Annotated in this window: 257 protein-coding genes, 4 tRNA genes, 1 other RNA gene, 7 pseudogenes and 1 riboswitch (1 of these 270 only partly in view); of the genes and pseudogenes, 120 read left to right on the forward strand and 149 right to left on the reverse strand. The window is 71.8% G+C overall.

Annotation, left to right across the window (positions count from 1 at the left end; genetic code table 11):
• The 3 genes from ACZ7LU_RS31935 to ACZ7LU_RS31945 form a co-directional block, all read right to left on the reverse strand.
• Positions 1-612: the 5' portion of a carbohydrate ABC transporter permease gene (locus tag ACZ7LU_RS31935; RefSeq protein WP_398297519.1), read on the reverse strand. The gene continues 225 nt to the left of window position 1, outside the view; the window shows 612 of its 837 coding nt (coding positions 1-612); the start codon lies at positions 610-612; its stop codon lies off the left edge, out of view.
• 50 nt (positions 613-662) lie between these two features.
• A complete protein-coding gene (locus tag ACZ7LU_RS31940) occupies positions 663-1,577 on the reverse strand; it encodes a carbohydrate ABC transporter permease (protein ID WP_471918846.1) in 915 nt (304 codons plus the stop codon).
• 65 nt (positions 1,578-1,642) lie between these two features.
• Positions 1,643-2,908 carry an ABC transporter substrate-binding protein gene (locus ACZ7LU_RS31945; RefSeq protein WP_471918708.1) on the reverse strand — a complete coding sequence of 422 codons (1,266 nt, stop codon included), beginning with the start codon at positions 2,906-2,908 and terminating at the stop codon, positions 1,643-1,645.
• Positions 2,909-3,132: 224 nt separating this feature from the next.
• Here ACZ7LU_RS31945 and ACZ7LU_RS31950 point away from each other — a divergent pair, with 224 nt between their 5' ends.
• Entirely contained in the window at positions 3,133-3,738 is a 606-nt protein-coding gene (locus ACZ7LU_RS31950) for a hypothetical protein (protein ID WP_471918709.1), read from the forward strand.
• A gap of 99 nt (positions 3,739-3,837) precedes the next feature.
• Positions 3,838-4,275 (forward strand): group III truncated hemoglobin, encoded by a 438-nt coding sequence (locus tag ACZ7LU_RS31955; protein WP_471918710.1) that lies wholly within the window; start codon positions 3,838-3,840, stop codon positions 4,273-4,275.
• Positions 4,276-4,358: 83 nt separating this feature from the next.
• Here the strand turns inward: ACZ7LU_RS31955 and ACZ7LU_RS31960 are convergent, their stop codons facing one another.
• The 6 genes from ACZ7LU_RS31960 to ACZ7LU_RS31985 all read right to left on the reverse strand — a co-directional run bounded on the left by ACZ7LU_RS31960 (position 4,359) and on the right by ACZ7LU_RS31985 (position 11,082).
• Complete coding sequence (locus ACZ7LU_RS31960; RefSeq protein WP_471918711.1) at positions 4,359-5,285, reverse strand: oxidoreductase; 927 nt, start codon at positions 5,283-5,285, stop codon at positions 4,359-4,361.
• 138 nt (positions 5,286-5,423) lie between these two features.
• The gene (locus ACZ7LU_RS31965; RefSeq protein WP_468556550.1) at positions 5,424-6,203 is read right to left on the reverse strand and encodes an SDR family NAD(P)-dependent oxidoreductase; all 780 of its coding nucleotides are present in this window, start codon (positions 6,201-6,203) and stop codon (positions 5,424-5,426) included.
• A 67-nt stretch (positions 6,204-6,270) separates the two neighbouring features.
• Positions 6,271-6,855 carry a TetR/AcrR family transcriptional regulator gene (locus ACZ7LU_RS31970; protein ID WP_471918712.1) on the reverse strand — a complete coding sequence of 195 codons (585 nt, stop codon included), beginning with the start codon at positions 6,853-6,855 and terminating at the stop codon, positions 6,271-6,273.
• Between the two features lie 66 nt (positions 6,856-6,921).
• On the reverse strand, positions 6,922-7,263 hold the full coding sequence (nirD, locus tag ACZ7LU_RS31975) for a nitrite reductase small subunit NirD (protein ID WP_468083116.1): 342 nt from the start codon (positions 7,261-7,263) through the stop codon (positions 6,922-6,924).
• Complete coding sequence (gene nirB / locus ACZ7LU_RS31980; RefSeq protein ID WP_468715981.1) at positions 7,260-9,821, reverse strand: nitrite reductase large subunit NirB; 2,562 nt, start codon at positions 9,819-9,821, stop codon at positions 7,260-7,262. Before nirB ends, nirD begins: the two co-directional genes overlap by 4 nt.
• 1 nt (position 9,822) lies before the next feature.
• Positions 9,823-11,082 (reverse strand): NAD(P)/FAD-dependent oxidoreductase, encoded by a 1,260-nt coding sequence (locus tag ACZ7LU_RS31985; RefSeq protein WP_471918713.1) that lies wholly within the window; start codon positions 11,080-11,082, stop codon positions 9,823-9,825.
• Positions 11,083-11,377: 295 nt separating this feature from the next.
• On the opposite strand from ACZ7LU_RS31985, the gene ACZ7LU_RS31990 reads away from it, so the two are divergent.
• The 3 genes from ACZ7LU_RS31990 to ACZ7LU_RS32000 all read left to right on the forward strand — a co-directional run bounded on the left by ACZ7LU_RS31990 (position 11,378) and on the right by ACZ7LU_RS32000 (position 13,827).
• Positions 11,378-12,709: a ferredoxin reductase family protein gene (locus ACZ7LU_RS31990; RefSeq protein ID WP_471918714.1), complete on the forward strand. Its 1,332-nt coding sequence runs from the start codon at positions 11,378-11,380 to the stop codon at positions 12,707-12,709.
• 38 nt (positions 12,710-12,747) lie between these two features.
• On the forward strand, positions 12,748-12,939 hold the full coding sequence (locus tag ACZ7LU_RS31995; protein ID WP_468303737.1) for a hypothetical protein: 192 nt from the start codon (positions 12,748-12,750) through the stop codon (positions 12,937-12,939).
• A 105-nt stretch (positions 12,940-13,044) separates the two neighbouring features.
• Complete coding sequence (locus tag ACZ7LU_RS32000; RefSeq protein ID WP_398297495.1) at positions 13,045-13,827, forward strand: sulfite exporter TauE/SafE family protein; 783 nt, start codon at positions 13,045-13,047, stop codon at positions 13,825-13,827.
• 19 nt (positions 13,828-13,846) lie between these two features.
• Here ACZ7LU_RS32000 and ACZ7LU_RS32005 read toward each other — a convergent pair whose 3' ends face one another.
• The 5 genes from ACZ7LU_RS32005 to ACZ7LU_RS32025 form a co-directional block, all read right to left on the reverse strand.
• On the reverse strand, positions 13,847-14,545 hold the full coding sequence (locus tag ACZ7LU_RS32005; protein WP_471918715.1) for a class F sortase: 699 nt from the start codon (positions 14,543-14,545) through the stop codon (positions 13,847-13,849).
• Between the two features lie 116 nt (positions 14,546-14,661).
• On the reverse strand, positions 14,662-15,228 hold the full coding sequence (locus tag ACZ7LU_RS32010; RefSeq protein ID WP_398297491.1) for a hypothetical protein: 567 nt from the start codon (positions 15,226-15,228) through the stop codon (positions 14,662-14,664).
• Positions 15,229-15,521: 293 nt separating this feature from the next.
• Positions 15,522-16,082, reverse strand: coding sequence for a redox-sensitive transcriptional activator SoxR (gene soxR / locus ACZ7LU_RS32015; protein ID WP_471918716.1), 561 nt, complete (start codon positions 16,080-16,082; stop codon positions 15,522-15,524).
• Positions 16,083-16,182: 100 nt separating this feature from the next.
• Complete coding sequence (locus ACZ7LU_RS32020) at positions 16,183-17,496, reverse strand: ATP-binding protein (RefSeq protein WP_471918717.1); 1,314 nt, start codon at positions 17,494-17,496, stop codon at positions 16,183-16,185.
• A complete protein-coding gene (locus ACZ7LU_RS32025) occupies positions 17,496-18,209 on the reverse strand; it encodes a hypothetical protein (RefSeq protein WP_471918718.1) in 714 nt (237 codons plus the stop codon). The genes ACZ7LU_RS32020 and ACZ7LU_RS32025 overlap by 1 nt, the downstream gene beginning before the upstream one ends.
• Before the next feature lie 315 nt (positions 18,210-18,524).
• On the opposite strand from ACZ7LU_RS32025, the gene cutA reads away from it, so the two are divergent.
• From cutA to ACZ7LU_RS32040, 3 genes are all read left to right on the forward strand, one after another.
• Positions 18,525-18,860: a divalent-cation tolerance protein CutA gene (gene cutA, locus ACZ7LU_RS32030; RefSeq protein ID WP_468083129.1), complete on the forward strand. Its 336-nt coding sequence runs from the start codon at positions 18,525-18,527 to the stop codon at positions 18,858-18,860.
• The gene (locus ACZ7LU_RS32035) at positions 18,857-19,297 is read left to right on the forward strand and encodes a gamma-glutamylcyclotransferase family protein (RefSeq protein WP_471918719.1); all 441 of its coding nucleotides are present in this window, start codon (positions 18,857-18,859) and stop codon (positions 19,295-19,297) included. The genes cutA and ACZ7LU_RS32035 overlap by 4 nt, the downstream gene beginning before the upstream one ends.
• Before the next feature lie 199 nt (positions 19,298-19,496).
• Positions 19,497-19,787 carry a DUF6355 family natural product biosynthesis protein gene (locus tag ACZ7LU_RS32040; protein WP_468083130.1) on the forward strand — a complete coding sequence of 97 codons (291 nt, stop codon included), beginning with the start codon at positions 19,497-19,499 and terminating at the stop codon, positions 19,785-19,787.
• Between the two features lie 59 nt (positions 19,788-19,846).
• Here the strand turns inward: ACZ7LU_RS32040 and ACZ7LU_RS32045 are convergent, their stop codons facing one another.
• Together ACZ7LU_RS32045 and ACZ7LU_RS32050 are read right to left on the reverse strand one after the other, a co-directional pair.
• Positions 19,847-21,988 carry a molybdopterin oxidoreductase family protein gene (locus ACZ7LU_RS32045; protein ID WP_471918720.1) on the reverse strand — a complete coding sequence of 714 codons (2,142 nt, stop codon included), beginning with the start codon at positions 21,986-21,988 and terminating at the stop codon, positions 19,847-19,849.
• 228 nt (positions 21,989-22,216) lie between these two features.
• Entirely contained in the window at positions 22,217-22,834 is a 618-nt protein-coding gene (locus ACZ7LU_RS32050; protein ID WP_468716229.1) for a SanA/YdcF family protein, read from the reverse strand.
• 396 nt (positions 22,835-23,230) lie between these two features.
• Here ACZ7LU_RS32050 and ACZ7LU_RS32055 point away from each other — a divergent pair, with 396 nt between their 5' ends.
• The 5 genes from ACZ7LU_RS32055 to ACZ7LU_RS32075 all read left to right on the forward strand — a co-directional run bounded on the left by ACZ7LU_RS32055 (position 23,231) and on the right by ACZ7LU_RS32075 (position 30,426).
• Entirely contained in the window at positions 23,231-24,145 is a 915-nt protein-coding gene (locus ACZ7LU_RS32055) for a sirohydrochlorin chelatase (RefSeq protein WP_470976092.1), read from the forward strand.
• 122 nt (positions 24,146-24,267) lie between these two features.
• Positions 24,268-25,596: a deoxyguanosinetriphosphate triphosphohydrolase gene (locus tag ACZ7LU_RS32060; protein ID WP_471918721.1), complete on the forward strand. Its 1,329-nt coding sequence runs from the start codon at positions 24,268-24,270 to the stop codon at positions 25,594-25,596.
• A 191-nt stretch (positions 25,597-25,787) separates the two neighbouring features.
• On the forward strand, positions 25,788-27,050 hold the full coding sequence (locus ACZ7LU_RS32065; protein ID WP_471918722.1) for an NAD(P)/FAD-dependent oxidoreductase: 1,263 nt from the start codon (positions 25,788-25,790) through the stop codon (positions 27,048-27,050).
• Positions 27,051-27,093: 43 nt separating this feature from the next.
• Positions 27,094-28,992, forward strand: a complete 1,899-nt coding sequence (gene dnaG / locus ACZ7LU_RS32070; protein ID WP_471918723.1) for a DNA primase — start codon at positions 27,094-27,096, stop codon at positions 28,990-28,992.
• Positions 28,993-29,133: 141 nt separating this feature from the next.
• A complete protein-coding gene (locus ACZ7LU_RS32075) occupies positions 29,134-30,426 on the forward strand; it encodes an RNA polymerase sigma factor (protein ID WP_398297469.1) in 1,293 nt (430 codons plus the stop codon).
• A 40-nt stretch (positions 30,427-30,466) separates the two neighbouring features.
• Here the strand turns inward: ACZ7LU_RS32075 and ACZ7LU_RS32080 are convergent, their stop codons facing one another.
• The 4 genes from ACZ7LU_RS32080 to ACZ7LU_RS32095 form a co-directional block, all read right to left on the reverse strand.
• Entirely contained in the window at positions 30,467-32,389 is a 1,923-nt protein-coding gene (locus tag ACZ7LU_RS32080; RefSeq protein WP_468556525.1) for an ABC transporter ATP-binding protein, read from the reverse strand.
• Positions 32,389-34,122: an ABC transporter ATP-binding protein gene (locus ACZ7LU_RS32085; RefSeq protein ID WP_471918724.1), complete on the reverse strand. Its 1,734-nt coding sequence runs from the start codon at positions 34,120-34,122 to the stop codon at positions 32,389-32,391. Before ACZ7LU_RS32085 ends, ACZ7LU_RS32080 begins: the two co-directional genes overlap by 1 nt.
• A gap of 158 nt (positions 34,123-34,280) precedes the next feature.
• Entirely contained in the window at positions 34,281-35,708 is a 1,428-nt protein-coding gene (locus ACZ7LU_RS32090) for an FGGY-family carbohydrate kinase (protein WP_398297463.1), read from the reverse strand.
• 93 nt (positions 35,709-35,801) lie between these two features.
• Positions 35,802-36,116, reverse strand: a complete 315-nt coding sequence (locus ACZ7LU_RS32095; RefSeq protein ID WP_362996808.1) for a YtxH domain-containing protein — start codon at positions 36,114-36,116, stop codon at positions 35,802-35,804.
• A 185-nt stretch (positions 36,117-36,301) separates the two neighbouring features.
• Between ACZ7LU_RS32095 and ACZ7LU_RS32100 the strand changes: the two genes are divergently transcribed.
• From ACZ7LU_RS32100 to ACZ7LU_RS32110, 3 genes are all read left to right on the forward strand, one after another.
• Positions 36,302-36,374: transfer RNA gene (locus ACZ7LU_RS32100), tRNA-Asn, on the forward strand.
• Positions 36,375-36,379: 5 nt separating this feature from the next.
• Positions 36,380-36,452, forward strand: a tRNA-Asn gene (locus tag ACZ7LU_RS32105).
• A gap of 209 nt (positions 36,453-36,661) precedes the next feature.
• Positions 36,662-36,738: transfer RNA gene (locus ACZ7LU_RS32110), tRNA-Ile, on the forward strand.
• A gap of 91 nt (positions 36,739-36,829) precedes the next feature.
• Here ACZ7LU_RS32110 and ACZ7LU_RS32115 read toward each other — a convergent pair.
• A complete protein-coding gene (locus tag ACZ7LU_RS32115) occupies positions 36,830-37,897 on the reverse strand; it encodes a YihY/virulence factor BrkB family protein (RefSeq protein WP_468083193.1) in 1,068 nt (355 codons plus the stop codon).
• 574 nt (positions 37,898-38,471) lie between these two features.
• Between ACZ7LU_RS32115 and ACZ7LU_RS32120 the strand changes: the two genes are divergently transcribed.
• From ACZ7LU_RS32120 to ACZ7LU_RS32135, 4 genes are all read left to right on the forward strand, one after another.
• Positions 38,472-39,863, forward strand: coding sequence for an integrin alpha (locus tag ACZ7LU_RS32120; RefSeq protein WP_471918725.1), 1,392 nt, complete (start codon positions 38,472-38,474; stop codon positions 39,861-39,863).
• A 109-nt stretch (positions 39,864-39,972) separates the two neighbouring features.
• Positions 39,973-43,602: a LamG domain-containing protein gene (locus ACZ7LU_RS32125; RefSeq protein WP_471918726.1), complete on the forward strand. Its 3,630-nt coding sequence runs from the start codon at positions 39,973-39,975 to the stop codon at positions 43,600-43,602.
• An 83-nt stretch (positions 43,603-43,685) separates the two neighbouring features.
• Positions 43,686-50,609, forward strand: coding sequence for a polymorphic toxin-type HINT domain-containing protein (locus tag ACZ7LU_RS32130; protein WP_471918727.1), 6,924 nt, complete (start codon positions 43,686-43,688; stop codon positions 50,607-50,609).
• Between the two features lie 11 nt (positions 50,610-50,620).
• Positions 50,621-51,259, forward strand: coding sequence for a hypothetical protein (locus tag ACZ7LU_RS32135; protein ID WP_471918728.1), 639 nt, complete (start codon positions 50,621-50,623; stop codon positions 51,257-51,259).
• 219 nt (positions 51,260-51,478) lie between these two features.
• On the opposite strand, the pseudogene ACZ7LU_RS32140 reads toward ACZ7LU_RS32135, so the two are convergent.
• Positions 51,479-51,610, reverse strand: a pseudogene (locus tag ACZ7LU_RS32140) (site-specific integrase); the annotation flags it as partial.
• Between the two features lie 317 nt (positions 51,611-51,927).
• Here ACZ7LU_RS32140 and ACZ7LU_RS32145 point away from each other — a divergent pair.
• The 3 genes from ACZ7LU_RS32145 to ACZ7LU_RS32155 all read left to right on the forward strand — a co-directional run bounded on the left by ACZ7LU_RS32145 (position 51,928) and on the right by ACZ7LU_RS32155 (position 55,308).
• Positions 51,928-52,326, forward strand: coding sequence for a molybdopterin-binding protein (locus ACZ7LU_RS32145; protein WP_398298488.1), 399 nt, complete (start codon positions 51,928-51,930; stop codon positions 52,324-52,326).
• 124 nt (positions 52,327-52,450) lie between these two features.
• Positions 52,451-53,248: a molybdate ABC transporter substrate-binding protein gene (gene modA, locus ACZ7LU_RS32150; RefSeq protein ID WP_471918729.1), complete on the forward strand. Its 798-nt coding sequence runs from the start codon at positions 52,451-52,453 to the stop codon at positions 53,246-53,248.
• 77 nt (positions 53,249-53,325) lie between these two features.
• Positions 53,326-55,308, forward strand: coding sequence for an ABC transporter permease (locus ACZ7LU_RS32155; protein WP_471918847.1), 1,983 nt, complete (start codon positions 53,326-53,328; stop codon positions 55,306-55,308).
• A gap of 82 nt (positions 55,309-55,390) precedes the next feature.
• Here ACZ7LU_RS32155 and ACZ7LU_RS32160 read toward each other — a convergent pair whose 3' ends face one another.
• Positions 55,391-56,998, reverse strand: a complete 1,608-nt coding sequence (locus ACZ7LU_RS32160) for a sensor histidine kinase (protein WP_471918730.1) — start codon at positions 56,996-56,998, stop codon at positions 55,391-55,393.
• Between the two features lie 62 nt (positions 56,999-57,060).
• Positions 57,061-58,098, reverse strand: coding sequence for a rod shape-determining protein (locus ACZ7LU_RS32165; protein ID WP_398297438.1), 1,038 nt, complete (start codon positions 58,096-58,098; stop codon positions 57,061-57,063).
• Between the two features lie 274 nt (positions 58,099-58,372).
• Between ACZ7LU_RS32165 and ACZ7LU_RS32170 the strand changes: the two genes are divergently transcribed.
• On the forward strand, positions 58,373-62,110 hold the full coding sequence (locus ACZ7LU_RS32170; RefSeq protein ID WP_471918731.1) for a S8 family serine peptidase: 3,738 nt from the start codon (positions 58,373-58,375) through the stop codon (positions 62,108-62,110).
• A gap of 99 nt (positions 62,111-62,209) precedes the next feature.
• Here ACZ7LU_RS32170 and ACZ7LU_RS32175 read toward each other — a convergent pair whose 3' ends face one another.
• Complete coding sequence (locus tag ACZ7LU_RS32175) at positions 62,210-63,835, reverse strand: acyl-CoA synthetase (RefSeq protein ID WP_471918732.1); 1,626 nt, start codon at positions 63,833-63,835, stop codon at positions 62,210-62,212.
• A gap of 218 nt (positions 63,836-64,053) precedes the next feature.
• Between ACZ7LU_RS32175 and ACZ7LU_RS32180 the strand changes: the two genes are divergently transcribed.
• The 3 genes from ACZ7LU_RS32180 to ACZ7LU_RS32190 are packed head-to-tail and all read left to right on the forward strand — an operon-like array spanning position 64,054 to position 68,914.
• Complete coding sequence (locus tag ACZ7LU_RS32180) at positions 64,054-66,459, forward strand: glycosyltransferase (protein WP_471918733.1); 2,406 nt, start codon at positions 64,054-64,056, stop codon at positions 66,457-66,459.
• Positions 66,456-67,877, forward strand: a complete 1,422-nt coding sequence (locus tag ACZ7LU_RS32185) for an acyltransferase family protein (protein WP_471918734.1) — start codon at positions 66,456-66,458, stop codon at positions 67,875-67,877. Before ACZ7LU_RS32180 ends, ACZ7LU_RS32185 begins: the two co-directional genes overlap by 4 nt.
• Complete coding sequence (locus tag ACZ7LU_RS32190; protein ID WP_471918735.1) at positions 67,856-68,914, forward strand: esterase-like activity of phytase family protein; 1,059 nt, start codon at positions 67,856-67,858, stop codon at positions 68,912-68,914. The genes ACZ7LU_RS32185 and ACZ7LU_RS32190 overlap by 22 nt, the downstream gene beginning before the upstream one ends.
• A gap of 9 nt (positions 68,915-68,923) precedes the next feature.
• On the opposite strand, the gene ACZ7LU_RS32195 is transcribed toward ACZ7LU_RS32190, so the two are convergent.
• The 3 genes from ACZ7LU_RS32195 to ACZ7LU_RS32205 all read right to left on the reverse strand — a co-directional run bounded on the left by ACZ7LU_RS32195 (position 68,924) and on the right by ACZ7LU_RS32205 (position 71,569).
• Positions 68,924-69,994 (reverse strand): YeiH family protein, encoded by a 1,071-nt coding sequence (locus ACZ7LU_RS32195; protein ID WP_471918736.1) that lies wholly within the window; start codon positions 69,992-69,994, stop codon positions 68,924-68,926.
• Positions 69,994-70,563: a cysteine dioxygenase family protein gene (locus ACZ7LU_RS32200; RefSeq protein ID WP_468556338.1), complete on the reverse strand. Its 570-nt coding sequence runs from the start codon at positions 70,561-70,563 to the stop codon at positions 69,994-69,996. The genes ACZ7LU_RS32195 and ACZ7LU_RS32200 overlap by 1 nt, the downstream gene beginning before the upstream one ends.
• Positions 70,564-70,663: 100 nt before the next feature.
• Positions 70,664-71,569, reverse strand: coding sequence for a LysR family transcriptional regulator (locus tag ACZ7LU_RS32205; RefSeq protein WP_398297419.1), 906 nt, complete (start codon positions 71,567-71,569; stop codon positions 70,664-70,666).
• Between the two features lie 208 nt (positions 71,570-71,777).
• Here ACZ7LU_RS32205 and ACZ7LU_RS32210 point away from each other — a divergent pair, with 208 nt between their 5' ends.
• A complete protein-coding gene (locus ACZ7LU_RS32210; protein ID WP_471918848.1) occupies positions 71,778-72,611 on the forward strand; it encodes an ATP-grasp domain-containing protein in 834 nt (277 codons plus the stop codon).
• An 18-nt stretch (positions 72,612-72,629) separates the two neighbouring features.
• On the opposite strand, the gene ACZ7LU_RS32215 is transcribed toward ACZ7LU_RS32210, so the two are convergent.
• From ACZ7LU_RS32215 to pgfA, 11 genes are all read right to left on the reverse strand, one after another.
• Complete coding sequence (locus ACZ7LU_RS32215; protein WP_471918737.1) at positions 72,630-73,871, reverse strand: beta-ketoacyl-[acyl-carrier-protein] synthase family protein; 1,242 nt, start codon at positions 73,869-73,871, stop codon at positions 72,630-72,632.
• Positions 73,872-74,009: 138 nt separating this feature from the next.
• Positions 74,010-74,606 (reverse strand): hypothetical protein, encoded by a 597-nt coding sequence (locus tag ACZ7LU_RS32220; protein WP_398297415.1) that lies wholly within the window; start codon positions 74,604-74,606, stop codon positions 74,010-74,012.
• Positions 74,587-75,390: an FkbM family methyltransferase gene (locus tag ACZ7LU_RS32225; RefSeq protein WP_398297413.1), complete on the reverse strand. Its 804-nt coding sequence runs from the start codon at positions 75,388-75,390 to the stop codon at positions 74,587-74,589. The genes ACZ7LU_RS32220 and ACZ7LU_RS32225 overlap by 20 nt, the downstream gene beginning before the upstream one ends.
• A 13-nt stretch (positions 75,391-75,403) precedes the next feature.
• The gene (locus tag ACZ7LU_RS32230) at positions 75,404-75,631 is read right to left on the reverse strand and encodes a Trm112 family protein (RefSeq protein ID WP_398297411.1); all 228 of its coding nucleotides are present in this window, start codon (positions 75,629-75,631) and stop codon (positions 75,404-75,406) included.
• Positions 75,628-76,536 (reverse strand): DMT family protein, encoded by a 909-nt coding sequence (locus tag ACZ7LU_RS32235; protein ID WP_468303798.1) that lies wholly within the window; start codon positions 76,534-76,536, stop codon positions 75,628-75,630. Before ACZ7LU_RS32235 ends, ACZ7LU_RS32230 begins: the two co-directional genes overlap by 4 nt.
• 14 nt (positions 76,537-76,550) lie before the next feature.
• Positions 76,551-77,288 (reverse strand): class I SAM-dependent methyltransferase, encoded by a 738-nt coding sequence (locus ACZ7LU_RS32240; RefSeq protein ID WP_398297407.1) that lies wholly within the window; start codon positions 77,286-77,288, stop codon positions 76,551-76,553.
• Positions 77,285-78,685: a condensation protein gene (locus tag ACZ7LU_RS32245; RefSeq protein WP_468083221.1), complete on the reverse strand. Its 1,401-nt coding sequence runs from the start codon at positions 78,683-78,685 to the stop codon at positions 77,285-77,287. The genes ACZ7LU_RS32240 and ACZ7LU_RS32245 overlap by 4 nt, the downstream gene beginning before the upstream one ends.
• Positions 78,682-83,073, reverse strand: a complete 4,392-nt coding sequence (locus tag ACZ7LU_RS32250) for a DUF3367 domain-containing protein (protein ID WP_471918738.1) — start codon at positions 83,071-83,073, stop codon at positions 78,682-78,684. The genes ACZ7LU_RS32245 and ACZ7LU_RS32250 overlap by 4 nt, the downstream gene beginning before the upstream one ends.
• On the reverse strand, positions 83,070-83,789 hold the full coding sequence (locus ACZ7LU_RS32255) for a class I SAM-dependent methyltransferase (RefSeq protein WP_398297401.1): 720 nt from the start codon (positions 83,787-83,789) through the stop codon (positions 83,070-83,072). Before ACZ7LU_RS32255 ends, ACZ7LU_RS32250 begins: the two co-directional genes overlap by 4 nt.
• Positions 83,786-84,961, reverse strand: coding sequence for a glycosyltransferase family 4 protein (locus ACZ7LU_RS32260; protein WP_468716026.1), 1,176 nt, complete (start codon positions 84,959-84,961; stop codon positions 83,786-83,788). The genes ACZ7LU_RS32255 and ACZ7LU_RS32260 overlap by 4 nt, the downstream gene beginning before the upstream one ends.
• Positions 84,962-85,167: 206 nt before the next feature.
• Positions 85,168-86,202: a cell envelope lipid trafficking protein PgfA gene (gene pgfA, locus ACZ7LU_RS32265; RefSeq protein WP_471918739.1), complete on the reverse strand. Its 1,035-nt coding sequence runs from the start codon at positions 86,200-86,202 to the stop codon at positions 85,168-85,170.
• A gap of 227 nt (positions 86,203-86,429) precedes the next feature.
• Here pgfA and ACZ7LU_RS32270 point away from each other — a divergent pair, with 227 nt between their 5' ends.
• From ACZ7LU_RS32270 to ACZ7LU_RS32285, 4 genes are all read left to right on the forward strand, one after another.
• Positions 86,430-86,582: a hypothetical protein gene (locus ACZ7LU_RS32270; protein ID WP_361714866.1), complete on the forward strand. Its 153-nt coding sequence runs from the start codon at positions 86,430-86,432 to the stop codon at positions 86,580-86,582.
• 6 nt (positions 86,583-86,588) lie between these two features.
• A complete protein-coding gene (locus tag ACZ7LU_RS32275) occupies positions 86,589-87,992 on the forward strand; it encodes a PucR-like N-terminal domain-containing protein (protein WP_471918740.1) in 1,404 nt (467 codons plus the stop codon).
• A 107-nt stretch (positions 87,993-88,099) separates the two neighbouring features.
• Positions 88,100-88,801 carry an SCO2400 family protein gene (locus ACZ7LU_RS32280; protein ID WP_471918741.1) on the forward strand — a complete coding sequence of 234 codons (702 nt, stop codon included), beginning with the start codon at positions 88,100-88,102 and terminating at the stop codon, positions 88,799-88,801.
• Between the two features lie 144 nt (positions 88,802-88,945).
• Entirely contained in the window at positions 88,946-90,502 is a 1,557-nt protein-coding gene (locus tag ACZ7LU_RS32285) for a phosphatidylinositol-specific phospholipase C domain-containing protein (RefSeq protein ID WP_470976023.1), read from the forward strand.
• Positions 90,503-90,620: 118 nt separating this feature from the next.
• On the opposite strand, the gene ACZ7LU_RS32290 is transcribed toward ACZ7LU_RS32285, so the two are convergent.
• Entirely contained in the window at positions 90,621-91,076 is a 456-nt protein-coding gene (locus ACZ7LU_RS32290; RefSeq protein ID WP_468716033.1) for a MarR family winged helix-turn-helix transcriptional regulator, read from the reverse strand.
• Between the two features lie 133 nt (positions 91,077-91,209).
• On the opposite strand from ACZ7LU_RS32290, the gene ACZ7LU_RS32295 reads away from it, so the two are divergent.
• Together ACZ7LU_RS32295 and ACZ7LU_RS32300 are read left to right on the forward strand one after the other, a co-directional pair.
• Entirely contained in the window at positions 91,210-92,241 is a 1,032-nt protein-coding gene (locus ACZ7LU_RS32295; RefSeq protein WP_398297389.1) for an NADP-dependent oxidoreductase, read from the forward strand.
• Positions 92,242-92,322: 81 nt separating this feature from the next.
• A complete protein-coding gene (locus tag ACZ7LU_RS32300; protein WP_398297387.1) occupies positions 92,323-92,751 on the forward strand; it encodes an organic hydroperoxide resistance protein in 429 nt (142 codons plus the stop codon).
• Between the two features lie 89 nt (positions 92,752-92,840).
• Here ACZ7LU_RS32300 and ACZ7LU_RS32305 read toward each other — a convergent pair whose 3' ends face one another.
• Positions 92,841-94,001: a serine hydrolase domain-containing protein gene (locus tag ACZ7LU_RS32305; protein ID WP_471918742.1), complete on the reverse strand. Its 1,161-nt coding sequence runs from the start codon at positions 93,999-94,001 to the stop codon at positions 92,841-92,843.
• Positions 94,002-94,076: 75 nt separating this feature from the next.
• A complete protein-coding gene (locus tag ACZ7LU_RS32310) occupies positions 94,077-96,671 on the reverse strand; it encodes a M14 family zinc carboxypeptidase (RefSeq protein ID WP_471918743.1) in 2,595 nt (864 codons plus the stop codon).
• Positions 96,672-96,821: 150 nt separating this feature from the next.
• Here ACZ7LU_RS32310 and ACZ7LU_RS32315 point away from each other — a divergent pair, with 150 nt between their 5' ends.
• Positions 96,822-97,652 (forward strand): EI24 domain-containing protein, encoded by an 831-nt coding sequence (locus ACZ7LU_RS32315; RefSeq protein WP_471918744.1) that lies wholly within the window; start codon positions 96,822-96,824, stop codon positions 97,650-97,652.
• Here the strand turns inward: ACZ7LU_RS32315 and ACZ7LU_RS32320 are convergent.
• Positions 97,601-98,914 (reverse strand): pyroglutamyl-peptidase I, encoded by a 1,314-nt coding sequence (locus ACZ7LU_RS32320; RefSeq protein WP_471918745.1) that lies wholly within the window; start codon positions 98,912-98,914, stop codon positions 97,601-97,603. The genes ACZ7LU_RS32315 and ACZ7LU_RS32320 overlap by 52 nt on opposite strands.
• Positions 98,915-98,973: 59 nt before the next feature.
• Positions 98,974-99,225, reverse strand: a complete 252-nt coding sequence (locus tag ACZ7LU_RS32325; protein ID WP_468083238.1) for a hypothetical protein — start codon at positions 99,223-99,225, stop codon at positions 98,974-98,976.
• Between the two features lie 121 nt (positions 99,226-99,346).
• Here ACZ7LU_RS32325 and ACZ7LU_RS32330 point away from each other — a divergent pair, with 121 nt between their 5' ends.
• The gene (locus ACZ7LU_RS32330; protein ID WP_468303829.1) at positions 99,347-99,943 is read left to right on the forward strand and encodes a TetR/AcrR family transcriptional regulator; all 597 of its coding nucleotides are present in this window, start codon (positions 99,347-99,349) and stop codon (positions 99,941-99,943) included.
• A gap of 147 nt (positions 99,944-100,090) precedes the next feature.
• On the opposite strand, the gene ACZ7LU_RS32335 is transcribed toward ACZ7LU_RS32330, so the two are convergent.
• Positions 100,091-100,855: a hypothetical protein gene (locus ACZ7LU_RS32335; protein WP_471145442.1), complete on the reverse strand. Its 765-nt coding sequence runs from the start codon at positions 100,853-100,855 to the stop codon at positions 100,091-100,093.
• A 230-nt stretch (positions 100,856-101,085) separates the two neighbouring features.
• Here ACZ7LU_RS32335 and ACZ7LU_RS32340 point away from each other — a divergent pair, with 230 nt between their 5' ends.
• Positions 101,086-101,715, forward strand: coding sequence for a LysE family transporter (locus tag ACZ7LU_RS32340; protein ID WP_471918746.1), 630 nt, complete (start codon positions 101,086-101,088; stop codon positions 101,713-101,715).
• A 38-nt stretch (positions 101,716-101,753) separates the two neighbouring features.
• Here the strand turns inward: ACZ7LU_RS32340 and ACZ7LU_RS32345 are convergent, their stop codons facing one another.
• Together ACZ7LU_RS32345 and ACZ7LU_RS32350 are read right to left on the reverse strand one after the other, a co-directional pair.
• Positions 101,754-102,641, reverse strand: coding sequence for an aminoglycoside phosphotransferase family protein (locus tag ACZ7LU_RS32345; protein ID WP_471918849.1), 888 nt, complete (start codon positions 102,639-102,641; stop codon positions 101,754-101,756).
• 215 nt (positions 102,642-102,856) lie between these two features.
• Positions 102,857-103,831, reverse strand: a complete 975-nt coding sequence (locus tag ACZ7LU_RS32350; RefSeq protein ID WP_471918747.1) for a LysR family transcriptional regulator — start codon at positions 103,829-103,831, stop codon at positions 102,857-102,859.
• Positions 103,832-103,889: 58 nt separating this feature from the next.
• Between ACZ7LU_RS32350 and ACZ7LU_RS32355 the strand changes: the two genes are divergently transcribed.
• A complete protein-coding gene (locus tag ACZ7LU_RS32355; RefSeq protein ID WP_471918748.1) occupies positions 103,890-104,708 on the forward strand; it encodes an NAD(P)-dependent oxidoreductase in 819 nt (272 codons plus the stop codon).
• 47 nt (positions 104,709-104,755) lie between these two features.
• Entirely contained in the window at positions 104,756-105,175 is a 420-nt protein-coding gene (locus ACZ7LU_RS32360; RefSeq protein WP_470975996.1) for a RidA family protein, read from the forward strand.
• Here ACZ7LU_RS32360 and ACZ7LU_RS32365 read toward each other — a convergent pair.
• Entirely contained in the window at positions 105,098-105,715 is a 618-nt protein-coding gene (locus ACZ7LU_RS32365; protein WP_398297365.1) for a TetR/AcrR family transcriptional regulator, read from the reverse strand. The genes ACZ7LU_RS32360 and ACZ7LU_RS32365 overlap by 78 nt on opposite strands.
• Positions 105,716-105,851: 136 nt before the next feature.
• Between ACZ7LU_RS32365 and ACZ7LU_RS32370 the strand changes: the two genes are divergently transcribed.
• The gene (locus tag ACZ7LU_RS32370) at positions 105,852-108,323 is read left to right on the forward strand and encodes a beta-glucosidase (protein WP_471918749.1); all 2,472 of its coding nucleotides are present in this window, start codon (positions 105,852-105,854) and stop codon (positions 108,321-108,323) included.
• Between the two features lie 21 nt (positions 108,324-108,344).
• On the opposite strand, the gene ACZ7LU_RS32375 is transcribed toward ACZ7LU_RS32370, so the two are convergent.
• Both ACZ7LU_RS32375 and ACZ7LU_RS32380 read right to left on the reverse strand, forming a co-directional pair.
• Positions 108,345-109,334: an aldose epimerase family protein gene (locus ACZ7LU_RS32375; protein ID WP_471918750.1), complete on the reverse strand. Its 990-nt coding sequence runs from the start codon at positions 109,332-109,334 to the stop codon at positions 108,345-108,347.
• A 45-nt stretch (positions 109,335-109,379) separates the two neighbouring features.
• Positions 109,380-110,288 (reverse strand): SGNH/GDSL hydrolase family protein, encoded by a 909-nt coding sequence (locus tag ACZ7LU_RS32380; RefSeq protein WP_471918751.1) that lies wholly within the window; start codon positions 110,286-110,288, stop codon positions 109,380-109,382.
• 341 nt (positions 110,289-110,629) lie between these two features.
• Here ACZ7LU_RS32380 and ACZ7LU_RS32385 point away from each other — a divergent pair, with 341 nt between their 5' ends.
• Entirely contained in the window at positions 110,630-111,124 is a 495-nt protein-coding gene (locus ACZ7LU_RS32385; protein ID WP_398297358.1) for a DUF3145 domain-containing protein, read from the forward strand.
• 55 nt (positions 111,125-111,179) lie between these two features.
• Here the strand turns inward: ACZ7LU_RS32385 and fabF are convergent, their stop codons facing one another.
• From fabF to fasR, 5 genes are all read right to left on the reverse strand, one after another.
• Positions 111,180-112,442: a beta-ketoacyl-ACP synthase II gene (fabF, locus tag ACZ7LU_RS32390; RefSeq protein ID WP_398297356.1), complete on the reverse strand. Its 1,263-nt coding sequence runs from the start codon at positions 112,440-112,442 to the stop codon at positions 111,180-111,182.
• Positions 112,443-112,512: 70 nt separating this feature from the next.
• Positions 112,513-112,761, reverse strand: a complete 249-nt coding sequence (locus ACZ7LU_RS32395) for an acyl carrier protein (RefSeq protein ID WP_398297354.1) — start codon at positions 112,759-112,761, stop codon at positions 112,513-112,515.
• 98 nt (positions 112,762-112,859) lie between these two features.
• Positions 112,860-113,864: a ketoacyl-ACP synthase III gene (locus tag ACZ7LU_RS32400; protein WP_398297352.1), complete on the reverse strand. Its 1,005-nt coding sequence runs from the start codon at positions 113,862-113,864 to the stop codon at positions 112,860-112,862.
• Between the two features lie 28 nt (positions 113,865-113,892).
• Complete coding sequence (locus tag ACZ7LU_RS32405) at positions 113,893-114,804, reverse strand: ACP S-malonyltransferase (RefSeq protein WP_398297350.1); 912 nt, start codon at positions 114,802-114,804, stop codon at positions 113,893-113,895.
• A gap of 89 nt (positions 114,805-114,893) precedes the next feature.
• Entirely contained in the window at positions 114,894-116,033 is a 1,140-nt protein-coding gene (gene fasR, locus ACZ7LU_RS32410) for a fatty acid biosynthesis transcriptional regulator FasR (RefSeq protein ID WP_398298476.1), read from the reverse strand.
• Positions 116,034-116,196: 163 nt separating this feature from the next.
• On the opposite strand from fasR, the gene ACZ7LU_RS32415 reads away from it, so the two are divergent.
• Positions 116,197-116,868, forward strand: coding sequence for a pirin family protein (locus ACZ7LU_RS32415; protein WP_471918752.1), 672 nt, complete (start codon positions 116,197-116,199; stop codon positions 116,866-116,868).
• Between the two features lie 19 nt (positions 116,869-116,887).
• Here the strand turns inward: ACZ7LU_RS32415 and ACZ7LU_RS32420 are convergent, their stop codons facing one another.
• A complete protein-coding gene (locus tag ACZ7LU_RS32420) occupies positions 116,888-117,709 on the reverse strand; it encodes a serine hydrolase domain-containing protein (RefSeq protein ID WP_468303851.1) in 822 nt (273 codons plus the stop codon).
• A 117-nt stretch (positions 117,710-117,826) separates the two neighbouring features.
• Between ACZ7LU_RS32420 and ACZ7LU_RS32425 the strand changes: the two genes are divergently transcribed.
• Together ACZ7LU_RS32425 and ACZ7LU_RS32430 are read left to right on the forward strand one after the other, a co-directional pair.
• Entirely contained in the window at positions 117,827-118,249 is a 423-nt protein-coding gene (locus tag ACZ7LU_RS32425) for a MerR family transcriptional regulator (protein WP_468083257.1), read from the forward strand.
• A 5-nt stretch (positions 118,250-118,254) separates the two neighbouring features.
• Positions 118,255-119,271: an aldo/keto reductase gene (locus tag ACZ7LU_RS32430; RefSeq protein WP_471918753.1), complete on the forward strand. Its 1,017-nt coding sequence runs from the start codon at positions 118,255-118,257 to the stop codon at positions 119,269-119,271.
• A 28-nt stretch (positions 119,272-119,299) separates the two neighbouring features.
• Here the strand turns inward: ACZ7LU_RS32430 and ACZ7LU_RS32435 are convergent, their stop codons facing one another.
• The 3 genes from ACZ7LU_RS32435 to ACZ7LU_RS32445 all read right to left on the reverse strand — a co-directional run bounded on the left by ACZ7LU_RS32435 (position 119,300) and on the right by ACZ7LU_RS32445 (position 122,258).
• Entirely contained in the window at positions 119,300-120,181 is an 882-nt protein-coding gene (locus ACZ7LU_RS32435) for a DUF4429 domain-containing protein (RefSeq protein WP_398297340.1), read from the reverse strand.
• A 75-nt stretch (positions 120,182-120,256) separates the two neighbouring features.
• A complete protein-coding gene (locus ACZ7LU_RS32440; protein WP_471918754.1) occupies positions 120,257-121,468 on the reverse strand; it encodes an alpha/beta hydrolase in 1,212 nt (403 codons plus the stop codon).
• A gap of 166 nt (positions 121,469-121,634) precedes the next feature.
• Complete coding sequence (locus ACZ7LU_RS32445; RefSeq protein WP_398298474.1) at positions 121,635-122,258, reverse strand: TetR/AcrR family transcriptional regulator; 624 nt, start codon at positions 122,256-122,258, stop codon at positions 121,635-121,637.
• A gap of 203 nt (positions 122,259-122,461) precedes the next feature.
• Between ACZ7LU_RS32445 and ACZ7LU_RS32450 the strand changes: the two genes are divergently transcribed.
• Together ACZ7LU_RS32450 and ACZ7LU_RS32455 are read left to right on the forward strand one after the other, a co-directional pair.
• The gene (locus tag ACZ7LU_RS32450; protein WP_471918755.1) at positions 122,462-124,072 is read left to right on the forward strand and encodes an MFS transporter; all 1,611 of its coding nucleotides are present in this window, start codon (positions 122,462-122,464) and stop codon (positions 124,070-124,072) included.
• Between the two features lie 184 nt (positions 124,073-124,256).
• Positions 124,257-124,648: pseudogene (locus tag ACZ7LU_RS32455) on the forward strand (peptidase inhibitor family I36 protein).
• Between the two features lie 109 nt (positions 124,649-124,757).
• On the opposite strand, the gene ACZ7LU_RS32460 reads toward ACZ7LU_RS32455, so the two are convergent.
• A complete protein-coding gene (locus ACZ7LU_RS32460; RefSeq protein WP_468556290.1) occupies positions 124,758-125,603 on the reverse strand; it encodes a potassium channel family protein in 846 nt (281 codons plus the stop codon).
• 112 nt (positions 125,604-125,715) lie between these two features.
• Entirely contained in the window at positions 125,716-128,448 is a 2,733-nt protein-coding gene (gene aceE, locus ACZ7LU_RS32465) for a pyruvate dehydrogenase (acetyl-transferring), homodimeric type (protein WP_468556288.1), read from the reverse strand.
• Between the two features lie 368 nt (positions 128,449-128,816).
• Between aceE and ACZ7LU_RS32470 the strand changes: the two genes are divergently transcribed.
• The 6 genes from ACZ7LU_RS32470 (at position 128,817) to ACZ7LU_RS32495 (ending at position 133,419) form a co-directional block, all read left to right on the forward strand.
• Entirely contained in the window at positions 128,817-129,248 is a 432-nt protein-coding gene (locus ACZ7LU_RS32470) for a DUF3052 domain-containing protein (RefSeq protein WP_398297326.1), read from the forward strand.
• Positions 129,249-129,461: 213 nt separating this feature from the next.
• Positions 129,462-129,920 (forward strand): peroxiredoxin, encoded by a 459-nt coding sequence (locus ACZ7LU_RS32475; RefSeq protein WP_398297324.1) that lies wholly within the window; start codon positions 129,462-129,464, stop codon positions 129,918-129,920.
• 113 nt (positions 129,921-130,033) lie between these two features.
• Complete coding sequence (locus tag ACZ7LU_RS32480) at positions 130,034-130,609, forward strand: TerD family protein (protein WP_362994506.1); 576 nt, start codon at positions 130,034-130,036, stop codon at positions 130,607-130,609.
• A gap of 130 nt (positions 130,610-130,739) precedes the next feature.
• Entirely contained in the window at positions 130,740-131,315 is a 576-nt protein-coding gene (locus ACZ7LU_RS32485) for a TerD family protein (RefSeq protein WP_398297322.1), read from the forward strand.
• 64 nt (positions 131,316-131,379) lie between these two features.
• The gene (locus ACZ7LU_RS32490; protein ID WP_471918756.1) at positions 131,380-132,522 is read left to right on the forward strand and encodes a DUF475 domain-containing protein; all 1,143 of its coding nucleotides are present in this window, start codon (positions 131,380-131,382) and stop codon (positions 132,520-132,522) included.
• Positions 132,523-132,678: 156 nt separating this feature from the next.
• A complete protein-coding gene (locus ACZ7LU_RS32495) occupies positions 132,679-133,419 on the forward strand; it encodes a TerD family protein (protein WP_468083268.1) in 741 nt (246 codons plus the stop codon).
• Positions 133,420-133,451: 32 nt separating this feature from the next.
• Here ACZ7LU_RS32495 and ACZ7LU_RS32500 read toward each other — a convergent pair whose 3' ends face one another.
• The gene (locus tag ACZ7LU_RS32500; protein WP_470975964.1) at positions 133,452-134,330 is read right to left on the reverse strand and encodes a TerD family protein; all 879 of its coding nucleotides are present in this window, start codon (positions 134,328-134,330) and stop codon (positions 133,452-133,454) included.
• A 247-nt stretch (positions 134,331-134,577) separates the two neighbouring features.
• On the opposite strand from ACZ7LU_RS32500, the gene ACZ7LU_RS32505 reads away from it, so the two are divergent.
• The 4 genes from ACZ7LU_RS32505 to ACZ7LU_RS32520 all read left to right on the forward strand — a co-directional run bounded on the left by ACZ7LU_RS32505 (position 134,578) and on the right by ACZ7LU_RS32520 (position 139,408).
• On the forward strand, positions 134,578-135,762 hold the full coding sequence (locus ACZ7LU_RS32505) for an HpcH/HpaI aldolase/citrate lyase family protein (protein ID WP_468303878.1): 1,185 nt from the start codon (positions 134,578-134,580) through the stop codon (positions 135,760-135,762).
• Between the two features lie 104 nt (positions 135,763-135,866).
• Positions 135,867-138,365: a phosphoribosyltransferase gene (locus tag ACZ7LU_RS32510; protein ID WP_471918757.1), complete on the forward strand. Its 2,499-nt coding sequence runs from the start codon at positions 135,867-135,869 to the stop codon at positions 138,363-138,365.
• A 5-nt stretch (positions 138,366-138,370) separates the two neighbouring features.
• The gene (locus ACZ7LU_RS32515; protein ID WP_471918850.1) at positions 138,371-139,174 is read left to right on the forward strand and encodes an HAD family hydrolase; all 804 of its coding nucleotides are present in this window, start codon (positions 138,371-138,373) and stop codon (positions 139,172-139,174) included.
• 9 nt (positions 139,175-139,183) lie between these two features.
• A complete protein-coding gene (locus ACZ7LU_RS32520; protein WP_471918758.1) occupies positions 139,184-139,408 on the forward strand; it encodes an FmdB family zinc ribbon protein in 225 nt (74 codons plus the stop codon).
• A 184-nt stretch (positions 139,409-139,592) separates the two neighbouring features.
• On the opposite strand, the gene ACZ7LU_RS32525 is transcribed toward ACZ7LU_RS32520, so the two are convergent.
• From ACZ7LU_RS32525 to ACZ7LU_RS32540, 4 genes are all read right to left on the reverse strand, one after another.
• Positions 139,593-140,501, reverse strand: a complete 909-nt coding sequence (locus ACZ7LU_RS32525) for a sugar kinase (RefSeq protein WP_471918759.1) — start codon at positions 140,499-140,501, stop codon at positions 139,593-139,595.
• A gap of 200 nt (positions 140,502-140,701) precedes the next feature.
• Positions 140,702-141,352 carry a bifunctional 4-hydroxy-2-oxoglutarate aldolase/2-dehydro-3-deoxy-phosphogluconate aldolase gene (locus ACZ7LU_RS32530; protein ID WP_398297306.1) on the reverse strand — a complete coding sequence of 217 codons (651 nt, stop codon included), beginning with the start codon at positions 141,350-141,352 and terminating at the stop codon, positions 140,702-140,704.
• 59 nt (positions 141,353-141,411) lie between these two features.
• Positions 141,412-142,902 (reverse strand): hypothetical protein, encoded by a 1,491-nt coding sequence (locus ACZ7LU_RS32535; RefSeq protein WP_471918760.1) that lies wholly within the window; start codon positions 142,900-142,902, stop codon positions 141,412-141,414.
• Between the two features lie 78 nt (positions 142,903-142,980).
• A complete protein-coding gene (locus tag ACZ7LU_RS32540) occupies positions 142,981-143,838 on the reverse strand; it encodes a DUF4097 family beta strand repeat-containing protein (protein WP_471918761.1) in 858 nt (285 codons plus the stop codon).
• Between the two features lie 212 nt (positions 143,839-144,050).
• On the opposite strand from ACZ7LU_RS32540, the gene ACZ7LU_RS32545 reads away from it, so the two are divergent.
• A tRNA-Val gene (locus ACZ7LU_RS32545) sits at positions 144,051-144,122 on the forward strand.
• Positions 144,123-144,429: 307 nt separating this feature from the next.
• Positions 144,430-145,320 (forward strand): DUF2382 domain-containing protein, encoded by an 891-nt coding sequence (locus tag ACZ7LU_RS32550; RefSeq protein WP_398297300.1) that lies wholly within the window; start codon positions 144,430-144,432, stop codon positions 145,318-145,320.
• A gap of 90 nt (positions 145,321-145,410) precedes the next feature.
• Here the strand turns inward: ACZ7LU_RS32550 and ACZ7LU_RS32555 are convergent, their stop codons facing one another.
• Both ACZ7LU_RS32555 and ACZ7LU_RS32560 read right to left on the reverse strand, forming a co-directional pair.
• The gene (locus tag ACZ7LU_RS32555) at positions 145,411-145,707 is read right to left on the reverse strand and encodes a hypothetical protein (RefSeq protein WP_398297298.1); all 297 of its coding nucleotides are present in this window, start codon (positions 145,705-145,707) and stop codon (positions 145,411-145,413) included.
• Between the two features lie 83 nt (positions 145,708-145,790).
• Positions 145,791-146,141 carry a hypothetical protein gene (locus tag ACZ7LU_RS32560; RefSeq protein ID WP_398297295.1) on the reverse strand — a complete coding sequence of 117 codons (351 nt, stop codon included), beginning with the start codon at positions 146,139-146,141 and terminating at the stop codon, positions 145,791-145,793.
• 158 nt (positions 146,142-146,299) lie between these two features.
• Here ACZ7LU_RS32560 and ACZ7LU_RS32565 point away from each other — a divergent pair, with 158 nt between their 5' ends.
• Complete coding sequence (locus ACZ7LU_RS32565; protein ID WP_471918762.1) at positions 146,300-146,521, forward strand: DUF2277 domain-containing protein; 222 nt, start codon at positions 146,300-146,302, stop codon at positions 146,519-146,521.
• 905 nt (positions 146,522-147,426) lie between these two features.
• On the opposite strand, the gene ACZ7LU_RS32570 is transcribed toward ACZ7LU_RS32565, so the two are convergent.
• Entirely contained in the window at positions 147,427-148,050 is a 624-nt protein-coding gene (locus ACZ7LU_RS32570) for a DedA family protein (protein WP_398297291.1), read from the reverse strand.
• A 247-nt stretch (positions 148,051-148,297) separates the two neighbouring features.
• On the opposite strand from ACZ7LU_RS32570, the gene ACZ7LU_RS32575 reads away from it, so the two are divergent.
• A complete protein-coding gene (locus ACZ7LU_RS32575; protein WP_471144951.1) occupies positions 148,298-148,897 on the forward strand; it encodes a superoxide dismutase family protein in 600 nt (199 codons plus the stop codon).
• Between the two features lie 105 nt (positions 148,898-149,002).
• On the opposite strand, the gene ACZ7LU_RS32580 is transcribed toward ACZ7LU_RS32575, so the two are convergent.
• From ACZ7LU_RS32580 to ACZ7LU_RS32595, 4 genes are all read right to left on the reverse strand, one after another.
• Positions 149,003-149,461, reverse strand: coding sequence for a DoxX family protein (locus ACZ7LU_RS32580; protein ID WP_468556270.1), 459 nt, complete (start codon positions 149,459-149,461; stop codon positions 149,003-149,005).
• Between the two features lie 79 nt (positions 149,462-149,540).
• The gene (locus ACZ7LU_RS32585; RefSeq protein ID WP_471918763.1) at positions 149,541-151,502 is read right to left on the reverse strand and encodes an FAD/NAD(P)-binding protein; all 1,962 of its coding nucleotides are present in this window, start codon (positions 151,500-151,502) and stop codon (positions 149,541-149,543) included.
• Between the two features lie 202 nt (positions 151,503-151,704).
• Entirely contained in the window at positions 151,705-153,366 is a 1,662-nt protein-coding gene (locus ACZ7LU_RS32590; RefSeq protein ID WP_471918764.1) for an alkaline phosphatase D family protein, read from the reverse strand.
• 138 nt (positions 153,367-153,504) lie between these two features.
• The gene (locus ACZ7LU_RS32595) at positions 153,505-154,158 is read right to left on the reverse strand and encodes an HNH endonuclease family protein (protein WP_471918765.1); all 654 of its coding nucleotides are present in this window, start codon (positions 154,156-154,158) and stop codon (positions 153,505-153,507) included.
• Positions 154,159-154,665: 507 nt separating this feature from the next.
• On the opposite strand from ACZ7LU_RS32595, the gene ACZ7LU_RS32600 reads away from it, so the two are divergent.
• Entirely contained in the window at positions 154,666-155,244 is a 579-nt protein-coding gene (locus ACZ7LU_RS32600; protein ID WP_398297282.1) for a TMEM165/GDT1 family protein, read from the forward strand.
• Between the two features lie 183 nt (positions 155,245-155,427).
• On the forward strand, positions 155,428-156,111 hold the full coding sequence (locus ACZ7LU_RS32605; protein WP_471918766.1) for an HAD-IA family hydrolase: 684 nt from the start codon (positions 155,428-155,430) through the stop codon (positions 156,109-156,111).
• A 43-nt stretch (positions 156,112-156,154) separates the two neighbouring features.
• Here the strand turns inward: ACZ7LU_RS32605 and ACZ7LU_RS32610 are convergent, their stop codons facing one another.
• Positions 156,155-156,973: a peptidoglycan-binding domain-containing protein gene (locus ACZ7LU_RS32610; protein ID WP_471918767.1), complete on the reverse strand. Its 819-nt coding sequence runs from the start codon at positions 156,971-156,973 to the stop codon at positions 156,155-156,157.
• Positions 156,974-158,138: 1,165 nt separating this feature from the next.
• Here ACZ7LU_RS32610 and ACZ7LU_RS32615 point away from each other — a divergent pair.
• Entirely contained in the window at positions 158,139-160,208 is a 2,070-nt protein-coding gene (locus tag ACZ7LU_RS32615; RefSeq protein ID WP_471918768.1) for a DHA2 family efflux MFS transporter permease subunit, read from the forward strand.
• Between the two features lie 12 nt (positions 160,209-160,220).
• Here ACZ7LU_RS32615 and ACZ7LU_RS32620 read toward each other — a convergent pair whose 3' ends face one another.
• The 5 genes from ACZ7LU_RS32620 to ACZ7LU_RS32640 form a co-directional block, all read right to left on the reverse strand.
• Positions 160,221-163,019, reverse strand: coding sequence for a P-loop NTPase fold protein (locus ACZ7LU_RS32620; RefSeq protein WP_471918769.1), 2,799 nt, complete (start codon positions 163,017-163,019; stop codon positions 160,221-160,223).
• Positions 163,020-163,220: 201 nt separating this feature from the next.
• Entirely contained in the window at positions 163,221-163,547 is a 327-nt protein-coding gene (locus tag ACZ7LU_RS32625; protein WP_471918770.1) for an antibiotic biosynthesis monooxygenase family protein, read from the reverse strand.
• A gap of 82 nt (positions 163,548-163,629) precedes the next feature.
• The gene (locus ACZ7LU_RS32630; protein ID WP_471918771.1) at positions 163,630-164,070 is read right to left on the reverse strand and encodes a hypothetical protein; all 441 of its coding nucleotides are present in this window, start codon (positions 164,068-164,070) and stop codon (positions 163,630-163,632) included.
• Positions 164,063-164,716, reverse strand: coding sequence for a hypothetical protein (locus tag ACZ7LU_RS32635; RefSeq protein ID WP_471918772.1), 654 nt, complete (start codon positions 164,714-164,716; stop codon positions 164,063-164,065). The genes ACZ7LU_RS32630 and ACZ7LU_RS32635 overlap by 8 nt, the downstream gene beginning before the upstream one ends.
• 132 nt (positions 164,717-164,848) lie before the next feature.
• Positions 164,849-165,253: a DnaJ family domain-containing protein gene (locus ACZ7LU_RS32640; protein WP_468083300.1), complete on the reverse strand. Its 405-nt coding sequence runs from the start codon at positions 165,251-165,253 to the stop codon at positions 164,849-164,851.
• A gap of 124 nt (positions 165,254-165,377) precedes the next feature.
• Between ACZ7LU_RS32640 and ACZ7LU_RS32645 the strand changes: the two genes are divergently transcribed.
• Complete coding sequence (locus ACZ7LU_RS32645; RefSeq protein WP_468303915.1) at positions 165,378-165,770, forward strand: FHA domain-containing protein; 393 nt, start codon at positions 165,378-165,380, stop codon at positions 165,768-165,770.
• Positions 165,771-165,781: 11 nt separating this feature from the next.
• On the opposite strand, the gene ACZ7LU_RS32650 is transcribed toward ACZ7LU_RS32645, so the two are convergent.
• Positions 165,782-166,459 carry an O-methyltransferase gene (locus tag ACZ7LU_RS32650; RefSeq protein WP_471918773.1) on the reverse strand — a complete coding sequence of 226 codons (678 nt, stop codon included), beginning with the start codon at positions 166,457-166,459 and terminating at the stop codon, positions 165,782-165,784.
• Positions 166,460-166,585: 126 nt separating this feature from the next.
• Between ACZ7LU_RS32650 and ACZ7LU_RS32655 the strand changes: the two genes are divergently transcribed.
• A complete protein-coding gene (locus ACZ7LU_RS32655) occupies positions 166,586-167,719 on the forward strand; it encodes a serpin family protein (protein WP_471918774.1) in 1,134 nt (377 codons plus the stop codon).
• Between the two features lie 271 nt (positions 167,720-167,990).
• Here the strand turns inward: ACZ7LU_RS32655 and proP are convergent, their stop codons facing one another.
• Positions 167,991-169,523, reverse strand: a complete 1,533-nt coding sequence (proP, locus tag ACZ7LU_RS32660; RefSeq protein ID WP_471918851.1) for a glycine betaine/L-proline transporter ProP — start codon at positions 169,521-169,523, stop codon at positions 167,991-167,993.
• A gap of 503 nt (positions 169,524-170,026) precedes the next feature.
• Here proP and ACZ7LU_RS32665 point away from each other — a divergent pair.
• Positions 170,027-172,084 carry a bifunctional glycosyltransferase 87/phosphatase PAP2 family protein gene (locus ACZ7LU_RS32665; RefSeq protein WP_471918775.1) on the forward strand — a complete coding sequence of 686 codons (2,058 nt, stop codon included), beginning with the start codon at positions 170,027-170,029 and terminating at the stop codon, positions 172,082-172,084.
• On the opposite strand, the gene ACZ7LU_RS32670 is transcribed toward ACZ7LU_RS32665, so the two are convergent.
• Complete coding sequence (locus ACZ7LU_RS32670) at positions 172,035-173,666, reverse strand: hypothetical protein (protein WP_468083310.1); 1,632 nt, start codon at positions 173,664-173,666, stop codon at positions 172,035-172,037. The two genes, ACZ7LU_RS32665 and ACZ7LU_RS32670, sit on opposite strands and share 50 nt — an antisense overlap.
• 118 nt (positions 173,667-173,784) lie before the next feature.
• Positions 173,785-175,044 (reverse strand): cytochrome P450, encoded by a 1,260-nt coding sequence (locus ACZ7LU_RS32675; protein ID WP_471918776.1) that lies wholly within the window; start codon positions 175,042-175,044, stop codon positions 173,785-173,787.
• A gap of 276 nt (positions 175,045-175,320) precedes the next feature.
• Between ACZ7LU_RS32675 and ACZ7LU_RS32680 the strand changes: the two genes are divergently transcribed.
• Positions 175,321-176,490: a steroid 3-ketoacyl-CoA thiolase gene (locus ACZ7LU_RS32680; protein ID WP_468083312.1), complete on the forward strand. Its 1,170-nt coding sequence runs from the start codon at positions 175,321-175,323 to the stop codon at positions 176,488-176,490.
• A 110-nt stretch (positions 176,491-176,600) separates the two neighbouring features.
• Here ACZ7LU_RS32680 and ACZ7LU_RS32685 read toward each other — a convergent pair whose 3' ends face one another.
• The 7 genes and pseudogenes from ACZ7LU_RS32685 to ACZ7LU_RS32715 all read right to left on the reverse strand — a co-directional run bounded on the left by ACZ7LU_RS32685 (position 176,601) and on the right by ACZ7LU_RS32715 (position 185,131).
• Positions 176,601-177,056 carry an aggregation-promoting factor C-terminal-like domain-containing protein gene (locus tag ACZ7LU_RS32685; protein WP_468600581.1) on the reverse strand — a complete coding sequence of 152 codons (456 nt, stop codon included), beginning with the start codon at positions 177,054-177,056 and terminating at the stop codon, positions 176,601-176,603.
• A 345-nt stretch (positions 177,057-177,401) separates the two neighbouring features.
• Positions 177,402-178,256 carry an ECF transporter S component gene (locus ACZ7LU_RS32690; protein ID WP_471918777.1) on the reverse strand — a complete coding sequence of 285 codons (855 nt, stop codon included), beginning with the start codon at positions 178,254-178,256 and terminating at the stop codon, positions 177,402-177,404.
• A complete protein-coding gene (locus ACZ7LU_RS32695; protein WP_471918778.1) occupies positions 178,253-179,959 on the reverse strand; it encodes an ABC transporter ATP-binding protein in 1,707 nt (568 codons plus the stop codon). Before ACZ7LU_RS32695 ends, ACZ7LU_RS32690 begins: the two co-directional genes overlap by 4 nt.
• 787 nt (positions 179,960-180,746) lie before the next feature.
• Positions 180,747-181,863, reverse strand: a pseudogene (locus ACZ7LU_RS32700) (energy-coupling factor transporter transmembrane component T); the annotation flags it as partial.
• Positions 181,864-181,917: 54 nt separating this feature from the next.
• Positions 181,918-182,586 (reverse strand): SCO2322 family protein, encoded by a 669-nt coding sequence (locus tag ACZ7LU_RS32705; RefSeq protein ID WP_471918779.1) that lies wholly within the window; start codon positions 182,584-182,586, stop codon positions 181,918-181,920.
• A complete protein-coding gene (locus tag ACZ7LU_RS32710) occupies positions 182,583-183,800 on the reverse strand; it encodes a prenyltransferase/squalene oxidase repeat-containing protein (RefSeq protein ID WP_471918780.1) in 1,218 nt (405 codons plus the stop codon). The genes ACZ7LU_RS32705 and ACZ7LU_RS32710 overlap by 4 nt, the downstream gene beginning before the upstream one ends.
• A 124-nt stretch (positions 183,801-183,924) precedes the next feature.
• Positions 183,925-184,058: riboswitch (cobalamin riboswitch) on the reverse strand.
• Positions 184,059-184,069: 11 nt separating this feature from the next.
• A complete protein-coding gene (locus ACZ7LU_RS32715; protein WP_471918781.1) occupies positions 184,070-185,131 on the reverse strand; it encodes an MBL fold metallo-hydrolase in 1,062 nt (353 codons plus the stop codon).
• Positions 185,132-185,328: 197 nt separating this feature from the next.
• Between ACZ7LU_RS32715 and ACZ7LU_RS32720 the strand changes: the two genes are divergently transcribed.
• Positions 185,329-186,795 (forward strand): aldehyde dehydrogenase, encoded by a 1,467-nt coding sequence (locus ACZ7LU_RS32720; RefSeq protein ID WP_471918782.1) that lies wholly within the window; start codon positions 185,329-185,331, stop codon positions 186,793-186,795.
• Positions 186,795-187,028, forward strand: a complete 234-nt coding sequence (locus tag ACZ7LU_RS32725) for a ferredoxin (RefSeq protein WP_471918783.1) — start codon at positions 186,795-186,797, stop codon at positions 187,026-187,028. Before ACZ7LU_RS32720 ends, ACZ7LU_RS32725 begins: the two co-directional genes overlap by 1 nt.
• 38 nt (positions 187,029-187,066) lie before the next feature.
• On the opposite strand, the gene ACZ7LU_RS32730 is transcribed toward ACZ7LU_RS32725, so the two are convergent.
• Positions 187,067-187,705, reverse strand: coding sequence for a TetR family transcriptional regulator (locus ACZ7LU_RS32730; RefSeq protein WP_398297234.1), 639 nt, complete (start codon positions 187,703-187,705; stop codon positions 187,067-187,069).
• Positions 187,706-187,922: 217 nt separating this feature from the next.
• Between ACZ7LU_RS32730 and ACZ7LU_RS32735 the strand changes: the two genes are divergently transcribed.
• The 3 genes from ACZ7LU_RS32735 to ACZ7LU_RS32745 are packed head-to-tail and all read left to right on the forward strand — an operon-like array spanning position 187,923 to position 191,142.
• Positions 187,923-189,299, forward strand: coding sequence for a glycosyltransferase family 4 protein (locus ACZ7LU_RS32735; RefSeq protein WP_468083323.1), 1,377 nt, complete (start codon positions 187,923-187,925; stop codon positions 189,297-189,299).
• Positions 189,299-190,051 carry a class I SAM-dependent methyltransferase gene (locus ACZ7LU_RS32740; protein WP_398297230.1) on the forward strand — a complete coding sequence of 251 codons (753 nt, stop codon included), beginning with the start codon at positions 189,299-189,301 and terminating at the stop codon, positions 190,049-190,051. The genes ACZ7LU_RS32735 and ACZ7LU_RS32740 overlap by 1 nt, the downstream gene beginning before the upstream one ends.
• Positions 190,048-191,142, forward strand: coding sequence for a prenyltransferase/squalene oxidase repeat-containing protein (locus tag ACZ7LU_RS32745; protein ID WP_471918784.1), 1,095 nt, complete (start codon positions 190,048-190,050; stop codon positions 191,140-191,142). Before ACZ7LU_RS32740 ends, ACZ7LU_RS32745 begins: the two co-directional genes overlap by 4 nt.
• Here ACZ7LU_RS32745 and ACZ7LU_RS32750 read toward each other — a convergent pair.
• On the reverse strand, positions 191,136-191,429 hold the full coding sequence (locus ACZ7LU_RS32750) for a hypothetical protein (RefSeq protein ID WP_468303956.1): 294 nt from the start codon (positions 191,427-191,429) through the stop codon (positions 191,136-191,138). The two genes, ACZ7LU_RS32745 and ACZ7LU_RS32750, sit on opposite strands and share 7 nt — an antisense overlap.
• A 140-nt stretch (positions 191,430-191,569) precedes the next feature.
• Here ACZ7LU_RS32750 and ACZ7LU_RS32755 point away from each other — a divergent pair, with 140 nt between their 5' ends.
• On the forward strand, positions 191,570-192,121 hold the full coding sequence (locus tag ACZ7LU_RS32755) for a hypothetical protein (protein WP_398297224.1): 552 nt from the start codon (positions 191,570-191,572) through the stop codon (positions 192,119-192,121).
• A gap of 36 nt (positions 192,122-192,157) precedes the next feature.
• On the opposite strand, the gene ACZ7LU_RS32760 is transcribed toward ACZ7LU_RS32755, so the two are convergent.
• The 5 genes from ACZ7LU_RS32760 to ACZ7LU_RS32780 all read right to left on the reverse strand — a co-directional run bounded on the left by ACZ7LU_RS32760 (position 192,158) and on the right by ACZ7LU_RS32780 (position 197,966).
• On the reverse strand, positions 192,158-193,168 hold the full coding sequence (locus ACZ7LU_RS32760) for an LLM class F420-dependent oxidoreductase (protein WP_471918785.1): 1,011 nt from the start codon (positions 193,166-193,168) through the stop codon (positions 192,158-192,160).
• A gap of 116 nt (positions 193,169-193,284) precedes the next feature.
• Positions 193,285-194,160 carry a hypothetical protein gene (locus ACZ7LU_RS32765; protein WP_398297220.1) on the reverse strand — a complete coding sequence of 292 codons (876 nt, stop codon included), beginning with the start codon at positions 194,158-194,160 and terminating at the stop codon, positions 193,285-193,287.
• Positions 194,161-194,341: 181 nt separating this feature from the next.
• Entirely contained in the window at positions 194,342-195,367 is a 1,026-nt protein-coding gene (locus tag ACZ7LU_RS32770) for an N-acetylmuramoyl-L-alanine amidase (RefSeq protein ID WP_471918786.1), read from the reverse strand.
• 78 nt (positions 195,368-195,445) lie between these two features.
• On the reverse strand, positions 195,446-196,096 hold the full coding sequence (locus tag ACZ7LU_RS32775; RefSeq protein WP_468556227.1) for a class I SAM-dependent methyltransferase: 651 nt from the start codon (positions 196,094-196,096) through the stop codon (positions 195,446-195,448).
• Positions 196,097-196,226: 130 nt separating this feature from the next.
• Positions 196,227-197,966 (reverse strand): MFS transporter, encoded by a 1,740-nt coding sequence (locus ACZ7LU_RS32780; RefSeq protein ID WP_468083332.1) that lies wholly within the window; start codon positions 197,964-197,966, stop codon positions 196,227-196,229.
• 704 nt (positions 197,967-198,670) lie between these two features.
• Here ACZ7LU_RS32780 and ACZ7LU_RS32785 point away from each other — a divergent pair.
• The 3 genes and pseudogenes from ACZ7LU_RS32785 to ACZ7LU_RS32795 all read left to right on the forward strand — a co-directional run.
• Positions 198,671-200,746: pseudogene (locus ACZ7LU_RS32785) on the forward strand (acyl-CoA dehydrogenase); the annotation flags it as partial.
• A 21-nt stretch (positions 200,747-200,767) separates the two neighbouring features.
• The gene (locus tag ACZ7LU_RS32790; RefSeq protein ID WP_471918787.1) at positions 200,768-201,952 is read left to right on the forward strand and encodes a lipid-transfer protein; all 1,185 of its coding nucleotides are present in this window, start codon (positions 200,768-200,770) and stop codon (positions 201,950-201,952) included.
• 98 nt (positions 201,953-202,050) lie between these two features.
• Entirely contained in the window at positions 202,051-203,529 is a 1,479-nt protein-coding gene (locus tag ACZ7LU_RS32795; RefSeq protein WP_471918788.1) for an MFS transporter, read from the forward strand.
• A 6-nt stretch (positions 203,530-203,535) separates the two neighbouring features.
• Here ACZ7LU_RS32795 and ACZ7LU_RS32800 read toward each other — a convergent pair whose 3' ends face one another.
• From ACZ7LU_RS32800 to ACZ7LU_RS32815, 4 genes are read right to left on the reverse strand one after another with little or no spacing between them, the layout of a single operon-like run.
• Complete coding sequence (locus ACZ7LU_RS32800; protein ID WP_398298464.1) at positions 203,536-204,168, reverse strand: response regulator; 633 nt, start codon at positions 204,166-204,168, stop codon at positions 203,536-203,538.
• A 56-nt stretch (positions 204,169-204,224) separates the two neighbouring features.
• Positions 204,225-205,490: a sensor histidine kinase gene (locus ACZ7LU_RS32805; protein ID WP_471918789.1), complete on the reverse strand. Its 1,266-nt coding sequence runs from the start codon at positions 205,488-205,490 to the stop codon at positions 204,225-204,227.
• A gap of 32 nt (positions 205,491-205,522) precedes the next feature.
• The gene (locus ACZ7LU_RS32810) at positions 205,523-206,242 is read right to left on the reverse strand and encodes an ABC transporter permease (protein WP_471918790.1); all 720 of its coding nucleotides are present in this window, start codon (positions 206,240-206,242) and stop codon (positions 205,523-205,525) included.
• The gene (locus ACZ7LU_RS32815; RefSeq protein WP_471918791.1) at positions 206,242-207,192 is read right to left on the reverse strand and encodes an ABC transporter ATP-binding protein; all 951 of its coding nucleotides are present in this window, start codon (positions 207,190-207,192) and stop codon (positions 206,242-206,244) included. Before ACZ7LU_RS32815 ends, ACZ7LU_RS32810 begins: the two co-directional genes overlap by 1 nt.
• A gap of 297 nt (positions 207,193-207,489) precedes the next feature.
• Between ACZ7LU_RS32815 and ACZ7LU_RS32820 the strand changes: the two genes are divergently transcribed.
• The 3 genes from ACZ7LU_RS32820 to ACZ7LU_RS32830 are packed head-to-tail and all read left to right on the forward strand — an operon-like array spanning position 207,490 to position 210,427.
• Positions 207,490-208,344, forward strand: coding sequence for a MaoC/PaaZ C-terminal domain-containing protein (locus tag ACZ7LU_RS32820; RefSeq protein ID WP_398297204.1), 855 nt, complete (start codon positions 207,490-207,492; stop codon positions 208,342-208,344).
• Positions 208,345-208,382: 38 nt separating this feature from the next.
• A complete protein-coding gene (locus ACZ7LU_RS32825; protein ID WP_398297202.1) occupies positions 208,383-209,459 on the forward strand; it encodes a Zn-dependent alcohol dehydrogenase in 1,077 nt (358 codons plus the stop codon).
• 20 nt (positions 209,460-209,479) lie between these two features.
• Positions 209,480-210,427: a 3-oxoacyl-ACP reductase gene (locus ACZ7LU_RS32830; protein ID WP_471918792.1), complete on the forward strand. Its 948-nt coding sequence runs from the start codon at positions 209,480-209,482 to the stop codon at positions 210,425-210,427.
• 97 nt (positions 210,428-210,524) lie between these two features.
• On the opposite strand, the gene ACZ7LU_RS32835 is transcribed toward ACZ7LU_RS32830, so the two are convergent.
• A complete protein-coding gene (locus tag ACZ7LU_RS32835) occupies positions 210,525-210,698 on the reverse strand; it encodes a hypothetical protein (RefSeq protein WP_398297198.1) in 174 nt (57 codons plus the stop codon).
• 44 nt (positions 210,699-210,742) lie between these two features.
• Positions 210,743-212,026, reverse strand: coding sequence for a hypothetical protein (locus ACZ7LU_RS32840; RefSeq protein WP_398297196.1), 1,284 nt, complete (start codon positions 212,024-212,026; stop codon positions 210,743-210,745).
• Positions 212,027-212,287: 261 nt separating this feature from the next.
• Here ACZ7LU_RS32840 and ACZ7LU_RS32845 point away from each other — a divergent pair, with 261 nt between their 5' ends.
• From ACZ7LU_RS32845 to ACZ7LU_RS32855, 3 genes are read left to right on the forward strand one after another with little or no spacing between them, the layout of a single operon-like run.
• Positions 212,288-213,151 carry a Nif3-like dinuclear metal center hexameric protein gene (locus tag ACZ7LU_RS32845; protein ID WP_468083346.1) on the forward strand — a complete coding sequence of 288 codons (864 nt, stop codon included), beginning with the start codon at positions 212,288-212,290 and terminating at the stop codon, positions 213,149-213,151.
• Positions 213,148-213,891 carry a zinc ribbon domain-containing protein gene (locus tag ACZ7LU_RS32850; protein WP_471918852.1) on the forward strand — a complete coding sequence of 248 codons (744 nt, stop codon included), beginning with the start codon at positions 213,148-213,150 and terminating at the stop codon, positions 213,889-213,891. Before ACZ7LU_RS32845 ends, ACZ7LU_RS32850 begins: the two co-directional genes overlap by 4 nt.
• A gap of 12 nt (positions 213,892-213,903) precedes the next feature.
• Positions 213,904-215,337, forward strand: a complete 1,434-nt coding sequence (locus ACZ7LU_RS32855) for a bifunctional RNase H/acid phosphatase (protein WP_471918793.1) — start codon at positions 213,904-213,906, stop codon at positions 215,335-215,337.
• A 49-nt stretch (positions 215,338-215,386) separates the two neighbouring features.
• Here the strand turns inward: ACZ7LU_RS32855 and ACZ7LU_RS32860 are convergent, their stop codons facing one another.
• Both ACZ7LU_RS32860 and yaaA read right to left on the reverse strand, forming a co-directional pair.
• Complete coding sequence (locus tag ACZ7LU_RS32860) at positions 215,387-216,004, reverse strand: bifunctional 4-hydroxy-2-oxoglutarate aldolase/2-dehydro-3-deoxy-phosphogluconate aldolase (protein WP_471918794.1); 618 nt, start codon at positions 216,002-216,004, stop codon at positions 215,387-215,389.
• 77 nt (positions 216,005-216,081) lie between these two features.
• Complete coding sequence (gene yaaA / locus ACZ7LU_RS32865; RefSeq protein ID WP_468556206.1) at positions 216,082-216,888, reverse strand: peroxide stress protein YaaA; 807 nt, start codon at positions 216,886-216,888, stop codon at positions 216,082-216,084.
• A gap of 443 nt (positions 216,889-217,331) precedes the next feature.
• Here yaaA and ACZ7LU_RS32870 point away from each other — a divergent pair, with 443 nt between their 5' ends.
• The gene (locus ACZ7LU_RS32870; RefSeq protein WP_471918795.1) at positions 217,332-218,774 is read left to right on the forward strand and encodes an RNB domain-containing ribonuclease; all 1,443 of its coding nucleotides are present in this window, start codon (positions 217,332-217,334) and stop codon (positions 218,772-218,774) included.
• Here the strand turns inward: ACZ7LU_RS32870 and ACZ7LU_RS32875 are convergent.
• Positions 218,756-219,376, reverse strand: a complete 621-nt coding sequence (locus ACZ7LU_RS32875; RefSeq protein ID WP_471918796.1) for a hypothetical protein — start codon at positions 219,374-219,376, stop codon at positions 218,756-218,758. The genes ACZ7LU_RS32870 and ACZ7LU_RS32875 overlap by 19 nt on opposite strands.
• A gap of 44 nt (positions 219,377-219,420) precedes the next feature.
• Positions 219,421-220,278 (reverse strand): MerR family transcriptional regulator, encoded by an 858-nt coding sequence (locus ACZ7LU_RS32880; protein WP_471918797.1) that lies wholly within the window; start codon positions 220,276-220,278, stop codon positions 219,421-219,423.
• A gap of 149 nt (positions 220,279-220,427) precedes the next feature.
• Here ACZ7LU_RS32880 and ACZ7LU_RS32885 point away from each other — a divergent pair, with 149 nt between their 5' ends.
• The 5 genes and pseudogenes from ACZ7LU_RS32885 to ACZ7LU_RS32905 all read left to right on the forward strand — a co-directional run bounded on the left by ACZ7LU_RS32885 (position 220,428) and on the right by ACZ7LU_RS32905 (position 226,430).
• Positions 220,428-221,384, forward strand: coding sequence for an AraC family transcriptional regulator (locus ACZ7LU_RS32885; RefSeq protein WP_471918798.1), 957 nt, complete (start codon positions 220,428-220,430; stop codon positions 221,382-221,384).
• Positions 221,359-222,078: pseudogene (locus tag ACZ7LU_RS32890) on the forward strand (DMT family transporter); the annotation flags it as partial. The gene ACZ7LU_RS32885 and the pseudogene ACZ7LU_RS32890, both read left to right, overlap by 26 nt.
• Positions 222,079-222,202: 124 nt before the next feature.
• Positions 222,203-222,608, forward strand: an RNA gene (gene rnpB, locus ACZ7LU_RS32895) — RNase P RNA component class A.
• 741 nt (positions 222,609-223,349) lie between these two features.
• Positions 223,350-224,279 (forward strand): hypothetical protein, encoded by a 930-nt coding sequence (locus ACZ7LU_RS32900; protein WP_471144996.1) that lies wholly within the window; start codon positions 223,350-223,352, stop codon positions 224,277-224,279.
• A 39-nt stretch (positions 224,280-224,318) separates the two neighbouring features.
• Positions 224,319-226,430 (forward strand): AIPR family protein, encoded by a 2,112-nt coding sequence (locus tag ACZ7LU_RS32905; RefSeq protein ID WP_471918799.1) that lies wholly within the window; start codon positions 224,319-224,321, stop codon positions 226,428-226,430.
• Positions 226,431-226,457: 27 nt separating this feature from the next.
• Here ACZ7LU_RS32905 and ACZ7LU_RS32910 read toward each other — a convergent pair whose 3' ends face one another.
• From ACZ7LU_RS32910 to ACZ7LU_RS32920, 3 genes and pseudogenes are all read right to left on the reverse strand, one after another.
• The gene (locus tag ACZ7LU_RS32910) at positions 226,458-228,071 is read right to left on the reverse strand and encodes a serine/threonine-protein kinase (protein ID WP_471144999.1); all 1,614 of its coding nucleotides are present in this window, start codon (positions 228,069-228,071) and stop codon (positions 226,458-226,460) included.
• Positions 228,072-228,150: 79 nt separating this feature from the next.
• Entirely contained in the window at positions 228,151-228,348 is a 198-nt protein-coding gene (locus ACZ7LU_RS32915; protein WP_471145000.1) for a hypothetical protein, read from the reverse strand.
• Positions 228,349-228,360: 12 nt separating this feature from the next.
• Positions 228,361-229,212 (reverse strand): annotated as a pseudogene (locus ACZ7LU_RS32920) (helix-turn-helix domain-containing protein).
• Positions 229,213-229,374: 162 nt separating this feature from the next.
• Here ACZ7LU_RS32920 and ACZ7LU_RS32925 point away from each other — a divergent pair.
• A complete protein-coding gene (locus tag ACZ7LU_RS32925) occupies positions 229,375-229,788 on the forward strand; it encodes an ATP-binding protein (protein ID WP_471918800.1) in 414 nt (137 codons plus the stop codon).
• A 44-nt stretch (positions 229,789-229,832) separates the two neighbouring features.
• Here the strand turns inward: ACZ7LU_RS32925 and ACZ7LU_RS32930 are convergent, their stop codons facing one another.
• The 4 genes from ACZ7LU_RS32930 to ACZ7LU_RS32945 form a co-directional block, all read right to left on the reverse strand.
• Positions 229,833-233,036 (reverse strand): type I restriction endonuclease subunit R, encoded by a 3,204-nt coding sequence (locus tag ACZ7LU_RS32930; protein ID WP_471918801.1) that lies wholly within the window; start codon positions 233,034-233,036, stop codon positions 229,833-229,835.
• A gap of 217 nt (positions 233,037-233,253) precedes the next feature.
• Positions 233,254-234,525, reverse strand: a complete 1,272-nt coding sequence (locus ACZ7LU_RS32935) for a restriction endonuclease subunit S (RefSeq protein WP_471145003.1) — start codon at positions 234,523-234,525, stop codon at positions 233,254-233,256.
• Positions 234,525-236,621, reverse strand: a complete 2,097-nt coding sequence (locus tag ACZ7LU_RS32940) for a type I restriction-modification system subunit M (RefSeq protein WP_361619001.1) — start codon at positions 236,619-236,621, stop codon at positions 234,525-234,527. Before ACZ7LU_RS32940 ends, ACZ7LU_RS32935 begins: the two co-directional genes overlap by 1 nt.
• Positions 236,622-236,700: 79 nt before the next feature.
• Positions 236,701-238,824 (reverse strand): N-6 DNA methylase, encoded by a 2,124-nt coding sequence (locus ACZ7LU_RS32945; protein ID WP_471145005.1) that lies wholly within the window; start codon positions 238,822-238,824, stop codon positions 236,701-236,703.
• A gap of 188 nt (positions 238,825-239,012) precedes the next feature.
• On the opposite strand from ACZ7LU_RS32945, the gene ACZ7LU_RS32950 reads away from it, so the two are divergent.
• Complete coding sequence (locus ACZ7LU_RS32950; RefSeq protein ID WP_471145006.1) at positions 239,013-240,710, forward strand: TIGR04141 family sporadically distributed protein; 1,698 nt, start codon at positions 239,013-239,015, stop codon at positions 240,708-240,710.
• 468 nt (positions 240,711-241,178) lie between these two features.
• Complete coding sequence (locus ACZ7LU_RS32955) at positions 241,179-242,567, forward strand: DEAD/DEAH box helicase (RefSeq protein WP_471918802.1); 1,389 nt, start codon at positions 241,179-241,181, stop codon at positions 242,565-242,567.
• 43 nt (positions 242,568-242,610) lie between these two features.
• Here ACZ7LU_RS32955 and ACZ7LU_RS32960 read toward each other — a convergent pair whose 3' ends face one another.
• Positions 242,611-242,829 (reverse strand): response regulator transcription factor, encoded by a 219-nt coding sequence (locus ACZ7LU_RS32960; protein ID WP_398297176.1) that lies wholly within the window; start codon positions 242,827-242,829, stop codon positions 242,611-242,613.
• Positions 242,830-243,087: 258 nt separating this feature from the next.
• Here ACZ7LU_RS32960 and ACZ7LU_RS32965 point away from each other — a divergent pair, with 258 nt between their 5' ends.
• The 4 genes from ACZ7LU_RS32965 to ACZ7LU_RS32980 all read left to right on the forward strand — a co-directional run bounded on the left by ACZ7LU_RS32965 (position 243,088) and on the right by ACZ7LU_RS32980 (position 255,812).
• Positions 243,088-244,389 carry an MFS transporter gene (locus ACZ7LU_RS32965; protein WP_471918803.1) on the forward strand — a complete coding sequence of 434 codons (1,302 nt, stop codon included), beginning with the start codon at positions 243,088-243,090 and terminating at the stop codon, positions 244,387-244,389.
• Positions 244,386-247,793 carry a type I polyketide synthase gene (locus ACZ7LU_RS32970; protein WP_471918804.1) on the forward strand — a complete coding sequence of 1,136 codons (3,408 nt, stop codon included), beginning with the start codon at positions 244,386-244,388 and terminating at the stop codon, positions 247,791-247,793. Before ACZ7LU_RS32965 ends, ACZ7LU_RS32970 begins: the two co-directional genes overlap by 4 nt.
• Complete coding sequence (locus tag ACZ7LU_RS32975) at positions 247,790-255,070, forward strand: MupA/Atu3671 family FMN-dependent luciferase-like monooxygenase (RefSeq protein ID WP_471918805.1); 7,281 nt, start codon at positions 247,790-247,792, stop codon at positions 255,068-255,070. Before ACZ7LU_RS32970 ends, ACZ7LU_RS32975 begins: the two co-directional genes overlap by 4 nt.
• A gap of 226 nt (positions 255,071-255,296) precedes the next feature.
• Positions 255,297-255,812 (forward strand): hypothetical protein, encoded by a 516-nt coding sequence (locus tag ACZ7LU_RS32980; RefSeq protein WP_470975822.1) that lies wholly within the window; start codon positions 255,297-255,299, stop codon positions 255,810-255,812.
• Here the strand turns inward: ACZ7LU_RS32980 and ACZ7LU_RS32985 are convergent.
• The 5 genes from ACZ7LU_RS32985 to ACZ7LU_RS33005 form a co-directional block, all read right to left on the reverse strand.
• Positions 255,789-256,577 carry a YqeB family protein gene (locus ACZ7LU_RS32985; protein WP_471918806.1) on the reverse strand — a complete coding sequence of 263 codons (789 nt, stop codon included), beginning with the start codon at positions 256,575-256,577 and terminating at the stop codon, positions 255,789-255,791. The genes ACZ7LU_RS32980 and ACZ7LU_RS32985 overlap by 24 nt on opposite strands.
• A 129-nt stretch (positions 256,578-256,706) precedes the next feature.
• Positions 256,707-257,249: an MOSC domain-containing protein gene (locus tag ACZ7LU_RS32990; RefSeq protein WP_468083366.1), complete on the reverse strand. Its 543-nt coding sequence runs from the start codon at positions 257,247-257,249 to the stop codon at positions 256,707-256,709.
• Between the two features lie 21 nt (positions 257,250-257,270).
• A complete protein-coding gene (locus tag ACZ7LU_RS32995; protein WP_471918807.1) occupies positions 257,271-258,056 on the reverse strand; it encodes an SAM-dependent methyltransferase in 786 nt (261 codons plus the stop codon).
• A gap of 84 nt (positions 258,057-258,140) precedes the next feature.
• The gene (locus ACZ7LU_RS33000; RefSeq protein ID WP_471918808.1) at positions 258,141-258,518 is read right to left on the reverse strand and encodes a MazG-like family protein; all 378 of its coding nucleotides are present in this window, start codon (positions 258,516-258,518) and stop codon (positions 258,141-258,143) included.
• 22 nt (positions 258,519-258,540) lie between these two features.
• Positions 258,541-259,095: a DoxX family protein gene (locus ACZ7LU_RS33005; protein WP_471112311.1), complete on the reverse strand. Its 555-nt coding sequence runs from the start codon at positions 259,093-259,095 to the stop codon at positions 258,541-258,543.
• 175 nt (positions 259,096-259,270) lie between these two features.
• Between ACZ7LU_RS33005 and ACZ7LU_RS33010 the strand changes: the two genes are divergently transcribed.
• Positions 259,271-259,594: a nuclear transport factor 2-like protein gene (locus ACZ7LU_RS33010; protein WP_468556178.1), complete on the forward strand. Its 324-nt coding sequence runs from the start codon at positions 259,271-259,273 to the stop codon at positions 259,592-259,594.
• Positions 259,595-259,620: 26 nt separating this feature from the next.
• Here ACZ7LU_RS33010 and ACZ7LU_RS33015 read toward each other — a convergent pair whose 3' ends face one another.
• The gene (locus ACZ7LU_RS33015) at positions 259,621-260,091 is read right to left on the reverse strand and encodes a lamin tail domain-containing protein (RefSeq protein ID WP_468556176.1); all 471 of its coding nucleotides are present in this window, start codon (positions 260,089-260,091) and stop codon (positions 259,621-259,623) included.
• Between the two features lie 131 nt (positions 260,092-260,222).
• A complete protein-coding gene (locus ACZ7LU_RS33020) occupies positions 260,223-260,996 on the reverse strand; it encodes an SDR family oxidoreductase (protein ID WP_471112309.1) in 774 nt (257 codons plus the stop codon).
• 133 nt (positions 260,997-261,129) lie between these two features.
• Between ACZ7LU_RS33020 and ACZ7LU_RS33025 the strand changes: the two genes are divergently transcribed.
• Positions 261,130-262,764: an alkaline phosphatase D family protein gene (locus ACZ7LU_RS33025; protein WP_470975799.1), complete on the forward strand. Its 1,635-nt coding sequence runs from the start codon at positions 261,130-261,132 to the stop codon at positions 262,762-262,764.
• A 1,055-nt stretch (positions 262,765-263,819) separates the two neighbouring features.
• Here the strand turns inward: ACZ7LU_RS33025 and ACZ7LU_RS33030 are convergent.
• A pseudogene (locus tag ACZ7LU_RS33030) lies at positions 263,820-265,010 on the reverse strand (glycosyltransferase); the annotation flags it as partial.
• A gap of 49 nt (positions 265,011-265,059) precedes the next feature.
• Here ACZ7LU_RS33030 and ACZ7LU_RS33035 point away from each other — a divergent pair.
• From ACZ7LU_RS33035 to ACZ7LU_RS33045, 3 genes are all read left to right on the forward strand, one after another.
• Positions 265,060-266,349 carry a multidrug effflux MFS transporter gene (locus tag ACZ7LU_RS33035; RefSeq protein ID WP_471918809.1) on the forward strand — a complete coding sequence of 430 codons (1,290 nt, stop codon included), beginning with the start codon at positions 265,060-265,062 and terminating at the stop codon, positions 266,347-266,349.
• Positions 266,304-267,479 carry a serine hydrolase domain-containing protein gene (locus ACZ7LU_RS33040; RefSeq protein ID WP_471918810.1) on the forward strand — a complete coding sequence of 392 codons (1,176 nt, stop codon included), beginning with the start codon at positions 266,304-266,306 and terminating at the stop codon, positions 267,477-267,479. Before ACZ7LU_RS33035 ends, ACZ7LU_RS33040 begins: the two co-directional genes overlap by 46 nt.
• A 336-nt stretch (positions 267,480-267,815) precedes the next feature.
• Positions 267,816-268,832, forward strand: coding sequence for a small ribosomal subunit Rsm22 family protein (locus ACZ7LU_RS33045; RefSeq protein WP_471918811.1), 1,017 nt, complete (start codon positions 267,816-267,818; stop codon positions 268,830-268,832).
• A gap of 1 nt (position 268,833) precedes the next feature.
• Here ACZ7LU_RS33045 and ACZ7LU_RS33050 read toward each other — a convergent pair whose 3' ends face one another.
• Complete coding sequence (locus ACZ7LU_RS33050; RefSeq protein ID WP_468083941.1) at positions 268,834-269,331, reverse strand: hypothetical protein; 498 nt, start codon at positions 269,329-269,331, stop codon at positions 268,834-268,836.
• Positions 269,332-269,521: 190 nt separating this feature from the next.
• Here ACZ7LU_RS33050 and ACZ7LU_RS33055 point away from each other — a divergent pair, with 190 nt between their 5' ends.
• Complete coding sequence (locus tag ACZ7LU_RS33055; RefSeq protein ID WP_471918812.1) at positions 269,522-271,522, forward strand: glycoside hydrolase; 2,001 nt, start codon at positions 269,522-269,524, stop codon at positions 271,520-271,522.
• Here ACZ7LU_RS33055 and ddaH read toward each other — a convergent pair.
• Positions 271,519-272,352, reverse strand: a complete 834-nt coding sequence (gene ddaH, locus ACZ7LU_RS33060) for a dimethylargininase (RefSeq protein ID WP_471918813.1) — start codon at positions 272,350-272,352, stop codon at positions 271,519-271,521. The genes ACZ7LU_RS33055 and ddaH overlap by 4 nt on opposite strands.
• A gap of 211 nt (positions 272,353-272,563) precedes the next feature.
• Between ddaH and ACZ7LU_RS33065 the strand changes: the two genes are divergently transcribed.
• A complete protein-coding gene (locus ACZ7LU_RS33065; RefSeq protein ID WP_398297141.1) occupies positions 272,564-273,211 on the forward strand; it encodes a TetR/AcrR family transcriptional regulator in 648 nt (215 codons plus the stop codon).
• Here the strand turns inward: ACZ7LU_RS33065 and ACZ7LU_RS33070 are convergent.
• Positions 273,183-274,025 carry a glycerophosphodiester phosphodiesterase gene (locus tag ACZ7LU_RS33070; protein ID WP_398297140.1) on the reverse strand — a complete coding sequence of 281 codons (843 nt, stop codon included), beginning with the start codon at positions 274,023-274,025 and terminating at the stop codon, positions 273,183-273,185. The genes ACZ7LU_RS33065 and ACZ7LU_RS33070 overlap by 29 nt on opposite strands.
• A gap of 168 nt (positions 274,026-274,193) precedes the next feature.
• On the opposite strand from ACZ7LU_RS33070, the gene ACZ7LU_RS33075 reads away from it, so the two are divergent.
• Positions 274,194-274,931: a bifunctional DNA primase/polymerase gene (locus tag ACZ7LU_RS33075; RefSeq protein ID WP_398297139.1), complete on the forward strand. Its 738-nt coding sequence runs from the start codon at positions 274,194-274,196 to the stop codon at positions 274,929-274,931.
• A gap of 49 nt (positions 274,932-274,980) precedes the next feature.
• Here ACZ7LU_RS33075 and ACZ7LU_RS33080 read toward each other — a convergent pair whose 3' ends face one another.
• From ACZ7LU_RS33080 to ACZ7LU_RS33100, 5 genes are all read right to left on the reverse strand, one after another.
• A complete protein-coding gene (locus ACZ7LU_RS33080) occupies positions 274,981-275,967 on the reverse strand; it encodes an SCO2278 family lipoprotein (protein ID WP_471918814.1) in 987 nt (328 codons plus the stop codon).
• An 85-nt stretch (positions 275,968-276,052) separates the two neighbouring features.
• On the reverse strand, positions 276,053-276,838 hold the full coding sequence (locus ACZ7LU_RS33085; RefSeq protein WP_471918815.1) for an FTR1 family iron permease: 786 nt from the start codon (positions 276,836-276,838) through the stop codon (positions 276,053-276,055).
• Between the two features lie 31 nt (positions 276,839-276,869).
• Positions 276,870-277,727 (reverse strand): heme ABC transporter ATP-binding protein, encoded by an 858-nt coding sequence (locus ACZ7LU_RS33090; RefSeq protein WP_471918816.1) that lies wholly within the window; start codon positions 277,725-277,727, stop codon positions 276,870-276,872.
• Positions 277,718-278,782 carry a FecCD family ABC transporter permease gene (locus ACZ7LU_RS33095; protein ID WP_471918853.1) on the reverse strand — a complete coding sequence of 355 codons (1,065 nt, stop codon included), beginning with the start codon at positions 278,780-278,782 and terminating at the stop codon, positions 277,718-277,720. Before ACZ7LU_RS33095 ends, ACZ7LU_RS33090 begins: the two co-directional genes overlap by 10 nt.
• Before the next feature lie 77 nt (positions 278,783-278,859).
• The gene (locus ACZ7LU_RS33100) at positions 278,860-279,873 is read right to left on the reverse strand and encodes a heme/hemin ABC transporter substrate-binding protein (RefSeq protein WP_471918817.1); all 1,014 of its coding nucleotides are present in this window, start codon (positions 279,871-279,873) and stop codon (positions 278,860-278,862) included.
• Positions 279,874-280,008: 135 nt separating this feature from the next.
• Between ACZ7LU_RS33100 and ACZ7LU_RS33105 the strand changes: the two genes are divergently transcribed.
• Genes ACZ7LU_RS33105 through ACZ7LU_RS33115 form a run of 3 tightly spaced genes read left to right on the forward strand, consistent with a single transcriptional unit; the run spans position 280,009 to position 283,708 of the window.
• Complete coding sequence (locus ACZ7LU_RS33105) at positions 280,009-281,460, forward strand: HtaA domain-containing protein (RefSeq protein ID WP_471918818.1); 1,452 nt, start codon at positions 280,009-280,011, stop codon at positions 281,458-281,460.
• A gap of 52 nt (positions 281,461-281,512) precedes the next feature.
• Positions 281,513-283,021: an HtaA domain-containing protein gene (locus ACZ7LU_RS33110; protein ID WP_471918819.1), complete on the forward strand. Its 1,509-nt coding sequence runs from the start codon at positions 281,513-281,515 to the stop codon at positions 283,019-283,021.
• A gap of 15 nt (positions 283,022-283,036) precedes the next feature.
• Positions 283,037-283,708, forward strand: a complete 672-nt coding sequence (locus ACZ7LU_RS33115) for a PhzF family phenazine biosynthesis protein (RefSeq protein WP_471918820.1) — start codon at positions 283,037-283,039, stop codon at positions 283,706-283,708.
• 68 nt (positions 283,709-283,776) lie between these two features.
• On the opposite strand, the gene ACZ7LU_RS33120 is transcribed toward ACZ7LU_RS33115, so the two are convergent.
• Together ACZ7LU_RS33120 and map are read right to left on the reverse strand one after the other, a co-directional pair.
• Entirely contained in the window at positions 283,777-284,445 is a 669-nt protein-coding gene (locus ACZ7LU_RS33120) for a heme oxygenase (biliverdin-producing) (protein WP_398297125.1), read from the reverse strand.
• Between the two features lie 181 nt (positions 284,446-284,626).
• Positions 284,627-285,484 carry a type I methionyl aminopeptidase gene (gene map / locus ACZ7LU_RS33125; protein WP_468716142.1) on the reverse strand — a complete coding sequence of 286 codons (858 nt, stop codon included), beginning with the start codon at positions 285,482-285,484 and terminating at the stop codon, positions 284,627-284,629.
• Between the two features lie 79 nt (positions 285,485-285,563).
• Here map and ACZ7LU_RS33130 point away from each other — a divergent pair, with 79 nt between their 5' ends.
• Positions 285,564-285,797: a hypothetical protein gene (locus ACZ7LU_RS33130; RefSeq protein ID WP_471918821.1), complete on the forward strand. Its 234-nt coding sequence runs from the start codon at positions 285,564-285,566 to the stop codon at positions 285,795-285,797.
• A gap of 449 nt (positions 285,798-286,246) precedes the next feature.
• Here the strand turns inward: ACZ7LU_RS33130 and ACZ7LU_RS33135 are convergent, their stop codons facing one another.
• Positions 286,247-287,530, reverse strand: coding sequence for an MFS transporter (locus ACZ7LU_RS33135; RefSeq protein WP_471918822.1), 1,284 nt, complete (start codon positions 287,528-287,530; stop codon positions 286,247-286,249).
• Between the two features lie 68 nt (positions 287,531-287,598).
• Positions 287,599-288,201: a hypothetical protein gene (locus tag ACZ7LU_RS33140; protein ID WP_468556140.1), complete on the reverse strand. Its 603-nt coding sequence runs from the start codon at positions 288,199-288,201 to the stop codon at positions 287,599-287,601.
• Positions 288,202-288,280: 79 nt separating this feature from the next.
• On the opposite strand from ACZ7LU_RS33140, the gene ACZ7LU_RS33145 reads away from it, so the two are divergent.
• From ACZ7LU_RS33145 to ACZ7LU_RS33155, 3 genes are all read left to right on the forward strand, one after another.
• Entirely contained in the window at positions 288,281-289,360 is a 1,080-nt protein-coding gene (locus ACZ7LU_RS33145; RefSeq protein WP_471918823.1) for a sialidase family protein, read from the forward strand.
• A 49-nt stretch (positions 289,361-289,409) separates the two neighbouring features.
• Positions 289,410-290,126, forward strand: coding sequence for an NADPH-dependent F420 reductase (gene npdG / locus ACZ7LU_RS33150; RefSeq protein WP_398297113.1), 717 nt, complete (start codon positions 289,410-289,412; stop codon positions 290,124-290,126).
• 102 nt (positions 290,127-290,228) lie between these two features.
• On the forward strand, positions 290,229-290,426 hold the full coding sequence (locus tag ACZ7LU_RS33155; RefSeq protein ID WP_398297111.1) for a hypothetical protein: 198 nt from the start codon (positions 290,229-290,231) through the stop codon (positions 290,424-290,426).
• Positions 290,427-290,447: 21 nt separating this feature from the next.
• On the opposite strand, the gene ACZ7LU_RS33160 is transcribed toward ACZ7LU_RS33155, so the two are convergent.
• The 3 genes from ACZ7LU_RS33160 to ACZ7LU_RS33170 all read right to left on the reverse strand — a co-directional run bounded on the left by ACZ7LU_RS33160 (position 290,448) and on the right by ACZ7LU_RS33170 (position 295,018).
• Positions 290,448-291,245, reverse strand: a complete 798-nt coding sequence (locus ACZ7LU_RS33160; protein ID WP_398297109.1) for a site-2 protease family protein — start codon at positions 291,243-291,245, stop codon at positions 290,448-290,450.
• Between the two features lie 99 nt (positions 291,246-291,344).
• A complete protein-coding gene (locus ACZ7LU_RS33165; protein WP_471918824.1) occupies positions 291,345-292,979 on the reverse strand; it encodes a M1 family metallopeptidase in 1,635 nt (544 codons plus the stop codon).
• Between the two features lie 92 nt (positions 292,980-293,071).
• Entirely contained in the window at positions 293,072-295,018 is a 1,947-nt protein-coding gene (locus ACZ7LU_RS33170; RefSeq protein ID WP_471918825.1) for a trypsin-like serine peptidase, read from the reverse strand.
• A 126-nt stretch (positions 295,019-295,144) separates the two neighbouring features.
• Here ACZ7LU_RS33170 and ACZ7LU_RS33175 point away from each other — a divergent pair, with 126 nt between their 5' ends.
• Together ACZ7LU_RS33175 and ACZ7LU_RS33180 are read left to right on the forward strand one after the other, a co-directional pair.
• Entirely contained in the window at positions 295,145-295,870 is a 726-nt protein-coding gene (locus tag ACZ7LU_RS33175; protein ID WP_471918826.1) for a hypothetical protein, read from the forward strand.
• Between the two features lie 44 nt (positions 295,871-295,914).
• Positions 295,915-299,256 carry a BTAD domain-containing putative transcriptional regulator gene (locus ACZ7LU_RS33180; RefSeq protein ID WP_471918827.1) on the forward strand — a complete coding sequence of 1,114 codons (3,342 nt, stop codon included), beginning with the start codon at positions 295,915-295,917 and terminating at the stop codon, positions 299,254-299,256.
• Positions 299,257-299,303: 47 nt separating this feature from the next.
• Here the strand turns inward: ACZ7LU_RS33180 and ACZ7LU_RS33185 are convergent, their stop codons facing one another.
• The 3 genes from ACZ7LU_RS33185 to panB form a co-directional block, all read right to left on the reverse strand.
• The gene (locus ACZ7LU_RS33185; RefSeq protein ID WP_398297099.1) at positions 299,304-300,131 is read right to left on the reverse strand and encodes an ABC transporter permease; all 828 of its coding nucleotides are present in this window, start codon (positions 300,129-300,131) and stop codon (positions 299,304-299,306) included.
• Positions 300,128-301,150 carry an ATP-binding cassette domain-containing protein gene (locus tag ACZ7LU_RS33190; protein WP_471918828.1) on the reverse strand — a complete coding sequence of 341 codons (1,023 nt, stop codon included), beginning with the start codon at positions 301,148-301,150 and terminating at the stop codon, positions 300,128-300,130. The genes ACZ7LU_RS33185 and ACZ7LU_RS33190 overlap by 4 nt, the downstream gene beginning before the upstream one ends.
• 873 nt (positions 301,151-302,023) lie before the next feature.
• The gene (gene panB, locus ACZ7LU_RS33195) at positions 302,024-302,905 is read right to left on the reverse strand and encodes a 3-methyl-2-oxobutanoate hydroxymethyltransferase (RefSeq protein WP_398297095.1); all 882 of its coding nucleotides are present in this window, start codon (positions 302,903-302,905) and stop codon (positions 302,024-302,026) included.
• 364 nt (positions 302,906-303,269) lie between these two features.
• Between panB and ACZ7LU_RS33200 the strand changes: the two genes are divergently transcribed.
• The 4 genes from ACZ7LU_RS33200 to ACZ7LU_RS33215 all read left to right on the forward strand — a co-directional run bounded on the left by ACZ7LU_RS33200 (position 303,270) and on the right by ACZ7LU_RS33215 (position 308,245).
• Positions 303,270-304,868 (forward strand): MFS transporter, encoded by a 1,599-nt coding sequence (locus tag ACZ7LU_RS33200; protein ID WP_471918829.1) that lies wholly within the window; start codon positions 303,270-303,272, stop codon positions 304,866-304,868.
• A gap of 125 nt (positions 304,869-304,993) precedes the next feature.
• Positions 304,994-305,602, forward strand: coding sequence for a TetR/AcrR family transcriptional regulator (locus tag ACZ7LU_RS33205; RefSeq protein WP_471918854.1), 609 nt, complete (start codon positions 304,994-304,996; stop codon positions 305,600-305,602).
• 208 nt (positions 305,603-305,810) lie between these two features.
• Positions 305,811-306,842, forward strand: a complete 1,032-nt coding sequence (locus tag ACZ7LU_RS33210) for an endonuclease/exonuclease/phosphatase family protein (protein WP_398297091.1) — start codon at positions 305,811-305,813, stop codon at positions 306,840-306,842.
• Between the two features lie 188 nt (positions 306,843-307,030).
• Positions 307,031-308,245 (forward strand): MFS transporter, encoded by a 1,215-nt coding sequence (locus ACZ7LU_RS33215; RefSeq protein ID WP_471918830.1) that lies wholly within the window; start codon positions 307,031-307,033, stop codon positions 308,243-308,245.
• Positions 308,246-308,372: 127 nt separating this feature from the next.
• On the opposite strand, the gene ACZ7LU_RS33220 is transcribed toward ACZ7LU_RS33215, so the two are convergent.
• The 4 genes from ACZ7LU_RS33220 to ACZ7LU_RS33235 form a co-directional block, all read right to left on the reverse strand.
• Positions 308,373-310,133, reverse strand: a complete 1,761-nt coding sequence (locus ACZ7LU_RS33220) for an NAD+ synthase (protein ID WP_471918831.1) — start codon at positions 310,131-310,133, stop codon at positions 308,373-308,375.
• Between the two features lie 85 nt (positions 310,134-310,218).
• Positions 310,219-311,046 carry a DUF4190 domain-containing protein gene (locus ACZ7LU_RS33225; protein WP_471918832.1) on the reverse strand — a complete coding sequence of 276 codons (828 nt, stop codon included), beginning with the start codon at positions 311,044-311,046 and terminating at the stop codon, positions 310,219-310,221.
• A 138-nt stretch (positions 311,047-311,184) separates the two neighbouring features.
• Complete coding sequence (locus ACZ7LU_RS33230) at positions 311,185-312,888, reverse strand: multicopper oxidase family protein (RefSeq protein WP_471918833.1); 1,704 nt, start codon at positions 312,886-312,888, stop codon at positions 311,185-311,187.
• Positions 312,889-313,024: 136 nt separating this feature from the next.
• The gene (locus ACZ7LU_RS33235; RefSeq protein WP_471918834.1) at positions 313,025-313,555 is read right to left on the reverse strand and encodes a hypothetical protein; all 531 of its coding nucleotides are present in this window, start codon (positions 313,553-313,555) and stop codon (positions 313,025-313,027) included.
• A gap of 70 nt (positions 313,556-313,625) precedes the next feature.
• On the opposite strand from ACZ7LU_RS33235, the gene ACZ7LU_RS33240 reads away from it, so the two are divergent.
• From ACZ7LU_RS33240 to ACZ7LU_RS33250, 3 genes are read left to right on the forward strand one after another with little or no spacing between them, the layout of a single operon-like run.
• Entirely contained in the window at positions 313,626-315,092 is a 1,467-nt protein-coding gene (locus ACZ7LU_RS33240; RefSeq protein ID WP_468083419.1) for an APC family permease, read from the forward strand.
• A gap of 43 nt (positions 315,093-315,135) precedes the next feature.
• A complete protein-coding gene (locus tag ACZ7LU_RS33245; protein ID WP_468083420.1) occupies positions 315,136-315,861 on the forward strand; it encodes a DUF998 domain-containing protein in 726 nt (241 codons plus the stop codon).
• Between the two features lie 4 nt (positions 315,862-315,865).
• Positions 315,866-316,663 (forward strand): alpha/beta fold hydrolase, encoded by a 798-nt coding sequence (locus ACZ7LU_RS33250; RefSeq protein WP_468083422.1) that lies wholly within the window; start codon positions 315,866-315,868, stop codon positions 316,661-316,663.
• Positions 316,664-316,842: 179 nt separating this feature from the next.
• Here ACZ7LU_RS33250 and ACZ7LU_RS33255 read toward each other — a convergent pair whose 3' ends face one another.
• The 4 genes from ACZ7LU_RS33255 to ACZ7LU_RS33270 form a co-directional block, all read right to left on the reverse strand.
• Positions 316,843-317,907 (reverse strand): LacI family DNA-binding transcriptional regulator, encoded by a 1,065-nt coding sequence (locus tag ACZ7LU_RS33255; RefSeq protein ID WP_468083423.1) that lies wholly within the window; start codon positions 317,905-317,907, stop codon positions 316,843-316,845.
• Positions 317,908-318,031: 124 nt separating this feature from the next.
• The gene (locus ACZ7LU_RS33260; protein ID WP_471918835.1) at positions 318,032-319,669 is read right to left on the reverse strand and encodes an extracellular solute-binding protein; all 1,638 of its coding nucleotides are present in this window, start codon (positions 319,667-319,669) and stop codon (positions 318,032-318,034) included.
• Between the two features lie 57 nt (positions 319,670-319,726).
• Complete coding sequence (locus ACZ7LU_RS33265) at positions 319,727-320,590, reverse strand: carbohydrate ABC transporter permease (RefSeq protein ID WP_468083946.1); 864 nt, start codon at positions 320,588-320,590, stop codon at positions 319,727-319,729.
• 29 nt (positions 320,591-320,619) lie between these two features.
• The gene (locus tag ACZ7LU_RS33270; RefSeq protein WP_468556710.1) at positions 320,620-321,474 is read right to left on the reverse strand and encodes an ABC transporter permease; all 855 of its coding nucleotides are present in this window, start codon (positions 321,472-321,474) and stop codon (positions 320,620-320,622) included.
• A gap of 299 nt (positions 321,475-321,773) precedes the next feature.
• On the opposite strand from ACZ7LU_RS33270, the gene ACZ7LU_RS33275 reads away from it, so the two are divergent.
• Entirely contained in the window at positions 321,774-322,826 is a 1,053-nt protein-coding gene (locus tag ACZ7LU_RS33275) for a hydroxyacid dehydrogenase (protein ID WP_471918836.1), read from the forward strand.
• Positions 322,827-323,184: the final 358 nt, after the last annotated feature.

The following is a 323,184-nucleotide window of genomic DNA, read 5'->3' on the forward strand; positions in this document are numbered from 1 at the left end:
CACGATCGTGCCGACGGCCGCGAAGACGGGGCGGGAGTTGGGGACGACCACGCGCCAGTACGTGCGCCAGTAGCCGAGCCCGTCCACCCGCGCCGCGTCCTCCAGCTCCCTGGGGAAGCCCAGGAAGTACTGGCGGAAGACGAAGCAGGCGAACGCGGAGAACAGGGTCGGGACGATCAGGCCGCGCAGGGTGGAGACCCAGCCGAGCGACGAGACCAGGACGAAGCTCGGGACGAAGGTGACGGCGGCCGGGACCATCATCGTGCCGAGGATCGCGTAGAAGACCCGGTCGGCGTGGCGGTAGGGGATGCGGGCCAAGCCGTAGCCCGCGAGAGAGGCCAGGACGAGGGTGCCGAGCGTCGTCGCGACGGCGATCAGCGACGAGTTGAGCAGCGCGCGGGCCATCGGCACGGCCGGGTCGGCGAAGAGCTCGGAGAGGTTCGACCAGTGCAGCGTCGAGGGGAAGAACGTCCAGTCGGGGGAGGTGATGTCGTCCTCGGACGCGAGGCCGTTGCGGACGAGGAGATAGAAGGGGATCAGGAACAGCAGCGCGAGGGCGACGAGCAGGACGACGCGCAGCGCGCGCCCCACGCGGACCAGGGCGTCGTCCATGGGCGGCCTGTTCGCGGAAGGGGAAGGGGGAGGAGAAGGGGGCACGGGATTCAGTCCTCCTTTCTGCCGAGGCCGAACCAGCGTGCCTGGCCGACCGTCACCACCGCGATGATCAGCGCGAGGAGCACCGCGCCCGCGCTGCCGAGGCCGAGGTTCTGCTCCCGGCCGAGCGCCGTGTAGTAGAGGTAGACGAGCGGTGGGCGGGCGTGGGGCGGATAGCCGCTGGAGGTCGAGAGCAGGTTGTAGAACTCGTCGAAGGCCTGGAAGGCGTTGATGACGAGGAGCAGCGTGACGGCGACCGAGGTCGCGCGCAGCTGCGGGAGCGTGAGGTGGCGCAGGACCTGCCAGCCGGGCCGCGCCCCGTCCACGGCGGCCGCCTCGTAGAGGGTGGGGGAGATGCGTTGCAGGCCCGCCAGGAACAGGATCATGTAGAAGCCCGCCTGGAGCCAGAGCCGCACGGTGACGATGACCAGCCAGTACCAGGGCGGTTCCGTCGTCGAGAGCCAGGCGACCTGCTCGGCGCCGAACCAGTCGAGGACGGTGTTGGCGAGCCCGAACCGCACCCCGTTGAAGATCGACAGCTTCCAGATCAGCGCCGCCACGACGTAGCTGCACGCCGCCGGGAGGAAGAAGACGGACCGGAAGAACGCCTGGGCGCGCCGCATCCGGTTCACCATCAGGGCGAGCGCGAGCGACAGCACGAAGGTCGTCGGGACGATGAACGCCGAGAAGACCGCGAAGGTGACGAGGCTGTCGGTGAACGCCTCGTTCCGCAGCATCGACGTGTAGTTGTCGAGGCCGACGAAGTCGTCGGGCGAGACGGTGTTGTGGGCGTCGAAGAAGCTGAGGTACACGCTCCAGGCGAGCGGCACATAGGTGAAGAGGGCCAGGCCGAGCGCGAAGGGGCCGACGAACACCCAGAACCAGAGGGTGCGGTTCTGGGTGCCGAGGAGCCGGCTCTTCACGGGAGCACTGCTCTTCACGGGGGCGCCGCTCTTCGCACGGGCGCCGCTCCCGACGCGGGTGCGGCTCACGACTTCTTCCTGACCCGGTCCAGCTCCGCCCGCACCTTCCGTACGACGGACTTGAGCTCGCTCTCGGGATTCGCGCCGGACTTGATGATCCGGCTCAGCGCGTCCTGGTACGCGGTGCGGCTCGCCGGCGTCCACAGCAGCGGCTCGGAGTAGCCGTTCTCCGTGGAGTAGCGCACGGCGTCCGCCGCCGGGCCCTCCTTCAGCTTGTCGGCCTTCTTCGCGAGGGAGAGCCTGGCCGGGATGTGGAAGCCGTAGGAGAGCGCGAAGTCCTCCTGGTACTCCGTCCTGTCGATCCACAGCCACTTCAGGAAGTCCTTCGCCTCCTTCTTGTGGTCGCTGCGGGCGCTCACCGCCGCGCCGTACGACCCGACGGGCAGCGACGCCTTGCCGTCCGGGCCGTCGGCGGGCAGCGCGAGGACACCGAAGTCGTCGCCCAGCTCCTTCTTCACCGCGGGCAGCGCCCACAGCCCGCACCACTGCATGGCGGTCAGCTCCTGCACGAACGCGGACGGGTCCGACCAGTCGGCGGGCGCGCCGAGCAGCAGCGACTTGTCCGCGTACAGCCGGCGCAGCTTGCCGAGGGTGCGGGCGGCCGCCGGGTCGTCGAAGCCGACCTTCCCGTCGTCGGTTACGGAGGAGAGGCCCGCCGCGTACAGGGGCGTGACGCCGAGGGCGCCCGCGCCGCCGTCGTTGCCGAGGAAGAGGCCCTTCACGTCCTTCGTGGTGAGCGCCTTCGCCGCGTCGACCAGCTCGTCCAGGCTCTCCGGCGGCCGCACCCCGGCGTCGTCGAGCAGGCTCTTGCGGTAGTAGAGCAGGTGCATGTCGACGACCTGAGGGATCGCCCAGATCTTCCCGTCGTACGTCTTGGGGGCGAGCACGGCCGGATTGAAGTCGTCCCGCACGCCTTCGAACAGGTCGGTGAGGTCGACGACCTGGCCGCCCCGGATCTGGTCCAGGGAGGGGCCGTTGACCTCGAAGACGTCGGGGCCGGAGTCCGTGAGCAGCGCCGCCGCGGTCTGCTCGTCGTAGTTGCCCGGACGCCACTGGACGCTGACGTCCGCCTTCTCGTACGCGGCGGCGTACCGCTTCACGGCCTGCTCGGTGCCCGCCTCGCCGTACTGGTGGTACCACTGCGCGAGCCGCGGGCCCTTGCCGCCCGAGCCGCCGCCGTCGCGCCCTGTGTTGGACCCGCACGCGGTGAGCAGCCCGAGCGCCGCGCCCGTCGCACCTGTCCCGAGAAGTGTCCTGCGGCTGATGGCCATGCTGGTCGTCCCCCTGCGTGACGTAGGTGTGTGCCGGGCCCAACGATCAACCATGCGGCGGGATTACGACAGGGGTGTTGCAGCCGAGTGTCACCCTTCGGACACGCTCCGGCAGGGCGGCGTAGCTGTGCCGCGTCAGCGGGCCGTCAAGGTGGGCCCACGGTGTGTATGCGGCGCGTCAAGGGCGACGACGCGGTCCGGCGTACCGTCGTACCGTGCCGCACATGGGACACAACAGGACGAGACGGGGCGCCGCGCGGGCCGCTGGGGCGCGCGGCGAGGCGGGCGCACGCTGTGGGACGGAGGCGCCCTACGGGCCGGGGACCTCGTACGCGACCGTGGCGGACCGCGGCTGGGCGGCCGACGTGCGGACCGCCGCCTTCTGCTCGCTCGGCCTCTTCGGGCTCGTCCTCTTCATCGACTGGGCCGGCGGCACCCTCGCCCCCGTCCGCCTCTGCCTGTGGGCCCCGCTCTCCGCGCTGCTCTACCTGGTGCTGCACCCCGTACGGGTGACCGCGGGCCCCGGCTGGCTCGCGGTACGGGGCCTCGGGCGCCGCAAGCACGTCTGCACCGGCCTGCTGACCGCCGTGCGGCACCGCGAGGGCGTCGCCGCCCGGCTGGTCCTGTGCGACTCGCTCGGCAACCGCGTCGAGCTGGACCCGCGGATCCTCGTCGACAACCCGCTGCTCCTGCACCGCCTCGACACCGGCGCCCGCGCCGCGCGGGAGGCCGGGCTGCTCAGGACGGGCTGCGCCGAGCTGCGGCGGCTCACCGAGCGCGCCGACGGGGCGGCGGCGAAGGCCGTCTTCGAGGCGTCGGACCTGCACTGAAAGGCAGGCGACCCCGCTGAAAGGCAGGCGACCTCCGCTGGAAGGCAGGCTCCGAGGGACTTCGGCGCCGGGGATCCCACCCGTGGCACAGTTTCAGGTGTGGACATCGCATCCCGCGCCGACCTCGACGTGCTCCTCCGCCGCTTCTACACGGCGGCCTTCGCCGACCCGCTGATCGGCCCCTTCTTCACGGAGCTCGCAGGCACCGACCTCGACGCGCACCTGCCGCGCATCACCGACTTCTGGGAGCGGGCACTCCTGCGCACCGCCGTCTACCGGCGCGACGCGTTCACCCCGCACGCCGCGCTGCACGCGGTGCGCCCGCTCACCGCCGAGCACTTCGGCCGCTGGGTCCAGCTGTGGCACGCCTCCGTCGACGGCCTACACCGAGGGCCGGCCGCGGACCGCGCCAAGGCACAGGGGGAGCGGATCGCGCTCGCCCTGCTCCGGCGTCTCGGCGGCGGGCACGCGCCCACCTCCGGGGACGGCCACGGCTTCATCCCGCTGGCGGCGCTGGAGCTGCGCAGGGCGGCATGAGCGGGGCGGGCAGTGTGCGCGGGGCCTGACCTGTGGCGCAAAATGTGCGCCGCTCAGGCCTCTTGGTCACCTCTCAGCGCATCTCAGCCCTTGAGCACGTCGTACCGCACGCCCGTCAGCCCCTCGGACGCCGCCCAGAGCCGTTCGCCCGCCACGTCGTTCAGCGTCCAGGTCGCCCGCCACGACCGCGTGGGCGCCCCGCGGAACCCGAAGGGTCCCGGCCCGGTGAACGAGTCGGGCCGCACGCCGGGCGCCGTCGCCGCGTACAGCGTGGGCAGCGCCCCGGCCGTGGCGGGCTGCGCGACGAACCGGTTGCCGAGCGCCATGAAGCGCTCGGTGCCCCTGCGGCCCATCATCCTCGGGCCCGCGCTCTGCAGGTTGGTCGAGGCGTAGCCGGGGTGGGCGGCGGCCGCCACGGTGTCGGCGCCGGTGGCGGCGAGGCGGCGCGCCAGCTCGTGGACGAAGAGGAGGTTGGCCGTCTTGGAACGGCCGTAGGCGAGCCAACGGCGGTAGTTACGCTCGCTGTTGAGGTCGCCGATGTCGATGTTGCCGAGCGCGTGCAGGCCGGACGACACGGTGACGACGCGTGCGCCGGGGGTCTCCAGGAGGCGGGGGAGCAGCAGTCCCGTGAGCGCGAAGTGCCCGAGGTGGTTGACGCCGAACTGCGTCTCGAAGCCGTCCGCGGTGCGGCGGTGAGGGAGCGCCATCACGCCCGCGTTGTTGATCAGCAGGTCCAGGCACGCGCTGTCGTACGCGTCCGCGAACCGTCGTACGGACGCCAGGTCGCCGAGGTCGAGCGGCGCGAACTCGGCGTGGGCGCCCGGCGCTTCGCCGAGCAGGCGGTCGACCGCCGCGCGCCCGCGTTCCTCGCTCCGGCAGGCGAGGAGCACGCGCGCGCCGCGGCGGGCCAGTTCGCGTGCGGTCACGTAGCCGATGCCGCTGTTCGCGCCGGTGACCACGGCCGTGCGGCCGCTCTGGTCCGGGATGTCGTTCGCGGTCCACGCCGCCATGCCAGGGCTCCCTCGCCTCGACTTCTCGCTCCGGGCACGTCGTGTTACCCAGGGTAGGACGTGCGGGGGAGCCTACGGCAGCGGCGGGCGGCTCGTGGCGGCCGGGTCGCGGCGGGTGGCTCGTGGCGGGGGCGGTCCTCAGGCCGAGGCGCCACCGTCGATCACCAGGTCCGCGCCGACCACCGAGCCGGACTCGTCGGAGGCCAGGTACAGGACCGCCGCGGCGACCTCCTCGGTCGTCGACACGCGGCCCAGCGGCGTCGACTCCTTCATGCGGGCCGCCCGGCCGGCCTCGGTCTCGCCAGGACGGAGCGACATGGTGGTGTCGGACGAGCCCGGGCTGACGGTGTTGATGCGGATGCCGTCCCGGATGTGCTCGGCGGCGGCCGCGCGGCTCAGCGCGGCGACGGCGGCCTTGGTCGCCCCGTAGGCCGCCGTGCCCGGCACGCTGGTGTGCGCGCCGAGGTTCGACGCGATGTTCACGATGGCGCCGCCCGCGGGCTGCGTGCGCATCTGCTTCACCTCGGCCTGGAGGGCCAGCAGTACGCCGGTGACGTTGATGTCGAGCATCGTGCGCCAGTCCTCCTCGGGCAGCTCGGCGACCGGCTGCCCGGCGCGCAGGACGCCCGCGTTGTTCACGGCCACGTCCAGGGAGCCGAAGCGGTCGACGGTGGCGGCGACGAGCGCGGCGAGGTCGGCGGAGCGGGAGACGTCGGCGGTGACGGCGAGGGCCTTGCCCCCGGCGTTCTCTATGAGCGCCGCGGTCTCCTTCAGGGGGCCCTCGGTGCGCCCGGCGACGACGACGTCTGCGCCCTCGGCGGCGAAGGCGAGGGCGATGGCCCGGCCGAGGCCGGAGCCGCCGCCGGTGACGAGGGCGGTGCGGCCGGCGAAGCGGGAGCGGGCGGCGGAAGCAGTCATGACAGCTCTTTTCTTGACCGATCGGTTCAGTATAAGAACAAATAAAAAGGGCGGGCGGCCCCGGCCCTCAGTCGAGCAGGGCCAGGGCCTGCTCCACCGCGTCCCGCACCCGCGCGGGATCCGCGGAGGCCTTGCCGACCACCCGCAGTCCCTGCGTCACGACGAGCAGCGTGCGGGCGAGCGCCAGCGGGTCGCGGTCCTCGGGCAGCTCGCCCTGCGCCTGCGCGCGGACGAGCGCGGAGTGCAGCAGGGTCTCGATGTGGTCCCAGCTCCGCTCGACGCCGCGGGCGGCCGCCTCGTCGTGCGGGCCGAGCTCGGCCGCGGTGTTGGTGACGAAACACCCGGCCATGCGGCCCTCCTCGGAGGTGGACTCCGCGGCGAAGCGGCGCAGCACCGCGCGCACGGCGGGCAGTGCGGGGCCCGGCTGTGCGAGCTCCGCGAGCAGCAGCGGCCGCTGGAGCTCGCCGTACCTCTCCAGTGCCTTCAGGTACAGATCGTGCTTGTTCCCGAAGGTCGCGTAGATGCTGGCGCGCCCGATGCCGAGTGCCTCGACGAGGTCCGCCATCGACGTCGCCTCGTAGCCACGCCGCCAGAACAGCTCCAGGGCCGACTGCAGCGCGGCGTCCGGATCGAATTCCTTGGTCCTGGCCACGAGGGGAACGTTACGTCTTTCTGGAACGACCGGTCAAGGCGAATTCCGGAATGAGCGGTCAAGTTGTCAGGCGATGCGGACCGGGTGCACCGCGACCGACACCTCCTCGTCGTCCAGGCACCGCCCCGTCTCCAGGTCGAACCGCTGCTTCAGGAGCGGCGATGCGACGAACGGCCGTCCCCGCTCCGTCCCGAGCAGCCCCCGGGAGAGGACCGCGGCGCCCGTGAACGGGTCCCGGTTGTCGATCGCGTACGTACGTCCCTCGCGGTCGAGGAAGAGCGCGGCCTGCCGGCCGTCGGGCAGCAGGGCGGCGAGACCCCGCCCCGGCATCAGCTGCGTACGGTCGCAGATCTCCAGCCAGTCGTCTTCCAGGCGCAGTTGGACGCTGGCGGACGTCGATTCGCTCATCGTGTGGCTCCTTCCAGGGGACGGGGGCTGATGGACAGCAGGGGGAGGTCCGGCTTGATCTGGTCGCGCTCCGGGACGAAGCCCACCGTGGGGTCGGGCACGCCCGGCGCGTTCACGAAGGACACGAAGCGCGCGAGGCGCTCCGGGTCGTCGAGGGTCTCGGCCCACTCGTCGCGGTAGTGCGTGACGTGGGCGGCCATCAGCGACTCCAGCTCGTCGCAGATGCCGAGCGAGTCGTGGACGACCACGTCGCGCACGTGGTCGAGGCCGCCGTCGATCCGGTCCAGCCAGGCGGCGGTGCGCTCCAGGCGGTCGGCGGTGCGGATGTAGAACATCAGGAACCGGTCGATGAGGCGCACCAGTTCGGCGTCGCTCAGGTCCTGTGCGAGCAGGTCCGCGTGGCGCGGGGTGGCGCCGCCGTTGCCGCCGACGTACAGGTTCCAGCCGCTCGCCGTGGCGATCACGCCGAAGTCCTTGGACTGGGCCTCGGCACACTCGCGGGCGCACCCGGAGACCGCCGACTTCAGCTTGTGGGGAGCCCGCAGCCCGCGGTACCGCAGCTCCAGATCGATGGCCATGCGCACGGAGTCCTGCACGCCGTACCGGCACCAGGTCTGTCCCACACACGACTTCACGGTGCGCAGCGCCTTGCCGTACGCGTGGCCCGACTCGAAGCCCGCGTCCACCAGCCGCGCCCAGATGACCGGCAGCTGCTCGACGCGCGCGCCGAACAGGTCGATGCGCTGCCCGCCGGTGATCTTCGTGTAGAGGCCGAAGTCCCGCGCCACCTCGCCGATGACGATCAGCTTCTCCGGCGTGATCTCGCCGCCGGGGATGCGGGGCACCACCGAATAGGAGCCGTTCTTCTGGAGGTTGGCGAGGAAGTGGTCGTTGGTGTCCTGGAGCGCGGCCTGCTCGCCGTCGAGGACGTAGCCGCCCGCGCCGATCGTCGGCGCCAGGGACGCGATGATCGAGCCGACCGCCGGCTTGCACTCGTCGCAGCCCTCGCCGCCGCGCGCCTCCTCGCGGCCGTGGGCGTCGAGGAGTTCGCGGAAGGAGGTGATGCGCAGGGCGTGGATGATCTCGTACAGCTCCTGGCGGGTCTGCCCGAAGCAGCCGCACAGCCCGCCGTCACCGCTCTTGGGGAGGAGCTGCCCGATCACCTTCAGGCAACTTCCGCAGCCGGTACCGGCCTTGGTGCACTTCTTCACCTCGGGCAGCGAGGAGCAGGCGCAGATCTGGTCCTTGGTGACGTTGTGGCAGTTGCAGATCACCGCGGAGCCGGGCAGCGCCTCCGGGCCGAGCGCGACGGGGGCGCCCGCGCCCGCGGGCAGCACCAACTGCTCGGCGGGCACCGGCGGCACGGAACCGGTGAGCGGGCGCAGCAGCCCGTACGCGTCCGCGTCGCCGACCAGGATCCCGCCGAGCAGCTCGCCGCCGGGCGCCATCACCAGCTTCTTGTACGTCCCCGAGCGCGAGTCGGTGTAGACGACGTCGAGGCAGCCCTCCGCGGTGCCGTGCGCGTCGCCGAACGACGCCACGTCGACACCGAGGAGCTTCAGCTTGGTCGACAGATCGGCGCCGGTGAAGCTCGCCTCCCGGGAGGCGATGGCGGCGGCCGCCGTCTGCGCCATCTCGTAGCCGGGCGCGACCAGGCCGTAGACGCGGCCGTCCGCCGCGAGGGCGCACTCGCCGATCGCGTACACGTGCGGGTCGCTGGTGCGGCACTGCTCGTCGACCGCGATGCCGCCGCGCTCGCCGACCTCCAGGCCGTGCTCGCGGGCGAGCTGGTCGCGCGGCCGTACGCCCGCGGAGAACACCACCAGATCCGTGGCGACCTCGCTGCCGTCGGACAGCTTCATGCCGGTCACGGCGCCGTCCTCGCCCGTCACGATCTCCTGCGTGCCGGTGCCGGTGTGCACGGTCAGACCCATGCCGGTGATGGTCCGCAGGAGCGCGGCGCCACCGCCCTCGTCGACCTGCACCGGCATCAGCCGCGGCGCGAACTCCACGACGTGCGTGGTGAGTCCGAGACCCTTCAGGGCGCCCGCCGCCTCCAGGCCGAGCAGCCCGCCGCCGACGACCGCGCCGGTGGTGGCGCGCCGCTTCGCGTACTCCTCGATGGCGAGCAGGTCCTCGATGGTGCGGTAGACGAAACAGCCCGTCGCGTCCTTGCCGGGCACCGGCGGCACGAAGGGGTAGGAGCCGGTCGCGAGCACGAGCGTGTCGTACGCGAAGACGGCGCCGGAGCGCGCGGTGACCGTCCTGGCCTCGCGGTCGAAGCTCTCCGCCGCGTCGCCCACGTACAGCTCGATGCCGTGCTCGTCGAGGAACGCCCGGTCGGTCATGGAGAGTTCGTCGGGCGTGCGGCCCGAGAAGTACGAGGTGAGCTGCACCCGGTCGTAGGCGGGGCGCGGCTCCTCGCACAGGACCACGATCCGGTGGCTCGCCGTGAGGCCCTGCTCGGCGGCGGCCTCCAGGAACCGCTGGCCGACCATGCCGTGCCCGACGAGTACGAGGGTGGGGCGGGAGTGCGGGGTCTGTGCGGGCGTGGTCATGTCAGCGGCCTCCGTCGTAAGCGAGCAGGTGGAGCAGGGGGCTGTCGTCGTCGGGCAGCGGGTCGTCGGACTCCCAGGCACGGGCCAGCGCGCCGACCGCGCCGAGCTCGCCGAGCAGGACACCGCCGACGAGCCGGCCGCCGCGGACGACGACCTTGCGGTACGTGCCGCGGGTGGCATCGGCGAGCTGGATGACGTCGTCGTCGGGGCGCGGCTCCGGGTCGCCGAAGGCCGCGAGGTCCAGCGGGCCCGGGCCCGGCAGGGTGAGGCGCGTGAGGGTGCGGGTGCCGGTGTACGGGCGGGCGGCGTCCGGAGCGGCGGGTTCGCGGGCGAGCGCCGCGGCGAGCGCGTCGGCCTGCTCCACGGCGGGCGTCGCCAGACCGTAGACGCGGCCCGCGTGCTCCGCGCAGTCGCCGACCGCCCGGATGTGCGGGTCGGACGTCCGCAGCAGGTCGTCCACGACGATGCCGCGGCGCACGTCGAGACCGGCGGCCTGCGCGAGCCCCGTGCGGGGGCGCACCCCGCAGGCGAGGACGGTCAGATCCGTGTCCAGCAGATAACCGTCGGCGAGCTCGACCCGGCGTACGGCGCTGTTGGTGACGCCGACCCCGCGCACCCGGCACTCGGTGTGCACCTCCACCCCGAGGTCCGTGAGGTGCCGGCGCACCAGCTCCGACGAGGCCGGGTCGAGGTGCCGCTCCATGAGCCGCTCGGCCTGCTGGGTCAGCACGACCTGGGCGCCGCGCCGGGCCAGCGCACGGGCCGCCGACACCCCGAGGAGGCCGCCGCCGATGACGACGGCGCGGACGCCCGGCGTCACGGCCGCGGACAGGGCGAGACAGTCGTCCATGGTCCGGAACGCGTGCACGCCGCCAGGGAGCTCGTGGGCCCCCGGCGCGAACAGGCCCCGCAGCGGCGGCAGGACCGGGTTCGAGCCCGTCGCGAGGACGAGCGTGCCGTACGGGACGACGCTGCCGTCCGCGCAGTGCACCCGCCGCTCGGCGCGGTCGACGCGGACCACGCGTGTACGGAGCACGGGCCCCGGCGGGCTCGGCAGGGTGATCACGTCCGGCCCGTACCGGCCCGCGAGGACCTCGGCGAGCAGCACGCGGTTGTACGGGGGGTGCTCCTCCTCGCCGATCAGGACCGTGCCGGCGCCGAGGCGCTGCGCGACGCGGGTGCCGGCGAGGCCCGCGCCGATCACCACGACACCGGGGCCCGGTGCGGGGCCGGGGGGCGTCGGCTGCGCTGAGGAGGTCATGTCCCGCAGCCTGCGGGGCGGGTGTTACCCGGCCGGGGCCGGGTTGTTTCCCTGGGGGAACGGTGTGCTCAGCGGGTGCCTTCGGCTGGTGTGAGGGGTTGTGTGCGGGGCCTTCTGTCCCGCCGCTTCGCGGCGGATGCCTCCCACCCGCCCACCCGTTTGCCCCGCGCCGCGCCCTTGCCGTAGGGGCCCCTCGCTTAACCCCCCTTGAGGTGATCCTCAAGAGTGCCTTAAGGATCACGCATACCTCGCTGACCAGCCGTTTCCCAGGCGCACCCGCGCCTAGTGTGCCGCCGTGACCCCCCAGCCAGCCGCACCCCCTCTCCGTATCGCCCCCCGAGCCCTCCGCGCCGGTATCACCGGCGGCGGGCTCGCCGTCGTCGCGTTGTGGGCCGTACAGATGGAGCCGTCCGCACGGCTCGACGTGCTGTTCGCCACCGGGGCGCACCTGACCGGGCTGCTCGCCGGGTACGGGGTGCTCGTCATGCTGTTCCTGATGGCCCGCGTGCCCGCCGTCGAGCACGGCGTCGGCGCCGACCGGCTCGCGCGGCTGCACGCGCTCGGCGGGCGGTACGTCCTGAGCCTCTGCGCGGCCCACGCACTCCTCGCGCTGTGCGGATACGCCGTCCACACCGAAACCGACCTGCTCCACGCCACCCTCGACCTGCTCGGCTACCCGGGCCTCGCCGCCGCCACCGCGGGCACCGCCCTGCTCGCCGCCGTCGGCGTCACCTCCGCCCGCGCCCTGCGCCGCCGCATCCCGCACGAGACCTGGCGCGCCGTCCACCTGCTCACCCACCTCGGCGCCGCCCTCGCCTTCGCCCACCAGCTCGCGGGACCGGATGTCGCGGGCAGTGTCCTGACCGTGTGGCTCTGGTCGCTGGCGCACGCCACCGTCGCCGTCCTCCTCGTCTGGTACCGCATCGTCGTGCCCGTACGGCAGGCGCTGCGGCACAGCCTGCGCGTCGTCGACGTACGCGACGCGGGTCCCGGGGTCGTCTCCGTGGCCGTGCGGGGCATCGGCGTCGACCGGCTGCGCGCCGAACCGGGGCAGTTCTTCCGGTGGCGCTTCCTCCAGCGCAGGCTCTGGCACACCGCGCTGCCCTTCTCGCTCTCCGCACCCGTCCGCGACGACACGCTGCGCATCACCGTCAAAGCGGCCGGCGACCACACACGGCGGATGCGGCGGCTGCGGCCCGGCACGCGCGTCCTGGCCACCGGCCCCTTCGGCGCGCTCACCGCGCACCGGCGCACGCGGCGCAAGGTGCTGCTCCTCGCCGGCGGCCTCGGCATCACACCGTTGCGGGCGCTCTTCGAGACGCTGCCCGGCGGGCCCGGCGACCTCACCCTGCTCTACCGGGCGAGCAGCGCCGAACAGCTCGTCCTGCGGGACGAACTGGAGGCCATCGCCGCGAGCCGCCGGGCCGGCCTGCACTACCTGCTCGGCCCCTCCGACGCCGCCTTCGACCCCATGGCCCCCCAGTCGCTGCGCAACCTCGTCCCCGGCCTCGCCGACCACGACGTCTATGTGTGCGGCCCGCCGGGCATGTCCGCCGCGGCGACGAAGGCCCTCGCCCGCGCGGGAGTCCCGGAGGACCGCATCCACACGGAGTGCTTCACGCTCTGACCGAGCGCCGAACCGCCCCCCTCACGAGAAAGCTGGTCATGGGACGCCACCGCAAACCCCTCGCCCCTGCGCCGCACCCCACCCGCCGGGCCCGTCGCGGGCTCGCCGCCGGGCTGGCCGGAGCGAGCGCGCTGATCGCCACGGTCCTCGCCCTCACCGTCGACCCGTCGGCGCCCCCGGCCCCCGACCGGCCCTCGGCGGACGTGCCCGCGCCACAGGCCGCACCCTGAACCGGTCAGAGAAGACCGCAGGAGACCTCAGAAGTCGCTCAAGTCTCGCCCTTTCCCGCCGATTTCCGTGGACGGCGCAATGATCGCGTCCATAGGGTCGCGATCATGCCTGACATATCGCTGACCACGGTCGTCGTCCTCTGCCTCGCCGCCCTCGCGGCCGGCTGGATCGACGCCGTGGTCGGGGGCGGGGGACTGCTGCTGCTCCCCGCCCTGCTGCTCGGACTGCCCGGCGGCACTCCGGCCGCGCACGCACTCGGCACGAACAAGGCCGTCGCCATCGTCGGGACGACCGGCGCCGCCGTCACGTACGTCAGGAAGACACCCGTCGACGTGCCGACCGCCGTGCGGATCGGGCTCGCCGCGCTCGCCGGGTCGATGGGCGGCGCCTTCTTCGCGGCGGGGATGAGCACCGAGGTGCTGAAGCCCGTGATCATGGTGGTGCTGCTCGCCGTCGCCGCCTTCGTGATCCTCAGGCCCGCCTTCGGCACCGCGCCCGCCACCGGCCCCGCGTCCCCGAAGCGGATCCTCGCCGCGATCGGCCTCGCGGGCCTCGGCATCGGCTTCTACGACGGCCTCATCGGCCCCGGCACCGGCACGTTCCTCGTCCTCGCCCTGACCGCCGTGCTCCACCTCGACCTCGTCACGGCCTCCGCCACCGCGAAGATCGTGAACTGCTGCACCAACGCGGGCGCCCTCGCGATGTTCGCCTGGCAGGGCGCGGTCCTGTGGCAGCTGGCCGGCCTCATGGCGGTCTTCAACCTCGCGGGCGGCATGTTCGGCGCGCGCACGGCCCTCAAGAAGGGCAGCGGCTTCGTCCGCATCGTGCTCCTGACCACCGTCTTCGGGCTCGTCGTGAAGATGGCGTACGAGCAGTGGGTGGCGTAGCGACGGAGCCCGGGGAGGCTCAGCGCACCGCCGTCAGGTGGGCGAAGACCACCACGTTGCCCTGGTAGCCGGTCTGTTTCGAGTACTTCCCGCCGCAGGTGATGACCCGCAGCTCGGGCCGCGACGCGGCGCCGTACACCTTCCGGTCCGGGAAGTCCTTGGCGTCGTACACCTCGTTCGCGTCGACCGTGAAGACGGCCACGCTGCCGTCCCTGCGCTCCACCTCGATGGTGCGGCCCTTCTGCAGCGCGCCCAGCTCGTAGAAGACGGCGGGCCCCTCCTGGTTGTCGACGTGACCCGCCACGATGGCGGTGCCGCGCTCGCCGGGCGTGGTGCCCGCCTCGTACCAGCCCGCGAGGTTCGTGCGCTCCGGCGGCGGTACGTCGAGGCTGCCCTGCCGGGTCAGGCCGAGCCCCATCAGGGGGGTGTCGACGCCGATGGAGGGGATCCGCACGCGGTCGGGCGGGGACGGCGGGAGCGGTGCGGTGCCGGGGGCGCGGGAGGCGGCGGGCTGCTGGTGGCGGGCGTCGGGGCCGGGCGACGCGGCCTGCGCGGCGGAGGGCTGCGGCGGCGGCCGGAGCCCTCCGCCGCCGCTCAGCAGCCACGCCCCGGAGCAGAGCGCCACGGCGGTGACGGTTGCTATGACGGCGTTGCCGGTCTTGCGGCCGGCACCACGTCGCGTACGAAGACGCGTACGAGGTCGTGTACGGATGCGCATACGGCGGCCCCCTCGGGGTCGAGCGGTGCTGGCCCTCGTCCCCCTCCCCGCCCGAGGGGGACACGGGCCGGGAGGGGGCGGGGGTGGCGGTACCGGTGGACAGCGGAGGGTGTCCGTCAGATCCTGTCGCCTCTCGCGCGGCGGTGCAGGAGCCAGGTACCGCCCGCGGCGGCGACGGCCAGGGCCGCCACTCCCGCCGCGGTCTGCACGGGGTCGGGACCGAGCGCGCCGCCGACCCCCGTCTTCACGTGTCCCTTGGGAAGCTGTCGGGGCCGCTCGCCGGCGGCCGCGGTGGAGGTGATCGTGACGACGAGATCACCCGCGACCCGCTTGTCCTTCGTGCCGGAGCCGCCGGACCCGGAGCACGTCGCGACGATCTCGTACGTGCCGGGCTGGGCGGACGGCGGCACCTCGAACCGTCCCGCGGCGGCCTCACCGCCCTCCTGGCGGGTGCCGGGCGCCAGCGCGAACCTGCCCGCCCCCACCGCGCTCGCGTCACCCGCAGCGGTCCCGCCCGAACCACAGGCGGTCGTGTGCACGGTGACGGTGGAACCGGGTGTGACGGTGGCGGGCCGGATCTCCAGGCCGCCGGCGGGCGGGCCGGGAGCGGCGGAGGCGGGGGCGGTCAGGGCGCCCGTGGCCACGACGAGAGCGGTGACGGTCAGCAGGCGGGCGTTGCGCATGTGCTCGTTCCTCCGAGGGGCCTACGCGCGAGAACGGCCCGCGGCACCCCCAAGTGCCGCTGCGTCGGTCGAACCCCGCTCTACCGAGGTAAGTGGCACTCGGCGGCGCACGCCTCCCGATGAGGCATCAGAAAGCGGGCGCGGCGGCGGTTCCTGACGCGGTGAAGGCAGCGTTCCAGCAGGTCACCGGCGTATCGGAGGAAAGTGTCCGAAGGGTGGGGGCGGCGCCTGTGAATGGGTGACCCGGACCGCCGGACGGGGGGCTGCCGGCCCCGCGGCCCGCCCCGCCCCTGTCACGCGGACACGGTGTTCTGGTCCTCGTCGGCGGTTTCACAGGTCCCGGTGGCTTCGCAGGACTCGGTGGTGGTCTCGCAGGACCCGGTGGCGCACGGGATCTTCTTCTCCACCAGGCGGCGCGGGCCGGGGCCGCGCGAGCCGAGGGAGTCCCACGTGTTCGACAGCGCGCACCGGGAGAGCGAGAGGCAGCCGCAGCCGATGCAGTCGGTGAGGTTGTCGCGCAGCCGCTGGAGGGTCCGTATCCGGGTGTCGAGGTCCTCGCGCCAGCACTCGGAGATCCTGGCCCAGTCCGCACGGTTCGGCGTGCGGTCCTCGGGGAGCAGGGCGAGCACCTCGCGGATCGTGGCGAGCGGCATGCCGAGCTGCTGCGACGTACGGATGAAGGCGACCCGGCGCAGGGTGTCGCGGCTGTAACGGCGCTGGTTGCCCGTGGTGCGGCGGGACGTGATGAGGCCTTCGCTCTCGTAGAACCGCAGGGCGGACGGGGCGACTCCACTCCGCTCGGCGAGCTCGCCGATGGTGGCTTCCTTGGCTTTCGGCGTGAGGCGCTGGGTCATGCGGTCAGCGTAAGTCAGCGCGGTCGTCCAACACCCCCGAGCTGAAGCAGTGTTCAGCTCCGCGCCCGCCTCCCGCCCGCACTCGCCTCAGGCCCCCGTCTCAGGCACCCGGCAGGCGTACCACCGCCAGCGCGCCCCCGTCCGCCGCGTTGGCCAGGTCCACCCGGGCGCCGATCACCTGGGCCTGGCCGAACGCGATGGTCAGACCGAGCCCGGTGCCCTGGCCGCGTTCGCGCGCGCCGGTCTGGAAGCGCCGCGGGCCGTCCTGGAGCAGGTGTTCGGGGAAGCCGGGCCCGTGATCACGGACCGTCACCGCCACGCCGTCGACCTCCACCTCGACGGGGTCGCCGCCGTGCTTGCGTGCGTTGTTGACGAGGTTGGTCAGGATCCGCTCCAGGCGGCGCGCGTCCGTGCGGACGAACGTGTCGTACGCCGTCTCCGCGCCCCGCACCGTGAAACCGGCCCCCGAACCGCCGCCCGCACGCTCCGCGATGGTCTCGACGAGCCGCCCCAGCGGATGCGCCTCCAGGTCCGGCTTCTCCACCTCCGCGTCGAGGCGCGCCACTTCGAGCAGGTCCTCCGTGAGGGTGTGCAGGGCGCGGACCCGGTCGCGCACGAGCTCGGTCGGGCGGCTCGCGGGCAGCAGCTCGGCCGCCGTGTGCAGACCGGTCAGCGGGGTGCGCAGCTCGTGGGCGACGTCGGCGGTGAAGCGCTGCTCGGCCTCCAGGCGCTGCTGGAGCGTCGCGGCCATCGTGTCGACGGCGGTGGCCAGTTCGGCCACCTCGTCCTTGCCGTGCCGCGCGCCGGGCGGGCGCGGGTGGTCGATACGGGCGTCCAGGTCGCCCTGGCTGATGCGCCGCGCGATGGCCGCCGCCGTGCGCAACTGTCGGCTGAGCCTGCTGGACAGGCCCGCGCCGCCGAGCGCGGCGAGGCCGACGACGACGGCGCCCGAGATCAGCAGCCGCCGGTCGAAGTCGGCCATCTCCGCGGCCTGTTCGCGCAGCGGCTCACGGACGGACAGGACGTGCCGGGGGCGGTCGCCGACCGGCCGTGCCGCCCAGACGCACGGGTCGTCGTCCGAGGACATGTCGAGGTAGGTGGTGCGCTGCCCGGCCAGCGCCGCCCGCCGCAGCGCCGCGGGCAGTCCCGGGTCGTCGAGGGCGGAGTCCGTCTCGCTCTGGTCGACCTGTCCCGTCAGCTCGTACAGCTGGCGTACGCGCACGAGCTGCGCGATCGCCCCGGACCGCGCGCCCGACGAGACCTGGTCGAGCCGGGCGTGGTGGACGAGCAGACCGATGGCGACGGCGACCACGGCGCAGCCCGCCGCGAGCAGCGCGGTGATCTTCCAGCGCAGCCCGAGGCCTAGCCCGATCCCGATCCCGATCCCGAGCCTGGTGGGCGCGAGGCGCGGCATCACGGGCCTCCCGGGGACGGGGACGGGGACGGGGCCGGAGAGGTCGGCTCGTTCGTGTCGGTCGGCCGGGGCGGCTTCTGGTAGTTCTTGATGTCGCTGACCGTGGACATCCGGGCGCCGTCCCAGTGGAAGCGGACGGCCTGCTCGCCGCCCTCGGAGCACGGGGTGCGCACCAGCAGGTCGGGGCCGATCGTCTCCACGCTCAGGTTCCTGCCGGAGGTGAACAGGACGGGGAAGACCTTGCCGTCGTGCTCCCTGTAGACGGCCAGGAGCGAGCGCCCGCTCTCCGTGTCGGCGGCCACCAGCATCTCGGGCTTCTTGTCACCGGTCAGGTCCAGGAACATCGGCGGCCGCAGCCCCGCCCGCCCCGGCCGGTCGATCGTCCCGCGCCCGGCCAGCGGCTTCATACGGGGGTCGGCCCGCAGGATCGCGTGGACGTCCATCGCGGCCAGCCCCCCGGAGCCGACCTTCGGCAGGCCCGGCAACGCCCGCGGCGGCGGCTGGTGCGTGGCGGCCTCGGCGCCCGGGGCGCGCGACGACTTGCCTGCCCAGGCGGGCCAGACGGCCTCGGGGTGCGGCTGCACGGAGACGGACGGCGCGGCGTCGCCGTGCCCGAGTCCGTCCGTGCTGCCGCATCCGGTGAGCGCGAGGGCCGCCAGAGCGGCGAAGAGGGCGGCGCTCAGGAGGAGCGGGCGGCGGAGGATCGGATTCATGGGGGCTGACCGTCGTCACGTGGAGAGCGGGGGCGGGGGCGGGAGAGCGGAGGGGTTGGGGGAGCGGGGGCGCTGGTGGTGGCCGGTCCGGGGACTGCGACGGGGATTCGACAGAGGGACCGGGCCGGCCACCGCTCTCGAAGGTAGGAACCGTCCATCACGGAAGACCGGAGGTTGTGTAACAACTGCCCCCAAGCTCCCCCAGAACGCCATGTTCAGGACCTTCGACCTGGGCACTCGCCCCTGGACATCGCTGGACGCAGCTGGACACCCCTGGACGCCGCTGTGCTGTGCCGCGCTGTGCACAATCGGCGTATGGACGACGAACCGAACGTGCGGGTGCTGACCGTGCTGACCACGACGGACACCGAGGACAAGGCACGGGACCTCGCGGGCGGCGCGGTGCGGGCGCGCGTCGCGGCCTGCGCGCAGATCGCCGGACCCGTCACGTCCGTGTACCGGTGGGAAGGCGCGCTGGAGACCGCCCACGAGTGGCAGGTGCTGTTCAAGACGACGCCCGGCCGCTACGCCGCCCTGGAGACATGGCTCCACGCCGCCCACGACTACGACACTCCGGAGATCATCGCGACCCCGGTGGTGCGGGGCAGCGCCGCCTACCTGGAGTGGGTGGAGCGGGAGACCACCGAGTGACCTCGCGTGCCGGGGTCCGGCTGCCGTTCTTCGTGTACGGCACGCTGCGCCCGGGGGAGCGGAACCACGCCGCCCACTTCGACGGCCGTGTCGCCGCGCAGGGACCGGCCCGGCTGCCGGACGCCGTCCTCTACGAGGGGCCCGGCTACCCCTACCTCGTCGAGGAGCCCGGGAGCGGCCCGGTGCACGGGGAGTTGGTGACCGCGCTGCCCGCCGCCTACGACCGGCTCCTCGCCGCCCTCGACCTCCTTGAGGAGTACCGCCCGGGCGACCCCCGCAACCTCTACGACCGAGTCGCACGCGCCGCACTCCGGCCCGACGGGTCGGTGGTACCCGCCTGGGTCTACGTCGCGGCCCCGCGGGTCGCGGCCGGCCTGCGGGCATCCGGGACGGTGATCGGTGGCGGGAACTGGGCCGCGCATCGCCTCGGGAGGTAACTCCCGCCCCACACGGCGGCGTTCGCCCCATCAGGGCGAATCCGCAGCTCAAACGCGTATCCACCCGATCCGGTGATCCGAATCACTCGTGCGAGCGAGTTGGCGTGACTACGCTCTGTGAGCGACGCCAAGCTCTCCGTGTGCACCTGCTGGTGCGCGAGGAGGTGCGCGAGCACCCTGTCCCAGAAGGAATCGCCCTATGCGAGTACGCCGTTCCCTGTCGGCCCTCATCGGCGCCCTGACCCTCGGCCTCGGCATGACCCTGGCGTCTACGGCCTCCGCCGAGCCGGCGGCCGTCATGAACCCCTGCGGGTTCTACGAGACCCACACCGACGCCTACTACAACCACTGCACGAGCGACGGCTCGAAGATCCTGATCGAGATCGACGACTGGGGCCCCAACACGACCAGGTGCGTGGGACCGGGCGTCACCTGGATCGGCAAGGCCGGTGACGTGGACGGCGCCTGGTACATCGGCCGCACCTGCTGATTCCCGCCTCCTCGTACGACCGCGGGCCCGGACCTCGACCCCGGGCCCGCCCCACCGCCTCACGACCGCGCCACCCGCTCCACCTCTTCCACCCGCTCCTCCTCTTCCGCCCGTTCCACCTCTTCCACCCGCTCCAACCGCACCGCGCACACCTTGAACTCCGGCATCCGTGACACGGGATCCAGCGCCGGGTTCGTCAGGTTGTTGGCCCGCCCCTCGCCCGGCCAGTGGAACGGCATGAAGACCGTGTCGGCGCGGATCGCCGTCGTGACCCGCGCCGGAGCCACCGCGCGGCCCCGCCGAGAGACCACGGCGACCGGATCGTCCTCCCCGACCCCCAGACGCGCGGCGAGCCTCGGATGCAGCTCCACGAAGGGCCCCGGAGCAGCAGAGTTGAGCTCGTCGACGCGCCGCGTCTGGGCCCCGGACTGGTACTGCGCCAGCACCCGCCCCGTGGTGAGCAGCACCGGATACTCCGCGTCCGGCTCCTCCGCGGCATCCCGGTGCACCACCGGCACGAAACGCGCCCGCCCGTCCTCGGTCGCGAACCGGTCGAGGAACAGCCGTGGCGTACCCGCGGCCTCAGGCCCCGCGGGACACGGCCAGAACACTCCCTTCCCGTCGTCCTCCCGCAACCGCTCGTAGCTGATCCCCGAGTAGTCCGCGGGCCCGCCCGCGCTCGCCCGGCGCAACTCCTCGAAGACTTCCTCCGGTTCGGTGGGGAAGCCCTTCCCGTGGCCGAGGCGCTCCGCGAGCCCGTGCAGCACGTCGAGGTCGCCGCGCACCCCGGCCGGCGCGGACACGGCCTGCCGCCGCAGCAGCACCCTCCCCTCCAGGTTCGTCACCGTCCCGGTCTCCTCCGCCCACTGCGTCACCGGCAGCACCACGTCCGCGAGCCGAGCCGTCTCGGACAGCACCACGTCCGCCACCGCGAGGAAGTCGAGCGACCGCAGCCGCTCCTCCACATGCGCGGCCCGGGGCGCGGACACCACCGGGTTGGAGCCCATCAGCAGCAACGTCTTGATGTCCCCGCCCAACGCGTCCAGCAACTCGTACGCCGACCGCCCCGGCCCCGGCAGGGAGTCCGGGTCCACGCCCCAGACCTCCGCCACATGGGCCCGCGCCGCCGGATCCGTCAGCTTGCGGTAACCGGGCAACTGGTCCGCCTTCTGGCCGTGTTCCCGCCCGCCCTGGCCGTTGCCCTGCCCCGTCAGGCAGCCGTACCCGGACAGCGGACGCCCCGCGCGACCCGTGGCGAGACACAGGTTGATCCACGCCCCTACCGTGTCCGTGCCCTTGGACTGCTGCTCCGGCCCGCGCGCGGTGAGCACCATCGCGTTGTCGGCGTCGCAGAAAAGACGCACGGCCTCCCGCAGCTCGGGCACCGCCACGCCGGTGATCCGCTCGACGTGCTCTGGCCAGTGCGCCATCGCCGCCGCCCGCGCCTCCTCCCATCCACTCGTCCGCTCCTCGATGTACGTCTCGTCCGTACGGCCCTCGGCCACGACCAGGTGCAGCAGCCCGAGCGCCAGGGCGAGGTCCGTGCCGGGCCTCGGCGCCAGGTGCAGATCGGCCTGCTCGGCCGTCCGGGTCCGCCGGGGGTCCACGACGATCAGCGTGCCGCCGTTCGCCCTGAGCTCGGTCAGATACCGCAGGGCGGGCGGCATCGTCTCGGCGAGGTTCGACCCGACGAGGATCACGCAGCCGGTGCGCGGGATGTCCTCCAGCGGGAACGGCAGCCCCCGGTCGAGTCCGAACGCCCGCTGCCCGGCGGCCGCGGCCGACGACATGCAGAACCGTCCGTTGTAGTCGATCTGCGACGTGCCGAGCGCCACCCTCGCGAACTTGCCCAGCGTGTACGCCTTCTCGTTGGTCAGGCCGCCCCCGCCGAACACCCCGCACGCGTCCGCGCCGTGTTCTGCACGGGTGCGGGCGAGTTCGCCCGCGATCCGGTCGAGGGCCTCCTCCCAGGTGGCCGGCGTGAGCCTGCCCGTGGCGTGGGATCGGACGAGTGGCTCCGTCAGACGCACCCGGGAGGAGAGCACGGCGGGAGCCGTGCGGCCCTTGCCGCACAGGGCCCCCTTGTTGACGGGGAAGTCCGGCCGCTCGACGACCTCCACACCTTGGGGGCCCTCGGTGAGGGCCATCCCGCATTGCAGCGCGCAGTACGGGCAGTGGGTCGCAGTCGCCGTGGTGTGCATGGGGTCAGCGTGCGTCGGGCTTGTTACGTGTCCTGCGCCTTCGTGTTACGCGTGCGGTAATCCCATCTCAGGCGTCCCTGCGTCCTGCGGTGAGGCCTCCCTCCCTGTGTGTCGTTGCGCGGCTCGGCTTCTCGGCTGCCTGGATTTGAGCGTTGCCGGGTGCGGGTTGTTCTTGGCTGGTCGCGCAGTTCCCCGCGCCCCTGACGGGGCGCGCCGGTCCTTTGTCCTTTACGGGGCGCGGTGTGTCGTCAGGGCTTGGGTTATGCCTGGTTCCTGGGGGCCCAGGAAGTGGGGGTCCGGGTGGAATGTCGCGTCCAGGGCTGCCTTGCCTGCGGCGAGAATCTCGCGGGCGCCGCCGTAGTACCAGGTCGCGTCGTGTACGGCGTCCACCGCGACCCCGTACGACGAGACGCCCGCCGCGTCACACAGCGCGACCGCTCTGCGTATGTGGAAGCCCTGGCTGATCAGCACCGCACGGTCCACGCCGAAGATCTTCTTGGCGCGGACACAGGAGTCCCAGGTGTCGAACCCGGCGTAGTCACTCACTATGCGGCGCCCCGGCACGCCGTGCTCCTGGAGATAGGCGCGCATGGCGTCCGGCTCGTCGTAGTCCTCGCGGCTGTTGTCGCCCGTGACGAGCACGACCTCTATTCGCCCCGTGCGGTACAACTCCGCCGCCGCGTCGAGCCGGTGCGCCAGATACGGCGACGGCTCGCCCTTCCACAGCCCGGCGCCGAAGACCACCGCGACCCGGGTGCGCGGCGCGTCCGCGACCGAGCCCACCTTGCCGTCCGTCGTCACGAACAGCCAGGTCGCGGGCAGCAGCGCGAGCACGCACAGCGCCATCACCGCCTGCACCGCACGCCGCTGCCCCTGCCGTGAGCGCGGCAGCCGTAGCCGTAGCCGCAGCCACTGAGGCCACTGAGGTTTGTTGCGCAGCCGCAGTCGCGGGCCGTCCGTACGGCGCGTCGTCCCGTCGCCGTCCCCGTGCTTTTCCATTGGTGACCCGCCCCCGTGCCCGTCGGATCTCCCCCGATCCGATCAATGCCACAACCGTAGACCGGCCCACCGGCCACGTCAGTGACGCGTGCCCCCGAAAACACCCCCGAGAACACCCCGAGAGCACCCCCGGGAACACCCCGACCCACCCTGACAGCGCCCCGCCGCCCACCGTGAGCCCGTGGAAAACAGTCGTCACGGCCGCGCAACGCGTCCGCAATATGTCCCCGCCATCCTCGGTTCATGACGCCGTCGACCGCTCTTCGCGACGAGTCCGGCAGCACTCACCTCGACAGTACGGCGCAGATCATGGACCGCATCACCAGCCAGCTCGGCACCCAGCTCAGCCTCGTCTCACCCGACGGTAGCCGCCGCCCCGCCCCGCGCCACACCCCGCGTCCCGACCCCCGCCCCACGCTCGTCCTCGTCGCCCACGGCAGCCGCGACCCGCGCGCCCTCACCACCGTCACGGCACTCGCCGAGCGGATCCGCGAGCAACGCCCCGGCCTCGCCGTCCGGCTGGGCCACATCGAGCTGAACGAGCCGCTGCTCACCGAGACCCTCGCGGCGCAGCGGTCCGGCTCCGCCGTGCTCGTGCCGCTGCTCCTCGGCCGCGGCCAGCACGTCAAGCGCGACGTGCCTGCGGCCGCCGCGGGCGCGCCCCACCTCGATACCCGCGTCGCCGGCCCGCTCGGCCCTCACCCGCTGCTCGCCGAGGCGCTGCACGCCCGGCTCGTCCAGGCCGGCTGGCCCGAGCGCCCCCGGGGCGCGGGCGCGCGGCGCAGGCACGCGGTGGTCCTCGCCGCCGCGGGCTCCCGCGACCCCGAGTCGGCCGCCGACACGGAGACCGCCGCCGGGCTGCTCGCCGAACGCCTGGGCGTCCCCGTCGTGCCCGCCTACGCCGCGCCCACCCCGGCCTGTGCCCGCACCGTGCCGGAGGCGCTCGAAGCCCTGGCCGCCGACGGCCGGACACGCACCGCCGTCGCCGCCTACTTCACCGCGCCGGGCCGCTTCGCCACCCAGACCGCGGCCGCCGCACCCTGGATCGCCGCCGCCCCCCTCGGCCCCCACCCGGCGCTCGCCCGCCTCGTCCTGCACCGCTACGACCAGGCACGCACCGCCCCGGCACCGTCCCGGCGGCGGCTCACCAGCGTCTGACGGAGGACGGGCGCCGGGGGAAGAACGCCGGAGGACGGAAGCCGGGCGCCCGAGCGGACGCGGGAGGCCGAATCCAAGGGGCCAGATCCCTGTTTGTCACTGCTTGCGTCTACTGTCGGTGCATGGAAGGCACAGCACGGAACGCGCGACCCGAGACCCGCACCGCCGATGGCGTCTACGGCGCGTACGACGACGCGGCCGTCGAGCGGTGGGCCGCCGAGCCCGACAAGAGGCCGGGGCGCACGGCCTTCCAGCGCGACCGCGCGCGCGTCCTGCACTCCGCGGCGCTGCGCCGCCTCGCCGGAAAGACCCAGGTCGTCACGCCCGGCACCAGGAGCCAGGCCTGGGACGCCAGCGCCCGCACCCGGCTGACGCACTCCCTGGAGTGCGCCCAGGTGGGCCGCGAGCTGGGCGCCGCCCTGGGCTGTGACCCCGACCTGGTCGAGATGGCCTGCCTCTCCCACGACCTCGGCCACCCCCCGTTCGGGCACAACGGCGAACAGGCGCTGAACGAAGTCGCGGCGGACTGCGGCGGCTTCGAGGGCAACGCCCAGTCGCTCAGGCTCCTCACCCGCATCGAGCCGAAGCGCTTCGTCCGCTCCGAGTCCACCGGCGACCTCGTCAGCGTGGGACTCAACCTCACCCGGGCCGCCCTCGACGCCGCCACCAAGTACCCCTGGCCGCGCGGCGCCCACCCCGCCGACCCGGCATCCCCCAAATTCGGTGTCTACGAAGACGACCGGCCCGTCTTCGACTGGGTCCGCAAGGAGGCCCCGGGACAGCGCATCTGTTTCGAGGCGCAGATCATGGACTGGTCCGACGACGTCGCGTACTCGGTCCACGACTTCGAAGACGGCCTGCACGCCGGCCACATCGATCCGAACGCGTTGCACGCCGAGCCCGAGCGCCAGGACATCTACGCCGTCGCGCTCGGGCGTTACGTCCCTTCGAACACCGACCCCGAAGAGCTCGCCCAGGCGCTCGACCGCCTCTTGGACCAGGAGTGGTGGCCGCACGGGTACGACGGATCGGCCGTCGCGCAGGCCCGGTTGAAGGACGCCACCAGCCAGCTCATCGGCCGTTTCTGTCTGGCCGCGGAGAGCGCCACCCGCGCGCGGTACGGCACGGGCCCCCTCACGCGGTACACCGCGGAGCTCGTCGTCCCCCGCGCGGCACGACACGAATGCGCCGTCCTGAAGGCCGTCGCCGACCGCTATGTGATGCAGCGCCCCGCCCAGGAGCGGCTCCGCGCGGACCAGCGCGTCGTCGTCGCCGAGCTCGCCGAGGCACTCACCACGCGCGCGCCCGACGGACTCGACCCGCAGTTCCGCGCGCTGTACGACGCGGCGCCCGACGACCGCGCCGCCCAGCGCGTCGTGGTCGACCAGATCGCGTCCCTCACCGACGCGGCGGCCCGCGCCCTGCACACCCGACTGACGGCGAGACTCTGATGAAACGACGATGAGAGCCTGTGTCGTGACCATGGAGTGACCACGGGCTGTGACGAAATGTGGCCAGTCGAGGCCACGCCCCCTTCCCCCATCACGCTCCGTGCGGGACGCTCCCTGTTGCGGCAAGGCCGAAAGGCAACGCTGTGTTCTTCCGGGGGACACCCCCGGTACCCCGGGCAAGGAGGCATCAAGTGGTCGACGCGGATCAGACGTTCGTCATTGTCGGAGGAGGTCTGGCCGGCGCCAAGGCGGCCGAGACGCTCCGCTCCGAAGGGTTCACCGGCCGGGTGATCCTCATCGGCGACGAGCGGGACCACCCCTACGAGCGCCCGCCCCTGTCCAAGGGGTACCTCCTCGGCAAGGAGGAGCGCGACAGCGTCTTCGTGCACGAACCGGGGTGGTACGCCCAGGCGGACGTCGAACTGCACCTGGGCCAGACCGTCGTCGCCGTCGACCGCGAGGCGAAGGCCGTGCGCCTGGGCGACGGCACCGTCATCCGCTACGACAAACTGCTGCTCGTCACCGGCGCCGAGCCCCGCCGCCTCGACGTCCCCGGCACCGACCTCGCGGGCGTCCACCACCTGCGCCGCCTCGCGCACGCCGACCGGCTGCGGCACGTCCTCGCCGCCCTGGGCAGGGACAATGGCCACCTGGTGATCGCGGGCGCAGGCTGGATCGGCCTGGAGATCGCGGCGGCCGCCCGGGAGTACGGCGCGGAGGTCACCGTCGTCGAGCCCGAGCCGACGCCGCTGCACGCCGTCCTCGGCCCCGAGGTCGGCCAGATGTTCGCCGACCTGCACGCCGAGCACGGCGTCCGCTTCCACTTCGGGGCCCGCCTCACCGAGATCGTCGGCCAGGACGGCATGGTCCTGGCCGCCCGCACCGACGACGGCGAGGAGCACCCCGCACACGACGTGCTCGCCGCGATCGGCGCGGCCCCGCGCACGGCCCTCGCCGAGGCCGCGGGCCTCGACCTGGCCGATGCCGCCGCCGGCGGCGGCATCGCCGTCGACGCGGCACTGCGGACCTCCGACCCCGACATCCACGCCGCGGGCGACGTGGCCGCCGTCCGCCACGCGCTCTTCGGCACGAGCCTGCGCGTGGAGCACTGGGCCAACGCCCTCAACGGCGGCCCCGCCGCCGCCCGCGCCATGCTCGGCCAGGACGTCACGTACGACCGCGTGCCCTACTTCTTCTCCGACCAGTACGACGTGGGCCTGGAGTACTCCGGCTGGGCGCCCCCGGGCACGTACGACCAAGTGGTGGTCCGCGGCGACACCGGCAAGCGCGAGTTCATCGCCTTCTGGCTGCGCGAAGGACAGGTCCTCGCGGGGATGAACGTGAATGTGTGGGACGTCACGGAGACCGTGCAGGAGCTCATCCGGCGGGGCGCCCGCCCCGACCCCGACGCCCTCGCGGACCCGTCGACCCCCCTGGCGTCGCTCCTGACGTGACCGGCCGGGCGGGAGTGTCACAGGCGCGCCGTAGTATTCGTACGTGGCAGGCAGGATCAATGACGAGGACGTGAAGGCGGTTCGGGACGCGGTCCCGATCGACGCCGTGGTCTCCGACTACCTCCAGCTGCGCAACGCGGGGGGTGGAAACCTCAAGGGTCTGTGCCCCTTCCACGACGAGAAGTCACCGTCCTTCCAGGTCAGCCCGAGCAAGGGTCTCTTCCACTGCTTCGGCTGCCAGGAAGGCGGCGACACGATCGCCTTCGTGATGAAGATCGACCACCTCACGTTCTCCGAGACGGTCGAGCGCCTCGCCGCCCAGGCAGGCATCACGCTCCGCTACGAAGAGGGTGGCTACAACCCCTCGCACCAGCGAGGCGAGCGCATCCGCCTCGTCGAGGCCCACAAGATCGCCGCCCAGTTCTACGTGGAGCAGCTGGAGAGCGCCGAGGCCGAGATCGGCCGCAAGTTCCTCGCCGAGCGCGGCTTCGACCAGGCCGCGGCCGCGCACTTCGGCGTGGGCTACAGCCCCGCGGGCTGGGACCACCTCATCCGCTATCTGCGCGGCAAGGGCTTCAGCGACAAGGAGCTGACCCTCTCCGGCCTCTCCCAGGAGGGCCGCCGCGGCCCCATCGACCGCTTCCGCGGCCGCCTCATGTGGCCGATCCGCGACATCGGCGGCGAAGTGGTCGGCTTCGGCGCCCGCAAGCTCCGCGACGACGACAACGGCCCGAAGTACCTGAACACGCCCGAGACGCCGATCTACAAGAAGTCCCAGGTCCTGTACGGAATCGATCTCGCCAAAAAGGAGATCGCCAAGTCCAGCCGCGCCGTCGTCGTCGAGGGCTACACGGACGTGATGGCCTGCCACCTCGCGGGCATCACCACCGCCATCGCGACCTGCGGCACGGCTTTCGGCGGCGACCACATCAAGATCCTCCGCCGCCTCCTGATGGACAACGGCTCGGCCCGGGTGATCTTCACCTTCGACGGCGACGCGGCCGGCCAGAAGGCGGCCCTGCGCGCCTTCGAGGACGACCAGAAGTTCGCCGCCGAGACGTACATTGCGATCGCCCCCGACGGCATGGACCCCTGCGACCTGCGCCTCGCCAAGGGCGACGGCGCAGTCGCCGACCTGGTCGAACCGCGTACGCCTCTCTTCGAGTTCGCGCTCCGCCAGATCGTCTCGCGCTACGACCTGGAGACCCCCGCCGGCCGCGCCGCCGCCCTGGACGAGGCCGCCCCCGTGGTGGCCCGCATCAAGAACAGCGGCGCGCAGCACGAGGTCGCCGTGCAGCTCGCCGGCATGCTCGGCATCCTCGACACGCAGTTCGTCGTCAAGCGCGTCGCGCAGCTGGCCCGCTGGGCCCGCGACCGCGGCGGCCGGGGCCCGGCCCCCGCCCCGCAGCGCTCCTCCCCGGCGTACGAGGCCGCGCCCCAGGGCTTCAGCGGCCCCGCGCTCAACCTGCGCAGCCCCGCCCACCGCACCGAGCGCGAGCTGCTCAAACTGGCCCTGCAGTACCCGCACTTGGTCTCCCCGGCCTTCGACGCGTACGGCCTGGACGAGTTCACCGCCCCGCCCTACGCCGCGGTGCGCCGCGCCATCGAGGAGGCCGGCGGCGCCGAGCAGGGCGCGCAGGACCCGCAGGAGTACCTCGTCCGCGTCCGCGAAGCCGCGCCCGACGACGCGGTCCGCTCCATGGTCACCGAGCTCGCCGTCGAGGCGATCCTGCGCAAGACCGTCGACGAGATGTACGCGGGCATGCAGCTGGTCCAGGTCAGGCTGCGCGCCGTGGACCGCCGCATCCGGGACGTCCAGGGCAGCCTCGCCCGGCTGGGCGCGGGCGGTGACCCGCAGCATCTGGCGGCGGTCCAGAGCGAGTTGTGGGTCCTCCAGCAGTACGGCCAGGCGCTGCGCGAGCGGGGCGCGGAAGCGCTCTGAGGCGCCCCCGGCGGCCGCCGGGAGGTTCACCTGAGCGGCTGAGGGTTACCCGTCGGGTAACCACGCGGTCACGGACCGGACTCAAAAAGTCACCGCACGCCCCTCGTGGCGGCCGTGTGTCGTGCCCCACACTGGGTTCCGGTGCCTGAGTCCTCGGAGCGCGGCCGACCCGCAGACAGCGGGTCCGACACCCCCGCGGTTCCACACATCGTGTCCGGGACGGACAGCGGCGAGGCCGTCGTCCCTCTCCCGTTGCCGCACGCCTCAGCAGCGATCACCCTGGAGGTCGCCCCCGTGCAGACCCAGACCCTCACCCAGACCGACACCGCCGCCCGCGCGGATGCGGATGCGAACGTCCTGGAGTCGGTCCCGCCGCAGAGCCGAGCCACCCGGCACCCGGAGGTGCAGGGCGAACCCGAAGCGGCGGAGCCCCAGGCGGCACAGGAAGCCCCGGAGGTCCCCGAGGCCCTGGAGCCCGAGACCCTCGACCTCCCCACGCCCCGCAGCCGCGCCGACACCGGCGGCCCCTCGTCCGACCTGTTCCGCCAGTACCTGCGCGAGATCGGGCGGATCCCGCTGCTCACCGCGGCGGAGGAGGTGGAGCTGGCCCGCGCCGTCGAGGCCGGCCTCTTCGCCGAGGAGAAGCTGAGCAACACCCCCGACCTGGACTCCCAACTCGCCCTGGACCTCGACAAGCTGGTGGTCGTGGGCCGGATGGCGAAGCGTCGCCTCATCGAGGCCAACCTCCGCCTGGTCGTCTCCGTCGCCAAGCGGTACGTGGGCCGCGGCCTCACCATGCTCGACCTCGTCCAGGAGGGGAACCTCGGCCTGATCAGGGCGGTCGAGAAGTTCGACTACGCCCGGGGCTACAAGTTCTCGACGTACGCGACCTGGTGGATCCGCCAGGCCATGTCCCGCGCCCTCGCGGACCAGGCCCGCACCATCCGCGTGCCGGTGCACGTCGTGGAGCTCATCAACCGTGTCGTACGCGTCCAGCGCCGCATGCTCCAGGAGCGGGGTTACGAGCCCACGCCCGAAGAGGTCGCCGCCCACCTGGACCTGCCGCACGAGCGCGTCAGCGAGGTCCTGCGCCTGGCCCAGGAGCCCGTGTCGCTGCACGCCCCGGTCGGCGAGGAGGACGACGTCGCGCTCGGTGACCTCATCGAGGACGGCGACGCCACGAGCCCCGTGGAGTCGGCGGCGTTCCTGCTCCTGCGCGAGCACCTGGAAGCGGTGCTTTCCACGCTCGGCGAGCGGGAGCGGAAGGTGGTCCAGCTGCGCTACGGCCTCGCGGACGGCAGGCCCCGCACCCTGGAGGAGATCGGCCGGATCTTCGGCGTGACCCGCGAACGCATCCGCCAGATCGAGTCCAAGACCCTCAACAAGCTGCGGGACCACGCCTTCGCGGACCAGCTCAGGGGCTACCTCGACTGAGGCAGCCCCCCCGCAGGCCCACGCAGGCCCCGCGCGGCCCCTAGTCGACCTCGGCCACGGCCTGCGCGAACTGAGCCGCGTACAGCCGCGCGTACGCCCCGTCCGCGGCCAGCAGGGCATCGTGCGTTCCCTGCTCCACGATCGACCCGTTCTCCATGACCAGGATCGTGTCGGCGTCCCGGATGGTGGAGAGCCGGTGGGCGATGACGAAGCTCGTGCGCCCGTGCGCGAGGCGGGCCATCGCCTTCTGGATCAGCACCTCGGTGCGGGTGTCGACGGAGCTCGTCGCCTCGTCGAGCACCAGGATCACCGGGTCGGAGAGGAACGCCCGCGCGATGGTGATGAGCTGCTTCTCGCCCGCGCTCACGCCCGTGCCCTCGTCGTCGATCACCGTGTCGTACCCGTCGGGGAGCGTCCGCACGAAACGGTCCGCGTGGGCGGCGCGCGCCGCCTCCTCGATCTCCTCGCGCGTGACGTCCTTCGCCGCGCCGTACGCGATGTTCTCCGCGATGGTGCCGCCGAACAGCCAGGTGTCCTGGAGCACCATGCCGATGGCGGACCGCAGTTCGTCGCGCGACATGTGCGCGATGTCGACGCCGTCGAGCGTGATGCGCCCGCCCGTCACTTCGTAGAACCGCATCAGCAGGTTGACCAGCGTCGTCTTGCCCGCGCCGGTCGGTCCGACGATGGCGACCGTGTGGCCGGGGTCGACGACCAGGGAGAGGTCCTCGATGAGCGGCTTGTCCTCGTCGTAGCGGAAGGACACGTGGTCCATCTCGACGCGCCCGCGCAGCTTCGCGGGCCGCTCGCCGGGCACCGGGTCGGCCTCCTGCTCCGGCGCGTCGAGGATGTCGAAGACCCGCTCGGCGGACGCCACGCCCGACTGCACCAGGTTCGCCATCGAGGCGACCTGCGTGAGCGGCATCGAGAACTGCCGCGAGTACTGGATGAAGGCCTGCACGTCACCGATCGACAGCGACCCGGAGGCCACTCGGAGACCGCCCACCACGGCGACCAGCACGTAGTTCAGGTTCGAGATGAAGTACATCAGCGGCTGCATGACACCGCTGTTGAACTGCGCCTTGAACCCGGCCTCGTACAGCTGCTCGTTCTGCTCGGCGAACGCCTTCGCCGACTCCTCCTGCCGCCCGAAGACCTTCACCAGGGCGTGGCCGGTGTACATCTCCTCGACGTGGGCGTTGAGCGCGCCGGTGGTCTTCCACTGCTGTACGAACTGCGGCTGCGACCGCTTGCCGACCTTCGTCGCCACGTAGAACGACAGCGGCACCGTGACCAGCGCCACCAGCGCGAGCAGCGGCGACACCCAGAACATCATGACCAGGACGCCGATGATGGTCAGCAGCGAGTTGATGAGCTGGCCCATCGTCTGCTGCAGCGTCTGGTTGATGTTGTCGAGGTCGTTCGTGGCGCGGCTCAGCACCTCGCCGCGCTGCCGCTTGTCGAAGTACGCCAGCGGGAGCCGCGACAGCTTCGCCTGTACGTCGCCGCGCAGCCGGAAGACGGTCCGGTTGATGGCGCGGTTCGAGAGCCGCGTCGCCACGGCCATCAGCAGGCCCGCCACGAGGAACGTGCCGAGGGCGAGCAGCAGGACCTCGCCCACCGCGCCGAAGTCGATGCCCTTGCCGGGGGTGAAGTCGACGCCGGAGAGCATGTCGGCCATGCCGCCCTCGCCCTTGGCGCGCAGGCCGTCGAGGGCCTGTTCCTTCGTGGTTCCCTCGGGCATGTCACGGCCGACGATGCCCGCGAAGAGCAGGTCGGTCGCGCGGCCGAGGATCTTCGGGCCGAGCACGGAGAGCGCGACGCTCAGGACGCCGGCCAGGAGCATCCCGTACATCGTGGCGCGCTCGGGCCTGAACTGCGCGAGCAGCCGCTTGCCCGAGCCCTTGAAGTCCATGGACCGGGAGTCCGGCCCCATCATCGGTCCACCGATGCCAGGGGGCATTACGCGGCCTCCGCTTCCGTCAGCTGGGAGAGCACGATCTCCCGGTAGGTCTCATTGGTCTCCATCAGCTCGTGATGGCGGCCCGTGCCCACGACCCGGCCCTCGTCGAGGACCACGATGCGGTCGGCGTCCCGGATGGTGGACACGCGCTGGGCGACGATGACGACGGTCGCCCCGGCGGTCTCCCGGCCGAGCGCGGACCGCAGCGCCGCGTCGGTGGCGTAGTCGAGCGCGGAGAACGAGTCGTCGAAGAGGTAGATCTCCGGGCGCTGCACGAGGGTCCGCGCGATGGACAGGCGCTGGCGCTGGCCACCGGAGACGTTCGTGCCGCCCTGGGCGATCGGCGCGTCGAGCCCTTCCTCCAGGCCCTCGACGAACTCCTTGGCCTGCGCGACCTCCAGGGCGTGCCAGAGCTCCTCGTCGGTGGCGTGCGGGTTGCCGTAGCGCAGGTTGGTCGCCACGGTGCCGGCGAACAGGTAGGGCTTCTGCGGGACGAGGCTCACCGTCTTCGCGAGCAGGACGGGATCGATGGTGCTCACGTCCACGCCGCCGACCAGCACCTCGCCCTCGGTCGCGTCGATGAGCCGCGGCACGAGGCCGAGCAGTGTCGACTTGCCGCTGCCGGTCGACCCGATGACGGCGGTCGTCTCGCCGGGGCGGGCCACCAGGTGGATCGACTTGAGGACGGGCTCCTCCGCGCCGGGGTAGCGGAAGCCGGCGTCCCGGATCTCCAGGTGGCCGTGGCTGCGCAGCTCGTGCACCGGGGCGGCCGGGGGCACCACGCTGCTGTCGGTGTCCAGGACCTCCTCGATGCGCTCGGCGCAGACCTCCGCGCGCGGCACCATCATGAACATGAAGGTGGCCATCATCACGGACATCACGATCTGCATCAGATAGGTGAGGAACGCGGTGAGCGCGCCGATCTGCATGCCGCCGCTGTCGATGCGGTGCGCGCCGAACCACACCACCGCGATCGAGGAGATGTTCACGACGGTCATGACGATCGGGAACATCAGCGCGAGCAGCCTGCCGGTGCCGAGCGACACGTCGGTCAGATCGGCGTTGGCCTTCCGGAAGCGCTCCTTCTCGTACGTGTCCCTGACGAAGGCGCGGATGACGCGGTTGCCGGTGATCTGCTCGCGGAGGACCCGGTTCACGGTGTCGAGCCGCTCCTGCATGGTGCGGAACAGGGGCCGCAGCCGCCGCACGATCAGGCTGACGCTGATGCCGAGGACGGGCACGACGGCGACCAGGACCGCGGAGAGCGGCACGTCCTGGCCGAGCGCCATGACGATGCCGCCGACGCACATGATGGGCGCCGACACCATCAGCGTGAACGACATCAGGACCAGCATCTGCACCTGCTGGACGTCGTTGGTGGTCCGCGTGATCAGCGTCGGAGCGCCGAACCGGCCCACTTCGCGCGCGGAGAAGGACTGCACCCGGTCGAAGACGGCGGCCCGCACGTCACGGCCCAGGGCGGCGGCGGTCCGCGCGCCGTAGAAGACGGCACCGACGTTGCAGACCATCTGCACGACCGTGACGGCGATCATGATGCCGCCGAAGGCCAGGATGTAGCCCGTGTCTCCCTGGACGACACCGTTGTCGATGATGTCGGCGTTCAGGCTGGGCAGGTAGAGGGCTGCGCAGGTCTGCAGGAACTGCAGCAGCACCAGCAAGACGATGGGTTTGTGGTACGGACGCAGGTACGTCCGGAGGAGTCGTATGAGCACGCTCGGTCTCTCGAGGAGTCGGGTGACGGCAAGTTGGGGCGAGGTGGCTCCCATACTCCGGCACCCGACCCGGGGCCGTGCAACCAATTAACCCATGACCGGGTCAAATTTCAGTCCCGGTCAAGAACTGGGCTCACTCAAGGATCAGAAGCGGCACATCAGTAGGCAAAAGCGCCGGGATGCGTCTGCTCCCGCACCGTCGCGTGCTGCTGCCGCACCGCCTGCCCCACCGCGAGCTCCTCACCGGGCTCGAAGATCTGCGCCGCGGCCCCCTGCCAGTGCGGCAGTTGACCGGTCAGCGCCCACGCGGCCTGCCGCGCCGCGCCGATCGCGGCGTAGTCCGCGGGCTGCGGCACCACGACCTGCGTACCGAACAGCATCGGCGCCGCGGCCTGCACGGCGGGCAGTTCCGCGGCGGCACCGAGCAGGAACACCCGCCGGACCTCCACCCCGCGCGCCCGCAGGACGTCGAGCGCGTCCCCGAGCCCGCACAGCATGCCCTCGAAGGCCGCCCGCGCCAGGTGCTCCGGCTTCATCGACTCGCGCCGAAGGCCGGTCAGCGTCCCCGCCGCGTGCGGCAGGTTCGGCGTCTTCTCGCCCTCCAGATACGGCAGGAGCACCAGGCCGTGCGCGCCCGGCGTCGACTTCATGGCGAGCGCGGAGAGCTCCTCCAGGTCGACGAGGCCGAGCATCTCGGCGGTGCCCCGCAGCACCCGCACGGCGTTCGACGTGTGGACGACCGGCAGGTGCATCCCGGTGGCGTCCGCGAGCGAGGTGATGATGCCGCGGGCGTCCGACAGTGCCTCGTGGTGCACGGCCATCACCGACCCGGAAGCGCCGAGCGACACCACGGCGTCGCCCTGCCGCACCCCGAGTCCGAAGGCCGCCGCCATCGTCTCGCCCGTGCCCGCGGAGATCAGCAGCCCCTCGGGCGTCGTCCCCGCGGCCTCGGCGGGCCCGATCACCTCGGGGAGCATCGCCTGGTGCCCAAGGGCCAGTTCGACGAGGTCGGGGCGGTAGGAGCCGGTCGCGGCCGACCAGTAGCCGGTGCCCGACGCGCCGCCCCGGTCGGTCGTGCGCCGGGCCGGCCTGCCGAGGAGCTGCCACACCAGCCAGTCGGGGGCCTGCAACAGCCCCGCCACGTGCCGCGCCGCCTCCGGCTCGGTCTTCACCAGCCAGCGCAGCTTCGTCACGGGGTGCGCGGACTGCGGCACGCACCCGACGGCCTGCGCCCAGGCCTCGCGGCTGCCGAGCCGGTCGATGAGGTCGACGGCGGCCACCTGCGCCCGCCGGTCGTTGCCGACGAGCGCGGGCCGCACGGTGTTGCCGTGCTGGTCGAGCGGTACGAGAGCGTTCTGCTGGGCGGACACGCCAATGGCCTGCACGCCTTCGAGGAGCCCGCCGCCCGCGGCTTCGCCGAGGGAGAGCAGCCAGGCCTGTGGATCGACATCGGAGGGCCTGCCGCCCTCGGCGCTCTCCAGCGGATGAGGGGCGTACCCCTGCTTGAGCACGGCGCCCGTGTCCGTGTCACAGACCACGATGCGCGTGAAATCGGGCGAACTGTCCAACCCTGCGACTATCCCCATGCCTGGAATTCTGCCGCACCGCGGGACGTGTCCCGTACCTCTGTTCGCTCTCCGTGATCCGTGACCCGGCGGGAACCGTGCTCTCGCGCCGTCCTACGTGTTGCTCGTGCCCCAGTCGTCCTCGGTGCCGCCGCCCGGTCCGCGCTCGCGCAGGGACCGGACCCGGTCGGCGACCGACTCGGGCATCTTGTCCCCGACCTTCTCGGAGACCGTGTGGAAGGCCTTGCCCGCCACCTCGCGCCCCTGCTGGGTCGCGGACTCCACGGTGTTGCGCACCGCCGGGTTCTGCGAGATCTCGCGGGCGGACTTCCGCAACTGCTCATAACGCTCGCGTCCGGCCCGGGTCCCGAGCACGTACCCGAGGGCCAGTCCCGCCACGAATGTGAGCCGGTACCGCATGGCTGCCACCCTTCCCTTGCGTCGGCTTCGCACGTCTGTCACTCGTATCTGTCACGCGTCTGTCGCTCGCCTGCTGATCGCCCGAGGGATACCGATTGGCGGAGCACCCCCCTGCTTGCGCTAATGTATGTGTCGCAGCGAGCGCGCGCCGCCCGGAGAGTTCCCAGCTAGGTGCGTTCGATGCAACGAGACGATCCCCTGTAGCTCAATTGGCAGAGCAGCCGGCTGTTAACCGGCAGGTTACTGGTTCGAGTCCAGTCGGGGGAGCTCGGTCTCCTGTAGCTCAATTGGCAGAGCAGCCGGCTGTTAACCGGCAGGTTACTGGTTCGAGTCCAGTCGGGAGAGCTGTGCAGAAGGACCCCTGAGATGTTTGTCGGGGGTCCTTCTTCGTACGGGTTTCGCACTGGTTCCGCACGGGTTCCGCGCCTCGTGGAACCACGCGGGCAGCCCTGCGGTCCTCATGGTCGAGCGATGCCGACCATCCGAAGCAGGAGATCGTATGAGCGGCTATGCTGCGGCAGACGGCGCGCACAAATGTGCGCGACGCGCCGTTAGGGGCGGTAGCTCAGCCGGTTAGAGCAGCGGACTCATAATCCGTCGGCCGTGGGTTCGAGTCCCACCCGCCCCACCATGTGTTGCCCATGCAGGAACGTTTTAAGCAGGGGCGACGCAAGGCCCCCGCTGACGGCGGGGGCCTTTTTCGTGCCGTCACACGTCCGGCATCAGACGTCCGAAGAGGTCGCCGGGCGGCCCTTGCGGCGGCGCGGCCACTTCCGGGTGTCGCGGGGCTCCACGTAGGGCTCCTCCTCCGGGGGCATGCCGCCGGAGATCGCCCGCTGGCGGGCCAGCTCCGCGTCGAATTCGAGGCCGAGCAGGATGGCCAGGTTCGAGAGCCAGAGCCAGATCAGGAAGACGACGACACCGGCGAGGGTTCCGTACGTCTTGTTGTACGAGGCGAAATTCGCGACGTACAAGGCGAAGCCGCCGGAGGCGAGCAGCCAGAGCAGGACCGCGAGGGCGCTGCCGGGGCTCAGCCAGCGGAAGCCGGGGCCGCGGACGTTCGGGGCGCGCCAGAAGAGCAGGCCGATCATCACGATCACGAGGACCAGCAGGACCGGCCACTTGGCGATGGACCAGACGGTCAGCGCCGCGTCGCCCACGCCGATCGCGTCACCGGCCCGCTCGGCCAGCGGTCCCGTGAAGACCACGATCACCGCGCTGACGGCGAGCAGGATCATGAGGACCACGGTCAGGGCGATGCGGAGCGGGGTCAGCTTCCACACCGGGCGGCCCTCGGGAAGGTCGTAGACGGCATTGGAGGTGCGGATGAACGCCGCCACGTAGCCGGAGGCCGACCAGACCGCGAGCACCAGGCTCACGATCGCCATCACGCCGCTGGTGCCGCCGCTGTCCCCGAGCTGCCGCACCGCGTCGCCGAGCAGATCGCGCACCGGCCCGGGGGCCAGCTGCTGCAGATTGTCGAGGACCGTGTGGGTCGCCGACTCACCGATCACACCCAGGATCGAGACGAGGACCAGCAGCGCCGGAAAGAGGGAGAGGACGCCGTAGTACGTCAGGGCCGCGGCCCGGTCGGCCAGATCGTCGTCCATGAACTCCTTGCCGGTACGCCGCAGGACCGACCACCAGGAGCGCGCGGGCAGCTCGGTGGGCTCGTCCGGGGCGGCCCGCTCGACCTCAGGGCCCGGGCCGGTACCGAGGGTGGGCTCGGTCCTGTCGTGGGCCGGCTCGTTCTCGCCGTGCACGTGTTTGTCCCTGCCGAAGAGTGCCATGCGGAGGCGAGTTGACCGGTTCGGGCGGCGTATGCCTGCTGGGGGGTGGGTGTGCTGGGGCTTGGAGGTTCCTCCAGGGTGGAGCGGGGTGTGCCCGTGAACGTTGCGTAGTGGAGGTTTCGGCCAACCACCGTATTGCGGGCAATCGGCCTGCCGAACCGAGGGGGCCCCTCCGCTTTGCGGTCCGAGAAGCTTCCGGTAGCCGTGGAAGGTGGGTGACAGGCGTCACTCCTGCGTCATGGCCGACAGCGTGTTTGCGTTCGGTGCGCCAGCACACACGGGCTCCGGGATGCTACGGAATGCGTCATCCGGACTCGTCGCCGCGCAGGAGGCATATTGACGGCGAAAGTCCGGTCCTGTTGCCTCGGCGCACTTGTGAGGATCCTGTGACTCTGGGGTGGGGACTGTGGGGTTGGGGTGGGGTGCGCCCGCGTGTACACGGGCGATCGGCGTGGGGATGGGAGCGGTGCTCGTCGCCGCTGCCGGGACGTTCACACTGGGGACGTCGCCAGCAGTAGCAGACTCGTGCTCGGCGGGCACGGAGATGGATTTCAACGGCGACGGTGTGCGTGACATGGCGATCGCCGACCCGCAGGCCTCCGTGGAGGGACGGACGGGCGCGGGCCTGGTGCGCGTGGTGCTGGGCGGGGACAAGGGGACGTTCGAGATCTCCCAGGCCCTGAGCCAGATGAGCGCCAACCCGGAGGCCGGGGATCAGTTCGGCTATTCGATCGCCGTGTACGACGCTGACTCCGACGGGTGCTCGGACCTGGTGGCCGGCGCCCCGTACGAGGACGTCACGACGACCGACGGTGCGGCGCAGCAGGACGCCGGGTCGGTCTATGTCATCCATGGCACACCGTCGGGCATCGGCCCGGGGTCTGTCGTGGACAGCTACACGCAGGCAGGGCTGGACGGGTCGACGACGACAGAGGCGGGCGATCTGTTCGGGTTCTCGCTGGCGGCCACCAAGGTGACCGGCGACAAGCCCACTCTGGCGATCGGAGTGCCGGGTGAGGCGATCGGGTCACTGAAGGACGCCGGGTGCATCCACTACGTACAAGGCGCCAAGAAGGCGACGGTCAACCAGGACGATCCCGGCATCCCCGGGGTTGCGGAAGCGCACGACCGATTCGGCTACTCCCTCGCAGCACGCTTCAGGTACCTCGTCGTGGGTGCGCCGGGTGAAACCATCGGCTCGGAATCCTTCGCCGGCAACGTCACGGTCTTCAGCCACACCATGACGGATGGGCGCCCGACGTCCCTGGGAGCCGTCGACGAGAACCAGCCCGAACTGACGTCGGGGACGGCGGAGCAGGACGACCGGTTCGGCACTTCGTTGGCGGTTGTCTCCTACCGCCCGCAGGGGGCTTCCTCTGAGACTGACGCGCTGGTGGCCATCGGTACGCCGAACGAGGACGTGGGCAACGTCGCCGATGCGGGTGCGGTGACCGTGGTGCACGTCAAACCCACCGGTGCGGTCAAGGAGGTCAATCTCATCGACCGCCTGTCACCCGAGGTGGAGGGCGACCCCGTGGTGGGTGACTTCTTCGGACAGCGGGTCGTGATCTCCAACACCGAGCCCGACGAGGTCGGTATGGCCGCGAACATGCGGCTGGCTGTGAGTGTGCCCAACCAGGAGGTCGGGCCTGCGGAGAACGCCGGTGCGGTGCAGGTGTTGCCCGGCCTCGGGGCACCGGGCAGGGGCGATGTGCTGCTCACCAGAGGAGCGGGGCTGCCGGATACCGCGGAAGCACGTGACTTCGCGGGCCTCGGCCTGTGGGGGACAGGCACGCGGCTGTACGTGGGTGTGCCGTACAGCAAGGCGACAGGGGCGCAGAAGGGCGTCGTGTACTCGCTGCCCTGGTCGGCGGCCGAGGACGGTACGGGGACGGTGACCACGATCAAACCCGGGGCCGACGGCATCCCGGACGAGGGCAGGACATTCGGTTCGGCCATCCGCTGAGTGCTGAGCAGTACAGCGGTGTAGCGGCACGGCGGAGACGACAGGGGCGGGGAGCATGAAGAGCCGAGCACACAGACGCAGACGGTGGGGTGCCGGATACCGGGTGAGGATGGCGGTCAGTGCTGTGGCCGCTGCTCTGGCCGTCGGAGCCGCCGGGATCTCCCCCGCTGCGGCGTCGGACGCAGCGTCGGTCGTCTCGGCGGAAGACGACGGCCGGAAGAGGAAGCAGCTGTCGCCGAAGTCCGCGGTGTCCGAGACGGCGGCAGCCGAAGCAGCGGCGGCGGCCGGCAAACGGGTCGAAGTCGCCACACTGCGCGACGAGCGCAGCCAGACTTTCGCGAACCCGGACGGAACCTTCACCGTCAAGGAGTTTGCGCAGCCGGTGCGCACACGGCGGGACGGCAGGTGGGTCGACATCGACACCACGCTGGTGAAGCAGCCGGGCGGACGGCTGGCACCACGGGCGGCGAGCGCGGCGATGAGCATCTCCGGTGGTGGGGACAAGGTCTTCGCCACGCTGGTACGCGACGGCAAGAGGATGTCCATCGCCTGGCCCGGCACGCTGCCGAAGCCTGTCGTGGAGCAGGACGCAGCTACGTACGAGTCGGTCCTGCCGGGTGTCGACCTGGTGGTGCGGGCTCAGGCCGACGGCTTCTCGCACGTACTCGTCGTCAAGTCGGCCGAAGCTGCGGCCAACCCGAAGCTCACGTCGATCGCCCTGCCGGTGCGCACCGCGGGCGTATCGGTGGAAGAGGACGACGGCGGTGGCCTGACCGTCAAGGACGAGGCGTCGGGCGGAACGGTGTTCGAGGCGCCGCAGCCAGTCATGTGGGACGCGGGCGGAGAGCCGCCCGGTGGCAAGGAGCATCCGGTACAGGCCGGCCCCGGGCCCCCCGAGGGCGCGAAGATCGCTGATGTCGGCCTCTCCTTGCGACGAGGAGCGATGGTCCTCGAGCCGGACACCGGGTTGCTGCGCGGTGAGCACACGCGCTACCCGGTCTTCATCGACCCGGTCACCAAAACGGCTGCCCGGGCCGGCTGGACCTGGGTCTCCTCCGCGAATCCTGGCTTGGAAGGCTGGAAGTTCCCCAATTCGGACGACGGAGTGGAGTCCGGCAAAGGCGTGGGGCGCTGCCCGGCCGACTATTCGGTGCGTTGTACCGGCTCCAATGACGTGCAGCGGCAGTACTACGCGCTGCCCACGGCGAGCTTCGAGGGCAAGACCATCCTCAAGGCCGAGTTCGCCATCACGCTGGTGCACACGTACAACAGCGAGGCGCGCTCCGTACAGCTGCACCGCATGAACAGCTCGGGTGGCAGCGCGATCAGTTCCCGTACGAACTGGTCCAACAAGCCTTCCAGCAAAGACCACATCGCCTCCGAGTCACCCACCAACCCCACCGGCTCCTGCACGGCGACGAACCAAAATGTCAGGTTCAACGTCCTGGGCACATTGAAGAAGTCGGCCTCCAGCGGTTGGGACACCACCACCTTCGGTCTGCAGGCGGCCTCCGAGGACTCGTACGGGTCATGGAAGCGGTTCTGCAACAACGCCGCTCTCGAAGTGACGTACAACCGCGCGCCGTACCAGCCGAAAATCAGCGAGCTGGACATGGACCCCGGGGGAAAGTGCACGGTGGGACAGGCCACCAAGCACTACACCAAGAAGCTGCCGGTGCTGTCAGCGAAGATCTGGGACCCCGACCACGGCGACACGGGTGCGAGCAGCGAGCGGCTGAAGGCCCAGTTCGAGGTCTTCTGGACCGGGGCCGACGGCAGGGAAGTCAGTCACACCGTCACCACCGGCCCGTTGGCGAGCGGAACGGTCAAAGGCCGTGACAGTGGCATGGCCGAGTTCGAGTACACCGTCGGCACCGACATAGAGGGTGACGGAACGGGGAAGTTCACCCCGCCGCAGAACACGGTCATCGGCTGGTGGGTACGTGGCGGTGACGGCACGGCTTGGGGGCCTTGGAGCCACGAAGGGTCCGGGCACCGCTGTGAGTTCATCTACGACAAGACGAAGCCGGAAGCGCCCACCGTCACTTCTTCGGAGTACCCGAACGACGGCCGTTGGCACTCCGGCGTCGGCGACTACGGCACCTTCTCCCTCCACTCGCCGGGAACCGATGTGGCCCGGTACCGCTACGAGTTCGCGGGGGAGGGCGAGAAGACCGTGGTGCCCGACGAGCCAGGGAGGCCCGCCGTCGTGAGGTGGATGCCGACCTCGGCCAGAACGACGACTTTGTACGTCGAGGCAGTGGACACCGCAGGCAACAGCCAGCAGATCACCAGGTCCTACCGGTTCCGGGTGGACCTGGGGCGTGCGCCGAAGTCCTCGTGGGCATTGGCGGACCCGCTCGGATCCCCCACGGCGGCCGGCGGCGACGGTGCACCGGACGCGCAGGCCGGTGCCGGAGTGACGTTCGGCGCCAAGGGGCCGCACGGCTCCGTGCTCACCGCCGCACGACTGGACGGCACCTCCGATGCGTATCTGAACACGGGCAAGCATGTGGTGGACACGGACAAAACGTTCTCGGTGGGGGCCTGGGTGATGCTGCCCCAACTGCCGACGAAGTCCATGAGCGTGGTCAGTCAGGACGGCTCGGCACAGTCCGGGTTCTCTCTCGGCTACGACGCCGCGTCGCAGAAGTGGTCGTTCCAGGCTCCGGACAGCGAGATCGACTCGATGGTGTCGTGGCAGGTGCTCGGGCCGAAACCGGTGCCTGGTGAATGGACCCACCTGGTGGGCGTCTACGACCGGGACGAGGGCGGCCCGCCGGGCAAGATGCGCATGTACATCAACGGCCGCCTGGTCTCCGGCGACATCCAGGAACGCAGCACGACATGGAACGCCACCGGTGCGCTGCAGATCGGCCGGGCGCTGGAACCGGCCGGATACACAGCCAATCTGAAGGGCTCGGTCGCCGGCGTCCAGGTCCTGGACCGAGTACTGACGCCGGACGAGACCAAGAGCATGGGGGGCCTGCCGCCTCTGCAACTCGCTTACTGGGGCATGGAGGAGGACGAGGAGGGGAACGGCCGGGTGCCCGAGAACTCCGGAGGCACAGGCCTGGCCCTGCATGGTGGAGCCACCGTCTTCCGACCGGACGAGTCGTGCGATCCGCTCGACCCCGAGTGCGTGCCGGAGACACCTCTGGCGGGCGACGGCCACCTGGCGCTGGCGGGCAGCAACGGTTACGCGTCCCGGTCGGCGGGGCTGCTGAAGTCGAAGGCCAGTTTCACCGTCACCGCACGGGCCCGTCTGTCCTCGGTGAACGGCGAGAAGGACCAGACGGTGCTCTCCTTGCCAGGCAGTACGAAAGCGGCTGCGCTGCTGCGCTTCGACGCCGGCAAGGACCGCTGGCAGCTCGCCCTGACCGGCAAGGACACGGCCGATGCCACCGTCGTCGAGTCGCAGGCCCAGGGCTTCCTGCCCAGCACTACGGGCGACGGAGATCACCTGGCTCTGTCGTACAACGCCCTCTTCGGTGAAGTGCGCCTGTACGTGAACGGCCAGTGGACCGGCGAAGCAGTGAAGTGGTCCGGCAGCGAATGGGACCTGTCCAAGGCCGGCTTCCAAGTGGGGCGCTCGGGCACGGGTTCCAGTGGCAGCGAGTTCTTCTCCGGTGCCGTCGACGAGGTCCGGGTCTTCGAAGGCGCACTGGACGAGCCCCTCGTCGGGGCCGTCTCACTGCTCGAGCCCGGGCTGGACATGGGCGGCGGGACGGTGCCGTAGACCCCGGGCGTGCGGTCCGACCGGGCCGTACGCCGTTCCCCCGCTCCCTGCTCTCTCACGTCGCGAACACGCGGAGATACCCCATGCCTTCATCGCCCTGGTTCCGTTCGTCCCTGCACCGCAAGGGTCGCGCCCTGCGTCTGCAGATCACCGGTGCCCTCGGTATCGCGCTCACGGTCGGCCTGCTGCCCCAGTACGTGCCGGAAGCGCGCGCCGAGGACGCGGGCAAGGGGCGCACACTGCAACAGGACGTGGGCGAACCGGTGCCGGGCACGAAGCTGAAGGCGAAGCGGCACGGTCCCAATCCAGCGGCCAAGGCCAAGGTCACCGCCCCGGCCGAGGTGACCTGGCCGGCCCCCGGCAGCGTCCAGGTCTCGCTGAGCGGCACAAAACGGGTCAAGGCGGGCGGCCTGCCCGTCGAACTGGGGCCACCCCGGGAACGGAGCCGGTCCAGACCGACCGCAGATGCGGTACGCGTCAAGGTTTTCGATCGCCGGCAGACCAAGGCGGCGGGTGTCGACGGAGCCTTGCTCACCGTTGCTCCGGAGGGCAAGAGCCTCCGCGCGGCAACCGCCCGGCTCACTCTGGACTATGCGGGTTTCGCGGATGCCTACGGTGCGAATTACGGCCACCGGCTGCGCCTGGTGCAGTATCCGCACTGTGTGCTGACCACTCCGGACAAGGCCCGTTGTAGGGTCGGCAAACCGCTCACCTCGGCGAACGACACAGCTGAGCAGAGACTGAGCGCGGATGTGCCCGTGGCCGCGTCCGCGCGGCAGGGCGCGGCAGCTTCTGCCGAAGCCACCGTACTGGCGGCCGAGGCCGGTACTTCGGGAGACCAGGGCAGCTACGGGGCGACACCACTGTCCCCTGCGGCGGAGTGGAGCGTCTCGAACTCCTCGGGTGGCTTCAACTGGTCCTACCCGATGAGGGTGCCGCCGGCACCCGGCGGCCTGGCCCCCTCGGTCTCCCTCGGCTACAACTCCCAGTCCGTGGACGGACAGACCGCGGCCACCAACAACCAGGGCTCCTGGGTGGGAACGGGCTTCGGCTACGAACCGGGATACATCGAACGTCGCTACAAAGCGTGCGCGGACGACGGGCACGACAAGACCAACGGCGATCAGTGCTGGGCGTACGACAATGCCACCGTCCAGCTGGCCGGCGGCCCCTCGGGGCAGCTGATCCTCGACGGCAAGAACCCGGACGGCACTGACAGATGGCGTCTGAGCAACGACGACAACTCAAAGGTGGAGAAGCTCGGCGGAGCGGACAACGGAGACGACAACGGCGAGCACTGGCGGCTGACCACCACCGACGGAACCCAGTACTACTTCGGCCTGGACAACCTGCCCGGATACACGTCCGGCAAGGAGCAGACCGGCTCCGCATGGACCGTGCCTGTGTACGGCGATGACGCCGACGAGCCCTGCCACAAGGCGACGCTCGCCGACTCTCATTGCAAGCAAGCCTGGCGTTGGAACCTGGACTACGTCGTCGACCCGCACGGCAACGCCATGTCGTACTACTACGGCAAGGAGACCAACTACTACACGCAGGGCCTGAAGACCGGCGAGAACGGCAAGCCGTACACGCGGGGCGGCTACCTCAAGCGCATCGACTACGGCCAGCGGGACGAGAAGGTCTACGACAGCCCCGCGCCGGCCCGCGTGGTCTTCGACACCGACGAGCGTTGCCTCGCCGCAGCCGCCGACTGCGAGCCCGGTGATCTCACCGACTCGACGGCGACCCGCTGGCCCGATGTGCCGTGGGACCTCAACTGCAAGGCGAGCACCAAGTGCAAGGGGCAGAACTCCCCGACGTTCTGGACCCGTAAGAAGCTGTCCAAAGTCACCACACAGATCCGCTACGGCAGCGGATACGCGGACACCGAATCCTGGGCGCTGCGCCACCAGTTCAACGACAACGGCGACAGTTCGAAGTCTCTCTGGCTCGACACCATCAAGCAGACCGGCCACGCGGGATCCGGTACGGCGACCACACCGGCCATCACTCTGGTCGGCGAGCAGCGGCCCAACCGGGTCGACAAAGAGGGCGACCACATCCAGGCGATGAACCGGTTCCGTCTGACGCGCGTCGACAACGACAGCGGTGGGGAACTGCACGTCAACTACCGCAAGGCGGAGTGCAGTGCCGGTGACCTGCCACCGGCCGACGCACCCACGAAGGCCTGCTACCCCGTCAAGTGGAATCCCCCCGGCGCCGTCGACCCGATCACGGACTGGTTCCACAAGCACCTGGTGGAGCAGGTCGTGGAGAAGGACATGACCGGCGGCGCGCCGCAAATGGTCAGTTCTTACGAATACTTGGGCGGTGCCGGCTGGAAGAAGACCAAGGCCGACGGCATCACCGACGACAAGTACCGCACCCACAGCGACTGGCGCGGCTACGGCAAGGTGCGGGTGACGAAGTCCGCCGGCACCCATGACGCCTCCAACCAACGTACCGAGCACGTATTCCTGCGGGGAATGGGCGGCGACGTCACTGACTCGGAGGGCACCAAGCACTCCGACGCCGACGAATTGTCCGGTCAGGAACTGGAGACGATCACCTATAACGGTGGTTACAGCAGCGACAAGATCGTATCCAAGAACATCAGCACGACGTGGCAGCGCACCACCGCGACCCGCAAACAGAGTTGGGGGACCAGCAACGCCTTCTACGTGCGTCCAGCCACGACAGCTTCCTACACAGCGCTGGAAAACGGCGGCTGGCGGGTCATCAAATCGACCACGCGGTACGACGACGCGACCGGGCGTCCTGTTCAGACTGATGACTACGGCAAGGACGGTGACAGCAGCGACAACCAATGCATCCGCACCGAGTACGCGGACAATGCGAGCCAGAACATGTTCGCGCTGGTGTCGCGGGTGGAGAAGGTCGCCGTTTCCTGCTCGGCCGCACCGGACCGCAAGACCCAGGTCATCTCCGACGATCTGACGTTCTACGACGGCAAGGCGCTCGGGGCCGCACCCACCAAGGGCGACACGACCAAGGTGCAGCGCTTGGCCAAGCACGACGGGACCAAGCCCACCTACGAGACCGTCACCTCCTCGGCGACCGCCGACTTCGACAGCTTCGGCCGTCCGCTCAAGGTCACCGACGCGGCAGGTGAGGCGACGTCGATCGCCTATACCGAGACCGACGGACTGACCACCAAGAAGGTGGAGACCAACCCCCTGGGCTGGACCACGGCTACGGAGTACCTCCGGTCCTGGGGCGTCGCAGCCGCGCAGACGGACATGAACGGCAAACGCACCGACCTCGCCTACGACGCCCTTGGCCGCCTCACCTCCGTATGGCTGCCCGACCGTGACAAGGCGACCAAGACGCCGTCGATCAAGTACACCTACCTGATCCGCGAGGACAACGCGAACGCCGTCAAGACCGAGAAGATCGAGAACGACGGCACCTCGTACGGTGTCGAGTACGCGTTGTACGACGGTCTTCTGCGGCCGCGCCAGCAGCAGGCAGAAGGGCCGAACGGCGGCACCCTCGTAGCCGAAACCTTCTACGACGGCTTGGGCAACGTCGTCGAGGCGAATGCCGACTACTACACCACGTCCGCGCCGACCGACACGTTCTTCAAGCCCAAAGAGGAAGTCGACGGGCACACCCTGACCCGGTACGACGGGGCAGGGCGCAAGACCGCCGAGATCTTCAAGGTGCAGGACGTCGAGAAGTGGCGTACGACCTTCACCTACGACGGCGACCGCGTGCACACCGACCCGCCCGCCGGCACCGCACCCACAACGGTGATCACCGACGGCCGCGGACAGACGACGGAGATCCGCCGGTACAAGGGCGAGAAGCCGCTGCCGACAGGGACGGCCGAGGACTACGAGTCGACCCGCTATTCCTACACGCCCGCCGGGCAGGTCAAGACCGTCGAGGACGCGGCAGGGAACAACTGGTCCTACAGCTACGACCAACGTGGACGGAAGTCGACCTTCAGCGACCCGGACGTGGGCACGACCCGCTACACGTACGACGGGCTGGACCGGCTGACGAGCACGACCGATGCCCGCGGCAAGAAGCTGTCCACGAAGTACGACGTGCTGGGACGACCCGTCTCCACATGGGACGGTGAGCCCGACACCGGCACGAAGCTGACCCTCAACAGCTACGACAAGAAGGCAAAGGGCCAGCTGTACGGCAGCTACCGCTACGAGAACGGGGCAGTCACCACCGCCTCACTGATCACCCAGCTGGACGACATGTACCAGCCGGAACAGACCCAGGTGATCGTCGGCGACGCGGCCGACGAGGAACTGCGCGGCACGTACACCTTCAACACCGCGTACAACAACGACGGCACCGTCAGGGGGCAGACCCTTCCCGCTGCCGGCGGCCTGCCGAGTGAGACGCTGACCTACACGTACGACGGCCTGCAGCGTCCCACTTCATTGACAACACTGCTGGGCGGCCAGTCGGACGGCAGCTACGTCAAGAAGGCGCACTACGCCTCGACTTCCCAGCTCCTGGGCCTGGATCTCGGGCAGATCGGCACCGACGGAAAGCTGCCCCGTCTCTTCTACGAATACGAGAAGGGAACTGACCGTCTCATCGGAGCAGGTGCCGACATCGTCGGCGTCGACGCCTTCGTGGCGGACGCGAACTATTCGTACGACGACTCCGGCAACGTCACGTCCATAGCCGACACGCCCCAGGGCGGCGAGAGCGATGTCCAGTGCTTCACCTATGACTGGCAGCAGCGTCTCAAGGAGGCCTGGGCCACCTCCAACACCCCGGACGGCAAGGCCGGTTCCGGCCGCCAGGACGCGGCGTGCTCGGGAGGTGCCACCACCGGCACCGTCGGCGGCGCGGCCCCGTACTGGCAGTCCTTCGACTACGACACGGCGGGCAACCGCACGTCGCAGGTGCGGCACGGTGTGGCCGGTGCTCCGGATGTCACCCGCACCTACACCTACGGGAAGGACGCGGCGGGCAACGGCGGCCCGCACACCCTGACCAAGGTCGTCGAGAAGACTCCGGCGTCCGGGAGCGATCCCGCCGTCACCCGCCAGGACACCTACACCTACGACGAGTCGGGCAACACCCGGCAACGCGTCCACAACGGCACGACGCAGGACCTGAAGTGGAGCGCCGAAGGCAAGCTGCAGGCAGCGGGCTCGGACACGACGTACGACTACGACGCCGCCGGGTCGCGGCTGCTCCGCAAGGAGAAGGACCAGCACACGCTCTACCTGCCCGGCATGGAGCTCAACCTCAACACCGCCAGCCGCGGCGTCGAGGCCACCCGCTACTACACCTTCGGCGCCCAGACGGTGGCGATGCGTACGGCCAAGGGCGTGCAGTTCCTGGCCGGTGACCATCAGGGCACCATGTCGGCGGCCATCGACGCGAACACGGGTGGGGTGACCCGGCGTCGCATGGACCCGTTCGGCAACGAACGCGGCAAGGCCACCGACCCGTGGGTCGACGACAAGGGGTTCCTCGGCAAGTCCGTGGACTCGTCCACCGGCCTGACGCATGTCGGCGCGCGAGAGTACGAACCGGAGAACGGGCGGTTCATCACCGCCGACCCCATCATCGACTTCAACGACCCTCAACAGATCAACGGTTACGCGTACGCGTCCAACAACCCGGTGACCAAGAGTGACCCGTCGGGCCTCAAGGATGACGGCTGCCTGCTGGTCGGCGTCCAGTGCTCGGCGGGTCGTGACGGCGGCTGGGACATCAAGGTCACCAAGACCTACTACACCTACTACCAGGTCCACGCGACGCCGGCGCAGAAGAGGGCGACTGCTGCTCGCTCGGAGGCCAGCGCCCGCGAGACCCGCATGAAGCGGGCGGCCAAGGAGCTCGCCGGGATCCTGGCGGACGAACTCGGCATCACCGACGCCCTCGACTGCTTCACCACCGGCAGTCTGGGTTCTTGCGGTGCCACGATCGCGAATGTCGCGACGAGCCTGGTCGGCGGAGTCGCCGCCAAACTCGCCAAGAAGTACGGCATGCCTTGGAACTGGAAGAAGGGAATCGCCCTCGCCAAGAAGGTCGGCGGCCTGGTGAAGGGCCTGTTCAAAGACTTCAAAGCCTGGATGAAGCTGGACAAGAGGGCGGACAGGCTGGAGGAGGCGGCCGAGAAGGGCGGCAGCTGCACCAAGAACAGCTTCACTCCGAAAACAAAGGTGTTGATGGGCGACGGCTCCACAAAGGCGATCGCGGATATCGACATCGGTGACAAGGTCCTGGCCACCGACCCCAGGACCGGCAAGACCGTCGTCAAGACGGTGACCGCCGAGATCAAGGGCAAGGGCGTCAAGCGCCTTGTTGAGATCACCGTCAAGACGGACGGCAAGAAGGGGACGAAGGACCGGTTCGCCTCGGTCACCGCGACCGATGGACACCCGTTCTGGGTTCCGCAGTTGGGCGAGTGGGTGAACGCCACGGACCTGTCCGCGGGCGAGTGGCTGCGCACGAGCGCCGGCACGCAGGTGCAGGTCACCGCGGTGAAGCGGTGGACCACGCAGCGGGCTGAGGTTCGCAACCTCACTGTGGCGGATGCGCATACGTACTATGTGCTGGCGGGGGCCGCGCCGGTACTCGTTCACAATTGTGGTGGCGGCGCTCTCGACCTTGACAATCTGCAGGACCGAGCCGACACGCTGCACGCCCAGATCCCGGCGGGGATGGCGAACGACAGGGCGACCACTGGGGTCATGCACGCAGTGGGCGGCGGACCGGAGTCTCTCGACGTCGTTGCCGTTGGAGCCCGGAAGAATATCTCCCAGATTCAACGTGCCCAGCTCCTCCCGCACGAGCTTGGCGTATCTCGCACCGGTGTGGACGCATCGGGTAACTTCCCGCATGCAGAGGTCAAGCTCTGGGAGACAGCAGTCCATCTTGACCTAACGCCGACTGGCCTGGCAGTCAATCGACCGTTCTGTCCAACGTGCCAGGGTTTCTTGCAAAGCAAGGGCGCGTCTCTGGTCAGCGACACACAGGCGATTTGGACTCCGTGAGGTGAATTGAGATGGGATTTCTCGAAGATGTCGAAGTCGTTCGTGTGGGGTGCGCACGGCTGACCGCGCGCCAACGGCTTGCCGTCACGGCTCTTTGCGCGACGAAGGTGCGATCAGTGTCTATGGCGTTCCTTCACGATTCAGGAAAGGGGGAGTCCTTTTACCGGATCAACAACGGGCTGGATGCGGTGTGGCTCGACCTTCGCGGTATCCAGCAGGTCTCTGCGTCGGATCTCATGCAGATTCGAGTGGAAGCGGAGCGCTGGATCACTCGCCTTGAGGGGGTCGGTGGAGAGGCGGCCGGCTTCGCCGCCGATGCGATCTCCGTTTCGGTGTCCGTGATGGATGGCTTGCTTGAGGAAGATCCAGAGGCTGCTGCGAACTCGGCGATCTCGATCGCGGAAATCCGTTCGGAGATGGCCCAGTTCTTGGCGGAGCACCAGGGTGCCGAAGCGGAATATTTCCTAAGGGGCGACGCGGCCGGAGAAGTGTCCCTGTCCGAAACCAAGGACGATGTGGCGTTCTTCGCCGACTTTCCGGCTGACGAGTTTCCAGCGACGCGGTTTATGCGTCGGGCCGGGGCCACAAATCTGGCTCTGGCCGAGCAGATGAAGTCGGTGCTGAAGGTGGATCGGTTGCGCCTGCCTTGAGGGGCGTACCGGACCGTTCTCGTTGACTCATGCCGAGGTGTAGCTCGCTTCCCGAGGCAGCGCCGGTTGCCTGGGTGGCAGTAGCATATTTGAGGCCCCGTCAGGTGTGTCCTGGCGGGGCTTCTGCATGGGGCGACGGCAGTAGTCGACGTCAACGTCAGCGGACGAGGTGCCACGAGGCGGCGGGGCGTCGCCGTGCCCGCAGCCCGTGCCGGTGGTCTCCGAGCTGCCGAGCGTGGGACTGAGGGTGTCGATGGCGCCGCGCTGGAGGCGGAGTCGGACGTGGGCATAGACACCGGCGGTGAGGCCGATGTGGGTGTGGCCGAGGAGTTCCTTGACCACGACGACGTCTCGTACGCGGCCACCCCGTGGCCTCAACGCCCTCTCCTGAGATCGCCCCTCGAAGCAACCACCCCCGGCCCGCCCCTGCTGCCTCCCCGCCCAGACGGCGAACTTCGGCGAGGATCTCGGCCCTGGCCGGCCACCGTCACCTGCAAGCCCGGCTCAGACGCCGCACCACGCCTCTTATGGGCCGTAATGGCTGCTGGGGCCTGAGTGATCGGGTTTCTTGGAGGTTCCTCCAGGACGTGGAGTGTGTAGGCGCAGTTGCCATGGAGAAGTGCCTCAACTTTTACAAATGCGAGGCGATCGCGCTTATCTTGTCGCATATGCAGTCCTACACAATCGGGCAGGCCGCCCGTCTGCTCGGGGTCAGTCCCGATACCGCTCGCCGCTGGGCCGATGCCGGGCGGGTCGCCACGCATCGGGACGAGGGTGGGCGGCGGCTCATCGACGGGCGGGATCTTGCCGCCTTCTCCGTCGAGGTCGGGCAGGCCGGTGGTGGCGGGGAGGAGGACGTTCCGTACACCTCCGCGCGTAACGCCTTTCCCGGGATCGTCACCGCCGTGAAGCTCGGTGACGTCGCCGCGCAGGTCGAGATCCAGGCCGGGCCGCACCGGCTGGTCTCGTTGCTGACCCGGGAGGCCGTGGAGGAGCTCGGCCTGGAGGTGGGCGTGGAGGCCACTGCTCGGGTCAAGTCCACCAGCGTGCATATCGATCGTGCGTGAGTGCGTCCGTGCGTGAGTGAGTCCGTGCGTGGTCGCGGCCGTGTCTGGGCGCGTCCGTGTCTGAGTGAGTTTGTGTCTGAGCGCGTCGCTTTGTCTGTGTTCGTCGTCCGCTAGGAGCCGTGCCATGTCCCCGAAGTTCTCCGGCCGCACCGTCCGTCGTACCGTCGCCGCTGCCGCCACCGCCGCCCTGCTCGTTCCGCTCGCCGCCTGCGGGAATGACGACGACAGTGAGAGTGAGAAGGACAGTGGAGGGAAGGACGTGAGCCTCACCGTGCTTGCCGCCTCCTCCCTCACCGATGTCTTCGCCACTGCCGAGAAGGCGTACGAGAAGGAGCACCCGGGGACGAAGATCACCGTTTCCGCTGCCGGGTCGCAGGAGCTCGCCGCGCAGGTCAAGCAAGGGGCACCTGCTGATGTGCTGGTCACCGCCGACACCAAGACCATGGACGGGCTGAAGGGGGAGACCGGCAAGCCCACCGTCATCGCCAAGAACCGGCTCGTCATCGCCACCCGTGAGGGCAATCCGGAGAAGGTGAAGGGGCTGAAAGATCTCGGCGACAGCAAGCTGAAGGTGGTGCTCGCCGATGACACCGTGCCCGTCGGGCGGTACAGCAAGCAGGTTCTCGACCAGCAGGGCGTCGACGTGAAGCCGGTCTCCAAGGAGGCGAACGTACGCTCCGTGCTCAGCAAGGTCGAGCTGGGCGAGGCCGATGCCGGGATCGTGTACCGGACCGACGCCGCCACCGCGCCTGGCAAGGTCGACGCCGTCGAGATTCCCGACGCGCAGAACGCCGTCGCCTCCTATCCGGCCGCGACCCTCAAGGGGTCCGAGCACGGGGAGGCGGCTGCCGCCTTCGTGAAGTGGCTCAGCACGCCCGAAGCGCAGAAGATGCTGCGGGACGCCGGTTTCCAGAAGCCGTGACCCGCCTCCGCACCGGTCTCCGCACCCGCACCGGTCTCCGTGCCCGCACCGGCACCGGCGACCGCACCGGCAGTCGTATGCGGGCGCGTGGCCGTCCGCCGCTCACGCTGGCCCTTCCCGCGCTGCTCGCCGTCGCGTTCCTGCTGATGCCGCTCGTCGGCATCCTCGCCCGGACCGAGTGGGGCGACCTCGGGAGTCATCTGACGGCTCCCGGGGTCACCGAGGCCCTGAAGCTCTCGCTGATCGTGTCCTTCTGGGCCCTCGGGCTCTCGCTGCTGCTCGGGGTGCCGCTGGCCTGGCTCCTTGCGCGCGTCGAGTTCCGGGGCAAGGCGTTCGTACGGTCCCTCGTGCTGCTGCCCATGGTGCTGCCGCCGACCGTCGGCGGTGTCGCGCTGCTCCTCGGATTCGGGCGGCGCGGGCTGCTCGGGCCGTGGCTGGAGGACACCTTCGGGATCGTGCTGCCCTTCCACACGTCGGGTGCGGTGGTCGCGGCGACATTCGTCGCCATGCCCTTCCTCGTCATCAGCCTGGAAGGCGCGCTGGGCGGATTGCGGCCCGGCTTCGAGGAGACCGCGGCGTCGCTCGGTGCCTCTCCGGTACGGGTGTTCCTCACCGTCACCCTGCCGATGGTCGCCCCCGGGCTCGCCGCCGGGGCCGCGCTGACCTGGGCGCGGGCGCTCGGTGAGTTCGGGGCCACCATCACCTTCGCGGGCAATCTGCCGGGGACCACGCAGACCCTGCCGCTCCAGGTGTATCTGCTGCTCCAGGACTCGCCGGAGGCCGCGACCTCCCTGTCGCTGCTGCTGCTCGCCATCGCGATGGCGGTGCTCGTCGGGCTGCGGGGGCGGTGGACGGCGGGGGCCTCCGTGCGGGCATCCCGTGGCCCGGGCGCGGACGAGTCGGCGGCGCACGGTGACGATCCCACGGGTTCGGCCGAGGGGGACGGTGCCGATGCGGATGGTGCCGATGCGGATGGTGCCAAGGCGGACGGTGGTGGCCCCGTCGAGCCCGTTGCCTCCGAGAAGTGGAGCCTGCACGCCGACGTCACCGGTCACAACCAGCTCACCCTCGACGCCGAACCCGGCACCACCATCGCCGTCGTCGGGCCGAACGGCGCGGGCAAGACCACGCTCCTGCGCGCCCTTCTCGGCCTCACCCCGCGCGCCCACGCACGCCTGCGGCTCGGCGAGCGTGACGTCACCGCGCTGCCGCCGCATCGGCGCGGGGTCGCGTGGGTGCCCCAGGAGGGCGCGCTCTTCCCGCATCTGACCGCGCTCGGCAACACCGCATACGGGCTGCGCGCGCAGGGCGTCCGGCGTGCCGGGGCCCGCCGCGAGGCGCAAGCCTGGCTCGACCGGCTCGGCGTCGGGCACCTCGCGCACCGCAGGCCCGCCCAGCTCTCCGGCGGGCAGGCCCAGCGGGTCGCGCTGGCGCGGGCGCTGGCGGCCAGGCCCCGGCTGCTGCTCCTCGACGAACCGCTCGCCGCGCTCGACCAGACCACCCGCGCCCACGTCCGCCACACCCTGCGCCGCCACCTCGACGGGTTCGGCGGGGTCTGCCTCATCGTCACGCACGACCCCGTCGAGGCGGTCTCGCTGGCCGACCGGGTCCTCGTGCTCGACGAGGGGCGTACGTTGCAGGACGCGCCGCCCGCCGAGGTGACCCGGCACCCGCGTTCGCCCTGGGTGGCCCGCATGCTCGGCCGCAACGCCTGGCCCGGCACGGCGACCGCCGACGGGGCGCTCGCGCTGGCGGGGGAGGGGCGGCTGGTCGTCGCCGATCCGCCGCCGGCCGGGGCGCGGGCGCTCGCGGTCATCGCGCCGGAGGCCGTGTCCGTGCACCGTGAGAAGCCGACGGGCAGCCCTCGCAACGTCTGGCCCGGGACGGTACGGGAGATCACCGCCGCCGGGAGCCGGCTTCGCGTCCTCATCACCTCGCGTGCGGCGCCGGACCTGGTCGCCGAGATCACTCCGCAGGCGGCCCTGGAGCTGGGGCTGGCGGACGGGGTGGAGGTGTGGACGAGCGTGAAGGCGACGGAGGTGTCCGTGGTGGCGCTCTGAGGGGGGCTTGCTGCGTGTGGAGGTGGAGGGGTCTGCCGTGGGGCCGTCTGGTTACAGCGGTGCCTGCCGTGGGGCGATCGGGCTACAGCGGTGCCTGCCACGTCACCGTCGTCCCCGCCTCCACGCCGTCCGTGTCCCCGCCGTCGTAAACCGTCAGGCGCACGCCCTCGCGGCCGTCGGGAAGCGTCGCCCGCGCGTCGACCGTCACGTCGACGCGGGTGACGCCGGTGCGGCGGGAGGTGGCGGCGAGGGAGCGGCGGAGGGCGGCCAGCAGGTGGCCGGCCGCCGGGTCGGTGACGCGGGTGTCGACGGCGCCGGCGAAGTGCACCGACGGCTGGATGCCGAGGACCGCGGCGGCGCCCGCCGTCTCGCGCAGGACCTTGCCGCGGAAGGTCGCCGGGGCGTCGGCGGGTGGCTGCTGGAGCGCGAAGATCGCCGTACGGACCTCCTGGATGGTGGATTCCAGCTCGTCGACGGCGTGGTCGAGGGTGGACTCGACCGGGGTCGACCGGGCCCTGCGGCGGGTCGACTCCAGCATCATGCCGGTGGCGAAGAGGCGCTGGACGACGAGGTCGTGCAGGTCGCGGGCGATGCGGTCGCGGTCCTCGAAGACCGCGAGGCGCTCCCGGCCCTGCTGGGCGTCGGCCAGTACGAGGGCGACCGCGGCCTGCGAGGCGAACTGCGTGGCGAGGAGCCGCTCGGCGGAGGTGTAGGCGGGCGCGCCGCGGCGGCGGGGCAGCGCGAGCGTGCCGATGAGCCGGCCGCCCGCCTGCAGCGGCAGCATCATGCTGGGCCCGAAACGGGCCCGCACGTGCGTCGTCATGCGCGGGTCGGTGGCCGAGTCCTCGATGAACACCGGCTCACCCCCGAGGAGCTGCGTGAGCACGGCACTACCGGGCTCGATGGTGGTGCCGATGAGGTCGTTGGGGTGGGAGTGTGGAGCGGGCGCAAGGGCCGCTGTCCCCCCGCCCGGCATCGCGCCGCCCGCCCCGCGGCCGCCCCCGGCGCGTTCCTGTGCCGAGGACGAGGCCGAGGCGCCCCAGCCGTGGGGCTCGCCGTCCGTGGCGGCTGCGACGATGCGCATGCCGCCTGCCTTTGTGGGCTGCAGGATCACGCCTGCCGCCGCGCCCGCGAGGATCCTTGCCCGGTCGGCGACCGTCATCAGTGCATCCGGTGCGGTCTCGCCGGTGAGGAGGGCCGTGGTGACGGCCGCGGCGCCCTCGATCCAGCGCTCCCGCTGGCGGGCCGCCTCGAACAGGCGGGCGTTGCCGATGGAGATGCCCGCCTGGCTCGCCAGGATCCGCAGGAGCTGGCGGTCCTCGTCGGTGAAGGGGCCGCCGCCCGCCTTGCGGGCGAGCAGCAGCGTGCCGAAGGGCTCGTCGTGGACGTGGATCGGCACGCGGACGGCGGTGCCGTCCTCGTCCGCCTCCGGGCGCACCGTCGGCACGCCGTCGGGGAACCGGCCGGGGCCGCCCGCCACGAACAGTTCCGCCGACCCCTCGTGACCGGCGGAGACGTCGACGGAGAGCGTGCCGAGGCCCGCCCCGGTCAGCCGCGCCGCGCTGTCCACGATGTGCTGGAGCGTCGCGCGCAGTTCGAGGTCCGTGCCGACGCTGAGGACCGCCTCCAGGATCGGCTGCAGCGGCGAAGGCGGCGGCCCGTCCGCTCCTTCGGGCGTCTCCTCGGTCACGTACGACGTACTCCGTACTCCGTGCTCGCCGGCGGTGCCGTGGCGGTGGGGGTCCTTGCCCGTCAGCCGGACAGCGGGTCCAGGACCAGCGGCTGGATCTTGCCCTCCAGCATCGCACCAAGTCCCATGACGGCGCACACATCCGGGCGTTCCGCGATATGTACCGGCATTCCGGTCGCGTCCCGCAGCATCTGGTCGAGGCCGGGGAGGAGCGCGCTGCCGCCCACCAGCATGATCCCGCGGTCCGCGAGGTCGGCCACCAGGTCCGGCGGGCAGTCGCGCAGCACCTTGCCGATGCCGTCGAGGACGGCGGTGAGCGGGGTGTGGATCGCCTCGCGGACCGCGGCCGTGTCCACCTGGACCGATCGGGCCACGCCCGTCGCGACGTCCCTGCCGTGGATCTCCGTGGACTCGGGCCCCTGCGGGGTGAGGCCGTTGCCGCGCAGGGCGAGCTGGAGGGGGCGTACGGACTGGGAGGGCAGCATCAGTTCGTGCTGGTGGCGCAGGTGCTGCACGATCGCGTTGTCGATGGCCTCACCGCCCACGGGAACGCGCTCCGCGGTCACGATCGAGCCGAGCGAGAGGACCGCGACCTGGGTGGTGGCGGCGCCGCAGACGAGGATCATCGTCGCCTCGGGGCGCTCCACGGGCAGGCCGCAGCCGACGGCCGCCGCGATGAGGGTGTCCACCAGCTCCACACGGCGGGCGCCGAGCCCGACCATCGTTTCCACGGCGGCGCGCTGCGCCAGCGGGTCCGCGTCGTGCGGGGTGCAGGCGGCGGCGCGCAGCCGGGGCTTGCGGCGCAGGGTGCGGCGGAGCTTCTCGCCGAGCAGGTGCCGCAGCATGCGCTGGGCCATCTCGATGTCGACGACGGTGCCGCCGGAGACGGGGCGGACCACGCGGATGTAGCCGGGCGTACGTCCCGTCATCTGCTCGGCGAACTGGCCGACCGCGATGAGCGCGCCGGTCCGGGTGTTCACCGCGGCGGCGCTCGGCTCGTCGACGACGAGCCCGGCTCCCTTCACGAACACCCGGGTCCTCGCGGCACCCATGTCGACGGCGATGTGGCAGCGGCGCAACTGCTCCAGACTGACGGTCATGGCAGGTCCTCCCGAGAGCGCAGACCGTACGGCCCGCCGGACGGCGGTCCTGTCTCGCATCGTGCGGCGCACGCGCGCGGCTCGCGCGCTGGGTTGAGCCGGGCGGGGTGCCGCCGCACGGGTGGTGTTCGGGGTCTCACGGGCAACTGGCGGATACGTGCCCTGGCGGCTTCCCGCCACGTCACGTCAACTCCCCTGCACCACAAGGACGCTGACACTTCTCGCAGCACTCGGGTACCACCCCCGCCCGGGTCCGACGAAGAGAGGCAGCCCCATGACCAGAGCCCTCGTGTGGCGCAGAGCCCCCGTGCGGAGCGGCGCTCCGGTGCGGCGAAGAGCCGTGCTCGTGGCCGCCGCCGGTCTCGCGTTCGTCCTGCTTCCCGCCGGGCAGGGCGGCGCCGTGGCCGGTGACGGCGCCAAGGCCGCCGGTGCCCCTGAGAGAGGGGTCGCCCCCACCCCCGGCCACACCGTCACCCTCATCACAGGGGACAAGGTCACCGTCACCCGGCTCCCCGGCGGTCGGCAGGCCGTCACCGTCGACCGGCCCGCCGGGGCGAGCGGGGCGGTGCGCAGTCAGCTGGCGGGCGGGCACCTCACCGTCGTACCGGACGAGGCGCGGCCGTATCTGCGCTCCGGTGTCCTCGACGAGCGGCTGTTCGACGTGACCGGGCTGATCCGGCAGGGGCTCGCGTCCACAACCTCGGGAAAGACCGGTGGCGGGCTGCCCCTCATCGTCACCTACGACAAGAAGGCGCGGGGCGCCCGCGCGCTGCCGCGTGGGGTCGAGAAAGTGCGCTCCCTGGAGAGCGTCGAGGGCTTCGCCGTCACCGCGGAGCAGCCCGGCACACTGTGGCGTTCCCTGCGCGAGAAGGCGGCGAAGACGTCAAAGGCGTCCCGCATCGACAAGGTGTGGCTCGACGGGCGCGTCCACGCGGACCTGGCGCAGAGCAATGCGCAGATCGGCACCCCGAAGGCCTGGGAAGCCGGGCTCACCGGCAAGGGCGTCAAGGTCGCCGTCCTGGACACCGGCTTCGACGCCGGGCACCCGGATCTGAAGGGGCGCGTCGCGGAGTCCAGGAGTTTCATACCCGGCGAGGAGGTCGCCGACCGCAACGGGCACGGGACGCATGTCGCCTCCACCGTCGGCGGGAGCGGCGCCGCGTCCGACGGCGGCAAGGAGAAGGGCGTCGCGCCCGGCGCCTCGCTCGCCGTCGGCAAGGTGCTCAGCGACGAGGGCTTCGGCAGCGAGTCCGAGATCATCGCGGGCATGGAGTGGGCGGCGAAGGACGTCGACGCCACGATCGTGTCCATGAGCCTCGGCTCGCAGGAGGCCAGTGACGGCACCGACCCGATGGCCGCCGCCGTGAATTCTCTCTCCGAGGAGACTGGCGCCCTCTTCATTGTCGCGGCCGGGAACACCGGCGCGCCCTCTTCCATCGGCTCGCCCGGCGCCGCCGACGCTGCGCTGACCGTCGGCGCCGTCGACTCCGCCGACGAGGCCGCGTACTTCACGAGCCGGGGCCCGCGCGCCGGTGACCACGCGCTCAAGCCCGACCTCTCGGCACCCGGCGTCGGCATCCTCGCCGCCCGCTCCCAACTCGCCGAAGGCGAGGGCTTCTACACCGAGATGAGCGGTACGTCGATGGCCACGCCGCACGTCGCGGGCGTCGCCGCCCTGCTCGCCGAGCGGCACCCCGACTGGACGGGCGCGCGACTCAAGGACGCCCTGATGTCCACGTCCAGGCAAATCGACGCATCCGCGTACGACTTGGGGGCGGGGCGGGTCAGCGTGCCGGACGCCCTCGACTCGCCCGTCACCGCGACCGGCAGCGTCGACCTCGGCTTCTACGGCTGGCCCTACGAAGGCAAGCCGGTCGGCAGGACCGTAACCTATACGAACTCGACTGACACGCAAGTCGAGTTGAGCCTCGACGTCCGAGGCGCCGTCGACGGCGTCGTCACGCTTGCCGACTCCGCCCTCACCGTCCCCGCGCACGGCACCGCGTCCACCACCGTCACCGGCGACGGCGCGCGGGCGCCCGTCGGGAACACCAGTGGCGCCGTCGTCGCGAGCGTCGGCGGGAAGAAGGTCGCGCACACCGCGTTCGGGCTGGTCAAGGAGGAGGAGCGGTACACGCTGACCGTCCACGTCAAGGACCGTGCCGGCGCCGCCGCCCCCGCCGACCTCGTGGTGCAGCGGCTCGCCGGGGGTACCGAGCCGTTCCCGGCCGCCGTCGGCGACTCCGGCACGCTGAAGCTGCGGCTGCAGCCCGGCACGTACGCCCTCTCGACCTTCCTCGACGTGCGCGGCAGCAAGGGGGAGGACTCCCTCGGGCTCGGTTTCCTCGCCGACCCCGAGATCCGCCTCGACCGGGACCGCACGGTCACCCTGGACGGGCGGAAGCTGCGCGAGATCGCGGCCGACGTCGGCCGGCGCACCGAGACCAGGCAGCTGCTGATGGAGTACGACAGGAAGGCCGGCGGCGCCGACCTGATGGGCGCCGTCCAGGTGCCCGTGAAGTACGACAGCGTCTTCGCCGCGCCGACCGAGAAGGTCACCGAGGGCAGCTTCGAGTACCGCACCGTGTGGCGGCTCGGGAAGCCCCTCGTGGAGGTGAAGGGCCTGCGCGAAGCCGTCGCCCAGCCCGGCGGGACGATCGCCGAGGGACGGCGGAAGTGGGCGCTGGTGGACGCGGGCGACGGCACCCCGGCCGCGTACGAGGGCAAGGACGTCCGTGGCAAGGCCGTCGTCGTGCGCCGTACGGACGCGGTCACGCCGGAGCGGCTCGGTCAGGCCGCGCAGGACGCGGGCGCGGCCGCGCTGTTCGTGACGGACGGCCGGGCGGGGCGGCTGAACGCCTGGTTCGGCACCGACGACAACCGCGACCGGCCCCTCCAGATCGCGACCGTCGACGCCGCCGACGGGGCCCGGCTGATCGACGCGGCGAAGGCGGGCAGGAAGGCCGAGAGCACCGGCACCCTCAACACCCCCTATGTGTACGACCTCTCCGAGGGGCATGAGGGGGCCGTCCCCAAGGACCTCGCGTACGAGCCCGGGAAGCGCGAACTGGCGGTTCTCGCAACGAAGTTCCACGCGGTGAAGCCCGCGGCGGGCGGCGAGTTCCGCTACTCCGTCACCGACACCTTCCCCGTCGGCCTCGGCTTCCAGGAGAAGATCGACTACCCGGCCGAGCGGACGGAGTACGTGTCCACGGGCAAGGGCCAGCTGTGGCACGAGTCCGTGTCCACCGGGCCCGGCGCGCTGGAGGAGCGCAGCGGCCTCGTCGACTACCGGGGCGGCAGGCACGCGGAGTTGAATTGGTTCAAGCCGGTGCTGCATCCCTGGCTCGGCACCGGCCTCGGCTGGGGCCAGACGCGCAGCGGGAACGACCTGGCGCTCAACGTGCCCGGCTGGGGCGACTCGGGCCCCGACCACACCGGCTTCGGCGACGTCTGGAACGAGGACTCGATGACGCAGGTCAGCGAGGTGTTCGTGGACGGAGTGAGCGCCGACCGGCGCAAGAGCTCGGCGGTGTACGTGTGGGACGCGGATCCAGCGGAGCGGACGTACAAGGTCGTGACCGACACGACGCTCGCCCCCGAGAGGTGGCACCTCGCGACCAAGGGGCACGCGGAGTGGACCTTCAGGTCCGAGGAGACGCCGGCGGACAAGAAGACGTTCCTGCCGCTCCTGAACCTCGGGTTCGACGTGGACACGTCCCTGTCGGGCGACGTGCGGGGCGGGCGGACCGTGCCGGTCGGGATCTTCGCGGAGTACGTGAAGGGGGCGCCGGACACGGGAGTCATCGGGGGCGGGAAGCTGTCCGTCTCGTACGACGAGGGGGCGACGTGGACGGAGGTTCCCTTGGACCGGGGCGGCAAGAAGGCTTCCTGGGAAGGAGAGTTGAGGGTGCCGCGTGACGCCGGGTCCGTGTCCCTGCGGGCGTCGGCCTCCGACGACCGGGGCGGGGCCGTCTCCCAGGAGATCATCCGGGCGGTGGGGGTGAAGTAGCCCCTCCCCGCGGAGGGGGCCCGTGTCGTTCACGGACATGGGCCCCACCCCGTGTCGTTCACGGACACGGGCCCCACCCCGGACCCCGAATCTCGCTCCTCAGTCGCCGGAGTGGCTCGATTCCAGCGCCCGCTTCATGATCTTCCCCATGTCGTTGCGCGGCAGCGCCTCCAGATACCGCACCACCCGCGGCCGCTTGTGCGGGGCCAGGCTCGACGCCACATGGTCCGCCAACTCCCCGGCGGTCGGCGGCGCCTCGGGGTCGGCGGGCACCACCCACGCCACGATCCGCTCGCCCAGGTCGGGGTCCGGCTCGCCGGTGACGGCGGCCTCCCGCACCCCGGCGTGTTCGAGCAGCGCGTTCTCGATCTCACCCGCGCCGATCTTGTAGCCGCCGCTCTTGATGAGGTCGGTCGCCTTGCGGCCGACGATGCGCACATAGCCGTCGGCGTCCCGTACAGCCATGTCGCCGGTGCGGAACCAGCCGCCGGGCGCGAAGGCCGCCGCGGTCGCGTCCGGGCGGTTCAGATACTCCGTGAACAGGTTGGGGCCGCGCACCTGGATCTCGCCGACCGCCTCGGGGCCACCGTCCGGCGCGATCCCGCCGTCTGCCCCGGGGCCGGGCGCCGCGATCTCCTCGCCCGCCTCGTCCACCAGGCGCAGTTCGACCCCCGGCAGCGGTACGCCGACCGCGCCCGCGCGGGGCTCCCCGTCGGCCCGCACGCTCGTGTTCATGAGGGTCTCCGTCATGCCGTACCGCTCGATGACGCGCCGTCCCGTGGCGGCCGCGATGCGCTCGTGGTCGTGGACCGGGAGCGCCGCCGAGCCGGACACCAGGAGCCGCGCCCCGGCCAGCGCCTTCGCCAGCTCCGGGTCGTCCGGCAGCGCCTCGGCGATCCGGTGGTACATCGTCGGCACCCCGAAGAGCATCGTCGCCCCGGAGCCGAGCTCGCGCGTCACGCCCTCGGTGCCGAACCGGCCGAGGTGCCGCACGGAGCCGCCGCGCCGCAGCGGGCCGAGCGTGCCGAGGATCAGGCCGTGCACGTGGAAGAGCGGCAGGCCGTGCACGAGGACGTCGTCGCCGGTCCACTGCCAGGCGTCCGCCAGGGCGTCCAGCGTGGTGGCGATCGCGCGGCGCGGCAGGACGGCACCCTTGGGCGGGCCCGTGGTGCCGGAGGTGTAGACGATCAGGGCGGGGGATTCGGGGTCGGGTTCGGCGGACGCGCCTGCCAGGTGTTCGGCGGCCGCGCCTGCCGGGCGTTCGGCGGGCACGTCTGCCGGGTGCCCAGCGGCCGTGCCTGCCAGGCGTTCGACGGCCGTGCCTGCCGGGCGTTCGGAGGGCGCGCCTACTGGGTGGGCCGCGCCGTCCTGCCGTACGTCGACGTCGTGCCGGTCCACGCCGGCCAGGGCGGGCGGCAGGGAGACGCCGGGCTCGGCGAGCACCAGGGACGGCATGCTGTCGCGCAGGATGTGCGTGAGCTCGGAGTCGCCCGACTTCGGGTTGAGCGGCACGGCAGGCACCCCCGCGAGCAGCGCGGCGACCACGCCGACGGCCGTCTCCAGGGACGGGGTCGCCCAGACGGCGACGCGGCTCTCGTCGCGCAGCCGCAGCGCCAACGAGCCCGCGACGGAGGCCAGTTCGGGGTAGGTCAGTGAGCGGTCGCCGAACCGGAGGGCCTCGCCGCGCGCGGCGTTGAGGGCCGGGAAGAGGGGATGGGGATCCACGTGTCGTACTCCTCGAAGTCCGTCGGGTGGTGCGTGCAGAGCATGTGCAGTCTCTGCACCGGGGCGTAATGAGAGTGTTACGCCCCTGAAGGTGCGGTGTCACAGTGATCACTGAGGCTGATGTGGCTGTCCGTCACTGTCCGGTCGGCCAGCAGTAGTTCTGTAACCCGGTCCTCCCCCCACGATCCGAACAGGATGGGACCACCTTGACCACCTTCATGTCCGATGCCCTGAAACATCCCGATGCCCCGCCCCACCCGCACGTCGAACCCCACCCCCACGTCGAACCCCACCCCCACAACCGCCCCCACGTCCTCGCGGTCGGTTCCCCCGGACCCGGCAGGGAACAGCTCACCCGCACCCTCCGCCACACCGGCCACGAGGTCACCCACGCCGTCCCCGGTGAGGTGCGCCACCAGGTCAGGCAGGCGCCACCGGACGCGATCGTCGCCCTGGACGACGGCCCCGACGGGCGCAGGCAGGGCCGCGACGTCATCAAGGAGGTGCGCGCCGACCCGGCGGGCCAGGCGCTCCCGCTGGTCATGGTGACGGCGGCCCGCGCCCCCGCGACGGTCGCCGAACTCCTGCGGCACGGCGCCGACGACTGCGTGTCGGAGGCGTCCGACCCGGACGAGCTGTCCGCCCGCATCGCCGCCAAGCTGCACCGGGTCCCCGTCCCCGTCGAGCAGTTGCTCCTCGACCCGCGCACCGGCCTGTACTCGGCGCCGCACTTCATGGCCGAACTCGACCGTGAACTCCAGCGGCCCGCCGCCGCCCGGCGCGGCGGTGTCCTCGCCGTCGTCCGCGTCGCGGAGACGGAGGCCCTGGAGACCCGGCTCGGGCCGCGCGTGCGGCGCGAGGTCGCCGAACGGCTCGCCCAGGTCGGCGAGCGCCTCGGCAACGTCTGCGACCGGCTCGGATGGGACGGCGAAGGCCGCCTCCTCGTCCTGATGCCGGGCGTCGACGAGGAGACGGCGACTGCGAGCCTGCGGGAGTTCGCGTCCTCCGTCGCGGGCACCCGGTTCGTCGTCGCCGACGAGAACGTCCGGCTCACCCCGGCCGTCGGCTGGGTCCCGCTGTCCGCCTGCACCGGCGAGGGTGCGAGCGCACGTGCCGCCGAACACGCGCGGGACGCCGCAGAGGAGGCGCTGCGCCACCGCGACCTGCGGCCCGTGCGCTACGAACCGTGGATGCGGACCGCCACCGCGCACGGGCACCGCCGGGCGCGCCCCGGCCTGCGCGGCCTGCTCGCCGCGGTGACACCGCTGCTCTCGCCGGTCCTGATGCTGGCCCTCGGCGTGGGCGTGCCGTTCGCCCTGTACCAACAGGCGTACGCCATGGGCTGGGACGCGGCGGCCGTCGCGTACTGGGTGGTCGTCGCGGGCCTCGTCGCGTCCGCCCTGCTCATCGTCCTCGAATGTCTCTTCTCGCTCGACGCGAAGCAGCGCCCGGCCGCCCCCGGGCAGCCGTACCCGGTGGCGAGCGCGGTCATCGCGGCGTACCTGCCGAACGAGGCGGCGACGATCGTCGACACCGTCGAATCGTTCCTGCGCCTCGACTATCCGAACGAGCTGGAGATCGTCCTCGCGTACAACACCCCGCACCCGCTGCCCGTCGAGGAGACGCTGCGGGAGATCGCGCGGCGCGATCCGCGCCTGGTGCTGCTCCCGGTGGCGGGCAGCACGTCCAAGGCGCAGAACCTGAACGCGGCCGTGACACGGGTGCGCGGCGAGTTCGTCGGGATCTTCGACGCCGACCACCATCCGGCCGCCGACGCCTTCCGGCACGCCTGGGACTGGCTGTCCAACGGCTACGACGTGGTGCAGGGCCACTGCGTCATACGCAACGGCGAGAGCTCGTGGGTCGCCGAGCTGGTGGGCGTCGAGTTCGAGGCGATCTACGCGGTCAGCCATCCGGGCCGCACCCGGCTCTACGGCTTCGGCGTCTTCGGCGGCTCCAACGGCTTCTGGCGCACCGACCTGCTGGCCAGGACGCGGATGCACGGCTCGATGCTGACCGAGGACATCGACTCCACGATGCGGGCCCTCGGCGAGGGCGCGCGCATCGCCACGGACCGCACGATCCTCTCGCGCGAGCTCGCCCCCACGATGCTGAAGCCCCTGTGGAACCAGCGGTCGCGCTGGGCGCAGGGCTGGCTGCAGGTCTCGCTCAGGCACCTGTGGCGCGGGCTGCGCTCACCGGTGTTCACACGCCGCCAGAAGGCCGGCCTCTTCGTCCTGCTCGGCTGGCGCGAGGTCCAGCCGTGGCTGACGCTGCAGATCCTGCCGATCCTGCTGCACGCCGCGTGGCGCGCGGGCGGCGCCGACCGGCTCGACTGGGCGGTGCCCGTCTGCCTGGTCGCGGCGGCCGTCACGATGTCGGCGGGCCTGGTGCAGGCCGCCTTCGCCTGGCGGCTCGCGGTGCCCGAACTCCGGCGCCGCAAGAGCTGGTTCTGGCGCTATCTGCTCGTGACGACGTTCTTCTACACCCACTTCAAGAACATGGTGGCGCGCGCCGCCCACCTGAAGGAGGCGCTCGGCGACCGGCAGTGGCGCGTCACGCCGCGCGCCGCAGCCGCCGTCACCGTCGCCGCCGAGCCGGCCGGCCCGGGAGGGGGCTCGTGACCTCGCCCATCGCCCCCGAGACACCAGAGACACCAGAGACACCCGATACCCCCGGAACGACGGCTCCGGGCCGTCGACAGCCGCGGGCCCGCGGGCGCGCGCCCGAACTCCAGGGCCTCCGCGGTCTGGCCGCGCTCAGCACCGTCGTCTTCCACGTCTGGCAGCAGTACCACACGTACGACGCGGCGGGCTCGCACCCACCGGTCGACAATCCGTACGTCGGCGCGCTGTTCTCCCTCGAAGTGATCGACCTGTTCTTCGTGATGTCGGCGTACCTGCTCACGCTGTCGTACGCGCGGGCCGCCGTCGACGGCGAGGAGGGCGCGGTCAGGCCGGGCCGGGTGTTCCTCTTCCGGCGCGCGATCCGCATCCTGCCGGTGTACTTCCTGGCGGTCCTCGTCGTGTGGTCGACGCGCAATCCGACACTGCCGGGCGACTGGCGGGACCTCGTCGAACACCTCACGTTCACGCACGTCTTCGACCGGGAGCGGATCTTCTACACGCTCGGCCCGAGCTGGTCGCTGTCGCTGGAGGTCGCCTTCTACCTGGTCCTCGTGGCGCTCGGCCCGCTCGCGGTGCGCGCCTGCCGGAAGCTGCGGACCCGGCGGGCCCGGGTGGCGCTGTGCGCGTCGGGCTGCGCGGTCCTCTTCGCGGCGCCGCTCGCCTGGATCTCCTGCGCGCACTACGTCCTCGGCGTGCCGCACACCGACTGGCCCGTGTACTTCGGCCCGCAGGCCCGCTTCGGCGGCTTCGCGGCGGGCATGGCCCTCGCGGTGCTCCTGACGGCGCTGGGCGACGACCGGGGCAGGCTGCGGGCCCGGTGGGCGACCGCCCTGTCGGCCGCGGCACTGGCCGGCCTGCTCACGCTGTCGTACCTCTCCGCCCCGGAGAACCTCGCGCACACCTTCTACCACCCGATCGCCTCCGTGCTGTGGTGCGCCCTCCTGTACGCGGCCCTGCACATCCGGCCCCGGGAGCGCCAACGCCTCGGCTGGCACCGCCTGTTGCGGGCCCGCTGGGCCACGTCGGTGGGCCTCGTCAGCTACAGCCTCTACGTCTGGCACGAGCCGGTGCTGCTGCAACTCGACGCGTCGGGGGTGCCGCCGTCGTCGCAGGCCGGCTTCCCGGTCGCGGTGCTCGTCGTGGTCCTCGTGGCGCTGGCGGCCGGGACGGCGAGCTACTGGCTCGTGGAGTATCCGGCGGGGCTGCTGGGCAGGGCGAAGGACGCCGGGGGAGGGCGCGGGACTTCTATCCCGAGGCAGCGACCGCGACCGTGGCCGAGCCGAGGGCCGTTGCCGAGGTCGGAGCCGCCTCGTCGCGCTGAGTTGTTCGCATCTTCACCGGATACTGCTGTACTGACGTCCCGTCACGCACACTCCCGGCCAGGGGGCACCCCATGGGATTCCGTACGACAGTGAGCCTCGCGGCGAGCGCCGCGCTGCTGGTCTCGGGCACGACCGTCGCGCGCGCCGCCACGCCGGCGGGCGGCTCCTGCTCGCCGAACGTCTCCGTCACCCGGTACTCCGACGCGCTGAACAAGGCGGAGGTCGACGGCCGGCTCGTCGGCGGCCTCTCCGCGCTCGCCGTCGAACGCGACGGCTCGGTGAGCGCCGTCTCCGACCGCTCGGCCCTCTTCCGGCTCGACGTGCGCGGGAAGCAGCCGCGGGCCACGGCCCGGATGCCGCTCGCCGACGAGGCGGGCGCCGCGCTGGACTCGGAGGGCCTGGCCGTGGAGCGCGACGGCAGCCGTCTGGTGGCGGACGAGCGGGGCCCCGCCGTCCTCAGCTACGGCAGGGACGGTGCCCTGCTCGGCCGGTTGCCGGTGCCGCAGCCCCTGCGGGTCGCCCCCGCGGGCCGCGCCCGGCTGAACCAGACCTTCGAGAGCCTCACCCTGCTGCCCGGCGGGCGCACCCTGGTCGCCGGGATGGAGGGCCCGCTGGCGGGTGACGGGACGGACGCGGCGGGCCGCACCCTGAACCGCGTACAGACCTGGCAACGGCCCGCTTCAGGAGCCGGGTTCACGCTCGGCCGACAGCTCGCGTACCCCGTCGACCCCGGCATGGGACTCGTCGAGCTGGCGGCGACGGGGGACGGCAGGTTCCTCGTCCTGGAGCGGGGGTTCACCCCGGACTTCCTCATCGACGTACGGCTGTACGTCGCGGACCCGCGCGGCGCCGATGACGTGAGCGGCGTGGAGAACCTCGGCGCCGGCACCCGCGCGCTGCGCAAGACCCTCCTCGCCGACCTCTCCGACTGCCCCTCGCTGGGAGCGCCCTCGAACCTGCCGCCCGGCAACAACCCCCTGATCGACAACATCGAGGGAATGACGGTGACGGGCCGCCCGCACGGCCCGAGCCGCGACCGACTCCGCCTGCTGCTCGTCAGCGACGACAACGAACTGCCCCAGCAGATCACCCGCCTGTACGACGTCCGGGTCACGCTGCCCCGCCCCTAGCCCGGGCCCTCAGTACGTCAGCACCACACCCGCGTACGACACCCCAGCGATCACGCCCCACGAGATGAGCCCGAGCGCTGCCACTCGGCCACCGGTACGGGTCAGGGACGGCAGGTCGACCGCGCTGCCCAGGCCGAACAAGGCGGCGGCCAGGAGGAGTTCCTGCGTCGTGTGGGCCAGGTCGAGTGCCTCGCCGGGCAGCCAGCCGGTGGTGCGCAGGGCCACCATGGCGAGGAAGCCGACGACGAAGAGCGGCACGAGGGGCGGCCGCTTGGTGCCCGCGGTCCCGGCCGCGGAAGCCGGGACGCGTCGGCGTGCCCGTACCGAGAGGGCCACCGCCGCGACGAGCGGCGCGAGCAGCGCGACCCGCATCAGCTTGACCAGGACCGCGTCGCCGAGCGCCCCTGCGCCCGCGGTCTGCGCGGTCGCCACCACCTGCCCCACGTCGTGCACGCTCGCCCCGACCCACCGCCCGAACTCCGCGTCGCTGAGCCCCAACGGGTGTTGCAGGAGGGGAAGTGCGGCGATGGCGAGCGTGCCGCACAGGGTCACCAGGGCCACCGACGTGGCCGTGTCCCGCTCGTCGCTCTCGGACACCTCGCTGACCGCGCCGATCGCGGACGCGCCGCATATCGAGTAGCCGGTGGCGATCAGCAGGGGTTGGTCGCCGCGCAGCCCCATGCGGCGGCCCAGCCACCAGGTGCCGAAGAAGGTCACCGCGACGACGCAGAGCACCATCGCCACCGAGGCCCAGCCGAGCCCGAGCACGTCGTCCAGGCTCAGCTTCAGGCCGAGCAGCACGATGCCGACGCGCATCAGCCGCTTCCCCGCGAACGTCAGTCCGGCCTTGCCCGGACCGCGTACGAACGCGTGCGCGGCGCCCGGCAGATGGGCCGCGACGATGCCCAGGACCACGGCGGCGGTGAGCATCGGCACGCCGGGCACCAGCTGGTGGACACCCCACGCCACGGCGACGCCCAGCACGGCAAGCGTCAGGCCGGGCAGCTTGCGGGGCGGGCGGGTGAGGGGGGCGGTGGCGCGAGGCGTACGGGACTTCGGGCGTTCGCCGAGGAGTGCCATTACCGGTCGGCCGGCAGCTCGTACACCCGGCGGACGCTGCTGCCCAGGCGGGCGATGTCCGCCCCGTATATGTGGATCGATATCGCGCGGCTGCCGCAGGCGTTCCACACCCGGTGGATGTCGCCGGGCGGCGCGAAGCCGCAGACCGCGCCCTGCGGGTTGACGACGTCCTCCGTGGCGACGAGCCGCGCGGCGCCGCCGTTCTCGGCGGCGGGCACCAGCCGGTAGCGGCGCTCGCGCTCCTCGCCCTCGTGGACACCCGTGACGCACCACGACACGTGGTCGTGGACCGAGGTCCGCTGCCCCGGCAGCCAGACCAGCGCCACGATCGAGAAGCTGCCGTCGTGCTCGGCGTGCAGGACGTGCTGGCGGTAGTGGTCGGGGTCGCCCTCGCACTGCTCGTCGGTGAGCAGGTCGGCGGTGCCGAGGTGGGGGGCGAGCCGCTCGCCGACCAGGTACGCGGTCAGGTCGGGGGGCAGGCCGCGCCCCACCGCCTCGCGCACGTCGGCGACGAGGGAGTCGAGGCGCTCTGTGGTCCGGGCGGCCCGGTACGCGGTCGGAGTGCTCATACGGGCAGCGTCGCGCCGCCGACCCATCACGTCCAACGACAGTCTTTTGGCAACCCCCCAACTTCCGCTTATGGACGGCGCGGCACGAGAGGGCGGACGATCAGCAGCCGACGCGGTGGGCGGCCACGGTCCGCAGCTCGTCGAGGACCAGGGCGGTGGCCGGTATCCGCAGATGGTCCTTGAGGACGTACGCCGACACCTGGCGCCGCGACGCGGGGTCGAGGGCGCGGCCCGTCACCTTCCGGTGGCAGAGGAAGTTCAGGACGAGGCCCGGCATCATCGCGATGCCGAGCCCCTCGGCGACCAGGCTCTGCACCACCAGGTTGTCGTCGGTGGTGAAGGCGATGTCGGGCGCGAAGCCCAGCTCGGCGCACTCGTGCAGGAAGTTGGCCCGGCAGCGCGGGCAGCCCGCGATCCACCGCTCGTCCGCCAGCTCGGCGAGCCGGACCGACCGCTGGCGGGCCATCCGGTGCCCGGTGGGCAGCAGCACGGTCAGCTGGTCCTCCAGGAGCGGGATCTCCGCCAGCTCCTCCGGCACCTCGTCGTGCAGGCCGGGATAGGTGAAGGCGAGCGTGATGTCGCACTCGCCGCGCACCACGCGCCGCAGCGATTCGGGCGGCTCGTCCTCCAGGAGCTCCACGCGCACGCCCGGGTGCCCGGACGCGAGCCGGGCCAGGGCCTCGGGGATGAGGGTCGCGTTGGCGCTCGGGAACGCGCAGACCCGCACCCGGCCCGAGCGCAGCCGCGTGATCGCGTTCATCTGCTGCTGGGCGGCGGAGATGTCGTCCAGGATGATCCCCGCGTGCCGCGACAGCGCCTCGCCCGCCTCCGTGAGCCGCATGCGGCGGCCGACGCGGGTGAACAGCGGGGTGCCGACGGACCGCTCGAGAGCCTTCATCTGCTGGGTGATCGCCGGCTGCGTATAGCCGAGCGAGCGGGCGGCCGCCGAGTACGAACCGGCCCGGACCACCTCGTGGAACGTCCTGATGTGCCGTGAATCGAACACCGCTGAATCATAAGCAGATGTTGGAGGCGGCGAACAAGGCCGGTGCGCGGCTTTTGCCTCCGGGGCACGCCATCGCTCCTCGCCGGGTACGCGTCCTCGTCCTCCGGGGCGCGTGGGGCGCGGTTGTTAGCCTGCGGGGGCTGTGACCGCGTACGAACAAGGAGTCCCCGTGGCAAGCCCCCGCATCGCACTGGTCACCCTTCGGCCGATGCCCGACCACGACCGCGACCTGCCGTCCCTCGCGCGGGCCCTCGGCGAGTCCGGAGCCGAGCCCCACATCGTCGGCTGGGACGACCCCGACGTCGACTGGGCCGGGTTCGACCTCGCGGTGATCAGGTCCACGTGGGACTACAGCTGGCGCGCCGCGGAGTACGTGGCGTGGGCCGAGCGGTGCGCCCGGCTCACCCGGCTCGCCAACCCCGCGGACGTCGTCCGGTGGAACACCGACAAGCGCTACCTCGGCGAGCTCGCCGAGGCCGGCGTGCCCGTCGTCCCGACGTACTACCGCGCACCCGGCGAGGCCGCGGAACTCCCCGAGGTGGGAGGGGAGTTCGTGGTCAAGCCGACCTCCGGGGCCGGGGCGCGGTACGCCGCCCGCTACCGCGCGGACGAGCGGGAGGCCGCACTGGCGCACCTGGCCCGCATGCACGAGGAAGGCTTCACCGCCATGGTGCAGCCCTACATGCGGCGAATAGACGTCACCGGCGAGCGCGCTCTCGTCTTCTGCGGCGGACAGTTCCTGCACGCCGTCCAGAAGGGCGCGGTGCTCACGCCCGGCACGGCGTACGACGCGGCCAAGACGCCCCACCCCGACCTGCGCCCCTGGCAGCCCACCGAGGCCGAACTCGACGTCGCCGAGCGGGCGTTGGCGGCGGTGCCCGGCTCTCCCGAGCTGCTGTACGCGCGCGTGGACCTCGTCGACGGCGCCGACGGCGGCCCGCACGTCATGGAGCTCGAACTCGTCGAGCCCAACCTCTTCCTCACCGTGCACCCCGGCTCGCTGCCCCGCGTCGCGGAGCTGATCCACAAGGCGGCGTTGTGACGCCTCCCCGCGAAGGCCTCATGCGCGGGCGAGGACGAGCACGGAATTGTGCCCGCCGAAGCCGAGCGAGGTGGACACCGCACAGTCCAGGCGGGCACTCCTGGTCGTCCCGGCCACCTCGACGGGGACGCGCGGGTCCTGCGTGCGGAGATTGACCGTGCCCGGCACCAGCTGCTCCTCCAGGGCGAGGACGGTGAAGGCCGCCTCGATGCCGCCGGCGGCGCCCAGCGTGTGCCCGGTCATGGACTTGGTGGAGGTCACCAGCGGGCCCTCGCCCAGCACGCGGTGCAGCACGGCGCCTTCCACCAGGTCGTTCATGACGGTGGAGGTGCCGTGCGCGTTGACGTGGCCGATGTCGCCCGGGCCCACCGCGGCGTCGGCCAGCGCGGCGCGCAGCGCCAGCTCGACGCCGGCCTCGCTCGGGGCGACGGGGGAGGAGGCCTCGCTGGAGGTGGTGGCCCCGTACCCGCGGACGGCGGCCCGCGGCCTGGCGCCGCGGGCCCTGGCGTGTTCCGCGCGCTCCAGGACCAGCATCCCCGCGCCTTCCCCCACCACGAAGCCGTCCCTGTCGACGTCGAACGGGCGGCAGGCGCCGGCGGGGTCCTCGGTGCGGGAGGACAGCGCCTTCGCGTTGCACGTACCGGCGAAGACCGCCCGGGTGCACATGGACTCCGCGCCGCCCGCGACGGCGATGTCGCAGGCCCCGGCGCGCAGCAGGTGCAGCGCCGTGCCGATCGCGTCGGTGCCGGAGGAGCAAGCGGTGGCCACCGCGAGGCTCGGGCCGCGCGTGCCGAGGTCCCTGGCGACGCTGCCGGCCGCTCCGTTGACCACGCTCAGCGGCGCGAGCCTCGGCGACACCCGGCGGGCGCCGCGCTCGGTGAGCGTGGCGTGCTGCTCGGCGTAGAAGTCGAGGCCGCCGTGGGCCGAGCCGACGACCACCGCGACCCGGGTGCTGTCCCAGACGTCCGGGCCGAGCCCCGCGTCCGCCACGGCCTCCCGTGCGGCGACGACGGCCAGCTGTGCGAAGCGGTCCATCAACCGGTGGCTCGCCACTCCGAGCACGGCGTCGATGTCGAGGTCGTCGATGGTGTACATGAAGTCGCAGGGCAGGTCCCGCAGCGCGTCGGGCCGCCGCACACCGCGGGGGGCGGTGGCGGTGGTGACCTGGTGCCAGGTGTCCTTCACGCCGATGCCCGCGGCGGTCACCAGCCCGATGCCCGTCACCGCGGCCGCGACGGGCTCCCGTGCCGCCCCCGTCATGCCGCGACTGCCTTCTGGCGCACGGCGGACTGCGGGGGGTTCTTCTTCAAGAGAAACGTTGCACGCTCGGTGACTTCCACGTCGGTACCGCTCCTTGTTCGCGACGGACACGTGGGGAACGCGTCACCGCGCGGCAAGTCACGGTTGCCCGCGGGTACCGAACGAACGTTGGAGCAGCCCCCAGGTGAACTCCGCGACGCACGACCGCAGTTGCCCGTCCGCGTCCGGCGCTTCGAACGCGAGGCCCCACCGGGTCGGCGCCGACCCCTCCATGGGACGCGCCGGAGCGAAGGCGCGCGCCGCCTCGTCGACCGTGCACGACCAGGGCGTCAGATCGTCGAGCGTCCGCAGCTCGGGCGCCGGCGCCCCGGGCGCGCGCACCAGCCACTCGTTCCACACCGCGCCGTTCGGCGCGAGGAGCACCTCGAAGCGCAGGTCGGGCCAGAGCGGCACCGGCCAGAGCAGCGCCTCGCACTCCAGGTCGCCGATCCGGCGGCGGACGGACGACTCCGGGGCGCCGAGGACCGAGCGGTACCGGGACGCGGCGCCGCGCGAGCGCGCGGAGCGGGTCATCGCCTGCCAGCGGCGGTTGGCCTCCCGCATGTCGGCGACGGAGACGCCCAGTTCGTGCCGGGCGTCCTCCACCAGGTCGGCGTTGTGGTCGGCCATCCGGCGCAGCAGGACCAGCTGGAAGTCCAGGGCGTCGAACGAAGAGCTAGCGGGCATGCACCCCATCGTCGCGCACCTCGAGCGCTCCCGGGCGGTGACCGTCGGGGAGGAACAGGACCGAGTTGACGTACCGCGGGTGTCTCGGCGTGAGGACCCGGCGCAGCAGGCCCTGCGACACGACGTACGACGTGCCGGACTGGTGCGCCTCCAGGTCGAAGGAGGCCAGCGGCAGCCACGTGTCGTGCGGCAGCACCCAGCCCCGGTAGCCGTGGCCGCGGGTCAGGAGCTCCACGATCGGGGCGATCGGCTGGATGCGGGACTCCAGCTCTATGAAGATCGCCGGCCGGTCGCGGGTGATCAGCTCGTGCGCGCCGCGCAGCACCGGCAGCTCGTTGCCGTCCACGTCGATCTTGACGAAGTGCACGTCCCGCAGGCCGAGCCCGTCCAGGGTCACGCACGGCACGTCCACGGCGACGTCGTGGATGTCGCGGCGGACGAGGGACGACACACCCCGTTCGCCGCGGTCGCCGCGCGGCAGCCAGAGCCGGGCCGTGCCCGGGCGGTCCGTCGCCGCGGCCTGGATCACCCGGACGTTGCCGGGCGTGCTGGCGGAGAGCAGCCGCGCCAGGTGCGGCACCGGCTCCACGGTCACCACGCGGTGCGCGCGCGAGGCGAGCCGCCGCGACCACGGGCCGTACCAGCCGCCGACGTCCACGGCGGTGCCGCAGCCCGGCGGGCAGAGGTCGCCGAGCCGTCCGAGCTCCGGCTCGAAGCGGGGGTAGACAAGCCGGGCCAGGGCGGCGATCAGACGGTCGGGGACATAGGGCGCCACGCGGGCGGCGAAGGTCATGGGCACCCTCTCGTCATGGGGACATTCGTTTGAGCAGCTGTTCGTGCGTGTCTTCCGGGACCTGCTCGCCGGAGGAGGGCAGCAGCTGCGGTATGCCGTCGATGACGGGGTAGCGGCGGCGCAGCCGCGGGTTGTACAGCGACTCCTCCGGTACGAGGGGTTCCTCGGCGGACAGCAGGTGCAGCGGGCCCTTGTCGAGGGGGCAGGCGAGGATCTTCAGCAGCGGGTCGTCGGGGTTCATCCGCTGGTCAACTCCTTGGGAGCGGGGGAGGGTCGGGGAGAGGTGCCGTCGTGCTTCGGCATGGCGATGAGCACCGACACGGCGAGGACGGTGCCCGCGATCCGCAGCGTCAGGCGCACCGGTTCGTGCGGCAGCGCCTCACCGAAGGCGAGGGTGCCGAGCACCGCGGTGAACAGCGACGTCACCGTCGTGCACACCGGGACGATCAGCGACGCCCGGCAGCGCTGCAGGGCCGCCTGCGACATGATCAGGCCGAACGCGCCGGTGAACAGCAGCAGGTAGGGGTAGGGCGAGCGCAGCAGGCCGCCGAGCGCGCCGCCGATGTCCTCCGTCGTCAGATAGCTGGACACGCCCTTGATGGCCAGCGAGCTCACGCCGTACAGCAGGCCCACGGCGACGCCGTACTCGACGCCCGCCGTCGGCATGCGGTGCCGGTGCCTCGCGCGGCGCTCCGCGGAGCCGTACAGCCAGACGCCCGCCGCGAGCGACGGCAGGCAGACCGTGAGGATGAGCGCCACGGGCGCGCCGCGGCCGACCGTGTCGCTGTCCTCGCTGAGGGAGAGGACCACCATGAGCAGCGCCAGCAGGATCCCGGCGACCGCGTACCGCTCGCGGCCCGAGGTCCGCTCGCCGAGCAGCACGGACGAGAGCAGCAGGAGCAGGACGAGGCCGGACACGAAGATGCCCTGCGCGGCGGCGATCGGCAGGGTGCGGTAGACGGCAAGCTGGGCGGCGAAGCCCGCCGCGAGGGACAGCGAGCCGCCGATCCACAGCCAGCTGCCGAGCACCTGCCGCAGCAGCTGGGCGGGTTTGCGGACGCTGACCGACGGCATGGCCGTCAGCGCCCGCTTCTCCAGGACGAAGCCGGTGCTGTAGAGCAGGTTCGCGATCAGTGCCGCGGCCACGCCCCACCACATGGTCAGGCCCTTCGGGCGTGCAGCAGGAGGATCGAGGCGGCGCTGGGCACGGCGCAGGCGAGGCGGTCCAGGGCGCGCAGCGGGCGCGGCACGCCGTGGAAGGGGGCGCCGGACAGGCGTACGACCTCGAAGCCGGCGGCGGCGACGAATTCGCGCAGGGCGCGGGCCGTGTAAAGCCGCAGGTGTCCCACGACCTCCTTGCCCGGGCGGCCGTGGATGGCGCGCAGGCTGACCTCGGAGAAGACGGGCTGCACTCCGGCGAGGAGCAGGCCGCGGTTGTACCAGGCGGCGAGGTTGGGGGTGGAGAGCATGAGGTGCCCGCCTGGTCGCAGGATCCTTCTCAGCTCGTCGAGGGCGCTGTCCGGGTCGACGAGGTGCTCGACGACCTCGCTGAACAGCACGGCGTCGGCGGCGCCGTCGGCGAACGGCAGCCCGCCGTCGGAGAGTTCACCGCGCACGACGTACGGGAGCCGGGCGTGCGCGCGCTTCAGGGCGTCCTGCGACCAGTCCACGCCGATCACGCGGTGGCCCGCGAGGACCGGTGCCGCGGTCGCCGCGGCCGTGCCGTCCCCGCAGCCGATGTCGAGGACCGTGGCGGTGCGGGCGGTGGCGGGGCCGAGCGCGGCGGCGAGGATGCGGGCCTGGCGGAGGCTGCGCGCGTCGCCGGACGCGACGGGGACGGCCGGGTTCTCGTAGAAGTCCCGGAGCTCCGGGGGGCGTTTGGTGGTCGCGGTGGTCACTTGGGCCCCTCCTTCTTCTCCGCGGCGGGGCCGCCGGGCTCGGTGTGCTCCGTCGCGTGGAGGTAGTGCTCGAAGAGGTCGCGCAGGTGGGCGCCGTCGCCGTGGCTGAGGAGCGTCTTGGACCAGCGCAGGGCGAGGTGCAGGCGGCCCGCCGTCGAGGCCGTCGTCACGGTGAGGCCGCGGGGCAGCCGGGCCGGCGCGGAGAACCACACGGCGTGCGCGCGGCCCGCGTCGCCGAAGTCCAGGGCGTACGGGACGCGGCCGATGTTGCTGAGCAGCGTCGTCGACGTCCAGGGCGCGGCGGCCCTGCGCAGGCCGCGGGTGGCGGCGGCCCTGAGGGTGACGGGCAGGACGGGTGCGGTCAGGAGGGCTGCGCCGCGGCCCAGCTGGGGGCGGGGCAGGGCCTTGAGGGCGCTGGTGCGTTCGGAGGTGCGGCGCAGCAGGTCGCGGGTGGCCTCCGGGGTCCACTCGCGCGGGGCCAGCTCGGCGGCGCCGAAGGGCACTTCGACGAGGCGGGTGCCGTTGCCGATCGGCATGGTGGCGTCGCGGGGGCGGTCGTCGACGGGCATCGTGATGCGGAAGGGGCGGGGCCGGGCGCCGTGTTCGCGGTTCCAGTGGGCGATCATCAGCGCGGTGGCGACCATGAGCTGGTCGTTCACGGTGAAGGGCGAGCCCTTGGGGCGGCGCGGCACCGGCAGCTCCGCGACGAGCATGCCGTTGCCGGGGGAGGGCTCGGGCGAGCCCTTCGCGACCCGGGCCGGGGGCGACAGGGCCGACGGGGCGTCGGCCGGCAGCTGTTCCTGTGCCGCCTGTGGTCCGGCGGGCGCACGGGACGGCGGGGCCGCCGGGGAGTTGTCGCGGCCGCCGTAGAGCTCCGCGGCCGTCGCGAGGACGCGCAGGCAGGCCGGGCCGTCCAGGGCGGTGTGGTTGATGGTGAGGAAGAGGACGGAACCCCGGTCCTCGGTCGCCGGTGCGCCCTCTGCGGGGGGCGGTTGCTTCACCACCTCCAAGCGGATCGGCGGTGAGGACGTCAGCGGGGGCGCCTCGGCCAGGGCGCGCTCGCGGGCGCGTTTGAGGGCGTCCGGTTCGGCGGGCGGGAACGTCACGACCTCCACGTCCGGGTCCGCCGTCAGCTCCCACTCGTAGCGGCGGCGGTACCAGGGGCCCCGCGCCTCCCGCATCAGGATGCGGGGGTGGCGGCGCAGGGCCTCGGCGAACGCGGCCTTGAGGCGGTCCTGGTCCGGGGTGCCCGGCAGGTGCACCTCGATGTGCACGGTCTCCGGCTCCTCCTCCTGGAGGCAGTGCCGGGAGACCTCGTCGACGACGGGGAACGGCACGCGCGCGGGCGGCCGCCCGGGGCCGTCCGCACGCCGTGCCGGATGTTCCAGTGCGGTCATCGCTGGGTGCCTTCTCCTGTCGTGGACTTCCGCCCGCGGCGTGCGAGGCGCATCGTCCTGCGGCCCGGCGGCGCGGGCTCGGGCTGGGCCGCCGCGGGGCCGCGGGCCGAGACGGTCGGCCCCGCGTCGTGCCGGGGCGCTTCCGGTGCGGTGTCCGGGCCGCCTCGTGTGCGGCGGGGCAGCGGGGGCGTCGCGGGGGCGGGGCCCGGCGCGGGCGGGTAGGGCGGGACCGGGCCGTACTCCAACGTATCCGTGGTGCGGTGCCGTGTCTCCCGTACCGTCACCAGCGCGGCGAACAGCGCGATGAGGGCGAGGAGTTGGGCGGCCGGGCCGAACGCTCCCTCGTCCGCCGAGACCGTCTCGCCGGCTCCCGCCGCCGCCGCGATGCCCGCGCCCGCCATCGCCAGGAACGCGACCGGCACCAGGAGCGCGTGACGCCACCAGGCCAGGAGCGCGAGCGCCGGGACCAGCAGGGCGAACGGGCCCGCGATCACCGCGGCCACCAGCGTGAGAGCCACCGTGCCGAGGATGACGCCGGGGGCGGGCGGCGGGCCGGCCGGGGCGTCCGTGTCGGTGTCGCGGCGCCGCGAGAGGACCAGGACCAGGGCCGCCAGGGCGAGGACGCCGACGCCGGCCAGGATCAGCCCGATCTCGTAGATCTGCGACGGCTCGTAGGTCAGCTTGACCGTGCCGCCCTCGCCGTTCGGCACCAGCCAGCCCTGCTGCCAGCCGTCGAGCCGCACCGAGGTGAGCTCCTTGCCGTTGAGGGTCGCCTTCCAGCCGTCGTTCACGTTCTCGTACGTGGTGAGGTACGAGGCCGCTCCCGAGCCGACCGTCACCTCGCGGCGGTCACCGAGCCAGTCCTTGATCTTCAGGTCGCGGGAGGCCGTGTCGACCTCGCCCGGCGTGCCGTGGGTCAGCGACGCGTCCATGACGGCCAGCGGGCCCGCGTCCCCCGTCTCCAGGCTGTGCGCGCCCGCGCCGAGCCGGACGGCCGGGGACTTCTCGCCCTCCTGGCAGAGCGTGATGTCGACCGGGCGCCGTTCGGTGAGGTCCCGGACCCTGCCCTTGGCGCTCGTCTCGTACAGCTCGCCGTCGATCGACATCGTCGGGCCCTGGCCGCAGGGCAGCGAGAAGCGGTCCGCCGGGTCGGGCTGCTTGGTGCGGTACTCGTCGAGCGCCGGGATGTACACCTCGGTGAGGCCCACGGGCAGCTGGAGGTCGTCGTCCGCCATCGGGTTGTGGACCGTGAGCGGCGCGGTCTCCGTGATGGTGATGTCCATCTCGTCGGTGGTGATCGGGGTGAAGCGGGCGTTGCCGTGCTCGTCCACGCCCGCGGTCGCCGCGCCGTCCGGCGAGCTGATCTCGATCTTCACCGGGCGGGTGGAGAGACCGCCCGCGGCGGGCAGCACGATCTCGCCCACCGCCTGCTTGCCCGGCCACTTGAGGTGGATCACGGGCCGGTTCGCGGAGCCCGCGATCCAGCCCGTCGTCAGGTCGCCGTCGGTGAGGTTGCGCGGCGACAGACCGTTGCCGAGCCGCGCCGTCGAGTCCGCCGTCGCGATGATCTGCCGCTCCTGCTCCGGCGCCACCTTGTACAGCAGCTCGTCCAGTGCGGCGCCCGGCACGGCGACCGCGCTCGCCTTGAACTCGTACGCGCCCTCGCCCGTCGTCGTGAAGCGGCGGTGCAGGCCGGCCTCGGCGTTCACCGGGGACAGGGCGCTCGGGTCCGACGAGCGGTGCATGGAGTACGTCGTCGCCTTGGCGTCGGTGGACTTCTCCGCGTCCGTGGGGAGCTGGAGGAGCTTGGTGACGCGCACGTCGGGGACGCTGATCTCCGCGAAGCCCGCGCCGGCCAGGCCGGGGCGCGCCTCCTCGGTGTCCACGATCGTGATCTTGATCCAGTCGGTGGTGCCCGCGCGGGCCTTGATCCGCTGGGCCGTGCCGTCCGGCCGGAGGTCGCTGGTGACGCTGCCCCGCTCCGTCTCCACGCGCACCCGCGTGGGCGCCGACCGCACGCCGTCCTGCGGCAGCGGCGTGACGCGGAAGGAGGACGGGACCGCGACCTTCGAGTTGAACTCCGCCTTGATCCACTCGCCGTCCGCGGAACCCGAGCCGCCCTCGGCCCAGGCCGTGCCCGGGTTCCCGTCGAACGCGTTCACCGGGTCGTACTGCGGCAGGTGGAAGAGCCAGTTGCCGTAGCTGGACGCGGAGACCGACCTGGCGCCGCGCAGCTCCGCCGTCGTCTGGTGCTCGATGCCCTTGGTCGGCAGGATCTGGTGCGGCTTCTTGCCGGGGTCCTGCACGGCGTCGACCGCGTTCCGCTCGTCGCGGCCGTACGTGTAGGAGGTGTTGGAGTTGACGAGGCCGAAGCGGGTGTCGGCGCGGCGCAGGCCGTCACCGACCGCCTGCAGGCCGGGCGCCCCGATGCCCGGGTGGTTGTCACCGGTCAGGACGGCCGGGCGGTCCCGCATCGACGGGTCGGCGGAGAGCGGGAGCAGGGACTCCGGGCCGCCGCTGACGACCGCTGTGTTGGACACCGGCTTCAGACCCGCCTGGCCGGGGCGCTCGGCGCCCTTGCCGGGGGCGTAGATCTCGACCGCGCGCTGGCGCGGATAGAGCCCCTCGACCTGGATCGGGGTGTCGTCCTCGATCTTCCCGCCGGTCGTCGTCGGACCGAGGCCCGTGACCCGGCTGAAGCCCGACTCCTCCAGGGTCCGCTTCACCGTCGCGGACGGGACGTGGCCGACCTGGTCGGGGTCGAGGTCGTTGCGTACGACGACGTAATAGAGACCGGCACGCGTCAAGTAGTCCCGCAGGCCCGGCACTTCGCCGCCGGTCATCAGCGCCTGCTCGACCGCGTCCATCGCGCGGCGGTTGCCCGGCGTGCCGAACGGCACGTAGTCGCGCTGCGCCCACCGCGAGTCGGCGAGCACGTCCAGGGGCTGGTCGATGGGGGAGCCCCAGGTGTAGATGCCGTGCGCGGTCGCGGGGACGACGAGGGCACGGGAGTCGGGGGAGTACTTCTCCAGCCAGTCGGCCGTCGCCTGCCAGTACGTCGGCAGCTTCTGGAACGAACCGGGCTGCAGGATCGAACCGTTGACGTACGGCCAGGCGAGGCCGGGCAGCACCAGGGCCGCGGCGATCAGCGGCGCGAAACGCCGCCCCCGCACGGGCCGCGCGCCCCGCGCCTGGGAGGCCACGCCCACCAGGTGCATCAGCCCGAAGACCAGCGCGAGCGCCAGGCCCGTCTGGAACTTGTAGATGTTGCGGAACGGCACGAGGCCGCCGTTCAGCCACGACTGGACGGTGTCGTGGAAGGGCGCCCCGAACGCGCCGCCGTACCCGGCGAGCGTGACCAGGGCGACGGAGAGGACCGTCAGGACCAGCCAGCGCCGCTCCGGCAGATCGCGCCGCGCCAGGCCCGCGAGGCCGAGCGCCGCGGCGAGCGCCGAGCAGACGATCGTCACGACGGCCGTCGCCACCGTCCAGCCCGCGGGCAGCCACGCCTCGCCGAAGTGCAGGTACGCGACCCAGTTCCCGGCGCCGCGCAGCGTCTCGGTCGCCGACATGGTGCCCGTCGTGGTGGCCGAATTCTCCACGTACGGAAGGAAGTTCTCGCCGTAGATGCCGAGCATCAGCAGCGGTATGACCCACCAGGCCGTGGCGAGGATGACGCCCGGCACCCACCAGGTGATCAGTTTTCTCTTACGGGGGCCGTTCGGCCGGGAGAGGAGATAGAGGCCCACCGGCAGCAGTGAGGCGAGCGTCGCCGCCGCGTTCACACCGCCCATGAACGGGATGATCAGCGCCGAGCGGCACGCGGCGAGGCGCGCGCTGATCCGCTCGTCGGCCAGCGGGAGCAGCACCCACGGCAGCACCGCGCCGGGCAGCGCGGCCGCCGACGTCGATCCCACCACCACGGTGAACGTCGGCCACAGCGCGTACACCGCCGCGCCCAGCAGCCGGCTGGGACGGCTGCCGATGCCGAGGCGCTCGGCGAGCCGCAGCGCGCCCCAGAACGCCGCCGTCACGATCAGCGACAGCCACAGCCGCTCGGCCAGCCACACCGGCAGCTGCACCAGGTCGGCCAGGCCGTAGAACGGCAGCATCGGGAAGACGTAGCCGACGTACTGGTCCTGGATGCCGCCGAAGCCGCCCCGGTCGTGCCAGAGCTGGCCGAGGTCGGAGAGGAACTGCCAGGGGTCGACGGCGACACCGAGCTTGGTGTCGAACGTCATCCGCCCGGGTTTCACCGCGAGGAACAGCACGAACACCACGGCCCAGAACCCGAGGAGCCAGCGCCGCGAGCGCGGCCCCCGCGAGGGTTCAGGGGCATCGGTCGTGGGTCTTACGGCCGCCGGGGGTGGGGCCTGGACCGTGGTCATGGACACCGCCTGAGAATGAGAAGGAGATTCCAGGTCGCGATCTCGCGCACACCCGGCACCTTGGTGATCGCCCCGGCCAGGAACGGCCAGTAGCGCGAACGCGCCGATACGACGGCCACGTCGTCGCGGCCCCGCACCTCGCGCAGGGTCGTGCCGACGTGGTGGGCGAAGAGGTTCTCGCCGAGCGTGTGCTTCGCGGCCTTGCCGGTACGCCGTTCATAGCGGGCGCGGGCCCGGTCGGCGCCCAGGTAGTGCCAGGGCGCCCACTCGTGCCCGCCCCACGGGGAGAGCCAGTTGGTGAACGAGACGTAGATCAGACCGCCGGGCCTGGTGACCCGGACCATCTCGCTCAGGAACGTCTGCGGGTCGTCGACGTGCTCCAGGACGTTCGAGGAGAACGTGACGTCGGCGACGCCGTCCGCCAGCGGCAGCAGATACCCGTCGGCCACCACCGAACCCTCCGGCGGCTTGGCCCCCAACTCGGCCGGATCCGGCTCGAAGAGGAAGCACTGCGCGCCGCGCCGCCGGAACTCCTCGGTGAAGTAACCGCCCCCGCCGCCGATGTCGACGACGACGCGGTCCTTCACCGGTACGTACGCCTCGACCTGGTCGGCGGCGTCCCGGGCGAGGAGGGTGTAGCACCGCTCGGGTTCCTGCTGCTCGCGCAGGAAGGCCCGGAAGAGGGTGGCGGAACGGCGCAGCGAGGGGTCCTTCACGCAGACCCCTGGGATATTCCGGCCGCGTGGTGGGCGGCGACCGCCTCGGCCGCCACCGACTGGAACTGCCGCACCGTGTTGCCCCAGCGGAACTGCGCGGCCCGCTCACCTGCGGCCTTGCCGAGGGACCTGCGGCGCTCGGCGCTGAGGGCGAGGGTGCACCAGGCGGCGGCGAAGGAGCTCTCGCCGCGCGCGAGGAGCCCGGTCACGCCGTCCTCGACGGAGTCGCGCACCCCCGGCACGTCGAAGCCGATCGAGGGCGTGAAGCGGGTCGCCGCCTCGGTGATGACGAGCCCCCAGCCCTCCACGGCCGACGGGTGCAGCAGCATCCACGCCTCACAGAGCAGCCGGTGCTTCTCCGCCTCGGAGACATGGCCCTTGAACTCGACGCCGGGGCCCGCGAGTTGTTCGAGCCGGCCGCGCTCGGGGCCGTCGCCCACGATCACGAGGCGGCCACCCGTGACGGGTCTGACCCGCTCCCAGAGCCGCAGCAGCAGATCGATGCGCTTGTACTCGACGAGCCGCCCCATCGCGAGGAACAACGGCTCGTCGGAGCGGGGGTGCAGCGGCCCGGGTTCCTCGACGCCGTTGTGCACGATGCGGATGCGCTCGCGCTCGACGCCGATCGCCCGCAGCGCCGTCGCCGTCGACGGCGACACGGCCACGAGGAGATTGCCGCGCTGCGCACCGGACAGCGCCCAGTGCTCCAGCTTGCGGCCGAGCCGCGCCGCGGGGGCGAGGGCGCCCTGGAAGCGCATCCCCCACAGATCGGTGTGGACGTGGTTGACCAGGCACAGGGTGGGCCCGCGGTGCCACAGCGGCGCCAGGTACGGCATGCCGTTGCAGACCTCGACGAGCAGGTCGCAGTCGCCGACCTGCCGGGCGAACGCGGAGCGCGCCCGGACGAAGTGGCCCAGGTCGCTGCCCGCGGACACCACGCGGTAGTCGCGGTACGCGGCGGGCCCGCCGCACAACAGGGTCACCTGGTGGCCGAGGCCGCTGAGCCCGTCGGCGAGCCGGTCGACGAGGAGCTCGGAGCCCCCCGCGGCCGGATTGCCGAGGTCGCGGTGGGCGAGGAAGACGATCCGGCGCGGCTGTGGGGGAGGCGCCGGAAGGCGCTCCGCGCGGCGTGGGGCGGCCGCGCGCAGCGAGGACGGTACGTGCTGGGGCATGCGTGCTCCAACTCGTCTCAGGGTGCGGAACTGTGGGGGGTCCGGTCGGCGGAACGGTCCTGCTGGGTCATGGGGGAGTGCTGCGGGGGTGGTGCCGGGGTGGTGCGGGGCTGTGCGTGGGTGGGGGTGGATAGTTTTCGCCGCCCCGTACCGCGCGGCTACTCACCGAAGTGACAATTTTTGCGCTTTCAAGGGCTGACGTCTCATCACATCGTGGTGGGTTGCAGGGCGGTCGGTGACGCGTCCGGATTCGGACTCCCGGACTCCGCCGAACCGCCGTGCCGTCCGGGGCCGTTCGCCCCGTCGTCGCGCCGCCCACGCGCGACGAGCACGACACCCGCCACCGCGAGTACCCCGCCCAGCGCGCCCGCACCGAGCGGAAGCGTCTCGCCGACCAGTTTCAGACGACTGCTGTCGTCGTCGGCGAGCTTCACCTGAGCCTTCTGCGTGGCCGGCGTGAACGCGATCCGCTCGCTGTCGAGCAGCACCGTCGCGTCCTTGTCCGAGCCGGGCGCCCGCAGCGTCTTGCGGGGCCCGATGGCGGCGTAGATGATCCGGCCGGTGCGCTGGTCCGCGACGAGCTCGATGCCGTGGTTGGCGTAGTACTCGTCCGCGATGACCTGGCTCTTCCTCGGCTGGCCGACCATCCGCCCCGGCACCTGACGCGTGCCCGTCTTGGTGGCCTTCACGGTCGCCGTGAAGCGGTACCCCTCGTACCCCTGGATCTTCTTCGTGCCCTTGTACGTGAGCGGCACGGTCGCGCCCAAGGTGTTGTCCCACCAGCGGTAGGACCGCTTCTCGACGTCGAAGGGGAACTTCAGATAGGCCTCCCCCTCGAAGTACGGCTCCTCGTCGCAGCAGTGCACGGGCTTGTTCGTCTTCCGGTCCGTGACCCAGCGCTCCTGGGTCCACTGGAGCGAGTCGTGCGGGCTGGCGGCGGGCAGCGACTTGTCCGGGTCGACGGACGTCACCACGTCCCAGACGGCCCGCCCGCTGTCCTCGCTGTCTGCGACGTCGCCGCGGACCTGGCGGGTGATCGTGAGGTTCTTGTCGTGGACGGTCTTGATCTTCTTGGTGTCGAAATAGCTTCCTTTGCCCTTGAAGACCGTGATGGTGTCGATGTCCACGGGCGTGCGTTTCGCTCGGGGCTCCACGTACCAGGCCAGCATCGGCGCGAGGACCAGAAGAAACGCGCCGAGCCCGAGAAGGATCAGCGACAGAGGTGAGGCGGTGCGGCGCATGAGGTCACTCCTGGGCTGAGGCGGGAGAAGTGTTACTGAGCCGTATGGGCCGGGAACGTAGGCCCACCCTTGACGAAGTGTCAATGCATTGCAGAGACTGAGCACTTGCCGGACGGGGCCGGCGCGGGCTGTGCGACCAGGACTTCGTGGCCGGAGCTTTCCGGCCGGCCGAGTGCCTGCGCGCCCCGGGGTGGGGACGACCTCCGACAGAGAGGCTGACCCTCGCAATGCACCGACTGCTCGCCGCTTCACTCACCGTCGCCGCCGGGGCGCTCCTCGCCGTGGGCGCGGCGCTCGGCATCGTCGCACTCCTCGACGCCACACCGGACCAGCCCAACACGCCTCTTGTGCATTACGAGACCCCGGCGCGGGGGCAGTGAGCGACCGTGGCCGCGACCAGCGCCCAGCCGTCCGGTGACCGGACGGCCGACGACAGCTTCCCGGCCGGACGGACAGCCGACGCCGGCTTCCCGGACGACCGGACTCCGGAGGGCACACCTCCGCACCGCTCCGCCTGGCGTGACGTACCGCCACGGCAGGTACGGCAGTTCGCCGCGCTCGCCCTGGAGGAGGTGCCGGCGCTTGCCCAGGACATCCTGCGCGAGATCCGCGCCGAGTACCCCGGCCTGCCCGTCGTCCTCGACGACTCCGGCGAGCCGATGGCGCTCATCGGCATCCGCCGCGCCCTGGAGGGCTTCGTCCAGCAACTGGCGTCCCAGGAGGGCAGGCCCCGCTACCACCTGGAGGTCTTCCAGGAGTTCGGCCGCGGCGAGGGCCTGCACGGCCGCAGCCTCGACTCGCTCCAGGCGATCTACCGCCTGGGCGTACGGCTGGCCTGGCGCCGCCTCGCCGAGATCGGCCAGCAGATACAGATCCCGCCGCCCGCCATGTACGAACTCGCCGAGTCGGGCTTCGAGTACCTGGACGGACTGGTCGACCAGTCCGTACGCGGATACGCGGAGGCAGCGGCCCGCGAGGCGGGCGAACGCCTGCGGCTGCAACGCAAGTTGATGGAACTCCTGCTCTCCGAGCGGCGCTCCGACAGCACGACGGGGGCCGCCCACGGACCCGGGGCGGGCATCGGCCCGGCATCCGGCGGCAAGGCCTCCGCTTCCGGCAAGACCTCGGCCCTCGGCAACGCCCTCGGCGAGCGCGCCGCCCGCGTCGGCTGGCAGCTGCCCGAACGCGTCGCCGTGGGCGTCCTGCTGCGCCCCGCGCGGGAGGCCGTCGCACCCGCCGTCGGCGAGGGCGTCCTGCTCGACATGGAGGCCGAGCAGCCCCGCATGGTGGTGCCCGACCCCGAAGCGGCGGGGCGGCCCGAACTCCTGCGCCGCGCCATGACCGGCTGGTCCGGCGCCATCGGCCCGCCCGTCGCCCTGGCCGACGCCGCGAAGTCGCTGCGCTGGGCGGAGGCGGCGGTGCGTCTCATGGAGCGCGGACTGCTGCCCTCCGGTGAGGTCCTGCACTGCACGGAGCACACCGAGGCGCTGGTGCTGCTGCAGCCGGAGGAGCTGATCGAGGACCTGGCCCGCCGCTGTCTGGCCCCCCTGGAACACTGCGGTCCGGCCCACGGCCGCCGCCTCGCCGAGACCCTCCTCGCCTGGCTGGAAACCCGCGGCGGCGCCCCCGAGGTGGCGGCCCGCCTGGGTGTCCACCCGCAGACGGTCCGTTACCGCCTCCGCCAGATAAGGGAACTCTGGGGCGACGAGGTGGACGACCCGGACCGCCGCTTCGAACTGGAACTGGTGCTGCGGGCACGTCGTCTGAGAGGCCTGCTGGGCAGGGCGTGACGCGCCGGCGCCACGCCGTCGAACTCACCGGACTTTTCGATTCCGCACACAACTTTCACAGCCCCCGCTTCCGCTGTCACCGGCGTGGCGCCTAGCCTCCATGCCTCATGGACTACTGCCACCCGTGCCGCAGGCACCTCAACGGCGCCCTTGCCTGCCCGGGGTGCGGAGCCCCGGCCGAAGCCTGCCGGGAGTACGCGCAGTCCGTCCCCGCGCCGGACGCGGAACCGGCCGACCGCGATGCCCCGCACGAGGCGCGGCCCCCGCACGCCCGCGGCCGCGCCCGCAGGGCGCACCGGCGCCGGCGCCGCAAGGTCCTGTTCATCACCGCGGGCCTCGCCCTCGCGGCGGGCGGCCTGAGCCTCGCCGAACTGGGCGCGGAGGACCCGGCCGCGGTGTCCGCCCCGGCCTCCGGCCCGTCCCCGACGGAGACCACGGCCCCGGGCGGCGGCACGACGGCAGAGGACGCGGCGGCCACATCGACGGCCCCCTCCGGAACGGAGTCGCCGGACGTGAAACATCAGGACGACGAGACCGACAAGGCCGCCAAGGCCAACAAGAAGAACCGAAAGGAAGAGGGGGAAGAAGAGAGACCGGGAAACGCCGGGCCAGAAGGGGCGAAGGGCACGGAAGCGGGAGAGGGGACCGGCGAAGAATCCGCGCACACGACCCCTTCGACACAGACACCTCCCAAATCCCCGGACGCCACCCCCACCCCCACGCCACCCACTCCCACCACCCCAAGACCGACACCCGCCGACCCGACCCCCACCAAAACGTGCGACCGCTTCCTGTGGTGGTGCACGTAGCAGGGCCGACCGGAGGCGAGGAGAACTGCGCGCGACGAGGGCCGGTGGGGAGCATGTGCGCGGGGTGTGAGCGAAACGTGAGCGAAACGTGAGCGGCGGAGCTCACGCTGGACCGCGTAACGCCCCGCTCTGGACAGGAGTCCCATGCCCGGCCCCACCCCCCGCGCCCGCGCCGGATCGCGCAGAAGGTCCCGCCCGCTGGCACGTCTGATGACGGTCTGTGCCGCGCTCGGTGCGGCACTGCTGACCCCGACCGCCGCGGAGGCGGCCGGGTCGACCAATGACGACGCCTACCGTCACATCGGCGCACCGGACCGGAACGAGTGGATGTGGGGCGTCGCGAGCAACACCAGGCTGTCGGACATGTCCATCCCGGGGACGCACGACACACTGTCCATCCACGGCGGCAACCACGTGGAGACGCAGGAGAACTACGGCGACAGCGGGCAGACGCTGAGGGCGCAGCTCGATCGCGGGATCCGTGCCATCGACATCCGGGTCCGCTCCATCGGGGGCAGGTTCGCGATCCACCACGGCTCGTTCTACCAGAAGGCCAACTTCGACGACGTCCTCAAGAAGACGCGGGACTTCCTCAAGGCCAACCCGCACGAGACCATCGTCATGCGGCTGAGGGCCGAGTGCCTTTACAAGGACGAAAAGGGCAGCCCCTTCGACTGCAGGAACGAGCCGGAGGGCGTGACCCAGGAACAGATCCGGTCGACCTTCGACACCTATGTGAAGGAGTACCCCGGCCTCTTCTACGCCGATTCGGTGAAGGGGGACGGCAAGGCGGACATTCCCAAGCTGGGGGACGTCCGCGGCAAGCTGGTCCTGGCCGCCTTCGACAATGCGGACGCCGGCAAATACGGCATCAAGGATTTCGACTCCAACAAGGAAGACACCTGGAACGCGGCGGACCTCGGCGTGAAGTGGGAGCACGTCAAGAAGAACGTCGACAAGGCGATGGACAGCCCTTCGCCCCGTGACCTGTTCCTGACCTATACGTCCGCGTCCAACGCCCCCCTGGGCTTCGACCCGTACGAGTACGCCGGCGGCCGTGTGTACTCGAACAAGCCCCAGATGGGGGGCGTCAACCTCTGGCTGATGGAGCACCTCAACGACCGCAAGGCCGGCCGGGTCGGCTTCGTCATGATGGACTACCCCGGCTGGGGTCTGGTGAACGCGATCATCGACCACAACGCGGACAAGTTCGTCTCGGGCGGCAACCGGATGTTCTGGGTGGTCAACAAGGACAAGACCTACGTCAACAGCCTGTACGGCCGCTGCATGGTGCGGGGCCCCGAGTTCGACGACTCCAAGTCCGGCGGTCTGGTCACCCAGCGCGAGTGCCAGTCGGACGCGCCCGGCAGCCACCAGTGGGAAGCCTCGCAGCCGAAGTCGTTCGACCACAAGAACCACTTCTGGATCAAGGCGAACAACGGCAAGTGCCTGACGGTCCCCTACAACAACGGCACCCCGCCGGGCTCCGGCACCCAGCTGTTCTGGTGGGACTGTGAGACCCGCTGGTTCTCCGGCAGCCAGATGTGGAACGTCGTCCCGACCAAGATCGCCACCCCGACCGGCTCCATGGACGGCTACAAGTTCATCAACAACTGGACAGGCATGTGCCTGTCGATGGACCCGGCCACCGCCGACAAGTCGGGCGGCAAGGTGACCCAGGAGACCTGCCCGAAGAAGTAACCCCCGGCACGCTCCCCACGCTCCCCACGCTTCCGGCGTCCAGGCCGTCCCTCCTTTCCGGAGGGGCGGCCTGTTCGCGCTGCCCCGCACCCGACACGCCAATCCGCCCCCGAAACACTCACGCCTCCCCTTCACCCACCATCCTCCGCAACAGCCCCCGCAGAGCCACCCGCTCCTCGCGGGACAACTCCGCCAGCGGCTCGCGCGCGAAGCGCAGAGAGCCACGCAGGCGACGGGCGACCTCGAGCCCCTCCGGTGTCGGCGCCGCCAGCTTCACGCGGCGGTCCCCCGCATCGGCCCGCCGCTCCACGAGGCCGCGCGCCTCCAGCCGGTCCACGATCCCCGTGATGTTCGACGGCTCGCACTTCAGCTTCTGCGCGATGCGGCGCATGGGCATAGGTTCGAGGGAGAGCAGCCCCAGGACACGCGCCTGCGCGCCGGTCAGCGCGTGCTCGGCGGCCGCCTCCTCGTACTCCTCGTGGTAGCGGGCCACAACCGTGCCGATGAGCTCGACGACTTCGAGTGTCAGCGGGTCGGCACGGGGGACGCGAGGGTCGGGAGTGCTGGTGGCCATGGTCCCCAGGCTACCCACTTACTTGACATCATGAAATATTCAGGAGCATGGTTGTTTAACAACCTCAAGCATCTCAAGTGCTTCTCCCCCCATTCCGTCACCCGTTTTGCCACGCAGTAGGAGGACGCCCCCCATGTCCGTCACCCCCGAGCAGCTCCCCTCCGTCAGCCGCGAATGGCACCTCGTGCGGCGCCCGTCCGGCTGGCCGGTCCCGGAGGACTTCGCGCTGCGCGAGGTTCCCGTCGAGGCCCCGGCCGAGGGCCGCGTCCTGGTCCGCAACCTCCACTTCTCGGTGGACCCGTACATGCGGGGCCGGATGAACGACGTGAAGTCGTACGTCCCGCCGTTCCAGCTGGACCGCCCCATGGAGGGCGGCGCGGTCGGCGAGGTCGTCGCGTCGAACGCCGACGGCTTCGCGGTGGGCGACCACGTCCTGCACTTCGCCGGCTGGCGCGAGTACGCCTCCGTGCCCGCCCAGCACGCCACCAAGGTCGACCCCGAGGCCGCCCCGCTCTCCGCCTACCTCGGCGTGCTCGGCATGACGGGCCTGACCGCGTACGCCGGACTCCTCGAAGTGGCCTCCTTCAAGGAGGGCGACGCCGTCTTCGTCTCCGGCGCGGCCGGTGCCGTCGGCGGCCAGGTCGGCCAGATCGCCAAGCTCAAGGGCGCCTCGCGCGTCATCGGCTCGGCCGGCTCCGACGACAAGGTGAAGCTCCTCGTCGAGGAGTACGGCTTCGACGCCGCCTTCAACTACAAGGACGACAAGCCCGTCGCCGAGCAGCTCAAGGAGGCCGCCCCCGACGGCATCGACGTCTACTTCGACAACGTCGGCGGCGAGCACCTGGAGGCCGCCATCAGCCGCCTCAACGTGCACGGCCGGGTCACGATCTGCGGCATGATCGCGGGCTACAACGACACCGAGCCGACCCCGGCCCCGCGCAACCTCGCCCTGGTCATCGGCAAGCGCCTGCGCCTGACGGGCATGCTCGTCCAGGACCACAGCGCGCTGCAGCCCGAGTTCGTCCGCGAGGTCGGCGCCTGGATCCGCTCCGGCGAGCTCAAGTACCGCGAGACGGTCGTCGAGGGCGTGGAGAACGGCGTGGACGCCTTCCTCGGCATGCTCCGCGGCGAGAACACCGGAAAGATGATCGTCTCCCTCGCGTGATTTCCGTCATCCGATAACCTGATTCCAGAAACCGTGGTTGTGGGCGCGCGCCACGTCTCGTCTCAGGAGGAATGAGCAGGTATGTCCATCCAGAAGATCGACGTCAAGTACACCGCCGTAGCCACTGCGGAGAACGGCCGCGACGGCCGCGTCGCCAGCGACGACGGCAAGCTCGACGTCGTCGTGAACCCGCCGAAGGAGATGGGCGGCAGCGGCGCGGGCACCAACCCCGAGCAGCTCTTCGCCGCCGGCTACAGCGCCTGCTTCCAGGGCGCCCTCGGCGTGGTCGCCCGCAAGGAGAACGCCGACATCTCCGGCTCGACCGTGACCGCCAAGGTCGGCATCGGCCAGAACGAGTCCGGCGGCTTCGGCCTGGAGGTCGCGATCACCGCCTCCATCCCGAACGTGGACGCGGCCACCGCGCAGTCCCTCGTCGAGAAGGCGCACCAGGTGTGCCCCTACTCGAACGCCACGCGCGGCAACATCAAGGTCGAGCTCTCGGTCGCCTGACCGGGACCTCTCCGCTCGTCCGTACGACGGAGGGCCGCACCCCGAACCAGGGGTGCGGCCCTCCGTCGTACTCATGGTCCATCCGTCGCTCAGCCCAAGGCCAGCGCCGCCTCGTGCACGGCCCGCGCGAGACGCTCGTTCTCCGGCGCCGGGCCGCCCGGGAACGCGTACCGCCGCCGCGTGTATCCGTACGTGAGGCCGCTGCGCGGATCGGCGAACGCCTGCGAGCCGCCCGCGCCGCTGTGCCCGATGGAACCGGCGCCCAGGAACGGATACCAGACCTCCGACGTGGCCTGGAAGCCGACCGCGAAGACCTTGTGGGTCCGCGCCACCAGGTCGTACCCCACCGACTGGACCTGCCCGAACTCGGCGACGGTGTCCGCCGTCAGGAGCGGTTCGCCCCCGTCGAGACCGGTGACCGCCGCCGCGTACATGCCCGCGAGGCCGCGCGCGGAGGCCACACCGCCGACCGACGCGGGCCCCTTGGCGCGCACCGCACGGGAGTTGGGCAGCGCCTCGATGTCGGTGGGCTCCGCCGCGTTGCGGTTGAAGGCGATGGAGGCCAGGTTCTGCGGGCCGGTCGGCAGCGACGCGAGGAGCGCCCGCTGCTCGGGCGTCGGGTCCATCGGCAGGACGGAGTGGAACCGCTTCTCGTGCTCCTCGGGCAGCCCCATGAAGAAGTCCAGGCCGTGCGGGGCGCGCACCCGCTCCTCGTACAGCTCCCGCAGGGTCCGGCCGGTGGCGCGGAACACCACCTCGCCGGAGAGCGCCCCGATGGACAGGGCGTGGTAGCCGAAGGCGGTGCCGGGCCGCCAGTACGGGCGCTGCGCGGCCAGGCGCCGGGCGATCGCCCGGTCGTCGGCGAGCTCCTCGGGGGAGAAACCGGTGTCGGCGCCCACGACGCCCACCCGGTGCGCGAGCAGCTCGCGCAGCGTCGCGGCCCCCTTGCCCCCGGCGGCGAACTCCGGCCAGTAGTGCGCCACTTCGCGGTCCAGATCGAGCGTGCCGTCCTGGACGAGCAGGGCGACGACGAGATGCGCCGCGCCCTTCGTGGAGGAGTACACCCCGTACAGCGTGTCACCGTCGGTGTCCGGGCCCACCCACAGGTCGACGACCTTGCGCCCCTTGACGTACGCCGCCAACTGCCCGGCGTAGTGGGGGTCCTCGGCGGCGAGGACGGCGGTGAACTCGTCGCGCACGGACTCGAATCCGTCGGCGACAGTGCCCTGCACTCTGATCTCACGCGTCATACGGAAAGCCTCCGGGGTGCGGCGGAATGATCGGTATCTGTGCAACCGCCGCGCCCCGGAGCATATTTCCCGGTCTCAGCCGACGCTCAGCAGCGCCCGCCCGACCTGCGGGAACACTCCCTTCGGATGGTCGCGGAAGAGCGGCTCGGTGCCGAAGAGCACCACTTCCGCGGCCCCGGCCGACCCGCTGACGACACAGGCGCGGCCCGCGGCGTCCGCGGGTCCGCCGGTGCCGTCCTCCAGCGCGCGCCAGTGCCCGGAGACGAGCGGGTTCCCGGTGCCGTACCTCTGCTCCGCGCGCACACCCGGGCCGAGGTCGGTGAACCACGACGGCGAGTAGACGAAGCTGTGGTCCGGTGCCCCGCCGGTGACCGTGCCGCCCGCGTTGGCCACCCTGACCACGCCGTTGGCGTCGCCGTTGCCCTCGACGGCCCGCACGGGGAGCAGCCCGGCGTCGGCGTTGAGCGCGGCGCCGGTCGCACCCCGCCCGACCAGACCGCCGCCTCCGGCGAGGAACCGGTCGAGCCCGGCGCGGGCCGCCGGATTCAGCTTGCCGCGGTCGAGCCCGGCCGACACGAAGAGGACGTCCGCCTTCTTCCAGTCGAAGCCGGAGTTGAGCACGGCGGTCGACACGGGCACGACGTCGAAGTTCATCTCCCGCAGCGCGAACAGCTCGCCCGGCGTGACGGCCGCCGCGACCCGCGTGCGGTGCAGCGCGGGGCCGCCCTTGGCCTTCGTGGCGTCGAAGGCGACGTCGTACTTCTTCGCCGCTGAGGTCGCGGCACGCCGCGCGGACGACGGCACGACGGCACTGCCGTCACGGTCACGGCGTACGGAAACGCCTTCGGCGAGAAGGGAGTTGACGGCCGCGATCTCCCGGGGGTCGTCGAGGCGCAGCCGCAGGTCGCCGCGGGGCGCCACATAGGCGACGCCGGACGCGGCACGCACCTTGCGCGTGTGCACACCGTCCAGGTCACCGCTCTTGACGGCGTCCACGCTCGCGCCCCACAGCCGGCCGAGGCTCCACCCCGAGATGTCGTACATGGTCGACACCTTGTCGCTGATGTCCCGCCCGTCGGCCAGCAGCACATTGGCCAGGCCCCGCTTCGGCTGGTGCATGTCGACGACGTACGACCCCTTCGGATACGTCCGCCCGCCGAGCCGGAAGCCGTGGCTCGCGCGCTCCACCCGCACGTCGTTGGCGACCAGATGGTCCACGAGCCGCGCCGCCGCCGTCGCCGACCGCTGACCGTGCCCGCCGCCCTTGGCGCCGCCCGCCGGAATCACGTACGCGCGCGGGAACTCGGTCGTGTAGACGTCCTCCGGCCCGATCCCTGGCACGCCCGGCACGGTCTCCTCCGACACCGGCACCTGCTCCGCGCCCGTCGCGCCCCGCCGGAAGACCTCGATCTGGTCGGCGATCACGGAGGTGCGGTGGCGGTCGGTCCAGTCGAGCGTGGCACGCATCGCGGCGCCCGCGATGTCCACGTTGATGGCGGCCCTGCGGCGCAGCTCCGCGACCGGCTGCGTGTCGTACGAATTGTTGTTCACCTGCATCGGGAACTCGATGGTGTGCGTCGCGACCGCGCCGTGGAACGGCATGTACTGCGGGGTGAAGATCGGCGGCCAGTCGTCCCAGCCCTCCTCCTGGTCCCGGAAGGGAATGACGGCGGGCTTCACGCCGTCCTTCTCCTCTGTGTAGCCGAGCCCGTTGACGGCGGCCTCCATGCCGAGGGCGTTGGCGTAGGAATTCTTGAGGAAGAGGTCGTACTCGTAGTTCTCGCCGTGCGGGGGAGTGGTCGGCTCGATCAGCGTGCCGTTCACGTATCCGTGCAGGTCGAGCATGACGGCGGGCTGCTTGGCGATGGCGATCCGCCGGACCGCTCGGGTCTCGGGCTGCGAGGCGGTGACGAAGTCGCGGTTGAGGTCGAAGCCGTTGGCGTTGGCGCGGGTGCCCGCGATGCGGCCGTCGGGATTGGTGGTGATGTTGAAGTAGAGGCGGTTGTGCGCGAGCAGCGACCGGCTCTTCCTGTCCTTCGCCTTCGCCAGCTTCTCGATGAGCTTCAGGGCGGCGTCGGTGCCCTCCCACTCGTTGCCGTGGATGTTGTTGTTGATGAAGACGGGCGTCTTGTACGAGGACTTGATCGCCTTGTCCCTGGCGGCCGCCGCGGGGGAGTCCTCGATGCGCTCGCGCATCCGCTCCTGCCGTGCCGTCTCCCGCGCGGACTCGGGAGCGGTGACCGTCACGAGGTAGAGCTGGTGCCCGCCCGCGGAACGGCCCGCGATCTCCACGCTGACGCGGTCGCCGATGCGCTGCAGGGCGTTCAGCTTCGGGGCGATGCCGTGGTACGGCGTGAGCCCCAGCTTTATCGACTTGTCGGCAGGGTTCTCCGGGGGTGCGGTGAGCTTCCGCTCGCGCGGATAGCCGCGGCCCTTGTCGCCCCTGAGGCCCGTGTCCCCTGCGCTCCCCTTGTCGCCGAGGGCCCGTTGGGCGGCCGCTTCCGGCGCCGTGGCGGCCCGGTCGGCGCCGAGCGGCGAGCCCTCGCGGACGGCGGGGCGCGGCGTCGGATCGGCGGTCGCGCTGCCCGGGGCGAGCGCGGTGAGGACCAGCGCGCCCGCGGTGACGGCGGTGGTGAGCAGAACGGGTCTGGATGGCCGGGATATACCCATATGTACCTCCGGGAGATCGGTAAGCGAGGTCTTACCGGTTCGCCACCCGTTCAACAAGAGGGCCGTGTTCCGCAGTTGTGCACCACCTGTGACAGTCCTGCCGACCGCTGCGGATCAAACCCCCGCCCACCTGCGGCTAAGGTGTGCCGCATGCGCGATCTGGGTGTGGGCTTCGGCTACTTGATGAAGGGGCAGCGCTGGGTCGCCCAGCACGGCAAGCAGTACGGATGGGGGCTGCTGCCCGGCCTCATCACGCTCGTCCTCTACGCGGGCGCGCTCGTGTCGCTCGCCCTGTGGGGCGGCGATCTCGTCGGCTGGGCCACGCCGTTCGCCGACGACTGGTCGTCCCCCTGGCCCGGCCTGTTCCGCGGCTTCCTGACGGCCCTGCTCTTCGCCCTCGCGCTGCTGCTGTCCGTCCTCACCTTCACCGCGGTGACGCTGCTCATCGGTGACCCCTTCTACGAGAAGCTGTCCGAGCAGGTCGACATCTCCGAGTGCGGCCACGCCCCCGAGTCGGGGCTGCCGCTCTGGCGGGACCTGTGGATCTCGGCGAGGGACAGCCTGCGGATCGTCGTGCGCGCGCTGTGCTGGGGCGTGCTGCTCTTCGCGCTCGGCTTCATCCCGGTCGTCGGCCAGACCGTCGTCCCCGTGATCGGCTTCTGCGTGACCGGCTTCTTCCTGGTCGAGGAGCTCACCGCGGTCGCCATGCAGCGCCGCGGTGTGGAACTCCGCGACCGGCTCGCCCTGTTGCGCTCCCGCAAGATGCTCGCCTGGGGCTTCGGGACGCCGCTCGCCGTCGCCTTCCTGGTGCCGTTCGTCGCGGTGTTCCTGATGCCGGGCGCGGTCGCGGGCGCGACGCTGATGGCACGGGACCTGCTGGGCGAGAACGGGCCGTCGGGAGGCGACGGCGCCGGTGCTGCGGGCGGTGGTCAGGGTGACGGCGTGGCAGACGCGGCGGCGCCCAGGATGCCCCGCACCTGAGCGATGATGTCCAGCCGGTTCCGTACGAACCCGGGATCGGTGACGGCGCCCGTCGCCGGGTCGGTGTTCCCCGCGCCGAACTGCAGGACGGGCGTGTGCACATGGCCGCCGGGCAGCCGGCCGCGCAGCCCGAGGCGGTCCCGCAGCAGCGTCGCCCGGTAGGCGATCTCGTTCGACAGGTAGTCCCCGCCGCCGCCCGCGCGCGCCGCCGACCCCTCGGTGGGCCCGTCGGGCCGGACCACGGGCTCGGTGCCGCCCGCCGGTATCTCGGTCACCGACGTGTTGTCGTACACGGGGAAACGGCCCGTCTTCGCCGCCACGATCTCCTTGTACGGGAGAGTCGTCGACGTCCACTGGGGCTGGGTGGCGGGATCGCGCACCGGCACGGTCCCGGTGCGTGACAGGTTCGCGTTGTCCGCGAAGCCGCCGCGCCAGGCGCCGTTGGTCCGCTCGATGTCGAACCGGCCGACGCGGCCCTGGCTGATGGTGGTGAAGAGGTCGACGCGGGGAAGGTGCGGGCGCAGTGCCCGCTCCACGGCGCCGTCCGCGAAGTCGTCCCAGCGGACCGGGAAGACCATCGCCTCGACGCGCGCGGGCCCGTCGGCGGTCCGGATCGTCGTGCCGTCCAGCGCGAGCGCGGCGGCGCCCGACGGATTGCTGATCCGGACGTCGCGGTCGAGGGTGAAGGGGTCGAAGCCGGTGATGAGGATGCGCTTGGTGGCCCCGCGCCCGGACCCGTCTCCGTCTCCGTGCCCGTCTCCGTGCCTGTGCCCGTCGGGCCGGAAGCCGATGCTGTCCTGACCGCGGGACGACGTCTCCAACGCGCGCATGAGCCGCGCCCGTTGGCGGTCGGTCATCGGGAAGCGGGTGGGCTCCCACTGCCGCAGCTCCCGCGTCATGCCGAGCCGGGCCCAGTACAGCGGCCGGTCGTCATCCTTGCTGAGACCCGCCTGCGGCTTCCCCTGCGCTCGGTCGACGGCCCGCCGCCACAGCGACTTCCCTTCGCGTACGACGAGACGCCGCGCCTGGTCGTAGGAGCGGGCCCGCTCCAGCGCACGCGCCAACTCCGGGGCGGCGCTGTCGAAGCCGCTGCGCCGCAGGATCTCCTGAGGGACGGCACGGTCGAGCCGCGCTTCTTCGACGGTGGGGGCGGTGGGGGCGGTAGGGGTTTCGGGGGTGGTGGCGGAGGCGGGGGCCGGGAATCCGAGTCCCAGTCCGGCCAGCAGAGCGGCGGCGCCGAGGGCGCCGAGTCGTGTGTGCACGCGAGTCCTTCCGTAACCGGTGAGGTGGCGGAAGTATCGCGGGACGCGTGGGGCGAGCGCTACGGCTCCTTCCGCACGAACCGGCTGCGGGCCGCGGCCGCGAGCAGCGCACACCCGACCACTCCGACCACCAGGTCGGTCCAGCCCGGGGCGCCGGCCTTCCGCAGCAGCGCGGAGACGCCGAACGAGGAGTCCCAGCCGGCTTCGGTGATCGCGGAGCCGAAGCCCTGCACGAGCAGGATGAAGCCGAAGAGGGCGAGGAGCCCTGCGGACGACTTGGTCTTGGAATTGCGATCGGTCTGACTGGCCACGTGCGTCGTCTCCTCGTTGCGCCCACTGCGGCGCGCGTTCCGATGCGGTCGCATCACATCATGCAGGGAGAAGGGATATGATGCAACCGCATCGAAAAACCCGGAGGAAGGCGCCCGAACCATGCCCAAGCAGGTCGACTACGAGGACCGCAGGGCCCGCATCGCCGAGGCGGTGTGCCTCCTGATCGCCCGCTCCGGGATGGAGGCCGTCAGCCTGCGCGACGTGGCCACCGAGGCGGGGGTGTCGATGGGGGCGGTGCAGCGGTGCTTCCGTACGAAGGACGAGATGCTGCTCTTCGCCCTGGAGGGCATCTCGCAGCGGATCGGCGACCGGGCGAAGGCGCGCATCGCGGCGTCGGGGACCCCGGAGTCGGCCGTGACCCTGCTGGACCGCACGCTGTCCGCGCTGGCGCTCGTCGAGCCGGAGGACGAGACGGAGGCGCGGGTCTGGGGGGCGTTCGTCGCCCACGCGGCGGTGAGCGGGGAGCTGGCGAAGGTGCTGCGCGAGACGTACGCGAAACTCCACGAACTCCTGGTCTGGCTGATCGGCTACGGCCAGGACACGGGCGAACTGAGCCCCGCCCTGGACCCCTCCGCGGAGGCCCACGCCCTGGTGGCCCTGACGGACGGCCTCACCGCACAGGTCCTGGTGGGCCACCACACGCCGAAGTCGGCGCAGGGGGTGCTGAGGAGGTACGCGGAGGGGCTGAGGGCGTAGGCGGGGCGCGCGACTCCGCGCCTCATGCACCCCTCCCCGCAGCCCGCCCGCCCTTACTCCCGCAGGGCGTCGCGGGCAAACAGGCGGGCGGGTGGGAGACATCCGCCGCGAAGCGGCGGGCCTGCCTACGAGCGGACGGACGGACCCCTACCGCACCACGAGATTGTCCGCGGCCGAAGTCGACGCCCCAGTCGTGGTGTTGCCGTAGTACACCCAGCGCCACGCCCCCGTCTGGGACGCCTTCACGGTCGTCCTGAGGGCCCCCGAGCCGTTGGCGCGCACCTTCTTCACGGTCGTGTAGGAGGCGGCCCCGCTGGGCTTGAACTGCAGGCTCACCAGGCGGCTTCCGTAGGAGACGTACTTCTTCTTCTCCCAGTCGGCCCGCGTGACCTTGCCGGTGACGGTGATGGTTCTGCCCTTGGCCACCGGTTCGGGCGCGGCGTTCACAGTCAGGCGGGAGTTGCGCTTGACGTAGGCGGTCAGGCCCTTGTCGTCCGTGTCGTCGCCGCCGCCCTTGAAGGACACCTCGGCCGCGACCTTCCAGGCTCCGGCCTCGCTGTTGCTCATGTCCCACACGGAGGGGTCGAAGTACATCGTCTCCTTGAAGTCGCAGACGCCCGAGCCCACCTCGTGGCAGTCGCTCGTCTCAATGGCGTGCCACAGCCGGTCACCCGTGTTGCCGCGGTACAGGAACACCGCAGGCCACTTCCACTTGCGGGTGGTCGTCATCCGGAAGGAGGTGGGCACCGCGACCTCCTTCGACACCCCGATCACGATCGGCTTGCCGCCGTTCACCTGGACGCGGGTGAAGGAGGCCCCGCCCTCGGCCGCCCCGGCCGGCACCGCGGCCATGCCCGTGAAGACCGCCGCCGCGCCACCCGCCACGACAGCTCTCCAGACCTTCTTGCCCACCCGATCCCCGATCTCTGTCATTTCTGTCATCTCTGTAGCTCTGTACCGAAAGGCGCCAGAGAGCCCTCCTCCGGCGCCTTTCAGACAGCCGGGATCCATACGGGGTTGTGCACGCGTGGATCACGATCGGGCATCACGACCCGTCTCGGAACGGCCCGCGCCGGGAAATCGGTTGGCGGTGCCGCGCGGCGGCGGGAAGCTCACTCCATGACGCCGACCCCCGCGCACCCATGAGCGCGGTCCTCCTCGCCGGGCTCCTGGCCGGGTACGGAATCGCGATGCCGGTCGGCGGAGTCGGGACCTACCTCGTCGCGCTCACCGCACGGACGACCCTGCGGACCGGCGCCTGCGCCGCCCTGGGGGTCGCGACCGCCGACGGCCTCTACGCACTCGTCGCCGCCGTCGGCGGCACCTCGCTCACCGGTGTCGTGGAACCGGCCCTGGAGCCGCTGCGCTGGGCGTCGGCGCTGGTGCTCGTCGCGATGGCGGCGTGGGGCGCGGTGTCGGCGGTGCGTGAGTACCGCGGGGGCGACAGGGCCACCGCCAGGACCGGCACCCCCCTCGGCCCCGCCCGCGCCTACACCGCCCTCCTCGGCATCACGCTCCTCAACCCCGCCACCGTCGTCTACTTCGCGGCGCTCGTCCTCGGCAGCCCGGCCACGGCGACCCTGACACACGCGGAGCAGGCGGCGTTCGCGCTGGCCGCCTTCGTGGCGTCCGCGAGCTGGCAGTTGCTCCTCGCGGGAGGCGGTGCCCTGCTCGGCCGGACCCTGACGGGCCGCAGGGGGCGTATGGTCACCGCGCTGGCGTCGAGCGCGCTGATCACGGGCCTGGCGACGCACCTGCTCCTGGGTGCCTGACAACCGGCCGAGCCGCCCTGCGACCAGCCCCCTCACCGTTACGCGTCGCCGGGCTCCGTCAGACGACCGATGACGCGGCGCGCCGTACTCGCCATCACCGGGTTCGTCTCCTGGTAGTACGCGAGTTCCGTGGCGGCGATCGTGAGGGCCCAGCCCCGGCCGCGCGCCCACATGGCGTCGTCGGCGGCAGGGCCGAGCGCGGCGCGGAAGACGTCGCGGGCCTCGGCGTCCATCAGGTACCACGCGGCGATCAGGTCGACCGCGGGATCCGCCGTACCCATGCATCCGAAGTCGATGACGGCGCCGAGCCGGCCCCCGACGACGAGGACGTTGCCCGGTTGCAGGTCCCCGTGCACCCAGACACCGGGACCCTCCCACGCAGGGGCGCGCACGGCGGCCTCCCACACCGCGGTCACGGCCCGCCCGTCGACGAGCCCGCCCAGGCCGGCGATCACCTCGCGGGTGTGGGCGTCGCGCCCGGCGAGCGGGTCACCGCGGTAGGCGGCGGGCGCCCCGGCCGGGTCCACCTCGCGCAGGGCGGTCACGAACTCCGCGACGTCCTTGGCGAACAGGGAGGGTTCCGCGGGCGGCCGGGCCGGATCCGGTGTCGTGCCGTCCAGCCAGCGGAACACCGACCACGCGTACGGGTACCCCTCGCCCGGCAGGCCCTTCCCGAGCGGCACCGGAACGGCGACGGGCAGCACGGGCGCCAGCCGGGGCAGCCACACCTGCTCCCGCTCCACGTCCTCGGCGGCGCCCGCCACACGCGGCAGCCGCACCACCATGTCCGCGCCGAGCCGGTACATGGCGTTGGACGTCCCGGCCGATGCGACGCGCTCCACGGGCAGCCCGGCCCACGCGGGAAACTGAGCACCGACCAGCCGCCGCACCAGCCCCTCGTCGATGTCGGCTTCGTCGGCGTGCATCTTCCCGCTGCTCACATGTCCCCCTCGCTCACCGGTCCGGCCAGGTCAGGTCCGGCCTGGTCCGGCCCGAATGAAAGCCGTCAAGGAGCCCGGGGGTCAAACCAATTCAGCCCACAGAGCCGCACGCCGGGCCGCCGACGTGCCGCGCCCGGCACGATCCCCGGTGAGAGGCGCTGGCCGGGGTACCCAAGGCGCCCGGGGAGCCGGGGAGACACTCAACGCGCCCCCGACCCCCGGGCCCCCAGCCCCCGCGCCGCCTCCCGCAGTGCCGTCAGGAACGGCCGCGTCGCCGGTGCCGGGGTGCGGTCCCGGGCCGTCGCCGCGTACACCGTGCGCGGCGGCGCCCCTTCGTCCCGTACCGGGACCAGCGTGATGTCCGGTCGTACGCCCTCCGCCGCGAGTGCGGGGACGAGAGCCACACCGAGGCCCGCCGCCACATACCCCTGTTTCGCCGTCCACTCGGCGACGACGTGGGCGACGCGGGGCCGGAAGCCGTGCCGCAGGGCCGCCTCCAGGAGGGAGCCCTCGACGCGGGGGCTCCCGGAGATCCAGTCGTCCGCAGCGAGTTGCGGGAGCCGCAGCTCGGGCTCGCCCGCCAGCGCGTGCCCCGCCGGCAGCGCGACGTACAGCGTCTCGTCGAGCAGCCGGTGCAGCTCGTACGCCTCGCCGGGCAGCGTGCCGCCCGTCGTCGACACCACCGCGAGGTCGAGCTCGCCCTCCGCGAGCCGGGACAGGAGCGCGGGCGTCAGGCCCTCCTCGCGGGTGAGGGTCACGCCGGGGTGGCGGGCACGGAACGCCGCGATCGCCCGCGGCACGAGACCGGCGTCCGCCGTCGCGAACGCCCCGACCCGCAGCAGCCCGCCCGTCGCGTCCCGGAGCGCCGCCAACTCCCGCCCCATGGCGTGCAGTCGGGACAGCAGGTCCTGTGCATGCGGCCACAGTGCCCGGCCGTGCGCCGTCGGGCTCACCCCGCGCGGCAGCCGGTCGAAGAGCGGCGCACCGCCGAGCGCCGCCTCCAGCGCGGCGATCTGCCGCGACACGGCGGACTGCGTCCACCCCAGCTCTCGGGCGGCCACCGTGAACGACCCGTGCCGGGCCACCTCCAGGAAGGTGCGGAGCCAGACGGTCGAGAGGTCGGGCGGCAGGGGATCGGGGACGACCGCCCCTCGTGCGCCATGCGGATTCGGCATGGCTCGCATGCTAGACATTCGCTTGTCGCATCCCGTGGCCGGGCCTAGCGTCGGGCTCATGGAAAAGATCGCATTCCTCGGCCTCGGCCACATGGGCGAGCCGATGGCGCGCCGACTGCTGGCGGCCGGGCACCCGTTGACCGTCTGGAACCGCACACCGGCGAAGGCGGACGCCCTCGTCGCGGAGGGCGCCGTGGCCGCCGCGACCCCCGCCGACGCCGTCCGCGAGGCCGACGTCGTCATCACGATGCTCGCGGGTCCCGAAGCCGTGCGCGAGGTCGCCGGCGCCGTCCTCCCGGCCCTGCGCCCCGGGGTGCACTGGGTGGAGATGTCGACCGTCGGCCCGGACACCGTAAAGGAGTTGGCGGGGCGCCTCCCGGACGGTGTCACCCTCGTCGACGCCCCCGTCATGGGCAGCACCGACAAGGCCGCCGCCGGGCAGCTCGGCATCCTCGCGGGCGGCGAAGCGGCGGGCGTCGAGCACGTCCTCGCCCACTTCGGCCCGGTCACCCGCACAGGCACCCTCGGTACCGGCGCGGCGCTCAAGCTCGTCGTCAACACCGCCGTCATCGGCGGAGTCGCCCTGATCGCCGAGGCCATGAAGCTCGCCGACGCACTCGGCCTCGACGAGGACACCGCCAAGGAGGCCCTCGCCGCGGGACCGCTCGGCGGCGCCGTCGCCCGCGCCTTCGCGACCGGCGTGCACTTCGGCAGTGATCTGGCCGTCAAGGACATCACCCTCGCCACAGAAGCGGCACAACTTCCGGCCATGCGCGCCGTGTTGGGTCACTTCGAGGCGGCTGCCGGCGACCCGGACGTGGTCCACGAGGACATCGCCCGCGCCGTCACCCACATCCGCGCCCGGCGCGACACCTGAGGCCCCCGCTCCGTCCCACGACCACGCCCACGCAAGGAGCCCGCACCGTGCAGATCACCATCGACAACCCCGCCACCGCCCCGCAGCCCTTCGGCCCCTACTCGCAGGTCGCCCGCGTCGAACACGCCGACGGCGGCGTCCTGTTGTACATCTCCGGACAGTGCGCCGAGGGCGACGACATGGCCACCCAGACACGCGGCATCTTCGAAGCCCTGGAACTGCTGCTCAAGGCCCACGGCGCCGGACTCGACGACATCATCAACATCCGCACGTTCCTGACCGACATGGACGGCTTCGCCGACTACGCGGCCGTACGCAAGGAGTTCCTCACCGGCACCCCGCCCACCAGCACCACCGTCGCGGTGGCGCGTCTCGTCCCGCCGCGGGCGCTAGTCGAGGTCGAGGTGGTCGCCGCCGTCGCCGCTCCCGCCGCCCGCGGTCCCGTCCCCGGCGCCCCCGCCCAGTAGCCGCAGGAAGTCCCTGAACGCCCCCGGCATGTCCACCGTGTCGGGGGCGAGCAGCCACTGGTACTGCAGGCCGTCCATCACCGCCACCATCAGCGGCGCGGCGGCCTCCGGCGTGAGCCCGCCCGGCAGCCGGTCGCCGTACTCGGCGCGCAGCACCGCCGCGAAGCTCTCGCGCACCGCCTCGTACCGCCCCGCGAAGAAGGCGCGGGCCGGATGCCCGTCCGTGACGCTCTCGCCGAGCAGGGCGGAGAAGGTCTGCACGATGCCGGGGCGCATCGCGTTGTACTCGACCAGCGAGCCGAGCAGGTCGAGCCGCCACTCCGCGCGCGGCACCGCGTCCCATTGGTCGCGGGCCTCCAGGACGGCGACCAGCAGCGCCTCCTTGGTGGGGAAGTGGTGCAGCAGCCCCTGCTGGGTGAGCCCGACCCGCTCGGCCACCGCCCCGAGGGTCGCGCCCCGGTAACCGCGCTCGGCGATGACCTCGAACGCCGCCCGCAGGATCTCCGCGCGCCGCTCCTCACCCCTGGCCCTGACCGCCATGGCCGGCACCCCTTCCGTACGTCCTTGCTCGGAGGACCGTACGACATGTTTGGATAACGGCAACATAACGAAACCTACCGGTCTACAGGTACGGGATGCACGATGGAGGAACCGGTACGGAACGAGGAGGCACCTCATGGCGGAAACCGAGCCCACCGAGCAGAGCCAGGCCCGGACCCGGCAGGCCCAGGCCCGAGAGGCCGTCGTCGAGGCCGCCCTCGGCAAGCTCGACCTGGACGCCAAGGCCCGCCTCCTCGGCGGCCGCAACATGTGGGCCCTGCACGCCCTGCCGGAGATCGGTCTGCGGTCCCTCGTCATGTCCGACGGCCCGATCGGCGTGCGCGGCGTCCGATGGACCGCCGACGACCCGTCCATCGCCCTGCCGTCCCCGACCGCGCTCGCCGCCACCTGGGACCAGGACCTCGCCCGGCGCGCCGGCGCGCTGCTCGCGCAGGAAGCCCGCCGCAAGGGCGTGCACGTCCTCCTCGCCCCCACCGTCAACCTCCACCGCTCCCCGCTCGGCGGCCGCCATTTCGAGGCGTACAGCGAGGACCCGTACCTGACGGGCGTCATCGGAACCGGCTATGTGCGGGGCGTCCAGTCCGGCGGCGTCGGCACGACCGTCAAGCACTTCGTCGCCAACGACGCCGAGACCGACCGCTTCACCGTCAACAACAAGGTGCCCGCGCGCGCCCTGCGCGAGCTGTACCTCGCGCCCTTCGAAGCCATCGTCGCCAACGCCCACCCGTGGGGCATCATGACCGCGTACAACCAGGTCAACGGCGTGACGATGACCGAGCACCGGTATCTCGTCGAGGACGTCCTGCGCGGCGAATGGGGCTTCGACGGCTACAACGTCTCCGACTGGCTGGCCGCCCGCTCCACCACCGGCGCCATCGAGGGCGGCCTCGACGTCGCCATGCCGGGCCCGCGGACCGTGTACGGCGAGCCGCTGGCCGCCGCCGTCCGCGCGGGCCGGGTCGCGGAAGACACCCTCGACGAGGCCGTCCGCAACGTCCTGCGCCTCGCCGCCCGCGTCGGCATCCTCGAAGGCGCCGAACCGGCCGTCGCCCCGCGCGACCTGCCCGCCGAGATCGACGGCGAGACCCTCGCCCGCGAGATCGCCCGCCGCTCCTTCGTCCTCGTGCGCAACGAGAACCGGACCCTGCCGCTGCGCGCCGACGGCACCGTCGCCCTCATCGGCGCCGCGGCCCGCGACGCCCGTATCCTCGGCGGTGGCTCCGCCACCGTCTTCCCCGCCCACGTCGTCTCCCCGCTCGACGGACTGACCGCCGCCCTGCCCGATGGCGCGCTGTCGTACGCGGTCGGCGCCGACCCCAGCGACGAGCTCGCCCCCGCCGACAGGGGGTTCGAGCTCCGCGCGGTCTGCCGCGACGCCACGGGCGCCGTCCTCGGCGAGGGCAGCCTCCCCACCGGCCAAGTCCAGTGGATCGGCGACGACCTGCCCGAGGGCGTCACCCACGAGACCCTGGCGAGCGTCGAGGTGACCGGCACCTTCACGCCGCGCGAAAGCAGCGACCACACGTTCGGCACGCGCGGCCTCGGCGCCTTCACGCTCACCGTCGGCGGCGACGTCCTCTACGACGGCGTCCAGGGGGCGGGCGCCGCGTCCGACCCCTTCGAGGCCTTCTTCGGCTCACCGGTCGAGCGCGGCAAGGTGACGCTCACCGCGGGCGAGCCCGTCGAGATCTCCCTGCGCCACCCGGTCGGCCGGGAGCCCGCGGCCCCGCTGCCTGCCGTCATGTTCTCCCTCGTCCACCTCGGCCCGCGCCGCGCCGCCGACGAGCTGATCGCCGAGGCCGTCGAGGCGGCGCGCGCCGCCGACACCGCCGTCGTGGTCGTCGCCACCACCGAGAGCGTCGAGTCCGAGGGCTTCGACCGCCGCGACCTCACGCTGCCGGGCCGCCAGGACGACCTGGTCCGCGCGGTGGCCGCCGCCAACCCGAACACCGTGGTCGTCGTCAACTCCGGCTCCCCGGTGGAACTTCCGTGGCGCCACGACGTCGCGGCCGTGCTGATCGGCTGGTTCCCCGGCCAGGAGGGCGGCGCCGCCCTCGCCGACGTCCTGCTCGGCGTCGAGGAGCCCGGCGGCCGACTGCCCACGACATGGGGCGACCTGGCGTCCGCGCCGATCACCCGGACCACGCCCGCCGACGGCGAACTCGCCTACGACGAGGGCGTGTTCATCGGATACCGCGCCTGGGAGAAGGCGGGCGCCACACCCGCCTACCCTTTCGGGCACGGCCTCGGCTACACCGACTGGACGTACGAGTCACTGACCGTCGACGGCACCACGGCCACGGTCCTTATCCGCAACTCCGGGGACCGCGCGGGCCGCGAGGTCGTCCAGATCTACCTGGCCCCCACCGACAACGACGGCAGCCGCCCCGCCCGCTGGCTGGCCGGTTTCGCGAGCGCCGACGCGGCACCCGGAGAGAGCGTCGAAGTCACCGTCGACCTCCCGCGCCGCGCCTTCGAGACCTGGGACGAGACCACGAACTCGTGGGCGTTCCGGGCCGGTTCGTACGAGGTGGAGGCGGGCCGATCCGTCACGGACCGCCGCCTGAGCGCCCCTTTGACCGCCTAACAGAAGAGAAATCGCGCGACCTCACCCCACCGAGAAGCCGTACACCGTCTCCGACGCGTACACCTCGCCGGGACGCAGCACCGTGGAAGGAAAGTGCGGCCGGTGCGGCGAGTCGGGAAACCGCTGGGTCTCCAGCGCGATCCCGTCGCAGGGCGCGAAGGGCAGCTCCGGGGCGAAGTGGTCCGCCGTGTAGAGCTGCAGGCCCGGCTCCGTCGTCGCGACGGTCAGGACCCGGCCGGAGCCGGGGTCGCACAGCCCGGCCACCTCGACCGGCTCCGCCGTGACCCCCTTGTCCAGCACGTAGTTGTGGTCGTAGCCGGGCCCGGCCCCGCGCGCCGCACGGAAGTCGAACCGCGTCCCCGCGACGTCCTCGTACGCGCCCGTCGGAATCCCGGCGCCGTCCGTCGGCGTGATGCGGGAGGCCGCGATCCGCACCTCGTGACCGAGCGCGCTGCCCGTCCCCGCCCCGGCGAGGTTCCAGTACGTGTGGTTGGTGAGGTTCACGACGGTCGGCGCGTCGGTCGTCGCCTCGTAGGCGATCCGCAGCGCCCCCGTCTCGTCCAGCGCGTACGTCGCCGAGACCGCGAGCCGCCCGGGATAGCCCTCCTCGCCGTCGGGGGAGACCCGCGAGAGCCGCACCCCGTGCCCGCCCGCCGGCTCCGCGTCCCACACGTGCTTGTCGAAGCCGCGCTCGCCCCCGTGCAGCGCGTTGGGCCCGTTGTTCCGCGCGAGGTCGTACGTCCGCCCGTCGATGGCGAAGGAGCCTCCCGCGATCCGGTTCGCGTACCGCCCCACCAGCGCCCCGAAGTACGGCCCCGGATGCGCCAGATAACCGTCGAGCCCCTCGAAGCCCAGCGCCACCGGCGCCGTACGCCCCGACCGGTCGGGGACGTCCACCGACTGCACGATCCCGCCGTATGTCAGGACGCGCACCCGCGCCCCGGCCCTCTCCAGCGTCCAGCGATGGACAGGGCTGCCGTCGGGAAGCGTCCCGAAGAGTTCACTGCGCATGATCGAGACCCTAGCCGGGCCCCCGCCCGGAGCGCCCTCCTCCGGCTATGCCACGGGCTTCTTGGACGTCACCTGCCGGTAGGCGATCTCGGCGAGCCGCGCCTGGCCGTTCTTGCTGGGGTGGAACCAGTCCCAGTGGCTCAACTGGTCGCCGTCGAAGCGGTAGTCGAAGACCGCCCCGCCGTCGTGCCGGCAGCGCCGGTCCTTCTCACACACCTCTTTGAGGACTTCGTTGTACGCGACCACGCGGTCCCGCACCGCGTCGCGCCGCTGCGTCGCCCGCGCGTCCAGGTCGTCCGGGTCGGCCAGCATGGAGGCGCAGATGCCCAGCTTCCACACCTGCTTGCCCAGCGGATTGGTCCGCCCCTGGGACCAGAGCCGCTTCAGGTCCGGCACGGACGCCACGTACACCTGCGCCTTCGGCAGCTCGCGGCGCAGGGTGCGCATCGCCTCCTGGAAGTCGGCGCGGAACTGCGCGACCGGCGTCATCGCGGCGACGGACGAGCGGCAGGCGTCGTTGGCGCCCGTCATCACCGTGACCAGCTCGGGGCGCTCGGTGGCGGCCGCCTCGACCTGCCCGGTCAGATCCGCCATGCGGGCGCCGGTCTTCGCGTGGTTCCAACTGTGCGTGGCGGCGCGCCCCTTCCCGAGCAGCCGCGTCGCCAGGCTGTTGATCTCGCTGTCGGTGCCGGTCGCCCAGGACGCCTCGGGGCAGTCGGAGAGCACCGAGCAGGCGTCGAAGCCGCGGGTGATGGAGTCGCCGACGGCGGCCAGCGAGCGCGGTGAGGTGTCCCAGGCGGGCGTGGGCTTCGGGGACGGCCGGTGGGCGGACGAGCCGCCGGGCGCCCCGGAGTTGCCGCCCTGGGCGTCGCACGCGGTGAGCGCACCGCCGCAGAGAAGGGCCGCGGTCGCGAGGGCGACGGCGGCACGCGAGCGGTGCCTGCGGTTCCGCATCCCCTGCTCCCCTCTGTCGTTCAACGTGACGTCGTGCGGGTGGCCGGGGTTGCGCCCCGCCGGGTGAAAGGTCGGAGTTTCCTGGCCTTCGGACCGACGGTACGTCACACTCCTTGCGCCGCCGCACGGTAGCCTCGGCCCGTAGCCGCCGGACCACCGCTGTCACGGCGGCGACAGGCGGGTGGTCCACCCGGTGGCGCCCCGCTGCGGTGGTTCCGCTAAATTACATCACGTCACATCTGTCCCCTTTTCCCAGGTTTATCTAGTATTTGGGGAAAACTGCTCGGCACGGGCGCGAGGCCGCTGGGGAAGGCGAACCTCGACCCACACTGGAGGTCCCGGTGACGACACGTGGAGTTCTGTACGTGCACTCCGCTCCGCGCGCGCTGTGCCCACACGTCGAGTGGGCTGTCGCGGGCGTGCTCGGTGCGCGTGTGAGCCTCGACTGGATCAGGCAGCCCGCGGCGCCGGGCACCTGGAGATCCGAATTCTCCTGGCAGGGCTCGGTGGGCACCGCGTCCAAGCTCGCCTCCGCCCTGCGCGGCTGGGATCTGCTGCGCTTCGAAGTCACGGCGGAGCCCTGCACCAGCGCCGAGGGCGAGCGCTACAGCGCCACGCCCGAGCTCGGCATCTACCACGCCGTGACCGGCATCCACGGCGACATCCTGGTCCCCGAGGACCGGCTCCGCGCCGCGCTCGCCCGCTCGCAGCGCGGCGAGAGCAACCTGGAGGCGGAGCTGGCCAAGCTCCTCGGCAAGCCCTGGGACGACGAACTGGAGCCCTTCCGGTACGCGGGCGAGGGGGCACCCGTGCGCTGGCTGCACCAAGTGGTCTGACCTACGCGAAGGGGCCCCACCGAACCGGTGGGGCCCCTTCGTACGTGCGGCAGGCTCAGACGCTGCGGAACGCCAGGACCACGTTGTGGCCGCCGAAGCCGAACGAATCGTTCAGCGCCGCGATCGTGCCCTCGGGCAGCGGACGGGCCTCGCCGCGGACGATGTCCGCGTCGACCTCGGGGTCGAGGTTGTCGATGTTGATCGTCGGCGGGGCGACGCGGTGCTTGAGCGCGAGGACCGTGGCCACGGTCTCCACGCCGCCCGCGCCACCGAGCAGGTGACCGGTCATCGACTTGGTGCTGGAGATCGCCATGTGGTCCACGTCGTCGCCGAACGCCTTGCGCAGCGCCTTGATCTCCGCGACGTCACCCTGCGGCGTCGAGGTCGCGTGCGCGTTCACGTGCACGATCTCGGCGGGCTTCAGGTCCGTCGTGTCGACCAGGTTCTGCAGCGCCGCGGCGATGCCGTTGCCGGACGGCTCGGGCTGCGTGATGTGGTGGGCGTCGGCCGAGATGCCCTGGCCGACGGCCTCCGCGTAGATCTTCGCGCCGCGGGCCTTGGCGTGCTCCTCGGACTCCAGGACGATCACACCGGCGCCCTCGCCGAGCACGAAGCCGTTGCGGTCCGCGTCGTAGGGCCGCGAGGCGCCCTGCGGGTCGTCGTTGTTCTTGGACATCGCCATCATGTTGCCGAACGCGACGATGGGCAGCGGGTGGATCGCCGCCTCCGTGCCGCCCGCGACGACGACGTCGGCGCGGCCGGTACGGATCATCTCGATCGCGTAGCCGATGGCCTCCGCGCCCGAGGCACAGGCCGACACCGGGGTGTGGACGCCCGACTGGGCACCCAGCTCGATGCCGACGTTGGCCGCCGGGGAGTTGGGCATCAGCATCGGCACGGTGTGCGGGGAGACGCGGCGTACGCCCTTCTCCTTGAGCACGTCGTACTGGTCGAGGAGCGTGGTCACGCCGCCGATGCCGGACGCGATGACCGCGCCGAGACGGTGCGGGTCCACGGAAGCGTCCTCGCCCGCCTTGGCGGTGTAGCCGGCGTCCGCCCAGGCCTCCTTGGCCGCGATCAGCGCGAACTGCGCCGACCGGTCCAGCTTGCGGGCCTGCGGGCGGGGGATGACCTCGCCCGGCTCCACGGCGATCTGACCGGCGATGCGGACCGGCAGCTCGGCTGCCCAGTCCTGCTCCAGCGTGCTGACGCCGGAACGGCCCGCGAGCAGGCCCTCCCACGTCGAGGCTGCGTCGCCACCCAGCGGTGTGGTTGCGCCGATACCGGTGACGACCACGGTGCGATTGGTCGAGTTCACAGGAAAATTCTCCACGGTGTTGAGGGGATCAGCGGCGCCACCGCCGGGTGGCGACTGAGCACGAGCTGGGTCAGCTCTGGTGCTCGAGGATGTACTTGGTCGCGTCGCCGACCGTCTTGAGGTTCTTGACGTCGTCGTCCGGGATCTTGACGTCGAAGCGCTCTTCGGCGGCGACGACGACCTCGACCATGGACAGCGAGTCGACGTCCAGGTCGTCGGTGAAGGACTTGTCCAGCTGGACGTCCTCGACCGGGATGCCGGCGATCTCGTTCACGATCTCGGCGAGACCGTCGACGATCTCCTTCTCAGTGGCGGCCATGTTGGCGCTCCTTCTTGTGGATCCAGAGGGTGGGGCGCCCGCCGCGGCAGCGGCAGGCTGGGCACAGCTGTACGGATCGGAAGATCCGGACGAGATGCCTAGGGGAGGGTAACGACCGTGGCGGCGTACACGAGACCCGCCCCGAAGCCGATGACGAGCGCGGTGTCGCCGCTCTTCGCCTCGCCGGTCGCCAGGAGCCGCTCCATCGCGAGCGGGATCGAGGCGGCCGAGGTGTTGCCGGTGGTGCGCACGTCACGGGCGACCGTGACGTGTTCGGGCAGTTTCAGAGTCTTCACCATCGAGTCGATGATCCGCTCGTTGGCCTGGTGCGGAATGAAGACGTCCAGGTCGTCCGCGGTGATTCCGGCCGCGTCCAGCGCCTGCTGGGCGACCTTCGCCATCTCGAACACGGCCCAGCGGAAGACCGCCTGGCCCTCCTGCGTGATCGCAGGGAACTTGGCGGGCGCACCGCCGTTGCGGTACACCTCCCAGGACTCGGTCTGCTTGATCGTCTCGGCCTTGTCGCCCTCCGAGCCCCAGACCGTCGGACCGATCATCGGCTCCTTGGCGGGGCCCACAATCACGGCGCCCGCGCCGTCACCGAAGAGGAAGGCCGTGGCACGGTCGTGCAGGTCGGTGAGGTCGCTCAGCCGCTCCACGCCGATCACCAGGACGTACTCCGCGGAGCCGTCGACGACCATGCCCTTGGCCAGCGTCAGGCCGTAGCCGAAGCCGGCGCAGCCCGCGGAGATGTCGAACGCGGCGGGCTTGCCCGCGCCGATCTTGTCCGCGATCTCGGTCGCGATGGCCGGGGTCTGCTTGAAGTGCGAGACGGTGGAGACGATCACGGCACCGATCTGCGCGGGCGTGATGCCCGCGTCCGCGATCGCCTTGCCCGACGCCTCGATCGACATCGCGGCCACGGTCTCCTCCTCGGAGGCCCAGTGGCGGGTCGCGATGCCGGAGCGGGAGCGGATCCATTCGTCGGACGAGTCGATCGTCTCCAGGATGACCTCGTTCGGCACGACGCGGGTGGGCCGGTAGCCGCCGACGCCCATGATCCGCGCGTACGGATGGCCCTTGCCGGGCTTGATCTTCGACATGCGCTACGGCTCCTTGTCTGTCGTCGGCTCAGGAATGCTCGGCGACGAGCGCGCGGGCCGCGTCGAGGTCGTCAGGGGTCTTCACCGCGAGGGTCTGCACGCCCTTCAGGGCGCGCTTGGCCAGACCGGTCAGGGTGCCGCCGGGGCACACCTCGATCAGCGCCGTCACACCGAGCTCCTTGAAGGTCTCCATGCACAGGTCCCAGCGGACCGGGTTGGCGACCTGGCCGACCAGGCGGGAGATCACCTCGGCGCCGGTGTCGACGGTGCTGCCGTCGCGGTTCGAGACGTACGGAATCTTCGGGTCGGCGGCGGTGAGACCGGCCGCGGCCTGCTCCAGCTTCGCCACGGCGGGCGCCATGTGCTCCGTGTGGAACGCGCCCGCGACCTTGAGGGCGACGACCTTGCGGACACCTTCGGGCTTGTCGGCCTGCAGGGCATCCAGTTGCTCCAGCGTACCCGCTGCAACGATCTGACCTGCGCCGTTCACATTCGCCGGGGTCAGGCCAAGCTTCTGCAGGTGCGGGACGGTGACCTCGGGGTCGCCGCCGAGCAGCGCCGCCATGCCGGTCTGCGTGACCGCGGCGGCCTCCGCCATCGCCAGGCCGCGGGTGCGGACGAAGCCCAGGGCGGCGTCGTCACTGAGCACACCGGCGTACGCGGCGGCGGTGATCTCACCGACGCTGTGTCCGGCGACGGCGCCCGGCGTGATGTCACCGAGTGCCGCGGCGGAGAGCAGTCCGGCGGCCACGAGCAGCGGCTGGGCCACTGCCGTGTCGCGGATCGCGTCCGCGTCGGCCTCGGTGCCGTAATGGGCGAGGTCGAGCCCGATGGCGTCGGACCAGGCGGCGATGCGGTCGGCGGCACCGGGGAGGTCGAGCCAGGGGGTCAGGAAGCCGGGCGTCTGAGCGCCTTGGCCGGGAGCGACGAGTACGAGCACTCTTACACTCTCTCTTGTGGACGGTGGGGGCCGCCCGTGGGGACAGGGACGAAGAACCGCTGGGGTAATTGTAGGAGCTCGACAAAACCCTAGGATTGAAGATCCGCGTCGGCCAGACGTCCCAGGATCAGCGCGATCCGCAGCGTGAACGCGGAACGCACATCGGAAGGTGACCAACCGGTGACGTCAGTCACACGTCGGAGCCGGTAGCGCACGGTGTTGGGATGCACAAAGAGCATCCGGGCCGCCCCTTCGAGGCTGCTCGCCTGCTCCAGATAGACGCTCAGCGTCTCCAGGAGCGCGGAGCCCGCCTCCTCCAGCGGTCTGTAGATCTCCTCCACCAGCTGCTCACGGGCCGCCGGATCCCCCGCCATCGCGCGCTCCGGCAGCAGATCGTCCGCGAGGACCGGCCGGGGGGCGTCCTGCCAGGCGGCGGACGCCTTGAGTCCGGCGGCCGCGGCCTGCGCGGAGCGGGTCGCCGCGAGCAGGTCGGGGACGATCGGTCCCGCCACCACGGGACCGGCGGCGTACGGCCCGATCAAGGACTTCGCCACGTGCAGCGGATTGTCGTTGCCGCCCGCGATGACGACCAGCCGGGTGCCGAGGACACCGGTCAGGACCTGCAGTTTCGCGTGCCGGGCGGCGCGGCGGATGGCCTCGACGGTGAGCTCGCTGTCGCCGTCGGGGGCGGTGCCGAGCACCACGCAGACGTGCTCGGGGGAGTTCCAGCCGAGCGCGGCGGCGCGCGAGACGGCCCCCTCGTCGGCCTCCCCGGACAGCACCGCGTTCACGACCAGGGACTCCAGGCGGGCGTCCCAGGCACCGCGTGCCTCGGCGGCCTGCGCGTACACCTGTGCGGTGGCGAAGGCGATCTCGCGGGCGTAGACGAGAAGGGCCTCCCGGAGCACGGACTCGTCGCCGGGGGCCGCGACCTCGTCGATCGCGGACTCCATCACCTCGATCGTCGTCCGCACCATCTCCACGGTCTGGCGCAGGGTGATCGCCCTGGTCAGCTCGCGGGGAGCGGTGCCGAAGACATCGGTGGAGATGGCCTGCGGGGCGTCCGGGTGCCGGAACCACTCGGTGAAGGCGGCGATACCGGCCTGCGCGACCAGACCGATCCAGGAGCGGTTCTCCGGAGGCATCGCCCGGTACCAGGACAGCGTCTCGTCCATCCGCGCGATGGCCTGCGCCGCGAGGCTCCCTGACGACTTCTCCAGCCGCTTCAGGGTCGCGGTGTGGGCGTGGGCGGACCTGCGGGCGTCCTGGCCGGACTCCGGGCGGGATTCCCGGCGGGACTCCTGATGGGCTTCGTTCGCTGAGGGTTCGGGCACGGGACAAGACTGCCTTATCGGGGCGGGGACGTGCGGTGCCGGGGCTACGGTGGGGTGCGTGATTGATGTACGGCGCTCCGGCGACCGGTACCGCGGCGGGGAGACCGCGGCCGGCATCGAGTCCTGCCACGCCTTCTCCTTCGGGCCTCACTACGACCCCGACAACCTCCGCTTCGGCGCGGTCCTGGCCTGCAACGAAGAGCGCCTCGCCCCCGGCGCCGGCTTCGACGAACACCCGCACAGCCACACCGAGATCGTGACCTGGGTCGTCGAGGGCGAGCTCACCCACCGGGACTCGACGGGCCACGCGTCACTGGTCCGCCCCGGCGACGTGCAGCACCTGTCCGCGGCGGGCGGCGTCCGCCATGTGGAACGCAATGACGGCGCGGCCCCGCTCGTCTTCGTCCAGATGTGGCTGGCCCCCCTCGCCCCGGGCGGCGACCCGGCCTACGAAGTGGTCCGCGGCGTCGCCGACTCGACGCCGTACGCGGTGCCCGGCGCGGGGGCGCTGCTGCATGTGCGGCGCCCGGCGGCGGGCGAGCGGCTCGCGGTCCCGGCCGCGCCCTTCGTGTACGTCCATGTGGTGCGCGGCGAAGTGGCCCTGGGGGAGGAGCGGTTGGGGCCGGGCGACTCGGCGCGGATCACCGGGGAGGCGGGCCTGGAAGGGCTGGCCTCGGATGCGGCGGAACTGCTGATCTGGGAGATGACGGGCACCCCTCAGGGCCCCTGAGGATGCGGCGGGTGGCCGATCACCCGCGCAGCTCGGAGAGCACCGCGTCCGTGAACGGGGGCCACACCTCGACGGCCCACGGCCCGAAGGGCCGGTCGGTGAGGGCGACGCAGGCCGCCCCCGCGTCCGGGTCGATCCACAGGAACGTCCCTGCCTGGCCGAAGTGCCCGAACGTCCGGGGCGACGAGGAACTCCCCGTCCAGTGCGGCGCCTTGGAGTCCCGGATCTCGAACCCGAGCCCCCAGTCGTTCGGATTCTGATGCCCGTACCCCGGCAGGACGCCCTTCAGCCCCGGGTACGTCACCGTCATCGCCGCCGCCACGGTCCGCGCGTCGAGCAACCGGGGCGCCTGCACCTCCGCGGCGAACCTGGCCAGGTCGTCGACCGTGGACACCCCGTCCTTGGCGGGCGAGCCCTCCCCCTCCAGCGCGGTCGCGGTCATGCCGAGCGGCTCCAGCACCGCCTGCCGCAGATACTCCGCGAAGGGAATGTCCGTCGCCTTGGCGATGTGATCGCCCAGCACCTCGAAGCCCGCGTTCGAGTACAGCCGCCGCGTCCCCGGCGCCGACGTCACCCGGTGCTCGTCGAACGCGAGGCCACTGGTGTGCGCCAGCAGATGCCGCACCGTCGACCCCTCGGGCCCTGCGGGCTCGTCGAGCTCGATCGCCCCCTCTTCGTACGCCACGAGGGCCGCGTACGCCGCGACGGGCTTGGTGACCGAGGCGAGGGCGAACCGCCGGTCCGTGGGGCCGTGGGTCCCGACGACGGTGCCGTCCGCACGGACGACGGCCGCGGCAGCGGTGGGGACCGGCCAGTTCTCGATCAACGCCAGGCTCTGCATGCCCCCGAGCCTAAGCGCCCGCCAGGCCCAGCCGCATCGAGGGGTCTTCCCCGCATCCGCGGGTCGCCGCCGATTCCCGCTTGCTTGGAGTGCACTCCAGGGTTCTAGCGTGTGGGCATGACGGTGATGGAGACCAGGAGCGCAGCAACCCGCCCGAACAGTGAGGACCGCTACACGATCAGCGAAGTCGCCGACCGTACCGGCCTCACCGCCTACACCCTGCGCTGGTACGAGCGGATCGGCCTGATGCCGCACATCGACCGCTCCCACACGGGCCAGCGCCGCTACACCAGCCGGGACCTGAACTGGCTCGCCTTCGTCGGCAAGCTGCGCCTGACCGGGATGCCCGTGGCGGACATGGTCCGTTACGCGGAACTGGTGCGCGAGGGCGAACACACCTTCCCCGAGCGCCAGGAACTCCTGGAGAGCACCCGGCGCGACGTCCGCGCCCGCATCGCGGAGCTGCAGGACACCCTCGCCGTCCTCGACTACAAGATCGACACATACGCGGGCGCCCGGCGGGCGTCGGAAAGGCCCTGAACACCATGACGGACACGAACATCACGAAGGTGCGACTCGGCGGCGAAGGGCCGGAGGTCGGCGTCCAGGGCCTCGGCTGCATGGGCATGAGCTTCGCCTACGGCCCCACGGACACCGGCGAGGCCAGGGCCACCCTGGACCGCGCCCTGGAACTGGGCGTCACCCTCTACGACACCGCCGACGTCTACGGCATGGGCGAGAACGAGAAGTTCCTGGCCCCCTTCGTCGAGGCGCACCGCGACGAAATCGTCCTCGCCACCAAGTTCGCCCTGGCCATCGACCCGGCCGAGCCGACGAAGCGGCGCATCGACAACTCTCCGGAGTACATCCGCTCCAGCATCGACGCCAGCCTGCGCCGCCTCGGCACGGACGTCGTCGACCTCTACTACATGCACCGCCGCGACCCGGACGTGCCGATCGAGGAGACGGTCGGTGTGCTGTCCGAGCTCGTCGCCGCGGGCAAGGTCAAGCACGTCGGCCTGAGCGAGGTCACCGGCGCCGAGCTGCGCGCCGCGCACGCCGTCCACCCCATCGCCGCGGTCCAGTCGGAGTGGTCGCTCTTCAGCCGCGACATCGAGCGGAGCGTGGTCCCCACGGCCGCCGAGCTCGGCGTGGCGCTCGTGCCCTACTCCCCGCTCGGCCGCGGCTTCCTCACCGGCTCCTTCACCCACGCGGACAAGGAGCTCGGCGAGGACGACTTCCGCCGCCAGCAGCCCCGCTTCACCGGCGAGAACGCCACCGCCAACGCCGCGCTCCTGGCCCCGGTCCGCTCCGTCGCCGACGCCCACGGAGCGAGCCTCGGACAGATCGCCCTGGCCTGGGTCCAGCAGCAGGCCGCGGTCCACGGCCTGCCCGTCGTCCCGATCCCCGGCACCCGCAGGCCCACCCGCGTCGAGGAGAACACCGCGGCCACCCGCATCACCCTCACCGACGACGACCTCGCCCTGCTGAACCCGATCGCCGCCGACGTCGCCGGCAACCGCTACGCCGACATGACCTTCACCTCGGCGGGCCGGGAGTAGCCGGCGGCGGCCGGGAGCCGCCACCCGCTCAGAGCTCCGCCAGCAGCTCGGCCTTCTTCATCGTGAACTCGTCGTCCGTGAGCAGGCCGGCCTGGTGCAGCTCGCCGAGGTGCCGGATGCGGTCCGCGATGTCCGCCGGATCGCGGCGCACGGCAGGCACCGCGGGAGCGCCCGCGCCGACGCCGTCGGGCAGCAGGGCCGGGCTCGACGCGCGGACCGCGGCGAGGACCGAAGCGGCGAACGGCAGCGACTCGTGGACCGGGCCGTAACCGAGGCCGAAGACGACGGCCGCCGGGTCCTGGTCGGCCTGCGCCGGCTGCTGGACCGGGGTGTCGCGGCGGAGCAGCCGCAGATGGCCCTCGAAGACCTCCGGAGAGCGCCATTCGATGCCGCACAGGTCCGTGACGGGGAAGCTCTGGTCCCCGGCCTTCCACTTCGCCGACGACGCGCCCGTCCAGAACCAGCGGAAGGACACCAGCTTGCCGTCGAAGGACGCCTTCCCGTCGTACGCCTTGAACTGCAGGGGCGCCTCGGGGGCGGCCACCAGGAAGCGGTCCGCGCTCTCGCCGACGTCCGGCGCGAGCCGGGCCCGCAGCTCGTCCGCGTAGTACTCGGCGAGTGTCTCCCGCTCCGCGGGAAGCACCAGGCGGTACGGGTCGCTGCCCTCCTTGAGCTGGCCCGCCGCGGCCTCCATCAGAGGATCGGCGCCCGGTCTCGGCACGGCGTGCAGCACCACGGTCCCGCGTTTGCCGGGGGAGAGCGTCACCGCCGCGATCGCCTCATGGGGGATGCGCCGTTCACCGAGAGCCTGGAAGAGCTTCGGTGTGCGGATCCCCCGTTCGAAGCGGATGAGCACAGAGTCGGACTCGAACTCCCAGGCGGCATGAAATCCGGCCAGAACATCACCCATGCGGCTCATCGTAGGCGGCACGAGCGCCTCCGTCCCTCCTGCGGCGGGCCGCTGTTTCATGGATTTCTACGCGCGTCAGGCCGCGGCCGTGCCGGAAAAACCCTTCCGGCAGGCGTCGTCGTCGCTCGCGCACCGCACCGAGCGGTACGCACCGGTGCCGATTTCCGCGAAGTTGCGGAGGCTCTCCGTGCCCGGCTCGAAATAGCCGGTGTGGCCCCGCGCGCCGGCCGCTGAGAGGATACGCGCGCCGAAGCCGACGGCCACCGGGTCGGCACCGTGGCCGAGCCCGCCGATCTCCATGTTCGGCACGTCCTGAATCCAGTCGTCGCCGTCCCGGGTGGCCCAGACCCGGGCCTTCGTGCCCAGCTGAGAGGCCGAGTCGGCGCGCATGCCCGGGCTGCCGGCCACCGCGATGTCCGTGACCCGCGGAGGCAGCTTCCGCGCGGCCACCCCGCACACCACGGAGCCGTAGCTGTGGCAGTACAGCGCGACCGGAGTGCGGCCGGGCAGGCCGCGCACCAGGGAGTCGAGCCGCTTGGCCCCGTCCTCGGCGCGCATCGCCGTCGCCGCGTCCACGCCGATCCCGACGGGCGCGGTGTAGTCGGCCCAGGCGATCACGGCGGTACGCGCGCCGGGGTCCACCGCACGCTCCTCGTGGTAGAGCGCCTTCGCCATGCCCACCGGAGCGGAGTACTTGCGGAAGGTCCGCTCGAAGGTCAGTACGTTCGTGTCGACACCGGGCACGACCACCGACACCCGGCGGGCCTTGTCCATGTCTCCGAAGACTTCGGCCATGCGCCCGGAGCCCATGGGATCGAAGGCGAGCACCTGGCGTCCCGGGCGCATCATCACCCCGAACCGCTTCATTCTGCGCTCGGCCTCCTGCTTCCCCAGCGGGGAGAGGCGGTTGTCGCGCATGCGCTGGCGCTCGACCTTGCGGGCCTGTCCCAGCGCGATGTGGTTGGCGCGGTAGCGGAGCTCGGCGGGCGCGCCGTTCATGTTGCCGACCGCGAGCGGGTAGCGGGCGGCGAGCCGGTTGCGCTGCTGCGTGTCGAGCGAGGCGAAGAAGTGGGCGAGCCGGCCGGCGGGCCCGTCCGGGTCGGGCAGCGCGCGTCCGGCGATGCTGCCCTTCTCCCAAGCGGTGAGGGCGGCCTCCAAGGGCGACGCGTCGCCCTTGTTGTGGCGCACGGCGGTCCAGCCGGTGGTGGCGAGCATGACGAACACCACGGCGAGCGCGAGGAGAGCGCGCCAGGCGTTGAGTTGAGGGGAGGAGTCGAAGGAAGTCACTACGGACCACCCTAGGAGAATCGTGATGTTTACCGTGCATCGCGTGAGGCAGATCACGTTTCCACAGGGGTAATTGAGGCGAAGCAGACACATCGAGCGACCCAGGGTGTATGGGCCGCTGCTCAACGTAGGGGCGGTTCCGGCCGGTTGCCTCGGGCCGGTTGCCTCAGGGGGTGCGTGTGCGCCACTCCCCGGCCAGGGCGGGGCCCAAGTGGTCGAGGTAGGTCTCCGTGAGGACGCGGATCGACTCCGGGCTGGTGTCCTCGCCCGCGCCCCACAGCCGTCCCGTCACGCGCATGACGCCGCTGAAGGCGGCCACCGCCACGCGGGGGCGCGGGTCGCTGTCGACGTCGAGGCCCTCGCGCTCGGCGATCACGCGGGCGACCTCGTCCTCCATCTCGATGGAGCGGCGCAGGTGGACGGCGAGCAGGGCGGGTGTCGACTCGATCATCTGGTAGGTCCGCATGTGGAGTTCGACCGGCACGACCTCCTCGATGGACTGGCCCATCGCCTCCCAGGCGCCGAGCACGGCACCGCGCAGCGCCACCAGCGGGGCTTCGTGAGCGGGGCGGTCGCGCAGGGCCTGGACGAAGCGCGCCTCCACCATCTCCTGGACCGCGAAGGCGGCTTCCTGCTTGTTGGCGAAGTAGCGGAAGAACGTGCGCTGGGAGACGTCGACGGCCTCGGCGATCTCGTCGACGGTCGTCTCCTCGTACCCCTTGGTGGTGAAGAGTTCGAGCGCCACGCGCAGGAGGGCGTCCCGGGTGCGCTGCTTCTTGCGCTCGCGCAGCCCCGGCCTGGAGGCTTCCGCGGACGTGTCCTCGGCGCTCTCCTGCCGTGTCTCCGGGCGGTCCGTCGCTCGCTGCGTCGTCTTCACACCATGGTCCTCTTTCCGGCCGTTTGCCCAGTTCACCTTACCTGTGAGGCACGTGACAGTCACCGACTAGTGAAATGGTTTGTCAACTGTCAGACGCTGTCACTAACCTCGAACGCATGACTAGTCAGACCACCGTCGACAAGGCGGACGAGGCGCCGGAGCCCCTCTCCGTTCCGGCCCCGGCCAAGGGGCTCCGCGGCCACCCCTGGCTGACGCTCTTCGCCGTCGCGATCGGCGTGATGATGGTCGCCCTGGACGGCACCATCGTGGCGATCGCCAACCCGGCCATCCAGAAGGACCTCGGCGCCACCTTCGCCGAGGTGCAGTGGATCACCAACGGCTACTTCCTCGCCCTCGCCGTCGCGCTGATCACCGCGGGCAAGCTGGGCGACCGCTTCGGCCACCGCCAGACCTTCCTCATAGGCGTGGTGGGCTTCGCCGCCGCTTCGGGTGCCATCGGCCTCTCCGACACCATCCCGCTGGTCGTCGCCTTCCGCGTGCTCCAGGGGCTCTTCGGCGCCCTGCTGATGCCCGCCGCGCTCGGACTGCTCCGGGCGACGTTCCCGGCCGAGAAGCTCAACATGGCCATCGGCATCTGGGGCATGGTGATCGGCGCCTCCACGGCCGGCGGCCCGATCCTCGGCGGTCTCCTCGTCCAGCACGTCAGCTGGCAGTCCGTCTTCTTCATCAACGTGCCGGTCGGCATCATCGCTGTAGTGCTCGGTGTGGTCATCCTCAAGGACCACCGTGCGGAGAACGCGCCGAAGTCCTTCGACGTCGTCGGTATCGCCCTGCTGTCGGCGGCCATGTTCTGCCTGGTCTGGGCGCTCATCAAGGCCCCGGAGTGGGGCTGGGGCGACGGCATGACCTGGACCTTCATCGGCGCCTCCGTACTGAGCTTCGCGCTCTTCGCGGCCTGGGAGTCGAAGGTCAAGGAGCCGCTCATTCCGCTGGCCCTGTTCCGCTCGGTGCCGCTCTCCGCGGGCGTGGTCCTGATGGTGCTCATGGCCATCGCCTTCATGGGCGGCCTCTTCTTCGTCACCTTCTACCTGCAGAACGTGCACGGGATGAGCCCCGTGGACAGCGGCCTGCACCTGCTGCCGCTCACCGGCATGATGATCATCGGCTCGCCGCTGGCCGGCGCGATGATCACCAAGGTGGGCCCGCGCGTCCCGCTGGCCGGCGGCATGCTCTTCACCGCCGTCGCCATGTACGGCATGTCCACGCTGGAGGCGGGCACCGGCAGCGGTCTCATGTCGATCTGGTTCGCGCTCCTCGGCCTCGGCCTCGCCCCGGTGATGGTCGGCGCGACGGAGGTCATCGTGGGCAACGCGCCGATGGAGCTCTCCGGCGTCGCCGGCGGTCTCCAGCAGGCCGCGATGCAGATCGGCGGCAGCCTCGGCACGGCCGTCCTCGGCGCCGTCATGGCGTCCAAGGTCGACAGCGACCTGCCCGACAACTGGGCCGATGCGAAGCTTCCGCCGCTCAGCGAGGCCGAGCTCGACAAGGCCGCCGAGGCCGTCCAGGTCGGTGTGGCGCCGGTGCCGCCGAAGGCTCCGCCGTCGATCGCCGACCAGATCACCTCGGTCGCCCACGACACCTTCATGTCGGGCATGGGCCTGGCCTGCCTGGTCGCCACCGGAGTCGCCGCGGCCGCCGTCTTCGTCGCGTTCCTGACCAAGCGCGGCGTCAACGCCGAGGCGGGCGCGGGCGTGGGCCACATCTGAGGCACCGACGCCGAAGTTCGTGAGTATCGGGGAAAGCCCCTCAGGGAGAACCTGGGGGGCTTTCGCCTATCAGGGTGACGCACATTCGTACCCCTTCCGACGGCCGGTCCGGCGGGTCCACAGTGCAGACAGAAGATCCGCACACGTGGCCAACGGAGCCACAGCACACGGGGGTTGAAGAAGCATGCGTACGACCACACCCGCGACCGCCACCGCAGCCGCACTCGCCGTATTGGCCGCACTCGCCGCGGTCCTCCTCACGCCCACGCACGCCGGGGCCGCCGCCCCGCCGACACTGCGCGGCTGCGGCGCCGGCGAGCTCTGCCTCTGGGAGAAGGCGGGCTTCCGCGGCCCCCGCCATGTGTACGAACTGGCGGGCATCGACATCGAGAGCTGCACCGCGCTGCCGGAGGGAGCAGCGCGGAGGCCGTCGCCAACCGCACGGGCCGGCCCGTGACGGTGTACCAGTCGGCGGAGTGCGCCGAGACCGGCGAGTTCAACACCTATCCGGGCAGCGGCACCTGGGCTCCCGAATCCCCATACCGCGTCAGGGCTTTCAAGGTCTGGGAGAACTGAACGGGGGTACTCGCGGAGACATCACGCGCAAGCGCCCCGGCTCACGCGGCCGTACGTGGTCGCGGAGTCGGCCGGATCGCGCGACGCTCACCGGGACGGGAGGCTCCGGCTACGCGCCGGGCTTCCCCGCTCCGGGCCGTGGCACCGCAGCACCCACCTGCGGCTCGGCACCCACCTGCGGCTCGGCACCCACCACTCCGGGCACCGCAACCACCTCCGGCTCCGCACCCGACAGCGCTGTCACCTGGGCCCGCAGCGCCTTCACCTCGGCCGTCAACGCCTCGATCGCGGCTGTCTGACGCCGCTCCTCGGCATCGTCCTTCTCGAAGCGGGCGATGAACCAGGCGGCGATGTTCGCGGTGACGACACCGAGCAGGGCGATGCCCGACAGCATGAGCCCGACCGCGAGCACCCTGCCGAGGCCCGTCGTCGGCGCGTGGTCGCCGTAGCCGACGGTCGTCATCGTGGTGAAGGACCACCACACCGCGTCGCCGAGCGTCTTGATGTTCCCGCCCGGTGCGTCCCGCTCCACGGAGAGCACCGCCAGGGAGCCGAACATCAACAGCCCCACCACCGACCCCACGACATACGTCGTCAGCCTTATCTGCGACGCCATCCTGGCCCGTCGGCCGACGAGAGTCAGCGTGGCGACGAGCCGCAGCAACCGCAGCGGCTGAATCATCGGAAGGAGCACGGCACACAGGTCCAGCCAGTGGGTGCGCACGAACCGTCCGCGGTGCTCGGCGAGGAGCAGACGCACGACGTAGTCGACGGCGAACGCACCCCAGACGAACCACTCCACCATCGAGCAGGTCTTCGCCACGGCCGGGTCGGCGTCGGGCATCACGATCGGCACGGCGTAGGCGACGGCGAACGCCACCGCGAGCGCGAGGAGCGGGCGCTGCGTGCGCCGCTCCCAGCGGATCTGTGCGGGTTGCGCCGGTTCTTCCTTCATGGGCGCATCGTAGAAAACGCCGAAGGGCGGCGGGACCGTACCCCGCCGCCCATCGGATGGAGCGCTGTGTATCTGGAGCGCTATGTATCTGGAGTGCTGTGTGCCTGGGGCGCTACGCGTCGCCCCCGGCCGCGCCCGGGTCGGCGGCCGTGACGTCGAGGAGCTGGTAGCGGTCGATCGCCTGCTTCAGGACGGAGCGGTCGACCTTGCCCTCGCGGGCCAGTTCGGTCAGCACGCCGACCACGATCGACTGCGCGTCGATGTGGAAGAAGCGCCGGGCCGCACCGCGGGTGTCGGCGAAGCCGAAGCCGTCCGCGCCCAGCGACTGGTACGTGCCGGGCACCCAGCGGGAGATCTGGTCGGGGACGCTCCGCATCCAGTCGGAGACGGCCACGAACGGGCCTTCGGCGCCGGACAGCTTCTGCGTGACGTAGGGGACGCGCTGCTCCTCGTCGGGGTGCAGGAAGTTGTGGCGCTCCACGTCCACGGCCTCGCGGCGCAGTTCGTTCCAGGAGGTCGCCGACCAGACGTCCGCCTTGACGTTCCACTCCGCGGCGAGGATCCGCTGGGCCTCGACCGCCCACGGCACCGCGACGCCGGACGCGATGATCTGGGCCGGGATGGCGCCCTGCTCACCGGTCTTGAAGCGGTAGATGCCCTTGATGATGCCGTCGACGTCCACGTCGGCCGGCTCGGCCGGGTGCTGGATCGGCTCGTTGTAGACGGTGAGGTAGTAGAAGACGTCCTCACTGTCGGGGCCGTACATCCGGCGCAGGCCGTCCTTGACGATGTGCGCGATCTCGTAGCCGAAGGCGGGGTCGTAGGCGACACAGCCCGGGTTCGTGGAGGCGAGCAACTGCGAGTGGCCGTCCGCGTGCTGCAGGCCCTCGCCGGTCAGGGTCGTGCGGCCGGCGGTCGCGCCGAGGACGAAACCGCGCGCGAGCTGGTCGGCCATCTGCCAGAACTGGTCGCCGGTGCGCTGGAAACCGAACATCGAGTAGAAGACGTAGACGGGGATCAGCGGCTCGCCGTGGGTGGCGTAGGCCGAACCGGCGGCGATGAGGGACGCCGTGCAGCCCGCCTCCGAGATGCCGTCGTGCAGCATCTGGCCCGTCGGGGACTCCTTGTACGCGAGGAGGAGGTCGCGGTCCACGGCCTCGTACTGCTGGCCGAGCGGGTTGTAGATCTTCGCGCTCGGGAAGAACGCGTCCATGCCGAAGGTGCGGTACTCGTCGGGGGCGATCAGCACGAAGCGCTTGCCGATCTCCTTGTCCCGCATGAGGTCCTTCAGGATGCGGACGAACGCCATGGTGGTGGCGATCGACTGCTGTCCCGAGCCCTTCTTCGCGGCCGCGTACGCCTTGTCGTCGGGCAGCTGGAGGGGCTTGGCGCGCACGACACGGGTCGGGACGTAGCCCCCGAGGCCCTTGCGGCGGTCGTGCATGTACTGGATCTCTTCGGAGTCCCGGCCCGGGTGGTAGTACGGCGGGGCGCCGTCCTCCAGCTGCTTGTCCGTGATCGGGATGTGCAGGCGGTCCCGGAAGCCCTTGAGGTCGTCGACCGTCAGCTTCTTCATCTGGTGCGTGGCGTTGCGGCCCTCGAAGTTCGGGCCGAGGGTCCAGCCCTTGACCGTCTGGGCGAGGATCACCGTCGGCTGGCCCTTGTGCGCCTTGGCCGCCGAGAACGCCGCGAAGATCTTCTTGTGGTCGTGACCGCCGCGGCCCAGGTGCAGGATCTGGTCGTCGGTCATGTTCTCGACCATGGCGCGCAGCCGGTGGTCGTCGCCGAAGAAGTGGTCGCGGATGTAGGCGCCGGTCTCGGTGGCGTACGTCTGGAACTGGCCGTCGGGCGTCGTGTTCAGCTTGTTGACCAGGATGCCGTCGCGGTCCTGCGCGAGCAGCGGGTCCCAGCTGCGGTCCCAGACCAGCTTGATGACGTTCCAGCCGGCGCCGCGGAACTGCGACTCCAGCTCCTGGATGATCTTGCCGTTGCCGCGCACCGGGCCGTCCAGGCGCTGCAGGTTGCAGTTGACGACGAAGGTGAGGTTGTCCAGGCCCTCGCGGGCGGCGATGGAGAGCTGGCCGAGCGACTCGGGCTCGTCCATCTCGCCGTCGCCGAGGAACGCCCAGACGTGCGACTTGGAGGTGTCCGCGATGGAGCGCGCCTCCATGTAGCGGTTCATCCGGGCCTGGAAGATCGCGCCGAGCGGGCCGAGGCCCATGGACACGGTCGGGAACTCCCAGAAGTCCGGCATCAGGCGCGGGTGCGGGTACGACGAGAGGCCGTTGGGCGCCTTGGACTTCTCCTGGCGGAACGCGTCGAGCTGCGGCTCGGTGAGCCGGTCGAGGAGGAAGGCGCGGGCGTAGATACCGGGGGACGCGTGCCCCTGGAAGAAGATCTGGTCGCCGCCGTCGCCCTCGTCCTTGCCGCGGAAGAAGTGGTTGAAGCCCACGTCGTAGAGCGACGCGGAGGAGGCGAAGGTGGCGATGTGGCCGCCGACACCGATACCGGGGCGCTGGGCGCGGGAGACCATCACCGCGGCGTTCCAGCGGGTCGCGTTCAGGATCTTGCGTTCGACTTCCTCGTTGCCGGGGAAGAACGGCTCGTCCTTGGTGGCGATCGTGTTGACGTAGTCCGTGCTGCGCATCTCGGGCACGGCGACGCGCTTCTCGCGCGCGCGTTCGATCAATCGGAGCATCAGGTAGCGGGCCCGCTCACGGCCGCGTTCGTCGACCGCGGCGTCGAGGGAGTCGAGCCACTCCTGGGTCTCTTCGGGATCGAAGTCCGGGACCTGACTCGGCAGGCCGCCAATGATGATCGGGTTGCGATCGGATCCGGAAGCCACGCTGTTCCTTCGCTGTTGGGGCTCTCGCCTGCGGTGTGCCTGGCCGTGCACCGTTTCCCATCGTGTACCTCGCGGACGCAAACGTCATGTCTACCGATTGGTAACCGAGACGCTCATCCGGCCACCCTGGGGTAGGCTCGGCCCAAATCGCAACGATACGCCCAACGTGTCCAGCCGCTTCGCAGAGCCGTTCGGCCTCGTACAGGTGAGGCGGCAGTTGCGGCGACACGGTCGGGAACATCACCGTTTCGGCGGTCTCGACGGCCGGGTACTTGCGCGATCCGTCCCGCCCGTGTGGACTACGGCCAACGCCCCGCGCACGCGCGTGGCTGACAGGCATTCCCAAAAACATGATCAGGAGGCAATCCGTGAGCGCGACCGCGGACCACGCGGAGACGAACCTTGCCGTAAGGCTTGGTTTCCAGCCCGACCAGGTGGTCCAGGAGATCGGCTACGACGACGACGTCGATCAGGAGCTCCGCGAGGTCATCGAAGAGACCATTGGCTCCGAGCTCGTCGACGAGGACTACGACGACGTGGCTGACGCCGTGGTGCTCTGGTTCCGTGAGGACGACGGGGACCTGACCGATGCGCTGGTGGATGCCATCGCCTACATGGAGGAAGGCGGCTCGATCCTGCTGCTCACTCCGAAGACCGGTCGTGACGGGTACGTCGAGCCGAGCGAGATCGGCGAGGCGGCCACCACAGCGGGCCTCTCCCAGACCAAGAGCATCAACGCCGGCAAGGACTGGAACGGCAGCCGGCTGCTCACCCCCAAGGGCGCCGCCAAGAAGCGCTAGAGCGCCAGGCCCCAGCGGACCGCAGAGTGGCACCGCAGAACGACCGTGAGGCCCCCGCCGACGACCATCCGTCGGCGGGGGCCTCACGCGTGTGCCGAACGCGTGTGGCGAACGCGTGTGCCGAGCGCCCCGAAAGGCGTAGATCGCCGCAAGTAGGGTGGGTGTCACCCGAACGGCCCCACCCGAGGGGCCCCGTCGAAGGGATGCGTACTCATGGCGATCGAGGTGGGCACCAAGGCCCCGGAGTTCGAGCTGAAGGACAACCACGGCCGGTCCGTGCGGCTCTCCGACTTCCGCGGCGAGAAGAACGTGGTGCTGCTCTTCTACCCGTTCGCGTTCACCGGCGTCTGCACCGGCGAGCTCTGCGCGCTCCGCGACGAGCTGCCGAAGTTCGTCAACGACGACACCCAGCTGCTCGCCGTCTCCAACGACTCCATCCACACCCTGCGCGTCTTCGCCGAGCAGGAGGGCCTGGAGTACCCGCTGCTCTCCGACTTCTGGCCGCACGGCGAGGTCTCGCGCGCCTACGGCGTCTTCGACGAGGAGAAGGGCTGCGCGGTGCGCGGCACCTTCATCATCGACAAGGAGGGCGTGGTGCGCTGGAGCGTCGTCAACGGCCTGCCGGACGCCCGTGACCTGAATGAGTACGTCAAGGCCCTCGAAACGCTCTGAGCAAGCCCCGTTTTCGCTCGCGGCCGGGAACCGGTCACTAGGATCCACACGTTGATCCGATGGCAACGCAACGCTTGGGGCTCCCCGCCCCTGGACACCAATTGGGAGGACTCGTGGGAGTCAGCCTCAGCAAGGGCGGCAACGTATCGCTGAGCAAGGAGGCACCGGGCCTGACCGCGGTTCTGGTCGGCCTCGGCTGGGACGTCCGCACCACCACCGGTACGGACTTCGACCTCGACGCCAGCGCGATCCTGACGAACGCGGAGGGCAAGGTCAGCAGCGACCAGAACTTCGTGTTCTTCAACAACCTGAAGAGCCCCGACGGCTCCGTCGAGCACACCGGTGACAACACCACCGGTGAGGGCGAGGGCGACGACGAGGTGATCAAGGTCGACCTGGCCGCGGTCCCCGCCGACGTCGAGAAGGTCGTCTTCCCCGTCTCGATCTACGACGCCGAGAACCGCCAGCAGTCGTTCGGCCAGGTCCGCAACGCGTTCATCCGCGTCGTGAACCAGGCGGGCGGCGCGGAGATCGCGCGGTACGACCTCTCCGAGGACGCCTCGACGGAGACCGCCATGGTCTTCGGCGAGCTGTACCGCCACGGCGCCGAGTGGAAGTTCCGCGCGGTCGGCCAGGGCTACGCCTCGGGCCTGCGCGGCATCGCGCAGGACTTCGGCGTCAACGTCTGAGCCGAGCACACCCCGCACCATCCGTCCGGCGCCGCACACGCACGTGGTGCGGCGCCGGACGTGCTCAACCACCTGGTGCGCCCGTCACCGCGGGCGCACGGCTCTCGTCACCACGGGGAGGACCAGCACCATGGGCGTCACGCTCGCCAAGGGAGGCAATGTCTCCCTCTCCAAGGCCGCACCCGATCTCACCCAGGTCCTCGTGGGCCTCGGCTGGGACGCGCGCTCCACCACCGGCGCCCCCTTCGACCTCGACGCCAGCGCCCTGCTGTGCAACGCGGGCCGGGTCCTGGGCGACGAGTGGTTCGTCTTCTACAACAATCTGAAGAGCCCCGACGGCTCCGTCGAGCACACCGGTGACAACCTCACGGGCGAGGGGGACGGCGACGACGAGTCGGTCCTGATCGACCTCTCCAAGGTGCCGGCCAACTGCGACAAGATCATCTTCCCCGTCTCGATCCATGACGCGGACAACAGAGGGCAGACGTTCGGCCAGGTCAGCAACGCGTTCATCCGCGTCGTGAACCAGGCGGACGGCCAGGAGCTCGCGCGCTACGACCTCAGCGAGGACGCCTCCACGGAGACCGCGATGATCTTCGGCGAGGTGTATCGGTACGGGGAAGAGTGGAAGTTCCGTGCCGTCGGGCAGGGGTACGCGTCTGGCCTGCGTGGTATCGCTCTAGACTTCGGGGTCAACGTTTCGTAAAGCAGGGGACCGGCGCGGGGGAGACCGCTAAACGGGAGCCCGTAAACACACGATTGGGTAACCAGTGATTCTGAAAACCTTCGGCTGGTCGTTCGCGGTGACCGTGCTCGGCCTGGTCGCCGCGGTGTTCTACGGGGGGTGGACCGGCTTCGGCGTCGTGGCGATCCTGTCCATCCTCGAGATCTCGCTGTCCTTCGACAACGCGGTGGTCAACGCCGGAATCCTGAAGAAGATGAGTGCCTTCTGGCAGAAGATCTTCCTCACCATCGGTGTCCTGATCGCGGTCTTCGGTATGCGACTGGTCTTCCCCGTCGTGATCGTGGCCATCAGCGCCAAGGTCGGCCCGATCGAGGCCGTCCGCCTCGCCCTCAACGAAAAGGACCAGTACCAGCAGCTGGTCACCGACGCTCACCCGTCGATCGCCGCCTTCGGTGGCATGTTCCTGCTGATGATCTTCCTGGACTTCGTCTTCGAGGACCGGGACATCAAGTGGCTCGGCTGGATCGAGCGCCCGCTCGCCAAGCTCGGCAAGGTCGACATGCTGTCGGTCTGCATCGCGCTCATCGTGCTCCTGATCACCGCGATGACCTTCGCCACCCACGCCCACCAGCACGGTGGAGCGCATGTGGACAAGGCCCAGACGGTCCTCATCTCCGGTATCGCGGGTCTGATCACGTATCTCGTCGTCGGCGGTCTCTCCGGCTACTTCGAGAACAAGCTGGAGGAGGAAGAGGAGCGCGAGCACGAGCAGGAGGAAGAGGCCAAGCGGTCCGGCAAGAAGGTCCCGGCCGTCGTGATGGCCGGCAAGGCGGCGTTCTTCATGTTCCTCTACCTGGAGGTCCTGGACGCGTCCTTCTCCTTCGACGGTGTCATCGGCGCCTTCGCCGTCACCAACGACATCGTGCTGATGGCGCTGGGTCTCGGCATCGGCGCGATGTACGTCCGGTCCCTCACGGTCTACCTGGTCCGCCAGGGCACCCTCGACGACTACGTCTACCTGGAGCACGGCGCGCACTACGCGATCGGCGCCCTCGCCGTGATCCTCCTGATCACCATCCAGTACGAGATCCACGAGGTCATCACCGGCTCCGTCGGTGTCATCCTCATCGCCTGGTCCTTCGTCTCGTCCGTGCTGCGCAACCGGAGGCTGGCAGCGGCCGAGGGGAACGCGAGCGGTGACAAGACCCAGGTGTCGTCAGGGGTCTGAGACTGACTGATTCGCTCACCGAGCTGTCCGATTCCGGTTCCCGGAGTGTGACGACGGCCCGGGTGAGGAACGCTCTGTGCGGGGCGGCCGTCGAGGAGATGTCCTCATGGCCGCCCCGTCGGTTTCGTAGGCGGCACAAGGGCACTTGGGGGCGGAATGTCCTTCTGGGACGGTCTGTGGCGCGGGCGCTCGATGGACTTCGAGTCGGGCAGCGCCGCCAGCAACTCCATCGAACTCACCAAACGGCACCCGACGGTCTCGCTCTCCAAACAGGGCGCGGCCACCGGCAACCTGCGCGTCAACCTGTCCTGGCAGATGCGCACGTCCGACCTCATCGGCAAGCCCCGCCGCAGCGGCGGCCTGCTGCGGCACCCCTTCAAGCTCTTCCAGCCCGACGTGGTCCAGGCGCACACCCAGGGCGTGGTCAACGTCGACCTCGACATCGGCTGCCTGTACGAGCTCATGGACGGCACCAAGGGCGTCGTACAACCCCTCGGCAGCTTCTTCGGGGACCTGAACGGCCCGCCGTTCGTGAAGCTCAGCGGCGACGACCGGTTCGGCTCACCCTCCGGCGAGACCATCTACGTCAACCTCGACCACCGCGAGTCCATCAAGCGGCTCCTGGTCTTCGCGTACATCTACGACCAGACACCGGCCTTCGACCGTACGCAGGCCAAGGTCACGCTCTACCCCAGCAACGGCCCGCGCATCGAGATCGACCTCGACGAGCGGCAGCCGCAGGCCCGCTCCTGCGCCGTCGTCGCCATCGAGAATGTGAAGGACGAGCTGATCGTGCGCCGCGAGGTGAAGTTCGTCTACGGCTTCCAGGCCGAGCTCGACCGGCTGTACGGCTGGGGACTGCAGTGGGGCCGGGGCTACAAGACCAAGGTGGGCTGAGCCCCGTGCACCCACCGGGCCGGCCCGCCGCCTCAGCGGGGCAGGAACTGCGGCCCCTGCGGCGGCAGCCGGAAGTTCGGGTCCGGCATCGGCGTCACCGGCTGCGGATAGCCGTACGACGGCTGGGCGACCGGGGGCGGCGGCGCGATCGGGGCGGGCTGGGTGGCCGCCGCAGGCGGATAGCCGTACGCGGGCTGGGGCGCCGGGTGGCGGGGCGGCTCGGGCGGGTAGCCGTACGCGGGCTGCGGGGGCGTCTGCGGGGCCGGCTGGGCGACGGACGGCTGAGCGTGCTGCGGCGCCGGCTGCTGGGGCGGCAGCGGGAAGGACGCCGAGGGGGCTGCGGGCGCGGGCTCCGGGGCCGCGGAATCCGAGTCGTCCACCGAGATGCCGAAGTCGGAGGCGAGGCCCTCCAGGCCGTTGGAGTACCCCTCGCCGAGCGCGCGGAATTTCCAGCCCTCACCGCGGCGGTAGAGCTCCCCGCAGATCAGCGCGGTCTCCTCGCCGGTCTGCGGCGTGATGTCGAAGTAGGCCAGCGGCTCGCCGTCGGCGACCGCCGCGTCGAAGAGCAGGATCCGCAGCGCGGGTACATGCTCGAAGGAGACGCCCTCGGCCGACGCGGCGAGGAGCACCCGGTCCACGGCCGGATCCAGGCCCGCCAGATCCGTCTGGATCGTGTCGGTGAGCCCCTCGGCGACCCGCTTCTTGCCGAGCCGCCACACCTTGCCGCCGGGGTGACGGGGCTGGTTGTAGAAGACGAAGTCCTCGTCGGAGCGGACCCGGCCGTCGCCGCCGAGCAGCAGCGCCGACGCGTCGACGTCGGGGACGCCCTGGCCCGGAGCCCAGCGCAGCACCGCGCGGACGGACGAGGCTTCGAGAGGGACGTTCGACCCCTTCAACATCGCGTGCGTCATACGGTCATCCTGCCTTCCCCCGCACGAGTGGGACAACGCGGGGGGCCGAAGCTCCCGGTCGCGCCATCAGGCTCCTGACCTGCGGGTGCTGCGAACGTGCGACGGTGGTGTGGTGAGCATGTGTGACATGGCCGGGTTACCTGAAGTTCATGCCCGGAGGGAACCCCCGGCACCCGTCTCTACGTACTATTACCGGCCACATCCAAACGGCCCACGTCGATGAAACAGGCGATAGCAGGGGAATCACATGCGTCATTTCGGGCACATCGCCCCAGAGGTGCGTCAGCGCCTCTTCCACCGGGAGCCGTGTGCCTTCACCGCGGACTCCCCGCCCCACCTGCTCGCGCCCGCCTTGGGCGCCACGCTCTACAGCCCGGCCACCCGCCCCCGCCTCGCGGACGACATCATGAAGCAGGCCGGGCGCGGCGTGATCTCCATGGTCGTGTGCCTGGAGGACTCCATCGACGACTCCGAGGTCGCCGACGCCGAGGAGAACCTGGTCAGGCAGTTCGCCGACCTGGCGGAGCGGGACGCGGAGCCGCCGCTGCTCTTCATCCGGGTCCGCGCCGCCGGGCAGATAACCGACCTCGTCCGCAGGCTCGGGACGAGCGTCCGGCTGTTGTCCGGATTCGTACTGCCCAAGTTCACCGAGGAGCGGGGCGTTCCGTTCCTGGAGGCGGTGGCGGCCGCGGAGGCGGAGCTGCCGACGGGGCCCACGGGCGGGGGCCGGCGGCTCTTCGCCATGCCCGTCCTGGAGTCGCCCGAGCTGCTGCATCTGGAGAGCCGCGCCGAGACCCTCGCCGGAATCGCCCGCACCGTCGACAAGTACCGCGACCGGGTCCTCGCGCTGCGCCTCGGCGTCACCGACTTCTGCTCGGCGTACGGACTGCGCAGACCGCCGGACATGACCGCGTACGACGTGCAGATCGTCGCCTCCGTCATCGCCGACGTGGTCAACGTCCTCGGCAGGGCCGACGGCACGGGCTTCACCGTGACCGGGCCCGTGTGGGAGTACTTCCGCGTCCAGGAGCGGATGTTCAAGCCGCAGCTGCGCCGCAGCCCCTTCCTGGAGAGCCGGGCCGAGGAACTGCGCCAGGCCCTCATCGAGCACGACATGGACGGGCTGCTCCGGGAGATCGAGCTCGACCGCGCCAACGGCCTGCTCGGCAAGACCTGCATCCACCCCTCGCACGTGCTGCCCGTGCACGCGCTCTCCGTGGTCAGCCACGAGGAGTTCAGCGACGCCGAGGACATCCTCCGCCCCGAGCGGGGCGGCGGCGGGGTGCTGCGCTCCTCGTACACGAACAAGATGAACGAGGTGAAGCCGCACCGCGCCTGGGCCGAGCGGACCCTGCGGCGCGCCGAGGTCTTCGGCGTGGCCAAGGCGGACATCGGCTTCGTGGAGCTGCTCACCGCGGGGCTTCCCGCTTGACCGGCCGGACTCCCCGGCCGGACCGCCGGGCTTCCCGGCCGACGAAGACGCCGGATTTCCGGCCGACGAACGTGCCGGTTCCCCGGCCGATGAACGTAAGGGACATGACGTACGTGACTGAAGACGCGGTGCCGGAGACGACGGAGTGGTCGGGGACCTGGGTCGCCGAGCGGCTCGGGGTCGGGCTCGACGGCGACGCGTCGCTGCGCGGCCTGCTCGGCCTCGCCCTGCGCCGCAACCCCAAGCGGGCGCACCTCCTGGTGTCGAACGTCCTCGGCAAGCACGTCCCCCAGCGCCCCTCGGTGGTGTACGCGGCCGGGCACGACCTCGGCGTCCGTGTGCGGGAGCTCCTCGGCGACGACGAGGCCCGGCGCGCCGTCGTCCTCGGCTACGCGGAGACCGCGACGGGCCTCGGCCACGCGGTCGCCGACGGCATCGCCCTCGCGCCCTACCTGCACTCCACCCGGCGCCCCGTCGACGGTGTCGAGCGCGCGGGCGGTTTCGAGGAGTCCCACTCGCACGCCAGCTCGCACCTGCTGCTGCCCGAGGATCCGCGGCTGCTGGCCGGCGAAGGACCACTGGTCCTCGTCGACGACGAGTTCTCCACCGGCAACACCGTCCTCAACACCATCCGCGCCCTGCACGAGCGCTTCCCTCGCGAGCGGTACGTGATAGTGGCGCTCGTCGACATGCGCTCGCCCGCGGACCGGGGGCGGCTCGCCGACTTCGCCCGCGAGATCGGCGCCCGCGTCGACCTCGTCGCCACGGCGTCCGGCACGGTGCGGCTGCCCGACGGCGTCCTGGAGAAGGGGCAGGCGCTGGTCGCCGAGTACGAGACGCGTCCCGTCCCGCCGCCCGGTGGGGGACACGGCCCCGTCACGCGCGTCGAGCTCGGCTGGCCCGCGGGTGTCCCCGACGGCGGACGGCACGGCTTCACGCCCGCGCACCGGGCCGCCCTGGACGCGGCGCTGCCCGCCATGGCGGCCGAGATCGAGAAGGCCCTGCCGGCCGGGGCGCGCCGCGTGCTCGTCCTCGGCTTCGAGGAACTGATGTACGCCCCGCTCGCGCTGGGCGTGGAGCTGGAGCGCAGGGTCGGGGGAGAGGGGCGGGCCGGGGTCGAAGTGCGGGCCGGTGTCGAGGTGCGGTTTTCGACCACGACTCGGTCGCCCGTGCTCGCTGTGGACGATCCCGGCTATGCGATACGCACCCGCCTCGCCTTCCCCGCGCACGACGACCCCGCCGACGGACCCGGCACGCGGTACGCGTACAACGTCGCGGGCGGCGGTTTCGACGCGGTCGTCGCGGTCGTGGACTCGGTCGCGGACACTCCGCAACTGCACGCCCCGGACGGCCTGTTGGCGCAGCTCTCCGCACACACCGGGCACGTCCTGCTGGCCGTCGTCCCCTCCTACGTACCCGAGCGTGTCCCTGAAAGGTCCCGCATGCTTCCCGAGCCCCTTCGCGGCCCCGCCTTCTCCTCGTACGCCCCCGAAGACGTCGGCTGGCTGCTCCAGGACCTCTCGGACGTGACGCTCGAAGCCCCCACGGAGGAGCGCGAGGAGGCGATACAGAGCGGTGGCGCGCACTACGCCGAGTCGCTGCCCGTCGAGTACCAGCCGAGCGAGCGCTACCAGGAGCTGTTCCGCGCCGCGCTCGACACGTCCGCAGCCCGCATCGCGCAGGCCGTCGGCACCGTCACCGAGACCGTGCTCGCGGAGAGGTCCCCGCGTCCGGTCCTGGTCTCCCTGGCCCGCGCGGGCACCCCCGTCGGCGTCCTGATGCGCCGCTGGGCCGCCCACCGGCACGGCCTCGACCTGCCGCACTACGCCGTGTCGATCGTCCGCGGCCGCGGCATCGACGCCAACGCGCTGCGCTGGCTCGCCGCCCACCACGACCCGGCCGACGTCGTCTTCGTCGACGGCTGGACAGGCAAGGGGGCGATCACCCGCGAACTCGCGGATGCGGTAAGGGAGTTCGAGGCCTCGGGGGGTCCCGCGGGCTTCGATCCGGAGATCGCCGTGCTCGCCGACCCCGGCTCGTGCGTCCGCACCTACGGCACCCGCGAGGACTTCCTCATCCCCTCCGCCTGCCTCAACTCCACGGTGTCCGGGCTGATTTCCCGCACCGTGCTCCGCGCCGACCTGGTCGGCCCCGACGACTTCCACGGCGCGAAGTTCTACCGCGAGCTCGCGGAGGCGGATGTGTCCGGCGAGTTCATCGACGCGGTCGCGGGCCGTTTCGCGGAGGTCGACGACGCGGTGGACGCGCAGGTCAAGGAGGCTCTCTCCGCCGACCGCGCGCCGACCTGGGAAGGCTGGGCCGCCGTCGAGCGCATCAGCGAGGAGTACGGCATCCACGACGTGAACCTCGTCAAGCCGGGCGTCGGCGAGACGACCCGCGTCCTCCTGCGCCGCGTCCCCTGGAAGATCCTGGCCCGCGCGGGCGCCGGGGCGGACCTCGACCACGTACGCCTGCTCGCCGAGCAGAGGGGCGTGCCCGTCGAGGAGGTCGACGAACTCCCGTACACCTGCGTCGGGTTGATCCACCCCAAGTACACGCGCGGCGCGACGGGCGCGGACGGCAGGGCGGTGACCGGCAAGTGAGCACGATGGTGATCGCCAGCGACCTCGACCGCACCCTCATCTACTCCACCGCCGCCCTCGGCCTTGCCATGCCCGACGCCGAGGCGCCGCGCCTGCTCTGCGTCGAGGTGTACGAGGGCAAGCCGCTGTCGTACGTCACCGAGACCGCCGCCGGACTCCTCGACGAGCTGGGCCGCACCGCCGTCTTCGTGCCGACCACGACCCGGACCCGCGCACAGTACGGGCGCATCCATCTGCCGGGCCCCGCACCGAAGTTCGCGATCTGCGCCAACGGCGGGCACCTGCTCGTCGACGGCGTCTCCGACCCCGACTGGCAGGCGGTGGTCGCCCGCCGCCTCGCCGCCGAGTGCGCCACGCTCGACGAGGTCCGCGCCCACCTGGTGCGGACCGCCGATCCGGCGTGGCTGCTCAAGGAGCGCGTCGCCGAGGACCTCTTCGCGTACCTCGTCGTCGAGCGCGCGCTGCTGCCGGGGGAGTGGGTGAAGGAGCTCGCCGTCTGGGCCGAGGAGCGCGGGTGGACCGTCTCGCTGCAGGGCCGCAAGCTCTACGCCGTGCCGAAGCCGCTCACCAAGAGCGCGGCGGTACGGGAGGTCGCGCGGCGGGCCGGCGCGACGGAGGTCCTCGCGGCGGGGGACTCGCTGCTCGACGCCGACCTGCTGCTCGCGGCGGACCGCTCCTGGCGGCCCGGCCACGGGGAGCTCGCCGACACGGGGTTCGTCGCGCCGGGCCTCACGGTGCTCGCCGAGCGCGGGGTCGCGGCGGGGGAAGAGATCGCCAGGGCGTTCCTGGGGTCGGTGGGGTCCCGCTAGCCTGGGGTCATGCCTCGATACGAATACCGGTGCCGGTCCTGTGGTGAGACCTTCGAGCTGAGCCGTCCCATGGCCGAGTCGGGCGACCCGGCGGTGTGCCCCGGCGGGCACGAGGACACGGTGAAGTTGCTTTCTACTGTGGCTGTCGGGGGCTCGGCCGCCGCGTCGGCGCCTGCGGCTCGCGGGGGCGCGGGCGGTGGCGGTGGTTGCTGTGGTGGGGGTTGTTGCGGCTGAGGGGCCCCTGGGTCGGCGAGGTGCGGGTTTGCCTGCGGGCCGGTGGGGGCTGGGCGCGCAGTTCCCCGCCCCTGGGGCGGCGGGGGTGCGGGTTTGTCTGCGGGCCGGATGTGGCTGGGCGCGCAGTTCCCCGCGTCCCTGGAAGCTGCCCTGGCGGGCGCTTTCCCGGGGTCCCCGCCGGGGGCTAGCGGACCACCGTTCCCCCGCCCGCCCCCAGCAGGCCCAGCTCTGCCCGTGTCGGTGCGCCCTCCCAGTCGCCGGGGGTCGCCACCGCGAACGCGCCCGTCGTGACCGCGCGGGCCAGGCGGTCCCGCACGTCCGCGCCGTCGAGCAGGGCCGACAGGTAGCCGGCGACGAACGCGTCGCCCGCGCCCACCGCGTCCACGGCCCGCACCTCGCGGGCGGGGGAGTGGAGTTCGCCCTCGGCGGTGTGCACCGTGGCGCCGTCCGCGCCGAGTTTGACCACGACCTCGCGCACGCCCCGGTCGACGAGGCCCTTCTCCGTGGTGCCCGACGGCAGGCACAGCGGCAGTTCGTCGTCGGAGGCGATGAGGACGTCGACGTACGGGAGCCACTCGCGCAGCTCCGTCGCCGCCTGCTCCGGACTCCACAGGCGGGAGCGGAAGTTCACGTCCAGGCAGACCTGTGTGCCGTGCTCGCGGGCGAGGCGCAGGGCGCGCCGGCACGCCTCGGCCGCCGACGGGCCGAGCGCCGGCGTGATGCCCGTCAGGTGCAGGACGCGCGGGGGCCGGGCGGTGGCGAAGGCCGCCTCGACCGCGTCCGGGGCGAGCCGTGAACCCGCCGACCCCGCCCGGTAGTAGTGCACGCGGGTCACATCCGGCAGCCGCGGCTCGAACAGGACCAGGCCCGTCGGGGCTTGCGGGTCGCGCGTGGCGGCGGTGACGTCGACGCCCTCCGCGCGCAGCGTGCGCAGGACCAGCTCACCGGCCTCGTCGTCGCCGACCGCGCCCGCCCAGCGGACGGTGTGACCGAGCCGGGACAGTCCGATGGCGACATTGCTCTCGGCACCCGCGACCGACACGTCCATCGAGCCCCCCAGCTTGAGGGGCCCGCTCCCGCGCAGGGCAACCATGGCCTCGCCGAGGGTGAGGACGTCGCAGGGGGCTGGGGGCGACGTCGAGGGCGAGGGCGGAGCCGGGCTCGGGGGCGGGGACGAGGGCGGTGTTGGGCTCGGGGGCGAGGGCGGAGCCGGGGTCGAGGTCGAGGCCGGGGGCGAAGTCGGGGGCGAGGAGGGAATCGGGCCCGGGGGCGGGGGCGGTATCGGTGGTGTGCTCATCGGGGCACCGCCCCCGTCGCCTCCACGAACTCCGCGGCCCGGGCGCGCAGCGCGCCCAGGTCGCCGCCGTCCGCCGCGTCGCCGATCAGCGGTGAGCCGACGCCCACCGCCACCGCGCCGAACGCCAGATACGCCTCGGCGGCCACCGCGTCCACCCCGCCGACCGGCACGAAGGCCGCATCGGGGAAGGGGGCCCGCAGCGCCTTGAGATACGTGGGGCCGCCCATCGCCGACGCCGGGAAGACCTTCAGCGCCGTCACGCCCGCCGCTTCGGCCGCGATGACCTCGGTGGGCGTGAGGACACCGCCGAGCACCGGAAGCCCGAGGCGCACCGCCTCGTCGACGCCCGCGCCGAGCCCGGGCGTGACGATGAGGTTGGCACCCGCCTCGGCGGCCCGGCGCGCGTCGTCGGCCGTGCGGACCGTGCCCGCGCCGAGCCAGGCGTCCGCGCCGAGCTCGGCCCGCGCCCGGCGCAGCACACCCAGGGCGTCGGCGCCGCTGAGGGAGACCTCGACCAGTGGAACGCCGGACTCCACGAGCGTCATGACCGTACGGAAGGAGGCATCGGGATCGGTGCCGCGCACGATGGCGACGAGGCGCCGCGCCCGGAGATCCGTGGGGAAGTCACCCGTGGGGAAGTCACGCATCTCCCCACATTCGCACAGGGGTTCAAGCCGTACCCCGGCCGGGGTGATGAGACAGGCTCTCAGGCCCCCTGCCCCCGCTCCTCCCGGATCTGCGCGACCACGCGCGCCACGGTGGTGCGGACCGCCTCGGTCTCGGTCAGGAAGTGCCAGTAGTCGGGGTGGCGGCCCTCCAGGGAGGCCACCGCGCGGTCCAGGCGGGCCACGGAGTCGTCCAGCGGGCGGGCGTGGCGCGGCTCGGGGGTCTGGCGGCCCGCCATCGCCAGGCGCTGCGCGTCCCGGATCGCGAAGCGGGTGCGGTCGATCTCCTGCTGCGGGTCCTTCGACACCGCGTTCAGCCGCTGGAGGCGGTCACCGGCCGCCGAGACCGCCTCGTCCGTGGAGTTCAGCAGCGCGCGGACCGTGGAGAGCCGCGCGGTGGCGTCCGGCCAGCGCTGCTCCTCACGGGCCTGGCGCGCCTCCGCCAGCTTGGCCTCGGCCTGGCGCACGTGCTCCGCGGCCTGGTCGGGGACGTGCTGCAAGTCCTGCCAGCAGGCGGCGGAGAACCTGCGCCGCAGCTCGCTGAGGACGGGGTCGACCTGGCCGCTGCGCGTGGTCAGCGCCTGCGCGCGGGTGCGCAGCGACACGAGCCGCCGGTCGATCTCGGCGGCGCGCTCGGGCAGCCGCTCGGCCTCGGCGCGCACGGCCTCCGCGTCGCGAAGGACGCGGTCGGCACGCTGCAGCGTCTCCGGCACGCCGTGCCGGCCCGCGCCCTGGTTGAGCTTGGTCAGCTCGGGGCCGAGTGCGGCGAGCCGGGCGGCGAGATCGTCGGCCTTGAGGCCCGCGGTCCGCACGGCGTCAAGCGCGTTGCTCGCGGCGAGCAGCGTCTGGCGGGCCCGCTCCACCGCGGGGGCGAGCCGTGCCAGCTGGGTCTCCGCCTTGTCGAGCAGCGGTCCGAGGCCCTGCTGGAAGCGGTCGAGGTCCTGCTTGGCCTTGTCCAGCTCGGTCTTGGCCGCGGCGAGTTCGGTCCTGGCGCGGGCCGCGACCGAGGACTCCAGGTCGTCCCGGTCGAGGTCGTGGGCGTCCACCGCGCTGATGTACTGGTGGCTCACCTCGTCGATGCGCCGCCCGAGCGCCTCGAAGTCCGAGACGGCGCGCTGGGCCGCGGGCGAGGAGTCCACGGCCACGATCGTCTCTATCGAGATGCGCAGATCGCGCTGGGCGGTGTCCAGTTCGTAGAAGGCGGCGGCAGCGGCGTCCTTCGCGGCCTGCGCCTCGGCGCGCAGGCTCTCGCCGCGGCCGCCGAACCAACGGCGGGTGCCGCCGCCCGCGAACGCGGCCGGTGCGGCGGCGGCGAGCAGCGGCAGGGAGAGGGTGACGGCGGTGACGAGGGCGAGGGCGTGGAGGGCGTCACGGAGGGGACCGCCGCGACGCGCGCTCCCGCACTGAGCGCGCACCGTGCCCGCCGCGTCTCCTGTGGCTGTGGCTGTGGCTGTGGCTGTCGCTTTCGCTGCTGTGGTGCTCTCGGCCTCGGTTCTGTCCGGTGTGTACGGCTGCGAAGGTGTCGCCGTCACTATCCCTCTCCCGTGCTGTCATCCGCCCTGCCCCGGTGTCACATTCTCCCACCGGTTAAGGACGAATACACGGGCCGGTTAGTTCGCGCTGCGCACGGTGACTTTGCCGTCGGCACTGCGGACGGACAGCCGGTGGCGGCTGTTGTCGTCGCGCGGCACCGCCACGTCGACGGAGCCGTCGGAGACATCGGTCCGCACGTCGTACGCGACCTTCTTCCCGCTCTCCCTGCCGGGCACCGCTATGTCGACGGAGCCGTCCTTGCTCCGGGCCTCCACGCGGTCGGGCACGGCGGCCAGTTCCAGCCGTACGGAACCGTCCTTGGAGTCGACGGCCACCTGCCGCGACGTGATGCGGCGCGCGGTGACGGAGCCGTCGGAGCTGTGCAGATCGAGCGGCCCCTTCGCGCCGTCGACGGTGATGGAGCCGTCGGAGCTGCGCAGGTCGAGCGCGGCGCCGGTGTTCTTGACGGTGACCGATCCGTCCTTCGTACGCACCTTCAGCGCGTCCTTGAACCCGCTCGCCGTGACCGTGCCGTCCTTGTTCTCGACGGTCACCGCGACCCCGCGGGGCACCTCGACCCGGTGCCTGGCCGAGCAGTTGGCGATGACTCCGGAGCACTCCATGTCGAGCGTGAGCCGGTTGCCCTCCATCTTCCACGTCACCTTGGGGTCGCCGCCGAGCACGGTCTCTCCGTCGAACCACCGGGTCACCTGCACGCCCTTGGCGTCGCCGGCGGCGGGAACCAGTTCGAGGGTGGAGTCGCTGGACTCGACGGTCAGCGTCCTGCCCGGCAGGGCGAACGTCCGGTGCTCCGGTTCGGTGTCGTCGTCGGCGTCGGCCCCGCACGCGCCGACGAGCAGGACGACGGCCGCGGTCCCGCCGACGGCGGCGAGTGCGCGGGCCGTGCGCGGACGACGACGGGTGCGGACGGTCATGACGGGCTCCCCCTGAAGTGCTCTCGTACTGCTGAAGTGCTCTTGTGCGGCTGAAGTGATCTTGTGCTGTCGGGTCAGACTCTACGGAGCCGCCCGGGCCGGGAGGATCCCGCCGGCCACCGGATCAGGGTGGGGTTAACCCCCGGCCGCCCGGTGACAAGAAGGGGTTTGCGGGGCACTGCCTGCGGCAAGGTAGGCTGTCCACTCGTCCCGGGCGCGTAGCTCAGGGGTAGAGCGCCTCCCTTACAAGGAGGATGTCGGCGGTTCGAAACCGTCCGCGCCCACCGGGTGAAGAAGCAGGTGTCGTCCTGCTCGTGGCCCCCCGGCCGTGATCGGCCGGGGGGCTTCTTCGTGCGCCGGGTCCGCGGGACGAGGGGTAACCCGAATGGGCTAACCGGTGGGGGGTCGGCCAGATCCGTCCGATGGCTGCAGGCGTGCCTCTGCACGGCCTTTTCCGGGCAGTCCGGGTACGGTGCGTGACTTTCCTGGTTGCGGTGCGGCGCCGCGCAGAGCGCGATGGAGGGGAGGCGTGCGTCCTCCGAGGCGAAAGTCGATTTTCGCCTGTCGCGCGCTGCAAGGGAGTGATCACCCATGACGCAGGGCGAGGCCTTCACCAACCCCGACGGGCTTGCGGGCCTGACGGCCTACGACCGGACCGGCGAGAAGATCGGCAGTGTCGAGCAGGTCTACCTCGACGACCGCAGCGGCCGCCCCGAGTGGATCACCGTCAAGACCGGCCTGTTCGGTATGAAGCAGAGCTTCGTCCCGCTGGCCGGCGCCCGCCGTCAGGAGGACAAGCTGCACGTGGCGACGACGAAGGAGGCCGTCAAGGACGCTCCCCGCATCGACGCCGACCAGCACATAGAGCCGGGTGAGGAGCACGAGCTCTACGCCCACTACGGGCTCGCCAGGCCCGACGCGACCGCGCGTGGCATGGCGGGCGGCAACCAGACGCGCACCACCTCCGGGACGGGCATGGCGGGTGCCGGAGCGGGTGCCGGTATGGCCGGCGCGGGTGCGGGTGGCTCGCGCGAGTTCGCGACGCGGGCCGGTGCGGCCGACACCGGCAAGGCCGAGGACATGGTGCGCTCCGAGGAGCGGCTGCGGGTGGGGAAGGAAGAGGAAGTGGTCGGGCGGGCCCGCCTGCGCAAGGTGGTCGTCACCGAGGACGTGAAGACGTCCGTGCCCATCTCCCACGAGGAGGTACGCGTGGTCCGCGAGCCCATCCGTGAGGGCGAGGAGACCCGCTCCAACATCGGCGAGGCCGAGACCGAGGTGACCCTGCACGCCGAGAAGCCCGTCGTCCGCAAGGAGTCGGTGCCGGTCGAGCGCGTGCGCCTGGAGACCGAGAAGGTCACGGAGACGCAGGAGGTCTCCGACTCCGTGCGCAAGGAGCAGATCGAGTTCGAGCGCGCCAAGGGTGAGCGCGGCGACGCGAAGGGTCAGGACTGGCGGGACCGGAAGCAGGGTCCGCGTCACTGACGCTCCCGCTCCGGTTGCGCGCAGGCCCCTCGCCGATGTCGGCGGGGGGCCTGCGCGTGGCGCTGCTCTTCGGCCGTCCCGGCGGGGATTTCAGCGGCCGGATCCGGGGTGCGTCCTGCGGTATCGGCGGTCCCAGCGCTCCTGGCGTTCCTTGCGGATGCGGTAGTCGCGGTACGTCTTGGGGTAGCCGCCGCCACCTGCGCCGCCTCCCCCTCCGGCGCCCATGCCGCTACCGCCGCTCCCGGAACCGCTCTTCTTGCCGGCCGAACCGCCCTCGTAGAAGCGCACCAGGTAGAAGGCGAGTGCCGCTGCGGCCAGCCACAGCAGAGGTTGGTCGAAGCCCAGGCCGAAGAGGGCCAGGATCGCGACGACTATCAAGACGTTCATGGCTGCACCTCCGTGGCTCGAAGGGGGCTCTTGTGCGCGGCTGGTAGGGAGTCAACGCCCGCTCTCAGCGCGTGTCAATGGCTTTACGGCGCGGACTCGTCCGGCGTCTCGTGGGCGTGCTTGAGGCGGGCCCGCGCGGCGACGACGTCCGGTCCTGTGACCTGTTCCCAGTACCGGTGGCAGGTCACGAAGACCGCCAACTCTCTTTCCCGCGTGCGCAGTTTCTCGACCTCGGCCTGTTCATCGGGGGTCCAGCCGGGCGAAGCGGGGCGCTCCACTTTCCGCCAGCCGCCCGTGTCGCTGAAGCCGTCGAGGGGCTCGACGGACCAGGGCAGGCGTTTGAGCAGCGCCAGGAGCGTGGAGCGGACCTGGTGCAGTTCCTCCTGGCCGGCGAGGAGGTCGCTCGGGAAGTCATGGGGTGGGGTGACAGGCACGCCGTAATGGTACTCCTGTTCGAATTCAGTGTGCGAGTGATCCGTGCGCTCCGTTCCGATTCGACGCGGCATCGGTAGTGACTGGGTGGGGCTCGGCGACGGCCCGACGTTGGCCCGGCGGCGGCCCGGTGGCGGCCCGGCGGTGGCAAGCTGGAGGCATGTGCCGAAGCATCAAGACGCTCCGCCCGCCCGCCATCCCCGAGGACGCCACCGAGGAGGAGATCCGGGCCGCCGCGCTTCAGTACGTACGCAAGGTCTCCGGCTTCCGCACCCCGGCCGCCCACAACCGCGAGGTGTTCGACCGCGCGGTGAACGCGGTGGCGGAGGCGACGGCGGAACTGCTGGCGGACCTGGAAGTGCGCGGGGCACGCGCGTCCTAGCCCCAGCGGTGACCTGCCTCGCGGCAGGCTTCCCCTCCCCCCCCGCAGAGCGGACGAGGCAGAGGGTTGTCGTTGGCGTTGGGGTGCCCGGATGCCGCCGCCGACCCGGGTGGCGCCCGCTTCGTGGCGACGCGCGCATGCGCGAGGAGCGCGCGAGACGGCTAGGACCGCCGGAGCCGCCCCCCCCCGGAGCGCAGCCGGTCTGCCGGTGAGCCTGCACTCGGCGGATCCTTGGGCCCGGTGCTGTCACGGCTGGGCGGGGCGCGCGCTCGGCCGGCCGGGGCGAGGGGGGAGAGGGCTGGGGTCCGTGTGGGGCCGTGGCCGCTCGGTTTCCCTGCGCCTTCGTGGCGTCCGGTCCTGGGTGGCGTACCGGGACGCCGCCAGTCGGTCGGGGGGCAGGTGCGGGAGCGTGGTCCCATACGGCGCCTTCGGCCTCCGGCCCTGGGCGGCTTCCTAGGAACGTGGCCGGTCTTCGGGGTGCACCAAGGGGGGTGGGAGTGTGGGCGGGGCCGCGTGTCTCGGGCCTACGGGCGTCCGGTCCCCGGCGGCGTACCGCGCCCTCGCTGTGTCCGGTAGTCCCCGGCGGCGTACCCGAAAACGACGCCGGCGGCAGGTCGGGGTGGGTGCAGGGGTAGAGCGCGGCCGTTCCGGCGGCCAGGGGCCATGCCGGGGCCGGGCGGTTGCCTACGCCTTTGCCGGTTCGGTTCCCGGCGGCGTGCGCCGTCGGCCAGGCGGGGCGGGAGCGCAGGTGGCCCTCCCGGGGCCCGTGTCGGCCCGCGTGGTGCTCTGTGTGTTCGCTGCGGCCCTTCCCGGGGGGCGTGCCAGGGATGCCACCGGTCGGGGCCCGGGGTGGGCGCAGGGGTGGCCCGGGGCCCCCGGCGGGCCGTGCCGGGTCGGGCCGTTGGCTAGGCCTTTGTTGGGGTCGGGGTTGGGCGGCGGACCAGGAATGCTGCTCCTGCGCCTGCTGCGAACAGGGCGAGGAGTGAGACGCCTGTGGCTAGCCACGTCGCGCCGAGCCATTGGCCGCCGAAGTAGCCGAGGGCGACGCTGTAGCCGGCCCAGGCCAGGCCGGCCAGGGCGGACCAGGGCAGGAACTCGCGCAGTCTGCGGTGGGCCGCGCCCGCGCCGAGGGAGACGATCGAGCGGCCCGCCGGTGCGAAGCGCGCGATGACGACGAGGATGCCGCCGCCCCGCGCGAGCGCGGTGCCGAGTCGTTCCTGCGCGGTGGTCAGGCGCCGGGAGCGGGCGATGGCGCGGTCGAGGCGTTCGCCGCCGCGCCAGGCCAGGCGGAAGGCGACCATGTCGCCGAGCACGGAGGCCGTCGCCGCGCAGAGGGTGAGCATCAGGATGTCGGGGACGCCGTGGGGCACCTGCCCCGCACCGGTCCCCGCCGCCGCGGCCGCCGTGGCCGACATGATGACGAGGACGCCGCTCGGCAGCACAGGAACGAACACGTCGAACAGGACGGACAGGGCGACGACCGCGTAGATCCACGGACTGCCGGTCAAGGCCCCCACACTCTCAAGCACCGTAACTCCCCGTTACTCCCCGGTTGGCAGCGCGTTGCCGCTGTGTCTCGGGGAACGGCAGGGGCGGCCTGGTGACAGCTGTACAGCGTACGCCGCGCGAAGGGCGAGAGATCCACTGGGGGTTTAGATGTTCCCTACATCACGTTCACCCGGCTGCCTCCCCCGATGCGGCGTACGGCACCGAAGTCCCGTACGAACGAGTCAGCGCCCGAGCGGGACGCGGGCGACATCAGGGACGGAGCGGGCGATGGTGGTGCCAGGGGTGCTGGTCAGGGTCGGTGTCGGGGGCATGGCTGCGGTGGGTGTGGCGGGTGTGATGGGTGTGCTGGGTGCGAGTGGTGCGGTTGCGGGGACCCCTTCCGTGCGGGTCGAGGCGCGGTTCGCGCCGCCCACGGCCTTCATCCCCTCGCCCGCGGTGACGTACGACCAGAGACTCGTCCCCGCGGCGTCGTGGATCCAGGTCGTGCAGCGCCGCGTCGAGGGCGGCACGGCCGTCACCCTGCGGGTCAGGGGCATGAAGCCGGGGCACGCGTACGGCGTGCATGTGCACCGGAAGCCGTGCGGCGCGGACCCGGCGGCCTCGGGCGGCCACTACCAGCACCGCGTCGACCCGGTGCAGCCGTCGACGAACCCGGCCTACCTCAACCCGGAGAACGAGGTGTGGCTGGACTTCACCGCCGGAGCGGACGGCTCCGGATCGGCGGGCGCGGTCCACGGCTGGGGATTCCGGCCCGGTGAGGCCGCCTCCGTGGTCCTGCACCACGAGCCCGGCGGCGCCGGTGACCGGGCCGCGTGCTTCACGGTGCCGTTCGAGCCCCGGGCGCACGCGAAGGCCGACCGGGCGTAGACGGAAAACGGCGCCCCCTTCCTCGTACCGGAATACCGGGAGACCGGAAGACCCGAATACCGGGATGCGCGAGGAAGAGGGCGCCGCTCCGTACGCCGGCTCAGCTCACGCCGCGACCGGCGCCCGCTTCGAGTCTGCGTCCTCCCCGCCGGCCCCGCTCGCGGCCCGCGAGGCGAAGAACCGGTCGAGGCCGAACGCGCCGGACCCGGTGAAGACGAGCAGCAGCATCGCCCAGCAGAAGATCGCCGCGGCCTCGCCGCCGTTCTCCATGGGCCACAGCGCCTCCGGCTGGTGGACCTTGAAGTAGGCGTAGGCCATCGAACCGGACGAGACGAACGCGGCGGCGCGGGTGCCGAGGCCCAGCAGGACCAGGCCGCCGCCGACGAGCTGGATGACGGCCGCGTACCAGCCGGGCCAGGTGCCGGCGTCGATCGTGCCGCCGCCCGCCGCGCCGCCGAGGACGCCGAAGAGGGAGGCGGCGCCGTGGCAGGCGAAGAGCAGGCCGATCACTATGCGGAACAGGCCGAGGGCGTAGGGCTGGGCGCTGTTGAGACGTCCAGTCATGGTGGGGGACTCCTTCGGTCGGGGGACGGTAACCGAGCGGAGGCCCAAGATTAGGCGCACCTAATTAGTGCTTGCAAGTTCAACATTCGGTCAGTCGGAGATTCCGCTTCGGCTCTACCCGGGGTCCGGGAAGCGGCTCACCGGCCCCGGCGGCCATGCGGAGTGCGGCCCGCGCCACCGCGTCCGCGTCCGACAGGGTGACCGAGTCGACGCCGGGCCTGGCACCGGCAGCGGTCACCCAGTGGACCCCCTCGGTGGGCACCCCGAACGCGAACCTCCGCGCCTGGACGCGGCCTTGACGGTCGATCAGGCGGTAGGGCCGCGGCGTCACGTCCAGCCCTCCGGTTTCGTAGCCGTCGACCACGTGGGGCCGGCACCCGCCGCTCGCCAGGAGCTCACCGAGCAGCGCGTCACCGGTGCGGCGCAGGTCCGGCTCGGGCAGCCGGGCCTCGATCAGCGTGGTGACACGGACGGCGGAGTCCGGCACGTCGGGGGAGTGGGCGAGGAAGACACCGCTCTCGGGCCGCACGGTCAGGCGCGGACCGAGCACCTCCAGGACCCCCGCCTCGATCAGTGCCGCCATCTCCTCGATGCGGCGGCGCGGCGGACCGATGGACAGGAAGGCGTTGAGCGGCGTGTACCAGCGGTCGAGGTGGTCGCGGCGCGAGGCGCCGGAGAGGCCGCCGTGGTCGACGATGCCGCGGAGCTCGTTGCGCAGGTCGCGGAGCACGTCGAGCGCGGCCTTCAGCGGACCTGCGACATTGCCGAGCGCGGCCTGCGCGGCGTCCTCGCGCAGCCGCTCCAGGAGCCACGCGCGGTGGGCGCGCGCGGAGGTGAAGGGGCGTGGCGGGTGCGGCCGGGAGAGCCGGTCCCAGGACCAGCGGTCGGCGTCCGCGATGCCGAACTCGCCCAGCACGCGCGCCTCTTGAGGGCTCCCGTGGCCGGTGGCGAGAAACCGTCCCCGGAAGTCGCTCACCCGCGCCGGGCCACCGCCCCGGCCCGCCAGCAGCGCCGCGTAATAGACCGTCTCCACCTCCTTCGCGATCAACGGCCATATCTCGTCGAGGAAGTCGGGGGCGTCCCCGCTCTCCGCGCGCTTGCGGAAGCGGGCCACGACGTCACCGGTCAGGACGGCGGGCTCGTGCCGCCCGTACGGGCCCTTCGCGTTGTCGCCGCGCGCCTGGTACGGGACGCCGCGCCGCGAGCCCGCGTACAGCCGCGGCTCACGGCCCGACGGCCGGTACCGCAGCGCGCCGCCGGGCGTTCGCACGTACCGGCCGCCGCGGCCCTCGGTGAACAGCGCCATGTGGTCGAAGAAGTTGAGACCGAGCCCGCGCAGCAGCACCCGCTCGCCGGGGGCGACGGCGGACAGGTCCAGGTCGGCGGGGTTGGCGGGCGGGAAGTGGCGCAGGCCGTGCCGCGCCGCGTGGTCCGTCAGGCGCCGCTGCTCCGGGGTGGCCGCCGTCGGCAGGTGGCCCTGCACGAGCACGACCGCCGCGAGGCCGGACAGTTCCAGGCCGTCGTCCAGTACGAGGGTCTGCGCCCCGTCGGCCGCCCCGGTCAGGCGCACCGCGCGCGCCGCGTGCACCCGGACACGGATCGAGCCGGGCGCGCCGCGCACCGTTTCGGCGAAGACCCACTCCAGGTAGCGGCCGTAGCAGGCGCGGGTCGGATAGTCGTCGGGCCCGAGCCCCGGCGCGTGTCCTGCAGCCGCCCATTCGTACAGGCTCGGCCCCGGCCGTATCGGCCCCGAGCAGTCGACGCTCTCGTCCGTGAAGAGGGTCACCTGGGACGCGACGGTGTTCATCAGGAGCTCGGCGGGCTGTGCCGTGCGCCAGACGCGGCCCGCGCCCGGCGGGGAGGGATCGACGACGTGCACCGTCAGACGTGTCCCCGGCGCGAGGAGTTCGGCCGCCGACGCGCAGAGCCGCTCGAGCACGCTGGTGCCGCGGGGCCCCGCGCCGACCAGGGCGAGGGCGGACTCGTGCGGGCCGGGCCGGGATGACGCGGGTGGGAGCGGCGCGGGTACAGGTGCAGACAAAAGCGTGACTCCCGGGGCATATAGAGAACGCTGGAACGCTGGTAGGCCGAGCGCTGGAACGCCGGAACGCCGGAACGCTGGAACCAGGCGGTCCGCATCGGTCCGGCATCATCATGCCGTCGGCGGCCCCGATGCCGAACCCCTGCCGGAGGATCCGCTTCCGGCTGTGGGACGCGTCACGCCCGGGTGCCGGCACAGGCTCTCAGGAGAGCCGTGTCGACTCCGCCGTCTCCAGGCGTACGCTCCCGCCGCGCACCGCACGCGCCTGATCGAGCCGCAGCAGGGCCGAACGGCCGCGCAGCGTCAGGGTCATCAACTGGTTGCCGAACCAGGGTCCGCCCGTCCTGCGCCAGTCGATGCCCGCCTGCGTCACCCCGCCGTGCCGTGCGAAGCGCCGTCCGAGCGCGCGCCCCACGCGGCTCCAGCCGAAGCGGAAACCGAGCTTGATGGAGGCGGGGATGGAGTTGTGCACCGGGGAGCAGGTGAGCTGCAGGACCCGGGCCTCGGGCCCTTCACCCGCGGGCCAGCTCGGCTCGGCGATGTAGGCGTGGTGGACGTCGCCGGAGAGCACGCACACCGTCGCGGGCGCCGCCGGGCCCGAACCCGCCTCCGTGATCAGCGCGGTGAGCGCTTCGAAGGAGGCGGGGAAGGCGGCCCAGTGCTCCAGGTCCGAGCGTCTTCGCAGGTTCTCTCCGAAGCGGGCCCAGCGCTCGCCGCGCTCGCCCCGGCACAGCGCGGCGTTCCACCCCTCGGCGTCGTGGATGAGGTGGGGGAGGAGCCAGGGCAGGGAGGTGCCGATGAGGAGATGGTCGTACGCGCCCGGATCCGCCAGCGCCTGCTCGCGCAGCCAGTCGGCCTCGTCGGCGTCGAGCATGGCGCGCTCGCGCTCGTCCAGGACGCGGGCCGCGCGGGTGTCGACCATCAGCAGGCGTACGCGCCCGAAGTCCCGCCGGTAGCTCCAGCGGGCGGTGGTGGGGTCCAGGTCGGCCGCGGCGGCGAAGGCGCGCAGCGCGTCCGTGCCGTCCGGGGTCGCGCACACGGCGGCGTAAAGGGCGTCGCGCGCCAGTTCCTCGGGCGGCAGATTGCCGAGGTGCTGATAGACCCAGTACGACATGAGGCCGCTCAGGAGGCGCTCGCGCCACCAGGGCGTGGCCCGCATCTCGGCGAGCCAGGCCGCACTGGTGTTCCAGTCGTCGACGATGTCGTGGTCGTCGAAGATCATGTTGCTGGGCACGGTGGACAGCAGCCAGCGGATCTCCGGGTCGAGCCAGGACTCGTAGTAGAGGTGGGTGTACTCCTCATAGTCCGCGACCTGGGCGCCCGGGGGCTCGGCGAGGTCGCGGCGGGCGGCGAGCCAGCGCTGGGTGGCCTTGGAGGTCTGGTCCGCGTACACCTGGTCGCCGAGGAGCAGCAGGACGTCCGGGCGCTCGGCGGCCGGGTCGGCCGCGATGCGGGCGGCGAGGGTGTCCAGGGCGTCGGGCCCCACGGGGTCGTGCTCGCCGGACGGCGGCGCGGCCCACCGGCAGGAGCCGAAGGTGACGCGCAGCTCGCCGGCGCGGGGGTCGCCGGGCTCCGCCGGGGTGCGGATGGTGCTCGCGGGGTAGGGCGATTCGGGCAGGGGCCAGACGACGGCCCCCTCGCCGTCGCCGAGCCGCACCTCGTACGCCGTCTCGGTGCCGGGGGTCAGGCCGGTGACCGGGACGAGCGCGTAGTGGTGGCCGGCGATCTGGAAGGTGCGTGCCGAGCCGCGCGCGCCGTCCGCGCACCGCACCTCGGCGGTGCACGGCCGGTCGGCCTCGACCCAGACGGTCGCCCTGGCGCCGTCGACGTATCTCAGCAGTGGACCCAGGCGCAGCCGTGCCACAGGTGATCACCCTCCTCTGTCGCCCCGTACGGTACGGAACGACGGGGGAGGGCGGGCCGGTTCCGGGACAACCCGTCGGAACCCGGTCCGCCCGCCCGCGGGCGATCAGGAATCGTTTCAGCAGCCGTCGGGCAGCTGTCAGCAGCCGTTGAGCAGCGAGGAGAGGGCGCTCTTCTCCTCGGTGTTCACCGCCAGCTTGTAGTGGTGCTTCACGTCCACCCACATCCGGGCGTAGTAGCAGTGGTACGAGGCGGTGGGCGGCAGCCACTCCGCCGGGTCCTGGTCACCCTTGGCCTGGTTGACGTTGTCGGTGACGGCGATCAGCTGGGGCTGGGCCAAGTCGTTGGCGAAGGTCTCGCGCTGCGCGGTGGTCCAGCCGCTCGCGCCGGACTTCCACGCCTCGGAGAGCGGCACGACGTGGTCGATGTCGACGTCGGACGCGGCGGTCCAGGTGCCGCCGTCGTAGGGGGACTTCCAGGTGCCGGAGGTCGCGGCGCAGCTGGCGTCCTGCTGGACGTTCGTGCCGTCGCGCTTGAGGACGACCTCGCGCGTGTTGCAGGCGCCGGACTGCGTCTTCCAGTGCGGGAACTTGTCGCGGCTGTAGCCGTCGGAGGAGCCCTCGGCCTTGACGGTGAGCTCGCCGAGGTAGGTGCGGGCCGTGGCGGCGCCGACCGGTGCCGGGGGCGCGGCCTCGGCGGCGGTGCCGGTGAGGAGGGTGGCGGCGGTGGCCAGGACGAGGGCCGCGGCGGCGAAGGCGGGCCGGGTGTGTCGACGCGCGTAGACAGCGGACATGCGAACTCCCTTGATGTGGGGGGCGGTTGACCGGTGGGGCGGCCAGAGTCGCGGGTCGTGGTGACGGACGGATGTGCGTCTAGTGACAGGGTCGCGTCAAACAGGTGCCGACTTCAAGAGTTCTGGCGCGGCGTCAAGTGCATTGGGCGGGACGGAAGTTGCATTCCGCGCGTATCGGCGCGCTTCCCGTGATCCAGGTCACTCCGGCGCGGACCGAAAGTCCCTGGTCGCGACCCGTGCGCCGTCCCGTACGATGGACGGCGCAGAAGGGGAGTAGCTCTTCGCCGGACCGTCGACATACTGCTCAGCTCGTCTGAGCCGGCGCCCGGAGGCAGGCCCTGTGGGGCAGGCCAGCGAGACCTTCGGCAAGCAGTGCCCGACGTGCGCGGCCCGTGTACGTCCAGACGCCCACATCCGTGTGCGTCCGTGTGCGCTGCCGTGCCGAGGTGTCGTACGCGAAGCGGTGTAACACTCTCGGTGGGGCGGCCCCGACCGATTGAGGAACCCTTGATCAGCTTCAGCGTGATGGCGCTCGTCTTCGGCGTCGTCTTCCTTGCCGAGCTGCCGGACAAGACGGCGCTGGCCGGACTCGTCCTCGGCACGCGCTACCGCGCTTCGTACGTCTTCGCCGGCGTCGCGGCCGCCTTCACCGTCCACGTGGTGCTCGCCGTCGCGGCGGGCAGCGTCCTGACCCTGCTGCCGCAGCAGCTGGTCCACGCGCTGACGGGCGTCCTCTTCCTCGGCGGCGCCGCGATGCTGCTCCTGAAGGGCGGCGGCGAGGAGGAAGAGGTCAGGCAGCCCGAGGACCAGAGCTTCTGGAAGGTCTCCGGGGCGGGCTTCATGCTCATCCTGGTCGCCGAGTTCGGCGATCTGACGCAGATCATGACCGCGAACATGGCGGCGCGCTACGACGACCCGCTCTCCGTCGGCCTCGGCGCGGTGCTCGCGCTGTGGGCGGTCGCGGGACTCGGCATCGTCGGCGGAAAGGCGCTGATGAAGCGGGTGCCGCTGGTGCTCATCACGAAGATCGCGGCGCTGCTGATGCTGGGGCTCGGGGTGTGGAGCCTGTACGAGGCGATTGCCTGAGAGGGGTGGCCGCCCCGTGGGTAGTGGTCCCTTTTGCGGGTCTTGACCGGTCTGACCTGCGGCGTTGGCTTTTGGGGCCCGCGTTTTGTACCGTGCAGGAACAAAGTGGCTCCGCCCGTACTCCCTGACCGGCGGGCGGGGCCGCCTTGATCTTTCGCTGCCCCTGCGCTCTGGAGCACCCCGATGACGGCAACGACCGCCGACCCTGTCGCACCCGTTCTGACCGCCCGGGCCGTTCTCCTCGACATGGACGGCACCCTCGTGAACTCCGACGCCGTCGTCGAGCGCTGCTGGCGGCGCTGGGCCGCGCGGCACGGGCTCGACTTCGACGAGGTCATCAAGGTCGTCCACGGGCGGCAGGGATACGCGTCCATGGCGGTGCTGCTGCCCGAGCGGCCCATGGAGGAGAACTACGCGGAGAACCGCGAGATGCTCGCCGCGGAGACCGCCGACATGGACGGCGTCGTGCCCGTGCCGGGCGCGCCCGCGTTCCTGACCGCACTGGCCGACCTCCGCCTGCCGCACGCACTCGTGACCTCCGCCGATGTGCCCCTGTCCACCGGACGCATGGCCGCGGCCGGGCTCGCGCTGCCCGAGGTGCGGGTGACCGCGGAGAGCGTGGGCGCGAGCAAGCCGGACCCCGAGGGGTTCCTCAAGGGCGCGGCGGCACTCGGTTTCGACCCTGCGGACTGCGTGGTCTTCGAGGACTCCGAGGCGGGCATACGCGCGGGTCAGGCGGCCGGCATGAGGGTCGTGGGCGTCGGCCCCCGCGCCGCGGAGTTCGGCCCGACGGTGCATGTGGACGACCTGACGGGCGTGGGCGTCGCGGACGCGGGCGACGGGTCGATCCGCCTGACGTTCGACTGACGTTCGGCTGAGGTCGCGGGTCGGGGCCGACGCCAAGGATTGTCTATGGTTCCGAGGTTTCCGCCTCCAGGCTGCGGCGGGTCTCGCGGCCGTACTCGCCCCGGGCGTCGTCGGTGAGGCCACGGGCCCACTGGTAGCGGGCCACAGCCTCGGCGACCCGGGACGTGTAGACGCCGTCCCGCTCACCCACGTACAGGTAGAGCTGCGCAAGCCGACCCTGCAGCTCGGCGACGCGCGGCCCCTTGTCGCCCGGCCTCAGCGTGACGTCGGCCGCCTTGCGGGGCGGCGGTGACGCCGACGGCCCGACCGAGCCCGTCGCGCGCGCGGTCGAGGGCGTGACCGAGGGTGTCGGTGGCGCCGAGCGCCCGGGCGTGGGCGAGGGCGGCAGGTTCACGGCCGGTGTGCTCGGGGTGACGGAGGGCGTGCGCGCGAGGGACGCCGACACGGATCGCTTCGCGGAGGGCGGCGCGGGCTTCGTCGGATCCGCGTACGCCGACACGGGGTCGCCCGGCAGCGCGCGGTCCCGGTCCGGCCCGTCCGTGGCGGCCGAGAAAAGCCCCACCGCGAAGACGGTGCCGGCCACCACGGCTGCCGCCACCCCGGCCCCGGTGACCAGCGCGAGGCGCCGGTTGCGGGCCGGCTTCTCGTCCGGGGTGGTGGGTCCGGGAGCGGGATCTCTTTCGGCGCCCGGTGCCGGAGTGTCGGCGTTCGGGAGTGGTCGGGGCGGCGGCTGGGCCGACAGGGGCGCCGTGTCCGCCGCACGATCGGTCGGGGTGGCCGTATCGGGGTCCGGCAGCGAGACGTAGGGCCGTATGCGCAGCGGATCGAAGTCCTCCGCAGCGGCGGCCTCCGCAGACCGCAAGCGAGTCCGGTCGAGGGCGTCAATCACGCGTGCCGCGGCGCCTGTGCCGGCTGGGCCACCTGCGCCTGCCGGGTCTGCCGACCCTGCCGGACCTGCCGGACCTGCCGGGCCAGCCAGGCCGTCCGGGCCCGCTGGGCTGCTGGTGCCTGCTGGGTTGCCCGCGCCTGCTGCGCTGTCCGGGTCGGCCGTGCTGCCCGCGCCTGCCGTGTCGACGGGGCCCGCTGGGCTGCTGGTGCCTGCTGGGTTGCCCGCGCCTGCTGCGCTGTCCGGGTCGGCCGTGCTGCCCGCGCCTGCCGGGCCAGCCGTGTCGACAGGGTCCGTTGGGCCGCCCGCACTGCCCGCGCTCCCTGCGCCCGCTGCGCTGCCGGGGTCTGCTGGGCTGCCTACCGTGCTGGCCGGGCTTGCTGTGCGGCCCAGGTCTGCCAGGTCTGCCGGGTCTGCCGGGCCTGCCCGGCCTGACGGGCCGACCGTAGCGACTGGGCTCGCCGGGCTGCCCGCGTTTGCCGGGCCAGCCGTGCCGACCGGGCCCGCTGCACTTCCTGCGCCCGCTGCACTTCCTGCGCCCGCTGCACTTCCTGCGCCCGCTGTGCTGCCTGCGCCCGCTGTGCTGCCTGGGACCGCTGCACTTCCTGCGCCCGCTGTGCTGCCCGGGCCCCCTGTGCTGCCCGCGCCCATCGCGCCGCCCGCACCCGCCCGCCCCGGGCCTGGCGCGTCGACCGCCCCCGCCGAGCAACCGCACCCCGAGGACGCGCCCCCGGGCTCGCGAGGCGCGGATTCGCACGACGGGGAGTGCAGGTCGTCCTGCCCGCCCCGCCTGCCCTGCCTGCCCCGCCCGCCCCGTAACCCCTCGTGCCGTTCGTCCTGTCCGGCCACCGGCCGTTCCTCCCCTCCTGCGTCCCGCCCGCCCCGAGAGCTCCAGCGATTATGCAGACCCTCGCTTCAACAGGCCATAACGGGAGACACGGACCAGGATGGAAAGGGAAGGCCGCAACGGACTCCACGGGTTCAACAGACTCAACAGACTCAATCGACCCAAGAGCCTCACCGGGCTCACCGGGCTCACCTGGCTCGCCGGGCCCCTACAGACCCCACAGCCCCGGCGAGAACAGCTGACCCGGCTGAATCAGCGGACCACGCGGCCCCGGCGGACCCCCAGGAGGTGTCCATGTCGCAGGATGTCAGCGCCCGCTCCGCAGGAGAGGGACCCGGACCCGGCTCGACGCACGTCGGCGGCAACGGGCATCCCCCCGGAAACGTACTGATCTCCATCGGCGCACTGCTGCTCGGCATGCTCCTCGCGGCCCTCGACCAGACCATCGTCTCCACCGCTCTGCCGACGATCGTCAGCGAGCTCGGAGGCATGGACCACCTGTCGTGGGTCGTCACCGCGTACATGCTGGCGGCGACGGCCGCGACCCCGCTCTGGGGCAAGCTCGGCGACCAGTACGGCCGCAAGAAGCTGTTCCAGACCGCGATCGTGATCTTCCTGGTCGGCTCGGCACTCTGCGGCATGGCGCAGAACATGCCGCAGCTCATCGGATTCCGCGCGCTGCAGGGCCTCGGCGGCGGCGGGCTCATGGTGCTGTCCATGGCGATCGTCGGAGACCTCGTGTCGCCGCGCGAACGCGGTAAGTATCAGGGCCTGTTCGGCGCGGTGTTCGGCGCGACCAGCGTCCTCGGGCCGCTGCTCGGCGGCCTCTTCACCGAGCACCTCTCCTGGCGCTGGGTCTTCTACATCAACCTGCCCATCGGCGTGCTCGCCCTCGCCGTCATCGCGACCACCCTGCACATCCCGGTGCGCAGGACCCGGCACACCATCGACTACCTCGGCACGTTCCTCATCGCGTCCGTCGCCACCTGCCTGGTCCTGGTCGCCTCGCTCGGCGGCACCACATGGGCCTGGGGCTCACCGCAGATCATCGGGCTCGCGGTGCTCGGCGTGATCCTGGCCGGGGCCTTCGTGGCGGTGGAGCGCAGGGCGGCGGAGCCGGTGATCCCGCTGAAGCTGTTCCGGATCCGCACCTTCACGCTCTCCGCCGTCATCAGCTTCATCGTGGGCTTCGCGATGTTCGGTGCGATGACCTACCTGCCGACGTTCCTGCAGGTCGTGCAGGGCGTATCGCCGACGATGTCGGGCGTGCACATGCTGCCGATGGTGGCCGGCATGCTCCTGTCGACGACCGCCTCCGGCCAGATCGTCAGCCGTACGGGCCGCTGGAAGGTCTTCCCGATCGCGGGCACGGCCATCACCACGCTCGGCCTGCTCCTGCTCCACCAGCTCAACGAGAACAGCGGCACCTTCGAGATGAGCGCGTACTTCTTCGTCTTCGGCCTGGGCCTCGGCCTGGTCATGCAGGTCCTCGTCCTCATCGTGCAGAACGCCGTCAGCTACGAGGACCTGGGCGTCGCCACGTCCGGCGCGACGTTCTTCCGCTCCATCGGCGCCTCCTTCGGCGTCGCGATCTTCGGCACGGTCTTCACCAACCGGCTCGGCGACAAACTCACCGACGCCCTCGCCGGACAGCAGCTGCCGCCCGGCCTCAGCGTGAGCACCCTGGAGGCCGACCCACGCGGCATCGCCCGGCTCCCCGCCGACCTGCGGCCCAGCGCCCTGCACGCGTACGCCTCGTCGATCACCGACGTCTTCCTATACGCGGCGCCGGTCGCCCTGGCGGCCTTCCTCCTCGCCTGGTTCCTGCGCGAGGACAAGCTGCGCGCCTCGGTCACGGCACCCGATCCGACCCAGACGCTGGCCAGCAACCCCGTGGAGCGTTCGTCGTACGACGAGTGCGCGCGGGCGCTCTCGGTGCTCGGGACGCGCGAGGGACGGCGCAAGATCTACGAGAGGATCACCGAGCGCGCCGGCTACGACCTGCTGCCCGCGTCGAGCTGGCTGCTCCTGCGCGTCGCCCGGCACGGCTCCGTCGAGCCCGGCGTGCTCGCCGAGCGCACGACGGTGCCGCTGACCGTCATCACGGCCGCCGCCCGCCAGGTCGAGGAGCGCCGCCTGGCCGAACGCCAGGGCCTGGAGATGATCCTCACCGACCGGGGCCGCGAGGTCGCCGCCAAGCTGGCCACGGCCCGCGAGGAGTCCCTGTCCGAACTCCTCGGCGACTGGTGGGGCCCCCACCGCCCGACCGACCTGGACCGACTGGTCAAGGAACTCAGCGCTGAACTGTGCGGCTCGGAGTCGGAGCGCCCGCACAACGGGTCGACGGTGGCGCGGGCGGCGTGAGACCCGCCTGATTCAGAGGGCGGCAAGTCCCCACGCGGCGCGGACGTCGGAGATGATGACGCGCGCGCTCTGAGGTGAGATGGACAGCTCCTGGCGTGCTTCGGCGAGCGGCTGCACACCGTCCCTGCGTGGTGACCGGCCGTCCGCCGCCGCCTTGCGGCGGGTGAACTCGGCGGACCCGAAGACGTCCAGGAGCGTCAGCCCGAAGTAGACGTACGCGCTGGCTTCTTCGAGGAGCGCGAGCGTCCCGTCCGACAGGCCGGGGCCCGTGGGCCATGGCTGGGCGCCGTCGACGGTCCACTGTCGCATGGGCCGCACCCGACGGCCCGCGAAGTCAGTCATGAGCACCCGGGCGTTGTTCCGGCGGGAGAGAGTCGATCCGGGCTGCTCGGCGCCGTCCGCCGACAGGAGCTGTTCGAGTTCGCCGAGGTGGAGCAGGACGGCGGCGGTCCCGGCGGTCCAGCCCGGCTCATCGGCGAGCAGCACGCGGGTGCTGGCCAGTGCTTCCGCCACCTCGTCGGAGATCATCTCCCAGGCCAGCTGCGCCATTTCGTACGCGTTGGTCTCCTGCTGCACTTCGTCCAGGCGGCGGCCGTACCGGATGAGGTCCCGCGGAACGCCACCGGAGAGGGCGTGGGAGAGGCAGGCGTACGGCGGTGTCAGGCCCGGAACCCGTTCCTTCAGGATGGCGGTCGATTCGGCGAGCGTGCAGGGCCGTACGTGCAGCACGTCATCGAGTGAGCTCTCGGTGACGTCCCGGTGCGGGAGCCCTCTGCGGACGAACGCGGCACCGACGTCCTCGGCGACGGAGATCAGGTAACAGACCCCGCGGATGCCGAACACGGCCTTCACCTCGCGCAGAAAGGCGAGGGCCTGCTCCTCGGTCCCGACGCGGTCCAGTTCGTCGATCGCGATGATCACCTTGGTCCGACGGCGGTACGAACCCAGCGGCCCGAGCCCCGAACCGCACTCCAACGCGATGTCGCCGAGGATCTGCCGGAAGTCGGAGACCAGTTCCGGATACGTCAGCGGGGCGAGGGAGAGCGACGTCGTCTGTGAGGCGCCGAGCTTGTCGGGCATGCCCAAACTGACCATGGCGGTGGCGTTCTGCAGCGTGCGCAGCCGGTACAGATGCCGTTGGCAGCGATGCACCAGATAGGGCGTCCTTCGCCTGTTGCGTCGGTAGGTGAGGTCGAAGAGGCCGAGGCCGGTGCAGACGAGAGCGACGCGTGCGGCGTTGTCGTCGTCGAAGACGAGAGAGACGATCTCCTCCTGCGTGACCGCCCAGTGCAGCCCTACGGCACCGCAGACGACGAGGGTGCCGAGCCAGAGAAGGGCCCTGGCGTCCTGGGGCTCGGAGTACCGGCCCGCCCTTTCCACGTAGAAATCTCTGTGCCTCCGCCAGATGATCCGGATGAGACAGGGCAGAGCGACGAACACGGCCAACAGGACGCCCCAGTCCGCGCCTTCGTAGAGCTGAACGGAGTTGTGTCGGATGTCCCGGTCGTAGAAGAGAGAGAAGACCGATGCGCCGATGACGGCCAGGGCGGCGAACCGGAGCGCGATACGCGTGGTACGGGCGGCGGTCCGGCGGAAGCCCGGCGACGTGCGGCACGACCACAGGAAGATGCCGGCGACGGTCAGCGCAAGCGCCGCCACGGGCCGCTCCCCTCGCCAGATCTGCTCCCCGTAGTCGAAGAGTCGCGACCCGTGGCCGGTGATCTGTTCGCGGAGACCCGGCCCGTGCTCGGTGACGTGGACATCGACCTCCCGCGCAAGGCCGAGCACCAGAAGTCCGGCCGAGACCGCGGCGAAGACGAGCCGCCGGGCCAGCCGGCTCGTCGCCTTCCTCGCGAAACGCAGCGGACGTCGGATCAGCCCCAGAGACGTGAACTCCGGGACCGGGTAACCGTGACCACCGATGTAGTCCTCGCAGACCTTCGCCGACAGGTGGAGCAGGAAGTCGTGCGGGGTGTACGTGGCGGGCACCTGGACGAGGACGGAGAACGCGGCGTCGGCGGTGGCCTCTTCGAGCAGGGTGGTCTTGCCGGTGCCGCGCGGACCGCAGACGGCGATGGTGCCGTCGTCGATCTGGTCGATCTTCCGTTTCAACTGCGCGGACGCGGCCGAGTCGACGACATAGGCGCGGCTCCGGGCCGAGTAAAGACCCTGCTTGCTCGTGGGCAGGTACAAGCTGTCCTGGTCGTCGCCGAGCAGGTCCTCGACGATGTCCACGACCATGGGCAGGGTGGCGTTGCGCATGCGCAGCGTCACGGCCCGCGCCCGGCTCTCCATGACCGCGCGTGCCCATCTCGACTCGGCCCATCGCCTGGCCAAGGCGAGCCAGTTGTCGGCGCACGCGCGTGAACCCGAGGACGTCACGGCGAGCGCCAGGCTGATCAGCGCGCAGCCGGCGAGCGCCCAGAGAACGGCCGTCGAGGAACCGATGAGGGTGTAGAGCGAGAACCAGCCGCAGGCGATCACGGCGCCTATCAGGCGCCAGTCCCGCAGGGGCCGACCCGTGGCCTCCCGCAGCCTTCCGTCGGCGGTCTCCTGGCGCTGCACGGCTGCCCGATACGAGGAGAGCACTGCGCCGCACCCGCTCAAGACCGTGGACACCTGGGACGGGTGGGCCGCGGCACGGCGCACGTTGGACGCGCTCGCCGACAGCCGCTTGTCGACCTTCTTCGCGACCTTCGGATTGGTCAGCGCGTCGTCGACGGCATCGGTGTACAGGGCCCGCTCTGCCTCGCCGCGCAGCGGGCCCGACCGCAGTGTCTGGCGGTGTGCGTTCCATGCGGGTGAGGTCATTCACGCGTCCTTGTGTGGCTGCCCTGGGCACGGGTGCCGCGTGCCCTTGGTACGGGGTGGGGCCGCCAACAGCCCCACGACGGAACCCTAGCGACGCACACTGACATCCTGATCTTGTGACCGGACACGGTGTCACGGAGACGCGACTGTGCCCCGTACCCGGAGCGATCCGGATACGGGGCACAGTGTCGAACCGAGCCGTTACTCGCCCTTGGGCGCGGCCTGCTGGATGACCTCGAAGGACCAGACCGAGGACCCGCTGGCGGCGGGCTTTGGGCGGTCGCCGCCCTCGCTGCCGCCCTGGTGCGCGGCCTTCATGGGGCCCTCCATCCACGCCTGGAAGGAGGCCTCGTCGCGCCAGCGGGTGTAGACCAGGTACTGGTCCGTGCCCTCGATCGGGCGGAGGAGTTCGAACCACTCGAAGCCGTCCGAGTTCTCCACCGCGCCCGCGCGGGAGGCGAAGCGCTTTTCCAGGATCTCGCGCTGTTCGTCGGGGACGGTGAGGGCGTTGATCTTCACGATGCTCATACCGCCATCCTGCCGCACCGGGGTGTCGGGGCGGCGTGAGCCCCGGCCCCGGCGGGGGACACAGGAAGAGGCACGATGCCTGTCACAGGCGCAGCAGGCGCTCTGCCGTCTCGCGGTAGTCGCGCAGGGCCAGGCGGAGCTGTTCCGTGTCCCCGGTGGCGGTGCCGCCGGTTGCCGTCTCGCCGGCGGTGGTGCCACGGCCGGTGGTGTCACGGGCGGTGGTGTCACGGGCGGTGGTGTCTGCGGGACGGTGCCCGGAGGCGGCGGGCGGGGTGGCGTCGATGGTCGCGGGCGCGGCCTCGCCGGGTGCGCCCTGTGCCGGGAGGGACTGCCACGTCGTGCGCAGGGTGCGACGGCGCTCCTCCAGGGTGCGCGTCAGGTCGGCGATCGTCTCCTCCAGGACGCGGTCGGCGTTCTCGACGGCGGCTCGCGGCTCGTCGACGAAGCCGTTGACGGCGTTCTGAAGGCGCAGCGTCAGCTTGTCGCGTGCGTCGGGCGGGAAGAGAGCGGACCCGTCAGCCATGCTGAACTCCCTTGTGGGTGATGCCGGTCGAGCGCTTGTGGGTGCCGTGCCTGCCGTCGTGCACGGCGTCGGTGTCGGTGTGCTGCTCCTTCACCAGGGCGTCGAAGAGTGCCCGCGCCTCGATCATGGCGGCGCGCATCTCCTCGGTACCGGTGCCGGCACCGTGTTCGTCGGTGCCCGGCGTGTCGAGCGCCGCGCGGTGCACCTTGCGGTAGCCGTGGACGTGGTGGGCGTGGTGCACGGAGAGCGCGTCGACCTGGTCCTCGTAGTGGCCCGCGTCGGGGAAGCCGCGGGCTCCCGCCACCTCGGCGATGAGCCGGTCGGCCTCGATCAGGGCTTCGCGGGGGGAGTCGACGAAACGTTCCTGGGCGACGGTCCAGCGCGCCGCGTACTCCTCGCGAGCGGCGGGCGCCAGCGGCCGCGTGCGCAGCGAACCGTGCCGCTTCACACGCTCGCCGAGGTCGCGCTCGGCGGCCTTGGTGTCACCGTCGTGCCGGGCGACCGCGCGGTCGTACTCGGGCCCGAAACGGCGCCTGAGATTGCGCCTGCCGCCCGCGCCCTGCCGCTTGCGGCTCAGTACGGCGAAAGCGGCGGCGACGAGGACGACGGCGACCACGATCAGAACGATGAGCAGGACTGTGGACATGGGTGGGTGCCCTTTTCGGCTCGGGGATCGGCCTGGGGCGCGAGGCCCTGGGGGCCTCGACACCCGTTCCCCGAATCGAGTTGCCCGAAAGGGAGCCGTCAAACGGCCGGTCCTGAGGGCGAGTCGGGCCGCTCAGGCCTGATGGCGCTCCCGCCAGTCGCGGGCCACCTCGTCGACGTCGTAGGGGGCCAGGCCGAGCGGCGGGCCCGGCGGCGGGGTGCGCAGGGCCGCGCGGATCTTCTCGTTGAGCTCCGTCACGAGTCTGCGCGCCACGCGTTCGGACGGGGCTTCGGCGGCCGCGACCAGCGTGTCCTCGGCCTCCTTGCGCAGGGCGAGCGTGGGGGACAGGTAGGAGAGGCCTTCACGGGCCATCTTCCGCTTGACCCACCACATTTCGTCGTACGTCGGGTCGGGGCCCTCGGGGAGTGGCTTGCCCCTGCCCGGCAGGGAGGCGAAGTCCCCGCGCTCCTCCGCCTCACGGATCTGCTTGTCGATCCAGGACTCGAAGTCGACGCCAGGTGGCTTGCGCTCAGTCATGGGTCCATTGTCCCAGGAGGGCCGTGCGTCCGCCCAGGGAGGCGCTTAGGATGCGGCACGCGACACACCGGCCGCGGGCCGACAACCACGGTCGTGCCGCCCTGAGTTGAAGGAGCGTACCCACGTGCTGGAGCTGACCATGGCCTCGGTGTCCGGGACGGACGCGGGCGCGACCGCAGGCATGCTGATGGCCGAGACGCCGAGCGAGCCCGGTGCGGTGCTGCGGGTGGGGCGGGACAGGAACGTGTGCCGGCTGGTGACGCCCGACGACTGGCTGTTCGTGTCGCGTACGCATCTGGAGTTCCGCTGCGGGCCCGACGGGGCCTGGTCCGTCCGGTGGCTGCGCGGCTCGAACCCCGATCCGGCCTCCGAGGTGCGGGTGGTGTCCGAGGGCGCGGCGCGGCCCCTCGCCTACGGAGGGGCGGCGCCGCTCTCCCGGGGCGGCTCCGGGGAGATCGTCATCCAGGACAGGTCGGGGCCGCGGAGTGTGAACATCGGTTACTACCACGAGGGTTGAGGCCAGACGCGCTAGGCCAGTACGCGGGCAAGCGCGAAGCCGTCGTACCCCTTGACGCCGACCGTCTGCACCGCCGTACCGCTCAACTTAGGGTGCTCGGCGATGAGTTCGAGCGCGGCCCGGGTGCCGAGCACGCCCGGGTCGGTGCTGGAGGCGTCGGTGACGGCGCCGCCCCGTACGACGTTGTCGAGGATGATGAGGCTGCCGGGGCGGGTGAGCTTGAGCGACCACTCCAGGTAGTGCGCGTTGTTGACCTTGTCGGCGTCGATGAAGACGAGGTCGAAGGGGGCGGGGTGCGCGGCGTGTTCGGCGCCGAGCGCGGTGAGCGAGTCGAGGGCCGGGCCGACGCGCACCTCGACAAGCTTGTCGAGTCCGGCGCGGGCGAGGTTGCCGCGGGCCACGGCGGCGTGCTGGGGGCTGTGTTCGAGGGTGATGAGGCGGCCGTCGGCGGGCAGGGCGCGGGCCAGCCAGATGGTGCTGTAGCCGCCGAGGGTGCCGATCTCCAGGATGTGGCGGGCGCCCTGCGTCTGGGCGAGGAGGTGGAGCAGCTTGCCCTGGTTCGGGGCGACGTTGATGTGCGGCAGGCCGGCCGCGTCGCTGTCGCGCAGGGCGGCGGTCAGGGCCTCGTCGGCGGGGGCGAGGAGGCCGGTGAAGTAGTCGTCGACGGAGTCCCACTGCGGTTGGTTCATGCGGCGCGCACGTTCCCTTCGACTGTCTAGTTAGCTTCGCTAAGGAGTCTAGGGCGGGCGGCGGGGATTGTCAGTGGGGGCTCGCATACTGGGGGTGAAGATCGGCGGTTCAGGTGATGACGGGGGATGGGTGTCGTGGAGTACGGGGGAGCGGTGCGGGGGTTCGCCGAGCGGTGGCTGCCCGAGGTGGAGCGGTCGGCCGATGGTGTCGACGGCTCGGGGGACTTCGTGTGTTCGCCGGCCGGGATGTGGCTCGCGCTGGCCTCGGTCGCGGCGGGCGCCCGCGGGGAAACCGCCGACGAGCTGCGGGAGTTGCTCGGCGTCGCCGGGGCCGAGGCCGCCCGGGCCGTGACGGACGGCGCGCGGGCCCTCGCGGACACGGACGCGCTGGGCGTCGCCACGCGCGTGTGGAGCCGGGTGCCGGTCCTGCGGGAGTACGAGGAGGCCTTGCCGGACATCGGCTTCGGTCCCATGGACGCCGACGGCGCCGACGCCGCGGACGCGTGGGTGCGGGAGGCCACGGGCGGCATGATCGAGCGCCTGCCCGTGACCGTCACCCCGGACACGCTGCTCCTCCTGGTCAACGCGCTGGCGCTCAAGGCGCGTTGGGAGTACCCCTTCGAGGGGGCGGCCACGCGGGACGCCCTCTTCACGGACGCGGCGGGCGTCGCGCACCAGGTGCCGACCATGCGGCGGGAGGTGGCGCCGGGGGACGCGTGGGTGGTGGACGCGGCCCTGGGCGCGGGTGTGGGGGCGCGTGTCGTCGAGATGCGGTGTGCCGTCCCGCGCGGCGGTCTGCCTCCCGTACGGGTCCGCTTCGTCCTCGGGGAGCCGGGGGCCGGGCCGGCCGCCGTGCTGCCGCTCGCCTGGGCGCCTGGCGAGCGGCGGTCGCCGATCGACGCTGAACAGATCCTCATGGCCCTGCCCCGCTTCTCACTGCGCACGCGCACCGACGCGACGGGACAACTGGCCGCTCTCGGGGTGCGGTGGGCCATGAGTGACGCCGCCGACTTCTCGGGGATGTCACCGGAGCGGCTCGCGATATCCCAGGTGGTGCAGGAGGCGGTCGTGAAGATCGCCGAGCGGGGAGTCGAGGCGGCGGCGGTGACGGCTGTGCCGATGCCGGCGGGCGCGGCGTATCGCCCACGGCGCGTGGAGCGGATCACTTTCGACCGCCCGTTCGGCGTCGTCGTACTCGACGGGTCGGCGGAGGTGCCGCTGTTCGCGGGCTGGCAGGCGGGGGTCCCCACCGGCCCGTAAGCCGCCGCCTCCGGCGACACGCCTCGGGCGGCGTCTCGCTGGATCCGGACTCCGCGCCTCCGCGGGGGGGGCGTACGTCTCGCTGGAGCCGGGCCACACGTCTCGCCGGAGCTCAGCGCCGTCCGCATCTCCCCGGAGCCGCGACTCCGCCGCATCCCCCGGTCGCGGGGCCCGGCCTCCCGAGACCCCGCACCGCCTCCCGCCCCTGGGGCGCCGGAGGAGCCAGGCCCCGCCGTCCTGCCTTCCGAGGCCCCGCCCCGCCTCCCGCTTCTCAGGCGCGGGAAGAGCCGGAGGGGGCGGAGGTGCCGGAGAGGCCACAGGGAGCGGAGGGGGCGGAGGTGGCGGCGGAGCCCGAGGCGTCCGCGTTTCGTAGGGCGGTCGCCTCTGCCTCTGTCTCTACCGCCGGCGGCGAACCCGGCAGCGGGCTGCGGGCCGATTCCGTCATGTACCAGACGGCGATGCCGCCCACCACGGCCGCCGCCATCATGTAGTACGCGGGCATCATCTTGTCGCCCGTCGCGCCGATCAGTGCCGTCACGACCAGCGGGGTCGTGCCGCCGAAGACCGAGACGGAGATGTTGAAGCCGATGGACAGGGAGCCGTAGCGGACCTTGGTGGGGAAGAGGGCGGGGAGCGTCGACGGCATCGAGGCCGTGAAGCAGACCAGGAGCATGCCGAGCGCGCCGAGGCCCAGCCCGATCGCCCACAGCGAGCCGTCGCGGATCAGGAGCAGGGCGGGGACGGAGAGCAGGAGGAAACCGGCGCAGCCCGCGGCGATCACCGGGCGGCGGCCCACGCGGTCCGTGAGCGCCCCCATGAACGGCTGGGCGCACATCATGAGCGCCATGACGGCCAGGATGACGAGGAGGCCGTGCGTCTCGTCGTACTCGAGCTCGCTGGTCAGATAGCTCGGCATGTACGACAGCAGCATGTAGTCCGTGACGTTGAAGACCAGGACCAGGCCCATGCAGAGGAGGAGCGCCTTCCACTGGCCCGTGACCATGTCGCGCAGGCGCACCTTCGCGCGGGTCTGCTCGTCCTTGTGGGCCTTCTCCAGCTCGGCGGCGAACGCCGGGGTCTCCTCCAGCTTCATGCGGAGGTAGAGGCCGATCAGACCCATCGGGCCGGCGATCAGGAACGGGATGCGCCAGCCCCAGGAGAGCAGGTCGTCCGAGGAGAGCAGGGCTGTCATCAGGGTGACGAGGCCCGCGCCGCCGATGTACCCCGCCAGCGTGCCGAACTCCAGCCAGCTGCCGAGGAAGCCCCGCTTCTTGTCGGGGGCGTACTCGGCGATGAAGGTGGAGGCACCCGCGTACTCGCCGCCCGTGGAGAAGCCCTGCACCAGGCGGGCCGCGAGGAGCAGCACCGGCGCCCAGACGCCGATCGACGCGTAGGAAGGGATCAAGCCAATCGCGAAGGTGCCCGCCGCCATCATGATCATGGTCAGCGCGAGGACCTTCTGGCGGCCCACGCGGTCGCCGAGCGGCCCGAAGATCATGCCGCCGAGCGGCCGGATCAGGAAGGCCGCGGCGAAGGCGCCGAAGGTGGAGAGCAGCTGGGCCGTCGGATTGCCCGAGGGGAAGAAGACCTTGCCCAGGGTGACGGCGATGTAGCTGTAGACACCGAAGTCGAACCACTCCATCGCGTTGCCGAGGGCGGCCGCCTTCACCGCGCGCCTGACCATCGCCGGGTCGGTGACGGTGACGTCCTGAACCGCGGTGACGTCCTCAGCCGCTCCTCCCCGGGGCCCGACCCCGGTTCCGGCCCCGGTCCCGTTCCGGGGCCCGGCCCCTGTCCCGGGCAGGTGTCCTTGCGAGGACTCCGGCTTGCGTAGTGCGACGGGTGTGGCGCTCGCCAAGGGTTCGCTCGCCTCTTTCGGTCGACGACAAGGACAAGGCCGCACCCGGAAACCGGGGCGGCCCGAAAAGCGACCATAGGTGCAAGGGGCATCATTACGGTGGGTGCCCGGGCGGCCGCGCACCGCACCGAAACCGCTGTTGTCCAGGCCAAACGTCTTTTCGTCCGGTAGGAGAGACTAGGTCTGTATGTGATCTATGTCGCCGCCCCGGCGCGGAACCGCACGCGTACGGCACGCCAAGCGCACGCGAACCGCACAGGAGCGGCACAGGAACCGCAGGTCGGGGGCCGATTCCCGGCCGCGGGCGGCGGGCGCGGCCCGGCGCGGTGCCCGAAAAGCCGATAGAAAGCGATGTGGCGGCCAGGTGAAAAGGTGGTTGCGTGCGTCTCACATGAGGGGCTTGAAAAGGGCCGCAGACAGGACGAACGGGGCGGGAGGGTCGACGGGGCGTGGCGAACGTTGAACACAGGAGTGGCGGCGCCCTGGGAACAGGGCCGGCCGGCGGACCCGAGTCGCGGATCGGAGCGGCCCGCGTCGTCCTCTGGCTGCTCGCCGCCGTCCTCGCGATCCGGCAGGCCACCGACGTCCTGCGGACCCCCGCGGGCGAGCGCCTCACCGATCTGGAGACCTGGATCGGGCCGGAGGGCGTCCTGCACGTGAAGGGCTCCTTCTACGACGCGGACAAGTTCACCGGCACCCCCTTCGCGGGCCTCGTCCTCAAGCCACTCGCACGCTCCGGCGAGCAGGCGCTCGGCTGGGCCTGGACCTTCGGCACGCTCGGCCTCGTCGTCGCGCTCGGCCTGATCGCCGCCCGCTCCCTGCCCCAGCCGGTCACCCGGCGCACCTCCCTGCTCGCCGCCCCCGTCGCGGTCAGCCTGCTCATGCTGTCGCTGCCGGTCCGCAACACCCTGCACCTCGGCCAGACCAGCATCCTCCCCGTGCTGCTCGTCCTGCTCGGCCTCTTCGCGGTCCGCGGCGAGCGGACCAGCGGCGTCCTCATCGGCATCGGCGCGGCCCTCCAGCCGACCATGCTGCTGTTCGCCGCGCTGCTCTGGTGCACAGGACGCCGGAAGGCCGCCGCCTCCACCGGCGCCGGCTTCGCCGCCTGCACCGCGCTCGCCTGGGCGGCGATGCCGAGCGATTCGTCGACGTACTGGTTCCACCACCTCGGCGGCGCGGGCCTGGGCGGGAACCCGGACGCCAACGCCAACCAGTCGCTGCACGGCATGCTGCTCCGCGCCGGCCTCGAAGGACCGCTGGAGATCGGGCTCTTCCTGGCCCTGAGCGCCGCCCTCGTCGTCGTCGGCCTGCGCCGCGCCGTGCGCTACGCGCGGGACGGGCAGCTGCTCCTCGCCGTCGCGATCACCGGCTGTGTCGCGGTCGCGGTCTCCCCGACGACCTGGCAGCACCAGCTCCTGTGGGTGCTCTTCGCGGTGGTCGGCCGGGTCGGCAAGCGCCAGTCCGACCGGTACATGTGGCCGGTGGCCGTCGTCCTCGTGTCGACGCTGCCCGCCAAGATGATGCTGCCGAACATGCCGGTCACCGAGCCGATCAGGGACAACATCGTGCTGATCGCGGCGCTCGCCGCGGCCACCGTCGTGCCGTTCCTGTCGCGCACGCACCCGCAGTACCGGAGCCCCATCCCCACGGACTACGCGGCGCCCGTCCCGGCGCGCTGGAAGCGGGTGCCGCTCGTCCCGTTCTGGCGGCGCGTCGTGACCCGCCCGAACCTGCTGCTCGAACTGCTCCTGATCCGCGTCGGCTACTCCGCGTACCAGCAGGTCAGGCTCGCGGCGACGGGCGGCACGATCTCCGGGGGCCGGGCCACCGCCGAGCACCACGGCGAGCAGGTGCACGCGATCGAGCAGTTCCTGTTCATCGACATCGAGCACTGGTTCAACCATCTGACGGCGCGGACCGGCTGGATGGAGGACTTCTTCAACTTCTACTACACGTCCTTCCACTTCCTGGTGCCGCTGAGCGTCCTCGCGGTGCTGTACGTCCGCCGCCCCGCCGACTACCGCTGGGCGCGCTCGGCGCTCGGCTTCGCGACGGTCCTCGCGCTCATCGGGTTCTGGGCCTATCCGCTCGCCCCGCCGCGTCTGATGCCGGAGCTCGGCTTCATCGACACGGTGCACGGCGTGCAGGACTTCACCCAACCGGACTACGGCACGCTGACCGCGCTCACCAACCAGTACGCGGCGATGCCCTCGCTGCACTTCGGCTGGTCGCTGTGGTGCGGCCTGATCATCGCGATCGTCGCGCCCCGGTGGTGGATGAAGGCGCTCGGCCTGCTGCACCCGTTCTTCACGGTCTGCGCGATCGTCGGCACCGGCAACCACTGGATCCTGGACGCGGTGGGCGGCGCGGCCGTCGTGGGCGCGGGCTTCGGCCTCACCTATCTGCTGTCCGGGCCCCGGGTGCGGCAGCCGCGGAAGGCGCCCGTGCGGGAGCCGGTCACCGGCACGTCGAAGGACGACTCCGCGAAGGACCGTACCCCGAGCTGATCTCGTAGGTGCCGGGCGCGGGCACCGACAGACGCGTGAACTCGCCGTGCCGCTTCAGGCAGGCGCCCTCCGCCCGGAGCCACGGCGAGTACACGAGGCGTACGGTCACCGAGCCGCGCTCGGGCACCCGCACCACCACGTTCGAGCCCGTGGAGCGGACGACGGCCGCGGGCTCGGAGACCAGCGGAACCGGGTCCTTCACCCGGAAGATCTGCCAGTGCGCGTCCTTCCACACCGGTTCCAGCCACTTCGGGCCGCTCGCCACCAGCTCCGCCTCGTCCTCGGCGAAGCCGTCCGGCTTGCCCGCGGGCAGCACGACGTACCCGACGGCCCACTTGTCGAGCCACTTGCGGTAGCTGGCCGCCGAGAACGATCCGTCGTAGAAGAGGCGGCCGCGCTCGATGTCGAGCTGGCGGTTCCAGCCGCGCGCCATGTTCACGTACGGGGCGAGGGCGGTGGCCTCGCGGTGGTTGCGGGTCGGCACGACCTCGACGCGGGTGCGGTTGGCCTCCAGACGCTCCAGCTCCCGCACCACGCCGTGGGTGTCGACCGCCCACTTCGGCACCTTCGTGGAGACCCGCAGGTCGTCGAGGGTCTTCTGCGCCACCCAGGCCGAGGACAGCACGAGCGCCACCGTCAGGGTGATCCGGCGGGCCCGGTCAAGGCCGGGGGCGAGCAGCGCGGCGAGCAGCACGGCGGGGCCGACCAGCTCCGCGAGCCGCTCGACGTTGGTGCCGATCGGGGAGGGGATGAGGTACGTGAGGACGGTGCCCGCCGCATAGACGCCGGCGCCCCACCGCAGCACCCGCCAGTGGCGCGGCCCCGCCACGATGAGGGCCAGGCTGAACAGCACGGGCGGGAAGATCCGGTCGAAGGGCATCAGGTGCTCGCCGGTGAACGGGAAGAGCACCGTGGTCGCCCCGACGACCAGGAAGGGCGGCAGGATCAGCGCGGCCGACCGCACCCAGTCGCGTACGAAGAAGTAGCCGGCGCCCGCCACGACGAGGAAGAGCCCCGCGACCGGGGACCCCATGGTGGCGAGGGCCGCGCACGCCACCGCGGCGACCGTGCGCCGGCGGCCCACCAGGGCGAGACAGGCGGCGAGGCCGAAGGCGAGGCCGAGCGCGAACGTCGTACGGCCGGAGGCGACGTTGCACCAGACGGCGAGCGAGGCGAGCACCGCGGGCCACAGGGGCCTGCGGATGCCGCTGCGCTCGATCAGGACGGCGACCAGCCAGGCGCCCGCGATCCCCGACACCGCCGTCACGGTCTTCACGCCGAGCGCGGCCATCAGATAGGGCGAGATCAGGCTGTAGTTGGCGGTGTGCATGCCGCCGTACCAGAAGAGGTTGTACGCGGCCGAGCCGTGCTCGGAGGCGAACCGCGCCCAGGCCTCCTGCGCCGCGAGGTCGCCGCCGCCCGTCGCGAGGAACATCACCCACACGGCGTACAGGGGAAGCGTGGGGACGGTGGCCAGGAGCGGTACGCGATAGCGCCGGAGGAACTGCCGGAGCGGGGGGTTCCGGCCGGTGGACGCAGTGCCGGACGGGGCGAGCGAGACGTCGGCAGAGACCACGGTCACCGTTTCCGTTCGTGTCCTGGGAAGCCAAGGTTCACTTCTCAGGACGCTTCATGCAACGGAAACGTTGGTTCCGTAAAGGTGATTGACCTGATAGGTCGCCTCATGGCGCTCTATCGGCTCAGGGGCGGGCGCCGCGGCCGGTGCTGACCCGGAGTTCCTTCACGCCGTTGAGCCAGGCGGAGCGGAGCCGGCGCGGGTCGCCGGTCAGGCGCAGGCCGGGCATGGTGTCGGCGATCGCGTTGAAGATGAGGTTGATCTCCAGGACGGCGAGGGACTTGCCGAGGCAGAAGTGCGGTCCGCCGCCGCCGAAGCCGAGGTGCGGATTCGGGTCGCGGGTGATGTCGAACTTCTCCGGCGACTCGAACACGTCGGGGTCGTGGTTGGCCGATGAGTAGAAGATGCCGACCCGGTCGCCCTTCTTGATCCGCGCGCCGCCGAGCTCCGTGTCCTGGGTGGCCGTGCGCTGGAAGGAGACCACCGGGGTCGCCCAGCGCACGATCTCCTCCGCCGTCGTGGCGGGGCGCTCGCGCTTGTAGAGCTCCCACTGGTCCGGGTGGGTGAGGAAGGCGTGCATGCCGTGGGTGATGGCGTTGCGGGTGGTCTCATTGCCGGCCACCGCCAGCAGGATCACGAAGAAGCCGAACTCGTCGGAGGAGAGGTTGCCCTCGTCCTCGGCGGCCACCAGCTGGCTGACGATGTCCTTGGCGGGGCACTCCTTGCGGGCCGCGGCGAGGTTCATCGCGTACGCGACGATCTCCATGGCCGCCTCGGCGCCGATCTCCTCGGTGATGGCGTACTCCGGATCGTCGTACGCCGCCATCTTGTTGGACCAGTCGAAGATCTTGGAGCGGTCCGCCTGGGGCACGCCGATCAGCTCGGCGATGGCCTGCAGCGGCAGCTCGGAGGCGACGTTCGTCACGAAGTCGAAGGAGCCGTCGTCGGCCGCGCCGGCGAGCGCCGTCTCGACGATGGAGCGGGCACGGGCACGCAGCGCGTCCTCCAGGGACCGGATGGCGCGGGGCGTGAAGCCGCGCTGCACGATCTGCCGGACGCGGGTGTGCTCGGGCGGGTCCATGTTGATCATGATCAGCTTCTGGACCTCGATCCGGTCCCGGTCCATCGACTCGTTGAAGCGGATGATCGCGGTGTTGACGTTGGTGGAGAACAGCTCCGGGTGCGTGGAGACGTACTTGACGTCCTCGTGCCGCGTGACGGCCCAGTACCCCGCGTCGTCGTAGCCGGAGACGCGGTACGGCTGGGTGATCCAGCGCACCGGCTCCGTCTGCCGCAGCTGCGCGAACTCCGGCAGGGGGATCCGGTCCTGGATCAGGTCGGGGTCGGTGAAGTCGAACCCGTCGGGCAGCGCTGGACAGGGCATCGGCAACTCCAGGCGTGAACGGGGTTCCGAAGGACGGCCCGGACGATGTCCTGACGGTCCATCAGAAGGCTTGGGCCGCAAGGTAGTAACGGGTTCTACAAGAGGCAAGGCCCAGAGCGGGTCCGGTTGCGTGCGGATCCTGCGCAAGGTGCGTGCAAGACCCTTGCGGCACCGGGGCCCGGCTCCGCAGACTGCTGAACGGAACTAGAACGCGTACTAGTTCTACTCGCGAGCCGCCGGGACGGCTCGCGGGACGTGGAGAGGGAGGACGAGCCCATGGCCGCGGAACCCGTCATCGTCGAAGCAGTGCGCACGCCCATCGGCAAGCGCGGAGGCGCGCTCGCCAATCTCCACCCCGCCTATCTGCTCGGTGAGACCTACCGCGAACTCCTCGGCCGCACCGGCATCCACGCCGACTGCGTCGAGCAGATCGTCGGCGGCACGGTGACGCACGCCGGGGAGCAGTCCATGAACCCGGCGCGCACGGCCTGGCTCACCATGGGGCTGCCGTACGAGACCGCGGCCACCACCGTGGACTGCCAGTGCGGCTCCTCGCAGCAGGCGAGCCACATGGTCGCCAACATGGTCGCGGCCGGTGTCATCGACGTCGGCATCAGCTGCGGCGTCGAGGCGATGTCGCGGGTGCCGCTCGGCTCCGGGTCCAAACACGGCCCGGGCAAGCCCTTCCCCGACGAGTGGAACGTCGATCTGCCCAACCAGTTCGAGGCCGCCGAGCGCATCGCGCGAAAACGTGGCCTCACCCGCGAGAACGTGGACTCGCTCGGCCTCATCTCGCAGGAGCGGGCGGCCGTCGCCTGGGCCGAGGAGCGCTTCAAACGCGAGACGTTCGCCGTGCAGGTGCCCACCACGGAGGAGGAGCAGGCCGCAGGACAGGGCATGTGGCGGCTCGTGGACCGTGACGAGGGGCTGCGCGACACCACGATGGAGGGCCTCGGCGGCCTCAAGCCGGTCATGCCGACCGCCGTGCACACCGCGGGCAACTCCTCGCAGATATCGGACGGCGCGGCCGCCCTCATGTGGGCGTCCAAGCGGATGGCGCGCGCCCTGAAGCTGAAGCCGCGGGCCCGCATCGTCGCGCAGGCGCTCGTCGGCGCCGACCCGCACTTCCACCTGGACGGACCGGTCGACGCGACGCGCGCGGTGCTGGGCAAGGCGGGGATGTCCCTGAAGGACATCGACATCGTGGAGGTCAACGAGGCGTTCGCCTCAGTGGTGTTGAGCTGGGCGCAGGTCTTCGAGCAGGACCTGGAGAAGGTCAACGTGAACGGCGGCGCGATCGCGCTGGGCCACCCGGTCGGGGCGACGGGGGCGCGGCTCATTACCACGGCCCTGCACGAACTGGAGCGCAGGGACAAGGAGTTCGCACTCATCACCATGTGCGCGGGCGGGGCGGTGGCGACGGGGACGATCATTCAGCGGCTCTAGGTACACCAATCGCCGGACAGTCATAGCCTGTCCGGCGATTGAGGGCGAACTCGGCGAAGCCGGTGATGCGGCGGTGCTCAGTGGACCCGTTCAGGCGCCTGTCGCAACGCTCAGTACCAGCCGTTCGCCTGCCAGTGGCTCCACGCGCCGGTCGGGCTGCCGTAGCGCTCGTTCATGTACTTGAGGCCCCACTCGATCTGGGTCTCGGGGTTGGTCTTCCAGTCGGCGCCCGCGGAGGCCATCTTCGAGCCGGGCAGGGCCTGGACCAGGCCGTAGGCGCCGGACGAGGAGTTGGTCGCGCTCGGGTTCCAGCCGCTCTCGTGCGAGACGATCTTGTCGAACGCGGCGTACTGCGCCGGGTCCGGGATCATCTTCTTGGCGATCGCCTTGGCGGACGCGGGAGCGGCGGCGGGGGCGGCGGCCGGAGCGGCGGCCTTCGTGGTGGTCGGGGTGGCTGCCTGAGCCGGTGCCGCGGCGAAGACCATGCCGGAGGCGGCGGCGGCGACGAGGCCGCCGGTGATGGCCTTCTTCGGGGAAGCGATGCGGCGGATGAGCGAGGCGGACACAGAGGACCTTCCGGTGGGGAACGGGGCGGTCGCGGCGCACGCCGTGGCACACGGAAGTGTGGGGGACATGCGGCGGCGCCGAGGCCCGGGTGGGCTGTCGGCGCCTTGCGACTCATCCAGAGAAACAGGCCCGGGCCCTCGCCGCAATGACCCTGTTTACTAGTGGAAGCCGCACCCGCGCCAAATGTCCATTGTGTGACGTGGCTCTCAATCCCCAGGTCAGAGCGGGTATTGATGCGTGTACGTCAAGACGTGAGGGCTACTGGCCTCTTTCGTAGAGGACCAAGGTCCTGTGGGCCGCCTCACGCTCGCGGGACCTCGATGTGACGCGCCGCGTCGGTTCCCTCACGCCTTCGGGGCCTCGAATGTGACCGGCGCCTCGAACGCCGCCCGGCGCGTGGCCCGCCGGAGCGCCTTCAGGACGGCGGGGCCGAGCGCCAGGCTCAGGAGCACGGTGACCACGGCCCGCGGCAGGTCCCAGCCGAGCGAGGTCGCCAGGCAGTACGCGACGAAACGGCCGAGGTTGTCCACGAGCGGGTCGCCCGGCACGAAGGACACACCGGTGGCCCCGCCGGCGAGATAGGGCCAGCCCTGGAGGTTCATCACCGTGCCGTACAGCACGGAGGAGACCGCTCCATAGACCGCGAGCATCCACAGCTCACGGCGGCCGCGCAGGGTGTCGGGCCCGGGCAGCAGCCCCGCGCCCATGCAGACCCAGCCCATCGACAGCATCTGGAACGGCATCCACGGTCCGACACCACCGGTCAGCAGCGCCGACGCGAACATCGACACCGCCCCCAGCACGAACCCGAAGCCGGGCCCGAGCACCCGGCCGCTCAGCACCATCAGGAAGAACATCGGCTCGATGCCCGCCGTCCCCGCGCCCAGCGGCCGCAGCGCGGCACCCGCCGCGGCCAGCACGCCCAGCATCGCGATGGCCTTCGCGTCGAGCCCCACGTCCGCGATGGTCGCCACCACGACGGCGAGCAGCAGCGGGAGCAGCGCCGCGAACAGCCACGGCGCGTCCTGCGCGTGATCGCTCAGCCCCGAACCGCCGTCCGCGAGCAGCGGCCACCCGAACGCGGCCACGCCCACCGCGCTGACCAGCGCGAGCGCGACGACCGACCGGAGGCCGAGGCGGATGGGACGCACCCGGCGCGGGCCGTCCGGTGCGACGGGGTCCTTCCGCACGGCCCTCACGACGCGCCCTCCCGGTCCCCGTCCAGTGCCTGCCGCACCTGCGCCACCGTCAGCCACTCCTGAGGCGCGAGGATCTTCGTCACCTGCGGAGCGAAGGACGGCGACGACACCACGATCTGCTCGGTCGGGCCGTCCGCGACGACCTCGCCGTCCGCGAGGATCACCACCCGGTGGGCGATCTCGGCAGCCAGCTCCACGTCGTGCGTGGCCAGCAAGATCGCGTGCCCCTCGGCGGCGAGCCCCCGCAGGATCCCGACCAGCCGCGCCTTCGCCGCGTAGTCGAGGCCGCGGGTCGGCTCGTCCAGGAGGAGCAGGGGCGGGCGCGTGGCCAGGACGATCGACAGGGCGAGCGCAAGGCGCTGCCCCTCGGAGAGGTCACGGGGGTGCGTGTCGTCGGCGATGCCGGGCAGCAGCTCGCTCACCAGGGCGCGGCAGGCCCCCGGTGTCGCACCGGCGTCATGGTCGGCGGCGGCGCACTCGGCGGCCACGGTGTCCGCGTACAGCAGGTCGCGCGGTTCCTGCGGGACGAGGCCGACGTGCCGGATCAGCTGCCGCGGGGCCGTGCGGTGGGGGATCGCGCCGCCCACCCGGACCGTCCCGGACGTGGGTTCCAGCAGGCCGACGAGGGCGGAGAGAAGGGTCGACTTCCCGGCGCCGTTGCGGCCCATCAGGGCGACGGTCTCGCCGGGCGTGACGGTGAGGTCGACGCGGCGCAGCGCCTCGATGCGGCCGCGGCGCACGGCGAGGCGCTCGACGCGGGCGGCGGCTGTGTCTGCTTCGGATGTACGAGGTGTACGAGGCGTACGTTCCTTGCGCAGCCGGGACCACCGGCCGGGGGCCCGATGCTCGGCGGCCGGTTCGGCAGGCGCTTCCCGTGGCGGACCGGCCACCGAGAGCCGCTCCCGGAGCGCGCCCGCCCTGCGCCGCGCGTCCCGCACGGTCAGCGGCAGCGGCGACCAGCCGGCGAGGCGGCCGAGCGCGACCACCGGCGGGAAGACGGGGGAGCGGGCCATCAGCGTCGCCGGGTCGCCGAGCACCGGAGGCTCGCCCGGCGCGGCGAGGAGCAGCACCTGGTCCGCGTACTGCACCACCCGCTCCAGGCGGTGCTCGGCCATCAGGACCGTGGTGCCCAGGTCGTGGACGAGCCGCTGCAGCACGGCGAGGACCTCTTCGGCGGCGGCCGGGTCGAGCGCGGACGTCGGCTCGTCGAGGACGAGGACCCGCGGGTGCGGGGTGAGCACCGAGCCGATGGCGACGCGCTGCTGCTGGCCGCCCGACAGGGTCGCGATGGGGCGGTCGCGCAGGTCGGCGAGGCCGAGCAGGTCGAGGGTCTCCTCGACGCGCCGCCGCATCACGTCAGGGGCGAGCCCCAGCGACTCCATCCCGTACGCCAGCTCGTCCTCGACGGTGTCGGTCACGAAGTGCGAGAGCGGGTCCTGGCCGACCGTGCCGACGACGTCGGCGAGCTCGCGCGGCTTGTGCGTACGGGTGTCGCGCCCCGCCACCGTCACGCGGCCGCGCAGGGTGCCGCCCGTGAAGTGCGGCACGAGTCCGCTCACGGTGCCGAGCAGCGTCGACTTGCCCACCCCGGACGGCCCGACGAGCAGCACGAGTTCCCCCTCGGGCACGGTGAGGTCGACTCCGCGGACGGTGTCCCCGGCGGCCCCCTCGTACGCCACCGACACATCCTCGAAGCGGATCATGAGGTCTCCTCGGGGGGTGTGGGGGATGCGGGCGTGGGCGACTCGCCGTCCCGGCGTGCGGGGGCTGTTCGCCATGCGGCGGGGGAAGGCCGTTGCGCGGGGGCTGCGGGGCGCCCCGGGGCCGGGGCGGTCGGATCACCGGTCCGGGTGGGCGGTTCGCCGGGGTGCTCCGGGGCGGGGTTGCCGGCGTGTGCCGGGCCCGGTCCGGCACCGGGTGCCGCGGCCGGTTCGCCAGGGTGTTCTCGGGTCGGTTGGTCGGCGTGTTCCGCGTCCGGTTCGCCGGGGCGTTCCGGTACCGGTTTGTCGGGGTCTTCGGGGTCTTCGGGGTCTTCGGGGTCTTCGGGGTCGTCGGGCTCCGGGGTGCTGGCGTGCTCCGGGGTCCGCCTGGCGCGACGGACGGGCCCGGTTGCCCCGGCGGCCTCGGCGGATCCGGTGGATCCGGTGGCCTCGGTGGCGTCGGTGGTCCCGGTGGTCCCGGCGGGCCTGGTGGGCTTGGTGGTCTCGGTGGTTTCGGCGGGCCTGGTGGTCTCGGTGGTCCTGGTGGCCTCGCCGGCCCCGATGGTCCTGCTGGCCTCGGTGGTCCCAGCGGGCCTGGTGGCCTCGGCGGCCTCGGCGGCCTCGGCGGCCTCGGTGACCTCGGTGGCCTCGGTGGTCTCGGGGGTCCCGGCGGCCCTGGCGGCCCCGGTGGTCCTGCTGGCCTCGGTGGTCCCGGCGGCCCGGGTTGCCCCGGTGGCCCCGACGGCCCCAACGGCCCCGGTGGCCCCGGCACCGCGGGACATGTTCTCGGCCGGGACCGGTGCCACGAATGCCGGGAGGAGGCCGATCAGGACCGCCGCCGCGGGCCACAGCGGCAGCGTCGGGGCTACCAGCGGTACGACGCCGGGGTGCAGCGCGGTCGGGTCGTGCGAGGCGGCCCAGATCGTCAGTCCCGCCACCGCGAGCCCGGACGCGGAGACCAGCCAGGCGCGCGGGCCCCACGGGTCGGGCCGGTAGCGGGTGCGCACCGAGCGGCGGCCGCCGAGCCGCAGCCCCGCGAGCACGGCGAGCAGCCCGGCCAGCAGGAGGGGCAGGCCGTAGACGGTGCCCTGCGCGGTCAGGAGTCCGTACGTCCCCACACACACGCCCATCAGACCGCCCAGCGTCAGCACGGCCGTCGCCCTGCGCACCCCGGCGGGGACGGGCGCGGTGCGGCCGAAGCCGCGCGCGTCCATCGCGGCGGCCAGCGCGACCGACCGCTCCAGCGCGCCCTCCAGGACGGGCAGGCCGACCTGGAGGAGTCCGCGTATCCCCTTGTCGGGCCGGCCGCGCAGCCGCCGGGCCGCCCGCAGCCGCTGGACGTCGGTGATGAGGTTCGGGGCGAAGGTCATCGCCACCACGACGGCGACCCCCACCTCGTACAGCGCCCCCGGCAGCGACTTGAGCAGCCGGGCCGGGCTCGCCAGGGCGTTCGCGGCGCCGACACAGATCAGCAGGCCGGCCAGCCTGATCCCGTCGTAGAGCGCGAAGGTCAGGCCCTCGGCCGTGACGCGGCCGCCGATCCGCACACCCTTCGCCCAGTCGGGCAGCGGCACCTCGGGCAGCGTGACGACGGTGTGCGTGCCGGGGATCGGCGAGCCGAGCACGATCGCGAAGACCAGGCGGATCGCGATGACGACCAGGCCCAGCTTCACGAACGCGCCGTACGACTTCGCCCACGGCGCCGACGTCCGCCGCGCCGCCACCACATAGCCGGCGACGCCGATCAGCAGGCCGAGCAGCAGCGGATTGGTCGTGCGGGACGCCGCGGTGCCCAGGCCGATGGCCCACACCCACCAGGCGCCCGGGTGCAGGGCGTTGCTCCGGTGCGCCTCGGGGGCGAGGCGGCGCCGGAGGGGTCCTGGCACGCTGCTGCCGTGGTCGGTCATGGTGCTCTGCTGTCTGTCCGTGGGCTGTCCGTGTCCGTGGGAGTCCGGGCCCGCTCAGCCGCGGCGCCGCCGGGCCTGCCAGATCCCGGCACCGCCGAGCAGCGCGACGGCGGCGATCCCGGCGATCAGGCCGAGGGAGGGCCCGCCGTTGTCCCCGTCCGTGTCGGGCTTGCTCTCGGTGGCCGTTTCCTGCCGGCCGGCGCCGTCCCCGGAGACCTGCTCGCCGCAGCCCGACTTCGGGTAGCCGTCGATGGCGCAGAGCAGGGCCTTGGTGTCGTAGCGCAGCGGCTTGGCGACAGCGGCGAGGGCGTCCGCGCTGGTGGCGTCGGAGGCGACCCGCGCGCAGGCCCGCCGGGGCGCGGGCGGTGTCTCGCCCTTCGGGGCGTCCTTCGGCAGGCCGAAGTCGATGACCAGCGCGACCCGCTTGCGGCCCTCCTCGGCGGGCGTGCTCGCGCAGATGTCCTCGAAGTCGGCGGGGCCGCGCGGCCGGGCCGAGTCCTGGGAGTCGTCGGAGACGGAGAAGCGGAATCCCTGCACGTCACCGTCCTCGGGGCGGGCGGTGCCCGGCCCCTGGCTGGCGTACGTCCACTGGTCGCCGTCCCGCTCCCAGAACGACCAGTAGCGGTAGCCGGCGGCCTGGGCGGGCGCGCCGGCGAGGAGGCTCAGCAGGGCGGCGAGGAACACCCCGGCCGCCGCGCCGAGCCGCAGCCGGCCGCGCGTCACGGCTGCTGCTTCTTGCGGTTGCCGCTGTACAGGAAGCCGATGCCGATGCCGGCGACCATGCCGACGCCGATGATCCACCAGATGCTGACGCCGCCGTCGTCGTCCTTCTTCTCGTCCGCGTCCGCCGTGGCGGAGGCATCCGCGTCCTGCGGGGCGGGACCCTGCGCGTTCAGCTGCTTCACGAGGTCGGCGCCGCCGAAGTCGCGGGGGTCCATGCCGGTCGCGTGCGCGGCGAAGATCAGTTTGGCGTACGCGGCCGGGCCGCCCTGCTTCGCCCAGTCCGCGGAGTTCTTCGCGAGCCACTCGGCGGACTTCTTCGCCTGCTCCTGCTGCCCGGCGGCGGCGAGGGCGACCACGGCGTCGGTGGTGCCGCCCGTGTCCGGCACGTCGGAGGCGCCGATCAGGTGGTCGTCCGTCTTGCCCAGGGTGTCCAGCAGATAGCCGGTGCCGTTGCTCGCGGCCTGCGCGGCGGTGTCCGGCTTCGCGCACTTGGGCGCGGAGGTCTCGCGCTTCTTGGGGGGCGACACGACCAGACCCTTGCCGAGGCTGCCGAGCACGCCGGCCGCGGTGGCGGCGGCGTTCGGCGTGAGCTTGCCGGACTTGGGGTCGGCGAGACCGAAGGCGCCGTTCTCCTCGTCGCAGTCCATGACGAGCTTCGGCAGCGCGTCGTAGGCGGACTTGCCGTCCTGGGACTTCACGGCCGCGGGGTTCTGGCCCGCCGCGACGAGGGCGCCGATCACGATGCCGGTGGAGTTCGCGTCGGTGGGCAGGCCCGGGTTGTAGCCCCAGCCGCCGTCCTGGTTCTGCACGGACTTCAGCCACTGGACGCTCTTCTTGACCGTCGCGTCCTGGTGGTCGAGCGCGGCGAGGGCCTGCACGGCGGCGGCGGTGGAGTTGCTGTCCACGTGCGTCTTGGAGTCGCACGGCTCGCTCGCGTCGGCACGGTAGGCCGCGAAGCCACCGCTCGCGCACTGCTGACCGGTCAGCCAGTCGACGGCCTTCGTGGCGGGCTTCACGCCTTCGGTGTGCTGGGCGAGCAGGGCGTACGACTGACGGAAGACGCCGTCGAACTTGGGGTCGCCCTTGCCGTAGAGGCCCGAGGGGAACGCGGTCGAGGGCGACGGCTTCGCGTCGTCCGCGAAGGCGGCCGGTGCTGCCACCGAGCCGAACACGGCGACGGCGGCCAGGACCGCGGCGCTGCGGCGAACGTTCATGATGCGGCGGGTTGCCTCTCCCTGCGGGGAGCGGGGCGGCACGGCACGTGCGAGCACGGCTACCGGGCGGCTCCGGCTCCGTATACCTCGACGGTGCCGCTCATCGGGGTCCGATGAAGCGAGCCGGTCACGATCCGCACAGGGCATTCCGGCTCACCACGTTCGTGGTTGTACGGCTGCGGGTCAGCGCCGGATTCGCACCGGCTTCCCCCTGCGTGGACGTGAGGACGACGCGCCCACTCTACCGGCCGGTCGGCGCACGCCCCGGGTCACACCGCCACGAACGTGACCGGATCGCTCCCCGCCACGGCCTCCGCGCGGCCCAGCTTCACCAGGCGCCGCACATGCGCCTCGGCCTCCGAGACCGCGATGTTGCGCGAGGCGTAGGGGATCTCGTCCCAGGGGCGGTTCCACTCCATGCGTGCGGCGATCTGCCAGGGGGTGAGGGGCTCGGCGAGCAGGGTGAGGAGTCCGGTCAGGCGGTCCTCGTGGTGGGCCAGGAGTGTGCGGACGCGGGCGGGGGCGTCGGTGAACGCGCGCTGGTGGGCGGGGAGGATCTCGGCCGGGGCGAGGCGGCCGACGCGTTCCAGGGAGTCCAGGTAGTCACCTAGGGGGTCCGTGGCCGTCTCGGCGTCCGGGTCCTCGTACAGGCCGATGTGCGGGGTGATGCCGGGCAGCAGGTGGTCGCCGGAGAAGAGGCGGCCGTTGCCGGGCAGGCCCGTGGGGTGGTCCTCCTCCAGGTGCAGGCAGACGTGTCCCGGTGTGTGGCCGGGCGTCCAGATCGCGCGCAGCCTGCGTCCGGGCAGGGCGAGGAGTTCGCCGGGGGCGATGGAGCGGTCGGGGAGGGCGGGCGCCAGGCCGGGGAGCTTGCGGGGGCGGCCCTCGTCCCTGGCGCGGACCAGCGGGGCGATGTGGTCGGCGGGGGCGCCGGCGGCGGTGAGCTTGTCGACCAGGTACGCGTACCAGCGGTCCGGGGGGCTGGAGCGGGTGCGGTGGACCACGGCCGCGTCGGCCTCGTGCATGGCGACCCATGCCCCGGAGGTGTCCCTGACCCGCTGGGAGAGCCCGTGGTGGTCGGGGTGGTGGTGGGTGATGACGACGCCGTGCACGTCGGCGACCGCGACGCCGCACGCGGCGAGCCCGGCGGTGAGGGTGTCCCAGGACGTCGGGTCGTCCCAGCCGGTGTCGATGAGGACGGGTCCCACGTCGGTGTCCAGGAGGTGGACGAGGGTGAAGCCGAGGGGGTTGTCGGGGATCGGGACCTTGATGCTCCAGACGCCGCCGCCGTGCTCGATCACCGGCGGGTCCGTCGCCTGCGGGGTCGGGGTCATGGGGCCTCGTCTCTGGTCGCCGGGTGCCGCCACTGTCGTCGCCGGGTGCCGCCACTATAACTAGAACTAGTTTCAATGGTCGCCCAAGTCGACCGACTCCGCGACGAGTTGCCCCTTCCGCTCGTGGACTCCGCCAACTAGAACTGGTATCAGTTCTGAAACAGTGTCAGGAACCGCCCGCCAGGAGGCAGTCAGCCATGACCGAGCTCGTGGAACACGGACAGCTGTTCATCGGCGGGGAGTTGGTGGACCCGCTCGGCAAGGACGTCATCGACGTCGTCTCCCCGCACACCGGCGAGGTCTTCGCGCGGGTGCCGCACGCGGCCCCCGCCGACGTCGACCGCGCCGTCGCCGCCGCCCGCAGGGCCTTCGAGCACGGCCCCTGGCCACGGATGACGCTGGACGAGCGCATTGAGGTCATCACCAAGATCAAGGACGGCTTCGCGGTACGCCACGAGGAGATCGCCCGCGTCATCAGCACCGAGAACGGCACCCCCTACACCTCCAGCGTGATGGTGCAGGCCCTCGCCGCGATGATGGTGTGGGACGCGGCGATCACCGTCGCCCGCGACTTCACGTACGAGGAGGCGCGGGACGGGGTCCTCGGCAGGATCCTCGTCCGGCGCGAGCCGATGGGCGTCGTCGCGGCCGTCGTGCCGTGGAACGTCCCGCAGTTCACCGCCGCCGCCAAGCTGGCGCCCGCGCTGCTCGCCGGCTGCCCGGTCATCCTCAAGACCTCCCCGGAGGCGCCCCTCGACGCGTACATACTCGCCGAGCTGGCCGCAGAGGCAGGGCTGCCCGAGGGGGTCCTCTCGATCATCTCCGCCGACCGCGAGGTGAGCGAGTACCTCGTCGGGCACCCGGACGTCGACAAGGTCTCCTTCACCGGGTCCGTCGCGGCGGGCAAGCGCGTCATGGAGGTCGCCGCCCGCAACCTGACACGTGTGACGCTGGAGCTCGGCGGCAAGTCGGCCGCCGTCGTCCTGCCGGACGCCGACGCGGCGAGCGCGGTCGCCGGCATCACGCCGTTCGCCTGGATGATCAACGGCCAGGCGTGCGTGGCCCAGACCCGCATCCTCGTGCCGCGCACCCGCTACGACGAGTTCGCCGAGGCCTTCGCCGCCGCCGCGTCCGCCCTCAAGGTCGGCGACCCCCTCGACCCCGCCACCGAACTCGGCCCGCTGGTCGCCCGACGCCAGCAGCAGCGGTCCCTCGACTACATCCGCATCGGCCAGGAGGAGGGCGCCAAGCTCCTCGCGGGCGGCGGCCGGCCGCCCGGCCTCGACCAGGGCTGGTACGTCGAGCCGACGCTGTTCGGGGGCGTCGACAACTCCATGCGCATCGCCCGCGAGGAGATCTTCGGGCCCGTCATCTGCCTGCTGCCGTACGGCGAGGAGAGCGAGGCGGTGCGGATCGCCAACGACTCCGACTACGGGCTCAGCGGCAGCGTCTGGACCGCCGACGTCGAGCGCGGCATCGACATCGCGCGGCAGGTGCGCACGGGAACGTACTCCGTGAACACCTTCAGCCTCGACATGCTCGGCCCCTTCGGCGGCTACAAGAACTCCGGCCTCGGCCGCGAGTTCGGCCCCGAGGGGTACGGCGAGTACTTCGAGCACAAGATGATCCACCTCCCCGCGGGCCATGACGGGAGTGGTGCCTGATGGGTGACCGCTGGCGCGTCGAGGTCGACCGGTCGGTCTGCATCGGCTCCGGGATGTGCGTGCTCACCGCGCCCGGCGGCTTCGAGCTGGACACCGCCCGCCAGTCACACCCCACCGCGGCCGAGACCGACGCCGACGAAAAGATCCTGGAGGCCGCCGAGGGCTGCCCGGTCGAGGCGATCACGATCGCGCTCGCGGGCGGCGGCGAGATCGTCTTCCCGCCGGAGGAGTAGCCGGGACAAGCACCGACCGCCGTATGCCCGCGCCCCGTTCACCCTCGTCGTGGCGCGGGCGCCCGGGTCTCCGCCGTCAGGTCGATGAGTCGGCACACCGTCTCGATGTCGATCTTCACCTGGGCGATCGAGGCCCGGCCCGAGAGCCAGGTGATCAGCGCCGAGTGCCAGGTGTGCTCGATGACCCGCACCGCGGACAGCTGCTGCGCCGTCGGCGTCTCGGTCAGCCCCATCGCGTCCAGGATGATCGCCGTCGTCAGCCGGGACACCGTGTCGACCTCGGGGCTCACCGAGCGGTCCGCGAAGGTCAGGGCCCGCACCATCGCGTCCGCCAGATGCGGCTCGCGCTGCAGCGCGCGAAAGGCCCGCATCAGCGTCTCGGCGACCCGCTCGGCGGGCGTCTCGCCGGCCGGCGGGCGCTTCCTGATGGTCGTGTGCATGTGCTGCAGCTGGTCCTGCATGGTGGCGACCAGCAGATGGACCTTGGAGGGGAAGTAGCGGTAGAGGGTGCCGAGGGCGACCCCGGCGGCCTCGGCGACCTCGCGCATCTGCACGGCGTCGAAGCCGCCCCGGCTGGCCAGTTGGGCACTGGCGTGCAGGATGCGGCGGCGGCGCGCCTCCTGGCGCTCGGTGAGGGGCGGCGCCGCAGGGTTCGCCGCCTTGACTTCCGCTGTCATGTCGATGCCCCTCCGAAAAAACGCCTCGCGAGATCGCACAGCATGGCAGGGAGCCCGTGGTGGCGCGAATCACCTGATCCGGGCCTTACACCTCGCCTACCTGCCGGTAGATTCAAAGCTCGTCCAGCGATCATTCAGCGATCAAGTCTGAAACTTGTTCTAGATTACCGTCCCGGCGTAACCTCGCGGAGAACTGCAGGGAGAAGGGGGCCGAGAGGTGACCGCTGAGGCCATGGAGGCAGGCCCCCGAAAGGGCTCAGGCACCGACGGCGAGCGCCCGTTGCGCATCGCTCTCCTCACGTACAAGGGGAACCCGTTCTGCGGGGGACAGGGCGTCTACGTACGCCATCTCTCGCGCGAACTGGCCCGGCTCGGCCACAGCGTCGAAGTGATCGGCGCCCAGCCCTATCCCGTCCTGGACGAGGGCCCGGGCCTCGCGGGTCTCAAGCTCACCGAGCTGCCCAGCCTCGACCTCTACCGCTCGCCCGACCCCTTCCGCACGCCCAGGCGCGAGGAGTACCGCGACTGGGTCGACGCCCTCGAAGTGGCGACGATGTGGACCGGCGGTTTCCCCGAGCCCGTCACGTTCAGCCTGCGGGCCCGGCGGCATCTGCGCGCCCGGCGCGGCGACTTCGACGTCGTGCACGACAACCAGACCCTCGGCTACGGCCTGCTCGGCGACCTCGGCGCGCCCCTGGTCACCACCATCCACCACCCCATCACCGTCGACCGGCAGCTGGAGCTGGACGCCGCGCCCGACTGGAAGCGCCGCGCCTCCGTCCGCCGCTGGTACGCGTTCACCCGCATGCAGAAGCGCGTCGCGCGCCGCCTGCCCTCGGTCCTCACCGTCTCCGGCACCTCACGCCAGGAGATCATCGACCACCTCGGCGTCCGCGACGACCGGATCAGCGTCGTCCACATCGGCGCCGACACCGGCCTCTTCTCGCCGGACCCGGCCGTCCCGGAAGTGCCGGGCCGGATCGTGACCACCTCAAGCGCCGACGTGCCGCTCAAGGGCCTCGTCCACCTCGTCGAGGCGCTCGCCAAGGTCCGCGCCGAACACCCCGGCGCCCACCTCGTCGTCGTCGGCAAGCGCGCCGAGGACGGGCCCGTCGCCCAGGCCATCGAGCGCTACGGCCTCGAAGGAGCCGTCGAGTTCGTCAAGGGCATCACCGACGCCGAGCTCGTCGACCTCGTCCGCTCGGCGCAGGTCGCCTGCGTCCCTTCGCTGTACGAGGGGTTCTCGCTCCCCGCGGCCGAGGCGATGGCCACCGGCACCCCGCTCCTCGCCACCACCGGCGGCGCGATCCCGGAGGTCGCGGGCCCCGACGGCGAGACCTGCCTCGCGGTCCCGCCGGGCGACGCGGGCGCCCTTGCCGTCGGCCTGAACCGGCTCCTCGGCGACCCGGAGCTGCGGGCCCGGCTCGGCGCAGCGGGCCGCGCACGCGTCCTCGCCAAGTTCACCTGGGCGCAGGCCGCCAAGGGCACCGCAGACCGCTACCGCGAGGCCATCGCCCGCGCCGCGGCCACGAACCCCGGCCGCGCCGCCGCGGCCACCACGACGTACTCGACGCACTCCGGGAGCCATCGCTGATGCTGACCGTCGACTTCACCCGCTTCCCGCTCGCCGCGGGCGACCGCGTCCTCGACCTGGGCTGCGGCGCGGGCCGGCACGCCTTCGAGTGCTACCGGCGCGGCGCGCAGGTGGTGGCCCTCGACCAGAACGCCGAGGAGATCCGCGAGGTCGCCAAGTGGTTCGCCGCGATGAAGGAGGCGGGCGAGGCACCGGCGGGCGCGACCGCCACCGCGATGGAGGGCGACGCGCTCAACCTCCCCTTCCCCGACGCCTCGTTCGACGTCGTGATCATCTCCGAGGTCATGGAGCACATCCCCGACGACAAGGGCGTCCTCGCGGAGATGGTCCGCGTCCTCAAGCCCGGCGGCCGCATCGCGGTGACCGTCCCGCGCTACGGCCCCGAGAAGGTCTGCTGGGCCCTCTCCGACGCCTACCACGAGGTCGAGGGCGGCCACATCCGCATCTACAAGGCGGACGAGCTGCTCGGCCGGATGAAGGAAGCCGGACTCAAGCCGTACGGCACCCACCACGCGCACGCGCTGCACTCGCCGTACTGGTGGCTCAAGTGCGCGTTCGGCGTCGACAACGACAAGGCGCTGCCGGTGCGCGCGTACCACAAGCTCCTGGTCTGGGACATCATGAAGAAGCCCCTCGCCACCCGCGTCGCCGAGCAGCTGCTCAACCCCGTGGTCGGCAAGAGCTTCGTCGCCTACGCCACCAAGCCGCACCTGCCGAAGGCCTCGGCCGACGCCGCGGCGGCCGCCAAGTGACGAGCCCGGAGCGGACCGAACACCTCGTCCTGCCCGGCGTCCTGACGGCCGGTCAGGCCGCGGCGACGGTGCGCGGCATCCTCGCCGTCCAGCGCGAGGACGGCGCCATCCCGTGGTTCCGCGGCCACCACCTCGACCCGTGGGACCACACCGAGGCCGCGATGGCGCTGGACGCGTCGGGCGAACACGCGGCGGCCGAGCGCGCCTACGAGTGGCTCGCCCGCCACCAGAACCCGGACGGCTCCTGGTACGCGGCGTACGCCGACGGCGACCCGCACGACGTCACCGACCGCGGCCGCGAGACCAACTTCTGCGCGTACCTCGCGGTCGGCGTCTGGCACCACTACCTCTCCACCGGCGACGAGGCGTTCCTGGACCGCATGTGGCCCGCCGTGGTCGCCGCCGTCGAGTTCGTCCTGGCGCTGCAGCAGCCGGGCGGCCAGATCGGCTGGAAGCGGGAGGACGACGGCACGCCCGTCACGGACGCGCTCCTCACCGGCTCCTCCTCCATCCACCAGGCGCTGCGCTGCGCGCTCGCCATCGCCGAGCAGCGCGACGAGCCGCAGCCCGACTGGGAGTTGGCGGCCGGCGCCCTCGGGCACGCGATCCGCCGCCACCCCGAGCGGTTCCTCGACAAGGACCGCTACTCGATGGACTGGTACTACCCGGTCCTCGGCGGCGCGCTGACCGGCACGGAGGCCAAGTCCCGTATAGAGGAGGGCTGGGACCGCTTCGTCGTCCCCGGCCTCGGGGTGCGCTGCGTGGTCCCGAACCCCTGGGTCACCGGCGGCGAGAGCGCCGAACTGGCCCTCGCGCTCTGGATACTGGGCGAGTCGGACCGCGCCCTGGAGATCCTCCAGTCCATCCAGCACCTGCGCGACCCGGAGTCGGGCCTGTACTGGACGGGCTACGTCTTCGACGACAAGGCGATCTGGCCCGAGGAACTCACCACCTGGACGGCGGGCTCCCTGCTCCTGGCGGCAGCGGCCCTCGGCGGCGACGAGGCAACCTGCGCGGTCTTCTCGGGCGACCACCTGCCGCGGGGCCTCGCCCCCGAGTGCTGCGAGTCGCCGGAGCAGCCGTCTCAGTAGCGGCGCAGGCGGTTCGCGAGGGCGTGGCCGATGAACAGGTAGACCACTGCGGCGAGGCCGTAGCCGGCGACGACCCTGGCCCAGGTCTCGTCGAACGTGAACAGATCGTGTGACCAGCCTGCCAGCCAGCGGGCCGCGTCGTGGATGAACTGGACGAGGTCGTTGGCGCGGTTCGCGTCCAGCAGGTACATCAGGATCCACAGGCCGAGGATGGCGGCCATGATGTCGGCGACGAGCGCGATGACCCGTGCCGCGGTGCTGCCGTGGGAGTTCCGCGTGGGAGACATGGCGTCCGGGTACCGGGGAAGCCGCCGTTCGAAACCCGTTCGGGTCCACACCGGTGGCGGGGCCCGGCGGCCCGGGTGAGGGTGCGAGCAAGGTCCGCGCGCGACCGCGCGCAGCTCAGCCCACGCCTGGAGGCCCCGCCGTGCCCAGCACCGTAACCGTCCGCCGTGCCGGAGTTTCCCTCACGCTCTGCTGCACCCTGCTGGCCGGTGCGACGGCCTGCGGCGGCAGCGGCGAGGACACCGCCACCGCGTCCGCGCCGTCCACCAGCAGCAGCGCCGAGAAGCAGAAGTTCGCCAAGACCCGCTTCGTCGCCAACGCGGGGCTCGCCGCGGGGGCGACCTACCAGTGGATCGTGAAGCCGTACCGCGCGGGCAAGTTCAAGAAGGGCGCCAACGGTCGCAAGTTCGCCCTGGTCAAGGCGGGCCTCGCGGGCGCGTTCACGTACAACAGGCTGAAGGCCGCGACGAAGAACGCGAAGGGTGACCCCACCCTCTCCAAGGCGGTGGCCCCGCTGACGTCCGGCATCGACGCCCTGAAGGACCTCCCCTCCAAGCTCCGCAAGGGCGAGGGGACGGACTCGGTCGTGAACTCCTTCGACGACATCATCAAGGACGTGAAGGGCGCGGGCAGCAAAGCGGGTGCCGAGGTCAAGGACAAGGTGCCGTCGGCGGGCGAGCTGGCGAAGGGCTGACGCGCACCGGCGCGGGCGTGGTCGTGGGCGCGGGCGTCAGGAGTTGAGCTCGGCGAGGACCCGCAGCGTGTGCGGGTCCGGGGCGAGCACGAGCAGGTCCGTGACCGGGCCCTTGCGCCACAGTTCGAGCCGCTCCGCGATCCGCGCCCGCGGCCCGACCAGGGAGATCTCGTCCGCGAAGGCGTCGGGCACGGCGAGGACCGCCTCCTCCCTGCGCCCCGCGAGGAACAGCTCCTGGATGCGCCGGGCCTCCGCCTCGTACCCCATGCGGGCCATCAGGTCGGCGTGGAAGTTACGGGCGGAGTGCCCCATTCCGCCGATGTAGAAGCCGAGCATGGCCTTGACGGGCAGCAGCCCCTCGGCGACGTCGTCGCAGACCTCGGCGCGGGCCATCGGGGCGATCAGGAAGCGCTCGGGGACGTCGGCGAGCGACGCCTCGTACACGTCCGTCCGCAGCGGCGACCAGTACAGCGGCAGCCAGCCGTCCGCGATCCGCGTCGTCTGCGCGATGTTCTTGGGACCTTCCGCGCCGAGCAGGACGGGCAGGTCGGCGCGGAGGGGATGGGTGATCGGCTTGAGGGCCTTGCCGAGGCCGGTGCCGTCCGGGCCGTCGTACGGATGGGAGTGGAAGCGGCCCGCCACCTCCACCGGACCCTCGCGCCGCAGGACCTGCCGGATCACCTCGACGTACTCCCGCGTCGCGGTCAGCGGCGACTTCGGGAACGGCCGCCCGTACCAGCCCTCCACCACCTGCGGCCCGGAGAGCCCGAGCCCGAGCATCATCCGCCCGCCGGAGAGGTGGTCGAGGGTGAGCGCGTGCATGGCGGTGGTGACGGGGGAGCGCGCCGCCATCTGCGCGACGGCCGTGCCCAGCCCGATCCGCGAGGTCCGCGCGGCGATCCAGGTCAGCGGCGTGAAGGCGTCCGAGCCCCAGGCCTCGGCGGTCCACACGGAGTCATATCCGAGCCGCTCGGCCTCCTGGGCGAGGTCGACGTGCCCGGGGTCGGGGCCGCGCCCCCAGTAACCGAGTGCGAGCCCGAGCCGCATAGGCCTGCCTCCCTGATGAGCTGACTGCGTGTCAGATGTGGTGTGCCGGGGAGGGACTGTACGACAACGGCCCCCCGCCCGGAAGGGCGAGGGGCCGCGATACCGCTGTGCGGACGTCAGCCGCGCTGGATCCCCGTGGTGTCCTGCAGCACGCCGCGACGGCCGTCCTGCGTCTGGGCCACCAGGCCGGGGCCGCGCTGCTCGACGGCCAAGTACCAGGTGCCGGGCGCCAGTTCGGCGATCGGCGTGGGCGAGCCGTCCTCCGCGTACAGCGGACGCGGCACCGGCACGGCGAACCAGAACGGCGAGAAGTCACCGGCCGGCTGCGCCTGCGCGGGCGGCGGGGTCTGCCCGGCCTGCGGCTGCGGCTGCCCGCCGAAGGACTGGCCGCCCTGCGGCTGGCCCGGCTGACCGCCGTAGGGCGCACCCGGCTGCGGCTGGCCCGCGCCGGCGCCCGGGTAGCCGTAGCCACCCTGCGGCTGGCCGCCGTAGGGCTGCGGGGCCATGGGCTTCGGGGCGCCCATGAGGGGGGCCTTCAGCGCAGGAACGATCAGGCCGGCGACCGCACCGGCGGCGAGCACGAGGGCGGCGATCAGGCCGAGGATGAGGCCGACACCGGCGTCGGGGGACTCGCTGCTGCCCTGGCCGCCGCCGAACTGGCTGAGCTGCTTGAAGATGACGCCGAAGGACTGGTCGGTGTCGAAGATCGCACCGAGCGAGGACCAGGCGGCGGCCACCGTGAAGGCGACGCCTAGCTGTCCCAGGTCGAGGCCCGCGACCTTGCGCTGCGGCTGCATGGCGCGGCCGACCACGATGAGCGCGGCACCGATGATGCCGAGCAGGTACACGCTCATCAGCAGGTTGCCGTTGTCCCAGGCGTTGGGGACATCGTCACCATCGCCGTCGAAAGTGCCGAGGAACGAGGCAATGAAGAGCAACACCGCTGCTCCGATCACCACGCCGTCGCCTCGAGTGAGGGAGCGGAAATTCACTTCAGGTCCTTCGTCAGTCGTCTCGTCAGTGGAGGCGTCGCTGTCGCCGTAGTCGCGTTCGTGTCGCGGTGCGCGAAGCGCGGGGGTGGCCCCTCATCGTAGGGAGGACAATATCGTCCGGACACGCGGGGTGTCTGCTCGGGATAAAGACGTCCACGCTTCGTCGCGAAGACGTTCACTTCTACTTCCGCAGGAATCCCGCGATTCCCTCAGAAATGCCCTGTGCCGCCTTCTGGCGCCACTCGCCGCTCTTGAGCAGCGCCGCGTCCTTCGCGTCCCGCATGTTGCCGCACTCGATGAACACCTTGGGGACCGTGGAGAGATTGAGGCCGCCGAGGTCCTTGCGGACGTCGAGGCCGGTGCCGCCGCCGACGTAGTTGGAGGGGGCGCTGCCGGTCGCGCTCACGAAGGCTCCGGCGATGCGTTCGCCCAGCTCGGCGGAGGGGGCGACGATCGCGGATGTGTCGGCCGCGCCGGACTTCACCTTCGCGGGCAGGATCACGTGGTAGCCGCGGTTGCCCGCGCCGGAGCCGTCGGCGTGGATGGAGACCACCGCGTCGGCGTTGGCCTTGTTGCCGATCCGGGCGCGCTCGTCGACGCACGGGCCCCAGGGGCGGTCGCCGTCCTGGGTGAACTTGACCGTGGCGCCCTCCTTTTCGAGCAGGACGCGCAGGCGGCGGGAGACATCCAGGGTGAACTTCGCCTCGGTGTAGCCGTCGTTGGTCGACGTGCCCGTGGTGTCGCACTCCTTATGGTTCGTGCCGATGTCGACCTGACGGTTGATTTCCGCCGTGTGACGGAAGTTGCCGGGATTGTGGCCGGGGTCGACCACGACGACCTTGCCCTTGAGGGGGCCGTCGGCGGCGGGGCGGCGCGGGGGCGTCTTCGTGGCCGAATCGTTGTCGTCGCCGCCCTCGCCCTTGCCGCTCTTGCCGTCTTTACCCTTTTCCTCCTCCTCATTGGACTTGCCGGGCTTGCCGGGCTCGCCGGTTCCCGAGGAGGAGGACGCGTCCTGGCCGGGGGACGCGCTCGACGACGCCGGCAGCGATCTCGCGGGTTCGTTCCCGTCGGACCCGTTCGTCGCCTGGTGGACGAGCCAGCCCACCAGACACGTCGGTACGAGCACGGCGACGGCCACCGTCAGCGGACGGCCGATGCGGCGCTTGGGCGGCTGGGACGGATCGAATTCCGGACCTACGTACGACACGAGGGCGAGCCTATCCGTGGGGCAGGATCCCCGCTCGGATACGGGGCGGCGGTCGGATCCCCTCGGGGCAGGCGAGGGTCAGATCCCCGCGCCCGTCCGGCGCAGCACCCGCAGTGACTCCGTCACCGCCGTCTCGGTGAACGCGCCGGACTCCAGAGCCCTGAGGTAGACGCGGTACGGCGCCTGCCCGGTCATGATGTCGACCGGGTCGGGGAACACGTCGTGGATGACGAGCAGCCCGCCCTCGGCGATGTGCGGCGCCCAGCCCTCGTAGTCGGCCGTGGCGTGCTCGTCCGTGTGGCCGCCGTCGATGAAGACCAGGCCGAGCGCGCCGCCCCACGCCTTCGCCACCTGCGGGGAGCGCCCGACGACCGCGATCACGTGGTCCTCCAGGCCCGCCCTGTGCAGCGTGCGGCGGAAGGTGGGCAGCGTGTCCATCCGGCCGACCTCGGGGTCCACCGTCTCCGGGTCGTGGTACTCCCAGCCGGGCTGCTGCTCCTCGCTGCCGCGGTGGTGGTCCACGGTGATCGCGACGACGCCGGCCTGCCGGGCCGCGTCCGCCAGCAGGATCGTGGAGCGGCCGCAGTACGTGCCGACCTCCAGGAGGGGCAGCCCGAGCGCCGCGGCCTCCGTGGCGGCCGCGTACAGCGCGAGCCCCTCGTCGCGGGGCATGAAGCCCTTGGCGGCCTCGAAGGCGGCGAGAATCTCCGGCTTGGGCTCGACGGCCATGGCTTCCTCCGGGGCGGGTGCGTGCGCGGATGCATGTGTGGGTGGGGGCGGTGCGGTCCGGCTCATGATGCACGGCACCCCCGCCACTGCGGTGACGGGGGTGCCGGGTGACGCATGGTGTGTGCCCCGGTCAGGCCGGGACGTCGCTCTCGCTCTCGCGCGGCAGGGCGAGGTCCATCCGGACCGGGCGGTTCTCGCCGGGGTGGGCCGCCGCCGAGGCGAGCGGACCGTGACCCGCCGCGCGCACCGCCAGGACGTACGAGCCGTCCCCGGGCACCGCCAGCTCGTACTGTCCGCCGTCGTCCGTCAGGGCCGCGCCCGCCTGCTGCCCCCTGCGGTCGATGAGCGTCACCTTCGCGCGGGGCACGGGCGTCCCCGCCGCGTCCCGTACCTGGCCGTGGAAGCCGGCGAGCGCCTCGGCCGCGCGCTCCAGGTTGGCGTCCTCCTCGCTGCTGGCCCGCAGCTGCGTGGTCGTGGAGCGGCGTGCGGAGGGCAGCAGCAGGGCGAAGAGCAGGCCGACGGCGACCGCTCCCGTGGCGATCAGGAACGAGACGCGGAAGCCGTGCATGGTGGGCACGGCGACGCCCCCGACGTGGTCCGCGGTGTTGGCGAGGACCATGCCGATCACGGCGCTCGACACGGACGTGCCGATCGAGCGCATCAGCGTGTTGAGGCCGTTGGCCGCGCCCGTCTCGGACGGGTCGACCGAGCCGATGATGAGGGCGGGCAGCGAGGAGTAGGCGAGGCCGATGCCCGCGCCGAGGAGCACCGCGATGACGACGGTCTGCCAGGCGGCGCTCATCAGGCCGAGCCCGGCGCCGTAACCGATCGCGATGATCAGCATGCCGAGGATGAGGGTCACCTTCGGGCCGTACTTCGCCGAGAGGCGGGCGTAGACCGGGGCGGTGAACATCATCGTCAGGCCGAGCGGCATCACGCACAGGCCCGCGACGACCATCGACTGGCCGAGGCCGTAGCCGGTCGCCGTGGGCAGCTGAAGGAGCTGGGGCAGGACCAGCGAGACGGCGTAGAAGGCGACACCGACCATGATCGAGGCGAGGTTGGTGAAGAGCACCGAGCGGCGGGCCGTGGTGCGCAGGTCCACCAGCGGGGCCTTCAGGCGCAGCTCCATCACGCCCCACAGCACGAGGACGACGGCCGCGGCGCCGAAGAGGCCGAGCGTCAGGGCCGAGGTCCAGCCCCAGTCGCTGCCCTTGGTGATGGGGAGGAGGAAGAGGACGAGGCCGGCGGAGAGGCCGAACGCGCCGAGCACGTCGAAGGTGCCCTGGGCGCGGACCGGGCTCTCGGGGACGAAGACGAGGGTCAGGACGATGGAGAGGACGCCGAGGCCCGCCGCGCCGAAGAAGAGGGCGTGCCAGTCGGCGTGCTGCGCGGTGAGCGCGGCGAGCGGCAGGGCGAGGCCGCCGCCGACGCCGATGGAGGAGCTCATCAGGGCCATCGCCGAGCCGAGCTTCTCGCGGGGCAGCTCGTCGCGCATCAGGCCGATGCCGAGCGGGATGGCGCCCATGGCGAAGCCCTGGAGGGCGCGGCCCACGATCATCACGATCAGGTTGTCGGTGAAACCGCAGACCAGTGAGCCGACGACCATCACGGCGAGGCTGGTGAGCAGCATCTTCCGCTTGCCGTAGAGGTCGCCGAGGCGGCCCATGATCGGCGTGGAGACGGCGCCCGCGAGCAGGGTCGACGTCATGACCCAGGTGGCGTTCGACGGCGAGGTGGCGAGCAGAGCGGGCAGATCCTTGATGACCGGCACGAGGAGGGTCTGCATCACCGCCACGACGATGCCGGAGAACGCCAGTACGGGGACGACTCCGCGTATGCCACGTGGGTGGGTCGTCGACATCGACATAGGTGGGGGCCTCCGGCGGAAGGTCGGGTTCGGCAGGTACTTGTAGATCGAACCTGTATCCCTGGGCGACTATTCCGACGGGTGTCGTACGAGGGGAATTCTTGACCTGCTGTTAACCGAGTCATCAGCCGCGCGCCGAGGCCCCGCTCGCGAGACCATCCCATCTGACCTTCCGTCAGATTGAAACGTGTTCTACCCTGCCTCCGTCCCGGCAGCTGCCACCGGCGAGGATGCGCAGGGAGATCGCGATGGGCATCGGAATCACGCGGGAACAAGGGGAGTTGGCGTCAGCGGTACGCGGCTGGCTCGCACGCGCCGCACCCCCGGAGGAGAGGCGCGCACTACTCGACGCCGCCGAGCCCTCGGAGGAGGGGCACGCGTTGCCCGCTGCCGCCGGGCCCTCCTCGGGGGAGGCGGACGAGCTGCACGACCCCGCCTCCTCGCCCGCCTCCCCGCCGCGTCCGGGCCGGGAGGGCTCCGCCCTCGGTGCAGCCCCGCCGCCTCGCCCGGACGGGGATAGCTCCGCCCCCGGTGCCTCCTCGTCACCTCGCCCGGACGGGCATAGCTCCGCCCCCGGTACCTCCCCGCCGCCTCGCCCGGACGGGGAAAGCCCCGTCCCCGGTGCCGCCCCGCCACCTCGCCCGGACCGGGACAGCCCCGCCCCCGGTGCCGCCCCGCCACCCCACCCGGACCGGGAAAGCTCCGCCCCCCGCGGCAGCCGTCCCGCCCACTGGGAAGGGCTCGCCCGGCAGGGGCTGCTGGGGCTTCATCTGCCGGGGGAGTGCGGAGGCGGGGGCGGGGGACTGCTCGACCTTGCCGTGGTCCTTGAAGAGGCGGCGCGGGCCGCGCTTCCCGGGCCGTTCGCGGCGAGTTCCCTCGCCTCGCTGGTGCTGCACCGCGCCGGCGCGCGGACGCTCGCCGCCGAGCTGGCCCGCGGTGCGCGGATCGGCGCCGTGGCTCTGGGCGCGGGCACCCTCACCGCCGCCTCCCGGCCCGACGGATACGTCCTCGACGGCACGGCGCCGCCCGTCCTCTCCGGCGGGGAGGCGGACCTGCTCGTCCTGGCCGCGGCCTCCGCGGCCGGCCCGGTGTGGCTGGCCGTCGACGCCGCCGCGCTGACCGTGCGTACCCACCGGAGCGCCGACCCGACGCGGCCCACCGCCGAAGTGACCGCACGGGCCGCGCACGTCCCCGCGGACCGGGTCCTCGCCGTGGACTCCGCGCTCGTCCGCGACCTGGCGGCCGCCGTGCTGGCCGCCGACGCCTGCGGCACCGCGGCGTGGGCGCTGCACACCGCGGCCGAACACGCCAAGACCCGCGAGCAGTTCGGCCGCCCCATCGGACGGTTCCAGGGCGTCAAGCACCTCTGCGCCGACATGCTGCTCCGCGTCGAGCAGGCCCGCGCCCTGACCTGGGACGCGGCCCGCGCCGCCGACGACCCGGACCTGCCGGACGACGTACGGGGCCTGGTCACCGCCCTCGCCGCGGGCACGGCCCTCGACGCCGCGTACTCCTGCGCCAAGGACTGCGTACAGATCCTCGGCGGCATCGGCTTCACCTGGGAGCACGACGCCCACCTGTACCTGCGCAGGGCCGTCGTGGCGCGGCAGCTGCTCGGCGCGGGCGACGCCCACCGGCTGCGGGCCGTGCGGCTCGCGGAGGGCGGCGCGCGGCGCGAACTGCGCCTGGAACTCCCGGCGGAGGCGGCGGAGGAAGCGGCGGCCTGCCGCGCCAGGGCCCGCGCGGCCATCGCCCCGGCCCGCGGGCTCGCCCCGGACGCCGCCCGCAAGGCCCTCGCCCCCACCGGCTACGCGGCCCCCCACCTCCCCGCCCCGTACGGACTTGGCGCCGGACCCGTCGAACAGCTCGTCATCCAGGACGAGTTGAAGGCGGCCGGAGTCAAGATCGGTGACCTCGGCATCGCGACCTGGGTGATCCCCTCCCTCCTCGCGTACGGCACCGAGGCCCAGCGGCAGCGCCACCTCGCGCCCACCCTGCGCGGCGAACTGCTGTGGTGCCAGCTCTTCAGCGAGCCGGACGCGGGCTCCGACCTCGCCGCGCTGCGTACCCGCGCCGAACGCGTCGACGAGGGCTGGCGCGTCAACGGCCAGAAGGTGTGGACGAGCGCGGCCCAGTGGGCCGACCACGGCATCCTCCTCGCCCGTACGAACCCGTCGGCGCCCAAACACAAAGGGCTGACGTACTTCCTCGTCGACATGAAGAACACCCCGGGGATCGACGTCCGCCCCCTCAAGGAGATCACCGGCGACTCCCTCTTCAACGAGGTGTACTTCGACGACGTACTGCTCCCCGCGGACGCGGTCGTCGGACAGGTCGACGACGGCTGGCGGGTCGCCCGCCACACCCTCGGCAACGAACGCGTCCACATGGCCGACCAGTTGACCTTCGACACCGGGCTGGAAGCGCTCATCGCCCGCGCCGGCGAGCTGGACGGCGCGTACCGCGCGCGCATCGGGGCGCTCGCCGCCGAGGCCCACGCTCTCGCCTGCATCGGCCTGCGCACCACCACCCGGCAGGTGGCGGGCGCGGAGCCGGGCGCGGGCGCCGCCGTCCGCAAACTCGTCCAGACCCCGCACCAGCAGAAGGTCGCCGAGTTCGCCCTCGAACTCCTCGGCGCGGCGGGGGCGGTGCGCGAGGGCCCGGGGGAGCGGGCGCTGCACGGCTTCCTGATGTCGCGCTGCCTGACGATCGCGGGCGGCACCACCCAGGTCCAGCTCAATGTCGTCGCCGAGCGGATCCTCGGCCTGCCCCGTGACTGATCCCATGACTGGAGGGCCCTTATGAAGGCGTATGTCGTCGGTGTCGGGATGACCCGGTTCGAGAAGCCCGAGACGCGGGACTGGCAGTACTGGGACATGGCGAAGGAGGCCGGCGACAAGGCGCTCGCGGACGCCGGGATCACGTACGACCGCATCGAGCAGGCCGCCGTCGGCTACTGCTTCCAGGCCTCCACGGCAGGACAGCGCGCCGTCTACCAACTGGGCCTCACCGGCATTCCCGTCTACAACGTCAACAACAACTGCGCGACGGGGTCGACCGCGCTCATGATGGCGCGCCAGTTCGTCGAGGGCGGCCTGAGCGACTGCGTGCTCGCGCTCGGCTTCGAGAAAATGACGCGCGGGGCGCTGGGCGGAGGCGGCGAGGGCGACTTCGCGACGTCTCCCGTCGCCCGCCACTACGGCATCATGGCCGCGCGCCACGGCTTCGAGATGACCCCGCCCACCGCGCAGATCTTCGGCAACGCGGCCCGCGAGCACATGGAGAAGTACGGCACGACCGAGGCGCAGCTCGCCGCGGTCGGCGCCAAGAACCACCGGCACTCGGTGAACAATCCGTACGCCCAGTTCCAGGACGCGTACACCGTCGACGAGATCCTCGCCGCCAGGACCATCCACCGCCCCCTCACCAAGCTCCAGTGCTCCCCGACGTCGGACGGTTCGGCGGCGGCGGTCGTGGTCTCCGAGCGGTTCGTGGAGCGGCACGGCCTTGCGGGGCGCGCGGTGGAGATCGCCGCCCAGGCCATGACCACCGACACCGAAGAGTCCTTCGCCTCCGGGTCCTGCGTCGACGCCGTCGGACAGCCCATGTCGCGGGAGGCGGCGCGCCGGGTGTACGAGAGGTCGGGGCTCGGCATCGAGGACGTGGACGTCGTCGAGCTGCACGACTGCTTCTCCGTCAACGAACTCCTGACGTACGAGGCGCTCGGCATGTGCGCGCCAGGCGAGTCGGGAAAGCTCGTCGAGAGCGGCGCGACGACGTACGGCGGGCGCTGGGTGGTGAACCCCTCCGGCGGCCTCATCTCCAAGGGCCACCCGCTGGGCGCGACCGGCATCGCGCAGGTCGCCGAGCTGACCTGGCAGCTGCGCGGCGAGGCGGCGGCACGGCAGGTCGAGGGGGCACGGGTGGGGCTCGCGCACAACATCGGCCTCGGCGGGGCGGCGGTGGTGACGCTCCTGCGCGGCTAGCGGGGCGGGAGGGGCGTTCGACCTAGGCCTCTGGGACCAGGACAGGGGGAGCGAATGCCCGATGCGTCGCTCGAATCCCGCTTGAGAGGATGGCTGTCATGGTCCAGACGCCCTCCACCGCTTACACAGCCGGTTCGGCTCCCACCGCCTCTCCGGCCCGGTCCGCCCGGCCAGCTCACCCGCCGAAGAAGTCCGTACCGGTGTGGGCGGTCCTGCTCACCGCCTGCGCCGGTCAGTTCCTGGTCGTCCTCGACGTGTCCGTGGTGAACACCGCGCTGCCGTCGATGCGCTCCGACCTGGGCATGAGCGCCATCGGTCTGCAGTGGGTCGTCAACGCGTACTCCATAGCCTTCGCCGGCTTCATGCTGCTCGGCGGACGGGCCGGGGACCTCTTCGGACGCAAGCGCATGTTCCTCGTGGGGCTCGGCCTCTTCACCGCCGCCTCCCTCGGCGGCGGCCTCGCGCAGGCCGAGTGGCAGCTCCTCGCGGCCCGGGCCGTGCAGGGCCTCGGCGCCGCCGTCCTCGCGCCGTCGACCCTGACGATCCTCACCTCCGCGGTCCCCGAGGGCCCGGCGCGGGCGCGGGCCATCGGCGTCTGGTCGGCGGTCGGCGCGGGCGGCGGCGCGGCGGGCGGTCTGGTCGGCGGCGTCCTGACCGACCTGCTCTCCTGGCGCTGGGTCCTCCTGATCAATGTGCCGGTCGGCGCGCTGGTGATCGTCGCGGGCCTGGCCTGGCTCACCGAGAGCAGGGCCGACCGGACGCGCCGCCTGGACGTGCCGGGCGCCGTCCTCGTCACGGCCGGACTCGCCACCCTCGCGTACGGCATCGTGCAGACCGAGGAGAAGGGCTGGACGGCCGCCCCGACCCTGCTGCCCCTGGCGGCGGGGCTCGCGCTCCTCGCGGCCTTCCTCGTGGTGGAGTCGCGCACGAAGGCGCCGCTGATGCCGCTGAAGCTGTTCAAGGTGCGGACGGTGTCGGCGGCGAACGCCGCGATGTTCGTGTGCGGCGGCGGCATGTTCGCCATGTGGATGTTCATGACGCTCTACACCCAGAACGTCCTCGGCTACTCCCCGCTCAAGGCGGGCCTCGCCCTCATGCCGTCCTCGCTCACCGTCGTCCTCGGCTCGATGCTCGCGCCGCGCCTGATGCCGGTGATCGGCGCGAAGAGCGTCTCCGTCCTCGGCATCCTCGTGGCCGCCGCGGGCTTCGGCTGGCAGTCGACGGCGATGACGGTCGACGGGGCGTACGTGACCTCGATCCTGCTGCCCGGCATGGCGATGATGCTCGGCGCGGGCCTCGCCACGACGCCGCTCGCCTCGCTCGCCACCTCGGGTGCGGCGGCCGGCGACGCGGGGCTCGTGTCCGGCCTTGTCAACACCTCCCGCACGATGGGCGGCGCGCTCGGCCTCGCGGTGCTGTCCACGGTGGCCGCCGCGCAGATGAACGGCTCGGCGTCGCGCCAGGCGCTCACCGACGGCTACGCGATGGCGTTCCGGACGAGCGGGTTCATCCTGCTGGCGGGTGTGGTGGTGCTGCTCCTGTGGATGCCGAGGCAGCGGAGCTCCTCACAGGAGTAGGGGGGGTCACAGCCACCCCTGCTGCCGGGCCTCCCGCACCGCCTCCATCCGGTTCCGCGTCCCCGTCTTCCCGATCGCAGCCGACAGGTAGTTCCGCACGGTCGACTCCGACAGATGCAGTCTGCCCGCGATGTCGGCGACCGTGGCGCCGTCCACGGAGGCCTTGAGGACGTCCGCCTCGCGGCCGGTCAGGGGGCTCGGACCCGCGCTCAGCGCGGCCGCGGCGAGCGCCGGGTCGATCACCGTCTCGCCCCGCAGCGCCCGCCGGACCGCCTCGGCGAGCTCCTCGACGGGCCCGTCCTTGACCAGGAAGCCGACCGCGCCCGCTTCCATGGCCCGGCGCAGATAGCCGGGCCTGCCGAAGGTGGTGAGGATGAGGACCCGGCAGTCCGGGCACTCCTCGCGCAGCTCCGCCGCGGCGTCCAGGCCGCTGCGGCCCGGCAGCTCGATGTCGAGCAGCGCCACGTCGGGCCGGGCGGCCAGCGCCGCGTCGACGATCTCGTCCCCCGCCCCGACCTGCGCGACGACCTCGATGTCCGCCTCGAGCCCGAGCAACAGCGCGAGCGCGCCCCGCATCATGCCCTGGTCCTCGGCGAGGAGAACCCTGATGGATCTGGTGGGGCGGTGGTCCTGCGGCATCTCTTCCACGGGAGAAGAGTATGACGGCCAGTCAGGCACCGGGAATTCGCGTCGGTTCATGCCTCTCGGGCGCCCGTCGGGGCGGGTGTGAGGGAGGTGGCCGGGACGGGGTCGGTCTCGGTGGCCGGGAGGATCGCTGTGACGCGGAAGCCGGTGCCGGGGGCCGGGCCCGAGGTGAGGGAGCCGCCTGCTGTCGTGAGGCGTTCGGTCAGGCCCTTCAGGCCGGTGCCGGGTGCCCCGGCGCCCCCGCCGCGGCCGTCGTCCGTGATGTCCAGGCGGGTCTGTTCGGAGGTGCCGGTGACCTCGATCTCGCAGTGGGCGGCGCCGGAATGGCGTACGACGTTGGTGGCGGACTCGCGGACCACCCAGCCGAGGAGCGCCGCCGTCTGCGGGGCGAGGGGCGGGCCCGACTGGCGTACGACCGTGTCGATGCCCGCCGCGCCGAGCAGATCGCGGGCGCGGTCGAGCTCCGTGGCGAGGCTGCCCTCGCGGTAGCCGGTGACGGCCTCGCGGATCTCGGTGAGCGCCTGCCGGCCGACGGACTCGATGTCGGCGACCTGGCCGAGTGCCGCGTCCAGGTCGCGGGGGGCCAGGCGGCGGGTGGCCTCCGCCTTCACCACGATCACGGAGAGCGTGTGGCCGAGCAGGTCGTGCAGGTCCCGGGAGAAGCGGAGGCGTTCCTTCTCGACGGCGGCGCGGGCCAGTTCCTCGCGGGTGGCGCGGAGTTCACGCACGGCCTCGGACAGGGAGAGGATCGCGGCGGTCACCATCGTGGAGAGGAACGTGCCGTAGGCGATGTTCACCGCGTCCCAGCCCTCCCTGAAGCCGCCGATGCCGCCGGCGAGGACGCTCAGGCCCAGGCCGACGGGGCCGAGGCCGCGCCCCCGCACGACGGCTCCGGTGGCCAGGCCGAGGAGCGGGAAGAACATCAGCCAGTTGCCGCCGTAGCCCGCGGCGAGGGCGATGGTGAGCACGGCCAGGGCGCCGAGGGCCCGGAAAGTGGCGGGTGCGGTGCGCTTCTCCTTGTCGAAGGCGCGGAACACGACGGAGATGTAGAGGGAGTTGAAGGCGATCAGGCCCACGCCCGCGATCCACGGGTTGGGCGTCTTGCCCTGGAGGAGGTGCGAGAAGGCGCCCATGCCCATGAGCAGCCAGGGCAGCAGGGCGAAGCCGTTGGGCGGGCCGAACTCGTGCGGGGGGATCTCGCCCGCCTTCTTCTTGGCGCGCCAGGCGGGCTTGGCCTCCGCCCATGCGGACTTCCACGTCCGGCGGGCGTGCTGCCACTCGTGCATCCGGCAGCTGACCTTGTTCTTCCAGGACATGTCCACGTTCCTCGTCCTCCGGCTCATGCGGCTCACGCGGTGCGCGCGGCCCGCCGGTACGAGACAACAGCGTACGAACCGAACGCGAGCAGCCAGCAGAGCAGGACCGTCACGGTGACGAGGCCCGGCGCTTCGTGCTCGGTCACGGCGACGCCGAGGTCCGCGAACCGGTGGGTGGGTGTGTAGTCGGCGACGGTGCGCAGCCAGTCGGGGAACTGGGTGATCGGGAACCACAGGCCGCCGAGGACCGCGAGGCCGAGATTGCAGGCGACGTTCACGACTCCGGTGGACTGGGCGGTGAGGCGGTAGCCGTTGCCGAGCCCGAGGAAGGTGAACGGCAGCGAGCCGAGCCACAGCAGCAGCGTGGCCGCCGCCCACTGCCAGGCGTCCATGCGCACGCCGTTGACCAGGCCGCCCGCGACGAACACCGCGGCGATCGAGGGGAGCACGGTGACCGAGCCGTTCAGGGCCCGGCCCGCGACGACCTCGCGCGGGGTCATCGGCGTGACCCTGAGCTGCCGCAGCCAGCCGACGGACTTGTCCTCGGCGACGCCGGTGCCGGTGTTCATGGCCGCGCCCAGCGCGCCGTACGCGGCCATGCCGATCATCGTCTGCGTCTTCCAGGCGTCCGCGTCGTCCCCGCCGACGTTGGTGAACAGCAGAAACATCAGGACCGGCATCGCGACCGCCGAGATCACATAGCCGGCGTCGCGCAGCGTCCTGCGGATCTCGAGTCGGAGGTAGGCGAACATCAGGAGGTCTCCAGAGCGGTCGGGGAGGTGGAAGCGGAGGTGAGGGCGAGGAACGCGTCGTCCAGGGAGGCCGGTGCGACCTCGAGACCCCGGATCGCGCCGAGCGAGGCGAGCGCGAGGACCGTCGCGTCCGAGTCGTCGGTACGCAGCCGGGCCCGGTCCCCGCGCACCTCCAGGGAGCGCACCCCGGGCAGCTCGGTGAGCCCGGCCGTGCCGCCGCCCGCCAGGTCGAAGGAGACGAGGCTGCCGCCGGCGGCGCGCCGCAGCCGGTCCCCGGTGCCGTCGGCGACGACCCGGCCACGGTCGAGGACGACGATCCGGTCGGCGTGCAGCTCGGCCTCCTCCAGGTAGTGGGTGGAGAAGAGGACGGTGTGGCCGCGCCGCGCGTAGGTGCGCATGGAGGTCCAGAAGGCGTTGCGGGCCTCGACGTCGAGGGCGGCGGTCGGCTCGTCGAGCACGAGCAGCGCCGGGTCGCCGGCCAGCGCCACGGCGAACCGCACCCGCTGGCTCTGGCCCCCGGAGAGCCGGTCCACGCGCCGGTCGGCGAGCTCGGCGATGCCCGCGAGGTCAAGGGCCCGGGCGACGGACATCGGTTCGGGGTACGTCCGGGCGACGAAGGAGACCAGTTCGCGGACGGTGACGCGCGGCACCTGACGGCCCTCCTGCAGCATCGCGCCGACCCGGCCGGCGGCCACGGCGTGCTCCGGAGAGCGCCCGAAGAGGCGGACGGTGCCCGCGTCGGGGTCGTTCAGGCCGAGCAGGAGGGAGAGCGTGGTGGACTTGCCCGCGCCGTTGCGGCCGAGCAGTGCGACGGTCTCGCCCCGCTCGATCCGCAGGTCGACGCCGTCCACGGCGCGGACACCGCCGAAGGTCTTGACAGCGCCGTCGAACGCCACTGCGGGCGCGTCCTCCGATGTGTTCGTCATGGCTGCGACTGATGTCTTCGTCATGACCACGACGCTACGAATCCGGGGCGGGGCGGCGGCAGATGCGGTTGTACGGACCCTGCCGGTACAAATGTCACCGTCACCCGACGGCGCCCGCGATCTGACGTCGCGTCAGGAGGGTTCACAAGTGCTGGGGCCTCGGCTATACATGGGATCGCCGGACTGGAACGCGTTCTAGAACCGGCCGGTTCGCGGACCGTTCGCCGACCGGCCTCCGGCCCTGTCACGACCTCGGTGCGGCCGACGGTGCGGACGGTCGCACCGAGGTCTTCTCCCGTCGGCCCAAGGAGCTGCCCCCCGATGCCCATCGACGCCGAGAAGGCCATGGCCGCCGAGCCCCGGTCCGCCGAGATCGCCTGGGACCACAAGGACGTCCAGCTCTACCACCTGGGCATCGGCGCCGGACTGCCCGCCACGGACCCGGACGAGCTGCGCTACACCCTGGAGTCCAGGCTGCACGTCCTGCCCAGCTTCGCCACCGTCGCGGGCGCGGGCATGGGCGTCGTCGGTGGACTCTCCGCGCCCGGCATCGAGGTGGACCTGGCCGCCGTCCTGCACGGCGGCCAGAGCATCACTCTGCACCGCCCCATCCCCGTCCGGGGCAAGGCCGTCACGACGTCCCGGGTCGCCGCGGTGTACGACAAGGGGAAGGCCGCGATCCTCGTCCTGCGCTCCGACGTCGCCGACGACGACGGGCCGCTGTGGACGAGCGACGCGCAGATCTTCGTACGCGGTGAGGGCGGTTTCGGCGGCGAGCGCGGGCCCTCCACCCGTGTTCCCGCACCTGAAGGCGACCCCGACCTGGAGGTCGAGCGCCCCGTCCGCGAGGACCAGGCGCTCCTCTATCGCCTCTCCGGGGACTGGAACCCGCTGCACGCCGACCCCGAGTTCGCCGCGCTCGCCGGCTTCGACAAGCCGATCCTGCACGGCCTGTGCACCTACGGAATGACACTCAAGGCCGTCGTCGACACGCAGCTCGGCGGCGACGTGACCCGCGTCCGCGGCTACAGCACCCGCTTCACCGGCATCGTCTTCCCCGGCGAGACGCTGCGGATCCGCATGTGGCGCGCCGAGGGCCGCGTCCAGGCCACGGTCACCGCCGTCGAACGGGACGACGCGCCGGTCCTCGCCGACACCGTCGTCGAACACGTCTGAGGCGTTCGAACACGTCTCCGTACGAGAGGAGCCGCGCCATGCGCGCAGCCGTACTGCACGAGACAGGCCAGGAGAAGCTCGAAGTCCTCGACGACCTGGAGACGGCGGGCTTCGGCCCCGGCAAGGTGAAGATCCGGGTCCGGGCCACCGGGCTCTGCCACTCCGACCTCTCGGCGATGAGCGGCGTGCTGCCGCAGCCCGCCCCCTTCGTCCCCGGCCACGAGGGCGCCGGCGAGATAGTCGACGTCGGCGACGGCGTGAGCGGCCTCGCCCAGGGCGACCGGGTCCTCCTCTGCTGGCTCCCCGCCTGCGGCACCTGCCCCGCCTGCAAACGCGGCCAGACCCACCTCTGTCTCGCCGGGTTCATGAACGCGGGCACCCCCAACTTCAAGCGCCCCGGCGGTGACGTCTTCGGCTTCGCGGGCACCGGCACGTTCGCCGAGGAGGTCGTCGTCGACGCCGGGTGCGCCGTGCCGATCCCGGACGACGTGCCCTTCGACATCGCGGCGCTGATCGGCTGCGGCGTGACGACGGGGCTCGGCGCGGCCGTCAACACGGCGGACGTGGCGGTCGGTTCGTCGGTCGCCGTGATCGGCTGCGGCGGCGTCGGCATCTCCGCGATCCAGGGCGCCCGGCTCAAGGGCGCGGCGCAGATCGTCGCGGTCGACCCGGTCGCGTCGCGCAGGGAGGCGGCGCTCGCGTTCGGCGCCACGGAGGCGGTGGCGCCCGGCGAACTGGCCGACGCCAAGCAGCGGATCACCGCGGGCGAGGGCTTCGACTACGTCTTCGAGGTCGTCGGCAAGTCGGCCACGACCCGCACGGCGTACGAGACGACGCGGCGCGGCGGCACGCTCTGCGTCGTCGGCGCGGGCGCCATGGACGACCACCTGCAGCTCAACATGTTCGAGCTGTTCTTCGACGAGAAGCGCATCCTGCCCTCCATGTACGGCGGAGGGGACGTCCTCACGTCGTACGAGCGGGCCATCGCGCTCTGGCGGGCGGGCCGCATCGACCTGGCGGGGATGATCACGCACCGCGTGCAGCTCGCCGAGGTCAACGAGGCGCTGGACCAGATGCGCACGGGTGTCTCCCTGCGCACCTGCATAGAGATCTGACCGCTCCGAGCGTCGAAGGGATGCAGATGTCACTGCCACTTGAGGGCCTGTCCGCGGTCGTCACCGGTGCGGGCCGCGGGCTCGGCCGTGCCGAGGCGCTGGAACTGGCCAGGCTCGGCGCGAGCGTCGTCGTCAACGACTTCGGGCAGCCGGGACGCGACGGCTCGGGCGAGGCGTCGGCCGCGCCCGCCGAGGAGGTCGCCGCCGAGATCAGGGCGGCGGGCGGGCAGGCCGTCGCCCACACCGGCGACGTCGCGGACCACGAACAGGCCGGCGGCCTTGTGCGGTCGGCGGTCGAGGCGTACGGAAAGCTCGACATCCTGGTCAACAACGCGGGCATCCTGCGGGACCGGATGATCTTCTCGATGAGCGAGTCCGAGTGGGACTCGGTCATCCGCGTCCACCTCAAGGGCCACTTCAACACGACCCACTTCGCGTCGGCCCACTGGCGCGAGCGCTCCAAGGCGGCGGGCGGCCCGGTCTACGGCCGGATCGTCAACACGTCGTCCGAGGCCTTCCTCGCCGGGTCGGCGGGCCAGCCCAACTACGCGGCGGCCAAGGGCGGCATCGTCGGCCTGACGACGTCGACGGCGCTGGCCCTCGCCAAGTACGGGGTGACCGCCAACGCCATCTGCCCCCGGGCCCGTACGCGGATGACGGAGGACGTCTTCGCCGGGTTCGAGGAGCCGTCGGAAGGGCGCCTCGACCCGTTGGCGCCCGAGCATGTCGCCCCGCTGGTGGGGTACTTGGCGTCGCCCGCCGCGGGGCGGGTCAACGGACAGCTGCTCGTCGTCCACGGCGGCATGGTCGCCGTCGTCGAGCGGCCCAAGGTGGCGGCGAAGTTCGACGCGGCGAAGGAGGCGTTCACCTTCGACGAGCTGGACGAGGCGCTCTCCCCCTACTACGCGGACCGCCCGGCGAACGAGACGTTCGCGGCGGCGGAGGTCCTGGGCCTCAAGCGGGGCTGAGCCCCGGGCCGGGGAGGGAGAGGAACGGAGAAAGGCCCCGCCCCGTGCCGCTCGTGACGGCGTGGGGCGAGACCTTTCTGCGACGAGCCACTCGGCGTCAGGACTGCGGGTCCTGCCTGCGGTGCCGCCCCCGCGGCGCCGTCGCCTCGTCGTGCTCGGCCACCGGCCCCCGGTGCCTGCCGGCGCCGACGTGCGCGCCGGTGGGCACAGTCGTCGGCCGCTGTGGCGCGGTGTTCTGCTGTGTCTCCGTGACGGTCTCGGTCATAGTCAAGCCATTCACCCCGTAAAGAAGATCGTTCGTACAGCCGGGCGAGTCTAACCGCCCGCCGTCCGCCCGCCGAGGGGTGCCTGCTGCAGCGGTACGGGGCGTGCCGCCGCGGGCTTCGGGGGGTGTGCCGGAGGTGGCTGCGGGGTGGGTGGTGCGTCGGCCGGCGGGGGTTCGCCGGCGGCGGGCCGTGCGGGTTCGGGGGCGGGTGCGGACGTGGCGGCGGGCGCGGGTGCGGAGGCGGGCGGCGCGGGGCCTCGCACGCGGGCGACTCCGCACGGAGTCGCGCTCGTCGCGTACGGCAGACACAGGGTGCCCTCCCGCGTCCACCACCCCGAGCCGGTCAACCACCCCGGGGGCGCGGCCAGTTGCTGCACCTGCCGCCGGGCGGGCCGCCACAGCCCGAGCCAACTGCCCCCGCTTCCACGGCCCGCACCGCCCCCGCCGCCGGCCGCCGGGCCGTCGATCCGCAGCGCCACCCCGCAGGACTCCGGCGTGAGCACCTGCCCCGGCTGGATCGCGAACGGCGTCACCGCGAGGCCGGGCAGCCGCAGGCTCTCGGGGAAGCGGACCGGCCGCGTGCCGCCGAGGACGCCCCAGCCCAGGCGGTGCTCGCCCGGGGCGTCGGAGCGGATCAGCAGCAGGCCGCTGCCCGCGTCGGCGAGCAGCAGCCGGTCGTCGCTGTCCTCGGAAATCTGCAGGAGCGGGGAGACCTCGCCGCCGCGCTCCAGGTCCACCGCGACCGTCTTGGTGCGGCCGTCCAGCTCGCGGTCCAGGGCGAGCATCCGGTCCGTGCCGTCCAGCCAGACGCCGCCCGAGCACCGGCCCGGCACCTCGGCGAGGTGCTCGGGCCCGAAGGCGCCGCCCGCCACCAGCCAGACGTCCGAGGCGCGCGCGCCGGGCGCGAGGGCGTACGCGCGAGTGCCGCCCGGCGCGGGCGGCAGCAGGCTCAGCTCGCCGCACTCCACGGCCCCCAGCGGCACCTCACCGGTGGCCGGGCCCGTCGGGTACAGCAGGGCGAAGGTGTGCCGCTCGCCCACCACGCGGTGGATGAGGACACGGCCGTCGGCCATCGGGAGCACTTCCGTGGCCGGTTCCTCCGGCTGGTTGCCGGGCAGCGGCACGGCGTACGGCTCGGCGGAGCCGAGGGTCCAGCGTTCGGGATACCAGGAGTCCGGAGCGCCCGCGGCGCGGGCGAGGCGCGCGGCGTACGACCCGTCCGCCGCGATCGTGCACCCCGCGGCGCGGGCGGGGACACGGACGCGGGCGCGGGCCCGGGGCGGTGGCGGCACTGGGGGCGCCGGTGGCGCCGGTGGTGCTGGTGGCGCTGTCATCGTGGGTGTCACCTCCGGCCCCGAAGCTAGTTTTCGCACGCACTGACGTGGCACCGACGAGCGTCCGCTTCACACAGAAGGGTGGAGATGTCCGGATTCGCCTGAGGGAGCAGGAGCGGTTGTGCTGCGCGGGGCTCTTCCGTGCCGTCGGCCGGGTCGCTCGCGCGGCTCCCCGCGCCCCCTTCGAGGCCCTCCGTGGCGGTCCGGTAGCGGCGGGTGACGCACGACATGCCGGGCGCGGCGGGAAGGTAGCCTTTCTTCGTGCCCCGTCTGTCTGAAGTCATCGCCGCGCTCGACGCCCTGTGGCCCGCCGAACTGGCCGAGAGCTGGGACGCGGTCGGCACGGTGTGCGGAGACCCCGAAGCGGAGGTCTCCCGGGTCCTCTTCGCCGTCGACCCCGTCCAGCAGATCGCCGACGAGGCGGTTGCGCTGGGAGCCCAGCTCCTGGTCACCCACCACCCCCTCTACCTGCGGGGTACGACGACGGTGGCGGCGTCCACCTTCAAGGGCCGCGTCGTCCACGACCTGATCAAGCACGACGTCGCGCTGCACGTCGCGCACACCAACGCCGACCGCGCCGACCCCGGCGTCTCCGACGCCCTCGCGGGCGCCCTCGACCTCCGCGTCGTACGCCCCCTCGTGCCGGACCCCGCCGACCCGCACGGGCGTCGCGGCCTCGGCCGGATCTGCGAACTCGACCACCCCCTGACCCTGAGCGAGCTGGCCGAGCGCGCCGCGAAGCGGCTGCCCGCCACCGCGCAGGGCATCCGCGTCGCCGGCGACCCCGCCGCGCCGATCCGCACCGTCGCGGTCAGCGGCGGCTCCGGCGACAGCCTCTTCGACGACGTGCGCGCCGCCGGCGTGGACGCCTTCCTCACCGCGGACCTGCGCCACCACCCGGCGTCCGAGGCCCGCGAACGCACGCCTCTCGCGCTGCTCGACGCGGCGCACTGGGCCACCGAGTGGCCCTGGTGCGAGCTGGCCGCAGCCCAGCTCGACGAGATCTCCGACCGGAACGGATGGGGACTGCGCGTCCACGTCTCGAAGACGGTCACCGACCCCTGGACCGCCCACGCGGCGTCCACGACTTCTGACACTTCTCAATCCTCTGGAGCCCCCAACTGAACGCCGCGCCCGCCGACCAGATCCGACTGCTCGACGTCCAGGCCCTGGACGTACGCCTGCAGCAGCTCGCGCACAAGAAGAAGTCCCTGCCCGAGCACGCCGAGATCGAGTCGCTGACCAGGGACCTCACGCAACTGCGTGACCTGCTCGTCGCCTCGACGACCGAGGAGAGCGACTGCGCCCGCGAGCAGACCAAGGCGGAGCAGGACGTCGACCAGGTCCGTCAGCGCGCGGCCCGCGACCAGCAGCGCCTGGACTCCGGCGCGGTCATTTCGCCCAAGGACCTGGAGAACCTCCAGAAGGAGATCGTCTCGCTGGCCAAGCGCCAGGGTGACCTGGAGGACGTGGTCCTGGAGGTCATGGAGCGCCGCGAGTCCGCCCAGGAGCGGGTCGCCGAGCTCACCGAGCGCGTCTCGTCCGTCCAGTCGAAGATCGACGACGCGACGGGCCGGCGTGACGCCGCGTTCGAGGAGATCGACGGCGAGGCCGCGACCGTCGGCAAGGAGCGCGAGGTCGTGGCGGCCTCCATCCCGGCCGACCTGCTGAAGCTCTACGACAAGCTGCGCGAGAAGGAGGGCGGCGTCGGTGCCGCCAAGCTCTACCAGCGGCGCTGCGAGGGCTGCCGCCTCGAGCTGAACATCACCGAGGTCAACGAGGTGAAGGCGGCGTCCCCCGACACCGTGCTGCGGTGCGAGAACTGCCGCCGCATCCTGGTCCGTACGTCCGAGTCCGGCCTGTAAGGGCCTTCTGGGATGCGGGAGTTCATCGTCGAGGCCGACGGCGGGTCGCGGGGCAACCCGGGGCCCGCGGGCTACGGCTCGGTCGTCATCGACGCGGCCACGGGGGAGACCCTGATGGAGGCCGCCGAGTACATCGGCGTCGCGACGAACAACGTCGCGGAGTACAAGGGTCTCGTGGCGGGCCTGAAGGCGGCCCACCAGCTGGACCCGGCCGCCTCGGTGCACGTCCGCATGGACTCCAAGCTCGTCGTCGAGCAGATGTCGGGCCGCTGGAAGATCAAGCACCCCGACATGAAGCCGCTCGCGGCGGAGGCCGCGCGGATCTTCCCCGCCTCCCGCGTCACGTACGAGTGGATCCCCCGCGAGCGCAACAAGCACGCGGACCGGCTCGCCAACGAGGCGATGGACGCGGGCAAGCGGGGCGAGCGGTGGGAGCCGTCGAACTCGACGGCGGACCTCGACACGTCCGCCGCGCGGGCGGCGGCCGGACCCCCGCCGGGCCCGCCGGGCGACGCGGCGGCGGGCGCGGCGCTGGCCCGCGCGGCCCTGGCGACGACGGCCCGGGGGCCGCAGCCTCCAGCAGGAACCACCACTCCGGGCGCTTCGGCTTCCGGGCAGGGCATTTCAGTCTCGGATGCGGCCGTTTCGGGGCGCGGGGCTGCTGTGCCGGGTGCCGTGGCTCCGGGCCACGGAACCTCCGCGCCCGCGCCCGCGCCTGCCGCCGAGCCGGTGCCCTCCGGGGCCGGCGCGGCGGACCGCGTCGACGTTCGTGCGGCGCGCAACGCCGCCACTCCGCCCGTGGGCTGGGCCGCGCCCGCCGACCTCGGCGCCCCCGCGACCTTCGTCCTGCTGCGGCACGGCGAGACCGCGCTCACGCCGCAGAAGCGGTTCTCCGGGAGCGGTGGATCCGATCCGGCCCTGTCGGACGTGGGGCGCGAGCAGGCCGAGCGGGCCGCGGCCGCGTTCGCCGCGCGCGGCACGATCCAGGCGGTCGTCTCCTCGCCGCTCAGGCGCTGCCAGGAGACCGCGCGCATCGTCGCCGCCCGCCTCGGACTCGACGTACACCTCGAAGAGGGCCTGCGCGAAACGGACTTCGGGGCCTGGGAGGGACTCACCTTCGGTGAGGTGCGCGAGCGCCACCCCGACGAGCTCAACGCCTGGCTCGCGTCACCGGAGGCGGCACCGCCGGGAGGCGAGTCCTTCGCGGCGGTCTCCCGCCGCGTCTCGGCGGCGCGCGACCGGCTGATCGGCGCGTACGCGGGACGCACGGTCCTGCTCGTCACGCACGTCACACCCATCAAGACGCTGGTGCGGCTCGCGCTCGGCGCCCCGCCGGAGTCCCTGTTCCGCATGGAGCTCTCGGCGGCATCGGTGTCGGCCGTGGCGTACTACGCCGACGGCAACGCGTCGCTGCGCCTCCTCAACGACACGTCGCATCTGCGCTAGCGCAGGACACGTCACACTTGCGCCAGCGCAGGACACGGCAACACCTGCGTCAGCGCAGGGCCGCAGCCTCGCGGGCCAGGGACTCGACGCGGTCCCAGTCCTTGGCCGCGACCGCGTCGGCGGGAAGCATCCAACTGCCGCCCACGCAGCCGACGTTCTTCAGCGCGAGGTAGGTCGGCGCGGTGCCGGCCGTGATCCCGCCGGTCGGGCAGAACCGGGCCTGGGGGAGCGGGGCGCCCAGCGACTTCAGGTAGGCGGTGCCGCCGGCCGCCTCCGCCGGGAAGAACTTCATCTCCCGTACGCCGTGTTCGAGGAGCGCCACGACCTCCGAGGTCGTCGAGACGCCCGGCAGGAACGGCACGCCGGAGCCCTGCATCGCGTCCAGCAGCGACTCCGTCCAGCCGGGGCTGACGAGGAAGCGGGCCCCCGCCGCCACGGAGTCGGCGACGTGCCGCGCCGTGATGACGGTCCCCGCGCCGACCACCGCGTCCGGCACCTCGGCGGCGATCGCCGAGATCGCGTCGAGCGCGACCGGCGTCCGCAGGGTCACCTCGATCGCGGGCAGCCCGCCCGCGACCAGGGCCCGCGCCATCGGCACGGCGTCCTGGAGGTCCGAGACGACGACTACGGGGATGACGGGGGCGAGGTCCAGTACGGAGGAGGTCATGAGGGCATCCTGCACCGGCGGGAACAGCATGCGCAAAGCCCATTGCACATGCTGCAATCCTTTAAAGTCAGGGCCGGTCAGTGGATCTCCCGCACCACCACGTCCAGCGCCCACGGCTTGCCCGGCTTGGCCGGAGCCTCCGCCTCCACGACGTGCCCCAGGTCGCGCAGCGCCTCGACCAGCTCGGCGGGGTCCTTCGGCTCGGTCCCCGTGGTCAGCAGGGAACGGACGATGCGGCCCTTCGTCGCCTTGTTGAAGTGCGACACGACGGAGCGCTTCTCGGTGCCGGTCTTCTCGTCGAGCTGCGCGTGCAGCACGCGTACGGTCGCCGTCCGGCCGGCGAGCTCGCCCTTCGGTTTCCACGCCGCCGCGTACGCGGATGACCGCAGGTCCAGGACGAGGCCTTCGCCGGCCGCCTCGGGCATGACGGAGGCCATCGGCGTACGCCAGTACGCGCCGAGGGCGCCGATGCCCGGCAGCTTCACGCCCATCGAGCAGCGGTAGGAGGGGATCCTGTCGCCCACGCCGACGGCGCCCCACAGACCGGAGAAGACCAGCAGCGAGCGGGTGGCGCGGCGCTTGGCGGCGGCGTCGAGGGAGGCGAGGTCGAGGGCGTCGTACAGCACGCCCGTGTAGATCTCCCCGGCAGGGCGGGCGCCGGCCGTGCGCAGCCCGGCGTTCTTCGCGACCTCGCCGCGCAGGCCTTCGCTGAGCCCGAGCACGGTGCGGGCCTTCTCCTCGTCCGCGGCGCACAGCTCGACGAGCTCGTCGAGAACGGCCTGCCGCGCGTCGGCGAGCCCCGGCAGGGAGAGGGACTCCGGCTTGAGGGGAGCACCCCGGCCGGAGGAAGCCTTGCCTTCGGACGGCGGCAACAGGACGAGCACGATCGGACTCCTTAAGCGGTACGGGGGAGGGGTGCGGCCCCGGTGAAAGCGTACGGGTCGGGTCCTGGTGGGGGCGCCTTCCGCCCGCCCGTGGGGCGGGGCCGCGGGGGTATGTGCGTACTCGCCATCCCTGCGCCGCGCCTCAAGTCCAAAGGCGCCACAGTGTGCTCGGTGCTCCGTTCGCACATACCCCCACGTCCCCTCGGGCGCGCGAGCGCCTGCGCCCCGGTGGGGGTACCCGCCCCCACTCCCGCGTGCCGCCACGGGGTAACACCCGTCCACCCGCCCCTACCCCCGCGAAACGGTGCGGGGTGAACGGGTGGGTGGGTGGGAGGTATCCGCCGCGAAGCGGCGGGCTTGGGGTTCCTGCCCCGGCGGGACGGCGACGTGACGCAAGGAGGCAAGCGCGTGCCGGAACCCCGGCGCGGCCCTACGCTCGGGACATGCCCCGCCGCCACCTCCGCCTCACCACCGCCCCCGACGCCCCGCTGCGAACCGCGCTGCGTGATCTGCGTACGAGACTGGACGTGCCCGGAGAGTTCCCCGCCGGCGTCCTCGCGGAGGCGGAGCGCGCCGCCGCCGCGCCCCGGCTGCCGGAGTACGACGCCACGGACATCCCCCTCTTCACCGTCGACCCGCCCACCTCCGTCGACCTGGACCAGGCCATGCACCTGTCGCGGCGCGACGGCGGCGGCTTCCGGGTGAGGTACGCGATCGCCGACGTAGCCGCGTATGTCGCGCCGGGCGGGCCCCTGGACGCCGAGGCGCACCGGCGGGTCACGACCCTGTACTTCCCCGACGGCAAGGTCCCGCTGCACCCCGCCGTGCTGAGCGAGGGCGCCGCCAGCCTGCTGCCGGGCCAGAGCTGTCCCGCCGTGCTGTGGACCGTCGACCTCGACGCGGACGGCCGCGCCGTGACGACCGACGTGCGCCGTGCCCTCGTACGCAGCCGGACGAAGCTCGACTACGAAGGCGTGCAGCGAGCCATCGACGGCGGCACCGCGGAGGAACCCGTCGCGCTGCTGCGGGACATCGGGCTGCTCCGCGAGCGGCAAGAGGTCGAGCGGGGCGGGATCTCGCTCGGCGTGCCCGAGCAGGAGATCGTGGAGCGCGACGGAGCGTACGAACTGGCCTTCCGCGCCCCGCTCCCCGCCGACGGCTGGAACGCCCAGATCTCCCTGCTCACCGGCATGGCCGCCGCCGAGCTCATGATCGCCTCGGGGGCGGGCATCCTGCGGACGCTGCCCAGCGCCCCCGACGGAGCCGTGGGCCGGCTGCGCCGCACCGCCGACGCGCTGCACATCGACTGGCCGCACCACATGCCGTACGCGCGGCTCGTACGCTCCCTCGACCCGCGCGAGTCGCACCACGCCGCCTTCCTCCAGGAGTGCACGACGCTGCTGCGCGGCGCGGGCTACACGGCGTTCAGCGGCGGCAGGATCCCCGAGCTCACCACTCATGCCGCGGTCGCCGCCCCGTACGCCCACTGCACCGCCCCCCTGCGCCGCCTCGTCGACCGTTACGCCTCCGAGCTCGCCCTCGCGGCCTGCGCCGACGCGCCGCCTCCCGAGTGGGTGCTCTCAGCCCTGGACGAGCTGCCGAAAGAGATGGCGGACGGGGCGCGGCGCGGCAACACCGTGGAGCGGGAGTGCGTGGACATCGTCGAGGCCGCCCTGCTGAAGGAGCGGGTCGGGGAGGTCTTCGACGCGGTGGTGGTGGACGTGAAGGAGGGGGAACCGGCCGCCGGTACCGTGCAGTTGACCGAGCCGGCGATCGTGGCCCGCGTCGTGGGCGGTTCGGCCCAGTTGCCGTTGGGGGAGCGGATGCGGGTCCGGCTCACGCAGGCCGACCCCGGCACGGCGAAGGTTCAGTTCGCGCCCGCGTGAGGGCGGTGGCCGCCGAGCGCCGTGAGGCGGTCCCGCAGGGCCGTGAGGAGCCGGTCCGGCTCGTCCGCGTGCAGCCGTACCGTCGTCACCTCGCGCCGCTTCCCCAGGAAGCCGACGTCGGTGACGGGCTGGGCGAGCTCCAGGGTGAGTGACGTCGCCGACGCGACCGGCACGGCGAGCACGCCGTCGGCGGCCTCGTGCGTGAAGAGGCGCTCGGCGCGTACGGCGGAGACCAGCTCCAGCGGTATCCGCAGGTCACGGTGGGCGCCCTGGCGCACCCGCAGCGCGTCCCGCGACAGCACGTGCGGGCGGGTCGCGGACGCGGCGTGGATGCCGATCATCAGGAGCACGCCGTAGACGTCGGCGACCAGTACGACGGCGTGGAGGGTCGGCCAGTGCCGCAGCAGCACGGACATCCCGAACGACTCGACGACACAGACGAAGGTCAGGCCGTACATGATCGCCGCCTGCCCGCGGGCGTGCCCGAAGGCACGGTCGCCGGCCGCCGGGCGCACCCCGTGCCGCCGCCGGGTCACCCACATCAGGAGGCTGGCCAGGACGCGCAGCTCGTGCCCGACGAGCCGCCGAGCGGGTGTGGGCACGGCCGCCCGGAGGACCTTCGCCCAGGCACGCCCAGTCCGCGTTCTCATCCCGATCCCCGCCCTTCCGCCCTCGCGTCCGCTTCTGTTCCGCGGCGCACCAGCAGCCGCATCGCGCGGCGCACGGCCTCGGCCTGCGCGGGCGCGAGGTCGGCGAAGAACGCTTCGAGGAAGCCGTCGTCGCGGCTCCCGCGGCCCTCGGCGAGAGCCTGGGCGCCCTCGGTCCCCAGCTCCGTCAGGAGCGAGTCCGGCAGCGCGTCGGCGAGTGTCCGCGCGGCCTCGTCCACGGCGGCGTCCGTGCCGGGTTCCGCGAGGTCGGCGTCGGCGAGGGCGTCGAGCCGCGCGTACACCTCGTGGGCCCGCTCCACCGCGCCGGGCGTGCCGAGCGCAGGACGCATCGCGGCGAGGAAGGCGTCCCGGTCCTCCGGCGAGGCGGTGGTGTCGAGCAGGACGAGGAACTCGCGGTCCTTCGTGGCCATCACGGACTCCGGTCCCTGGCGCCCCTCCGACGCGCGGGCCATCTCACCGAAGAAATCGGCCAGTTCGGGGGAGACGGGACCCTCGGGCGACAGGCGCCCGCGCTCCGCGTCGTCGAGCAGGACCCGCAGCCGTGCCCTGTGCTCCCGGATCGCGGTCTCCTGCCGGGCGAGGTCCTCGTCCAGTTCGGTGAGGACCTCGGCGAGGTCGCGGCCCGCGTCGGCCGCGAGCACGTCCCGCACCTCGGCGAGACCCAGACCGAGCTCGGTCAGCCGCCGGACGCGGGCCAGCACGACGGCGTGCCGCAGCCCGTACGCGCGGTAGCCGTTGGGCCGCCGTTCGGGCTCCGGCAGCAGGCCCAGGTGGTGGTAGTGCCTGATGGCACGCGTGGTGACGCCGACCAGGCCGGCGAGTTCTCCGATCCGCATGCCCTCAGTAGAAACGTTGACGCTGCGGCAAGGTCAAGCACACGCGGGCCCGGACCGATGCCCGGCACGGGCGCCGGTGTGCCACGATCGCGGGAAAGGCTCCGAGCTCACGGAGGCCGACGATCCGATCTCGCCGGGGGAGCGGCCACATGGACCACGAGGCGACGGCGGCCGGGCGTCCGCGCGAGCTTGCGGTGTGGGCCCGGGCCCCCGTCGGGCCCCGCGGCCAGACCCTCGACCTGCTGACCGCGCGCTTCGACCGGCACCGCTACGCGCCGCACTACCACGAGGAGTTCACCGTCGGCGTCTGCGTCGGCGGCTCGGAGGTCATCGACTACCGCGGCGGCCGGCTCGACATCGGGCCGGGTTCCATCGTCGTCCTCGCGCCCGGAGAGGTGCACACCGGCGGCCCCGGCGCGACCGGCGGCTACGCCTACCGCGCCATGTACCCGGCGCCGTCCCTCCTCGGCGAGGGCACCAGGACCCTGCCGCACTTCCGCGACCCGGTCCTCGACGACCCCGGCCTGGCCGCCGCCCTGCGCGCCGCGCACACCGGACTGAGCGCGCACGCCGACCCGTTGGAGGCCGAGTCCCGGATCCCGTGGCTGCTCACCGCCCTCGCCCGCAGACACGGCACCGCCCGGCCCCTCGACGACCGCGTACCGGGCGCCGACCGCATCGCCCGCGCCGTGCGCGACCGCCTCGCGGACGAACTCCTCACCCCGCCCACCCTCGCCGAACTCGCCGCACCGCTCGGCCTCTCCCGCTACCAGCTCCTGCGCGCCTTCCGTACGTCGACGGGGCTGCCGCCCTACGCCTGGCTCGCCCAGCACCGCGTGCAGCGGGCCCGCGCCCACCTGGAGGCGGGCCTGCGCCCGGCCGAGGCGGCGTCCTTGGTGGGCTTCGCCGACCAGGCACACCTCACGCGCTGGTTCCGCAGGGTGCTCGGGGTGACCCCGGCGGCGTACCGCAACAGCGTTCAAGACACCGGCGGCCGGGACGGCCGAAACTGCGCGCATGACGGCACGCGGCTGGTTCCTCTTCTCCCTCATGGGTGTCCTGTGGGGCATCCCCTATCTCATGATCAAAGTGGCGGTCGACAGTGATCTGTCACCGTCGATGGTGGTCTTCACGCGCTGCGCGCTCGGCGCGGCGATCCTGCTCCCCTTCGCCGTACGACAGGGTGGACTCCCCGGCGTACTCAGGACGCACTGGCGTCCCATGCTGGTCTTCGCCTGTGTGGAGATCCTCGGCCCGTGGTGGACCCTGACCGACGCCGAGCGCCGCATCTCCAGCTCCACGGCCGGGCTCCTCATCGCCGCCGTCCCGATCATCGGCGCGCTCCTCGCCCGCTTCTTCGGGGACACCGAACGCCTCGGCGCGCGCCGCCTCACCGGCCTCGGGCTCGGTCTGGCGGGCGTCGCCGTCCTGACGGTGCCGCACCTGACGGGCGGCGACGCCTGGTCCCTCACGGAGGTCATGCTCACCGCCCTCGGCTACGCCATCGCCCCGCTGATCGTCGCCCGTCACCTGCGCGGCATCCCCACCCTGCAGCTCATCGCGCCCTGCCTCACCCTGGCCGCCCTGGTCTACGCCCCCGCGGCGGCGGCGACCTGGCCGGAGACCATGCCGGACACCGAGACCCTGGCGTCGCTCGCGGGCCTCGGTGTCATCTGCACGGCCCTGGCCTTCGTCGTCTTCCTCGAACTGATCAGGGAGGCGGGGCCGACCCGCGCGGTCGTCTTCACGTACGTCAATCCGGCCGTGGCGGTGGCGGCGGGCGTCACGTTCCTCTCCGAGCCGCTGACGGCGGACGTCGTGGCGGCCTTCACGCTGATCCTCGCCGGCTCCCTTCTGGCGACGGCGGCACCGGGCGTGGCGTCCGGCCCCGGGACCCGCCGGGTACCATGGTCGGCACGGCAGACGAGCCGGGCGGGCGGCCGCGTGAAGACCCCTTCGGGGGACCTTCCCGAGGAACGTCCGGGCTCCACAGGGCAAGGTGGTGGCTAACGGCCACCCGGGGTGACCCGCGGGACAGTGCCACAGAGAACAGACCGCCGAGGGCTCCGGCCCCCGGTAAGGGTGAAACGGTGGTGTAAGAGACCACCAGCGCCTGAGGTGACTCAGGCGGCTAGGTAAACCCCACCTGGAGCAAGGTCAAAAGGAGCGCCGTCACAAGCGCTCTGCGCGGACGTTCGAGGGTTGCCCGCCCGAGTCCGCGGGTAGACCGCACGAGGCCGGCAGCAATGCCGGCCCTAGATGGATGGCCGTCACCGCGACGTCCGCGAGGACCCGCGGTACAGAACCCGGCGTACAGCCCGACTCGTCTGCCGCCAAGGGCCCTCGACCAGGGAACATACTGGTTAGGCCCTTTTTGCCGACTACGAACGTAGCCGTCAAGGTAGCCATGCATGGGGGGGACTGTGGGCACTCGTCCTGATCACTGTGCAGTGGTGATTCTCTGCGCAGTACGGTCCGATTTGCCCGAACCCGAGACACCTTAGACGTACCCGGGATGGGAAGGAACGTAAAGGAGCCAGCCGGCGGGAGGGCGAGAACTGGGGAGGTGTATGCCGGATGCTGTAACTGCCGCGTTACGATCCCCCTGAGCCTGGCTCGGCGTAGTGGCAGGCGGTTCGGGGGAGTGGATGACATTCGCACAACCAGGGCGGGTAGGTTTCCCGTCTTCGGCGCGATCGCCGCGGCTGGCGATTCTGCGCCCTGACAAAGACTTTCTTCGCCTACTCACAGCCGACCGCACCAAGGAGAGGTCCTACTCCCAATCCTGCCGTGACTGGCCCGAGGTCAAGTCGCACCTCGCGATTCTTCTTGCCCCCGCTGACCAGCTGGCTGACGAAGGCAGCGGGGAGAAACCGGAGCGGATCTGGGGGCTGGGTATCGTACGCCCTGCTCGTGAGACCGACCGAGACCGGAAGGTCATCGTCACCTGTACGCGAGGCCTTCAAGGCCAGGTGCGTGCTTCAGGGCTCTGGTGCGGTGGCGGCGAGCGAGACGCCGCACTCTACGAATCCTTACCGGAAAGTGGTCCTGTCACAGTCGGCGCAGATACCGTGTTGGCCAATCTCCGGGGGATCTCTCCTGATGTCGAGGCCGAAGTCCAGAGGTTGATGCCTTTGCTCGACGACGCAGAAGGATGGAGCGAGGGGGAGCTTCGCTGGCGTGATGAGCGTGACGCTCTTCTGCTCTTCGCCAAGATAGCCGGGTTGGCCCCGAACGACTTCTCGGAGGTACGTCTCTGGGACAGGACAGCTGCCGGGGCAGCGTTCGTCAGCGGGCTTATCGGGACTGCGGTCCAGCCGATGCTCGACGACATTCGCGGGCGGGCAGCGACGAGGTTCAGCGGCATCGGTGAGACCGTCGTCCGAGCGTTCGCGAGTCGCGGAGGTAACCGAAGCTATGACTTCGAGGCGACGTCGATAACCGATCAGTCGGTGGTGGACGGTCGGGAGGGCGCCCTCGACGCGTACTACTACCACGTCGAGACTCGGACGATCGTCATGCTGCGCTACGTGCGTCCCGGCCCGAACGGGCTCCTCTCGCCTGACGCCCGCCACAGCCTGGACGAGTTCCACAGCCGTGTTCACCGCCTGCCGAGACGAGTCCGGCGAAGCGCCGACGATTACAGCTTGCTGGACGACCCGCTCTTTCTCCGCATTCACGAGCGGGTGCCCTTCACTGCCGCTCTGCAACGGACGAGCCCCGGTGCGATCTACCCCTACGACCAGGTCGCCGCAGCGATCTCGGCCGCAGCGAAACCCGGTCTCCCGGACCTTGCCGTGGACTCACTCACCCGCCACCTGGTACCGACCCACTTCGCCCAGCTGGTTCGCGACGGTTGGTTCGGCGCGAGCGGCGTGCCCTTCGAAGTGGCTTTGGACTGGGTGGAGGCCACGATCGACACGGTGGGCGCTGCTTTGACGGTCGTGGACTTCAGTCCCCGGCAGCGTGGCAACGGCTCAGGGATCAAGACGTGGGCCTAGGCCATCAGCAAGACACCACCAATGGGAAGGCAACCAACCATGACCACCTCGGGGGCGGACACACCTCGCCAGGTCACGCAGGTCCGCGAGCAACTGCACGAGACATTCGACGGGGTGATAGACGACAGCGACATCGCCCACTTTCGAGGGGGCAACTACGAACAGCGGTTCCTCTCCCGCGCCCTCGCAGCCCTCGCGGTACGACGCGTGGCCCAGTGCACCGTGGCCGAAGCGGCCCGGTTCGTCACGGACGGCATCGCGGACCAGGGATTGGATGCCATCGCCCCCTTGCCGGAGAGCGGGCAGGCTCTGCTCGTCCAGGCGAAGTGGAGCGACAAGGGCTCAGCGACCTTCGACGTGGACGCCGCCAAGGCGATGGTGGACGGCCTGAACCGGATCGAGAACGAGCTGTACGACCAGTTCAACCAGCGTGCCGGTGCCCTCGCTCTGGAAGCCAGGCCGTTCATCGTCAACAAGAAGGCCATCCTGCTCATCGCGCTGATGGGCACCGCGAAGCCCTCTCCGCCGGCTCTGGAGGTTCTCGACAACGCTCTCGCGGAGTTCAACAAACACGGTGCCCGCTTGAGCGTTGAAGTGTTGTACGCCGCGGACTTCCATGATCAGATCCACGCGGATCTTCGGCCGGAGCCGATCTGCCTGGATGTGCGCCTCGACGACTGGTATCAGCAGAAGGGACCACTCAAGGCCTATCAGGGCACGGTCTCCGCCGAGAGCGTCGCCGAGTGGTATGAGACGCACGGCACCGGCCTGTTCGAGCAGAATCTCCGGGCCCCGCTCGGGACCACCGTCACCAACGCGGAAATCGGTCAGACCCTGACGTCCGACCCCACGAGATTCTGGCACCTGAACAACGGCATCACCATGATCTGCGACTCGCTCACGGCGAGGAACGACAGCGCCAAGGCGCCGCAGAGCAAGCCGACCACTCTCACCGTCACGGGGGCGAGCATCGTCAACGGCGCTCAGACGGTACGTGCTGTCGCCAGGGCCATGCACGACGACGGTGAGGCCGCGGCCAACGCCACACTGAGCATCAAGGTCATCAACACGCATGAAGACCGGGAGTTCGGAGTCCAGGTCTCGCAGGCGGCGAACCGGCAGAATGCCATCGAGCAGCGCGACCACATCGCGCTGGAACCCGTGCACCAGGCGATCAAGGCCAACCTGCGCGCCGAACTGCGCAAGCAGTACGTGATCAAGCGCGGCGAGCCGGTGGCCGCGCCCGAGACCGGTTGCTCACTGGACGAACTCGCTCTCGCACTCGCGTGCCTGTACCCGGATGCGGAACAGGCCGCCCGGGCGGCCAGTTCGACGGAGAACCTCTGGGAGCAGGGCCCCAAGGGCAGCCACACTCTGCTGTTCAAACGCGAACCCTCTCCACAGAAGGTGTGGCGTTCCGTACTCACACTGCGAGCAGCACGGAGTGCGGTCTACGAACTGGGCAGCGGGCAGAACAGCCGTGAGGCAGCCACCGCGGAGCACGGTGGCTTTCTCGTCACCCACCTGCTTTTCCAGCATCTCGGCGCCACGAGCATCGATGACCCCGATTTCGACTGGGAGAGCGAGGTCCTGGAGAAGATCCCCGCTCTCGTACCGGATCTGGTGCGTCGGCTGACGCACCAGATCGTCACGCGTTACGGGCCACGTCCCCAGATCAGGACCGCCTTCCAGACCGTGGAGACGTGCCGAGAGCTCGCGAAGCATGTCCTCGGCGACCTGGCCGATGGTGTCGCCGTTCCTGCACCTCCCGTGAAGGAGCGCAAGCCGCGTCGTCCGAACACCGTGCCGCTCCTGGTGGACCGCCGTGTCATCAAGGAAGGATCTCCTCTTCGGTACGTGGCCCAGACCGAGCCCGAGCGTGATGCCATGGAGGAGTGGCTTGCCGAGGACGAGAGCCGACGCCAGGCGACCTGGGTCAATCACCGGACCAAGCCGATCCTGTGGGCGTACGACGAGCAGCAGTATTCGCCGTCCGGGCTGGTGTCGAAGATGTGGGCGGACGCCGAGTGGGACGAGCGCCCCGTGGCCAACCAGGGAACGGCTCGCTGGTTCCAGTCGGATGACCTGAGCCTGTGGGATCTGGCTCAGCGCATCCACAGTGAAGAGGCCGAGGACGAGGACGAGGCCTGACGGCGTGTGCACCGCACTGGCTGGACGTCAGTAAGGACGTAGTCCCTCCGGGCCGCGCAGCCGGGCGAGGAGATCGGCGATCTCGCGGGTCTCCTCGTGGTCCTCGCCGAGGAGGACGCACATGTCCTCGTGGAGGGCGTCGAGGACCCCCTCGGCCTCGGTGCGGCGCCCCTCGGAGAAGAGGAGCACGCCGATACTGCGCCGTAGGTCGAGAGCGGTTTCGGAGGCGTCCCCGGCCGCGTCGGACACGACTTCCAGAACCTCCTGGAATTCCCGTAGGGCGACGGTGGCCTGACCTAGGTTGGCCCGGCAGTAGGCGGCGTGCCGACGGCACTCCAGCGTGCTTTCATCGCCTGGTCCCGCTGTGCGGGCGTAGACGGCGGCCAGAGCGTCGAACTCCGGCAAGGCACGCCGGAAGTCCTCACCGGCCATGAGGACTGCCGCGCGCTGCCTCCGAAGGCCGAGCACACGGGAGTTGTGTGCGCCGAGGGCGGTGGCCGCTGTGGCGATCACTGCCTTGAGGACGTCCGCGGCCTGGGCGAACCGTCCGCTCTCGGCGAGGTCCGCGGACCGGGCGTAGGCGTCCCTGATCGCGTCCCGCAACGCGGTGTCGACGCGCGCCGGGATCGGTACGGGCGCCACCGGCCCGAGCGAGGGCGCGGGCGGCGTGGTCCGTCGCAGGGGTGCGTTCGGCTGTCGGTAGACCACCGTCGGGTCGGGAAGTCCGGAAGGGGAGCCATGGGGGATGGCCATGGAATCGGCTGCGGATCCCGGTTGCGGCAGGTGCGGCGACAGGCGCTCGTACACCGCGTAGGCGTCGACGGGACGCTGCTCCGGCACCTTCGCCAGCAGGTCCAGGACCAGCGCCTCCAGGCCCTCCGGCACCTCGGGCCGCAGGGTGCGCAACGGCTTCGGCGGCACCTTCATGTGCTGGTGCAGAAGCTGGTACTCGTTGTCACCACTGAACACCGGCTCTCCGGCGAGGAGTTCGTGCAGCACGCAGCCGAGCGCGTAGAGGTCGCTCAGCGGGGTGATCTGCGCGCAGTCGATCTGCTCGGGCGGCATATAACGGCTGGTGCCGATCCGGCTGCCCGTAGCCGTGAGCCGGGTGACATCCGTGCGCAGCAGTTTCGCGATGCCGAAATCCAGCACCTTGACCGTGCCGTCAGCGGCGATCAGGACGTTGTCCGGCTTCAGATCGCGGTGCACGACCGGGATGGCGTGCGCGTACGACAGGACTGTGCAGATCTGCGCCACGATCGACGCGGCCCAGCTCACCGGGAGCAGCGCCGCCCCGCCGTCCCCCGGGCCCGTGAGCACCCTGCGCAGGGAGATCCCGCGCACGTACTCCATCACCAGGTACAGCCGGTCGTACGACGCCTCGTCCAGCACCGCGTCGAACACCTGCGGCACTCCGTGATGCCCGATCCGAGCGGTGACGCGCGCCTCGCGTTCGAAGCGGCGGGCGAACTCTTCCGCCTGTGCCGGCGATGCGACGACGTCGGGCCGGATGAGCTTGACCGCGATTTCACGGTCGAGAACTGCGTCGTAGCCGCGCCAGACCGTGCCCATACCGCCGGATTCGATCTCCTCGATCAGCTCATAGCGGCCCTGCTCGCCGATTCTCCGTGCCTGCGCCACGCGTCGCGCCCCCGTCGTCCTGATGTCACGTCAGTCGATCGCTGTACACGGTACCTATCGGCGGGGCGCGCGGCAGGGGTTACAGCAGGTGGTCGGCCTTTCCGGCCTTGATGTCGGTGATGAGGGTGCGCAGGGCTTCAAGGGAGTCGGTGAGGTATCGGTCCTCTTGGCCGTTGACGGCTATGTAGCCGTTGCCGTTGCCGTCGGCGTCTGTGCCGAGGCGGAAGCAGGAGCTGCCTTCGCCGCAGAATGGGGCGTCCCAGGTGATGTCAGCCATCTTGGCTTCTCCTCAGAGTCGTTGGGCGATCTGGCGGATGAAGTCGCGGGACCGCTCCGGCGACAGTGCCAAGTATTCCAACAGGTCGAGTTGTGCCCGATATTTCGCGAGCTGGCCGTCAGCATGCAGGAAGACAGGGCCATGCGAGATGTCCACCTGCACGGTATCGAGCTGTTGGACAGGGCCCTCGGTGTAGACAACCGTGTGCCCTGCCCCGGGGAAGGCGGCGTGGCTGAACGGGAGGACGAGCACTGTGACGTTGTCCCACTCGGAGACCTCCAGAAGGTACTGCAACTGTGCCTGGGCAACGTCTCGTCCACCGAACTGCATGCGCAGCGCCGCCTCGTGGATTACGGCCACGTACGGGGCCGGGGTGGCACCGGTGATCACCTTCTGACGCTCCGAACGGTGTGCCAGTCGGAGAGCAACCTCATGTTAGGGAAGTTGTGGGACGACGGCACGAAAGATGGCCATGGCATGCGCCGATGTCTGGAGCAGCCCTGGCACGTGCACGGTGTTCGCGCCCCGCAGACGCACTGCGCTGGCCTCCGTTTCGGAGATGTCCAGCAGGCCTTGAGTCAAGCTGCCCCGGTAGCGCTCCCACCACCCTGCTTCGCTCGGCTCCGCCATCTCGGCCAAGGCGCCGATGTACTTCTCGTCGGTGCAGTCACAGTTGCAGGCCAGAGTACGGAGCCGTGCGGCGCTGATTCCGCGCAGCCCGGACTCCATGTTGGAAATCCTGCCCCGATCAACGCCGAGGAGCCCCGCAGCGTACTCCGCCGACATGCCAGCCGTGGTGCGCATCCTGCGCAGTTCACTTCCCAGGCGCTTCTGCCGGTGGGTGAGAATCGTCCTTGGTGGCATGTCGTACCTTCTGGCCTACTGTCAGTGTCGCGCCGGTCACACACCGCAATGCCGGAAGCGCACCGCGCGAGCATGCCCGTCCGCCCTGGGACGGGTGTGCCCGCGACCAGGGCAGTAGGCCACTGGCGATTCCAAATCCCCCACAGAGCCGCGGAGTTCGCCATGCCCGAGATCCCCCTCGTTCCTGCCCACTGGCGCTTCCCCGCCCATCCCGCCTCCGTACGCCGGGCCCGGCACGCCGTCACCGAATTGCTGCCAGACGTCCTACGCCCACAACTCGGGGAAAATCTTTGCCTGTTGACCTCGGTACTGCTCACCAACGCCATCCGTCGCGGTGCCTGTGGGGAGGACGGGGACCTCGTCGAACTCGTTCTGTGGCCGGCCGACGGACACTATTGGCTGGCCGTCTCCGACCCGGGTACGGGCAAGCCCGTTCTGGCCCGGCCGGACGCCGACTCCGAGAACGGTCGCGGCCTGATCCTGGTCGACAGCCTCGCTATCGCTTGGACCGTCCGTCCCCGCCCCACGCGCGGAACGTCCGTGATCGCGGGGCTCTCGGTCCACCAGGGAGGCTGACCAGGGGAAGGGGTCGGCAGGGAGGGGACGGAGGACCGCGCGGGTCAGGCCGCGTCGTCGTCGATGTTCTCCTCCCGGCGGATCATTCGCCAGGCCGCCCGGCGCGCACTCTGGTTGAGTGACTGCTTGAAGCTGTCGTCGTGGCTGAAGTACTGCCGTCCCATGTCGGCGATGGTGTCGATGTGTTCGGCCATCTTGTCCTCGAAGACCTCGTCGAAGACGAGCCCGAAGTTCTCCTCGTCGTTGACGGCAGCGGCGCGGACCTTCGGGTCGGCCTTCGCCTCCGAGAACGGCGTGATCACGTCCTGATCGGTGAAGTCGGTGCCGAACTTTTCGTTGAACTTCTCGATCAACTCCGACAGCAGCGACTTCTCCTGCTCCTTGGCACCGCCCCCGCCTTCACCGAAGCCGCGCAGCTCCGCGGCTCCCTCGGCGGTCAGCGCGAGGTCGTGCTGGCCGGTCCTCTGGATGCGCAGGTGGCTGAGGTCGACGTCTCCTATGTCCACACCGCCGTCTCCGCGTCGCGGGAGACGGTTGAGCAGGTGGCGGCCGTAGAGGTAGAGGCATTCGAGGTCGGCGTCGCGGTAGGGCACGATCTGCGAGAGGAAGCCGTACTTCCGCACGTAGTCGTTGAGATCCGCGCGGAACTGCTCGGCGGCCTCGGCGGCTTCCTCGTCGGGGTCGTCGGCCTCGTCCTTGCGGTCCAGCAGCTCAGTGAACCGTTTGACGGCGGGGTCGAGATGCCGGTACAGCTCCGCGTGGAGCTTCTCCCAGCGGGCGGCCGAGCCTGCTGCCTTCTCCTCGGCTGACAGATAGGCGTCCGCGAACTCCCGCATCTCCTCCTCGACGAGGAGGTCGGCCCGCATGACCTGGCTCTGCGCGGTGTAGAGGAGGTTGGGGTCGGAGGGAAGGGTGTTCGCCTCCTCGAAGTACGGGCGGAAGGACTCCTTGGTGTCCTCGGCGTCGTTGACGAAGTCCAGTACGGCCAGGTCCGCCTGCGACTTGCGGTCGGCGGTGCGGTTCAGACGAGAGAGGGTCTGGACGGCGCTGATGCCCGCGAGCTTCTTGTTCACGTACATCGTGGTGAGCAGCGGCTGGTCGAAGCCGGTCTGGTACTTCTCGGCGACGACCAGGATGCGGTACTCGCGCTGAGTCGCCGTCCCGCCCGTGCGCACGGCCTTGTCGTCCTTGCGCGTGTACGCGAACGCCTTCGGCAGCGCGGACTCGGCGAGGCCGCCGTTCTCCTTCGGCTCGGTGGTCTCCTCGCCGTCATACGTCAGGGTGCCGGAGAACGCGACCAGGACGCCGGGGTCGGCGTACGCGTTGTCGCCGATGTACTTCCTGATGGCACGGGCCATTTGTACGGCGCTGTGCCGGGAGGCCGTCACCACCATGGCCTTGGCACGCCCGCCGAGCCGGCCGGCGGTGTGCGTGCGGAAGTGCTCGACGATCACTTGCGCCTGTTGCGTCACGGTGGAGTCATGCGTGAGCGCGTACCGGGCGAGCAGGGGGTTCGCCTTGGACGGGTCCACCTCGCGCTCGTCCGGGTTCTTGTTCACCAGCTTCCAGTACGTGTCGTACGTGACGTAGGTGCGCAGGGGATCGAGGATGAAGCCTTCCTCGATGGCCTGGCGCATCGAGTACGTGTGGAAGGGAACGTACGTCGGCTTGCCGTTGACGGTGTCCAGGGTGCCGAAGAGTTCGAGCGTCTTGGCCTTGGGCGTGGCCGTGAATGCGAAGTAGGAGAGGTTGGAGGCCATGCTGCGCTGGGTGGCCTTGCGAATGAGCTTGGCGTCGGTGGTGGCCGTCGCCGCTTCCACCTCGGTTGCCCCGGCGTCGTCGGAGTCCGAGTCCAGGCCGAGGTCACGCAGCGCCGCGCGTACGGCTGTTGCCGCGTCGCCAGACTGCGAGGAGTGGGCCTCGTCCACAATGATCGCGAAGTTGCGACCCTGGATCTCGGTGGGGTTGCGGCGCAGGTAGTCGATGAGGGCGGGGAAGGTGTGCAACGTGACCGTGATGATCTTCCCGGTCTCACGGGACAGCGCCTTGGCGAGCTGGTCGGACTTCGCCCCGTGCTTCTCGTCGATCTTCACGACTAGACCGGCCGTCTTCTCAAAACTGCCGACCGTCTCGCGCAGTTGGGCGTCGAGATTGCGGCGGTCGGTGATGATCACGACCTTGTCGAAGACGGGCGCGCCGGGCTTGAGTCCGGCGGCCAGGGCGTCGGGGTCGATCTCGGCGGGGTCGGTGGGCGTGTGCAGCGACGACAGGCGGTGCGCCAGCCACCCGATGGTGTTCGACTTGCCCGAGCCGGCGGATGCCATGCCGAGGTAGTTGTGACCGGCGCCATGGCGGGCCGCGTGGTCGGTGAGCTTCTTGACGATGTCCCACTGGTGGTAGCGCGGGAAGATCAGCTTCCTGCGCGTCCGCCCGTCCGGACCCTTCTCCTTGCTGAGATGCACGAACCGCTCGATCAGGTCCAGCCAGGTGTCCCGCTCCCAGATCTGTTCCCAGAGGTACGAGGTTGCGTACGTCCCCGGGACGGTAGGCGCCGGATTCCCGGCACCACCGGGCTTCCCCGGTCCCTCCGATCCTGTATTGAACGGGAGGAACCGCGTCAGCTTGCCCCGCAGTTCGGGCGCGACGTAGACCACGTCCGTGTCCACGGCGAAGTTTGCGATGATGCGGCGCGCGAAGATCAGCTCAGTGGGGTCCCGCTTGAGTCGGTACTGCTCCTTGGCGTGCTCCGCCCCCTGCCGTGTGAGGGCGTTCTTCAGCTCGGCGGTCGCCAGCGGGATCCCGTTGAGGAACAGGGTGAGGTCCAACTCGTTGCCCTTGTCCGCCTGCTTCGCCGCGTACTGCAACTCCTTGACGAAGGTCAGCCGGTTTGCCCGGTAGTCGTTCAGGACGGCGTCCGACGCGACGAGCGACGGTTTGAAGTAGGCGAGCCTGATCAGGACGCCGTGGTCCTTCACGCCCTTGCGGAGTACGTCCAGCACACCATCGGTTCCGATCGCCTGGTCGACCCGCTTTGCGAACCCGGCCTGGGCGGTGTTGGGATCCCCGCCGTAGAGGGCGATCAGCTCGGCCCAGTCGTCGGCTTGGGTCTTGCCGATGAACTCGAAGAGCTGGGCGGTGTCCAGGGCGAGTTGAGGGCGGTAGTCCTGTCGGTTTCCTTCAGACCAACCGCGCTTGAGCAAGGCGGCAACTATTGCGTTTCCAAAGGCTGCTTCATCGTGGACGGGCATGAGCGGCATTCCCCCCGCTTTCCGGTGGCCTGATAGGTGATGTCGTGACAGAAGTTTTCGAAAACGATGAGTTGGTGCGGACAAGGTCGAGGTCCGTGTCTTGGGTCAACCGGAACCTGCCGTCGCGTAACGTCTAGCGATGCATTTGTAGTTGTCTGCTCGAACGCGTGCGATGAACGACGACAAGCGGTGGGGCGCGGCGGGACTCACGGCGCGATCATTCCTCGATCCCTCGTCCGCTGGCGGCGGACACGTCGATCTGACCGGTGACGGCGGCGGTGATCAGGGATTGGCGGTGCTCGGCGAGAAGTGCCGACGACTTTCGCAGGGCTGCCACGGCAGAGTAGAGTGCCTGACGTTCCTCCTCCAGATCTTCTGCGTACTGTTCTTGAAGGTGGGCCGGGACCGCGGGGATGTTGATAGCGCGGATATCATCAGCCCTCAGCTTGATCGTCTGTCCTGACTGGCCCCGGAAGAGCAGCGCCATAAAGCCGCGAATCGGCTGGCTTTTCAGAACAAAGCTGGTGAATTCCGAGGACCAGCCATGACTCAGCCGGATGCGGTACAGGAGATCGCTGAGGAGGAGTCGCCTGCCAACGGGATGAGCTACCGTAGGAATGCCTACGTGTTCCGGGGAACCGCTTCCCCTGGTCATGAGAATGTCTCCGTCAGAGATTTGATACCGCAAGTCGGGATAAGTTCCATGAGGGAGTCTCTTGTGTTCCAGGGGCTTGAACGTCCCAGAGCTTACCGCGCTCGTCTTGAGTACCGCCCATTCAGAAGGAGTGGCGATCGTATCGTCGCACTGTGGGCTCCATCCTTGTTCAATGGACTCAACCACACGTCGGAGTGGAACGAGGCCGTGCTCAGCGATCCAGAGCTCAACACGGTGGGCCAAACGAGATACCCAAAGCTCTTTCAGGCAACGCACTTGTGCGTCGCGAGCCGTAGAGAGTGAATCGATGCGGGCGATTTCAACGTCGAGGAAGTCGGCGATGCGGCGCTGTTCATCCAGAGGAGGGGCGGGAAGTTCCAAGTTGCCAACTTGCTCAAAGTTTAGACCATCCCGGTTTCCGCCGACCTGAAGTTCCTGGATTTGTCCTTGCATGAATCGAGCCGACATCCCATAGGTTAGATACCGTGAATCGGTTGCCGCGTTGGGGCGGATAATGCAAACATGCTGGTTGACATTTGCTTCTCCAATTTCCTCTGGGACGCGAGTAACACGCCCGATCGACGCACCCGTGATGTTTAGAAGAACATCATTGAGCGCTACCTGAGTTGCACGCATCTCGCGGTGGACGTTCGCATCGATGTAGGCGACATCGTCCAACCTCAGGCCGTCAAAGTGGATGTTTTGACTCCGTAGGAATAGTACGCCTTGGTCTACGTACGTTTCCGATCCCCCGGCCGGAGTTTTTCCGCTGCCAATCTTGGTGGCGAGCCTCTTGACGCGAACTTTTCCCCAAGGGGATTCAATGAGCGCCATTAGTCTGTCACCTCCCCAAGTAGCGCCTGAATCTCGGCCTCAAGAGACTTCAGCTCCGCGTCGATCTCCGCCAAGGGTCGCGGCGGCTTGTACACATAGAAATGCCGCGTGAACGGGATTTCGTACCCCACCTTCGTCTTGCTGTGGTCGATCCACGCGTCCGGGACATGCGGCAGAACTTCCCGTCGCAGGTACTCCTCCACGTCCTCCTTCAGCGGCACGTTCTCGTAGTCCCGCAGTTCCGGGTCCGGTTCCGGTTCGCCCTTGATGCGCTGGACCTCGCCCTTCGGGTCACGGACGCCGACCGCTTCCCGCAACGCCTTGCCGAACGGCGTACCCGTCGGCCACAACAGGCCGGCCGCGACGATCGCGTCCTTGAGGTCGATCCATGCGTCGGACTTCGTCGACCAGGACTTGCCGACCAGGGGGCGCAGCGCCTCCGCGAACGCCTCGGCGTCCGTGGCCCGTGTGATCGGCTTGGACGCGGTGATCGCCGCCAGCGTCTCCTCCGTAACCTCGAAGCGGAGCTTCAGCGGCCGTTCGACGGTGATGCGGTGATACCCGAAGTCCTCGTTGTGGAAGACCTTGATCTTCCCGGCCCGGTCGACCAAGTCGTGGCCGCCGCCCTTTTCCGCCGCGTCGACGACCGCCAGCGCCTCCGTGTAGAGCCTGGTGATCTCGGAGATGTGCTGCTCGCCCAGTTCCTTGCGCTTGTCGCCGAGCGACTTCCGCATCTTGCGCCAGTAGTCGCGCGCGTCCAGCAGGACGACCTTGCCGCGCCGGTCCCTGGCCTTGCGGTTGCTCAGTACCCAGAAGTACGTGGAGATGCCGGTGTTGTAGAAGAGCTGGTCGGGTAGGGCGACGATGCCCTCCAGCCAGTCGTTCTCCAGGATCCACTGCCGGATCTTGGACTCACCCGACTCCGCCGCCCCCGTGAACAGCGGGGAGCCGTTGAAGACGATGGCGATCCGGCTGCCGCCCGCCCCCGACGCGTCCACCGGCTTCATCTTCGAGATCATGTGCTGGAGGAAGAGCAGCGAACCATCGTTGATACGCGGTAGGCCGGCCCCGAACCGCCCGCTCTCACCGAGGCGCTCATGTTCGTCCTCGACGGTGTCCTTGACCTTCTTCCACTCCACGCCGAACGGCGGGTTGGCCAGCAGGTAGTCGAAGGTGGTGGGCGTGTTCTTGTCTCTCCTGGAGTCGTCGCTGCGGAAGCCGTCGTCGCTGAAGGAGTTGCCGAACTTGATGTTCTCCGGGTCCTGACCCTTGATCATCATGTCCGATCGGCAGATGGCCCAGGACTCGGGGTTGAGTTCCTGGCCGAAGACCTTGACCGTGGCGTCCCGGTTGTGAGCGGTGATGTGCTCCTCGGCCGCGCTGAGCATGCCGCCGGTTCCGCAGGCCGGGTCCATGACCGTGCGGACGGTGCCCGGCAGCGCCAGCGCGTCACTGTCCGGGGCGATGAGCAGGTTGACCATCAGTCGGATGACTTCCCGAGGCGTGAAGTGCTCTCCGGCCGTCTCGTTGGACTGCTCGGCGAAGCGTCGGATCAGCTCTTCGAAGACGTATCCCATCTGGTGATTGGTGACGATCTCGATCGGCTTGCCGTCATCGTCGAGTTCGACATTGCCGTCCGCGTCCCTCTTCACCGGCCGTAGATCGAGGTCGGCGAACCGTCCGACCACCCGGTACAGCAAGTCCGCCGCGTCCAGCCGCTTGATCTGCTGGGCGAAGTCGTACCGCTCCAGGACTTCCCGGGCGTTGGGGGAGAAGGCGCCGTAGTACTCGTTGAGGTACTTCGCCGCGTGGGAGGCGTCCCCCGCGATGGCCTTCAGCGTGTAGGCGCTGGTGTTGTAAAAGCTGTGGCCGGACGCCTTGCGCAGGAAGCGGTCGGGGTTGATGTCCTGGTTCTCGTAGCGGGCAGCGACCTCCAGGACCTTGTCCTTGGTAGGGGCGAGGACGCACTCCAGGCGCCGCAGCACGGTGAACGGCAGGATCACCTTGCCGTAGTCGGACTGCTTGTAGTCACCCCGCAAGAGGTCGGCGACCGACCACGCATGGTTGGCCAGTTCCGTGTGCTTACTGCTGTTCAACGCTGTCCTTCCGGAGTTTCGCCGTCCCCGAGGGGCGGAGAGGTCAAGTCTGGCCGTTCGCGGTACCGGGCCGCAGGTTTCACGCCGATCCGTGCCCGCGCGGCAACAGCGCGCCGCCGGTGAGTCCGGTGCCGAGGAGACGTGTGACATCCTCGGCGGCCCGGTCGGCCCGGCGCGCGGCGGTACGCAGTTCGTGCAGGCTGCGGAACGCGGCGCCGTAGCGCTGCTGCTCCGCGAGCGGGAGCAGGGGAACGCGTAGTCGCCGGGGGTCCACCCGGGTGATGGATGTGCCGGTGGCCGCGGCGTTGACGTTTTGCTCCGCCGCGAGGAATCCGGCGAGGAACCACGGGTCGAGCCGACGCTGATCCGGGCGGAAAAGCAGCAGATGGGGTCCGAGGAAGCAGCCCGTCTCGCCTGGCTCGACGACCCGGGCCACGGCCGTGCGTCCCACGCGGAGGAGCTCTGTGAGAAGCACGTCACTTGTCTGGACCGAGGGGAGGGCGATGCCGGCGGGCAGGTCCGCTTCCGTTCCGGAGGCGGGCCGGTTCTCGACGACGTCGGCAGCCGTGAGCGCCGGTCGTGCGCCGGGTTCTGCTTCGGGCCGGGGCTGCGGTGGGCCGCTACGGGTCCGGCGGCCCGGGGGCGCGGTGTGGAGCAGACTGAGTGCGCCGCCGCGCAGCAGGTCCGAAACCGTTGCGGTGCGCCAGTCGCGGGGCCGGTCATCGGCCGGCGGCCAGTCGCCTTCGGTGCTGAGGCCGACCAGGTCTGTTGCCGTTCGATGGAGTTGGTCGTACAGCTCCGATGCCTGCCGGGCCAGGAGGGCGGGGCGCAGTGCTTGCTGGGAAGCCGTCCGGATGCGGCGGGCCGGGGTCAGGTCCACGGCTTCGTCCAAGAGGTCGGTGACCGGCATGGCGGTGGCGATACCTGGGGCTCCGGTGTAGCCGTCCTGGTCGGCGAGGTAGGGCCGCCACGCCGAGAGCACGGTGCCGTCGATGGTGGCCCAGTCGAGATCCCGGTTCTCGGAAGGGGCCGCGTCGACGAGCAGGATCGTCCCCGGGGCTTCAGCCTGCGGGTCGGGCCGTTCGAGCACCCACAGGTGCAGGCCGATGTGGAGAGGGGTGGCCGCGCCCTGAGGAAGCGAGACGACCGCGCGGAGGGCTCCGTCGCGTACGAGCTGAGCCCGGATGCGCCGGCCGGCGGTGCGCTCCGCGACGGCGGGCGGCATGAGCAGTACGGCGCGGCCCCCAGGCGCGAGATGGGCCAGACAGTGCTGGACCCAGGCGAGTTCGGGCTCGCCCTTGGGAGGCACGCCGTAGGCCCAGCGTTGGTCGTAGGCCAGGTCATCGTGTCCCCAATCACGGACCCCGTAGGGGGGATTGCACAGGACGGCGTCCGCGGTGAGGCCCTTGAAGGCGTCGGAGCGCAGGCTGTCTTCCGTACGTACGGTGATGGCCGCCTCGGGGGCGCTCAGCCGGAGCCGCACGGCGGCCTGGGCGGTCTGGGGGGCCAGGATGTCCTGGCCGTGCAGTTCGGTCGCCCCTGCGGATGCCGCCGCGGCGAGCAGCGATCCGGTACCGCACGCGGGGTCGAGAACGCTCACGGGGAAAGCACCCGCGCTGTCGGTCAGGAGCCGGGCCATGAGGTCGGCCAAGGGGCGCGGCGTGAGGTAGGTGCCGGTGCCCCCCGTGTCCTCCAGCAGACGTTCGGCCAGGACATCCGTCGCAGCCTCGGCGCCGTCCGTGACGACGCACTGCAGCAAGGCCCTCAGCGGCCCGGCCGCCTCGGGGGTGTATACGGCGTCTTCGGTTCCCGGGAAGCCCTTGGCCCCGTCGTCCGAAGCTGACCGCACCCATCGCAGCAGTGCGTCGTCACGCAGTGCGGGAAGGGCTTCGCGTTCTCCCCGGTCCAGCCGGGCAGCCGCGAGCACCACGGGGAGCAGGTGCAGGGCCAGTTCGCCGTCGCCGGGGTGGGTGCGCAGTGCGGTGCGAAGCCGGTCCGCAGGTGTGTCCTCGGGGAGTTGGCCACGGGTCGAGAGCCACGCGCGCACGGCGTCGAGGTCGTAGGTGGGGCTGGTGTCCGTGCCTCCCGCAGGGGCCGGAAAGTCCGGGTGCCGACGACGCCAGTTGCTCACCGTGGCGCGGGTGACTCCGGCCAGCCGGGAGATGTCGGCGGCGGTCACGAAGGCACTGGCCTGCTGATTCATGGGCTCCTGCCGGGTGACGTGGGGGCGGGCGTGCTGGACGGCTTCACTCTATACCGACATCTAACTGGCGTGAACTGTTTGACAGTGCTTTCAGTTAACGCTCTACTGGTTGTGCTTTCACTTGGCTTCCCGGCTCCTCCCGAGTCTCCCGGGCTGCCCCCTGCTCATACGTCGAATGGAGCGGCACCATGGCCACCAGCACCTCCGGCACGTCCAAGCGCACCCTGTACCGGCTCACGGGTGTCGCTCCCACGGTCGACGCGATGTTCGACGTCCTCGACCCGGATCGGCTCGAAGCCGTTGACGCGGAACTGCACGTCCCGGAGGAGCGGTTGGGCGTTCCGGCGCTGCTGGTCACCGGCAGCTTCGAGCAGCCCGTCGCAAGCTGGTGCGGCGAGATCAATCGCACGACCGGGTGCGAGGTGTCGCGGCCGGTGAACCGGTCGGCCGGACTGCTGATGCTCGTGGTCGACGGCGAGGTGTATGCCATCGGCTACGACCAGGGCTTCCGTCTGGTGCCCGACCGGGTCAAGGACCGGCGGTTCGGGCTGAGTTTCGTGATCCGCAGGGTGGACCCCGCCCAGATCCGGGACATGGTCTCCCATACGCCGGGCGGTGGCCGGACCGACATCACCCTCGTGCCCGGCGGCGCTCCGGTCTGGAGCCTGGGTGTCCAGGAGCACGCGCAGATCGTGCGGCGGCTGGGCGGTCGGCTGGACGGGATCCAGCTGACGATCGCGCAGAACGACCGTACGAAGATCTCCAGCGTCGAGGGCGGTACCGGGCTGCGGATGCACCTTGGTATCGACGCCGCGGACCTGGTCGCCGACATCCGGGCCATCGCCCGTGTCATCCGGGATGAGGCCCCGGCTCCGGAACTGGAGTTCGTCGAGCACATTGTTCCGGTCAAGGACGCCGACCTCCTGACGCGGCTGGAGGAGCGGCTCGACGACATGCTGGGCCAGGTACCGGACGGACGCATCGCGGTCGCCGTCCCGTCCGATCACTGGGACGACTACGGCGCCGCCCAGGCGTTCGCCACCAAGGTGCACAGTGTGGAGGCGCGCTTCACCGACGACTTCAGCCTGGAGTACGTCCTCAACCGGGCTCGCGTGCAGAGGGCGGGAACGCGTTTCGCCGCGCTCCGGGACGGCACCGTCACCCTCTACGCGCACAGCCGGGCGGAGAAGAAGGATGACGTCATCTGGACGTCGAGCGTGCTGCGGTGGATCGAGGCGGAGGTGGCGCTCGGTGCCCGCCGGTTCTTCCTGCTGGACGGGCAGTGGTACGAGATCGGTGAGGCGTACCTGGAGGCCATCCGCTCGCAGGTGGAGCGGCTCATCACGAATACGCCCTCCGTCGACCTCCCGGCCTGGGTGCTCGGGGACAAGGAGCGGGACTACAACGAGTCGGTGCCCCACCTGCGGCCTGGATACGTCTGCTTCGACCGCGACAACGTCCGGACGGCGCTGCACCGGGGCAACGGCGTGGAGATCTGCGACCTGCTCAGCCCGGACGACGTCCTGGTCATGGTGAAGCGGGCCAAGGGGTCCGACGCGCTGAGCCATCTGTTCGGTCAGGCCGTGGTCGCCGTGCAGACTTTGCTGCACTCGCCGGAGGCCATGGACGCGTTCGCTCGCAAGGTGGCTGCGGCCCGACCTGGCAAGGCGTTGGCGGAAGGCTTCCGGCCTTCGAAGGTCACCTTCGCGATCCTGCTGAAAAGCGGAACCGATCTCACTGCAGACACACTCTTCCCGTTTTCCCAGGTCACCCTCGTGCAGACGGCCAGGCTCCTTGAGGCGTGGGGCGTTGAGGTCGAGGTCATCGGGATCCAGGCTGCGACAGTGCCTCAAAGCCGGACGGGAATCCGCCACCTGGCCGCGTAACAGGGCCCATCTGGCACGTACACGGGTGCTGTCGATCAGATGGGCCGGTTCGGTCGCGGCGAAGTTAGCCGGGTGCCGCTCGAGGGGCGACAGACGCCCTCGGTCGGGCTTTACGTGCCATCAGGGTAGCCACACAAGTACACTCCCAACACGTTTGCACAGGTCATAGCGCTCCGGTGACTCTCCCCGGCGTACAGCCCGACTCTTCGTCCGGCGGAGGCCAGTCCGGTGGAGCGGTGCTGGCAGGTAGGGTGTAAGGGGTGGGCGGTGTGCCATGGCCCGGGGGTGTCGGTCGTAGGTCATAGGGCCGACGGTCCGGGTGGTGTGGCGGATTCGTGGTCCTTCATCCGTGCCGGGTCCGGATGGACAGCCGTTCACGTCCGCCGCCGGGCGCCCCGGCGACAGCCGTTCGACACCTGCCGAGCCTTCCTCGGTACGTTCCCCACGTTTCCCGCCGGAAGGCTCACCGTGAATCACCAGGACCTCCCCGACCTCCCCGACCGCCCCTCCTCCTTCGCCGAGCTCGAACTGCCCGGTGAGCTGTTGCGGGCGCTCGACCGGCTCGGGGTGCGGGAGCCCTTCCCCATCCAGGCCGCCACCGTGCCCAGCGCCCTCGCCGGACGTGACGTCCTGGGCCGCGGACGCACCGGGTCCGGCAAGACGCTCGCCTTCGGGCTGCCGCTGCTCGCCAGGATCGCCGGGCGGCGCGCGGAGCCGAAGCAGCCCCTCGCGCTGGTCCTGGTGCCCACCCGCGAGCTGGCCCAGCAGGTCACGGAGGCGCTCACGCCGTACGCCGAGGCGCTGCGGCTGCGCCTCGCCACCGTCGTCGGCGGCATCTCGATCGGCCGCCAGGTCGCCGCGCTGCGGGACGGCGCCGAGGTCGTCGTCGCCACCCCCGGCCGGCTGCACGACCTCATCGACCGCAAGGCCTGCCGCCTGGGCCGGGTCGGGATCACCGTCCTCGACGAGGCCGACCAGATGTGCGACATGGGCTTCCTGCCGCAGGTCACCGAGGCCCTCGACCAGGTGCGCCCGGACGGCCAGCGGATGCTGTTCTCGGCCACCCTGGACCGCGACGTCGACCAGCTGGTCAGCGACTATCTCCACGACCCCGTCGTCCACTCGGTCGACCCGTCGGCGGGCGCGGTGACGACGATGGACCACCACGTCCTGGTCGTCCACGGCCCCGACCGGTACGCCGTCACCACGGAGATCGCCGCCCGCGACGGCCGCGTCCTGCTGTTCCTCGACACCAAGCATGCCGTCGACCGGCTCACCAAGCACCTGCGGGACAGCGGAGTGCACGCCGCCGCCCTGCACAGCGGCAAGTCCCAGCCGCAGCGCAGCCGGACGCTCGCGCAGTTCAAGGGCGGCCAGATCACCGCCCTCGTCGCGACCAACGTCGCGGCCCGCGGGCTGCACGTCGACGACCTCGACCTGGTGGTCAACGTCGACCCGCCGACCGACCCCAAGGACTATCTGCACCGCGCGGGCCGCACCGCGAGGGCCGGCGAGTCCGGCCGCGTGGTCACCCTGGTGCTGTCCGCCCAGCGCCGCGAGATGAGCGAGCTGATGGCGGAGGCCGGCATCGAGCCGAAGGTCACCAAGGTGCGCTCGGGCGAGGCGGAGCTGAGCAGGATCACCGGGGCGAAGGCTCCCTCGGGCACCCCGCTCGACCGCGGGCCCGCCGAGACCCGCCCCAAGAACGTCAACACCCCGTTCCGCGGCCTCGGCTCCAGCAAGGACGCCTCCCGCGGCACGGGTGGCGGCAATGCGGGCGGCAAGTCCCGCAAGGGCAGCGAGGCCCGCAAGCTCGCGGAGGCCCGCAAGGCGGCCCGGGTGCGGCGCGGGGGCTGACGGCTCGGGCCCGCGCCCCGCGACATGATCCGCCGGGCTGGCGCTAGCAGTTCTCGGTGTGGCTGAGGTGGATCAGATGGGCCACCGTGGGCGCGGTGCGCTTGCTGCGGATGCGGCGCAGATACGTGCTCACTGTGTGCACGCTGATGCCCAGGCGTCTGGCGATCTGCTTGTGGGAGAGGCCTGCCGCGATGTGGGCCAACACCTGACGCTCCCTGTGGGACAACGCCGGTGCGTTCTGCGGGCGGCTGTCTACTGGCATCTTCCCTCCGGGAGGGACTGTCAACACGTACGGCGGCTGTGGCCGCAACGTGATCTAACCACGGTCGTGGAGAAACAGAAAGGAATCCCCGCATACCCAGGGGAAACGCAGCGCTACTGAGCGCCATCGACCATGTCAAGTCCCCAATTCGGGTGACTGTAGGCGTGCTTCGGTGCGGGCGAGTGTGAAGGCGGTCTCGGCTGAGCGGCAGCCGTACACGTTCTGAATGGCAGCCCGGCGCGGACCAGGGGGGAACGCTTGCTCCACTTTCGCCTGCTCGTCGCGGGTAACGCCGTCTCGGCGTACGGCAGTTACCTGAACATGGTCGCCCTGAACGTGTTCGTCTACGAGGTGACCGACAGCGCGCTGGCCGCGGGGATCTTCATGGCCGTACGCCTGCTGACCAGTGTCGTGTCCGGCTTTGTGAGCGGACGCCTGGTCTCGGCGTACGACCGCAAGAGGTTGATGGTCGGCGCCGATCTGACGCAGTGCGCCGCCATGATAGCGCTGCTGATCGCCCCCGACGCGGGACGTGCGGGTCTTCTCTACGTCCTGGCCGTCGTGACCGGCTTCTGCTCCACCCTGTCGGGCGTGGCGCTGCGCAGCAGCATTCCGGAGATCGTCGGCAGCGACCTGCGGCTGCGCGCCAACTCGCTCCTCGCGACCGGGCGTTCGCTCGCGATGATCGCCGGTTTCGCCTCCGCGGGTGTTGTGGTCGCCCAGCTGGGATACGTCGCCGCCATCTCCCTGGACGCCGCCTCCTTCGCGGTCTCCGCGTGCGTGCTGCTCTCGCTCCCGATCCGTACGAGGGCGGAGGCAGGGGACTCCACGGGCTCCGAGGGCTCCGGCGGGAAAGAGGACGCTGGGCGGAAGGCGGAGCGGCGTGGGGCCGGGGCGCTTCTTCTGCTGCGGGCCGCCCCTGTCCTCGCCCTCATGATCGCCCTCCGGGCCGCCGACGGCCTCGGGTCCTCGTCCCACAACGTGGCCCTGCCCGTGTACTCCAGCGACCTCGACCCGTCCCATCCGGCCACGTTCATCAGCCAGTTCTGGGCCACGTGGGCCATCGGCAACATCGTCATGCAGCAGGTGTGCGGGCGGTGGGGCGGGCGCGGCGGCCGGCAGGGGCCGGGGGAGCGGGCGTTCGCGGTCGGGGCCTGTGTGATGTCGGCCGCGTTCATCGTGGTCTTCGCCGGGCTGCCCACGGGGGTGGCGGTCGCGGCGGCCCTGGTGGCGGGCATGGCCGACGGACTCACCGAGATCGCCTACGTCACCCGTCTCCAGGCGGCCCCCGACGAGCAGCGGGGCAGGCTCTTCGGGCTCTCCGCTTCGGTCGAGAACACCGGCTTCGGCCTGGGGATGCTGGTCAGCGGCGCGCTCCTTGACCACTTCTCGCCGTTCCAAGTGGTGGGCCTGCTGCACGGGTTGGCGATCGCCCTGTGCCTCGGGATGTTCGTCGTCATGGTGCGTCAGGGCCGGCGGGGCACGGCGGCACCGCCACCCGAGGGCGGCGCATCGACGAAGCCCGGGAACCCCGTGAAGAGCGAGAGTGAGCCCCGATGACCACGCCTGCCACAGGCCCCGCCTCCGGCCCCGACGTCTCCGTCGCCGTCGTCGGCATGTCCTTCCGGCTGCCCGGCGCGGACACGCCGGAGGAGTTCTGGCGCACGATCCGCGACGGCGCCGACCGCATCCGCCGCTTCACCGACGCCGAACTCGCCGCCGCCGGGGTGCCCGAAGAGGCGTACCGCGCGGAGGAGTTCGTCGGGGCGAGCGGGGTCCTCGACGGCATCGCTGGGTTCGACGCCGGGTTCTTCGGGATGAGCGCGCACGAGGCCCGGATCACCGATCCGCAGCAGCGGCTGTTCCTGGAGTGCGTGCACCACGCGCTGGAGAACGCCGGGTACGCGGGCGGCGACGAAGGGGCGGCCGGGGACCGGGGCGGCCACGGTCACGACGTCGGCGTGTACGCCAGCACCGGCTACCACCTCTACTCCCTCCAGACCTATCTGCAGAACAACGTCCTCCGGGGCGGCATCGCGGACTGGGTCGCCGGACTCCAGGTCACCATCGGCAACTTCACCGACTTCACCGCCAACCGCGCCGCCTACCGCCTCGGCCTCACAGGGCCCGCCGTCAACGTCCAGACGGCGTGCTCCAGTTCGCTCACCGCGGTCCACCTCGCGGCGCAGTCCGTCGTCACCGGGGAGTGCGACATCGCGGTCGCCGGTGCCACCGCCCTCCACGTGCCGCAGGTGCTCGGCTACCAGTACGTCAAGGGGTCCATCCTCTCCAAGAGCGGCCGGCTGCGGCCCTTCGACGCCGGCGCGGACGGCACGGTCGGCGGCACGGGTGTCGTGGCGGTGGTGCTCAAGCGTCTCGACCGGGCGGTGGCGGACGGCGATCACATCCACGGTGTCATCCGGGGCTGGGGGGTCAACAACGACGGCGCGGACAAGAAGGCGTTCACCGCGCCCAGCGCGGCCGGCCAGCGCGGCGCGATCCGCCGCGCCCTCGCGCGGGCGGGCGTCGACGCGGGCACCATCGGCTACCTGGAGACGCACGGCACCGGCACGTTCAAGGGCGACCCCATCGAGTTCGAGGGCGCCACCGCCGCGTTCCGCGCCGACACCGACCGTACGGGGTACTGCGCTCTCGGCTCGGTCAAGGCCAACATCGGGCATCTCGATGTGTGTTCGGGCCTCGCGAGCCTGGTCAAGGCCCTCCTCGTGCTGCGGCACGGCGTGATCCCGCCGATGGCCAACTTCCGCCGCCCCAACCCGGCCCTCGACCTGGCGGCCAGTCCGTTCTACATTCCCGAATCCGCACGGCCGTGGCCGAAGGGCGATGTGCCGCGCCGGGCGTGCGTCAGTTCGTTCGGCGTCGGCGGCACCAACGTCCACGTCGTCCTGGAAGAGGCCCCGGAGCCCGCGCCCCGGCCCGCCGACGCCCCACCGCCCCCGGGCCTCCTGCTGGTCGCGGGCCACACCGAGGAGGCGCTCGCGGCCAACGCCACGGCCCTCCGCGACCACCTGCGCACACACCCAGGGACACATTTCGCGGACCTCGTGACCACGCAGGCCCTCGGCCGCGCCCACCGCAAGCACCGGCTCGCCGTGCGGGGCGACACCGTGGCCGCGCTGACCGGCGCCCTGGACGACTGGCTCACCCGGCCGCATCCGCAGCCCCGGCCCCGGACGCCGGGCGCGGGTGGTGCCGGGTTCCTCTTCACGGGGCAGGGCAGCCTCCACCGGGGCGCGGCCCGCGCTCTCCACGAGCGCTTTCCCGTCGTACGCGAGGTACTGGACGCCTGCGAGCGGCAGTTCGCCGAGCTCACCGGGGGCGACAGCCTCCTCGGTCCGCTGCTCGGCGAAGCGGGCGGAGAAGCGGGAGCCGAGGAGCCGGTCTGGCCCACCGAGGTGGCGCAGCCCGCGCTCTTCGCGCTGCAGTGCGCGCTCGTCCGCCTGTGGCGGGAGGCCGGGATCGTGCCGGACGTCGTGGCCGGGCACAGCGTGGGGGAGTACGGCGCGCTGTACGCGGCGGGCGTGCTGTCCGCCGAGGACGGGCTGCGGCTGACCGCGGGCCGCGGCGGACTCATGCGGCTCCGGTGCGAGCCCGGCGCGATGGCCGCGGTCCCGACGGACAGGGCCACGGCGGAGAGGCTGGCCGCCGAGGTGCCCGGCGTGGAGCTCGCCGTCACCAACGGCGAGCACAACCAGGTCCTCGCGGGCCCGGTGGCCGCCATGGAACGGCTGACGGAACTGCTCGCGGCGCGCGGCGTCCACGCACGGGAACTCCCGGTGCGGCACGCCTTCCACACCGCCCTCATGGACCCGGCCCTCGACGGGCTGCGGCAGCTGGTCGCCGACGTGCGACCGCGCCCGGCCGAGGTGCCGTTCGTGAGCGGTCTGGACGGGCGCACCCGGCCGCCCGGCTGGGTGCCGGACGCCGACTACTTCGTACGGCAGGCGCGTGAGCCGGTGCGTTTCGCGGACGTACTGGGGGAGTTGGGGTCGGCGGCGCACGACGGCGTGGGCGCGCTGGTGGAGATCGGCCCGCACACGACGCTCAGCGGCCTCGCGCGCCGGGAGCTCCCCGACCGGGCGGCCCTTCCGTCGCTGCGGCGCGGCGCCGGGCTCGAACCGCTGTGGGACGCGGCCGCCGGTCTGTACCGGGCCGGCGCGCCCGTCGCCTGGCGGGCCTTCATGGGCGGGACGGGGCGCAGGATCCCCCTGCCCGGCTACCGATTCCAGCACAAGGACTACTGGACAGGGCCGGAGAACTTCCTTCCCCGGCCCGTACAACCCGAACAACCGGCAAAGGGTGGGGCGGAAGTGGCACAGGACGAGGCAGCGGTCGAGCGCGTGCTCCAGCACATCATCAAGGTCACCGCGAAGCACCTCAGCTACGACACGAGTGAGATAGCCGAGGACGCTTCCTTCTTCGACCTCGGCGCGGACTCCCTCCAGATGATCGGGGTGCTCCGGGAGCTTGAGGAGGAGCACCAGGTCAAGGTGTCGATGCGGGAGCTCTTCGAGGAGGCGGGCACGGCACGGGGACTCGCGGAGATCATCGCGGCGAAGGCGGGGGCGGGGCGCGCCGAGCCACGGCCCGAACGACTTCCGGACCCGCGGCCCGAACGACTTCCGGACCCGCAGCCCGAACGACTTCTGGACTCGCGGCCCGAACGACTTCCGGACCCTCTGCCGGAGCCGCAGGTCCAAGCGGCGCCCATGAGCCCCGCGCCCACGGCCCCCGCACCGGCGGTGGCGCCCGCCCCCGCGGCGTCCACGGAGTACGCCACCCGGCAGGAGGTCGAGGACCTCGTACGCCAGGTGCACCAGCTCACCCAGATGCAGCTGCAGCTCATGGGCCAGCTCTCCCAGCTGCTCGCCGCGCAGACGGCGCAGACGGCACAGACGGCGCAGACAGTGCAGCCCTCGCAGCCCGCGAGGGGTGACCGATGACCGCGCGCCCCGGCTCCGTCTCCGCCGCGGTCGACGCGGACCTCGCCGCGATGGCCGAGCTCTCGCGGCGCATCACCGAGCAGATGGGGGCGACGGCGGCGGCCGAGGAGACTCCGGCGCCGCGCCCGGCCCAGCACGGCCCCCGCATGGAGGTGTCCCGCGGCTCCGGAATGCTCCGCGGCAACGCCTCCGACAGTCAGCGGGCCCACCTGGCCGACCTCGTCCGCCGCTACACCGCCAAGACGCCCACCTCGAAGAGCATCACCCAGCGCTACCGCCGTGTGCTCGCCGACAGCAGGGCGGCGGTCGGCTTCCGCAGCAGTACGAAGGAGATGCTGTACCCCATCGCGGGGCGGCGGGCGAAGGGCTCCTGGCTGGAGGACGTCGACGGCAACCGCTACGTCGACATCACCATGGGCTTCGGCGTCCTGCTCTTCGGCCACGAACCCGCCTTCGTCACCGAAGCGGTCCGCGAGCACCTGTCGCGCGGCATCCAGCTCGGCCCGCGCAACGTGGAGACCGGCGAGGCCGCCGAGCTGCTCGCCGAGCTGACCGGCATGGAGCGCGTCGCCTTCGCCAACTCCGGCACGGAGGCGAACTCCGCGGCCATCCGGCTCGCCCGCGCCGCCACCGGACGCTCCCGCATCATCACCTTCGAGGGCGCCTACCACGGCCACAACGACAACGTACTCGGCCGCTCCCCGCACACCGGCGGCGACGGCCTCACCACCGTGCCGATGTCCGCGGGCGTGCCGCACAACGCCGTCGCCGACCTGCTCGTCCTGCCGTACGGCAGCGAGGAGAGCCTCGCCGTCATCGAGCGGGAGGCCGCCGGCATCGCGGCGGTCGTCGTGGAGCCGGTGCAGAGCCGCCACCCGTCGCTGCGGCCCGCCGAGTTCGTGCGCCGGCTGCGCGAACTGACGCGGCGGCACGGCATCGTGCTGCTCTTCGACGAGATGCTGACCGGCTTCCGCCCCGCGCCGCGCGGCGCGCAGGAGCTCTACGGCGTCACGCCCGACCTGGCCACGTACGGCAAGCTGCTCGGCGGCGGCTTCCCCATCGGCGCCATCGCGGGCCGCGCCGACATCATGGACGGCATCGACGGCGGCCACTGGCAGTACGGGGACGACAGCTACCCGCGGGCCGACACCACGTTCTTCGGCGGTACGTACATCCAGCACCCGGTGTCGATGGTCGCCACGCGTGCCGTGCTGGCCCACCTCAAGGAGCACAGCCCGAGGCTCCAGGAGCGCCTGAACGCCCGCACCGACGACATGGCCGCCACGCTGAACGCCTTCTTCGAGGCGGAGGGGTTCGCCCTGAGCATGAGCCACTTCGGCTCGATGTTCCGCTTCGAGCACCGCGCGGACATGGAACTGCTCTACCACCACCTCATGCTGCGCGGCGTGCACGTGTGGGAGTGGCGCAACTTCTTCCTCTCCACCGAACACTCCGACGGGGACATCGAGTTCATCGTGGACGCGGTGAAGGACTCGTTGCGGGAGCTGCGCGCGGCGGGCTTCCCGCTCGGGAGCCCCGCCAAGCCCTCCACCAAGGCGCCTGCGAAGGCACCTGCCAAGGTGTCCGCCAAGCCACAGGCCATGGCCTGGAACAGCGCGGCCACCGTTCAGCAGGAGCAGCAGGAGCAGCAGGAGCAGCAGGAGCGTCCGGAGCAGTCGAAGCAGCCGGAACCCGCCCGGCCCCGCCCCCGCTCCCGCCCCCTCGACTTCGGCGTCTACTTCTTCGGCGACTACCCGCAGGACGAGGCGACCCCCCGGCACGGCAAGTACGACCACCTCCTGGAGACGGCCCGGTTCGCCGACCGCAACGGCTTCCACTCCCTGTGGATCCCCGAACGGCACTTCCACTCCTTCGGCGGTCTCTTCCCCAACCCGGTCGTGCTCGCCGCCGCGCTCGCCCGTGAGACGAGCCGCGTCCGCATCAACGCGGGATCGGTGGTGCTGCCGCTGCACGACCCGATCCGCGTCGCCGAAGAGTGGTCGATGGTCGACAACCTCTCCGGCGGCCGCATCGGCATCGGCTGCGCCAGCGGCTGGAACGCCGACGACTTCGTCTTCTTCCCCGAGCGCTTCGGCTCGCACCGGGAGATGATGTACGAACAGGTGGCGCAGGTCAGGAAGTTGTGGCGCGGCGAGCCCGTGCGCCGCACCACCGGGGACGGCGAGAGCGACCTGCGGCTGTTCCCCCGCCCCGTCCAGGACGCCCCGCCGATGTACACGGCCGTCGTCGGCAACCCGGCGTCGTACGAGCTGGCCGCCCGCCACGACGTCGGCATCGTCACCAACCTCATGACGCAGAGCGTCGAGCAGCTCCGCGACAACATCGCCCTCTACCGGCGCACGCGCGCCGAGTGCGGCCTCGACCCGGACGCCGGGCACGTGGCCGTGCTGCTGCACACCTACCTCGCCGAGGACCACGCGACGGCCCGTGCCGAGGCGCGCGAGCCGCTGTCGCGGTACATGCGCTCCTCCCTCTCCCTCTTCGGCAACGTCGCCAACAGCCTGGGCCACCGCATCGACCTGTCGGCGATGACCGAGGACGACCTGGACGTGGTGTTCCGCCGCGCCTACGACCGCTACTGCGACCAGCGGGCCCTCATCGGCAGCCCCGAGAGCGTGCGGCCCGTCGTGGACGCGGTACGCGCCGCGGGCGCCGACGAGATCGTCGGCCTCGTCGACTTCGGTGTCGCGCCCACCGCGCTGCGGGACGGCCTGGTCCACTTCGACGGGCTGCGCCGGGCGTACGTGGCTTCCTCTGCCCCGGAGCCGGTGGCCGACCGCGGGGCGCCCCTGTCCCCCGGGCAGCAGCGCGTCTGGTTCCTGGAGCGGATGCTGCCGGGCCGTACCGCGTACAACGAGACCAAGGCCATCGAGCTCGAAGGCCCGCTGGACATCCCCGCGCTGCGCGCCGCCCTGTCCGACCTCGCCGAACGGCACGACCAGCTGCGCACGGTGTTCCGCGAAGTGGCGGGTGAGGCGCGGCAGTTCACGCTCCCCCCGGGAGAGGTGGACTTCGAAGTCGTGGACGGTACAGGAAAGGGCACCGGCGCCGGTGACCCCGTCGCCGACGTGCTCAAGGCCGAGAGCGAGCGCCGCTTCGACCTCGCGAACGGCCCCCTGTTCGTCACGCGCCTCGTCCGGCTCGGCGAGCGGCGGCACGTCCTCGTCCTCTCCCTGCACCACATCGTGATGGACGCGGCATCGGCCGCCGTGCTCGCCCGCGACGTCTCCGCCCTCTACCGCGCCCACCTGCCGGGCGCACCGGCCGCGGAACTCCCCGCCCTCACCCGCACCTACGCCGACCACGCCCGCGAACAGCGCACCGCGCTCACCGGCCCTAAGGCGGCCGAGGACCTCGCGTACTGGAAGAAGACGCTCGACGGCGACCTTCCCGTGCTGCGGCTGCCCACCGACCGGCCGCGGCCCGCCGTCATGACCTCCAACGGCCGCGCCCTGTTCCGCACCCTCGACCCCGAACTGTCCGACAAGGTGCGGCAGTTCGCGCGCGAACGCCGCAGCACCCTCTTCATGGCCCTGCTCGCCGGCTACGCGGCCGCCCTGCGCCACGTCACCGGCCAGGACGACCTGGTCATCGGCACCCCGATGTCCGACCGCACCCCCGAGTACGAGGACGTGGTCGGCTTCTTCGTCAACACCCTCGCGCTGCGCCTCGACCTCTCCGGCGACCCGGACTTCGGCACGCTCCTCGACCGGGTGCGGGGGGTGGCCCTGGACGCGTACGACCACGCGGACGTGCCCTTCGAGGCCGTCGTACGGGAGCTCGCGCCGGCCCGCACGCTCGACCGGACGCCGGTCTTCCAGACGCTCGCCGAGTTCGAGACCGGCGACCCCTTCAGCTTCGACCTGCCCGGCGTGCGGGCGACGCCGCTCGACTCGGGGCCCGACAAGGCGCTGACGGACCTCAGCGTGTACTTCACCGACCAGCCCGACGGCATCCGCTGCCACCTGGAGTACCACACCGACCTGTTCGACGAGGCGACGGTCGACGCGCTCTACGGCACGTTCCGCGACGTCCTCGCGGAGGCGGTGGGGGCCGGGAGCGCGCCGGCCGCGGTGCCGCGGGAGTGGCGGCAGGGTCCCGTCCGGCAGCGGACGCGCAGCACCGTCGACGCCCTGGCGTCACGGTGGGCCGAGGTCGCCCCGGACCGCGTCGCGGTGATCAGTGGGGAAGTGACGCTGACGTACGGCGAGTTGAACGCCCGTGCCGAGCGTCTGGCGGCCGTGCTGCGGACTGCGGACGGCGGCGGCGCGCCGGTCGCGCTGTGGCTGCCGCGCGGCGCCGACCTGATCGTCTCGATGCTCGCGGCCCTCAAGTCGGGACGCGGGTACGTGCCGCTGGACCCCGGACAGGGCAGGGCGCGGGCCGAGGCCGTTCTGGCGGAGAGCGGCGCACGGATCGTGGTGGCGGACGGGACGCAGGCCGGGGACGCCGGCGTACGGCCGACGTGGCCGGCCGGGACGACACTGCTGGACGTCACCGCCGCCCCCGACGCGGCCCCGACGCCCCCGAGCGGCCCGGCGGCGACACGGCCCACCCCCGACTCCCTCTGCTTCGCCATCTACACCTCGGGCAGCACCGGCGCCCCCAAGGGCGTGGCCGTCCCGCATCGGGCCGTCGTGGACCTCTGTCAGTGGCACCACGAGCGGTTCGGGTTCACGGCGGACGACCGCAGTGCCGCCGTCTGCAGCCAGGGCTTCGACGCGGCCGTGCTGGAGATCTGGCCGGCGCTGACGGCGGGCGCCACGGTCGTCGTGGCCGACGAGGCGGTCCGCAGGGACCCGGCGGCGCTGGCCCGCTGGTACGCGGACCGGCGGATCACCTTCTCCATCCTGCCGACGGCTCTCGGCGAGGCGGTCCTCGCGCTCCCCGAGCCACAACAGCCTCCGCTGCGGCACCTGTTGCTGGGCGGCGACGTGCTGCGCACCCGGCCGCGCCCCGGTGTCCCGTACGAGACGGTGAACGTCTACGGCCCGACCGAGGTGACCGTGCTGTGCACGGTCGCGACAGTGGAACCGGACCCGTCCGACGGCCCGATCCCGATCGGCCGCCCCGTCGACAACGTCACCCTGCGGGTGCTCGACGAGCGTGGCAGGGAGGTGCCCGCCGGTGAGGTGGGGGAGCTGTACGTCGGTGGGCCCGGGGTGGCCGCCGGCTACCTGGGCAGGCCGGACCTCACGGCGGAGCGCTTCGTCGACGACCCGCTGGGCGCCGAAGGGCGGATGTACCGCACGGGCGACCTGGTCCGCTGGACCGGCGACGGGGCGCTTGAGTTCCGGGGCCGGGGCGACGACCAGGTGAAGATACGAGGCCACCGCGTCGAACCCGAGGAGGTCACGCGCACCCTGACCGGCCTGCCGGAGGTCCGTGACGCCCTCGTCCTGGCCCACCGCGACCGCCGGGACGACGCCTACCTCGCGGCCTACGTCGTACCCGCGTCGCCCGCCCCGGCGCGGGAGCGGGAACTCGCCGACCGTCTGACGGCGGACCTCGCGGCCCGCCTCCCGGACCACCTGGTGCCCCACGCCTGGGCCGTGCTCCCCGAACTCCCCATTTCCCCCAACGGCAAGGTGGACCGCGCCGCACTCCCCGCCCCCGCCCTCACCACCTCGACCGCCCCGGCACCCCCGACGCCCACGGTGCCCTCAACGCCCCCGGCACCCTCGACGTCGGACATCGAGGCGCGCCTGAAGCGTCTCTGGGCGGCGGAGTTCGAGGTGGACGCGGCGTTGATCGATACCGACGCGTCCTTCTTCGAGCTGGGCGGCCACTCGATCACGGCGATCCGGCTGGCGAACGGTGTGCGGGAGGAGTTCGGCACGGAGTACCCGGTGGCGCGCTTCTACGAGGAGCCGACGCTGCGGGCGATGGCGGCGTACCTCGCGGGAGACACCGGGGGAGGCGAGGACGTGCCGGTGCGCGCCCCCGTCACCGCCCAGCAGGGCGCCTTCATCACCCGGCACCGCACGCACCCCCGACCGCAGATCTACAACGTGGCGATGCGGCTCACCCTGACGGGAGCCCTGGACGTACCGGCCCTGCGGACCGCGCTCACCCAGCTGGTCGCCCGGCACGAGGCCCTGCGCACCCGCTTCGTGGAGGACGGCGGCGAGTGGTGGCAGGAGGCGCTGCCGGCCCGGCCGGTGGAGCTGCCGGAGGAGGATCTGTACGCGCGGCACGGATCGGCGGCCGCCGCCGACGAGCAGGCGGCACGCACGGCCGCCGACGTGGCGGCGACCCCCTTCGACATCGAGGCGGAACTCGCCCCGGTCCTCCGCCTGTTGCGCACCGGACGCGACCGGTGGACGCTGCTCTTCGTCCTGCACCACGCGGCCTGCGACGGCTGGTCGGTCAGCGTCCTGCTGCGTGAACTCGCCGCGCTGTACCGGGCGGCGGCCACCGGCACCCCGCACGGCCTGCCGGACGACGTCCCGCAGCCGGGCGAGTACGCGCGCTGGCAGCGCGAGCGGACCCGTACGGAGGACAAGGGCCGGCTCGTCGACTACTGGACGCGCCAGCTGAAGGGCGCCCCCTTCGGTATGCCGCTGCCGCTGGACAGGCCCCGCCCGGCGGAGCTGAGCGGGGCCGGGGACGTGGTCCTGTTCACGGTGGACCGGACCGTCCGCGCCGACGTCGAGGCGCTGGCGCGGCGGCACCGCACGACGCCCTTCGTGGTGACGGCGGCCGCGCTGGCCCGCCTTGTCGCGGAGGTGGGCAAGGAGCCGGACGTCGTGCTCGGCATCTCCTACGCCAACCGTGAGCGGCGCGAGTTCGAGGCGCTCGCGGCCTGCACGGTCTCGTCCTTCACGCTGCGGGTGCGGGGCGGCGAGGCCGCGTCGTTCGGGGCGCTGGTGGACCAGGTGGCGCGCAGTTCGGTCGGGGCCATCGACCACGCCGCGCCGATCCGGGCGGTGGCGGCGGACGTGAGCGCCGCACTGGGCACGGAGGTGCCCGAGCGGCTGCCGCTCGGCTTCCAGTACCAGAGCTCCCTGGAGACGGAGATCGAACTGCCGGGCGTGACCACGGCGGTCGAGGACCTCGCGGTCCCGGGCGCGCGCTCCGAGTTCAACTTCGGCCTGATCCCCACGGGCGACGTGCTCTCCGGATATCTGGAGTACTCGACGGACCTGTGGGACCGCACCACGGTCGAGGCCTGGACCGGCGCGTACGTCGAACTCCTGGCGAGGGAGGCGGCGGAGGCGCTGCGGGACGGAGGCGCCCCCGGCGACAGCAGGTGACGTCTTCCACCGGCTCCCCGTGGACCTGTCGGCATGGGGCCGTGGGGCCGAGCGCCCCACGGCTGGAATTGAGCGTGCCATGTCAAGAATCATGGGGATCGGCCTTGTCGCCCCAAGACCCCTGTGCCTCAATGGGCAGCGATCCGGCCTGCTGACTGCCCGTCAGGCCGCGGGCCGGCACTCGCGTCCCCCCTCACTCCCCCCACCTCATGAAGGCAGGTCCTCCATGCGACACGGCAGCAGACACGGCAGCAGGCACGGCAGACTCGGCGGTACCGGCAGACTCGGCAGAGGCATCGGCTCGGCCCTCGGCGTCGGCGCGTTCGCCGTCGGCGCGCTCGCGATGGCACCCGCGGCCGGTGCCGTGGAACCGCAGAGCGCCACCCTCTCGTTCGACTGCGGATCGTACGGCTCCGGAACGGCGACCCTCACCGCCGCTCAGGACGGCACCAACGCGACCATCAGCGTGTCCACCTCGGCGATCACCGCCCCGATCGACCTCGGCGCGGGCTCCGTCAACTCCACCCTCACCCTCACCAAGAACGGCACAGGGACGACCGACTTCACCGGCAGCTCCAACCCGGCCATCCCGGCCGGCGGCGCCGTCTCCACCGGACCGCTCACCGGGACCGTCGCCGCGGGCGACAGCCTGGAAGGGAAGTCCCTGAAGATAGTGGTCTTCGGGATCACGGTCACCTGCGACGCCACGTCGGCGCAGTCACCGGGCCCGTTCGTGTTCTGACCCGGCTCCGCCCGCACCTCCGGCGAGGGGGCGCCAGTACTGCTCCGCCCCCTCGTCGCGTACGACGAAACCGAGCCCCCGCACCGTCTCGGCCAGGTCCCTGGCGTCCTGCGGGGCCTTCCGTCGCAGCGCGGCCTTGCGTGCCGCGAGAAGCGCGTGGACCTCGGCGGGCAGGTCCGGGGTGCCGGGGATCCAGCGGTGGAACAGCGGCGCGTGCGGGTCGCCGTCCCGCCACGGGTAGCCGTGTGCGCGGAAGGCGGCGGCCAGCGCGGCGGCCCGCGCACTGGGCTCGCCCCGCACGAGCTCGCCCGAGTCCGTGCCGAGCAGCACCAGGTGCTTGCCGTCGAGGAACACCGCGGAGACGGCGGCGCGTTCGAAGGTCCGGGTCCGGCCGTCCTGTTCGACGTGCACCCGCGCGTCGGTCAGCTTCAGCGACACCGTCTCGGCGATCGCCGTGAAGGCGAGGACGAGCCCGGCCACCAGGCCGGCGGCCACCACGAGCGCGGTCTGCCAGGGCGCGTCGAGCCTGCCGACGAACTCGATGCCGTCCCGCCACGGCAGCACCGGCGATCCGGAGGCCCAGCGGGCGAGCCGCGGCACGACGAGGCCGAGCAGCAGCCCGAGGAGAGGGAGACCGACGAGCAGGAGCAGCAGATCCCCTCGCGGATGCCCGAGCTCCGTGACCGTGCCCTGCGCCTTGCCCCGCACGTCCCGCGTGTCGCCCCGCCTCTCGCCTCGCGCCTTGCCGAGCTCTTTGCCCGCCATCCCGTGCACTCCGTTCCGCCCCGCCGGTCGTCTCCTCCACGACGCTAGGAGCGGGGACGGGCCCCGCACAGCCGCCGAAAGTCGCGCGCGGCCCTACTTCGGTAGGTGCCGTGCGCGACGTTCAGGGCGTCAGACCGTTTCGAGGGGGCGGTGCGGGCCCTCCGGCAGGACGATCTCGATCACGTCGCCGGGCCGGACCTCGCCGCCCTGCCGGACCACACTCATCACCCCGGCCTTGTGGCGGACGGCCCCGGACGCGTCACGGCCGACGACCTTCTTCATCAGACCGGCCCGGAACCCGTCGATCTGGCGGCACGGGTTGCGCAGGCCGGTGATCTCGACGACGGCCTCGTCACCGAGGCGCAGCAGCGCGCCCACGGGCAGGCCGAGCAGGTCGATGCCGCGCGTGGTGATGTTCTCGCCGAGTTCGCCCGCCGCCACGGTGTAGCCGTCGTCCGCTAGCTCGTCGAAGAGCTCCTCGTGCATGAGGTGGACCTGGCGGAGGTTCGGCTGGTCGGGGTTCCTGGCGACACGGAAGCGGTGCTTCACCTTCGTACCGGCATGCACGTCCCCCTCGACGCCGAGGCCCGCGAGCAGCGTGACGCTCTCGCGGTTCGGCTTGGAGAAGGAGTACGTTCCGTTGCTGCTGACCGCAGTGACCATGGCGTCCATGGTGCGCGACCCTAGCCGCTCTCAGCCGACCGGCCCGACCGGCCCGACCGGCACCAAGGTCAGGTACGCGATGCCGAGCACCCGGCGATAGCCGCGCAGCCAGGAGGAACGCTGCGCGTCGACGCGCTCGCGGGTCTCGGCGGCCAGCGGGTGGCCGGGGTGCGCGGCGAGCCACTCCTCGACGTCGGAGCGGTAGCCCGACTCGAACTCCTCCCACTCCTCGACGCTCGCCGTCTCCACCCACAGCGGGCGGAACCCCGCCTCGATCGCCGCGTCCACCAGGTCGCCCAGCGCCAGGTGCTCGCCCGCGTCGGCGTCCGGCCACATCGCGGCGAGCTCTTCCGCGGTGGGCTCGCGCTGCCAGAAGCCCTCGCCGAGCACGACGCGGCCGCCCGGATTCACCAGGCGGCGCAGCGCGTGCAGCGCCTCGGTCGTCGTCCGGGGCGGCTCGGCGGAGCTGAGGGCCTGGCTCGCGCCGAGGCACAGCACGACGTCGGCGGGGCCGCGGGCGGTGTCCGTCGCCGACTCCTCGGCGAAGAGGACCCGGCCGTCGAGCCCGCGCGCCGCGGCGTTCGCGCGGCCGCGCTCCAGGTCCTCACCCTTGATGTCGACACCGACACCGGTCGCCTCCGGCACGGCTTCGAGGACGCGCAGCATCAACTCGCCCCAGCCGCAGCCGATGTCGAGGACGGTACGCGGACCCGCCGCCGCCAGCCGCTCCACCAGCCGGTCCGCGCGGGCCTCGGAGAGGGGGCCGTGGAAGGTGAGGCGGGTGAGCCGCGGGGGATGATCGGTGTCAGTGGTCATGACCCGGCACGCTAACCCGCCGACCGGCCCCCGGACCAGCACTTTTCCTGCCCTGGCACCTCTGTCAGTCCCCCGCCACCCCTCTCAGTCCCCGGCCTCCCCGGCCTCCCCGGCCTCCCCGGACCGCTGGTCGACGCGGTGCAGGTGTCCGGCCAGGACGTGTGCCGCGTCCGGGGTGAGCGTGCGCAGGGCGACCATGGCAGTGACGATGACGTCGCAGAGCTCCGCCTGTACGTCGTCCCAGGTGTGGCTGGTGCCCTTGCGCGGGTTCTGGCCGGTGGCGCCGATGACCGCCTGCGCGACCTCGCCGACCTCCTCCGACAGCTTCAGCATCCGCAGCAGCAGGGCCTCTTGGGGCGCTTTGCGGTTGTGGGAATCCAGCCATTCGTAGAGGCGGTCGACGGTCTCCCACGCATCCCGCAGGCCCCCCGACGCCGACGCGCCCCGCTGATCGTCGTCCATGCCCCGCAGCCTGCCACGGCGGCTACGCGTCGGACGAGCCGCCCTCGTCCCCCGCCCCTGCCGCCCGGACGGTCTTCTTCCGTGCTCCGAGCGTCACGAGTACGCCGACCGCCGTGCCCGCGAGTGCGGCAGGGACCATCCAGGCGCGGTTGAGGGAGTGGCCGAGGGCGTGGTCGGCGGAGTAGCGGCCGGGCCCTGTGACGGCGAGTGCGGCGGAGACCATGCCGAGGAACGCCGGGTACTCGTAGCCGCCGCCCTGGCTGAAGAAGCCGTTCGGCGCGTGCACGGCCGCGGCACCGGCCATCGCGCCCGCCGCCGCCGAACCCGCCGCGGGGGTCGCGAGGCCGAGGGCGAGGAGGACGCCGCCGCCCGCCTCGGCGAGCCCCGCCACGACGGCGTTCGCCTTGCCCGGCGCGTAGCCGACGGACTCCATGAAGGCGCCGGTGCCCGCGACGCCCCCGCCCCCGAACCAGCCGAACAGCTTCTGGGCGCCGTGCGCGGCGAGCACTCCGCCGGTGCCCGCACGGAGCAGCAGCAGCCCGACGTCTCGGCGGTCCGGACACGAGCAGGTGGTCATGGGGAACTCCCGGTTCGGCCCCTCGGCGGGGTGGCGGATACGTCCGCCTCCACCGTCCACCGGACCGGCCCGCCCCACCCGGCCCGCGGGTCCGTCCGGGTGACCCGCCCGGTGCGACCGGGGGAGGGCGGCGGCCCCGGTGGCGACGCGCGCCGACCGGTGTGACCGTGGGCCCATGAGTATTCAGGTGAGCCGTCTCTCCGACCCCACGGTCCGGTCCTTCGTCGCCGCGGTGAACGCCCACGACAAGGACGCCTTCGAAGCCCTGCTCGCGCCCAGCGCCACCATGTCGGACGACGGCTCCGACCGGGACGTCGCGGACTGGACGGACCGCGAGATCTTCTCCTCCAACGGCCACATGGACGTCGAGACGGAGTCGGACGGCGGCCGCGTGCTGGTCGTCTCCTACCGCAACGACACCTGGGGCGAGATGCGCACGAAGTGGCGGTTCACCGTCGACGGCGGCAAGATCTCCCGCTTCGAGACGGGCCAGGCCTGAGCGGCCGCCCTTCCCCCTGACGGCGGTCAGTGGCAGCTGACGGAACCGGAGCCGAGCCGCGCCCACGAGCAGGAGTCCTGCTGCGCGCCGCTCGGCTTGACGAGGCGGGCCTTGTCGCCGGTGTTGTTCCAGACGTAGTTGGTGCGGCCCCAGTAGCGCACACCGGAGGCGTTGGTGCCCTTGCCGGTGCGGACCTTGACGGTCTTGCCTGCGCCGATGTTGTAGCTGCCGAAGGTGTACGTGTAGCCGGTGTCGTCCTTCAGCTGGTAGCCCTTGAGCTGGATCGCCGAGCGCGTGTTGTTGTGGATGTTCACCCACTCCGCGTTCAGCGAGGAGTTCGAGCGGGTGTCCCGACCCGGGCTGTCGTACTGGATGGAACCGAGGTGCAGCCCGCCCTGGTGGCGTGCCGTCGCCGCCGACGCGGGGGACGCGGCGAGCAGGGCCACCGACAGGGCGGTGGCGGTGAGGACGGCGGGGGCCGCGGTACGTATGCGCAAGGAGTGCTCCAAGTGTGAAATTCTCGTGGAGAGAAGCCGAGCATACGGGGATCTCCGACCGGCCTTGATGCGGTATGCCGCATTCCACTTGTGGAGATATCGGCCCCGGCGCGCTGCACCCTCCCCGCGCGTCAACCCCGCCCGATGTACGGCATGTTGGTCGCGAGCACCGTCGCGAACTGGACATTGGCCTCCAGCGGCAGCTCCGCCATGTGCCGCACCGTGCGCGCCACGTCCGCCACGTCCATCACCGGCTCGGTCGCGAGCTGCCCGTTGGCCTGGAGGATCCCGGACTGCATGCGCTCGGTCATGTCGGTCGCCGCATTGCCGATGTCGATCTGGCCGACCGCGATCCGGTAGGGCCTGCCGTCCAGCGACAGTGACTTCGTCAGGCCCGTCAGGGCGTGCTTCGTCGCCGTGTACGCCACCGAGTTCGGGCGCGGGGCGTGGGCCGAGATGGACCCGTTGTTGATGATCCGGCCGCCCTGCGGGTCCTGCTCCTTCATCTGCCGGAAGGCCGCCTGCGCGCACAGGAACGCGCCGTTCAGGTTGGTGTCGACGACGTGCCGCCAGGCCTCGTAGGGGAGCTCCTCGACCGGTACGCCGCCGGGGCCGAACGTACCGGCGTTGTTGAAGAGGAGGTCCAGTCGCCCGAAGTCCGCGCGGACGCGGGAGAAGAGCGCCGCGACGTCCTCCGGCCGCGACACGTCCGTACGGACGCACAAGGCGCCGCCGCCTTCCTTCGGCGCGAGGGCCGCCGTCTCCTCCAGCGTCTCCGTGCGGCGCCCCGCGAGCGCCACGGACCAGCCCGCGGCGAGCAGTTCCAGGGCGACGGAGCGGCCGATTCCGGAGCCGGCTCCGGTCACCACGGCGGTCTTCGGCGATGCAGTTCGCTCAGCGTTCATGGCCCCGCAGCGTACGGGAGGGCCGTCCACGCGGACATCATCCGCCCGCCATGCGGCTGTTGTGTACGCGACAGTCCCACGTCGTCCCCCGCCACTTACATGCCCCTGACAGCAATCGTCAGGGGAGGGCCACATGACACCCGCAGGCCAGCACCACGCACCGGAACTCCGTGCCGCCGCCCGCCACTTGGGACGCCGCAGGTTCCTCACCGTCACCGGCGCCGCCGCCGCGCTCGCCTTCGCCACCAACCTGCCCACCGCGGGCGTCGCCGGCGCCGCCGAGCTCGACGCCCGCCGCATCAGCAAGAACCCCTTCACGCTCGGCGTCGCGTCCGGCGACCCGCTGCCCTCCTCCGTCCTGCTGTGGACCCGGCTCGCCCCCGCACCGTACGAGCCCGACGGCGGCCTGCCCCGCGAGCGCGTCACCGTGGACTGGGAGCTCGCCCACGACGCGAGGTTCCGGCGCGTCGCCAGACGCGGCAAGGTCACCGCCCACCCCGAGTTCAGCCACACCGTGCACGTCGAGGCCGACCACCTCGACGCGGGCCGCACCTACTACTTCCGCTTCAAGACGGGCCGCTGGGTGAGCGAGACCGGCCGCACCCGCACCGCGCCGCCCACCGGCAGCCGCGCCGGCGCCCTCACCCTCGCCGCCGTCTCCTGCCAGGCGTACCACGACGGCTACTTCACCGCGTACAAGCACCTGGCGCAGGACGACGTCGACGTCGTCTTCCACCTCGGCGACTACCTCTACGAGTACGCCGTCAACGCGGTCGGCGGCGCCCGCAACTACACCGACCGCACGCTGCCCGCCCACTTCAACAAGGAGACGCAGACCCTGGAGGACTACCGTCTGCGGTACGCCCTCTACAAGTCCGACCCGGATCTGCGCGCCGCCCACGCCGCGCACCCCTTCGTCGTCACCTGGGACGACCACGAGGCCGAGAACAACTACGCCGACGACATCGACGAGAACGGCAACCCGCCCGCCGAGTTCCTGCTGCGCCGTGCCGCCGCCTACCGCGCGTACTGGGAGAACCAGCCGCTGCGCCGCGGGCAGCTGCCGAGCGGGCCCGACGCCCAGCTCTACCGGCGCGTGAAGTGGGGCCGCCTCGCCCAGTTCGACATCCTCGACACCCGGCAGTACCGCTCCGACCAGGCGTACGGCGACAAGGCGCACGTCCCCGGCCCCGAGACCGACGACCCGAGGCGCACCATCACCGGCGCCACGCAGGAGCGCTGGCTCATCGACGGCTGGCGCCGCTCGCGCGCGCTGTGGAACGTCGTCCCGCAGCAGGTCACCTTCTCCCAGCGCAAGCTCGACCTCAACGCGCAGGCGAAACTCTCCATGGACGCCTGGGACGGCTACCGCGCCTCCCGGCAGCGGGTCCTCGCGGGCGCGCGCTCCGCGGACATCGAGAACCTCATGGTCCTCACCGGTGACGTGCACGTCGGCTACGCCTTCGACATCAAGGCCGACTTCGACGACCCGTCCTCCAAGACCGTCGGCACGGAGATCGTCGCCACGTCCATCGCCAGCGGCAAGGACGGCGCGGACAAGCCGGCCAACTGGGACACCTACACCAAGGCCAACCCGCACCTGAAGTTCTACAACGGCCGCCGCGGCTACGTGACGGTCGCGCTCGGCTCCGACTCGGCGCGGGCCGACTTCAAGACGGTGTCGGCGGTGACGACGCCCGGCGCCCCCATCAGGACGGCGGCGTCGTTCGTGACGGAGGCGGGCGACCCGGGGCTGCGGCCCGCGTAGCGGTCGGCGGTCTCCCGCGGCGTCCTGCGCGCCAGGGCCAGGTCGTTGTTCACGGTGAAGTAGGGGCGCACGGAGACGGCGGCACCGGCCTCGTCGGCGAGGTGCCCGGCCGGATACACGTCGGTCCGCTTGCGGGCGACGACATCGCCGATGACGCGCGCCAGGCGGACCGGCTCGGCCCCGGGGGACAGGGACAGCGCCAGGTCCCACGTCTCCGGGGCGGCGCCCTCGCCGGCGGCCGGCAGCCGGGAGTACGCCAGGGAGAAGCGGAAACGGTCCTTCCCCGACGTCGTCACATCGGCCTCGAAGGCGGCGGCGGGGTCGTGGCGCGGTACGGCGAGGAGCCGGGGCGGCTGCCCCGGGGCGAACTCCGCGCCGTACAGCGTCCCTTCGACCGCGCACGACGTCGCGTCGGTGGCCACCGTGTGAGCCTCCGCGTGCGCGCGGCGGCACCAGGACCGCACGGAGAGGTTGTTCTTGACGGTCGCGTAGGGGATCCACCAGGCGAACGGCGCCTCCGGCGCGGCCCGCAGGCTCAGCAGGCCGCGCTGTTCGACCGTCGTGGCCGCGACCCGGCGCCGCGCCCCGTCGTCGGAGCGGACGACGTGGAAGTCCCAGCGGCCCTCGGCGAGCGGGTGGGCGCGGCGCTCCAGCACGGCCGTCCAGGGCTCGTCGTCGGTCTCGGGCCGCCGCAGCGGCACCTCGACCAGCTGCTCGTCCCGGCCCTCGGAGCCCCGGAGCGTCGCGGTCAGCGTGAACGCGGTGCCGGGCATGCCGGCCCGGTCCAGGCGTACGACGAGATCGCCCGCGGCGTTCACGGCGCAGGTCGAGCGCGGACGCAACGCCGGGCCAGCCGGGCGCCTCCGCCCCGCCCTGCGCACGGTCCGCCGCACGGCCTGCCGGACGGCCGCCCGGGTCCGCCCCGCACCGGCCGCCAGCCGGCAGTCGAGCGGCACCGGGGCGGGCGGGGAGGCGGCGCGCAGCTCGGTGAAGAGTTCCTCGTAGCGCCGGGCGACGTGGTCGGGTGCGTACCGCTCGACGTTGCGCCGGGCGGCGCCGCCCATGGCGCGGCGCAGGTCGGCGTCCTCGATGAGCCTGAGCAGACCCCGGGCGACGGCCCCGCTGTCGCCCGAGCGGACGAGCAGACCGTCCTCGCCGTCCCTGATGATCTCGGCGGGCCCGTGGGGACAGTCGGTGGCGACCACCGGGGTGCCGCACTGCATGGCCTCCACGATGGTCATGCCGAACGACTCCTCGCGCGAGGTGACGGCGGCGATCGACCCCTTCGCCCACTCGGTGGCGAGGGAGGGAATGGCGCCCATCAGGAAGACGTGGTCGCTCAGGCCGAGTTCGTCGATGCGGGCCCGCAGCGGCGCGTGCTTGGGGCCGCGGCCGTAGATCCGCAGCTTCCACTCCGGGTGCGCGGCGGCCACCGTCGCGAAGGCGTCCACCAGCAGGCCGTACCGCTTCACCGGGATGAGGCGCCCGCCGGCGATGACGAGCCTGGCCTCGCCGTCGGAGGCGGTGGTGAGGGGCGGCGGCGGTGAGGCGTTGGGGACGGACACGATCGGGGTGCCCGTGCCCGCCAGGTGCCTGCGGTGCGTGACGGCGTCCGCCTCCGTGACGGTGGTGTGCGCGTCGAGCGAGGCGATGGCGGCGTCCTGGGCGGCGCGGATCCCGGGCTCGTGCGTGCCGTACACGCGGTGTTCCTGACCGATTCTCAGGTAGTGGTCGCGGCCGAACTCGGCGAGGTACATCACCAGGCCCGGCCGGGTGGCCACCACCACGTCGGTGTCGGTGCGGCGCAGGAACCGGGCCACCCGGCGGTCGGTGAGCCGGTCGAAGCCCGCGCCCCGCGCCTCGGCGGGCGGCACCAGCGAGGTGGCTTCGCCCAGCAGCGCGTCGCCCAGGTCGTTGCGCGGCGAGTGCGGCCGGCTGTCGATCAGGTGCCGCAGCCGGACCTTTCCGCCGAGCGGCAGGCTGGGCCTGTCGCGCGGGCGCCAGACGCTGACGATCTCGACGTCGTGCCGCTCGGCGAGGGCACTGGCGGAATTGAAAGTGGCGCGGATGGTGCCACCGATTCCATAGGCGTTCTGCAGCAGGAAGGAGATTCGCATCGAGCCTTGTCCAGATCGGCGGTCGGAGCCGGGGCCCGAATTGCCCGGCGATGTTGCTAAACGAGTGAAGCGTGCTGACGTCACATGTCCGGCTCCTACGACGTCGTACATGCGGTCCCGACCACGCATCGGGAGCTGCGACCATGGAGAGCGGATCCGATCGACCGGGAGGGGCGCGATGCCTGAGCGTGGGCAGACAACGGCAGAGGACCGGATAACAGAGGCGGCGGAGCCACACGGGCCCGTCGCCGTCCGTCGTACCGGAGCCCTCGTCACCCTCGTCCTCGGCGGCCTCACCGCCGTCCCCGCGCTCTCCATGGACATGTACCTGCCGGCCCTGCCGGAGGTCACCGACGCCCTGAGCTCCCCGGCCGCCACCATCCAGCTGACCCTGACCGCCTGCCTCCTCGGCATGGCGCTCGGCCAGCTCGTCGTCGGCCCGATGAGCGACAGGGGGGGCCGCCGCCGTCCCCTCCTCGTCGGCCTGCTCGTCTATGTGATCGCCACCGCGACCTGCGCCTTCGCGCCCACTGCCGAGCTCCTCATCGGCTTCCGCCTCCTCCAGGGACTCGCGGGCTCCGCCGGCATCGTCATCGCCCGCGCGATCGTCCGCGACCTGTACGACGGCGTGGCCATGGCCCGCTTCTTCTCCACCCTGATGCTGATCTCCGGCGTCGCCCCCGTCGCCGCCCCCCTCATCGGCGGCCAAGTCCTCCGCTTCACCGACTGGCGCGGCATCTTCGTCGTCCTCACCGTCGTCGGCACCGCGCTGACCCTGCTCGTCTGGCGCCGCCTGCCCGAGACCCTCGCCCCCGAGAAGCGGCACGGCGGCGGCACCGTCGAGGCGCTGCGCACCATGAGGTCGCTCCTCGCCGACCGTGTCTTCGCCGGCTACATGATCGCGGGCGGCTTCGCGTTCGCCGCGCTCTTCGCGTACATCTCCGCCTCGCCCTTCGTGATCCAGGAGATCTACGGCGCGTCCCCGCAGACCTTCAGCCTCCTCTTCGGCGTCAACTCCGTCGGACTGATCGCCGCAGGACAGCTCAACGGCAAGGTCCTTGTCGGCCGGATCAGCCTCAACAAGGTCCTCGCCGCCGGCCTCGCGATGATCACGACCGCCGCGATCGCCCTGCTGCTCATGACGACCGGCGTCCTCGGCGACGTCGGCCTCTTCCCCGTCGCCGCCGGGCTCTTCGTCCTCATGTCGTCGATGGGCCTCACCCTGCCCAACACCCAGTCGCTGGCGCTGATCCGCACCCCGCACGCCGCGGGCTCCGCCTCCGCGCTGCTCGGCACCTCCTCCTTCCTCATCGGCGCGGTCGCCTCCCCGCTCGTCGGCATCGCGGGCGAGGACACCGCCGTCCCGATGGCCGTCGTCCAACTGGTCTGCGCACTGGCCGCCGTCACGTGCTTCGTGGGACTGTGCCGCCCCTGGCAGCACGAGCCGACCCAGGAGGCGGACCACTGAGCGCACCCAGACTCCTGCGCCCCGGCACACCGGACCGCGCGGGCCTCGACCCCGACGAGATCGGCCGCCTCGTCACCGGGGTGCGCGACCTGACGCGCGGGCCGCGCCCCTGGTGCGCGGGCGCCGTGGTCCTCGTCGGCCGCGGCCCCGTGATCGCGGCCGAGGAGGCGGCGGGCTGGGCGGTGCGGTACGCCTCGTACGACCCGGAGAGCGACACCGGCGTCGAGCTGCCCCGCGAATGGCGGGTGCCCATGCGCACCACCACCCCCTTCGACCTGGCGTCCCTCACCAAACTCTTCACGACGATCGCCGCCGTGCAGCAGCTGGAACGCGGCACGCTCGGCATCGACGCGCTCGTCGGGGCGTACGTCCCCGAGTTCACGGCCGCCGCCGAGCACGGCATCACCGTCCGCCAGCTCCTCACCCACACCTCGGGGCTGCGGCCCGAACTGCCGCTGTACGACTGCCCGGACGCCGCCGCACGCCTCGCGGCCCTCCGCGCGGAGGCCCCGGCCACCGAGCCGGGCGAATACGTCTACTCCGACCTGAACATGCTCCTCCTCCAGCACATCCTGGAGCGCCTCACCCGCCGCCCCCTCGACGCGCTCATCCGCGAGGGCATCACCCGCCCGCTCGGCATGGCCGACACCGGCTTCGGCCCGTGCCCCGACGCCGCGGCCACGGAGGACCAGCGCAGACCCTGGGCGAAGGTGGACCGCGGGATGCTGCGCGGCACCGTCCACGACGAGAACGCCTGGGCACTGGGCGGGGTCGCCGGGCACGCCGGCCTCTTCTCCACCGCCCGCGACCTCGCGGTGCTCTGCCGCACGCTGCTGTGCGGCGGCTCGTACGGCAGGGCCCGCATCCTCGGCCCCGACTTCGTCGAGCTGATGCTGGCGGGCGACGGCCTCGGCTTCGCCATCGACCAGCCCTGGTTCATGGGCGAACTAGCGGGCCGCGGCGCGGCCGGCCACACCGGCTTCACCGGCACGTCCCTGATCCTCGACCCAGCAACGGACACGTTCCTGATCCTCCTCACCAACACGGTCCACCCCCGCCGCCGCCCCCCGGACAACACCCCTCGCGCCACAGCCGCCACCCACCTGTCCCGCGCGGCCCGGGGCCGATAGCCCCGGGGGAGAGTGACGGTGGGGGCGCCGGGTCTTCCCAGGGGCACGGGAACGGTGTGGGGCGCCGGGTCTTCCCAGGGGCGCGGGGAACTGCGCGACCGGCCCAATCGGGCCGGCAGCCGCCGGACGGCGTCACGGGGCAGACGCGGGGGCGGCGGACGGCGCGGGGTGCCGAAGGTTCCAGGGGCGCGGGGAACTGCGCGACCGGCCCACCCGGACCGGCACCCGCCGGACGGCCGCCATGGGGCAGACGCGAAGGCACGGGACCGAGTCGGCTCAGGCACACCCCACACCCGCCCCCGCCAGCGCAGCGCAACGCCCCCGTAGAATCACGGGGTGAACGCCCCGATCCCCCCGGCACCCCCCCACCCCCCGGCCGAGACCCTGCGCACCTCGCTCGCCGGGCTCCTGGACGGCCTCCCGCCCAAGCAGGCGACCCAGGCCGTCGACCGGCTGATCGCCAACTACCGGGGCCGCACCCCGACCGACGCCCCGATCCTGCGCGACCGCGCGGACGTCGTCGCGTACGCGGCGTACCGCATGCCCGCGACCTTCGAGGCGGTCCGTGCCGCGCTGGCCGCCCTCGCGGACGCGGCGCCCGAGGGCTGGGCGCCCGGCAGCCACGTGGACGTCGGCGGCGGGACCGGCGCGGCGACCTGGGCGGTCGCGGCGACGTGGGCGGGGGAGCGCCCGGTGACGGTCCTGGACTGGGCCGAGCCCGCGCTGGCACTCGGGAAGGAATTGGCCGGGACGACACCCGGGCTGAGCGCCGCACAGTGGCAGCGCTCCCGTATCGGATCGACGCTCACCATCGAGAGCACCGCTCTCGTCACCATCTCGTACGTCCTCGGAGAGCTCACGGAGGCCGACCGCCGCTCCGTCGTCGACGCGGCGGCCCACGCGGCGACCCAGGCCGTCGTCATCATCGAGCCCGGCACCCCCGACGGCTACGGACGGATCATCGAGGCCCGCGACCGGCTGATCGCCGCCGGCTACCGGATCGCCGCACCCTGCCCGCACAGCTCGGCGTGCCCCATCGAACCCGGCACGGACTGGTGCCACTTCTCCGCCCGGGTCAGCAGGTCGTCCCTGCACCGCCAGGTCAAGGGCGGCTCCCTCGCGTACGAGGACGAGAAGTTCAGCTATGTCGCGGCGGTCCGCTTCGACCCGGACCCCGCGCCCGCCCGCGTGGTGCGCCGCCCGCAGATCCGCAAGGGCCAGGTGCTCCTCGACCTGTGCGGGGTCGAGGAGTCCCTGCGAAAGGAGACCGTGACCAAGCGCCACGGCCCCCTCTACCGCGCGGCGCGCGACGCGGACTGGGGCGACGCGTGGCCGCCCCCGTCCGCGGAGTGACTCACGCGCCCCAGGTGCCCTGGTTGACGGCGCAGTTCCAGCCCGTGCCGCGCACGGAGAACTTCACCTTGTAGGACCTGGTGTTCAGCAGGCGCGTGCGCACCTTGACGCCGAGCTTGGCCTTGCCCGCCAGGCTCTTGTCGTACACGGTGACGGTCTTGGACGTCTTGTGGGTGACCTTGCCGCCCTTCGGCGTCGCTCGGCCGAAGCGGATGTTCTTCACGTTGGTCACCGTGAAGCTGACCTTCTTGAAGCTCTTCGTGCTCTTGTTCTTGATGCCGAAGTACAGGCCCCCGTTGGTGACCCAGCCGTTCCGGTCGACCTGGAAGCGAGAGGTGTACACGATGTCGATCGGGCAGCCGGAGACGGCACTCGGAGACGCCTTCGGCGCGGCCTTCGGAGCGGTCGGGCCGGACGCGGCGGACGCGGACCCGGCGAGGCCGAGCTGAGCGGCGGTCAGGGCCCCCGCGGTGGCCAGCACTGCGGCGGACGTGCGCATACGGTTCACTGCGCTGATACCTCTTCTTCCCCCTGGGCCCCCGTGGACCCAACTGTTTGGTTGTGGTGACGCGTTCGCACAGGACTGTCTGCGTACCTGTGCGTCCGTATTGTTAGCACGCCGTCGGCCGGCCGGCTGAACTGCCCCTCTTCTTAAAAGGTTCTTAGAGGCGGCGACTATCCACATCTCCATGCCAACCAAGAGCAGTTCGCCCGGCCACGCCCGCAGGCGGTCGGAGACCCGATTCCTCGCCCTGTCCGTCGCCCTCGCGGTCGTCGCCGCAGGAGCCACCACGTACGCCTTCACCGCCGGAGCCGAGCCGCCGCACGGCCGGCACGTCGAACTCGCCGTCGAGGGCGGCACCGCGGTCGTCGACACCGCCACGCTCGCCGTCCGCGCCCGCACCCGCGACGGCCGCGACCTCACCCTCTCCGACGCCTCGGGCACCGACCTCGGCAAGCCGGGCCCGGTGACCCGCACCGGCACCGGCCGGGCCCGCTGGAGCTATCCCGAGCGCGGCATCGACGTGACCGCCCGCACCGACCACGGCCGCCTCTCCCTCAGCATGCAGGCCCACCGCGACACCTCGGTCAGCTGGCCCGTCACCGGCACCGACTCCGCCGCCACCGCACTCCAACTCCCGCGCGGGGAAGGCCTGGACATCCCCGTGAAGGACGCGTTCTGGACCAAGGGGGAGGGCGGCCTCGCGGGCAGCGGTGTCGACGTGAGCGAAGGCCTGACGCTGCCGCTGTGGGGCTACTCCCTCGGCAAGCGGGCCGGCGTCAGCTACCTCACCCCCACCGACATCGGCACGAGCCTCGGCTTCACCGCCCCGGGAGGACGGTTGCGCACCACCGCCGAGCACACCTTCGACCGCGGCGAGGGCACCCGCGACTACACCGTCACCTTCGCCCTGACCGACGGCAACGCCGTCGCGCCCGCCGCCGACTACCGCTCCTACCTCGCCGAACGCGGCCGGCTCGGCAGCCTGAAGCGGAAGATCGCGAAGAACCCCGCCACCGGCAAGCTCCTCGGCGCCTTCCACGCCTACACCTGGGGCGACGCCCGCAAGCGCGCCGGGATCGAGGAGCTGCGCAAGCTGGGTGTCGACCGCATGTGGCTCGGCTACGACGGGAAGCCGTACCCGGACAAGGCGGCGGTGGGCGCCGCGAAGAAGGCCGGGTACCTCATCGGCCCCTATGACTCCTTCGCCAACGGACAGGACCCGAGGACCGCCGACGCCCCGAACTCCGTCTGGCCCGGCACGGTCTACCCGGACTTCTGTGTCCGTGACGCCAAGGGCGAGCCGGTGACGGGCTTCGGCGGCCGTGGCTGCTACCTCAGCTCTTCCGCCTTCGAGAAGGCGGAGAAGCACCACCACTACCTGGCCGACCGCACCCGCCGGATGGTCGCCAACGGCGCCGACAGCTACTTCCTCGATGTCGACGCCACCGGCGAGCTCTTCCGCGACCACGGCAAGGGCCACCGGATGACCAAGGCCGAGGACCGCGAGCACCGCCTCGCGCGCATGCGGCGCATCGCGGACCGGGGTCTCGTCCTCGGCTCGGAGACCGCGCAGGCCTGGGCGAACAAGACGCTCGCCTTTGACCACGGCGGCGCGACGCCGGTCGCCGACGGCCTCTGGAAGCTCCAGAAGGACCGCGAGAAGTGGGGCGGTTACTACCCCGAGAACGCGCCCGGCGTCTTCTTCAAGCCGGTCGGCCTCCCCGCCGGCCTGGCCAAGGCGATGTACGACCCCCGCTACCGTGCCCCGCTCTACGAGACGGCCCTGCACGGCTCGCTGGTCAACACCGAGCGCTGGGAACTCTCGTACGAGAAGCTGCCCGCCCAGAAGACCCCCCGCGCCCTGCTCGCCATGCTCTACAACACCCCCCTCAACTACGTCCTCGACGGCCCTTACCTGAAGAAGCACGGCGCCGAACTGGCCGCCCTCCAGAAGTACTTCTCGCCCCTGCACAAGGCCGCGGGCACCGAACAGCTCACCTCTTTCCGCCGGCTGACCAAGGACCGCACCGTCCAGCGCACGGTCTTCGGCAAGGGCACGCTGACGGTGACGGCCAACTTCGGCACCAAGGCGTACGGGGGGCTGCCGGGCGGCTGTGCCGACGCCCGGCTCAAGGGCGACGACAAGCCGCGCCGGCTCTGCCCGGCGGAGCTGCGGAAGGGCTAGCCCCGCAGCTCCTGCGTGCAGCACTTCACGCTGCCGCCGCCCTTGAGCAGCTCGGTCAGGTCCATCCCGATGGGTTCGTAGCCGCGCTCGCGCAGCGGCTCGAACAGGCCGAGCGCGGCCTGCGGAAGCAGCACGTGGAGCCCGTCGGAGACGGCGTTGAGCCCGAGCGCCTCGGCGTCGGGCTCCTCGGCGATCAGCGCGTCGGGGAAGAGCCGCCGCAGCACCGCCCGGCTGCCGGGGGAGAAGGCGGGCGGGTAGTACATGACGTCGTCCGCCGCGTCGTCCAGGACGGCGAGCGCGGTGTCCAGGTGGTAGTAGCGGGGGTCGACCAGGTCGAGCCCGATCACCGGGCGGCCGAAGAACTCCTGCGCCTCGCCGTGCGAGAGCGGGCTGGCCCGGAAGCCGCGCCCGGCCAGGACGTAGGAGGAGGTGACGGCGAAGTCGCCCTCGCCCTCGTTGATGTGGACGGGTTCGTGGATCTCGGTGAAGCCGTGCGCGCGGAACCACTCCAGGTGGGCCGCGGCCTCCTCCTCGCGCTCGCGGTAGGCGAAGCGCGCGCCGAGCACGCGTCCGCCGACGACGGTCGCGCCGTTCGCCGCGAAGACCATGTCCGGCAGCCCGGGCCGGGGGGTGAGCTCCTCGACGGTGTGGCCGAGGGAGACGTACCGGTCGCGCAGGTCCTCCCACTGGGCGACGGCGAGGGGGACGTCGACCGGCTTGCCGGGGTCCATCCAGGGGTTGATGGAGTAGGTGACCTTGAAGTGTGCCGGTGGGCACATCAGATAGCGCCGGGGTGTGGCGCGCCGAGGAGAGCGAGGAAAACGGGACAATGAAGGCTCCTCACGTACCGCAGGTCATGTGCTGCCCATGGTGGGGCAGTTGATGCCCATAGTGCGGTCTGGGAGAGGTTTCGCGCAGTGAACCGAACGGGTGGTTGCGAGATTGGCCGAACGGGTGGTGCCGGGCACGCTCCCCACGGGCGAGACGACGCGTCTTGTCTAGACGGTACGTCTCGGTTCGGCCGCTGCTACATTCGACGGCATGGCCCAGAAGACAGCTCCCGACTCCACGCGCCGCAGCGAACGCTCGCGCCGCGCGATCTACGACGCAGCCCTCGCCCTCGTCGGTGAGGTCGGCTACGCGAAGCTGACGATCGAGGCCATCGCGGCCCGCGCCGGCGTCGGCAAGCAGACGATCTACCGCTGGTGGGCGTCGAAGGGAGCCGTCCTGCTCGACGCCTTCCTCGACCTCGCCGAGCAGGCGTCCCGGGAGGCCAGTGAGAACGCGGGCAGGGCGGAGATCGAGACCGAGATCCCGAACACCGGGGACCTGGAGGCCGACCTCAAGTACGTGATGCGCGCCACCGTCGACGAGTTCAACGACCCCAGGTACGACGCCCCCTACCGCGCGCTCGCCGCCGAGGGACTGCTCAACCCCGAGCTGGGCGCCGAGTTCGTCGAGAAGCTCCTGGAGCCGCAGCTCCAGCTCTTCGTGAAGCGCGTGGAGCAGGCCCGCGAGGCGGGGCACGTCGTGCCCGACATCGACCCCCGCATCGCCCTCGAACTGTGGTCGAGCCCGCTCGCCCAGCGCTGGCTGATGCGCTCGGGCCCCCTCACCCACGACTACGTGGACAAGCTCGTCGAGTACGCGCTGTACGGCATCACGCCCCGGCCGTACTCCGCTTCCTGACCGGCGTACGCGAGAGCAGGCCGGGAGCGTCCGTGATCACGCCGTTGCAGCCGAGGCGCAGCACCCGGTCGCGCTGCTGCGGAGTGGTCACCGTGTGCGCCCACACCCGCGGGACGCCCGAGTTCACCGCGCGCAGCAGATCGCTGTCGCGCGCCTTGTAGTCCACGTCCAGGACGTCCACGAACGACGCCCACTCCTTCGGGCGGTCCCGCCGCATCTGCGCCTTCGAGCGCCACAGCTGGGCCAGCAGGCCGAGGCGGTGGGCGCGCCGGGCGACCGCAGGGTCGTTGGTGTTCACGAAGACCGAGCGGGTGAGCCCGCGGGCGCGGATCAGCCGGGCGAGCGGCTCCAGGCTCTTCGGGTCCTTGGCCTCCAGCATCAGCATGATCCGCCCGCCGAACCGGTCGAGGACCTCCGCGACCGTCGGCGGCCGCTCCGGGCGCCACCGGCCGGGCACCGTGGCCGGGGGGCGCAGCCGCACGGCGAGCCAGCCCCACCGGTCGAGCCGGTGCACCGGGCCCGACGTGTACGTCGTGCGGTCCAGGGTGGCGTCGTGCATGACCACCGGCGTCCCGTCGCGCAGTATCCGCGTGTCGAAGTCGATGACCTGGGCGGTGCCGCGTTCATAGGCGGCCAGCAGGCCCGACATGCTGTTCTCCGGAACCTCCAGGGCACCGCCGCGGTGCGCGGTGTAGACGACGCGGGGCAGCGCGTCCACGGTCAGCGGCCCGCTCCACTCGATCGGGGTGAGGAAGCCGTTCGGTGCCGTGAGGGTCAGCGCCGTGAGGCTCGTCAGCACAGTCCTAATGACCATGGCGCCCACGGTAGGCGGGTAAATCCAAACTTGCACCGGAAAGACGCGCTATGTCATCCCGCGGTGGGCATACCCCGGCCACCCCGGATGTGGCCTCCGGCCCCCCGAGGCGCAGGATGGTGGGACCATGGGTCATGGTTTCGGCACAACGGCGAGGTGAGGGGCTAGATGGGCGCGGAGTTCGGCAGCCGGTCCGGCGGACAGGGCAAATTCTCCCAGTGGCTCCGCCGGCGCCCCAAGGACACGGCGGCGGATGACCGGGCCCGCGAGGAGCTGCTCCTCGCCGCCGCGGCGGCCGGACTGCCGCTGGCCCCGGCCGCGTATCCCTCGGGGTACCGATGTTCCTGCGACCGGATCGGCTGTCCCACCCCCGCCCGGCACCCGGTCTCCTTCGCCTGGCAGACGCAGTCCACGACGGACCGCGGCCAGATCGAGCGGTGGGCCCGCCACCAGCCGCAGGCCAACTTCATCACCGCGACCGGCATGATCCACGACGTCCTCGACGTGCCGCTGGACGCCGGGCTCGAAGCCCTCGAGCGGCTGCTCGCCGCCGGGATCGAGGTGGGCCCGGTCGCGGAGTCGGGCGGCAGCAACGGCCAGGGGCGGCTGCTCTTCTACACCGCGACGCGCGGCACCCCCGAGGACGAGGACGAGTGGTGGCCGTGCGAGCTCGACTGCCACCCCGAGACGATGGACGAGCACCCCGGCCTGCGCTGGCACTGCCGCGGGTCGTACGTCCTGGTGCCGCCCGCCCGGCTCCCCGACGACCGGGAGGTGCGCTGGATCCGCGGCCCCGAGCATCCGCTGCCGGACCCGCTGACGCTCCTCGCGACGCTCACCGACGAGTGCGCGCGCGTGGCGGGCGAGCCCCAGCAGGACGTCGCCGCCTGGCCCCTGCGGGGCTGACCCGGGCGACCGCTCCAGAGGACCCGGGTGGCCTCTCCGGGGGAGGGGCCTACTCGCCCGTCGCGCCCGTCAGACCCTGGAGGCGACCCAGGAACGCCACCTTGTCGCCGCCCGGCTTCTTCGGGTCGACGACCACCTGGTTGGAGACCCGGTGGAGCAGCAGGGACTGCCGCACCTCGCCCTTGAGCAGCGCCTTCGCGTCCGCGTCGACCTTCGGGCTGAGGCCCTTGAACGCGGTCTGCTTCTCGTAGTGGCGGGTGGCGAAGAACACCAGCGCGCCGCCGTCCTCGGTGCGCAGCCCCAGCGGCGCGAACGTGCCGCCGTTCTCCGGCTCGTCGAGGTACTGCACGGCGAGGCCGGCCCGCTTGGAGTTCCGGTCGCGGTACGCCTTCCAGCGCGACGTGTGGTCGCTCGGCGCGAACGCGTCGCCGCCCGACTTGAGGTACGACGTGTACTCCTCGCCGAGGTCGGCGGGGGCCAGCGCGAGGTCCTTCGCCCGCAGGCCCACCGGCTCGGCCCAGCCGTCCCCGTCCTTCTTCAGCTTCGGCATCTTCTCCGGCGACACCAGGTTCAGATAGGTCGCCCGCCACAGCTGGTCGGGGCCGCTCTTCGTGAAGACCCACAGCCACCGCAGGTCGGAGCGGCGGTTGGCCTTGGTGTCCGCCAGGAACCAGCGCGGCCAGCCGGCCTTCTTCGGTATCGCGTACGTCACGTCCGTCAGTTCCAGCGGCACGTGGTTCTTGTTGCCCTCCGGATGCTGCACGCGCCGGGACTTCAGGCCGCCCTGGTTGATGGCGCCCAGCGGGCCGGTGATGCGGGCGGCGTCCGCGGCCGGGTCGTAGGCCTTGTCCGCCTTGTTGTACGCGGTGAGGAACTCCCTGAGGGCGCGGCCCGCCTCGGACTTGGTGGCCGCGGGGACGACCTCCCGCTCCCCGTGCACGGTCACGCAGCCGCTCGCCGTGAGCGCCAGGACCGTCACCGCCGCCGACACCGTGACGGACCGGACGGGACCGCGAACCCTGCGAACGTTGCTCATCGGAATGCCTCCACCTACCCCTTCCCGGGCCCGAACCTTATCGGGCCCGGAAAAGGGGTGTGCGGAAGGGGTGTGCGGGTGCGGGTCAGATCTCCTGGAGGCGCGTCGCACGCGACCTCGAGCCGCGTGCGAGGAGGAGCAGCGCGGGGACCGCGTACAGCGGCCAGATCACCGTCTGGACCACCGTCGGGTCCGGGCGGAAGCCGACGACGCCTGCCAGGAGCGCGCCGTACCAGCTGTCCGGGGGGACGGCCCCGCTGATGTCGAACGCCGCGTTCCGCGCGCCGCCGAGGAGTTCGGCCTCCTGCAAGGCGTCCACGCCCTGCGCGAGGAAGCCCGCGGCCACGACGATCAGCGCGACGCCGGACCAGATGCGGCACCGGTCCAAGTCGACGCGGACCGCGCCCAGGTGGAGCAGTCCGACCAGGACGAGCGCGGTGAGCAGGCCCAGGACCACGACGAGCAGCGGCCCGTGCGCACCGTCCCTCGACGCCTGCACCGACGCCCAGAAGAACAGGGCCGTGTCCAGCGCCTCCCGGCCCACCGCGAAGAACGCGGTCACCGCGAGCAGCGCCGTCATGTGCCGTGCCTCCGCGCGCCGCATCCGAAGGGCCACCCACGTCAACAGGCCCACGGCGGCGAGCGCCAGCGTCCCGCCGAGCGTCTCCCGTGCCCGGGGCGTCAGCTCCTGCGAGCCGAACGTCAGCGCCCAGCCGAAGCCGAGCGCGAGAAGCGCCGCGACACCGATGCCTGCCCCGACGGGCCGCAGCGCGTCCCGCCGCCCGGTCCTCGCGGCGAAGGTGAGGAGCAGGCCGGCGGCCACACCGGCCTCCAGACCGGCGCGCAGCCCGATCAGATAGTTGTCGAACATCTCCGGAAGAGTAGCCGCGCCCCTTTTCCCGTTACCGCCCGCCGTCCCTGAGCGGGGCCACCACGGGGGCGCCCGTGCGCGGGTGCGGGAACACCTCGACGGGCTGCCGGTACACCTCGGAGAGCAGCGTCGCCTCGAACACGTCGCCGGGGGTGCCCTCCGCCGCGACGGTCCCGCCGCGCAGCACCGCGACCCGGTCCGCGTACGCCGCCGCGAGGCCCAGGTCGTGGAGGACCACCACGACCGCGTCCCCTGCGGCCGCCCGCTCCCGGCAGATGCGCAGCACCAGCTCCTGGTGGCGCAGGTCGAGCGCGGCGGTCGGCTCGTCGAGCAGCAGCAGCGGGGCGCGCTGGGCGAGAACGCGGGCCAGCGCGACCCGGGCGCGCTCACCGCCGCTGAGCGCGGAGAAGGGGCGCGCGGCGAAGCCGCCCACCTCGGTGGCCGCCATCGACTCGCGCACCACCCGGTCGTCGTCGTCCGCCGCCCGGGTCCCGGCCCAGGGCGCGCGGCCCATCCGTACGACCTCCGCCACCGGGAAGGGGAAGGAGAGCGCCGCGGACTGCGGCAGCACGGCCCGGCGCAGGGCGAGTTCGGGCGCGGGCCAGTCGGGGGCGGGCCGGCCGCAGAGGCGTACGACTCCTTCGTCGGCCGGGAGGTCGGAGGCCAGCGCGGCCAACAGGGTGGACTTCCCCGCGCCGTTGGGGCCGACCAGGGCGAGCACCTCGCCCGCGCGGGCGGCGAGCGAGACCCCGCGGAGCACCTCGCGCCCGCCGAGCCGCACCCGCAGCCCCTCGGCCTCGGCGAGGACGTCCCCGCGCGCGACGGGCCCGGGCAGCACGCGCTCCCGCCCCCCGAAGAGCCTCCTGCTCAGCTGTCCGATCACGCCCAACCACCCTGCCTGCGACGGGTCCTGCGGAGCAGCCAGAAGAAGAACGGGCTGCCGAGGAGCGCGGTGAGCACGCCCAGCGGCAGCTCGGCGGGCGCGGCCACCGTGCGCGCGGCCAGATCGGCGGCGACGAGGACCAGCGCGCCGCCGAGCGCGCTGCCGGGCACGAGGAAGCGGTGCCCGGGGCCCGCGGCCATCCGCAGCAGGTGCGGCACGAGGAGGCCGACGAAGGTGATGATCCCGGCGACGGCCACCGCGGCCGCGGTCAGCAGGGCCACCACGAGGACGAGGACGAGCCGCAGCCGCTCCACGTCCACGCCCAGGTGCCGGGCGGGCCGCTCACCGAGCGCGAGCAGGTCCAACTGCCGCGCGTGGAACGGCGCGACGGCCAGCCCGACGAGCGCGCAGGGCAGGACGGCGAGCACCTTCGGCCAGGTCGCCTGGGCGAGCGAGCCGAGCTGCCAGAAGGTGATCTGGCTGATCTGCGCGTTGTCCGCGAAGAAGATGCACAGGCCGATGAGGGCGCCCGCGAAGGCGTTCACCGCGATGCCGGTGAGGATCAGCGTGACGACTTCCGTGCGGCCGCCCTCGCGCGACATCGCGTACACCAGCAGGACGGTCGCGAGCCCGGCGACGAACGCGCAGACGGTCACCGTCCAGTTCCCGAGGAAGCCGAGGCCGAGCGCGATGGAGGCGACGGCGCCGACCGCGGCGCCCGACGAGATCCCGATGACGCCGGGCTCGGCGAGCGGATTGCCGAACACGCCCTGCATCAGCGCGCCCGCGCAGCCGAGCGAGGCGCCGACGAGGAGGGCGAGCACGACGCGCGGCAGCCGCACGTTCCACAGCACGCTCTCGCCGACCCGGTCGAGCGCGGACCCGCCGAGCCCCAGGCGGTGCTGGACGGAGGAGACGACGTCACCGAGGGGGATGTCGTACGCGCCGGTGCCCGCGGAGAGCAGGCAGAGCAGGACGAGGACGGCGGCGAGCGCCGCGGTCAGGGTGAGGGCGGCACCGCGGCGGCGGGGGACCGCGCCGTCCGGCGTGGGGGCGGACACGTCCGGGGCCACGTCCGTGTCCGTGCCCGCGTCCGTGTCTGCGGCTTTGGCTTTGGCTTTGGCTTTGGCGAGCACGCTCACTCGGCGTCCCCGTACAACTGCTCCACCAGGGACTTCAGCACCTGGTCGGTGCGCGGCCCGTAGTTGAGGAGCACGCCGTCGTCGATGGAGACGACGCGCCGGTCCAGGCCCGCGGGGGTCTCGGCGACGCCCGGGACCTTCAGGAGGCCGTCCACGCCGTCCACCGACGCGAGTCCCTTACGCATCACCAGGATCGCGTCGGGCGCGGCCTTCGCGAGCGCTTCGCTCGTGATCGCCGTGAAGTCCTTGCGCAGCCCGGACTCCTTGCCCGCGTCGACCGCGCCCGCCGCCTCCAGGAGCGAACTCGCCCCGGACTCGCGCCCGCCGAGCAGATAGACGGAGGCCGAGCCGCGCAGATAGAGGAAGGCGACCCGCGGCTTCTTCTTCCCCTTCCCCGCCGGGATGTCCTCGCGGACCGCCGCGATCCGCTGCCGCGTGCGCTCCGTCAGCTCGGCGCCCGCCTTCCGCACGCCCAGCGCGTCGGCCACCGCCTCGATGCGCGGGCCCACGTCGTCGAGGCTCTTCGCGGGGTCGAGGACGACGACGGGGATGCCCGCGTCACGGATCTGGTCGACGGCCTCGGCGGGCCCGGTGGTGGTCTCCGCGAGGACGACGGTCGGCTTGAGGGAGAGCACACTCTCCGCCGAGACGTCGTGTGCGCGGGTCACCACCGGCAGCTTCTTCGCCTGCTCGAAGGTGGCGGTGATGTCGCGGGCGACGACGTTCCTGCCGAGTCCCAGGGTGAAGACGATCTCGTTGAGGCTGCCGGTGAGCGGCACGATGCGACGGGTGTCCTTCACCGTCACCTTGTGGCCGTCGGTGGAGGTGACGGTGGCGGGGAGCACGGGTTTCGGCTCGGTCTTCAGCGGCTCGACCCGGTCGGGCGCGGAGGTCTTCGCCTGCGCCCGCCGCGCGTGGGGGCCGCCGTCGCCGTCCGGCGTTCCGCACCCGGTGAGACCGAGGGCGAGCACGGCGGCCCATGCGCCGGCGATGCGGAGTGAGCGCGGCATACGCACCGAAGTCCACCGTCCTGTCGAGCTGTTGAGGTCTGCTCCGAGGGCTGGGTTCCGGTTGGGGGTTCCAGCCCGGAGCGTTCGTAGTTTAGGTTAGCCTTACCTAATTCGCCAGACCGCTGGAGGGGTCCCATGCCGTCGTCCGGACAGGCGCGTGCCACCGTTCGCGCCGGAGCCGTGGCCGTGCTCACCGCACTCGTCGGAGCGCTGCTCCCGGCGGCCGCCGCGCACGCCGAGGACCGCACGGTCCGGGGCGGACGGCTCGACTGGGGCATCAAGTCCTCCTTCCAGAGCTACGTCACGGGACCCATCGCCCGCGGCGCCTCCACCCTGCAAGGGGGTGCGGCCACGGTCGGCGGGAGCCAGTTCCGCTTCCACTCGGCGAAGGGCTCGTACGACCCGGACAGCGGGGCGTTCACCGCGGGGTTCTCGGGCGGGGTGCGCTTCACCGGGCACAAGAAGGGCGGCTCGTACGAACTCGACCTCACCGTCAGCCGCCCCACGGTGAAGGTCTCCGGCGGTTCCGGCACGCTCTACGCCGACATGGTCAGCAAGGAGAAGGGCACCGGCAAGGTCACCAGGACCGCGCAGGTGCCGCTCGCCTCGCTCGACATCTCCGGCATCGACATGAAGGGCGGCACCGGCCCGATCGCCCTCACCAACCTTCCCGCGACGCTCACTTCACAGGGGGCGAAGGCCTTCGCCGGCTACTACACGGCGGGCACCGCCCTCGACCCGGTGAGCCTGTCGACGGACCTCGTCGCCAAGAGCCCCCCGAAGAGCAAGGGCGCGAAGAGCGGGAAGAAGAAGGCGGAGGCGGGCCGGACCGGCCGCATCGAGGACGCCGCCGTCGACTGGGGCGTGCGCCGCACCTTCCGCGAGTACGTCACCGGGCCCATCGCCAAGGGCGAGTGGAAGCTGTCCGCCGGCGCCCAGGACGGCGGCGCGCTCTTCCGCTTCCCCAGGGGCAAGGGGACGTACGACGAGAAGAAGGGCACCCTCACCGCGGACTTCGCGGGGGCGGTCCGCTTCACCGGCGAACACGGCCTCGACCTGACGCTCGCCGGGGTCGCCGTCGAGATCGAGGACGGCAAGGGCACGCTCACCGCGGACGTCGACGGCAAGGGCGACCGCGGCACCACCCTCAAGAACGCCCCGCTGATCACCTTCCCCGCGAAGGAGCTGCGGCCGAAGGACGGCCTCGTCTCCCTCACCGAAGTTCCGTCGAAGCTCACCGCCGAGGGCGCCAAGGCGTTCGGCGGCATGTACAAGGCGGGCTCCGCCATGGACCCGCTCTCACTCGCCGTCGCCCTCGACGCCGACGCGGAACTCCCCGCGCTGCCGGACCTCGGCTCGTCCGCGAACTCCGCGTCGGAGCCGACCCCGAAGCCGGACCCGAACTCTTCGAAGACCGCGGCGGCGCCCCGCACCGAGAACGCCGCCGAGTCCTCCGACTCCTCGTCGAACGCCGTGCCGATCGGTGTCGGCGCAGGCGTCGCGGTCCTGCTCGCCGCGGCGGTCGCTTTCGGAGTCGTACGCAAGAAGCGCGCGACGCCGGACACGCGGGACACCCCGGACGCCTGACCACCTCACTGTTGCCTGCCCCCTCCTCCCCCTCTCAAGGAGAAGCCTGATCATGGCCGCCACCCGTCGCCCCACCGTCCTCGCGGCAGCCGTCGCGACCGCCGTCGCCCTGGGCGCGAGCGCCCTCACGCTCCCGGCGGTCGCCGCCGACGCCGCCCCGGCCGCCCCGCCGAAGCTGGAGCTCAAGGACGGCACGCTGGAGTGGGGCCTGAAGGAGTCCTTCCGGAAGTACGTCACGGGCATGGCCCACGGCAAGATCGAGGCCAAGGACGGCGCCCGGCAGGCCGCGGACAACGGGGTGTTCACGTTCTCCGGGGGCAAGGGCACGTACGACACCGGTACGCACGCCACCGACACCGCTTTCAAGGGCAGCGTCCGCTTCACCTCCACCCTCCACCGCTTCGACATCGGCGTCACCGACGTCAAGGTCCGCACCCAGGGCAAGACCGGTGCCATCCAGGCCGACGTGACGCTGAACGGCTCCGTCCAGAACGACATCGACCTCGCCGCGCTCGACTTGAGCACGGTCAGGCCCGGGCAGGGCGAGGGCGGCGCGATGGTCTTCAAGGACATCCCGGCGGCGCTGACCGCGGACGGCGCGAAGGCGTTCAACGGCATGTACGAGGCGGGCGAGAAGCTCGACCCGGCCACGCTCACGGTGACGGCGGGCGGACCGGTGACCGAAACGCCCACGCAGAAGCCGACGCAGAAGCCCACGGAGAAGCCGACCCAGAAGCCCACGCAGCGCCCCACGAAGAAGCCGACCGACGGCCCGTCCGAGCCCGGCAAGGCCTCGAAGCCCACCACGTCGCAGGGGTCGCAGCAGTCCACGGGCGATGTCGTCGGCGGCCGCCTCTCCTGGGGGCTGAAGGAGAGCTTCCGGAAGTACATCTCCACCGGTGGGAAGGCGACCGTCGCGGGCGGCGCCAAGAAGATCTCCGACGGCTACCGGTTCCCGTACGCCAAGGCGGAGCTGGACTCCGCCGCCAAGAAGGCCGACGCCTCCTTCGGCGGCAGCGTCCGCTTCACGTACAAGGCGCACGGCATCGACATGAAGTTCAGCGACCTCAAGGTGCGGGCGAACGGCGCCAAGGGCACCCTGCTCGCCGACGTCACCACGCCCCAGGGCAAGAACAACGACGTGAAGTTCGCCGCGCTCGACCTCTCCGGGGTCTCGTACAAGGCGAAGAACGACGTCGTGCTGTTCGACAAGGTGCCCGCGACCCTGACGGCGGCGGGCGCCAAGCAGTTCGCCAACGACACGACCGGCTCCCCGTACCGGCCGGGCGAGAAGCTCGACCCGGTGACGGTGGCGCTGTCCTCATCGGCGGGCGCGATGCTCCCGGCCGGCGGCAACACCGGGGCAACGGCCTCCGGTTCGTCCGTCTCCGGTGCCGGCTCCGTGGGCGGCGGCGGTTCCGTCGGCGGCTCGGGCTCGCTGGCGGACACCGGCTCATCGGTCCCCTCCACCGCGCTGCTCGGCGTGGCGGGCGTGGCGCTCGCGGCGGGCGCGGGCGCGGTCGTCGCGGCCCGGCGGCGGGGGAGCGCCGCAGCGGTGTGATGCTTGAATGCGAGGGTGACTGAACCCTTCGACGTACTGCGTGTGTTCTGCGGGCCCGACGGTCGGCACGGCAACGAACTCGGTGTCGTGCGCGACGGGGCCCGCATGCCTGTTCTGGCGGACCGCCAGGCGTACGCAGGGAAACTCGGCTTCAGCGAGACGGTGTTCGTCGACGACCCCGAGCGCGGCGTCATCGACATCTACACGCCGACGCTCAGGCTGCCCTTCGCCGGCCACCCCTGCGTCGGCACGGCCTGGCTGCTCGACGTGCCGGAGCTGGTGACACCCGCGGGTGTGGTGGAGGCGCGCCACGACGGCGAGTTCAGCTGGATCACGGCACGCGCGGACTGGGCGCCGCCGAGGACGCTGCGGCAGTACGGGACGGCGGCGGAGGTCGACGCGCTCGACGTGCCGCCGCCGGGGGAGTGGATCTACGCCTGGGCCTGGGAGGACGAGGCAGCGGGCCGCGTGCGCGCGAGGGGCTTCCCCGGGCGGGGCGACGGCATCGACGAGGACGAGGCGACGGGCGCGGCGGCACTCCTGCTCACCCACGAACTGAGCCGCGCCCTCAACATCACCCAGGGCCACGGCTCCCAACTCCTGACGGCCCCGGGCCCGGGAAACGTGATCGAGGTCGGCGGCCGGGTCAGACAATCCAGCAACATTCTCAGCCCCTCCGGAGCCTGAGTATTTCCAGCCCCTCCGGCGTTTGAGGAGCGGGGGTCCGGGGGCAGAGCCCCCGAGTCGTCACCCCGTCAGGCGCTGAGCGGAAACTCTTCCCCGAGCTCACGAAACACCGCCGTATTCAAAGCGAAAGCGAACTTGCACTCGTCGACGATCCGCCGCTTCTCCAAGTCGTCCGTGACCACCACGTCGATCCCGTCGAGCAGTTCGCGATAGCCCCGCTTGAACGCGGCCGGGTTGGGGATCCCCTCGAAGACGTAGAACCGCACGCCGTCGCCCTTGCGGGCGAAGCCCCAGGTCCGCTCGGCCTTGCCGCGGATGATCTGGCCGCCGGAGAGGTCGCCGAGGTAGCGCGTGTAGTGGTGGGCGACATAGCCGCCGGGCCAGGTGCGCGCACACTCCGCGATCCGTGCCGCGTACGCCTCCGTGGCGGGCAGCGGGGTGAGGCCGGCGCGCCAGTCCGCGCCCCGCAGGTGCGCGAGGTCGCGCTCCAGCTCGCTGACGCGGTGCAGCTCGGGCCGGATGAAGGGTCCCGCGACGGGGTCCTCGCGCAGGGCCTGCGCGCCGTCCTCCAGGGCGCGGTACACGAACCAGAGCTGTTCGGTGTAGCGCGTGTACGCGTCGACGCCGAGCCCGCCGCCGAGGAGGTCGCTCATGAAGGTCGAGGTCTCGGCCTCGGTGTGCTGCTCGTGCGACGCCGTGCGGATGACCGTCGAGAAGGGCGTGAGCGGCGAGTCCATGAAGACCTCCAGGGGAGCCGGGAAGGACGGGGCGGCGGAAACCGGTGACCTCTGCAGATCATGCAAGTTAGGCTTACCTAAGTCAACCGGTTCCCGACACCCTGTCGGTAAAAGACTTACCCGCTCCCGACCCCCGGAACCTCCCGTTCAGCGATCTTCCGCATCACTGCCGGGCCCGTCCTCAGGGCAGCGTGAGGATCTCCGCCCCGGTCGCCGTCACCACCAGCGTGTGCTCGAACTGAGCGGTCCGCTTCCGGTCCTTCGTGACGACGGTCCAGCCGTCCTCCCACATGTCGTACTCGTACGTCCCGAGCGTCAGCATCGGCTCGATCGTGAACGTCATGCCGGGCTGGATGAGCGTCGTGGCGTGCGGGCTGTCGTAGTGCGGGACGATCAGGCCGGAGTGGAAGGACGTGTTGATGCCGTGGCCGGTGAAGTCGCGCACCACGCCGTAACCGAAGCGCTTGGCGTACGACTCGATGACCCGGCCGATGACGTTGATGTGGCGGCCGGGCTTGACGGCCTTGATGGCGCGGTTCAGGGCCTCCCGGGTCCGCTCCACGAGCAGCCTGGACTCCTCGTCGACGTCGCCGACGAGGTAGGTGGCGTTGTTGTCGCCGTGCACGCCGCCGATGTAGGCCGTCACGTCGAGGTTGATGATGTCGCCGTCGTTCAGGACGGTGGAGTCGGGGATCCCGTGGCAGATGACCTCGTTGACCGAGCTGCACAGCGACTTCGGGAAGCCGCGGTAGCCGAGCGTCGAGGGGTAGGCGCCGTGGTCGCACATGTACTCGTGCGCGACGCGGTCCAGCTCATCGGTGGTCACGCCGGGCGCGATGTGTTTCGCGGCCTCTTCCATGGCGCGGGCGGCGATGCGGCCCGCGGTGCGCATCAGCTCGATGGTCTCGGGGGTCTGCACCTCGGGCCCCGTGTACGGGGTCGGCGCGGGTTTCCCCACGTACTCGGGGCGCCTGATGTTGCCGGGTACGGAACGGATGGGGGAGAGCTCCCCTGGGACGAGCAGTGACTGGCCAGACATGTGAGCGAGTCTAGCCAGCCGTCGTGGGGCAGCATGGCCTCAGAGAATGTGACCCGATCGGGGACGGAAGGAGCGGGGCATGGCGCTGTTCAAGAAGCGGACCGTCGGCAAGCCGGGCGAGTGGTTCTACTGCCTGGAGCACCAGAAGGTCGAGGAGGGGCCCGACTGCCCCGGCAAGGACCGGATGGGGCCCTACGCCTCGCGCCAGGAGGCGGAGCACGCGATGCGGACGGCCGCGGAGCGGAATCTCCAGTGGGAGAACGACCCCCGCTGGCACGACACGACGGCCCGCGGCGACGACAAGGCCGACTGACCCCCCGACGCCCCCGCGGGGCACGACCGCCTCCACCCGGCCCGCCCCCGTCGGGGGACGCCCCGCCTCCGCCCGGCCCGTTCCCGGTCGGGGAGCCGATGCGCCTTCGCCTGGCCCGCCCGCGTCGGGGGGGTGATCCGCCTCTGTCCGGTCCGTTCCGGTCGGGGAGCCGATGCGCCTTCGCCTGGTCTGCCCCTGTCGGGGGGGCGATCCGCTTCTGTCCGGTCCGTTCCGGTCGGGGAGCTGATGCGCCTTTGCCTGGCCACGCTCCCGTCGGGGGGCGATCCGTCTCTGTCCGGCCCCCCGCCGGGGAGCTGATGCGCCTTCGCCTGGCCCGCCCCCGTCGGCGGCGATGCGCCTCCGCCCGGCCCGCCCCCGTCAGGGGCGCCCCGCCTCCGCCCGGCCCGCCCCCCCGTCGAGGGGGCGCCCCCCTCCGCCCGGCCCCCCCGTCAGGGGGCCACCGCCTCCGCCGTCCTCTCGCCCTCCTCGCGGCGTCGTCTCGCGTCCGGGTCCGTCGTTGCGTCGTACGACACGAGCCGTGGCAGGAGTGTCGCGAGGACGCCGACCGAGGCCACGCAGGCCAGGCCGCCCGACCAGATGGCGGGCCGCGTGCCCGTCCAGCCCGCCGCCGCGCCCGCGCGGACCTGGCCGAGCTGGGGACCCACGCTGTACGACAGGACCTCGATCCCGGCGAGCCGGCCCCGCAGCTCGTCCGGGATGGTCTGGTTCCAGATCGTGGAGCGGCCGAGACCGCTCGCCATGTCGCCCGCGCCCGCGAGCGCGAGACAGCCGAGCACCACCCAGATGTTCGAGAACCAGCCCGCCGCCGTGACCGCGAGACCCCAGCCCGCCGCGCCGAAGACCACGAGCAGCCCGTGCCGCCGCACCCGCGACGTCCACCCGCTGGTGAGGCTGAACAGCAGCGAGCCGACCGCCCCCGCCGCGTACATCAGGCCGAGCGCCCACTCCGCGTCCAGGTCGTCCGCGAGGAACGGAAAGATCGTGTTCGGGAAGGCGAAGAACATCGCCGCCATGTCGATCGCGTACGTACCGAGCAGCACCGGCCGCGACCACGCGTACCGCGCCCCCTCCGCCAGGCCCTTCAGCGACGGCTTCTCCGCGTCGTGCGCGGCCGGCGCGGGGGAGAGGCGGGTGCACAGGAGCACGGAGACCGCGAAGCAGCCGATCGTGATCGCGTACGCGGAGGCGTGCCCGGCGTACGCCACGACGAGGCCGGCGAGCGAGGGGCCCGCGATGGCCCCCACGTTCCAGCGCAGGGAGTTCAGCGCGGCGGCCGCCGTCAGCTGGTGGTGCGGCACGATCCGCGCCATGAGGGAGTCGAGCGCGGGACGCTGCAGGCCGGCGAGGGCGGAGACGCCCGCCGCGACGACGTACAGCGGCCACAGCATCGGGTCGGGCAGCAGCGCGTTCACCAACAGGACGACGGCCAGCAGGCCCAGCGCCGCCTCGGTCAGGAGGATCACCTTGCGCCGGTCCACGGCGTCGGCGAGCGCGCCGCCGTAGAGCCCGAAGACGATCAGCGGCACCAGCTCGACCGCGCCCATCGCACCGACCGCGACCGGCGAGTCCGTCAGCTCCTTGATCTGCAGCGGCAGGGCCACCATCGCCATGAAGCTGCCGAAGTACGTGACGAGGCCCTGGATCCACAGCAAGCGGAAGTCGCGCGTGGAACGCCAGGGGGAGAGATCGGGCAGTATCGCGGAGAGAGGCACGAAAAGCCATGTTCAGGGCGGTCCGGTGCCGCGAGCAACCGAATTACGCTCCGCGCGGGCGCGGCACGTCACCACCGCGCCGGCGGCGGCGACGTCAGCTGGTCGGCGAGGCGGGACAGGCGGTCGCGCAGCCGCCTGCGGCCCCGCGGCTCGGGCAGCGCGTTCTCCCCGGCGGCCGCGCTCACCAGGTGCTGGACCGTGTCGAGGTCGAGGTCGGTCGTCTCGGGCACCGCCAGCGCCTCGTGCGACAGGGCGCCCAGGTCCCGGTCGCCGGAGCCGAGCGCCAGCACCGTCGCCCCCGCGCGCCGCGCGTCGTGCACCCGCGTGAGCAGCTCCGGATCCGGCGCGTCCGGCGCCACGACGAGCAGCGTCTCGCCGCGCCGCGCCGCCTCGATGCGGCCGAGCCCGGTCGACAGGTGCGCGGGATCCGTGGCGCGCACCCGGTGCCGTACGAGCGTCGGGGTGAGCTCCGGCGTGCCCGACCAGGCCGCCTCGTCGACCAGGTGCGCGGCCAGGTGCCACGGCTCGTACGCCGCCGTGCCCACGAGCAGCAGCCCGCCGCCGTGCGGCACGACGGAGGACCGCAGCGTCCCCGCGAAGCGGCGGGTGGCGCCGAGCCACTCGGTCCCGGCGAGCACTTCGCGCAGCAGCGCGACCCGTACGGCGTCCATGGCGAGGCATCCTGCCCCAACATGCCAGTCGTCACCGGGAGTTCACCGCGAATTCCCCCGGGATGGGGAGGCGCGGAGGATGACTTATGAGACGTCTGTTCCCTTCCGCGCGGGCCGCGAGGGATACGCGAGCTTCCGCATCCCGGCCGTCGTCACCACGGCCTCCGGCACCGTCCTCGCCTTCTGTGAGGGCCGCGTCGGCTCCTCGGAGGACTTCGGCAACATAGACATCGTCCTCAAACGCTCCGCCGACGGCGGCCGCACCTGGGGCCCCCTCCAGGTCGTCGGCAAGAACGGCGCCGACCTCGCGGGCAACCCCGCGCCCGTCGTCCTCGACACCGGCCGCGTCCTCCTCGTCCACGTGCGCAACGCCGCCGCGGCCACCGAGGACGCCATCCGCCGCGGCAAGGTCTCCGCGGCCAACGGACGCCGCGTCTGGGTGCAGCACAGCGACGACGACGGCCTCACCTGGACGGCGCCGCGCGAGATCACCGGCCAGGTGAAGCGGACGAACTGGCGGTGGTACGCGACCACGCCCGGGCACGCCGTGCAGCTCACCACGGGCCGCGTCGTCGTCCCCGCCAACCACTCCCTGCCGCCCACCGGCACCGACAACGGCACCGAGGGCAAGTACAACGGCGGGCACTGCCTGCTGAGCGACGACGGCGGCGCCACCTGGCGCATCGGCTACATCGACGACAACGTCAACGGCTACATCAACGTCAACGAGACCACCGCCGCCGAACTCCCCGACGGGCGCCTGTACCTCAACACCCGCAACGACTCCCCGGCGCCGGGCAACCGCGCCGACGCCCACTCGCGCGACGGCGGCCAGAGCCTCGTCAAGCCGTTCCGCCCGCAGGCCTCGCTCACCGGCCCCGTCGTCGAGTGCAGCGTCCTGCAACTGCGCGACCCCGACATACTGCTCTTCTCCGGCCCCGCCGACCCCGACTTCCGCGCGCTGATGACCGTGCGCCGCTCCACCGACGGCGGCACCACCTGGCGGACCGCCCACACGGTCGACGGGCTGCCGGCCGCCTACTCCGATCTCACACGGCTCGACGAGCACACCGTCGGGCTCCTCTACGAGACCGGCGACTTCAGCGCCTACGAGACGATCTCGTTCCGCCGGATACCGGTGGCGGAACTCGCCGGGTAGCCCCTGACCGGTGACCACCGGGTGCGGAACCGGTGCGTAAGGTCGCCCCATGACCTCTACAGACAGTGCGCAGAACGCTCCCGCCAAGGCCCCCGCCAAGGATCCGTGGGAGCTTCCCGACGTGTCCGGGCTCGTCGTCGGTGTCCTCGGCGGCACCGGTGACCAGGGGCGCGGCCTCGCCTACCGGCTCGCCCGCGCCGGGCAGAAGGTGATCATCGGCTCCCGCGCGGCGGAGCGGGCCCAGGCCGCCGCCGACGAGCTGGGCCTCGGCGTCGAGGGCGCCGACAACGCCGAGTGCGCGCGGCGCAGCGACATCGTGATCGTCGCCGTGCCGTGGGAGGGCCACGGGAAGACCCTGGAATCCCTGCGCGAGGAGCTGAGCGGCAAGCTCGTCGTGGACTGCGTGAACCCGCTCGGCTTCGACAAGAAGGGGGCGTACGCCCTCAAGCCCGAGGAGGGCAGCGCGGCCGAGCAGGCCGCCGCGCTGCTCCCCGACTCGCGCGTCACCGCCGCCTTCCACCACCTCTCGGCCGTCCTCCTCCAGGACCCGGACGTCGAGGAGATCGACACCGACGTGATGGTCCTCGGCGAGCGCCGCGCCGACACCGACGTGGTCCAGGCACTCGCCGCCCGCATCCCCGGCATGCGGGGCATCTTCGCCGGGCGGCTGCGCAACGCCCATCAGGTGGAGTCCCTGGTCGCCAACCTGATCTCCGTGAACCGGCGCTACAAGGCGCACGCGGGGCTGCGGGTCACGGACGTGTAGGGACCCGTGCCGGGCGGGGGCGGGCATGGGGGACACTGGTTGCGTACGCGCACGCGTACGCGACCGTGCTTGCCACGCTTCACCGGACAGGAGCCGTTCCCCATGCCCCGCCTCGCCGTGTACGCCCTCGTCGTCTGCGCCCTCGCCGTCGCCGCGGCCGTGATCTCGTTCGTGCAGGGCAGCTGGCTCGGTGTCGTGTGGGTGCTGCTCGCGGGGCTCTCGTCGAACATGGCGTGGTTCTACCTGCGGCGGGCCAAGCTGGAGCGGGACGCGGCGGCCGCCTCTCCTGCTGCACACTGACCTGACTGCCTGCGCACTGACTCACGCCGCTGGGGGAATCTCCTCCGAGGTCTGCCAGAAGCGGTACAGGTCCTGGCCCCAGTAGGTGTCCCACTCGCTCACGCCGAGGGCGCGGAGGACCGCGTCGATGGCGTCGAAGAACGCGTGGTTGATCTCCGGGATCCACAGCACGGCGAAGACCGCGATCAGCCCGAACGGCGCGAACGGCTCCACCTGGCGGCGGATCCGGTGCGAGAGCCAGGGCTCGATCACGCCGTAGCCGTCGAGGCCCGGGATGGGCAGGGAGTTCAGGATCGCGGCGGTCACCTGGAGCAGGGCGAGGAACGCGAGCGCGTACCGGAAGGTGTCGGGGACGCCGTCCAGGGCGTCGAGCCAGAACGGCGCGGTGCAGACGACGGCGAACGCCACGTTCGTCAGGGGGCCGGCCGCCGAGATCAGGCTGTGCTTCCAGCGGCCCCGGATCCTGCCCCGCTCGATGAAGACCGCCCCGCCGGGCAGGCCGATGCCGCCCATGATCACGAACAGCACCGGCAGCACGATGCTGAGCAGGGCGTGCGTGTACTTGAGCGGGTTGAGGGTCAGATAGCCCTTCGCGCCGATGGAGATGTCGCCGCTGTGCAGGGCGGTGCGCGCGTGCGCGTACTCATGCAGGCAGAGCGAGACGATCCAGGCGGCCGTCACGAAGAGGAAGACGGCGAGCCCGGGGTTGTCCGCGAAGCCGGTCCAGGCGGCCCAGCCGGAGACCGCCGTGACGGCGGCGATCCCCAGGAAGACGGGGCTGATCCGCCGGTCGCTGCGGCGGATGGGGGCGGTGGTCATGGGGCGGGGCTCCTGGAGTCCGACGGCCTGGCGTGCCCGACGCTATCGGGTCCGTGCGGTGAGAACGTCCGGTGAGGGGGCCGGGTTCCTGCTCCCGCCTCAGGTGACGTCGGGTTTCTTGGGCGAGAAGAGCCACGTGTCGAACAGGTCCGTGAGGTCCTCGCCCGATTCCTTCTCGCACAGGGCGATGAACTGCTCGGTGTCGGCGTTCCCGTGCCGGTGTTCGCGCGCCCACGTGCGCAGGATGGTGGAGAAGGCGTGCTCGCCCACGGCCTCGCGCAGCTGGTGCAGGGTCATGGCGCCCCTGCCGTACACCGGCGAGTCCGAGACGCGCGCGGCGGTCGGCGGGTCGGCGGGCGGGAAGCCCCAGATGCCGTCGCTCTCCGGGTGCGTCCCGTCGTAGAAGGAGTCGAAGGTCTCCTGCGCGGTGGGGCCGCCGTGTTCCTCGTCCCACAGCCACTCGGCGTACGTCGCGAAGCCCTCGTTCAGCCACATGTCCTGCCAGGAGCGGGGCGTGACGCTGTTGCCGAACCACTGGTGGGCCAGCTCGTGGACGACGAGGAGGGCGTCCGGGGCCTCTTCGAAGTACGGCTTGGTCTGGGTCTCCAGGGCGTAGCGGAGGTCGGGGAGGTGGTCGACGACGGCGCCGGCCGAGGAGAAGGGGTAGGGGCCGAAGCGGTCCGCGGCCCAGTCGAGGACCTCCGGCACCAGCTCCGGGACGTCGACGGGGCCGTCCGCCTCGTCGGGGTCGACGGCCGTGTAGAGAGGCAGGCCGTCGTCGGTCTTACCGGTGGAGACGTCGAAGACGCCGGTGACGACGGTCGCGACGTAGCTCGCCATGGGTTCTCGGTTGCGCCAGCGGAACGTGGTGCGCTTGCCGCGCCTGTGGGTCTCGTGCAGCGTTCCGTTGCTGACCGCGGTGTAGTCAGACGGCACGGTGACGTCGATGTCGTACGTCGCCTTGTCGGACGGGTGGTGGTTGCCGGGGAACCACGTCATGGAGCCGCTGGGCTCGCCGAGCGCCGCCACGCCGTCGTCCGTCTCGATCCAGCCCTCGTCGCCGCCGTCGCTCGCCGTGAGCATCCGGGGCACCCCGGCGTACCGGACGGTGGTCTTGAAGGTCTTCCCCTCGGCGATGGTGCGCGAGGGCGTGAGCGTCAGCTTGTTCCCGCTCCTGCCGACGCGGGCCTCGGAGCCGTCGATGTCGGCGCGGCGCACGCGCAGGCCCGCGAGGTCCAGGGTGAAGCGGGGCAGGTCCCGGGTGGCCCGCGCGGTGATCACCGCGGTGCCGGTGAGCCGGTTGCTGTCCGGGGTGTAGTCGAGGGTCAGGGCGTAGTGCGTGACGTCGTAGCCGCCGTTGCCGAGCGCGGGGAACAGGTGGTCGTCGACGCGCTTCCCGCCTGCGTCGAGCAGGACGAAGTCCCGCACGGTGCCGTCGCCGTCGTCGCCGTCCCACCAGGTGCGGAAGAGTGCGGCGACCTGCTTGGCCTCGGCCGACTTCGCGGGCAGGTCGGTCCGCACCTCCACGTCGTAGGAGGAATCGGTGACTTCGACCGTGGACAGGGCCTGCGCGTGGCGTGCCGTGCGGGACTCGCCGGTGTCGCGGGCCCAGGCGCGGAACTGCTCCAGGAGGCGGTGCTGGGACTTCCGTACGGGGGCGTCCGGGGGCTGCGTGCCGCTGCATGCCGTCAGGGCGAGGCAGAGGGCCGCCGCGTTGGCGAGGGCGCGCTTCATGAGGGGGCTCCGTCCTGTTGCACGACGGGGAAGAGGGGCGGCGGCACCCTGAGGTTGCCGCCGCCCCTTGCTTCAAGGGGGATCTGCCCGCGTTACTCGGGTGCCACGAGCTGGTTCTCCGCGCCGACGCCGGAGGCGTTGCCGTCGGCGTAGAGGGTCAGTTCGCCGTCCGACCAGCGCACGATGGTGTCGTCGGGCCTTGCGTTGTCGGTGAAGTCGCCGCCGCTGACGATCAGGGCGCGCTTCCACAGGCTGTTCGGGGCCTGCCACTTGTGCTCGCCCCGGAGGGAGCCGGCGCCGGTGAAGTCCTGGTACTGCGTCAGCTCGCCGTCGGACCAGCGCACGACGAGGTCCCAGGTGTCGTCGCCCGAGTGGTCGCCCGCGGCGATCCGGGTGGCGTGCTTCCACGTGCCGGTCCTGGCGGAGCCCGGCGGGACGACCTTGATCTCCTTGCCGAGCTTCTTGTTGCCGCCGGTGTCGCGGTAGAGCGAGACCTCGCCGTCCGACCAGCGCACGACCAGGTCGTCCTGCCGCTTGTTGCCGCCGAAGCGGCCCGCGGTCATCACCTCGGCGTGCTTCCAGGTGCTGTTCTTGGCGACCAGCCGGTACTCGCCGTGGAAGCCCTTCTCGTCGACCGACGGGTAGAGCGTCACCTCGCCGTCCGACCAGCGGACGATCAGGTCCGAGCCGCTGTCACCGGTGAAGTCGCCCGCGACGACCTGCTTGGCGTGGTCGCGCCACAGGGCGCTCGGGCCCTGGACCTTGAACTCCTTGTCGAAGTGGTTCTTGGCCTTGCCCGCGCCCCGGTAGAGGCTCAGCGCGCCGTCCGACCCCATGACGAGCATGTCCGTCCGGTCCTCTGCGGCCGGCCCGTCGAGCGTGAAGTGGCCGTTGGCGATGGTCTTGGCGCGCTTCCACGTGCCGGCGCCCGGCAGCACCGGGTCGGTCATCGGCGGCGGATCGATGCTCGCCGGCTGCTTGCCCGCCTTCGCGGCGTCGTAGATCCGCTTGACGTCCTTGCCGAAGTACGACGAGTACGAGGTGTCCGCGCTGTGACCGCCCGTCATCCAGCCACCGATGACGCCGATCAGCTTCGCCGGCTCGCCGCCCGCCGTGATGAAGGGGCCGCCGGAGGTGCCGCCGACATAGCCGTCGCAGTCGATCTCGGTGAAGGTGCCGCCGCGCCAGAGCCGGCCGCCGCTGTCCTTGACGTTGCCGGTGGCGTACTTCTTCGTCGGCGTGGTGCAGCTGAGCGGGTCCTGCTTCGGCTTGTAGCGGTCACCGCCGTACATGTACGGGTAACCGATCACCTGCGCGGTGTGGCGGAAGCCGGTGTTGAAGCCCATCGGGACGGACCCGACGACGTCCTCGACCTTCTTGCCGTCGCCGCGCGGCTCGGTGGCGAGGAACGCGACGTCGACCGCGGTGTAGTTCTCCTCGCTCTTCTTGGACCCGGTGTAGCCGGGGTCCTTGAAGATGCGGCTCTTCTTGATGGGGAACATGCCGTGCGGCATGGGGTTCCTCGCGCTGTGCTGCGGCACGAAGATCAAGTTTTCCTGGCGGGCGCCGCTGTCGAAGCAGTGCGCCGCCGACACGACCAGGTTCTTGCCCGGGGACGGGACGACGGTGCCGCCGCAGAAGCGGTAGTCGTAGCGGTCCGGGAAGTCGTTGCCCGCCTTCTCGGCCCAGTAGAACGTGCCGACCTCCTTGCGGCCCTTGAAGGGGCGGGAGGGCGAGCGCAGCATGCCCTTGCGCGGCGCCGCGTCCTCCTTCTCCTCGGCGTCTTCGGCGGCCGCGGCCTCGCGGGTCTGCTGCGGCTCGACCGGCTCGGCCTCGGCCATGCGCTCCGGCGTCCAGAACTTCTCGAGTGTGCGGGCCAGTCCCTGGTCAGGGGCCTGGGAGGGCGACTTCGAGGGCTTGGACGAGGGCTTCCCCGACGACGTCGGCGGGGTCGGCGTCGGGTCCGGAGCGGACCACGCCGGAGCCGCGGCGGCCAGGAGCGCGGCCGCGGCGGCTGTCGCAGTCAGACTGCGTCTCATTCTCACAGTGGTGTTCCCCCACGAAAAACGGACCCCGGGCAACCGGAGTCCGATTGGTACACATCAAACGAGAAGTTACGTTACGCATGCATCTGATGATGTGTCGATTTGTTTGGAGAAAGCAGCTTGGAGAAAACAGTGGGGACGACGCGGCGCTTCGCCCGGACCGGAACGCGCGCCGGGGTGCTCGCGGCAGGCGCGCTGCTCCTGGCCGTGGGGTGCTCCGGGGGCGGCGACGGTGACAGCGGAGCCGCCAAGGACGACCCCAATCCGCTGCGCGGTTTCCGCAGCTGGCTGAAGACGAACGACTCGGAGCGCGACGACGCCCTCGCGGGCCACGCCCTGCACATCAGCCTCGACTACCGGCCCGGCGACCGCGACGGAGTCGTCAAGGTCCTCACGGACTACGGACCCTGGGGCGAGGCGGAGGGGCAGGTCGGGCCGCTCGCCGAGGCATTCACGGAGTGGTGGGACGAGGACCCCGCGGCCGGGAGCGCCCGCATCCTCGGGCAGGGCGGGAAGACCGCGAAGACACTCACGCTGTACGACGGTGACGAACCCTCCAACCTCGCGGACGAGTTCCGCTCCTGGACGGCGAAGAACTCCCCGGGCGGCGCGCGCCTCGCCCCGCACGTCACGGACCTCACCATCGGATACGGGGCGAAGGGCGCCGGCGCGGTCACCGTGGCGACGGACTACCTCACGTACAAGGACAAGAAGACCCGGCAGAACCTCGACGCCCTGGGGAAGGCGTTCGCCGACTGGTGGGACGGCGACGAGGGCGCGGGCACGGTCACGGTGACCAGCGAGGACCAGGGCACCCGAGCCGTACGGAAGCTGACCCGCCCGTGAAGCCCTCGTCCCGCCGGCCGCCGCCACCAAGAGACAATGGCCCCGTGCGATACCGCGTCCTGGGGCCGACCCGAGCCGTCCGCGCCGACGGAACCACCGTTCCCGTCGGCGGCGCCCGCCTGCGCGCCCTCCTGACCGCGCTCGCCCTGCACGCGGGACGCCCCGTCCCCGCCCCGGCCCTGGTCGAGGAGGTGTGGACCGGCGAACCTCCGGCCGACGCGACCGGCGCCCTCCAGGCGCTGGTCGGGCGGCTCCGCAGAGCCCTCGGCGCGGACGCCGTCGCCTCGGTGGACGGCGGCTACCGGCTCGGCGCGCGCCCCGACGACGTGGACGCGTTCCGGTTCGACCGGCTGGTCGGCGAAGGCGGGCGCGCGCTGGCCGACGGCGACCCGGCGAAGGCCGCCGCCGTCCTGGACGACGCGCTCGCCCTGTGGACCGGCGAACCCCTCGCCGACCTGCCGGACCGCACCGCGGACGCCGCCCGCCTGCACGCCCGCCACCTCGAAGCCCGGCGCGCCCGGATGGCCGCGGCCCTCTCCCTGGGCGAGGCGGAACGGGCCCTGCCCGAGCTCGCCGCGCTGTGCGAGGCCCACCCCCTCGACGAGCCCCTGCACGTCCTGCGGCTGCGCGCACTGCGCGACACGGGGCGTCCGGCGGAGGCGCTCGCCGCGTACGACGGCGTACGACGTGATCTCGCCGAGCGGCTCGGGGCCGACCCCGGACCCGAACTGAGCAGGCTGCACCAGGAGTTGTTGGAGGGCGGCGCGACGCCGCCCGCTCCGGCGCGAGGCCGGCCTGCCGGGAATCTGCGGGCCCGGCTGACGTCGTTCGTCGGGCGCGAGGACGACATGGACGCACTGCGGGACGACCTCGGGCGGGCGCGTCTCGTGACCCTGCTCGGGCCCGGCGGGGCCGGCAAGACGCGGCTGTCGCAGGAGGCCGCGGAGGCCGTCGCCCCGGACCTGCCGGACGGCGTGTGGCTCGCCGAACTCGCGCCGGTCGATGACCCCGCGGACGTCCCCGAGGCCGTCCTCACCGCGGTCGGCGCCCGCGAGACCGTGCTGCGCGGCGCCGGCGCCGAGGAGCTGCGGGCCCTTGCCGAACGGCACGGCGAGGACCCCGTCGCCCGGCTCGTCGAGCACTGCGCCGCACGCCGCATGCTGATCGTCCTCGACAACTGCGAACACGTCGTCGACGCCGCCGCCCGCCTCGCCGACGAACTGCTCGCCCGCTGCCCCGGCCTGACGGTGCTCGCCACCAGCCGTGAACCCCTCGGCGTACCAGGCGAGTCGCTGCGGCCCGTCGAGCCGCTGCCCGAGCCGGTGGCGGTGCGGCTCTTCGCCGAGCGCGGTGCCGCGGCGCGGCCGGGGTTCACCGTCGAAGGGGATCCGGCGGCCGTCGCCGAGATCTGCCGCAGGCTCGACGGTCTGCCGCTCGCCATCGAGCTGGCCGCCGCCCGGCTGCGGCTGCTCACCCCGCGCCAGATCGCCGACCGTCTCGACGACCGCTTCCGCCTGCTCACCAGCGGCGCCCGCACGGTCCTGCCCCGCCAGCAGACGCTGCGGGCCGTCGTCGACTGGTCCTGGGACCTCCTCGACGACGCCGAGCGGACCGTGCTGCGACGGCTCTCGGTCTTCGCGGGCGGCTGCGACCTGACCGCCGCGGAGGCGGTGTGCGCGGCCGCCGGCAGCACGTACGACGTCGCCGACCTGCTGGGTTCCCTCGTCGACAAGTCCCTTGTCGTGGCGGCCCCTTCGGAGGCGTACGGCAGTGGCATGCGCTACCGGCTCCTGGAGACCGTCGCCGAGTACGCAGGTCAGCGGCTCGACGAGGCCGGTGACCGGGCCGCGGCCGAGCGGGCGCACCTCGTGCACTACCGCGAGGTCGCGAGGACCACCGACCCCGAGCTGCGCGGCCGCGGCCAGCAGGCGGCCGTGCGGCGCCTCGAGGTGGAGTACGAGAACCTGCGCACCGCCCTGCGGCACGCGCTCGCCGCACGGGACGAGCAGGAAGCGCTCTGCCTCGTCCTGTCCCTCTCCTGGTACTGGCAGATGCGCGGCATGCGCATGGAGACCCGCAACTGGGCCCGCGACGTCACGGCCCTCGGCCCCGACCCCTTCGCCCCGCCCGTCGCCCCCGCGCCCCCGCTCCACGAGTCGTGCACGGCCGCGCCCCCGCCGATGAGCCCCGAGCTCCTGGTGGAGGCCCGCCGAGGCGCGCATCTGCTCCTCCTGTCCTGCATGGAGCTGGAACTGGTCGACTGGCAGTCGCCGGAGGCGACGGAGAAGCTGGCCGGCATCAGGCGCGCCTACCGGCCCGGCCTCCCGCAGACCTGCCGCACCCCCGGCAACCTCTGGTTCTACGCCGTGCTCCTCGGCGGCGACATGGACCTGCTGCGCGCCACCCTCGACGAGACCGTCGCCGCGTGCCGTGCCCTCGGATACGACTGGGAGCTCGCCGCCGCCCTCCAGCTGCGCGCCAACATCCTCGCCAACCGCGGCGACTGGGCGGGCGACGCCATCCGCGACGCGGACGAGGCGCTGCGCGGGTTCCGGCGGCTCGGCGACATGTGGGGCATCGCGGAGGCGCTCTCCGCGCGCGGCGAATCACGCGAGCGGCGCGGCGAGTTCACGGCGGCCGCCGAGGACTACGAAGCCGCCGTCGAATATGCCGAACAGCTCGGCGCCCAGACCCAGATGGGCCTGCTCAAGGCCCGCCTCGGCGCGATCCTGACGGACTCGCCGGAGCGGCGGGACCTCTTCGACCGGGGCGAGGCGATGCTGCGGGAGATCCTCGCCGAACCGGGCAGGCACCACACGGGCGAGGTCATGCCCGCCGCCCGGCTCTTCCTCGCCTGCGCACTGGGCCACGACCGCCGCACCGCCGAGGCGCGCGAGCAACTGCGGCTGCTGCGGCAGGAGTTCAACGGCATCGGTTACGCGGTCTTCGACAGCTCCGTGCTCGGCATCTGGGCCTGGCTCGACGCACTGGACGGGCGGTACGCCGAGGGGTTCGCCAGGGCGCGCGAGGCCTTCGAGAAGGCGCTCGACCCGCTGTCGCGGCTGGTCGCCCCGCAGATGGTCTCGGTCCAGCTGTCGCTCGTCGCGATGACGCTGGCCGGGGACGGGGGAGTGCCCGGGGCCGGGCCCGGGGGCGGGTCGGATGGCGGCGCCCGTGCGCGCGACGCGGCGCGCATCCTGGCCGTCGCCGACCGGGAGCTGCCGCCCCGCCACTTCGCGAACACGATGGAGCGGGAGATCCGCGCGGGCGCGCGGGAGCGGTGCCGGGCCGCGCTCGGAGACGAGGCGTTCGAAGCGGCGTACGCGGAGGGCGGCGGCCTCTCCTTGGAAGAAACCGCCGCCCTGTGCGCAGCATGGGCCGAGTGACCCCACGGTGAACCGTGAACCGTGAACCGTGAACGGTGACCCGGTGATCAGTTCTTCGTGCGGAACTTGTGGATCGCGATCGGCGCCATCACCAGAGTGAGCGCCACCGACCAGCCGACCGTCACCCACACGTCGTGCGCGACGGGGCCGCCGACCATCAGGCCGCGCGCGGAGTCCGCGAGCGAGGACAGCGGGTTGTAGTCGGTGAAACCCTGCAGCCAGCCCGGCATCGACTTCGTCGGCGCGAAGATCGACGAGCCGAACTGCAGCGGCATCAGGACCAGGAAGCCCATCGCCTGCACGGACTGGGCGCTCTTCATGGAGACGCCGAGGACCAGGAAGATCCACATGATCGACGTGCCGAACAGGGCGGAGAGGCCCACGGCGGCGAACAGACCGAGCCAGTTCGTGATGTCGAAGCCCACCAGGACACCGACGATCATCATGATCGTCGTCGCGATGAGCAGCCGCATCAGCTCCACCACGATCTTGGCGAAGAGAACCGAGCCCTGACCGATCGGCAGGGTCCGGAAGCGGTCCATGATGCCGTTCTGGAAGTCCTGGTTGAAGCCCGTGCCGACGGCCATGGCGATGTTCATGCTCATCATCGCCATCATGCCGGGGACCACATACTGCACGTACTGGTCCTGGCCGCCGCCGAGCGCCTGCCCGATGGAGCCGCCGAACACGTACACGAAGAGGAGCGTGAAGACGATCGGCATCAGGACCGCGTCGAACATCGACTCCGGGTCCTGCCGGATCCACAGCAGATTGCGGCGGACCAGGGCGCTGGTGTGGCGGACATGGCCGCGCAGACCGATGCGGGCGTCCGCCTCCCCCGTCTTGAGGGGGGCCGTGAGTGTGGTGGCGCTCATACGGCGACCTCCTCGAGTTCCGCGGGGCGGGCGTCCTGCGGGGCACTGGCCTTCTGGCCGGTGATGGACAGGAACACCTCGTCCAGGCTGGGCAGTTCGGTGGCTATCGAGCCGATCGTGATGCCGCGCGCGGTGACCGCGCCGACCACGGCGGTCAGCTGCTCGTCGCTGAGGATCGGCACGAGGACCGTGCCGGTCTCGACGTCGACCGTCGAGGTGGCGAGGCCGGTCAGACCGAGGTCGTCCAGGGCGTTCGCCAGCGGGCGCAGCTCCAGGGGGTCGGCCGGGCGGACGCGCAGGGTGCGGCCGCCGACCTTCGCCTTCAGCTCCTCGATGCCGCCGTTGGCGATGACCTTGCCGCGGTCGATGACCGTCAGCTCGGAGGCCAGCTGCTCGGCCTCCTCCATGTACTGGGTGGTGAGCAGCACGGTCACGCCGTCGCCCACCATGCGCTTGACCTCGGCCCACACCTCGTTCCTCGTGCGGGGGTCGAGACCGGTCGTCGGCTCGTCCAGATAGAGGACGGCCGGGCTGCCGATCATCGACGCGGCGAGGTCGAGGCGGCGGCGCATACCGCCCGAGTACGTGTTCGCCGGGCGCTTGGCGGCCTGGGTGAGCGAGAACCGCTCCAGCAGGCCGTCGGCCCGGGACCTGGACTCCTTGCGGGACAGGTCGAGCAGCCGCCCGATCATGTACAGGTTCTCCCGGCCGGACAGCTTCTCGTCCACCGACGCGTACTGGCCGGTGAGGCCTATCACGCGGCGCAGCTGGCGAGGCTGGCGCACCACGTCGTACCCGGCGACGAGGGCGGTGCCCGCGTCCGGGGTGATCAGGGTCGAGAGGCAGCGGACGAGGGTGGTCTTGCCTGCGCCGTTGGGCCCGAGCACGCCGAGGACGGTGCCCTCGCGCACGTCGAGGTCCACGCCGTCCAGAGCTTTGGTCTCGCCGTAGTGCTTGACCAGTCCCCTTACGGTGACCGCGCTCCCTGCGCCGCCGGGGTTCATGTCGATTCGCGTCATGCCCACAAGGTGTCAGACCCCACCGACAAACGACCGACATCCCACCGACAGAGGGGGCTCGCCGGGGGCGGGGCGGGGGGTGCCGGGGTGGGGTCACCCGTGCCGGGGGCGTGGGCGGGGTTTCCGGGGGTGCGGCCACCCGTGGCGGGACTGGGGGGGGGGGAGGGCTGGTTGGCGCCCTCTTGCCGGCGGCGGCTCGGGGCGGGCCGTTCCTGTCCCACCGCCTGGGTACGGTGCCGGTGGGGCCGACCCTGTCCCGCTGCTTCACGGCGGATGTCCCACCGCCGTCCCACTGCTTCCGGTCCGGTGGGGGGAGACCTTCCCCCGCCGCTTCGCGGCGAGCATCCCGCCCGTCCACCCATCACCCGTCTCTCCGGTGCGGGTCTCCCTGTCCCGCCGCTTCGCGGCGAGCATCCCGCCCGTCCACCCATCACCCGTCTCTCCGGTGCGGGTCTCCCCGTCCCGCCGCTTCGCGGCGGATGTTTCCCACCCACCCACCCGTGCACCCCGAACCGACCGGGACTGTAGGGGCCCCTACCTGCGCCTTGACTCGCGGGGCAAACGGGTGGGTGGGTGGGATGATCCGCCGCGAAGCGGCGGGACAGGAGGGCGCCCCGAGGCGGCAGCCTGCGAGGCGAGCAGCACCCGGTCGGCGATGATCCGCCGCGAAGCGGCGGGACAGGGGTGCCCCGAGCCGGCAGCCTGCGACGCGAGCAGTACCCGCTCAGGGGTGCTCCGCCGCGAAGCGGCGGGACGGGAGGGCCCCGTATGGGGCGAGGAGCGGCAGCCCGTCGTCGGGGGAAGGCCGACGGGCTGCCGTGGTGCCGCGGTGGGCTCCTGCGGGCGGCAGGGGGACCGCTCGCCGCCACGGTCTCAGTGGACCGCGTGCTCCGGCGCCGGGAACGCCCCGCCCACCACGTCCTCCGCGAACGCCTTCGCCGCCCCGGCCATGACGTTCCGCAACTCCGCGTACTGCTTGACGAAGCGCGGCATCTTTCCGCCGGTCAGGCCCATCATGTCCGTCCAGACCAGGACCTGCGCGTCGCACTCGGAGCCCGCGCCGATCCCGACGGTCGGGATGTGCAGGGAGCGGGTGACCTCGGCGGCGAGCTCCGCGGGGACCAGCTCAAGGACGACCGCGAACGCGCCCGCGTCCTGCGCGGCCTTGGCGTCGTGGAGGAGCCGGTGGGCGGCCTCGTCGCCGCGGCCCTGCACCCGGTAGCCCATGGTGTTCACGGACTGCGGGGTCAGGCCGAGGTGCGACATGACGGGGATGCCGGACTGGACGAGCAGCTCGGTCTGGGCGAGGGAGCGTTCACCGCCCTCCAGCTTCACCGCGCCGACGCCCGCCTCCTTCACGAGGCGCGTCGCCGACCGGAGCGCCTGGACGGCGCCTTCCTGGTACGAGCCGAACGGCAGGTCGCCGACGATCAGGGCGCGCGAAGTGCCCCGTACGACCGCGGCCGACAGCATGGTCATCTCGTCGAGGGTGACGGGCACGGTCGTCTCGTACCCCAGGTGGCAGTTGCCCGCCGAGTCGCCGACGAGCATGACGGGGATGCCCGCCTCGTCGAAGACGGACGCGGTCATCGCGTCGTAGGCGGTGAGCATGGGCCACTTCTCGCCGCGCTCCTTGGCGGCGGTGATGTCGCGCACGGTGATGCGCCGGGTGCCCTTGCCGCCGTACAGCGCCTTGCTGCTGTCGGGGCTCTTGGGGGCGTCGGCGCTCTTCTGGGCAGCCGAAAGCTGCGTCATCGCAACGGCTCCTTCTGTCATCTCGAGGCGCCCTGACGGCGTCCCCGGATCACCTCCATGGTGGCACCACGTGCGGCCCCGGGGCTAGTGCGAGTTCAGGAGGAGCGGTTTCGGTAGCAAGGGACCCTTTCAGCAACAAGGGACCCTTTCAGTAACAAGGGACCCTTTCAGTAACAAGGGAACCTTTCGGCAGCAAGGAAACCTTTCGGCTCAAGGGAACCATTCGGCGGCAAGGGAACCAGTCGATGGTGAGGAGCCCCTTCGACAGCGCGGGGAGGCCTTTCGGTAAAGGCACGCCCTCGTGTTCGGCAAACCTTTCCAATACGAGACGGTCTCGTATCGAATTAGCTTTACGGTGGTGGGCATGTCCTCCCCTGCCATGCCCACCCCGCCCCGCATACCGGAAGCCGTCCACCGGCGCCGCTGGGCGATCCTCGCGGTGCTGATGCTCAGCCTGCTGATCGTCGTGCTCGACAACTCGATCCTGAACGTCGCCATCAAGACCATCTCCACCCCCGCCCCGACCGGCCTCGGCGCCACCCAGAGCGAGCTGGAATGGGCCATCAACGCCTATACGCTCGTCTTCGCGGGTCTCCTCTTCACGGCGGGCCTGCTCGGCGACCGGCTCGGCCGCAAGAAGGTCCTGCTGGGCGGCCTCGTCGTCTTCGGGCTCGGGTCGGCGCTCGCCGCCGCGTCCGGATCGCCCGTGCAGCTCATCGCGTTCCGCGCGGTGATGGGCCTCGGCGCGGCGTTCGTGATGCCGGCCACCCTGGCCGTCCTGATGAACGTCTTCGAGCGCGAGGAACAGCCCAAGGCCATCGGCATCTGGGCGGGCGGCGTCGGCCTCGCCATCGCCATCGGGCCCATCACCGGCGGCGTGCTGCTCGACCACTTCTGGTGGGGCTCCGTCTTCCTCGTCAACGTACCGATCGTGATCGTCGCCCTGGCCCTGATGGTGTGGCTGGTGCCCGACTCCCGCGACCCGAGGCCCGGCCGGATCGACCTCTTCGGCGTCGCGCTCTCCGTCGTCGGTCTGGTGCTGCTCGTCTACGGCATCATCAAGGGCGGCCAGCTGGCCGACTTCACCGACCCGGCCGTCCTCGGCACGGCCGGCGCGGGCCTCGCCGTCCTCGTCGCCTTCGTGCTGCACGAGAAGCGCAGCGACCACCCGTCCGTCGACATCACGTACTTCAAGAACCGGGTGTTCTCCGCGGCGATCTGCGCCATCGCGCTCGTCTTCTTCGCGCTGATGGGCGTGACCTTCTTCTCGGTGTTCTACACCCAGAGCGTGCGAGGCTATTCGCCGCTCCAGACCGGCCTGCTGATGCTGCCGCTGGCCCTGGCCCAGCTCGTCTTCGCGCCCCGGGCCCGACTCGTCGTCGACCGTTTCGGCGTGCGCGCCGTCTGCACCGGCGGACTGCTCCTGGTGGCCGTGACCCTGACCGCCTTCACCCTCTTCGACGCCGACACGCCCATCTGGCTCCTGGAAGTCGTCTTCTTCCTGATGGGCACCGGCATGGCGCACATCATGACGCCGACCAGCGTCGTGATCATGCAGGCCCTGCCGCGCGAGAAGGCAGGCTCCGCGTCCGCGCTCAGCAACACCTTCCGGCAGGTCGGCGGCGCCCTCGGCATCGCGGTTCTCGGCTCCGTGCTCTCCACGGCGTACCGGAACGGGGTCGAGGACCAGCTGACCGTGCTGCCCGAAGGGGCCCGGCACACCGCAGGCGAGTCCATCGAGGCGACCCTCGGCGTCGCGGCGAGGCTCGGCCCCAAGGGCGAACCCCTGATCACCGCCGCCAACGACTCCTTCCTGCACGCCATGCACGTCACGGCGGTGTGGGGCGCGGGCGTCGCCGTGCTCGGCGCGCTGATCGTCTTCCTCTTCCTGCCGGGCCGTACGCCCGCGGAGCCCGGCCCGGCCGAGAAGGCGGACGAACCGGTGGGTGCCCCCGGCCGCTGAGGCAGAATCGGCCCGGCGGCCGGGCGGGCATCCGGTGCGCGGAGAGCGGGAGAGCGCGGATATGCGCGGAGAGAGGGAGAGACGACGTGGTCCACCAGGGCGTGCGGGTCGCGGACGAGGGTGACGTGGCGAAGGAGCCGCCCCTCGTCAGGAGCGGCCGGGGGCGGCCCAGGAGCGAGGCCGTGGAGCAGGCGATCATCGAGGGCGTGGTGCGGCTCCTGGAGGAGGGCGTCTCGCTCACCGAGCTGTCCATCGAGCGGATCGCCCGCACGGCCGGGGTCGGCAAGGCCACCATCTACCGGCGCTGGGACGGCAAGGAGGCCCTCTTCGTCGACGTCCTGCGCGCCTTCGAGGAACCGGACCTCCCGCTGCCCGGCACCTCGATGCGCGACGACCTCGTCCGCATCCTGGAGAGCCTGCGCCGCCGCGGCCTGACCATGCGCTCCTCGGCCCTCCTGCACAACGTCTTCGCCCAGATGAAGGCCCTGCCCAAGCTGGCGGAGGCGTACCAGGAGACGGTCGTCGCGCCCCGCCGCCGCATGATCGTCGAGGTGCTGCGGCGCGGCGTCGCCGACGGCGAACTGCGCGCGGACGCCGACGTGGAGCTGGCCAACGACCTCTTCGTGGGCCCCATGCTGCTCCGCACGATCCTGCGGCCGGGCGCGCCGCTCGACGACGACCTCGCGGAGCGGATCGTCGACAGCGTCCTGGAGGGGCTGCGGCCCGCGCGGTGACACGGCTCACCGGATCCGCCGTCGGGGTTGTGCGCATTTCGTCACAGAGGGCGCTCTCCTCCGCAGATCAGGAACCCCTCGCGCCGCCCCGGACGTCATGGTGCCTGTACGGCCGTCGTGGACGGCAGGGACGACACCGGTTCATCCCCTAGGGTTTCAGGGGGGCGGGACAGACGGTGTGCACGGCAGGCAGTGAGGCGACGACAGCATGGCGCAGGCGTATATGACGGAGACGGGCAGCGGCGGCTCGGGGCCCGAGCGTCCGGGGTCCCGGCTCCGCCGCCTGCTCGACGGCTGGCGGGGCGACCCGGGCATCTGGCGGCGCGGGCTCGTCACGGCGGGCGCCGCGGTCCTGATCGCCCTGGTGATGCTCTTCCACGCGCAGATCCCCAACAACGTGGGCAACCTCGGCAGCCTGACCGAGACCTTCCTGCCCTGGCTCGGCGTCTTCATCCCGGTGCTGCTCGTCATCGCGGTGGTCCGCAAGTCCGCCACCGCGCTGATCGCCCTGCTGCTGCCCCTGATCATCTGGATCAACTCGTTCGGCGGCCTGATCACCGGCAAGTCGGGCGGCACCGGCGGCGACCTGACCGTCGCCACGCACAACGTGAACGCGGACAACCCCGACCCGACCGGCACCGCCCAGGACGTCGCCTCCTCCGGCGCCGACGTCATCGCGCTGGAGGAGCTCACCGCGGACGCCGTCCCCACGTACGAGAAGGCGCTGGCGGGGGAGTACAAGTACCACTCGGTGAAGGGCACCGTCGGGCTGTGGAGCAAGTACCCGCTGACCGACGCCAGGCCCGTGGACATCAAGCTGGGCTGGGTCCGGGCGATGCGGGCGACGGTCAACACCCCCAAGGGTGACGTCGGCGTCTACGTCGCGCACCTGCCCTCGGTCCGCGTGAAGCTCGACGCGGGCTTCACCGCCAACCAGCGCGACAACAGCGCCGACGCGCTCGGCGAGGCCATCGCCGACGAGAAGCTCGGCAAGGTCGTCCTGCTCGGCGACCTCAACGGCACGATGAACGACCGCGCCCTGAACGCGGTCACCTCCCAGATGCGCTCCACGCAGGGCGCGGCGGGCGACGGCTTCGGCTTCAGCTGGCCCGCGTCGTTCCCGATGGCCCGCATCGACCAGATCATGGTCAAGGGCGTCGAGCCGGTCGCCTCCTGGACGCTGCCGGAGACGGGCAGCGACCACCTGCCGATCGCGGCGCGGGTCGACCTCTCCTCGTAACGTGCGCGTGGTGCGGGTGTGACCGTGCGGATGTGAGCGCACGGAATACTGGGCGGGCGCGGGTTTGTTCCGTACGTAAACTTATGGGTTCACTCTGCGTTGGTCCCCGGCGCTCTCCGCGCCCTCGACGCTCTCAGTGAAGCAGCCCCCCCGCCCCCACCCCCGCTTCCGTTGGAAGGTACTTCTTCATGCCCCTGGCCCTGCTCGCCCTCGCCGTGGGCGCCTTCGGCATCGGCACCACCGAGTTCGTGATGATGGGCCTGCTGCCCAACGTCGCCGACGACCTGCACCTGTCCATACCCACCGCGGGACACCTCGTCTCCGCGTACGCGCTCGGCGTCGTCATCGGCGCCCCGCTCCTCGCCGCCGTCACCGCGAAGCTGCCGCGCCGCCGCGTCCTGATCGGCCTGATGGTGCTCTTCGTGGTCGGCAACGCGCTGTCGGCGGCGGCCCCCGACTACCACCTCCTGATGGCCGCCCGCTTCCTCAGCGGGCTGCCGCACGGCGCGTTCTTCGGGGTCGGCGCGGTCGTCGCCACCGGGCTCGTCGCCCCCGAGCGCAAGGCCCGCTCGGTCTCCCTGATGTTCCTCGGCCTGACCGTCGCCAACATCGTCGGCGTACCGGTGGCCACGGCGATGGGGCAGCAGCTCGGCTGGCGCGCCACGTTCCTCGCGGTGAGCGCGATCGGGCTCGCGGCCATCGCCTCGCTCGCCCTCCTGGTCCCGGCCGACCACGGCCACGGCGACGCGGCGGGACTGCGCGGCGAGCTCCGCGCGCTGCGCAGCCTTCCGGTGTGGCTGGCGCTCGGCACGACCGTCGCCGGCTTCGGGGCGCTCTTCGCGGCGTACAGCTACATCACGCCGATGCTGACGGACGCGGCCGGTTACGCGGAGTCCAGCGTCACGCTGCTCCTCGCGCTGTTCGGCGTGGGCGCGACGGCGGGCAACCTGCTGGGCGGCCGCCTCGCGGACCACTCCCTGCGCGGCACGCTCTTCGGCGGACTCACGGCGCTGGCCGTCGTCCTCGCGCTCTTCCCGCTGCTCATGAGCGCCGGATGGAGCGCGGCGGTCGGCGTCGTCCTGCTCGGCATGGCGGCGTTCACGACGGGTTCGCCGCTGCAGCTCATGGTCATGGAGAAGGCCGCGGCGGCCCCGTCCCTGGCCTCCTCCGCCAACCAGGGCGCGTTCAACCTCGCCAACGCGGGCGGCGCCTGGATCGGCGGCCTCGCCCTCGCGGCGGGCTTCGGCGTGACCTCCCCGGCCGTGACGGGCGCGGTCCTCGCCGTGCTCGGCCTGGCGGTGGCCGGCGTGGCGTACGTGGTGGACCTCCGCAGGGGGCCCGTGACGGGCACGGAACGGGTCGTGGCGACCGGCACCCCGACCAGGGAGCCGGCCCGCCACTGAGCCGGACACCACCCGCTGGGCTGGTCCTGAGCTGATCTGTCCCTGAGCCGATCTGTCCCTGTCGCCGTGTGGCGACAGGGGCAGATCACGTGGGGCGCGCCGGGCGTCCCGCGCCCGGAGTGGCCGGTCAGCCCGCGGAGGACTCGCGCCAGCGGTTGGTGATCGGCAGGCGGCGGTCCTTGCCGAAGCCCTTCGCGGAGATCTTCGTGCCTGGCGGGTACTGCCGCCGCTTGTACTCGGCGGTGTCCACCATCCGCAGCGTCTTGACGACCAGCTCCCGGTCGAACCCGGCGGCCACGATCGCGTCGGCGCCCTGGTCCCGGTCGACGTAGAGCTCCAGGATCGCGTCCAGGACCGGGTAGTCGGGCAGCGAGTCCGTGTCGACCTGGTCGGGGCGGAGCTCGGCGCTCGGCGGCTTGGTGATGGAGTTCTCCGGGATCGGCGGCGTCTGCCCCCGCTCCCGCGCGGCGCGGTTGCGCCACTCCGCGAGCCGGAAGATCGCCGTCTTGTAGACGTCCTTGATCGGGCCGTACGCCCCCACGGAGTCGCCGTACAGCGTGGAGTACCCGACCGCCAGCTCGGACTTGTTGCCCGGCGCGAGCACGATGTGCCCCTCCTGGTTGGAGAGCGCCATCAGCATCGTGCCGCGCAGCCGCGACTGGAGGTTCTCCTCGGCGAGCCCGGTGAGCCCCAGCGAACCCATGTACGCGTCGAACATCGGGGCGATCGGCACGGTGCGGAAGTTGAGCCCGGTGCGCCGCGCCAGCTCCTCCGCGTCACCGATGGAGTGGTCGGAGGAGTACCGGGACGGCATGGCGACGCCGTACACGTTCTGCGCGCCCAGCGCGTCGCAGGCGATGGCGGCGGTGAGCGCCGAGTCGATGCCGCCGGAGAGGCCGATCAGGACGCTGCTGAAACCGTTCTTCGCGGCGTACGCGCGCAGCCCCACGACGAGCGCCGAGTACACCTCCTCGTCGTCGTCGAGCCGCTCGGCATACCCGCCGGTGAGCTCGACCTCGTACGCAGGGAGGGGCTCCTCGGAGAGCGTGACGTGCTCGATGCGCAGCCCGTCGTCGACGACGCCGGACGGCGGCACGGGCGCGGCGGCCGGCAGGTCGAGGTCGAGGACGACACAGCCCTCGGAGAACTGCGGGGCCCGGGCGATGACTTCGCCGTCCTTGTCGACGACGATCGAGTCACCGTCGAACACCAGCTCGTCCTGCCCGCCGATCATCGCGAGGTACGCGGTGGTGCAGCCGGCCTCCTGCGCGCGCTTGCGCACGAGTTCGAGGCGCTGGTCGTCCTTGTTCTGCTCGTACGGCGACGCGTTGATGGAGAGCAGCAGCCCGGCCCCCGCGCTGCGCGTCGCCGGCACACGGCCGCCGTCCTGCCAGAGGTCCTCGCAGATGGCGAGCGCGACATCGACGCCGTGCACCCGCACGACCGGCAGCGTCTCGCCCGGCACGAAGTACCGGAACTCGTCGAAGACGCCGTAGTTGGGCAGGTGGTGCTTGGAGTACGTCAGGACGCACTCGCCGCGGTACAGCACCGCGCCCGCGTTGCGCGGGGCGCCCGCGGGCTGGCCGAACTTCGGCTTGGCCTCCTCGGTGCGGTCGAGATAGCCGACGACGACCGGCAGCTCTCCGAACCCCTCGTCCCGCAGCCGCACCGCGAGCGCGCGGAGCGCCGCCCGGGAGGCCTGGACGAAGGACGAACGCAGCGCGAGGTCCTCGACGGGATAGCCGGTCAGCACCATCTCGGGGAACGCGACGAGATGCGCCCCCTGCTCGGCGGAGTGCCGGGTCCAGTGGACGATCGCCTCGGCGTTCCCGGCGAGATCGCCGACGGTCGAGTCGATCTGATTCAGAGCGAGGCGTAGTTGAGGCACGGAATCAGTGTAATCGTCAGAGCGACGCGATGCCTTGCTGGGCTCGGTGCCTCGCCGGGGCGGGTGCGAGGGGTGTCCCCTCGCGTCACCGGATGCTTCCGGACCAGGTCGCGTTGTCGTACTGGAGGAAGCCGGGTTCGACCTGGACCTCCAGCGTGTGTGCGGCGTCGGCCGGGAGGCTGACGGCGTAGGTGGCGGCGGACTGCTTGCCGGGTGCCAGCTTGCCGGCGAGCTCCCTCGGCAGGTCGCCGTCGAAGATCTTGTCCGCCTCGGCGCCGTCGGCGTCCTTGAAGGTGACCGTGGTCAGGTCCAGATCGGCCGTCTCATCCGAGCCGTTGACGACGGTGATCCTGACGGTCAGGGCCTTGTGGCCCTGGGTGTGGCCCGCCGCGTACGGCCCCGGCTGGTAGGGGGCGGGTTCGGCGACGGTCACCTTCACGCCGTCGTCGTACGCGAAGGTCTCGCCGAACCCGAGCTCGCCGGAGTCGTCCCCCGCCTCCGCCTCCGTCTCCGTCTCCCGCTCCCGGTCGGAGCCGGACGGCTCGGCGGGCGCGGTCGACGCTTCCTTCTTGCCGCCGGTCCCGTCCAGCTCGTCCACCGTGTCGTTGAAGACCGAGACGCTGATGACGAGACCGACGACCGCCAGGACCGCGGCGACCGCCCCGAGCGAGGTGCCCCAGATCGCCATGCCCCGGTTGGTGGCCTGGCCTCTGCGGGCCCTGCCGATGCCGACGAAACCGAAGACCAGCGCCAGGACGGCAAGGACGCCCGCCGCCCAGAACAGCAGCGGCACCAGCCCGCACAGCACGCCGATGATGCCGAGCACTAAGGCCGCGGTACCGAGGCCGTTGCGCATCTGCTGCGGTGGTGGCTGCTGCGGGGCGCCGGGTTGCGGGACGCCAGGGGTGGTCATGGGGACCGGCCCCCTTCGGAAGGGGTGGCATGGGCCTGTGGCCTGGGATGCCTGCCGACTGTTATGCCGTTATTATCCCGCTTCTGGTGATGAGTGCCTACCTTTCTTCCGCGAGGGCTGCGAGGTGGTGGTTGGCGGTCAGCTTCGGTAGCCGAGGACCGTCATCATTCCCGCCTCCGCGTGGTACACGTTGTGGCAGTGGATCATCCACAGGCCCGGGTTGTCCGCCTCGAAGTCCACCGTCAGGCTGCTGTTCGGCAGGACGATCGCGGTGTCCTTGCGGGGGCCGCCCGGGGTGTTCGCCAGGGCGAAGGTGTGGCCGTGCAGGTGAACGGGGTGCCACATCGAGGTCGAGTTGGCGAAGGTCAGACGGACCCGCTCGCCGGCGCGGACGGGGTGGCGCCGGCCGGGGGAGTAGGGCTTCTTGTCGAAGGCCCAGTCGTACGCGGCCATGCCGCCCGTCAGTTGGAGCCTGATCGTGCGGTCCGGCTTGCGGGAGGGCAGGGCGACCGACTCGTGCGCCCTCAGCTCGGCGGCGGTCAGGAGGCGGCCCTTCAGCTCGTCGGGGCGGGTCGACGCGGTCGGCGCGGCCCCGCCGCCCGTGCGCAGCACCGCGAGCGCCGCCGCCTTCTTGCCCTCGGCGACGGCGGTCAGCGGGAAGACGCCGTCCTTGGCGGTGACCAGCACGTCGTACCGCTCGCCCATGCCGAGGAGCAGCGCCTGCGTCTTCGCGTGCCGCACCGGGAAGCCGTCCGTGTGGGTCACCGTCATCTCGTGGCCGCCGAGGGCTACGCGGAAGGCCGTGTCCCCGCCGGCGTTGATGATGCGGAGGCGGATGCGGTCGCCGGGGCGGGCGCGGAACTGTGAAGGCGCCGCGGCCGTGCGTCCATTGATGAGGTAGTGCGGGTAGGCCACGTCGCCCGCGTCGCCGCCCAGCAGGTCGCTCTTGGCGCCCATCATCATGCGGGAGGGGCCGGAGGAACCGGAGGGGGTGCCCGGCATGTCGGGCCCACCGTGCCCACCGTGGCCGCCGGAGTCCTCGCCGCCCATGTCGTGGTCGGCCATGCCCTTGCTCAGCTCGGCGAGCACGCCGTCCGGGGTCGAGCCGTCCACTCCGTCCACCCAGTCGTCGAGGACGATCACCCACTCCTTGTCGTACTCCAGCGGCTCCTTCGGGTCCTCGACGATCAAGGGTGCGTACAGCCCGCGGTCCTGCTGGGTGCCGGAGTGCGGATGGAACCAGTACGTCCCCGGGTGGGGCACCGCGAAGCGGTAGGTGAAGTCCGCTCCCGGTTTGATGTCCTGCTGGGTGAGGCCGGGGACGCCGTCCATGTCATTGCGCAGGGCGATGCCGTGCCAGTGCAGGGAGGTGGCCTGCGGCAGGTGGTTGGCCAGGGTGAGGGCGAGGGTGTCGCCCGCGGTGACCCGGACCTCCTTGCCGGGGAGCCGGTCCCCGTACGCCCACGACCTGACCGTGGGGCCGCCCAGGTCGAGCCTGGTCTCCACCGCCGTCAGCCTCACCTCGCGGGTCCGGCCGCCCCTGCCGCGCTTCTTCTCGGCGGCCGCGACCTCCTTGCCCGCGGGATCCACATAGCCCTCGGGCCCCGACGCGCCGCCCGGGCCGTGCCCGCTGTGGCCACCGCCCTGGTCCGCGTCCGAACAGGCCGTCAGGATTCCCGCCCCGGCGACGGCGGCCGCGGCACCGAGCACGGTGCGCCGCGAGGGAACGGCGCGTGGGGGAACGACGCGTGAGGAAACGGGCCGCGCGAGGACGGGTTGCGCGGGAACCGGCTGTGAGAGGGCGGGCTGTGACGGGACGTGCGGAGAAGCTTCTTTACGCATGGCTGGGTGACACCTCGTCGTGGTGGTGCGTGCAGATGGGCGCATCTGCTGCTTCTGGTACACCGCCCGACCCCCGCGGGTTCCCACAGGAGCACCACGAGTTCGGCGGGCAGCGCGAAGCAGCCGGTGCGCAGGCCTAAATGCGCAGCACCGACAGACGGGAGAGGAGTATGCGGGGCGGCGGCGGATTGGGCCGCAGGGTGTGGAGGAGCCGCCCGGGAGCGTGCAGATGGGCGACGCGCGGGCCCGGCCGCAGCAGGCCTGCCCGCACCAGCAGGGCGAGCGTGAAGGCGCCCAGCACCGCGAGGCACACGGACAGCGGGTCCATCGCCATCCCGCCGTCGTGCGGTTCGGAGGCGGAAGCGGGGCCGGCCACGGGAGGCACGGCCACGCGCATGCCACGGTCACCGTGACGCTCGGAGTTCCAGACATCCCCGTGCCGCTCGGAGTTCATGCCGTCCCCGTGCCGCTCGGGGCTCATGACGTCCCCGTGACGCAGAGACTCGCCGACGGCCACATACCGGTCAGCCCCATGCCGGTCACCCCCATGCCCCCCGCCGGAGCCCCCCGAAGGATGCCCCAACGTATGCATGGTCACGATCCCGAAGAGCAGCGCGGCGAGCAGCAGCCACTGCCCGTGCCCCGTGCGGCTCCTCGTCCTCGCCATGAGGCGCACCCTACCCCCGCCGGGTATCCGGCGACATGCGGGCCCCCGCCGCTCCGACGATCATGAGCGCATGACGAAAAAGGACGAACCGGAGCAGACCGGTGCGGGAACCCTGCCGGAGCCGGACCCGGCCATTCCGCGGCAGTTCATCTCCTGGCTGACGCTCGCCCTGATGACCACCGCGTCCGTGGCCAGTCTGCGCCCCTCGCCCTCCATGGCCATCTACGGACTGGCCGCCGTCTTCCTCTACCTCCTGCCCGCCGTCGTCTTCCTGCTCCCCACCGCCCTCGTCGGCGCCGAGCTCGCCTCCGGGTGGTCCGGCGGCATCTACCGCTGGGTGAGCGAGGCCCTGGGCAAGCCGCTCGGGTTCGTCGCCGTCTGGTGCCAGTTCGCCATGACCATCGCGTACTACCCGAGCCTGCTCGCCTACGTCGCCTCGACGTTCGCGTACGTCGTCCATCCGAGCCTCGCCGAAAACGGCCTCTACGTAGCAATCGTCATCGTCGTCATCTACTGGACCGGCGTATGGGTCACGTGCCGGGGGACCAAGACAGTCGCCGGGCTGTCCTCCTGGGGGCTCGTCATCGGCACCCTCGTCCCCGGTGTCGTCCTCGTCGCGCTCGGTGTCGTCTTCCTGGGGCAGGGCAACCCGTCCGCCGCGCCCATGAGCGCCGACCACTGGCTGCCTCCGTGGACCGGCCTGGCCAGCCTGGTCCTCATCGTCAACAACTTCCTCTCCTACGCGGGCATGGAGATGAACGGCGTCCACGTGTCGTCGTTGCGCCACCCCCGCTCCGAGTACCCGCGCTCGATCTTCCTCGCCACCGGCCTCGTCCTGCTGATCTTCATCCTTCCGGCCCTGGCCATCAGCTGGGTCATGCCGTCGGGGCAGCTCAGCCTCACCGCCGGCCTGATGCAGGCCTTCCAGGCCTTCTTCGACCACTTCCACGTCGGCTGGCTGACCAAGGTCGTCGGGATCATGCTGGTCATGGCCGCGCTCGGCGGCATGCTCACCTGGCTCGCGGGTCCCGCCAAGGGGTTGGTGACGCTCGCCCGGCAGGAGGGCTATCTGCCGCCCGTCCTGCAGAAGTTCAACAAAGCGGGCGTCCCCCGGAACATCATGGTCGCGCAGGGCGTGATCACCACGCTGATCGGTGTCCTCTACGCCTTCAGTGACGACGTCTCCAGTGCCTACTGGATGTTCTCGGTCATCACCGTGCAGATCTACCTCATCGCGTATCTGCTGATGTTCGTGGCCGTCGTACGGCTGCGGAAATCGCATCCGGAGGTGCCGCGCGGCTTCGTGGTCCCCGCCGTGACGCTCGTCGCGTCCGTCGGCTTCGTCGCGTCGCTCGTCGCGCTGGCCATCGGCTTCGTGCCGCCCGACCAGTTCGGCAAGGGCCCGCTGTGGCGCTACCTGCTGATCGTCGGCGGCGGCCTCCTCGCGCTCGGCGTCCTGGCGCCCGCGGCCTTCCTCAAGTACCGCAAACCCAGCTGGATCCACCCCGAGCACCGGCCGGCCCATGCGCAGAAATAGCGTGTGCGCACCGGTGCCCTCCGCCACGACGGCAACCGCCCCCATGGACGCACGTCCCGTCCGCCTCGCCCGGCCCGCCGCCGCACGTGTCCTCGTGGGGCTCCTGCTGGCCGCCGCCCTCGCGTACAGCACATGGTCGGCCGAGGCCTTCCTGCCGACCGGCCTCTCGCCACGCACGACGTACGTCAGTGAACTCGCCGCCGAGGACCAGCCGTACGGGACGTTCTTCCGCACCGCGGACTTCCTCGCGGGCCTCCTCGTCCTCGCGGGCGCGGCGCTCGCCCTGGCACGGCTGCCGCTCCGCGGGTGGTGGACCACGGCGGGCTGGGCGGGGCTCGCGCTGTTCGGGGCGGCCACGGCGGCCGACTCCCGTCTCCCGCTGAACTGCGCGGCGACCGCCGACGCGGGCTGTGCCGCGCGCGAGCGGGCGGGCACCGTCCCCTGGACGCACTCCGCACACGCGGTCAGCAGCAGCCTGGCGGTCACCGGAGCGCTGGTCGCCATGGTGCTGCTCACGGTCGCCGCGCGCCGTCGTGCCGGTACGTGGCCGACGCTCGCGCGCACCGGACCCGTCCTCGTCGCCCTCGAACTGGCCGCTACCGGCTGGACGCTGGCATCCGTCGCCGCGTTCGAGGCCGGGCGGGGGACGTGGGGGCTCGGGATCGGCCAGCGCCTCCAGGTGTTGTTGATCGCGGTGTGGCTGGTGACGCTCGCGTGGTCGGTGTCGAGGGACGCGAAGGTTCCGCCTTCGGAGGCAGGGCAGGAATGACCACGTGACCTTCGTACGCGTCGGGGGAGTCCCGCACCACGTCGAGGTGACGGGGAGCGGGCCGGCGTGCGTGCTCAGTGCCGGGCTCGGCCTCGGCTGGTTCGACTGGGATCCGGTGGTGCCGCTGCTGGCCCCGCACCGCACCGTCGTCCGCTTCGACCGCCCCGGCCTGGGCCTCAGCGGCCACGCGCGCGTGGCACCCACGTTGCGGGGCGAGGCGGACCGCATCCGGTGCGTCCTCGACGCGGTACGGCTCGGCGCGGCACGGGTCACGGTGGTCGGCCACTCCCTCGCCGGATTCCACGCGGAGGCGTTCGCGCGGCTCTACCCAGAACGTACGGAGGGACTCGTCCTGGTCGACTCCAGCGTCGAGGAGCGGCCGCGCGCCCTGCTGCCGCGCGGGCTCCGGGTGACGGCCACGCGCGCGTGCGGGACGCTGCTGTGCGCGGCGGGCCTGCCCCGGGCGACGGGCCCCGCACTGCGACACCTGGCGGCGCCCACTCCTTGGGCCCGCCTGTACGGGAGCAGCCGTGTGTGGCGGGCGACGCTCATGGAGTACGCGACGTACGCCGACGAGGCACGTGAACTGGCCGCCCTCCGGCGCGGGGCGCCCCTGCCGGCCGGTCTCCCGGTCACCGTGCTCGCCGCGTACAAGAGAGGCCCGCGCCGATGGCTGAACCGCCAACGCGCCCTGTCCCGCAACCTGGACGCGACTTTACGGGTGGCGCACCCATCGGGCCACATGATCATGCACGACCACCCGACGGCCCTGACAAGGGCCATCCTGACGACAACGCCATAACCGCCCCCTACGTAGACGCCGACCGGGCGGACGACGGCCAGGCGTGATGCCTCAGGGGCGCGGGGAACGGCGCGAGCAACCACAACCAACCCGCAGCCGACAGACGGGCTGTTCAGGGGCGCGGGGAACTGCGCGAAAAGTCACGACGGCCCGCACCCGACAACACAACACCCGCCCCCTCAGGCACGCGAAGAACTGCGCCCCCGCACCCCCCGCACACTGTCCCGAATCACAATATGCGTACCGAGAACATGCCGTTCCTGGCCCGAGGCCGGAGAGCCGGAGAGGGCGCGGCGGACCGCCGTGCGGCCCATTTCCTCCGCGGGGATGTGCACGGTGGTCAGGCCGGGAGTGATGTCACCGGCCACCGGGTCGTCGTTGTAGCCGACCACCGACATGTCCTCCGGCACCCGCAACCCGTACTCCCGCAGCGCGATGATCGCCGCCGCCGCGGCCCGGTCGTCGCCCGCGAAGACCGCCGTGAAGTCGGGCTTGCCGCCCGACGCGTCGAGCAGCTCCCGCATCGCCCGATAGCCGTGGTTCTGCCCGAAGCCGATGCCGTGGAGGACGGCCTCCTCGCGCGGCACCCCGTGGTCCGCGAGCGCCCGGAGGAAGCCGGCGAGCCGGTCCTCGCCGGTCGTGTTGCCCGGCTCGTAGCCGAGCAGCGCGATCCGCCGGTGCCCGGCGCCCAGGAGGTGGCTGGTCACCGCGTGGGCGCCCGCTTCGTTGTCGTACTCGACGACCAGCGCGGGCATGTCGGGCGTCGGCGCCGGCCGCCCGCACAGGACGAGCCGGGAGCCCGCCGCCGCGAGCGCCTCGGCGTACCGCGCCATCCGCTGCCGGTACTCGTCGTCCTGGACGGCCCCGCCGACCAGCATCACGGCCTCGGCGGCCTGTTCCCGCATCATCTGGACCAGGGCCAGCTCACGCGCCGGGTCGCTGCCCGTGGACGCGACGAGGGTGAGGCGGCCCCGCTGGGCGGCCTCCACCTCCACGCCCTGCGCGACCTGCGCGTAGAACGCCCCGACCACGTCGTACATGAGCACCGCGATCGTCTTGCGGCCCGCGCCCGCCAACGCGCGCGCGTGCGCGTTGGCGACGTAGTCGAGGTCCTTGACCGCGCGCAGCACCTTGGCGCGCGACGCCGTGGACGTCGGGTAGTTGCCCGCGAGCACCCGCGAGACCGTCGCCACCGAGACGCCCGCACGCGCGGCCACCTCGCGGATGGTGACCCGCTCACCCACTGTGTCTCCCTCTCCTGGCCATCGGCCGACCGCCGTCCGGCGGCGAACCCGCCGGGCCCGGGGCCGAGTTGCCACTCGCCGGCGCCCCGCCCCCGGACCCATCATCCCGCGCCCCGCCGCCGGGTCAGTGCGCGGCCTCGTACTCCTTGAGGAATTCCTCGGCGGCCCGCTTGCCGCCCTGTGAGCGCCACTTGGCGTAGACGCCGTCCCAGTCGGAGAGCTTCTTGCGGCCGGAGACGATCGCCGTCACGCCGTCCTCGATGATCTGCTGCATGGAGGCGCCCTGCCGGTTGTACGTGTCCGACATGAGGCCCCAGTGGTCGTCGGGCACGAGGAGCGGGACGACCTTCTTCTCCCAGGCGTGCAGCCGCTCGGTGAGGTCGGGGAAGCCGGGGAAGTACAGGGGCTGCGGGGCGTCCATGAGGTAGGGGAAGGGCAGGTTGGTCCTGGAGTCGATCAGGCCGAGCTCGGTGGCGACCGGATCGCCGTCCTTGTTGTACTCGAAGTGGGTGCCCTCCACTCCGTAGTGCATCAGCTCGTACTCCTTCGAGCCGAACGGCGAGGCCAGCCAGTCGAGCACCCGCAGCATCAGCCGCACCCGCTCCTTGGAGGCCTTCTTGATGACGGTGTAGCCGAAACAGCCGCGGTTCTGCTGGTAGACGGGTGTGGCGCCGTCGACCGTGTAGGGCTCGGCGACGTCGAGGGTGAACTCGTCCTTGATGCCCTGGGCGTTGGAGATGACGGCGCCCCAGCCGTCGGTCATCGAGCGGACGGTGCCGTTGTAGAACTGGGTCTTCAGGTCGACCTGGGAGATCGACGTGGCGTCCGGGTTGTACGAGCCCGCCTTGCGCATCCCGGCCATGTGTTCGAGGGCGGCCTTGAACGCGTCGGTCCCGTACATGTCGGTGACCTTGCCGTCCTTGATCTGCCACTGGTTCGGCGCGCCGTGCCACATCGCGTGGTACATGTAGCCGAAGAAGCCCACCGTGGACGCGCCGAGGGCGTACTTCCTGCCCTGTGAGGCCTCCTTCGCCATCGCCCGGAAGTCGGGCGCGGACATCCCCGGCTGGTACCCGGCCCGGTCGAACGCCTCGCGGTTGATGAACATCGCGCCGTGCACCTTGGCGCGTTCGATCGGCAGTCCGTAGATGCGTCCGGCGATGCGGCCCATGCCCTCCCAGGCGTACGTGGGGATGTTGGCGAGGTTGGGGTAGTCCTTGACCGCGTCGCCCGACAGGTGCTCGCTCAGGTCGGCGCACCGCGACTTCACGAACTGCGACTCGCGCGGCAGGACGTACCCGCCCCCGAAGTTGATCATGTCGGGCAGGTCGTCGCCGGACATGAGGGTGGACATCTTGGCGCGGAAGTCCGCGTCCGGCACGACGGTGAACTCGACCTCGACGCCCAGGGCTTCGTTGACGGCCTGCCAGTACTCGTTGCGGCCGACCGGCTTCGGCGGGGTGCCGTAGGTGATGGTCATGACCTTGATCTTCTGCTTGCCGGTGCCCGGCTTCTCACTCGTCGCCCGCACCAGCTTCTGGGGGTACTTCGTGTACCCGGGCTGGACGCCCTCGGCGGTCGGCGCGAGATCGGGGGTGGGGCCCTTCGCCGGCGTGTACGTCGGCCAGGGCGCCGCCTTCTTGCCCGCGTTGGCGACGTTGCCGCCGCCGTCGGAGCCGGTCGAGCAGGCGGTGAGGACGGACGGGGCGGCCAGGGCGGCGCCGCCGACGGCTATGGAGCGGAGCACGGTACGCCGCGACATCGAGGAACCGGACACGTGGATGGGCCCTTCTGGACGAGTTGGCAACGGGGCGAGGTATCAGCTCTTGATGGCGCCGGTGAGCACGCCCTTGGTGAAGTACTTCTGCAGGAAGGGATAGACGAGCAGGATCGGCACGGTGGCGATCACCAGGACGGCCATCTGCGTCGTCTGCGGGGCGGAGACCTGGCCGGCCTCGCTCAGCCCGGTGTCGGCGATCTGGGAGCCGCCGATGACGTACGTACGCAGCACCTGCGACAGCGGCCAGTGGCCGGACTCCATGTAGATGGAGGCATGGAACCAGGCGTTCCAATAGCTCACGGCGTAGAAGAGGGAGACCACGGCGAGGGCCGCCTTGGACAGCGGGAGCACGATCCGCCACAGGATGTGCCAGTCCCCGGCGCCGTCGAGCCGTGCGGCCTCGTACAACTCCTCCGGTATCCCCTGGAAGAAGCCGCGCAGCACGATCAGATTGAAGACGTTGATCAGCACGGGGGCGATCAGCGCGGCATACGTGTCCATCATCCCCATGCCCTTGACCAGCAGGAAGGCGGGGATCATGCCGGGCGGGAAGAGGAACGTGAACAGGATGAGCAGCAGCACCGGCTTGCCGCCGAAGACACCGGGGCGGGCCAGGGCGTACGCGAGGAAGGTGGTGCACGCGAGCGAGAAGAGCGTGCCCACGACCGTGAGGCCGACGCTCACGCCGAGCGCCTTGGTGACGATGCCGCCGTCGAGGATGGTCCGGTAGGCGCGCAGCGTCGGATCGCTCGGCCACAGCACCCAGCCGCCGTTCTCCACGACCTCCCGGTTGGAGGCGAGCGAGGTCGAGACGATGACGAGGAACGGCACGAGCACGAGTGCGAGAACGACCGCGACCGCGACGGCCTTGGCGGCCTTGGTGGCGAAGCGGGGCTTCTCCATCCAGGCGGGCCTGGTGGCGTGTCCTGTACTCACTTGTAGACCCCCTGCTCGCCGAGCCGGTGGGCGATCCGGTTGGCGGTGAAGACGAGCGCCGCGCCGACGACGCCCTTGAACAGGCCCGCGGCCGCCGCGTATCCGGTGTCGCCGCCGACGATTCCCTGCCAGAAGACGAACGTGTCGAGCACCTCGCCGACCTCCGGGCCGACCGACTGCCGCTGCAGCAGCATCTGCTCGAAGCCGACCGAGAGGATGTCGCCGAGCCGCATGATCAGCAGCAGGATGATGATGGGCCGGATGCTGGGCAGCGTGACGTGCCAGAAGCGCCGCCAGGGCCCGGCCCCGTCGATGGCGGACGCCTCGTACAACTGCTCGTCGACCTGCATCAGCGCGGCGAGGAAGATGATGGTCCCCCACCCCGCGTCCTTCCAGATCACCTCCACGACGACGAGCGCCTTGTACGCGTCCGGGTTGCCGATGATGTCGACGGTGTGCAGCCCCGAGTCGCTCAGGAACGTGTTCAACAGGCCCGTGTCGCTGAGCACTTGCTGGAAGAGCGCCACGACGACGACCCACGACAGGAAGTGCGGCAGATAGATCACGGACTGCGTGAAACGACGCAGCAGGTCCGAGGTCAGGCTGTGCAGGAGCAGCGCGAGGGCGAGCGGCGCGGGGAAGAAGAAGACCAGCTGCAGCACGGCGATGAACAGGGTGTTCCACGTCGCGTGCCAGAAGTCCGGATCACCGAACATCCGTGAGAAGTTCTCCGTGCCCACCCACGGGCTGGCCCAGAGGCCGTCGAAGGGGACGTACTCCTTGAAGGCCACCGCGTTGGCGACGAAGGCGCCGTAGTGGAAGACCAGGAAGTACGCGAGCCCGGGCGCCATGAGCAGCACGAGGAAGCGCGTGCGCTGAAACCGCTTCCACGCCGTATCGCGTACCGATTTCTTGCCATCTGACCCGGTATCGCGCCTGCCGGGCGGCTTCACCGCCCCGGTTTCCGCCCGGTCCTTCGTCACCGTCGGCACGGCAACCCCTCCGTCGTCGGAATAAGGTGCCCGGAATCTAAAGCGGTTACATCGCCCGGTCAACCCCCCTTGTCTCGCTGTCTCTTGACCACTCTCCCGAGTTGGTCCTAGCCTCCAGGCACTGGTTGGTAACCGGTTACTACGAGGGACGGTCACGCGTGGCAGATCAGGCAGAGCGGGCGGGTCGGGCGGATCGGCGGGAACGGAACGGCGACGGTCCGCCCATCGCGGCGCTGGCCATGGGCGCCGAGGTCGCGGAGCGCGTGTTCACACCGGATCTACGCGAACGACTCACCCGCAGCGTGCAGTTGGTCCCGCCGCTCCTCTCCGGGCCCCTCACCACACCGGAGGCGGCGACCGTCCTTTCTGTGGCGGAAGTGCTGGTCACGGGCTGGGGCTGCCCGCCCCTGACCCCGGAGATCCTGGCCTCCGCACCCGCCCTGCGCGCCGTCGTGCACGCGGCCGGCTCCGTCAAGCCGATGGTGACGGAGGCCGTATGGGACCGCGGCATCGTCGTCTCCTCGGCGGCGGACGCCAACGCGGACCCGGTGGTGGCCTTCACGCTCGCAGCGATCACATTCGCGGCGAAGGGGGTGCTGTCGGCCGCGGCGGGGTACGCGTCCGGGTGGCCGCCCTTCACCGACCGCACCGGGGCGGACGCACGCACCATCGGCGTCATCGGCGCGTCCCGCATCGGCCGCCGGGTGATCGCGGCGCTGCGGGGGTCCGACGCGGGCTTCCGCGTCCTGCTCACGGATCCCTACGTGAGCCGCGCCGAGGCGGCGGAACTGGGCGCCGAGCTGGTGGACCTGCCCGCCCTGTGCGAGCGCAGCAGCATCGTCACGGTCCACGCGCCGCAACTCCCGGAGACCCGGGGCCTCCTGAACGCCGACATGCTGAAGCGCATCCCGGACGGCGGGGTCGTCATCAACACGGCGCGGGGGTCACTGGTCGACACGGAGGCGCTGGCGCGGGAGTGCGGGGCGGGGCGCCTGGACGCGTTCCTCGACGTCACGGATCCTGAGCCGTTGCCGGCGGACCACGTGCTCCTGCGGCTGCCCAACGTGCTGGTGACCCCGCATGTCGCGGGGGCGCAGGGGAGTGAGGTGCGGAGGCTCGGGGAGTACGCGGTCTCCGAGGTCGAACGTTACGTCGCCGGAGCGCGGCTCCGGGGGGTCCTCGTGCGGGAGGACCTGGCCCGCCTGGCCTGACCTGGCCCCTGGGCCTCGAGCACCTCCCGTCTCCCCCTGCGCTGTCCCGCCGGGGTAGGAGCCCCAAGCCCGCCGCTCCGCGGCGGATGCTCCCACCCACCCACCCGTTTGCCCCGTGGCGTCCAGCGGGAGTAGGGGCGGGTGGGTGGGTCTGCCCCGTGGCGTCCAGCGGGAGTAGGGGCGGGTGGGTGGGTCTGCCCCGTGGCGTCCAGCGGGAGTAGGGGCGGGTAGGTGGGTCTGGCCCGTGGTGTCCTGCGGGAGTAGGGGCGGGAGGGCGGGTCTGGCCCGTGGCGTCCTGGGGGGGGGTTGGGGCGGGCGGGTGGGTTTGCCCTGCTCCATTCCGTGGGGGCAGGGGCGG

Source organism: Streptomyces sp. NPDC039462 (assembly GCF_055639375.1).

Coding starts and splice junctions, on each gene's coding strand:
- ACZ7LU_RS31945 (WP_471918708.1), bottom strand. CDS start 2,908: ATGGCCATCAGCCGCAGGACACTTCTCGGGACAGGTGCGACGGGCGCG.
- ACZ7LU_RS31950 (WP_471918709.1), top strand. CDS start 3,133: ATGGGACACAACAGGACGAGACGGGGCGCCGCGCGGGCCGCTGGGGCG.
- ACZ7LU_RS31960 (WP_471918711.1), bottom strand. CDS start 5,285: ATGGCGGCGTGGACCGCGAACGACATCCCGGACCAGAGCGGCCGCACG.
- ACZ7LU_RS31965 (WP_468556550.1), bottom strand. CDS start 6,203: ATGACTGCTTCCGCCGCCCGCTCCCGCTTCGCCGGCCGCACCGCCCTC.
- nirD (WP_468083116.1), bottom strand. CDS start 7,263: ATGAGCGAATCGACGTCCGCCAGCGTCCAACTGCGCCTGGAAGACGAC.
- nirB (WP_468715981.1), bottom strand. CDS start 9,821: ATGACCACGCCCGCACAGACCCCGCACTCCCGCCCCACCCTCGTACTC.
- ACZ7LU_RS31985 (WP_471918713.1), bottom strand. CDS start 11,082: ATGACCTCCTCAGCGCAGCCGACGCCCCCCGGCCCCGCACCGGGCCCC.
- ACZ7LU_RS31995 (WP_468303737.1), top strand. CDS start 12,748: ATGGGACGCCACCGCAAACCCCTCGCCCCTGCGCCGCACCCCACCCGC.
- ACZ7LU_RS32000 (WP_398297495.1), top strand. CDS start 13,045: ATGCCTGACATATCGCTGACCACGGTCGTCGTCCTCTGCCTCGCCGCC.
- ACZ7LU_RS32005 (WP_471918715.1), bottom strand. CDS start 14,545: ATGCGCATCCGTACACGACCTCGTACGCGTCTTCGTACGCGACGTGGT.
- ACZ7LU_RS32010 (WP_398297491.1), bottom strand. CDS start 15,228: ATGCGCAACGCCCGCCTGCTGACCGTCACCGCTCTCGTCGTGGCCACG.
- soxR (WP_471918716.1), bottom strand. CDS start 16,082: ATGACCCAGCGCCTCACGCCGAAAGCCAAGGAAGCCACCATCGGCGAG.
- ACZ7LU_RS32020 (WP_471918717.1), bottom strand. CDS start 17,496: ATGCCGCGCCTCGCGCCCACCAGGCTCGGGATCGGGATCGGGATCGGG.
- ACZ7LU_RS32025 (WP_471918718.1), bottom strand. CDS start 18,209: ATGAATCCGATCCTCCGCCGCCCGCTCCTCCTGAGCGCCGCCCTCTTC.
- cutA (WP_468083129.1), top strand. CDS start 18,525: ATGGACGACGAACCGAACGTGCGGGTGCTGACCGTGCTGACCACGACG.
- ACZ7LU_RS32040 (WP_468083130.1), top strand. CDS start 19,497: ATGCGAGTACGCCGTTCCCTGTCGGCCCTCATCGGCGCCCTGACCCTC.
- ACZ7LU_RS32045 (WP_471918720.1), bottom strand. CDS start 21,988: ATGCACACCACGGCGACTGCGACCCACTGCCCGTACTGCGCGCTGCAA.
- ACZ7LU_RS32050 (WP_468716229.1), bottom strand. CDS start 22,834: ATGGCGCTGTGCGTGCTCGCGCTGCTGCCCGCGACCTGGCTGTTCGTG.
- ACZ7LU_RS32055 (WP_470976092.1), top strand. CDS start 23,231: ATGACGCCGTCGACCGCTCTTCGCGACGAGTCCGGCAGCACTCACCTC.
- ACZ7LU_RS32060 (WP_471918721.1), top strand. CDS start 24,268: ATGGAAGGCACAGCACGGAACGCGCGACCCGAGACCCGCACCGCCGAT.
- ACZ7LU_RS32080 (WP_468556525.1), bottom strand. CDS start 32,389: ATGCCCCCTGGCATCGGTGGACCGATGATGGGGCCGGACTCCCGGTCC.
- ACZ7LU_RS32090 (WP_398297463.1), bottom strand. CDS start 35,708: ATGGGGATAGTCGCAGGGTTGGACAGTTCGCCCGATTTCACGCGCATC.
- ACZ7LU_RS32115 (WP_468083193.1), bottom strand. CDS start 37,897: ATGGCACTCTTCGGCAGGGACAAACACGTGCACGGCGAGAACGAGCCG.
- ACZ7LU_RS32120 (WP_471918725.1), top strand. CDS start 38,472: ATGGCGATCGCCGACCCGCAGGCCTCCGTGGAGGGACGGACGGGCGCG.
- ACZ7LU_RS32125 (WP_471918726.1), top strand. CDS start 39,973: ATGGCGGTCAGTGCTGTGGCCGCTGCTCTGGCCGTCGGAGCCGCCGGG.
- ACZ7LU_RS32130 (WP_471918727.1), top strand. CDS start 43,686: ATGCCTTCATCGCCCTGGTTCCGTTCGTCCCTGCACCGCAAGGGTCGC.
- ACZ7LU_RS32135 (WP_471918728.1), top strand. CDS start 50,621: ATGGGATTTCTCGAAGATGTCGAAGTCGTTCGTGTGGGGTGCGCACGG.
- ACZ7LU_RS32145 (WP_398298488.1), top strand. CDS start 51,928: ATGCAGTCCTACACAATCGGGCAGGCCGCCCGTCTGCTCGGGGTCAGT.
- modA (WP_471918729.1), top strand. CDS start 52,451: ATGTCCCCGAAGTTCTCCGGCCGCACCGTCCGTCGTACCGTCGCCGCT.
- ACZ7LU_RS32155 (WP_471918847.1), top strand. CDS start 53,326: ATGCGGGCGCGTGGCCGTCCGCCGCTCACGCTGGCCCTTCCCGCGCTG.
- ACZ7LU_RS32165 (WP_398297438.1), bottom strand. CDS start 58,098: ATGACCGTCAGTCTGGAGCAGTTGCGCCGCTGCCACATCGCCGTCGAC.
- ACZ7LU_RS32170 (WP_471918731.1), top strand. CDS start 58,373: ATGACCAGAGCCCTCGTGTGGCGCAGAGCCCCCGTGCGGAGCGGCGCT.
- ACZ7LU_RS32180 (WP_471918733.1), top strand. CDS start 64,054: ATGTCCGATGCCCTGAAACATCCCGATGCCCCGCCCCACCCGCACGTC.
- ACZ7LU_RS32190 (WP_471918735.1), top strand. CDS start 67,856: ATGGGATTCCGTACGACAGTGAGCCTCGCGGCGAGCGCCGCGCTGCTG.
- ACZ7LU_RS32195 (WP_471918736.1), bottom strand. CDS start 69,994: ATGGCACTCCTCGGCGAACGCCCGAAGTCCCGTACGCCTCGCGCCACC.
- ACZ7LU_RS32200 (WP_468556338.1), bottom strand. CDS start 70,563: ATGAGCACTCCGACCGCGTACCGGGCCGCCCGGACCACAGAGCGCCTC.
- ACZ7LU_RS32210 (WP_471918848.1), top strand. CDS start 71,778: ATGCCCGACCACGACCGCGACCTGCCGTCCCTCGCGCGGGCCCTCGGC.
- ACZ7LU_RS32215 (WP_471918737.1), bottom strand. CDS start 73,871: ATGACGGGGGCGGCACGGGAGCCCGTCGCGGCCGCGGTGACGGGCATC.
- ACZ7LU_RS32220 (WP_398297415.1), bottom strand. CDS start 74,606: ATGGGGTGCATGCCCGCTAGCTCTTCGTTCGACGCCCTGGACTTCCAG.
- ACZ7LU_RS32225 (WP_398297413.1), bottom strand. CDS start 75,390: ATGACCTTCGCCGCCCGCGTGGCGCCCTATGTCCCCGACCGTCTGATC.
- ACZ7LU_RS32230 (WP_398297411.1), bottom strand. CDS start 75,631: ATGAACCCCGACGACCCGCTGCTGAAGATCCTCGCCTGCCCCCTCGAC.
- ACZ7LU_RS32245 (WP_468083221.1), bottom strand. CDS start 78,685: ATGACCGCACTGGAACATCCGGCACGGCGTGCGGACGGCCCCGGGCGG.
- ACZ7LU_RS32250 (WP_471918738.1), bottom strand. CDS start 83,073: ATGACCACGGTCCAGGCCCCACCCCCGGCGGCCGTAAGACCCACGACC.
- ACZ7LU_RS32260 (WP_468716026.1), bottom strand. CDS start 84,961: ATGCCCCAGCACGTACCGTCCTCGCTGCGCGCGGCCGCCCCACGCCGC.
- pgfA (WP_471918739.1), bottom strand. CDS start 86,202: ATGCGCCGCACCGCCTCACCTCTGTCGCTGATCCTTCTCGGGCTCGGC.
- ACZ7LU_RS32270 (WP_361714866.1), top strand. CDS start 86,430: ATGCACCGACTGCTCGCCGCTTCACTCACCGTCGCCGCCGGGGCGCTC.
- ACZ7LU_RS32280 (WP_471918741.1), top strand. CDS start 88,100: ATGGACTACTGCCACCCGTGCCGCAGGCACCTCAACGGCGCCCTTGCC.
- ACZ7LU_RS32285 (WP_470976023.1), top strand. CDS start 88,946: ATGCCCGGCCCCACCCCCCGCGCCCGCGCCGGATCGCGCAGAAGGTCC.
- ACZ7LU_RS32290 (WP_468716033.1), bottom strand. CDS start 91,076: ATGGCCACCAGCACTCCCGACCCTCGCGTCCCCCGTGCCGACCCGCTG.
- ACZ7LU_RS32295 (WP_398297389.1), top strand. CDS start 91,210: ATGTCCGTCACCCCCGAGCAGCTCCCCTCCGTCAGCCGCGAATGGCAC.
- ACZ7LU_RS32300 (WP_398297387.1), top strand. CDS start 92,323: ATGTCCATCCAGAAGATCGACGTCAAGTACACCGCCGTAGCCACTGCG.
- ACZ7LU_RS32305 (WP_471918742.1), bottom strand. CDS start 94,001: ATGACGCGTGAGATCAGAGTGCAGGGCACTGTCGCCGACGGATTCGAG.
- ACZ7LU_RS32310 (WP_471918743.1), bottom strand. CDS start 96,671: ATGGGTATATCCCGGCCATCCAGACCCGTTCTGCTCACCACCGCCGTC.
- ACZ7LU_RS32315 (WP_471918744.1), top strand. CDS start 96,822: ATGCGCGATCTGGGTGTGGGCTTCGGCTACTTGATGAAGGGGCAGCGC.
- ACZ7LU_RS32330 (WP_468303829.1), top strand. CDS start 99,347: ATGCCCAAGCAGGTCGACTACGAGGACCGCAGGGCCCGCATCGCCGAG.
- ACZ7LU_RS32340 (WP_471918746.1), top strand. CDS start 101,086: ATGAGCGCGGTCCTCCTCGCCGGGCTCCTGGCCGGGTACGGAATCGCG.
- ACZ7LU_RS32345 (WP_471918849.1), bottom strand. CDS start 102,641: ATGCACGCCGACGAAGCCGACATCGACGAGGGGCTGGTGCGGCGGCTG.
- ACZ7LU_RS32350 (WP_471918747.1), bottom strand. CDS start 103,831: ATGCCGAATCCGCATGGCGCACGAGGGGCGGTCGTCCCCGATCCCCTG.
- ACZ7LU_RS32355 (WP_471918748.1), top strand. CDS start 103,890: ATGGAAAAGATCGCATTCCTCGGCCTCGGCCACATGGGCGAGCCGATG.
- ACZ7LU_RS32365 (WP_398297365.1), bottom strand. CDS start 105,715: ATGGCGGTCAGGGCCAGGGGTGAGGAGCGGCGCGCGGAGATCCTGCGG.
- ACZ7LU_RS32370 (WP_471918749.1), top strand. CDS start 105,852: ATGGCGGAAACCGAGCCCACCGAGCAGAGCCAGGCCCGGACCCGGCAG.
- ACZ7LU_RS32375 (WP_471918750.1), bottom strand. CDS start 109,334: ATGCGCAGTGAACTCTTCGGGACGCTTCCCGACGGCAGCCCTGTCCAT.
- ACZ7LU_RS32380 (WP_471918751.1), bottom strand. CDS start 110,288: ATGCGGAACCGCAGGCACCGCTCGCGTGCCGCCGTCGCCCTCGCGACC.
- ACZ7LU_RS32395 (WP_398297354.1), bottom strand. CDS start 112,761: ATGGCCGCCACTGAGAAGGAGATCGTCGACGGTCTCGCCGAGATCGTG.
- ACZ7LU_RS32400 (WP_398297352.1), bottom strand. CDS start 113,864: ATGTCGAAGATCAAGCCCGGCAAGGGCCATCCGTACGCGCGGATCATG.
- ACZ7LU_RS32420 (WP_468303851.1), bottom strand. CDS start 117,709: ATGCAGAGCCTGGCGTTGATCGAGAACTGGCCGGTCCCCACCGCTGCC.
- ACZ7LU_RS32425 (WP_468083257.1), top strand. CDS start 117,827: ATGACGGTGATGGAGACCAGGAGCGCAGCAACCCGCCCGAACAGTGAG.
- ACZ7LU_RS32430 (WP_471918753.1), top strand. CDS start 118,255: ATGACGGACACGAACATCACGAAGGTGCGACTCGGCGGCGAAGGGCCG.
- ACZ7LU_RS32435 (WP_398297340.1), bottom strand. CDS start 120,181: ATGGGTGATGTTCTGGCCGGATTTCATGCCGCCTGGGAGTTCGAGTCC.
- ACZ7LU_RS32450 (WP_471918755.1), top strand. CDS start 122,462: ATGACTAGTCAGACCACCGTCGACAAGGCGGACGAGGCGCCGGAGCCC.
- ACZ7LU_RS32460 (WP_468556290.1), bottom strand. CDS start 125,603: ATGAAGGAAGAACCGGCGCAACCCGCACAGATCCGCTGGGAGCGGCGC.
- ACZ7LU_RS32475 (WP_398297324.1), top strand. CDS start 129,462: ATGGCGATCGAGGTGGGCACCAAGGCCCCGGAGTTCGAGCTGAAGGAC.
- ACZ7LU_RS32485 (WP_398297322.1), top strand. CDS start 130,740: ATGGGCGTCACGCTCGCCAAGGGAGGCAATGTCTCCCTCTCCAAGGCC.
- ACZ7LU_RS32495 (WP_468083268.1), top strand. CDS start 132,679: ATGTCCTTCTGGGACGGTCTGTGGCGCGGGCGCTCGATGGACTTCGAG.
- ACZ7LU_RS32500 (WP_470975964.1), bottom strand. CDS start 134,330: ATGACGCACGCGATGTTGAAGGGGTCGAACGTCCCTCTCGAAGCCTCG.
- ACZ7LU_RS32505 (WP_468303878.1), top strand. CDS start 134,578: ATGCGTCATTTCGGGCACATCGCCCCAGAGGTGCGTCAGCGCCTCTTC.
- ACZ7LU_RS32510 (WP_471918757.1), top strand. CDS start 135,867: ATGACGTACGTGACTGAAGACGCGGTGCCGGAGACGACGGAGTGGTCG.
- ACZ7LU_RS32515 (WP_471918850.1), top strand. CDS start 138,371: ATGGTGATCGCCAGCGACCTCGACCGCACCCTCATCTACTCCACCGCC.
- ACZ7LU_RS32520 (WP_471918758.1), top strand. CDS start 139,184: ATGCCTCGATACGAATACCGGTGCCGGTCCTGTGGTGAGACCTTCGAG.
- ACZ7LU_RS32525 (WP_471918759.1), bottom strand. CDS start 140,501: ATGGTTGCCCTGCGCGGGAGCGGGCCCCTCAAGCTGGGGGGCTCGATG.
- ACZ7LU_RS32530 (WP_398297306.1), bottom strand. CDS start 141,352: ATGCGTGACTTCCCCACGGGTGACTTCCCCACGGATCTCCGGGCGCGG.
- ACZ7LU_RS32540 (WP_471918761.1), bottom strand. CDS start 143,838: ATGACCGTCCGCACCCGTCGTCGTCCGCGCACGGCCCGCGCACTCGCC.
- ACZ7LU_RS32550 (WP_398297300.1), top strand. CDS start 144,430: ATGACGCAGGGCGAGGCCTTCACCAACCCCGACGGGCTTGCGGGCCTG.
- ACZ7LU_RS32555 (WP_398297298.1), bottom strand. CDS start 145,707: ATGAACGTCTTGATAGTCGTCGCGATCCTGGCCCTCTTCGGCCTGGGC.
- ACZ7LU_RS32565 (WP_471918762.1), top strand. CDS start 146,300: ATGTGCCGAAGCATCAAGACGCTCCGCCCGCCCGCCATCCCCGAGGAC.
- ACZ7LU_RS32575 (WP_471144951.1), top strand. CDS start 148,298: ATGGTGGTGCCAGGGGTGCTGGTCAGGGTCGGTGTCGGGGGCATGGCT.
- ACZ7LU_RS32580 (WP_468556270.1), bottom strand. CDS start 149,461: ATGACTGGACGTCTCAACAGCGCCCAGCCCTACGCCCTCGGCCTGTTC.
- ACZ7LU_RS32595 (WP_471918765.1), bottom strand. CDS start 154,158: ATGTCCGCTGTCTACGCGCGTCGACACACCCGGCCCGCCTTCGCCGCC.
- ACZ7LU_RS32605 (WP_471918766.1), top strand. CDS start 155,428: ATGACGGCAACGACCGCCGACCCTGTCGCACCCGTTCTGACCGCCCGG.
- ACZ7LU_RS32615 (WP_471918768.1), top strand. CDS start 158,139: ATGTCGCAGGATGTCAGCGCCCGCTCCGCAGGAGAGGGACCCGGACCC.
- ACZ7LU_RS32620 (WP_471918769.1), bottom strand. CDS start 163,019: ATGACCTCACCCGCATGGAACGCACACCGCCAGACACTGCGGTCGGGC.
- ACZ7LU_RS32625 (WP_471918770.1), bottom strand. CDS start 163,547: ATGAGCATCGTGAAGATCAACGCCCTCACCGTCCCCGACGAACAGCGC.
- ACZ7LU_RS32630 (WP_471918771.1), bottom strand. CDS start 164,070: ATGGCTGACGGGTCCGCTCTCTTCCCGCCCGACGCACGCGACAAGCTG.
- ACZ7LU_RS32635 (WP_471918772.1), bottom strand. CDS start 164,716: ATGTCCACAGTCCTGCTCATCGTTCTGATCGTGGTCGCCGTCGTCCTC.
- ACZ7LU_RS32640 (WP_468083300.1), bottom strand. CDS start 165,253: ATGACTGAGCGCAAGCCACCTGGCGTCGACTTCGAGTCCTGGATCGAC.
- ACZ7LU_RS32650 (WP_471918773.1), bottom strand. CDS start 166,459: ATGAACCAACCGCAGTGGGACTCCGTCGACGACTACTTCACCGGCCTC.
- ACZ7LU_RS32655 (WP_471918774.1), top strand. CDS start 166,586: ATGGGTGTCGTGGAGTACGGGGGAGCGGTGCGGGGGTTCGCCGAGCGG.
- ACZ7LU_RS32675 (WP_471918776.1), bottom strand. CDS start 175,044: ATGCCCTGTCCAGCGCTGCCCGACGGGTTCGACTTCACCGACCCCGAC.
- ACZ7LU_RS32680 (WP_468083312.1), top strand. CDS start 175,321: ATGGCCGCGGAACCCGTCATCGTCGAAGCAGTGCGCACGCCCATCGGC.
- ACZ7LU_RS32695 (WP_471918778.1), bottom strand. CDS start 179,959: ATGATCCGCTTCGAGGATGTGTCGGTGGCGTACGAGGGGGCCGCCGGG.
- ACZ7LU_RS32710 (WP_471918780.1), bottom strand. CDS start 183,800: ATGAACGTTCGCCGCAGCGCCGCGGTCCTGGCCGCCGTCGCCGTGTTC.
- ACZ7LU_RS32715 (WP_471918781.1), bottom strand. CDS start 185,131: ATGACCCCGACCCCGCAGGCGACGGACCCGCCGGTGATCGAGCACGGC.
- ACZ7LU_RS32720 (WP_471918782.1), top strand. CDS start 185,329: ATGACCGAGCTCGTGGAACACGGACAGCTGTTCATCGGCGGGGAGTTG.
- ACZ7LU_RS32725 (WP_471918783.1), top strand. CDS start 186,795: ATGGGTGACCGCTGGCGCGTCGAGGTCGACCGGTCGGTCTGCATCGGC.
- ACZ7LU_RS32730 (WP_398297234.1), bottom strand. CDS start 187,705: ATGACAGCGGAAGTCAAGGCGGCGAACCCTGCGGCGCCGCCCCTCACC.
- ACZ7LU_RS32740 (WP_398297230.1), top strand. CDS start 189,299: ATGCTGACCGTCGACTTCACCCGCTTCCCGCTCGCCGCGGGCGACCGC.
- ACZ7LU_RS32750 (WP_468303956.1), bottom strand. CDS start 191,429: ATGTCTCCCACGCGGAACTCCCACGGCAGCACCGCGGCACGGGTCATC.
- ACZ7LU_RS32760 (WP_471918785.1), bottom strand. CDS start 193,168: ATGCGGCTCGGGCTCGCACTCGGTTACTGGGGGCGCGGCCCCGACCCC.
- ACZ7LU_RS32775 (WP_468556227.1), bottom strand. CDS start 196,096: ATGGCCGTCGAGCCCAAGCCGGAGATTCTCGCCGCCTTCGAGGCCGCC.
- ACZ7LU_RS32780 (WP_468083332.1), bottom strand. CDS start 197,966: ATGTCGATGTCGACGACCCACCCACGTGGCATACGCGGAGTCGTCCCC.
- ACZ7LU_RS32790 (WP_471918787.1), top strand. CDS start 200,768: ATGAAGGCGTATGTCGTCGGTGTCGGGATGACCCGGTTCGAGAAGCCC.
- ACZ7LU_RS32795 (WP_471918788.1), top strand. CDS start 202,051: ATGGTCCAGACGCCCTCCACCGCTTACACAGCCGGTTCGGCTCCCACC.
- ACZ7LU_RS32800 (WP_398298464.1), bottom strand. CDS start 204,168: ATGCCGCAGGACCACCGCCCCACCAGATCCATCAGGGTTCTCCTCGCC.
- ACZ7LU_RS32805 (WP_471918789.1), bottom strand. CDS start 205,490: ATGTCCTGGAAGAACAAGGTCAGCTGCCGGATGCACGAGTGGCAGCAC.
- ACZ7LU_RS32810 (WP_471918790.1), bottom strand. CDS start 206,242: ATGTTCGCCTACCTCCGACTCGAGATCCGCAGGACGCTGCGCGACGCC.
- ACZ7LU_RS32815 (WP_471918791.1), bottom strand. CDS start 207,192: ATGACGAAGACATCAGTCGCAGCCATGACGAACACATCGGAGGACGCG.
- ACZ7LU_RS32820 (WP_398297204.1), top strand. CDS start 207,490: ATGCCCATCGACGCCGAGAAGGCCATGGCCGCCGAGCCCCGGTCCGCC.
- ACZ7LU_RS32825 (WP_398297202.1), top strand. CDS start 208,383: ATGCGCGCAGCCGTACTGCACGAGACAGGCCAGGAGAAGCTCGAAGTC.
- ACZ7LU_RS32830 (WP_471918792.1), top strand. CDS start 209,480: ATGCAGATGTCACTGCCACTTGAGGGCCTGTCCGCGGTCGTCACCGGT.
- ACZ7LU_RS32840 (WP_398297196.1), bottom strand. CDS start 212,026: ATGACAGCGCCACCAGCACCACCGGCGCCACCGGCGCCCCCAGTGCCG.
- ACZ7LU_RS32855 (WP_471918793.1), top strand. CDS start 213,904: ATGCGGGAGTTCATCGTCGAGGCCGACGGCGGGTCGCGGGGCAACCCG.
- ACZ7LU_RS32860 (WP_471918794.1), bottom strand. CDS start 216,004: ATGACCTCCTCCGTACTGGACCTCGCCCCCGTCATCCCCGTAGTCGTC.
- ACZ7LU_RS32870 (WP_471918795.1), top strand. CDS start 217,332: ATGCCCCGCCGCCACCTCCGCCTCACCACCGCCCCCGACGCCCCGCTG.
- ACZ7LU_RS32880 (WP_471918797.1), bottom strand. CDS start 220,278: ATGCGGATCGGAGAACTCGCCGGCCTGGTCGGCGTCACCACGCGTGCC.
- ACZ7LU_RS32885 (WP_471918798.1), top strand. CDS start 220,428: ATGGACCACGAGGCGACGGCGGCCGGGCGTCCGCGCGAGCTTGCGGTG.
- ACZ7LU_RS32905 (WP_471918799.1), top strand. CDS start 224,319: ATGACCACCTCGGGGGCGGACACACCTCGCCAGGTCACGCAGGTCCGC.
- ACZ7LU_RS32915 (WP_471145000.1), bottom strand. CDS start 228,348: ATGGCTGACATCACCTGGGACGCCCCATTCTGCGGCGAAGGCAGCTCC.
- ACZ7LU_RS32925 (WP_471918800.1), top strand. CDS start 229,375: ATGCCCGAGATCCCCCTCGTTCCTGCCCACTGGCGCTTCCCCGCCCAT.
- ACZ7LU_RS32930 (WP_471918801.1), bottom strand. CDS start 233,036: ATGCCCGTCCACGATGAAGCAGCCTTTGGAAACGCAATAGTTGCCGCC.
- ACZ7LU_RS32935 (WP_471145003.1), bottom strand. CDS start 234,525: ATGGCGCTCATTGAATCCCCTTGGGGAAAAGTTCGCGTCAAGAGGCTC.
- ACZ7LU_RS32945 (WP_471145005.1), bottom strand. CDS start 238,824: ATGAATCAGCAGGCCAGTGCCTTCGTGACCGCCGCCGACATCTCCCGG.
- ACZ7LU_RS32950 (WP_471145006.1), top strand. CDS start 239,013: ATGGCCACCAGCACCTCCGGCACGTCCAAGCGCACCCTGTACCGGCTC.
- ACZ7LU_RS32960 (WP_398297176.1), bottom strand. CDS start 242,829: ATGCCAGTAGACAGCCGCCCGCAGAACGCACCGGCGTTGTCCCACAGG.
- ACZ7LU_RS32970 (WP_471918804.1), top strand. CDS start 244,386: ATGACCACGCCTGCCACAGGCCCCGCCTCCGGCCCCGACGTCTCCGTC.
- ACZ7LU_RS32975 (WP_471918805.1), top strand. CDS start 247,790: ATGACCGCGCGCCCCGGCTCCGTCTCCGCCGCGGTCGACGCGGACCTC.
- ACZ7LU_RS32980 (WP_470975822.1), top strand. CDS start 255,297: ATGCGACACGGCAGCAGACACGGCAGCAGGCACGGCAGACTCGGCGGT.
- ACZ7LU_RS32985 (WP_471918806.1), bottom strand. CDS start 256,577: ATGGCGGGCAAAGAGCTCGGCAAGGCGCGAGGCGAGAGGCGGGGCGAC.
- ACZ7LU_RS32990 (WP_468083366.1), bottom strand. CDS start 257,249: ATGGACGCCATGGTCACTGCGGTCAGCAGCAACGGAACGTACTCCTTC.
- ACZ7LU_RS32995 (WP_471918807.1), bottom strand. CDS start 258,056: ATGACCACTGACACCGATCATCCCCCGCGGCTCACCCGCCTCACCTTC.
- ACZ7LU_RS33000 (WP_471918808.1), bottom strand. CDS start 258,518: ATGGACGACGATCAGCGGGGCGCGTCGGCGTCGGGGGGCCTGCGGGAT.
- ACZ7LU_RS33005 (WP_471112311.1), bottom strand. CDS start 259,095: ATGACCACCTGCTCGTGTCCGGACCGCCGAGACGTCGGGCTGCTGCTG.
- ACZ7LU_RS33010 (WP_468556178.1), top strand. CDS start 259,271: ATGAGTATTCAGGTGAGCCGTCTCTCCGACCCCACGGTCCGGTCCTTC.
- ACZ7LU_RS33020 (WP_471112309.1), bottom strand. CDS start 260,996: ATGAACGCTGAGCGAACTGCATCGCCGAAGACCGCCGTGGTGACCGGA.
- ACZ7LU_RS33025 (WP_470975799.1), top strand. CDS start 261,130: ATGACACCCGCAGGCCAGCACCACGCACCGGAACTCCGTGCCGCCGCC.
- ACZ7LU_RS33035 (WP_471918809.1), top strand. CDS start 265,060: ATGCCTGAGCGTGGGCAGACAACGGCAGAGGACCGGATAACAGAGGCG.
- ACZ7LU_RS33050 (WP_468083941.1), bottom strand. CDS start 269,331: ATGCGCACGTCCGCCGCAGTGCTGGCCACCGCGGGGGCCCTGACCGCC.
- ACZ7LU_RS33055 (WP_471918812.1), top strand. CDS start 269,522: ATGCCAACCAAGAGCAGTTCGCCCGGCCACGCCCGCAGGCGGTCGGAG.
- ACZ7LU_RS33065 (WP_398297141.1), top strand. CDS start 272,564: ATGGCCCAGAAGACAGCTCCCGACTCCACGCGCCGCAGCGAACGCTCG.
- ACZ7LU_RS33070 (WP_398297140.1), bottom strand. CDS start 274,025: ATGGTCATTAGGACTGTGCTGACGAGCCTCACGGCGCTGACCCTCACG.
- ACZ7LU_RS33075 (WP_398297139.1), top strand. CDS start 274,194: ATGGGCGCGGAGTTCGGCAGCCGGTCCGGCGGACAGGGCAAATTCTCC.
- ACZ7LU_RS33080 (WP_471918814.1), bottom strand. CDS start 275,967: ATGAGCAACGTTCGCAGGGTTCGCGGTCCCGTCCGGTCCGTCACGGTG.
- ACZ7LU_RS33085 (WP_471918815.1), bottom strand. CDS start 276,838: ATGTTCGACAACTATCTGATCGGGCTGCGCGCCGGTCTGGAGGCCGGT.
- ACZ7LU_RS33100 (WP_471918817.1), bottom strand. CDS start 279,873: ATGCCGCGCTCACTCCGCATCGCCGGCGCATGGGCCGCCGTGCTCGCC.
- ACZ7LU_RS33105 (WP_471918818.1), top strand. CDS start 280,009: ATGCCGTCGTCCGGACAGGCGCGTGCCACCGTTCGCGCCGGAGCCGTG.
- ACZ7LU_RS33110 (WP_471918819.1), top strand. CDS start 281,513: ATGGCCGCCACCCGTCGCCCCACCGTCCTCGCGGCAGCCGTCGCGACC.
- ACZ7LU_RS33120 (WP_398297125.1), bottom strand. CDS start 284,445: ATGGACTCGCCGCTCACGCCCTTCTCGACGGTCATCCGCACGGCGTCG.
- map (WP_468716142.1), bottom strand. CDS start 285,484: ATGTCTGGCCAGTCACTGCTCGTCCCAGGGGAGCTCTCCCCCATCCGT.
- ACZ7LU_RS33130 (WP_471918821.1), top strand. CDS start 285,564: ATGGCGCTGTTCAAGAAGCGGACCGTCGGCAAGCCGGGCGAGTGGTTC.
- ACZ7LU_RS33140 (WP_468556140.1), bottom strand. CDS start 288,201: ATGGACGCCGTACGGGTCGCGCTGCTGCGCGAAGTGCTCGCCGGGACC.
- ACZ7LU_RS33145 (WP_471918823.1), top strand. CDS start 288,281: ATGACTTATGAGACGTCTGTTCCCTTCCGCGCGGGCCGCGAGGGATAC.
- npdG (WP_398297113.1), top strand. CDS start 289,410: ATGACCTCTACAGACAGTGCGCAGAACGCTCCCGCCAAGGCCCCCGCC.
- ACZ7LU_RS33155 (WP_398297111.1), top strand. CDS start 290,229: ATGCCCCGCCTCGCCGTGTACGCCCTCGTCGTCTGCGCCCTCGCCGTC.
- ACZ7LU_RS33160 (WP_398297109.1), bottom strand. CDS start 291,245: ATGACCACCGCCCCCATCCGCCGCAGCGACCGGCGGATCAGCCCCGTC.
- ACZ7LU_RS33165 (WP_471918824.1), bottom strand. CDS start 292,979: ATGAAGCGCGCCCTCGCCAACGCGGCGGCCCTCTGCCTCGCCCTGACG.
- ACZ7LU_RS33170 (WP_471918825.1), bottom strand. CDS start 295,018: ATGAGACGCAGTCTGACTGCGACAGCCGCCGCGGCCGCGCTCCTGGCC.
- ACZ7LU_RS33185 (WP_398297099.1), bottom strand. CDS start 300,131: ATGAGCGCCACCACACTCACGGCCCCCCTCAAGACGGGGGAGGCGGAC.
- ACZ7LU_RS33190 (WP_471918828.1), bottom strand. CDS start 301,150: ATGACGCGAATCGACATGAACCCCGGCGGCGCAGGGAGCGCGGTCACC.
- panB (WP_398297095.1), bottom strand. CDS start 302,905: ATGACGCAGCTTTCGGCTGCCCAGAAGAGCGCCGACGCCCCCAAGAGC.
- ACZ7LU_RS33200 (WP_471918829.1), top strand. CDS start 303,270: ATGTCCTCCCCTGCCATGCCCACCCCGCCCCGCATACCGGAAGCCGTC.
- ACZ7LU_RS33210 (WP_398297091.1), top strand. CDS start 305,811: ATGGCGCAGGCGTATATGACGGAGACGGGCAGCGGCGGCTCGGGGCCC.
- ACZ7LU_RS33215 (WP_471918830.1), top strand. CDS start 307,031: ATGCCCCTGGCCCTGCTCGCCCTCGCCGTGGGCGCCTTCGGCATCGGC.
- ACZ7LU_RS33225 (WP_471918832.1), bottom strand. CDS start 311,046: ATGACCACCCCTGGCGTCCCGCAACCCGGCGCCCCGCAGCAGCCACCA.
- ACZ7LU_RS33230 (WP_471918833.1), bottom strand. CDS start 312,888: ATGCGTAAAGAAGCTTCTCCGCACGTCCCGTCACAGCCCGCCCTCTCA.
- ACZ7LU_RS33235 (WP_471918834.1), bottom strand. CDS start 313,555: ATGGCGAGGACGAGGAGCCGCACGGGGCACGGGCAGTGGCTGCTGCTC.
- ACZ7LU_RS33240 (WP_468083419.1), top strand. CDS start 313,626: ATGACGAAAAAGGACGAACCGGAGCAGACCGGTGCGGGAACCCTGCCG.
- ACZ7LU_RS33245 (WP_468083420.1), top strand. CDS start 315,136: ATGGACGCACGTCCCGTCCGCCTCGCCCGGCCCGCCGCCGCACGTGTC.
- ACZ7LU_RS33260 (WP_471918835.1), bottom strand. CDS start 319,669: ATGTCGCGGCGTACCGTGCTCCGCTCCATAGCCGTCGGCGGCGCCGCC.
- ACZ7LU_RS33265 (WP_468083946.1), bottom strand. CDS start 320,590: ATGGAGAAGCCCCGCTTCGCCACCAAGGCCGCCAAGGCCGTCGCGGTC.
- ACZ7LU_RS33270 (WP_468556710.1), bottom strand. CDS start 321,474: ATGGCGCCCGGGCTCGCGTACTTCCTGGTCTTCCACTACGGCGCCTTC.